Here is a 455,130-nt window from a genome sequence, read left to right as displayed (position 1 = left end):
CGGGCTGTACAACATCGGCATCGGCGCCGGCGCGCTGCTCGGCAGCGGGGTGACCCGTGCACTGGGCCTGGCCCAGGTCGGTAATGTCGGCGCGGCGCTGGCCGCGCTCGGCCTGTCGCTCTGCGCCTTCAGCGCCTGGCGCTACGCCGACGCCCTGCGCAGCGGCAAGCGTTGAGCCTACCCGCCTGAACGAAAAAGGCCGCAGCCCCTCGCGGGACTGCGGCCTTGGCCAACGCAGCGGAAATCAGCGCGCCGGGACGGGCGCCGCTGCCGGTAGATGGGCTTCGGCGTATTCCGCCTCGGCTTCATCGAAGCGCTCGAGCATGGCTTTCGACGGTGCCTTGCCGAGCAGGCTGAAGACCACAATGGCGACGCTGGAGAGGATGAAGCCCGGGATGATCTCGTAGAGGCCGAGCCAGCCGAACTGCTTCCAGACGATCACGGTCACGGCGCCGACCAGCATGCCGGCCAGGGCGCCATTGCGGTTCATGCGCTTCCACAGCACCGAGAACAGCACCAGCGGGCCGAAGGCCGCGCCGAAACCGGCCCAGGCGTAGGACACCAGGCCGAGCACACGGTTGCTCGGGTTGGCGGCCAGGGCGATGGCGATCAGCGCCACCAGCAGCACCATGGCGCGGCCGACCCAGACCAGTTCGAGCTGGCTGGCGTTCTTGCGCAGGAAGGCCTTGTAGAAGTCTTCGGTCAGCGCCGAGGAGCAGACCAGCAACTGGCAGCTCAGGGTGCTCATCACCGCGGCGAGGATGGCCGACAGCAGCACACCGGCGATCCACGGGTTGAAGAGGATCTTCGCCAGTTCGATGAATACCCGCTCGTGGTTCTCGCTGACCGCGCCGGCCTGCTCCGGGTGCGCCGAGAAGTAGGCGATGCCGAAGAAGCCCACGGCCACCGCGCCGCCCAGGCAGAGGATCATCCAGGTCATGGAGATGCGCCGGGCGGCCGGAATCGACTTCACCGAATCGGCGGCCATGAAGCGCGCCAGGATGTGCGGCTGGCCGAAATAGCCCAGGCCCCAGGCCATCAGCGAGATGACGCCGACGAAGGACGCGCCCTTGAGCATGTCGAAGTTGGCCGCGTCCTTCAGCTCGATGGCGGCGAAGGTCGGTTCGGTGCCACCGGTGGCGAAGAGCACGATGATCGGCGTGAGGATCAGCGCGAAGATCATCAGCGAGGCCTGCACGGTGTCGGTCCAGCTCACCGCCAGGAAGCCGCCGACGAAGGTGTAGGCGATGGTGGCGGCGGCGCCGGCCCAGAGCGCGGTCTCGTAGGACATGCCGAAGGTGCTTTCGAACAGGCGGGCGCCGGCGACGATGCCGGACGCGCAGTAGATGGTGAAGAACACCAGGATCACCACCGCCGAGAGGATGCGCAGCACGCGGCTGTCGTCCTCGAAGCGGTTGGTGAAGTAATCGGGGAGCGTCAGGGCGTTGCCGTTGTGCTCGGTGTGCACGCGCAGGCGCCCGGCGACGAACAGCCAGTTCAGGTAGGCGCCGGCGATCAGGCCGATGGCGATCCAGCTTTCCGACAGGCCGGAGAGGAACACGGCGCCGGGCAGGCCCATCAGCAGCCAGCCGCTCATGTCCGAGGCACCGGCCGAGAGCGCGGTGACGAAGCTGCCGAGGCTGCGGCCGCCGAGGATGTAGTCGGAGAAGTTGTTGGTGGAACGGTAGGCGGCGAGTCCGATCAGGACCATGGCCGCGATGTAGATCACGAAAGTGATCAGGGTTGGCGTGTTGACGCTCATGGGGGCTCCCCTGCAGCTTGTTTTTATCCGGGCCCGGCGGGTAATCCAGGCCCTTGCGTGGCGGACCGGCGCGGGTGGCGCCAGCCCAGGCCGCGCACCTTTCGGCGCACGGCGGCGATGCGAAGCGACATGGATAGCCCAAGGGCCGTGCCGCTCCCATCAGAGCCCTTCTCCGCAAGACGGAGAAACGGCTGGTGTCGCTGTGGCATACGCTCCCTGGATAAGACAGGTACGCCTGAAATTCTCACCGGTAGACCGCCTTGGACATCCGCCTGGCGGTCGCAAGCCCGCAGCTCGCGCGGCCCGCCACCAGGGGGGAGCGGCGCGAGGGGCGCGGATTTTACTGCATCGGCGGTCGTTGGCCAGGGCCACGCGACGGAATGGCCGCCCGGCGCCGGCAGGTGCCGGCGGCCTCGGGGGCAGGTCACTCGCCCGCCATCCGGCCGTCAGCCTCACGCTGAAAAAACCGGATGGCGGAATCTAGTGGCTGCGCCACCCGGCTTTCTTGCGCAAGGCTCCGAAGTTTTTGCGAAAAACTCCGAAGCGCGCCGGGGCCAATGAAAAGGCCCCGCTCCATGGGAGGCGGGGCCTTGCCGGCGACACGGAGACGACGGCTACTGGCGCATGCCGCGTCCGCTCACCAGCAGGCGGATGCAGACGATGTAGAGCAGCACCGTGGCCACCAGCATGAAGGCGACGGCGACGCCGATCTGGATGTCGGAAACGCCGAGGATGCCGTAGCGGAAGGCGTTGACCATGTGCAGGATGGGGTTGGCCAGCGACACCGTCTGCCAGAACGCCGGCAGCATGTGGATCGAATAGAACACCCCGCCCAGGTAGGTCAGCGGCGTCAGCACGAAGGTCGGGATGATCGAGATGTCATCGAAGTTGCGCGCATAGACCGCGTTGATGAAGCCGCCGAGGGAAAAGATGGTCGCGGTCAGCAGCACCACCAGCACGGTGATGCCGACGTGGTGCATCTGCAGGCGGGTGAAGAACAGCGACAGCACGGTGACGATCACCCCCACCGCCAGGCCGCGCAGCACGCCGCCGACGATGTAACCGAGGAGGATGGTGTGCGGCGACACCGGCGACACCAGCAGCTCCTCGATGTTGCGCTGGAACTTGCTGCCGAAGAAGCTCGACACCACGTTTCCGTAGGAGTTGGTGATCACCGACATCATGATCAGCCCCGGCACGATGTACTGCATGTAGCTGAAGCCGCCCATGTCGCCGATCTGCCGGCCGATCAGGTTGCCGAAGATGACGAAGTACAGAACCATGGTGATCGCCGGCGGCAGCAGGGTCTGCGGCCAGATGCGCACGAAGCGGCGCACCTCGCGGTGGATGATGGTCTTCAGGGCGATGGCGTTGGCGCGCAGCTCGAAACTCATACGGCCACCTTCGACAGGTTCTTCTCGACCAGGGACACGAACAGCTCCTCGAGACGATTGGTCTTGTTGCGCATGCTCAGGACTTCGATGCCACGGGCGCCCAGCTCGACGAACAGGCCGTTGATGCCCTGCGCCTTCTCCACCTGCACCTCCAGGGTGTGGTCATCGATCAGCCGCGCGGGGTAGCCGGCCAGCGCCGGCGCCTCGCTCAAGGCCTCCTTGAGGTCGAGCAGGAAGGTTTCCACATGCAGCTGGGTGAGCAGCTTGCGCATGCTGGTGTTCTCGACGATGGTGCCGTGGTCGATGATCGCGATATTGCGGCAGAGCTGCTCGGCCTCTTCCAGGTAGTGGGTGGTGAGGATGATGCTGATGCCCTGCTGGTTCAGCTCGGTGAGGAAGTTCCACATCGAGCGGCGCAGTTCGATATCCACCCCCGCGGTGGGTTCGTCGAGGATCAGCAGGCGCGGTTCGTGGACCAGCGCGCGAGCGATCATCAGGCGGCGCTTCATGCCGCCGGACAGCTCGCGGGAGGCGGAATTGCGCTTGTCCCACAGGCCGAGCTGGGTCAGGTACTTCTCCGCGCGCTCCCTGGCGATGCGCACCGGGATGCCGTAGTAACCGGCCTGGGTCACGACGATGTCGAAGACCTTCTCGAACTGGTTGAAGTTGAACTCCTGCGGCACCACCCCGAGGCAGCGCTTGAGCCCGGCGGGGTCGCGGTCCAGGTCATGGCCGAACACGCTGACCGTGCCGCTGGTCTTGTTCACCAGGGTCGAGAGGATGCCGATGGTGGTGGACTTGCCGGCGCCGTTGGGGCCGAGCAAGGCGAAGAAATCGCCCTCGGCGACGTCCAGATCGATCCCCTTCAGGGCCTGGAAACCGTTGCCGTAGGTTTTCGTCAATTGACGGATGGAAAGCGCGGAACTCATGGAATTTCCCGTGGCTGGAGCGGCGGCGAAATGGAACAGCTAGATAAGGCCGCGCGCCGGCAAATGCAACCTTTACCGGTGCGCGGAACCCCTCAGGTCAGTGCCGTCATCACCGCCTTGCGATAGGCCGGGCGCTCGCGCAGACGCGCGTACCAGGCCGCCAGGTGCGGCAGTGGCGGGCGTTCGATGGGCATCTCGAACCAAGCATAGATGAAGCTGCCCAGCGGAATATCGCCCATGGCGAAATGCTCGCCGGAGAGATACGGCTGCCGCGCCAGGGTCTGCTCCGGCACCGCCAGGGCCTTGGCGCAGGCGTCGATGGCCGCGGCGATGGCGGCCGGGTCGCGCTGCTCCGGCGGGGTGCGCAGGGTGCCCCAGAACACCGTGCGGAACGGACCGGCGAAGGTCGAGGTGGTCCAGTCCATCCATTTGTCGGCGCTGGCGCGCTGCCGTGGGTCGTGTGGATAGAGGCTGCCCGGCGCGTACTGCGCCGCCAGGTAGCGGACGATGGCGTTGGACTCCCAGAGCACCAGGCCGTCGTCCTCCAGGGTCGGCACCACGCCGTTGGGGTTCAGCGCGCGGTACGGCGGTTCGTTGACCAGGCCAAAGGCGCCGCCGGCGTCGATACGCTCGTAGGCCAGGCCGGCCTCCTCCGCGCACCAGAGCGCCTTGCGCACATTGGAAGAATTCATCCGGCCCCAGATTTTCAGCATGGCGTGCAGCCTCTTGTTCTTGGCGTGACGACGAGGCCGCGGGACGGCCCGTTTTCGATGCAGGCACCCTACCGGGCGCCGCGCCAATAGAAAAGACGAGCGTACTGATGGTGACTATCGATTGCCGTCATGGCTCGCCGCTTCGCCCTGCAGATCGCCGGCCAGGGGCAGCGCCGCGGCGTCGAACAAGTGCGGATAGCAGTGCCGCAGATGGCCGAAGAACAGTGCCTCGGGCAGGTCGGCGAAATGGCCATGATCGCGCAGGTACTCCATGTGCCGCTCACCGTTGCGGTTGAACGGATGGAAGACACTGTCGCTGCGCCCATCGAACGCCAGCGGCAGCACGCCGAAGGCGTCGCACAGTTCGAGGTTGAAGGCCGGCGTGGCCTTGACCCAGCGGCCGTCGAGGAACAGCTCGGTATAGCCATGCATGGCGAACACCTCGCTGCCCAGCAGGGCCAGCAGGCGCGGCGTGGCCAGGTGGTTCTTCACGTCGGCCAGGCCGATGCGCGCGGGAATCCCGCAATGGCGCGCACAGGCGGCGAGCAGGATGGCCTTGGGCACGCAGTAGGACTGCCCCTCGCGCAGCGCATGGCTGCCCAGCAGCGTGCCTGGGTCGAGACTGAACACGTAGGGGTTGTAGCGGATGCCGTCGCGCACCGCGTAATACAGCGCCACCGCCTGCGCGCGCGGGTCCTCGCTGGCGCCGCGATGACGCTCGGCGAACTCGATCACCGACGGGTGATCGCTGTCCACGAAGCGGGCGGGTTTCAAGTAGTCCTGCATGGCGTGCTCTCCCTGGGGCGAGTCGCCAGTCTAACCAGTCCGCCCGCCGGGCCATCAGGGCGATCCGGACAAGCTCGCCGGGCATGCCGCCATCCCGTCACGGGCGGCCCGGCTACGCTGAAGGGATCGCCCGTGATTCCCCAAGGAGGAAAGCCCATGACCTGGCTCTGGTTGCTCGTACTCATCCTCGGCTGCGCCTGGCTGGCCCACCGGCGCAGCGCCCCGGCGCCGGCGCTGGGCATGATCGCCGTCTATCTGATCTTCATGGGCCTGTTCAGCCATGCCCACGGCTGGATGCTCGTCCTCTGGCTGCCCTGGCTGGCGCTGAGCGCCGTCCTGCTGCTGCCGGAGCTTCGCCGCCGGTGGTTCAGCGCGCCGCTGTTCGCCTGGTTCGAGAAAGCCCTGCCGCCGATGTCCGACACCGAACGCGAAGCCATCGAAGCCGGCACCGTGTGGTGGGACGGCGAGCTGTTCAGCGGCCGTCCGGACTGGAGCAAACTGCTCGGCTACCCGGCGCCGCAGCTCAGCGAGGAGGAACAGGCGTTCATCGACGGCCCCACCGAACAGCTCTGCGCCATGGTCAATGACTGGGACATCGCCCAGCGCATGGACCTGCCGGCCGAGGTCTGGGCCTTCATCAAGGCGCAGGGCTTCTTCGGCCTGATCATTCCCCAGCAATACGGCGGCAAGGGCTTCTCCGCCTTCGCCCACTCCCAGGTGGTGATGAAGCTGGCCAGCCGCAGCGGCGACCTGGCCTCCACCGTGATGGTGCCCAACTCCCTCGGCCCGGCCGAACTGCTGCTGCACTACGGCACCGACGCACAGCGCCAGCGCTACCTGCCGAGCCTGGCGCGCGGCGAGGATATTCCCTGCTTCGCCCTGACCAGCCCGCAGGCCGGCTCCGACGCCAGCGGCATGAGCGACATCGGCATCGTCTGCAAGGGACTCTGGCGCGGCGAGGAAGTCATCGGCCTGCGCCTGACCTGGGAGAAGCGCTACATCACCCTCGGCCCGGTGGCCACCCTGCTCGGCCTGGCCTTCAAGTGCCACGACCCGGAGCACCTGCTCGGCGAGCGGGAGAACCTCGGCATCACCCTGGCGCTGATTCCCACCGACACCCCCGGCGTCGAGATCGGCCGGCGCCACCTGCCGCTGGGCGCGGCCTTCATGAACGGACCGAATGCCGGCAAGGACGTCTTCGTGCCGCTGGACTGCATCATCGGCGGCCAGGAAATGATCGGCAAAGGCTGGATGATGCTGATGAATTGCCTGTCGGTGGGCCGCTCGATCTCCCTGCCGGCGGTCGGCACCAGCGCGGCCAAGGCGTGCGGCTACAGCAGCGGCCGCTATGCGCAGATCCGCGAGCAGTTCAACCTGCCCATCGCTGCCTTCGAGGGGATTCAGGCGGCCCTGGCGCGCATCGGCGGCAACGCCTGGATGATGGACAGTGCGCGCATCCTCACCGCCCACGCGGTGGACCTCGGCGAGAAACCCTCGGTGCTCTCGGCGATCCTCAAGTACCACCTGACCGAACGCGGCCGCGAGTGCATCACCCACGCCATGGACATCCACGGCGGCAAGGGCATCATCCTCGGTCCACGCAACTACCTCGGCCGCGCCTGGCAGAACGCGCCCATCTTCATCACCGTGGAAGGCGCCAACATCCTCTCGCGCAACCTGATGATCTTCGGCCAGGGCGCCATCCGCTGCCATCCCTACGTGCTCGCGGAAATGGCCCTGGCCCGGCGCGAGGACAAGGCGCAGGCGCTCCGCGAGTTCGACCGCCTGCTGCTCGACCACATCGGCTTCGCCGTCGGCAACGCCGCCAGCAGCCTGCTGCTCGGGCTCGGCCTGGGCAGCTTCGACACAGTGCCCGGCGACCGCGTCGCGCGCCCCTACTACCGTGGGCTGAACCGGCTGGCAGCGAGCTTCGCCCTGCTCACCGACGTCAGCATGATGCTGCTCGGCGGCGAACTGAAACGCCGCGAGCGCCTTTCCGCGCGCCTCGGTGACGCCCTCAGCCACCTCTACCTGGGCTCGGCGGCGCTCAAGCGCTACCACGACCTCAACCATGCCGAATACCTGCAACCGCTGCTGCGCTGGGCCATGGAAGAAAACCTGGCGAAAGCCGAGGAAGCCCTCGCCGGACTGCTGGAGAATTTCCCCAACCGCCTCATCGGCTGTCTGCTGAAACCCCTGGTGTTCCCCCTAGGCCGGCGCCACAAGGGCCCCAGCGATGCGCTGGACGCCGAGATCGCCGGCATCCTCGGCCGCCCGCTGGACGACCCGTCATTGCAGGCGATTCTCTACGGCACCTTCCTGCCCCACGGCGAACAGGACCCGATCGCCGACCTGGAGCGCGCCTACACGCAGTTGCGCGAGACAGCGCCGCTGCACCAGCAACTGCAGCAGGCCCTCAAGAACGGCGAGGTGCGACCGGCCGCCGGCCAGTCGCCGATCGACGCGGCGCGGGCCGCGGGCGTGTTCGACGTGGCTCAGGCGGAGCGCCTGCACGCCGCCGAAGCCGCGCGGCGCCGGGTGATCGATGTCGACGACTTCGCCAAGGAAGCGCTGCGCGGGCAGGTTCGCGATTGACGTCCGGCGAATCACGGCAAGGGGGTGGTACGGCGCCCTTGCCGTTTCGGCGCAAAGCATGCTCCCGCGCATGCCGTCGACCGATATCCGGCGCACACTGGAAGAATCCTGTGAATCGGAGAGCGCCGCCATGCGTATCGCCCCCCTGCTTCTCGCCGGTCTGCTGCTCGGCAGCCCTGCCCTGCGCGCCGACCCCTGGCTGTATCCGAGCCGCCCGCAGCCGGCGCCGGACCTGACCATCGACCCACAGCAGCGGCAGATCGACAGCCTCGAACGCCAGGCCGAGCAGCGCCGCCTGCAACAGCAGGACCAGCACTACCAATACGAAGACCAGCGCCTGCAGATGAAACAGCAGCAACTCAAGAACCAGCAGCAGAACCTCGATCGCCAGCGCCAGCAGCAGCGCCTGCAGGACCAGACACTGCAGCAGCAGCGCAACGACCTGCAGCAGTTCCGCCTGCAACAGCAGCAGCAACAGCTCGATCAGCAGCGGCAGATCAACGACAACCGGCGCCGGCAGTTGCAGTCGCAGCCCATCCGTTGAACGGCAAACCCCGGCAGCCACGGCGAAACCCGATATACTCCGCCGCCGTTTCAGCCGTATCCGCAGAGGACCCCACATGGCCATCTCCTACCTCGACCACCACATCGCCCTGCTCAAGCACCTGCGCATGATCCTTGGCGCCCTGGGCGAAGCCGAGCAGGTCCCGGAGGAAAACCACGGCCTGTTCCTCGAACGCTTCGACGAACTGCTCGATGAGCTACCGCGCGACCCGGTCGGCGCGCAGTACCTGGGTCAGGACCTGATCAGCCAGACGTTCCACCGCTACCCGCAGATCGCCCACCTGGTGCCGCGCGACCTGCTGTGGTTCTTCGGTGGCGACTGCCTGCACTTCATGCCCGACGAGGAAATCGAGCTGTACCAGCAGCTCGACGAGCGCCGGCACAGCGCCGAGGAAAATGGCGAGCCGTTCGACTGGACCACCGAAAAGCAGCTCCTGGCGCTGCCGGACGACACGCCCAAGCACTGATCCAGGGCACCGCGGCCTGCCGCTGCGGCGCGCCACGGCGTGGCAGTCAGCGCTCAGCGCGCCACCAACCCTCCGCCACTGAGCGGCGCTACCTTGAGTTCAGCGAAGGCCGCCTGCGCGCGGCTCCACAAGTCGAGGAACTCGAATCGGCCGAAGGTTCCGCGCAACCGCTGCGCCAGCTCGATGCGCTGCTGGTCCGACAGGGTGCTGGCGTCGACGCGGATACGCTCGCCGTTGAAGCCGAGCTTCAGGCCGTCGAACTTCAATTGCGGCAACACCAGCACCAGACGATCCAGCCACAACGCCGGAGCGGTATTGCGCTTGACCATGACATCGCCGCGCAGATTCTCCGCACCGAAGCTGTCCTTCAAGGCGCCCACCAGCTTGGCCCGCTCATCGATGCTGAGCAACTGTCCGCTGATATAGGTTCGCTGGCCACGGTTCTCCAGGGTGAAACGCGGTGGCTCCTCGACCACCGCCGACTGGCTCGGCGAGTCGGCCAGCGGCGGCGTGACGCCTGGGTGCTGGCATTGCTTGAGCAGCAGGGTGGCGGACAACAGTCCCAATCCCAGCACCAGCAAGCCCCGCCAACGGCCGATGCAGGTGAACGCTTCGCCCCATCGGCCTACGCGAATCGACGTCCGGCCAGCGGCGTCCCCCCGTTTCCATTCGGCGAGATAACTGGACGCATCGGCCATCGGCGAGGGCAACGCCTGGGGCGCTGTCGGCCCGCCCCGCTCCCCCGCCGCGCCGAGGGCGGCGAAGAGCGTCGGCAAGGACACGCCGATCGCCATGCGCACCGGCCCATGGGCCAGCCCGACCGACTCGCCGATGCTGTCGAGCAACTGACGATCGAACACCTGCTCCACCTGCGCGGCGGCGAGCGCGGGGGCCTCGCCGGCAGCGAGCCAGTTGCGCGCCACCGCCGAGAGACCGCGCGCCTGCAGCAGTTGCATGAAACCGGCAAGTCCGCCGCGTCCGCCACCAAAGATCAGGCCACTCAATATACCGAGCAGCCTTATTGTCTTTTCATCATTGAGCGCACACTTTCCGGAAACTTCAGCGACAATTTTCCCGATGAATTCGTTATGCATGATTCCACTATCCAGAATATGGATGGCGTGTTCACGAACCGATAATGACGAGCTGAAATAACACTTACTCGCCGCGAACCAGAGCGATCCGAAAGCCTTCGACCAAGCTGCAAACCTTGCATGACGGGGCTTTCGATACGAACACGCGCAGAAGGCGATATCTGAGCAAATCAGCCACCGCGCGCAAATAGGGACAATCCGAAATCAATATCGAATAATCTTGCAGCCTTTATAAAGAGGCAATGAAAGGGCACTTTCGCAAGACACTCCCGAATACTCAGCCCGGAAGAAAACCCGGCATATTCAGAAATAACCCATTCATTATTTCCCTCTCTCTGAACAGGTCGCGACGCGGCTGCGTCAATTCGCTCGCTGCGAACACCCCGAAGCGTCTCACCGGCCTTTGGGCCGTGTCTGATTCCCGCTCACTTCGGCTCTTGCCACCCTGCACGCCGCCTTTCGAGCAGATGAGAATCAACATGCCACGCCAGAAGCCCCCTCCTTCCAGCCGACCATCGACAGGCGAGCGCCCCGGGTTGCCGCGCAATCCAGCGCCGCGCCGACTCAAGGCGCTGCTGTTGCTCTGTCTGCTCGGCTCCAGCGCACTGCCGGCGCCTGTGCCCGCGGCCGAGCCAAGCAACGACATCGAACGCTTCGTGCGGGCGCTCTATCTGAACTATCAAGCCAAGGGCAAGCCGGTGCGCCTGAACGATCCCCGCGCCGACACCCTGATCACCGCGGATTTGCGCGCGGTGATCGAAGGCAACGCCAAGGCGCTCAACGGGGCCGCCGGGCTGCTGGACACCGATCCGCTGTGCGCCTGCCGGCAGCATGACTTGAGCGTCGAGCAGCTCAGCATCAGCATGAACGGCGAGAAGCGCGCCTCCGTCAGCGTCACCTTCATCAACCAGGGGTGGCGCCGCACGACACGCCTGAGCCTGGCGAAAACCCGTGCCGGCTGGCGCATCGACGATGTGGCGCAACCGAATATGCCAAGCCTGCGGCGTGCCCTGGAAAAGGAAAGTCGGAGCGCCATCGCCCAGCGTTCCGCCTGCGCGAGGCAAAACCGCCGATCGGAGCCATGAGGTCAGGAAGAAAAACGCGCAAACGAAAAAGGGTGCCCTAAGGCACCCTTTTTCTTGATCGTCACACTTGCTCGCAAGCGTATCGATCCGGATTGGAGCGGGAAACGAGACTCGAACTCGCGACCCCGACCTTGGCAAGGTCGTGCTCTACCAACTGAGCTATTCCCGCATCAACTTGTTGCACCCTCAGGCTCATGGCCTGAGGTTAACGCCATTACCGCATTCGCTTACCGCCGTGGCGATAATCGAGAATTTGGAGCGGGAAACGAGACTCGAACTCGCGACCCCGACCTTGGCAAGGTCGTGCTCTACCAACTGAGCTATTCCCGCAATGGCGTCCCCTAGGGGACTCGAACCCCTGTTACCGCCGTGAAAGGGCGGTGTCCTAGGCCACTAGACGAAGGGGACGCGGCCCGGAACTTACAACAGCTTTTCCGGCTTCTTCGCTTTGCCGTTTGGCTTTCGCGTCGAAGTGGCGCGCATTCTATGGAGCCTTTCGAAAGGCGTCAACCCTCATGGAAAAAATTTTTTAAATCAAAGACTTCTGGCCAATTTTTGATCCGCGGCTATGAGCACTGACAGCAAGTCATTACACTCCGGAAAAAACCTTCCGGGAGCTCTCAAAGGTGTCGCCACTCGTCATAACCGCCGTGGTCGTCGTCGGCATCGCCATCCTGATCGCCATTGTCTTCATCAACCAGCAGATGGAAGGTCGCAAACTGGAGAAAGCCCGGCAGCGGGCCGACTTGCTGGATCGCATCCGGCGCTGCTCGGAAATCGCCGAGACGCTGCCCGGCCAGTTCATGTCTCCGGAACTGAAACTGCTGCTCAGCCGCTTCGAACTCAACCTGAGCGAACGCTTGCTGAACCTCAACAAGCAAGAGCCGCAGATCGCCGAGCGCGCGGCGGAGCTGCGCCGACTGGTAGGCCAGGGCGATGCCATACAGGTACGCAACGCCGCGCAGATCATCCTCACCGAAGCCAAGGCCAAGGACGTGCGCTTCCTCTTCGAAGCGCTGCACACCCAGATCGGCCGTTTCGCCCAGGAAGGCCAGTTGCCACGCAATGACGCACAACGCTGGCTGAAAGAAATCCGCCACATGCTCACGCAACTGCACATCGAGTTCTTCAACAACCTCGGCCAACAGGCCTTGCAGCAGGGCCAGCCACGGCAGGCCCGGCTGGCCTTCGAGCGCGGCGTGCAATATCTGCAGAAGCAGGCCGACCTCGGGCGCTACCAGGCACAACTGCAACAGATGGAACAGCAATTGAGCCGTGCCAATGACCTGGTGCTGGAGAACAGCAAGCCAGCCGTCGAAGAAAACAGCGAGTTGACCGATGGCCTCAAGGCGCTGGAGCAGGACGACATCTGGAAAAAGAAGAACCTCTACGACGACTGACCGCCAGGCTGCCCTGGCGGCCAGCGTCACCCAAGGAGCATCAGCATGAGTTTGATCGTCTACGGCGCGCCACTCTCGCCCTTCGTCCGCAAAGTCCGGCTGTTCCTCGCGGAAAAAGGCGTGCCTTATCAGTTGGAGAACATCAACCCCTTCGATCAACCGGAGTGGTACGCCGACCTCAATCCGCTACGGCGCATCCCGGCGCTGCGTGACGGCGACGTCAGCCTGGCCGATTCCAGTGTCATCTGCCACTACCTGGAGGATCGCGATCCCGACCTGGCGCCGCTGTGCGGCGAAAGCGCCGTGGCCCGCGCGCGCATCAACTGGCTGGAGAAGTACGCCGACTACGAGGTCGCCCCGCTGGCCACCTTCACCGTGTTCCGCAACCGCCTGCTCAGGCCAATGCTGGGCAAGCCCTGCGACGAAGCGGCGGTACAGGACGCGCTGCTGGAGAAACTGCCACAGCATTTCGATTACCTGGAAGGCTGCCTGGGCGAGCACGAGTTCTTCGTCGACAACCGTTTCAGCCTGGCCGACATCGCCATCGCCAGCCAGTTGGTGAATATGCAGCACGGCGGCGAGAACCTCGATGCGCAGCGCTGGCCCAGGCTGGCCGCGCACTTCCAGCGAGTGCTGCAGCGCCCTGCCCTGCAGGAAGTCCTCAACGGCGAACGCGCCATGGTCGGCAAGATCCGCGCGCGCCTCTCGGCCTGACGACGACACGCCGGCATGAAAAAGCCCCGCCTTGGCGGGGCTTTTTCATGCCGCGGATCTCAGCAGTCGGTCAGGCGCAGGAAAATGCTCGCCAGACGCTCGATGCCGCGCTGATCCTCGATGCTGAAGCGGCCGATGCTCGGGCTGTCCAGGTCGAGCACGCCGATCAGCCGGCCATCCTTGACCAAGGGCACTACCAACTCGCTGTTGGACGCACTGTCGCAGGCGATGTGTCCGGGGAAGGCATGCACGTCTTCGACGCGCTGGGTTTCCCGCGTGCGCGCGGCGGCGCCGCAGACGCCCTTGCTGAAGGGAATGCGCACACAGGCGACCTTGCCCTGGAACGGCCCGAGCAGCAGTTCCTCATTGCGGTTCAGGTAGAAGCCGGCCCAGTTCAGGTCGCCCAGCTCATGGAAGAGAAAAGCGGAGAACTGCGCGGCATTGGCGATGAAGTCGCGCTCATCGGCGAACAGCGATTCCACCTGGGCCGCCAGCAGTTCGTAACCGGCCAGGCCGGCGCCGCTGTGTGGCAGATCGATCATGGGGTTTCTCCTTCGAGCAGTTGGCGGCCCACCCAGTAGCGCGCGAATTGATAGGCACAACGGCCGTTGCGGTTGCCGCGGCCCAGGGCCCAGCGGATGGCTTCCTTCTCCAGCGCCTCGTCCCAGTGGAACGCCAGCCCGGACTTGGCCGCCAGGACATCGACCCAATGCCGCACCACGCTGAGGAAGTGCTCCTGGGTGAAGGGATAGAAGGACAGCCAGAGACCGAAGCGGTCGGACAGGGCGATCTTGTCTTCCACCGCTTCGTTGGGATGCAGCTCGCCATCGACCATCTGCCAGTTCTCGTTGTCGCTCTGCTTCTCCGAGACCAGGTGGCGGCGGTTCGACGTGGCATACAGCAGGACATTGTCCGGAGCCTGCTCCAGGGAGCCGTCGAGCACGCTCTTGAGGACCCGGTAATCGCCCTCGCCGGCGTCGAAGGACAGGTCATCGCAGAACAGCACGAAGCGTTGCGGCTGCCCCTGCAGGTGCTCGACCACCCGCGGCAGGTCGGCCAGGTGGTCGCGCTCGATCTCGATCAGGCGCAGGCCGTCGCCGGCCAGTTCGGCGAGCAACGCGCGCACCAGCGAGGATTTGCCGGTGCCCCGGGCACCCCACAACAACGCATGGTTGGCCGGCTGGCCAGCGACGAACTGGCGGGTGTTGCGCGCCAGCTGGTCGCGTTGCTTGTCGACGCCCAGCAGGTCATCCAGGCGCAGCTCCAGACTGACCTCGAGCGGCTGCAGGTAGCCACTGCGGCCGTCACGGTGCCAACGGGCGGCCAGGCAGGCCTGCCAATCGATGGGCGCGCGCAGCGCCGGCAACAGCGGCTCCAGCCGCGCCAGCACGCTCTCCGCGCGGGCCAGGAAATCATTCAGTCGGGAATCCACGACAGTCTCCGTTGGAATTATTCAGCGAAATGTCGACAGCCTCTCGGCCGCCACGCCATCGGCAGCGCCGGAGCACTGCCGACAGGCGGCGGGGTTGGGCTATGCTAGGCGCCAGGAAAGCACTTTCGAGGCGAAGTACCGCACCTCATGGATATTGCGCTCACCCATCGCCTCTCGTTCAAGCAGGCCAGCCTCACGGTGCTGGTGGCATTCATCCTCGGCACCTTGCTCAGCCTGATCCAGGTGGGCGTCGATTATGCCAGCCAGGACGCCTCCATCAACCGCGAAGTGCGCGCGCTGCTGGATGTCAGCCACAACCCGGCGGCGCGCATCGCCTACAACATCGATGCCGAACTGGCCCAGGAACTGGTGGTCGGCCTGCTGCGCTCGCCGGCGGTGATTCGCGCCGAGATCATCGATAGCGCCAACGTGACCCTGGCCGGAGCCAGCCGCCCCGCCGCCGACAGCAGCCTGCGCGGGCTCAGCGACTTCCTCTTCGGCCATATGCGCGTCTACGAGGAACCGCTGTACATCGAGCACCAGCCCAGCGAGTCCCTCGGCGTACTGCGCCTGGACATCGACACCTTCGTGTTCGGCAACGACTTCCTGCGCCGCGCCGGAATGACCCTGATCTCCGGCTTCATCCGCAGCCTGTTGTTGTCGCTGATTCTCCTGGTGCTCTTCTATGGCCTGCTGACCAAGCCGCTGGTGAGCCTGATCGATGTGCTCAGCCGCCACGACCCGCGCTCGCCGACGCGCCTGCGCCTGCCCTGCCCGCCCGGTCACGAACGCGATGAGATCGGCGTGCTGGTGGAAGTGACCAACCGCCAACTGAGCCATATCTCGGTGGAAATGGAGCAACGCCGCGAAGCCGAGGATCGCCTCACCCAGTACCTCGCCGAACTGGAAAACATAGTGGCGGCGCGCACCGCCGAGCTGAAGGCGGCCAACGCCCGCCTGACCCTGTCGAACCAGGAACTGGACAGCGCCCGCCAGACCGCGCTGAACATGGCCCAGGCCCGCGCCACCTTCCTCGCCAACATGAGCCACGAAATACGCACCCCGCTCAATGGCCTGCTCGGCATGCTCGGCCTGGCCCTCGACGGTCCGCTCAACCCCGAGCAACGCCAGCAACTGTCCATCGCCCATGACTCCGGCAAGGTACTGGTGGAGCTGCTCAACGACGTGCTCGACCTGTCCAAGTTCGAGTCCGGCCAACTGCAGCTGGAGACGATTCCCTTCGACCTCGCCACCCTGGTCGAGGACACCGCCAACCTGCTCTCGCAGAACGCCGCGCCGGCGGTGGAGCTGACCTGCCTGATCAGCCCGCAGCTTCCCGCGCAGCTGGCCGGCGATCCGACGCGGGTGCGCCAGATCGTCAGCAACCTGCTGTCCAACGCACTCAAGTTCACCCGCCTGGGACGGGTCGATGTGCGCGTCGAGGCGCAGGCCGACGGCGTGTGCATCAGCGTCCGCGACACCGGCATCGGCATCGCCGAAGACGCCTTGCAGCGCATCTTCCAGCCCTTCACCCAGGCCGATGCCGGGATTACCCGCCAGTTCGGCGGCACCGGCCTGGGCCTGGCCTTGACGCGCAAGCTCTGCGAAGCCATGAACGGCAAGTTGACGGTCAGCTCGAAGCCCGGCCTGGGCAGCGAATTCAGCGCCCTGTTGCCGCTGCCGTCGCTGGCGCCGGCGGCCCCGGTGGAGCCCCTGCGCGGCCGGGTCATCGCACAATGTCCGGCCAGCAGCGGACTCGCCGAATTGCTGCAATCCTGGCTGCCGCACTGGGGGCTGGACTACCGGCGGCTGGATATCGACGCCAGCCTCGCCGGCGTCGAACTGGACAGCCTGATCTCGGACTGCCCGGACTGCCTCGTCGGCCTGCGCCGACACCTGCCGGATATCCCGGTATTGCTGGTCACTGCCTACGGCAGCTTCCTCGAAGCCGACATGGCCAAGCGCCTCGCTCCGCTGCGCCAACTGGCCCGCCCGCTGGGTCGCGCCACCCTGCACCAGGCGCTGCGCCAGGCCCTTACGCGACAAGCCAACCCGGCGCCGGGGGCCGCGCACAGCGAACAGCCGGAGCACTACTCGACGCGGGTGCTGCTGGTGGAGGACAACCCGGTCAACCAACTGGTCGCCAAAGGCCTGTTGCAGAAGCTCGGTTGCCAGGTGCGCAGCGTAGCCAACGGCGAAGAAGCCCTGGCGGCGCTGCAACAAGAGGCATTCGAGCTGGTGCTGATGGACTGCAACATGCCGCTGATGGACGGCTACGAGGCCACCCGGCGCATCCGCGAGAACCCGCGCTGGGCAGGTCTGCCGATCATCGCCCTGACCGCCAACGCCCTGCCCGAAGAGCGCGAACGCTGCCGTCTGGCCGGCATGGACGACTACCTGGCCAAACCCTTCCATCGGGATGAAATGGCCGCCGTGCTGGAGCGCTGGAGCCAAGCCAACGGGAACGGGAACGGGAACGGCGCATAAGGCGCCCGAGGCCGCGCCGCCGGAGAACGCCGCTCAGCCCTCGAGCGCCAACAACTGCCCGAGCAGGTCGTCCAGACGAGTGCGCAGCTCGCCCATGGCATTCAGGTCGAGCCCGCTGCGACAGAGCAGCTCTTCGCGCAACGGCAGCACCTGGTCGCGCAGGGCCAGCCCCGCGGCACTCAAGGTCAGGTGCACCTCGCGCTCATCGCGCTGGGCGCGCTGGCGCTGTACCAGCCCCAGTTGCTCCAGGCGCTTGAGCAGTGGCGTCAAGGTCCCGGAATCGAGCAGCAGGCGCTCCCCCAGGGCCTTCACCGACGGCTGCTCCGGCGGCCTGGCCTGCCACTCCCAGAGCACCAGCATGACCAGGTACTGCGGGTAGGTCAGGCCGAGCGCCTCGAGCATCGGCCGATAACCGCGGATGATCGCCCGCGACGCGGCATACAGGCGGAAGCACAGCTGATTGTCCAGCAGCAGCGCCTGTTCCAGATCCTGCGCACTCATTTGAGCAGCGCTTCGATCTCGCTCGCCAGGTCCTCCGGCTTGGTCAGCGGAGCGAAGCGCTTGACTACCTTGCCATCCTTGCCAATGAGGAACTTGGTGAAGTTCCACTTGATGCCCTGGCTGCCGAGCACACCCGGCGCGCGCTTCTTCAGTTGCACATACAGCGGGTGGGCGTCGGCACCGTTGACCTCGATCTTCTTGAACAGCGGGAAGCTGACGCCGAAGTTCAGCTCACAGAACTGCGAGATCTCGCCCTCGTTGCCCGGCTCCTGCTTGCCGAACTGGTTGCAGGGGAAGCCGAGCACCACCAGGCCCTTGTCCTTGTACTGCTGCCACAGCGCTTCCAGCCCCTTGTACTGCGGGGTGAAACCACACTTGCTGGCGGTGTTCACCACCAGCAGGGCCTTACCGCCGAAATCGGCGAGGGTCTTCTGCTCGCCCTTGATGGTCGTGCAGGGAATCTTCAGCAGTGCGTCGCTCATGACAAATGCTCCAGTGGGAAAGATGAGCACTAAAAATAGCGAGCAATTGAATTGCACACAATTTATATCTCGCAAAAAAGGCCCGCTAACCTAGCGGGCCCTGCTTCAGTCGCGCGGCACCAGCTTCAGCGCCGCCGAATTGATGCAGTAACGCAGCCCCGTCGGTCGCGGGCCATCCGGGAAAACGTGCCCCAGGTGCGCCTCGCAGTTGGCGCAGCGCACCTCGATGCGCCGCATGCCGTGGCTGAGATCCTCGTACTCGGCGATCGCCTGGTCCGACACCGGCTGGAAATAGCTCGGCCAGCCACTGCCGGAGTCGTACTTGGCGTCCGAATCGAAGAGCGCCGTGCCGCAGCAAACGCAGTGATAGAGACCCGGCGTCTTGGTCGCGTAGTACTCGCCGGTGAAGGCATGTTCGGTGGCACCCAGGCGGCAGATGTGGAACTGCTCGTCGGTCAGCTCTTCGCGCCAGGTTTCAAGGGGCTTCTCAATCTTGTCCATGCTGTACCTCGCAAACGGAAAAAAGCCCGGCCAGTCCCTTTTCCGGGGATCGGGCCGCACGTATGATGCGTGTCGTTAACGGCGGATTCAGAATCTGCCGCGCAAGGAGCCTTTAGCGATAAAAATGCCTTTTAATGGGCATTTTTTCGTTCATATCTCCGTTTTCCAGGCGTTTTTTCAGTTCCACCGCCAGGAAGCGCGACTTTCCGTACCCCGTCAATTGACGCCAGTCTGTCACCCGCGTTACAGCCTGCCAAGCCGAGCGCCCGCCGCCACGGCCGCTGAACGCGGGTTCGTCCACTTCGGGAACCCCATACCATGCAGGTCAGCAAATCGAACAAGCTCGCCAACGTCTGCTACGACATCCGCGGGCCCGTGCTCAAGCACGCCAAACGCCTGGAAGAGGAAGGCCATCGCATCCTCAAGCTGAACATCGGCAACCCGGCGCCGTTCGGTTTCGAAGCCCCGGACGAAATCCTCCAGGACGTCATCCGCAACCTGCCCACCGCACAAGGCTACAGCGACTCCAAAGGCCTGTTCAGCGCCCGCAAGGCGGTCATGCAGTACTACCAGCAAAAGCAGGTGGAAGGTGTCGGCATCGAGGACATCTACCTGGGCAACGGTGTCTCCGAACTGATCGTCATGGCCCTGCAGGCACTGCTCAACAACGGTGACGAGGTGCTCATCCCGGCGCCCGACTACCCGCTGTGGACCGCCTCGGTGTCGCTGGCCGGCGGCAAGCCGGTGCACTACCTGTGCGACGAGCAGGCCGGCTGGTTCCCCGACATCGCCGACATGAAGGCGAAGATCACCAGCAACACCAAGGCCCTTGTGCTGATCAACCCGAACAACCCCACCGGCGCGGTGTATTCGAAGGAAGTCCTGCTGGATATCGTCGAGCTGGCCCGCCAGCACAACCTGGTGGTGTTCTCCGACGAGATCTACGACAAGATCCTCTACGACGAAGCCCAGCACATCTCCACTGCCTCGCTGGCCCCGGACGTGCTCTGCCTGACCTTCAACGGTCTGTCCAAGTCCTACCGCGTGGCCGGCTTCCGCTCCGGCTGGATCGCCATTTCCGGGCCCAAGCACAAGGCCCAGAGCTACATCGAGGGCCTGGATATCCTGGCCAACATGCGCCTGTGCGCCAACGTCCCCAGCCAGCACGCGATCCAGACCGCACTCGGCGGCTACCAGAGCATCAACGACCTGGTCCTGCCCGGCGGCCGCCTGCTGGAGCAGCGCAACCGCGCCTGGGAACTGCTCAACGACATCCCCGGGGTCAGTTGCGTCAAGCCGATGGGCGCGCTCTACGCCTTCCCGCGCATCGACCCGAAGGTCTGCCCGATCCACAACGACGAAAAGTTCGTCCTCGACCTGCTGCTCTCCGAGAAACTGTTGATCGTTCAGGGCACCGCCTTCAACTGGCCCTGGCCGGACCACTTCCGCGTGGTCACCCTGCCCCGCGTCGACGACCTGGAGCAGGCCATCGGCCGCATCGGCAACTTCCTCAAGACCTATCGCCAGTAACGGCGGCCCGGTGGCGGAGACATTCATGGACCTGCAGATCGACGACTTCTACAAGGACGCCGCCGCCGGGTTGCTCATGCTCTACCAGGCGTTCCCGCGCAAGATCGCCCTCTACATCGAGGACCTGATCGGCCGCGAGGAACCCGACGAATTCGGTTTGCCCAGTGCGCGCCACCAGGCCTGCCTGGGTGCGCTGCTGTGGCTGGCCGAGGAAGGCTACCTGCGCTACGACAGCAGCATCCGTTACGAGGCGCTGGACCAGGCGGTGCTCAGCGAGAAAGGCTTCCTGCGCCTGAGCCGCGGCGTTCCCCACGCCCTGCACGACGATCCGGCGCTACCACCCAGCGTTCGCCGCCAGCAGGCCAGCCTCGCCCACCAACTGCGCGCGGCCCTCGCCGAACGACATGGCGAGCGCGTCGCCCGCCTGACCCGTCTACTCTTCGAAAGCGGGCCGGGGCGCCAAGAGACTTAGCGCCAAGAGACATAGTTTGAAATAGTCGCCGAGTTGAATCGACTGGGGGTCGACCGTATATACCCCGCATACTTTGTCATCGTCCCCGGGCAATCCTGTCCGACGAATTCGGAAGCCGCCGCCCAGCGCGGACTTCCCACTCTCAGCCGTGAGGAGAAGCTTTACGCCATGATGCGCATCCTGTTGTTCCTGGCCACCAACCTGGCAGTTCTGGTGATCGCCAGCATCACCCTGAAACTTCTCGGGGTAGACCGCTTCACCGGCCAGAACTACGGCAGCCTGCTGGTCTTCTGCGCCGTCTTCGGCTTCGCCGGCTCGCTGGTTTCGCTGTTCATCTCCAAGTGGATGGCGAAGATGAGCACCGGCACCGAGATCATCAACCAACCCCGTACCCGCCACGAGCAATGGCTGCTGCAGACCGTCGAGGAACTGTCCCGCGAAGCCGGCATCCGCATGCCCGAGGTCGGTATCTTCCCGGCCTACGAGGCCAACGCCTTCGCCACCGGCTGGAACAAGAACGACGCCCTCGTCGCCGTCAGCCAGGGCCTGCTCGAACGCTTCTCGCCGGACGAGGTGAAAGCGGTGCTGGCCCACGAGATCGGCCACGTGGCCAATGGCGACATGGTCACCCTGGCGCTGATCCAGGGCGTGGTGAACACCTTCGTGATGTTCTTCGCGCGCATCTTCGGCAACTTCGTCGACAAGGTGCTGCTGAAGAACGAAGAGGGTCCGGGCATCGGCTATTACATCGCGACCATTTTCGCTGAACTGGTCCTGGGCATCCTCGCCAGCATCATCGTCATGTGGTTCTCGCGCCGCCGCGAGTTCCGCGCCGACGCCGCCGGCGCTCACCTGGCCGGGAGCAACGCCATGATCGCTGCGCTGCAACGCCTGCGCGCCGAATCCGGGGTGCCGGTGCAGATGCCCGACAGCCTGACCGCGTTCGGCATCAACGGCGGCCTCAAGCACGGCCTCGCAGGCCTGCTGATGAGCCACCCGCCGCTGGAAGAGCGCATCGAAGCCCTGCGCAACGCACGCTGAACACAGCACCCGGAACGGCAAAAGGGCGACCCTCGGGTCGCCCTTTTTGCATGCCATCGATGCGCCGCTAGCCGCGGCGCAGGCGATAGACCACCTCTTCGAGCCGGCTTACGCCGCGATCGAGGAACTTCCAGTTCACCCCCAGAACATCGGTCCGCTCGACCTCCTCCACCTGCCAGCCAGCGAAGCGCTCGCGCACCTCCTCCGACAGCACCGCGAAGGGCGGACCATCCATCTGCTCCTGGGGATACTCCATCGTGATCAACAGCCCGAGCAGGTGCGGCGGCAGGATGGCCGACAGATGCCGCGCGTAATCCTGGCGCATGGCCGGCGGCAGAGCGATCAGCGCCGCGCGGTCATAGAGCGCCTGGCAGTCGCCGACATCGGCAGCGCCAAGGGCGAAGAAGTCGCCCTGCAGAATCTCCACATTGGCATGCCGGTAACGGCGCAAGGCACCCTGCTGCTCCACCTCGGGCTCACACCCCAGCCCGGCGAAGAAGTCCTGCACCGCGCGCTCGGCCAACTCCACACCCAGCACCCGATAGCCCTGCTGCGCCAGCCAGAGCAGATCCAGCGACTTGCCGCACAAGGGCACCAGCACGCGCGCGCCCTGCGGCAGTTGCAGCGACGGCCAGTGGCGGCTCAAGTACGGATTGACGTCGGCGAGGTGGAAACCGATTTCATTGCGCGACCAGCGCGCTTGCCAGAAGTCTTCATGCATGGCGATTGATCCCTGTGGCAGGCGGGCGAAGGGCCCGCATGGAGGCGGGTCTGTCCCGCCGGCAAGCCACATGATCGCCCATGCCCGGCCCCCTGGGCTAGCGACCGCGCAACAGCGCGGAGCATGCCCATGCCAACCAGCGCAACCAGGAGCGGCGCGGCGCATGCTCGCCCACAGCGCAGATGCCCAGACCGACCTGCCGACCCTTGATGTGGCGCACGAACAACAGGGTGCCATCGGCCAACTGAAGGCGATCCCCCACCCGGAGACTGACTACCTGCTGAATATCCCGCATCGATGCAATCCTCGAAATCGTGACGCCACAAAGGGAATACGGTGAGCAGACATAAACACACGCCAGCCGGGCGCACAGAGATCTGTTCCACAGCGTGAGCGCATCGCCCCTCCGACGGCGAGGCCAGGTGGAAAGAGGCCGCGGCACGCTCAGGCCCGGCAACGAGGGAAATCGGCCTCGGCCAGAAAACCGCCGCCCCCCCCTGAAGCCGGAGAGCGCCTCCCCAGGCGTGAAAGGCATCGATGAAGCAGATCGTCATGGTCGAAAACCCATACTGGATTTCGATTGATTCCAGCGTGAACATAGCGTCATCCAACGAGAGAGGCAGCCATGCTCCCTACCCTGTTCATTTCCCACGGCTCCCCCATGCTGGCCCTTGAACCGGGCGCCAGCGAAGCTCCCCTCAAGCGCCTGGCCGCCGAACTGCCGCGCCCCAAGGCAATCCTGGTGGTGTCCGCGCACTGGGAAACCCCAGACCTGCGGGTGACCAGCAGCCCTCGCCCGGACACCTGGCACGACTTTTACGGCTTCCCCCCCGAACTCTACGCCGTGCAATACCCGGCCCCCGGCTCCCCCGAACTGGCGCAGCGCGTGGTGGAGCTGCTGGCCGCCGACCAGTTGCCGGCCAGCCTCGACGCCGAACGGCCGCTCGACCACGGCGCCTGGGTGCCGTTGAGCCTGATGTACCCGGCGGCGGACATTCCGGTGGTGCAGCTTTCGCTACCGAGCCGTCTCGGCCCGGCCATGCAGGAGCGCGTCGGCAAGGCACTGCGTCAGTTGCGCGTCGAAGGCTATCTACTGATCGGCTCCGGCAGCATCACCCACAACCTGGGCGAGCTGGACTGGCACGCCGGCCCCGAGGTGATCGCGCCCTGGGCCAAGGCCTTCCGCGACTGGATGGTGGAAAAACTCGTCGCCAATGACGACCAGGCCTTGCTCGACTACCGCCGGCAGGCACCGTCGGCGGTGCGCAACCACCCCCGCGATGAGCATCTGCTGCCGCTGTACTTCGCCCATGGCGCCGGAGGTCCGCAACTGAACATCGAGCACAGCGGCTTCACCCTGGGCGCGCTGGGCATGGATATCTACCGCTTCGGCTGAGAACCCCAGCCCCAAGAAAAAGCCCCGCATCGGCGGGGCTTTTTCATTCACGCGAGAAGCGCTCAGTCTTCGCGGTAACGGCGCAGGCGCAGGGCCTTGCCGGCGACGCGGGTGTCCTTGAGCTTGGTCAGCAGGCGCTCCAGCCCGTCTTCCGGCAGCTCGATGAGGCTGAAGGTTTCGCGGATCTGGATACGGCCGATGGCCTCGCGGGACAGACCACCCTCGTTGAGGATGGCGCCGAGCAGGTTCTTCGCCGCCACGCCATCGCGTGCGCCCAGGGCGGTGCGGCAACGCGCCTTGCCCTCGGCCGGCGCGGCCATCGGACGGCGTTCGCCGGAACGCTCCGGACGCTCGCTACGTTCACCACGCTCGGGGCGCTCGCCACGCTCGAAGCGTTCACTGCGCTCACGCGGCGCAGCCGGCGTCAGCGGCTGTTCACGGCGCACCGACTCCAGGTCCAGCGCCTTGCCTTCGGTCAGCTTGGCCAGCAGCGCGGCGGCCAGGGTTTCCATATCGGTACCCAGGCGGCGGCACAGCTCGTCACGCACCACGCCACGGCTGGCAACGGCGGTTTCCAGCAGCGGCTGCAGGCTGTTGGCCAGGCGGCTCAGGCGGGCTTCGAGGACGGTCTCGGCATCCGGCAGGCGGACTTCACCGACCTTCTGCCCGGTAACACGCTCGATCACTTGCAGCATGCGCCGCTCGCGCGGGGTCACCAGCAGCAGGGCGCGACCTTCACGGCCGGCACGACCGGTACGGCCGATACGGTGCACGTAGGACTCGGGGTCGTACGGCATGTCGATGTTCAGCACGTGGGTGATACGCGCCACGTCGAGGCCGCGAGCGGCGACGTCGGTGGCGATGACGATATCCAGCGAGCCGTCCTTCAGCGATTCGATCACGCGTTCACGCTGGGCCTGGGGAATGTCACCGTTCAGCGCGGCGGCACGGTAGCCCTGGCGCTCGAGCAGCTCGGCGATGTCCAGGGTGGCCTGCTTGGTGCGCACGAAGCCGATCAGCGCATCGAATTGCTCGACTTCCAGCAGACGCAGGATCGAGGCAGCCTTCTGGTCGGCATGGACCATCAGGTGAACCTGCTCGATACGCGCCACGGTCTGGGTCTTGGCGGCGATGCGGACGTGCTTCGGCTCCTTCAGGTGACGTTCGGCGATGCTGCGGATGGAGGCCGGCAGGGTCGCGGAGAAGAGCACGGTCTGACGGCTTGCCGGCATGGCCTCGAAGATCACTTCGAGGTCGTCCATGAAGCCCAGCTTGAGCATCTCGTCGGCTTCGTCGAGAACCAGGCGCTCGACCGTGGTCAGCAGCTTCTCGTCGCGGCGCAAGTGATCGCACAGGCGGCCGGGGGTGGCTACCAGCACCTGGGCGCCCTGGCGCAGGGCCTTGAGCTGCGGGCCCATGGGCGCGCCGCCATAAACGGCGACCACACCGACACCCGGCAGTTGCTTGGAATAGGTTTCACAGGCGGTGGCCACCTGCAGGGCCAGCTCGCGAGTCGGCACCAGGATCAGTACCTGGGGCTCACGGCGGGCGGGGTCGATCCTCGACAGCAGCGGCAGCGCGAAGGCCGCGGTCTTGCCGGTACCGGTCTGCGCCTGGCCGATCATGTCGTGGCCTTCGAGGATCACCGGGATCGACTGGGCCTGGATCGGCGACGGCTCTTCGTAACCAACGGCGGCGATGGCTGCGAGAATATTGGGATGAATACCGAGCGCGGCGAAGCCGGCGGTTTCCTGGGTCATGGGTTTTGCCTCTTGATACATCCGCAAAGACCCAATAGCCAAGCTGCGCATGCCCTGTACGACAGTGAAGTCACCCAGGCAGCTGGAAGCGGGGATTTGCGAAATATGCTGTTGGAAGAATACGTCAAGGAAAAGTCCGCTGATGCGGACGCACAGCCAGAGCACACAGCTCCGAAAAATGCGGGTCCCGAACGGGGCCGTGAAAGGCCGGCGCGCATCATACCGGAAAATCCCCCTGCATGTGCGTCTTTTCCGATGCGGGTCGGCGAACGGTCGAAACTTGCACAGCCACCCGTCGCTTAGCTATACCGTGCAGGCCCCCGCCGACCCTGGAGCCATCCGCGTGAACCCGATCAGCGAAAACCGCATCACCCGTGAACGCCGCGGCCACCTGTTGCTGCTCGGCCTGAACCGCGCCGCCAAGCGCAATGCCTTCGACGAGCCGATGCTCGACGAACTGGTCCTCGCGCTCGGTGACTACGAGCGCGACCCGCAACTGCGCTGCGCCCTGATCTTCGCCCATGGCGAGCACTTCACCGCCGGCCTGGATCTGGCCAATGTCAGCGAGCGCTTCCGCAACGGCTGGCAGTTGCCGAGCGGCGCCATCGATCCCTGGGGCACCTTCGGCGGTCCGCGCCTGAGCAAACCGCTCATGGTCGCGGCCCAGGGCTACTGCTACACCATCGGCATCGAATTGATGCTCGCCGCCGACATCAGCCTGTGCGCCAGTAATGCGCGTTTCGCCCAGATGGAGGTGCGCAGAGGCATCCTGCCCTTCGCCGGGGCAACCCTGCGCCTGCCACAGGTGGCCGGTTGGGGTAACGCCATGCGCTGGCTGCTCACTGGCGACGAATTCGATGCGCACGAGGCCTGTCGCCTCGGCCTGGTTCAGGAAGTCTGGGCGCCGGAAGAACTGCTGCCCGCCGCCATCGCGCTCGCCGAGCGTATCGCCAGTCGCGCGCCACTGGCGGTCAAGGCCACGCTCGCCTCCGCCCGCCAGGCCTTCGACGAGGGCCAGGAGGCGGCTGCCCGTGCCCTGCCTGCCCAGGCCCAGGCATTACTGGCCAGTGCAGATGCCAGGGAAGGTTTGAACGCGATGCTGGAAAAACGCGAGGGCAACTTCAGCGGCAACTGACCGAGCGGGCCGCCGCGTCAGGCATGAGGGCCGGCAGTCGTGGCCCAGGGCCATGACTCACTGCGCCGGGCGCAAGGCCTCGATATAACCACGCAGCTTGTAACCCAACTGCGCTTCCAGGGTGCTCGCACGCTTCTTCAAAGCGCGCAGGTTCAACTCCTGGTCGAGGCTGGCGGGCACGAACATGATCACGTTGCCCTCCGGCACCGGGCACTCCCAGTAATGGTGGTGATAGCGCCCGCGCAGCAGCGCCGCCCCCAATGGCTTGCCATCGTCGGTGCTCCACTGGTTGATCACCAGCCAGCCACCGGGACGCAGGCGCTCGCGACAGGCGCCGAGGAAGCCCCAGGCCAGATGCGCCGGCGCCGGGCCAGTGTCGGTGTAGAGATCGAGGAAGATCAGGTCGGCCGGCTCGCACTCGGCCAGCGCCTCCACCGCATCGCCGATGCGCAGCGTCATCCGCGGGTCGTCGCGCAACCACAGGTGCTCACGGGCCAGGCGCGGAATGGATGGCCGCAATTCGATGGCCTCCACTTCATCCAGCGCCAGGTACTTCAGGCAGGCCTGGGTCAGCGTGCCCGCACCGAAGCCGAGGAACAGCGCTCGGCGCGGCTTGGCGTGGCACAGCGCGCCGAGCAGCATGGCCCGCGAATAGTCATATTCCAGCCAGTCCGGCTCGGCGACGCGCACGCAACTCTGCTCCACCTCGTCACCGAACTCCAGGTAGCGGAAGCCACCCTGCTCGACCACGCGGATCACCCCGAACTCATCGATCTCCTCGGCGATCAGGCGTGTTTCGCTCATGACCGCGCGCCCTCCGCGGAGGAAAAATGGGCAAGCGCAACGGTATCGATCCGGCGCCGAGAGCGACTGAATGACATTACTGGGGACACGCGATGATCCTTGGTCGACGAAGGCGGCCGGCAACGGCCGCCGGTTTGGGCGAGGCGCAAGAATACCAGTCCCGAGGCCGCCACCGATGTTCCGCGTCAAACCGTCCGCCACGGAAGCGGTGATACCATGCCCCATCGCCCGCCACCGCCGCACGAGCCACCGATGAGCCAAGTCTGGAGTCCCGATAGCTGGAGAAATTGCCCGATCCAGCAGCAACCCACTTACCCCGACGCCACGCGCCTGCATGAGGTCGAGCGGAGCCTGGCGAGCTTCCCGCCGCTGGTCTTCGCCGGCGAGGCGCGCGAGCTGCGCCGGCAGTTCGCCGAAGTCACCGGCGGTCGCGCCTTCCTCCTGCAGGGCGGCGACTGCGCCGAGAGCTTCGCCGAGTTCTCCGCGGCGAAGATTCGCGACACCTTCAAGGTGCTGCTGCAGATGGCGGTGGTGATGACCTTCGCCGCCGGCTGCCCGGTGGTGAAGGTCGGACGCATGGCCGGGCAGTTCGCCAAACCGCGCTCGTCCGGCGAGGAAACCCTCAACGGCGTGACCCTGCCGGCCTATCGCGGCGACATCGTCAACGGCATCGGTTTCGACGAAAAGAGCCGAGTGCCGGACCCGGAGCGGCTGCTGCAGGCCTACCACCAGTCCACCGCCTCGCTGAACCTGCTGCGCGCCTTCGCCCAGGGCGGTTTCGCCGACCTCCACGAAGTGCACCAGTGGAACCTCGATTTCATCGCCAACTCGGCGCTGGCGGAGAAATACAGCCAACTCGCCGGACGCATCGACGAGACCCTGGCATTCATGCGCGCCTGCGGCCTGGACAGCGCCCCGCAACTGCGCGAGGTGAGTTTCTTCACCGCCCACGAGGCGTTGTTGCTGAACTACGAGGAAGCCTTCATCCGCCGCGACAGCCTCACCGGCGGCTGGTACGACTGTTCGGCGCACATGCTCTGGATCGGTGATCGCACCCGGCAACTGGATGGCGCCCATGTGGAGATGTTGCGCGGCGTGGGCAACCCCATCGGGGTCAAGGTCGGGCCGAGCATGGGCGACGAAGAACTGATCCGCCTGATCGACGTCCTCAACCCGGACAACGATCCGGGCCGGCTCAACCTGATCGTGCGCATGGGCGCGGACAAGGTCGGCGACGGCCTGCCGCGGCTGCTGCGCACCGTGCAACGCGAGGGGCGCCAGGTGCTATGGAGTTGCGACCCCATGCATGGCAACACCATCAAGGCCTCCAGCGGCTACAAGACCCGCGACTTCGCGCGCATCCTCACCGAGGTTAGGCAGTTCTTCGAGGTGCACAAGGCCGAGGGCAGCTATGCCGGCGGCATCCACATCGAGATGACCGGGCAGAACGTCACCGAATGCATCGGCGGCGCGCGACCGATCACCGAAGCCGGGCTCAGCGATCGCTACCACACCCATTGCGACCCGCGGCTGAATGCGGACCAATCGCTGGAACTGGCCTTCCTGATCGCCGAGACCTTGAAGCAAGTGCGTCGCTGACGCGCCGCAGGCGGCGGATAAAGCGTTCCGCTTAATCCGCCCTACCCCAGCAGGGCCTTCAGGCGCATCCCCGTGGGCTTGCGGCAGCCCACCTGCACCGTCTCCAGTCCCAACCAGGCGGCCATCTCGCGCAAGCGTTCAGCCAGCGTCGCCAGCCCCGCCTCGCCCAGCGCCTGCTCCTCGTGCACGGCATGCACCGCCAGGCGCCCCGCCGCGCGCTCGGCACGCAGGTCGACTCGCGCGGCCAGGCGCTCGTCGAACAGGAAGGGCAAAACGTAGTAGCCGTATACCCGCTTGTGCTGCGGCGTATAGATCTCCAGGCGATAGCGGAAGTCGAACAGCCGCTCGGTACGCGCCCGCTCCCAGACCAGCGAATCGAAAGGCGACAGCAATGCGCTGGCGCGCACCCGGCGCGGGATCTTCGTGTCGGGCGGCAGATAGGCCGGCTGCGCCCAGCCCTGCACCCTGACTGCCTGCAACGCTCCATCCTCCAGCAACTCGGCCAGGCGCGCCTTGCTATCCGCCGGATCGAGGCGGAAGTAATCGCGCAGGTCCTTTTCCGTCGCCACCCCGAGGGCACTCGCGGCATGGCGCAGCAGGCCACGCTGCGCCTCGGCCTCGTCGACCTCCGGGTGTTCCAGGCATGCCGCCGGCAGCACCCGCTCAGGCAGGTCGTAGAGACGCTCGAAACCGCGTCGCCCGGCCACCGTCACCTCCCCCGCGGCGAACAGCCATTCCAGGGCGTGCTTCTCAGCGCTCCAGTCCCACCAGGGACCGGCACGCTCGCTGCGCGTGCTCAGGCTGCCGGCCCCCAGCGCGCCTTGCTCGCGCACGGCCTGCAAGACGCGCTGGATGACCGCCCGCTGTTCGACGCCAAAACGCGCCAGCTGCGAGTAGATGCCCTGCCCCGCTGCCGCCCGGCGCATGCGCCAGCGCAGCAGGGGGTACAGCGCCAGCGGCAACAGCGAGGCTTCGTGGCCCCAGTACTCGAACAGCCGCCGATGACGGCCGGCACTCCAGGCCGCCTCATCGAGCAGGCCCTGGGAGTAACCGCCCAGCCGCGAGAACAACGGCAGATAGTGCGAACGCACCAGCGCGTTGACCGAATCGATCTGCAGCACGCCGAGTTGCTCAATCAATTGCTGCAGGTGTTTGCGCTGCACCTGCGCGCGCGGCCGACGATTGGCGAAGCCCTGGGCCGCCAGGACCAGGCGCCGGGCCTCCTTAAGGGACAGTGAATCGACAGCGGACATGCGCACACTCCCTGAGCGGATCGTGGCTCGATCCTACGCCAAAGCCCGACTCCCTGGCATCAGACCGGCAGTGCCTTGGCCGTCGGCATTGGCTGCGGCCGGGCGAAGCTGAAAGCCTGCGCCGTCGGCCCGTGTTCAGCCAGGCTGCGCAAGGCGCGCAGCGCATCGGCGACATCCGGCAGTTGCCCGGCAGGCAACCACCAGAGCGCCAAGGTCGGCCCCGGCAGCTTCTCCATCCAGTCCTTGCGCTGCTTCAGCACCGTCAGGTGCTCGCCGGAATAGACGTAGTCCTGCAGCGTCTGCAGGGACTCCCAGAGCGACAGGTTGAGGATGATCAACGGATCGTCGAAGGCCTGAATCGCGGTGGCGTCGCCGGCCTCGGTCTGCAGGCGCCAGACGAAGCCCGGGCTGGCTTCGGCCAGGGCATTGATGTGATCCAGTTGTTCGACGAATCCGCGCATCAGCGGGTGGTCCATGGGAGCCCTGGCCCGGGCGATGTTGACCTGGGCCAGGTGGTAGAGCTGAGTCATGGCATTTCCTTTGCTGTTTTCATGAAGGGATCAACGCCGCAGGTGATCGACCCAGAACGGCTTCTCGACCTCCTCGTAGATATCCGCTCGGCTCAAGCCTATGTCCTTGAGCGCCGCATCGCTGAGGCCGGCCAGTGCCCGCCGCTGCCGCGCCAGCTCACGCCAGCGGCTCACCCGCGCCAGCACCCGCCGCCATCCGCTCAGAATAGGCAACTGAGGCGCCGACTTGAACGATATCGCTAGAAAACCCAATTGCGCTTTCATCATGCATCCCTCCGTGTGGGCTTGGCAGCAGTTTCCCGCCGGGCATAAGATCAATCCAACGAATCATTCTTATGCCTTGCATCTCGGAGTTTGATGAATGAGCAGCTTCCCGAGCATCGACAGCGAACTGTTGCGCACCTTCGTCGCCATCGCCGACCACGGCGGATTCACCCGCGCGGCCGAAGTGGTGAATCGCACCCAATCGGCGGTGAGCATGCAGATGAAGCGCCTGGAGGACGACGTGCTGGAGCGCAGGCTGTTTGAGCGCGATGGCCGCCAGGTGCGCCTGACCCCTGAAGGCCAGGTGCTGCTCGGCTATGCGCGACGCATCCTCAGGCTGCAAGGCGAAGTGTTCAACACCCTGCGCCAACCGCACATGGTCGGCGCGGTGCGCATCGGTACACCGGACGACTACGTGATGCGCTTCCTGCCGGATATCCTCTCGCGGTTCGCCCAGGCCTATCCGTTGGTGCAGGTCGAGGTCCATTGCGAACCCTCGGCGCAACTGCTCGCACGCAACGATCTCGATCTCTCCATCGTTACCCGCGAACCGGGCACCGAGATCGGCCAGTTGCTGCGCCAGGAGTCCTTCGCCTGGATGGCCGCGGAGAGCTTTTCGCCACAGGAACAGCGCCCCCTGCCCCTGGCGATGTTCAACAGCACCTGCTTCTGCCGCGCCTGGGCCTGCAACGCGCTCGAAGCCATGAACATCGACTACCGCATCGCCTACAGCAGCCCCAGCCTCTCGGCTCTGTTTGCCGTGGCCAGCGCGGGCCTGGCGGTGACCGCCCAGCTGCGTAGCCTGCAAACCGGCAACCTGCGCATCATCGGCGAGGAGGAAGGACTGCCGACGCTGCCCCTGGCCAGCATCGTGCTGCTGCGCAACCCGAGGCAGCAGTCGCCGGTGACGGAAAAGCTCGCCGAATACATAGTCGAAGGCTTCAACCACTGAGCCTCAGTGGCACAGCAGGAGCAGCGCGCAGAGCACCAGGAATAGGCACAACGCCACGCTCGGGCAGTGCATAGGCCAGCTTCACGCCCCAGGAAACGCTCAGCAGTCCGCCAGCCGCCAGGCAGACACCCATGCGCCGCCACCTGGCTGCGGCCGAACAGCGAGGTCAGCGCCGGCGTCGCCAATACCCCGCCACCGACGCCGAACAGTCCACCGAGGGAGCCGGCGCCCAGCCCCAGGACGGTGAACCAGGGCAGGTCTCTTGGCGGCGGCGTGTCGCGCGCCAACGTCTCGCCACGCAGTCGTAGCAAGAGATAGCCGGCCAATGCCAGGAGAAACACCACGAAAGCGCTACGCAGGTGCCCGGCGTCGAGGCGCCAACAGCCGCAGCCAGCGCCTGCTGGCGTTCCTTGGCGAGCGCTTCGGCTTCCCGCCGCCGTGGGACCGGGCACTGGCCGAGCATTTCCAGTGGCAGACGGAGTGACTGGTCAAGAAATAGCCATCACGCTAAATTAATGCGCAATTACCTATCCAGAGGCCAGCCATGAGCAAGCCACCAGCCCCCTGCGAACCGCTGAAGCTCGACAACCAGCTGTGTTTCGCCCTGTACTCCACCTCGTTGCAGATGACCAAGGTCTACAAGCCGCTGCTGCAAGCGCTGGGCCTGACCTATCCGCAATACATCGCCATGCTGGTGCTCTGGGAGGAAGACGGCATCACCGTCGGCGAGATCAGCTCGCGCATGCTCACCGACCCAGGCTCCCTCACCCCGCTGCTCAAGCGCCTGGAGGGCGAAGGCCTGATCACCCGCACACGCAGCGCCGCCGACGAACGCGTGGTGGAACTGCGCCTGACCGACAAGGGCCGCGCCCTGCGCGAACGCGCGCAGAGCATCCCGTCCTGCATCCTCGCCACCAGCGGCCTCTCGCTGGCGCAACTGGGCAAACTCAAGGACGAGCTGGTAACGCTCCGCGGTCATCTGCAAGGCGCGGAATAAGGCCTTATTCCACCTCTCGGATTCGCTTATTGCGAATTCTTCCAAATATTACCTTGCGCGCAAGATAACCTGAGACTAAATTCTGCCTCGCACACTTACTTAGCGCGCAATATTTTAACGAACAAATCACATCGGGAGACACCACCATGCACAGCATCAAAGCGCTCTACACCGCCACTGCCACCGCTACCGGGGGTCGCGACGGCCGCGCCGTCTCTTCCGACGGCATCCTCGACGTAAAACTCAGCACCCCGCGTGAACTGGGTGGCCAGGGTGGCGCTGCGACCAACCCGGAGCAGCTGTTCGCCGCCGGTTACTCGGCCTGCTTCATCGGCGCCCTGAAATTCGTCGCCAGCCAGAGCAAACGGCAGATCCCGGCCGACAGCTCGATCACCGGCAAGGTCGGTATCGGCCAGATCCCCGGCGGCTTCGGTCTGGAAGTGGAACTGAACATCAGCCTGCCCGGCCTGGATCGCACCGTCGCCGAAGAGCTGGTGGCCGCCGCCCATCAGGTCTGCCCCTACTCCAACGCCACCCGCGGCAACATCGAGGTACGCCTGAACGTCGCCGTTTGAAACCGCTCCAGCCCGAGCGCGACAAACAGCGGAAACGAAAAAGCCCGGCATCAAGCCGGGCTTTTTCCTGTCTCGGGTAAGGCTTAGGCCTTGACGCGGGACTTGTACTCGCCGGTGCGGGTATCGATCTCGATGGAGTCGCCGATTTCGCAGAAGGCGGAAACCTGGACTTCAGCACCGTTCTTCAGGCGGGCGGTCTTCATGACCTTGCCGGAAGTGTCGCCACGGACGGCCGGTTCGGTGTAGACGATTTCACGAACGATGGTGGTCGGCAGTTCGACGGAGATCACCTTGTCGTTGTAGAAGACCGCTTCGCAGACGTCGGTCATGCCGTCTTCGATGAAGGTCAGCACGCCTTCCAGATCGCCCTTCTCGATTTCGTACTGGTTGAATTCGGTGTCCATGAAGACGTACAGCGGATCGGCGAAGTAGGAGTAGGTCACTTCTTTGCGATCGAGGATGATCGGTTCCAGCTTGTCGTCAGCCTTGAACACGGTCTCGGTGCCGGCGCCGGTCAGCAGGTTCTTCAGCTTCATCTTCACGACGGCGCTGTTACGGCCGGACTTGTTGAACTCGGCCTTCTGGATGACCCAGGGGGCGCCATTGATGTTGGCTACCTGGCCGGCGCGGAACTCTTGAGCGGTTTTCATACGAATATCCGATTGGATTGGAGACAAAAACAGGGGACGTATCATATCCAATTTGTATAAAAACGCACCAGCCCCATGGCGAGATCCGGCTGCCGAGCGCATTCATCGCTCCAATGCAGCGCCCACTGCGTCCACTGTGGCAGCTGCCGCTCCAGTGCCGGCCAGGCCTCGGCCAACTCGCCGCGGCCATTCCACGCCCCCCAGCAGGCCAGCAGCGGCGCCTTCAGCCCGTCACTCATTCCGGCGGTATAAAGCGCCAGGAATGCATCCAGCTTATCCAGGTGAATGGCTTCTTCCTGCTCATAGATATGCCAGATGAACGGCCGCCCCGCCCACTGCGCGCGAACGAAGGAGTCCTCACCGCGAACCGCATTCAGGTCGCAGCTCCACAGCAACAGGTCGTAATCCTCCTGGCGCACGAACGGCAACACCTGAATACGCAGGTTGCCGCGCCTGTGCTGTTCGCCGACGGTCAGGCCGGGCCGGCCGAGCCATGCGGCAACATCCCCCAGCACCCGCCCCTCCGGCACCAGCAGGCAGGTCAGCCGATCAGCCCCAGCCAAGGCATCCAGCCATGTCGCCAGCACCGGGTTTTCGTAGGCGAACAGCGATATCAGCCGCTCGCCCTCGCCCACCTGCACGCCCATGGAGTCGAGAAAAGCCTGTCGCTGCGCGGGGTCGGCCTGGAAACGTCGCCGCCTGTCGAGCAGATCGGCCTCGCGAAGCAAACCGCCGGTACCGCGCTGGAATCCGGGAAAGAAGAAATACTTCTCCAGGCCGCAGGGCTGCATGGACGGCAGCCCATGGCAGGACTCCACCCAGCTCTCGGCACTGAGGTATTCGAGGTTGAGCCACAGCGGCCGGACAGCACGGCTGCGCATGGCCTCCACATAGGCGGCCGGGAGTGGACAGGCGAACGCCTCGATGACCACATCGGCCGCTGGAGTGTCGATCCACGCCGGCGGCCAGTGGCACACCTCGACGCCAGCCTGGGATTGCCGCGTCAGCCTCGGATCGGCTTGCGGACACAAGCGCGCGAAGGATGCCAGGTCATCGACCCAAAGGCGCACCTGCTGGCCATGCTCCCCGGCCAACTGACGAGCCAGACGCCAGGTCACACCTATGTCGCCGTAGTTGTCGACCACGCTGCAGAAAATATCCCAACTCGCCATTGCGTCCGCCTTGCTGACTGGATGCGCCAGTGTAGCAAGCGGAGCCCCCTCGGAATTTCCCCTTGGCCGCCTTAACCCGATGAATCTTTTGAAAAAAAGATTTGCCTTTAGGAATTCATTCGGATAAATTGCGCGCCTCGACAGACAAGGCGCTGTCGAAATTCTGGTGAGGTGTCCGAGCGGTTGAAGGAGCACGCCTGGAAAGTGTGTATACGGGAAACCGTATCGAGGGTTCGAATCCCTCCCTCACCGCCAGATAGCAACAAACGAAAAGCCCCGTGAATCCTAGCGATCACGGGGCTTTTCGTTTTCGCCGCGAAAAAGCGCCGGGCGAGAACACCCAGCCGCACCCAGTCACCGAAAGAGCTCTCCGTAAGCCTCCCGCCCCGCCAGCCGAGCGAGCGACCGCCAACGCCGCTACGCCCCTCCGCGATTGCGTAAAGCGCTCCATGCCAACCCTGACAGCGCCAGCAGACAGAATACTGCTCCCGAGTAGAACGCCATCGCCGGCCCAAAGCGATCCCACACCAACCCCGCCACGACACTGGCTATCAACATGGCCAGCCCACTGACCAGGTTGAACAAGCCAAACGCCGTGCCACGAAGCTCGGCCGGCGCAGTCTGCGCCACCATTGCCGCCAGCAACCCCTGAGTCATCCCCATGTGCAACCCCCACAGCCCCACCCCGAGCAACACCAGCAGCCAATGCTGGCTGACGCCCAACACCAGATCGGCCGCGATCAGCACGACGAGCCCCATGGCCAGGAGTTTCGGATGGCTCATCCGATCGGATAGCCAACCAAAGGGATAGGCAGTCAGGCTGTAAACCAGGTTCATGACCACCATGACCAACGGAACGAACGCCAGCGGAACGCCCTCCTGGTGCGCCCGCAGAACCAGAAAGGCCTCGCTGAAGCGAGCGAGGGTGAACATCGCCCCCACCCCGACAACCCGCCAATAGGGCAACGACAGACGCCGGAGGTTTGTCTTGGTGATGGGATTGCTACGGCGCCCACCGCTCTCCTGCCTGGGCTCATCGACACCGAAATAAAGCAACAGAACCGCCAACAGCGCGGGCAGGATGGCCACCCAGAAAACCGCCCTGAAATCATCTGCCCACAGGAGCATCAACCCAGCAGCCAGCAGGGGACCGGCGAATGCGCCGACGGTATCCAGCGACTGACGCAATCCAAAGGCCGCGCCTCGCAGGTGCACCGGCGTCAAATCGGCCACCAAGGCATCGCGCGGAGCGCCACGAATCCCCTTGCCAATCCGGTCGACGATCCTCGCCGCGAATACCGTGCCCAGGCCCATCGATAGGGCGAAAAAAGGCTTGGTCACGGTAGCCAGGCCGTACCCGAGCAGCGCCAGCCCCTTGCGCCTGCCCAGGTAATCGCTGAAGACACCGGAAAAGACCTTGATGATCAAGGTCACCGACTCTGCGATCCCCTCTATCAAGCCCACCGCCAGCGCACTAGCCCCCAACGTGGTCACCATGAACAGCGGGAGCAGGCTGTGAATCATCTCCGACGACACATCCATCAGGAGACTGACAGAACCAAGCACCCACACGCCCTTGGGGATTTGGCGCAGGGTGCTGATGGGCTTTTTTGAGGTAGGCATCTATGTCACTCCAATGAAGAGCGCGAACCAAGCGCTTGACCGGACCGAGCCCCAGCCCCGCCGATAAAATAGTCCAGGTACATCAGGCACGGATCGTCCTCCCGCAACAGCTCCCCATCCATCATCAGCATGGGCGTACCCGCACCAGTACGACACCCACCAGCCCCTCGACAGCACACAGCCCCCAAGGCGCCGGCAATAACCGTGACACCGTTCACAAAGCCAAGCACCGCCGGGCATCGAACTATCAAATTGACAATTTATTTACACAGCCATGGGGAGGATTCGAGACGACGAGGAGAGCCGAAATGAGACAGCGCCTTACAGCCCAGGTGGGCAGATCGTTGTATGTCGTCGAGACAAAGGACATCACCCATTTCACCGCCGAGGCGAAGTACGTGACCGTCCACAGCCCATACGGCGAACTGCTATTCGACGGAACACTGAAAGCTCTCGAGGAAGAGTTCAACGACGACTTCATCCGCATTCACCGCAGCTTCCTCGTACGCAAATGCCTGCTGAGCGACTTCCGCTGGAAGAGCAACAACTGGACCGTGCGCATCCACGGAACGACCATCACACTCCCCGTTAGTCGACGCAAGCAACAGGAAGTATCGGAATTGCTCGGACTGGAAACCCAAAAAAGCGCCTAGGCCAGCCGCGGCACATCGAATGCCGATTCACCCCGACTACCTCGCACACCCCGGCCGACGACCTCCACGGAACTATTGGAAACCCCTCGCCAGCTCTGCCTGTATGCATGCGCGATTCAATTGCTACGCGACAGCACGGCAGCGCCGGAAGAAACGCCCGGCAGCTCGAATGGAACGCACACGACGATTCTCCGAGCAGCAATCGAAATGGCGCACTCACTGGATCACATCCGACTTGCCTCGACGCACATATAAGCTGCTCACCGTCGAAATCAGCAGCGGAATCGGCCGATTGGTTACGCTTTAACCACCCAAGCGAATATCCCGAGAGTTTGCGTATAAAAGTTCGCGATAAGGTCTTGACAAGCAGAGCGCAAATCGGAGCGATCGATTCAATCAAACGCCTGACAAACAGATGAAGTTAGCCAATCGCTTTGGTTGCTCTTGCATTACTAGCGGCCACCCACAAGAAGTTGCCGGTTCGGCAAATGCTGACAGCCGAATTAGCACTTCAACGATAGCCATTCTCAGACGCCATGCCGCAGCCCGGAGCACCTGCCGCGGACCAGCCAGGCTCAGGGTCGCGCCTCAGGCGTCATTTGCACATTTTTTGCACAACTGCACGGTCCGATAACTGCAAACTCTGCTCCAACATGAAAAAAAAGTGCTCTACTTGCGCTTGGTCAGTTTACTTACTACAAGTAATGAGTACTATGTAGTCCGGCTAATTTCCCAGTCATGGGAGATTGCTTTTAATGGAAATGTCCACCTTAAGGGGAACACGATGAACAACGTTCTGAAATTCTCTGCTCTGGCTCTGGCTGCTGTTCTGGCCACCGGTTGCAGCAGCCACTCGAAAGAAACCGAAGCCCGTCTGACCGCTACCGAAGACGCCGCTGCCCGTGCTCAAGCCCGCGCTGACGAAGCCTATCGTCACGCTGACGAAGCTCTGGCCGCTGCTCAGAAAGCCCAGCAGACTGCTGACGAGGCTAACGAGCGCGCTCTGCGTATGCTGGACAAAGCCAGCCGCAAGTAATAGATCCTCGGATCTATTCAAAAAGCCGACCTCTCGAGGTCGGCTTTTTTGTGTCCTCGATTTCTTCGGGCAAGAAAAAACCCGCTTGACCTGGGCCAGCGGGTTTCTTCGACGATCAGAGAGAGATCAGGGCAACTGCTCGGGGTTCTGGCTCGCCGCCACCGGCGCATTCTGACCTTGCGCCTGCGGTTGGGCGATTGCCACGGGCAGTCCATCCTCGGCGGCCACTACCTCACGCACGACATTCCAATCCATCTGCATCTGGTTGGCGATGTCCTCGCGCTTGAGCAGGGCATTGATGACCGCAGTGTGCTTGTCGACCACCGACGGATTGCCGTGATCATCAATCGGCGTGTGCGCTTCGAGATAGATCTTCCCGCCGCTACGGCCGAATTTGTACGGCTCGTTGATGATGCGTACCGAGGTCCCTACCGGCACCAGCGGGAACAGATGAGTGACATCGTTGTTGTACATACGGAAGCAGCCGTGACTGGTCCGCGTGCCGATGCCGAATTTCTTGTTCGAGCCATGGATCAGATAGCCAGGAACCCCCAGCGACATCTTGTACGGGCCCAGCGGGTTATCGGGGCCCGGCGGAATCACGGTCGGCAGCGGATCGCCATCGGCGGCGTGCTCGGCACGAATCGACGCCGGCGGATACCAGGCCGGGTCCTTGGTCTTGGCGACGATACTGGTGTGCGCGACCGGCGAACCCCAGCCTTCACGACCGATACCCAGCGGGTAGGTGTAAACCACATTCTGCCCTTTCGGGTAGTAGTAGAGGCGGTACTCGGCGATGTTGATGACGATGCCTTCGCGCGGTCCCGGCGGCAGGATGAAGCGCGTCGGAATGATCACTTCGGTGCCGACGCCGGGCAGCCAGGCATCGACACCCGGGTTGGCGGCGATCATTTCCTGATAGCCCAGGTCATAGGTCTGACCCAGGTCAGCGAAGGTATCTTCGTACTTTGCCTTAATGACCTGCACTTGGCCGACGACATCCTCGCCCGGCGGCGGCAACGGCAGCTCTAGAGCAGAAACGGGGCCTGCCGAAAGCAGCGCGGCAAACGACAGCGAGCAGGCGGCGAAAACGCGGGACAGCATCCGAGGAATCCTTGACGAGAGCGGTTGGCGAAAAGGGCAATAGTGTAACACTCAGACCCCATTGACTGGGAGAGTTCAAACCAGCCAGGAGAAGCGTTCGCCGCGCTTTTCATTTTCCAGCCGTTTCAGGCACTCGACGCACAACCGACGATCCCGCAGCAATTGCCGCTCAGCCTCTCGCCAGAGCGGTTGCGCTGGCAGCAACCCACCGCAGAGGGTGCGATCGGCCGGGGTGCCGAGCTCCAACTGGCGGGCGACGAGATGCACGCGCACCTCGCGGCAAGCGAACAGATCGAGCTGTTGATCGGGCTCGATCAGCTGGTAAGCGAAGAGGGTCCAGGCGGGGCGGGACATGGTGGCTCCTGAAGGGTGCGCAAACATAGCGGAAAGCCCCCGCGCGGGGAAGCCTTCCAAGGTGTTCGGCACTCAGAGCATGGGCTTGAGTTGCGGCCACATATTATCCAGCAGACGCGGCTGGGCAACCGCGGCCGGATGGATGCCGTCGGGCTGCATCATGTTCGCGACGCCACCGACACCGTCCAGGAAAAAGGGTACCAGCGCCACCTTGTTCACCTCGGCGACATGCTGGAACACCTGGGAGAAAGCCTGGTTGTAGCGCTCGCCGTAATTCGGCGGCAGTCGCATACCCAGCAACAGCACCTTTGCACCAGCCTGCTGGGAGGCGGACACCATGGCGGTAAGGTTTTGTTGCATTTGCAGCAGCGGCAGCCCGCGCAGGCCATCGTTGCCTCCCAATTCGATCACCACCACCTGCGGCTTTTCACCGGAAAGCAGCGCCGGCAGGCGTGCCAGCCCACCGGCACTGGTGTCGCCGCTGATGGAGGCGTTGACCACCTTGTAGCTGGTCCCTTGCGCCTTCAGACGTTGCTCCAGCAGGGACACCCAGCCCTGGCTGGTATCCAGGCCCAAACCGGCGCTGATACTATCCCCGACCACCAGCAGCGTCTGCGCCGCGGCTTGCTGCGCGAGCAGGAGCAAAGCCAGGCAGCCGCTCAACAGCCATGTACGCATCGGACCCTCCATGAGCGAATGCATTCTTACCGCGCATCACCTTAGCAAGGTCGTGCCCAGCGCGGAAGGCGAGCTGACCATCCTCCACGACCTCTCCCTGCAGTTGCAGCGTGGCGACAGCCTGGCCATCGTCGGCAGCTCCGGTTCTGGCAAGTCCACCCTCCTCGGCCTGCTCGCCGGCCTCGACCAACCCAGCGGCGGCGGCGTGGTGCTGGCCGGGCACCACCTGGACAATCTCGACGAGGATCAGCGTGCGCGGGTGCGCGCCACCCATGTCGGTTTCGTCTTCCAGTCGTTCCAACTGCTCGACAGCCTCAATGCCCTGGAGAACGTCATGCTGCCGCTGGAACTGGAGGGCCGCGGCGACGCCCGCCCACGCGCCCGCGAGCTGCTCGAACGCGTCGGCCTGGGCCAACGCCTGACGCACTACCCGCGCCAGCTCTCCGGCGGCGAACAACAGCGGGTGGCGATTGCCCGCGCCTTTGCCGCCGAGCCCGACGTGCTGTTCGCCGACGAGCCGACCGGCAACCTGGATAGCGCTACGGGCGAGCGCATCAGCGACCTGCTCTTCGAACTCAACCGCGAGCGCCATACCACCCTGGTCCTGGTCACCCATGACGAGCGCCTGGCGCACCGCTGCCAACGGCAGATTCGCCTGGAAAACGGGCACCTGATCGAGCATCTGGAGCCCTGAATGAAGTCGCTGTCGCTGCCGCGCCTGTTCGCTCTGTCGCTGCGTCAACTGCTGCGCGAGTCCCACAGCGGCGAATTGCGCGTGCTGTTCTTCGCCCTCCTGGTGGCGGTGGCCGCCAGTTCCGCCATCGGCTACTTCAGCGCCCGTCTGAATGGCGCCATGCTGGTCCGTGCCGCCGAGTTCCTCGGCGCCGACCTGGTACTCAGCGGTACCCAACCGGCCAGCGCCACGCAGATCGCCAGCGGCACCGAACGCGGTCTGAAGCACGCCCGCAGCGTCGAGTTTTCCAGTGTCATCGCCACCGACCAGGGCATCCAACTGAGCAGTGTCAAAGCGGTGGACGATGCCTATCCCCTGCGCGGCGAACTGAAAAGCGCAGCGGCACCACTGCAGCCCGAGCAAGCCGGCGGCCGGCCGCAGCCTGGCGAGGTCTGGGTCGAGGCACGCCTGCTCAACAGTCTGGAATTGAAGGTCGGCGACAGCATCGAGGTTGGCCGGCAGAGCCTGCGCATCGCCCGCGTGCTGACCTACGAGCCGGATCGCGCCGGTGACTTCTACAGCCTGACGCCACGGGTACTGATGCACCTGCATGACCTGGACGCGACCGGCGTCGTGCAACCGGGCAGCCGGGTACGCTATCGCGACCTCTGGGAAGGTCCGGCGCAAAACCTCGGTGCCTATCGCACAGCGGTGGAAGGCAGCTTGGCAGCGAACCAGCAATTGCTCGACGCCCACCACGGCAACCGCCAGATCGGCGACGCACTCGACCGCGCCGAACGCTACCTGAACCTCGCCAGCCTGGCCGCCATCCTCCTCGCCGGCGTCGCGGTGGCGCTATCGGCCAACCGTTTCGCTGCTCGTCGCTTCGACGCCAGCGCCCTGCTCCGCTGCCTCGGCCTGTCGAGCCGGCAGACGCTGCTTTTATATAGCCTGCAACTGTTGGCCCTTGGCATAGTGGCCAGCCTGTGCGGCGCCCTGCTTGGCTGGCTGGCGCAGCTCGGCCTGATCGCGCTCCTCGGCGATCTGCTGCCGCCACAGATCCCCGCGGCGGGCGCCCTACCCGCCATCGCTGGCGTCGCCACCGGCCTGGTCGCCCTGGCGGGCTTCGCACTGCCGCCGCTGGCGGCGCTGGGCCGGGTCCCGCCGCTGCGGGTACTGCGCAACGATCTGCAGCCGGTGCCCATGCGCAGTTGGCTAGCCTATACCTGCGCGCTCTTCGCCCTCGGTCTGATCATGTGGCGTCTGAGTCTCGACCTGCGCCTGACCCTGGCTCTGCTCGGTGGCGGGGTCATCGCCGCCGCGCTGCTGGGCGGCGCCCTGCTCCTGGCCCTGAACGGACTGCGCCGCCTGCTGGCGCGCGCCAGCCTGTCCTGGCGCCTGGGGCTGGGCCAGTTGCTGCGCCACCCCTTGGCCGCTGCCGGCCAGTGCCTGGCCTTCGGCCTGATCCTCCTGGCCATGGCGCTGATCGCGCTGCTGCGCGGCGAACTGATGGACACCTGGCACGCGCAACTGCCCGCCAACGCGCCCAACTATTTCGCCTTGAACATACTGCCCGCGGAAAAAGCCGCCTTCGAAAAGCAGCTCAGGGACCTGTCACCGCATGCCGAGGCGCTCTTCCCCATGGTTCCGGGACGACTGGTGGCGGTGAATGGCCAGCCGGTACAGGCGCTCAGTGAAGACGTGCGCAGCGAACGCGCGCTGCAACGCGACCTCGGCCTGACCTGGTCGCAAGCCCTGCCGGCCGGCAACCAAGTGGTGGCCGGCCAGTGGTGGCAAGACACACCGGGCAGCGGCCTGCCGGGCGTCTCGGTGGAAGCGAAGCTCGCCGGCAACCTCGGGATCAAGGTCGGTGACCGTCTCAGCTTCAGTGTCGCCGGGCAGACCCGCGACGCCGAAGTGCGCAGCCTGCGCTCGGTGAAATGGGACAACTTCCAGCCGAATTTCTTCATGGTCTTCCAGCCCGGTACCCTCGGCGATCTGCCGGTGACCTACCTGACCAGTTTCTACCTGCCCTCCAGCGACCTACGCAGCCCGATCGAGCTGGCGCGTGCCTTCCCGACCGTCACTTTGCTGCCGGTGGACGTGCTGTTGACGCAACTGCGCAGCATCCTCGACCAGGTCACGCTGGCGATCGAGTACGTGCTGGTGTTCGTGTTGGCCGCCGGCTTCGCGGTTCTCTTTGCCGGCTTGCAGGCCACCCTGGACGAACGCCTGCGCCAAGGCGCCCTGTTGCGCGCGCTGGGCGCCGAGCGTGAACTCCTGCTGCGCACGCGGCGCAGCGAGTTCGCCCTGCTCGGCGCCGTCAGCGGCCTGCTCGCCGCGCTGGGCTGCGAGCTGATCAGCTATCTGCTCTACCACCTGGTCTTCGATCTGCCCTGGCATCCACACGCCTGGCTGCTGGCATTGCCGCTCATTGGTGCCCTGCTGGTCGGTGCCGCGGGCCTGCTCGGCACACGCAAGGCCCTGACGCTGAGCCCCCTGCACCTGCTACGCGAAGGCTGATCGGGTAGACTCCGCGCATCCCCTACGCAGTACGGAAAGTCCGCCGCCCCATGAGCCGCTACCGTCCGCCGCGCACCGCCGGCACCCCCCTGATCACCCCCGAAGGCGAAGCGCGCCTGCGCGCCGAACTGCACGAACTGTGGAACGTCCGCCGGCCACAAGTGACCCAGGCGGTGAGTGAAGCCGCCGCCCTCGGCGACCGCTCGGAAAACGCCGAGTACATCTACGGCAAGAAGATGCTGCGCGAGATCGACAGCCGCGTGCGTTTTCTGCGCAAGCGTCTGGAAAACCTCAAGGTGGTGCGCGAGCGCCCGGGCGATCCGAACAAGGTGTATTTCGGCGCCTGGGTCACCCTGGAAGATGAAGACGGCGAGCAGGCTCGCTACCGGATCGTCGGACCTGACGAACTGGATCTGCGCAACAACCTGATCAGCATCGACTCGCCACTCGCCCGCGCCCTGGTCGGCAAGGAACTCGACGCCGAGGTCCTGGTGCATAGCCCGGCGGGCGAGAAACTCTGGTTCATCATCGAAATCGAGTACCCACAGCCCTGAGCACAGGCGCCCCCGCTGCCACGAAGGCGCGGGGCCTGTCACTGGCGCGGTTCAGAGCGCCGGCGGGCGGCGGGTGATCAGGCCCTGACGGGCGACACGGGTGAGTTCATGGACCAGCGCCTCCAGCTCGGTCGTCAGCGGTGCCTGGACCACGGCGAAGTCGAAACTGTCGTCGGCGAAGCGGGCGATCTCCGGGAGATCGCGGGCGAACTGAATGAGGAAGGTGCGCGATCCCTGCCAGCGCTTCGGCCAGCCTTCGAGGTAACGGACCAGGGTTGGCTGATGATTGCCGCCAAGGAGAATACGCGGGTTACGCCGGAGCAGACCGGTGGTAATGGGGGCCAGGCGCACTTGGGGGTTGGCACAGGTCATGGTGTCATGTCTCCGCCTCTCGAGTCCTGCTGGACGCGGTGAGAGGCACACCGAACCAGCGCTTTAGCGGTATTTCGATGCCCCGGAAGGCATCCGCGCCCCGCAAGTTGCTACTTAAATCGGCGCTGAGCGGCATCCTAGAGAAGCCCCGGCGATACTGTCAAGGCGACTTCCGGTTGAGGAGAAAGCCTCCATGAGCACGCCACCTTTGCGGTTGTTCTTTGCCCTTCCCTGTCCGGACGACGTGCGCACGCCACTCTGCACCTGGCGCGACAGCCTGGCCATCGACGGCCAACCGGTAGCGCCGGCCAACCTGCACATGACCCTGGCGTTCCTCGGGGCGGTGCCGCGCGGGCGCAAGGCCGAACTTTTCGCGCTGGGGGCGGGAATGCCCCGCGAACCCTTCGATCTGCATCTGGACCAGTTGGTGCTATGGCGCAGCGGCATCCTCCATCTGGCGCCCAGCCAATTCCCGGAGGCGCTGCCCGCACTGGTCCATGCACTGCACCAGGCGCTGTGCGCCGGGGGCTTCGAGATAGAAAAGCGACCCTTTCGCCCGCACCTGACCCTGGCCCGGCACTGCCGCCACTTGCCGGAGGGCCAGGCGAGCTTCCATTGGCCGGCGCGCTCGCTGGTGCTGTACAGCTCGGAAAACTCCGCGCGCGGCACGCAATACCGTGCCATCGGTGAATGGCCGCTGCACGGCGCAACGCTGCTCAGCCCCGATTGACCGACGCCCAGCCGTCAGCGAAATCAAGGAAGCGGCGCAGCCCGGCGGTGGGGTATTTGTCGATGTGCAGGGCACGGAAAAAGGTGCGCCGCAATGGCCCCAGGGTATGCGCCAGCGCGACCAGTTCGCCGCGCGCCAGCTCGCCCGCCACCACTCTTCGCGACAGGCAACTGATGCCGATCCCCTTGGCCACCAGGTGCTTGATCGCTTCGGCATTGCTCACTTCCAGCGGTGCCTCCAGGCTACCGAGCCGCGGCAGCAACTGCTGCTCGAAGGTCACCCGCGTACCGGACCCCGCCTCGCGCAGGATCCAGCGCGCCGCCGCCAACGCCCCGGAGTCGAGCACACCGGCAGTCGCCAGAGGATGCCCTGGAGCCGCCACCAGCAGCAGTTCATCCTCGACCCACGGCAGCAATTGCACCTGCGGGTGCTGGATGGGCGCCTCGATGAAGGCCACGTCCAGGCGAAACTCGCAGAGTGCGGCGAGAATCTCGCGGCTGTTGGCGACCTGCAGTTGCAGGCGACTGTCGGGCAGTTCGGCCAGAAAGCCGGCCATGACCTGCGGCAGCAGATAACCACCGATGCTGCGGCTGGCGCCGAGGCTGAGCTGTACCGGCGCCTGCTGGAACAGCGCCTCCAGTTCAGCGCCCTGGTCGAGCAGCGCACACGCCTTGGGATAGAGGGCGCGGCCGTTGTCATTCAGCGCCAGGCGCTTGCCGCTGCGATCGAACAGGCGCGTCTGCAGTGTGCGTTCCAGCTCCTGCAGCGCCTGGCTGGCGGCCGACTGCGAAAGCGCGATGGCGGCAGCGGCCTGGGTGACGTTGCCATGCTCGGCGATGGCGGCGAAGGTGGCGAGCTGGCGGAGCGTGATGCGCGGGGCCATATCGGTAAAACCGTTTGATCCAATCAGAACAATCCGTTTCTACACTAAGAGTGCGCGCCGCACCATGACTGCACCTTACACAAGGAGTCCGTCATGCCTACCCTTTTGCGCCGCTTCCCCTTGCTGCTCCCCGGCGCCCTCCTGTGCCTGCTCATCGCTGGCGCCGCCCATCTCCTGGTCGCTATCCCCGAGCTCCAGCACCTTGGCCTCGGCAGCCTGACACTGGCCATCCTCCTCGGCCTGCTGGTCGGCAACCTCGGCGCCGCGCGTTTCGGCAAGCTGCGTCCGGGGGTGGAACTGTCGCGCCAGCAATTGCTGCGCCTGGGCGTGGTGCTGTATGGCCTGCGCCTGACCTTCCAGGACATCGCCGCGCTCGGTCCGGCGGCCTTGGTCATCGATGTGCTGATGGTCGCCAGCACCTTGCTCGTCGCCTGGTGGATCGGTGTGCGCTGGTTGCGCCTGCCGCGCGAAAGCGCCCTGCTGATCGGCGCCGGCAGCGCCATCTGCGGCGCCGCCGCGGTCATGGCGAGCAGCCCGGTGCTGCGCGCCCGCGCCGAACACACCGCGGTGGCGGTGGCCACGGTCGTGTTGTTCGGCACCTTGGCAATGCTGCTGCATCCACTGCTCTTCAGCTACCTGCCGCACCTGTTCGGCAGCAGCAAGGCCTTCGGTATCTTCAGCGGCTCGACCATCCACGAAGTCGCCCAGGTGGTCGCCGCCGGTCGTGCCATGGACCCGGCGGCCGCCGACGCGGCGCTGATCAGCAAGATGCTGCGGGTTCTGCTACTGGCACCGGCGCTGCTCTGCCTGGGGCGCTTCGGCGCCGCCGATGCGCAAGCCGGAGCCAAGCGCCGGTTGAACATTCCCGGTTTCGCCGTCGCTTTCCTCGCCGTGACCGCGCTGCGCTCGCTGGGCCTGGTGCCGGAATCCTGGCTGGCGCCGTTGCAGCAACTGGACGAAGTCTTGCTGGGGATGGCCATGGCTGCATTGGGGCTGGCCACCCGCCTTGGCGACCTGCGTCGCGAAGGGCCGAAACCGCTGCTGCTGGGGGCAGGCCTGTTCCTCTTCCTGCTGCTTGGCGGCGGACTGATCAACAGCGCGGTGCAGCACCTGCTGGGTTGATCGCGCCAAAAAGAAAAAAGGGCGGATGCCAATGGCATCCGCCCTTTTCGTCAGCGGCAGGATCAGCTGGACAGCTTGCGGTCCAGGGAGAAGGGACCGGCGCCGCTGATCAGCACCGCCACACTGATCATGATCAGGGTGAAGGCGTACTCGTAGCCACCGCTGGTAATGAAGAAGCCGTTGGCGATATGCACACTGAACACAGCCACCAGCATGGCGACGATCAACGGGATACTGGCCAGGCGCACCAGCAAGCCGAGCACCAGCGCCAGGCCACCGAAGAATTCGGCGGAGCCGGCCAGGGTCGCCATCAGGTAGCCGGGCGTCACCCCGAGGGACTCCAGCCATTGCGCCGTGCCCTGCAAACCCGGGCCGCTGAACAGGCCGAACAGCTTCTGCGAACCGTGGGCCATGAAGGTCAGGCCGGTGGTGATACGCAGCACGGCCAGACCAGCGCCGGCCTGGGTGGACATGATCGATTTGACGAGAGCGTTCATGGGGTAATCCTTATGCAGTGGAAGTGGGAGGCAACCGTTGTTGCTGTCCATCAATATAGACCATTAATTCGATATAAAAAGCGCAAAAAAGCGCTAAAACATATCGAACCAATAGATCACTTCCGTGCCGAGGCCACCCTCTGTCGAGGCTCAAGGCCATCACGCTCACGCTGATAAGCAAGATAGTACTTGTTGATACTGCTGACGTAGTTCACCACGCCCATGCCCAACTCACTGGCGGCGACCCGCTCCACCTGGAAGAACCAGCGGTTCGGATTCAAGCCACGGCGCCGCGCCTCGGCGCGCAACCCTTGGACCCGCTCGGCGCCAACGTTGTAGGCCGCGAGAATGAATGCCAGCCGCTCGCGCTCGTCCATGCGCGGACTGTTGAAATAGTCGCGGCGCAACATCGCCAGGTACTTGCTGGCGGCCTGAACGTTGTTTTCCTTCTGCTGGACCGAGCCGACGCCCACGCTGCGCGCCGCCGCCGGGGTCACCTGCATCAGTCCGGTAGCTCCCGAGGCGCCCTGGGCGCCGGCGTCCAGATTGGATTCCTTGAAAGCCACCGCCGCCAGCGCCAGCCAGTCGATGCGGTACTGCTCGGCATAACGCTGCAGCGTCGGACGCACCGCTTCCAGGCGCTTGCGGTCACCGCTCTCCAGCGGATTGCGCACCTGGTATGCGTGACGGTAGATACGCTGGAAGGCGCCATCCTGATCGGCCGGCGCCCGGTACTCCTTGAGGAAGCGATCGACGCTGGCGTGCAGCATGGGCGCGTCACGGCGCACGTACCACGTCATGCTCTGGCGGTTGTCGAGCACCAGATGACGGTCGACACGGATTTTCGGGAAGACCTTGGCCCAGCGCTCGGCGATCGGCTGCTCGACCACGGTGAAGGCGAAGATGCCGGCCTGGACCATTTCCAGCACATCCTCGACCGCCAGCGACGGGTCCACCCATTCGATGGACAGTGGCGCCAGACGCCGCTGGGCGAGACGTTCGTTGACCTGGCGGATGGCATCGCCGGCCGCACTGCCGGCGGGCAAGGCAATGGTGCGCCCGGCCATCTGTTCGAGGTGCGAGTAGCGGCGGCTGCCCTGGCGCGACACCAGCACCAATGGCACATCCTGACGCCACGGCAGACTGGCGCTGACGTTCTGGCCATCGAGCGCCGAGAGCAGTTCGCCCGGCGCGACCAGATCGCCCTCGCCGCGCTGCAACGCGGCCAGCAACTGGTCCTTGGCTTTGGGGATGAACTTGAGGGTCAGCGGCTTGCGCCCGGGAGCGCCGTCGTTGAGGTATTGCTCGAAGGCGCGCAGGCGGTTGTATTCGATGCCGATCTGCTCGCCCTTGATCTGGCCGAAGCTGTTACGGCTCTGGTTGACCAGCACGCGCAACACACCATCACCGCGGATGGCGGCCAGGTCACGGCCGTTGTCGCTGTCTTGCTGCCAGCTCTCCGGCTGGCTGGTCAGACGCGCGGCCGCCGGCAGTGGCAGTAATGCCACCAGGCACAGCAGAAGCAGAAACAATCGCGTCATCCAGGTCTCCAAGGGGCGGGAACCACCAGCGGTTCCCTGAGAACTCGACGGTTCCCGCAAGTTCCCGGCCATGCAAAAAGGGGCGCGAGCGTCTCACAGGAGGTATCGAATGCCAACCCGAAATTCCGGAAGCACTTTCACAAGTGCGCTTAAGTATCTGTTTTTAGGGCTTTTCTTAGAAAAAGCGCGGTTCTGCTATGCTGCCTGCCCGAACCCAGGGATGCACCATGCAACTGATCGACATCGGCGTCAACCTCACTCACCCCAGCTTCGCGCCAGAACGTGAAGCCTTACTCGCTCGTGCCTTCCAGGCCGGCGTCGAGCAATTGGTGGTGACCGGCACCAGCCTCGACGACAGCGAAGCGGCGCTAGGCCTGTGCCAGGCGCTGGACGACCAACAGCGGCTGTTCTGCACCGCCGGCGTGCACCCGCACGAAGCCAGCCAGTGGAACAGCGCCAGCGCCGCCGTGCTGCGTGGCCTGCTGGCGGAGCCACGGGTTCGCGCCGTGGGCGAATGCGGCCTGGATTTCAACCGCGACTTTTCCCCGCGCCCGCAACAGGAGAAGGCCTTCGAGGAACAGCTCGCCGTCGCCAGCGAACTGCACCGCCCGGTGTTCATCCATGAGCGCGATGCCAGCGAACGCCTGCTGGCCATCCTCAAGGACTTCCGCGACCGCCTGCCCGCCGCCGTGGTGCATTGCTTCACCGGCGAGCGCCGGACGCTCTACCGCTACCTCGACCTGGACCTGCACATCGGTATCACCGGCTGGATCTGTGACGAGCGCCGGGGCACCCCTCTGCAGGAGCTGGTGCGGGAAATCCCCCGCGGACGGCTGATGCTGGAAAGCGACGCGCCCTACCTGCTGCCACGCAGCCTGCGCCCCAAGCCCAAGCATGGGCGCAACGAGCCGGCCTTCCTGCCGGAAGTGCTGCGCTGCGTCGCCTTGCACCGTGGCGAAGACGAGGCCGACGTGGCCGCGCACACCAGCGCCTGTGCCAGAGCGTTCTTCGGCCTGCCGCGGCGCGCCGAATAAAAGGCGCGTCGCAAGGAAAACTCCTACACAACCCCCTCAAGAATGTTGCGCGACAGCCGCTAACCCAGGCAGCGGGGGTAGCTTGATCCTTATCAAGACAGCCTTCATCTTTTTCACGACAATGGCGGCCAAAAGCCACCATTCGAACGATAAGAAGCATTCCATGGCCGCCTGGATCCGCAATATCTCTCTGAAATACAAGTTCTGGGCCGTGAACGCGGTCGCCTTCCTCACCACCTTGCTGCTGGTGCTCTTCGCCATGAACCAGGAACTGGACGCGCGCAATCAGGCCGCGCGCCAGTCGGCCGAGGCGCAAGCCCGGCTACTGCAAGGCTGGCCCGCCGGTACGCCGCTGCCGGGCGCGGCCAACCTGCTGAGCTTCGCCAGCGGCAGTGCGCCGCAAGCGCCGGGTATCGACGGCCAGGCCCTCGCCCGAGGCAATGGCTGGGTCGCCCTCAACGGTGCCGAAAGCCCGCTGGGGCCTCTCGCCGGTGCCTGGGTGCAGGATCTCGGCAACGCGCAACGTGTGGCGGTGCTGGCGCCCGGTGCCGACCTCTGGCAGGTATTCAGCGAGCGCGCGCTGGCCTATGCCTTCGCCGTGCTGATCCTGATGCTGGCGCTGCTGGCGGCCTCGCAACTGCTGATCCGCTTCATCCTCACCCACCTGCTGACCTTGCGCGATGTCATGCTCCACGTCGAACGCAGCGGTGACCTCGCGGCCCGTGTGCCGCTGGATAGCCGCGACGAAGTCGGGCAGATGGCCACCGCCTTCAACGCCATGCAGGCCGGCTACCAGCGCGTGGTCGGCACCGTCGCCCAGGCGGCCGGCCGCCTCGACGAAGGCGCGCGGAGCATGGCCGAGAACATGGGCCAGGTTCGCCAAGGCATGCTCGGCCAGCAGAGCGAGACCGATCAGGCGGCCACCGCGATCAACGAGATGTCCACCACCGTCCACCACATCGCCCAGCATGCCGCCGACACCCGCGACCAGTCGCAGGAAGCCGATCGCCTGGCCGGCGTCGGCCAACAGGTGGTGGGCAAGGTCGGTGAATCCATTGCCGGCTTGTCCCAGGGCGTCCAGCAGACCGCCGAAATGATTCAGCAACTGGCCCAGGACAGCCAGAAGATCAGCAGCGTGGTCAGTGTGATTCACGGCATCGCCGAACAGACCAACCTGCTGGCGCTCAATGCCGCCATCGAGGCCGCCCGCGCCGGCGAAATGGGTCGCGGCTTCGCCGTGGTCGCCGACGAGGTACGCAACCTGGCCAAGCGTGTGCAGGACTCCACCGACGAAATCACCCAGATGATCAATGCGCTGCAGTCCGGCACCCGCGATGCGGTGGAGTTCATGCAGGAAAGCTCGTTCAAGGCCGATGGCTGCGTCGAGCAGGCCCAGGCGGCCGGCGAAGCGCTGGCGGCGATCGCTGGCGCGGTGGCGCTGATGCGCGAGAGCAATACGCAGATCGCCGTGGCCGCCGAGCAACAGAGCCAGGTGGCCGAAGAAATGACCCGCTCGGTGGTGGGCATTCGCGACGTCACCGAGCTGACCGTGCAGCAGACCGTGAACTCAGCCAGCACCAGCCATGAGCTGGCCGAACTGGCCGGCGAGCTGAGCCGCGCGATTCGCCAGCTGCGCCTGTAGAAGCGCCTCGCCGGATGCCACCCGGCGTCCGCCCTGAATGCCTATCGCCGTCATTGTCGACGGCGATTGGGCGCCCTCTCCAGGCAGCACCTAGACTTACTTCCATCAGCGCCCGACGGTTCGGGCGTTTTGCATGAGGGAGTCCGGTCATGGGCAAACGCCACCTGCATACCACTGTCTGGCACTGGCAGATCCCGGCTGACGAGCGCCAGCGGCACAACCTGAACCTGCTCGCCGCGCCGCTGTTCGTCGCCGCCGCGCTGACGCTGCTCAGCGGCGTGCTGCAAAGCAGCCCGAGCTGCGCCCTGGTGGGAGCCATCGGCGCTGTCGCGGCGCTGGCCATCCAGCGCCGTGGCCACGGCCTGCACGCCTGAGCGCCCCGCCTCAGCCGAAGAGGGTCACGGTCTGCCGGGAAATCGCCAGCAACTGGCCGTCTTCGCTCCAGCACTGAGCAGCCACATGACCATAGCCGTCGCGGGCATGCTCGATTTCGGCCAGGTAGCGGCACCAGCCGTTGGCCGCCAGAGTCGGCAGCGGCTGGATGAATTCGATGGTCCAGGTCAGCGAACTGGAGGGCGCCGGCGAGCGCAGGTGCGGCAGGGTCGCCGGCGGCCAGGCGTCGATCAGCGCCAGCAGGTGCGCGACCTCCATGGGCTCGGCGCCGACGCCCTCGCGGAAACGCATCCAGCCGCCCATCTCCCGCGCGCTGCTGGCGGAGAACGGCAGGCCGCCCACGGCCCAGCGCATGGCGATATGCCGCGTGAACGCGGGCATCACGCGGGGAATGAATGGCAACTCCTGGCACTCGTCGAGCGGCTTGAAGGCCGGTGCCGACAGGCCTTCGACCAGCACCGAGGATTCCCGTGGCAGACCGAAGCTGCCCTGCGCCAGCATCACCACCTGATCATTCTGCAGGACCCGGCAAAACACCTGGCTGACCGCCTTGCCCTCGCGGAGCGCCTCGGCTTCGAAACGCAAGGGAATCTCCACCTGCGCCGGCGCGACGAAGGTGATCGCCAACGAGCGCAAGGGTCTCCCCGCCGCCGTGACCGCACGCATCGCCTCATAGGCGAGCGCCGCCGTCAGCCCACCGAAACAGGTACGCCCCTGCGCCCATATCGGGGAAATCACCACGGCCTGCGGCGCACCGCGAACCGCTTGAATCAATTCGGTAAAGGTCATTTCCGCCTCGTGGGAAGGTGCTGCGACGGCCGATCTTAGGCGAGACGGTATGGGCAACGGCAAGCCTCCCGGAGCGCCTCCGGGGTCTCACTCACGAGGCAAATGCCACGCCATAGGCAGGCGTGATCCGGGGTTCAGCCCAGGGCTTTCGACAACCGTTCCAGGCTGCGATCGGCGTCGGCCTGGGCCAGGTCATGGCGGGCATTCCAATGCGGCTGCAAGGGCATCAGATCGAGTTCCCGCTCGCTACGGATCAGCCACTGCTCGTAGTCGTGCCACTCGCCCAGGGTGGCCTGGGCATCCTTCAGCGGGGCGAGCAAGCGTTGCGGCAACGGCGAGTCATCGGGATAGGCTTCCAGCGAGTAGCGCACCCGCTTGATCAGCAAGCGCAAGCGGTGGCGGTCGTGGGCCGGGTCGCGCAGGGCCAGGCGCAAGCGCCGCCACTGCTTGTCCAGGCGCTTGCGCACCTGCCTGTGCAAACCGTCGAGCACGCCGTGCCGCTCGGCGGTGCGCCACAGGCGCGGCCAGCCATCGAGCAGCATCAGCAGACGCGTCCACTGCGGGCTGGCGAGCAAGGCGACATAGCCGGAAATCAGCGCCGGACGACGCAATGCCACCGCCGCGGCAAATCCCTCGCTCTCCAACACCGGCAACAACACTTCAAGGTCGCGCAGCGGCCCGCTGAGGCGACCGACCTCGTTCAGCGCGCGTTCCACCTCGTCGATGCCGGGCATTCCCCAAGCCGGGTGCAGCAGGCTGCGCAGGCGCCGCACGGCGATGCGCAGGTCATGCAGCGCCTCGCTGTCGGAAGCGGCGCGCAAGCGTTCCGCGGCAGCGAAAAGGGCAACTTCCTGTTCGATGAGGTGAGCAACCAGATAATCACTGAAGGAAGACACGGCCGGCTCCTCGGGTCCTGGAATCTATGAGGTTAGTCGGCGCCAGCGCCAGGGCAAAGTTCGCCGTAGCCGGAGCAGGTGTCCGCGTAACTCGCGGGACGAGGAAACCCCCTGGCCGTAGCGCTGGCGCTCGAAGGCATCGACGAAGGCACGAATGTTCGCGGCCTGCTCCGGCAGCACCTGCATGGCCCGCTCGGCGAAGGCCCGCGGCCCTTCGCCGGCCTGGCGCCGCAAGCCCTGGCCGAGCAGCAGACGCTCGAAGCGCGCGAAGCTGCGCAACTGCGGATCGCGCGCCTGCCGCCAGGGTTTGAACAGGAACAGCGCCAGCAGGCCCAGCAGCAGCGCGCCAACGGCGACCAGGATGACGCCGAACCAGGCGCTGTCGAGGTTGCCGAACCAACGCCGCAGGATGTCGGACTGCTGCTCGCCCTGGTAGCCGAGCACCCAGCGCTGCCAGTCGTAGTTGAGGTTGTCCCAGGCCAGACGCAGACCGTTGAGAAAGCCGAAGCCCCGGTAGCGCAGCAAGGAGAACGGCGAATCGGCGAGGAAGCTGCCCTCGCCCGCCAGCGCCGCCTCCAGGCCGCGCTCGATGCGCTGCGGGGCGACCTGGAAGGTCGGATCGACGCTACGCCAGCCGACCCTCGGCTGCCAGTATTCGACCCAGGCGTGGGCGTCGAACTGGTGCACCAGCAGGTAATCCCCGGAGGGGTTCAGTTCGCCCCCCTGGTAGCCCGTCACCACCCGCGCCGGAATGCCCGCCGCGCGCAGGACGAAGGTCATGGCGCCGGCGTAGTGCTCGCAGAAGCCCCGCCGGGTATCAAACAGGAAACCGTCGATGCGTTCGTCGCCGGTAGCCGGCGGACGCAGGGTGTAGACATAGGGCTGCTCGCGGAAATGGCGGAGCACCGCCTGCACCAGCTCGGCCGGCTGCGCGTATTGGCTGCGCAGTTGCTCGGCCCAGGCACGCGTGCGCGGATTGCCGCGCGCCGGCAGTTGCAGGTCGCGGCGCAGCGCCGTGGCGCTGCTGTCGGGCTCGCGCAGCGCCTGCGGCCAGGACCTGGCGCGATAGAGGAACGACTCCTGCACCGGGCGCCCGCGCTCCAGGCGGAAATCGCCCATCAGCCGCACATCGCCAGCGGCGCTTTCGGCGACGTCGAGGCTGTACAGCCACGGCTGCGAACTGGGCGCCATGATGACCTGGTAGCTCAGCGCCGGCCCCTGCTTGCGCCACTCCGGCGACGGCTGGCCATGGCCCTGCCAGGCCTGGCTCCAGCGCGTACCGTCGAAGTTCTCCAGGGTCAGGGCGCGCCAGTAAAGCTGGTCCTGGGGCGGCGGCGGACCATCGAAGCTGACCCGGAAGGCCAGTTCGGAAGACTGGCTCAACTCGACGAAATCGCCGGGCATCATGGAATCGCTCAAGCCGGTGCTGGCCTTGCCACCGGGCAACGGCACCGACCACAGCGGCCCCATGCGCGGAAACAGCAGGAACAGCAGCAGCATCAGCGGCAACGCCTGGGCCAGCAGAGCGGCGGCCAGGCGCAGGGTGCGCCAGGGACCGTCGGCGAAGCCGCTCTGCTGCAGGCCGATGAGTGCCGCCAGCAGCGCGATGAGCGGCAACAGGCTGAACAGCGCGGCGGCGATGCTGGCGTCGAACAGGTAGCTGGTGGCCACCGCGAAGAAGCCGAGGAGGATCAGTACCAAGGCATCGCGGCGGGTCTTCAGCTCCACCAGCTTGACCACGAAGGCGGCGATCAGCAGCACCACGCCGGCATCCAGGCCGATCAGCGAGCCGCGCGACAGCCAGACGCCCACCCCGGCGGCGATCACCAGGGCCAGCTTGGCCAGGCCATTGGGATAGTTGGCGCGCATCCGGTAGACCTGCACGCGCCAGGCCGCGCAGCCCAACCAGAAGCCCACCACCCACAACGGCAGGTGCGGCAGATGCGGCAGGATCACCAGGGCCTGGGCCACCAGCAGCCAAGTCAGGGCGATGCGCGGGATCGGCTGGCGCTTCATGGCTGCACGCCGAACAGCGCCAGCTCGCGCAGGCAGGCGCCACGGTGGGCGTCGCCGCTGGCCACCGGCAGCTCGACGCCGGGCAGGCGCAGGCCGAAGGGCTGGCCGCGCGACGACAGTTGCAGCACCCAGTGACAAAGGCGCGACAGGCGCGACTCGAGATCGCCGCCGAGCAGATTGAAGTCCAGCCACAGGTTGCGCCCGGCCAGCGCGGCGAAGTCCTTCACCAGCAGCCCCTGGCCACGGGAGTAAGCCTTCCAGTGCAGGCGCCGGCGCGAATCGCCGCTCTGGTAGGCACGCAGCCCCTGGAAGTCGTCGACGCCCTGGCCGCTGGCGCGCAAGCCTTCCTCGGCATCGTCCGCCGGACCCGCTTCCAACGGCAGCTCGGCGGGCAGCGGCTGCGGATAGACCAGCCCGGCCTGCGCCAGGTCGAGCCAGCTCCAGGCCACCAACAGGCCCAGCGGGAAACGGCTTTCGACGCGCAGGCGCCCCGGCCGCAGCCAGCCGCGGCGTTGCGCCGGCAGCGCCAGGACCAGCTCCTCGGCGCCCTGGGCGCGCACGTCGGCATGCTGCAGATCGGCCTCCGACCAGCCGATACCGATGGCCCGCCGCGCCCGCCCCTCGCCTTCCAGGCGCACGCGGAAGCAAGACTGCTCGCCGACGAACACCGGCAGCGCGCCCAGGGCGGTCAGGCGCAGGCCGCCGAGGTTACGGTAGGTGTGCAGGATGGCGACGATGAACAGCGACATCAGCAGGAAGGTCAGGCCATAGGCCAGGCTGTTCTGGTAATTGATGGCAATCAGCAGCAGCAGGATCAGGGCCACGCCGAAAGCCACGCCCTGGCCGCTGGGGAGAATGAAGATGCGCCTCTGGTTCAGTTGCAGCGAGGGCGACGGCGGGATGCGCCGGGCGATCCAGCTCTGCCACAGCGGACGGACCTTCACCAGCATGCCGTGGCCTCCCGGTTCACAGCGCCGGGACCTCGCGCAGCAGCCACTGCACCAGCGCGCCGCCGCCGTGCCCGGACGGGTCGGCCTGGTCGCGCAGGCGGTGCCCCGCCACCGACGGCAGCACCGCCTGGACATCCTCGGGAATGACATAGTCGCGCCCGGCCAGCAGCGCCCAGGCGCGGGCCGCCGCGAGCAGCGCCAGGCTGCCGCGCGGCGACAGACCGAGGGCGAAGGCCGGTTGGCTGCGGGTGGCTTCGGCCAGGCGCAGCACATAGTCGACCAGCGCATCGCTGGCATGCACCTTGGGCACCTCGGCCTGCCACGCGGTCAATTCCTCCAGCGTGAGCAGCGGCTCCAGGCGCGGCAGCAGGTCGCGGCGCGCCTCACCGAGCAGCAGCGCCTTTTCCGCGGCGCGCCCCGGATAACCCAGCGACAGGCGCATGAGGAAGCGATCGAGCTGGGACTCCGGCAGGGCGAAGGTGCCGCCCTGGCTCACCGGGTTCTGCGTGGCGATGACGAAGAACGGCTCGGGCAGCGGGCGGGTCGCGCCCTCGATGGTCACCTGGCCCTCCTCCATGGCTTCGAGCAGTGCGCTCTGGCTCTTCGGCGTGGCGCGGTTGATCTCGTCCGCCAGCACCAGCTCGGCGAAGATCGGCCCGGGATGGAAGACGAACTGCCCGCTGTCCTTGTCGAACACCGAGGTGCCGAGAATGTCGCCGGGCAGCAGGTCGGATGTGAACTGGATGCGCTGGAAACTCAGGCCGAGGACACGGGCCAGGGCATGACTGAGGGTGGTCTTGCCCATGCCGGGCAGGTCCTCGATGAGCAGATGCCCGCGCGCCAGCAGGCAGGTCAGGGCCAGGCGCACCTGAACTTCCTTGCCCAGCAATATGTGGTCCACGGCCTTGAGACAGCTCTCCAGTCTGGCGCGCATCCTCACCTCTCGTTCGCTCAGGGGAAACCCCGATGCTACTGATCCGGCGCCAGGCGGAACAGGGCCGCCGCGCGCCCTTGACAACAAACTGTGAGCTGGCCGGCTCAACTGGCCAGCAATCGCTCCACCAGCCAGCGCGCCGCCGGGCCGAGGCTGCGCTGGCGCGACCAGACCACGTCCACCGCCACGCTGCGCGGCCAGCCGGGAACCTGCAACTGATGCAGGCGGCCGTTGGCGAAGCGCTGGTTCATCCAGCTCGGCAGCTCGACCCAGCCGAAGCCCAGCACCGCCATGTCCAGCAGCAACAGGTAGGTCGGCGCCGACCAGCAGCGCCCGCCCAGCGACGGCTCGGCGTCATCGATGAAGGTGTTCAGGCGCAGCTTGCGCCAGGCCAGCAGGTCCGCGCGCTCGACGCGTTCGAGCCGGGCCAGGGGATGCTCGCGGCTGACGAACAGGCCGAACTCGGCGCACTCGCCGAGGGTCGCCGAGCCGATGTCCGGCGGGTAGTTCGGCTGGGCCGCGAGCAGGCCGAGCACGGCCCGGCCCTGGCCGACCAGATCGAGCACATCGCCGTGCTCGGCGATCAGCCATTCGAATTCGATATCGGGGAAGTGCTGGTCGATTGCGTCCAGTAGCTTTTCGAACTGCTCCGACTGGTAGGTATCCGACATCGCCAGGGTCACCCGCGGCTCGATCCCCCCGGCCAGTTGACCGGCGAGCTGGCCGAGGCGGTCGGTGGCCATGAGCACCTCCTCGACGCGCCCGAGCAGCGCCTTGCCGGCCTCGGTGAGCCTGGGCTGGCGCGCGGAGCGATCGAACAGGTCGAGGCCGAGGTCGATCTCCAGGCGCGCGATCGCCTCGCTGACGGTCGACTGGCTCTTGCCCAGCTTGCGCGCCGCGGCACTGAAGGAGCCGAGGCAGGCGGCCTCGGCGAAGGCCTGCAGGGATTCGGGGGAGTACTGCACGCGACGCACCTCATCCATCGGTTTGACCGATGCTATCCAACTTCGAACAAGCCGTACAACCGATAAGAATAGCCGCCATCCGGCCTCGCGGCCGACTGCCTGGAGAATCGCCATGAGCGCGCAAAAATCGTTGAAGGAGCGGCTGCTCCACGCCCTGCTCTTCGAATTCACCGCCCTGCTCATCTGCGCCCCGGCCCTGGCCTGGCTGCTCGACCAGGCACTGGCGCACACGGGCGCGCTGACGCTGATGTTCTCCGCCATCGCCACGCTCTGGAACATGCTCTTCAACGCCCTTTTCGACCGCGCCCAACGGCGCCTGGGCTTTACCCGCACGCTGCCGGTGCGGGTGCTCCACGCCGCGCTGTTCGAGATCGGCCTGATCGTCCTGCTGGTGCCGCTGGCCGCCTGGTGGCTGGGCATCAGCCTGATCGAGGCGTTCCTGCTGGATATCGGCCTGATCCTGTTCTTCCTGCCCTACACGGTGGCGTACAACTGGGTCTACGACCTGCTGCGCGCGCGCTGGCTGGCGCCGCGCGAGGCACTGGCGCGCTCCTGAGCGGCGTTGCGCATTCGGCGACGGTACGCGAGGACAGCCGGGAGGCCGGCGCCTTGGCGCTCCGGCACGGAGGCGGGACAAGAAAAAGGCGGAGCAGGTCAGCCTGCTCCGCCTTTTTTTACTGCGCCGGCGATCAGGCCAGGGAGGCGACGATCTCGGCGAGGGTCGCGGCCGGGTCGGCGGCCTGGCTGATCGGACGGCCGATCACCAGGTAGTCGGAACCGGCATCCAGTGCCTGGCGCGGGGTCAGGATGCGGCGCTGGTCGTCCTGCGCGCTGCCGGCCGGACGGATACCCGGAGTGACCAGTTGCAGGGCCGGATGCGCGGCTTTCAGCGCCGGCGCTTCCTGGGCCGAGCAGACCAGGCCGTCGAGACCGGCCTGCCGTGCCAGCGCGGCCAGGCGCAGGACCTGTTCCTGCGGCTCGACATCCAGGCCGATGCCGGCGAGGTCGTCACGCTCCATGCTGGTCAGCACGGTCACGCCGATCAGCAGCGGCTTGGGCCCGTTCAGGGCGTTCAGGGTTTCGCGGCAGGCGGCCATCATGCGCAGGCCGCCGGAGCAATGCACGTTGACCATCCACACGCCGAGTTCGGCGGCGGCCTTCACCGCCATCGCGGTGGTGTTCGGGATGTCATGGAATTTCAGGTCGAGGAACACCTCGAAGCCCTTCTCCGCCAGGCTTTCCAGCACCGCCGGCCCGCAGCGGGTGAACAGTTCCTTGCCAACCTTGACCCGGCACAGCCTGGGGTCGAGCCGTTCGGCCAGCGCCAGGGCGGCTTCGCGGTTGGGGAAATCCAGGGCGACGATGATCGGGGATTGGCAGGCGGTCATGGGCTCTCTCGCGGCGAATCGAAAACGGCGCGCATTGTCGCAGAAAGCGTCGGCGCCGGGCAGCATCCGGCGACACGCTGCGCTGCCAGGGCCGGCGGCGTCCCCTGGGCTCAGACACTGAGGCGCTCGCGCAGCCGGCCAAGCATGCCCAGCAGGCTGCCGACGCGCTCGCGTTCGCGCTCTTCCTTGGGCTGCTCGGCCAGACGCGCGACCAGCGGCTGCGGCTGCGCGCGCCAGAGCAGGGCCTGCTCGGCGGCGGCCTTCAGGCCCTTCTCGAACAGGCCCCGGCGGATCGGCTTGGGCAGGTAACGGAAGATCTGCGCCTGGTTGATCAGCGCCAGCAGGTCCTGGGTGTCGCGGAACGGCGTGACGATCAGGCTGAGCAGGCGCGGATGGGCCTGGGCCAGGGACTTGAGCAGCGGCGCGGTATCCTCGCCGGCCAGCTTGAGGTCGCTGACCAGGATGTCGATGGGTTCGCCATTCAGCCGCACGATGGCCTCCGCCAGGTTGCGCGCGCGGTGCAGGTGGTGATTGCCGGCGCTGCAGAAGTCACCGACGCAGGCCAGGGTGTCGGGGTCTTCGTCGAGCAGCAGCACATTGAGCGGCGCGGCCAGGCGGCTGATCACCTGCAGGTCGGCGAGCGCCGGGCGGTGGCTGGCGATTTCCGCCGCCTGGCGCAGGGTGAAGGCCATTTCCTGCGGGTCCCAGGGCTTCGTCAGGTAGCGGAAGATGCCGCCGCTGTTCAGTGCCTCCACCGCGGCGTCCAGGTCGGAGTAGCCGGTGAGCAGGATGCGCAGGCAGTCCGGGGCGATCTCGCGGGCCTGGGCGAGCAGTTCGGCGCCGCTCATCTGCGGCATGCGCTGGTCGCTGACGATGATCTGCACCGGCTCGCTGCGCAGGCGCTCCAGGGCTCGCCGCGGATCGCTCTCGGTGATCACCTCGTAGTGCCGGCGGAATTGCATGGCCAGGCTGCGCAGGATGCGCTCCTCGTCATCGACGAAGAGGATGCGGGTGGCGCTGCCGGGCTTGGCCTGGCCGATCTGCGGTTGAAGCTTTAGCGGCTGGATCATGTCAGGCACTCCGTTTCAGTTCGCTGGCCTGCACGCGCGGCAGGCGGATGAGGAAGCGCGTGCCGCGTCCGGGCTCGGAGGCGACGCGGATGCTGCCACCGTGGTCCTGGATGATCTTGTAGCTGATCGACAGGCCCAGTCCGGTGCCCTGCCCCGGCGGCTTGGTGGTGAAGAACGGATCGAAGATGCGCGCCATGACGTCGGCGGGCATGCCCTTGCCGTTGTCCTGCACGGAAATGAACACCGCCGCCTCGTCGGCCCAGGTCTTCACATGGATGTGGCCGAAGCGCTCCATGGCCTGGGCAGCGTTGGTGAACAGGTTGAGCAGCACCTGGTTGATCTGCGAGGGGGCGCAGGCAACGCGCGGCAGCTCGCCCAACTGGCGGACGATCTCGGCCTTGTCCTTGATGCTGTTGCGGGCGATCAGCAGCGCACTCTTCACGCACTCGTTGAGGTCGACCTCTTCGCTCTTGGCGCGGTCCAGCCGGGCGAAGTCCTTGAGCCCGCCGACCAGCTCGCCGATCTGGCCCAGGCCATAGGCGGTGTCGCCGAACAGTTGGTCGAGATCGCCGAGCAGTTGCTCCAGCGGCGCCTCGCCCAGAGCCTGCTCGGCCAGCGCCAGGGCCTCGCCGAGGCGCGCCTGGCCTGCGCCCGGATCGTTCAGGCAGTCGACCAGTTGGCCCTGGGTCTCGGCCAGTTGCAGCAGCGGCAGGAGTTGCTCGCGGATCAGCTCGATGTTGTTGCGCACATAGCCCAGCGGGGTGTTCAGTTCGTGGGCGACGCCGGCGACCATCTGCCCCAGCGAAGCCATCTTTTCCGATTGCACCAGCTGCGCCTGGGACTCCTTGAGGTCGACCAGGGCCTTGCGCAGCACGCGGTTGCGCTGGTCGATACGCGCCTCCATGGCCTTGAGCAGGTCGAGCACGGTGCCCAGGCCGAGGTAGGCGCCCTCGCCATCGACCAGGATGAAGTCCTCGGTGATCGGATACTTGAGTTGCGCGGTCACCTGCTGCGCCGCCTGCTCCAGGCTCCAGTCGATGCTCACCAGCAGCGGCGTGGCGTTCATCACGTCGCGCACCGGCCGGCGCCCCCAGAGGTCGCGGCCGAAGCGCTGCATGAAGATGTCCTGCAGGGTGTAGCGGCTGACCAGGCCCAGCGGGCGGCGCTGCGCGTCCACCACCGGCAGCGAGAGGAAGGCACGCTGCTCGGCGGTGAGCAGGCGATCGGCGACGTCGCTGATGCTCATGTCGGCGGCCAACGGCGCAGCCTGGCGCAAGAGTTCGTGCAAGGCGCTGGTGGTCATCGACAGGTCTCCGCTGGCTGAAATGCACGCCAGTCAAACAGAGGCAGATTGCTGGCATGTGACAGCCGTCTCGGCCAAGCCAAGATTCACCCAAGCGTCACGCGCACTTAACAATCCCGCGCCAGCGCGCCCCGAAAAGCGCGCAACAGCCTGGCGCCTGCACCGTGACGAAGCAGAATCCAGCGGCCTGATGCGGCGATCCGTGGTGAAAACGACGCGATCCTGCGATTTGCGACAGCGCCGACGCGACTGGCACGCACGCTGCACGACGGTTCCGGTCGTGTCGTTGACCCTTCAGGGAGAACCCACATGAGCGCGCAACTCAAACCCACCCTCGGCACCCTGCACCTGTGGGGCATCGCCGTCGGCCTGGTGATTTCCGGCGAGTATTTCGGTTGGAGCTACGGCTGGGGCGTGGCCGGCACCCTCGGCTTCCTGGTCACCACCCTGCTGGTGGCCACCATGTACACCTGCTTCATCTTCAGTTTCACCGAACTGACCACCGCCATTCCCCATGCCGGCGGGCCCTTCGCCTACAGCCGCCGCGCCTTCGGCGAGAAAGGCGGGCTGGTCGCCGGCCTCGCCACGCTGATCGAGTTCGTCTTCGCCCCTCCGGCCATCGCCATGGCCATCGGTGCCTACCTCAACGTCCAGTTCCCGGCCCTCGACCCGCGCCACGCGGCGCTCGGCGCCTATCTGCTGTTCATGGGGCTGAACATCCTCGGGGTGAGCATCGCCGCCACCTTCGAGCTGGTGGTGACGGTGCTGGCGGTGATCGAGTTGCTGGTGTTCATGGGCGTGGTCGCGCCGGGCTTCAGCGTCAGCAACTTCGTCCTCAACGGCTGGGCCGGGGCGGACGGCTTCAGCGGCGCGGCGCTGGGCGGCATCTTCGCCGCCATCCCCTTCGCCATCTGGTTCTTCCTCGCCATCGAAGGCGCGGCCATGGCCGCCGAAGAAGCCAAGGAGCCGAAACGGACCATTCCCAAGGCCTACGTCAGCGGCATCCTGACCCTGGTGGTGCTGGCCATCGGCGTCATGCTGTTCGCTGGCGGCGCCGGCGACTGGAAGGCCCTGTCCGGGATCAACGACCCACTGCCGCAGGCCATGAAAATGGTGGTCGGAGCCAATTCCGGCTGGCTGCACATGCTGGTGTGGATCGGCCTGTTCGGCCTGGTCGCCAGCTTCCACGGCATCATCCTCGGCTACTCGCGGCAGTTCTTCGCCCTCGCCCGCGCCGGTTACCTGCCGCGCAGCCTGGCCAAGCTGTCGCGCTTCCAGACCCCGCACCGGGCGATCCTCGCCGGCGGCGTGGTGGGCATCGCCGCCATCTACAGCGACAGCCTGATCAACCTGCAGGGCATGAGCCTGACCGCGGCGATGATCACCATGAGCGTGTTTGGCGCCATCGTCATGTACATCATGAGCATGCTCAGCCTGTTCAAGCTGCGCCGCAGCGAACCGGACCTGGAGCGCAGCTTCCTCGCCCCCGGCTTCCCGCTGGTGCCGGGTATCGCCCTGGCCCTGGCGCTGCTCTGCCTGGTGGCGATGGTCTGGTACAACCTGGAGATCGCCGGCATCTTCGCCGCCTTCATGGCCGTCGGTTTCCTCTACTTCCAACTGACCGCCGCGCACCGCGCGAATGCGCCGGCGGACGTCATGCTGACCGGCGCCTGAGCCTGGCGCCGAGCGGGCCGCCCGCGCAGGGCGCGCCCGCCTCGGCGCACTGACAAGGCGGCCCCGGCGGGGTATGGTGGATATCCATCCTCACTGGAGAACAGCATGCCCTGGTACGGCTGGTTGATCATGATCCTCGCGCTCGGCTCGATCGTCGGCGGACTCATGCTGCTGCGCGACAGCGCACGCAAGCTGCCGCTGAGCGAGGAGCAACTCAAGCGCATCCACCAGCGCAATGCCGAAATGGATGCCCAAGACGCCAGCGACGGCAAGCGCTGACCCCCTCCCTCCTCGTTACCCGCAGCGGCCCCGGCCGCTGCCCCACCCTGGTTTCTCGCCTCCCGAATGCCGGCAAGCCATGGCATTTGCGCCAATCCTCCCCTCAGCCATGGCTAAGCACAGGTGAATTTGCCTAGACTCCGCCACCTGAATGGAGAAAGAGATGCTCAGGAAGCTCCTTCCGCTGTTGCCCGCCGTCCTTCTGCTCAGCGGCTTTGCCCTTGGCTTCGTGCAACCCCTGGGGCTATTGATCGGCGCGATCTACGTCACCTGGACCCTGTACGGCGAACCGCGCCTGCCCTGGGCGCTGTGGTGGCCCATCTGCCTGCTGGTGAGTTTCGCCCTGGCCGCCCACCTGCTGCCAGGCACCCAATCCTGGACCCTGTGGCCGTCGCGGCAGCTCAGCTCGGATGCCCCGGCCTATGCCCTGCGCCTGTCCTGGGACAAGGCGCTGGTCGGCGTCACGCTGCTGGTCTGGTGGCTGCGCCGGCCGGCAGCGGCGGTCCGCTCGCCGGACTACGCCGCCCTCGCCGTGGTCGCCACGTTGTTCGCCGTGCCCTTGCTGGCCGTGGCCTGCAAACTGGTGGTCTGGAACCCGAAATGGCCCGACGGGCTGTGGCTGTGGATGCTGGTCAATGTCGGGGTGATCTCGCTGACCGAGGAAGGCGTCTTCCGCGGCTTGTTGCAGACGCCGCTGGTGCAACGCCTCGGCGCCCCGGCCGGGGTCCTGCTGACCAGCCTGCTGTTCGGCCTGGTGCACCTGCCCTACAGCCCGACCTTCGCCGTGGTCGCCGGCGTCGCTGGCGTCGGCTACGGGCTGGCTTTCCACTTCAGCGGGCGCATGCTGGTGCCGGTCCTGCTGCACGCCACGGTGAACAGCGTGCACCTGCTGCTGCTCAGCTACCCGCTGCACCTGGGCCTCGACTGAAACGGCGCCAGCGGCGCCGAACCACCTGAGCCTCGGCGCCTTCAGTCGTCCTTGAGCACCATCAGCAGCGCCTGCTCGGCCAACTCGTCGAGCGTCAGGCTGCCCTCCTGGCGGAACCAGGTGATGGTCCAGGACAGCGCGCCGGTGAGAAAACGCCGGAGGATGAACGGATCGCCCTGGCAATAGCCGGCGGCGCGCGCCTCGCCGAGCACATTCAGCCACATCTCTTCATAGATATCGCGCAGGCCGAGGATGTAGGCCTGGCCTTCCGGCGACAGCGAGCGCCATTCGTAGACCAGCACCGCCATGGCCTCGCCGGTGCCGCCCATGATCGACTGCAACTCGCAGCGGATCAGCGCCAGCACCCGCTCGCGCAGGCCATCGGCCCCAGCCAGGGCGGCGCGCATCAGGGCGGTGTTGTAGAGGATGGTTTCTTCCATCACCGAGCGGAGGATTTCGTCCTTGCTCTTGAAGTGGTGAAAGATGCTGCCGGACTGGATGCCCACGGCACTGGCCAGGTCGCGCACCGTGGTGCGTTCGTAGCCCTTGCTGCGAAACAGATGGGCGGCGGTCTGCAATAGCTTGCCGCGGGCGCTCTCCGGATCGGTGAGCTGACCGGTCGCAACCAGCTCCAGCATTACGTCGCGGGCCTTTTGCTCATCCACGCTGTCGCTCTCCCCTCATCCGCCCTGTCGGGCATTGCGATTCGCGGCGATTCCGCAATCGCCACGCAAGTGCTTGTGTAAACAGGTGAAATGTATGCCTGCCCAGCGAACCAAGCAAGCGCTTGGCCATCATCGAGCTGGGGCTCTTGGCAGAAATGTCACTTTTCAACCAAGCGCTTGCTTGGTAATGTCCGACACACACCTTCGACGTCACGGGCAGAACAATGAACAAGACCGTACGCATCGGCTGCGCCTCCGCCTTCTGGGGCGACACCTCCACCGCCGCCGCGCAATTGGTGCGCGGTGCGGAACTGGACTACCTGGTGTTCGACTACCTGGCCGAAATCACCCTGTCGATCATGGCCGGCGCCCGGCTGAAGCAGCCGGACGCCGGCTACGCCAGCGACTTCGTCGAGGTCCTTGCGCCGCTGCTGGGCGAGATCGCCGGCAAGGGCATCCGCGTCATCAGCAACGCCGGCGGCGTCAACCCACAGGCCTGCGCCGCCGCCCTGGCCGCGGCCTGCGAGAAGGCCGGCGTGGCGCTGAAGATCGCCGTGCTCGAAGGCGACAACCTGCTGCCCAAGGCAGCCGAACTGGCCAAGGCCGGCACCCGTGAAATGTTCACCGACGCCCCGCTGCCGCCGCTGTGCGTGTCGATCAACGCCTACCTCGGCGCGCCGGGCATCGTCGCCGCGCTGCAGCACGGCGCCGACATCGTGATCACCGGCCGGGTGGTCGACAGCGCGGTGGTCAGCGCCGCCCTGGTCCACGAATTCGGCTGGGCCTGGAACGACTACGACAAGCTGGCCCAGGCCGCCCTGGCCGGACACATCATCGAATGCGGCGCGCAGTGCAGCGGCGGCAACTTCACCGACTGGGAAAGCGTGCCGGACTACGAGCACATCGGCTTCCCCATCGTCGAAGTACAGGCCGATGCCAGCTTCGTGGTGACCAAGCCGCAGGGCAGCGGCGGCCTGGTCAGCGAGCTGACGGTGGGCGAACAGATGCTCTACGAGATCGGCGATCCGCGCGCCTACCTGCTGCCCGACGTGGTCTGCGACTTCACCCAGGTGCGCCTGCAACAGGTCGGCACCGACCGCGTCGCGGTCAAGGGCGCCCACGGCCTGGCGCCGACCGGTCAATACAAGGTCAGCGCCACCTACCCGGATGGCTTCCGCTGCACCGCCAGTTGCCTGATCGCCGGCATCGACGCGGTGAAGAAGGCCGAGCGGGTCAGCCAGGCGATCATCGCCAAGACCGAGGAACTCTTCGCCGAGCGCGGCTGGGGACCCTACCGCGAGGTCAGCATCGAACTGCTTGGCAGCGAAGCCACCTACGGTCCCCACGGGCGCCGCCGCGACAGCCGCGAAGTGGTGGTCAAGCTGGGCGTGCGGCACAGCCGCAAGGAAGCCCTGCTGCTGTTCTCCCGCGAGATCGCCCAGGCCGCCACCGGCATGGCGCCGGGGCTGACCGGCATCGTCGGCGGACGGCCGACGGTGTACCCGGTGATCCGCCTGTTCTCCTTCCTGGTCGACAAATCCCAGTGCGAGCTGGCCGTGCGCATCGGCGAAGAACGCCACGTCACGGCCCTGCCGACACTGGAAGCGTTCGACCCGGCCAACCTCGCCGACGATCTGGCGCCACCGGCCGCCAGCGGCCAGGCGCTGGCCAGCGTGCCGCTGGTCAAGCTGGCGGTGGCGCGCTCCGGCGACAAAGGCAATCACAGCAATATCGGGGTCATGGCACGCCGGCCGGAATACCTGCCGTGGATCGCCGAGGCGCTCAGCGAGGGCGCGGTGGCCGAGTGGATGCAGCACGTCCTCGACCCGCAGCACGGGCGCGTCGCGCGCTGGTACCTGGCGGGCACGCACAGCCTGAATTTCCTCCTGGAGAACGCCCTCGGTGGCGGCGGCGTCGCCAGCCTGCGCATCGACCCGCAGGGCAAGGCTTTCGCCCAGCAACTGCTGGAGTTCCCGGTGGCGGTGCCACAAGCCATCGCCGATTCGCTCTGACACCTACGGCGCCTGACGCCTCCGGCGTTATCCGCCATCCGCCCGACATGAACGAGGAAGGCACCCGTCCCATGCGCTACGACTCGATCTTCAAACCCGGCCTGTTCGCCGGCCAGACCATCATCGTCACCGGCGGCGGCAGCGGCATCGGCCGTTGCACCGCGCATGAACTGGCGGCCCTCGGCGCCCATGTGGTGCTGGTCGGACGCAAGGCCGAGAAGCTGGAGAAGACCGCCGGCGAAATCGCCGAGGACGGCGGCAGCGTCACTTGGCACAGTTGCGACATCCGCGACGAAGAGGCGGTGAAGGCCCTGGTCGCGGCGATCCTCGGCGAACGCGGGCCCATCCACCACCTGGTCAACAACGCCGGCGGCCAGTATCCGGCGCCGCTCGCCTCGATCAACCTCAAGGGCTTCGAAGCGGTGGTGCGCACCAACCTGGTCGGCGGCTTCCTCATGGCCCGCGAAGTCTTCAACCAGAGCATGAGCAAAACCGGCGGCAGCATCGTCAACATGCTCGCCGACATGTGGGGCGGCATGCCTGGCATGGGCCACTCCGGCGCCGCCCGCGCCGGCATGGAGAACTTCACCAAGACCGCCGCCGTCGAGTGGGGGCATGCCGGCGTGCGGGTCAACGCGGTGGCGCCGGGCTGGATCGCCTCCAGCGGCATGGACACCTACGAAGGCGCCTTCAAGGCGGTGATCCCGACCCTGCGCGAGAACGTCCCGCTCAAGCGCATCGGCACCGAATCGGAAGTGGCCGCGGCCATCGTCTTCCTGCTGTCGCCGGGCGCGGCCTTCATCAGCGGCAACACCATCCGCATCGATGGCGGCGCCAGCCAGGGCAGCCGCGCCTTCCCGCTGAGCAAAGCCAAGCCCGGCCAGAGCCGCTCCTACAACGGCTTCCACCGCGCCTACCTGCCCGACGTGCTCAAGGACCAGGAGTAAGCGATGCCCGTCATTCAGTCCGAACTCGACATCCAGGGCGCAGATTTCGCCCGCAACCGCGAGGCCATGCTCGCCGCCGTCGCCAGCTTCCGCGAGATCGAACGCAAGGTGCTGGACAAGGCCGCCGAGGCCAAGGCGAAGTTCGACAAGCGCGGCCAGTTGCTGCCGCGCGAACGCCTCAACCTGCTGCTCGACCCCGGCGCGCCCTTCCTCGAACTCTGCTCGCTGGCCGGCTACAAGCTGCACGACGACAAGGACGGCACCCAGGCCGGCGGCGGCGTCATCGCCGGCATCGGCTACATCGCCGGGGTACGCTGCCTGATCAGCGCCAGCAACAGCGCGATCAAGGGCGGCACCATCTCCCCCAGCGGGCTGAAGAAGACCCTGCGCCTGCAGCAGATCGCCCTGGAGAACAAGCTGCCGATGGTGGCGCTGACCGAAAGCGGCGGCGCCAACCTGAACTACGCCGCGGAGATTTTCGTCGAGGGCGCGCGCGGCTTCGCCAACCAGGCGCGGCTGTCGGCCATGGGGATTCCCCAGGTCACCGTGGTGCACGGCTCCAGCACCGCCGGCGGCGCCTACCAGCCTGGGCTGTCGGACTATGTGGTGGTGGTGCGCGGCAAGGCCAAGATGTTCCTCGCCGGGCCGCCGCTGCTCAAGGCCGCCACCGGCGAAATCGCCACGGACGAAGCACTCGGTGGCGCCGAGCTGCACGCCCAGGTCGCCGGCACCGCCGAATACCTGGCCGAGAACGACGCCGACGGCGTGCGCCTGGCCCGCGAGATCCTCGCCGCCCTGCCGTGGAACGCGCAGTTGCCGGCACGCGCGCAGCGGCACTGGGAAGACCCGCTGTACCCGGCGGAAGAACTGCTCGGCGTGGTCCCGGCCGATGCCAAGAAACCCTACGACGTGCGCGAACTCATCGCACGCATCGCCGACGGCTCGCGCTTCCTCGACTTCAAGAACGAATTCGACAGCCAGACCGTCTGCGGCCACCTGCACATCGAAGGCCATGCCTGCGGGCTGATCGGCAATAACGGCCCGATCACCCCGCAGGGCGCGGCCAAGGCGGCGCAGTTCATCCAGCTCTGCGAGCAGAGCAACACACCGCTGCTGTTCCTGCACAACACCACCGGCTTCATGGTCGGCACCGAGTCCGAACGCCTGGGGGTGATCAAGCACGGCTCGAAGATGATCCAGGCGGTGGCCAACGCCCGCGTGCCCAAGCTGACGCTGGTGGTCGGCGGCTCCTACGGCGCCGGCAACTACGCCATGTGCGGCCGCGGCCTCGACCCGCGCTTCATCTTCGCCTGGCCGAACAGCCGCACCGCGGTGATGGGCGGCGCCCAGGCCGGCAAGGTGCTGCGCATCGTCACCGAGGAAAAGCACGCCAAGGAAGGCAAGGAAGCGGACCCGAAGATGCTCGACATGCTCGAACAGATGACCGCGCAGAAGCTCGACGCCCAGTCCACCGCGCTCTACGGCACCGCCAGCCTGTGGGACGACGGCCTGATCGACCCACGCGACACGCGGCCTCTGCTCGGCTATCTGTTGGATATCTGCGCCGAGGCCGAGGTCCGGCCGCTGAAGGGCAACAGCTTTGGTGTTTCGCGATTCTGAACGGAGGGCGGATGGCGCCACCGGCGTCATCCGCCGCATCGGCCACATGAGAGATTCAACGGAGAACGACACATGATCTTCACCCAGGAACACGAAGAACTCCGCCGCACCGTCCGCCACTTCGTCGACAAGGAAATCAATCCGCACGTCGAGCAATGGGAGAAGGATGGCCGCTTCCCCATCCACGACATCTTCAAGAAGGCCGGCGCCCTCGGCCTGCTGGGCATCTCCAAGCCGGAGAAGTTCGGCGGCATGGGCCTGGACTACAGCTACTCGGTGGTCGCCGCCGAGGAGTTCGGCACCATCCACTGCGGCGGCGTGCCCATGGCCATCGGCGTGCAGACCGACATGTGCACCCCGGCCCTGGCGCGCTTCGGCTCCGACGAGCTGCGCGAGGAGTTCCTGCGCCCGGCCATCGCCGGCGAGCAGGTCGGCTGCATCGGCGTCTCCGAGGTCGGCGCCGGCTCCGACGTGGCGGGCATGAAGACCAGCGCGCGCAAGGACGGCGACGACTACGTGATCAACGGCAGCAAGATGTGGATCACCAACTCGCCCTCGGCTGACTTCATCTGCCTGCTGGCCAACACCTCGGACGGCAAGCCGCACGTCAACAAGTCGCTGATCATGGTGCCGATGAAGACCCCCGGCATCAGCCTCAGCCCGCACCTGGACAAGCTCGGCATGCGCAGTTCGGAGACCGCCCAGGTGTTCTTCGACGACGTGCGTGTGCCGCAGCGCTACCGCATCGGCGCCGAAGGCGCGGGGTTCATGATGCAGATGCTGCAGTTCCAGGAAGAACGCCTGTTCGGCGCGGCCAGCGGGCTCAAGGGCATGGAGCACTGCGTCAACGTCACCATCGACTACTGCAAGGAGCGCAAGACCTTCGGCCAGGCGCTGATCGACAACCAGGTCATCCACTTCCGCATGGCCGAGCTGATGACCGAGATCGAGGCCCTGCGCGCCCTCACCTACCAGGCCACCGAGCTGTACGTCAGTGGCAAGGACGTTACCCGCCTGGCATCGATGGCCAAGCTCAAGGTCGGCCGCCTGTCCCGCGAGGTCACCGATGCCTGCCTGCAGTACTGGGGCGGCCAGGGCTTCATGTGGGACAACCCGGTGTCGCGCGCCTACCGCGACACCCGCCTGGTGTCCATCGGCGGCGGCGCCGACGAAATCATGCTCGGCATCATCTGCAAGCTGATGGGCATCCTGCCGGGCAAGAAGAAAGGCTGAACGAACACCACCGCGGGAGATACCGAACCCATGAGGAGCCCGGCATGAACGAACTGCCGAACTGCGAAACCCTGCTGCTGGAGCGTGACAGCGGCGTGCTGCACGTGACCCTCAACCGCCCGGACAGCCGCAACGCCATGAGCCTGGCGATGGTCGGTGAGCTGCGCGCGCTGCTCGCCGCGCTGGGCGACGACCGCGAGACCCGGGTGGTGGTGCTGCGCGGCGCCGGCGGGCACTTCTGCGCCGGCGGCGATATCAAGGACATGGCCGGCGCCCGCGCGGCGGGAGTCGATGCCTACCGCGAACTGAACCGCGCCTTCGGCAGCCTGCTGGAAGAAGCCCAGGCGCTGCCGCAGGTGCTCATCGTGGTACTGGAAGGCGCGGTGCTCGGCGGTGGCTTCGGCCTGGCCTGCGTGTCGGACATCGCCATCTGCGCCGGCAGCGCGCAATTCGGCTTGCCGGAAACCAGCCTGGGGGTCATTCCGGCGCAGATCGCGCCCTTCGTGGTCAAGCGCATCGGCCTGACCCAGGCCCGTCGCCTGGCCCTCAGCGCCGCCCGCTTCGACGGCCGCGAGGCGCTGCGCCTGGGCCTGGTGCACTTCGTCGAGGAAGACGCCAACAGCCTGGCCGAGCGCCTGCTGGAAAGCCTGGAACAGGTCCGCCGCTGCGCGCCGGGGGCCAATGCCGCGACCAAGGCCCTGCTGCTGGCCAGCGAAGGGGCGGACCTCGGGCCGCTGCTGGACAGCGCCGCGCAGCGCTTCGCCGAGGCGGTGAGCGGTGCCGAGGGCAGCGAAGGCACCCTGGCCTTCCTGCAGAAACGCAAACCCAACTGGGCGCGATAGACGCCTGTGCCAGAACGCCCCGCTGCATTCGGTGAGCGGGGTGGGAAGAGGGAAACCAGCCATGCCCAGCTTCAACAAGATCCTCATCGCCAACCGTGGCGAGATCGCCTGCCGGGTGATCCGCACCGCCCACGACCTGGGCTACCGCACGGTGGCGGTGTACAGCGAAGCCGATGCCGGCGCGCGTCACGTGCAACTGGCTGACGAGGCCGTGTGCATCGGCCCGGCGCAGGTGGCGCAGTCCTACCTGAACATCGCCGCCATCCTCGATGCCGCCTGGCGCACCGGCGCCGACGCCGTGCATCCGGGCTACGGCTTCCTCTCGGAAAACGCCGACTTCGCCCGCGCCTGCGAGGCCGCCGGCATCGTCTTCATCGGCCCGGATGTCGAGGCCATCCACCTGATGGGCAGCAAGCGCCTGTCGAAGATCGCCATGCTCGACGCCGGCGTGCCCTGCATTCCCGGCTACGAAGGCGCCGCCCAGGACGACGCGACCCTGGCCCGCGAGGCCGAGCGCATCGGCTACCCGTTGATGATCAAGGCCAGCGCCGGCGGCGGCGGCCGAGGCATGCGCCTGGTGCACGGCGCCGAGGAGCTGGCCGCGCAACTGCGCACGGCGCGCTCCGAAGCGCTGAACGCGTTCGCCAGCGCCGAGCTGATCCTGGAGAAGGCCGTGCTGCAGCCGCGCCACGTGGAAATCCAGGTGTTCGGCGACCGTCACGGCAATCTCGTCTACCTCGGCGAGCGCGACTGTTCGGTGCAACGCCGCCACCAGAAGGTCATCGAGGAGGCGCCCTGCCCGGTCCTCACCCCCGAACTGCGCCAGGCCATGGGCGAGGCCGCGGTGAAGGCGGCGGCGACGGTCAACTACGTCGGCGCCGGCACCGTGGAGTTCCTCCTGGATGCCAGCGGCGCCTTCTACTTCCTGGAAATGAACACCCGCCTGCAAGTCGAGCACCCGGTCACCGAACTGGTCACCGGCCAGGACCTGGTGGCCTGGCAGATCCGCGTCGCCGAAGGCCAGCCGCTGCCACTGCGCCAAGCGGACATCCGCCTGCACGGCCACGCCATCGAAGTGCGCCTGTATGCCGAAGACACCGGCAACGGCTTCCTGCCGCAGACCGGCGAGGTGCTGCGCTGGGAACCACCGGCGCTGGACGGCATCCGCATCGACCACGGCCTGCTCGAAGGCCAGGCGGTGACGCCCTTCTACGACCCCATGCTGGCCAAGGTGATCGCCTATGGCGCGGACCGTGACGAAGCCCGGCGCAAACTGGCGCGCGCCGTGGAGGACTGCGTGCTGCTCGGCGTCACGGGCAACCAGCGCTTCCTCGCCAATCTGCTGCGCCATCCCGAATTCGCCGCCGGCCGAGCGACCACCGCGCTGATCGGCGAGCACTTCGGCGACGACCCCAGCCTGCGCCCGCAAGCCCCCGACGACAGCGAGCTGGCCCTGACCGCCGCCCTGCTCTACCAGGCCTCGGCCACGGCCCGCGCGCATCAGCCCGGGCTGGCCGGCTGGCGCAGCGCCGGCAGCGCGCCCTGGCGCTTCCGGCTCAAGCAGGGCGAGCAGGTATTCACGGTGGACCTGGATGTCCTGGAAAGTGGCGCGCAGCCGCGCCTGAGCGCGCGCGTTGGCGACAGCGCGCTGGCGCTGCGCCTGCTGGCCTGCGACGGCCGCTGGGTCACGGCGGAGATCGACGGCGTGCGCCGCCGCCTCGCCTACCAGCAGCGCGGCGAGCGGCTCTGGCTGTACGGCGCCAACGGCAACCTGGAATTCAGCGATGCCAGCCACGCGCCGCCCGAGACCAAGGGCGGCGCCGCCTCGGGCACGCTGAAAGCGCCCATGGACGGCGCCATCGTCGACGTACTGGTGGCCGAGGGCGCGCGCGTCAGCAAGGGCCAACTGCTGCTGGTATTGGAGGCGATGAAGATGGAGCACCCGCTCAAGGCCGGGGTCGATGGCGTAATCCGCCGCATTCAGGTGAGCAAGGGCGAACAGGTCAAGAGCCGGCAACTGCTGGTGGAAGTCGAGGCCGAAGAGGCCTGAGGCAAGGCTGCTCGTCGGATGGGCTTCGCGTTGCCCCCATCCGCCGGGCCACCCCGACCACATACGGCAATCACAACGCGAACACGGAGCCAACCATGTCCCTGAAGGCCAAGACCCTGTTCATCACCGGCGCCAGCCGCGGCATCGGCCGCGAGATCGCCCTGCGCGCGGCGCGCGACGGCGCCAATGTCGTCATCGCGGCAAAGAGCGCCAATGCCCACGCGAAGCTGCCCGGCACCATCTTCAGCGTCGCCGAGGAAGTCGAAGCCGCCGGCGGCCGCGCCCTGCCCCTGCAACTGGACGTGCGCGACGAGGCCGCCGTGGCGCTGGCCATGGCCCGCGCCGCCGAGCATTTCGGCGGCATCGACGCACTGATCAACAACGCCGGGGCGATCAAACTGCTCGGCGTCGAGGCCCTCGAACCCAAGCGCTTCGACCTGATGTTCCAGATCAACACCCGCGCGGTGATGGTCTGCAGCCAGGCCGCGTTGCCCTACCTGAAGCAGAGCCAGGGCCACATCCTCAGCCTGTCGCCGCCGCTGAACATCGCCAACAAGTGGTTCGCCCAGCACGGCCCCTACAGCGTGACCAAGTACGGCATGAGCATGCTCACCCTGGGCATGCACGAGGAGTTCAAGAAGTACGGCATCAGCGTCAACGCGCTCTGGCCGAAAACCATGATCGCCACCGCCGCCATCGAGTTCGAGCTGGGCGGCCGCGATGCCTTCAAGCGCGCGCGCACCCCGGCGATCATGGCCGATGCCGCCCACGCCATCCTCAGCAGCGGCGGACGCAGCATCAGCGGGCGCCTGCTGATCGACGAGGAGATCCTCCGCGAACAGGGACAGAGCGATTTCGAGCAGTACCGCTTCGATCCCGCCGGCGGCGCGCTGGTGCCCGACCTGTTCCTCGACTGAGCCCGCGCCGCCGTGCCGCGAGGCCGGCGGCGCCTCTGCGCCAGTCATTCGCCCATCTGCCCGGCGCCCCGCGCGCCAGGGTCATAGCTAGGCTCCAGCGCCCGCCCTAGAGTCTGCGGGGGCGTCGGCACGCCCCCACGACAACGACAAAGGGCACGCCTCCATGAGCCACGCTGATCTGATCACCCCGACCCGCTTCATCGCCCAGTTGCCCGCCACCCTCGGCCGCGTCCCGCGCATGCTGCGTGGGCTCTACTACACCGGCCTGCGCAACCGCGAGAAGCCGCTGTCGCTGGCGTGGGCGCTGGAGCGCGCGGCGCGCCGCTACCCGGACAGTCCAGCCCTGCTCGATGGACAGCGGCGCCTGTCCTACGCGCAATTCAACGCCTGGGCCAACCGCCTGGCGCGTGCCTTCAAGGCCGAGGGGGTGGGCCACGCCAGCGTGGTCGCGGTGATGCTGGAAAACCGCGCCGAGCTGCTGCTGATCCTCGCCGCCCTGGCCAAGCTCGGCGCCATCGCAGCGTTGCTCAACACCACCCAGCGCGGCCAGGTGCTGAGCCACAGCCTGAACCTGGTCAGGCCGAGCCACTATGTGATCGGCGAGGAACTGCGGGCGGCCTTCGACGAGGTCCGTGCGACGCTGCAACCTGGCGTCGAACGTTGCCTTTGGGTGGCCGACGCCGACACCCTGGACACCCCTGGCGAGGCGCCGCACGGCTGGGGCAACCTGATGCGCCAGGCCCGCGGCCAGGCCAGCGATAACCTGGCCGACAGCGCGCGGGTGCGCCTGAAGGACGCCTGCTTCTACATCTACACCTCCGGCACCACCGGCCTGCCCAAGGCCTCGATCATGAGCCACGGACGCTGGATCAAGGCTTACGGCGGCTTCGGCCACTCCGGCCTGGGCCTGGGCAAGCGCGACGTGCTCTACCTGACCCTGCCCTGCTACCACAACAACGCCGTGACCGTGTGCTGGAGCGCCGCGCTGGCCGGCGGCGCGGCCATCGCCCTGCGCCGCAAGTTCTCCGCCAAAGCCTTTTGGCAGGACGTGCAGCACTACCAGGCGACCTGCTTCGGCTACATCGGCGAGCTCTGCCGCTACCTGCTCAACCAGCCGCCGTGCCCGGAGGAGCGCGACAACAGCCTCACCTGCATGATCGGCAACGGCCTGCGCCCGGCGATCTGGGGCGAGTTCAAGGCGCGCTTCGGCATTCGCCGCATCACCGAGTTCTACGCCGCCAGCGAGGGCAACATCGGCTTCACCAACGTGTTCAACTTCGACAATACCGTGGGCTTCTCCCCGGCCCCCTACGCCATCGTCCGCTACGACCTGGACAACGACCGGCCACGGCGCGACGCCAACGGCTTCATGCAGAAGGCCGGCAAGGGCGAGGCCGGCTTGCTGATCAGCGAGATCAGCGACAAGTGGCCGTTCGACGGCTACACCGACCCGGCCAAGACCCAGTCGGTGATCTTCCGCGACGTGTTCAAGAAGGGCGATGCCTGGTTCAACACCGGCGACCTGATGCGCGACCTCGGTTTCAAGCACACCCAGTTCGTCGACCGCCTCGGCGACACCTTCCGCTGGAAGGGCGAAAACGTCTCCACCACCGAGGTGGAAAACGTCCTCGGCGCCTACCCGGACGTGGCGGACGCGGTGGTCTACGGCGTGGAAATCCCCGGCACCGACGGCCGCTGCGGCATGGCCGCGCTGCGCCTGACCAGCGGCCGCGCGCCGGATGGCGCGGCCCTCGCCACGCACCTCGACCGCGAACTGCCGGTCTATGCCGTGCCGCGCTTCCTGCGCCTGCTGCAACAGGTGGAGACCACCGGCACCTTCAAGTACAAGAAGGCCGACCTCAAACGCTGTGCCTACGACCCGCGGCAGGTCAGCGAAGCGCTGTTCGTGCGGCTCCCCGGGGAGGCCGCCTACCGTCCGCTGGATCTGGCGCTATACGAGGCGATCCAGCGCGGCGAACACCGTTTCTGAGGCTGGCCCCGCGCTGGGGCGGAAGCGCGCGCTCAATTGCGGAAATGGAACTGCAGCTCGGCGCCTTGAATCTGTGAATGCCAGCTGTCGTCTTCGTTGCTGCGCAACTCGCGATCGCGCTGGATCAACCGGCCGCCGACCTGGAACGGGCTCTCCTCGGCCGGCTTTTCGGCGAACAGCGGCGGCAACAGAGGCTTCTCCTCCAAGGCCGGAGCGCCCTTGCCGGGCTTCAGGTCGTGCAGCAATTCCTTGGGCAGGCGCAGGTCGAGCGGCGCTGGCGGCAACGGCTCGCTCACGCTGGCCTCGGCTTCCGCCTTGCGCGGTTTGCTCGGCTGCGCAGGCGCCGCTGGCTTGCTGGCGGCCGCCGGCTTTTCCGCCGCCTTGAGCGGGGGCACGGCTGGCGCGGCCGGCTTCGCCGGGACGCCGGCCTGCTCCACACTGGGCACCGGGGCCGGCACTGGGGTGAGCGATGCCGCCGGGGCGCCAGGCGCAGCCTTGGGCGGCGCCGGCGAGTCGGCATCGCCGCACGCGCTCAGCAGGAGCGGAACAAGAATCAGCAAGAGACTACGGTGCAGCATGATGTCCGGGACAATGGCCAAAAAGCGCGCAATGCTCGCCTTAGTCGGCGGCCAATACAAGGGGCATGCGTCAAGCCCAAAGCCGTTCCGCTGGACGTTCCGCCCAACGGCGCACGCCGCCAAGGTGGCCGCCCCAGGCGCTGCGAGGCCGCCGTCGTCTCCATCCATGGCTTCAACGCCGCGCATCTGTAACGCCGCGTTTGGCCTCTGCGGCGTCTGTACCTGTTGCCCACTCGACGCCGCCACGACGAGCGGCGGGTGGCGCGCCCATGAAACGCGGCGGACGCCTACCACCTTGCCAGGGGCGAGCAGGCCCGCCCCACGCCCGCAGGCTCAGGCAGCGATCTGGCCTTCGTGGCAGAGCTGGCAGGCGAGCATGCCGAGGGTCATGATCGCCCGCTCGGCTTCACGGTCCCAGGGGATGCCGCAGGTCAGGCGCAAACAGTTGTTGAACTGCTCGGTGTTACTGAAGATCAGTCCCGGCGCGATACTGATGCCCTGTTCCAGCGCGCGCACGTGCAGCTCCTTGGTATTGACCTTGGCCGGCAGGCTGACCCAGAGGATGAAACCGCCCTTGGGCCGGGTCATCTGCGTGCCTTCCGGGAAGTACTGCTGCACCGCCAGCTGGAAGGCGGTCATGTTCTTGCGGTACTCCTGGCGGATGTAGCGCAAGTGACGGTCATAGCCGCCGTTCTCCAGGTAGGCGGCCACGCCCATCTGCGTCACCGTGCATGCCGAATGCGTGGTGAACGTCTGCAAACGGCGGATTTCCTCCTGGTAGCGCTCGGCGATGATCCAGCCGATGCGCACGCCCGGCGAGATGGTCTTGGAGAAGCTCGAGCAGTACACCACCCGCCCCTCGCGGTCATGCGATTTGAGCGCCTTGGTCTGGCCCTCGTCGAACATCAGCTCACCGTAGATGTCGTCCTCGATCACGCCGATGTTGTGCATAGAGGTCAGCTTGAGCAATTGCTTCTGGCGTTCCTCGGGAATGGTCCCGCCCAGCGGGTTGCTCAGCCGCGCGGTCAGCACCAGGGCCTTGATCGGCCATTGGTTGGCGGCCAGTTGCAGGGCCTCCAGGCTGATGCCGGTAAGCGGGTCGCTGGGAATCTCGATGACCTTGAGGCCGAGAATATCGGCCAGTTGCAGCAGGCCGTAGTAGCTCGGCGACTCGGTGGCGATCAGGTCGCCGGGGCGGGTCATCACGCGCAGCGCCATATGGATGGCATCGACACAGCCGTGGGTGATGGTCACCTGGCTGGGATCGACCATCACGCCGGCGTCGCGCATGCGGATCGCCACCTGCCGGCGCAGCGGCTCGTAGCCGGGACTGAACATGTAGCTGAAGGCGCGCGGGCTGGAGAAACGGGTGACCTTGGCCAGTTGCTGGTGCAAGGCACGGACCGGCAGGTAGTCCACGTGGGGCACCGCCGCGCCGAGGGGGAACACCCCTTCGCGCCGGGCTTCGGCGAGCACCTGGTTGATGATGCTGCTACGGGTGACCAGACCGGGCCGTTCGACGCGCGCGATATCCGGCGTCGAGGCGGTCAGCGCGGGCGTGCGGTGCACATAGAAGCCGGACTGCGGCCGTGCCCGGATCAGGCCCTGGTCTTCGAGGGTGGCATAGGCCTGCAGCACAGTGGCATGGCTGACATTGAGCTGGGTGCTCAGCTTGCGCACGGAGGGCACCCGCTCGCCCGGCTGGTAAACGCCGCGGCGGATGTCCTCGGCGAGTTGCTGGGCGATGCGTTGGTACAACAGCAGATTGCTCATGGCAGCGATCCCTCGAGTATTGGACCGAAACAGTAGCCAAATAATGGAAACTGTTCCAGAACAGTAGCAGGGAAACTTGCCGATACAGCTTCACGCTGACGACTGGAGCACTCACGCGCCGGCATTCAAGGCAGGCAGACCGGCCCAAAGCCTCTCCCGCGCGGCGGCAGCGGCAACGTGGCAGCACAAGCCCCATTGCCGCGGGCTCAACGCTCGGCGCCGAGCAGGCCCTTGTCGTCGGAGAAAACGATTTCGACCCGGCGGTTCTGCGCCCGGCCGAGGGACGACGCATTGTCCGCCAGCGGGTAGGCCTCGCCGTAGCCCTGGACCTGGATGCGCTTGGCATCGATGCCCAGGTCGGTGAGCACATCGGCCACCGCTTGCGCACGCTCCAGCGACAACTGCTGATTCTGCTGCTCGTCGCCTTCGTTGTCGGTGTACCCCTCGATGCGGATCACCCGGCGCGGATTGAGCTGGAGGAACTGCACCAGCTTGAGCACGGTACGGTTGGCGGCAGGCTTGAGCGCCGATTCACCGCTGTCGAACAGCACGTCGCCCAGGGTCAGCACCAGCCCGCGCTCGGTCTGGTTGGTGGCCAGGCTGACCATTTGCTCCTCCAGCCACTTGCCCTGCTCCTGAACGCTGGACAGCTTGGCCTCGCGCAAGGCCAGTTGCAGGCGCTCATGTTCAAGCTGCAACTTGTCCAGGCGCTCCTGGTTCAGCGCCAGATTGCTGCGTTCGCGGGCGATCTCGCTGTACCGCTGGCTGAGGTAGGCGTACTGCAGGACGTCGTCCTGGCTGCCCCAGTAACCGGCCAGGCGTTCGGCGCGCGCCAGCGATTCGCCGGCGCGAATCACGTCACGCGGCGCACTGTGCAACACAGCGGAATCGCCCTTGACCGCCAGGAACTCGCTGCGCGCCTGCTCCAGGGCCTGCTCCGGGGCGCGCTTGCTGGCGCAGCCGGTCAGGGCCAGCAAGGTCAGTGCGGCCGCGGATAGATGACGAAGGCTCACTTCACATCCCCCAACTGCTTGCGCAGGCGATGGATGCTCTTGCCCTGCTCCGCCACTTGCTCGGTGCTCTTGCGCGTCAGCACCCTGGCCTCGGCCAGGCGTGCGTCCAGCTCGGCCTGTTCGGCCAGTTGCCGGGCCTGCTTGTTGGCGGCGGCGCCGAGGGCCTTGCCGGCCGCCTGGTATTTGTCCTCGGCCATCTTGAACTCGGCATCCTCGTCGGTCGCGCCGACCGCCTTGGCCTGCGCCAGGGCCTGCTCGGTCAGGCGCATCTGCTCGGTGGGAAGCGGATCGTTCGCGCATCCCGCCAGGGCGAACAGCGCCAGCCCCGCGAGGGTCATCCTTCGATTGGTCACAAACGTTTCTCTACTCGGTGGGAGTGCCGGCGGCCCTGGATTGCTGGGCCTCCCAGCGCTGCATATTGCTCTGCAGCAAGCGCCGAGGAACGCCGGCGGCGGTCAATTCTGTCATTTTTTCCTGCAGTTGTCCGCGCAGCTCCGGCCCATAGCAGGGCGAGGCATGCGCCAGGGTCAGGTACAGCGCCTCGCTGGAAACCGGCGGGTCCAGCGGCTGCAAGCGCTGCGCGAAACCCAGCCGGGTGGCCGTCGCCAATCCCGGGAACCGCTCATAGAGCACATAGTCGGTGCGCCCCAGCATCAGCTTCTGGAAGGCCTGGGCCAGACTCGGCACCTCTTCCAGCATCAGCTTGCGCCGGGAAAATGCGTCGAAGTCCGCGCCAAAACTGTTGTTCACCAGGGTGCCGCCCTTGCGCCCACGCAGGTCATCCCAGCGCGCATAGGGGAAGACCTCGCCTTTGCGCACCCAGACCACGCTGTCGGTGTTGAGAAAAGCCGGCTGGATATAGTCCATCAGCGTCTGCCGCTCGGGGGTCAGGAAGGCGCCGGCGAGCAGATCGACACGCCCCAGTCGCGCCTCCTCCTGAGCGCGCGCCCAGGACCCGGTATAGCGCACATGGATGGTCAGGCCGAGCGCCTTGCCCAACGCCACCAGCAGATCGGCATTGGCCCCGATCAGGCGCTCCGGATGCGCTGGATCGCGCCAGAGAAACGGCGGGTACTCCGGGTTGCCGGTGGCCACCAGCATGGAGCATTGGCCGCTGGCGGCCTGGGCGCCCAGCGGCAGCGACAGACAGGACAGCAACAGGATGAGGCGTGGACGGAAGGAGGGCTGCGACATGGAGGCGTCTCGCGAACCGGGTAAAAGAACGGTCATACGGATAGCGATGGCATGCTAGCGTACTTCGCTCCCACCCACATCGGTCACAAGGATCATCGATGAAGAAAGTCCTGCTAGCCCTGGCCCTGTTGCTGGCCGCCGGAGCCGGCGTGCTCTACGCCTTCCCCGGCACCCTGCTGGCCGGCGCCCAACTGGTCGAGCAGACCCGTGCCGGCCTGACCGAGAAGACCCTGCCGGTCGACGGCCTGGACATTCACTACTACGAGGGCGGTCCGAGCGAGGCGGAAACCGTGCTGCTGGTCCACGGTTTCGGCGCCGACAAGGACAACTGGCCGTCGTTCGCGCGCCATCTGACCTCGCGCTACCACGTGCTGATCCCTGACCTACCCGGCTTCGGCGCGAGCAGCCAGCCGGCCGGCATCAGCTACGACGTCGGCACCCAGGCCGAGCGCCTGGTGAACTTCAGCAAGGCGCTGGGTATCGGCAAACTGCATCTGGTCGGCAACTCCATGGGCGGGCAGATAGTCGCGCTCTTCGCCGCACGCCACCCGCAGCAGGTGTTCTCCCTAGCGCTGTTCGACAACGCCGGTGTCACCGCGCCGCATCAGAGCGAACTCTTCGAGCGTCTGCTCAAGGGTGCCCCCAATCCGCTGGTGCTGACCCGCGCCGAGGACTTCCCCGCCCTGCTCGACTTCGTCTTCTACCAGAAGCCACCGATGCCGGAGCGCCTGCAGCACTACCTCGGAGAACGCGGCGTAGCACGCAGCGGACTGAACGCGCAGATCTTCAGCCAGTTGCGCGAGCGTTATATTCCGCTGGAGCCCGAACTGCCGAAGATCAGCGCGCCGACCCTGCTGCTCTGGGGCGATCGCGACCGCGTGCTGGATATTTCCAGCATCGACGTGATGAAAGCGCTGCTACCCCACCCGAGCGTGGTGGTCATCCGCGATTGCGGCCATGTGCCGATGATCGAGCGCCCCGAGGAAAGCGCGCGGTACTACCTGAGCTTCCTCGATGGCGTCCAGGCAACGAAGCTGGCCGGACACTGAGCCGCGCCAGAAAACGCAAAACCGGCGCCTGGGCGCCGGTTGCGGGAGACTGAGCCGCTCTTGCAGCGGCTCGGGCCTTGCGCTCAGAGCTGGATCAGATTGGGGATCTGCACGTCCGGATTGACGTCCTGCTCGTAATCGACCCCGGCGATCTCGAAGCCGAACAGACGCAGGAACTCGGTCTTGTAGCCGGTGAAATCGGTCAGTTGGTAGAGGTTCTCGTTGGTCACCTGGTCCCACAGCGCCTTCACCTTGTCCTGCACTTCCGGCTGCAGTTCCTTGTAGTCGGCACGCAGGCGGCCTTCGCCATCCAGGTGCGGCTGGCTGCCATAGAGGCTGTCACGGAACAGGCCGTCGACCTGCTCGATACAACCCTCGTGGGTGCCCTGCTCCTTCATCACCTTGAACAGCAGCGACAGGTACAGCGGCATCATCGGGATCGCCGAGCTGGCCTGGGTGACCACTGCCTTGAGTACCGAGACGCGGGCATCGCCACCGCTGGCGGCGAGCTTCTGGCGAATGCCCAGGACCTTCTGGTCCAGGTCCTTCTTGGCGGCGCCGATGGAGCCGTTCCAGTAGAGGTCATGGGTGATCTCTTCGCCCAGGTAGGTGAAGGCGGTGGTCTTCGCGCCGTCGGCCAGGACACCGGCCTCCTGCAGCGCATCGATCCACATCTGCCAGTCTTCACCACCCATCACCGCGACGGTATTGGCGACTTCTTCGGGGGTCGCCGGCTCCATCACGCTTTCCTTGATCACTTCCTTGTCGGTGTCCAGGCCACGGAAGTTGACGGTCTTGCCGACCGGCTTGAGCACCGAATTGAAGACCTCACCGGTCTTGGGGTGGGTACGGCGCGGCGCCGCCAGGCTGTAGACCACCAGGTCGACCTTACCCAGGTCCTGCTTGATGGTTTCGATGGTCTTTTGCTTGACCTCGTCGGAGAAGGCATCGCCGTTGATGCTGCGGGCATACAGGCCCTTGGCCTGGGCGAACTTCTCGAAAGCGGCGGAGTTGTACCAGCCAGCGGTGCCCGCCTTGGTCTCGCTGCCCGGACGCTCGAAGAACACCCCCAGGGTGTCGGCGCCGGCGCCGAAAGCGGCGCTGATGCGCGCGGCCAGGCCATAGCCGGTCGACGAGCCGATCACCAGGACCTTCTTCGGACCGTTGGCGATGGGGCCATTCGCCTCCACGTACTCGATCTGTTCCTTGACGTTGGCTTCGCAGCCGGTCGGATGGGTAGTGACGCAAATGAAGCCACGCACGCGCGGTTTGATGATCATGAAAACCTCGGTTGCTAGGTGCCGTTAGAACACATTCAGGAACTGGAGACGTCGCGCATTGTAGATGAGACACCTCATCTTGGGCCGCCAATCGTGACCAGCGGGTCGCAAGGCCTGGCAAAGCCACGGACGACGCGGGTTTTCCATTGGCGGAAATGAAAGAACCCGCTCCTGGGAGCGGGTTCTTTCAACAGCGGATCAGGCTCAGATGGCCTTTTCCAGCTCCGGTACTACCTCGAACAGATCGCCAACCAGGCCGTAGTCGGCGACCTGGAAGATCGGCGCCTCTTCGTCCTTGTTGATCGCGACGATGACTTTCGAGTCTTTCATGCCCGCCAGGTGCTGGATGGCACCGGAGATGCCCACCGCGATGTACAGCTGCGGCGCGACGATCTTGCCGGTCTGACCGACCTGCATGTCGTTCGGCACGAAACCGGCGTCGACCGCGGCACGGGAAGCACCGACAGCGGCGCCCAGCTTGTCGGCCAGGGCGTAGAGGATCTTGAAGTTGTCGCCGTTCTGCATGCCGCGGCCACCGGAGACCACGATCTTGGCAGCGGTCAGTTCCGGGCGGTCGGACTTGGCCAGTTCTTCGCCGACGAAGGCCGACTTGCCGGCATCGGCCGGGCCAGATACGGCTTCAACAGCGGCGGAACCGCCTTCGGCCTTGGCAGCGTCGAAGCCGGTGCCACGCACGGTGATCACTTTCACGGCAGCCGAGGACTGTACGGTGGCGATGGCGTTGCCAGCATAGATCGGACGCTTGAAGGTGTCGGCGCTGACCACGTCGATGATCTCGGAGATCTGATCGACGTCCAGCAGCGCGGCAACGCGTGGCAGGTAGTTCTTGCCGTTGGTGGTGGCGGCGGCCAGGACGTGGCTGTAGCCCTTGCCCAGCTCAGCGATCAGCGGCGCAACGTTTTCCGGCAGCTGGTGAGCGTAGGCAGCGTTGTCGGCGACCAGCACCTTGGAAACGCCTTCGATCTTGGCGGCGGCTTCAGCCACGGCACCGACGTTCTGGCCAGCGACCAGGACGACCACGTCGCCACCGATCTTCTTGGCAGCGCTTACGGTGTTCAGGGTGGCAGCGCCCAGGACGCCGTTGTTGTGCTCAGCGATTACCAGGATAGCCATCAGATTACTTTCGCCTCGTTCTTCAGTTTCTCGACCAGTTCAGCCACGGACTTGACCTTGATGCCGGCGCTGCGGGCAGCCGGAGCTTCCACTTTCAGGGTCTTCACGGTGGAAGCGGTGGAAACGCCGAGGGCGTCAGGGGTCACCACGTCCAGCGGCTTTTTCTTCGCTTTCATGATGTTCGGCAGCGACGCGTAGCGCGGCTCGTTCAGGCGCAGGTCGGTGGTGACGATGGCCGGCAGGTTCAGCGCAACGGTCTGCAGACCGCCGTCGATCTCACGGGTGACGTTGACCTTGTCGCCAGCGACTTCGACCTTGGAGGCGAAGGTGCCCTGGGCGTAGCCGGTCAGCGCGGCGAGCATCTGGCCGGTCTGGTTGTTGTCGCTGTCGATCGCCTGCTTGCCGAGGATGACCAGTTGCGGCTGTTCTTTATCGACCACGGCCTTGAGCAGCTTGGCGATGGCCAGGGAATTCAGTTCGTCGTTGCTCTCGACCAGGATGGCGCGGTCGGCGCCCAGGGCCAGGGCGGTACGCAGTTGCTCCTGGGCGGCGGTCGGGCCGACGGAGACGGCAACGATTTCGGTGGCGACGCCTTTCTCTTTCAGGCGTACGGCCTCTTCCACGGCGATTTCGCAGAAGGGATTCATGGACATCTTGACGTTGGCGAGATCGACGCCGGAGTTGTCCGCCTTGACGCGGACCTTGACGTTATAGTCAACCACTCGTTTGACAGCTACAAGAACCTTCATGGATTCCTCGTTTTTCTCCGGTGAATAGGAATGTCGCCAGACAGGCCTGGCCGGTAGTGCACGCCATCTGCGACTACATCCAGCGAGACCGCGACCGCAAAACCGTGGCTATCTTGACTGCATCGCCTTGGCGGGTCAATACACCTAAATACCCTTCCATAAGCCGCGGACCCCGATTCCATCAGGGTTTCACCCGATTCAAACAAACGTTTGTATTGCTCCAAACGGGGGGTATAACTATGCTTGGGCCTCTAGCTATAATGCGCCCCGCTCTGTCCGGGGTAGTGTACCCGGCCCATACCAACAAAATATGCCGTAGAGCCTTGAGTTAGGAGAGATCGAGAAGTGGAACGCGAATACATGGAATTCGACGTCGTCATCGTCGGCGCCGGCCCTGCCGGTCTGTCCGCCGCCTGCCGACTGAAGCAGAAGGCCGCCGACGCCGGTCAAGAGATCAGCGTCTGTGTGGTCGAGAAGGGTTCCGAAGTAGGCGCCCACATTCTCTCTGGCGCCGTGTTCGAACCGCGCGCGCTGAACGAGCTGTTCCCCAACTGGAAAGAGCTCGAAGCCCCGCTGAACACCCCGGTCAAGCGCGACGACATCTATGTGCTGAAGAACGAGACCGCCGCCACCAAGGTGCCGGACTTCTTCGTGCCCAAGACCATGCACAACGAGGGCAACTACATCATCTCCCTGGGCAACCTGTGCCGCTGGCTGGCCCAGCAGGCCGAAGGCCTGGGTGTCGAGATCTACCCGGGCTTCGCCGCCCAGGAAGCGCTGATCGACGAGAATGGCGTGGTCCGCGGCATTATCACCGGTGACCTGGGTGTCGACCGCGAAGGCAACCCGAAAGAGGGTTACTACACCCCGGGCATGGAACTGCGTGCCAAGTACACCCTGTTCGCCGAAGGCTGCCGCGGCCACATCGGCAAGCAGCTGATCAAGAAGTACAAGCTCGACAGCGAAGCCGACGCCCAGCATTACGGCATCGGCATCAAGGAAATCTGGGACATCGACCCGGCCAAGCACGACCAGGGCCTGGTGGTTCATACCGCCGGCTGGCCGCTGAACGACGAGAACCCGGGCGGCTCCTTCCTCTATCACCTGGAGAACAACCAGGTGGTGGTCGGCCTGATCATCGACCTGTCCTACAGCAACCCGCACCTGTCGCCGTTCGACGAATTCCAGCGCTACAAGCACCACCCGGTGATCAAGCAGTACCTGGAAGGTGGCAAGCGCGTGGCCTACGGTGCCCGCGCCATCTGCAAGGGCGGCCTGAACTCGCTGCCGAAGATGGTCTTCCCGGGCGGCGCGCTGATCGGCTGCGACCTGGGCACCCTGAACTTCGCCAAGATCAAGGGCAGCCACACCGCCATGAAGTCCGGCATGCTGGCCGCAGAGGCGATTGCCGAAGCCCTGGCCGCCGGCCGCGAAGGTGGCGACCAACTGACCAACTACGTCGAGGCGTTCAAAGCCAGCTGGCTGTACGACGAGCTGTTCCGCAGCCGCAACTTCGGCGCCGCGATCCACAAGTTCGGCGCCATCGGTGGCGGTGCCTTCAACTTCATCGACCAGAACATCTTCGGCGGCAAGATCCCGGTCACCCTGCGTGACAACAAGCCGGACTACGCCTGCCTGAAGAAGGCCAGCGAAGCGCCGAAGATCGACTACCCGAAACCCGACGGCAAGATCAGCTTCGACAAGCTGTCCTCGGTATTCCTCTCCAACACCAACCACGAGGAAGACCAGCCGATCCACCTCAAGCTCACCGACCCGAGCGTGCCGATCAGCAAGAACCTGCCGCTCTACGACGAGCCGGCACAGCGTTACTGCCCGGCCGGCGTGTACGAAGTGGTGAGCAACGACGACGGCAGCAAGCGCTTCCAGATCAACGCGCAGAACTGCGTGCACTGCAAGACTTGCGACATCAAGGACCCAGCGCAGAACATCACCTGGGTCGCCCCGGAAGGCACCGGCGGGCCGAACTACCCCAACATGTAAGGCCTGGCACAGAAAAAAAGGCTCCCCTATGGGAGCCTTTTTTCATGTAGTACGACCGTCCATGAACTACCGGCCGTCTCGGGACCTTGCAGTCACGGCTGCGGCCCCAGGGGAAAGAACTCCCCACCACTCCAGACGCCAAGCCATTCCCGGCCGTCGATTATCCGCGGCACCGCCAGTTCGACCATCTGATAGAAGACATTACGGTGGATCAGCGCCTCGAGGTTGCCACGCACCCGCACATAAGGCGCCGGCTCTTCACTCTGCGGGTCGATGCTGACGCGAATGGGATGCTCGGGCCCGGCAACGAACTCATCTTCGACATTGCTGGTGAAGCGCAGCGATTGTGCCTCCCCCTCCCCCTCCACCAGCATGACCACCGCTACGAAAGGTGCGTCATCGACACGGATGCCGCACTTCTCGACCGGCGTGACGAGGAAATACTCGTCGCCATCGCGGCGGATGATGCTGGAAAACAGCTTGACCATGGGCTTACGCCCGATCGGCGTCCCCAGGTAGTACCAGGTGCCGTCGCGGGCGATACGCATATCGATGTCGCCGCAGAACGGCGGATTCCACAAGTGCACCGGAGGCAGGCCCTTGGCGGCAGGAATCTGCGCCAACAGGTCGCCAGCCTTGCCTGGATCAGTCATTGGAACTCCTCTGTCGCCCTCACGCCGAGCAGGCTGCGGGCATATTCTTCCAGCGGCGGCCCCAGCAGGTCCTCTGGCTTGGCGTCATAGAACGTCAGGAAACCACCGCGACTGCGAATGGTAGCGCTGTCCACCAGGTAGCGGTTGGAGGTCTGGATCAGCATCACCTGGACCACGCTGCGATCGCGTCCTACCGCGTTGTCGGTGTCCTGATACTCCTCCCAGTTCCCCACGTTGTCCTCGCCCCTGGCGAAACGCGTGTAGAGCAAGTAGTCGGCCCCCGCTGCACGTGCCTCCTGCATGGCGCCGTCCAGGCCCAGCGGCGTCTTCGCCCGGCGCACTTGGGGGAAGTACTCGACGAAGCCGTTGAAGGTTTCCTCGGCCACCACATTGGGCCGTGCATAGGGATGCCCTGGCGGTACGAAAGGCCCTTGAGCGATGTAGATGAAGGAATCCGCCTGCAACCGCCAGTTGCCGGTACGGCGCGTCTGGCTGTGGTCGAGGAAACCGGCATCACCGAAGTAGTAACCAGTTCTCTCGGCCATGTCACTGGGCTTCATGCACCCGGCCAAGGCGACAAGGGCAAGGATCAACAACAGATAGCGCATGCAACATCTCCACGGCCAGCGTCGAAATACCGGCGTTCGGCGCAGCGATGCAGCTTCCGCGCCATCATAGCCCGCGCTGCCACTCCTGGCGCAGCCGTGCCTGCCCTGGCTGCTCGATGGCCTGTCTCACCTGGGCCAACAAGCGCGACTTGTCGGCACCGAGCACACCCTTGAGGACCAGGTAGTTGGACGCGTGATCGCTGCGGAACACGGTGTCGCGCAATTCCAGCCCCTGTAACAGGCGCTCGACCTCACCGAACAACTGTGCCTGGTTCAACGCCTGGAAGTCCGGGAAGCCTTCTCGAAAGCGTGCCTCGCCAGTCGGGAAACTGACGACCAGCGTGGACAGGAACTCTGGCTGCGCGGCGTTCATCAGCCGCGCCGAGTTATCCGCGTGTTGCTCGCTCAGGCGCTGACCACCAAGCCCGTTGAGAATCATCACCGAGCGCGTGATGCCAGCCGCGCCGAGCTTCTCCAGCGCCTCCAGGGTCGAGGCATAGGTCTCACCCTTGTTGACCCGCGCCAAGACTTCGTCGTCACCGGACTCGGCACCGACATAGGCCATGCGCAGGCCGGCGTCGGCCAGCTCCTTCAGCTCGGCCACCGACTTTTTGCGCAGGTTGCGCGGCAGGCAGTAGCTGGACACCCGCTCCACCTCCGGCAAATGCTCACGGATCGCCTGCAGGATGTTGAGCAAACGCCGCGTGGGCAGTACCAGTGCATCGCCATCGGCAAGAAAGACCCGCTGGGCGATCAACTGCTCACCGCAGTGTTGGATTTCCGCCAACACCTCAGCTTCATCGCGAGCGCGGAATTTCTTCTGCGGCTGTGTGTACATCTCGCAGAAACCGCAGTGATTCCAGGAGCAGCCGTTGGTTACCGGCAGAATCAGCGAATGTGCCTCGCTCGGCGGGCGGAACACCGGTTCGATGTAGGAGATCGGGAAATCGTGCATGGGGTCGGATTGATCCAGAATACGGGGCTAGCCGCCGATGATTTTCATCACCGTGACGCCCCCGGAGAAAGCCAGCTCCTGCTTATCGGCCAACGCCCTGACCAGCAGCCGCTGCAAGGCCGGAAGAGCCTGGTGCCGGGGCTTGTCGAACAGATCACCGACATAGTGGCGATTGCTTGACGACAGGCAGCCGTGCAGCCAGCCGGTGGAAGACAGGCGCAGGCGCGAACAGGTCCGGCAGAACGGCACGCTTTCGTTGGCGATGACACCGAAATAGCCCTGCCCCGGCACTTCGTAACGCAGCGCCGTGGCATCCACCGGCGCATCGGCCTGAACATAGGCATGGCGCCGGCCGATCACTTCGAGCAATTCCTCCAGGCCGACGAACTGGCGGGAGAAGGCACCGCCATCACGGGCCAGGTGGCCCATGCGCATCAGCTCGATGAAGCGCAACTCGAAGCCCCGCTCCAGGCAGTAATCCAACAGCGGTAAAACCTGATCGAGGTTCTGATCGCGCAACGGCACCATGTTGACCTTGATCTTCAACCCGGCGGCGCGGGCCTCTTCCAGCCCCTTGAGCACCGTAGACAGGTCGCCGCCACGGGCGATGGCGCGGAACGCCTCGGCATTCAGGGTATCCAGCGAAACATTCAGACGGCGAATGCCACAATCCAGCAGCAGCGGCAGCTTGCGCGCCAACAGTTGGCCATTGCTGGTCAGGCTGATGTCCTGCAGACCCAGCGTACTGACACTGTGCAGGAAGGCATCGAGTTTGGGACTGACCAAGGGCTCGCCGCCGGTGATGCGCAAGCGCTCGATGCCCGCAGCCTCGATCAGATAAGCGACACCCCGCGCCAGGCTCTCGGCGGAAAGCTCATCCTGCGCCGCGACCAGCCGCTTGCCGTCCGGCACGCAGTAGGTGCACGCGTAATTGCAAGCGGCGGTGAGGCTGACGCGGAGGTTGCGGAAGCGTCTGCCCTGGCGGTCGACGATCATGGACGACTCCAGCGGAAGTGGGTGCCTTCAGTATATGCCCGCCACACCCGGCGCATTTATCCGACAGCGACCGATCCAGGCGCCGAATACCGACTCAGGCGGTCGGCGTATCACTGTCGCGCTTGCGCTTGTTGCCCATGCGCACGCCGATGTCCATGAGGAACTGGAAGAAGCCTTCCTGATCTTCCAGCACATCGCGCCAGAACGGCGAGTGGTACAGCGCCACCGCGCCATGCACCAGCGCCCAGGCCGCGCAGTAGTGGAAATACGCCGGGACGTCTTCGAGCTTGCCGGCGGCGATGCGCTCCTTGATCAACTGGCTAAGGCGCTCGAAGTTCGATTCACGGATCTTGTGCAGCTCCTCGACCATTTCCGGCACCTGGCTGCTCTTCACCACCTTCTCTTCCAGGCGGTCGAACAAGCGGTAACGCTGCGGATCGCGCATGCGGAATTCGAAGTACGCACGCGACAGGCGCTCCTTGTCCCGCGCCACGTCCTCGGAGTGGAAGAGCGCAGCCAGATCGCGCTCGTAATCGAGCATCAGGCGCAGGTAGATCTCCGCCTTCGACTTGAAGTGCTTGTAGATGGTGCCTTTGCCGATACCCACGGCATCGGCGATCATTTCGACCGTGACACTGTCTTCCCCCTGTTCGAGGAACAGCTTGAGGGCGGTATCGAGGATTTCCTGTTCGCGACGTCGAAATTCGCGAACCTTGCGCGGCTCTTTCTGCATAAAAAGACTGTTCGGTCAAAAATAGTCAAAATCCGGAGCCGCGTATTATGCCTATCCAGCGCCAAATTGCACGGAACATCCGCCATGAATCGTTTTTCCCAGGAATTCCCCCAAGAGCCCGGTCTGCGTTACCTCAATCACGCGGCGGTCGCCCCCTGGCCACAACGCAGCGCGGACGCCGTGGCAGCCTTCGCTCGAGAAAATGTGAGGCTCGGCGCGCGTGACTACCCGCAGTGGCTGCTGGTGGAAAAGCGCCTGCGCGAACGCCTGACGCGCCTACTCAACGCCAACACCAGCGGCGATATCGCGCTGGTGAAGAACACGTCGGAAGCGCTGTCTTTCGTCGCCTTCGGGCTGGACTGGCGAGCCGGCGACCAGGTGGTGATCAGCGATCAGGAGTTCCCCTCCAACCGGGTGGTCTGGGAAGCGCTGAAACCACGCGGCGTGGAGGTCATTCAGGTCAGCCTGGATGGCATCGACCCGGAAGCCGATCTGCTCGCCGCTTGCGGCCCGCGCACCCGCTTGCTGTCGATCAGCGCGGTGCAGTACGCCAGCGGCCTGCGCATGGACCTGGAGCGTCTGGGCGCTGGTTGCCGTCAGCGCGGCGTGTTGTTCTGCATCGACGCCATCCAGCAGCTCGGCGCCCTGCCCTTCGACGTCCAGGCCTATGACTGCGCCTTCGCCATGGCCGACGGACACAAATGGATGCTCGGCGCCGAGGGCCTGGGCGTTTTCTATTGCCGCGCCGCCGAGCGCGAGCAGTTGGCCTTGCAGGAATACGGCTGGCACATGCTGGAGAACGCCGGCAACTACAACCTTGCCACCTGGCAGCCGGCGCACAGCGCACGCCGCTTCGAATGCGGCAGCCCGAACATGCTCGGCGGCGTGGCGTTGGACGCCAGCCTCAGCCTGCTGGAGGAAGTCGGCATGACGACCGTCGGCGCCGCACTGACGCAGTGCGTTCAACAGCTGCAAGACGGCCTGGCGCGAATCCCCCGTGCGCGACTGCACAGCCCGCAGCATGCCGAGCGCCGCGCCGGCATCCTGACCTTCAGCCTGGACGGCTGGGACAATGCTCACTTGCATGAGCGCCTCAAGGCCGAACAGGTCGTCTGCATTCAGCGCGGCGCGGGAATCCGCCTCTCGCCACACTTCTACACCCCGGAAAATGTGCTCGAGGACACACTGGCGATTCTTGACCGTCTGGCCAGGGAATAAGCTGAAAAACCGCGAGATCAGAAGGTCTGGATGGACGACAAGAACGGCAAACCCAGGGGCGAACGTGAGCCGTATTCCAAATCCGTTTAAAAAACTGCTGGGCGGTTGTGGACGGCCTGCCATCTTGGCCAATACTTCAAGTTACTGGCGTGCGGCATCTCCCCCCAAGTGTCCCGCCAGTGGAGGTACCGAGGATCGCGTACCTCATTGTTACACTCCTAATGGTCTTGACCCGGATTCATCCCCCAGAACCCGGGTTTTTTTTATCCGCAGAAAAAGCAGCGCCTACTCGGCACGCCTCATACGGTCAGTGGAAACAGGCGCCGGTAGTTGGCGCTGGTCTGTTCGGCCAGGGTCTCGAAGCTCACACCGCGCAACACCGCCAGATACTCGGCGACCTCGCGCACATACTCCGGCAGGTTCGGCTTGCCACGGTGCGGAACCGGCGCCAGATAAGGTGAATCGGTCTCCACCAGCAGGCGGTCGGCCGGCACCTGGCGGGCCACATCGCGCAACGCCTCGGCATTGCGGAAGGTGACGATACCGGACAGCGAGATATAGAAACCGATGTCCAGCGCCGCCTTGGCCATCTCCCAGTCCTCGGTGAAGCAGTGCAGCACGCCAGCCTGCGGCAGCGCCGCCTCGCGCAGCAGCGCCAGCGTGTCGGCGCGGGCCTCGCGGGTGTGCACGATCACCGGCTTGCCGGTGAGCTTCGCCGCCTGCAGGTGCAGTCGAAAGGCCTCCTGCTGCAATTCGGCGGCCTCGGGCTCGTAGTGGTAATCCAGGCCGGTCTCGCCGATGGCGACCACCCGCGGGTGGTTCAGCTCACCCAGCAGCCAATCGAGCGCCGGGGCACTGCCGGGCTCCAGATCGAGGGGATGGACGCCCACCGAGCAGTGCACGTCGGCATAGCGCTCGGCCAGCGCCTTGACTGCCCGAGCATTGTCGGCGCTGACGCCGATGCACAGGAACTGTCCGACGCCACGAGCGCGCGCGGCATCCAGCGCGGCATCAAGCGAGCCGCCATGGGCGGCCAGGTCGAGGCGATCGAGGTGGCAATGGGAATCGACCAGCATGGAATCTCTACTCCGAAAATGACGAAGCGCCCCGAAAGGCGCTTCCTGCGGTCCGCTGAACGGGCGGCCTACATGGTATGGGTCGGCCGGTCCGACTTCAGCGCCCCGGCCAGGTAGGTTTCGATCTTGTTGCGCGCGGTGTTGTCGCCATCGTTGAACTGTACGCCGATGCCGGCGGCACGATTGCCCTGGGCGCCCTTGGGCGTGATCCAGACCACCTTGCCGGCGACCGGAATTTTCTCCGGCTCGTCCATCAGGTTGAGCAACATGAAGACTTCGTCGCCGAGCTTGTAGGTCTTGTTGGTCGGGATGAACAGCCCGCCGTTGCGAATGAACGGCATATAGGCGGCATAGAGTACGGACTTGTCCTTGATGGTCAGGGACAGGATACCGTTACGCGGTCCCAAGTTCGGTGGCAAGCTCATGCGGCTGTCCTGGCAATGTTCCAATGCGGCGATTCTAGCCCGGTCCCGGCAAGCTTGCCCACTGTGCCAACAAGGCTTCGAGAAGCAGGGCACGGTTGAGGTTGGCCTTGTTCAGGACTTTCTGCCGCTGCGCCAGCAGCCAGTCCTGGAGCGTCAGAACCTTGGGCTGCGACGATTTCTCGGCCAGGTACTGAACCACTTTGCGCATGTCCGCCAGGCCCAGCCCGGCTTCGTCACGGGTCAGTTGGTAGCGCAGGATGCCCAGCGCCCAATCGCAGAACCAGTCGAACAGCAACGGCAAGGGAATCGCGTTCCAGCTCTCCGCCAACTGGCCGGGTGCGACCTGCTGTTTCAGCAGCTTCTTCACGCCATCGACCACCAGTGCGCGCTGCTCGCGCACGCCCTGCCCTTGCAAGCGCTGCGCAGTCAGCGGCGAGCCGCCGGCCAGCACCAGCAACTCATCCAGCGACTCCGGGGTTTCCCCCGGGAAGGCGGCAGCCAGCCAGGCGCGACTCTGCTCCGCGCTCGGCAGCGGACAGGCCTGCTGCACACAGCGGCTCTTGATGGTCGGCAGCAGGCGGCTGGGCTGATGGCTGATCAGCAGCAACACGGTATCCCCGGACGGCTCCTCCAGACTCTTCAGCAAGGCATTGGCGGCATTCAGATTCATCGCCTCGGCGGGCTCCAGCAGGACCACCTTGCGCCCGCCCAATTGCGCGGTCTGCACGACGAACTCCACCAACTCGCGAACCTGATCGACACGGATCGGCTTCTCCGGCTCCTCCGGCTGCAACTGGAAGTAATCCGGATGGGTGCCGGCGGCGAGCAGGTGACACGCCTTGCACTGACCGCAGGCCGCGCCATCGAGCGGGTGCTGACAGAGCAGGAACGCCACCAGATGGTCGGCCAGGACGCGCTTGCCGATCCCGGCGGGGCCGTGCAGCAGATACGCATGGGCATGCCGCGCCCGGCCGCTCAGCTGCTGCCAGAGGGCACGCTGCCAGGGATAGATATCAGCCATGCAGGCGCTCCAGCAGTTGCGGCAGCAACGCCTGCAGATCGGCCTGTACGGCGGACAACGGCTGCGCGGCATCCAGTACGCGATAGCGTGCGGGACTTGCCGCCGCGCGAGCGAGATAGGCCTGCCGCACGGCCTCGAAGAAGCCGCGATCTTCCTGCTCGAAACGGTCCAGCCGGCCACGCGCCGCGGCACGCGCCAGGCCTACTTCCACCGGCAGGTCAAAGACCAGGGTCAGATCCGGGCGCAAGTCGCCCTGGACGAAGCGCTCCAGCTCAGCGATGCGCGACTCCGGGACACCGCGACCGCCACCCTGGTAGGCATAGGTGGCGTCGGTGAAGCGGTCGCAGAGCACCACCGCGCCACGCGCCAAGGCCGGGAGGATGACCTGGGCGATGTGCTGGGCGCGCGCGGCGAACATCAGCAGCAGCTCGGTATCCACCGCCATCGGCTCATCGCTGGGCGCCAGCAGCAGCTCGCGGATACGCTCGGCCAAGGGCGTGCCGCCCGGCTCGCGGGTCAGTTGCACCTCGACACCACGCTCGCGCAGCAGCGCGGCCAGGTACTCGCGATTGGTGCTCTTGCCCGCGCCTTCGGGGCCTTCCAGGGTGATGAACAGGCCGCTCACTCGGCTCTCCTTTTATCGGTACTACTTGGCCGCCGGCGGCTGAGGCGCGGCAGAAGAACTCGTCACCGGCGCAGGGCTGGAACGGTAATCGGCGCGGCGCTTGATCTGGTACTCCTGCACGGCCTTGTTGTGGTCGTCCAGGCTGTCGGAAAACACATGGCTGCCATCGCCGCGAGCGACGAAATAGAGGCTTTGGCCTTCGGCCGGATTGAGCGCGGCATGGATCGAATCGCGTCCCGGCATGGCGATCGGCGTCGGCGGCAAGCCGGGAATCACATAGGTGTTGTAAGGCGTCGCTTCACGCAGATCGGCACGGCTGATCTTGCCGGTATAGCGCTCGCCCATGCCGTAGATCACCGTCGGGTCGGTCTGCAGCAGCATGTTTTTCTGCAAGCGACGAATGAAGACACCGGCGATCTGTGCGCGCTCCTGCGCCACCCCGGTTTCCTTCTCCACCAGAGAAGCCATGATCAGCGCCTGATACGGGTCCTGGTATGGCAGGTCCTGGGAGCGGCTGGCCCACTCCTCCTTGAGGATGTTGTCCATGTGCTGATACGCCTGCTTGAGCAGATCGACATCACGCACGCCGCGGACGTAGCGATAGGTATCCGGGAAGAAATGCCCCTCGGGCGCGACGCCAGGCTTGCCGAGACGTTTCATCACGTCCTCGTCACTGAGGCCGGCGAGGGTCTGCTCCAGTTTGGGCTGACGCGCCAAGAGATCGCGAAGCTGGTGGAAGGTCCAGCCCTCGACCAGGGTCAGGCTGTACTGCACGACATCCCCCTCACGCCAGATCGTGAGTAGGTCTGTCGCGCTCATGCCTGGCTTGAGGCGGTATTCGCCACTGTGCAGCGACTGCCCGGCCAGGTTGAAACGCCAGTAGAGGCGCAGCCAGAAGGCGCCCTGCAAGACGTCCTCGTCCTGCAAACGCGCCAGCATCAGGCCGGGCGTGGAGCCGGGGGGAACATCGAGCAGGCGCTCTTCGGTGAGTTGCAGCGGCTGTTGCAACGCGCGGCGCTGTTCCCAGCCCGCCAGCCCGAGCAGCAGACCAGCCAGCAGCAGGCCGCTTTCCAGCAGCACCAGCAGTTTGCGCTTCACAAGTCAGGAATCCAGAAGTTCGCCGAAATGGCTTTGCAGTTTACGGGTGATCGCCCCGACCGGCCAGGTATGCGCCTGCAAGCGACGCACCGGCCATACGCCGTAAAGGCTATTGCAGAGAAAGACCTCGTCCGCCTGCAACAGTTCGTCGTAGCCGATATCCCGAACCTCGGTGGCGATACCCTGGGCCGTGGCCCAGGCCAGCAACTCGGCGCGCATCACACCGGCCACCCCACAGCGGCTCAGCTCAGGCGTCAGCAGCCGGCCGTCACGGACCAGGAACAGATTGCTGAACACGCCCTCGATCACCCGACCGCTGTGATCGCGCATGAGCCCCTCGGCATAGGCGGGGTCGTCCCACTCGCCGCGCGCCAATACCTGTTCGAGGCGATTGAGGTGCTTGAGGCCGGCCAACAGCGGCTGCTCGGCAAGGCGGGTCGCACAGGGGAACAGGGCAATGCCTTGCTCGGCATTGGCCGGCGGATAAGCGGGCGTCGGCGAGCCAATGAGAATGCGGCTGACCTTGGCCTCGGCCGGCGGCGCATAGCCACGCAAGCCTTCGCCACGAGTCAGCATCAGCTTGAGCACACCGCTGCCGAGCCCGGCGCTGAAGCTGAGCAGCTCCTGCTCGACCAACTCAAGCGAGACCGCCAGGCGCAGGCGCCGCAAGCCCTCCTCCAGCCGCGCCAGATGCCGCGCCAGCAGGCGTGGCCTGCCGGCGGACACGGCAATGGTCTCGAACAGGCCGTCGCCGTAGGCCAGTCCGCGATCGCGCACGGACAGAACCTCGGCCGGCCGGCCGTCGACCCAGCTCAGCATCAGTCGCGGAACCGGCGGAACACCAGCGTGCCGTTGGTACCGCCAAAGCCGAAGGAGTTGGACAGCACCACGTCGATCGCGCGCTCCTTGGCCTGGTGCGCCACCAGGTCGAGGTCACAACCCTCGTCCGGGTTGTCCAGGTTGATGGTCGGCGGAGCGATCTGATCACGCAGGGCAAGCACGCTGAAGATGGCTTCCACCGCGCCGGCGGCCCCGAGCAGGTGGCCAGTCATCGACTTGGTCGAACTCATCGACAACTTGTAGGCATGCTCGCCAAAGACGGACTTCACCGCAGCGATTTCAGCGATATCGCCCGCCGGAGTCGAGGTGCCGTGCGCGTTGATGTAGTCGACCTGATCAGGGTTCAAACCGGCGTCGCGCAGGGCATTCTTCATGCAGCGCGCGGCACCGGCGCCATCTTCCGGCGGCGAGGTCATGTGATAGGCGTCACCGCTCATGCCGAAACCGACCAGCTCGGCGTAGATACGCGCGCCACGGGCCTTGGCGTGTTCCAGCTCTTCCAGGACTACGCTACCGGCGCCATCGGAAAGCACGAAGCCGTCGCGGTCCTTGTCCCACGGACGGCTGGCCTTGGCCGGCTCGTCGTTGCGGGTGGACAACGCCCGGGCCGCACCGAAGCCGCCGATGCCCAGGCCGCAAGCGGCCATCTCGGAACCGCCGGCAACCATCACGTCCGCCTCGCCATAGGCGATGTTGCGCGCGGCCATGCCGATGCTGTGGGTACCGGTGGTGCAGGCAGTGGTGATGGCGTAGTTGGGACCCTGCAGACCGAGGTGGATCGACAGGAACCCGGAAACCATATTGATGACCGAGCCAGGCACGAAGAACGGCGAAATACGCCGCGGCCCTTGCTCGAACAGCGAACGGCAAGTGTTCTCGATATTGGTCAGGCCACCGATGCCAGAGCCGATGGCGACGCCAATGCGCTCGCGATTGGCGTCGGTGATTTCCAGGCCGGAATCGCGTACCGCCTGGAAGCTGGCAGCCAGGCCGTACTGGATGAACAGGTCGAGTTTGCGGGCTTCCTTGGCGGACATGTATTGCTCGACGTCGAACCCTTTCACCGAGCCACCGAAGCGGGTGGAGTAGGCGGAAAGGTCCATGTGCTCGATCGGGGCAATACCGCTGCGGCCGGCGAGAATACCCTGCCAGGTGCTCGGCACGTCCACGCCCAGCGGCGAGAGCATACCCAGGCCAGTGATGACGACGCGTCTGCGCGACACTACGACTTCCTCTTGTACGAATTCACGGCAATTGCGCCGGACCACGACCAGGGCAGTCCAGCGCTAAAGAAAAGCCGCACGCCTTCGCAGGCCGTGCGGCTTCTTTCGTCGGGAAACGACGATTACTTATTGCTGGTGGGCAACGATGTAATCGATGGCTTCCTGAACGGTGGTGATCTTTTCGGCTTGCTCGTCGGGGATTTCGGTCTCGAATTCCTCTTCCAGAGCCATCACCAGCTCAACGGTGTCAAGGGAGTCGGCGCCCAGGTCTTCGACGAAGGAAGCGCTGTTGGTGACTTCTTCTTCCTTAACGCCGAGTTGCTCAGCAACGATTTTCTTGACGCGTTCTTCGATGGTGCTCATACCTTGTTTTCACTCCTATGGACAATCCGTGCAGCTGGGCTGCGGGTAAGTGTATAGAAAGGGTTTTCTGCATTTCAAGCTGAACGCCGACGCCCCTTCACGGCCACCCCAATGTTCTGTCTATAACCCAGATGCATCTTTATAGCGGATTTTAGACAGCCCATATGACACCTCCGCGAAAGGTAACGTCACATTCAACTCATGTACATTCCGCCGTTCACCGGTACCGTGGCGCCCGTTACATAGGCGGCGCCATCGGAGGCGAGGAATCCTACCACTTTGGCGATCTCTTCGGCTTGACCAAGACGACCCAGTGGAATCTGTCCGAGCAGCGCTTCGCGTTGTGCCTCCGGCAGCTCACGAGTCATATCGGTATCGATGAAGCCCGGCGCCACGGCGTTCACGGTGATGGCGCGGGAGCCCACTTCGCGCGCCAGCGCACGGGTGAAGCCCTCTAGGCCGGCCTTTGCAGCAGCATAGTTGGTCTGCCCGGCATTGCCCATCGCGCCGACCACCGAACCGATATTGATGATGCGACCCCAACGAGCCTTGGTCATACCACGCAGTACGGCTTTCGACAGACGGTAGAGACTGTTCAGGTTAGTGTTCACCACGTCGAACCACTCGTCGTCCTTCATCCGCATCAGCAGATTATCGCGGGTGATGCCCGCGTTGTTGACGACGATCAGCGGCTGACCGAGGTGCTGCTGGATGTGTTCGAGGGTCGATGCGACCGACTCATCATTGGAGACGTCCAGCACCAGGCCGGCACCTTCGATGCCATTGGCCTTGAGATATTCAGCGATCTTCTCGGCACCGGAGGCACTGGTGGCGGTACCGATGACGACGGCGCCAAGACGGCCGAGTTCCAGCGCGATAGCCTGGCCGATGCCGCGGCTCGCGCCCGTTACCAGGGCGACCTTACCTTGCAAACTCATGCTTATTTCTCCTGTTCAAGCCAGAGCCGCACGAGCCGCCGAAAAGGCGTCCGCGGAATCCAGATTGTGGGTATTCACACCCTTGGCGCAGCGTTTGTTCAAACCGGCGAGCACCTTGCCTGGGCCGCACTCTACCAGATCGCTGACACCCTTGGCGGCCAGCAACTGGACAGTCTCGACCCAGCGCACCGGGCTGTAGAGCTGCGCCAAAAGGTCACGCTTGAGGGTGGCCAGATCGGCCGGCACCTGAGCGCTGACATTCTGTACCAGGGAGATCTTGGGAAGCTGCCACTCAATGGCCTCGATCGACTCGGCGAAACGTTCTGCAGCCGGACGCATCAGCGCGCAGTGCGACGGCACGCTGACCGGTAGCGCAACGGCACGCTTGGCGCCACGCGACTTGCAGGCTTCGATGGCACGCTCGACAGCCTGGGCAGCTCCCGCGATCACCACCTGACCCGGCGCATTGAAGTTCACTGCACTGACCACTTCCCCCTGCGCCGCTTCGGCACAAGCAGCAAGGACGTCAGCATCTTCCAGACCGAGGATCGCGGCCATGCCACCAGTACCGGCCGGCACCGCTTCCTGCATCAATTGACCGCGGCGCTCGACGAGCTTCACCGCATCGGCGAACGCCAGGCTACCGGCGGCCACCAGAGCCGAATACTCGCCCAGGCTGTGTCCAGCGACATAGGCCGGCGCATTGCCCCCCTCATTCTGCCAGAGGCGCCAGAGGGCGATGGAGGCTGCAAGGATTGCCGGCTGGGTCTTGTCGGTTTGATTCAAGCGCTCTTCCGGACCTTCCTGCACCAGCGCCCAGAGGTCATAACCCAGAGCGACCGAGGCTTCGGCGAAGGTATCGCGCACCGGCGCGTGCTGCGCGCCCAACTCGGCGAGCATGCCGAGAGACTGCGAACCCTGACCAGGGAAAACGAAAGCGAGGGATGCGGACATTGCAAAGGGTCCCTTGTGTCTGTTTCGTCGAAGGGGAAACGCCGGCAGCAGCCTGGCGCATGGAACTGACAGTTGGATGACGGCCTTTCAGGCGCGGTCACATCGAAAAGTGATCTCTCTCCCGCGCAAGACTGAACGCCTCATGAGATCGCGAAAGCATACCCTCTTTTCCTGTCAAAAATCTCAATTCCCTTTTCTATCAGGAACTTAGAGAAGCGTCTCAAGACGCCCATGGAGTCGCTGAGGCAAGTTCTCGCGAACTTCGACCAAAGCCCGACGCAAGGCGCTCTGAATCCCCTCCTCGCCTGCACTGCCGTGGCTTTTCACCACGATCCCCTGCAAACCGAGGAAGCTGGCGCCATTGTGTCGAGCTGGCGTCAAATCCCCCCGCAGACGGCGCAGCAACGGCATGGCGACAAGACCAATGGCCTTGGCCGAAAGACTTGAGGCAAACAACTCCTCCAATCGACTGACCACCATGGCCGCCAATCCCTCGCTGGCCTTGAGCAGGATATTGCCAACGAAGCCATCGCAGACCACCACGTCAGCCAATCCACGGTAGAGACCATCGCCCTCTATGTAGCCGATGTAGTTGATCCCCTTTGCCTGCTCCAGCAGGTTGGACGCCAACTTCACCTGCTGGTTGCCCTTGATCTCCTCGGTACCGACATTTAGCAACGCAACCCTTGGTCGCGCCTTGCCCAGCGCCTCGGCAGCGACTGCGCCCATGACGGCGAATTGATAAAGGTGCTCGGCACTGCAATCGACATTGGCGCCCAGATCCAGCAAATGGCAATGTCCGGTCTGAGTCGGCACTGCGGTCACCATCGCCGGACGATCGATACCCGGCAAGGTCTTCAGCAGATAACGCGATAGCGCCATCAAAGCCCCGGTATTACCGGCACTGACGCAGGCGTGCGCCGCACCATCGCGAACCAGCTCCAAGGCAACGCGCATAGAGGAGTCAGGTTTGCCGCGCAGCGCTTGGGATGGACGCTCGTCCATACCTATGACTTCGCTCGCGTGCTGGATGTGCAGACGTGGCCGATCGACCGCAGGGACGCGGGCGCAGAGATCTTCAAGGAGGGAGGCCTGGCCAACGAGGACCAGTTGCAGGAAGGGATTCCCGGCCAAAAAGGCAATACAGGCCGGAACAATGCAGTGGGGACCGAAGTCCCCACCCATTGCATCAATCGCGATGATTGGTGCGGACAAGGATTACTCGTCAGAGCCCTTGTCTACGACCTTGCGGCCGCGATAGAAACCGTCCGGGGAGACGTGGTGGCGCAGATGCACTTCACCGGTGCTCTTTTCTACGGACAGAGCGTTCGCATCGAGAGCATCGTGGGAACGACGCATGTCACGAGCGGAACGGGATTTTTTGTTCTGCTGAACAGCCATGATTGATTAACTCCTAAACGTTTGGGTCACGCTTCAACTGCGCCAGTACGCTGAACGGGTTGGGACGTTCTTCCTCGCTCTCGCTCGGCTCGGGCGCTGCTGCAAATCCCGCCGGATGCTGGCATTCTTCAGGGTCATGGACCGGAACGATGGGCAAGGCGAGCAACAGCTCATCCTCGACCAAAGACACCAGATCGAGGGGTTCCTCTCCCACTTCCAGCGCATCGTAGCCCTTCGGCAGACCTTCAACCGTCTTACCTTCCTGAATGATGGCGAAATCGTATTCACCACCCACATGGAAAGTTGCCGGCTCAAGGCAGCGTTGGCATACCATGCTGACCTCAGCATCGAGATTGACATGCATGACCGCCAGCTTCTGCTCGTCACGGAAGAAGGAAAACTTCGCCCGGACATTGCCTTCACTGCTGGTCAACTGCTCGCAAACCCGCGGCATCTTGACGAGCGGAAGCTCACCTTCGAGGGTGGCTTCGCGCTCTACCAATTTGCGCGGATCGACGTGAGGTGGTATCGGCCCATTCAACATAAGCGCGCCATTATAGGGATGCCCCCGCCCCTGTCAAAGGAAATTAGCCATAAACCGCTGTATGGACAGCCCTTTTCGCTAGAATCGCCCCACTCTCGAAGGAGCCACCCATGCGCCCACTGATACTTGCCTCCAGTTCGCCCTACCGGCGCGAACTCCTGCAACGCCTCCGCCTGCCATTCGAATGCGCCAGCCCGCAAATAGATGAAAGCCCGCTTCCCGGCGAAAACGCCCGGCAACTGGTATGCCGCCTGGCGGAAGCCAAGGCACGGGCGCTTGCAGAACGCTACCCACAGCATTTGATCATCGGCTCGGACCAGGCCGCCATCAATGGCGAACGCATTCTCGGCAAACCGCACACCCTAGAGCGCGCAATGGAGCAACTCAAAACCGCCAGCGGCGCCAGCGTCAGCTTTCTGACCGGGCTCGCCCTGCTCGACAGCGCCAATGGCCAGTGCCAGGTGGACTGCATCCCCTTCACCGTCCACTTCCGCAAACTGGACGACGCACGCATACGCCGCTACCTGGAAGCGGAGCAACCTTTCGACTGCGCAGGCAGCTTCAAGGCCGAAGGCCTGGGCGTCAGCTTGTTCAGCAGTACCGAAGGCAGCGACGCCACCAGCCTGATCGGCCTACCACTGATCCGCCTGGTGGACATGCTGCTCAACGAGGGCGTGCAGATACCCTGAACCGAACAATGAAAAAGCCCGGCCAATGCCGGGCTTTTCTTTCACGCGACGGGCATCAGCGCAGTGCCGGCCCCTGCCAACCCATCCACAGCGCAAGACGCTCGGCAACGCTGGCACCGAGCTTCTTGGTGAATCGATCGAAAGGTGTTTCCTGGATGGTGTAGTCGACGATTTCCTTTTCCTTGATCACTTCCCGAGCCACATAACTACTACTGCCCAAGCCATCGATCAAGCCCAACTGAAGCGCCTGCTCGCCGGACCAGATCAAGCCCGAGAACAACTCAGGATGCTCCTTGTCCTTCAGGCGATCACCACGCCCTTTCTTCACGCTATCGATGAACTGCCTATGCGTGGCGTCCAGGACCCCCTGCCAGAACTGGGTTTCGTCCGCCTTCGGCGGCTGGAATGGATCGAGAAATGCCTTGTGCTCACCGGAGGTATAGACACGACGATCGACCCCCAGCTTCTCCATGGTACCGACGAAGCCGAAAGTAGCCGCAGTCACACCAATGGACCCCACCAGACTGGCCTTGTCGGCATAGATCTGATCAGCCGCACTGGCAATGTAATAAGCGCCGGAAGCCCCCAGATCGCTAACGACGGCATAGACCTTGATATTCGGATGCAAAGCACGCAGACGGCCGATTTCGTCATATATATAGCCGGACTGCACCGGACTGCCGCCCGGGCTATTGATGCGCAGAATGATGCCCTTGGTACCCGCATCCTCGAAGGCCGCCTTCAGCGCACCAACGATATTATCGGCGCTGGCCGGCTCGTCATCGGCAATCATCCCCTTCACTTCGATCAGCGCGGTATGGCTGGCACTGCGCGATGCGGTCTTCGTCAAACCACCCCAAGGCGTGAACATCGCCAAGGCAAAGAACAAATAAAAGAACGTCAGCAGCTTGAAGAAAACTCCCCAGCGCCGCGCCCTGCGCTGCTCCTCGACACCCGCGAGCACCGCCTTCTCCAGCAGCTTCCAGCTCTTGCCGTCGACCGCACCAGGCTCTTCCGCCTTCCATTCATCCGACATATCCACTCACCTCACCCTGCGGACTCGTTACCCGGCCATCCAGCCAGGCACGCAACTCATTGAAATGCTCGATTTCCAGACTCGGTCCGAACTCACGCAAAACCGACAAAGGCTGAGCGCCATAGGCTACCGCCACCGAATCCATTCCAGCACGCCGAGCCATCTCCAGATCGAACGGCGAATCGCCGACCATGAGCGCGCGTCGAGGATCGACACGGCAATGCGCAAGTATTTCATGCAGCATCCGCGGATCCGGCTTGCTCGCCGATTCATCCGCAGCACGCGTGATATCGAAGAAGCGCTGCCACCCCTGCCCTGCCAGCACTCGATCCAAACCGCGCCGACTCTTGCCGGTCGCCACCGCCAGACGGAAACCGCAATGGCGAAAATGCTCCAACGCGTCCATCACCCCCGGGAAAAGCGGCGAGGGCTCGGCCTCCAGCAACAGATAATGCTCGCCATAGTCGCGACGAAAGACACTCAGCGCCGCTGCATCATCGACTTCCGGGTACAGCGTCTGAATCGCCTCGGGCAACCCGAGGCCGATGATGCCCTTGATCGCCTCATCGCTACGCCAGGGCAAACCGGAGCGCCCGGCGGCCACGCGCATGGACTCGACGATACGCCCAATGGAATCGACCAGGGTGCCGTCCCAGTCGAAGATCAGCAGCGAGTAGTCAGGCATCCAGGCGCTCCAGGGTGCTCAGCCACATGTCATCCTCCGGCGCCTCCAACTCCAGCACCGAGCCATCCGGCATGGGCACCCGCAACTGCGCGGAATGCAGGAACAGCCGCTTGCCACCCAGCTCTCGTATCTCGCGGGAGAAATCCTCATCGCCATACTTGGCATCGCCAGCGATGGAGTGCCCGGCATGTTTGGCATGCACACGAATCTGATGGGTGCGCCCAGTGATGGGCCGCGCCTCGACCAGGGTGGCGAAGTCACCGAAACGACGCAGAACCCTGAACTCGGTCAGCGCATCCTTGCCCTCGACATTGACCTCGACCATGCGCTCACCGGAGCGCAGGTTGTTCTTCAACAAAGGCGCCCGCACCTGCTTCTTGGCTGCGGGCCAACTGCCGCGCACCAATGCGTGATAACGCTTGTCGACCGCATGCTCGTTGCGCAGAGCCTCATGCAGATGGCGCAGCATGCTGCGCTTCTTGGCGATCATCAGCAGACCGGAGGTATCACGATCCAGGCGATGCACCAATTCGAGATCCTTGGTGTCCGGACGCAACTGCCGGAAAGCCTCGATCACGCCGTAATTCAGGCCACTACCGCCATGCACGGCGATGCCTGCCGGCTTGTTGATGACGATCAGCGCCTTGTCCTCATAGACGATGGCGGCCTCCAGTCGCTCCAACAAACCCTGGGACAGCGGCGCCGGCTCGTCGCGCTCGGCCAGGCGCAATGGCGGGACCCGTACCACGTCCCCCGCCTGCAACTTGTACTCCGGCTTGATCCGCCCCTTGTTCACCCGCACTTCGCCTTTACGCAAAATGCGATAGATCAAGGTCTTGGGAACGCCTTTGAGCTGAGTACGTAAGAAATTATCAATGCGCTGACCGGCATATTCCGGCGCGACTTCCAGAAGCTGTACGCCGGAAGTCGGAGAGGAGGGAGTTGTCATGCGCGCATCATAGCAATTTTTCATTCAATTGAAGCACTTAATCATTGCTGTTATAGTCGGGACGCCGCCAAAAGTGGCCAGGCCTGCGGATGTTAGCGAAAAAGCCATCCCCACTGCCTGCAAACACATTGAACGGACATGAGGCAGTCCTGCGAAGCGTTGCCGCGGCGGATCAGCGATACCCCCGCCACAACGATTCGGAACCCGAGCCTTGAGACATGACGCACGGCTACCTCGGTAACCGTGATACAGCCAACCCGCTCCCGGATTCTGCGAGCGGCACCCGCTTCTTAAGGGAAACGTGCAGGGTGGAGACGCACAACTGTCGGATCGCGTAGCTTCTGCAGCCCTGATCCAAGACGCACTTCAATCGTCCGCCTCTGACAGTTGATTCCTCCTCCTGTGATTGCTTGTTAGATCATGACAAGCAGGAGACGTAGTCGCGACACGGCCTATCGATAGCCGAGCGTCGCTGGACACGGGAATGGTCCGCCGTTCCTGAGTACGCGCCTGAGCACCGACCATGAGAGTCGTGGGTGCCGATTGCCGTTTCCGGTAGCCCCGGAAACCATTGGTACTACATGAAAAGAATGCTGATCAACGCAACTCAACCCGAAGAGTTGCGTGTAGCGCTGGTAGACGGCCAACGCCTGTTCGACCTGGACATCGAGTCCGGCGCGCGCGAACAGAAAAAAGCCAACATCTATAAAGGCCGAATCACCCGCATCGAGCCCAGCCTTGAAGCCGCCTTCGTCGACTTCGGCGCCGATCGCCACGGATTCCTCCCCCTCAAGGAAATCTCCCGCGAATACTTCAAGAAGAACCCCGAAGGGCGCATCAACATCAAGGATGTGCTGAGCGAGGGTCAGGAAGTCATCGTTCAGGTCGAGAAAGAGGAACGCGGCAACAAGGGCGCCGCCCTGACCACCTTCATCAGCCTCGCCGGCCGCTACCTGGTGCTGATGCCGAACAACCCGCGTGCCGGTGGCATTTCCCGTCGCATCGAAGGCGAAGAGCGCAACGAGCTGCGCGAGGCGCTGAACGGCCTGAACGCTCCGGCGGACATGGGCCTGATCGTCCGCACCGCCGGCCTGGGCCGCAGTTCCGAAGAACTGCAGTGGGACCTGGACTATCTGCTGCAGCTCTGGGGCGCCATCAAGGAAGCCTCCAACGAGCGCGGCGCGCCCTTCCTGATCTACCAGGAAAGCAACGTCATCATCCGCGCCATCCGCGACTACCTGCGCCAGGACATCGGCGAAGTGCTGATCGACAGCATCGACGCCCAGGAAGAAGCCCTGAACTTCATCCGCCAGGTCATGCCGCAGTACGCCAGCAAGGTGAAGCTGTACCAGGACAGCGTTCCGCTGTTCAACCGCTTCCAGATCGAAAGCCAGATCGAAACCGCCTTCCAGCGCGAAGTGAAGCTGCCCTCCGGCGGCTCGATCGTCATCGACCCGACCGAAGCCCTGGTGTCCATCGACATCAACTCGGCGCGCGCCACCAAAGGCGGCGACATCGAGGAAACCGCCCTGCAGACCAACCTGGAAGCGGCGGAAGAAATCGCCCGCCAGCTGCGCCTGCGTGATATCGGCGGCCTGATCGTCATCGACTTCATCGACATGACCCCGGCGAAGAACCAACGCGCCGTGGAAGAACGCGTACGCGAAGCCCTCGAGGCCGACCGCGCCCGCGTCCAGGTCGGCCGCATCTCGCGCTTCGGCCTGCTGGAAATGTCCCGCCAGCGCCTGCGTCCGTCCCTCGGCGAGACCAGCGGCATCGTCTGCCCGCGCTGCAACGGCCAAGGCATCATCCGTGACGTCGAATCCCTGTCGCTGGCCATCCTGCGCCTGATCGAAGAAGAAGCACTGAAAGACCGCACCGCCGAAGTTCGCGCCCGCGTGCCCTTCCAGGTCGCCGCTTTCCTGCTCAACGAAAAGCGCAACGCCATCACCAAGATCGAGCTGCGCACCCGCGCGCGCATCTTCATCCTGCCGGACGACCATCTGGAAACCCCGCACTTCGAAGTGCAGCGCCTGCGCGACGACAGCCCGGAACTTCTGGCCGGCCAATCCAGCTACGAGATGGCCCACGTCGAGCACGAAGAAGTCCAGCCGGTCAGCGCCACCCGCACCCTGGTCCGCCAGGAAGCCGCTGTGAAGACCGTCGCTCCGCAGACGCCGGTACCGCAGCAGGTCGAACAGCCGCAGCCGGTCGAAGCCGCCAAGCCGATGCCGGAGCCGAGCCTGTTCCAGGGCCTGGTCAAGTCGCTGGTCAGCCTGTTCGCCGGTAATAAGCAGGAAGAACCCAAGCCGGCCGCCAGCGCCGAGAAGCCCGCCGCCGAGCGCTCCGCCAACCAGGAAGAGCGCCGCAATGGTCGGCAACAGAACCGCCGCCGTGACGGCAGCCGCCGTGACGAGGAACGCAAACCGCGCGAAGAGCGTGGCGAGCGCAACGAACGTCGCCGCGAAGAGCGCGCCGAACGGCCGAACCGCGAAGAGCGCCAGCCGCGTGAAGAGCGTGCTGAACGCCCGCCGCGCGAAGAGCGTCAACCGCGTGAAGAGCGCGCTGAGCGTCAACCGCGCGAGGAACGCCAACCGCGCGAAGAGCGTGCCGAGCGTCAGCCCCGCGAAGAGCGCCAGCCGCGTGAAGAGCGCGCCGAACGCCCGCCGCGCGAAGAGCGTCAGCCGCGTGAAGAGCGCGCCGAGCGCCCGCCCCGCGAGGAGCGCCAGCCGCGTGAAGAGCGTGCCGAACGCCCGCCGCGCGAAGAGCGTCAACCGCGTGAAGAGCGCCAGCCCCGTGAAGAACGTGGCGAGCGTCGTGAACGCGGCGAACGCCCGCCGCGCGAAGAGCGCCAACCGCGTGACGAGCATCAGGTGAGCGAAGCCGCCAGCCTGGAGGCCGAGGAACTGCCGAACGAAGAGCTGCTGGACCAGCAGGACGACCAGGAAGGCGCCGATGGCGAACGTCCGCGTCGTCGCTCTCGCGGCCAGCGTCGCCGCAGCAACCGCCGCGAGCGTCAGCGTGAAGCCGGTGGCGAAGAGCTGGAAGCGAGTGCCGAGGAAGGTACCGAAGCTGCAATCAGCCCTGCCGTGGTCGCAGGTAGCGCCGCACTGGCCGTGGTAGCCGAAACGGCTCTGCTGGCCGAGTCCAGCGAGCAGCCGAGCGAGGCCGCAGCCGCCGTCGAGGCCAGCAGCGTTGCCAGCGAAGAAACCCCGGCCACCAGCGAAACCCGCAGCGAAGCCAGCGCTGAGCAGATTGCCGAGTTCAGCCTGCAGCCGAGCGAGCCCGCTCCGGTAGCCGCGGCCGAGCAGCCAGCAGTCGCCGCCGAAGCAGCGCCGGTCGCAGCTCCCATCGAGTCCGCGCCGGAAGCAACCGTCGAGGCCGCGCCCGTTGTCGCACCGACCGTGGAAGTACAGCCGAGCGCACAGCCGGCCGCCAACGCCACGGGGCGTGCACTCAACGACCCGCGCGAGAAGCGTCGCCTGCAACGCGAGGCTGAACGTCTGGCCCGTGAAGCCGCAGCTGCCGCCGCCTCGGCTCCGGCTGTCGTCGAAGCACCCGCCGCGGTTGAAGTAGCGGAAGAAGTGGCCGCACCGGCCGCGGAAGCCACTGCCGTGGCAGAGGAGCACGCGCCGGTATCGACCAGCGAAGCGGTTGAAGCGCCGCAGGCCGAAGCTGCCGAACGTGAGCACGCTAGCGAAGCCGAGAAGGTCGAGGAAGACGCCGCAGTCGTGGAAAAACACCACAACTGATCGGCAAAGCAATGAAAAAGGGATGCTTCGGCATCCCTTTTTCATGCCTGCCACGCCGCGAGCCAGCCTTTGACAGGCCTCCCGACAGTCAGGCTCAGACGACAACGGGTTCGAGCAGCGGCTCAATGGCAACGAAAAAGGGCGGGGACCTAACGGCACCCGCCCTTTTCATTGGTGGTGGGCCTGCCTGCCCACACCGAAATCGAGCCCACTCAGTAGAGGTTCGGCTCCATCTCCAACTCGACGCCGAAACGCTGGCGGATGTCGTCGCGAATCCGCTCGGCCAGCCCCAGCAACTGCTGGCCACTGGCCCCGCCGTAGTTGACCAGCACCAGTGCCTGCTGCGCATGAACGCCGGCAGGACCATCGCGGAAGCCTTTCCAGCCCGCCTTGTCGATCAGCCAGCCGGCGGCCAGCTTGACCAGGCCATCGGCCTGCGGATAAGCCACAAGGTCCGAATACTCGCCGCGCAAGCGCTCGGCAAGGGAAGCTGGCACCAGGGGGTTCTTGAAGAAACTGCCGGCATTGCCAAGCTGTGCCGGGTCCGGCAATTTCTCGCGACGGATGGCGCAGATCACCCGCGCCACATCGGCCGGGGTCGGGTCACTGATGCCCTCGTCCGCCAGACGCTGACGCACCGGACCGTAATCGAGGTGCAAAGGGGCTTGCCGCGACAGGGCGAAGCGCACACGCAGGATCACCCAGCGTCCGGGCTCGCGCTTGAACAGGCTGTCGCGATAGGCGAAGGCACACTCCGCCAGGGAGAACTCACGCAGCGCGCCAGTCTGCCGATCCAAGGCCACCAGACTGTCGAAAACGTCCTTCAGCTCGACGCCATAGGCCCCGATGTTCTGCATGGGCGCGGCGCCAACGGTGCCAGGGATCAGGCTGAGGTTTTCCAGACCGGCCAACCCCTGCTCCAGCGTCCAGCGCACCAGGGCATCCCAGACTTCGCCCGCCTCGGCCTCGACGCACACCCTGATGCCATCATCGGCCAGGATGCGCACGCCGCGACTGGCCATGCGCAGCACCAGGGCGTCGACATCGCGGCTGAGCAGCAGGTTGCTGCCACCGCCGATCACCAGCAAGGGCAGATCCTCTTGCATCGCGGCGGCAATGCCTTCCTTCACCTCCTGGTCGTCATGGGCGTCGGCGAACAGCCGCGCCCGCACATCGACGCCGAAGGTATTGAACGGCTTGAGGGAAACATGCTTCTGCAGGACCAGCGTCACAGGCGTCTCTTCACTTCGAGCAGCAGGGCATCGCTGGCACGCTCGATCAGGTCCAGGACCTGCTCGAAACCAGCCTCGCCGCCGTAATAGGGATCAGGCACTTCGTCCAACTCGCCAGCATAGCGACGCAGGAACAGGTCCAACTCGGCCTCGCCGGCGCCCTGCCGCAATCGTTGGAGGTCGGCGAGATTGGCCAGGTCCATGGCCAGGATCAGGTCGAAGGCGGCAAAGTCGGCGCGACTGACCTGACGCGCCCGCAGCGACGATAGATCATAGCCACGCTTCAGCGCGGCGACGCGGGTCCGCGCATCGGGAGCCTTGCCCACATGCCAGTCGCCGGTGCCGGCGGAATCAACGCTGACGCGCGCCTCCAAACCGGCCTCGCGCAGCTTGTGGCGGAAGACGCCTTCCGCGGTGGGCGAACGGCAAATGTTACCCAGACAGACGAAAAGGACGCGCATCAAGCCCCCAGGATGCGCCGTACGCGCTCCAGGTCTTCAGCGGTATCCACACCGGCCTGCGGCGCTTCCAGGGCATCGGCGACATGAATGCGCACACCGTGCCAGAGCGCTCGCAGCTGCTCGAGGCACTCGGTATTTTCCAACCAGCACGGTCCCCAGGCCACGAAGTCGCGGAGGAAACGCGCGCGATAGGCGTAGATGCCGATGTGGCGACGGTACGGAACGCCCTTGGGGAGCGTGTCGCGATCCGCGGCGAAGGCATCGCGCGCCCAGGGCAAGGGCGCACGACTGAAGGTCAAGGCCAGGCCGTCGAGGTCGCTGACCACCTTGACCACATTCGGATTGAACAGCGCGCCAACCTCATGGATCGGTTCGGCCAGGGTGGCGATTCCGGCCTCTGGATGTGCCGCCAGGTTGGCCGCCACCTGGTCGATGATCGACGGCGGGATCAGCGGCTCATCGCCCTGTACGTTGACCACGATGGCGTCGTCGGCCAGCCCCAGGGCATCGGCCACTTCGGCCAGGCGGTCAGTCCCGGAATTGTGCTCGGCGCGCGTCAGCAGGGCTTCGGCGCCGAAACCCTGGCATGCGTCGAGGATACGCGCGTCATCGGTGGCGACCACCACGCGGGCTCCGGCGCTCTTGCGCGCCTGCTCCCAGACGTGCTGGACCATGGGCTTGCCGGCGATGTCCTGCAGCGGTTTGCCGGGCAGGCGGGTGGAGGCGAATCGGGCCGGGATGACGACGGTGAAGGCATGGCTCATCGAATGGTCTCTACGGCTCGCGGTTACTTGTCCAGACGCTCGTCGACGTTCAGCGTGCGGGCTTCGCCCTCGAGCATCACCGGGATGCCGTCACGCACCGGATAGGCCAGGCCGTCGACCTTGCAGATCAGTTCGGATTTGTCGTCGGTGAGCTTCAGCGGCCCCTTGCACAGTGGGCAGGCGAGAATATCGAGGAGTTTCGGGTCCATGCTGGAATCCTTGGAAAACAGGGGCAGGTAAGCTGCCTGTCAGCGCGCGATCAGACGCTCGAGGCGGGCGTCGAACCAGGCGACGAAGGCCGGGGAAGGCTGCGCGTCGACCGCGAGATACCACCAGTCGGGAGCGGCGAAGGCCCGGCATTTCACCGCATCCTTCTCGGTCATCAGCAGCGGCAGCGGCGGGCTGAATTGCAGCTGCTCGGCGCTGTAGGCCGCGTGATCCGGGAAGGCGTGCGGAACAGGCCGCCAGTGTAGCGCCTCGAGCGTTGCGAAGAAACGCTGCGGATTGCCGATGCCAGCCAGTGCGTGCAGGCGTTGACCGGGGGCAAAGTGCGCGAGCGGACTGGTCTGTCCGGATTCGAGGTTGACCAGCGCACTGGGGCGCAAGGTGAAGGAAAATCCGCCCTGGGGATCGCGGCTGGCACCGTTATACAGCAGCGCATCCACCGACCGCAGGCGCTCGGCCGGTTCGCGCAGCGGTCCGGCCGGCAGGCAGCGGCCGTTGCCGAGGCCACGCGCGGCGTCGATCAGCACCAACTCCAGGTCCCGGGCCAGACGGTAATGTTGCAGGCCATCGTCGCAAAGGATCAGGTCCAGCGCTTCTTCGCCGAGCAGCGCCTGCACGGCGCGCGGCCGATCCGGATCGATCATCAGCGGCACGCCGCAGCGCTGGACGATCATCAAGGGCTCATCGCCTGCCTGGGCGGCGCTGTGCTCGGGACGCACCCGCCAGGGCAGGCTCGGCGGCTTGGCGCCATAGCCGCGACTGACCACGCCGACCTTGAGACCACGGGCGCGGCAGTGCTCGATCAGCCAGAGAATCATCGGGGTCTTGCCGGTGCCGCCGACGGTGATATTGCCGACCACGATGACCGGCACGGGCGCCCGGTAGGCCTGGCGCCGGCCATCCAGATAGGCGGCGCGCTTGGCCGCTGCGACGCGGCGGTAGAGCAGTTCCAGCGGGCGCAGCAGCGTCAGGGCGGGATGGCCGCGATACCAGGCCGCCAGCAGACGATCGGAAAACGCCATCAGGGCTTGGCCGCCTGCGCCTCGACGGTGGTGATGCGCAGGTGGCTGAAGCCGAGCTTGCCGGCCGCATCCATGGCGGTGACCACCGACTGATGCGTGGTCTTGCCATCGGCGGTGATGACCAGCGGCAGGCTGTTATCGCCGGCGGACTCCTTCTGCATCGCCGCCATCAGCGTCGGCAGGTCGCTGTTGACCAGGTTCTGGCCGTTCAGCGCATAGTGTCCGCTGGCGTCGATGGCCAGATCCAGTTGCTTGATCTCGGAGGCCTCCGGCGGCGTGCCGCTGACCGCCTCGGGCAGCTCGACCTTGAGCTGCGTCGGACGGCTGAAGGTGGTGGTGACCACGAAGAACAGCAGCAGCACGAAGATCACGTCGATCAGCGAGGCCAGGTTGATGAAGACCTCGTCGCGAGCGGCATTGCCGCTTCTACGCCGGAATTTCACGCTTTTTCTTCCTCGGCGAAGTCGACTTCACGATTGCCCTGGACCATCTCCACCAGCTTGATCGCCTCCTGCTCCATGGCGATCACCAGCTCATCGACGCGGCGCAGCAGGTAGCGATGGAAGAACACTGCAGGTATCGCCACGATCAGGCCCGAGGCGGTGGTGACCAGCGCCTTGGAGATACCACCGGCGAGCACCGGGGCATTGGCCATGCCTTCGCCCATGAAGGCGCTGAAGATCTGGATCATGCCGAACACCGTCCCCAGCAGACCGAGCAGTGGTGCCATGGCGGCGATGGTGCCGAGCGCGTTGAGGTAGCGTTCCAGGTCGTGGATGACCCGCGATGCCGCCTCCTCGATGCACTCCTTCATGATCTCCCGGCCATGCTTGGAGTTGACCAGGCCGGCAGCGAGTATCTCACCCAGCGGCGAGGAAGCCTTGAGCTCCTTCAGTGCCTGGCTGTTGAGTTTCTTGTCCTTGATCTGCTTCCACACCTGCCCCAGCAGTTGGGGCGGAGCGACCCGACTCAGACGCAGGGTCCAGAGCCGTTCGGCAACGATGGCGGTGGCGGCGACGGAGCACAGAATGATCGGCAGCATCATCCAGCCGCCGGCTTGAACCAGTTCCCACACAGTGGCGAATCCCCTGAAAAAAAGTGGCGTCACTCTAGCACAGGGTCCAGGCTCCGCCGACCGCCGCTGTTCTCATTTTTCCCTCCAGAATCCAGCCTTTTCACGGATGCCTTCCGCTGGCTTCCGCGCCCCCAGGCGAATATGCAGGGCGCCCTCCCTGGCCAGGTCGTGGACGGCGATCCCCAGCGCGGAGAAGCGTGCCAGGACTTCCGCACTGGGGTGGCCATAGGCATTGTGCCGACCACGCGAGATCACCGCGGCGCGCGGCGCCAGGGCCTGCAGGAACGCCGCCGAGGAGGACGTTCGGCTGCCGTGATGGCCCGCCACAAGCCAGTCGGCATAGGGTCGTTGCCGCGCCGCCAGCCAGGCCGCCTCCCCCGCCGCTGGCAAATCGCCGGTGAGCAGCAGGCTCTCGCCGTAGGCCTCGATCCGTAATACACAGGAGCGCGCATTGCTTTCCTCCGCCGCCGGCCACTGCCAGGTGCTGAAGCGCACACCGTCGTGCCGCCACTCGGCCTCGCGGCAGGCCTCGGCAGCCAGTCCGGCCGGCAGCCGCTCGGGCTCCCCGCTGATGAGCCGCGCCACCGGGATAGCCTCGACCACCGCGCGGGCGCCACCGGCGTGGTCGTTGTCGGCATGGCTGATCAGCAGGCCATCCAGGCGCCGCACGCCCAGGCCGCGCAGGGTTGGCAGTACCGCCAGCTCGCCGAGATCGAAATCGCCGTGGCGCGCCCCGGCGTCGTAGAGCCAGGCGTGCTGCCGCGTGCGGATCAGCACCGCGAGCCCCTGGCCGACATCGAGCACACGGACTTCGGCATAGCCCTCGGCGGGCACCGCGCCGTGTGGCCAGAACAGCGGCAGCAACAGTGCCAGGCCCAGCGGCCGCAGCGGAATTCCCGCCGGCGCCAGGCACAGCAGCACGCCGCCCAGGGCCAGGGCAATGGCCCAGGCCGGGGGCGCGATTGGCTGCCAGGCCGGCGCCAGGCCAGCGATCGATTCCAGCAGGCGGAACAGGCAATCCAGCACACCGCCGGCCAGCCACAGCAGCCACTCGCCCAGCGGCGGCAGCAGCAACAACAGGCTGCCCAGCAACGCCAGCGGCACCACCAGCAATTCCACACAGGGCACCGCCAGCAGGTTGCTCAGCGCGCCACTCGGACTCAGCGGCAGGCCCAGGGCCAGCAACAACGGGATCAGCCCAAGCGCCATCAGCCATTGTGCTCGGAGCCAGGCCCGCCACCAGGGCCAGTGTCCGAGACGCCCGGCGAAGCCGAGGATCAGCAGCGCCACCGCGGCGAACGACAGCCAGAAGCCCGGCGCCAGGCTGGCCAACGGATCGACCAGCAGCACCAGCAACAAGGCCGAGAGCAGCGGCAGCCAGAAGCCCTGACGCCGAAAGCGCAGGCGCCAGAGCATGACCATCGTCAGCATCAGGCAGGCCCGCCGGGCCGGCACCTCCAGGCCGGCAATCCAGCCATAGCCCCAGGCGCCGAGCAATGCCAGGGCGCAGGCGCAGGGCAACCAGGGCAGGCGCGCCGGCCACAGCCCCCAGCGCGCCAGTGCGGCGATCAAGGCGTAGAGCAGGCCGCCGAGCAGAGAAATGTGCGAGCCGGAGATCACCATCAAGTGCAGGGTCCCGGTGTCCTGCAGGATCGTCCAGTCGCGCTTGCTCAGACCGCTGCCATCCCCCAGCACCAGCGCGACCAGGACCGCCCCCCGGCCGTTGCTGTCCAGCGCCAGCAAACGCTGGCGCCAGGCCTCACGCCAGTCCTCGAGCACGCCGGCCGCGCGCAGGCGTTCGCCGTCCTTAACGCGCCCCGTGGCGCCGATGTGCGCGGCGGCCAGCCTGGCTTCGTAATCGAAGCCGAACGCATTGGCCAGCCCATGGGGGCGCTGCAGTGTCACGGCCAGGCGCCAGCGCTCACCAGCCAGCGGCACTGGGCCAGCACGCCAACTCAGACGCAACCGCGGCGGCAAGGGCAGGCGTGAGCGGATCTCCTCCAGCTCGAAACGGGTGACCCCAGCGCGCGTGGCCGGCAAGCCAGCGACCCGCCCCTCCAGCCACAGGGTACGGCCATCCAGCGCCGGTGCCAGGCGCTGTTGCAGTGCCCAGTGGCCGTTCAGGCAGGCCCAGGCAAACCCCAACAGCAACAGGGCCAGCGGATAACTACGGCGATACAACAACGGCAGCGCGGCGGCGCTGAGCAACGCCAGCGACCAGAGTGGCGGCAGCTCCGCGAGAAAGCGCAGGAGCAAGAGTCCGGCGGCGAGCGCAATCATCCCTGAGCGCATGGGCAAACTCCGCGTAAACCGGCGTCTGAAGTAGCATGCGGTAACACACCGCCAGGCCCGGCAACCAATGGGTGTCATCTAGCTAGGCATAATGACGGCTGTTCGTCTGCCGGAGATTTCCTCCATGCCGCGCCGACTTTTCCAGCGCTACATGCCCAACCCCGAGCTGATCAGGAACCACCGCTCCCTGCGTTTTCTCGGCCCGCTGCTGCACTCGCCCAATCTCTGGCACCTGAACCGGCGCTCGGTCTCCCGCGCCATGGGCATGGGCCTGTTCGCCGCCTTCATTCCCATGCCGCTGCAAATGCTGCTGGCCGCCGCCCTCGCCGTCTGGGTCCGGGCCAACCTGCCGATCTCGGTGGGCCTGGTCTGGCTGACCAACCCCATCACCATGCCGCCGGTGTTCTACTGCACCTACAAAATGGGCGCCTGGGTCATGGGCGTGCCGCCGCGCAGCCTGCCGGAGAATCTCGACTGGGCCTGGATCAGCGCCGAACTCGCCCTGCTCTGGCAGCCGTTCCTGCTCGGCTCGCTGCTCTGTGGCCTGCTGGTCGGTCTGCTCGGCTACCTGGCCACCGATGGTTACTGGCGCTGGTGGATCGGTCGCAGTTGGCGCCGCCGCCAGGCGCTACGCAACCTGCGCCAAGGCCTGTGAGAAGACACCCAACGTGAAAAAGCCGCCCGGAGGGCGGCTTTTTCACAGGACGCAGGGTCACTCGTAGCGCAGCGACTCGGCCGGCTGGGTCGAGGCCGCGCGCCAGGCCGGATAGAGCGTGGCGAGGAAGCTCATCGTCAAGGCCGCGGCGCATACCAGCAGCACGTCCAGCGCCTGCACATCGGAAGGCAGGTAATTGATGAAGTAGACATCGGAACTGAAGATGTGGGTGCCGGCCAGCTTCTCCAGGGTGGAGACGATGGCGGTGACGTTGAAGGCGGCGATCACCCCGAGTGTGCCGCCGACCAGCGTGCCGATCACGCCGATCACGCTGCCCTGCACCATGAACACCGCCATGATCTGCCCTGGCGTCATGCCCAGCGTGCGCAGGATGGCGATATCGGTGCGCTTGTCGGCGACCACCATGATCAGCGTGGCGATGATGTTGAAGGCCGCCACCGCGACGATCAGCAACAACAGCAGACCGATCATGGTCTTTTCCATTTTCATCGCGCCGAACAGGCTGCCCTGGGTATGGGTCCAGTCGACCGAGCGGTAGCCAGCGCCCAGTTCGGTGGCGATCTGCGCGCCGATCTCGGGGGCCTGGAACAAGTCCTTGAAGGCAATGCGCACGCTCTGCACCTGGCCGGACTGCCAGCGCAGCAGGCGCGCGGCATCGTCCACGTGGATCAGCGCCAGGGTGCCGTCCAGTTCGGCGCCGACGCGGAAGACACCGACCACGTTCAGGCGCTGCATGCGCGGCGTGATACCGCCAGGCGTAGCGCTCGACTCGGGCACGATCAGCAGCAGACTGTCGCCGACATTGACGTGGAAGCGCCGCGCGGTGATCTCGCCGATCACCACCCCGGACTCGCCGGCCTTGAGCGCATCCAGGCTGCCCGCGAGCATGTGCGAGCCGATGATCGAGACCTTCGGCTCCTGCTGCGGATCGACGCCATCCACTTCGATCGGCTGCATCATGCCCTTGAAGGAGAGCATGCCGTCGAGCTGGGTGAAGGGCACCGCGCCGACCACCTCGGGATGCTTGCTCGCCGCCGCGGCCACGGCCGCCCAGTTGTCCAGCGGCGCGCCGCTGGACAACTGCAGCACCGCATGCGGGACCATGCCGAGAATGCGCGAGCGCATTTCCTTCTGGAAGCCGTTCATCACCGAGAGCACCACGATCATCGCCAGCACCCCGAGGGTCAGGCCGATCATCGAGGTCAGGGAGATGAAGGAGATGTAGTGATTGCGCTTCTTGGCCCGGGTGTAGCGCGTGCCGATGTATACCGAGAGAGGTCTGAACATATCGTCTGCGGCTCTGTCAGGCGGCGACCAGACGGCCGTCCTCCAGACGCAGCACGCGGTCCATCTGCTGCGCCAGGCGAGGGTCGTGGGTCACCACCAGGAAGGCGGTCTGCAGCGACTGCGACAGCTCCAGCATCAGCTCCTGGATGGAGTGTGCGGTGTGCTGGTCGAGGTTGCCGGTGGGCTCGTCGAGCAGCACCAGTTGCGGGCGATTGACCAGGGCACGGGCGATGGCCACGCGCTGGCGCTCGCCGCCGGACAGCTCCGCGGGCTTGTGCTGCAGACGGTGCTTGAGGCCGACCCGTTCGAGCAGCTTGGCGGCGCGCTCGCGCGCCTCGGCGATGGGCGTGCGGCCGATCAGCAGCGGCATGCAGACGTTCTCCAGGGCGGTGAACTCCGGCAACAGGTGGTGGAACTGGTAGACGAAGCCCAGCGCGCGATTGCGCAGCAGGCCACGCTCCTTCTCGTTGAGCGCCGACAGTTCCTCGCCGGCCAGCCAGACACTGCCCTGGCTGGGGGTGTCGAGGCCACCGAGCATGTTCAACAGGGTGCTCTTGCCCGAACCGGAGCTGCCGACGATGGCGACCCGCTCGCCGGGCAGCAATTCGAGCTGCACATCGGTCAGCACGTCCACCGACTGCGGGCCTTCCTCGTATCGCTTGCCCAGGTTGCGGCAGCTCAGGACCGTTCTGTCACTCATAACGCAATGCCTCCGCGGGCTGGGTGCGTGCGGCACGCCAGGCCGGATACAGGGTGGCGAAGAAACTCAGGATCAGCGCCGCGGCGCAGACCAGGATCACGTCCTCGCGCATCAGCTGCGAGGGCAGGTAATCGATGAAATACACGTCCGAACTGAGGAATTTGTGGCCGATCAGCCGCTCCAGCAGGGCGATGGCATCACTCACCTTGAGCGCGGCGAGCACGCCGAGCACGCCGCCGATCGCCGTGCCTATGACCCCGATGACACTGCCCTGGACCATGAAGATGGCCATGATCTGCCGCGGCGTGGCGCCCAGGGTGCGGAGGATAGCGATGTCCGACTTCTTGTCGGTGACCACCATGACCAGGGTGGAAATGATGTTGAACGCGGCGACCGCGACGATCAGCAGCAGCAGCAGGCCGATCATGGATTTCTCCATGCGGATCGCCTGGTAGAGGTTGCCGTGGGTGCGTGTCCAGTCGCGCGAGTAGAAGTCGTTGCCCTTCAGCGTGCGGGCGATCTCCCAAGCGGTGCGCGGAGCCTGGAAGAGGTCATCGAGTTTCAGGCGCAGGCCCTGGACCTGGCCTTCCTTGAAGCGCTGCATGCGCGCGGCGTCCTCGATGTGGGTCATGGCCACATAGCCATCCAGCTCGCCGGCGCCGACGTGGAAGATCCCGGCCACGGTGAAGCGCTTGATCCGCGGGAAGACGCCGGCCGGGGTCACCGAGACCTCGGGAGCGACGAAGGTGACCTTGTCGCCGACCTTCACGCCCAGGTTGGCGGCCGCCTTGTCGCCGATCAGGATGCCGAACTCGCCGGGTTGCAGGCTGGCCAGGCTGCCCTGCTGGAAGAAGTCGCCGATGATCGAGACCTTGCCCTCTTCGGCCGGGTCCACGGCGTTGATCAGCACCTTCTGCACCACGCCATTGTTGGTCAGCAGGCCCTGCATCTGGATGAAGGGCGCCACCTGCAGCACGTTGGGGTGCTGCGCCTTGATCTGCGTGGCCATGCCGCGCCAGTCATCGATCGGCTGGTAGGACTCGACGGTGGCGTGCGGCACCATGCCCAGCACACGGGTGCGCATTTCGTGGTCGAAGCCATTCATGACCGAGAGCACCACGATCATCACGATGACCCCGAGGGCCAGGCCGATCATGGACGTGAGGGAAATGAAGGAAACGAAGTGGCTGCGGCGCTTGGCGCGGGTATAGCGCGTCCCGATATAGACGGAAAGTGGTCTGAACATGTAGGGCCGGTTGCTAGGGTGAAGAGAGCGTCAGTCTGACGAGGGGCATCGGGCGTTCGGTCTGCTGTCGCTGCCCGTCTTTCCGGCACGCGGGTGGCGAGGGAGGACAGGCGGCTTTACACTCAGACCATCACTGCCGCCGTGGGTTCGCCATGTCCACTCCAGACGCGGATGACCGCCGCGAATACTACCGTATCGAAGATATGCTCGCACTGGAATTTCAGCTCCTGCCCAGTGACGCGAGCCCGGCTGCGCAGGCCCTGGTGGACGATTCGCCGCTGTTCAACCTGCTCGGCGACCTGCATCTGCTGGAGTTCGAGTCGCAACACCTGCTGCGCCAGATCAACGAGCGCGACCGCGCCCTGGCCGGCTACCTGAAAGTCATCGACAAACGCATCGACCTGATCGCCCGCGCCCTGTCCCAGGGCCTGCTGCACGAAGTCGGCACGCCGCAGCGGGTGATCCTTTCCGAAGGCGGCATCAGCTTCACCGCCAACGAACCCCTGGCGCTTGGGCAGATGCTCGGCCTCAAGCTGGTACTGCTGCCGCAAGCGCTCGGCCTGCGTCTGCGCGCCCGGGTGACCCACTGCCAAGCCCGTGGCCTGGGCGAATACGAGATTGGCACGCTGTTCGCCGAGCTGAGCGAAGCCCATCGCCAACTGCTGGCCCGGCACATCCTGCAGAAGCAGGCGGCCGAACGGCGCCTGGCCAAGGCCCGCGACGAATGACGGCGGAACGAGCGCCATGCCCATCGTTGCGCGCGACCCATCGAGCAGCCGCCAGGACTATCCCGACGCCAGCGCCTGCACCAAGCACATCGAGGCGGCGCGCCGGCACCGTCCATGGACTCTGAACACTCACTCTCCCAAGGAACCCCAGTGACTCTTATTTATGGCCATCGCGGCGCCAAAGGCGAAGCGCCGGAAAATACCCTGACCAGCTTCCAACGCTGCCTCGAACACGGCGTCAAACGCTGCGAGCTGGACCTGCACCTGTCGCGCGACGGCGAACTGATGGTGATCCATGACCCGACCCTCAAGCGCACCACCGGGCGCCGTGGCCGGGTTTCCGAACACCTGGCCGAAGACCTGGTGACCTACGACGCACGGGAAGGCGGACCGGGCTGGATACGCCCCTGCCCCATTCCGCGCCTGGCGGAACTGTTCGAACGTTGCGAGTTCGAGCATTGGCAACTGGAAGTGAAGAGCGCTTCGCGCGAGCGCGCGGCACGCACGGTGCAGGCGATTCATCAATTGGTGGGGCGTTTCGGCCTGCGCGAGCGCATCACCGTGACCTCCAGCTCGCGTACCGTGCTGCGGGCGCTGCAGCAACTGACGCCGGATCTGTCGCGTGGACTGGTCGCCGAATACGACTGGCTCGACCCCTTGAAGGTCGCCGCGCACTACGGCTGCGATCTGCTGGCGCTGAACTGGACGCTATGCACCCCGGAGCGACTGCTCAAGGCGCAGAAACAGGGGTTGCACGTGTCGGTGTGGACGGTCAACGAGCCGGCCCTGATGCGCCGGCTCGCTGATTTTGGCGTGGATAGCCTGATTACAGACTTTCCCGGTTTGGCCACTGCCACGATCGGGAATCGCTGAGCAGATTCCCCCCGACCGGCTCAGGCCGCCGGTCGGAGTACTTCAAAAAAGCCGGTTGAGGCCGTCGAACGCGGCAACCCGGTACGCCTCGGCCATGGTCGGATAGTTGAAGGTGGTGTTAACGAAGTACTTCAGCGAGTTCTGCTCACCCGGCTGGTTCATGATCGCCTGACCGATGTGCACGATCTCCGACGCCTGGTCGCCGAAGCAGTGCACGCCCAGCACCTGCAGGGTGTCGCGGTGGAAGAGGATCTTCAGCATGCCCACCGGCTCGTTGGAGATCTGCGCGCGGGCCATGCCCTTGAAGAAGGCCTTGCCGACCTCGTAGGGGATCTTGGCCGCGGTCAGTTCCCGCTCGTTCTTGCCGATCGAGCTGATCTCCGGGATGGTGTAGATGCCGGTCGGCACGTCGTCGATGAAGCGCCAGCTATCGTGCTCGACGATATTGCCGGCGGCCGAACGGCCCTGGTCGTAGGCAGCACTGGCCAGGCTCGGCCAGCCAATCACGTCACCGGCGGCATAGATGTTGGAAACCGAAGTGCGGTAGTTCTCGTCGACTTCCACCTGGCCACGGCTGTTGACCTTGATGCCGACGTTCTCCAGGCCCAGGCGATCGGTGTTGCCGGTACGGCCGTTACACCACAGCAGGGCGTCGGCCTTGATCTTCTTGCCCGATTTCAGGTGCAGGATCACGCCATTGTCCAGACCTTCGACGCGCTCGTACTCCTCGTTGTGGCGCACCAGCACGTTGTTGTTGCGCAGGTGGTAGCCCAGGGCATCGGAAATCTCGTCGTCAAGGAAGCTGAGCAGTTGGTCGCGGGTGTCGATCAGGTCGACCAGCACGCCCAGGCCGCTGAAGATCGAGGCGTACTCGCAGCCGATCACGCCGGCTCCGTAAATGATCAGGCGGCGCGGGGTGTGGCTGAGGGAGAGGATGGTGTCGCTGTCGTAGACGCGCGGGTGGTTGAAGTTGATGTCCGCCGGGCGGTAGGGACGCGAACCGGTGGCAATGACGAACTGGTCGGCGACCAGGCGCTCGACCGCGCCACTGGGAGTGACCACCTCGACGGTGCGCTCATCGACGAAGCTGGCGGTGCCGTTGAACATGTCGATGCGGTTGCGCGCGTAGTAGCCGGTGCGCGAGGCGACCTGCTTGGTGATGACCTTCTCGGCGCTCTTCAGCACGTCCGGGAAGGAGAACCAGCGCGGCTCGCCGATCTGGCGGAACATCGGGTTGGTGTTGAACTCGATGATCTGCTTCACCGAGTGGCGCAGCGCCTTGGACGGGATGGTGCCCAGGTGCGTGCAGTTACCGCCGACCACGCGACGGCTGTCCACCACCGCCAGCTTGCGCCCGTACTTGGAGGCGTTCATCGCCGCCCCCTCGCCCGCCGGACCCGTGCCGAGAATCACCACGTCGTAGTTGTAGACAGCCATGCGTACTCCTTAGAACAGGCCGGGACGCCCCAGCGGCGCTCCCGGCGAAGTCCCGGCGCCAGATGCGCCGGGCTCAGACGATCGATGATGGCAGCTTAGCCGTGCCGCAAAGCGCTGCACATTAGCGCTTGGTCGGCAGGTAGGCGAATTTTCCATCCACTACATGGCACGGCAGCCTTCAGCGCCGCGCCGGTTCCGGGAAGAGCTCGGCGAAGCGCGCGGTGGCGCGCGAGGCGAAGCCCAGCCCCTGGTGCACGATGAAATAGGCGGCCAGCCCCTGTTGCTCGGCGAAACGATAGCCCTCGTCGGGACCGAGCACCATCAGCAGGGTCGAGAGCCCGTCCGCGTGCAATGCCGAGCGGTCGACCACGGTCACCGCCGCCAGTTTGTGGCGCACCGGCGAACCGCTGCGCGCATCGAAGGTGTGCGAATAGCGCTGCCCACCCTCCTCGAAATAATTGCGGTAGTCGCCCGAAGTGGAGACCCCGTAGCCGTCCAGTTCCAACGAGCGCTCGACGGTACGCTCGCGCTCGCCGCTGGGCACTTCCAGGGCCACCCGCCAGGGCGAGCCATCCGGCTTGTGCCCCACCGCCTTGAGTTCGCCGGTGATTTCCACCAGGTAGTCGCGTACACCCAGCTCGGCCAGGCGCGCGCTGACCCGGTCCACCGCGTAGCCGGCGACGATGCTGTCGAAGTCCAGTTGCGCGGCCACGTCCTTGCACACCCGGTTGCCCTCGACATGCAGGTGCCGGTAGCCGACCCGCGCCTGCTCGCGCGCCAGCGCCGCCGCGTCCGGCACCGCTTCGCTGCGCGCCTGCGGACCGAAGCCCCAGAGGTTCATCAGCGGTTCCACCGTCAGGTCGAAGGCACCGGCGCTGGCCACGGACAGCTCATCGCCATAGCGCAACAGCGCCAGCATGTCTTCCGGCATGGCCTGGCAGGCGCCGGCCGGCAGGGCATTGAAGCGCGACACCTCGGAATCGTCACGGTAGGTGGAGAAGTGCCGATCGAGCTCGCCGAGAATCGACTCGACCTCGGCCTGGACACGTTGCGGCGCCGGGCTGCGTTCGGTCGGCAGGTACTGCACGGAATAGCTGCTGCCCATGGTCGGCCCGGTGAAGCGCTCGATGCGCTCGCCGCAGCCGCTCAATGCCGCCAGCAATACGCATAGCCAAATGCCCCGTAACACGCCACCTCCGATTGACCGGCCTGGAATCAGGCGGCGACCATTTTACCCGAAGCTGCGCCGCTTACTGTTTACCAACCGGCAAAGGTTCGTTGCTCAATCCGCGTTTTCCCGCCCCGTCTGGGCGACGGGCGCGCCGCCGCCGAGCGCCTTGTACAGCGCCACCAGGGCCAGGCGCAACTGGCTGTCGCTGTCGACCAGGTCGCGGCGCGCCTGCAACCAGTTGCGCTGCGCATCCAGCTCGACGAGAAAGTCGGTGAGGCCGCCGGCATAACGCGCCTTGGCCATCTCGTAGGCCTGGCCGGCGCTGCGCAGGCGCGCCTGCAACTGCTGGTTGCGCTGGCGCTCGGCGCCGTAGCCGCTGAGCGCATCGTCGACTTCCTGCCAGGCCTTGAGCACCGTCTGCTGGTAGGCCACCGCGGCTTCCTGCTGTTGCAGCTTGCGCAGGGTCACCTGGGCGCGCCGCCGGCCATTGTCGAACAGCGGCAGGCTCAGGCTCGGCCCCACCGCCCACTGCCGGCTGCCCCAGGCGGAAACCTGGCCGCCCTCGAACGACGAGTAGCCGAAGCTGGCGCCCAGGCGCACGCTCGGGTACAGCTCAGCCACCGCCACGCCGATAGAGGCGGTGGCGGCATGCAGTTGCGCCTCCGCCGCCTGGATATCCGGGCGCCGCCGCGCCAGCTGCGACGGCAGGCCCGGACTCAGGTCGGGCAGGCCGGCCGGCGCCGGGGCCGGGGCCGGGGCGGCCAACAGTCCTTGCAATTCGCCGGGGCGGGCGCCGAGCAGAACGCTGAGCTGGTTGAGCGCCTGGGTCTCGCCCGCCTGCAATTGTGGCAAGCGCGAGCGCAGCTCCTCCAATTGACTGCGCTGGCGCACCAGGTCGAAATCGTCCACCAGGCCACCATCGGCGCGCGCCTGGACCAGGGCCATGGATTCCTCGGTGGCACGCAGGTCTTCCTCGGTCACGGCGATCTGCTGCTGCACCCGGCGCACCTCGAAGTAACCGCGCGCGACCTCGCTGGCCAGCAACAGGCGCGCCTGCTCGAACAGCGCGCGCTGTTGCGCCACGCTGGCGTCGGCCGCCTCGATGGAGCGCCGCACGCGGCCCCAGAAATCGACCTCCCAGGAGGCATCGAAACCGGCCTCGTAAAGGGTGAAGGGCTGCGCCAGGGCTTTCACCAGTTCGTCGCTGTTGCTCGGCGCGATGCTGTCGATCATCTTCGCGCTGGCGCCACGCTCGCTCTGCCGCTGACGCTTGATATCCGCCGTGGCGTCGACATTCACCCCGCGCTGTGCCGCCACCATCTGCCGCTGCATGCGCGCCTGCGCATAGCGCAGCGCGGCGCTGTGCAGGTCGGGGCTGGCGCTGTCCGCGCGGCGCTGCAGCGCATTCAGGGTCGGGTCGGCGAACGCGGTCCACCACTGCGCCGCCAGCGGCTGCCCGGAGCCGCCGCTTCCGGCCAGCAGTTGCGGCGCCCCCGAATGCTGCGCCGCCCAGCTTGCCGGCGCCCGCACCTGCGTGGCGTGGTAGTCCGGCCCTACGGCGCTGCACGCGGCCAACGCCAGCACGCTGAGCGGCCAGAAGGAATGCGGAATACAGCGGAACGCTGACATGGCGGCCTCTGCGCTCAGGCGAGTCGGTTGCGGAACAGCCAGGCGGACAGCGGCAAGGTCACCGCCGCGACGCCGAGCATGGGTACGAGGTCGTGGGCCACGCTGGTCAGGCCGGCCCCCTCGAGATAGATGCGCTGGATCAGGTCGATGGCGAAGCGCAGCGGATTGACATAGGTCGCCATCTGCAAGCCTTCGGGCATGTTGCGCACCGGGGTGGCCAGGCCGGACAGCAGCATGATCGGCATGACCAGGACGAAGGTGTAGAGCATCGCCTGCTGCATGTTCAGCGATACCGCCGAGATCGACAGGCCGAGGCCGACGCAGGACACCATGAACACCAGCAGGCCGCCGTAGAGGTCGAGCAGCGAGCCGGCCATGGGAATACGGAACCAGAACAGCGCCAGCAGCAGCACCAGGCTGGCCTGCACCAGGCCGATGATGATCGGCGGCAGCGCCTTGCCGAGCATGATTTCCAGCGGCGAATAGGGTGTCACCAGCAACTGGTCGAAGGTGCCCTGCTCGCGCTCGCGGGCCACCGACAGGGCGGACAGCATCAGCGTCTGCAGCATGCTCAGCGAGGCGATCAGCGCGGGAATCAGCGGCCAGCGGGTTTCCAGGTTGGGGTTGTACCAGGCGCGCGTCACCACGCTGACCGGCGCCGCCGCCAGGCCACGCTCGCGGTTGAAGGCATCGACGATGCTCGCCAGCCCGGCCGCCGCCGAGCCGGCGGTGGTGGAGTTGCGCCCATCGAGGATGACCTGCAGCGGCGCGCTGTCGCCATGGTTCAGGCGCTCCTCGAAATCGGCGGGAATCTGCAGCACCAGCAGGGCCTTTTCGGCATCGATCACCCCGGCTATCTCGCGCGGGCTGTCCAGGGTCGCCACGCGCTGGAAGATACCGCTGCCGTCCAGCCGGTTGGCCAGGCGCATGGATGCTTCGCCCCTGCTCAGGTCGAGCAGCGCGTAGGGCGCGTTGTTGAGGTCGAAGGTCACCGCATAGCCGAACAGGATGCCCTGGGTCAGCACCGGGGCGATCAGCACCACGCGGTTGGCCGGGTCCTTGAGGATGACCAGCAGTTCCTTGCGCCAGAGGTTGGCCAGGCGGCGAAAGAAATCGACGAAGGCATGCATGTTCAATCCAGCCTCTTGCGCGTGGCCACTCGCGCCAGGCCGAGCAGCAGCGCGGCGTAGCCAGCGAGTATGGTGCAGTTCTTGATGATCAGCGGCCAGGGGTCGCCGGCGAGGAACAGCGATTTGACCAGTTCCATGAAGTAGGTCGCCGGCAGCAATTCGCTGACCACGCGGATGGCCAGCGGCACATTGCGCAGGTCGAAGATGAAGCCGGACAGCATCAGCGCCGGGAGGAAGCTGGCGATCAGGGAGATCTGGCTGGCGAGGAACTGGTTCTTGGTCACCGCGGAAATCAGCAGGCCGATGCCCAGGGCAACCAGCAGGTAGAGCATGCAACTGAACAACAGGACCAGCAGCGAGCCATACATCGGCACATGGAACAGAAAGCGCGCGGCCAGCAGACACAGGGCCAGGCCGAGCATGCCGACCATGAAGCAGGGAATGATCTTGGCCAGGAGGATTTCCACCGGATGCACCGGGGTCACGAACAGCGCCTCCAGGGTGCCGCGCTCCCATTCACGGGCCATGACCAGGGCGGTGAGGAAGGCGCCGACCAGGGTCATGATCAGCACGATCAGGCCCGGCACCAGGTACCAGGTGCTGGTGTTGGCGGCGTTGAACCACATGCGCTGCTCGATGCGCACCCCGCCCATGGCCCGGCCAGCATTGCGCGCGCTCTGCTTGGCGCCCCACAGCGCCAGGGCCTGGTTCAGGTAGTTGTTGACCCCGGTGGCGCGGGTGGCATCGGAGCCCTGCACCAGCAGCAGGAGCTGGGCATCGCCGTCCTGCAGGCGGCGGCTGAAGTCGCCGGGCAGGTAGACCAGGGCATCCACCTCGCGCGCAGCCATCAGCCAGCGGCCCTCCTCGAAGGAGCCCAGGCGGATCGGCTGCAGGTATTCCGAGGGGCTGATGCTCGCCAGCAGGTCGCGGGCCTGCGGCGCCGGGTCGTCCTGGACGATGGCCACGCGGCTGTGGCGCACGTCCAGCGACAGGCCATAGCCGAAGATCAGGATCAGCACGATGGGCAGGCCGATGCCGATCATCAGGTTGCTGCGGTCGCGCAGCAGCTGGCGCGTTTCCTTGCGCGTCAGCGACAGCAGACGTCGCCAGAAACCCTGGCTGGCCGGGCGCGCAGCGCTCATGCCGGGGCTCCCGCGGCGTGGTTGGCCTGTTCGCGGGCCTGCACCACGATCTCGATGAAAGCCTGTTCCATGTTCAGCGAACTGCCCACGCCGCCGGCCTGCTCGCGTACCTGCTGCGGCGTGCCCATGGCGAGGATGCGCCCGGCGTCCTGAATGACGATGCGGTCGCAGTACTCCGCCTCTTCCATGAAGTGGGTGGTGATGATGATGGTGGTGCCGCCCGCCGCCAGCGCCGTGATGCGCTGCCAGAAGCCGCGCCGCGCGAGGGGATCGGCACCGCTGGTGGGCTCGTCGAGGAAGAGGATTTCCGGCTCGTGGAGCAGCCCGACGGCCATCGCCAGGCGCTGCCGGTAGCCACCCGGCAACTGGCCGCTGGGCGCGCCGCCATGCCCGGCGAGATCGAACTGCCGCGACACCTGCTCGATACGCCGGTTCAGGTGGGCGCCATGCAGACCATAGGCGCCGCCGAAGAACTGCAGGTTCTCGCGCACCGTGAGGTTGCCGTAGAGAGAATACTTCTGCGACACGTAGCCAATACGGCGGCGCGCCTGGGCGCGGGCGTGACGCAAGTTCACCCCGGCCACCTGCAGGCTGCCGGAAGACGCCGGCAGCAGCCCGCAGAGCATGCGGAAGGTGGTGGTCTTGCCGGCGCCGTTGGGGCCGAGCAGACCGAATATCTCACCGCGCGCGACGGCGAAGCTGGTGCGGTCCACGGCGACGAAATCACCGAAGCGGCGCACCAGGTCCTTCACCTCGATCACCGCTTGCTCATCCGCGGCGGCGGCCTGGGCCGTGCCCCTGAGCGCCTCGACGTCCACTTGCTCGGCGCCGCTCTTGGCCCGCAGCAGGACCATGAAGCCGTCCTCCAGGCGCGACGCCACCTCACGCACCGGCGCGCCGTCGAGCAGGCTGCGCAGTCGCTGCGGATCGGCATCGCGCTGTTCGATGAAACGCACTTCACCGCCCTGCGGCACCGCATCGATGACCGTCTGCGGCTCCTGCAGCAAGCGTGCTTGCAGGGTACGCGCCGGTTGCCCGGCGGGCGGCACGGCGATCCGACAGAGGCCGTCGGCCTGCCGGCGAATATCGTCCGGCACGCCCTGGGCGAGCATCTGTCCCTGGTGCAACAGGTAGACCTCGGCGCATCGCTCGGCCTCGTCAAGGTACGAGGTGGTGAGCAGCACGCTGAGCCGCTCCTCCTGCACCAGTTGCTGGACGATCTCCCACAGCTCGCGCCGCGACAGCGGATCGACGCCCACAGTGGGTTCATCGAGCAGTAGCAGTTGCGGCAAACGCACTAGCGTGCAGGCCAGCCCGAGCTTCTGCTTCATGCCGCCGGAGAGCTTGCCCGCCGGGCGTTCGGTGAAGCGCGTCAGGTCGGTCATGTGCAGCAGGCGCTGGTAGCGCTGCTGGCGTTCCTCGCGGCCGACGCCGTGCAGGTCGGCATAAAGGTCGAGGTTTTCCTGCACGCTGAGGTCTTCGTAGAGGCCGAAGCGCTGCGGCATGTAGCTGATGCGGTCCTGCACCGCCTGCGGATCGGCGCCGACATCCACGCCGAGCACGTTCAGGCTGCCGCGGTCGGCACGCATGAGGCCGGCGACCAGACGCAGAAAGGTGGTCTTGCCGGCGCCGTCCGGACCGACCAGCGCGGTCAGGCTGCCCTCGCGCACGCGCAGGTCGATACCGTGCAATGCCTGCACGCGCTGGCCGGACTCCTTGACCAGGAACTGCTTGGCAATGCCCTGGGCATCGATCACATACGGCGAGGGCATCAGCGCGCGGTCCCGTCCTGCGCGACCCCGGCCTGGTCGGCGCGGGCGATGCGCACGGTGGCGGGCATGCCCAGGCGCAGGCGGTTGTCCTTGTCCGCCACCAGCACGCGCACCTCGTAAACCAGTGCCGTGCGCAATTCCTCGGTCTGCACCGCCTTGGGAGTGAACTCGGCGACGTCGGAGATATAGCCGATGCGTCCGTCCACGGGTTGTTGCGGCTGGCTGTCGGTCGTCACGCTGGCGCGCATGCCGGGGCGGATGTGGCCGAGCTGCGCTTCGTTGACATAGGCACGCACCCATTTCGGATCGCTGATCGCCAGGGCATAGACGGCGCGCTGCGGCGACGCCATGTCGCCCGGTTCCAGCAGGCGCGAACGCACCAGCGCATCCTGCGGGGCACGCAACTCGCTTTCCGCGAGGTTGTGTTCGAGCAGCGCCAGTTGCGCGCGCGCCGCCTGCAATTGCGCCTCGGCCTGGGCGATGTCTTCCGCGCGCGGACCGATCTGCGCCAGGCGCAAGGCCTTCTGCCGCTCCTCCAGCTGGGCCTGGCCGACCTTCAACTGGGCGCTGGCGTTGTCCAGATCCTGCTGGCTGACCGCCCGTCCGCCGGGGCTATTGGCGCGAATGCCCTGCAAGCGATGCAACTGGGTAGCGGCCAGATCGACCTGCGCCCTGGCCGCCTCCGCGAGCGCCTTGGCCTGGGCGATCTCCTCCGGCCGCGAGCCGTTGTGCAAGCGCAGCACGCTCTGCTCCTGAGCGGCGATCTGCGCCTTGGACTGCTCGATCTGCAGGCGCAGCACGCGCGTGTCGAGGGTCGCCAGCACCTGGCCGGCCTTGACCGCGTCGCCCTCCTCCACGCGCATCTCGGCGATGCGCTCACTGCCGGTGAAGGCCAGCGAGACCTGGCGGATGTCGACGTTGCCATAGAGCACCAGGTCGCCGCTGCGATCCTCGCCGGAGCGCTGGTACAGCCAGATAGCCGCCGCGACCAGCAGCAGCAACGGCACGACGATGACAAGCTTCTTGCGCATGATGACGACTCGCGACCCTTTGGCGACAAAGGCAAGCATAGACAACGAATTCAAATTTGAATTTGATATCGCGCAGTTCTAGGCTCAGTTGACCCCATCGCCAAGACGCGCCCATGCCTGGAATCCCCAACAGCGGCCAACACCAGCCCCCACGCACGCCGCGCGCGGATGGCGAGGCCACCCGGCAGAGGATTCTCCGGGCCGCCGGACAACTGTTCGCCGAGCGCGGCTACGCCGAAACCACCAGCAAGGCCATCTGCGCACTGGCGCAAAGCAACCTGGCCGCGGTGAACTACCACTTCGGCAGCCGCGAAGGGCTGTACCGCACCCTGCTGCGCGACATGCACCGTTACCTGATCAGCTACGACCAGCTCGAACGGCTGACCCGCAGCGCCCTGGCGCCGCGCGACAAACTCGCCGGGTTGATCGACGCCCTCACCCTCAACGTCACCCAAGGCGAGCGCTGGCAGGCGCGCCTCTGGGCACGCGAGCTGCTTTCGCCCTCGCCGTTTCTCTCGGAACTGATCGACCAGGAAGCCATGCCCAAGGTGCGCCTGGTGTTGAGCCTGCTCAGCGAGATCACCGGCATCCCGGCCCAGGACCCCGCCCTGCTGCGCTGCCTGCTCAGTGTGATGGCGCCCTACCTGATGCTGCAGGTGGTCAATCGCGAGATTCCCAGCCCGCTGACCGGGATCTTCGAACAGACCGCGGAAGAGCTAGCGCAGCACCTGAAGACCTTTGCCCTGGCCGGGCTGGAAGCGCTGGCACTGGAGCATCGGAAAGGCACCTTGTAGCGCCGCCGGTGCCTGGCTACCGGCGACGCTCAGCGCTGGCTCACCAACCGAGCCGACATGAAAAAAGTCCGCACCCCGGTGGGGATGCGGCCTTTTCAAGGCGCACGGCTGGGCTGGGTCAGGCGGAGACCCGCGCCTCGCCTTTGCGCTTGATCAGGTAGCAGACGCCCATGAAGACCACCCACACCGGGATCGCATACACCGACACGTCGATACCCGGAATCATCAGCATGATGCCGAGAATGAACAGGACAAAGGCCAGGCACAGGTAATTGCTGAACGGATACCACAGCGAACGGAACGCCGGCGTCACGCCTTCGCGGTTCTTCGCCCGGCGGAACATCAGGTGCGCCAGGCTGATCATCGCCCAGTTGATCACCAGTGCCGCCACGACCAGGGACATCAGCAGTTCCAGGGCGCGCGCCGGAATCACATAGTTCACCACCACGCAGGCCAGGGTGATGAACGCCGAGACGCCGATGGCCAGCATCGGCACACCGCGGTCGTCGACCTTGGCGAAGGCGCGTGGGGCATCACCCTGCTCGGCCAGGCCGTAGAGCATCCGGCTGTTGCAGTAGACGCAGCTGTTGTACACCGACAGCGCCGCGGTCAGGACCACGAAATTCAGCACGTTGGCCGCGATGTCACTGCCGATCAACGAGAAGATCTGCACGAAGGGGCTGCCGCTGTAGGGATCGCCGGAGGACGACAGGGTCGCCAGCAGCTTGTCCCAGGGATACAGCGAGAGCAGCACGGCCAGCGCGCCGATATAGAAGATCAGGATGCGGTAGATGACCTGGTTGATCGCCTTGGGGATCACCTTCTTCGGCTCCGAGGCCTCGGCCGCGGTAATGCCCACCAGCTCCAGGCCACCGAAGGAGAACATGATGATCGCCAGGACCATCACCAGCCCCTTGATGCCGTTGGGGAAGAAGCCGCCATGGCTCCACAGGTTGCTCACCGAGGCCTGCGGACCGCCATGCCCGCTGAGCAGCAGGTAGCAGCCGAGCAGTATCATGCCGATGATCGCCGCCACCTTGATGATCGCGAACCAGAATTCGGTCTCGCCGAAGGCCTTGACGTTGAACAGGTTGATGGCGTTGATCAGGACGAAGAACACCGCCGCGGTGACCCAGGTCGGCACGTCCGGCCACCAGAAGTGGATGTATTTGCCGACCGCGGTGAGCTCCGACATGCCCACCAGGATGTACAGCACCCAGTAGTTCCAGCCGGACATGAAGCCGGCGAAACCACCCCAGTATTTGTGCGCGAAGTGGCTGAAGGAACCGGCCACCGGCTCTTCGACGATCATCTCGCCGAGCTGGCGCATGATCAGGAAAGCGATGAAACCACCGATGGCATAGCCGAGGATCATCGACGGGCCAGCGGATTGCAGGACACCGGCCGAGCCCAGGAACAGGCCGGTACCGATGGCGCCACCCAGAGCGATCAGCTGGATGTGGCGATTCTTCAGGCCGCGCTTGAGCGAGCCTTCGTGCAGATGGGGGTGTCCATCCATTGCGGGGTTCCTCGGTAGAGGGGTGGGGATCTTATCGTTATCTCTGGAACGAAAAACGGGAGCCCGAGAGCTCCCGTTTTCCTGGATCGCCTGGCTTAGCGCGGGAAGGCCGGCGGGTTGACCCCAGCCATGTCTTCCATCACGCGGACCACCTGGCAGCTATAGCCGAACTCGTTGTCGTACCACACGTAGAGCACGACGCGGTTGTCGTTGCAGATGGTGGCTTCGGCATCGACCACACCGGCGTGGCGCGAACCGACGAAGTCGGTGGAAACCACTTCCTGCGAGTTGACGAAATCGATCTGCTTCTGCAGGTCCGAGTGCATGGCCATCTGGCGCAGGTACTCGTTGATCTCTTCGCGGGTGGTGGCCTTCTCCAGGTTCAGGTTGAGGATGGCCATGGAGACGTTCGGCGTCGGTACGCGGATGGCGTTGCCGGTCAGCTTGCCCTTCAGAACCGGCAGGGCCTTGGCGGCGGCGGTGGCGGCACCGGTCTCGGTGATCACCATGTTCAGCGGGGCGCTGCGGCCACGACGGCTGCCTTTGTGGAAGTTGTCGATCAGGTTCTGGTCGTTGGTGTACGAGTGAACGGTTTCGACGTGGCCATTGATGATGCCGTACTGGTCATTCACGGCCTTGAGCACCGGCACGATGGCGTTGGTGGTGCAGGAGGCGGCGGAGATGATCTTGTCGTCGGCGCTGATGTCGCCATGGTTGATGCCATGCACGATGTTCTTCAGCGCACCCTTGCCAGGAGCGGTGAGGACCACGCGGTCGACACCCGGGCACTTCAGGTGCTGGCCCAGGCCTTCGGCGTCGCGCCACTTGCCGGTGTTGTCGACCAGCAGGGCGTTCTTGATGCCGTACTGGGTGTAGTCGATCGACGCCGGGTCGTTGGAGTAGATCACCTGAATCAGGTTGCCGTTGGCAGTGATGGTGTTGCTGGCTTCATCGATGGTGATGGTGCCGTCGAACGGGCCATGCACGGAGTCGCGGCGCAGCAGGCTGGCGCGCTTGACCAGGTCGTTCTCGGCGCCCTTGCGGACGACGATGGCGCGCAGACGCAGGCCGTCGCCACCACCGGTCTTCTCGATGAGGATGCGCGCCAGCAGGCGGCCGATACGGCCGAAGCCGTAGAGCACGACGTCGGTGCCTTCGCGGCCGGAACCGTTCTGCTTGCCGACCACATCGGCCAGCTCGTCCTTGACGAACTGCTCGATGCTGCGGCCGTTACCGTCGGCCTTGAACTTGGCAACCATCTTGCCCAGGTCGACCGACGCGGCGCCGAGCTTCAGCTCGCTCATGGCCTTGAGGATCGGGAAGGTGTCGTGGACCGACAGTTCGACATCGTCGGCCAGGCGGTGACGGGCGAAACGGTGGGCTTTGAGGATCGCGATCACCGAACGGTTGATCAGGCCACGGCCGTAGATCGAGGTCACCACATTGTTATTGCGGTAGAGCTGGCCGATCAGCGGAATCATGGCTTCCGCGAGGGCTTCACGATCAATCCACTCACCGAGACACTGGTCGGGCTTCTGAGTCACGGGCAATACCTTCCACATGTAGGAGAAGAAAAAAGGGGCTACATTATGACGGCGCACGCAATCGCCGGCAATCTGCAGCGCTGCAAAGACTGACAGCCGTCAATCCGGATAGTTACAATCCCGCCGGTCAAATTCCTGACCGGAGCCCGCTACGCCCGTGTCCGTATTGCGCATTCCCGCCCTGCCGGCCGCGGCCGGCAAGCAAACCTGGGGCAACCTGCCCGGCGCCACCCTGAGTCTGGCCATCGCCGAAGCCGCCGCCCCGGCCAAACGTTTCACTTTATTACTGACCGCCGACAGCCAGAGTGCCGAACGGCTGGAGCAGGAGCTGCATTTCTTCGCTCCCGATTTGCCGGTTTTGCAGCTGCCGGACTGGGAAACCCTGCCCTACGACGTCTTTTCGCCGCACCAGGACATCATTTCCGAGCGGATCGCCACTCTTTACCAGTTGCCGGAACTGAAGCACGGCGTGCTGGTGGTGCCCATCACCACGGCCCTGCACCGCCTGGCTCCGGCGAAATTCCTGCTCGGCAGCAGCCTGGTGCTGGATGTCGGGCAAAAGCTCGATGTCGAACAGATGCGCGTGCGCCTGGAGGCCGCCGGCTACCGTTGCGTGGACACCGTCTACGAACATGGCGAGTTCGCCGTGCGCGGCGCGCTGATCGACCTGTTCCCGATGGGTAGCGAACTGCCCTACCGGATCGACCTGTTCGATGACGAGATCGAGACGCTGCGCACCTTCGACCCGGAGAACCAGCGCTCCATCGACAAGGTGCAGAGCATCCGCCTGCTGCCGGCGCGCGAATTTCCCCTGCGCAAGGAGGCGGTGACCGGCTTCCGTAATCGCTTCCGCGAGCGCTTCGACGTCGACTACCGGCGCTGCCCGATCTACCAGGACCTGGCCAGTGGCCTGACGCCGGCGGGGATCGAGTACTACCTGCCGCTGTTCTTCGAGGAGGGTGAAACCTCCACCCTGTTCGACTACCTGCCGCAGGACACCCAGGTGTTCTCCCTGCCGGGCATCGAGCAGGCCGCCGAACAGTTCTGGAACGACGTACGCAACCGCTACGAGGATCGCCGCTTCGACCCCGAACGGCCGCTGCTGCCGCCGGCCGAGCTGTTCCTGCCGGTGGAGGACTGCTTCGCCCGGCTCAAGCACTGGCCACGCGTGGTGGTCAGCGCCGAGGACGTCGAGCCGGGCGTCGGCCGCGAACGCTTCCCCGCCGAGGCGCTGCCGGAACTGGCCATCGAAGCCAAGGCCAGCGAGCCCTTGGCGCGCTTGCGCCGCTTCATCGAGGAATTCCCCGGGCGCATCCTGTTCAGCGCCGAATCCGCCGGGCGCCGCGAAGTACTGTTGGAATTGCTGGCGCGCCTGAAGCTCCGCCCCGGCGAGGTGGATGGCTGGGCGGCGTTCCTCGCCCTGCCGGAACGCCTGGCCATCACCATCGCGCCGCTGGACGACGGCCTGCTGCTGCAGGACGGCGCCAAGGGCGTGGCACTGATCGCCGAGAGCCCGCTGTTCGGCCAACGCGTCATGCAGCGCCGGCGCCGCGAAAAGAGCCGCGACGGTGGCGAAAACGTCATCAAGAACCTCACCGAGCTGCGCGAAGGCGCGCCGGTGGTGCACATCGACCACGGGGTCGGTCGCTACATGGGCCTGATCACCCTGGAGATCGACGGGCAGAACGCCGAATTCCTCGCCCTGGCGTATGCCGACGAGGCCAAGCTCTATGTGCCGGTGGCCAACCTGCACCTGATCGCCCGCTACAGCGGCAGCGACGATGCCCTGGCGCCGCTGCACAAGCTCGGCTCGGAAACCTGGCAGAAGGCCAAGCGCAAGGCTGCCGAACAGGTCCGCGACGTCGCCGCCGAACTGCTCGACATCTACGCCCGCCGCGCCGCGCGCAAGGGTTACGCATTCAAGGACCCGCAGGTCGACTACGCGACCTTCGCCGCCGGCTTCCCCTTCGAGGAAACCCCGGACCAGCAGTCGGCGATCGACGCGGTGATCGCCGACATGCTCGCCGACAAGCCGATGGACCGCCTGGTCTGCGGCGACGTCGGCTTCGGCAAGACCGAGGTGGCCATGCGCGCGGCCTTCGTCGCCGTGCACAGCGGCCGCCAGGTGGCGGTGCTGGTGCCGACCACCCTGCTCGCCCAGCAGCACTACAACAGCTTCCGCGACCGCTTCGCCGACTGGCCGGTGACGGTCGAGGTCATGAGCCGCTTCAAATCGGCCAAGGAAGTCGAAGGCGCCGTGCAACAACTGGCCGAGGGCAAGGTGGACATCGTCATCGGCACCCACAAGCTGCTGCAGGACGACGTCAAGTTCAAGAACCTCGGCCTGGTCATCATCGACGAGGAGCACCGCTTCGGCGTGCGCCAGAAGGAGCAGCTCAAGGCCCTGCGCAGCGAGGTGGATATCCTCACCCTCACCGCCACGCCGATCCCGCGCACCCTGAACATGGCCGTGGCCGGCATGCGCGACCTGTCGATCATCGCCACGCCGCCGGCGCGCCGGCTGTCGGTGCGCACCTTCGTCATGGAAGCGCAGAACACTGTGATCAAGGAGGCGCTGCTGCGCGAGCTGCTGCGCGGCGGCCAGGTCTACTACCTGCACAATGAGGTGAAGACCATCGAGAAGTGCGCCCGCGACCTGGCCGAACTGGTACCGGAAGCGCGCATCGGCATCGGCCATGGGCAGATGCACGAGCGTGACCTGGAACGGGTGATGAGCGACTTCTACCACAAGCGCTTCAACGTGCTGGTGGCCTCGACCATCATCGAGACCGGCATCGACGTGCCCAGCGCCAACACCATCCTCATCGAGCGCGCCGACAAGTTCGGCCTGGCCCAGCTACACCAGTTGCGCGGCCGCGTCGGGCGCAGCCACCACCAGGCCTATGCCTACCTGCTGACGCCGCCGCGCAAGCAGATGACCCCGGACGCCGAAAAGCGCCTGGAAGCCATCGCCAACGCCCAGGACCTGGGCGCCGGCTTCGTCCTGGCCACCCACGATCTGGAAATCCGCGGCGCCGGCGAACTGCTCGGCGAAGGCCAGAGCGGGCAGATCCAGGCGGTCGGCTTCACCCTTTACATGGAAATGCTCGAGCGCGCGGTCAAGGCGATCCGCAAGGGCGAACAGCCCAATCTGGAGCAGCCGCTGGGCGGCGGTCCGGATATCAACCTGCGGGTGCCGGCGCTGATCCCCGAGGACTACCTGCCCGACGTGCACGCCCGGCTGATCCTCTACAAGCGCATCGCCAATGCCGTGGACGAAGACGGCTTGCGCGAACTGCAGGTGGAGATGATCGACCGCTTCGGCCTGCTGCCTGAACCGGCGAAGAACCTGATACGTCTGACCCTGCTGAAACTGCAGGCGGAAAAGCTCGGCATCGTCAAGGTAGATGCCGGACCGCAGGGTGGCCGGGTAGAATTCGCCGCCGATACCTGCGTCGACCCGCTGTTGCTGATCAAGATGATCCAGAGCCAGCCGAACCGCTACAAGTTCGAAGGCGCGACCCTGTTCAAGTTCCAGGTGCCCATGGAGCGCCCGGAAGAACGCTTCAACACCCTCGAGGCGCTGTTCGAACGCCTCGCGCCCAACAAATCCTAAGGACCAGTATGTTCCGCTATCTGTTGCTGTTGCTTGTCCTGCTCGCCCCCGCGAGCTTCGCCGACGACCTTTACCAGGTCGAAGTCATCCTGTTCCAGCAGGACGGCGACATCGTCCAATCCAGCCAGCCGGCCCCCGACGACTGGGCCAAGGGCGCGCAGCCGCCGGCGCCGGACAGCCGCTGGCCGACCGCCCTCGACGCCCAGGCCAACAAACTTCGCCAGACCCAGGGCTATCACGTGCTGATGCACAAGTCCTGGAAACAGAGCATTGGCGAGACGCCGGTCAAGATCGCCCTCAACGAAGGCAAGGAGCAGGACGGCCACTTCCCGGTGGAAGGCACCCTGACCCTCAGCATGCAGCGCTTCATCGACACCCAGACCGACTTCTGGATCAACCGGTTCGGCGCCGACGGCTTCCTCGCCAGCAGCCAGCACATGGTCCAGGACGTGCGCCTGAAGAACGGCATCCTGGCCTACCTCGACCACCCCAGCCTGGGCATGCTGATCAAGGTCAGCCCGCTCAACGCCAAACCGGCCAGCCCGCCGCCGCCCGGCATGGACGAGGACGCCCCGAGCGGCGCGCAAGCACCGCAGCAGCCAGCCCCCGCCGCGCCGGCCAATGGCGGCTTCGACGCCCCGCCGCCGAGCGAACCCGCGCAGTAAATGAAAAAGGCCGCAGCGATGCGGCCTTTTTCATGGACGTGTCCCGTCGTCAGTTCCGCGGGCGACCTCAGCCCACCAGCACCCGCGCCAACACTTCACGCACCTTGCCGATGCCCTGCTGCAGCGCCTGCTCGATCTCGGCCATGGTGATGATCCCGCTGGACTTGCCGGCCGCCGGATTGACCACCAGCGACAGGCAGGCATAAGGCAGCTCCAGTTCACGAGCCAGCGCGGCCTCGGGCATGCCGGTCATGCCGACGATGTCGCAGCCATCGCGTTCGAGCTTGGCGATCTCCGCCACGGTCTCCAGGCGCGGCCCCTGTGTCGCCGCGTAGACGCCGTGGCTGCTGTGCGGATAGCCGAGCGAGCACAGCGCTGCGATCAACTGCTGGCGCAGACCTTCGTCATAGGGGTGGCTGAAGTCGATATGGGTGACATGATCGATGTCGCCCGCGAAATAGGTGTGTTCACGGCCCCAGGTGTAATCGACGATCTGGTGTGGCACGCACAGGTGGCCGCTGCCCATGGCCGCATGAATGCCGCCTACCGCGTTCACCGCCAGCAGCGCTTCGGCCCCGGCCTGCTTGAGCGCCCAGAGGTTGGCGCGGTAATTCACCTGGTGCGGCGGGAAGCGGTGTGGATGGCCATGGCGCGCGAGGAACAGCACCTCGCGCCCGGCGTATTCACCACGCTGGATGGGCGCCGATGGCGCGCCATAGGGCGTATCCAGGCTCAGCGAGTCTTTCAGGGTCAGGCCTTCCAGTTGGGTCAGCCCGGTGCCGCCGATGATGGCGTAGACGGTCATAGCGAATCCTCAGTCGATCAGTTGCGCCGCGCGCAGTTCTGCCACGGCCTGCTGCCAGCGCGGCAGCTGCTTGTATTCAGTCCCAGGCCAGGCCTTGGCGCGCATCCGCGGCAGGCGTGCGGGCGGGCTGACTTTCAGGCGCTGCAAGGCGCCCAGGGCCAACTCGGCGGCGGCGCGGTCATTGCACACCAGCCCCATGTCGCAACCGGCACCGAGCGCCGCCTGAATGCGGCTGGCGGCATCACCGACGACATGGGCGCCGGCCATGGACAGGTCATCGCTGAAGATGACCCCATCGAAGCCCAGCTCTCCGCGCAGGATGTCCTGCAGCCAACGGCGCGAGAAGCCGGCCGGCTGCGCATCGACCTCGGGGTAGATGACATGGGCCGGCATCAGGGCATCGAGCTGTCCGGCCAAACGCTGGAACGGTACCAGGTCGGTACGGCGAATCTCCGCCAGGCTGCGCTCATCCTCGGGGATGGCCACATGGGAGTCGGCTTCGGCCCAGCCGTGTCCGGGGAAATGCTTGCCGGTGGCGGCCATGCCTGCCCCATGCATGCCACGAATGAAGGCGCCGGCCAGTTGCGCCGCGCGCTCCGGGTCGCCCTCGAAGGCACGGCTGCCGACCACCGCACTGCGCTGGTGATCGAGGTCGAGCACCGGCGCAAAGCTCAGGTCCAGACCGGCCGCCAGCACCTCGGTGGCCATCAGCCAGCCGCACTGCTCGGCGAGACGCTCGGCATTGGCGTTATCGGCGATGGCACGCATCGCCGGCAACCGCAAGAAGCCCTGGCGCAAGCGCTGTACCCGCCCGCCTTCCTGGTCCACCGCCAGCAGCAGGTCCGGGCGAATCGCACGTACTGCCGCGCACAACTCGCGCACCTGGCGCGGGCTTTCGATGTTGCGGGCAAAGATGATCATGCCGCCCACTTCGGGCTGGCGCAGGATGTGGCGGTCGTCGGCGGTCAACCAGGTACCACCGATATCGAGCATCAGAGAGCCATGCATAGGATTTCCTTAAATGATTGCCGCCGTCCGCCAGAGCGGCTGGGGCGATTCGTCGAGGCGCACGCGGCAATGAAGCGGTACACGTGGAAAGAGCGCCAGCAGATCGGCGTTGCGCAAGCGCACGCAGCCGTGGGACAGCGGAATGCCCATGGGTTCGCAGTCAGGCGTGCCGTGCAGGTAAATGTAACGACGGAAGGTATCCACCGGCCCCAGGCGATTGACGCCGGGCTCGCAGCCACTGAGCCAGAGAATGCGGGTAAGGATCCAGTCTCGACCGGGGAAGCGCCCATGTAACTCGGGCGTCCAGACTTCACCGGTCCAGCGCCTGCCACTAAGCACCGCGCCGGCGGGCAAGCCGTCGCCGATCTTCGCCCGCACCTGATGCAGGCCGCGTGGCGTGCATCCCGAGCCCTGGCGCTCGCCAGGGCCGGCCAGCGCGGTGGACACGGGACAACGCAGCATCAGGCGCTCTCCGGCGAAACCGTAGAGCGCCTGATCGGCAAAGGAAATGTGCAGCAGGTCAAGCAGATCGGCCATGGGCCGCTAGCTTAGCCGATCGCCCAAGGCACGCCCAGCGGCCTCAAGCCTTGGCGGGCGCCGGCGATTTGTTGCGGGGCTTGAGCTGGGCGCCGGCCAGGGATGGATCGCTGACACCGCTGTCGGCGCGCATGCCCGCAGCGAGGAACGGCACCATCAGGCGCATCACTTGCTCGATGGAGGTACTGACGCCGAAGTCGTTCTCCGCCATCGCGCGCAGCGCCTTGATCCCGGACATACTGAACGCAGCGGCACCCAGCATGAAATGCACACGCCAGAACAACTCGATGGGGGGAAGACGCGGCGCCGCTTCGTTGACCAACTGCATGTAACGACGGAAGACCTTGCCGTAGACCTCTTCCAGATACTTGCGCAGGTGTCCCTGACTCTGACTGAAGGCCAGGCCGAGCAGACGCATGAAGATCGACAGATCGTTGCCGCTACGCGGTTTCACCGCCATCGCCTGCACCACCAGCAATTCGAGCAGCTCTTCCAGGGTTGGGCGCGGTGCGTCGGGCTTGGCCTGACGACGATCCAACTCTTTTTCCAGACTGGCGCAGAACGGCCCGAGAAAGCGCGAGAAGACCGCCTGGATCAGCGCCTTTTTCGAGCCGAAGTGGTAGTTCACCGCCGCCAGATTGACCCCGGCTTTGCTGGTGATCAGACGCAACGAGGTTTCGGCGAAGCCTTTTTCCGCGAACAACTGCTCCGCAGCATCGAGGATGCGTTCAACGGTTTCCGACTGGGCCATGGGCACTCTTACCTGACAAACACTTGTTTGAAACTTACGTTTCACTGCAAGCCATTGTCAAGCAACGCGGGGAGAATTGTTGCAGAAACTCGGGCAATGCGACGAACGATACCAGCAAGACGCCTGCCAGGTCCTTCAGGTTACATCAGCCTCCTGCAATTCGCCCCGGCGAAATAATTCGTTGCCAGCGCCAAGGCACTGTATATAATCCCAGCAACTGTATAAAAAGACAGAGTAGGGACATGCAGAAGCTGACGCCGCGCCAAGCCGAGATCCTCGCCTTCATCAAGCGTTGCCTGGAAGACAACGGTTACCCGCCGACCCGCGCCGAAATCGCCCAGGAACTGGGCTTCAAGTCGCCCAATGCTGCCGAGGAACACCTCAAGGCTCTGGCCCGCAAAGGGGCGATCGAAATGACGCCAGGCGCCTCGCGCGGCATTCGCATCCCCGGCTTTGAACCCAACACCGCCGCCAACGACGATGAACTGCCGATCATCGGCCGTGTCGCGGCAGGCGCCCCGATTCTCGCGGAACAGAACGTCGAAGACGCCTGCCGCATCAATCCAGCCTTCTTCAACCCACGCGCCGATTATCTGCTGCGCGTGCGCGGCATGAGCATGAAGGATGTCGGCATCTTCGATGGCGACCTGCTCGCCGTGCATGTCACCCGCGAAGCGCGCAACGGCCAGATCGTGGTCGCCCGTCTCGGCGAGGAGGTCACGGTGAAACGCTTCAAGCGCGAAGGCAGCAAGGTCTGGCTGATCGCCGAAAACCCGGAATTCGCGCCGATCGAAGTCGATCTCGAAGAGCAGGAACTGATCATCGAAGGCTTGAGCGTCGGCGTCATCCGCCGCTAACAGGAGGCACCATGCAGTACCCCCAGCCGCTGAACATCGCCCAACTGCCCCTCTTTCAGGAAGCGCTCTGGGCCAACGCCAGCGAGCCACTGCTGATGCCTCTGGTAGAACCGGATCGCCTCGAAGAGCAGGCGTTCAGCGAAATCTCGCTACGCGGTCTCCCTGGAAACTGCCTGACCTTGCTGGCACCCATTCTGCGCGAACTCAGCGAAGAGCAAGACGCCCGCTGGCTGACCTTGATCGCCCCGCCTGGCAGCCTGACGCCTGACTGGCTGCGCAAAGCAGGAATGAATCGCGAGCGCATCCTGCTGCTGCCGGCCCGCGATCAGGCGGCGGCCCTGAGCCTGGCCTGCGAAGCGTTGCGCATGGGGCACAGCCACACCGTCGTGAGTTGGCTACCGGCACTCAGCGGCAGCGCCCGCGCGCAACTATCCCGCGCCGCTGTCGTCGGACAGGCGCAGAGTCTCAATATTCGCTTGGGATAAAGGGACGTGAAATCAGTGCAGGACGCGAGGCGCGCCGTCCTGCTCGACATCGCCACCTTCAGCGAGGCGGCCGGCCATTTGCACACCGACATTGAACATCGCCTTGGCGATCTCGATATGCTGGCCCTGCAGGAAACCCTTGGCATCGCTGGAGAACTCCAGGGTCACCAGCGCCTCCTCATCGTCCGCGCGACGCAGCACGATGCGCCCGTCGGGCAGCTCTACGATTTCCAGAAATGAGGTCGGCATGGCAAAGTTCTCTCACAGCAGAACGCGCATTGTAACAGTCATGGCCGCCATGCCCTAGCCCAACCTACCCCAATCCACCCTCGCCCAGGATGGATGGCTCATCACAGCTCAGTCAGTGCCCCACGGAAACGCAGGACCATTTCCTTCAGCGACTTGCGCCAGGCCTCCAGCTCGGCATTGGCCAACGGCTGCGGCTCGTCGGCATCCAGGCTGACAGCCTGGATCAACGGCTGGGTCGGGTCCGTCTTGACCTTGCGCGGCTCACTCGGCGGCTGGAACAACGCCGCATAGGCAGCCAGGAGACGAGCCAACCAGGTTTCCGGCTGCTGGACCAACTCCACCAGTTCAGCCAGCTCAGGGCTTGGCGCGGCGGCCAGCACCTCGGCATTCAGCAGCAGCTCGACGCGCGGGGCGGCGGCTTGCGGTAGCCGATAATAGCCGGCGATTTCATGGGCAACGCCCAACACAGCGCCGTACAGATGGAAAAGCGCTGCTTCTCGCTCTGCCTGGATCAACGCCTGGGCATTCATCGCGCGGCCGGATTCGGCATTGCGCCAGGCCTCCAGAGCCAAGCCAGCGAAGTACAGCTTCTGATTGGTGCGGGTATAGAGTTCTTGAGCCATGGGCGCGCCCTCCTGCGGTCATTCGGCAGTATATGCGCGCCCCGCCAGGCGGGGCGCGCCATACATCAGCGCTTGTCTTCGACCTTCCACTTGCCGCCGTCGAAGAACGCACGCCAGCCGGTGGGCTTGCCATCGACTTCGGACTGCACGTACTGCTCCTTGGTCTTGCGGCTAAAGCGGATCACCGCCGGGCGGCCATCCGGGTCCTTCTGCGGCGCCAAGAGCAGGAAGTGGTACTTGGGATCCAGTTCATCCTTGTGCGGAATCAACTCGCCAACCAGCGGCGCGCGAGTCTCGCGATTCTTCGGGAACTGGCTGGCGGCGAGGAACAGGCCGGAGGCGCCGTCACGCAGCACATAGACGTCGTCGACCTTTTCGCACTTCAGTTCGGGCATGCGAATGGCGTCCATCTTCGGCGGGGCCGGCTCGCCATTCTTCAGCAATTTGCGGGTGTTCTTGCAGCTGGCATTGGTGCAACCGAAGAACTTACCGAAACGGCCGGTCTTGAGCTGCATCTGGCTGCCGCACTTGTCGCATTCCAGGCTCGGACCTTCATAGCCTTTGATGCGGTACTGACCTTCCTCGATCTCGTACCCCAGGCAGTCCGGGTTGTTGCCGCAAATGTGCAGCTTGTGCGTCTCATCCAGCAGGTAGGCGTCCATCGCCGTGCTGCAGATCGGGCAGCGGTGCTTGCCACGCAGCACGCGGGACTCCGACTCACCCTCGTCATCCGCGGCGATCTCGTCGCCCGGAATCAGGTTGACGGTGGCCTTGCAGCGCTCTTTCGGCGGCAGGCTGTAGCCGGAACAACCGAGGAACACCCCGGTGGAGGCCGTGCGGATCATCATCGGCCGACCACAATCGCGGCAGGGAATATTGGTCGGGGTCGGCTGGTTAGCGCGCATCCCCTTCTCGCTGACCTCGGCTACTTCGAGCTTTTTCTTGAAGTCGCCATAGAACTCGTCCAGCAGGTGTTTCCAGTCGCGCTCGCCCTGCGCCACATCGTCGAGATTCTCCTCCATGCCGGCGGTGAAGCCGTAGTCCATCAGGTTGGAGAAGCTCTCGTTGAGGCGGTCGGTGACGATGTCGCCCATCTTCTCGGCATAGAAGCGCCGGTTGTGGGTGGTGACGTAGCCACGCTCCTGGATGGTCGAGATGATCGCCGCATAGGTGGACGGGCGACCGATGCCGCGCTTTTCCAGCTCCTTGACCAGGCTGGCTTCGGAGTATCGCGCCGGCGGTTTGGTGAAGTGCTGGCTGGGATCGAGCGTGAGCAGCTTGAGCAGCTCGCCCTGGGCCATATCCGGCAGGACATCGTCCTCGCCCGGCTTGCTCTGCTGCGGCAGCACCTTGGTGTAGCCATCGAACTTGAGGATGCGGCCCTTGGCGCGCAGCTCGAAGTCACCGGCGGCGACGCTGACGGTGGTCGACAGGTACTCGGCCGGCGGCATCTGGCAGGCGACGAACTGACGCCAGATCAGGTCGTAGAGGCGCTCGGCATCGCGCTCCATGCCGGACAACTGAGTGGGCTTCAGGTTGACATCGGACGGGCGGATCGCCTCGTGCGCCTCCTGGGCGCCTTCCTTGCTCGAATAGAAATTCGGCTTGGCCGGCAGGTATTTCTTGCCGAACTCGCTGTCGATGAAGCCGCGCACCATGTCGATGGCGTCGGCCGACAGGTTGGTCGAGTCGGTACGCATATAGGTGATATAGCCAGCTTCATACAGACGCTGGGCCATCATCATGGTCTTCTTCACGCCGAAACCGAGGCGGTTGCTCGCGGCCTGCTGCAGCGTAGAAGTGATGAAAGGCGCGTTAGGACGGCTCGACGTCGGCTTGTCTTCGCGCTTGGCCACCGTGTAGGCGGACGCTTTCAGCTTCTCCAGCGCGGCCATGGCCTGGGCTTCGTTCAGCGGCTTGAAGGCCTCACCCTTTTCACGGACGACCTCGAAGCGCGCCTTTTCGCCCTTGGGCGTGCCCAGATCGGCGTGCACCTCCCAGTATTCTTCCGGAACGAAGGCGCGAATTTCACGCTCGCGCTCCACGACCAGTTTCACCGCTACCGACTGCACACGCCCCGCGGACAGGCCGCGAGCGATCTTCTGCCACAGCAGCGGGGAAACCATGTAGCCCACTACGCGATCGAGGAAGCGCCGCGCCTGCTGGGCATTGACCCGGTTGATATCGAGCTCGCCCGGGTGAGAGAAGGCCTCCTGAATGGCCTTCTTGGTGATTTCGTTGAACACCACGCGCTTGTAGCGGGTGTCATCGCCACCGATGGCCTCGCGCAGGTGCCAGGCAATGGCTTCCCCTTCGCGGTCCAAGTCGGTTGCGAGATAGATGGTGTCGGCGTCCTTGGCCAGGCGGCGCAGTTCCTCGATGACCTTTTCCTTGCCGGGCAGGATCTCGTACTTGGCTTTCCAGCCGTGTTCCGGATCGACGCCCATGCGCGTGAAGAGCTGCTTCTTGGCCTTCTCCTTGGGCGACAGCGCCGGCGCTTCCGCGGCAGTCTTGCGACTCTTGGCGGCTGCCGGTTCCTTGGCACTCGACGATCCGCTGGTGGGCAGGTCGCGGATATGGCCGATGCTCGACTTCACCACGTACTGGTTGCCCAGGTACTTGTTGATGGTCTTGGCCTTGGCCGGTGATTCCACGATGACCAGCGATTTACCCATGGATCGGAAGATTCCTGCGTCGAAAAGATGAATATAAGGAGGGAGGCGCCCGGAACGGCACCGCTATATATAGTGGCGGTCCGCCCAAGGTCAAGCTCAGGATTTGCTGGAGCTGGCCTCTACCAACTTCAGTGGATCATTTTCTGGGGTTATCAGAGCAAAGCGTGGAACCAGCTCTCCGTCCACCTCGACCGCTTCGGTGAACATGCTCAAGGGACGCGCCCAGAGCCCGAATTCGCCGTAAAGCGCCTGGTAGATGACCAGCGGTTCGTCGCTTTCCGAATGCCGCGCCACACCGACGACGCGGTACTGCTGGCCCTTGTAATGACGATAAAGCCCTGTCTGCAATGGCATCTCAGCTCTCCCTCGGCCTGCAAAAAAGCCGCGATTCTCCAGGGCCCGGGCGCCACAGGCAATCCCATGGCGCACGGAAAAACGAAAGCCGGGGCACAAGGCCCCGGCTCGTCCATCTTCGATAGCTTAGACGGGACCGCCTTAAACGCGCTCGAAGACAGTGGTGATGCCCTGGCCGAGGCCAATGCACATGGTCGACACGCCGAGGGTGCCGCCGTTCTGCTTCATCACGTTCAGCAGGGTGCCGGAAATCCGTGCACCGGAGCAGCCGAACGGGTGACCCAGGGCGATGGCGCCGCCGTGCAGGTTGACCTTTTCTTCCATCTTGTCGAGCAGTTTGAGGTCCTTCAGCACCGGCAGAGCCTGTGCGGCGAAGGCTTCGTTGAGCTCGAAGAAGTCGATGTCATTGATGCTCAGGCCAGCGCGCTTGAGCGCTTTCTGGGTAGCCGGCACCGGGCCGTAGCCCATGATTGCCGGGTCCACGCCTGCCAGGGCCATGGCGCGAACCACGGCCATCGGCTGGATACCCAGGTCCTGGGCGCGCTGGGCGGACATCACGATCATGCAGGAAGCGCCGTCGGTGATCTGCGAGGAAGTCCCCGCGGTCACGGTGCCGCCTTTCGGGTTGAAGGCCGGCTTCAGTTGCGCCAGGGCTTCCACGGTGGTTTCCGGACGGATGGTCTCGTCGAAGTCGAAGACTTTCAGGAAGCCGTTCTCGTCATACCCTTCCATCGGGATGATTTCGTCTTTGAACTTGCCTTCCTGGGTCGCCTTCCACGCCAGACGGTGCGAACGGGCACCGAACTGATCCTGGGCTTCACGGGTAATGCCGTGCATCTTGCCGAGCATTTCCGCGGTCAGGCCCATCATGCCGGAGGCCTTGGCGGCGTGCAGCGACAGGTGCGGGTTCGGGTCGACGCCATGCATCATGCCGACGTGGCCCATGTGCTCCACACCGCCGACGACGAAGACGTCACCGTTACCGGTCTGGATCGCCTGCACGGCAGTGTGCAGGGCGCTCATCGACGAGCCGCACAGGCGGCTGACGGTCTGAGCGGCACTGGTGTGCGGGATCTGGGTCATCAGCGAGGCCATGCGCGCGATGTTCCAGCCCTGCTCCAGGGTCTGGTTGACGCAACCCCAGATGACGTCCTCGACTTCCGCCGGGTCGACCTTCGAATTGCGCTCCAGCAGTTTGCTGATCAGGTGCGCGGACATGTTCTCCGCGCGGGTGTTGCGGTGCATGCCGCCCTTGGAACGACCCATCGGGGTGCGGCCGAAGTCGACAATGACGGCGTCTCTCGGATTCAGGCTCATAAATTCACTCTCGCTCTATTCGTTGCGCACTCAACCGAAGAACTTCTGGCCGTTCTTGGCCATTTCACGCAGCTTCGCGGTCGGGTGGTACAGCGGGCCCAGATCGGCATACTTGTCGGCCAGGGCGACGAATTCGGCTACGCCGATCGAATCGATGTAGCGCAGCGCACCGCCACGGAAGGGGGGGAAACCGATGCCGTAGATCAGGCCCATGTCGGCCTCGGCGGCGGTCTCGACGATGCCGTCTTCCAGGCAACGCACGGTTTCCAGGCACAGCGGGATCATCATGAAGTTGATGATGTCTTCGTCGCTGAGTTCACGCTGCTCGACCACGATCGACTTGAGCAGTTCGTAGGCCGCCGGATCGCTGACCTTCTTCGGCTTGCCGCGCTTGTCGGTTTCGTAGGCGTAGAAGCCCTTGCCGTTCTTCTGGCCCAAGCGGTTGGCTTCGTACATGACGTCGACGGCGGTCTTGCCTTCAACGGCCATGCGATCCGGGAAGCCTTCGGCCATCACATCGCGGCCGTGGTGGCCGGTATCGATGCCGACCACGTCGGACAGATAGGCCGGGCCCATGGGCCAGCCGAACTTCTCCATGATCTTGTCGATGCGCGCGAAGTCGACACCGAAGCCCAGCAGCTTGGAGAAGCCGCCGAAGTACGGGAAGAGCACGCGGTTGACCAGGAAGCCCGGGCAGTCGTTGACCACGATGGGGTTCTTGCCCATCTTCTTGGCGTAGGCAACGGTGGTGGCAACGGCCACGTCGCTGGACTTTTCGCCACGGATGACTTCCACCAGCGGCATCATGTGCACCGGGTTGAAGAAGTGCATGCCGACGAAGTTTTCCGGACGCTTCAGGGCCTTGGCCAGCAGGCTGATGGAGATGGTCGAGGTGTTGGAGGCGAGGATCGCGTCCTCTTTGACCGCCCCTTCCACTTCGGCCAGCACGATCTGCTTGACCTTCGGGTTCTCGACCACGGCTTCGACGACGATGTCGACGTTACCGAAATCGCCGTAGGACATGGTCGGGCGAATGGCGTTCAGCGCTTCGGCCATCTTCGCCGGGGTCAGGCGACCTTTCTCAACGCGCTTGCCGAGCAGCTTGGAGGCCTCGTTCAGCCCCATCTGGATACCCTCTTCGCGGATATCCTTCATCAGGATCGGGGTGCCCTTGACTGCCGACTGGTAGGCGATGCCGCCGCCCATGATGCCGGCGCCGAGCACGGCGGCCAGTTTCACGTCCTTGGCGACTTCGTCGTATTGCTTGGATTTCTTCTTCAGTTCCTGGTCGTTCAGGAACAGGCCGATCAGGCTTTCCGCGACCGGGGTCTTGGCCAGCTTGACGAAGCCCTGGGCCTCGATTTCCAGCGCCTTGTCACGACCGAAGTTGGCGGCTTTCTGGATCGACTTGATGGCTTCGACCGGCGCCGGGTAGTTCGGCCCGGCCTGGCCGGCGACGAAGCCCTTGGCGGTCTCGAAGGCCATCATCTGCTCGATGGCGTTGAGCTTGAGTTTCTCCAGCTTGGGCTGGCGACGGGCCTTGTGATCCAGCTCGCCGACGATGGCGCGCTTGACCAGGTCCAGCGCGGCGGCCTGCAGTTGCTCAGGGGCGACCACGGCGTCGACGGCGCCGACTTTCAGGGCGTCCTCGGCGCGGTTTTCCTTACCGGAGGCGATCCACTCGACGGCGTTGTCCACGCCGATCAGGCGCGGCAGGCGCACGGTGCCGCCGAAGCCCGGATAGATACCCAGTTTGACTTCCGGCAGACCGATCTTGGCGGTGGCGCTCATTACCCGGAAGTCGGCCGACAGGGCCATTTCCAGGCCGCCGCCGAGGGCGATGCCATTGATCGCAGCGACGGTGGGCACGTTCAGGTCTTCGAAGTCGCTGAAGATATTGTTGGCTTCGAGGTTGCCGGCCAGCAGCTCTTCGTCGGGCAGCTTGAAGTTGTCGACGAACTCGGTGATGTCGGCGCCGACGATGAACACGCCCTTGCCGCTGGTCACGATCACGCCCTTGACGGACGCATCGGCCTTGATGGTATCCACTGCCTGACGCAGTTCATTCAGGGTGAGCCGGTTGAACTTGTTGACGGACTCGCCCTTGAGGTCGAAATTCAGCTCGACGATGCCGCTCTCAAGAGCCTTAACCGTGATGGCTTTACCTTGGTAAATCATCAACTGATCTCCACGCTAGGGAAGCTTGAACTCACGCACCGGTCGCCGTGTATCGGGACGCTCTGCAGTCGCCGAGCATAGTCCCAAAGCCTGCGGCACACCCGCCGGTGCGATAGCCGGGGCGACATGTTCGAGTCTGTGTGACTAGCAAACGCTCGATTCATACGCCCGTTTGATTCGGGTGTGCACACCTTCACGGAAAAGCGCTGGCTTGTCAATCGGCAGGCGGCTGCGGGAAAGCCGGCGAAATGCCTCTGGCTCGCTCTATTCAGCAGGGGATTTTCCCGCCATTCAGCAAAAGCATGGGCCAGGTACCGGCCGATGGAACGGCCGTTCCGCCGGCAACTGGCCAAAGCCCCCGGACGCGCGTTAGAGTCCGCCAGGCCGGTTGCCGCGCCGCGCAATCCGGCAGAAGAAGAAAAAGAAGCCCAACGGCCCCAAGGAGATGGATCCATGCCACGCCGACCGCTGGCCCGCCTGCTGTCCTCGCTGATTCTGTCCGCCCTCCCCGCCCTGGCCGCCGCCGCGCCGGCCGAAGATCTCCTCGCCGTCCACCAGTTGCGCCTTGCCGCGCAGCGCAGCCTCAGCGATTTCTTCATGCTCACGTCGATGGAAGGTGACCCGCGCTACGTCAAGCTGATCGACAGCTCGACGCAAGACGCCGACACCCGTGTCACGCAGCTGGGCGACATGCCCGGCGAGGCTTCCCGCCAGTTGAAAAGCCAGTTGCAGACGCAGTGGAGCGCCTACAGGCAGGCCCTGATCGCCCAGACCCAGGCGCAGAAACAGAATGGCTACAGCGATTTCAAACCGCTCGGCGACCTGGCCACGCAGAACCGCCAATTGCTCGACACTGCGGAACAGCTGTACGGCAAGATTCAGGAGGAAAGCGGCCAGCAGGTGCCGCCGCTGACGCAGCAAAGCCGCGAGCAGAGCGTGCTGATGCAGGCCATCACCTGGAACTACGTGTCACGCAACGCATCGGTCGGCGCCAGCCCGGTCAGCAGCGACGACCAGCAACCGCTGGACGACCTGACCAATCGCTTCGCCATCAATCTGCTGAAGTTGCAGCAGGCGCCGCAGACCACCCCGGAAATCGGCAAGGAACTGCACTCCATCGCCATCAAGTGGCACTACATCGAGAAGTCACTGCAAAGCGCCGCCCAAGGCAGCGTGCCCTTCCTCATCGACAAGTACTCCGATGGCATCATTGCCGATCTGGAGCAGATCTCTTCGCTTTATGCCGCGGCGCAACAGTGAATGCGCCGATCAGGCGCGCTGCGTGAAGAACGCGAGGATGCACTGCAGATCGGCGCTGTCGCCATGCTCACCCCAGTAGAGCGCGATGAACTGCGCCGATGCCTCGACCTTGTACACATCCGCCGGCAGGCCGGCCAGCGCGCTCGCCAGCTCGGTGTCGGCGCAGGGCTCGCGCCAGCGGTCCAGCCAGACGCCCGGCGCGCTCTGCCAGTAATCCCAGGTATCGGTGCGGCCCCGGCTGCGCGGCCGGTGATATTGCGCGCAACTGCGCGGCGGCTGACGCTCCAGCCAATGCGGCCACTCCTGGCGCGCCATCTGCATGGCCAGGCCCAGGCGCCGCGCCTCCAGACGCAGATTCATCTGCCCGCGCTGGCCGCGCGATGGCAGCAGCCAGGTCAGCGGGCTGAGCACCAGGGCGAGAAGCAGGATCACCAGCCAGACACTCATATCAGGTATACCCCGGCCCGACGGGCCATACTTGTATTCATTCAGTCCTCCGGAGGAGACACTCATGCCCTATCAACACATTCTGGTCGCGGTTGATCTGACCGATGAATGCGACCCGGTGATGAAACGCGCCGTGGCACTGGCCGCCAGCACCCAGGCCAAGCTATCCACGGTGCACGTGGTCGAACCCATGGCCATGGCCTTCGGCGGCGACGTGCCGATGGACCTGTCGATGCTGCAACAGCAGCAGTTCGACCAGGCCAAGGAGCGCATGCACCAGTTCACCCTCAGCTACCCGCAGGTCTCCGTGGCCCAGAGCCACCTGGTCTACGGCCAGCCGCGCCAGGAAATCCACCGCCTGGCCAGCGAGCAGGGCTGCGACCTGATCATCGTCGGCAGCCATGGCCGCCACGGCCTGGCCCTGCTGCTCGGCTCCACCGCCAACGACGTGCTCCACGGCGCCCCCTGCGACGTGCTGGCGGTGCGCCTGCAGAAAACCGAATGAAGCCAGGCGCGACGGGCGGGCCAAGGGCGCCCGCCGCGCTCATGGGGTCAGGGCAACATGGCGATCAGAACAGGTCGCCACCGCTCATCAGCATCGGGCGGACCTTCTGCAGCTGCGCCTCCAGCGAATAGCTCATGCTTGATGACATCGAGAAGAAGCTGAGGAACGCCTTGAGGTTGGAGTCCCCCAGGCACGTGTCGTGGATGCGTTGCCAGAATGCCTGGTTGACCAGTTGCAGCTGCTGGAACAGGCGCACCAGGCCCTTCAGCTGCCAGTCGGCGTGGCGCCCTTCGCGGTAGTTGAAGTACTGCCGCATCAGGTACAGCGAAACCGCACGGGTGGTGAATTCCTGGTTGCTGGCAAAGGGCAGGTGCTGCTGTGCCATGGGCCTGAGCTTGGCCAGCAACGGGCAGGCGCTGGTGGCCATGATCACCCCCAACAATGCCCGCAGGCCCTCCTCCAGGCCGACGTGTTTGCGGTATTCACGCTCCGGTGTGCGCACCCGCGCCTCGACCTTGGTGAATGCCGGCAAACCGCGGAAATCCTCGATCACCCGATACAGGTCGACCGCCGCCGGGCAATGGCTGTACTGCTCGCGCGACAGCGGGCAATTGCTGCATTGGTTGCATTCCAGGCGCGTCCATTTCGGTGCCTCGGCCGCCCGCTCGCGGTCGTAGCTACGCTCCAGTTCGATGCGGTAGCTGAACTCGTGCTCATCATCCAGGGTGATGCAATAGTCGATTGTCATTCAGACATCCCAAATCATCCATCGCCGATGCATCGGCTCGCCCTCGGGCCCCGCGCCCGCGGCGAACGGCTCACTCTTCCAGTTCGGCCCAGCGCTCGATCAGCCGGTCCAGTTCGGCCTGCAGACTGCTCAGGCGCTCCAGGGCCACGCGGGACTCCTCCTGCGGGCGCTGATAGAAATCCGCTGCCGCGGTTTCTTCCTGCAGCGCGGCCAGCTCGGCTTCCAGGGCGTCGATCTGCCCCGGAATGGCTTCCAGCTCGCGCTGCAGCTTGTAACTGAGCTTTTTCTTCGCCGCCGGCGCTTCCGTCGCGGCCGGCGCCGGAGCCGGCACGGGTTCGCTGGCGACGGCCTTCTCGACCTTCTCATCGCCCACGCCGAGCAGGCGCGGCGAGCCGCCCTGGCGCAACCAGTCCTGATAACCGCCGACGAACTCGCGTACACGCCCTTCGCCTTCGAAGACCAGGGTGCTGGTCACCACGTTGTCGAGGAAGGCCCGGTCGTGGCTGACCATCAGCACGGTGCCCGGGAAGCTCAGCAGCACCTCTTCCAGTAACTCCAGGGTTTCCACGTCGAGATCGTTGGTCGGTTCGTCCAGCACCAGCAGGTTGGCCGGCTTGCTGAACAGCTTGGCCAGCAACAGGCGTGCCCGCTCGCCACCGGACAGCGCCTTGACCGGGGTACGCGCACGCTGCGGGGCGAAGAGGAAGTCGCCGAGGTAACTGAGAACGTGGCGGTTCTGCCCATCGATAGTGATGAACTCGCGGCCTTCGGCGATGTTGTCGATCACCGTCTTTTCCGGTTCGAGCTGGTGACGCAATTGGTCGAAATAGGCCACTTCCAGGCGCGTGCCGACCTTGATGCTGCCGGAGGTCGGCTGCAGATCGCCGAGCAACAGCTTGAGCAGGGTGGTCTTGCCGGTGCCGTTGGCGCCGAGCAGGCCGATACGATCGCCGCGTTGCAGGACCAGGGAGAAATCACGGATCAGCGGCGTACCGCCGGGATGGGCGAAACCGATCTGCTCGGCGACGATCACCTGCTTGCCGGATTTCTCCGCCGTCTCCAGCTGGAAGCTCGCCTTGCCCTGGCGCTCGCGGCGCTCGGCGCGTTCGTTGCGCATCGCCTTGAGCGCGCGCACCCGACCCTCGTTACGGGTACGGCGGGCCTTGATGCCCTGGCGAATCCAGACTTCCTCCTGGGCCAGGCGCTTGTCGAAGAGCGCATTGGCCGCCTCCTCCGCCGCCAACTGTTGTTCCTTGTGCACCAGGAAGCTGGCGTAGTCGCCTTTCCAGTCGATCAGATGACCGCGATCCAGTTCGAGGATGCGGTTGGCCACCGCCTGCAGGAAGGCACGGTCGTGGGTGATGAACAGCACCGCGCCCTGGAAACCGGAGAGAGCCTCTTCGAGCCAGGCGATGGCGCCGATGTCCAGGTGGTTGGTCGGCTCATCGAGCAGCAGCAGGTCCGGCTCGGCGACCAGCGCCTGGGCCAGCAGCACGCGGCGGCGCCAGCCACCGGAAAGCTCGGAGAGGGTCTTGTCCGCCGGCAGTTGCAGGCGGCTGAGGGTGTTTTCCACCAGTTGCTGCAAACGCCAGCCGTCGCGGGCCTCCAGCTCGTGCTGCACCCTGGCCAGTTGCGCCAGGTCGTCTTCGGTCTCGATGTGCTGGCTCAGGTGGTGGTAACGGGCGAGCAACTCGCCAACGCCGGCCAGGCCCTCGGCGACCACGTCATAGACGCTGCGCTCGTCGGCCACCGGCAATTCCTGCGGCAGTTCGCCGATCTTCAGCGAAGGCGCGCGCCAGATGTCGCCGTCGTCGGGCATCTGCTCGCCCTTGACCAGTTTGAGCATGCTCGACTTGCCAGTGCCGTTGCGGCCGATGATGCAGACCCGCTCGCCCCGCTCGATCTGCCAGGACACCTTGTCCAGCAGCGGCGTGGTGCCAAAGGCAAGGGACACATCGGTGAACTTCAGCAAAGTCATGGGGCATCTCCGAAAACTGGGGGCGCAGTGTAAGGGAAAGTCGGCAAAAGTCAGAGTCTCAGACGCATGAGCGGGCATCTTCGGCCAGCGGTCGCAAGGCCCAGGCGGTGCTTCCGCCTCCCTCCCGCAACAGGCTAAGCTAGAGCCTATCGGCGTCGGCCTGCGCTACGCCTTAGATTCACCTGCCCGGAAGAGCCATGCGCGGTCGCCTGTCACTACTGTTTTCCTGCCTGATCCTCTCCCTGACCAGCGCCGTTGCGGCGCAGGCCGCGTCCCTGACACAACAGCGTCAGATGTACGACGAAGCCAAGGCCGCCCTGGCCCGTGGCGACAGCGATCCCTACCTGCGCTATCGCCAGGCCCTGGCCGATTATCCGCTGGAGCCGTACCTGGCCTACGACGATCTGACCAACCGTCTGAAAAGCGCCAGCGATGCGGAAATCGAGGGCTTCCTCACCGAGCACGGCGACCTGCCGCAGATCAACTGGCTGAAATTGCGCTGGCTGCGTCAACTGGCCGATCGCGAAGACTGGAAGACCTTCCTCACCTATTACGACCCGAAGATGAACTTCACCGAGCTGGACTGCCTGTACGGCCAGTATCAGCTCAGCCACGGGCAGAAAGCCGCCGGCTACGCCAGCGCGGAAAAACTCTGGCTGGTGGGCAAGTCCCAGCCGGATGCCTGCGACACCCTCTTCGGCCTCTGGCAGGCCGAGGGCCAACTGACCGAAGACATGGTCTGGAAGCGCCTGAAACTGGCCGCCGAGAAAGGCAACTACGGCCTGGCCAGCACACTGGCGCAACGCCTGCCGAACCTCGGCGTCCTCGGCCAGTTGATGATCAATGTCGCGCAGAACCCCGCACAACTGAGCCAGACCGGGCGTTTCGAGCAGCGTACCCACGCCATGGCCGACGTCGTCGGCCTCGGCCTGCGCCGCCTGGCCAAGCAGGAGCCGGAGCGCGCCATCGACCTGCTCGAGCACTACGAGAACAGCCTGCCCTTCTCCAGCGAGGAGAAGGTCAACATCGCCCGCCAGATCGGCCTTGGCCTGGCCCGCCGCTTCGATTCGCGCGCGCTGCCGCTGATGGCCAAGTACGACCCCGAACTGCGTGACAACGATGTCAGTGAATGGCGCCTGCGCCTGCTGATGCGCCTGGGCCGCTGGGAGGATGCCTACCAGTTGACCCGCCAGCTGCCCAAGGAACTCGCCGAGACCAACCGCTGGCGCTACTGGCAGGCGCGCACCCTGCAACTGGCGCAACCGCAGAACAGCGCGTCGCTCAATCTGTACCAGCCGCTGGCGCGCGAGCGTGACTTCTACGGCTTCCTGGCCGCCGACCGGATCAACGCGCCCTACCAGTTGAACAACCGCCCGGTACCGGTCAGCGCCCGCACCATGCAGTTCGTGCGCAACGCCGCCAGCACCCGCCGGGCGCTGGAGTTCTATGCCCGTGGCGACGTCATCAGCGCGCGCCGCGAGTGGTACTACGCGGCGCGCGTGTTCAACCGTGAAGAGCTGCTGGCCCAGGCCAAGATGGCCTATGACATGCAGTGGTATTTCCCGGCGATCCGCGCGGTCAGCCAGGCGCAATACTGGGACGACCTGGATATCCGCTTCCCGGTGGCGCACCGCGCCAGCCTGGTGCGCGAAGCCCGCGCCCGTGGGCTGCACTCCAGCTGGGTGTTCGCCATCACCCGCCAGGAAAGCGCCTTCATGGCCGATGCCCGCTCCGGCGTCGGCGCCACCGGCCTGATGCAACTGATGCCGGGCACCGCCAAGGAGACCGCGCGCAAGTTCGGCATCCCCTTCGCCTCGCCGCAGCAACTGGCGATGCCGGAGGTCAACATCCAGCTCGGCGCCGCCTACCTCAGCCAGGTGCAATCGCAGTTCAACGGCAACCGCGTGCTCGCCACCGCCGCCTACAACGCCGGCCCGGGCCGTGTCCGCCAGTGGCTCAAGGATGCCCGCCACCTGTCCTTCGATGTCTGGGTGGAAAGCATTCCCTTCGACGAAACCCGCCAATACGTGCAGAACGTGCTGTCCTACGCGGTGATCTACGGCCAGAAGCTCGATGCGCCGCAGCAACTGGTGGACTGGCACGAGCGCTTCTTCGACGAACTCTGAGCATTCGGCTCGTCCGCCCCGGCTTGGCTGGCGGACGAGCCTGAAACCCATCGCCAGAGCGCCTCTCCCCCACCTGTCCCCGCCGCGCACAGCGAGGCGCTCCGCGTGTCGCCGGTAGCGCAGCGCGCCAGCCCCCCCCGCCGCACAAATCACGGCACCCGCAGATCTTCCGACCTATGCTTGCCACTACTGCCCGGCGCGTTTGGCGGCAATCCGGGCCGATATCTCGGTCCGCTGGCCTTGCGGGGAGAAGCGTCATGCACCCTGTTCATCGCTATACCGCCATGCTGCTCGCCGTCCTGGCCCTGGCCAGCCATTCAGCAGGCGACGGCCCCTGCGCCGCCGAAGCAGCGACGACGCCGGCCGAGGCGCCGACCACCGCGCCCTCCACAGCCGCGACGCCTGCCACCGCGACGGCGCCCGCCGCGACGATCGGTGCGAGCGAGGCCGTGTTCAAGCCGGAAGAACTCGACCAGATGCTGGCGCCGATCGCCCTCTACCCGGACGCGCTGCTGGCGCAGATCCTGATGGCGGCGACCTATCCCGGCAACGTCGCCGATGCCGTCGCCTGGTCCAAGGCGCACCCGGACGCCAAGGGTGACGACGCCGTGCGCCAGGTCGCCGAGCAGTCCTGGGACCCCAGCGTGCAATCGCTGGTGGCCTTCCCCGAGGTCCTGGCCACCCTCGGCCAGGACCCGATCTGGGTCCAGCGCCTCGGCGATGCCTTCCTCGCCCAGCCCAACGCCGTGATGGACTCCGTCCAGCGCCTGCGCCAGCGCGCCCAGGCCGCCGGGCACCTGAAATCCAACGAACAGATGAAGGTTTCAGCGCAGCCGGCCGCGCCGACCAAGGCGGCGGAGCCAGCCAGCGCGACCCAGACCATCATCATCGAGCCCGCCGATCCACAGGTGGTCTACGTTCCCAGCTACGACCCGAACGTGGTCTATGGCAGTTGGCCCGCGCCGTCCTATCCGCCGACCTACTACCCGCCGTCGCCGGCCTACACCATCGGCACCGCGCTCGCCGCCGGACTGGCCTTCGGCGCCGGGGTGGCGATCATCGATTCGCTATGGGGCGACTGCGACTGGGGCCATGGCGATGTCGATATCGACGTCAACCGCTACAACAACCTGAACAGCAACCGTCAGCTCAATGCCAACCAGAAGACCTGGCAGCACAACCCGGTCAATCGCCAAGGCGTGCCCTACCGCGATCGCGCCAACCAGGAGCGCTACGGCCGGCGCCTGGAGGGCGGCGAGCAGCGCGCCGCCCTGCGCGGCCAGGACAGCGCGCGCGCCGCCGATCGCGAGCGCGCGCGGCAGAGCCTGGCGCAGCGCGGCATCGAAGCCCCGGCGACGAGCAATCGGCAGGCCCGCGAGCGCGCGCAAACCGCCAATCGCGACCTGAGCCAGCGGGCCAACAGCCGGCAGCGCGAACAATCCGGCGCAGCAGTGCGTCAACGTAGCGCCGACAATCCCAAGGCCCGGCAGCAAGCGCGCGAGCGTTACGCCAGCGCACAGGGCCCGCGCAACAACGCATTCGCGGATGCCCGCAGCCCCACGCAATCACGCGCCAACTTCGAGCGTGGCCAAGCCAGCCGCGCCAACGCCAGCCGGCCTCAGGCAGAGCGCGTCGGCCGCCCGGTGCAACGTCCCGCCTCCGCGCCATCGCGGAGCGCTGGCGGACGCAGACGCTGAGAGGAGAATCATCCATGCATGCCGCGCTGCGTCCCCTTCTCGCTTCACTGTTGCCCCTGCTGGCTCCGCTGGCGTTCGCCCAGCAGGTGTTTCCCACCCCCGATGCCGCCGCCGCGGCCTTCGTCGCCGCGCTGGGCACCCAGCATGCCGATGCCGCGCGCCTGGCGGCGCTGCTGGGCGAGGACTGGCGCAACTACATCCCGGTCAAGCGGATCGAGCGCAAGGATGTCGATGCCTTCATTGCGCTCTACCAGCAGAAGCATGTGATCCAGCCCGAGGAGGATCACGCCCACCTGGCGGTCGGCAACGAGGCCTGGGTGCTGCCGCTGGTCCTCAGGCACGGCGCGCATGGCTGGGCCTTCGACGCCAAGGGCAGCGTCGAGGAGATTCGCTTGCGCCGCATTGGCCGCAACGAGTTGGCGGCGATCCAGGCGGTGAAGGCCTATCACGATGCGCAGATGGACTATGCCGAGGTCGATCGCAACGGCGATGGCGTGCTGGAGTACGCACAGAAGTTCATGAGCAGCAACGGCAAGTTCGACGGCTTGTACTGGGCGGAAGCGCCCGGGGTGGAGATCAGCCCGCTCGGCCCGCTGTTCGGCGACGCCAAGCCCGGCGGCGAGTGGCACGGCTATCAGTATCGGATTCTCACCGCGCAGGGGCCGTCGGCGCCCGGTGGCGCCTACGACTACCGGATCGCCGGCAAGATGACCCGCGGCTTCGCGCTTGTCGCCTGGCCAGCCCGCTATGCCGACAGTGGCGTGATGTCCTTCATGATCAGCCACGATGGCGAGGTGTTCCAGAAGGACCTCGGCCCAGACAGCGCCAAGATCGCCAAAGCCATGCCACGCTTCGACCCGGACAGCAGCTGGAGCGAGGTCAAGGACACGGCCGCGCCCTGAGCCGCGTCAGCCGACGGGAGAGCGGGCAGCCCCGCGCTACTCCAGCACCTCGACCGGCATGCCGGCATGGAGTTCGCCCGTGCCCAGGGCAATCAGGTTCTGCCCGAAGAACACTTCGCCCTCGCGCTCCCGATAGGTCTTCAGGGTCGTCAACGGCTCGCGATCGGCGGAACGCTCCCCGGTCTGCGGGTCCAGCGTGGTGAGAATGCAGCGCGAACAGCCCTTCGCCACGCGGAACGCCAGGTCGCCGATGCGGATGCGTTTCCAGCCGTCCTCGGCGTAGGCGGCACTGCCAGCGACCACCAGGTTGGGGCGGAAGCGCAGCATCTCCAGCGGCCGGCCGACCCGCGCGACGAGATCGTCCAGCGATGCCTGGCCGATCAGCAGCAAGGGGAAGCCATCGGCGAAATGCACCCGTTCGCCGGGCTCGGCGTAAGCAGTGTCGACCTGCCGGGCGCGCTGCTCGGGAATCTGCACCAGCCGGCAGGGGCGGCCGAGGAAGCGGCTGAGCCAATCGGCCGCCGCATCGCCAGCGTCCGGCACCTGCAGGCTGTCGCGCCAGATGGTCACGCCGCGCAAGCCGTCATCCTGCCCAGGCACCTCGACGTGCAGTTCCGCCATGCCCGGCGCGCTGAGACGCAGGCTGTGCCCTTCCTCGCCCCAGCGGGCCTCGATACGCCCCATCTGCGGCAGCAGGCGTTGGGTGAGAAAACGCCCACTCGCCGCCTCGACCACCATCCAGCGACGATCGCCCACCAGCCCCAGGGCATCCAGGCGCGCGACCTGAAGCCTCTCGGCCATGCCGGACTTGAGCGGGTAACGGTAGAGGGCGCTGAGGCTGATCATCGGACGGCTTCCTTGTGCACGGCAAAGCGTCCTTATACGGCCGGCCATGGCCGACCGCAACGGCTGCGCGCCCGCCGCGCAGCGGGCAGGCACGCAGTCCGGGTCAGGCGGGGAGCTTTTCCAGGCGGCGGCGGATCACGTCCACCAGCAGGTCGGGCTGGAATTTGGAAAGGAAGTCGTCGCAGCCGACCTTGCGCACCATGGCGTCGTTGAAGCTGCCCGACAGCGAGGTGTGCAGGACCACGTAGAGGTTGCTCAGGCGCGGGTCGTTGCGGATCTCGGTGGTCAGGCGGTAGCCGTCCATTTCCGGCATTTCCGCGTCGGTGAAGATCATCAGCAGTTTTTCGTCGAGGTCTTCGCCGGCATCGGCCCAGGCCTTGAGCTGGCGCAGCGCGCGCAAGCCATCGGTGGCCACATGCAGCTTGAGGCCAAGCTGGCCGAGGGTGTCGCGCAACTGGGCGATGGCCACGCTGGAGTCGTCCACCAGCAGCACTTCACGGCCACGGGTCTGCGCCAGCAGGTCGGAATCCAGGCGCTCGGCGGAGACGCGGGTGTTCATCGGCACGATCTCGGCGAGCACCTTCTCGACGTCGATGATCTCCACCAGGCGCTCGTCGACGCGGGTGATGGCGGTCAGGTAATGCTGGCGCCCGGCGCCGCCCGGCGGCGGCTGCACCGCTTCCCAGTTGAGATTGAGGATGCGTTCCACACCGCCGACCAGGAAGGCCTGCACCGAGCGGTTGTATTCGGTGACGATGATGGTGCTGCGCTCTTCGGGGCGCAGCGGGCGCATGCCGATGGCGTGGGACAGGTCGATCACCGGCAGGGTCTGCCCGCGCAGGTTGATCACCCCGCAGATCATCGGGTGACGCTGCGGAATCAGGGTCAGGCGCGGCAGTTGCAGCACTTCCTGAACCTTGAACACGTTGATGGCGAACTGTTGCCGGCCAGCCAGGCGGAACACCAGGATTTCCAGACGATTCTGCCCCACCAGTTGGGTGCGTTGATCGACGCTGTCGAGAATACCGGCCATGCCTGCTCCTGAAATCGGATTGAGTCGCGAACGCTATCGGCCGGTATTCCGGCGGCGAAATACTGGCGCCGCGCCATCATGCATCAGATGAGTCCGAAGGACCACTCCCTCCGCCCAAGGTGGTACGCAAGCGCAGGCGGCGCGGCGGCCGCTCACGCCGGGTAGCCGGTGATCTCGCGGATGCTGCGGTACAGCGGCTTGAGCTGGCGATACATGCGCTGGTAGACCTCGCGGTACAGCCGCTCGTAGGTGCGCCGCGCCTCGGGCCGTGGCTGGAACACCTGGCCAACGCGGGTCATGGCGGCGATGGCGCTGGCGAAGTCCGGGTACAGGCCCAGGCCGACCGCGCAGTCGATGGCCGCGCCCAGCCCGGAGGCTTCGTAGACATGCGGGCGTTCCGCCGGCAGGCCGAAGATGTCGGCGGTGAGCTGCATGGCGACGTCGCTCTGCGAACCGCCACCGGCCACGCGCAAGCGCTCGATGCGGGTGCCGGAGCGCTTCTCGATGCGCTCCTTGCCCTGGCGCAGGGCATAGGCCAGGCCTTCGAGGATGGCGCGGTAGATGTGCGCGCGGGTGTGCACGTCGCCGAAGCCGATGATCGCGCCCTTGGCCTCCAGCCCCGGCTCGCGGATGCCCGGCGTCCAGTACGGCTGCAGCATCAGGCCCATGGAACCGGGCGGCACCTGCTCGACCAATTCGTCGAACAGCTTCTCCGGCTCTACGCCCAGTTCGGCGGCACGCTGCATCTCGCGCAGGCCGAACTCGCGCTTGAACCAGCTGACCATCCAGAAGCCACGGTAGATCATGACCTCGGTGTTGAAGTGGTCGGGAATCGCCGCCGGATACGGCGGAATCAGCGGAATGGTTTCCAGGTAGCGCGCGCGGGTGGTGTTGATGGTCGCGGTGGTGCCGTAAGACAGGCAGGCCACGCTCGGCTCGATGGCGCCGGCGCCAAGGACTTCGCAGGCCTTGTCGGCGCCCGCGGCGATCAGCGGCAGCCCCTCTGGAATGCCGGTATGCCGACTGGCCTCGGCACTGATCTCGCCGAGTTTCTCACCCGGCTTGAACAGCGCGGGCAACTGTTCCGGCCGCACGCTCACCGCCTGCCACTTCCAGTCGCGCGGCGCCGCCCATTTCAGGCGCTTGTAGTCGAACGGCAGGTAGGCGACGCTGCAGGCCAGGGAGTCGACGAAGCGCCCGCACAGGCGCTGGGTGAGAAAGCCGGACAACAACAGCACCTTGTGCGTGCGCGCATGCAGTTCCGGTTGCTGCTGGGCCACCCAGTTGACCTCGGCCTGGCTGCGAAAATAGTCCACCGCGCCCTCGGCGCCGACCAGCTTGAACAGCCAGCCCCAGGGGCCCTCGATCCTGCCCTCGAGCGCGGCGCGGCGCTGGTCCAGCCAGAGGATCGCCGGGCGCAACGGGCGGCCCTGCTCATCGACATGGATCAGCGTGCCGCGTTGGGTGGTCAGTGACACCCCGCGGATGCGACGGCGATCGATGCCGCTCTGTGCCCAGAGCTGCTGGCAGGCTTCGGCGAGCTTGGCCCAGTAGTACTCCGGGTCCTGCTCGGCCCAGCCGGGCTGGGTGGAGTAGTAGGCCTCCAGCTCGACCTTGCCCTTGCCGACCAGGTTGCCGGCGAGGTCGAAGAGCAGCGCGCGCACGCTCTGGGTACCGTTGTCGATGGCCAGCAGGTAGCTCTGTTCGCTCAAGGTGCGATCCTTCTTGTCATGGGTCTTGCCGATGCTGGGTATCGCTGCGCTCTCCCCCATCCCACGAAGAGCGCAGGGCCCGGCGTGGGATGGATGGAACTTGCGATAGCCATCACCCCTCACCCGGCAGGCTGTGGCAGCGCCGCCAGAGGTCCAGGTAGGCGCGTTCTTCTTCGTGCCAGCGAGCGTCGTCCCAGCCCAGGCGCGCCTGGCACAACGCGCGGATGGCCGGCAGTTCGGCGGCGCCGCCGTTTTCCAGCAGCAGGCCCAGGCGCGTGCGGCGCAGCAGCAGGTCGTCCAGGTGCAGGACCAGTTCGCCCTCGGCGGCCCAGGCCAGTTCGGCCCACAGGCAGTCGGTGTCGCCGACGCGCTCGCCGCCCAGCTCGCCGAGCAGGCGCGCTACCTGGGGCAGCGCGCCGCCATGGCGGCCGCTCAAGCGCCGTCGTTGCCGCGGCCCCAGGCCAGGCAAGTCGCCAACCGCTGGCTCGGCGAATACCGCGGCGCCGTGATCCTCCCATTCGCGCCCGAGCATCGGCGCGCAAGCGCGCAGCACCTCCAGCGCCAACAGGCGGAAGGTGGTGAGCTTGCCGCCGGCCAGGGTCACGCAGCCCGGCTCGACCCAGAGCGCGTGTTCGCGCTTCTCGTCGGACGGCTTCTTCTGCAGGTCCCCCGTGCTGACCACCGGGCGCACCCCGGCCCAGGTCGAGCGCACATCGGCGGCGCGGATGCGCGCGGCGGGAAACTGCTGCGCACAGGCGGCCAGCAGATAGTCCAGCTCTTCGCTGCCGATGCGCGCCTCCGTGTCGAGGCTGCCGCGATGATCGAGGTCGGTGGTGCCGACCACGGTGGCGCCTTCCCAGGGGAAGACGAACACCGGGCGCTTGTCCGCCGCGTGCATGAAGCTGAAGGCATGGGCCACCGGCAAGCGCCAGGCCGGCAGCAGCAGATGGCTGCCACGCAGCGGGCGGATATGCTCGTCGCCGTCGACGCGGCGCAACTGGTCGGCCCAGGCGCCGGTGGCCAGGGCCACGGCGCCGGCACGGAAGGTGAAATGCCCGCCGCCTTCACGGTCCTCGGCGAGCAGGCCGCAGACCCGGCCGTTGGCGCGCCGCAGCTCCCGCACGCGCAGCCCGTTGAGCGCCTCGCCGCCGTCGCCACGGGCCTCGCTCAGCACACGCATCACCAGGCGCGCGTCATCGACCAGCGCATCGGCGAAACGGGTGCCACCGAGCAGGCCGTCCTCCTTCAGCCCCGGCGCCAGGTAACGCAGTTGCCGTAACGGGTAGTAGAGGTGGTTGCGCCGCCCGGCCAGGGCGTCGTACAGCGCCAGCAGCCCGCCGAACACCCGTGGGCCGGGAAAGCCGCCACGGTAGTGCGGCATGATGAAGCTCAACGGCTCGACCAGCCCCGGCGCCTCGCCGAGCAGGCGCTGGCGCTCGCGCACCGACGCCAGGGTCAGGCCGAGCTGGCCCTTGGCGATGTAACGCAGGCCGCCGTGGACCATCTTCGACGAGCGACTGGAGGTGCCCCAGGCGAAATCGCGCTGCTCAATCAGCAGGCAGCGCCAGCCGCGCCGCGCCGCCTCACGGAGAATGCCGGCACCGGTGATGCCGCCGCCGACCACGAGCAGATCCCACTCGCGCGCGGCCAGTTCGGCCAACGCAGCTTGGCGCCAGGCGGCGTTCCAGGCAGTCATGCGTTCACTCCTGCAACAGGGTGCCCGGGTTCAACCGGCCGGCCGGATCGAAGTGCCCGGCCAGGACGCGCAGCGTGGCCATGCCCAGTTCGCCTTTCTCTGCCGCCAGGTAGGGAGCGTGGTCCTTGCCCACCCCGTGCTGGTGACTGATGGTGCCGCGATTCTCGACGATCACCCGGCTGGCGCTGTCCTTCAGCCGGCGCCAGCGTTCATGGGTGGCGGCATAGCTGGCCGCCGGACGGAATACGTAGGTGGTGTAGATACTCGAACCCTCGCCATAGACGTGGGACAGGTGGCTGAACACATGCACCCGCTCGCCTTCCGCCGTCAGACCGTCGCGCAGGCAGGCCTCGATGCGCTGCATCAGGTTGTCGACGTTCGACCAGTCGGTGGCGGTCTCCAGGGTGTCCACCACATAGCCGGCCTGCCAGAGGGTCTCGCGCAGATAGGGCGAGCGGAAGCGGCTGGCCTCCCACTTGCGTCCCAGCAGGGTGCCGGTGAACACCCCACCGAAGCCCTTGAGCAGCCGTCGCGCGGCTTTCAGCGAGGCAGCGTTCTGCGCGCGCGCGCCGGTGACGCCGACGGTCAGCATGCACTTGCCGTCGCCGGCGCCGCGCAGCTTGAGGTAGCGCTCCAGCCAGGCGATCGACCGGGGATGGCCGGCCAGGGTCAGCTGCGTGCGGGTTTCCACTGCGTTCGACAGGCGCAGCATGGACAACGGCACCCGCGCCTGGGCCAGGCGGCGGATGGCGCGCAGCCCCTGCTGCCAGGACGGCAGGAAGACCACATGGAAGTTCTCCTGCTCGGGCAAAGGCGAGACACGCACCTTGACCGAGGAAATCACCCCGAAGCGCCCTTCCGAGCCAAGCACCAGCTCGCGCAGGTCAGGGCCCGCGGAGGACGCCGGGAAGGTCGGGATGTCCAACGGCCCGGCGAAGGTTTCCAGGGTGCCGCCAGCGAACAGTTGCTCGATGCGCCCGTAGCGCAGCGACTGCTGGCCGCTGGAACGGCTGGCGACCCAACCACCGAGGGTCGACAGCTCCCAGGACTGCGGGAAGTGGCCGAGCGTGTAGCCACGGGCGCGCAACTGGCTTTCCACCTGTGGGCCGTTGGCGCCGGGGCCAAAGGTGGCGACCAGGCTTTCCTCGTCCAGTTCGAGCAGACGGTTCATGTGCTCCAGAGACAGCGTCAGCACGGCTTTGGCCGAGTCCGGCGGATTGATGTGGCCGGCCACCGAGGTGCCGCCGCCGTAGGCGATCAACAGGCAATCCTGCTCCGCCGCGTAACGCAGCAATTCGCGAATCTGCGCGGCGCTCTGCGGGTAGGCGACGCCATCGGGAAAGCGGCCGAACTCACCCTCGCGCATCGCCAGCCAGTCCGGCAGGCTCTGCCCGCGCGCATGCAGCAGGCGGTCGAGGGGCTCGCGGACGACCAGCGGATGCTCGCCCAGGCGCGAGGCCGGAACCTTGGCCAGCACCGTCTCCAGCGTGGCGTCGGCCAGTTTCAGGCCGCCTCCGATTTCACCGGCGAGGAACTCGCGGCCCTGCACCGGCAGCGCCATCGACGTCGTTTCCTCACCCCAGCCATTCCAGCGTCGCATGCCTGCCGCCCTCCTATTCCGGTCGCTCGCAATGGCTGCCTATACTAGTCGGCCGCCTGGCCCTGTCACTGTCGGATCGGGACAACGCCAGTCGCCGATAGAGCCACCAGAACAAGAGCGACGCCATGCACGCCCTCGGCTACACCTCCGTCCCCGCCCTGCTCAAATACCTGCGTCAGGCCGAACATCTCGGCCTGGATGTCGATGCCGCCCTGCACGCCGCCGGCCTCACCCGCGAGCAGCTCGCCGACAACAGCCAGCGCCTGCCCAGCGAAGCCCATGAGCGTCTACTCGCGCACTTCTGTCATGGCTCCGGCGACCCGCTGTTCGGCCTGCATTCGGCGCGCTTCGTGCAGCCCGGCTCGTGGAGCGTGCTCGGCTACATCACCATGAACTGCGCGACCCTCGGCGAAGCGATGCAGCGCATCATGCCCTACGAGAAACTGGTCGGAGACATGGGCGTCAGCCGCATCGAGCCCGACGATGGCCATGTGCGGTTGATCTGGACCTGCCGCCACCAGGCCACGGAAATCCGCCGGCACATGGTCGAGAACGTGCTCGCCTCCTGGCTGCTCTACGCGCGCTGGATCGCCGACTTCGACGGCTCGCCGCAGGAGGTCTGGTTCGAGCACGCCCAAGCGGCTGGCAGCGATCTGGAGGAATACGAGCGCTTGTTCGGCTGCCCGGTGCGCTTCAGCCAGCCTTGCAGCGCCCTGCTGGTGCCAATGCGACTGCTCGCCCTGCCGCTGCGCCAGGCCGACGCCAACCTGCTGCGCACCCTGGAAGAACACGCCCTGGCGCTGATGGCCGAACTGGACGACGACGAGCCACTGCCGCTGCGGGTGAAGAACGCCCTGCGCCTGCTGATGAAAGACGGCCTGCCGCGCAAGGAACGGGTCGCCGAACGCTTCGAGATGACCGTGCGCACCCTGCAGCGCCACCTGCAACAGGCCGGTACCAGCTACCAGCAGATCCTCGACGGTCTGCGCCAGGAGCTCGCCGAACACTATCTGCTGCACAGCGACCTGCCGATCCAGGACATCGCCCAGTATTTGGGCTTTACTGAATCGCGCTCGTTCCATCGCAGCTTCAAGGGCTGGACCGGGCAAACACCCGGGGAATACCGCAAGTCCGCCCCTCGTCACTGAGCATCGCCAGCGCCGTATCGCCCCCGTCACGAACGTGGCGGGGAACCGTCATCACGTCAAAAAAACGCCATGAATACAAAAAAGACATTGAAAAGCCATCATGGAATGTGATTAATTCGACAAAAAATGACTCAGCCGTAATACAACCACGCAAAATAACAACCAAGTAACGGCTAGATAACTGTCAGAAAACAGCTGAATGACAATTCAGTGACGTTTACTGCCGACGGTTTAATGACGCACATAGTATCGGACGTAACGCGCCCTAGCCGGCAAGGAAGTTGTTATGCGCATGCAGTCGACGGAAAGCCTGTTATTCGCCCGGCCCAGCCTGGTCGAATACTTCATCACGGGGGTACGCCTGGCCCATTGGCTAACGGCTGTCGCTCCGGCATTGCTCCTGCTGCTGCTCGATAACGTACCCAGCGACGAGCGTGAAAACTTCTTTGCCATCTCGCTGTTCTTCGGCCTGCTCAGCGTGATCATGTTCCAGGCCCTGGGCATCTACTCCGAAGCGATCTTCAGCAACCTGCTGCGCTTCCGCCTGACCTTCTTCGCCTGGTCGGCCTCCTTCGGCATGTTGTTGTTCATGCACCAGGCGCTGAAGCTGCTGCCCTACATCCCCGCCTGGCACATGGGCCTGTGGTTCTGCGCCAGCCTGGTGCTGTTCGGCCTCGAGCGCCTGTTCATCCTCTGGTGCTTCCGCCGGCTCATGCAGAACAAGCACTACCTGCAACGCACGGTGATCCTCGGCGCGACGGAGAGCGGCATCCATCTCGCCCGCTACATGCAACGCAACGGTGACATCCGCTCCGGGCTGATCGGCTTCATCGACGATCGCGCCAGCCGGCTGCCCGGCGAACTGGCGGGCCTGCCGCTGCTGGGCAACTCCGCCGACCTGGAGCGCATGGTGCGCAACGAAGAGGTCAGCCAGGTGCTGGTGGCCCTGCCCTGGTCCGCGGAGAACCGCATCAGTCAGATCATCCAGCGCCTGCGCCGGCTGCCGGTCAACGTGATGATCGTCCCCGACATGGTCGCCCTCTACCAGGCGCACAACCGCATCACCGAAGTTTCCGGCCTGCCGATGTTCAACGCCTCGCTGGTCCCGCTGCGCGGCTGGTCGCCCGTGTTCAAGCGCCTCGAAGACATCGTCCTGGCACTGCTCTGCATCGCCCTGTTGTCACCGCTGATGCTGCTGGTGGCGCTGGCCGTCAAGCTCGATTCACCCGGCCCGGTACTGTTCCGCCAGAAGCGCTTTGGCTACAACAACCGCCTGATCGAAGTCTACAAGTTCCGCTCGATGTACCAGCACCTGGCCGATGCCGACGCGCAGCGCCAGACCACCCGCACGGACGACCGCATCACCCGGGTGGGCCGCTTCATCCGCAAGACCAGCCTCGACGAGCTGCCGCAACTGTTCAACGTGCTCGCCGGCAGCATGTCGATGGTCGGCCCGCGTCCGCATGCCACGGCGACCAAGGCCGCCGGCCTGAATTTCGAGGAAGCGGTCGAGGAATACACCGCGCGCCACCGGGTCAAGCCGGGTATCACCGGCTGGGCGCAGATCAATGGCTACCGCGGCGAGACCGACACCCTGGAAAAGATCGAGAAGCGTGTGGAACACGACCTCGAGTACATCGAGAACTGGTCGCTCTGGTTCGACCTTTACATCCTCTGCCGCACCCTGCCCGCCCTCCTCGACACCAAGGAAGTCTACTGACGTGACCCATTCAAGCACCCTGCTCCCGTGCATCGTCGCGGGCGGTTCCGGCACACGTCTCTGGCCGGTTTCGCGCGCCACCCTGCCCAAGCCCTTCATCCGCCTGGCGGACGACCAGAGCCTGCTGCAGAAGACCTTTCTTCGCGCGACGCGACTGGCCGAAGTGGATCGCGTACTCACCGTGACCAACCGCGAGGTGTTCTTCCGCACCCTGGATGAATACCGCGACAAGCGCGTCACCAAGGCCGCGCCGAAGCTGGACTTCCTGCTCGAACCCTTCGGCCGCAACACCGCGCCGGCGATCGCCGCCGCCGCGCTGCTCGCCGAGCGCCTGTATGGCGCGCAGACACAATTGCTGGTGTTGCCGGCAGACCACCTGATCCGCGACGAGGCGGCCTTCGCCCAGGCCGTGAGCCAGGCCCGCGAGCTGGCCGCGCAAGGCTACCTGGTGACCTTCGGTATCCGCCCGCACTGCGCCGAGACCGGCTTCGGCTACATCGAACAGGGTGATGCCCTGGCGGCAGGCGGTTTCCGCGTCGCGCGCTTCGTCGAGAAACCCGACAAGGCCCGCGCCGAAGCCTTCGTCGCCGATGGCCGCCATCTGTGGAACGCCGGCATGTTCTGCCTGCCGGTGGATGTGTTGCTGGCCGAATTCGCGGCGCTGGCGCCCGAGGTTCTGGACAGCGTGCGCGCCTGCCTGGAACGCAGCCCACTATCGGAACACCCGCATTACCGGCAGGCCGAACTGGACGCGGAAAGCTTCGCCGCGGTGCCGGACATCTCCATCGACTATGCCGTCATGGAGCGTTCGAGCAAGGTCGCGGTGGTGCCCTGCGAGCTGGGCTGGAGCGACATCGGCTCGTGGCAGGCGCTGGGCGAGCTGACCCCGGCCGACGCCGACGGCAACCGCATCATCGGCGAAACCGTGCTGCATGACGTCAAGGGTTGCTACATCGACGCGCGCAGCCGGTTGGTCGGCGCGCTGGGCGTGGAAGACCTGATCATCGTCGACACCCCCGACGCCCTGCTGATCGCCGCCGCCGACCGCTGCCAGGACGTGCGCCTGCTCACCCGCGAACTGCAGCGCCGCGACCATGACGCCTTCCGCCTGCACCGCACGGTCAACCGCCCCTGGGGCACCTACACCGTTCTCGAAGAGGGCGCGCGCTTCAAGATCAAGCGCATCGTGGTGCGCCCCGGCGCCTCGCTGTCCCTGCAGATGCACCACCACCGCAGCGAACACTGGGTGGTGGTCTGCGGCATGGCCAGGGTCACCAATGGCGAGAGCGAGTTCCTCCTCGCCACCAACGAGTCGACCTTCATTCCCGCCGGCCATTCGCACCGCCTGAGCAATCCCGGGGTGGTCGACCTGGTGATGATCGAGGTGCAGAGCGGCGAATACCTGGGCGAGGACGACATCGTCCGCTTCGACGACATTTATGGCCGCACCCCGGCCAAGGTGAGCGTGCCCTGATGCGTCTGGCGCTGATCATCCCGACCCGCAACGCCTCCGCGCACCTCGACCGCCTGCTGCCGGCGCTCGCCGCGCAGACGCGCCAGCCGGACAGCATCTTGGTGCTCGACAGCGAATCCAGCGACGACACCGTGGCGCGCTTCCGCGCATTCGGCGCGCGCGTCGAGGTGATCCGCGTCGCCCAGTTCAATCATGGCGGCACGCGGCGCCTGGGTTGCCAACTGGTGGAGGCCGAGGCCCTGCTGTTCCTCACCCAGGACGCCATCCCCGCGGCCCCCGACAGCTTCGCCAGGCTGCTCGCCAACCTCACCCTGGAAGCGGATATCGGCGTCGCCTACGGCCGCCAACTGCCGCACCCGGACGCCGGCCTGCTGGCGGCCCAGGCGCGGCAGTTCAACTACCCGTCGCAGAGCCGCACCAAGCGCATGAGCGACGCCGACGAACTGGGCATCAAGACCTGTTTCAGCTCGGACTCGTTCGCCGTCTACCGCCGCGACCTGCTGGAGGCCGTCGGCGGCTTCCCGAGCAACGTCATCGGCAGCGAAGACGCCTACGTCGCCGGGCGCATGCTGCTGGCCGGCTACGCGGTGCGCTATGCCGCGGACGCCTGCGTCGAACATTCCCACGATTACCGCCTGGTCGAAGAATTCCGCCGTTACTTCGACATCGGCGTGTTCTATGGCCGCGAACGCTGGCTGCGCAACACCTTCGGCAAGGCCGAGGGCGAAGGCCAGCGTTTCGTCCGTGCGGAAATCAATGCGCTACGCGCGGTGGGAGCGATCGCACGCGTTCCCGAAGTCCTGTTGCGAAGCACCCTCAAGCTCCTCGGCTATCGCCTCGGTTACCTGGAGCGCTACCTGCCCCGGCAGATGAAGCGACGCCTGAGCATGTTCCCCGGTTACTGGAAGTGAGCCAAACAATGTCCGACAGGAAGTTCATATCGATGAAACGCCCCCTGCTTCTGCTGGCCATCCTCATGATGGCCGCCTGCACCACGCCGGCACGCATCCCGACGCCGGACAACGACAGCGTCGAGGCCGGCAAGCGCGCCCTCGAACAGTTGGCGCGCATCCCGCAGGCCGAGGAGCGCGTGCGCATCGGCGACCAGTTGCGGATCGTCCGCGATGCCGGGGAAATGCCGACCCTGTCGGCCTTCAACGTCAGCACCATCTATGAGCTGACGCTGTTCACCGTGCTCAATGACGGCACCATCTACTACCCCTTCGTCGGTCGCATCCAGGCCGCGCGGCGCACGCCGGGCGAGATAGCCAGCGAACTCACGGAACGGCTGCGCAGCGTCTACCGGCAACCGCAGGTGACGGTGAACATCAACCAGGCGCCGGGCAACACCGTGTTCGTCGGCGGCGCGGTGCGCAACCCGTCGGCCCTGCCGATTCCGGCAGCCAGCACCATCGACCAGGCGATCATCGGCGCCGGCGGCATCCTGCCGGTGGCCAACGCCACCAAGGTGGCGCTGTTGCGGGAAGACCGCTCCGGCACCTACCAGACCTATTTCCTCGACTACAGCCGGCTGCTCGCCGATGGCGGCCACCGTCCGGTCGCCCTGCAGCGCGGCGACATCGTCTTCGTGCCCAAGTCCGCCGCCGGCGACCGCATCGATGGCGTCGATGTCTATCTCAACCAGCTGATCCCCTTCACCAAATCCATTGGTGTCGGCGCGGCTTACAACTTCAACCACTGAGGAGCAACTCCCATGATCGAGATTCGCTCCTACCGCGATCTGCTGCGCCTGTTCTTTATCTTCAAGCGCGAATTCAAACTGGCGGCCCTGTTCACCCTGGCGGTGATCGTCCTCGGCGCCTTCCTGCTGCCGGCCAAGTACGAGTCCAGCGCGCGCTTGCTGGTCAAGCCGGGCCGCGACTCCGCGCTGCCGATCGAAATCAGCGATCGCCAGACCCAGGTGATCCCCGTCACCCAGCGCGACCCCATCGTCGACGAAGAGCGCATGCTCACCGGCAGCCCCATCGTGCGCAAGGTCGCCGAGCGCTACCTGGAAATCATCGCCAACCAGCCGCCGCCCGCCGGCATCTGGAAACGCACCAAGTGGTATGCGAAGAAAGCCACGGGGGCGGTCTTCGACGGACTGCGCGCCGTGCTGGAAACCTTCGGCATCGTCGAGGAGCAGACCCCGGTGGAACGCCTGGCCGGCGACCTGGCCAAGAAGTTCGAGGTCACCCACGCGCCCGGCTCCGCGGTGATGGACATCAGCTTCGTCTGGAACGACCCCGAGGTCGCCCAGGCCGTGGTCAAGAGCTGGATCGAGATCTACCAGGAAGAACGCACCCAGGCCCTGGGCCGCAAGAGCCTGTACACCTTCTATGAGATGCAGAGCTCCAGCGCCGCGGCGCAGATCAAGAGCTACAAGGAGCAAATCCTCAAGCACCTCAACGAAATCGGCGCGGCGAGCATCACCGATCGCCTGGAAGACCTGTCCGAGCGGATCAACATCCTGCGCGGCGAACGCTTCAACACCCTGCGCCAGATCGCCTCGTCCGACAGCGCCCTGGCCTCGACCCGCAAGCAGCTCGTCGGCCTGCCGCAGGAAGTGGTGACCGTCCGCCAGATCGCGCTCAACCCGGCGCAACAGGACCTGCGTCGCCTGCTCAACCAGAAGCGTCTGGAACAAGCGGACATGCTGCGTACCTACACCAACGACGCGCCGCCGATGAAGGCGTTGCAGGAGTCGATTCGCGCGCTGGAACAGGACGTGGCCAAAGAGGGTGCGACGGTACAAAGCTCCGAGGACCGCGCGCCCAACACCCTGTCCATCCACCTGCAGCGCGTGCTGCTCGACGAAACCAGCAACAACAACGCGCTGCGCGCGCAACTGGCCGCCCAGGAAAGCCAGTTGAGCGACCTGGAGAAACAACGCCGCGATGCCATGGCGATCGAGCCGGAGCTGGCGCGCCTGCAGCGCGAACTGACCGCCGCCGAGAAGAACTACGCGCTCTATACCGACAGCCTGGAGAAATCGCGGATCGACCGCGAACTGGACAAGAGCCAGATCAGCAACATCGCGGTGATCGAGGAAGCCACCCTGAACCCCGCGCGGGTCTTCCCCAAGACCCTGGTGATGCTGCTGGTGGCGGTTCCCTTCAGTGCCTTCGTCGGCCTGCTGGTGATCTACCTGTGCTACCTGCTCGACCAACGCATCCATGACGGCGGCCTGGCGGAAAACAAGTTCGGCCTGCCGCTGTGGACCACCCTGCCGGAGCTGAGCAACGGCACCGCGGAGAGCAGCAACAGCTTCATGGCCAGCATCTACCGGCTGTACGGGCTGCTGCCGTTCGAGCGCATCGAGCGCGAGGGCCTGGTCCTCGGCCTGACCTCGGCGCGCCACGGCGAAGGCGTCAGCTTCGTCATCGAGCAACTGCGCCGCATGCTGGAACAGAACCTCCTGTCGGTGCGTGTCGGCGGCGACCAGCCGGCGCGTCCGGGTGAAGTGGTCCTGCTCGACGCGGCGGCGCTGCTCGACAGCCGCGAAGCCTTCGTCAGCCTGCACCGTGCCGATCTGATCGCGCTGGTGGTGGAGGCACAGAAGAGCACGGTGCCGGTGGTCCAGCACGCCCTGACCATCCTCAACACCGCCTTTGGCAAGGTCGATGGCATCATCATCAACCGCCGCCGCTTCGAAGTGCCCTATCGCGTCCTGCAGCGCATCGAACGCTACCGGAGCGCCTTCTGATGCGCATCGCTCTGCTCGCCCCGCTGCCCCCGGAAAGAAATGGTATTGCCGACTACGCCAACCATTTCCGCGCGGCGCTCGAGCAGAACGGCGTGCAGGTACTGACGCCGCTGGCCGGCTGCCCGGCCACCAGCGATGCGCTGCAGGCACGCCTCGACGCCTTCGACTGGAACGGCGTGGACCTGGTCCACGCCGAACTCGGCGGTGGGCGCCTGATCGAGTTCCAGGCGCTGCAGCGACTGCGCCAGCGCTTTCCGCGCCTGCCGCTGACGGCCACCGTGCACGACCCCGAACGCCTGGTCTGGCGCCGCGCGCGGATGCCCTGGCCACTGGCCTGGGCGCAACGCCTGCCGAGCCCCTTCCCACAGGCCGCGACCCTGCTCTGCGACCCGCTGACGCTGAGCGAGGAGCGGCGCCTGGCCGCCGGACTGACCCGCCTGATCACCCTCACCCGCCTCGGCGGCGAGTGCCTGGCCAAGCGCATGCGCCTGGCGCCGGGGCAGCTCGCGGTCATCGCCCACGGCAACCTCGACATCGCCGCCGCGCCACCGCCGCCCCTCGAACCACTGCGCCTGCTGTATTTCGGCTTCATCTACCGCGGCAAGGGCATCGAAGACCTGTTGAGCGCCATGGCCAAGGTCTTCGAGCGGCAACCGGCCCTGCGCGAACGGCTGAGCCTGACCCTGGCCGGCGGCACCGCGGCGGAAATGGCCTTCGGCGGCCATGGCGACTACCTGCAGCAGCTGCAGGCGCTGATCGCCGAACTCAAGCTCGGCGCCAGCATCCAGTGGCGCCTCGACCTGCCCGCCGAGGAAATTCCCGCGCTGATCCAGGCGCACCACGCCCTGGTTCTGCCCTACCGCGAGTCGAAGAAGCTCAGCCTGCTCGGCGCCCAGCGCGGCACCAGCGGCGCGCTGTCCTGGGCCGCTGCCTGCGGACGCGGCGCCATCACCTCGGATGCGCGCGCCTTCGCCGAGGAGGTCGCCGAGGGCAATGGCGCGATCTTCCCCCAGGGCGACGTCGATGCCTTGGCCGATCGCCTGGAAACCCTGGCGCACCATCCCGAGCTGGCCCTGAGCTGGGCCGAGCGCGCCGGCGAAATAGGCCATGAGCGGCGCTGGACGGAAACCGCGCGGCGCTTCAAGCAGGTCTTCGCCGACGCCTGCGCGAGGAGCGCGGCATGAAGCGCAGCATCATCCTGGCCAGCCTGGCGCTGGTCGGTCTGGTGACCTTCCTCGGTCTGCGCAACGAGCGCGCCGCGGCCCAGGAGCACCGCCTACAGGCTCCGCGCAGCGTGGTCTGGAAGGACTTCCTCGGCGTCAATGCACAGTTTCTCTGGTTCGCCCCGGAGCGCTACCAACAGCAGATCGACCGCCTGCAGGCCCTGGGGCTGCAGTGGGTGCGCCTGGATCTGCACTGGGATCGCCTGGAGACCGCGGAAAACCAGTACCAATTGGCCGACCTCGATCACCTGGTGCAAGTGCTCGGCGAACGTCAGCTCAAATCGGTCTTCTATCTGGTCGGTTCGGCGCGCTTCATCACCAGCGCGCCCGTCGAATCGCCCTACCAGGACCAATACCCGCCGCGCGACCCGGCAGTGTTCGCCCTGCGCATGGCCCTGCTCGCCCAGCGCTACCCCAGCGTCGACGCCTGGCAGGTGTGGAACGAACCCAATCTGCTCGGCTTCTGGCGGCCGCGAGCGGACGCCGCCGGCTATGCCAGGCTGCTCCAGGCCAGCGCCACGGCCCTGCGCCAAGTGGCACCGGAGAAACCGGTGGTGGCCGCTGGCATGGCCTTCTTCAGCGACCTGCCCGGCGGCCAGTTCATGTTCGATCAGCTCGGCACGCTGAACGCCCAGCAACTGCACACGATCGCCGCCTATCACCCCTATACCCAGCTGCCGGAAGGCAATCAGCCGGGCAGCGACGACTTCATCGGCCGCGCCCGCCAGCTCAACGCCACACTGCGCGCCTCCGGCGTACCCGCCATCTGGGCGACCGAATGGGGCTGGTCGAGCTATGCCGGCCCCAAGGAAGCCCAGGACATCATCGGCGTCGACGGCCAGGCCGATTACACCCTGCGCCGCCTGGCCCTGATGGCCACCCAGGACTACGACCGGGTGTTCCTGTTCACCCTCAACGACCTGGACGCCCGCGCCAGCGTGCGCGACCAGAACTATGGCCTGCTCGACCTCGACGGCCAGCCCAAGCCGGTTTACCTGGCGCTGCAACGCTTCCTCCAGCGCAGCGGGCCGAGCCTGAAACCGGAAGCCCCGCCACGACTGGGCGCGACCGTCGATGGCCTCTACAGCATCGCCTGGACCCGCAGCGACGGTAGCCACCTGTGGCTGTTCTGGGCCGCGGACGGTGGCGAAGCGAAACTGCCGGCCCTGAACAACGCGACCCTGTACGATCCGCTGAGCGGCGAGGAAACCCGCCTGGATGCCAGCCAGGGCCTCGCGCTGAAGGTCAAGCCGACGCTGCAGATGCTCACATGGGAGTGACGACCGGCATGCGCATCCTCTGGATTCTTCCCTACTCGCCCTGGCCCACCACCAGCGGCGGCAAGACGCGCCAGTACCAGATGCTGCGCAGCCTCGCCGCGCGCGGCCATCGCATTACCCTGCTGGTGCAGAGCAAGCAGCCGCTCGCGGCCGCCGATCGCGCCACGCTCGCGCCCCTGCTCGAACGCCTGATCGAGCTGCCCAGACGTCCGCTGCGCAGTCTGCGCACCCTGATCGCGGCGCTGTTCGCGCCGACGCCATTGCTGGCCAGCGTGAACGGGCTGAATCCCGCGCTGGAAGCCACCTTCGACAGCCTGTTGGCGGAGCACTGGGACATCGTCCAGATCGAGCACAGCTATACCTTCCAACCCTACGAGGCGGCACTGCGGCGGCACGCCCAACCGTTCGTGCTGACCGAGCACAATGTCGAATCCTCGCTCGGCGCCGCCACTTACGACCGCCTGCCACGCTGGGCGCTGCCCTTCGTGCGCTTCGACCAGTGGCGTTACCGACGCTGGGAGCGCCGCGTGCTGAGCCAGGCCACGCGCCTGGTCGCGGTCACCGCCGCCGACGCCGCAACGCTCTCGCGCATCGCCGGCCAGCCGGCAGCCGTGGTGGTGAACGGCGTCGACTGCGAGCAGTTCGCGGCGGTGCGCCCGGCCGCTGGCAGCCAGCGCATCCTGTTCCTGGGGAATTACGAGTACGCGCCCAACCTCGATGCCGTCGAATGGGCGCTGGCGGAAGTGCTCCCGCGCCTGTGGAAACGTCACCCCGGAGCGCGCTTCTGTGTCTGCGGCCATGCCCTGCCGACGACCTGGGCCGAGCGCTGGCCGGACCCGCGCATCGAATGGCGCGGCTTCGTCAGCGACCTGCCGGCGCTACAGGCGCAATCCGCGGTCTTCCTCGCGCCGCTGCGGCACGGCGGCGGCTCCAAGCTCAAGGTGCTCGAAGCCATGGCCGCCGGCTTGCCTCTGGCCAGCACCTCGCAAGGCGTTTCCGGGCTCGCCGTGGAAGCCGGCGTGCACTACCTCGGCGGTGACGACGCGGCGGCCCTGGCCGACGGCCTGGCACGCCTGCTCGATGACCCGGCCATGGCCGCGCGCATCGCCGAGCATGGCCGCGCCTATGTGCGCCAGGCACACGATTGGGGCGTGGCCGCCGGCCAATTGGAGGCGGTCTACGCCGACCTGCTCGGGCATCCGCTGAAGGAGGCCTCGGCATGCGCATAGGCCTGGACTACCGCACCGTCGCCGCCTCGCCGCGCTCCGGCATAAGCCGCCAGGTCCTGGCCATGGAGCGGACCCTGCGCGCGCTGCCGGGCGTGGACCTGCTGCGCTTCGCGGTGGCGCCGCTGGGCGACCCCTTGCGCCAGACAGTGCAATGCCCACCCTGGGGCTGCCCGTCGCCCGCCATGCACCGGCCACACCTGCGCCTGCGCTTCGAGCTCGGCTATCTACCGCGCGCCCTGCGCGAGCTGCGGGTCGGTCTGTACATCGCCAACTTCAACATGGGCTTGCCGCTGCCGCCCAAACCGCGCGGTACGCGCTATGCGCTGCTGCTCCACGATCTGTTCCAGATCACCTTGGACAATTACCACGCCAATCGCCTCAAGGCCTCGGTCTACCAGCTCAGTGACCGCCTCTCGATCCACTACGCGGTACAGGCCGCCGACCGCATCTGGACACCGTCGCAATACACCGCCGACGAGGCAGCGCGGCTGTTTCCCCGGCACGCCGACAAGCTCCGGGTGCTGCCGAACCTGGTGGATGGCTTCGCGGGCGCGCCGGCCGATCCCCAGCGCCTGAACCTGCCGGCGCGCTACTGGCTGCTGGTCGGCACCCGCGAATTGCGCAAGAACGTGCCCTGGTTCGTCGATGCCTGGCACCAGGCGCGCACCCGCTTCCCCGGTGTGCCGGAATTGCTGCTGGTCGGCAGCCTCGACCATCTGCCCGAACATCAGCGCAATCTGCCCGGACTGTACGCGCGCGGCGATCTCGACGACGCCCAACTGCATGCGGTCTACCTCGCCGCCGAGCGCCTGTGGCAACCGTCCTATGCCGAAGGCTTCGGCCTGCCGGTGGTGGAAGCCCTGCGGCTCGGCATCCCGGTCGCCGTGGCCAGCGGCTCTTCCCTGGATGAAGTGGCGCCCCCGGACGCACCGCGCTTCTCACCCAACGACGCAGCGGCGCTGGTCGAGCTGATGGCTCGCCTGGCCTCCCCGCCCGCCCCTGACCGCGCCGCCCTGCGCGACTGGGCGGCACGCTTCGATGCCCATAGCTATAGCCGGCGCCTGGCCGAGCTGATCGAGGAACTACAACCGTGATGCCGCTCGGAAAGCTCATTGCCATTGTCATTGGCCTGGCCTTCGGCGGGTTACTGCTCGCCCTCTCGCCGGCCAAGGCCGCCGCCGCCGTGGTTGGCGTCGCCGCGGTGCTCAGCATCGTCCGCTACCCGCTGGCCGGCCTGCTGCTGTTCGCCCTGCTGGCCACCTTCATGCCCTACTCGACGGTCAACCTGGGCATACGCACCACCGTCAGCGAAGCGCTGCTGGCACTGACCTGGGGCGCCGTGCTCTGGCACAGCCTGTTGTCGCAGTTGCCGGTGATTCGCGACAAAGGCCCGACCGAGCGCTGGCTGCTGGCGCTGATGCTGTTCACCTGCCTGCCCTTCGTCGTCGGCCAGTTGAGCATCCAGGCCCAGACCAGCGGCCTGGCCAACTGGCTGCGCTGGCTGCTCAACCTGTCGACGCTGTTCCTTGCCCTGCGCCTGCTGCAAGAACCGGACAAGCGCGAGAAGCTGGTGGTCTGCCTGTTGCTCGGCACCCTGGCCATGCTGCTGTTGTCGATCGGCGTGTTCATCCGCTCCCGCTCGGCCTCGGGCATGGCGCCGGTCCTCACGCTGTTCCACTACGCCAACCTGGAAAACCTCGAATTCGGCCTCAACGCGCTGTCCTCGCGCATGGGCTCGCCGTGGATGCACCCGAACGCCACCGGCGGCATCATGGCCCTGCTGCTGCCGCTGGCGTTCTGCTTCGGTCTGGCCAACCAGGGCTGGCGGCGCCTGCTCGGTCTCAGCGTGGCGGTGCTCGGCGCGGCGGCGTTGCTGCTCTGCAGTTCGCGCGGCGCCATGGTCAGCCTGACCCTGGTGCTGATCTGGATGTCGCTGCGCAAAGTGCGCTACACCGGCCGCCTGCTATTGCTCGGCGCCGGCCTGGCGGTGCTGCTGGTGATGAGCTATCCGCCGTTGCAGGAGCGCCTGGCGACCATCTTCTCGCCACAGAACGCCAGTACCGAGGTGCGCGTCGACGAATACCGGATGTTCCCCAAGGCGGTCGCCGCCTACCCGCTGGGTATCGGCTTCAAGGTCGATCCGCCGGTGCCGGGCACCAACCTGCTGGGGATCTCCAACCTGTGGCTGAACTTCGTCTACAAGACCGGCCTGGGCGGCATGCTGCTGTTCATCGCAGTGACCTGGCACTGGTGGCGGGAGACCCGCCCCGAGCCCGGACCGATCCGCCTGACCCGTGACAACGCCATCTGGCTCGGCAGTTGCGCCGGCGTCATGGCGGCGCTGGTCAGCGGTCTGTTCGACCACTACTTCAGCTTCGCCCTGGTGATGATCGCCCTGTTCTGGCTGCTGCTCGGCCTCAATCTGCTGGAAGCCCGCCGCCTGTTCGGCCAACGCCGCGCGACGCGCAAGCTCGACGGCCCGGCACTGCGCCCGTCGGCGCGGCCGGTGGAGTAAAGCCATGCTCGGTGCAGCATCCTGGTTGACCCTCGCCTCGCTGCTGGGCCTCGGCCTGGGCTTCGCCCGCGAATGGCTGCTGGTCGGCGCCTGGGGCGCCGGCGGGCAGAGCGATGCGTTTCTGGTGGCGTTGTTCCTGCCCGAAGCCGTGCGCATCTCCCTGGCCGGCGGTCTGCTCAGTGCCGCCGCCCTGCCGCTGTACCTGGAGCGAGACGAACAGCAACGGCCGGGCTGGCTGGCCGCGGTGCTGCCACAACTGACCGGACTGGCACTGCTCGCCAGCCTGGCCCTGCTGCTGCTCGCCCCCTGGCTGGTTCACGTGCTCGGTCCGGGCCTCAGTGCCCAGGGCAGCCTGCTTGCCGGCGACAGCCTGCGTCTGCTCGCCTGGTGCCTGCCCGGCCTGGTACTGCATGCGCTGCTGTGCATCCCGCTGCAGGCGCGCGAGCGTTTCGTGCTGGCCGGTACCGGCTCGCTGCTGTTCAACCTGCCGCCGGTGCTGTTCCTCGCCACCCAGGGCAACCACAGCTCGCCGTCCGGGCTCGCCCTCGCCTTCATCGGCGGCAGTCTGCTGATGCCGGCGGCGCTGCTGCCGTCGCTCTGGCAGCAGGGTTGGCGGCCCTGGCACCTGAGCCGTTCGACCCGCGAACTGCGCCAACTCGCGAACCGCCTCGGGCCGCTCCTGGCAAGCAACGCCGCGAGCCAAGGCCTGGCCTTGCTGGAGCGCCTGGTGGCCTCCCTGCTGGGCGAGGGCGTGGTGACCTGGGTGAATTTCGCGCGCAAGCTGATGAACCTGCCGCTGGTCACCCTGATGAGCCTCAACCAGGTGCTCCTCGGCCTGATGAGCGGCCGCGCCGACCACGAACGCCTGGGCTTGCTGCGCCGCGGACTGGATACCGCCAACCTGCTGGCCCTGCCGGCGGGCATCGGCCTGATCGGCGCGGCGCCGGCGCTGGTGGCGCTGTTGCTGCCGCAGCAACCGGCCGGCGGCCCGCTGCCCCTGCTGCTGGCCGGCTTCTCCCTGTCACTGGTGTTCGGATGCGGCAATGCCATGCTCGCGCGCTATGCCTATGCCGCCGGCGATACGCGCCAGCCGCTCTACTGCGAACTGCTCGGCAGTACGCTCAACGCGCTGTTGCTGGCCGCTCTGCCGCCGCTCTTCGGCTTGCTCGGCATTCCCCTCGCGGCCCTCGCCGGGGTGATCGCCACCGGCCTGCTGCTGATGCGTCGCCTCGACCTGCTCGGGCGCTTGCCCTGGGTGCGTCAATGGTCGATCGACTGCGTGCTGCTGGTTCTGGCCGGCGGCCTGCTGTTCCCGTTGCCCGGTCCCTGGCTGCAACTGCTGTCGAGCAGTCTCGCCGGGGCCACGGTGCTGCTCGCACTGGCGCTCTGGTACCGCCCGTGGCGGGCGGCACGCCCATGATGTTCGCGCCGGGCGGCAACGGCCAGCCGGCGCAGGTATAGATTCAGGAGTCGGAACATGGAAAAACGCTGGGTACAGATGGATGTCGCCAAAGGGGTCGGCATCCTGATCATCGTCTTCGGCCACGGCTGGTTCGTGGCCAATTCACCGGACCTGCTCTATCCGATACTGGCGTCTTTCATCCTGCCGCTGTTCTTCTTCCTGTCCGGGGTCTTCTTCAAGCCGGAGCAGCCCTTCTGGCAGACCGCCATCCGCAAGGCCGACGCGCTGCTCAAGCCGTTCTTCGTCACCATGCTGGTGTACGTGGTGATACGCGACCTGCTGCGCCACCAACCACTGCTGGCGGACATCGGCGGCGTTTTCTACGCCTCGGTGGATACCATTCCCTGGCAGGCGCTGTGGTTCCTCCCGCACTTCTGGCTGGCCACCCTCTATGCCTGGGTGTTCCTGCGAGTGGTGCGCCTGTTGCAGCTGTCATTGCCGCTCAGTTGCGCCCTGGTCGCCCTGCAACTGCTGTTCGGCATCCTTTGCCTGGGCTGGTTCTGGCAGATCCCGGTGACCTTCGGCGAACATCAGTGGCTGCTGCCCGGCCTGCCGTTCAGCCTGGAGATAGTGCCGATCAGCAGCACCTTCTTCATCTACGGCTACCTGCTGCGCGGGCGGCTGCGCGAGCACCGCAGTTCGATCTGGACGCTGCTGCTGTCGGTGCTGATCTTCGCCGCCCTGTTCCTGTACAGCCACGCCAGCCAGGACCTTGCGCAACGCCGCTATGACCATTGGTTCTGGAGCAGCGCGATGTCCGTGTGCGGCGTCTACCTGTGCTGGGCGCTGTCGGGGGTGCTCATGCAGGTGCCCTGGCTACGCGGGCCCATGAACTACATTGGCCAGTCGACGCTGATCCTGCTGATCTTCCACGGCGAGATCCAGCACAAGACCTTCGCCCTGCTGGAATACCTGGGGCTGCCCACGGTGCTGGCGGCGAGCGTGGCCCTGGTGGTGGCGGTGGTCGTACCGTTGCTGATCGGCGAACTCATCAAGCGCGTCGCCGTGCTGCGCTGGTTCTACCACCCGTTCCCGCAAAAGAAGCGCCCGGGCGTAAAGCCGGGCGCTCTGCAAACACCAGCGAAGCCCTGAACCCGGGCTTCAGCCGAAAACCGCGCTGAACGGAATGAAGGCGACCGCTTCGCCTTCTTCCAGCGTCCGCCCTTCGCGCACTTCCACCAGGCCGTCGGCCCAGGCGGCGCTGCGCAGGACGCCGGAGCTCTGGTTCGAGTGAAGCACCGCCCGGCCGTTTTCCAGGCGCGCGCGCAGGTACTCGCGGCGATTACCGGCATGCCGCCAGGCGAAGCCGGCCGGCACCTCGATGCGCAACGGCACCAGCGCGTCGACGCCCAGCCGACACAGCAGATAGGGGCGCGCCAGCAGGGCGAAGGTGACCAGGGTCGACGCCGGATTGCCCGGCAGGCCGATGACCGGCACTCCGCGATAACGCCCCACGGTCAGCGGCTTGCCCGGCTTGATCGCCAACTTCCACAAAGCCAGTTCGCCGGCTTCGCGCAGGGCGGCGCCGAGGAAGTCCGCCTCGCCCACCGAGACGCCGCCGGTGGACAGAATCAGGTCGACGCCGCCGAGCGAGCCGAGCATGGCGCGTGTGCGCGCCAAGTCATCGGGCAGGATACCGGCGTCCTGCACCTCGCAACCGCTCCCTTCCAGCCAGGCCTTGAGCAGGGTCCGGTTGCTGTTGTAGATCTGCCCGGCGCGCAGCGGCGTGCCCGGCTCGACCAGCTCATCGCCGGTGGACAGCAGAGCCACGCGAGGCCGGCGACGCACCAGCAGTTGCGCCTTGCCGAGCGAAGCCGCCAACCCCAGTTCGATGGCGCCCAGGCGCGTACCGGCCGGCAGCACGCAGTCGCCACGGCGGGTTTCCTGCCCTTGCGGGCGAATGTGCTGGCCCGCCCTGAGGGGCTGGAGGAAGCGCACGCGGCCGTCGGCGAGGACCTCGGCGTTTTCCTGCATTTCCACGCAATCCGCGCCTTCCGGCAGCGGCGCCCCGGTGAAGATGCGCGCACAGCTGCCGGCCGCCAGCGGCGCGGGCGCCTGGCCGGCGAAGATTTTCTGGCTCACCGGCAAGGGCTCGCCCTGCCAGTCGGCCAGGCGCAGGGCGTAGCCGTCCATGGCGCTGTTGTCCCATGGCGGCAGGTCGAGGCTGGCCAGCAGCGGTTCGGCCAGCACGCGACCAGCGGCCTCGGCCAGGGGCAGCGATGCGCTCTCCAGGATCGGCTCCTGCCGCGCCAGCGCCAAGAGACGCGCCAGGGCCTCTTCAACCGGCAACAGGCCAGGCTTGTCGCAGCAGCTCATCCGCGGCTCTCGCAAGGCGCTGCCTGCTTCAGGTGCGGGACGAAGTTGCATGGGCGGTGGCGGGCATCCAGTTGCTCGCCGAGGATGCCGTCCCAGGCGGTCCGGCACGCATTGGTCGAGCCCGGCAGGCAGCACACCAGGGTGCCGTTGGCCAGGCCGGCCAGGGCCCGCGACTGGATGGTGGAGGTACCGATATCGGCCACGGAAATCTGCCGGAACAGCTCGCCGAAACCGTCCACCTGTTTGTCCAGCAGGCAGCTCACCGCCTCGGGCGTGCTGTCGCGTCCCGTGAAGCCGGTACCGCCGGTGATCAACACCACCTGCACCTCATCCTCGGCGATCCAGGCCGCCACCTGGGCGCGGATACGGTAGAGGTCGTCCTTGAGCAACACACGGGCGGCAAGGTGGTGGCCGGCGGCCTTGAGGCGATCGACGAACAGCTGGCCGGAGGTATCGGTTTCCAGGGTGCGGGTATCACTGACGGTAAGGACGGCGATGTTCAGCGGCACGAATGCCTGCGCGGCCGAGTGACTCATGGCGGGGGCCCTTGCTTGTGAGAAAAGGATGGCCGGTGTTATATCACAGGCCCGTTCCGGAGACCGCGCCATGCCTGACACAGCCCTGCCCCCCTGCTCCGTGCTGCTGCTCGCCGGCGGACGCGGCCAGCGCATGGGCGGCCACGACAAGGGCCTGCTGGAATGGCGCGGGCGACCGCTGATCAGCTATCTGTACGAGCAGGTACGACCGCTGAGCGACGACCTGATCATCTCCTGCAACCGCAATGCCGAGCGCTACCGGCCCTATGCCGATCGCCTGGTGCAGGACGACACCCCGGACTACCCCGGCCCGCTCGCCGGCATCCGCGCCGGCCTCGCCGTGGCACGCCACCCCTGGTTGCTGGTACTGCCGTGCGATGCGCCTTGCATAGACGCGGCGCTCCTCGACAGCCTGCGCCGCGCCTCGGCCGCGGCGCCCGACGTCGCCCACATGCTGCGCGCTGGCGAGCAATGGGAGCCGCTGTTCTGCATGCTGCCCCGCAGCCTGGCGGCGCCACTGGAAGCGGCCTGGCAACGCGGCGAGCGCAGCCCGCGCCATATCCTGCTACCGCTGGGCGCACAGGCCGTCCCCTGCGAGAAAGATGACCCGCGGCTGATCAACCTGAATACGCCGGAACTGCTGCAAGGCTCGCCCCAGGAGTGACTCGGGCGCTGGCGGCACATCGGGGGAACTTTGCCGGTCGAAGCAATGTCGGAAAATTCGTACTCAATTTTTTGTAATGCCGTACAGGAGATTTACGAATGATCAAACGGGCGCTTCCAGCCTTCCTGCTCGCCCTGGGTTTTGGCGTTCTCGCCGGCTGCTCCAGCCCCAGCGTCGTCACCTTGAACGACGGTCGTGAAATCCAGTCCACCGACACGCCCAAATATGACGAGAAGTCCGGCTTCTACGAATTCGAACAACTGGACGGCAAACGTGTGCGCATCAACAAAGACCAGGTGCGCAGCGTGAAGGATCTCTGATCCACCACCACTCGCCTTGCCAGCCGTCTCGACGCCCCACAGGACGCTAGTGTCCTGTGGGGCGTCGGCTTTCTGCGCCGGAGAAAATCCGCCAACGAAAAAAAATTTTCGCTAACCCCTTGTGCATCAAAAGTTTTTCGGTAGAATGCGCGCCATCAAACGGAGCGTAGCGCAGCTTGGTAGCGCGTCTCGTTCGGGACGAGAAGGTCGCTGGTTCGAATCCAGTCGCTCCGACCAAATCCCGAAAAACCCGCCTTAATCGGCGGGTTTTTTATTGCCCGCGTTTTTTCGCCGCGCAACGCCCGCCATCGCTGACGGGCTGTTTCATCGCGAGAATTCAGTCCTGGCCGGAGCGGCGCATGGCGACTTGCGCCAGAGCCGCCCAGTCACGCTCACCATCGCCCTGGGCGATCGCCTCCAGCAGGTTATCGCGCAGCACACTGGCGAATGGCAGCGGTACGTGCCGGCCCTGCCCCGCCGACAGCGCCAGGCCGACATCCTTCAAGCCCAGCACCAGACGAAACGCAGCCGGCTCGTAGCGCTGCGCGGCGATCTGCGCCCCGTAGTTGCGGTACACCGGCGCGTCGAACAGGGTGCCGCTCATGATCTCCAGTAGCTGCGCCGGCTCCACACCGAAGCGCTTCACCAGCGCCGAACTCTCGCCCATCGCTTCGATGGCGCTGGCGATCATGAAATTGCCGGCAATCTTCACCACCGCCGCACGCAGTGGGTCCTCGCCCAATGGCCAGGTCTTCTGGCCCATGGCGTCGAGCAGCGGCTGAACCGTGGCGATGGCCTGCGCCGGACCGGCGGCGAGGATGTTCAGCTTGCCGGCGGCGGCCACATCGGTACGCCCGAACACCGGCGCCGCGACGTAGACCACACCTCGCTCGCGATGCCGCGCCACCAGTTCGCCGACCAGATCGACGGAAAGCGTGGCCATGCCCAAATGGATCAACCCCGGCTTGGCGGAAGCCAGGGCGCCGCTGTCGAAGATCACCGCGCGGGTCGCGGCGTCATCGGCAAGCATCGAGATCACCACCTCGCCATCGAACGCCGCGACCGGGTCCGCCGCTGCCGTCGCTCCGAGGGCGAGCAAGGGCTCCAACGCCGCCGCCGAGCGATTCCAGACGCGGACCTGGTGGCCGGCCTTGACCAGGTTGGCCGCCATGGCCGCGCCCATGCCGCCGAGCCCGAGAAATCCGATGTTCATGCTGCAGTCCTCTCTATGAGCAATGGATAGCCGCGGCGCAGCGAGCGGAGCACGGCCCAGCGCCGGGCAATCCGAAGGGAAAGTGTCAGCCGCGCAGGAAGGCGGCGATCTGTTCGGCGTCGAACGGCCAGTTCAGCTCCGCACCGCTGTCACAGCGGCGCAGCACGGGGATGCTCAGGCCATAGCGGGCCACCCACTCCTCGCGGTCGGCAATGTCCACCAGTTCGACCAGCAGACCGTGTTCGACGAAAGGCATCAGCACGGCTTCCGCCACTTCGCAAAGGTGGCAGCCAAGGGTGCCGAACAACTGGCATTCAGGGTTCATACCATTCTCCATGCGTCAAAGACCGGCGCCGCGCAGCAGGCTGTCCGCAGCGTCGCGAGCCTCCAGCGCCTGATCGGCGGGGCCATGCATGTGCGCCATGACCAGCACGCCCTCCGCCAGATATTGCAGCTGTCGCGCCAGTTTAGCCGGCTGTTCGGCACCCAGCCGTTCCAGTTGCGTGCGGAAGAAGGTCTCGATGAATTGCTTGTGCTCGGCCGCCAGGCGGTGAATGGGGTGCGAGCGGTCATGGAACTCGGCGGCGGCATGGATGAACGCGCAGCCACAGAAGTCCTGCTGCTGCAGGAAGGCATGCAGGCCATCGAACATCGCCAGGATGGCCGCGCGCGGCTCCGCCGGCATGCCTTCGCGGACTCGCTCCCGCATGCGCGCGTGGCGCTCTTCCAGCGCCGCCATGATCAACTCGTCCTTGGACTTGAAGTGCTTGTACAGGGTCATCTTCGCCACGCCGGACTCAGCGAGGATGCGATCGATGCCGGTGGCGTGATAGCCCTCGCGGTAGAACAGATCGAGTGCGGTATTGAGCAGCAGCTCGCGCTTGCTGGAAGCCGGTTTACTGGATGACATGGGCACCTCCTGGCCCGCCATTATGCGCGAGCCGGCCGCGGCATGTACCGCCTGCCAGGCAAAGGGAAATGGGCGAGTGAAAATTTCCGCTTGAACTATACAGACCTGTCTGTCTAATATCCATCACAGCACTTCCGCACGCCCCACCAACCGCCCAAGCCCAAGGGAACTCAGCCATGAAACTGCACGATGTCCCGCTCTCCGGTAATGCCTACAAAGTCCGCCTGTTCCTTAGCCTGATCGGCCAGAAGACCGAACTGATCAACGTCGACCTGCGCACCGGCGCGCACAAGCGCGCCGAGTTCCTCGCCATCAATCCACGCGGCCAGGTTCCCGCGCTGGAGGACAGCGACTTCGCCCTTGGCGACTCCCAGGGCATCCTGGTCTACCTGGCACGGCGCTATGCCGATGAGTCCTGGTATCCGCTGGATGCGCAAACCCAGGGGCGCATCGCTCACTGGCTGAGCTTCGCCGCCAATGAAATCCAGCACGGCCCGGCCGATGCGCGGGTGATCCTGCTGCTCAAACGCCCAGGGGATCTGGCCACGGCACAAGCCAAGGGACGCCAGGCGCTGGAACTGCTCGACAGCGAATTGTCGCGGCACACCTGGCTGGCACGCACCGCGGCACCGAGCATCGCCGACGTGGCGGTCTACCCCTATGTGGCGCTGGCTGGCGAAGGCGGCCTCGAACTGGCGGGCCACCCGCATGTGCTGGCCTGGCTGGATCGCGTACGCGCCCTGCCCGGCTACCTGCCGTTACCGGCGCTTTGAACGAGCATGGACAGCCCCTTCCATCCCGGCGAACTGGAGATTCAGGCGCGCGCCGGCGTCCGCGACAAGATGGCCGATTTCGGCGCGCGCGCGATCCGCGACTTCATGCCGGAGCAGCACCGGGAATTCTTTCCGCTGCTGCCCTGGCTGCTGGTCGGTAGCGCCGACGCCGATGGCCAGCCCCAGGCCTCGGTGCTCTGGGGCCCGCCGGGATTCGCCCATTCGCCGGAACCACGGCTGTTGCGGGTCGAGGCCTCGCCCGAGGCCGACGACCCGCTTGCCGCCAACCTGACGACGGGCGCCCGCCTGGGTCTGCTCGGCCTGGAACTGCCGACGCGGCGGCGCAATCGCCTGAACGGGAGACTGACGGCGGTCGATGAGACGGGCTTCGTCCTGCACGTGCAACAGTCCTTCGGCAACTGCCCGAAGTACATCCAGGCCCGCCACTACGCGCCCACCCCACGAACCGCCGCGCCAAGTCTCCAGGGCCACGGGCTCGACCCGGCCTGGCTGGAACTGGTGCAACGCAGCGACACCTTGTTCATCGCCAGCCAACACCCCGCGGGGGATAACGGCGGGGTCGACATTTCCCATCGCGGCGGCCATCCGGGCTTCGTCCGGCTTGGCGCGGACGGCCAGCTCTGGCTGCCGGACTATCGCGGCAACCACTACTTCAACACCCTCGGCAACCTGGCGCAGGACGCGCGCTGCGCCCTGCTGTTCGTCGACTTCGCCAACGGCGACCTCTTGCACCTGGAGGCCCGCGCGCGGATTCACTGGCCGCAAGACGCTGCCCGCCACGGCCTGGCGATGCCTGCCGGTGCGGAACGCCTGCTGAACCTGCAAGTCGCTCGCTGGACCCTGCGCCCAGGACGCCTGCCCCTGCGCTTCGGCGCCGCCGAAGCCTCTCCCTTCCTGCCCGAACATGGAGTGTGAAACATGCGCTCAGTCCTTCTGATCCTCGCCCTGCTGGCAGGGATCGCCAGCCTGCACGCTGAAGCGGCAGGCATACGCTTCGCCCTGGTGCGCACGTCCGGGACCAGCACCCTGGAGGCCCTGAGCGTGGCTGGCGGCTCCTGGATACACCGGGCCCGCTTCAACCACACGGCCGTGCTGATTCAGCACCACGCCGCGACACTGCTGTTCGATACCGGCCTGGGCAGCCACGCCAGGGCACAGTTCGATCAGGACATGCCCTGGTGGGGCAAGCCATTGTTCCGCTTCGGCGAGGTGAAGCCGGTTCGCGCACAACTGAACGGCAGTGGCATCCGCGTCGATCGCATCCTGCTCTCCCATGCCCACTGGGACCATGCCTCGGGCCTGTCGGACTTTCCCGACGTGCCTGTCTGGGCGCCCTATGAAGAAATCGAATACGCACAAACCGGCACCCCGCCGGCGGTGTTCCCCAGCGAATTCAGTCGCGGCACCCGCTGGACGCCTTACGAATTCTCGTCCGGGCCGTTCCTCGGCTTCGACGCCAGTCTCGACCTGTTCGGCGACGGCAGCCTGGTACTGGTGCCCATGCCCGGTCATTCGCCTGGTTCGGTCGGCCTGTTCGTCACCCTGGAGGACGGCCGGCGCTTCCTCTTCAGCGGCGACACCAGTTGGCGGCTCTCCGCCTTCGATGGGCCGCACGAAAAGTTCTGGATCAGCCGGAAACTGGTCGACCAGGACCGCCAGCGGACGCTGGCGGCGCTCGCCCGGGTCCGCCTGCTGATGCGCGCCCACCCGGAGATCAGCGTAATCCCGGCCCACGACGCCGATGCCCAGGACCGCCTCGGCTACTACCCGACCTGGATTCAGTAGCGAAAAGTCGGTTTCATCGAGCGAAATTTACCTTCCTTCCTTCGGCTATTTCTTTCACTGCTCATTGGCAAGCAAATCAGCGGGATATCTGCGTAAACAGCGACTAAGGTCTAAGAGTCGGACAAAAGCTGTAATGATTTAGTAGACAGGCTGTAACAGATCGACATGCCGGTACGGATCCGGCATTACCGAACTGCACCCCGCGCTCGAGGAGACAATAACAATGAGCAAGACCCCGATCGCCCGTGCCGTGGCTCTGTCCACGCTGGGTACCAGCTTTATCCTTCCATCCCTGGCTCACGCCGACTTCATCTCGGATAGCAAAGCCAGCGTTGAACTACGCAACTTCTACTTCAACCGCGACTTCCGCAGCTCCACCTCGGCCCAGCAGAGCAAGGCTGAAGAGTGGGCCCAGGGCTTCATCCTGCGCTACGAATCCGGCTACACCGACGGCACCATCGGCGTTGGCGTCGATGCCATCGGCATGCTGGGCCTGAAGCTGGATTCCAGCCCGGCGCGTTCGGGCACCGGCCTGCTACCGAAGACCGCCGACGGCTCCGCCCCGGACGACTACAGCAAGCTGGGCATGACCGCCAAACTGCGCTACGAAAAGAACACCCTGAAGATGGGGACACTGATCCCCAAACTGCCGGTCATCGTGCCCAACGATACGCGCCTGCTGCCGCAGGTCTTCCTGGGTAGCGCGGTGAACTCCACGCAGATCGATGGCCTGACCCTCGATGGCGGCCGCCTGAACCAGACCAACCTGCGCGATTCCACCGATTACCAGGAAATGACTGTCACCACCGGTGGCAAGAAGAACATCAGCTTCGCCAAAGGCACCACCACCAACGAATTCGACTTCGCCGGCGGTACCTACCAGTGGAACAAGAACTTCAGCACCGGCTACCACTACGGCGAGCTGAAGGACTTCTACAAGCAGCACTACCTGACCGCCGTCTACAACCTGCCGATCACCGATGGCCAGTCGCTGAAGTCCGATATCCGCTTCGCCAAGTCCACCGACGACGGCACCAGCAACGTAGACAACAAGGCGATCAACGCCATGTTCACCTACAACCTGGGCTACAACGCCTTCGGCCTCGGCTACCAGAAGATGAGCGGCGACACCGGCTTCGCCTACATCAACGGTACCGATCCGTACCTGGTGAACTTTGTGCAGGTGCTGGACTTCGCCAACAAGGACGAGAAATCCTGGCAGGCGCGCTACGACTACAACTTCGCCGGCCTCGGCATTCCCGGCCTGACCTTCATGACCCGTTACGTGAAGGGCACCGGCATCGACCAGTTGACCACCAGCGAGGATGGCCACGAGTGGGAACGCGATACCGACATCGCCTACGTCTTCCAGGAAGGCCCGGTGAAAGGTCTCGGCATCAAGTGGCGTAACGCGACCACCCGCAGCAACTACGCGCAGAACAGCACGTCCAGCAACTCGGTCGACGAGAACCGTCTGATCGTCAGCTACACCATGCCACTGTGGTAAGAGCCGCTTGACGGAGGCCTCGGCCACCCACGACGCATGGGTGGCCGATCGGCGGGCTTCCGCGACAACACCTTTGGTTTGAGCCCCGCCCTGGCGGGGCTTTTTTCTGGCCGCGCGAACCATTGCGAAAGATGCGCCGAGCAGCATCGACAAAGGCGCCCGGCGGCGTGAATACGCAGACGGGAAGAGCGGCCCGCAGGAGCCGCCCGATCCGCGTTACTCGTGGCTGACCGCACCGATCTTGTGGATCGACAGATCAGCCCCGTAATACTCCTCTTCCTGACTCAGACGGATCCCCACGGCCGCCTTGATGCCGCCATAGACCAGCAGCCCGCCGGCGAAAGCGATCAGGACGCCAGCCACGGTCCCCAGCGTCTGGCTGAGCAGACTGACCCCACCCAGGCCACCCAGCGCCTGCTGGCCGAACACCCCACAAGCGATGCCGCCCCAGGCACCGCAGAGGCCGTGCAACGGCCATACGCCGAGCACGTCGTCGATCTTCCAGCGGGTCTGGATAAGGGTGAAGACCCAAACGAACAGGGCGCCGGCCACCAGGCCGGTGGCCAGGGCGCCGACCGGGTGCATCAGGTCGGAGCCGGCGCAGACCGCCACCAGTCCGGCCAACGGGCCGTTGTGCAGGAAGCCGGGGTCGTTGCGACCGACCAGCAGCGAAGCGACCGTCCCCCCGACCATGGCCAGCAGCGAGTTCACCGCCACCAGGCCACTGGCGTTATTCAAGGTCTGCGCGCTCATCACGTTGAAGCCGAACCAGCCGACGATGAGGATCCAGGAGCCCAGCGCGAGGAAAGGAATGTTCGAGGGAGCGAAAGCCACCAGCCGGCCATCGCGGTAGCGACCATTGCGTGGGCCGAGCAACAGCACCGCAGCCAGCGCCAGCCAGCCACCGAAGGCATGCACCACGACCGATCCGGCGAAATCATGGAAAGGCGCGCCGAATTGCAGTTTCAGCCAATCCTGCAAGCCATGGTTGCCGTTCCATACCAAGCCTTCGAAGAAGGGATAGAGAAAGGCAACGATCAGTGCCGTGGCGCATAGCTGCGGGGCGAACTTGGCGCGCTCGGCGATGCCTCCGGAAATGATCGCCGGAATGGCCGCGGCGAAGGTCAGCAGGAAGAAGAACTTGACCAGCGCATAGCCGTTCTCCGCGCTCAGCTCCGACGCCGGCCTGAGGAAGTTGACGCCGTAGGCGATCCAGTAACCGACAAAGAAATACACCAGGCAGGAAATGGCGAAGTCGGAAAGAATCTTCGACAGCGCGTTGACCTGGTTCTTTTGCCGCACGGTTCCGACTTCGAGGAAGGCGAAACCGGCGTGCATGGCCAGAACCATCACCGCGCCAAGCAGGATAAAGAGCGTGTTGGAGCCGTGGATCAGGGTTTCCACGGCACTGTTCAGGTTTTCCATAGCGATCGGCAGCCCTAGATTGAATCGAAAAGCACCAAAACAGCCCACTGCCACGAATAGTCGCACCAGCATGAAGCAGATGCGCACCGGGAATGCTCGAAGGCCTGCCCCAGAACGCAGCAAGCGCTCCGTGACAGACACCTCACCGATTTGGCTTTTTTCTTTTATTTCAAATGGTTAGAAGAAATTCCGGCGACCCTTGGATATCCCTGAACGCCCCTCGATAGGGCACTCTCACCGGCTTTCGCACCACAGAGTTGCAAGCGGCATACCATCGCGCGGGCAAAGCAAAGCCCGTTGAAGTGGTCTTCACTGAAACAGACGTGCTCGCCGGAAAGGCTAGACCGTCTCGCCGTCAATTTATGGGAAACTTCCCGCAGCCAAGGGGCTCGACCGTATTGAACCCCGCAACCTCAAGGAGCCTCACATGCCACGCAAGCCCGATGTGAACACCGCCAGGGACGAACTGATGGCCGAATTCCAGGCCTTGGTCGCCGATACCGAGAAACTCCTGCAAAGCTCCGCTGGCCTGGCCGGCGAAGAAGCCGAGCATTTGCGCGATCAACTGCGCACCGGCTTGAGCAAGGCCCGCGAGCGGATCGACTCCGCCCAGGGCCTGCTGCGCGATCAGAGCAAGGCCGCAGTGGACGCCACCGAAGACTACCTGGGCGATCACCCTTGGCAGGCCGTGGGCGTGGCCGCCGGCGTCGGCTTCCTGCTCGGCCTGTTGGTGGGGCGGCGCTGATCCATGAGCGACGGTAAGGACGCCGCTGGCGCCAATCAGGGCAACAGTCCCTCCCTGCGGCGCTTCGGCGCCGCTTTCATCGGCCTGCTGCAAGGCCATGTCGAATTGTTCGGCCTGGAGCTGCAGGAGCAGAAGAGCCGTACCCTGACGCTGCTCCTGTTCGCCGGGCTCGGCCTGATCTTCGCGCTGCTGCTGATCATGGGCCTGTCGCTACTGGTATTGCTGGTGTTCTGGGACAGCTACCGAATGACCGCGGCCATCGGCCTGTGCCTGTTCTATTGCCTGGGCGCCGGACTCTGCGCCTGGCGCCTGCATGGTTTGCTCGACGAAGACAGCTCGCCCTTCGGCGCAACCCTCGAAGAATTGGCCCGAGATCGGGAGCGCCTGCTGCCATGAGTGAACTCCCGAACCTGCCCGCCCGTCCTTCGCGCCGTGAAATGCGCAAAGCCATCGTTCGCCTGCGCCTGGAGTTGCAGCGCCAGCAGTTGCAGCAGGAAGCCCAGTTGTTGCTGCAGCCCTTGCGCCAGGCCCGCGACCTCGGCCAGAGCGTGCGTCAGCAACTGCACGGCTTCAGCCCGCTGTGGGCCGCCGGCGGTGGAGCCGCAACGCTCGCCTTGCTGCTCGGACGCAAACGCCGCTGGCTGCGTCTGCTGCGCCTGGGCCTGATTCTCGCGCCCCTGCTGTTCAAGTTGCGCCAGCAAACCACGGCAACGACAAAGGCTGAATCCGATCCGCCTTCCTGAGCATGCTGGCTGCATTCTTGCTTAAGGTGATTCTGAACGGAGGCATCGGCATCGCGCCTCCCCGATTCCTCACCACTAAGGATGTGTCCCTTGATCGATGGGCAACCGATCGCCTGCTTCCAGCCCTTCATCGACACCGCCACCGGACTGATCGCCGGTGTCGAGGCCCTTGGCCGGTTGCGTAGCGCCGATGGCAAGCTGACATCCGTCGGCCCGCTGTTCTTCGATTCCAAGGTTTCCCCGGCGGCGTTGCGGCGCCTCGACCGACAGATACGCGACGATGCCCTCGCGCGCTTGCGCGAGGTGCCCGACGACTGGTTCCTCAGCCTGAACATCTCCCCGCGCTGGATCGGCCGTCTGCGCCCCAACCAGCCACTGCCGAGCCTCAAGCAGTTGCAGCAGCACGGCGTCGATCCACGCCGCGTGGTATTCGAGATCACCGAACTGAGTGGCGGCAACCAACGCTTGCCGGAGGTGGTGGCGCGCTACCGGGAAGCGGGCGCGCGCATCGCCATCGACGACTTCGGCGCCGGCTATTCGCAACTCGACCGGGTGCTGACGCTGCAACCGGACATCCTCAAGCTCGACATGCGCCTGTTCCAGCAGGCCGCGCGCGGCGGCCCCAGCGGCGAAGTGGTCAAGGCCCTGGCACAGATGGCCGAGAAGACCGGCTGCTGGATCATCGCCGAAGGCGTGGAAACCGAAGCGGAGATGCACTTCGCCCTCGAATGTGGTGCCCGCTTCGTACAGGGCTTTCTGTTCGCCCGGCCCGCTCTGGAGTTCCCCCCCAGCGATGCCTATCTGGGCGCGTTCAGCCAACTGCGCGACCACTATGTGCGGCGCAAGCTGCAAGAACGCGGCAGCCTGGTGCAGTTGCGCCGGCAACTCGCCGAGCTGATGAATGGATTGCGCCCCTGGGCCGAAAGCGGCGCCATGCTCAGCAGCCTTCCGGCCCCCGAAGCCTTTCCGCGCCTGCTGCGCATCTACCAATGCGACCGCCACGGCACGCAAATCTCGCCGAACCTCGAATGGAACGGACTGTTCTGGAAGGAGGATCGCCGCTATGTCGGGCACAACTGGTCCTGGCGCCCCTACTTCTACCAACTGCTCGCCGAGGGCTGGGAGGAGCGCCGCCTGACACTCTCCAACACCTACCGCGATGCCACCTCCAACCAATACTGCATGACCGCCGGACAGTTCATCGACAATGGCCGCCGTCTGCTGCTAATCGACATCGATGCCGAAGGGCTGTGACAACCGCCGATTGAGATTGCCGTCTGCAGCGGGTAGCGTGACGCCCATCCCTCGATAATTGGACGAGCGAATGGACTGGCATACCCTGCTCCCGCGAGAGCGCCTCGGCAAACCCGTGCACAGCGACACGGAACTCGGCCGCAGCGCCTTCCACAAGGACCACGACCGCATCATCTTCTCCGGCGCCTTCCGCCGCCTGGGGCGCAAGACCCAGGTCCACCCGGTATCCAGCAACGACCACATCCATACCCGCCTGACCCACTCGCTGGAAGTCGGCTGCGTCGGCCGCTCCCTGGGCATGCGGGTCGGCGAGATGCTGCGCAGTGAACTGCCGGAGTGGTGCGATCCCAGCGACCTGGGCGTGATCGTGCAGTCCGCCTGCCTGGCCCACGACATCGGCAACCCACCCTTCGGTCACTCCGGCGAAGACGCCATCCGCCACTGGTTCCAACAGGCCGCCGGACGCGGCTGGCTGGACGACATGGATGCCGACGAGCGCGCCGACTTCCTGCACTTCGAGGGCAACGCCCAGGGCTTCCGCGTCCTCACGCAACTGGAATACCACCAGTTCGACGGCGGGACGCGCCTGACTTACGCGACGCTCGGCAGCTACCTGAAATACCCCTGGACCGCGCGCCATGCCGACTCCCTGGGCTACAAGAAGCACAAGTTCGGCTGCTACCAGAGCGAGCTGCCGCTCCTCGAACAGATCGCCGCCAAGCTGGGCATGCCGCAACTGGAAAACGAGCGCTGGGCACGCCACCCGCTGGTGTACCTGATGGAAGCGGCGGACGACATTTGCTACGGCCTCATCGACCTGGAAGACGGTCTGGAAATGGACCTGCTCGACTACCCGGAGGTGGAAGCCCTGCTCCTCGATCTGGTCGGCGACGACCTACCGGAGACCTATCGCCAACTGGGCCCGCAGGACTCGCGCAGACGCAGGCTGGCAATCCTTCGTGGCAAGGCCATCGAGCACCTGAGCAACGCCGCCGCCCGCGCCTTCGTCGAACAGAAGCGCGCCCTGCTGGAAGGCAGCCTGAGCGGCGACCTGGTGGAACACATGAGTGGTCCGGCCAAGCGCTGCGTGCAGCAGGCCAAGGCCCTGGCCAGGGAGAAGATCTTCCAGGACAAGCGCAAGACACTGCATGAGATCGGCGCCTACACCACCCTGGAAATCCTCCTCAACTCTTTCTGCGGAGCCGCCCTGGAGCAGCGCGGAGGGCGTACGCCATCGTTCAAGAACCAACGAATCCTCGATCTGCTCGGACATAACGCCCCGGACCCGCAGTGGCCCTTGTACAAGGCCTTCCTGCGGGTCATCGATTTCATCGCCGGGATGACGGACAGCTACGCCACTGAAATGGCGCGCGAGATGACCGGGCGTTCAAGCCCGGTTTGATTCTCTTCAGGCCGTCGCGGGCTTGTCGTGCCGCCGCTGGGCAGGCGCGCCAAGCTCCGAAGGCGAACGCCCCTCGTCGAGCTGCTGCAGATAGCCGTTCAGCCGCCCCTGCAGTGCTTCCAGCGCCCTCTGCAACTGCTGGACGCAGCGACGTATCTCGGCGAATTCCGCATGATCGACGCAGGCCTTCTCCAATTCCGCGCAGCAATCGCGCAACAAGCCGGCGCCGACCAGGCGCGCCGCGCCCTTGATGCGATGCGCCAGCTCGCCCAGGCGCTTCCAGTCCTGCGTTTGCAGCAACGGCTCGAGTAACCCCGCATCCGCCTCGTTACTGGAAATCAGTTCGACGATCAGGCTGCGAATGAGGTCCGAGTTGTCGCCCGTCATCTCCGCCAATGAATGGAAGTCCAGGTCATCCTCCGGCAGCGCTTCGACTGGCGCGGACGGCACTACCTCACTGGTGCGCTGGATGTGCTCCAGGTGGACACGCAGGTGCTCCAGGCTGATGGGCTTGAACAGGCAATCATCCATCCCCGCCTCCTTGCAACGGCTGATCTCATCCGGCTGCGCATTGGCGGTGAAGCCCAGAATCGGCATGCGCGCCAAGCCATTTTCCCGCTCGATCTCACGGATGCGCCTGGCCAGGCTGTAACCGCTGAGCACCGGCATGTTGCAGTCGGTGATGACCAGGTCGAACTCGCCCGGCCGCCACAACTGCAGCGCTTCGCCGCCATCCATCGCCATCACCAGGTTGTGTCCGAGATGCTGTAGCTGCTGGGCCAGCAGCATGCGATTGGCGGGATGGTCGTCGACAATCAGGATGCGCATCGAAGACCGTGGCACAGGGGCGAGGAAATTGATGGCCGGCTCGACTTCCGCGATGGGTTCGAGCACTTGCAGCACCAGCTTGACCTGAACCTTGGTGCCCTCGCCCGGCGTGCTTTCCAGGCGCACCGAGCCGCCCATCATTTCCGCCAGCTTGCGGCAGATATTCAGCCCCAACCCTGTGCCGCCCTGGTTCGCACGGCTACTGTGGGACACCTGGCTGAAGGGTTCGAACAATTGCCGCTGGTCCTCCTCGGCGATACCGATGCCACTGTCCTCGACACACACCTCCAACGCCAGCCGGCTTCCCTGCAGCGGCTCACCCGCCACCCTGACCCACACGCTGCCTTGGTCGGTGAACTTGATGGCATTGCTCACCAGGTTGGACAGGATCTGCTTGAATCGCAGCGGGTCGATCAGCACATCGCAGGCCGCCTCGGTCTCGATCTCCAACTTGAGCTGCAAGCCTTTCTGCCGCGCCAGGCCGTCGAAGACCCGCGCCACCGACTCGATCAGCTCGCGCAGCTTGGCGCGCTCGGGCAGCAAGGTCAGGCGACCGGACTCGATCTTGGCGACATCGAGGATGTCGCCGATCAGCAAGAGCAGGGACTTGGCCGACTCGTAGGCGACCTCGATGGGCCCCACCTCCTTGCACGAGCCACACTTGCTGCGGGTCAGCGACAGTTCGAGCATGCCGATCACCGCATTCATCGGCGTACGGATCTCATGGCTCATGGTCGCCAGGAAGGTGCTCTTCGCCCGGCTGGCCGCCTCGGCCTGCTCCTTGGCGATTTCCAGCAACTGCAGCAGGCGCTCTCGCTCGGTCACGTCGACCCAGCCACACACCATGCCCAGCTCGCCGCCCTTATGGCGCCGGTAGGGCGTGACCCAGTGGTAGACCTTGTGCACCTCGCCATTGAAGACCATGACCCGGTCGCCAGCCCTCGGCTCTCCGTCAGCCATGATCTGCAGATACTCCGCATGCAGCGCCTCGGCTTGTTCCGGCGCCAGCCAGGTGCAATCCCTCAGCAAGGTGCCGAGGCACGTCTCCTGCGTCATGCCGGTCGCCTCGAGGAACGCGCGGTTGCAGCTCAGCAGGCGGCCCTCGGCATCGCGCACGGACACGGGCTGGGGAATGCCATCGATCAGCGCGCGCTTGAACTCCAGGCGGTCCTGCAACTCCTGCTCGGCCAACTCGCGATTGCGTACCTTGACCAGCAGATACCAGTTCCACAGCAGAATCAGGGCCAGCAAGGACAGGCCGCTCCAGAGCAGCCAGTAGAACTGCGAGCGATAGCCTTCCCAGATGCTGTCGGGGGCGGCGCCGCTGACCGACCAGCGTCCGATGATGTTGGCCATGTCCTCCGGCGAGATCGCCAGCAGCGCCTTGTTGAGGATGCTCAGCAACTCCGGCTCGCCCCGCGATACCGCCATGGAGAACTGCACGGGATCGCGATCCAGGGACGCAGCGATCCGCAGGTCCTGGTAATAGCGGGTGATCATGAAGGTGGCCGTCAGCATCGGATGCAACGCCGCGTCCACGCGGCCGTCCTGAAGCAAGGGCAAGGTATCGGCGAAAGTGTCGACTTCGACCAGGTGCACGTCGGGGAAATTGGCATGCATGTACGGAACCAGCGCACTGCCCTGAGCGACGGCCACCCGCTTGCCCTTCAGGTCGTTGATGTCGTGCAACCACTCGTTGGACTTGCGCGAAAGAATGACGTAGGAGGTGCTCAGATAGGGCCGGGTAAAGTCCATCTGCTCCTCGCGCTCGGGCGATGGGCTGATGGCGGCCAGGGCATCGACGCTGCCCCGGCGCAACTGCGTCAGCAAGTCCGGCAGGGAGGACGTTGGCCGTACCTCGAACTGCAGCCCGGTGCGGGCCTGGATCAGATCCAGCAGGTCGGCAACGATGCCGCGGAAATTGCGCTGAGAATCGAAGAAGGTCAACGGCGCCAGTGTCTGGTTCACCGCCAATCTCGGCCTGGGATGTTTTTCCAGCCAGCGTTGCTCCTGCGGGGTGAGGATCAAGCGGTGATTGGAAATGGAGAATACGCCGCCGACGCTCCAGCGCCGCTGGATCGACAGCCTCTGCTGAGCGCCAGTGCTATCGAGTGCCTGATTGATGATGTAGAGCAAGGGACTGCCCGAACTCTTCATCGCGAAGCTGAAGCCGGCCCCGTTGAAACTGGCGAAATTGAGCAGCTTCAGGTTGACCAGATAGCCCTGGCTGATCAGGTACTGGGCGCTCAGGGCATCGCCGACATAGGCGTCCACCTGCCCCAACGCCGCGGACTCCAAGGCCCGACGGACCGAGTCGAAGTACACCACTTCAGCCTTTGGGTAGTAGGAGCTGAGTTCCTCCCTGGAGAAGTAGTCGGCAACCACCGCGATGCGCTTGCCGGCCAACTGGTCGTCATTGGCCAGGTAGAGATCCTGCGGCCCAACGACCACCGGCTGATTGACGGAATATGGCTTGGACAGTTGCAGGCCGGGCGCCTGAACCTCGAAGCTGGTCGCTCGGCTGAGCAGGTCGATTTCCCCCGCTCGCAAGGCCTCGATGGCGGCAGCCCGGGAGGGATAGCGGCGGACCTCCATCTTGACGTTAAGCGTTTCACTCAACAGCCCCAGATAGTCCGCGGTCACCCCTTCGAGTTCGGCGCCGCTGATGGTGATATCCAGCGGCGGGTAGTCCGGCGCGGTGACACCCACCACCAGGACGCGCTTATCCCGCAGCCACTGCCAATCGCCCTCCGGCAGGTTGACATGCAACTTGTCAGCATTGACGCGCGCCAGCAGTTCCAACGGAACCCAGGGCTGAGGGGCATCAGGAGCAGAGCACCAGCCAGTCGCCCAGATGAAGCTAAGGGCGAAAATGGCCAGGAGCCGCCTGTACCAAGCAGTCATCCCACACCTCAGACCAAAGCGTTGCGCTTGGCGAACTCGATCAGATCTACCAACGAATGAGCGTTCAGTTTCAATAACAGACGCGTCTTGTATGTACTGACCGTCTTATTACTGATGAACATCTGCTCGGAAATATCCTTGTTCGAATAGCCATTGGCCAAATATTGCAGAACTGACATTTCCCGATCGGAGAGGCGCTGAATGAGTTCATGATCATCCATGCTCCCATTATTCTTACGCACAGGCCGCACCGCAGCACTGGGGAAATAGTTATATCCCGCGATCACAGCGTTGACCGCGCTGACCAACTCGGACAATCCACCCTGCTTGCAAACAAAACCCGACGCGCCTGCCTGCATGCAGCGCATCGCATAGAGCGACGCACTCTGGCCGGTGAGCACCAATATTTTCAGCGGCAGGCTGAAGGCGGAGAGACGGCTGATGACCTCCAGCCCGTCGAGCTTCGGAATACCGATATCCAGGACCACCAGGTCTGGAATCAGCTCCTTCACCAAGGACAGCGCGTCAACGCCGTTATCGGCCTCGCCTATGATGGTATGGCCCTCTTTTTCCAGCAGGGCCCGCATTGCCATTCGGATAACCGGATGGTCGTCGACAATTAGCACTTTACTCACGATCACTCTCCTACAGAATTCACAGACTTCCCAAGAGCCCTCCGTAAGATATCGTCCAAGAAAATGCTGTCGAGACGAACATGGCACACTTTTAGTGTCTTAAGTAAATTCCTACATAATAAAAAACCAATTCCGACGCCATAGAAACAAAAGCCCCACCCAGGCCAATTATCACCAATAAATCGTCAGAAATTTCCCACGCGGCTATTGGAATATTTTTAATTCAAAGTCTTTCATGGCCCGGCACACTTCAAACTTTGTCGAAATCGGTAAATCCCATGAACAATTCAACCCTCTTGGTACTGGAGGACCATGCATTTCTGCGGCAGGCGACCGTGCATGGCCTGCAGACGCTCGGCTACGAAAAGGTCCTGGCCGCCGCGGAAGGCAACGGCGCCATCGAGTTGCTGAGGGATGAAGGGGGAGTCGACATTGCGATCTGCGACGTACGCATACCTGGCATGGACCTTATTACCTTCCTGCGTCTCGCCGCGCGGGAAAAGCTGGTCAAGGCGATCATCGTGGTCAGCGATATTCCCGCCGACCTGCGTCGCGCCATCGCCCATATCGCCACGCTGCACGGCCTGGCGGTGATCGGCGAACTGGGTAAACCGCTGCAGATGTCCAGCCTGCAGGCACGCCTCAAAGCCTTCAACCCGGAACCGCCGGCGCTCCCTTCGCCGACCCGGCCGACACCGACAGCGCTGGAAGTCTGGCGGGCCATGCAGAATCGGGAGTTCAAGGCGTTCTACCAGCCCAAGGTCAACCTGAAGACCCTGGAGACCGTCGGTGCGGAAGTGCTGGTGCGTTGGGAACACCCGGTGCACGGACTGCTCCGGCCAGCCTACTTCCTCGCCGCGATTCGTCAGATGAAGCTGCTGCCGGACCTGTTCGAACTGGTCCTGGGCCAGGCGCTGGATTTCGCCCGACGCGAGCAGTTGAACGGCTCGCCGAAGGAGCTGGCGATCAACATGGACGTGGAAGTGCTGCAACAGAAGGATCTGGCCGCTCGCTTGCAGGCGCAGTTCAAGCAGACCTGCATCGCCACCCACAGCCTGACGTTCGAGATCATCGAGGGCGGACTGGTGTCGACGCCATTGACCAGCCTGGAGAACCTCGCCCGCCTGCGGCTGATGGGCTGCAATATCTCCATCGACGATTTCGGCACCGGCTATTCCTCGCTGCAGCGGCTCTGCGACCTGCCATGCAACGAGATCAAGCTGGACGCATCCTTCATCCGCGACATGCAGGACAACCCACGGGCCTACGAATCCGTTGCCGGCACCATGGCGCTGGCGCGGCACCTGCAATTGCGCGTGGTCGCCGAAGGCATCGAGACCTTGGAGCAACTACGGCAGATACGCGAGCTGGGCTGCCAGTTGGGGCAGGGTTTCCTGTTCTCCCAGCCGCTCTCGGAAGCAGAGTTCCGCGAATGGCCCCGCAAGGCGCAAGCGGAAGCCCTCGACCCCATGCGCTGGCGTTTCGAATCCCCGGCCGGCGAAAACATCCCTTCCTCGCCGCCCCTGTGACACCGGCAGTCGCGCCCACCAGCGGTGCGGACGGACGCAAGCCGCCTGTGGCTCAGGCCGACGCGTGAATCGGCTGTCCCGGATACCAGGCGTCCTGCAGTGCGCTGACCGTGCTGCCGCTCAGTTCGGCCTGCTGCTTCAGCCACGCCTCCACCGCCACGCGCTGTGCCTCGCTGACCGAGCCACGACGGGCCAGGCAGACGAAGCCGAAATCATCACAACCGGTGTAAGCCAGGCCATTGGCCTCGATCGCCTGATCCAGGAATCGCGTCAGGAAAGCCTGCACGGCGTCGCTGGCCAAGCCTTGCTGGTATTGAAAACTCAGCTCGAACCCCAGTTCCTGGAACTCATCGACGCAGAGCTTCTTGCGCAAGCGACGGGAACGATTGGTGGCCATTTGACGAATCTCCTCGATTAAGAACGGTAAAACCGGCTCCCCGCGCACGGCGGCTGCCGTGAATTCGCGTGGAAACCGGCCGGCACTCTACCAGCTTCGGCCGCCCCCTCCCATGACATCCTGTACCGAAAGCCGAGCACATCCATTGGCGGCTTGCGGCATAATGCGCCGGCGCATTCCTTATCCAATACGGGAATCGTCTATTGTCAGTGTTTCTTTTTTGTCACCTTTTCAAGTCAATGCCCTGACCCGGGATTTCACTTTCAAACATGCTCAAATCACTGCGTATTCTCGCCCTCGCCACCCTGTTGCCCTTCACGCTGCCGTCCCTGGCGCAGATCAAGACCACCCTTCCGGAAAGGGTGGAAAAGGCCCTCAAGGCCAGCAAGCTGGAAGACAACGCGCTGTCCCTGGTTCTGATCCCTCTGGATGGCCCTGGCAACCCCACCTATTTCAATGCCGACGTCTCGGTGAACCCGGCGTCGACCATGAAACTCTTCACCACCTATGCCGCCCTGGAACTGCTCGGCCCCACCTACCAGTGGAAGACCGAGTTCTACACCGACGGCCAACTGAAGGACGGGGTGCTCAACGGCAACCTCTACCTCAAGGGTGGTGGCGACCCGAAACTGAACCTGGAAAAACTCTGGCTGCTGATGCGCGATCTGCGCGCCAATGGCGTGCTCAAGGTCAATGGCGACCTGGTGCTCGACCGCAATTACTTCAACCAGCCGCAGCTACCGGTGTTCAACGATGACGGCGGCGACGACAACAAGCCCTTCCTGGTCGGCCCGGACTCGCTCATGGTCAACCTGAAGAGCGTGCGCCTGGTGGTGCGCACCGAAGGTGGCCAGGCGACGGTGATGATGGATCCGCCGCTGGCCAACGTGCGCCTCGAGAATCAGGTCAAGGTCACGCCCCCGGCTACCTGCCCGGCCTGGCCGAAACTGCGCTTCATCCCGGAAACCCGCGCCGATGGCACCGTGCTCAACGCGGCCGGCGAGATTCCCCGCGGTTGCAGCGCGCAGACCTACATGTCGCTGCTCGATCATCCCGCCTATACCGCGGGCGCCGTGCGCGGTATCTGGCAGGAGCTGGGCGGCAGCATCAGCGGTACGGACCGCCAGGGCAGCGTGCCGAAGAACGCCACCCTGCTCGCCCGCGCACTGTCCCCGGACACCGTGGAGATCATTCGCGACATCAACAAGTACAGCAACAACACCATGGCGCAGCAGTTGTTCCTTTCGATTGGCGCGCAGTACCGCAACAGCGCCGACGGCGACGACTCCAAGGCCGCGCAACGGGCGATCCGCCAATGGCTGGCGCGCAAGGGCATCACCGCCTCGCACCTGGTGATGGAGAACGGCTCCGGCCTGTCGCGTGACGAACGGGTCAGCGCCCGTGAGATGGCGGCGATGCTGCAAGCGGCCTGGCACAGCCCGTCCGCGGCGGAGTACATCTCCTCGCTGCCGATCGTTGGCGTCGATGGGACCATGCACAAACGCCTGCGCCACACGCCGATGACCGGTGAGGCCCACGTCAAGACCGGCACCTTGAATACGGTGCGCGCTCTCGCCGGCTTCAGCCGCGACGCCAAGGGCAACAACTGGGTGGTGGTGGCGATCCTCAACAGCAACCGGCCGTGGGGTGCGTCCTCGATCCTCGACCAGGTACTGCTCGACCTCTACGCCTCCACCCGCGGCCAGTGATCCCGGCCGCGGGCGGCCGGCGCATCAGCGCGCGCTGATGCGCCAGGCCCGGTGGATCTTCGGATTGCGCGCGAAATCCGGGTCCAGAGTTTCGGCGCTGATCTCCTCGACCTGATAGCGTGTGGCGAGGCCCGGCTCCAGCTCGAACTTGCGGAAGTTGTTGGAGAAGTACAGCGCCCCGCCCTTGGCCAGGCGCGTCATGGCCAGGTCGATCAGCTCGACGTGGTCGCGCTGGATGTCGAACACGCCTTCCATGCGCTTGGAGTTGGAGAAGGTCGGCGGGTCGATGAAGATCAGGTCATATTCGCCACGATCCTCGCGCAACCACTCCATAACATCGCTCTGCACCAGGCGCTGCTTGTCGGAGAAACCGTTCAGTGACAGATTGCGCCGCGCCCAGTCCAGGTAAGTCTTCGACAGATCGACGCTGGTGGTGCTGCGCGCGCCGCCCTTGGCCGCATGCACGGTGGCGGTGGCGGTGTAGCAGAACAGGTTGAGGAAGCGCTTGCCGGCGGCCTCGCGCTGCAGGCGCAGGCGCATCGGCCGGTGGTCGAGGAACAGCCCGGTGTCCAGGTAGTCGGTGAGATTGACCAGCAGCCTGACGCCCCCCTCCTCGACCTCCATGAAGCGCCCTTCGCTGTTCTGCCGCTCGTACTGCTTCTTGCCGGCCTGGCGCTCGCGGCGCTTGATGACGATGCGCTCACTGGGAATGCCCAGCGCCTGTGGTAGCGCGGCCAGGGCGTCGAGCAGACGCCCCTGGGCCTTCGCCGGATCGATCGACTTGGGCGCGGCGTACTCCTGCACGTGCACCCAATCGCGGTACAGATCGACCGCCAGGGCGTACTCGGGCATATCGGCGTCATACAGGCGATAGCACTCGATCTTCTCCCGGCGGGCCCACTTGCCGAGTTGCTTGAGGTTCTTCTGCAGGCGGTTGGCGAACATCTGCCCGCCTTCGCTGAGGCGGGCCTGCTCGACCGGCACCTGGGCCTGGCCATCCTGCGCGCTGCGCGCTTCGCCGCGCTCGCCCCGCTCACCGGTGACGAACTGACGCGGTTCCACATCGAACATCAGCAGCTTGCACGGCAGCGCGCCGTTCCAGAAGGCGTACTGCTTGTGGCTGCGAATGCCCATGCGCTTGCCCAGCTCCGGGGCGCCGGTGAAGACCCCGGCGCTCCAGCCCAGGCAGGCCTGGCGCAGGCGTTCGCCCAGATGCTGGTAGAGGTACAACAGGCTCGCCTCGTCGCCCAGGCGCTCGCCATAGGGCGGGTTGCAGATCACCAGACCACGCTGCCCCTTGTCCGGACGCGGCTCGAAGGTGGCCAGTTCGCCCTGGTAGACCTTGACCCATTCGGCCAGCCCGGCGCGCTCGATATTGTTGCGCGCCGGCTGGATCAGCCGCGGATCGGCCTCGTAGCCGCGAATCCACAACGGCGGCTTGGCCAGGCCGGCGGCGGCGCGCTGCTCGGCTTCGCTGAGCAGCTTGCGCCAGACCGCCGGGACGTGCCCCAGCCACTTGTCGAAGCCCCAGCGCTCGCGCTTGAGGTTGGGGGCAATGTCGGCGGCCATCAGGCCGGCCTCCACCAGGAAGGTGCCGACACCGCACATGGGGTCGGACAATGCCCCGCCTTCGGCGGCGATCTTCGGCCAACCGGCGCGAATCAGGATGGCCGCGGCGAGGTTTTCCTTCAAAGGCGCGGCGCCCTGCTGCAGACGGTAGCCACGCTGGTGCAGGCTGTGCCCGGACAGGTCCAGCGACAACACCGCCTGACCACGATCCAGGTGCAGGTGCACGCGGATATCCGGATTGACCTTGTCCACCGTCGGCCGCCGACCGAACTCGGCGCGCAGATTGTCGACGATGGCGTCCTTGACCTTGAGCGCGCCGAAGTGGGTGTTATCGATGCCCGAGCCCTTGCCGCTGAATTCCACGGCCAGGCTGCCACCGGCATCCAGGTGCTCGCTCCAGGAGACCGCGCGCACGCCGTGGTAAAGATCCTCGGCATTGCTCACCGGGAAGCGCGCCAGCACCAGCAAGACACGGTTGGCCAGGCGCGACCAGAGGCACAGCCGATAGGCACTCTCCAGGTCGCCCACGCCGCGCACCGCAGAGACCTGCGCGCGCGCTTCGCCGAGCCCCAACGCCTGGGCCTCCTCCAGCAGCAGGCCATCGAGCCCCTTGGGGCAGGTCAGGAAGAGTTCGTAGTGTTCCGCCATTAGATTTCCCGGGCCGCAGCCCTTTTCAGCGAGGCTACCTGGCCTCTTGAGCGTAGTGTCGCGTCAGCACGCCTGACCCTACACCATGAATTCTTGTAAACCCGGTTTCGCAGCGCGACCCGGAGTCGCAGGCTCGGCCCGCTCGTCGGGATGAGAGAGGCTCTCAATTGCACGAGCAATTCGTCGCCTCTCGGGTATAAGCCCCGTCACATGCGGGCCAGAGCCGTTCAACGGAGGCCCGGAGCGAAAGAACTTATGGCCCGAACCCATAAGAGTTAAGTCTTTATGACAAATTGGTCGTTCACAGTCGCAGAGACCATGGTTTAGAACTCAGCTTAACCCGTCGCCGCAAAGGTGGCGGGAGGGGCCTGTCACGCCGGCAACCGGCCCCTGTGGCGGAAACTTCCGCCAGGCCTCCCTGGGGGGCCAACGGGACATAACAGTCAACAAGTGAGGGCAATACCCTATGAGAAGACTTAAGCGTGATCCGTTGGAAAGAGCCTTTTTGCGTGGTTATCAATACGGTGTCAGTGGTAAATCCCGCGATCTCTGTCCGTTCACCCATCCCGAAACCCGGCAATCCTGGCTCAACGGCTGGCGCGAGGGCCGCGGCGACAACTGGGATGGTCTTACCGGCACCGCCGGTCTTCAACGTCTGAACCAGATGCAACACGCAACCAGCTGACCAAGGATCACACCGATTTCCCCAAGCACGCCCCATCCGGGCGGCAGGGCGCAAGCCCAAGGGCTCCGAAAGGAGCCCTTTTTATTGGCCCACGCGCCGCGCCGCGGCGATCGCATCCACCGCTTCTCGGATCAACGCAGGGCCCTTGTAGATGAAGCCGGAATAGATCTGCACCAGGCTGGCACCGGCGGCGATCTTCTCCGCCGCATGAATGCCTTCGGTGATGCCGCCGGCGGCGATGATCGGCAGACGGCCACCGAGTTCCCCAGCCAGCACCTTGACGATGTGCGTGCTTTTCTCGCGCACCGGGGCGCCCGACAGGCCACCCGCCTCGTTGGCGAACGGCAAGCCTTCGACGCCTTCACGCCCCAGGGTGGTGTTGGTGGCGATCACCGCATCCATCCCCGCTTCCACCAGCGCCGCCGCCACCAGGGCGGTTTCCTCGTCGCTCATGTCCGGGGCGATCTTGATCGCCAGGGGCACCCGCCGGCCATGCTGCTCGGCGAGGTCTTCCTGGCGCAGGCGCAGTGCTTCCAGCAATTGCTTGAGCGAGTCGCCGAACTGCAGGCTGCGCAGACCCGGGGTATTCGGTGAGCTGACGTTGACCGTGACATAGCTGGCGTGGGCATAGACCTTGTCCAGGCAGATCAGGTAGTCGTCCACCGCGCGCTCGACCGGGGTATCGAAGTTCTTGCCGATGTTGATGCCCAGCACGCCACGGTACTTGGCCGCCTTGACCCGCTCGATCAGATGGTCGACGCCGTGGTTGTTGAAGCCCATGCGGTTGATGATCGCCGTCGCCTGGGGCAGACGGAACAGCCGCGGCTTGGGGTTGCCCGGTTGCGGGCGCGGTGTGACGGTGCCGATTTCGATGAAGCCGAAGCCCAGCTGGGCGAAGCCGTCGATGGCGTCGCCGTTCTTGTCCAGGCCGGCGGCCAGACCGACCGGATTGGCGAACTCCAGGCCCATGACCTTGACCGGCAGGCTGGCCGGCGCCTTGCTGAACAGGCCGTTGAGCCCGAGGCGGCCGCCGGCGCCGATCAGATCGATGGACAGTTCGTGGGAGGTTTCCGGGGAGAGTTTGAACAACAGCTCGCGGGCCAAGCTATACATGGTCGGGCATCGGTCGGCAAAATGGGGCGTTATTATAGCTGGCCGGCCACGCATCAGGCGAGGCACCAGGTCGCAGGGAGCCGCACCTGGCCGATGAGCCGAAACCACAAGGAGACGTTTTTTGTCGAAGCACGGACGCACAATCGTCGCTGCCTTTCCTATGCTTAGAGCTGTCCGGGGCATGCCCAGCATGGCATCCCCCGTATCGGCCCACCGGCTACCAGGAGCTTTGCGCCGCCCATGAGCCAACCCCGCATGTCCCAACGCCTCGCTGCCATTGCCCAACGCCTGGGCCTGGGCGCGGCGGACGCGCAGAAGGTGTTGCAGCGCAGCCGCGCCCTGGCACTGCCATTCAGCGCTCCGGAACGCCCAGCCTCGGGTATCGGCTGGCAATCCGGGCCACCGCTGCATCGCCTGATCGATCTGCCACGCGGCGCGCTGTCCGGCCCGGTACAGGAAGACAAGGCACGTGCCCACGCGGTGCTGAAGAGGCTGGTGGCAAAGCACCGGGAGGAACGCCCCGCCATCGACCTGCGCGAGGTCGACGGCCTGTGCAGCCGCGGCCCGTTGCTCGACAGCCGCCTGTCGAGCTTCGAGGAACTGGCCGCCAGCGAGGCCTGCCGCAAGGTTCGTATCATCAGCTACAAGGATTTCAGCAAGGCCCTCGGCCTGGCCCTGCCCGACTTCGAGCGCAAGGCCACGCTGCGCCTGCGCCAGGCCGACTGGCATGCCGAGCGACTGTTCTGGGACGAGGAAAGCCACCCCTGCGAATTCGCCTGCGCGGTGGCCTACGCGCGTCGCCGCGGCCTGGAGATCCGCCTGCCGGCAACGATCGAGCATTACCACCTGCAAGGCAGCGCGCTGGACGAACTGCAGCAGCGCTATCACCTGCTTGCCATCCCCACCCGGGCCTGGAGCGACCCCGGCTTCATGGGCCTGCTGCTGGATACCGGGCTACCCTATGCGCGCTTCGGCCTGTTCAACAGCGAAACCCCGGAGAGCCTGCTGCTCCCCAAGGATCATCCGCAGGCCAACGCCTTTGGCGAGGGCCTGCGCGAAATCGGCGCGCCTGATCTGGTGGCGTACCTGCGCGCCTGTCTCAGCGAGCGCGACTAAGCCTCGCCCTCGCCCTCGCCCGGCGGCGCCGGTTCCTCTTCGCGCTCTTCTTCCTCGCGCAGGCGTTCGAGCACTTCGCGGTGGCGCGCCCGCCATTCCTCCAGGTCCATCTCGCTGTTCTCCAGCAAGGTGGGATAGCGCTGCACCAGGTAGACCGCGGCGCGTTGCGCCGAGTCGGCGATCTTCCAGGCCACCGAGGTGGAATCGAGCGGCCCTTCGTAGGTGATCCAGCGGCTGAAATCCGGATAGACGCTGCAGACCTTCTGGAAATCCTCGTCGTGCATGCGTTGCAGACCCAGCTCGATATTCTCGACGCTCTTGGTCTTCATGCCGACGACTTCGGCGAACTCCCTCCGGCTCAGCCCCATCAGCTCGCGCAGGCCGCGCAGCCGTTCTCCAGCGGTGAATAGGAAACGTTTCTTAACCATCTGTCATCCATGTCCGAATAATCGGGGAAGCCCTTTTTACTCCTAGAAATTAGGATAACCTCCGCGCAGAACCGACGAAATTATTCGTCTTGGAAGGCGCTGGTCATGGTGCAGGATGCCGCATGAAAGGGAAAGAAACCTTCTCCGTAGAGCTGTCGGAACATTCCTATTACCTCACGCTGGAACGCTTCGCCGAACTGATCGGCATGGCCGATCAGCTACCGCTGCTGGAAAACTGGATCGACGCCGGTGCGCTGCCGATGCGCCAGTTCGGCGAACAGCGACTGGTGGATCTGCGCGCGCTGCTTGAGCGCCAGGAGCGGTCCGAGGAATGAGCCGCGTGGAGTTGCCCAGGCTGTGCCGCCACGTCACCGATCTGGTGCGTGGCCGCCCTGTGCGCCTGGACGACGCCGAGTGCCAGGTGCTGCAGCCGTTCATCAGCATGGGCCTGCTGGAGGTGCAGGCCGCGGATCGGCCCGGCGCTGCCAGGCGCTGCCGCTGTCACCACCCGCGCCTGTTCGAATTCCACTTCTACTATCGCTGGCTACCGCAGAACGCCCACCTGTTCCGCCCGCAGCAGAGCCCGCCGCGCAATCACTCCTGACTGGCGCGCTGCAGGCTTTCGTAGGCCGGCGCCGCCGGAATGCCGACTTCCACGCAGAGCGCCATGACCCGCTCCAGGTCTTCGCGGTAGACCAGCACCGCCTGCAAGGCGTCATCCAGCGGTTCGCTGAAGTTCACCAGCACATAGCCACCCTTTTCCGGGTAGAGCGCGCTCAGTTGCACCTGGATACGGTTGAGCGCGGTGAGCGGCTCGGTCTTCTGCAGCTGCTTGGGCTTGAGCACGAAGGACACGCTCTTATCGAAAGAGGCGACTATTTCGGCGAACAGGTCGGCGTAGTTGTCGGCCTGGAAGAGCACGATCTCCGGCAGGCTGCCGACCACCACCCACTCGCCCAGCGGAATCGGGAAGCTGTCGTCGTAGTTGATGTCCGGATTGGCCGCCAGGAAGGCTTGCGGGTCGGCATAGGCCGCGGCCGCTTCCTCGGCGATCTGCTGGATTTCCTCGGCGCCCAGGCATCCCGAGCTGATCAGGGTGATGAGTTCGACGAGTTGCTCTTTCATGGGACAGGTCCTACCGAGGAAATGACAAGGCCGCGAAGAATAGCCGGAAACGCCCGACGATGTCGCACCGGGGAACCTTCCGCGACGGCCAGGGGTCGGAAGTCACCGCAACGATAAGCACTATCGAACAGGATGATTTCCGCCGCTGACGAGGCATCGCTAACCTGCCAGCGTTCCCATTCCGCTAAACCCAGGGTGCATTCATGCCCAGATCCTTCAGCCTCCTGACGCTTGCCCTGCCCGTGCTGCTGCTGGGCTGCGCCGCCCAGCCGCCGCACGAGGACGACGCGCGTGCCTACAGCAACAGCGAGGTCAAGGCCTTCGCCCTGAAGATGCTCGGTGGCAGCAAGCTGTCCGACGACTACTACGCCAAATACCGCCGCGCCCTCACCGAAGACCACGACGCCGCCGCGCGCAAGAGCGGTAGCTGAGTTCCCTGCCGAAACGTCCCCTCCCGCCGAAAAAAAGCCCCGCACAAGGCGGGGCTGAACAGTAAGGCGGTGTCCTGTCGCTGACGCGTCAGGGGATGCACACCCCGTGCTGATTGCTCTGCGCCAGGTCCAGCAGTTCGCGGTTGGCCACCGCGTACATGGCGTAGTCGGTACTGGTCGAGGCACGCAGTTCGCTGAGCATGGTTCTCCAGCGATTCACCATCGGCCGATGCTGCTCGATCCATAGCCCCACGCGCTCGCCGATATCGGCCGGGCCGTCCTGCATCTGCAGGACCGAGACGGTGATAGCCCGCTGCTGCCAGTCGAGATCGTCGCGGAAGGCTTCGCGGGCCAGGGCCTGCCAATTGTTGTCCACCGGCAGCCCGCTGAGCTGCTGCAGATACCAGGTCAGTTCCAGCTCGCTGCCCAGGGCGAAGTAGGCACGCGCCACCTCGGCCGGGTCGCGGCCGGTGAGGTCTGCCGCCTCGACGATCGGCAGCAGCGTGTACAGGTGGCTGGTACCGGCCACCATCCGCGCCAGTAGCTCCGGCACGCCGGACTCGACATAGGCCTGGTAGCGCGCCTGCCACAGCTCGCGGGTCGGGCCTTCGAGCAATTCATCCAGCTTCAGCCCAAGGGCGGCGATGCGCGGACCGAAGTGCGCCACGTCGCGCGCGGCGTCCTGCTCGTTGCGTCGGCTGCGCAGGAACCAGCGGGTCGCGCGGCGGCCCAGGCGCATCAGCTCGTCCATCAGGGTCAGCTGGACGTCCGCCGGCACCTGGTAGTCGAGTTGCTCGATCTGCCGGAACCAGTGCGGCAGGTGGAAGACGTCGCGCACGATCACGTAGGCGCCGGCGACGTTCGCCGGGGTCATGCCGGTGGACTCCTTCAGGCGCTGCACGAAGGTGATGCCCATGTGGTTGACCAGATCGTTGGCGATCTGCGTGCTGACGATCTCGCGCTTCAGCCGGTGCTTGCGCATGGCGCTGCCGAACTTGGCCACCAGGGTCTGCGGGAAGGCCGTTTCCATGTCGCGGGTGAGGTAGTCGTCGTCCGGCACCAGCGACTTGAGCAGCGACTCCTTGAGGTCGATCTTGCTGTAGGAGATCAGCACCGACAGCTCGGCGCGGGTCAGCCCGCGACCGGCGGCGATGCGCTCGGCCAGCTCGTCGTCCGAGGGCAGGAACTCCAGGGCGCGATCCAGCTTGCCGCGCGCTTCCAGGTCGCTCATCAGTCGCTTGTACTCGGCGATGCGCTCGCGGGCGCGGCGCTCGGCCAGGGACAACGCCTGGGTCTGCTTGTAGTTGTTGCCCAGCACCAGGTCGCCGACCTGCTCAGTCATCTCGGCGAGCAGGCTGTTGCGCTGCTTGCCGGTCATGTCGCCGGCGGCCACCACCTCATTGAGCAGGATCTTGATGTTGACCTCGTGGTCGGAGCAGTCCACGCCACCGGCGTTGTCGATGAAGTCGGTGTTGCAGGCGCCGCCGTTGAGGCCGAACTCGACCCGCGCCAGTTGGGTCATGCCGAGGTTGCCGCCCTCGCCCACCACCTTCACGCGCAGTTCGCGGCCGTCCACGCGCAGGGCGTCGTTGGCCTTGTCGCCGACGTCGGCGTGGCTTTCCTTGCTCGACTTCACGTAGGTGCCGATGCCGCCGTTCCACAGCAGGTCGACCGGCGCCTTGAGCAGCGCATTGATCAACTCGGTGGGCGTCAGGCGTTCGGCCTGGATGTCGAAGCGTTCGCGCACTTCGGGGCTGAGCAGGATGCTCTTGGCGCTGCGCGGGAAGACGCCGCCGCCGGCGGAGATCAGCTTGGCGTCATAGTCCGACCAGGCCGAGCGCGGCAGGTTGAACAGGCGCTGGCGCTCGGCGAAGCTGGCCGCCGGGTCCGGGTTGGGGTCGAGGAAGATGTGCATGTGGTTGAAAGCGGCGACCATCTGCAGCTTGTCGGACATCAGCAGGCCGTTGCCGAACACGTCGCCGGCCATGTCGCCGATGCCGATCACCGTGATGCTGTCCTTCTGCACGTCGATGCCGCGCTCGCGGAAGTGTCGCTGCACGGAAACCCAGCCACCGCGCGCGGTGATGCCCATGCCCTTGTGGTCGTAACCGGCCGAGCCGCCGGACGCGAAGGCGTCGCCGAGCCAGAAGCCGTACTCGGCGGCGATGCCGTTGGCGATGTCGGAGAAGGTCGCGGTGCCCTTGTCGGCGGCCACCACCAGGTAGGGGTCGTCCTCGTCATGCCGGACCACATTGGCCGGCGGCACCACCTCGCCCTCTTTCAGGTTGTCGGTGATATCGAGCAGGCCGGAGATGAAGATGCGGTAGCAGGCGATGGCTTCCGCCTGGATTTCGTCGCGGCTGCCGCCCACCGGCAGGCGCCGCGGAATGAAGCCGCCCTTGGCGCCGACCGGGACGATCACCGCGTTCTTCACCTGCTGCGCCTTGACCAGGCCGAGCACCTCGGTGCGGTAGTCTTCCTCGCGGTCGGACCAGCGCAGGCCGCCGCGGGCCACTTTACCGCCGCGCAGATGCACGCCTTCGACGCGCGGGCAGTAGACGAAGATTTCGTACTTCGGCACCGGCTTGGGCAGCTCGGGAATCGCCTTGGGATTGAACTTGAAGCTGAAGTAGCCCTTGTTCTGGCCGTTGCCGTCGGGCTGGTAGAAGTTGGTGCGCAGGGTGGCCTTGATCAGGTCCAGGTAGCGCCGCAGGATGCGGTCTTCGTTGAGCACCTGAACGTTGTCGAGGGCCGCGAGGATCGCCTGTTCGAGCTTCTGCTGCTTGTCTTCCAGGTCCTCGGCGGTGAGCTTGCGCGCCAGGTAGAAGCGCGTCTTGAACAGGCGCACCAGTTCGCGGGCGATATCGACATGGGCGTGCAAGGCACTGGCGATGTAGCCGAGGTCGAAGCCCAGGCGGATCTGCTTGAGGTAGCGTGCGTATGCGCGCAGCAGCGCGACGTCGCGCCAGGCCAGGCCGGCGGTCAGCACCAGGCGGTTGAAGGCATCGTTTTCGGCATCGCCGTTGACGATGTGGACGAAGGCGTCCTGCAGGGTTTCGTTGAGCTGCTGGATGTCCAGGTCCAGGCCTTCGGCGTAGGTGAAGGCGAAGTCGTGAATCCAGTACTCACGGCCATTGGCGTGGCGCAGCCGGTAGGGGAATTCGCCGAGCACGCGCAGGCCGAGGTTCTCCAGGATCGGCAGGACATCCGACAGCGCCAGCGGCGTATCGGCGTGGTAGAGCTTGCAATGCAACTGCCGTTCGCCTTGCGCCAGCGGCTGGTAGAAGCTCATCACCAGCGGGCGGCTGTCGGACAGGCTGAGCAGGTGCTGCAGGTCGACCACCGCGAAGTGCGGCGCGAAGCGTTCGCGGTAACCGGCGGGGAAGCCTTTCGGGAAATCTTCGAGGATGTTGGTGCCCTGGCCTTCACCGAAGTTCTCCACCACCATCGCGGCGTAGTCGTCCTGCCAGGAACGGCAGGCCTGCACGGCCTCTTCTTCGAGACGCTTGGGATCGATGTCGATGCGGGTCTTCGGATCGACGCGGAGGATGAACTGCACCCGCGCCAGGGTCGATTCGGAGAAGAAGGTCCAGAACTCGCAGTCGCTGGCCTTCAGGCGATCGCGCAGGACCTGCTCGATCTTGATCCGGGTTTCCGTGGAATAGATGTCGCGCGGCACATAGGCCAGGCAATAGACGAAGCGGCCGTAGGGGTCCTTGCGCAGGAACAGGCGGATCTTGTTGCGCTCCTGGATCTGCACGATGGCCAGGGCGGTGCTGAACAGCTCGTCCACCGAGGTCTGGAACAGGTCGTCGCGCGGCAGCACTTCGAGCACCTGGGCCAGTTCCTTGCCCAGGTGGCCGTTGGCATCGAAGCCCGAGCGATGGCCGACTTCGGCGACCTTGCCGCGGATGAAGGGAATCTGGTTGACGCTTTCGTTGTACACCGAGGAGGTGAACAGGCCCATGAAGCGGAACTCGCGCAGCACCTTGCCCTTGGCGTCGATCTCGCGGATGGACACGTAGTCCGGATAGGCCGGGCGATGCACGCGGCTCGGCTGAGCGGCCTTGGCGAAGGACAGCAGCAGCGGCTCGCGCAGGTAGGCGACGGCGTATTCCTCGATATGCAGCTCGTCCTGGCTGAGTCCGGCGCGCAGCAGCTTGGTCACGCCGAGGAAAGACTTCTCGTCGTAGATGATCCGCCCGCCATCGCCTTCGTCGGCGACGGTGAACTCCTCGTAGCCGAGGAAGGTGAAATGGTTGTCCAGCAGCCATTCGAGGAAGGCGCGAACCTCGCCGACCTCGTCGGCGCGGGCCTTGGCCTTCGACTTGCCGAGCCAGGCCAGCAGCTCTTCGGCCTTGCCGCGCATGGCGGGGAAATCGGCGACCGCCTGGCGCACCTCGCCGAGCACATCGAGCAGGGCCTTGTCCAGGGTGCGCAGCTCACCCACATGGGAGGCGCGGTCGATCTCCAGGTACATCAGCGATTCATGCCGCACGTCCTCGCCCTGGCTGTTCTTCGGCAGCAGTTCGAGCAACTCGCCCTTTGCATTGCGGCGCACGCTGACCACGGTGGTCTGCAGGGTGTGAATGCTGTAGCCGCGGCGGTTCAGTTCCATGCGCACCGAGTCGACCAGGAACGGCTGGTCGGGGTGCAACACCTGCACCGCGGTATGGGTCGACTGCCAGCCATGCTTCTCGTAGTCGGGGTTGTACACCTGCGCGACCGGCTCGGCGGCGTTGAAACGTTCCAGCAGGCGCCAGGACGACAGGGTGCAGCCAACCAGGTCGGTCAGCCGGCGCTGGGTCAATTCGTCGAGGGAGATGAGGCTGAAGAACTGCTCAGCGAAAAGGGCTACTTGTGGCAGCACCTTGTCGCCGACATGCTGCGCCAGGGCCGATTGCAGTTGCTGCTGGAAATCGGCTTTGCTGGCCGCGGTGAAGAACGCCATGGTTGTACTCCGCTTGGCTCGTTTTATTGGCTTTCAGCGTAGATCGCTTATTCGCGCTCGGGAGGTCGTCACAGGGATAGCTGGCAGTGTGACGCCGCGACCGACGACCGAGACCGGCCGGTCAGCGTGGCTCGCCGAGCTTAACGAGGTCGGAGCCGACTCGGCTTATGGGGGTGCGACATATTCGTTCAACGCCTTGCAGGAAGGCGGGACTCCCGTGCCAGTTGGCCACTGCCTTCATGGGCCGCCGCGTCCCGCGACGGACGCCAGGCGGATGGCCGAACCTCCGGCTCAGCGCTGGCCGCGCGGGCGTTCGGCGGGACCTGCGAGGTATTCGAGCGGGCATTCCTGGCGGGCGGCATCGAGTGTGCGCGCAAACGCATCCAGGCCATCCCGCTGCGCCTGCAAGGCATCGATCTGCGCGCCCAGTTCGGCCTTCTTGCTGGCAATCGCCTGCTTCGCCAGCTCCCAGGGGAAGGCATCGCCGTGGTGGCCGTCGAGCATCGTGCGCAGCTCCCGGAGCTTGAAGCCCATCTGCTGGGCGCACTTGATGAGCATCAGGAATTCGACGCTCTGCTGGCTGTAGACGCGGTACCTGCCCTCGCGCCGGGGCGGCGGCAGCAGGCCGATGTCCTCGTAGTGGCGAATGCTCTTGACCGTGGTGCCCGAGAGCCGGGCGGCTTTGCCGATGTACATGAAGATCCATCTCGATGAGCGAACAGAGCCCGGCGTCAGTGACGGGCCACGGCCCTGGCCTGTTCCAGCCAGGCCTCGCGGCGCGACGCGCTGGAGCCCAGGATAGGTCCGCAGGTCAGGGTCTTCAACGGCTTGATGCCGCAGAACGCCAGGGTGGTCTTGCGCATCTGCTGCAGGCCGGGCATGCGGTAGACCCATTTGAAATACCAGGGCGGCGTGTCCATGGTCGCCAGCAGGTGCGCGCTCCGGCCCTTGAGCAACGGCTGTGGAAAGGCCTGGCCTGCGCGGTACTTGAAGGCGAAGCCGGGGAGCAGGACCCGGTCGAGGAAGCCTTTCAGCAAGGCCGGGACGCCCCCCCACCAGATCGGGAAGACGAACGTCAGGTGCTCAGCCCAGCCGATATCGGCCTGGGCTCGCTGCAGGTCCGGCTCCAGCGGCTGAATCGCGCGATAGCCCGCATGCAACAGCGGATCGAAGCGCAACTCGCCCAGGCGCAGCAGGCGCACGTCGTGACCGGCCGCCTGGGCCGCCTGCACGTAAGCGTCGGTCAATGCCCCGCAGAAACTGTCGGCGGACGGGTGCCCCAGAATCACCAGCATGCGTTTGCCCATCGAGCGTACTCCTGAACAGAAAGCGTCCAGGCTAGGGTCTGCCCCTAGGGGGAGAGTCAAGGCAGCGCCGGCTGGCGCCTCGCGCACCGTCCCTTCGCGGCGCTGCGGGCTAACCTGCACGGCCGCTCACCGATGCAGTAAAGTATGGGCCCCGATCGGCCGCGTCCGGCCCGTCACCCCCAGTCCAGGAATCCCCTTCGATGGAACATCGTGAGTCGCTTCTCGCGCTGCGACATTATCTTTCCAGCCAGATCCTCGGTCAGGAGAAGCTCATCGAGCGGCTGCTCATCGCCCTGCTCGCCGACGGCCACCTGCTGGTCGAGGGCGCGCCCGGATTGGCCAAGACCAAGGCCATCAAGGACCTCGCCGAAGGTCTGGAAGCCGAGTTCCACCGTATCCAGTTCACCCCCGACCTGCTCCCGGCGGACATCACCGGCACGGAAATCTACCGCCCGGAGAACGGCACCTTCGTCTTCCAGCAGGGGCCGATCTTCCACCACCTGGTGCTGGCCGACGAGATCAACCGGGCACCGGCCAAGGTGCAGTCGGCGCTGCTCGAAGCCATGGCCGAGCGCCAGGTCAGCGTCGGCCGCACGACCTACGACCTGCCGCCGCTGTTCCTGGTGATGGCGACGCAGAACCCGATCGAGCAGGAAGGCACCTACCCGCTGCCCGAGGCCCAGCTCGACCGCTTCCTCATGCATGTGAAGATCGGCTACCCGGAAGCCTCGGTGGAGCGCCGCATTCTCCAGCAGGCACGTGGCGAGGCGCTGCATGGCGAGTCCAAGCCGGAGCGTCGGGTCACCCAGGAATCGATCTTCGCCGCGCGCCAGGAAATCCTCGGCCTGCACATGGCCGACGCGGTGGAGGAATACCTGGTGCAACTGATCATGGCCACCCGCACCCCGGCCAAGTACGACGCCGAGCTGGCCGAATGGATTTCCTACGGCGCCAGCCCGCGCGGCTCCATCGCCCTCGACCGCTGCGCGCGCGCCCATGCCTGGCTGGCCGGCCGCGACTTCGTCAGTCCCGAGGATATCCAGGCGGTGCTGTTCGACATCCTGCGCCATCGCCTGATCCTCACCTTCGAGGCGGAAGCCGCGGGGATCGACCAGGACCGCGTGGTCCAGCGCATCCTCGACGTGGTTGCCGTGGCTTGATGCACAGTGTGCTTGCGCCCGGCGTCGCGGTCAGCCTGCAAGAGCTGATCGACATCCGCCATCGCCTGCGCGAAGTCCAGCTGTTCTCCACGCCGGCGCGGCGCAGCCCGCTGATCGGTCTGCACCACTCGCGCCTGCGCGGGCGCGGCGTGGACTTCGACCAGGTGCGGGTGTACCAGGCCGGCGACGACGTGCGCACCATCGACTGGCGCGTCACCGCGCGCACCCAAGAGCCGCACACCAAGCTGTTCCACGAAGAGCGCGAGCGCCCGGTGTTCGTCATGGTCGAGCAGAGCAGCCGGCTGTTCTTCGGCTCCGGCCTGTGCCTGAAGTCGGTGCTCGCCGCGCGGGCCGCCGCCCTCCTCGGCTGGGCCGCGCTGGGCCACAACGACCGCATCGGCGGCCTAGTGCTGAGCGACAGCGACACCCACGAAATCAAGCCGCGGCGCAACAAGCAGAGCCTGCTGCAACTGCTCAACCTGATCGTCCGCGCCAACCACGCGCTGCTCACCGGCACCCCGCCGGCAACCCCCAGCGACGGCTTCGGCCCGGCCCTGCGCCGCGCCCGCGAAGTGCTGCGGCCGGGCAGCCTGGTGATGATCGTCTGCGACGAACGCGCGCTCGGCGCGACCCCGCAAGGCGACCTGGCCGAGCAGCAATTGAGCCTGCTGGCGCGGCACACCGACCTGGTCCTGCTGCCGGTCTCCGATCCCCTCGACCACGCTCTGCCGGCGGCCGGGCTGATGCGCTTCAGCCAAGGCGCGGCGCACCTGGAGCTGGACACCCATATCGACGAACAACGCCTGGCCTACCGCGCCCTCGGCGAGGCCCGGCGCGAACGCTGGAAACGCCTCAGCCAGCGCCTGGGCGTGCCGCTGCTGCCGCTGAGCACCCAGGAGGAGCTGGTGGAACAGTTGTGCGACCAGTTGGAACAACACCAATCGGGACGCCGCACATGAACCCGCTCGACGCCCTGGCGCCGCTGATCGAGCCGCCGGCCATCGGCTGGTGGCCACCGGCGCCCGGCTGGTGGTTGCTGGCGCTGGTGTTGCCGGTGCTAGCCTGGGCGCTGTGGCGGCAACGCCATCGGCTGCTGCCGCGCCAAGGCGCCAGTGCGCCCCAGGAGGCGCCGCTGGACCCGCTGCGGCTGGCCGCCCTGGAAGAACTGGCGCAGTTGCCGCGCCCCTACGACGGCGTGCCCGCCGGCCCCTGGCTGCAAGCCATCAATGCCCTGCTCAAACGCCTGTGCCGGGCGCGCTGGCCGAACGACAACAGTCATACCCTCAGCGGCCGCGCCTGGCTGGCCTTCCTCGACAACCGCTGTCCGGCCGCCGGCCTGACCCGCTGGATGATCCTCGTCGAAGGCGGCTACCGCGCCGAATGCCGGCTCGACGACAAGGCCATCGAAGGCCTCAACGCCGCCGTGGAAACCTGGGTACGCAAGCATGTTTGAGTTCGCCTGGCCGTGGATTTTCCTGCTCGCCCCGCTGCCCTGGGTGCTGCGCCTGCTGCTGCCGACCGCGGACAGCGGCGAGGCCGCGCTGAAAGTCAGCTTCCTCGCCGAACTCGAAGGTCTGGCCGGCCGCCGCGCCCGCGCGCGCCTGCCGGCCTGGCGCCTGCAGGCGCCCTTCGCCCTGCTCTGGCTGTTGCTGCTGCTCGCCGCGGCACGCCCGCAATGGGTCGGTGACCCCTTGCCGATCCCCGCCAGCGGCCGCGATCTGTTACTGGCGGTGGACGTCTCCGGCTCGATGGACACCACCGACCTCAAATGGCAAGGCGCTGAAATCAGCCGCCTGGGCCTGATCAAGCAACTCTTCGGTGACTTCATCGAACAGCGGCACGGCGATCGCGTCGGCCTCATTCTGTTCGGTAGCAAGGCCTACCTGCAGGCGCCGCTGACCTTCGACCGCCACGCCGTGCGGGTCTGGCTCGACGAAGCGCTGATCGGCATCGCCGGCAAGGACACCGCCCTCGGCGACGCCATCGGCCTGGCGATCAAGCGCCTGCGCCAGCGCCCGGCGGAAAGCCGCGTGCTGGTGCTGATCACCGATGGCGCCAACACCACCGGCGCCATCGACCCGCTGACCGCCGCGCGGCTGGCCGCGGAGGAGCAGGTGAAGGTCTACACCATCGGCATCGGCGCCGATCCGCAGGGGGAAAGCGTGCTCGGCATCCTCGGCCTGAACCCCGGCCTCGACCTCGACGAGCCGACCCTCAAGGCGATCGCCGCGACCACCGGCGGCGAATACTTCCGCGCCCGCTCCGGCGAGGAACTGGCGAAGATTTCGGCGACCCTGGACAGCCTCGAACCGGTGGCGCAGAAGCCGACCCAGGCGCGCCCGGCGCTGGCACTGTACCACTGGCCGCTGGCCGCCGCGGTGCTCTTCAGCATGCTCTTGGTGGCCCGCGAGCTGTGGCCGCCGGAAGACTGGCGCTGGCCGCAACGCTGGCCCTGGAGGCGCCCATGAACCTCTGGCCGCACCTGCTGCGCCCCGGGTGGCTGCTGTTGCTGCCGCTGCTCGCCTGGCTGGTGTGGAAGCTGCTGCACCGCCAGCGCCGCGCCGGACGCTGGCAACTGCTGCTGCCGGCGGCCTTCCACCCCTGGCTGCTCAGCGGCGGCAGCGGCCGCGCCGACCGCCGTCCCTGGCTGTACCTGGGACTGGCCTGGCTGCTCGCCGTGCTGGCCCTGCTCGGACCGAGCTGGCAGCAGGTCGAGCAACCGGCCATGCAACGCAGCGATCCGCTGGTGGTGATCCTCGAACTGACGCCGCAGATGCTCGCCACCGACCTGCAGCCGACCCGCCTGGAGCAAGCGCGGCGCAAGATCCTCGACCTGCTGCAGGCGCGCAGCGACGCGCAGACCGCCATCGTCGTCTACGCCGGCAGCGCGCACACCCTGGTGCCGCTGGCCAACGATCAGCTCACCGCGCGCAACCTGCTGGATGCGCTCAAGCCATCGATCATGCCCGTGCCCGGGCAGCGCGCCGACCTCGCCGTGAGCCTGGGTCTGCAACTGCTCGAACATGGCGCCGAGGGCAGCGGGCGCCTGCTGCTGATCAGCGGCGCTCTCGATGCCAGCGAGCAGCAGGGCATCCGCAAGGCGCTGCGCGGCAAGGGCAAGGACTTCGCCCTGCTCGCCGTGGGCAGCGCCGCCGGCGCGCCCATCCTGCAGGAAGACGGCACCTACCTGAAGGACAGCCAGGGCAGCATCCTGCTACCACGCCTCGACGAAGCCGGGCTGCGTCAGTTCAGCGACAGCCTGGACGCCGGCTACCAGCGCCTGAGCGCCGGCAACCGCGACCTGCGCGCCCTCGGTCTGCTCGACAGCAACCGCGGCCTGGCGGCGACCGGCGAAGACGCCATGCTGCGCTTGCAACGCTGGGCCGACCAGGGCTACTGGCTGCTGCTGCCGTTACTGTTGCTCGCCGCCTGCGCCGGGCGCCGCGGCTGGCTGTTCTGCCTGCCGCTGCTGCTGCCGCTGCTGTGGGCGCCGCCGCAATCGGCCAACGCCTTCGACTTCGCCGACCTCTGGCTGCGCCCGGACCAGCAGGGCCAGCGCCTGCTCGCCGAACAGCGCGCGGAAGACGCCGCGCGCCGCTTCGAGGATTTCCGCTGGCGTGGCGTCGCCCTCTACCAGACCGGCGACTATGCCGGCGCGGCCCAGGCCTTCGCCCACGGCGACACTGCCGCCGACCACTACAACCGGGGCAACGCCCTGGCCCGCCAGGAGCAGTACGAAGCCGCCATCGACGCCTACGAACTGGCCCTGGAGCGCGCGCCAGGCTTGCAGCAGGCGCAGCGCAACAAGGCCCTGCTGGAAGACCTGCTGCGCCAGCGCGCGGCCGAGCGTCAGGCGGCGCAAACGCCGCCGAAGCCAACGGAAAACCCCCGCAGCAGCGAACATGGCGAGAACACGCCGACGCCATCGAGCCAGGCGCCGGAACAGCCGCTGCACCCCGGCGAGGAACGGCCATCGCAGCCGACCGCCTCGGCGCGGATACCGGCGCCCGCCGACCTCGGCCCGCCCAGCGCCAGCCGCAGCGGCGAAGCGCCGCAGGGCGCCGCCACGACGGAACTCCCGGCCGCGCCGACGGCCGAAGCCACACTCAGCGATGAACGCCGCCAGGCCCTGGAACAATGGTTGCGGCAGATTCCCGACGAACCCTCCGAATTGTTGCGGCGCAAGTTCTGGTATCAACAGCAGCAGCGCCAGGAAAACACCCCATGAAACGGCTGATCTGCCTGATCCTGCTCAGCCTCGTCGCCCTCCAGGCCGAGGCCAGCCTCACCGCCAGCGTCGACCGTGCACGCCTGAGCGCCGGCGAGAGCGTCGATCTGACCCTGGAGTCCGACGACCCCACGCTGTTCGGCAAGCCCGATATGGCGCCGCTCGACGCGCAATTCGAGATCCTCGCCACGCGCCAGGTGAACCACCTGACCACCCTCAACGGCAAATCCCAGGCCACCACCCGCTGGATCGTCACCCTGCAACCCAAGCAGACCGGCACGGTGGTGATCCCGGCGCTGCGCCTGGGCAACAACGAGTCGCGGCCGATCAGCCTGCATGTGCTCAAGGCCGACGAAGCGGACAGCGAACAGACGCTGTCGCCGGTGTTCATGGATGCCAGCGTCGATCAGGAAGAGGTCTACGTGCAGGCCCAGGTGATCCTCACCCTGCGCATCTATCACTCGGTGTCGCTGTACGACGACAGCAGCCTGAGCCCGCTGCAGATCGCCGACGCCCGGGTCGAGCCGCTCGGCCAGCCGCGCACCTATGAGAAAGAGATCAACGGCGTGCGCCATGGCGTGATCGAGATGCGCTACGCGATCTTCCCGCAGCGCAGCGGCGAGTTGCTGATTCCCGGCCAGACCTTCAGCGCCACCCAGGTCGCCCGCGCCAGCGGCAATACCCCGCAGCCCTTCGGCAACCGGCCGGGCAAGCAGGTGCGGGTCACCTCACCGGACATTCCGCTGCAGGTCAAAGCCAAGCCCGCCGAGTATCCCGCCGATGCGCCCTGGCTGCCGGCGCGCGCCCTCAGCCTGAACGAAAGCTGGACCCCGCAACCGCAACAGGTCAAGGCCGGCGAATCGCTGACGCGCAACCTGATGCTGCGCGTCGAAGGGCTCTCCAGCGCGCAACTGCCGCCGCTGCCGCAGGGCTTGCCCGCCGGCCTGCGGCACTACCCGGACCAGCCGAAGCTGGCCGAGCAGCAGACCGACCAGGGGCTGGTCGGCAGCCGCGAAGAGCGCGAGGCGCTGGTCCCGGACCAGGCCGGGCAACTGATCCTGCCCGACCTCGACGTGGTCTGGTGGAACACCCAGGAGAATCGCCTGGAGCACACCACCCTGCCCGGCCGCACCCTGAGCGTGGCAGCCAACCCGCAACTGGAGGCGCAGGACCAGGCGCCGCTGGCCAGCGCAGCGCCGGCCTCCGTCTCGCCGCGGCTGTGGCCCTGGCAACTGGCGACCGTCCTGCTGTCGCTGACCAGCCTGCTCGGCTTCGGTCTCTGGTGGCGCGCCCGCCAGCAACCAGCGGTGATTCGCGCGGCGGCCAACGCACCGAGCGCACGCAGCCTGCTCGACGAACTGCGCCGCGCCTGCCAGGCCAACGACCCGCACGCGACCCGCCAGGCCCTCGACGCCTGGGCCCGCCAGCAACCGGAAACCCTGGCCGACATGGCGGCGCGTTTCGTGCCGCTGTCCGACGCCCTGGACAGCCTCAACGGCGCGCTCTACAGCGACAGCGAAGGCGGTCACACCTGGCAGGGCGAAGACCTCTGGCGGGCGATCCGCGCGCTGCCCGACGCCAGCCTCGCCACCGGCACGCCGCAGGAAGGCGCCAGCCTGCCACCGCTCTACCCGCGCTGAGCCGGTCGCCGCGCCACTGGCCGCTTGCGGCTGCACGCGGCGTCAGCCGCCCGGGCGGCAGCGCATCAGCCCGCCGGCGCCAGCACCGCGTCCTTGAACGCCTCGTCCAGCGGCACCTGGTAGCCGATGGCCAGGCGGTTGGTCTCGTTGGCCATGGCCACCACCGCCAGCAGTTCGCCGAGCATGGCGTCGTCCATCCCGGCCTTGCGCGCGGCGGCGCTGTGCGAGCCGATGCAGTAGTTGCAGTTGTTGGTGGCGCTCACCGCGACGTAGATCAGCTCCTTGACCAGTGGATCGAGGCTGCCCGGCGCCATCACCTCCTTGAGGCTTTCCCAGGTCCGCCGCAGGGTCGCCGGATGATTGGCCAGGGCCTTCCAGAAGTTGTTCACGCGGTCGATCCGCCGGGTGGCCATGATGTCGTCGAAAACCGCGCGGACTTCCGCGGACGCTTGTTCGTACTCGATCAGTTGCAGGGACATGCGCAGCGCTCCATATGCTCGAAAAGTTATAAGAATCTAGAAATTAATAATTGGATTATCAAGCTCGCTCTGAAGAAAGATGCAACCTCCATCCGCATCGCATCAAGGAGAGACGCTCCATGCCCCGTTCCCGCCTGACCTGGCCGCTCCTCGCCGCCGCCCTCCTGCCGACCCTGGCCAGCGCCGCGCAACCCGGACTCTGGGACACCTACGCGCAGTTGCACGAACACACTTGGGTCGACCTGACCCATGCCTTCGACAAGGACACCCCGCACTGGAAAGGCTTCGAGCCGATGCAGCGCCAGACCCTCTACACGGTGGACAAGGACGGTTTCCAGGTCGAGCTGTACAGCCATGTCGGCCAATGGGGCACCCACGTCGACCCGCCGCTGCACTTCCACAAGGGCCTGCGCAGCGTCGACCAGATCGAGGTCAAGGAACAGTTCCTGCCGCTGGTGGTGTTCGACATCCACCAGCAGGTGGCGAAGAACCCCGACTATGTGCTCAGCCTCGCCGACGTGAAGGCCTGGGAAGCCAAGCACGGCCCGGTGCCCAAGGGCGCCTTCGCCGCGCTGCGCACGGACTGGTCGAAGCGCTGGCCGGACCAGGCGAAGATGCAGAACCTCGACGCCAAGGGCGTGGCCCACTATCCGGGTTGGAGCAAGGAAGCCCTGGCCTATCTCTACGAGACGCGCAAGATCACCGCCTCCGGCCACGAGACCACCGACACCGATCCGGGCCTGGCCACCAGCAAGGACGACTACTCGCTGGAGTCGTACATCCTCGGCACCAACCACTACCAGATCGAGCTGCTCGACAACCTCGACAAGGTGCCCGAGGCAGGCGCCCTGGCCGTCGTGAGCTTCCCGAAGATCGCCCAGGGCACGGGGTTCCCGGCGCGGGTGTTCGCGATCCTGCCGTAAGCGCGGGCAGCCGGGATGGCCATCCGCCGATCCAGAAAAGACAAAACCGCGGCCGGGGCCGCGGTTTTGTCTTGGGCAACGCTGGCGATCAGTGGGCGAAGATCGACGCCTTCTTCAGCCGCAGCTTCTCCGGTTTGATCAGGAAGCGCGCCAGGGCCGGCAGCAGCCAGAGCGCGCCGAACATGTTCCACAGCAGCATGAAGGTCAGCATCAAGCCCATGTCGGCCTGGAACTTGATCGCCGAGAAGATCCAGGTGGCCACGCCGATGGCCAGGCACAGGCCGGTGAAGAGCACTGCCTTGCCGGTGGATTTCAGGGTCTCGTAGTAGGCCTCCTGCAGAGTCAGGCCCATGCGCAGGAAGGACTCCAGACGGGTGTAGATGTAGATCCCGTAGTCCACGCCGATGCCCACGCCGAGGGCGATCACCGGCAGGGTGGCGACCTTCACGCCGATGCCGAGCATGGCCATCAGGGCATTGCCGAGGACCGAGGTGAGGATCAGCGGCAGGACGATGCACAGGGTCGCGGCGAGCGAGCGGAAGGTGATCAGGCACATCACCGCCACGCAGATGTACACCAGCACCAGGATGGTCAGCTCGGACTGCTTGATCACCTCGTTGGTGGCCGCCTCGATGCCGGCATTACCCGCGGCGAGCTTGAACTTCAGGTCGCCCTTGTCGTTGTCCTTGGCGAACGCCTGCACCGCCTTGACCGCCCGGTCGAGGGTCTCGGCCTTGTGGTCGTTGAGGAACACCAGCAGGGGCGCCAGCGAGCAGTTGGCGTTGAACAGGCCATCGGCGCGGCTGATCGAGTTGTTCAGCACGTCCTTGTTGCGCGACAGGCTTTCCCATTTCAGGTTGCCCTCGTTCATGCCCTTGATCATCTGCTTGGAGACGGTGACCAGGGAGATGGCCGACTGCACGCCCTCGGTGTTTTCCAGCTTCCACGCCAGTTCGTCGATGGCCGACAGGGTGGCGTGGCTGGAGCAGCCTTCCGGCGCCGACTCGACCATCACCACCAGCACGTCGGAGCTGGTCGAGTAATTGCGGATGATGAAGTCGTTGTCGAGGTTGTAGCGCGACTCGGGACGCAGTTCCGGCGCGCCCTGGTCGAGGTCGCCGATCTTCAGGTGATGGCCTTCCCACATGCCGCCGGCGAACATCACCAGGGCGATGAGGATGGACACCGGGGCGACCTTGGAACTGGCGAAGTTGGACAGCAGGCGCCAGAACGGATGGTCGATCACCGCGTCGCGCTTGCTGCGCTCCACCGCGCGCTTGCTGATGCCGATATAGGAGATCGCCACCGGCAGCAGGATCAGGTTGGTGAAGACGATCACCGCCACGCCCACCGACGCGCCGATGGCCAGCTCGCGGATCACGCCGATGTCGATCACCAGCAGGGTGATGAAGCCCACGGCGTCGGCGAGGATAGCGATCATCCCCGGCAGGAACAGTTGGCGGAAGGTGCGCCGCGCCGCCAGCAGCGGGGTTTCCGCATCGCTGGACTGCAGGGCGATACCGTTGATCTTCTGCACACCGTGGGAAATGCCGATGGCGAAGATCAGGAACGGCACCAGCATCGAGTAGGGGTCGAGACCGAAGCCGATGGTGTGCAGCAGGCCGAGCTGCCAGATCACCGCCACCAGGGTGGTGGAGAGCACGGCGATGGTGCTGCGCACGCACTTGGTGAACCACAGCAGCAGCACCAGGGTGATGACGAAGCAGATACCGAAGAAGCCCACCACCATGACCAGGCCATCGATCAGGTCGCCGACCTTCTTGGCGAAACCGACGACGTGGATTTTCACGTTGGGGTTCTGCACCTGGTACTTGTCGCGGATCTTCTCTTCCAGCTCATGGGAGAACTGGCGGTAGTCCAGCTTGAGCAGCTTGCTCTGGTCCTGCGGGTCCGGGTAGACCTCCAGCAGCGGCACGTCGACGATGCTCGACTTGAAGTTGTTCGCCACCAGACGGCCGATCTGCCCGGACTTGAGAACGTTGTTGCGCAGGTTGTCCAGGGCCTTGGCCGAGCCGTCGTAGGTCTGCGGAATGACCTCGCCGCCGGCGAAACCTTCCTCGGTCACTTCGGTCCAGCGAACGCTCGGGCTCCACAGCGACTTGAGGCCGGAACGATCGACGCCGGGGACGTAGAACACCTCGTCGTGGATCTGCCGCAGGGTCTCCATGTACTCCTTGGTGAAGATGTCGCCGTTCACCGCTTCCACCGAGATGCGCACGGTGTTGCCGAGGTTGGAGAGGTCGTTGATGTGGCCCAGCATGTTCTGGATGAACGGATGCTTGAGCGGAATCATCTTCTCGAAGCTGGTCGACGGCCGCACCTGGGTCGCTTGGTAGCCGAGGAAGACGGTCACCAGCAGGCAGAGGAAGATCACCACCGGCCGGTTGTTGAAGATCAGGCGTTCGAGCAGAGTCGCCTTGTCCTGATGATGCGAGTTCACTGCGTTCATTGCGGCTCCCCGGCTTATTGTTGTTCTGTCAGCTCGGCGCCAGTCGCCGAAGCCAGGTGAATGCCGCCCTGACCGACCAGCACCAGGTTGCCGTCGGCGGTGGCGCCGACGCCGGACAGCGCCAGGCGATCGGGACGGTTGTAGATGCTGAAGGTCTGGCCGTCGTCCTTGCTTTCCAGGACGCTGCCGCCGTTGCCGACCACCACCAGGGTGCCGTTGGGCAGCAACGCGCCTTCGGCCAGGCCGAATTCGAGATTGCCATCGCCGGCGACCGGCAGTTCGACCTGCTGCCAGTGGTCACCGAAATCGCTGGAGCGGAACAGGTGTCCACGCAGGCCGTAGACCAGCACGGTGCCGGCCTGGGCGGTGCCGGTCGCGCCGAACAGCGAGCCCTCGTAGGGCCCCTTGAGGCGCTCCCAGGTGGCCCCCCAGTCCTTGGAGCGGAACAGGCTGCCAGACTCGCCGACCACCAGCAGGCCGGAATCCTTCACTGCGGCAATGCCGTTGAGGTGGAACTGGTCTTCGTTGTCCAGGCGCGCGCTGACGTCTTCCCAGCTCGTGCCGCCGTCGTGGGTTTCCAGCAGCGCGCCGTAGGCGCCCACGGCCAGGCCGTGCTGCTCGTCCTGGAACCAGACGTCGAGCAATGGCGCTTCACGCTTGAGGTCCTGGAACTGGCGGGTCCAGGTGGCGCCGGCGTCCTCGCTGACGAGGATCTGCGCGTCATGCCCGACCGCCCAGCCCTTCTTGTCGTTGACGAAGAACACCGCGGTGAGCAGTTGGCGGGTCGGCACCTTGGCCTGGGTCCAGTGCTTGCCGTTGTCGTCGGAGTAGAGAATGTGGCCGTGATCGCCCACCGCGACCAGGCGCTTGCCGGCATGCGCCAGGCTGAGCAGCAGGCTGCTGGTGGCTTTCGCCGAAACGATGGCGTAACTGTCGGTGCCGGCCTCGGCCGCCACGCTGGCGTGCACGGGAGCGGCGCAGAGCCACAGGAGGGAGAACGCACCGAGCAGCGACAGCGACTTGCGCAGCGGCGAACAAGAACACTGGGCCGGCTTGCCAGCCGCGATCGCGGACTGCTCGCTCAAGGCGCGCCAGAGGGGCTCACGCATATGCCTTTACCTCTTCTTTTTATTACTGGCGGATATGGAGTGGGCGTTATATAGCCAGCCTTTGTTCAGGCTGACAATTAACCGCGCGTTATCTTTTGTTAAGAACCAGAACACTCATCCAAAAGGATTAAGAAGTTCCAGAAGCCAGGCGCCACGCGGGTTACAGGGTTTCGCAAAAGGATACCGACAGTAACACTTCGAGCAGTGGCGCCACGGCGAAAACAGGCCACGGGAAGTCTTGCCTCAACTCGCCGCCACCCTGCATGAGCGGCATGCGGAGGCCCCGGGCAGCTGCTCAGCGCGTGCCGCGACGGCGCAGCGCCGAAGGGCTGAAGTAGTCGTCGGCGGGCGACGCCTGGGAGAAATCGAGCGTCTGCGGCTCTTCGTTGTCGAGGTTCTGCACGTGGTAGCGGTGCGCGCGCAGATCGTGGAACACGTCCACTGCGCTCCAGGTGGCGGGCAACTCGTAGAAGTTCTTCAGGTAGGCCATGGATACCCGCCACAGCTCGCCGCGACCGTCGTACTGGTCGACCACCGCGGCGCTCCAACTGTCCTCGTCGAGGAACAGCACGCGCTTGGAATAGATGTGCCGCGCACCGGGCTTCAGGTCGCCTTCCACCACCCAGACCCGGTGCAGCTCGTAGCGCGTGTAGGCGGGGTTGAGGTGATTGGCGCTGAGCAACGCCCGGTAGCTCACCGCCGGACTGGTGATCCGGTAGTTGTCGTAGGGGATGTACAGCTCGCGCTTGCCCAGCAGCTTCCATTCGTAGCGGTCCGGCGCGCCGTTGAACATGTCGCTGTCATCGACGGTGCGCAGTCCGTCGGCCGAGGCAACCGGCGTGTCGTAGGCCAGGTTGGGCGCGCGCCGCACGCGGCGCTGGCCGGCGCTGTAGCCCCACGCCTGGCGCGGCTCGACGACCTGGTCGAGGGTCTCGTGAATCAGCGCGGCATCGCCGGCCAGCCGGGCCGGGCCCTTGGCGAAAGAGAGGACGTAGAACAGGATGTTGTTCAACCCGGCGAAGTCGCCGCCTTGGCGGTAGTACTTGAACAGCGCTTCCTGCTGCGTGGCGACCAGGACGTAGTCGCCGTTGCGCTGTACCGTCGCCTCCGACGCGCGGCGCACCACGTAGGTGCCGCGATAACGGGCGATGTGGTTCCACAACGCTTCCAGGCCGTTCTGCGGCAGCGGAAAGGGAATCCCGCCGAAGGCATCGACGAAGCCGTTGCCCCCCTCCGCCAGCCGGGCGCGGGTGGCATTGGCGAAGGTGTTGTCATACACCCATTGCGGCGCCGAGCCACTGCGCCGGCTCGGGTAGACCGGCATCCGGAAGGTCTCCGGGTAGGTGTTGAACAGGGCGATCTGGCCGGGGCTGAGATTCGCCTTGTACTTGTCCAGGTTGCCCTTGCTGATGGTGAACAGCGGCTTGTCGGCGGCGAACGGATCGATATGGTGCTGAGCGGGCGTATACCCCGCTGGCGCCCGAGTGATGCCGCCGGTCCAGGCCGGGATGCTGCCGGCGGCATTGCCGGCGCGCTCCGCGCCCAGCGGCGTCAGGCTGCCATGCAACTGCGCCGCCGCCTCGGCGGAAACCGCCGCATGGGCAGCGCCGGCGACCGTCAGGGCGAGCGCCGCGGCGATCGAATGCAGGGGGCGCATGGGGGTTCTCCGATGAATCATGCGTTCACAACGAATACCTGGGGCTGACGCCGATCTCATCCTTCGCCCACCGCCGAGCCGCTGGGCGCGGAACCGGCAGGCAACAAAAAAGGTGTTACCGACCCGGTCGGTAACACCTCCGCTGCTTGACCCCGATCAGGCCAGGCTTTTGCTCACCACTTCGTAGACATCGCTGGACAGCTCGCCGGACGCGAGGATGCGCTCCAGCTCGGCGCGCATCTGCGCCTGGCGTGCCGGCGCGTACTTGCGCCAGCGGGTCAGCGGCGCCAGCAGGCGCGAGGCGATCTGCGGATTCAGCGCATTCAGCGTGATCACTTGGTCGGCCAGGAAGCGGTAGCCGGAACCATCGGCGCGATGGAAGTTGATCAGGTTCTGGTTGGCGAAGGCGCCGATCAGCGCACGGATCTTGTTCGGGTTCTTCAGCGTGAAGGCGGCATGCCCCATCAGCGCCTGGACCCGCTCCAGGCCGCCCGGCAGGGTGCAGCCGGCCTGAACGCTGAACCACTGGTCCATGACCAGCGGATTGTCCTGGAAGTAGTCGGCGAACTGCGCCAGGCCCTTGGCCTTCTCCGCCTCGAACGGCGAATTGACCAGCACTGCCAGGGCGGTGAGGCGTTCGGTCATGTTGTCGCAGGCCTCGTACTGCTCCAGGCAGGCGGCCAGGACGTCCGGCTTCTCGCTGAGCATCAGGTAGGACAGCGCGATGTTCTGCAGGCTGCGCCGGGCGATGTGCTCGGCTTCGGCGACGTAGGCGGTCTTGCGCGAGGCCTCGCGGTTGGCTTGGTAACGCTGCCAGAGCGGCTCGTACAGGGCCTCGGCGATACGCCGGCGGGCGAACTCGCGGGCGACGTGGATGGCCTCGACGTCGGCCTCCTCGCTCAGCTCGGTGAGGTAGGCCTCGCTGGGCAGCGACAGCATCTCGGCGACCATCGCCTGGTCCAGGCCGTTGTCCTGCAACAGGGTACGGAAGGCGACCAGCAGACGCTCATCGAGCAGCAGCGCATCGCCACGCTGGCGCTGACCGACCAGTTCCTGCAGCACCTGCACGGAGAGCTGCTGGCCGGCCTCCCAGCGGTTGAAGCCGTCCTCGTCGTATTGCATGAGGAACATCAATTGGTCGCGGTCGTAGGGGAAGCTCAGCTTGACCGGCGCGGAGAAGCCGCGCAGCAGCGAGGGCAGCGGCTTCGCCTGCAGACCGACGAAGCTGAAGGACTGCTCGGCCTGGTCGATCTGCAGCACGCGGTTGCTGCCATGGGCGTGTTCCTCGCCCTCCAGGCGCAGCGGCAAGGGATTGCCGAGGTGGTCCAGCAGGCCCATTTCCACCGGGATGACGAAGGGCTGCTTGTCTTTCTGTCCCGGGGTCGGCGGGCAGCTCTGGCGGAATGTCAGGGTGTAGCGTCCGCTCGCCGCGTCGAAGTCCTCGGACACCGCCAGGCGCGGGGTGCCGGACTGGCTGTACCAGCGCTTGAACTGGCTCAGGTCGACGCCGTTGGCATCTTCCATGGCCTTGACGAAGTCGTCGCAGGTCACCGCCTGGCCGTCATGGCGCTGGAAGTACAGGTCGCTGCCCTTGCGGAAGCCCTCGGCGCCGAGCAGGGTATGGATCATGCGTACCACTTCCGAGCCCTTCTCGTAGACGGTCAGGGTGTAGAAGTTGGAAATCTCGATGAAGGAGTCCGGGCGCACCGGATGGGCCATCGGGCCGGCATCCTCGGCGAACTGGTTGGTGCGCAGGAAAGCCACGTCCTCGACGCGCTTGACCGTGCGCGAGTTCATGTCGGCGGAGAATTCGCTGTCGCGGAACACCGTGAAGCCTTCCTTGAGCGACAGCTGGAACCAGTCGCGGCAGGTCACGCGGTTGCCTGACCAGTTATGGAAGTATTCGTGGGCGACCACGCCCTCGACGCGCTGGTGCGCGGCGTCGGTGGCGGTCTCGGCCTTGGCCAGCACGCAACTGGAGTTGAAGATGTTGAGCCCCTTGTTCTCCATGGCGCCCATGTTGAAGTCGTTGACCGCGACGATCATGAAGATGTCCAGGTCGTACTCGCGACCGTAGACCTTCTCGTCCCAGCGCATGGCCTTCTTCAGGCTGTCCATGGCGTGCTGGCACTTGTCGATGTTTTCCGGCTCGACATAGATGCGCAGGGCCACCTCACGCTCGCTCAGGGTGGTGAAGCTGTCTTCCACGCACCAGAGGTCGCCGGCGACCAGGGCGAACAGGTAGGCCGGCTTCTTGAACGGGTCCTGCCAGGTCGCCCAGTGCCGTCCGCCCTCTTCCGCGCCGCTGGCCACCGGGTTGCCGTTGGACAGCAGCACCGGGTAGGCATGCTGCTCGGCGGACAGCGTGGTGGTGAAGCTGCTCATCACGTCCGGGCGGTCGAGGTAGTAGGTGATCTTGCGGAAGCCTTCGGCCTCGCACTGGGTGCAGAACATCGTGCCGGACTTGTACAGGCCTTCCAGGGCGGTGTTGCTTTCCGGGTGGATGCGCACCGTGCTGTCGACGGTGAAGGTCCTGGCGGTCGGCTGCAGGGTCAGGTGGCTGTCGTCGAGCTGGTACTCGCCCTCGTCCAGCACGCGGTCGTCCAGGGCCACCCAGAGCAGCTCCAGTTGCTGGCCGTCGAGCACCAGCGGCGGCAGGCCGTCGCCGAGTTCCGGGTTGCGTCGCATGACCAGTTGCGCATGGACCAGGGTGTGATCCTCGTACAACTCGAAGGTCAGGTTGGTCTCGTCGATCAGGTAATCGGGCGCCTGATAATCCTTGAGGTAGATGACTTTCGGTTGTTCGGTACGCATGGCTTGTGGCCCCTTGGCAAGACGACCGGCGGATCACGCCGGCCGGGAGAACACGTTAAGCACTGACGGCGAGTTGGTACGCCGTGTACTTGCGGATATTGATGACGCCGGTATCGAAGATCAGGTACTGGCCCTTGATGCCGTGCAGGGTACCCTCGACCACCGGCGTCTTGTCCAGATCGAAACTGGCGATCTTCGCCGGATAGGCCTGCACCGGGTAGGCGATCTCGATGGGTTCGAGGTCGCTCAGCGGCTGGATCGCCTGCAGGCCGAAGCGCTGCTGCAGGTCGCGCAGCCCCTCGGCGCAGCGATCGAACAACTGCTCGCGGATCGCCACCAGGTCGAGCGGCTCGGCCTCGCCCTTGAGCAGCGCGCGCCAGTTGGTCCGGTCGGCGACCTGGCTGCGCAGCAGGTCTTCGACGAAGCCGGACTGCTGGCGGATGGCCACCCGCAGGATCGGCAGGGCCTGGCGCGCGCCCTGGTCGATCCAGCGGGTCGGCACCTGGCTGGCGCGGGTGATGCCGACCTTCACGCCCGAGGAGTTGGCCAGGTAGACCACGTGATCGGTCATGCAGAAGCGCTCGCCCCACTCCGGCTCGCGGCAACTGCCCTCGAAGAAGTGGCACTTTTCCGGGCTGACGATGCAACTGTCGCATTGCGCCAGCTTGCTGAAGCACGGGTAGCAGTAGCCCTGGCTGAAGCTCTTCTTGGTCTTGCGCCCGCAGTGGGTGCAGAAGATCGCGCCGAGGTACTCCAGGCGCAGGGTCTTGCCCAGCAGCGGATTGACCGGCAGCTCCTCTTCGCCGAGGCGCAAGGCGTACTGCACGGGACCGGGGCTATCCAGGCGCGCCGACATTTTGCTCAGGGCGCCACGTCCGAGTTCGATCATCAGTGCAGGGCGTTGGATTTGAACAGCAGGTTGGGGATCGGCTCGGCGTGCGAGGCGCACTCCTGCGGCCCCATGTAGCCGGTGCGCTGGTCCTCGGGGAGGTTCTGCTCCTCCCAGGCGATCATCGCCTGCAGGCACAGTTCCCGCTGTTCCTGGCTCAGCTTGCGGCCGTCCGGCCACTTGCCGATCTCCACGGCGAGCTTGAGGCTCTCGTAGATTTCCGGGGTGATGTTCTCGATGGTTTCGGCGAAGGACGACATGGGCCGGCTCCTGGGAAAGGACAAAGCCGGCATTCTACCGGGCCCGGCGCTTTGGCGCACGGGCAGAGGTCAGGCGGTAGCGGCTTTGCCTGGGGCGCGCGAGCCGTGGGACGGCATGTGGCGAAGCGATCCCCATCGGCAGCGGATAGGGATCGCCGGCTCAAGCCGGCCGGCGACGCGCCAGCAGACCGCCGAGCAGGCCGCTCAGGCAGCCGGCGAGCAGGCCGCCGACATGCGCGCCGTTGGCGATGGAGCCGAAGCCGAGCAGGTCGATCACCCCGGACAGGCACACCAGCAGCCAGATCAGCATCATGCCCACCACGCCCTTGGGCAGACGGTAGGCCGGGGTCGGCGCCAGCCACTGGAAGATCCAGCAGTGCCCGAGCAGCCCATAGAGCACCCCCGACAGGCCGCCGAACAGGCTCGGACCGGACGCCAGATACTGGGCGACGTTGGACACCAGGCCGAAGCCCAGGCTCAGGCCGAGCAGCATCGGGCCACCCTGGCGGTACTCGATGCGCCGGCCAAGCTCCCAGTACCACATGGCGTTCATCGCCAGGTGCAGCCAGCCGAAATGGATCAGCATCGGCGTCAGCAGGCGCCACCACTGACCGGCCGCCAGGCCATCGGCCAGCGGCCGGAACAACACGCGGTCCTCGCCGACCAGGCGGAAGTCCTGGAAGGTCAGCCAGTGCAGGGTGTCCGGGTTGCTGCCGAGCAGGGTCAGGGCGGCGACTACGAAGGTCACCAGCAGCACCGCGGAGGTGGCCTTGCTGGCCTTGACCTGTTGCAGGAAGGCGCCGCCGCGGCGCCCCGGCTCGACCCTGCCGACGAGCTGCGGATCGCCCTCGGGATAACGCCGGTAAAGCTCGCGCACTTGCTCGGCGAAACGCTCGTCGGGCACCCAGAGCACCTGCTCGCCGGCCTCTTCACTGACCCGGAAGGGCAGGTTCAGGCGCTGCAACAGACCGACGAACCCGGCCAGGTCCGTCGACAATGGCAGGCGCATCGCTTCGACCGCACTCACTCGTTCTCTCCCGGACGCGTCACGTCCACCCATACGAATTTATCGCGCTGCAGGCGTGTTTCGTCATCCAGGCGATAGGCCACCAGCTTGCCGTACATCACCGCGCTGTAGTCCAGGCAGGCCAGGTTCGGGCGGATCGGCGCGGGCGTGCCGCGGCGCCAGTAATGGCCGACGAACAGCAGCGGCTGGTCGTCGCCGTAACTGAGCAGGCTGGACTTCTGCTCGGCGCTCAGGCGCTCGCTGGCCACCTCGTCGGGCAGCGCATCGGGCTGGAAGACGATGTCGCCGTAGGTCTCCGGCTCGCGGTCCTCGGCCCAGAACTTGGTACGGAAGAAGGCGCGGGTGTAGCCGTCGCTGCTGGTCAGGGTCATGCCGTTCGGCAGGCGCATGTCGGTGCCGCGCAGCAGGCGGTTGCAAGCCTGGTAGGCGAAGCTGCCGTGTTCGGCGGTGGCCTTGATGAAGTCCATGTCGATGCGCCCGTCGGGGAACTGCTGGCGGAGCGTGTCGATCAGCCCGCCGTCCCAGCAGGCATGGACCATGCGGAAACGCCCGGCATCGAGGAACAGCGGCAAGTCCTGGAACCAGGCGAGGAAGTCCTGCCAGTCGCGCGGATGGTCGACGAACTGATCCAGCGTCTCCTGGATCAGCCGGGCGTGGCGCGGCGTGTGCTCGCGCACGTACTGGTGGCCGCTGCCCGGCGGCGCCGGTGTGGACCAGCCGAGCAGGTTGAATTCATGGTTGCCCATGATGCACAGGGCTTCGCCGGCGGCGACCATGTCGTGCACCCGGTGCAACGCTTCGCGGATGCGCGGGCCACGGTCGACGATATCGCCGAGGAACAGCGCCTGCCGCCGCGGATGGCGCCAGACGCCGCCGCGCAACTGGTAGCCGAGGCGCTCCAGCAGGCGGTCGAGGGTGTGTGCACAGCCATGGACGTCACCGATCAGGTCGTAGCCACGGCCAGGGTCGAGTTCGGTCACTCGTTGCCCCCGAGGCGGCTGCCCCAGCCCAGTTTGGTCCGGCAGACTTCGTAGTAGTTGTGGTCGATCGGGTGGATCAGGCGCAGCTTGTGCGGCTTCTTGCTCACCGTGACCATGTCGCCGGGCGCGCAGGTGAAGTGGTTCTGCCCGTCGCAGGACACCTGCGGGTAAATCTGCAGGTTCGGCGACACCACGATCTTCAGTTCGCTGTTGCCGTCGACCACGATCGGCCGGCTCGACAGGGTGTGCGGATACATCGGCACGATGACGATGGCATCCAGCTTCGGATGCATGATCGGCCCGCCGGCGGACAGCGCATAGGCGGTGGAGCCGGTCGGCGTGGCGACGATCAGGCCGTCGGCCTTCTGGCTGCAGACGAACTGGCCGTCGATGTGCAGTTCGAACTCGATCATCCGCGTCGACTTGCCGGGGTGCAGCACCACATCGTTGAGCGCGTCGCCCTGGCCGATGGACTCGCCGTGGCGGCGCACCTGGGCATCGAGCAGGAAGCGGCTCTCGACGATGTACTGGCCGCCAAGCACTTCGGCGACCTTGGATTCCAGCTCGTCCGGGCGGATGTCGGTGAGGAAGCCCAGGCTGCCCCGGTTGATGCCCAGCACCGGCACCTTGTGCCGGGCCAGCGCGCGCGCCGCGCCGAGCATGCTGCCGTCGCCGCCGACGACGATCACCAGATCGCAGATCTCGCCCATGATTTTCCGCGAGCAGGTCTGCAGGCCATGGCCGGGGAGGACTTCGGCGATGGTGTCTTCGAGGATCACATGCAGATGCCGCTCGATGAGGAAGCGCTTCAGCCGGCGAATGGTTTCCAGCACCTGCGTGCTGCCGAGGCGGCCGATGATGCCGATATTGCGGAAGGGTTCCATGAGACTCCTGGCGGCTGTGCGAGGCGGGAATGCGCGGGATTATGGGCGAAACGCCCGAACAGCGGCAAACTCACGCATCCATTGCCATCCCCGGCTAGTCTGCACAGATGAATTGCGCACCGCTCCCGTCACCCGCCTGGCTCGACGAATTGCTGCAACGCCTGCGCCAACCCCAGGTCCGCGACCTCGCCTGGACGCTGCTGTCGGCGCCCCTGCTGCAGCGCACCGCCCTGCCCCAGCGCCACCCGCTGGCCGCCAGCCGCTGGCTCGGCGAACCGCAGCGCCTGGCCGATTGGCTGCTGGCCCTGGAGCAGGCCCCGGAAGGCCTGCGCGCCTGGCTGCAAGCGGCGCCGCAGCAACGCCTGGGACGCTACTACGAACGGCTCTGGCAATTCGCCCTGGGGCAGGCGCCGGACCTGCGCCTGCTGGCCGCCAACCTGGTGGTGCGCGAGCACGGCCATACCCTCGGCGAGCTGGACCTGCTGCTGGAGGACGATGACGGCCTGCACCACCTGGAACTGGCCATCAAGCTCTACCTCGGCCCGGCCCGCGCCGGCCCGCGCGAATGGCTCGGGCCCGGCAGCGAAGACCGCCTGGCGAACAAACTGCAACACCTGTACCGGCACCAGTTGCCGCTGTCGTCGACGCCCGAGGGCCGCGCGCTGATCGCCGCCTACAGCACGGCACCGGTGCAGGCCGCGCTGTGGCTCGGCGGCTATCTGTTCTACCCCTGGGCGGAAGCCTGTCGGCCGCCACCCGGGGCCGACCCGGCGCACCTGCGCGGACACTGGCTGCACCGCCGCGACTGGCCGGACTACCGGCGCCAGCGCGGCGGCCGCTGGCAGCCGCTGCCACGCGGCGAATGGCTGGCGCCGGCACGCAAAGCGCCGGCGCAGTGCTGGAGCGATGAAACCCTGGAGAGCTGGCTGCAGCAATTGCCGATGGATGCCTTCCCGCAGTTGCTGGCGCGCCTGGAAGAAAGCGACGGCGAGTGGTGGGAGCGCGAACGGCTGTTCCTGGTCGGCGACCACTGGCCACAGGTGCACAACGGCTATTCGCGCTGAACGACCCTGGCGCCGGCGCCCCTTCCGCCGCCTAGACAGGACGCTCGGCTGCCGCGGCCAGCCGCTGTAAGCGCTGCTCCATGGCGCGGCGGCCCTGCAGGCCGCCGGAGTGCACGGCGATCAGGCGACTGCCGCGGGCGATCCGCCCGGCGCGCAGTTCATCGTGCAGCGCCAGCAGCAGCTTGCCGGTGTACAAGGGCTCCAGCACCACCCCGCTGGCCGCCTGGAAATCAGCCATGAAGCGCGCCAGTTCGCCATCGACCTTGCCGAAGCCGCCGCGGCTGGCATCCAGCAGCCGGTAGCCGGCGTCGGCTCGACCGGCCTCGCCCAGCAGGCGCGGCAGCATCTGCTCGACGCCGTGTCCACGCGGCACCGCCAACGCGCCTATCAGCTCATGGGCCCCGGCCTCGCCAATGAGCAGGCCGGCCAGGGTGGTGCCGGTGCCGCAGGCAACCCAGAGCTGTTGGTAGTCGCGCCAACCGATGAGCGGCAATTGCTCGCGCAGGTGCGCCACCAGCCCGGCGCATCCCTCCGCCCCCGCCAGCCCGCCACCGCCCTCGTCCACCGGCAGCAGTCGCGGGTAACGCTCGCGCCAGGGCGTCCAGAAACCCGGCGCATGGCGCTCGCGATAGCCGGCATAACCGAGCCAGTGCAGGTGCATGCCGAATGCGTGCAGGTCACGCACCGTCGGGGTGTCCTGCTCCAGGCCACGTAACAGTCCAACCGTGGCGAAACCGAAACGCGCACCGGCGGCGGCCAGGGCGTGCAGGTGATTGGAATGGGCGCCGCCGAGGCTGATCAGCCCGTCGCAGCCGCGCTCGGCGGCCTGCCGCAGGTAGGGCGCGAGCTTGAACCATTTGTTGCCGGACACCTGCGCGTCGACCAGGTCCAGGCGCAGCAGGGCCAACTCGACGCCGGCCTCATCCAGCCAGTCGAGTCGCACGGGGTGCAGGGTCGGGCGCGGGCGCCAATCGGGGAACTGCAGGATGACGACCTATCCGCTGGTGACGCTGCGCAGGCGCCCGCCGCTCTTGTGCCGGCTGCAACAGTTGCTGTCGCCGATGATGAAGCGTCCGGGGGTATCCACGCGGTCGATCGGCAAGGCACAACGCTCGCCGTTGGACAGACGCCCGTCGCACGTCGGCTGCTGGTAGTGCGCCAGCCATTGCCGGTACTGATCCTCGGAAACCAGGCATTTGGCCGCGGCGTAGGCCATGGGGTTTTCCTGGTAGCGGCCGATGTCCTGCAACGGAATGGTCAGGTGCCCGGCGCCCGGATGGTAGACGACGAAGATCACCCCCAGGGCGGCGAGTCGCTCCAGCGCCGCATGGTCGGCGCTACCGGCCTTGGCCGCCAGGCTGACGAGTTCCCGGCGCAGGGCCTCGTTATCCAATTGCAGCTGTCGGTCCAGTTCGTTGCGGTAGCTCAGCTCGGCATCGCGGATGGCCACCTGTTCCTTGTATTGCGCGACCACCGCGGCGACCTTGGCATTGGCCTCGTCCTCGAACTGCGCGCGCAACTCCTCCAGCTCGGTGCGCCCCTGCTGTTCGATGCTGCGCAGTTGCGCGGTCAATTCCTCGCGGCCGCGCTGGAAACCATCGATCCGCTCGTCCAGCTCCTTGCGCAGCCCGGCATTGATCTCTTCTTCGCGCTTGAGCCCCTGGCGCAACGCAGCCAGTTCGGCCTGCAACACCGAGATCTGCTCGTCGGCGCTCAGGCGCAGGCGCTCCAGTTCCTCCTGGTGCTGCCGGCCAAGGTCGGAGAGATGCGATTCCTGCCGGCTGAGCAATTCGGCGGTCTGCTGCCGGTGCTCCTCGAGCATTGCCTCGGCCAGTTTTTCCGCCTGCTCGCGGGCTTCCTCGGGCGGCGCGTACCACTGGTGCTCGGCGGCCATCTGCAAGCGTTCCGGCTCGACCGCAGCCGGCACCTCCTCAACCAGCAGGCCGAGGTTATTGCGCTTGATCGCATCGCGGATCATCGCCAGGTGGTTGTTGCCGGAAACCAGGCTGGGGTCCCACAGGTGCATCTGGTGCCAGGACACCGGGCACTGGCTGCGGCACGCCAGGCGAATGGGCCCGGCGCCCATGTCCGGGCCCCGTCCGGCGCGCTCGGCGAGCTGCCGCAGGGGCAGGTTCCAGCCACGGTCGGCGGCGCCGCTTTCGTCGAAGTCGAGGTAGAAGAACACCGTCGCCTTGACCTGCAGGCGCGGGTTGATCAGCACGTAGGCCAGGCGCAACTGCTGGTCGGTGAATTCGGGCATCTGCACGATGTTGTCGAGCACCGCCTCGAACTCGGGGTAGAGCATCTCCTTGCAGACCCCGAGATCATTGAAGAACACCACGGCCTCGACCATCTGCGGCTTCTTCTGGATGCTCATGGCTGGACCTCTGACGGTGCGGATAGGATCGGCAGGGTGGCGCCAGCCATGGGCCGGCGGCGGGACATGGGACGCCCGCTACTGGGCCAAGTCTAGGGGAAAAAATGTCGCAGGCAATGTGATTGGGTTGGCAGTCACCCCGCCCGTTGCGCGCGGGGCGACGTGCGGCGGGGCGAAACTGTGACCCGGTCGCCGCTTCCTCGCCGGCCGGGACACCCGAGGGCGTCCCGGCCGGGTCGCTCAAAGCTCGGCGGCCAGGCGCGAGCCCTGGTTGATGGCACGCTTGGCGTCCAGCTCGGCCGCCACGTCGGCACCGCCGATCAGGTGCACCCTCTGCCCGGCGGCAACCAGCCCATCGTGCAGCTCACGCAGGGGTTCCTGGCCGGCGCAGAGGATCACCGTGTCCACGGGCAGCACCTGCGGCTCGCCTTCGCCGACACGGATATGCAGGCCAGCGTCGTCGACCTTCAGGTACTCGACGCTGTTGAGCATCTGCACCTGCTTGTTCTTCAGTCCGGTGCGGTGAATCCAGCCGGTGGTCTTGCCCAGGCCGTCGCCGACCTTGGACTTCTTGCGCTGCAGGAGGAACACCTGGCGCGCCGCCGCATGCGGCTTGGGCTGGATGCCGGCGACACCGCCACGGGCGTTGAGCGCTTCATCGATGCCCCACTCCTTCCAGAAGGCGTGGCGGTCCAGGCTGGTCGACTCGCCGGCGTGGGTGATGTACTCGGAAACGTCGAAGCCGATGCCGCCCGCGCCGATCACCGCGACCTTGTTACCGACCGGCTTGCGCTCGAGGATGGCATCCAGGTAGCTGATCACCTTGGCATTCTCGACACCTGGAATGGCCGGCGTGCGCGGCGTGATGCCAGTGGCCAGGAGAATCTCGTCGAAGCCGCCCTTGACCAGTTCGTCCACGCCCACGCGGGTGTTCAGGCGCACATCGACGCCAGTGGTTTCCAGCTTGCGCTTGAAGTAACGCAGGGTCTCGTAGAACTCTTCCTTGCCCGGCACACGCTTGGCGACGTTGAACTGTCCGCCGATCTCGCCGGCGGCATCGAACAGGGTCACCTGGTGGCCACGCTCGGCGGCCACGGTCGCGGCGGCCAGGCCGGCCGGGCCGGCGCCGACCACGGCGATGTTCTTGACGTGGGTGGTGGGGATGTAATTCAGCTCGGTCTCGTGGCAGGCGCGCGGGTTAACCAGGCAACTGGTCAGCTTGCCGCCGAAGGTGTGGTCCAGGCAGGCCTGGTTGCAGCCGATGCAGGTGTTGATCTCGTCGGCGCGGCCCTCGGCGGCCTTGTTGACGAAGTCCGGGTCGGCGAGGAACGGCCGGGCCATGGACACCATGTCGGCGTCCCCCTCGGCGAGGACCTGCTCGGCGACCTCCGGGGTATTGATGCGGTTGGTGGTGATCAGCGGGATCGACACCTCGCCACGCAGCTTGGCGGTGACCTTGGTGAAGGCCGCGCGCGGCACCTTGGTGGCGATGGTCGGGATACGCGCTTCGTGCCAGCCGATACCGGTGTTGATGAGGGTCGCCCCGGCCTGCTCGATGGCCTTGGCCAGCAGGACGATCTCGTCCCAGGTGCTGCCGCCTTCGACCAGGTCGAGCATGGACAGGCGGTAGATGATGATGAAGTTCGGCCCGACCGCCTCGCGCACGCGGCGGACGATCTCCACCGGCAGGCGCATGCGGTTTTCATAGCTGCCGCCCCAGCGGTCGGTGCGCTGGTTGGTGTGGGCGACGAGGAACTGGTTGATGAAGTAGCCTTCCGATCCCATGATCTCGACGCCGTCGTAGCCGGCCTCCTGGGCCAGGCTGGAGCAATTGACGAAGTCGCGGATCTGCTTCTCGATGCCCTCCTCGTCCAGCGCGTGCGGCTTGAACGGGTTGATCGGCGCCTGGATGGCGCTCGGCGCCACGGATTTCGGGCTGTAGGCATAGCGCCCGGCATGCAGGATCTGCATGCAGATCTTGCCGCCCGCCTCATGCACCGCCTGGGTGACGATGCGGTGCTTGTCGGCCTCTTCGCGGGTGCTCAGCTTGGCTGCGCCGGCATAGACGCCACCCTCCTCGTTCGGCCCGATGCCGCCGGTGACCATCAGGCCGACGCCGCCACGGGCGCGCTCGGCGAAATAGGCCGCCATGCGCTCGAAACCGTTGGGGCGCTCCTCCAGGCCGGTATGCATGGAGCCCATCAGGGTGCGGTTACGCAGGGTGGTGAAGCCCAGGTCCAGGGGCGCGAGCAGGTGCGGGTAACGGGCGGCGGTCATACATCCTCCACATCGGGCATGGCATTTCACGGGGTGCCGCGGCCTACGGTGGGCCGCGATCGATAGGGGGCAGGCGCCAGGCGCCTGCGCAGGTCCGGCTGGGCGCGGCGGAACCAGGCTCCGCCCGGCGCATCAGATCCTGAGCAGACTCTAAGCAGAGCCCCCGCCCCGCTCAATGATCGAAAGTGACAACTTACTGATCGCAGGTGACAGGCCGGCTTGGCAAGCCAGCGACTCTCCCCTACCCTGAGAGCCAATCCCGGAGCCCCGCATGCGCAAGCTGATCTTCCTCATCCTGGTCACCCTCTTCGCCAGTTACGCCGGCTGGGCCGAACGCCGCCCGGTCGGGCACTACCTGTCCGATCTGCGTAGCCAGGTGGTGCTGAATGTCGGCGAACCCTCCGCGCGCGGCAATCTGCTGGGCATCCAGCCGGAACTCTATAGCGCTGACTACCAGAGCCAGGAGCGCCTGCGCCTGAAGCTCGCCGCCTACCTGGAAAACGCCCGCGGCCAGGGCCTGCTGGGCCCGCGCACGGTGGTGGTCTTCCCCGAACACATCGGCACCTGGCTGGTCGCCGCCGGGGAAAAGCCGGAGGTCTACAGCGCCGAGCGCCTGAGCGATGCCATGCACTGGATGGCGGTGAGCAATCCGCTGAAACTGGCCCGCGGCTGGCTCGCCGCCAAGGGCGATGAGCGCCTCGCCGACGCCCTGTTCCGCATGAAGGCGGTGGACATGGCGCACGACTACCAGACGCTGTTCGGCGGCCTGGCCCGGGAATTCGGCGTGACCCTGGTGGCCGGCTCCATCGTCCTGCCCAACCCCTGGGTCGAGGATGGCGTGCTGCGCACCGGCAATGGCCGGCTCTACGACGTCAGCCTGGTCTTCGGCAACGACGGCCGCCCGCTCGGCCAACCACAGCGCAAGGTATTCCCGAGCGACGCGGAGAAAGGCTTCACCCGCGGCGGCCACAGCGACAACCTGCAAGTGCTGGACACCCCGGCCGGACGCCTGGGCGTGCTGATCTGCGCGGACAGCTGGTATCCGCTGAACTATGCGGCGCTCGCCGCCGCCAAGGTCGAACTGCTGGCGGTGCCGGCATTCCTCAGCGGCAACGGCCAGTGGCGCCAGCCCTGGCGTGGCTACAACGGTGGCGCCACGCCGGCCGACGTGCAACTCAAGCCCGGCCAGCTCAGCGAAGCCGAGGCCTGGGAGCGCCTGGCGCTGCCCGGACGCCTGGCCACGAGCGGCGCCCGCGCCGGCATCACGGTGTTCCTGCGCGGCCAGCTCTGGGACCTGGGCAGCGACGGCCCCGGCCTGGTGGTCAACGCCAGCGGGCACCAGTTGGCCACCGACGGACCCGGCGCCCACCTGCTCAATCTCTGGCTCTAGGTGAGCGAGATGAGCCGTCCCGGTATGCGTCTCGGCGATCTTTCGGTGGGCTTCGTCCACGGTCTGGCCGACGCCCTGGAAGCCAGCGGCGTGCCGCCCCAGGCCCTGCTGCTGCAATACGGCCTGGACCCGGCGCGCCTGGCCGAGCCCGGCGGGCGCCTGTCGATCCCACGCTACATGCGCCTGGGCCATGCCGCCATCCAGCTCAGCGGCGACCCCGCGCTGGGCCTGCGCATGGGCCAGCACAGCCGCATCCAGCAGATCGGCCTGGCGGGTGTCACCGCCGCCCTGGCGCCCAATCTGCGCGCCGCCAGCCGCGCGCTGATCGACTTCGAGCCGCTCTACGCCCAGAACTACCGTGGCCGCTCCAGCCTCGCCGAAGACACCACGGGCGCCTGGCTGCGCTTCTACTCGATCAGCCCGTACAACGCCTACAACCGTTTCGTGGTGGATTCCGTGCTGGCCGGCTGGATCAGCTACCTGGAGCGCATCGCCGGGCAACGGGTACGCGCGCAGAAGGTCGAGATCGAATATCCGGCGCCCGACTGCGCGGCTCGCTACGAGGAGTTCTTCGGCTGCCCGGTGGAGTTTTCCGCCGGCACCAACCAACTGCGCCTGGACCAGGCGAGCCTGGCGCTGGGCAACCGCGAGCACTGCCCGAGCACCTGGCGGCAACTGCAGCAAATCTGTGAAAAGGAACTGGACCAGCTGACCCGCACGCGCAGCCTGCGCGAACGCGTGACCCAACTGCTGGGGCCGCTGCTCAACGGCCGCGAGCCGGACCTGGAAGAGGTCGCCGCCCGCCTCAAGCTGCCGACCTGGACACTACGCCGCAAGCTCGCCGAGGAAGGCACCCAGTTCCGCGCCATCCTCAACGACACGCGCCGCGACCTGGCGATGATCTACATCCGCGACACCGACCTGGCTTTCGGCGAGATCGCCTACCTGCTCGGCTTCGCCTCGGCGGAAGCCTTCCAGCGGGCCTTCAAGCGCTGGAGCGGCCAACCCCCGGGCGAATATCGCCGCGCCCAGCGGCACAGCGCCTGATCACATTTCGGTGGCGTCGTCCGCCGGCTCCACCACGTCCTCTTCGGCACGGTGTTGTTCGAGCAGTTCTTCCTGATAGTCATCCATTGGCTTTCTCCTGACCGTTCGATCCACTTTTTAGCAAAGACTTCAGAAAAATCCTAGGGACCGAAAGTAACGGCTTCGTGACCGTTTCTTTCGCGGCCGATTCGATGCAAGGGGAGTCTCTGGCAGGCAGAACGCAGCCGGCCGCCGGCTGAAGCGCCGGCAAGGCTTGGCGGAGATTTTCCGGGCACAACGAAAAAGCCCCCAGGCATTTCTGCCTGAGGGCTTCGAATATGGCGCAGCGGACGGGACTCGAACCCGCGACCCCCGGCGTGACAGGCCGGTATTCTAACCGACTGAACTACCGCTGCGCGTCGGCTGGACGTTGCCGTCCAAGGGTGTTGCTTCTCTTCCACCTGTCCCGTGCAGCGGAGCTTGCGGCTCGACGTCGCGGCGAGTTCGGGGCTGAACTCCAGGAGAGGGGGAAAATGGCGCAGCGGACGGGACTCGAACCCGCGACCCCCGGCGTGACAGGCCGGTATTCTAACCGACTGAACTACCGCTGCGCGTAACTTGCGAGATTGGTGGGTGATGACGGGATCGAACCGCCGACCCTCTGCTTGTAAGGCAGATGCTCTCCCAGCTGAGCTAATCACCCTTCACTCTCGAAGTGGGGCGCATTCTACCGACGGCAAATCCTAAGTCAATGCCCTGATTGAGTTTTTTTCAAAATATCAGTGAAGCGCCCTGCCCTGGCCGGTTCGGCGGCGTCCGATGCGCTGCGCGCTCCGAACACGCAAAGAAAAAGGGCGACCGTTCGGGTCGCCCTGCTGCACCTGCATCTCGCTCAATCGAGGTAGATCATCTTGCGGGTCATGCCGCCATCGACGACGAACTCCTGACCGGTGATGAAACCGGCGCTGTCGCCGATCAGCCAGGCAACCAGGGACGCGACATCTTCCACGGTGCCGACACGACCGACCGTGTGCTGGTCATGATCCAGCTCGGTCAAGGGCGCGCTGGCGCGCTCGCCGGGATCGCGGGCGTCGATCCAGCCGGGACTGACCGCATTCACGCGGATTTCCGGGCCGAGGCTGGCAGCCAGCGCATGGGTCAGCGAGAGCAATCCGCCCTTGCTCGCCGCATAGGCTTCGGAGTGACGCTCGGACTGATGCGCGCGGGTCGAAGCGATATTGACGATGCAACCGTTGTGCGCGCGCAGGTAGGGCGCGCAGTGCTTGGCCAGCAGCATGGGACCGCTGAGATTGACCGCCAGGGTGCGATTCCACTCACTGAGGGCCAGGCTCTCCAGCGGCGTGGCGCCAGGCCGCGCGATGGCGGCGTTGCAGACCAGCGCATCGAGGCGGCCGAACTGCCCGAGCACCTCGGCGATGGTGACCGCCACCTGGCTCTCCTGCGCGACGTCCAGCGCAGCGAACCAGGCTTTCTCTCCCAGCGCCTCGGCGACCTTGCCGCCACGCTCGCGGTCCTGGTCGACCAGCACCACCTGCCAGCCCTCGGCGATCAGCCAGGCACTGATGCCCAAGCCGATGCCACGCGCCGCGCCGGTAACCAGCGCGACCTTGCCGTTGCCGATGATGGAAGCCAGATCGCTCACAGTGCCGCCAGACCTCGTGCCAGATCCTTCTTGATGTCGTCGATGTCTTCCAGGCCCACCGCCACGCGGATCAGGTTGTCGCGGATACCGGCGTTGGCGCGCTCCTGCGGCGATAGACGGCCGTGGGAGGTGGTCGCCGGGTGAGCGATGGTGGTCTTGGTGTCACCCAGGTTGGTGGTGATGGAAATCATCCGGGTGGCATCGATGAAACGCCAGGCCGCGGCCTTGTCGCCCTTCACCTCGAAGCTGACCACCGCGCCGAAGCCCTTCTGCTGACGCTTGGCCAGTTCGTGCTGCGGATGGCTCGCCAGACCCGAGTAGTAAACGCGCTCGATACCCGGTTGCTGCTCCAGCCACTCGGCGATCTGCTGGGAGGCGGCGCAATGCGCCTGCATGCGCACGCGCAGGGTTTCCAGGCCCTTGAGGAAGATCCAGGCATTGAACGGGCTGAGCGTCGGACCGGCGGTACGCAGGAAGCCAACCACGCCTTCCATCTGCGCGCGACGACCGGCGACCACACCACCCATGGCGCGGCCCTGGCCGTCGATGTACTTGGTCGCCGAGTGGATCACCACGTCCGCGCCGAGCTTCAGCGGCTGTTGCAGCGCCGGCGTGCAGAAGCAGTTATCCACCGCCAGCAACGCGCCATGGGCATGGGCGATCTCGGCCAGCGCGGCGATATCCACCAGCTCGGCCAGCGGATTGGACGGCGACTCGACGAAGAACAGCTTGGTGTTCGGCTTGACCGCGGCCTCCCAGGCCTTGAGGTCGCTCAGCGGCGGGTAGTCGACTTCGACGCCGAAGCGCTTGAAGTACTTCTCGAACAGGCTGATGGTCGAACCGAACACACTGCGCGACACCAGCACATGGTCGCCAGCGCTGCACAGGGTCATCACCAGCGAGAGAATCGCCGACATGCCGGTGGAGGTGGCCACGGCCTGCTCGGCGCCTTCCAGGGCGGCGATGCGCTCCTCGAAGGTGCGCACCGTCGGGTTGGTGTAGCGCGAATAGACGTTGCCCGGCACCTCGCCGGCGAAGCGCGCGGCGGCGTCCGCGGCGCTGCGGAATACGTAGCTGGAGGTGGTGAACAGGGCTTCGCCGTGTTCGCCTTCCGGGGTCCGCTGCTGACCGGCACGCACAGCCAGGGTGTCGAAGGCTACGCCTTCGAGATCACTGTCCAGACGCCCGGCATCCCATTCCCATGCCATCCCCTGCTCTCCTTCAGTCGTTGTACAGATCGATGATGGCGCTGACCGCGTTGGCCTTGGCCTTGGACGCATCGTTGCGCGCCTGCTCGATCCGGTTCAGATAGGCCTCGTCGATATCGCCGGTGACGTACTGGCCGTCGAAGACCGCACAATCGAAATGCTCGATCTTGATCTTGCCGCCGCCGACCGCATCGATCAGGTCCGCCAGATCCTGGTAGATCAGCCAATCGGCGCCGATCAGCTCGGCGACCTGCTCGGTGCTGCGGTCGTGCGCGATCAGCTCGTGGGCGCTCGGCATGTCGATGCCGTAGACGTTGGGGTAACGCACGGCCGGCGCGGCGGAGCAGAAGTAGACGTTCTTCGCCCCGGCTTCACGGGCCATCTGGATGATCTGCTTGCAGGTGGTGCCGCGGACGATGGAGTCATCCACCAGCAAGACGTTCTTGCCGCGGAACTCCAGGTCGATGGCATTGAGCTTCTGGCGCACGGATTTCTTCCGCGCGGCCTGCCCCGGCATGATGAAGGTACGACCGATGTAGCGGTTCTTGACGAAGCCCTCGCGGAACTTCACGCCCAGCCGGTTGGCAAGTTCCAGCGCGGCGGTGCGGCTGGTGTCGGGAATCGGGATGACCACGTCGATGTCGTGATCCGGACGCTCGCGGAGGATCTTCTCGGCCAGCTTCTCGCCCATGCGCAGGCGTGCCTTGTACACCGAGACACCGTCCATCTTCGAGTCCGGACGCGCCAGGTAGACGTGCTCGAAGATGCACGGCGAGTATTTCGGGTTGGCCGCGCACTGGCGGGTGAACAGCTTGCCTTCCTCGGTGATGTACACCGCTTCGCCCGGCGCCAGGTCGCGGATCAGGGTGAAACCGAGGACATCCAGGGCCACGCTTTCCGAGGCGATCATGTATTCCACGCCGTTCTCGGTGTGACGCTGACCGAAGACGATCGGACGGATGGCGTTGGGATCGCGGAAACCGACGATGCCGTAGCCGGTGACCATCGCCACCACCGCATAACCGCCGACGCAGCGGGCGTGAACACCGGCAACCGCGGCGAAAATGTCTTCCTCGGTCGGCTGCAGCTTGTTGCGCACCGCCAGCTCGTGGGCGAAGACGTTGAGCAGCACTTCCGAGTCGGAGTTGGTGTTGACGTGGCGCAGATCGGATTCGTAGATCTCGCGCGACAGTTGCTCGACATTGGTCAGGTTGCCGTTGTGCGCCAGGGTGATGCCGTAAGGCGAGTTGACGTAGAACGGCTGGGCCTCGGCCGAGCTGGAGCTGCCGGCGGTCGGGTAGCGCACATGGCCGATGCCGACCTTGCCCACCAGACGCTGCATGTGACGCTGCTGGAAGACATCACGGACCAGGCCGTTGTCCTTGCGCAGGTAGAGCCTGTCGTCCTGACAGGTGACGATGCCGGCAGCGTCCTGGCCGCGATGCTGGAGAACGGTGAGCGCATCATAGAGCGCCTGATTGACGTTCGACTTGCCCACGATACCGACGATGCCACACATGCGACGCAACCCCTAGTTGGTTTCAGGCTAAACAAAAAATCCATTCCCGCCGGACCTCGGGTCCGGCGTCGGGCGGCGCCGAGCGCCACCCCCACCCAGCCGTCAGTGGCTGGGCAGCAAAGACCCCATTCCCGCGGGCGGTGCCAGCGTGCCGCTGGCGAACCAGTGCCCGGCGAAATTGAGGACGATGTTCTTCGACCAGTCGGCGACGATCAGGAAGTGTGGCAGCAACACCGATTGCTGCCACCACGGATCCTGCTGCACCGGCGCCAGGCTGAGCAGCCCGACCAGCAGTACCACCAGCAGGACGCCACGGGCACCACCGAAAGCCATGCCGAGCACGCGGTCGGTACCGGACATGCCAGTGACCCGCACCAGTTCGCTGATGAGGAAATTGACCAGTGCCCCCAGCAGCAGGGTGGCGATGAAAAGCAGCGCACAGGCCGCGATGACGCGCCCCGAGGGCAGTTGAATGTACGGAGCGAGGTGCTCGGACAGCGCGCCGCCGAACATCCACGCCACGGCGCCCGCGACAATCCAGGTGAGCAGGGACAGGGCTTCCTTGACGAAGCCGCGGCTCAAGCTGATCAGGCTGGAAACGACGATGATGGCGATCATCGTCCAATCGACCCAGGTAAATGCCACGTTGCGGCCCAGAAACGAAAAAGGCCCCGCATTTTAGCAGAGCCCTAAGATTTAGCGGAGCCCCAGTTGCGTCCGGGGCCGGTTATTCGATTCAGCCGCGCTCCGGCTGGAAGCGCACGACGAAACCGTTGAGCTTCTGCTGCTTGCCCAACTGATCGCGCAGGCGGTCGGCCTCGGCACGCTCGATCACCGGGCCAACGAAGACCCGGTTCATGCCGTCGAAGCTGCGGATGTAGGCGTTGTAGCCCTGGCTGCGCAGCGATTTCTGCAGTTCCTCGGCACGCGCCCGGCTGGAAAGGCTGGCCAACTGCACCGACCAACTGACCGACAGATTATCCCCGTCCAGGTGCTGCGCCGCCGCGGCGGGCGTCTGGGCAACCTGGGGCTGTGGCGCCACCGGCCGCGAGGCGGTCGCCGGGGCTTGCTGGGCCGGCTGCGCGGACGCGCTGCGCGAAGGCGTGGCGACTGGCGTGCCGGGCACTGGCACGGCGGCCGTCTGGGCGGGTTGCACAGCCTGGGCCGGCGCCTGCTCGGCAGCGGCATCGGCGGCCTGGGGTTGCGGCACTTCGGTCGGCTGGACGTCGACAGCAGGCATCGCCGGCGGCTTGGGCATGGCCGGGGCATCGACCACCACCTGGCGCATCTCGTCCTCGCGGCTGAACAGCATCGGCAGGAAGATCACCGCCAGCGCCAGCAGCACCAGGGCACCCACGATGCGCTGTTTCAGCCCCTTATCCAGCAAAGCCATTGCCACTCCCCCTTTTCTTGACCACTTATCAGTCCTGATCGGCCAACCAGCTCAAGGCATCCGCCACGCTGTAGAAAGAACCGAACACCAGAATCTCATCATCCGCCGTCGCCCGCGCACACTGCGCATCCAGCGCAGCGGCGATATCGGCATAGGCATTCGCCTGGGCGCCACGCCCGTGCAATGCCGCGAGCAGCTCGCCAGGCATCCGCGAGCGCGGCGTCGGCAGCGGCGCGACGGCCCAATCCTGCACCAAGCCGAGCAGGGGTTCCAGCACCCCGGCCAAGTCCTTGTCGGCGAGCAGGCCGAATACCGCCAGACGCTTCCCCTTCGGCGGTCGCGCGGCAAGGCGCCGAGCGAGGTATTCGGCAGCGTGCGGATTGTGCCCGACATCCAAGAGAAGATGCCGCGGCTCGCCGCGCCACTGCGCCACCCGGCGATCCAGGCGGCCGGTCACGCGGGTACGCTGCAGGGCGGCGAGCAGGCGCTCAGGCTGCCAGGGCAGGTCCAGCGAGGCATAGACCTGCAAGGCCAGCGCCGCGTTTTCCATCGGCAGGTCGAGCAGCGGCAGATGATGCAGGCGCAATGGCGTACCGTCGGCGGCACGCCCATGCCAATGCCAATCGTGTTCGCTGACGGCCAGGTCGAAATCGCGGCCACGCAGCAGCAGGGGCGCGCCCAAGGCTCGCGCGTGATCGAGCAACGGCTGCGGTGGCTCCAGGTCGCCACAGACGGCCGGCTTGCCGGCACGGAATATCCCCGCCTTCTCGAACGCCACGCTTTCGCGGGTATCGCCCAGCCAGTCCGCGTGATCCAGGCCGATGCTGGTGACCACGGCGACATCGGCGTCGATCAGGTTGACCGCATCCAGACGCCCGCCAAGGCCGACTTCCAGGACCACGGCATCGAGCGCCGCGCGCTCGAACAGCCAGAAGGCCGCCAAGGTGCCCATCTCGAAGTAGGTCAGGGAAATTTCGCCACGCGCCGCCTCGACCGCGGCAAAGGCTTCACAAAGCGCCGCATCGGACGCCTCGCGCCCTTCGATCAGCACCCGCTCGTTGTAACGCAACAGGTGCGGCGAACTGTAAACGCCAACCCTGAGCCCCTGCTCACCGAGCAACTCGGCGAGAAAGGCACAGGTGGAGCCCTTGCCATTGGTACCGGTAACGGTCACTACCCGTGGCGCCGGACGTCCCAGGCCGAGCCGCGTGGCGACCGCGCGGGAGCGATCCAGCCCCATGTCGATCGCCGTGGGATGGAGCTGCTCGAGGTAGCCGAGCCAATCGGCAAGGGAGCGCGGGCTCATCCTGCGAGGGCAGCGCTGGGGGTGTTGGTGAACTTGGCCAGCAGCTTGGCCAGGCGCGAACGCATTTCCGAGCGATGCACGATGATGTCGATGGCGCCGTGGGCGAGGAGGAACTCGCTGCGCTGGAAGCCTTCCGGCAGCTTTTCGCGCACGGTCTGCTCGATCACTCGCGGACCGGCGAAGCCGACCAGCGCCTTGGGCTCGCCGACGATGACGTCACCGAGCATGGCCAGACTGGCGGAAACGCCACCGTAGACCGGGTCGGTGAGCACCGAAATGAACGGAATGCCTTCTTCGCGCAGGCGCGCCAGGGCAGCCGAGGTCTTGGCCATCTGCATCAGCGAGATCAGTGCTTCCTGCATGCGCGCGCCGCCGGATGCGGAGAAGCAGACCATCGGGCAACGCTTTTCCAGGGCCACGTTGGCCGCGCGCACGAAGCGCTCACCGACGACGGAACCCATGGAACCGCCCATGAAGGAGAACTCGAAGGCACAAGCGACGATGGGCATGCCTTCCAGCTTGCCACTCATCGCGATCAGCGCATCCTTCTCGCCGGTGTCTTTCTGCGCCGCGCTGAGGCGGTCCTTGTACTTCTTGGTGTCGCGGAACTTGAGGCGATCCACCGGCTCCAGCTCGGCACCGAGTTCTTCGCGACCTTCTTCGTCAAGGAAGATATCCAGACGGGTGCGCGCGCCGATGCGCATGTGGTGATCGCACTTCGGGCAGACGTCCAGGGTCTTTTCCAGTTCCGGGCGATACAGCACCGCCTCGCAGGACGGGCACTTGTGCCACAGACCTTCCGGCACCGAGCTCTTCTTCGACTCGGAACGCATGATGGAAGGGATCAGCTTGTCTACCAGCCAGTTGCTCATGCTCTTGTTCTCCAATGCAGGGGCATCACGCTCAGCGGCCCGAAGCCTCGCGCCTGCCCGTGAGCAAATTCATCACCGAGGCCACGGCGAATGCCGCAAGCCCCTCGAAATCACGGCGCGCCCGAAGCGTCGCCTTACCTAACCCGGCCCAAAGGCCGTCGCTGCCTTGCAGCGGCTCGCTAGTGGACGGCGCCCGGCCGCCCATCGTCACATGCTTTCCGATTGCCCATCCGCCGCACGGCACTGGCGGACGAAGGCACGGATCTTCTCGGCATCCTTGATGCCCTTGCTCGCCTCGACACCGCCACTGACGTCCACGGCATAGGGGCGTACCTGGCGAATCGCTTGCTGGACATTCCCGGCATGCAAACCACCGGCCAGCACCAATGGGCGGCGCAGGTCATGGGGAATCAGAGACCAGTCGAAGGCCGCGCCGGTTCCACCGGGCACACCCTCGACATAGGTGTCCAGCAGGATGCCGGCGGCGCCCGGATACTCGGCGGCGCGCGCTGCGATGTCGTCGCCAGGTTTCACCCGCAGGGCCTTCAGATAAGGCCGGTGATAGCCGGAACAGGCCTCGGCCGTTTCGTTGCCATGGAACTGCAGCATGTCCAGCGGCACCGCATCGAGAATCTCGCCCAGTTCGCAGCGGCTGGCGTCGACGAAGAGCCCCACGCTGGTCACGAACGGAGGCAAGGCGGCGACTATCGCCCGCGCCTGTTGCACGCTGACGGCGCGCGGGCTCTTGGCGTAGAAAACCAGGCCAATGGCGTCAGCCCCCGCCTCGGCGGCGGCGAGTGCGTCCTCGACACGTGTAATCCCACAGATTTTGATGCGAACGGCTGCCAAGATGCTGGGACCTTCGAAAAAGCGATCAGGCGATGGTAGCAAATGCCCCCGCCATCGTCAGCCGAGTGTATCGGGCAAAGATGAAAGGAAATGTGGGCCGAGATAACGCTGCGGCAGCTCGAACTCCTCGGGGTACTCCACCCTGACCAGATAGAGCCCGAAGGGGTGCGCGGTAACCCCACCCGCACGCCGATCGCGCGCCGCCAGCACCTCGGCGACCCACTCCAGTGGGCGCTCGCCCGCCCCCACCGCCATCAACGCACCGGCGAAATTACGCACCATGTGATGGAGGAAGGCATTGGCACGCACATCCAGCACGATGAATCGCCCGTGCTGCAGAACCTCGAGGTGGTGCACGGTCTTCACCGGCGACTTGGCCTGGCACTGCACCGCGCGGAACGAGGTGAAGTCGTGAGTACCGACCAGACTGGCAGCCGCCGCGCGCATGCGCTGGACATCCAGCGGGCGGTGATTCCAGGTGACTTCCTCGGCCATATGCGCCGGCCGGATCGGGTCGTTGTAGATGACATAGCGATAGCGCCGCGCCATGGCCGAGAAGCGCGCATGGAAATGCGCCGGCATGACCTTGGCCCAGGTCACGCTGATATCCGCGGGCAGATTGGCATTGGCGCCCATCACCCAGGCCTTCAGCGGACGCTCGACGCGGCAGTCGAAATGCACCACCTGGCCACTGCCATGCACCGCCGCATCGGTGCGCCCGGCGCAGATCACGCTGACCGGCTCGGCCGCCACCTTGGACAAGGCGCGCTCCAGGGCTCCCTGTACGGAAGGCACGCCGGCCTCCTGGCGTTGCCAGCCGCGATAGCGCGCCCCCTTGTATTCGACCCCCAGGGCAATCCTGGTGACATCGGCGGCAGCCAGCTCACCGGCCGCCTTCTCGAATTCGTTCAACTGCTTACGCCATCTTCGTTGCCATGCTCCAACGGGCTATTTTGCCCGGATTGGCGCGACGCCGCGACGCCGCGTTGCGCCTCTCGGCGGTGAACCCCGGCGGCGAAAACGACAACGGCAGCCCGAAGGCTGCCGCTGCGTCATTGCCATCAGGCTCAGGAAAGGCGTTCGAGCAGCTCGCGCGCTTCCTTCTGCTGAGTATCGCTGCCCTCGCCGATCACCTCGTCGAGGATATCGCGCGCGCCTTCGGTATCGCCCATGTCGATGTAGGCGCGGGCCAGGTCCAGCTTGGTCGCTGCTTCGTCGGCACCGGAAAGGAAATCGAAGTCGTCGTCCTCGCCCTCGTCCAGCGAAGAGGAGCCGCCAGCCGGTTCGGCGAACAAGGGAGCGGTCGAACTGCTCGGCTCGTCGAGGTTGCTGGCCAGTCGATCCAGCTCGGCGCTCACCTCATCCAATTGCGCGGCGAAGCTGTCGCTGGATACCGGGGCGGCCGGGGCCTCATCTTCCGGCAGCGACAGATCGAAGTGATCCGGCAGCTCATCGGCCTTGGCCAGCGGCTCGGGCTGCAACGCCGGCTGCGTTTCATGCTCGGCATCCAGGTCGAAGGAGAAGTCGTCGGCGCTGATACCGGAGAGCTCGGCATGGTCGTCGGCCAGGTCGAGCAGGAACTCCTCGTCCTTGCCTGCCGTGGCCTCCGGCTCAGCCGGCAAGTCCAGGGAGAATTCGCCCAGATCGCTGCCCAGCTTCGGCTCTTCGGCCTTGGCCAGCTCGCTATCCAGATCGAGGTCAAAGGCAAAGTCGTCGTCGCTCTTCGGCGTGGCAGCGACGTCGGCGTGATCGTCCAGCGCCAGCTCGGCGTCGAGATCGAAGTCTTCCAGGGACAGCTCCGTGTCGTCCTTGACCGCTGCCGCGGGCGCCGGGGCTGGCGTCGGCGCCGGCGTCTCGTCTTCCAGCTGCAGGTCATCCAGACCGAGATCGAAAGCGTCGTCCAGATCGCCACCGGCCAACGACGTCGTGGCGTGGTGAGCGGCCGGAGCGGCGTGATCCTTGTCCAGATCCAGGTCGTCGAGGCTGAACGAATCCAGCTCATCTGCCACGGCAGCGGCCGCTGCGATACCGCCAACGGCGGCGGCAACGGCGACCATGCTCGGATAGCGCGCCTTGAGCTGTTCGACTTGCGGCTCGGCACCACCGATCTCGCGCAGCTCGTTCTCCTGGCGGGCGAAGCCTTCGCGGTCGCCGATTTCGGCATGCACTTCCATCAGTTTGAGACGCAGGTCGGTGCGCTGCGGCTCGTCATAGATGGCGCCTTGCAGGAGTTCAGCCGCCTGATTGAAGCGACCGTAAGCGATATAGATATCCGCCTCGCCCAGCGGATCGCTGGTCTGCGCGGACACCTTTTCGGTGGCGCTCGCAGTCGGCGCCGCCAGCTCATCGCTCGGGCTGACGCTCAGGCTGTCGAATTCTTCACTGGCGAGTTCGAGCGGCTCATCCAGCGCCGGCTCGCGAGCGCCATCGCTGTCTTTGGCGGCATCGGCCTGGGCGGCGCGACGACGCAGCAGGAGGAGGACCAGCAACAGCGCCAGGACCAGGCTGCCGCCAACGGCGGCCAGCATCGTCGGGTTGGCCAGGAGTTGCTCCAGCAGGCCCGGCTCGCTTGCCACTTGTGGCGCGGCGGCAGGTTTTGCTGCGGTCGGCGCCGGCTGGGCCGGAGCTGGAGCAGCAGTTGGAGCAGGCGTGGCTGCAGCCGGCGTCACCGGGGCACTGGCGACGGGCTGCGCGGGCGCAGCCGGCTGAGCCGGAGCGGTGGTCGCGGGAGCCGCTGGCGCGGCGCCAGGCGCGGCAGCCGCGGCCGGCTTGCCGGACAGATCGCCTTGCAACTTGGCCAGTTGCGCATCTTTCAGCTCGATCAGCTTGTTCAGTTTGCTCAACTGGCTCTGCAGATCCTGCATGCGGCTCTGCAGTTCGTCATTCTCGCGGCGGGTACTGTCCAGGCTTTCCTGGGTAACCGCCAACTTCTCGGAGAGCGCTTTGCCGTTCTTCGCGCCCTTGTCGCCACCCTTGCCCTTGCCGTTTTCGCCGGAGACCAGGCGCAGGCTGTCCTTGCTTTCGACTTCCGCCGGCGCAGCGCCGGCATTGCCGCGCTGGGTGGCGTCGAGCTGGCGGGCCCCCGCGCTGGGCAGGCTACGCCCTTCGCGCCAGGCCGTGCGCTGTTGCTGAACCTGGGTATCCGCCTCGGCCGGCGAGCGACTCTTGACCTGCTCGGCATCGGGAAGACGCAGCACCTGGCCACTCTTCAGGCGATTGATATTGCCGTCGACGAAGGCATCCGGATTGAGATCCTGGATCGCCAACATGGTCTGATTGACCGTCGTATTGCTGTCCGGGCGCGCACGCGCGGCGATCTCCCAGAGCGTATCGCGGGAACCGGTGCGGTACTGGTTACCGTCCAGGCGGCGCTGAGAGGCCGTCGGAGCGGGAGCCGGAGCGGGGCTCGGGCGCGGTTCGGCGACCGGGCTCGGCGCCAGCGGCTGGCGCGCGATGGGCGCTGGCGTGGCAATCGGCGCGCGCGGTGCGGCGGCGGCTGCCACTTGCGGGGAATACAACGGCGGATCGAGGAGAATGGTGTATTCGCGGAGCAGTCGGCCATTCGGCCAGAGCACTTCCACGAGGAAGTTCAGGTACGGCTCCTGTACCGGCTTGTCAGAGGTCACATGGACCACGCTCTTGCCGTTGGGCTGCACCACAGCGGTGAACTTGAGCCCGCTCAGGAAATAATTGCGATCGACGCCTGACTTGCTGAAGTCCTCGGGCGACGCCAGCTTGGGAATAATCTCGCCGGCGGAGAGGTCACGGACGTCCGTCAGGTCGATGTCGGCATTCAGCGGCTGGTTAAGCGCCGAGTGCAGGTGGATGTCCCCCAACCCCAGCGCATGCGCCATCCCCGTGGTCAATGCCGACGCAGCCGCGATTGCCTGCACCAGTTTACGAAGCCGGACCATAATCTAATCCCTTCTTTTAATAGCTCTTCTGGATTCTCGCGAACTGAATCGGGTGGCTGCTGCCCGCGGCTCCCGGCGCCAATGACGCCGAAAACTCCCCCTGCCCGCACCCGATCACGCCAGTATTGCCAAGCTAGAATACTTCTTCAAATAGTCGTTAAGTATCTTTTACAGATAGTGTTTTATCAACAATGCGCCCAAGTTCACAGCGTTTAGCGCGGAACCTTTGCGCACATTATCAGACGCAATCCACAAATTGAGTTCACAGGGGTCGCCAAGCCCCTTCCGCACCCGTCCGACATAGATTCTCTCCTGCCCCAAGGCGTCGCCGATCACGGTCGGATAATCATCCTCCACCAGCTCGATCCCCTCGGCATTCTCCAAGGCCGCGCACACAGCCTCGAGATCGATCGGCGCGACGGCGCGAAGGCTCAGGTTCAGCGCATCGCCGAAGAACACCGGAGCCAGCAGGCAACTGACCTGCAATTGCCCCTTCAACTGCGGGAAGAGTTCGCCCAGTTCGTCATGCAGGCGGCGCTCGATGGCGGTATGCCCGGAGGCATCGGCGGCACCGACCTGGCCCAGCATATTGAAAGCATATTGCCGATCGATGAGACGCGGTTCGACGGGACGGGCGTTGAGCAGCTCCGTGGTTTGCCGGGCCAGTTCCTGGATGCCTTCACGGCCAAGCTGCGATGCCGACAGGCAGGCCGTGACGGCGAGGCGCTGGATATCCAGCAACGGACTCAGCGCGGCCAGCACTTCGGCGACTTCCGCGGCCGGCGCGCAGGGCGCGCGCAGTTGCGCCGGTAGCGTCAGAGCCGCCACCGCGCCCGCTTCCAGTGCCGGCAGCAGCAGCGGCCCCGCCACTGAACCGCTCAGATCGACCAGACTGCAGCCCGCGGCCGTTGCGCGCGGCGCGTGCTCACGCACGACGTCGGCGCCAGCGGCGAAGAACGCCAGGCGCACACTGGAGAAATCGAAACCGGCCAGATCGCGGACCCGCAGATTGCGCCCGCGGAATGGCACCGACTTGCCGGCGGACTCACCACTGGCCAGCAGATGCAGATTGCCCAGCGGGAAATCGCACTCGTCCAGCAACTCGACCAAGGCTTCGCCAACCAGACCGGTGGCACCTACTACAGCAACGTCGACGGACATCAGCAAACCCATGCGCTAGAAGGAAACAGGCGACGCACTTTACTGCCCCCTTCCCTCTCCAGGCAATCGGCGCCGCGCACCGCTACACAGCCTGGCCCAAGGCCATGATTCATGGCGTGCTGCGCGCCACCTCGGCGGGCACGGCAAGCGCGCCGTTTTCAGCGATGGCGGGCGCTGCCGGCTGCTCCGGGGCCACTACCCCGCCGGTCTGGCGCGACTGCGCGGCCAGCCGCGCCACCAGGCCGGCCATCTGCGCATCCTTGAGTTCGACCAGCTTGTTCAGCTTGTCCAGTTGGCTCTGCAGATCGGCAATCCGGCTCTTCAGCTCGTCGCCTTCCCGGTGAGCGCTGTCGAGATTCTCCTGGAGCATCGCCAAGCGCTCGGCATCGGCTCTCTCCTGCGCCTTGCCGGATGCCTTGCCGGACACCAGGCGCAGGCTGTCGGGCCTGCTCACCTCGACCGGCGCGGCCGCGGGCGCTGACTTTCTCGACGCGTCCAACTGCCGGCGCTCGCCACGCCGCTGGCTACCCTGCGCCTGCATCCGCGCGACCGCCTGGGCATGCCCACGCGCCGCTGCCTGCTGCTCGTCGGGCAGGCGCAACACGGCGCCAACTTTGGGCTGATTGGCGTTGCCGTCGATGAAGGCCTGCGGGTTCATGTCCTGGATCGCCTGCATGGTCTGCATCACCGAGACCCGACTGGAGGGCCGGTAGCGCGCAGCGATATCCCACAGCGAGTCCCCCGCCACGATGCGGTAGCTGTCCGCCCGTGCCGCCTCCGCATGCGGCCCGTCGGCAACCTGCCGCACGGGCGCTGCAATCACAGCCGGCGAAACCCTAGCCGGCGCCGGCGTCGCGTAGCCGGGCGGGTCCAGCAGCAGGGTGTATTCGCGCACCACCCGGCCCTGCGGCCAGGTCACCTGAATGGCGAAACTCAGATAGGGCTCCTGCGCCGGACGCGTCGACTGGACATGGATCACTCCCTTGCCGTTGCGACCGATTTCCGCGCTAAAGCGCAGGCCGGTGAGGAAATAGTTACGCTCGATGCCCAACTGATCGAACACCTGCTGTGGCGCCAGGCTGACCAGCACATCGCCGCTGCTCAGATCCGCCACGCCGCGCAGGTCGATATCTGCCGTCAGCGTCTGCCCCAATTGCGCCCGCGAGGAAATCTCGCCCAGTTCCAAGGCACTGGCGCCGGCCGGCAAGAATGCCGCGGCAATGGCGGCGATCCGTGTGAAACGTGAAAACCGAGACATCCCCTTCCCCTGCTATCGAATACTCCCTCCGACGGCCCCAGCCCATCGGACCCGGCCTGATCGGGCCGGGCCGGCGAGAATAGCGAGTCGTCCTGGACGTCAAGTCCGGGTCCGTCACAGAAAGCAGCGAAGGTGGCGGCGCGATCTCCATTCTGTCGAGTGTTCGACGCTTTCGCCCGGCCCCATAAAGCAAGACGCCGGCACTGGGCCGGCGTCTTGAGCGGGGAGGAGGCGATCAACGCTCCAGCAGGATACGCAGCATGCGTCGCAGCGGCTCGGCCGCGCCCCACAGCAACTGGTCGCCGACAGTGAAGGCGCCGAGGTACTGCGAGCCCATGTTCAGCTTGCGCAGACGGCCGACCGGAACGCTCAGGGTGCCGGTGACGGCAGCTGGCGTCAGCTCGCGCATGCTGAGTTCGCGCTGGTTGGGGATCAGCTTGACCCAGGGATTGTGCTGGCTGATCAGGCCCTCGATGTCGGCCATCGGCACATCTTTGTTCAGCTTGATGGTCAGCGCCTGGCTGTGGCAGCGCATGGCGCCGATGCGCACGCAGATGCCGTCCACCGGGATCGGGCTCTTGAAGCGACCGAGGATCTTGTTGGTCTCGGCCTGGCCCTTCCACTCTTCGCGGCTCTGGCCGTTCGGCAGTTCCTTGTCGATCCACGGGATCAGGCTGCCGGCCAGCGGGGCGCCGAAGTTCTCGGTGGGGAAGCCTTCGCTGCGAATGCTCTCGGCGACCTTGCGATCGATGTCGAGGATGGCGCTGGACGGATTGGCCAGGTCATCGGCGACGGAGGCATTGATGGCGCCCATCTGCTTGATCAGCTCGCGCATGTTCTGCGCGCCGGCGCCGGAGGCCGCCTGATAGGTCATGGCGCTCATCCACTCGACCAGACCGGCCTCGAACAGGCCGCCGAGGGCCATCAGCATCAGGCTGACGGTGCAGTTGCCGCCGATGTAGTTCTTGGTGCCGGCGTCCAGCGAGTGGTCGATGACCTTGCGGTTCACCGGGTCGAGGACGATCACCGCGTCATCCTGCATGCGCAGGCTGGAGGCGGCGTCGATCCAGTAGCCCTGCCAGCCGGCTTCACGCAGCTTGGGGAAGACTTCGTTGGTGTAGTCCCCGCCTTGGCAGGTCAGGATGACGTCGAGGGTCTTGAGTTCCTCGATGCTGTAGGCGTCCTTGAGGGTGGCGATTTCCTTGCCAATGGACGGACCTTCGCCACCGACGTTGGAAGTGGTGAAGAAGACCGGCTCGATCAGGTCGAAGTCCCGCTCCTCCAGCATGCGCTGCATGAGCACCGAACCCACCATGCCACGCCAACCGATAAGACCTACACGCTTCATCGCTACTACACCTTCGAATAAGTAGTGGACCGCCGCCCCAGCCTGTTGCGTTCAGGGCCCTGGGGCGGGCGAACCGGAGAGATTACAGATTCCGCAGCGCGGCGACTACCGCATCGCCCATTTCGCGGGTTCCGACTTTCTTGCAGCCGTCGGACCAGATGTCGCCGGTGCGCAGGCCTTGGTCGAGGACCTGGCTCACGGCTTTCTCGATGGCTGCGGCGGCGGCGCCCTGGTTGAAGCTGTAACGCAGCATCATCGACACCGAGAGGATGGTCGCCAGCGGGTTGGCGATGCCCTGGCCGGCGATGTCCGGCGCCGAACCGTGGCAGGGCTCGTACATACCCTTGTTGTTCGCATCCAGCGACGCGGACGGCAGCATGCCGATGGAACCGGTGAGCATGGAAGCCTCATCCGACAGGATGTCGCCGAACATGTTGTCGGTGACCATCACGTCGAACTGCTTGGGTGCGCGCACCAGCTGCATGGCAGCGTTGTCGACATACATATGGCTGAGTTCGACGTCCGGGTAGTCCTTGGCCACCTCTTCGACGATCTCGCGCCACAGCTGGCTGGAGGCCAGGACGTTGGCCTTGTCCACCGAGCACAGCTTCTTGTTGCGCACGCGAGCCATGTCGAAGCCGACGCGGGCGATGCGCCGGATTTCGCTCTCGCTGTACGGCAGGGTGTCGTAGGACTGGCGCTCGCCGTTATCCAGCTCGCGGGTGCCGCGGGGGGCGCCGAAATAGATGCCGCCGGTCAGTTCGCGAACGATGAGGATGTCCAAGCCCGCGACGATTTCCGGCTTCAGGCTGGAAGCGCCGGCCAGTTGCGGATAGAGGATCGCCGGACGCAGGTTGGCGAACAGGCCCAGTTGCGAGCGGATCTTCAGCAGGCCGCGCTCCGGGCGAATGTCACGCTCGATCTTGTCCCACTTCGGGCCACCCACGGCGCCCAGCAGCACGGCGTCAGCCTTGCGCGCGCGCTCCAGGGTCTCGTCGGCCAGCGGTACGCCGTGCTTGTCGATGGCCGCGCCGCCGATGACGTCGTGGCTCAGCTCGAAGCCGAGCTGGAACTTGTCGTTGGCCAGCTCCAGCACCTTGATCGCTTCGGCCATGATTTCCGGGCCGATACCATCGCCGGGGAGAACCAGAATCTGTTTGCTCATCATCGTTTCCTTCACAAATAGCTAAAACTGCCGATCGCGGGTTTCAGGCTCAGCCCTGAAACCCGCGATCGGCAGCCCATCAATTAGAGGCCCAGAGCACCAGCACGTCGGTACTGAAGGAGCCATCCTCGGCAATTTCGAAATAGTCGCGCACCTCGGCGCCCACGGAAAGCTGCAGGGCGCGAATGGCCTGACGCATGACCTCGGGGGTGCGCATGCGCTCGACCCAGGAGCTGAACTCCAGGCGCAGGCGTTGACGCTTGCCACTCTCGAAGACCAGCCCGGCTTCGCCGATCAGGCGCGCCCATTCGGCGGGCGAATAGTCGCGCACGTGACTGGTATCGCGCAGCACCTCGACCGTCTGCAGATAGGTATCCAGCAGCGGCAGGCCCGGCGCGGCGACATCGATGAAGCAGGCCGCACCGCCCGGCTTGAGCACCCGGCGCACTTCACGCAGAGCCTGGCCGACATCGCGCCAGTGGTGCGTCGAATAGCGGCTGAAGACGAAGTCGAACTCGCCATCGGCAAACGCCAGGCTTTCCGCCGCGCCACGCTCGGTGCGGATGTTGCCCAGGCCGCGTTCGGCGGCCGCCGAGGCGACCACATCGAGCATCTCGGCGGAAAGATCGTAAGCCACCACTTCGCCGGCCAACGGCGCGACCTGGAAGCTGACGTGCCCCGCCCCACAACCGAGGTCCAGCACACGCGCACCGGCAGTCGCCGACAGTCGCTCGCGCAACTGGGCGAATTCCTCACCCTGGGCATGCACGGCACTGCTCAGATAGGCGGAAGCCTGAGCGCCGAATTGGCGCTGGACCACCTGCTCGTGACGACTCTCGGTCATGGCGTATTTCCTTTGTGGGAGTGGGCCTCGCCGATCGAGGCCCTGGGGGTCAGGCGTCGCGGAACAACCAGGGTTGACGCTGCCGGTAGCCGCTTTCGAAGGCACGAATGGCGTCGGCGTCCTGCAGGGTCAGGCCGATATCGTCGAGCCCGTTGAGCAGGCAGTGCTTGCGGAAGGCGTCCACCTCGAAGCCATACTGCTTGCCGTCCGGGCGCGTCACGGTCTGCGCCGCCAGATCGACAGTCAGTTGGTAGCCTTCGCTGGCCTCGCACTGCTGGAACAACTCGTCGACTTCTTCGTCTTTCAGGATGATCGGCAGCAGGCCGTTCTTGAAGCTGTTGTTGAAGAAGATGTCAGCGAAGCTCGGCGCGATCACCGCGCGGAAACCGTACTCGTCCAGCGCCCAGGGCGCGTGCTCGCGGGAGGAACCGCAACCGAAGTTCTCGCGCGCCAGGAGCACGCTGGCGCCCTGGTAGCGCGGGAAGTTCAGCACGAAGTCGCGATTCAGCGGACGCGTCGAGTTATCCTGGTTCGGCTGGCCGACATCCAGGTAACGCCACTCGTCGAACAGGTTGGGGCCGAAGCCGGTGCGTTTGATCGACTTGAGGAACTGCTTGGGAATGATCTGATCGGTGTCGACGTTGGCGCGATCGAGCGGCGCGACCAGACCGGTGTGTTGGGTAAAGGCTTTCATGTTCGGTCTCCTCAGGCCTGCATCAATTCACGGACATCGATGAAACGACCGGTCACCGCGGCGGCGGCGGCCATCGCCGGGCTGACCAGGTGGGTACGACCACCGGCGCCCTGGCGGCCTTCGAAGTTGCGGTTGGAGGTCGACGCGCAATGTTCGCCGCTCTCCAGGCGGTCCGGGTTCATCGCCAGGCACATGGAGCAGCCCGGTTCACGCCACTCGAAGCCGGCCTCGATGAAGATCTTGTCCAGGCCTTCGCGCTCGGCTTGCGCCTTGACCAGGCCCGAGCCCGGCACCACCAGCGCCTGCTTGACGCTGGCGGCGACCTTGCGGCCCTTGGCCACGGCGGCGGCGGCGCGCAGGTCTTCGATGCGCGAGTTGGTGCAGGAGCCGATGAACACGCGGTCGAGCTGAATGTCGGTGATCGCCTGGTTGGCGTTCAGGCCCATGTACTTGAGCGCGCGGACGATGGAGTCACGCTTGACCGGATCGGCTTCGGCAGCCGGGTCCGGAACCTTCTGGTCGACGGCCAGGACCATTTCCGGCGAAGTGCCCCAGCTGACCTGCGGCTTGATGTCCTCGGCACGCAGTTCGACGATGGTGTCGAAGTGCGCATCAGCATCGGAAACCAGGTCTTTCCAGGCCGCCACGGCCTTGTCCCAGTCGGCGCCTTGCGGCGCGAACGGACGACCCTTGACGTACTCGACGGTCTTCTCGTCGCAGGCCACCATGCCGACGCGGGCACCGGCTTCGATGGACATGTTGCAGATGGTCATGCGGCCTTCCATGGACAGCTCGCGGATGGCACTGCCGGCGAATTCCAGGGCATGGCCGTTGCCGCCGGCGGTGCCGATCTTGCCGATCACTGCGAGGACGATGTCCTTGGCGGTCACGCCGAAGGGCAGCTTGCCCTCCACGCGCACCTGCATGTTCTTCATCTTCTTGGCGACCAGGCACTGGGTGGCGAGCACGTGCTCGACCTCGGAGGTGCCGATGCCGTGGGCCAGCGCACCGAAGGCGCCATGGGTGGAGGTGTGCGAGTCGCCGCAGACCACGGTCATGCCCGGCAGGGTCGCGCCCTGCTCCGGGCCGACCACGTGGACGATGCCCTGGCGCACGTCGTTCATCTTGAATTCGAGGATGCCGAAGTCGTCGCAGTTCTCGTCCAGGGTCTTGACCTGGATGCGCGAGACTTCGTCGGCGATGGCTTCGAGACCGCCCTTGCGCTCGGCCTGGGTGGTCGGCACGTTGTGGTCCGGGGTGGCGATGTTGGCGTCGATCCGCCACGGCTTGCGGCCGGCCAGGCGCAGGCCTTCGAAGGCTTGCGGCGAGGTCACTTCGTGGAGGATGTGGCGATCGATGTAGATCAGCGACGAGCCATCATCGCGGCGCTTCACCTCGTGCAGTTCCCAGAGTTTGTCGTAGAGCGTCTTGCCGGCCATCAGAGAGTCCTCATCAGCGTCTTTCTATGCCCCTTGGGCTTGTGGGGATGATGCTATGGACTTGCGTTGAATAACTCAAATTCATATTTTTTATTCAAAGCATTCCCAGGCGGAATGCGAGGAGTTATAACAACCACGCCACGGGCGGATTGCCCGCACCCAAGAGCCCGCGCCCGGAGCCTGCAATGGACCTGACCAGCCTCAACACCTTCCTCGCCATCGCCGAATCCGGCAGCTTCTCCGAGGCCGGCGAGCGCCTGCACCTGACCCAGCCGGCGGTGAGCAAACGCATCGCCGCCCTGGAAAGCCAGCTCGGCGTGCGCCTGTTCGACCGCGTCGGCCGCGAGGTGACCCTGACCGAAGCCGGCCGCGCCCTGCTGCCACGCGCCTACCAGATCCTCAATGTGCTGGACGACACCCGCCGCGCGCTGACCAACCTCAATGGCGAGGTCAGCGGCCGCCTGGTCCTGGCCACCAGCCACCACATCGGCCTGCATCGCCTGCCGCCGCTGCTGCGCGCCTTCACCAAGGCGCACCCGCAGGTGGCCCTGGACATCCAGTTCCTCGATTCGGAAGTGGCCTATGAAGAGATTCTCCATGGTCGCGCCGAGCTGGCGGTGATCACCCTCGCCCCGGAAACCGCCGAGCCGGTGCGTGCGGTGCCGGTATGGGACGACCCGCTGGACTTCGTCGCCGCCCCGGAACACCCGCTGGCCATGCAAGGCCCGGTGTTCCTCGCCGACGTCGCGCGGCACCCGGCGGTATTCCCCGGCGGCAATACCTTCACCCACCACATCGTGCGGCGCATGTTCGAAGCCGAGGGGCTGACGCCGAACATCGGCATGAGCACCAACTACATGGAGACCATCAAGATGATGGTCTCCATCGGCCTGGCCTGGAGCGTGCTGCCGAGGACCATGCTCGACAGCACCGTGGTGCGCCTGCCGCTGCAGGATATCCAGCTGAGCCGCCAGCTCGGCTACATCCTGCACACCGAACGCACCCTGTCCAACGCCGCGCGGGCGTTCATGGCACTGCTCGACGCTCAGGCGGTGAAGCCCATGGCCTGCGTGGTCTGAGCGCAGAAACGACCAGGGCGCCCGTAGGCGCCCTGGTCTTGGCAGTGGCTGCTGATCAGCCTTCCAGCGCCGGGCGCTGGCCGTTGATGGCGATGCGCTTGGGCTTGGCCTCTTCCGGAACGATACGCACCAGCTCGACACTGAGCAGGCCGTTCCTCAGCGATGCGCCCTGGACCTCGATGTGGTCGGCAAGGCGGAAGGACAGTTTGAACGCGCGCTGGGCGATGCCCTGGTGCAGGAAAGTCACGTTCTCGGCCGCTTTCTCGCGCTTGCCGCCGCTGACGGTCAGCACACCACGCTCGACTTGCAGCTCCAGATCGTCTTCCTGCAGGCCTGCGGCAGCGATGACGATGCGGTACTGGTCATCGCCGTGCTTCTCGACGTTATAGGGCGGGTAGGAACTACCAGCTTCACTGCGCAGGGCCGACTCGAAGAGATCGTTGAAACGGTCGAAACCGATCGACTGGCGGAACAGCGGGGCGAGAGAAAAGGCATTGCTCATAGCGAATCTCCTGAAAAAATCAGCAAGTTTTTTTCTGGAGCCTGTCTGCAGGACTCCGTTGCGGGACCCGGCTTCGGCCTCCCGCACGGATACAGATAAGGACGCCTGGGAGCATTTCAAGCCCCCAGATCGCACAGCGCCTCTTCACCGACCGATCCAGCCACGCACGCTGGCAGGCCGTGCCCCAGCACCAGGCGGTCGAGCAACTCGCAGTCACTCTCCCTGCGCACCTCGGCGAACAAGACCAGCGCCTCCGGATAGCTGCGGGTGAGCATGCCCAGCCACTGCTTCAGACGCCCCGGCGCATAACGCGGGCCCAGCTTGCGTCGAGCCTGACGCCAGAAGTCTTCGAGCAGGACGCGGACGTCCTGCCAGGGCATCTCGCGAATCTCTGCGCCATCGCGCCAGGCGGCGATCTGCCGCGCCAGATCGGGTCGCGATACCAGACCACGACCGAGCATGATGTCCGCCACACCACTGATTTCGCGGCAACGCAGGTAGTCGTCGAGGGTCCACACCTCGCCATTGGCGAACACCGGCACCGACACGGCCTCGGCCACCCGCGCGACCCACTCCCAATGCGCCGGCGGCTTGTAGCCATCGACCTTGGTCCGTGCATGCACCACCACATGGGCGGAACCGCCATCGGCCAGGGCACGGGCGCAATCCATGGCACCATCGGGAGCCTCGTAGCCCAGGCGCATCTTCGCCGTCACGGGAATCCCGGACGGCACCGCGCGGCGGACGGCATCGACGATGGCGAACATCAGCTCCGGCTCCTTGAGCAGGACCGCCCCGCCCCGGGAACGATTCACCGTCTTCGCCGGGCAACCGAAATTGAGGTCGATGACCGGCGCCCCCAGCTCGCAAGCGAACGCCGCGTTTTCCGCCAGGCATTGTGGGTCGGAACCCAGCAGTTGCACGCGCATTGGCGTGCCGGCTCGGGTTCGACTGCCCTGCGACAGCTCGGGGGCGAGTTTCTCGTACGTGGCAGCAGGAAGCAGGCGATCGGTAACGCGGATGAACTCGGTGACGCACCAGTCGATGCCGCCCACGCGGGTCAACACATCACGGAGTATCTCGTCGACCAGCCCCTCCATCGGAGCCAGGGCAATTTGCACAGCGGGACAACCTCGAAGTCGAAGGCGGCGAATTCTAGGGGTTGCCGCCGCCCAGGCAAATAGCCGTCAGGCCGGCGCAGTACCGGCGCCGAGCAGCGCGGCGCCATAGCCCTCGATGAACGCCGCCGGCATGCGCCTGGGCCGACCGCTGGACAGCTCGATGCAGACGAAGGTGGTGCGGGCCCGCAGCAGGGTCACGCCATCGGCCGGGCGCACCAGTTGAAAGCAGCGATCCATGCGCAGTTTCTGGTCGGACTCGACGATCCAGGTGGCCATTTGCAGTTGCTCGCCCTCGTAGGCGGCCGCCAGGTAATCGATCTCATGGCGCAACACCGCCATGGCCCGGTCCAGCCGGCGATATTCGGCCAGGTCCAGGCCCAGGCGCTGCGAATGGCGCCAGGCACAGCGCTCGAGCCAACTGACATAGACGGCATTGTTGGCATGACCGAGTCCGTCGATGTCCTCGGCGTTGACGGTAATGTCGATGACGAAGGGGGTGGGCAGGTCCCAAGCCATGCGCTTGCTCCAGGCTGGGGCCGGGTCCCGGGGACCCGGCCACTTGATCGAAGCGGGCAGTTTACAGGGCCATGGCGACTCCCGCTCCCTCTCCTGGCGAATGCCGCCGCTCAGGAAGCCAGCGCGAGGCGCCGCGCGCGCGACACCTCCTGGCCTTCCAGCAGCGCCAGGACCGCGTCGCTCAGCGCCGGATCAGCCAGCACGCGCTGGTGACCGCCCGCCTGGAGACGCAACAGGCGGCTCCCGGGCCAGGCCGCGTGAATGGCCTGCGCCTCGTCCACCGGCACCTGCGGATCATCCTCCGCATGCACCACCAGCCCCGGCATATCAAGGCTGTAACGGCTGACATCCAGTTGCTTCACCGGCATGCCGGCGAGGCGTTCGACCTGGCGGATGAAGCGATAGCGCGCCTCGCGCGGCAACCCCATGAACGCGGCGAACCGGCGGAGCACGGAAAGCACCCGGCTCGGCGCAGCGATGGTCACCAGCGCCTCGGTACGCAAGCCCAGTTGGCTAGCCAGTAGCGCACTGGCCCCACCCATCGAGTGACCGATCACCGCGCGCAGCGGCGGCAGCTCGCTGGCCGCCTCCAGCATCGCGCGGGCGAACAGCACCGGGTTGGCGTGACGCCCGGGCGAGCGGCCATGGGCCGGGCCATCCAGCGCCACTACCGCGTAGCCTGCACCGACCAGCTCGCGGATCAGGTGAGCGAACTGCGTCGGCCGCCCCTCCCAGCCATGCATCAGCAATACCGCCGGCCCCTCGCCCCAGCGCAAAGCGGACAGGCCGAAGCGCAGGGTGATGCGCTCGGCGCTGGCCAGCATCGGCAGCTCCCAATCGCGTGGCGGCAAGGCTCGCGGGGTGATGAAGACTTCGCGCATGCGCCGCGCCGCCCATTCCGGTGCCAGACGCCCCAAGGTGGCGTTGACGCCACGGACCCAGGTCAAGCTGCTCATTGCCAGTACCTCCCATCGAGGGATCAGATCACCGCTTTTTTTGCGGCACGCAGGATGCGGTCGGAGAGATCGCCTTGCCCCAGGGCCCGAGCCAGGGACAGTCCGCCCACCATCAGGGCGAGGTCAGCCAGTACCAGGTCAGCGTCCTCCGGACGCTCCGCCAGCGCGGCGACCATCAACTCGATATGCTCGGCCAGCGCCTCTCGGAAGCCTTCCGGCAATTGCGCCGCCTCAGCCAGCGAACTGGGCAGGGGACAGCCCTGCCCTTCGCTGTCGCGATGCTTGCGGGACAGGTAGAAGGCCGCAGCCAAGGCACGCCGCTCGCTGAACGGCGTAGCGGCATCGAAGCTTTTCAAGGCCGCCCGACGGCTCGCCAGCGTTTGCCGGAAAGCCTCGAGCATCAGCGCATCCTTGCTATCGAAATGCGCATAGAAGCCTCCCACGGTCAGCCCGGCGGCACTCATCACCTCGTTGACACTGGGTTCGAGCGGACCTCGCCGGACCAGGGCCGCCGCTGCCGCCTGGAGAATTCGCTCGCGGGTCTGAGTCTTCTTGTCGCCCGCCGTGGATTTATCGCTCATCGCCTGCCACCACCTGTCTCGATCAAAATATTACGATCGAAATATTATGCTCGTAATAAATTTTGACAAGCAGAAACGCCGACCACTGGTCGCTGAAGTTTTCGGAGGCTAGAAAAACAAAAGGGCCACTCGAAAATTGAGTGACCCTATAGGCCCCGCAGAGCGGGAAAATTGGCGTCCCCTAGGGGACTCGAACCCCTGTTACCGCCGTGAAAGGGCGGTGTCCTAGGCCACTAGACGAAGGGGACGTATCCTTCGAAGAAATCCGCGGATCGCGAACTCTGGCGATTTGGTGGAGCTAGACGGGATCGAACCGTCGACCTCTTGCATGCCATGCAAGCGCTCTCCCAGCTGAGCTATAGCCCCAGATGACTCTGGCGGACGACGCGAACGCATCGTCGCTGGAATTAATGGCGTCCCCTAGGGGACTCGAACCCCTGTTACCGCCGTGAAAGGGCGGTGTCCTAGGCCACTAGACGAAGGGGACGCAAACCTTCGATTTTCAGCCCTGCCTTGGCAGGACTTACTGGTAATTTGGTGGAGCTAGACGGGATCGAACCGTCGACCTCTTGCATGCCATGCAAGCGCTCTCCCAGCTGAGCTATAGCCCCAAAGTACCGCTATACCGCTTGCCTCGCTTCGCGCTGTTCGTTCAGTTCGTCGCGAGAACGGGGCGCATCTTAAGAGCGAGGCGCTACCCTGTCAACAAGATTTTTCGACTTTCCTAAATTTTTTCTCTCAAAGAACAAACACTTATGCACGCCCCCGAAACCGGCCTGGACTTTCCCATGTCATTCCATAGAGCCGCCGCAAGCACGCCCTGCATTTCCGACGCATGAAAAAGCCGGGCTCAAGGCCCGGCTTTCGATGGGAGCGATCCTCAGGCGCCGATGGCGTCGCGGATCTTCTCCCACTCCTTGGCTTCCTTCTTGGAGGCGCCACCCAACAGCTCCAGAGCCTGGCGCAAGCGATAGCGCGACAGGTCGGCCCCGAGGATTTCCATGGCATCGAGCACGGACACCGAACTAGCCTGGCCAGTGATGGCCGGGAACATCAGCGGCATGACATCGCGCAGCTTCAGCTCAAGGTGCTCAGCCACTGCCTGGATGCACGCGGTGATCTTGTCCTTCTCCCACTGGCGCAACGCTTCCAGCTTCCACAGCACCAGCTGCAACACCTGGCGCACCTGGGTAGCGTCGAGCTTCTTGTGCTCGAACAGCTTGGCGTCCAGTTGCACACCGCCGCTGAAGAAGAAGCCGGCGAGCGGAGCGATCTGGCTGAAGTTCTCCACCCGCCCCTGCACGTGCGGGGCGATCTTCATCAGGTACTCGGGGTTCAACGCCCACTTCTGCACTTCCCGGGCGAATTCTTCGACCGACTGCTCACGAATCCACTGACCATTCAACCAGGACAGTTTCTCCAGGTCGAAGATCGGCCCGCCCAGGGAGACGCGCGACAAGTCGAAGTGCTCGATCATCTCAGCCAGGCTGAACTTCTCGCGCTCGTCCGGCATCGACCAGCCCATGCGCCCTAGGTAGTTGAGCAGCGCCTGCGGCAGGTAGCCCATGCGCTCGTAGAAGGTGATCGAGGTCGGGTTCTTGCGCTTGGACAGCTTGCTCTTGTCCGGATTGCGCAGCAGCGGCATGTAGCAGAGCACCGGCTGCTCCCAGCCGAAGTACTCGTAGAGCTTGATCAGCTTGGGCGCCGACGGCAGCCACTCTTCGCCGCGCAGGACATGAGTGATGCCCATCAGGTGGTCGTCGACCACATTCGCCAGGAAATAGGTGGGCAGGCCGTCGGCCTTCATCAGCACCTGCATGTCCATGCGATCCCACGGAATCTCGACGTCGCCGCGGAGCATGTCCGGAACCACGCAGACGCCTTCGGTCGGCACTTTCATGCGCACCACGTGGGATTCGCCGGCAGCGATCCGCTGCGCGGCCTCTGCCTTGGGCAGGTGCATGCAGTGACCGTCGTAGCGCGGGGTTTCCTTGTTGGCCATTTGCTGCGCGCGAATCTGGTCCAGGCGCTCCGCCGAGCAGAAGCACGGGAAGGCATGGCCTTTCTCGACCAATTCGTCGGAGTACTTCTTATAGATGGCGCCACGCTCGCTCTGCCGGTACGGGCCGTGCGGACCACCGACGTCCGGGCCCTCGTCCCACTCGATGCCCAGCCAGCGCAGCGCGTCGAATATCTGCTGTTCCGATTCGCGCGTGGAGCGCAGCTGGTCGGTGTCCTCGATACGCAGGATGAACTGGCCGCCGTGCTGACGGGCGAAGCAGAGGTTGAACAGCGCGATGTAGGCAGTGCCGACGTGCGGGTCGCCGGTGGGAGATGGCGCGATACGGGTGCGGACAGTGGTCATGAAAGCTCTCGTGAAAGCGGAGTGGACAGCGCGGGGCGGGGCCGGCGCTCATGGGTGCAATGTTATCAGGCGGGCCGCCCCCGGCTCCAGCCGATGGCTTTCGTCGATCGGCAGGCGGTGGATCAGGTAGTCGAGAAAGGTCTTCACCTTCATTGCCTGAAAACGCCGCGAGGGATAGACCGCGTAAAGTTCACCGATCGGCAACTGCACCCCCGGAAGCAGGCGCTCCAGGCGCCCGGACTCCAGCGCCGCCTCGACGATGAGCTCCGGCAGCGAAGCGATCCCCGCGCCGGCCAGCACCGCCTCGCGGGCAAAGGAGATGTTGTTGCAGGACAACACCCGCTGGCACGGCACGCTTTCGTTGGACAGCGGCCAGTAGCGCTGCGAGTCCTGCGCCACCAGTACTGCCCGGTGCCTGGCCAGATCCTCGACATATTGCGGCCGGCCATGCTGGCGCAGGTACTCCGGGCTGGCGCAGAGGCAGCGATTGGTCACCAGCAGGCGTCTGGCGATCAGCGTCGAATCCTCTGGCTGACCGACGGTGATGGCGATATCGACGCCCTCCTCCAGCGGATCGACGGTGCGCGAACTCAACTCCACCTCGGCGGTGATCTGCGGATACAGGCGCATGAAGTCGCCGAGCACGCCGGCCAGGTACATCTGCCCGAACTCGATGGGCGCGGTGATGCGCAGCAGGCCAGAAGGCTCCTGCTGCAACTGCATGACAGCCTGCTCGGCCTCGGCGAAGTCCAGCATGATCTGCCGGCAACGGTCGTAATAGGCCTGCCCCACCTCCGTCAGGCGCAACTTGCGCGTCGTGCGGTTGAGCAGGCGCACGCCGAGGCGTTCTTCCAACAGTGCGATGCGCCGACTCACCGTCGACTTCTGCATGCCCAGGCTCTGCGCGGCCTGGGTAAAGCTGTGGAATTCAACGACGCGAGTGAAGATCAGCGCATCATCCAGCCCCATGATTGTTCCCTATAAACAACAAAGTTTCCGAAGTGTAGCGGCTGCGGCCTGACAAGGAACACTGCTACATTGGCGGACATTTTGGCCAACCAAACGCTTGCTTCCCATGCCCACACAATTACAACGACGCCTGACCGTTTTCCTTGTCCTTCTCTGCCTGGTCGCCGCGGCCTTCCTCGGCCGCTGGTACTTCATCGGCCGATTCGTCGAAAGCACCGACAACGCCTACGTCCAGGGCGAGATCACGCGCATCGCCAGTCAACTGGGCGCGCGCATCGATCAGGTGCTGGTCAGCGATAACCAGCACGTCGACAAGGGCCAATTGCTGGTCAAGCTCGAAGCAGCCGACTTCCAACTGGCCCTGGAGCGCGCCAAGGCCGCCCTGGCCACCCACGAAGCGGAGCTGGTGGAGGCGCGCAGCAAACTCAAGAGCCAGTCGAGCGCGATCGCTGCCAGCGAGGCAGACCTGAACGCCAGCCAGGCCACCTTCGGGCGCACCCAGATCGACCTCGGCCGCGCCCAGGCCCTGCGCAAGCCGGGCTACGTCTCGGAGGAGCGCGTCACCACCCTGACCGCCGATACCCATGTCGCCCGCTCGCAGGTAGCCAAGGCTGAGGCCGACCTGCAGGCCCAGCGCATCCAGGTCGATGCACTGAACGCCGACATCAAGCGTCTGCAGGCGCAGATAGACAGCGCGCGCACGGAAATCGCCCAGGCCGAGATCAATCTCGCCCGCACTGAAATCCGCGCGCCGGTGAGCGGCCTCATTGGCCAGCGCAGCGCCCGTGTCGGTCAGTACGTGCAGGTCGGTACCCAACTGCTGTCGCTGGTACCGGATGAAGGCATCTGGGTGCAAGCCAACTTCAAGGAAACCCAGATCGGCAAGATGCGTCCGGGACAAAAGGCCACACTGATCCTCGACAGTTTCTCCGACACCCCGATCGAGGGCCGCGTGGAAAGCCTGTTCGCCGCCTCCGGCGCGCAGTTCAGCCTGCTGCCGCCGGACAATGCCACCGGCAACTTCACCAAGGTGGTGCAGCGCATTCCGGTAAAGATCACCTTCGCTGGCGACACGCCGCTGAAAGGCCTGATCCGCCCCGGCATGTCGGTCGAGGCCGAGGTCCACCTCGGTGAGCGCTGATCCCCTCGTCCGCGCCACCGGCGAGCCGAGTCGGCGCGACTGGATCGCGGTGTTCGCCGCCATGCTCGGCGCGTTCATGGCGGTGCTCGACATCCAGATCACCAACTCTTCGTTGAAGGACATCCAGGGCGCGCTGGCCGCGACCCTGGAGGAAGGCTCATGGATATCCACGTCCTACCTGGTCGCGGAAATCATCATGATCCCGCTCACCGCCTGGCTGGTGCAGCTCCTCTCGGCGCGCCGGCTGGCGGTGATCGTTTCCATCGGCTTTCTGTTTTCCTCCCTGCTCTGCTCGTTCGCCTGGAACCTGGAGAGCATGATCATGTTCCGCGCCATGCAGGGCTTCACCGGCGGCGCGCTGATCCCCCTGGCATTCACCCTGACCTTGATCAAGCTGCCGGAGCACCATCGCGCCAAAGGCATGGCGCTGTTCGCCATCACAGCCACCTTCGCCCCCTCCATCGGCCCGACCCTGGGCGGCTGGCTGACCGAGAACTTCGGCTGGGAGTACATTTTCTACATCAACATCCCGCCGGGCCTGCTGATGATCGCCGGGCTGCTCTACGGCCTGGAGAAGAAGCCGCCGCACTGGGAGCTACTGAAGAGCACCGACTACGCGGGTATCGTGACCATGGCCATCGGCCTGGGCTGCCTGCAGGTCTTTCTCGAAGAAGGCCATCGCAAAGACTGGCTGGAATCGAATCTGATCGTCGCCCTGGGCAGCATCGCCCTGGTCAGCCTGATCCTCTTCGTGATCCTGCAGACCTCGCGCCCCAATCCGCTGATCAACCTGGGCATCCTGCGCAACCGCAACTTCGGGCTATCGAGCATTTCCAGCGTCGGCCTGGGCATGGGCCTGTACGGCTCGATCTACGTGCTGCCGCTGTACCTGGCGCAGGTCCAGGGTTACAACGCCATGCAGATCGGCGAGGTGATCATGTGGATGGGTATCCCGCAGCTATTCCTCATTCCCCTGATCCCCAAGCTGATGAAGCTGATACAACCGCGCCTGCTGTGCGCCCTGGGCTTCGGTCTGTTCGGCGCCGCCAGCTTCTTCTCCGGGGTTCTCAACCCGGACTTCGCCGGCCCGCAGTTCAATCAGATCCAACTGGTACGCGCCCTCGGCCAGCCGATGGTGATGGTGACCATCTCGCTGATCGCCACCGCCTATCTTCAGCCGCAGGACGCCGGTTCAGCCTCGAGCCTCTTCAACATTTTACGCAACCTCGGCGGCGCGATCGGTATCGCCCTGCTGGCAACCCTGCTGGATAGTCGCGCCAAGGTCTATTACGACTACCTGCGCGAGGCCGTGGTGCCGGTGAATGGCGCCGTGAGCGAGCGCCTGGCGCTCCTTACCGAGCAACTGGGCAGCCAGCAGGCGGCGCTGGGCGAAATCAGCGTGATCGTACATCAGCAGGCGGCCATCATGGCCTACAACGATGCCTTCCATGCCATCGGCATCGTTCTCGCCGTCAGCATGCTCGCCGCCCTGCTGACCCGCCCCCTGCCTAGCGGGCTGGGCGCCCAGGCTGGAGCCGGCGCGCACTGACGGCAATGCGCCCGGCGAGAGTCGGCCTCAACCGACCTCGACCAGGCGTTCGCGCAGCTTGTGGATGTCGTCGCGCACAGCCGCCGCGGCCTCGAACTCCAGATCGCGGGCCAGTTGGTACATCTTTTCCTCCAACTGGCGGATACGCTTGCTGATCTCGCTCGGCGAGCGCAACTCCGCCTCGTAGCGCCCGCTTTCCTCGGCGACTTTGGCCACGCCCCGGCGCTTGCCCTTGGCGCCGGGCACCACGGCGCCCTCGAGGATATCCTTGATGTCCTTCTTCACGCCCTTGGGCACGATGCCGTTGGCCTGGTTGAAGGCAATCTGCTTGTTACGCCGCCGCTCGGTCTCATCCATGGCGCGCCGCATCGAGCCGGTGACGTTGTCGGCATACAGAATCGCCTTGCCGTTGAGATTTCGCGCGGCGCGGCCGATGGTCTGGATCAGCGAACGCTCGGAGCGCAGGAAGCCCTCCTTGTCCGCATCGAGGATCGCCACCAAGGAGACCTCCGGCATATCCAGGCCTTCGCGCAGCAGGTTGATGCCGACCAGTACATCGAAGGTACCGGTGCGCAGGTCGCGGATGATTTCCATGCGCTCGACGGTGTCGATGTCCGAGTGCAGGTAGCGCACCCGCACATCGTGATCGCTCAGGTAATCGGTGAGGTCCTCGGCCATGCGCTTGGTCAGGGTAGTGACCAGCACGCGTTCCTCCTGAGCCACGCGCAGGCGGATTTCCGAGAGCAGGTCATCGACCTGGGTGGAGGCTGGGCGGACTTCGATCTGCGGGTCGACCAGACCGGTGGGACGCACTACCTGCTCGATCACCCGGCCGGCATGCTGCTCCTCGTAGGGTCCGGGCGTGGCGGAAACGAAAATGGTCTGCGGACTGATCGCCTCCCACTCCTCGAAGCGCAGCGGCCGGTTATCCAGCGCCGACGGCAGGCGGAATCCGTACTCCACCAGGGTCTCCTTGCGCGAGCGATCACCTTTGTACATGGCTCCGACCTGCGGAACACTGACATGGGACTCGTCGATCACCAGCAGCGAGTTGGCCGGCAGGTAGTCGTACAGCGTCGGCGGCGGCTCGCCGGGACCGCGCCCGGACAGATAGCGCGAGTAGTTCTCGATGCCGTTGCAGTAGCCCAGTTCGAGGATCATCTCCAGGTCGAAGCGGGTGCGCTGCTCCAGACGCTGGGCCTCCACCAGCTTGTTGTTGTTACGCAGGTAGTCGAGGCGCAGCTTGAGCTCCTCCTTGATCTGCTCCACCGCCTCAAGCAGGGTCTCCCGCGGCGTGACGTAGTGGCTCTTGGGGTAGAAGGTGAAGCGCGGCAGCTTGCGGATCACCTCGCCGGTGAGCGGATCGAAGGCGGAGATGTTCTCCACCTCGTCATCGAACAACTCGACGCGGATCGCCTCCAGTTCGGATTCAGCCGGGAAGATGTCGATCACATCGCCACGCACGCGGAAGCTGGCGCGGGCGAAATCCATGTCGTTACGGGTGTATTGCAGGCTGGTCAGGCGACGCAGCAGCTCGCGCTGGTCGATACGGTCGCCACGATCCAGGTGCAGGACCATCTTCAAATAGGAAGCCGGGTCGCCGAGGCCGTAAATGGACGAGACCGTGCAGACAATGATCGCGTCCTCGCGCTCCAGCAGCGCCTTGGTCGCCGACAGACGCATCTGTTCGATGTGGTCATTGATCGAGGAGTCCTTCTCGATATAGGTATCGGAGGACGGCACATAGGCTTCCGGCTGGTAGTAGTCGTAGTAGGAAACGAAGTACTCGACGGCGTTGTGCGGGAAGAACGTCTTGAACTCGCCATACAACTGGGCGGCCAGGGTCTTGTTCGGCGCCAGGACCATGGTCGGGCGCTGCACGCGGGCAATCACGTTGGCGATGCTGAAGGTCTTGCCGGAGCCGGTCACCCCCAGCAGGGTCTGGTGCGACAGCCCGGCCTCCAGGCCTTCCACCATCTGTCGGATCGCCTCGGGCTGGTCGCCCGCCGGCTTGAATCGCGAATCCAGTTGGAATGTCGACATGGGAACCTCTCCAGAGGGTGTGACGCAGGCAGAATTGCGGCGTCAAACCAGGCGAAAGCATGCGCGATGAACTCGCCGCGTGCCATAGAGGCCGATATAATACCGGCCCGTCGACGCAACCCCCAGCGTCCCTCGCGACGGGTTGCCAATGCTTCATCACCTTCGCCTTAGAGCTGCTGCCAAAATGAGTCTGTTCTCCGCTGTCGAAATGGCCCCCCGCGACCCCATTCTGGGCCTGAACGAAGCCTTCAATGCCGACACCCGCCCGGGCAAGATCAACCTCGGCGTTGGCGTCTATTACAACGAGGAGGGTCGCCTCCCGTTGCTGCGCGCCGTGCAGGCCGCGGAGAAAGCCCGGATCGAAGCCCATGCACCGCGCGGCTACCTGCCGATCGAAGGCATCGCGGCCTATGACCAGGGCGTACAGAAGCTGCTGTTCGGCGCAGACTCCGAACTGCTCGCCGAAGGCCGGGTCGTCACCACCCAGGCCGTCGGTGGCACGGGCGCCCTGAAGACCGGCGCGGACTTCCTCAAGCGCCTGCTGCCCAATGCCACCGTGGCGATCAGCGATCCGAGCTGGGAAAACCATCGCGCGCTGTTCGAAGCCGCCGGTTTCCCGGTACAAAACTACCGCTACTACGATGCCGCCAGCCATGGCGTGAACCGTGCAGGCCTGCTCGAAGACCTGAACGCCCTGCCCGCCCGCTCGATCGTGGTGCTGCACGCCTGCTGCCACAACCCGACCGGCGTCGACCTGGGCATGGACGATTGGGAACAGGTCCTCGACGTTCTCAAGGCCAAAGAGCACGTGCCGTTCCTCGACATCGCCTACCAAGGCTTCGGTGATGGCATCGACGAAGACGCCTCCGCTGTGCGTCTGTTTGCCAAATCCGGGCTGAACTTCTTCGTTTCCAGCTCCTTCTCCAAGTCGTTCTCGCTGTATGGCGAGCGCGTCGGCGCACTGTCCATCGTCACCGATAGCCGCGAGGAATCCGCTCGCGTCCTGTCCCAGGTCAAGCGCGTGATCCGCACCAACTACTCCAACCCGCCGACCCACGGCGCCAGCGTGGTTTCCGCCGTACTCAACAGCCCGGAACTGCGCGCCCTGTGGGAAGAAGAACTGGGCGAGATGCGCGACCGTATCCGTAACATGCGCCAGGCCATGGTTGCCCAGCTGGCGACCCTTGGCGCCAAGCGCGATTTCAGCTTCGTTGCCCAGCAGCGCGGCATGTTCTCCTACTCCGGCCTGACCGCCGAGCAGGTAGAGCGCTTGAAGAACGAGTTCGGCATCTATGCCGTCGGTACCGGTCGTATCTGCGTCGCCGCGCTGAACAACGGCAACCTGGACACCGTCACCCGCGCCATCGTCCAGGTGCTCTGAAAAAAATGGGGGAAGTCGTCGAGAGAATGTTGACTTCCCCTTTTTAATCAGTAAGATACGCCCCGTTGTTCCGCGATAGCTCAGTCGGTAGAGCAAATGACTGTTAATCATTGGGTCCCTGGTTCGAGTCCAGGTCGCGGAGCCAAAATTCAAAGCCCTCGGCGCAAGCCGGGGGCTTTTTCATTGGGGTGAAATATTTTCCCCAACCACCTCAGGGGACTTTCCAGCCCCGAAGGCAGAATAGAAAAAGCCGGTCGCTGACCGGCTTTTCGACTAACCAGCAGAGCTATTCCAAGCTCAACCGACTCCGATTCTTCTCCAGGATCGCCTTACCTATCCCCTTCACCTCCAGCAACTGATCCACGGTGGTGAATGGTCCATTAGCCTCGCGATAGGCCACTATCGCTTCAGCCTTGACCTTGCCGATCCCCTTCAGCTCCTGTTGCAACAGGGAAGCATCGGCAGTGTTGATATTGACCGCTCCTTCCGTCCCGACAGCTTTTTGCGACACAGCGGCCGCCGGCGCGGCCGGTTCGGCCTGAGGCGCCGCCATGGAAAGCCCAGAGAAGAATACGGAGGACAACAGAACCAGCAGTAGTGCGGAAAGTTTACGCATGGAATCACTCCTTTGAAGACGACGGGAAAGCGAACCCCAACCAAGTTCGCCCATCTACCTTCGGCAAAAGGAGCATTAAGGAAAAGCGCAAAAACGTTGTTCGCAAACGAAAAGGAATCTCCCCTTATCTCTCGCGGATAAATCCGCCGAATAAAGGGATCATTCCTCTCGGATGGCAGCCACTATCTGTCAGGGTTCCAGGCGGCGCTGCAAGTGCACCAGATCGACTATCTCGCCGTCCGGGTTATAGCCGTTGACCGTCTCACGCAGAAGCATTCGCACCCGCCCATAATCGCCGGTCTCGACCGCCTTGAGCAAAGATGCCAGAACGTTCTTGAACGCATCCCAGGTCAAGAATTCTTCATTCGCTCGCATGATCATCGGATGGTCGGTGGCACTGACCTCGCCGCCGATCAACAGCTCTTCATAAAGCTTCTCACCGGGGCGCAAACCACTGAACTCGATAGCGATATCGCCATGGGGCGCGCTCTCCGAACGAACGCTGAGCCCGGACAAATGAATCATTCGCTGGGCCAGTTCCAGAATCTTCACCGGCTGCCCCATATCCAGCACGAAGACATCGCCACCACGCCCCATCGAACCCGCCTGAATCACCAACTGAGCAGCTTCAGGGATGGTCATGAAATAGCGCGTGATCGCCGGGTGGGTGACGGTCACCGGGCCGCCACGCCTGATCTGCTCGCGAAACAGCGGAATGACGGAACCCGAAGAGCCCAGCACATTGCCGAAACGTACCATGGTGAAGCGCGTCTTGTTGACGTGATGGACTCCCGACTTATCACCGAAGAGCACAGGGGCAGTTTCCTGACTGAGCGCCTGCAGGATCATTTCGGCCAGGCGCTTGGTTCCGCCCATGACATTGGTGGGCCGCACGGCCTTGTCAGTGGAGATCAGGACGAAATTCTGCACGCCGGCCTGAATCGATGCCTGCGCGGTGTTCAGTGTCCCCAGCACATTGTTCAGCACCCCCTCCGATACGTTGTGCTCAACGATAGGCACATGCTTGTAGGCAGCGGCGTGGTAGACAGTAGCAACCTTCCAGCTATGCATCACATCCAGCAGCCGCTCGACGCTTCGAACCGACCCCAGAATGGGCACCAGTTGCACGGCCAGCGACTCACGCTTGATGCGTCGCTCCAGCTCCTGATGAATGCGATAGAGATTGAATTCACAGTGCTCGAAAAGGATCAACACGAGCGGCCCGCAGGCGAGTATCTGCCGACACAACTCCGAACCGATCGAACCGCCAGCCCCAGTGACCATCACCGCCTGACCCCGGATACAGTGTTCGAGCAATTCCTTGCGCGGCGCCACCGGATCACGGCCTAGCAGGTCAGCGATATCCACCTCCTGGATATCGTCCACCCGCACCCGACCGTTGGCCAGATCGATAAATCCGGGAACGCTGCGCACATGAAGCGGATAGGGTTCGAGCAGACCCAATATCTCTCTGCGTCGAGCACGCGAGGCAGACGGGATGGCCAGAAGGATCTCCTGGGCTCCCGTCTCATCGATCATCTGCTGGATATGCTTGGGCTTGAACACGCGCAAGCCTGCGATGACCCGATTGACGATCTGGTCGTCGTCATCGATGAAAGCCACGGGACGCATGGCCCTTCCCAAGCGCAGCGCGGCTACCAGTTGATTGCCCGCAGAGCCGGCGCCATACACTGCAACCTTGGTCAGGCCATCGTTCTGCTTATTGAAGAACGGCACCGCCTGAACGGCTCCGTACCAATCCCCCATGAAGTACTGGCGCATAGCCAGACGCAAGCCGCCGACCATGAGGAGACTCAACCACCAATAATTGAGCACCAGTGAACGCGGGACAGCCTCGGTTACCGTGCGGTTCCAATAAACCACCAGCGAAAGCACCAACGCCGAAATCGTCACTGCCTTCCAGATGGCAATCAACGCATCGTTGCCGAGGTAACGCATCACCGCCCGGTACATGCCGAAACGGATGAACAGCGGAATGGCGATCAGCGGCGCAGTGAAGAAAAGCCAAGCATGGGCTCTGAACGGATAAACCAGATCATCGGTCCCCAGGCGTACCACGAAGGCAAGCCAGAGCGCCGCCCAGACGAGAAATACGTCGGTGATGACCTGCAACATGCGCTTATAACGGCGCGGCAACCCTAGAAGGCGCTCTCGCAACATACCCTTTCGTCCTATCTGAGTGAGGGATAGCCGATCCCGCACTACATTGACCACCATATCCCATGGAGTTCAGCGCAATTACTGACCATCTGGCCGGCCCGCCCCCAAAAGCGCTGCGACGAGCACCAATGGAGCATAGGCAAGAATCAGACCCGGCAAGCCGTCGATTCTCTCCAGGCAAACAAGAACCGCAATCGGCAGCAACCAACACAGATTGATGGCCACCACTGCCAGGCTGACCCCGCGGTGCGCCCCGATCCGGCGCGCGGCTCGCTGGTAAGCATGACTACGGTGCGCCTCATAGACTCGCTCGCCACGCAGCAAGCGCTGGAGAAGCGTCCAGGTAGCATCGACGACGAACACACCCAGAAGGATCAGCCAACACCAGAATAACTGGCCGCCGGCCCAGGCCGCCTGCAAGGAAAAACCACCCAGAACCAACCCGAGAAAACCGCTGCCCGCATCTCCCATGAAGATTCGCGCCGGCGGGAAATTCCACAGAAGGAATCCGCCCACCGCCCCAGCAAGCAACAAGGGCAGCCAGACGCGTGACTCCTGCCCCAGCAACCAATAGCAAAGGATGCCACCCAGGCAGACGGTCATCGCCTCCAAGCTAGCGATCCCATCGATGCCATCCATGAAGTTGTAAAGATTCAGCAACCAGACCAGATAAAAAAGCGCCAGAGCATCACCGAACAGCCCCAAGTGCCAAAACTCACCGGCAAACCGAATAGGAGGCAGCCCTCCCACGGCAGCCAACAAGGCAGCGGCCCCTAGAAAGTGCCCCAGCAGACGCCAACGCGCCGGAATGTGCCGATGGTCGTCGACAAAGCCGATGAGCGCGATAAAAGCCCCTGGAATCAGGAACGCCAGCGAGGTCCGCGCGTCGATAAGCCCTATTCCCCAGGCCACCGGCAAGGCCAGCAAGAAACTCAGCACTATGGCTACGCCGCCCCCCCTGGGCGTAGGAACGCTATGGGAACTTCGCTCATTGGGGATGTCCATGACGCTTCGAGCCAAGGCGTAGCGACGTACACCCGCGGTCCCCACCAAGGAGAGCAGGAACGTGCCCAGCAACAAAAGGACAGCACTCATCGCCCACTCTCCCGATACCAGCGAGCAACCGAATCTAGCGCCTGATCGACGCTTATCGGCGGCCGCCAATCGAGCAGCCGCCGGGCTTTGCCGATATCGACCTGCAAGGAACCGAGCAGACGCTGCATCTGCGCCTGCTTACCGGTTAGCAATGCCAAGGCACGCAGAGCGACGACGGGAACCGGCAACAACCTGGGTTGCACCCCCAGCGCCGCGCTGAGCCGCCGACACAGGGCGGCAGTGGATAAGTCCTCGCCATCGCTGACCAGGAATACTTGATTGGCCGCCTTGGGATGATTCAGGCAGAGACGAATGAAATCGACCAGGTTGTCGCGCGCCACCAGACTGCGACGGTTGTCGACCAAAGCAAAGGGCAAGGGGCGCCGTCTATACAGCGCCCCCATGAGACTGGCGAAGTTTGCCCCGACCCCAGACCCGTAAACCAGCGGCGGCCGGATAATCACCACTTCCAGCCCACTTTCCCCCGCCAATTGATGCAATGCCCGCTCAGCTTCCAGCTTCGACTGGCCATAAGGATCGACGGGAGCCGGGACGGCATCTTCAGTGAAAGGCCGGCCCATAGGGGTGAACTCGCCGTTGACCTTGATCGAACTGAGGAATATGAAACGCTTGACCCCGGCGGCAGCGGCCTGCCGAGCCAAATTCAACGTCGCATCGACATTGATCGCACGAAACGCCGACAACGGATCATTCGCCATTTCGTGCATGACATGTACACGCGCCGCAGCATGCACGATTACATCGATCCCTTGCAGAGCCTCAGTCCAGTCCTGGGAGGCGCTCAACCCATCGATCCGGCATACATCGACAGGCGGAAAGCCGGCCGGCACGGAACGGACCACCGCACGCACTCGAATTTCCGGCGCCGCGGACAAGGACTCCAACAGCCCCCGACCGACAAAACCCGTTGCCCCTGTGAGAAGAACTTTCAATACCACTCCCGCGAACTCTAGGCACTCCGAGTGCCATCCTCGAACGAAACAATAACGACACTACAAAGGAGCAGTGATGGGTCTCAACGTATTCCAAGCGTGACAGCCGGGGCACTGCCAATGCAGCTCACGGCCTGCGAAGCCACAGTTGCCGCAACGATAATGCGGCATAGCCTTATATAGGCCGACAATGGTTGGCCGCATCTGAGACAAGAGTTCAGAGTCAGCGCCATCCCCCTCGAGCAGGCCGAGGAAATCCAGCACCCCCTGCCAGGAAGGATGCTGCTGCACCCGCGCCAGCAAACGTCCTCGCCAATCCGCTCCATCGGCATCCACCACCGCCAGTATCGCCAATACGGCCGGAGAAGCCTCCGGCACTTCGGCCAAGCGACGCAGCGGGACGAGTATTGCAGGATCAGCAACGTAATCATGGCGCTTGAGGACAGGCAAAAGCTCCCCTGCGAACCCCTGATTTTCCAACACCAACTCACGTATCGAGGCGCTGGCTGCTTGCAGGTCTCCCCGCCACAGCTCGCAATCCAGGCGCATCAGCAAAGCCCGCACGCAATTCGGATCCACTCGCAAGGCCTCCGTTAGAAGCTCTTGCATCGCACCTCGGTCACCGGCCCGGGACTTCTCCAGCGCCAGTTCGCAGTAATAATTCGCCAGAACCGACTTCAGTTGCGGCCGGCGAGCAACCAACCGAGCAGCGAGCTCGACCGCCCGGGACCAGTTCTTCTCTCGCTCGGCGATACGACGCAGCTCATCCAGAGCCTCCTGGGAGATGGCCTGATCATCCAGCTGCATCAACTCATCCAGCAAATCTTCAGCACGCCCCAACAAACCACCAGCGATGAAATCACGCGCCAGCTCCAGATGAATCTGCGCCGACAGCGCAGCGTTATCGGGCGCCTTGTCCAGCAGCGCTTCGTGTATGTGAATAGCCTTTTCGATATCTCCCCGGCGCCTGAACAGATTGCCCACATGCACATGGCTTTCCAGGGTATCGGGATTCACCGCGAGCCCCTGCGATAGGCGCTCAAGGGCATCGTCGGAATGTCGATCGAGCAGGTTGTGCATGCTGCGCACCCGCTCGCGCAGCGAGTGATCAGAGATAGAGGGCCGAGTGCCCTCGAGAACAGAACGTCGGCCTAGCCACCAACCGATGGCCAGGGCCAGGAAGAACAGGAGGGCCGCGAAAGCGCTAGGCATCCCAAATCACTGAGTCTTCAGTGACGAATCGCGCAGAGCCTCGTTTTCCTTACGGAATCGGGATACTTCGGCATGGAGGCCAGACATGCGCACCCGCGTCCGCGCGCGCGAAGGAACGCTCAGCAGCAAACCGATCAGCCCACCGAAAACGAAGGCCAAGGTAACGAAGACAACGACAGGCCATTCGGGCGTCTGCCAACCCAGGAAGGCCAGGTGAGTGGTCTGCAGGTTTTCCAAGACAAATACGATGACCATCGCGCAGAGCAGGATGGCCGTCAGGAAAACCAGAAAGCGTCTAACCCGAAGCATGAGATCTCCTCTACCTTACACGTCCGCAGCCCACTATTCGGGCTCATTGACCCGGTCGCGCAATTCCTTGCCTGGCTTGAAGTGCGGAACGAACTTACCATCCAGGCGAACCGACTCACCGGTCTTCGGATTACGACCGAGGCGCGGCGCACGGTAATGCAGAGAGAAACTGCCAAACCCACGGATCTCGATACGATCCCCGGTCGCCAGAGCCTGGGACATCTGCTCAAGCATGGTCTTGATCGCCAGCTCCACATCCTTTGCGGAAAGCTGCCCCTGATGGGTGACGATTCTCTCGATCAACTCCGACTTGGTCATGGTTTTCCCTTCTTTTTCAAGCGGCTAGATCAGCTCAAAGCTCTTTTAGCACGCTGATCAGGCTTTGAACAGCCTAAGCAAGGGAAAACGAAAAAGGGCGACCGAAGTCGCCCTTTTCCTTGGAAGAATCAGGACTTAGCCCTGGTTCTCCATTTGCGCGCGGATCAGGTCGCCGATGGTGGTCGGGCCAGCGCTTTCAGTTTCCTGTTTGCGCAGCTCTTTCATGGCTTCCTTCTCGTCGTCCACGTCTTTCGACTTGACCGACAGGCTGATCACACGGCTCTTGCGATCGATGCTGATGATCTTGGCTTCGACTTCTTCGCCTTCCTTCAGCACGTTGCGCGCGTCTTCAACGCGGTCACGGCTGATTTCGGAGGCTTTCAGGATGCCTTCGATGTCATCGCCCAGGCTGATCACAGCGCCTTTGGCATCCACTTCCTTCACAACACCGCGAACGATGCTGCCTTTTTCGTGCATGGAGGCGTAGTTGGAGAACGGATCGTCTTCCAGCTGCTTGATGCCCAGGGAGATGCGCTCACGCTCCGGATCAACGGAGAGGATGACGGTATCCAGCTCGTCGCCTTTCTTGAAGCGGCGAACGGCTTCTTCACCAACTTCGTTCCAGGAGATGTCGGACAAGTGAACCAGACCGTCGATGCCGCCTTCCAGGCCGATGAAGATACCGAAATCGGTGATCGACTTGATGGTGCCGGAGATCTTGTCGCCCTTGTTGAAGCGGCTGGAGAAATCTTCCCACGGGTTGGACTTGCACTGCTTGATGCCCAGGGAGATACGACGACGCTCTTCGTCGATGTCCAGAACCTGAACTTCCACTTCGTCGCCAACCTGAACGACTTTCGACGGGTGGATGTTCTTGTTGGTCCAGTCCATTTCGGAGACGTGTACCAGGCCTTCCACACCCTCTTCCAGCTCGGCGAAGCAGCCGTAGTCGGTGAGGTTGGTGACGCGGGCCATGACGCGGGTGCCTTCCGGGTAACGCGCCTTGATGGCGACCCACGGATCTTCGCCCAGTTGCTTCAGACCCAGCGAAACGCGGTTGCGCTCGCGGTCGAACTTCAGAACCTTGACGTCGATCTCGTCGCCAACATTGACGATTTCCGACGGATGCTTGATGCGTTTCCAAGCCATGTCGGTGATGTGCAGCAGACCATCTACGCCGCCCAGGTCAACGAACGCACCGTAGTCGGTGAGGTTCTTGACGATACCTTTGACTTGCTGACCTTCCTGCAGGGATTCCAGCAGAGCTTCGCGCTCGGCGCTGTTCTCGGCTTCCAGGACACTGCGGCGGGAAACGACAACGTTGTTGCGCTTCTGGTCCAGCTTGATGACCTTGAACTCGAGCTCTTTGCCTTCGAGGTGAGTCGTGTCGCGAACCGGACGCACATCGACCAGGGAACCCGGCAGGAACGCGCGGATACCGCTGACGTCGACGGTGAAGCCGCCTTTGACCTTGCCGTTGATAACGCCCTTGACCACTTCGTCTGCAGCGAAAGCTGCTTCCAGAACAATCCAGCATTCTGCACGCTTGGCTTTTTCGCGGGACAGCTTGGTCTCACCGAAGCCGTCTTCAACCGCGTCCAGCGCAACGTGGACTTCGTCACCCACATTGATGGTCAGTTCGCCCTGTTCGTTGTAGAACTGCTCGACCGGGATGACGCCCTCGGACTTCAGGCCAGCATGGACGGTGACCCAGTCACCATCGATGTCGACCACGATGCCGGTGATGATTGCACCCGGCTGCATGTCGAGGGATTTCAGACTTTCTTCAAAGAGTTCTGCGAAGCTTTCGCTCATGTTTATACCCGTAGTCTAGGGCACGCGATGCGCCCAGTTCCGCGCCACCAGTTGACGCGGTCAAGTCATGAAAAGAAGCCGGCAGGATCAGGACTGGTAACCTGCCGCTCCCTGTTGCGCCCCATCGAAAACAGGCGCTCCATTTTAGGTTTCAGGAAATCGCATCGCTCCAGATGAGCGAAACCCTTCCAATACAAGGTCTGGAATGGTAGCAACCATGGAGGTTGCCGTCAAACGGACAACCTCCCGCCCCGCCACTTATTCGCTATCCAGGCCGAGCCTGCTGACCTCCGCGAGGATGTTGTCCACCACCGCGTCGATCGTCATGTGAGTGGAGTCGAGCAGGATTGCGCCCTCCGCTGGTTTCAGCGGCGCTACGCTGCGCTGGCTGTCACGCTCGTCGCGGGCGCGGATTTCTTCGGCGAGGACTGCCTGGTCGCTGTCGATCCCCTTGCCCTTGAGCTGCAGGTAGCGGCGCCGGGCGCGCTCCTCGGCCGAGGCGGTGAGGAAAATCTTCAGCGGCGCATCGGGAAACACCACCGTGCCCATGTCGCGGCCATCGGCCACCAGCCCCGGCTCTTCGAGGAAGGCACGCTGGCGCTGCAGCAGAGCGTCACGCACCGCCGGCAGCGCCGCAACCTGAGAGGCACCGGCGCCGACCTGCTCGGTACGGATCACATCGGTGACGTCCTCGCCCTCGAGAATGATGTGTTGCCCCTGGCCACCCTTGGCGTGGGTGAACTGCACATCCAAATGGGCCGCCAGGACCTTCAGCGCCTCTTCGTTGGTCAGGTCGATACCGTGATTGCCGGCAGCGAATGCCAACAGACGATAGAGCGCACCGGAGTCCAGCAGATTCCAGCCCAAACGCTTGGCCAGGATTCCGGCCACGGTGCCCTTGCCGGAACCACTGGGTCCGTCAATGGCGACCACCGGCCAGGCGCCAGACTGCACGCCGCCAGCCATCAGTTGCCCTCCACGGCGACACGAATGCCGGCGCCGGCGGCCAGGCCGAGGAAATTCGGGAACGACGTGGCGACGTTGGCGCAATCATGAATGCGAATCGGACCACCGGCACGCAGCGAAGCGACACTGAAGGACATGGCGATACGGTGGTCGCCGTGGCTCCACACTTCGCCGCCAGCGTAGGCGCCGCCTTCGATGATGATGCCGTCCGGGGTCGGCTCGCACTTCACGCCCAGCGCCTGCAGGCCATCGGCCATGACCTGAATGCGGTCGGACTCCTTGACCCGCAGCTCTTCCGCGCCACGCAGCACGGTACGGCCTTCGGCGTTGGCCGCGGCAACGAAGAGCACCGGGAATTCGTCGATGGCCAGCGGCACCAGATCTTCCGGGATGTCGATGCCTTTCAGCTTGGCCGAGCGCACGCGCAGGTCAGCCACCGGCTCGCCGCCGACTTCGCGCTGGTTTTCCAGGGTGATGTCGGCGCCCATCAGACGCAGGATGTCGATGACACCGGTGCGGGTCGGGTTGATGCCAACGTGTTCCAGGACGATCTCCGAGCCTTCGGCGATGCTCGCCGCCACCAGGAAGAAGGCCGCCGAGGAAATATCGGCCGGCACTTCGATACTGGTCGCGCTGAGCTTGTGCCCCGACTCGACCTTCGCCGTGCTGCCTTGCACGTCCACCGGATAGCCGAAGCCACGCAGCATGCGCTCGGTGTGGTCGCGGGTCGGCGCCGGCTCGGTGACCGACGTCTCGCCCGCGGCATAGAGGCCGGCAAGCAGCAGGCAGGATTTCACCTGGGCGCTGGCCATGGGCATGTCGTAGTGCATGCCGGTCAGTTTCTGGCCACCGCGAATGGTCAGCGGCGGACGGCCTTCCGGGCCGGTCTCGATCACCGCGCCCATCTCGCGCAGCGGTTTGGCCACGCGGTTCATCGGGCGCTTGGACAGCGAGGGGTCACCGGTCAGGGTGCTGTCGAACGGCTGCGCGGCCAGCAGGCCGCTGAGCAGGCGCATGGAGGTACCGGAGTTACCCAGGTAGATCGGGCCCGGCGCGGGCTTCAGACCGTGCAGGCCGACACCATGGACAGTGACCCGGCCATGGTGCGGGCCTTCGATGACCACACCCATGTCGCGGAACGCCTGAATGGTGGCCAGGGCGTCTTCGCCCTCGAGGAAGCCGTCCACCTCGGTGGTGCCCTCGGCCAGCGAGCCGAGCATGATCGAGCGGTGGGAGATGGACTTGTCGCCCGGCACACGTACGCGTCCGGACAGGCGGCCACCCGGCTGGGCCAGGTAAATCAGGTCGTTGTTATGCATGGCGTCCACATAGGCCCGGCGGGCCAGGATTTTGCTGAAATGTTCACGGGCGACACGGGCGCGGGTGAACACGCCCAGCAGTTGATGCCCGTCCCCTGAGTCGACAGCCTCGCGCAAGGCGTCGAGGTCATCGCGGAAGACATCGAGGATGCGCAAGACCGCCTCGCGGTTGGCGAGGAAGATATCGTGCCACATCACCGGATCGCTGCCGGCGATCCGCGTGAAGTCACGGAAGCCGCCGGCGGCGTAACGGAAGATTTCCAGGTTCTCACTGCGCTTGGCCAACGAATCGACCAAGGTGAAAGCCAGCAGGTGCGGCAAGTGACTGGTGGCCGCCAGGACTTCGTCATGGTGCTCGACCTGCATGTGCTCGACATCGGCGTCGAGTTCGCGCCAGAGCCGGTCGACCAGGGCCAAGGCGTCGCTGTCGGTATTCTCCAGCGGCGTCAGTATCACCTTGTGGCGACGGAACAGTCCCGACTTGGCCGCTTCCACCCCACTCTGCTCGGAGCCGGCGATCGGATGGCCCGGAACGAAGCGCGCCGGCATGCCACCGAAGGCCACCCTGGCAGCTTTCACCACGTTGCCCTTGGCGCTGCCGACATCGGTCAACACCGCCCGCCCCAGATCGTAACCGGCCAGCTCGGCGAGGACTTTCTCCATGGCCAGGATCGGCACCGCCAACTGAATCACATCGGCGTCGCGGCAGGCGTTTTCCAGCGACTCTTCGCAACGGTCGACCACGCCCAGCTCGACCGCCAGACGGCAGGATTGCGGATCACGATCCACCCCCACCACCTCCTCGAATAGCGCCTTTTCGCGCAAGCCCTTGGCGAAGGAGCCGCCGATCAGGCCGAGCCCCACCACCACCAGACGATGCAGTCTGGGCCGCGCCTGTTGCACGGGCATGACATCAGCCACGGGCGAGCACCTTGGCCAGCGCGTCGAGGAAGCGGGCATTCTCTTCCGGCAAGCCGATGGAGATGCGCAGGTGCTGGGGCATGCCGTAGCCAGCCACCGGCCGGACGATCACGCCTTCCGCCAGGAGCGCCTGGTAGACCGGGCCGGCGTCGCGCCGCAGGTCGACGGCCAGGAAGTTGCCTTTCGACGGAATCCAGGCCAGGCCCAGAGCACGCAGTCCGTCCTGCAACTGCTGCATACCGGCGTCATTGATGCGCTTGCCTTCAGCCAGGTACTCGGCATCGTCCAGCGCCGCACAGGCGGCCGCCAGGGCCAGGCTGTTGACGTTGAATGGCTGACGCACGCGATTCAGCACATCGGCGACTTGCGCCGAGGAAATCGCGTAGCCGACACGCAGCGAGGCCAGGCCATAGGCCTTGGAGAAGGTCCGCGAGACCAGCAGATTGGGATGTGCGGCCAGGTATTTCAGGCCATCGGGCAGCTCGTCGCCTTCGGCATACTCGATGTAGGCCTCGTCCAGCACCACCAGAACGTTTTCCGGGACACGGGCGAGGAAGCGCTCCAGGGCGTCAGGACCGAACCAGGTGCCGGTGGGGTTGTTCGGATTGGCGACGAACACCACGCGCGTGTTGCCATCGATGGCCGCCAACATGGCGTCCAGGTCATGCCCCCAGTCCTTGGCCGGCACCGCCCGCCCCTCGGCACCGACGGCCTGGGTGGAGATCGGGTAGACGGCGAAGGCGTACTGGCTGAATACCGCGTTCAGGCCCGGCGCGAGGTAGGCGCGCGCGACCAGATCGAGAATGTCGTTGGAGCCGTTACCCAGGGTCACCTGGGCGGTGGTCACGCCGCAGCGCGCCGCCAGCTTGCTCTTCAGCTCGAAGCCGTTGCCATCCGGATAGCGGGTCATTTCCGCCAGCTCGCCACGGATCGCCTCGAGCACCTTGGCGCTCGGGCCCAGCGGATTCTCGTTGCTGGCCAGCTTGACGATGTTCGCCGGGTCGAGGTTCAGCTCGCGCGCCAGTTCGTCGACCGGCTTGCCCGGCACGTAGGGCGAGAGTTTCTGTACACCCGGCTGGGCCAGGGCGAGGAAATCGCAACTCATAGAAAAGCCTCAAGCTTCAGGGCGCAAGCCACAAGCAAAGCCCCATCCCACTCGCGGCCTGAGGCTTGTCGCTCGCGACTGTGTTTACAGTACCGCCTTCGGATACGAACCTAGCACCTTGAGCGCCACGGATTCGCTGTTGATCTTCTCCAGCACGTCCTTGATCAGCGGATCCTTGTGGTGGCCGACGAAGTCGATGAAGAACACGTAGGTCCACTTGCCGCTGCGCGACGGACGCGTCTCGATGCGCGTCAGGTCGATGCCGTTGTTGTGGAACGGCACCAGCAGCTCGTGCAGGGCGCCCGGCTTGTTGCGCATGGAGACGATGATCGAGGTCTTGTCGTCGCCGGTCGGCGGCACTTCCTGGCTACCGATGATGAGGAAGCGCGTGGAGTTGTCGGGACGGTCCTCGATCTTCTCGTACAGCTTTTCCAGGCCATACAGGCTGGCCGCCATGTCGCCGGCGATGGCGGCCGAGTTCCACTCGCTCTTCACCCGCTTGGCCGCATCGGCATTGCTGGAGACCGCCACGCGCTCGACGTTCGGATAGTGCGCGTCGAGCCACTTGCGGCACTGCGCCAGGGACTGCGCATGGGAATAGATACGAGTGATATTGCTGGTCTTGGTGTTCTCGCCAACCAACAGGTGATGGTGGATGCGCAGCTCGACTTCGCCGCAGATCACCATGTCGTGCTCGAGGAAGCTGTCGAGGGTGTGGTTCACCGCGCCTTCGGTGGAGTTTTCCACCGGCACCACGCCGAAGTTCACCGCGCCAGCGGCGACCTCGCGGAACACCTCGTCAATCGCGGTCATCGGCGTGCTGATCACCGCGTGGCCGAAGTGCTTGAGCGCGGCCGCCTGGGTGAAGGTGCCCTCGGGGCCGAGATAGGCGACCTTGAGCGGCTGCTCCAGGGCCAGGCAGGAGGACATGATCTCGCGGAACAACCGCGCGATCTCTTCGTTGTCCAGCGGCCCCTTGTTCAGCTCCATGATGTGCTTGAGCACCCATGCTTCGCGCTCGGGGCGGTAGAACACCGGCTTCTCGCCTTCGGGCAGCGACTGCATCTTCACCCGTGCCACGTCCTGGGCGCAGCGCGCGCGCTCGCTGATCAGCTCGAGGATCTTCTCGTCGAGGCTGTCGATGCGGACACGCAACGCCTTGAGCTGGTCAGCGTCGCTCATCAGCCGTGCTCCTTCTCGAACTCGGCCATGTAGGCCACCAGCGCCTCGACGGCATCCAGACCCAGGGCGTTATAGATGGAGGCACGCATGCCGCCCACCGAACGGTGACCCTTGAGGTTGAGCAGACCGCGAGCCTCGGCACCGACGAGGAAGGCCTTGTCGAGCTTCTCGTCGGCCAGGCGGAACGGCACGTTCATCCAGGAGCGAGCGCTCGGCTGGATCGGGTTGGTGTAGAACTCGCTGGCGTCGATGGCCTTGTACAGCAGGTCTTTCTTCGCCCGGTTGCGCTTCTCCATGGCCTCGACGCCACCCTGATCCTTCAGCCACTGGAAAACCAGGCCGGAGAGGTACCAGGAATAGGTCGCCGGGGTGTTGTACATGGAGCCGTTGTCGGCAGCGATCTTGTAGTTGAGCATGGTCGGGCAGATGCTGCGGGCACGGCCCAGCAGATCCTCACGGACGATGACCACCACCAGCCCGGACGGGCCGATGTTCTTCTGCGCGCCGGCGTAGATCAGGCCGAAGCGGGAGACATCGATCGGCCGCGAGAGGATGTCCGAGGACATGTCCACCACCAGCGGCACGTCGCCAGCTTCCGGCACCCAGTCGAACTCCAGGCCACCGATGGTTTCGTTGGAGGCATAGTGCAGATAGGCGGCGCCCGGAGTCAGGTTCCACTCGTTCTGTCCGGGAATGGCGAAGTAGTCGTACTGGCTCGCGCTGGCGACCACGTTGACGTTGCCGAAACGGCGAGCCTCTTCGATGGCCTTCTTCGACCAGATGCCGGTCTCGACATAATCGGCCACGCCGTCTTCCGGCAGCAGGTTCAGCGGAATCTCGGCGAACTGCTGACTGGCGCCACCCTGGAGGAACAGCACCTTGTAGTTCGACGGGATGCTCAGCAGGTCACGCAGGTCCTGCTCGGCCTTCTCGGCGATGGCCACGTATTCGTCGCTACGGTGGCTCATCTCCATGACCGACAGACCCTTGCCCTGCCAATCGAGCAGTTCGTCCCGGGCGCGTTCCAGTACCTCGGTGGGAAGCGCCGCCGGACCGGCGCAGAAGTTATAGGCTCGCTTGCTCACATCTACTCTCGCTAATCAGTCTTCGCTGGCCTGCGGCTCTTCCGTCGCCGCGGCTTCGCTTGCTTGGGTGTCGTCCAGCTGTTCGTCGTCCAGCACCTCGCCTTCGATTACTTCATCGTCGGCCACGGAGGGCTCCTGGACGCGCTCCAGACCCACCAGGGTCTCGTCGGCGGCCAGCTTGATCAGAATCACGCCCTGGGTGTTGCGGCCCAGGCTGCGGACTTCGTCTACACGGGTGCGCACCAGGGTGCCCTGGTCGGAAATCAGCATGATTTCCTCGCCATCGAGAACCTGGATGGCACCGACCAGATTGCCGTTACGCTCGTTGATCACCATGGCGATCACACCCTGGCCGCCACGGCCACGGCGCGGGTAGTCAGCCAGCGGCGAACGCTTGCCGTAACCGCGTTCGGACGCCGTGAGGATCTGTGCGTCGCGCTCGGGGATCAGCATGGAGATGATGCGCTGGCCTTCGCCCAGACGCATGCCGCGCACGCCGCGGGCGGCACGGCCCATGATGCGCACCTTGCTTTCCTTGAAGCGCACCACCTTGCCGGCATCGGAGAACATCATCACGTCCTTCGAGCCGTCGGTGATGGCAGCGGCGATCAGCGAATCGCCCTCTTCCAGCTTCAGCGCGATCAGGCCGTTGGAGCGCGGCTTGGTGAACTGGATCAGCGGTGTCTTCTTCACGGTGCCCTTGGCGGTAGCCATGAAGATATAGGCGCCGGTCGGCTCGTCCTGGCTGAAGTCGGACTCGTCGCCCTCTTCCGCCTCTTCGACCTCGACCACTTCGGCGACCTGCTCGGCGACCACGTCATCGTCATCGCCCTCTTCACCGGCGAACTGCGCCCGCACGGCTTCCAGGTCGATCTGCAGCATCGCGGTGATGCGCTCGCCCTCGTCCAGCGGCAGCAGGTTCACCAGCGGACGGCCACGGGCGGTACGCGAAGCCTCGGGAATCTCGAAGGTGCGCAGCCAGTAGACCTTGCCCTTGCTGGAGAACAGCAGCAGGGTCGCGTGGCTGTTGGCGACCAGCAGGTGTTCGATGTAGTCCTCATCCTTGACGCCGCTCGCCGACTTGCCCTTGCCACCGCGACGCTGCGCCTCGTAGGCGGCCAGCGGCTGGGACTTGGCGTAGCCGCCGTGGGAAATGGTCACCACGCGCTCTTCTTCGGTGATCAGGTCGGCAATGGTCAGGTCCACCTGGGACGCGACGATCTCGGTACGGCGGGCGTCGCCGAACTCGGCCTTGACCTTCTCCAGCTCCTCGCGGATGACTTCCATCAGACGCTGCGGGTTGGTCAGGATGCGGATCAGTTCGCCGATCAGGTTGAGGATTTCCTGATACTCGGAGAGCAGCTTCTCGTGCTCCAGACCGGTCAGACGGTGCAGGCGCAATTCGAGGATGGCCTGGGCCTGTTCCGGCGACAGGTAATACTTGCCGTCGCGCAGACCGTACTGCGGGTCCAGGTCCTCGGGGCGGCAGGCATCGGCGCCGGCGCGCTCGACCATGACCTCCACGGCGCTGGATTCCCAGGCGGTGGCGATCAGGCGCTCCTTGGCTTCGGCCGGGGTCGGCGAGGCCTTGATCAGCTCGATCACCGGATCGATGTTCGACAGCGCGACCGCCTGGCCTTCAAGGATATGCCCGCGCTCACGGGCTTTGCGCAGCTCGAAGACGGTCCGCCGGGTCACCACTTCGCGACGGTGACGGACGAAGACTTCGAGCATGTCCTTGAGGTTCATCGTGCGCGGCTGGCCATCGACCAGGGCCACCACGTTGATACCGAAGACGCTCTGCAACTGGGTCTGGGCGTAGAGGTTGTTCAGCACCACCTCGCCGACTTCACCACGGCGCAGTTCGATGACCACGCGCATGCCGTCCTTGTCGGACTCGTCGCGCAGCTCGGTGATGCCCTCGATCTTCTTCTCTTTCACCAGCTCGGCGATCTTCTCGATCAAGCGCGCCTTGTTCAGCTGGTAGGGCAGCTCGGTGATGATGATCTGCTGGCGATTGCCGCCCTTTTCCATGTCCTCGATTTCGGCGCGGGCACGGATGTAGATGCGGCCACGGCCGGTACGGTATGCCTCGATGATGCCGGCACGACCGTTGATGATGCCGGCGGTCGGGAAGTCCGGGCCGGGGATGTACTGCATCAACTCGTCGACGGTCAGCTCGGGGTTGTCCATCAACGCCAGGCAGCCATCGATGACTTCACTGAGGTTGTGCGGCGGGATGTTGGTCGCCATGCCCACGGCGATACCGCTGGAACCGTTGACCAGCAGGTTGGGGATCTTGGTCGGCATGACTGCCGGGATCTGCTCGGTGCCGTCGTAGTTGGGCACCCAGTCGACGGTTTCCTTGTCCAGGTCGGCGAGCAGTTCATGGGCCAGCTTGGCCATGCGCACTTCGGTGTATCGCATGGCCGCGGCGTTGTCGCCGTCCACCGAACCGAAGTTGCCCTGGCCATCCACCAGCATGTAGCGCAGCGAGAAGGGCTGGGCCATGCGCACGATGGTGTCGTACACCGCGGTGTCGCCGTGCGGGTGGTATTTACCGATGACGTCACCGACCACACGGGCGGACTTCTTGTAGGGCTTGTTCCAGTCGTTGCCCAGCTCGCTCATGGCGTAGAGCACGCGGCGATGCACCGGCTTCAGGCCGTCGCGTGCATCGGGCAGGGCACGACCGACGATCACGCTCATGGCGTAATCGAGGTAGGACTGTCGGAGTTCGTCTTCGATGTTGACCGGGAGGATTTCTTTGGCCAGTTCGCCCATGAGAAGCCTGGTTCCTTTTTTCAGATGGAACTCCGCCTCGCCCATCCCGAGCCCGGCGGAGTGCGTCGGCGCTATCAAAACGCCACCGACTCACAACAAATCAACGACTTAGGTCAGTGATCCGCGCTACCGCGGGGGCTAAAAAAAGCCCCCCCGAAGAACCGTCGGAGATTACCACAAGCCTGCTTCAACGCCTAACCTCGGCAATGCCTCAGTGCAGGCGCTTGCGGCTCATCAACTGAGCCATGCGCTCGGCATCCGGACGCTCGACCACACCGCGCTCGGTCACGATAGCGTCGATCAGGTCCGCCGGCGTCACATCGAACACCGGGTTGTAGGCCTCCACCTCGGCCGCCACGCGCTTGCCGCCGATCTCCAGCAGCTCGCGACCGTCGCGCTCCTCGATGGGAATGTCCTCGCCGCTTTCCAGGCTCATGTCGATGGTCGAACTGGGCGCCACCACCATGAAACGCACACCATGGTGCATGGCGTTGACCGCCAACTGATAGGTACCGATCTTGTTCGCCACGTCGCCGTTGGCCGTGATGCGGTCGGCGCCAACGATCACCCAGGTGATGCTCTCGGTCTTCATCAGATGCGCCGCCGCGGCGTCGGCATTCAGGGTCACAGGCACGCCTTCGTTGGCCAGCTCCCAGGCGGTCAGGCGGGCGCCCTGCAGCCACGGACGGGTCTCATCGGCGTAGACGCGCTCGATCAGCCCCTCCAGGTGCGCCGCGCGGATCACCCCCAGGGCAGTGCCAAACCCGCCAGTGGCCAGGGCGCCGGTATTGCAATGGGTAAGGACCTTCTGCGGCCCGCTGTGCTGCTTGCGGATCAGCTCGACGCCGAGCTGAGCCATGGTCAGATTGGCCTCGCGATCGCTTTCGTGGATGGCGATGGCCTCGGCTTCGAGCACCTGCAGCGGATCGTCGGTCGGTTTCAGACGATCCAGGCGCTCGCGCATCCGATTCAGCGCCCAGAACAGATTGACCGCGGTCGGCCGCGACTCGGACAGCACATCGAAATCGTCCTCCAGCGCGGCGCGCCAGTCGCCGCCGGCAAGCAGGCGCGCACGCAGCCCGAGCACCAGGCCGTAGGCCGCGCTGATGCCGATGGCCGGCGCACCGCGCACCACCATCTGGCGAATCGCATCGGCCACGCCTTCGGCGCTGTCGTAGGACAGCCAGACTTCTTCCAGCGGCAGCAGGCGCTGGTCCAGCAACCGGAGGGTCCCGTTGCGCCAATCAATGGCCGTCACCCGCTCGGCCGCCAACAGTCGCTCACGCATGGAACACCTCTTCACTCGATTCAGGTTCAGGCCGCGCCATCGAAGTGGCCGAGCCGTGCAGAAACCGGGAAACACCCCGGGAAAACGGCCGAGTATAACGAGCCGGAGCCCATGACGCTCGGGTATACTGCCGCGCTCCCACCCAAGCGCCCAGGATGCGCCCATGCCCGAAGCCAAAGCCCCTCTCGACCTGCTTCTGCTGCCGACCTGGATCGTTCCGGTAGAACCCGCCGGCGTCGTCCTGCGCGACCACGCCCTGGGCATCCGCGAAGGCCGCATCGCCCTCCTCGCCCCGCGCAGCGAAGCCCTGCGCCATCCGGCCGCGGAAATCCGCGAACTGCCGGGCATGCTGCTCGCACCGGGCCTGATCAACGCCCACGGGCATGCCGCCATGAGTCTGTTCCGCGGCCTGGCCGACGATTTGCCGCTGATGACCTGGCTGCAAGAACACATCTGGCCGGCCGAGGCCAAGTGGGTCGACGAGGATTTCGTCCGTACCGGCGCCGAACTGGCCATCGCCGAGCAACTCAAGGGTGGCATCACCTGTTTCTCGGACATGTACTTCCACCCCAAGGTGACCTGCGCGGCGGTCCACGATGCTGGCATTCGCGCGCAGATCTGCGTGCCGGTGCTGAACTTCCCGATGCCCGGCGCGCGTGATGCCGAGGAAGCCATCCGCCAGGGCGTGGCGCTGCACGACGACCTCAAGCATCACCCACGCATCCGCGTCGCCTTCGGTCCGCACGCGCCCTACACGGTCAGCGACGACAAGCTGGAAAACGTGCTGATGCTCGCCGAGGAACTGGACGCCTGCATCCAGATGCATGTCCACGAGACCGCCTTCGAGGTACAGCAGGCGCTGGAGCAGAGCGGCGAACGCCCGCTGGCCCGCCTGCACCGCCTCGGCCTGCTGGGGCCGCGCTTCCAGGCCGTCCACATGACTCAGGTGAGCGACGAGGACCTGGCCTTGCTGGTGGAAACCAATACCTCGGTGATCCACTGCCCGGAATCCAACCTCAAGCTGGCCAGCGGCTTCTGCCCGGTGGAGCGCCTCTGGCAAGCCGGGGTCAATGTCGCCATCGGAACCGACGGCGCGGCCAGCAACAACGACCTCGACCTGCTCGGCGAAACCCGCACTGCGGCCTTGCTGGCCAAGGCCGTGGCCGGCCAGGCGACAGCCCTCGACGCCCACCGCGCACTGCGCATGGCCACCCTCAACGGCGCCCGCGCCCTGGGCCTGGAACAGGAAATCGGCTCGCTGGAAGTGGGCAAGGCCGCCGACCTGGTTGCCTTCGACCTCTCCGGGCTGGCTCAGCAGCCGGTGTACGAGCCGGTTTCGCAATTGATCTACGCCAGCGCTCGCGACTGCGTGCGTCATCTCTGGGTGGGTGGCAAGCAACTGCTCGACAGCGGTCGCCTGACGCGCCTGGACGAAGGCCGCCTGGCGGCGGCGGCAGGAGAATGGGGGCGGCGCATCGCCGGCGCCTGAATATCCCGACAGACAGGGGCGCGGCTGCGACAATCTGTCATGCGGCGCCCTATCGGGCGCACGAAGCTGGCATCATAGCCAGACTGTGCGCCCGCGTTTCCCAATGAAGATTCTGAACGAAGGTAAGCCATGAGCAACGTCGACCACGCCGAGATCGCCAAATTCGAGGCCCTCGCCCATCGCTGGTGGGACCGTGAGAGCGAATTCAAACCGCTGCACGACATCAACCCGCTGCGCGTCAACTGGATCGACGAGCGCGTCGGCCTGGCCGGCAAGAAGGTGCTCGACGTCGGCTGCGGCGGCGGCATCCTCAGCGAGGCGATGGCCCAGCGCGGCGCCAGCGTCCTCGGCATCGACATGGGCGAAGCGCCGCTGGCCGTGGCCCAACTGCATCAGTTGGAGTCCGGCGTACCGGTGGAATACCGGCGCATCACCGCCGAACAACTGGCCGAGGAAATGCCCGCCCAGTTCGATGTGGTGACCTGCCTGGAAATGCTCGAACACGTTCCCGACCCGGCCTCGGTGATCCGCGCCTGCTGCAGCATGGTCAAGCCCGGCGGCCAGGTGTTCTTCTCCACCATCAACCGCAATCCCAAGGCCTACCTGTTCGCCATCGTCGGCGCCGAATACGTGATGCGCCTGCTGCCGCGCGGCACCCACGACTTCAAGAAATTCATCCGCCCCTCGGAGCTCGGCGCCTGGTCGCGCGATGCCGGGCTGGCGGTCAAGGACATCGTCGGCCTGACCTACAACCCGCTGACCAAGCACTACAAGCTGAGCGATGACGTCGACGTCAACTACATGATCCAGACCCTTCGCGAGGAATGAAGCGGATGCAGCTCAGAGCGGTTCTCTTCGACATGGACGGCACCCTGCTGCACACCGCGCCGGACTTCGTTGCCGTCTGCCAGGCGATGCTCGGCGCCCACGGCCGTCCGGCGGTGGCCGAGCAGCGCATCGTCGACGTGGTGTCCGGCGGCGCCCGCGCCATGGTCGCCGCGGCCTTCGACATGGACCCGCAAGCCCCCGGCTTCGAAGACCTGCGCCAGGAGTTCCTCGACCGCTACCAGGATCACTGCGCGGTGTTCACCCGCCCCTACGACGGTATTCCCGAACTGCTGGAAAGCATCGAGAAAGCCCGGCTGATCTGGGGCGTGGTGACCAACAAGCCAGTACGCTTCGCCGAGCCGATGATGCAGCAACTGGGGCTGGCCGAACGCTCGGCGATCCTCATTTGCCCGGATCACGTGACGCGCAGCAAACCCGACCCGGAGCCCTTGCTGCTGGCCTGCGAACGGCTGGGCATCGACCCGGCGCAGGTGCTGTTCATCGGTGACGACCTGCGCGATATCGAGTCCGGTCGCGCCGCCGGCACCAAGACCGCGGCCGTGCGCTACGGCTACATCCACCCCGAGGACAACCCTGCCCACTGGGGTGCCGATGTGATCGTCGACCACCCGCTGGAACTGCTCGCCGTCCTCGACCGCGCGCTCTGCGGCTGCTGAGCGGCAAGCGGCAAGCGGCAAGCGGCAAGCGGCAAGCGGCAAGCGGCAAGCGGCAAGCGGCAGCCGCCAGTGTGCGCGGCCCACGGTTTTTTCCCAGCTTTTTCTTGAGGAGCGCCGCCTGAGGCGCGCCCCTGCGAAGGAGACCCTGATGTTTCAATATTCCGCCCGCCCCGACCTGCTCAAGGACCGGGTGATCCTGGTCACCGGCGCCGGCCGGGGCATCGGCGCCGCCGCCGCGCGGACCTTTGCCGCCCACGGCGCCACCGTGCTGCTGCTGGGCAAGTCCGAGGAAAACCTCAACGAGGTCTACGACCAGATCGAGGCCGCGGGACACCCGCAGCCGGCGGTCATCCCGTTCAACCTGGAAACCGCCCTGGCGCACCAGTACGACGAACTGGCGGCCACCCTGGAGAACGAGTTCGGCAAGATCGATGGCCTGCTGCACAACGCCTCGATCCTCGGCTTGCGCTCGCCGATCGAGCAGATCTCCGGGGATAACTTCATGCGCGTCATGCAGGTCAACGTCAACGCCATGTTCATGCTCACCAGCACCCTGCTGCCGCTGCTCAAGCTGGCCAGCGATGCCTCGGTGATCTTCACCTCCAGCAGCGTCGGACGTAAGGGCCGTGCCTACTGGGGCGCCTATGCGGTATCCAAGTTCGCCACCGAAGGCCTGATGCAGGTACTCGCCGACGAGTGCGACGGCACCAGCACGGTCCGCGCCAACAGCGTCAACCCCGGCGCCACCCGCACCGGCATGCGCGCCCACGCCTATCCGGGCGAGAACCCCTTCAACAATCCGCTACCCGACGACATCATGCCGGTCTACCTGTACCTGATGGGGCCGGACAGCATCGGCGTCAACGGCCAGGCCTTCAACGCCCAGGACTGACGCCAGCGCGAAGCGGCCACCCCGGCCGCTTCGCCGGTTTTCCGACCTCGCCCGCCCGCTCTCCCCCGATACCCACCAGGAAAGCGCCATCATTTTGGCATCTCGCTTCGCCAGCTATTCTTCCATCGATGGAACCAAGCCCGCGCCAGCCGGTCTCTTGCCAGGATCTGCAGAACTTTTCGCGGGTTGGCACGAAAATCGCTCAGCCCTTACTGTCGCCGTATTCCGCGCCAGAGGTTGCCTCGCGTCATGGCCCCGACCAAACCGTCCAACACCATCGATTTCGACTCCGCCAAACTCCAACGTCTGGGCCTTGGCGATAATCCCCTGCGCGGCAAGCGACAGATCAGTCTGGCCGACCTGCGCCGCCAACTGAGCACGCAGCTGCAGACCAGCCTCGAGGCCGACCGCATCCTCGCCCTGTTCTTCCGGGAAATTCAGGCACTGGTGCCACTGGACTACCTCAGCTACCAACACAGCGGAGCCGACCTGCGCCTGGAGTTCGGCGAATCCGCCAACCATTGCGCTGGCTACCGCCTGACCCATTCCGGCGAGTACCTGGGTGAACTCAGCTTCCGCCGTCGCCACCCGTTCAGCGAAACCGAACTCGGCCAACTGGAAAGCCTGATCGCCAGCCTGCTCTACCCGCTGCGCAACGCCCTGCTGTACCGCGCGGCGATCCAGACCGCCCTGCGCGACGCCCTGACCGGCACCGGCAACCGCATCGCCATGGACCAGGCAATGAGCCGCGAAGTGGAGCTGGCCCGGCGCAACCTGCAGCCGCTGTCGATCCTCATGCTCGACCTCGATCACTTCAAACGCATCAACGACGAGTTCGGCCATAGCAGCGGCGACGAAGCGCTGCGCGCCGTGGCCATGGCGATCAAGGCCAGCCTGCGCAATGTCGACATGGTGTTCCGCTTCGGCGGCGAGGAATTCCTCGTGCTGCTTTCCAACACCCCCGGCAGCAGCGCCATCCAGGTCGGCGAGCGCCTGCGCAACGCCGTGGAGGAACTGCCGTTCCTGATCGACGAAAAGCGCGTCCCACTGTCCATCAGCCTCGGCTGCGCCACGCTGATTCCCGGCGAGAGCGTCGACGACCTGCTGCACCGTGCCGACATGGCGCTGTATGCCGCCAAGCGCGACGGCCGCAATCGGCTCGCCTGCGCCAGCTGAGTCGGACTTAGAGCGCGCTCAGGCGCGCGTAGAGCTGGCCGACCTCCACCTGCAAAGCCCCGCCCCACCAGGCTCAGCAATACCGAGCAACAGCGCGACAAGCGCGCCCCGTCGAGCAACCGCTGGCGCCCAGCGGCAAGGCGAACGCCAGGCAGGCGACCAGGAGTGGATTCGCCAGTTGGCCGGCCGCTCCCCGGGAAGGTTTGCCAAGCCAATGAAAAAGGGGCCTTTCGGCCCCTTTTTCACATCGCTGCCCTCAGCGTTTGAAGCCCGGGCGCATACCGTCGCCGGCAGGCTGCGGGCGGCGCTTGACCACCGGCTTGCGCGCAACCGGCTTGCTCGGCCGCTCGTCGCGCTCGTCACGCGGCTTGGCCGGACGCTTGCGGTTCACATCGCTCGGACGCTCGGCCAGCGGTGCACCCTGCTGGCGATCAGCCGGACGCGGTGCGCGGGCCGGACGACCACCGGCAGAATCCTGACGCGGCGCGCGCGGTGCACGCCCCTCGCCAGCCTCGCCACGCGGGGCACGCGCCGGACGCTCAGCGGCCGGACGCGACGGACGCGGTGCGCGACCTTCGGCACCCTCGCCACGCGGTGCACGAACCGGACGCTCGCCGGCCGGACGCGGCGCACGACCTGCGGCGGCCTCGTCGCGCGAAGCGCGGGCCGGACGCTCGCTGGCACCAGGACGCGGTGCGCGGCGCGGGCGCTCGCCCTCGGCCTGTTCCTTGCGCGGGCCGCGATTGCGGCCGGCATCCGGACGCTCGCTGCGGGCCAGCGGCTTGGCCAGCTTGCGCTGCTGGCGTTCGAGCTTCTCCATGGCCTTGCCGGACAGGTTCGGCAGGGCCACCGGCTTGAGGCCGACTTCCTCGCTGAGGATGTCGATTTCGCGCTGATCCATCTCGCGCCAGCGCCCCATGGTCAGCTCGGAGGTGAGGAATACCGGGCCGAAGCGCACGCGCTTCAGACGGCTCACCACCACGCCCTGGGATTCCCACAGGCGGCGCACTTCACGGTTGCGGCCTTCCATCACCACCACGTGATACCAGTGGTTGAAGCCTTCGCCGCCGGGCGCTTCCTGAATGTCACTGAACTTGGCCGGACCGTCTTCCAGCATCACGCCGGTCTTCAGGCGTTCGATCATGGCTTCGTCGACTTCGCCACGCACACGCACCGCGTATTCGCGGTCCATCTCGTAGGACGGGTGCATCAGGCGGTTGGCCAGCTCACCGTCGGTGGTGAACAGCAGCAGGCCCGTGGTGTTGATGTCGAGGCGGCCGACATTGATCCAGCGGCCACTGCGCAGGCGCGGCAGGCGCTCGAACACGGTCGGGCGGCCTTCCGGGTCGTCGCGGGTGCAGACTTCGCCTTCCGGCTTGTTGTAAATCAGCACGCGGCGCACGTGCTCTTCGCTTTGCTCGCGCTTGAGCAGGCGATCGTCGACGGCGATGGCATCCTGGGCTTCAACGCGCTGGCCGAGGGTGGCGACCGCGCCATTCACCTTGACCCGACCTTCCTCGATCCAGGCCTCGACGTCGCGGCGCGAGCCAACGCCCATGCGGGCGAGGACTTTCTGCAGCTTTTCGCCGACGGGGATAGGGGTGAGTTCTGGGTTTTCGTGCGTGTCGTTCATCTGGGCACCTCCCGGTGTGTCATGCAACGAAGAAAAAGGTCGCGCATCATACGCGCTCGGGCACGGCAACGCACTGTCCGTGATCGCTAAAGCCTAGCCGCTTTTCCACGGGCCGCGCCGCGCCCTCATGCCACGAGGAATCCCATGGACGACGAATCCGCATTCACCGGCGCCAAACTGGCGCTGTTCCACGCCGGGCGCCTGGTGGTCTACCGCCGCGACGCCAAACCCGATATCCCCTACCCCGACTGCTGGGACTTCCCCGGCGGCGGCCGCGAGGGCGACGAGAGCCCCGCCGAATGCGCCCTGCGTGAACTGCAGGAGGAATTCGCCATCCGCCTGGGCGATGAACGCATCGAATGGCAGCGGTGCTACCGCAGCACCCACGGCCCGGCGCCCTGGGCCTGGTTCCTGGTGGCCCGCCTGACACCGGCGGAGTTCCGCGGCATCCGTTTCGGCGACGAAGGGCAGTACTGGCGGCTGATGGACGTGGCCGAGTACCTGAACCACCGACAGGCGGTGCCCTACCTGCAGGAGCGCCTGCGGCATTACCTCGACGCCAATGCCCGGCCCTAGGCTGGATCGAGTGCGCGCGGGACGGCCGGCGAGCGCTGGGCGTCGCCTCGTTCGGGGCCATCCGACGATGGCGTACCAGCCCGACATAAAAAAGCCCGGCGCGAGGGCCGGGCATGTCCATACGGGACAGCTCAGTGTGATTCGAGCAACGCCAGGGCCTCGCGCGACAGGCGCTCGACCGCGGCCCAGTCGCCGCTGGCCAGTGCGGCCTTGGGCAGCATCCAGCTGCCGCCGACGCACATCACGTTGTCCAGGCGGTAGTAATCGTTGAGGTTGTCCGGGCCGACGCCTCCGGTCGGGCAGAAACGCACCTCGGGGAACGGGCCGCCGAAGGCCTTGAGCGCTTCCACGCCACCACAGACCTTGGCCGGGAACAGCTTGAAGCGACGCAGGCCGTGGCGGTAGGCGGCCATGATCTCCGACGCGGTGGCGACGCCCGGCAGCAGCGGAATATCGCGTCCGACGGCGTACTGCAGCAATTCGTCGGTGCAACCGGGCGTGACGATGAACTGCGCGCCGGCCTCTTCGGCCTGGCGGAAGGTCTGCGGGTCGAGAATGGTGCCGGCGCCGACGCACAACTGCGGGCGCTGCTCTGCCAGCAGGCGGATGGCGGCCAGGCCCAGCGAGGTGCGCAGGGTCACTTCCAGAACCGTGATGCCACCGGCGGCCAGGGCATCGGCCATGGGCAGGATGTCGGCCTCGCGCTCGATGGTGATCACCGGCAGGATGCGCGCGCGCGCGGCAATGGCATCGATTCGCTGGATGTGTTGTTCAGGGCTGGTCATCTTGCAAAAACTCCGCGCCTCAAGGGCACCAGTGGATCGACAGGGGCGCACGCAGGAAGGCACGCACCGGCATGCGCTGCTCGTCATCGGCGGCGAGCGCGGCCTTCAGGGTGGCCAGCTTGCCATCGCCCTGAATCGCCAGCAGTTGCACCCGTGACGCGGCCAGCAGCGCGCGGCTCAGGGTCAGACGCTGACGCGGCACGCTCGGCGCCCAGGCCGGCAGGCAGCGGCGAGCGGACGCCGGGTCGAGCGCCTCGGGCAGCCCCGGGCTGGCAGGGAACAGCGAAGCGGTATGACCGTCGTCGCCCATGCCCAGCACCAGTACGTCGATGGGCAGCGGCAGCTCGCCGATCTGCCGATCGGCGATCGCTGCCGCCTCGTCCAGGCTGGCAGCGGCGTGATACAGGCCGCAGAACAGCGCATTGGCCGCCGCGCCCTTGAGCAGGTGGCGACGCACCAGGCCGGCATTGCTGTCCGGATGCGATTCCGGCACCCAGCGCTCGTCGGCCAGGGTCACGCTGACCCGGCTCCAGTCCAGCGCCTCGCCGCTCAGGGCCTCGAGGAAGGCCACCGGGCTACGTCCGCCGGAAACCGCCAGCAGCGCATGGCCCCGTTCGGCCAGCGCCGCGCGCAACTGTTCCGCCACCTGGGCGGCCAGGCCACGGGCCTGCGCCACCGGGCTTTCCCAGGCCGTCCAGCGCACGCCGGCCGGCAAATTCAGATCAATGGTCGCCATACCAGTCCCTCCCGTCTCGGGCGATCAATGCCACGGCCGCTTGCGGCCCCCAGGTTCCCGCCGGATACGGCTTGGGCGCATCGCCGAGACGCTCCCAACCGGCGATCAGGTGATCGCACCACTTCCAGGCGAACTCCACTTCGTCCTTGCGCACGAACAGGTACTGATTGCCCTGCATCACTTCCAGCAGCAGACGCTCGTAGGCGTCCGGCACCCGCGCGGCCTGGAAGGCTTCGGAGAAACTCAGTTGCAGCGGGCCGGTGCGCAATTGCATGCCCTTGCCCAGCCCCTGGTCCTTGGTCATCACTTGCAGCGAGATGCCTTCGTCCGGCTGCAGGCGGATGATCAGGCGGTTGCTGATCAGCGCGCGCTGTTCCGGCGCGAAGATGTAATGCGGCGGTTCCTTGAAGTGGATGACGATCTGCGACAGCTTCTGCGGCATGCGCTTGCCGGTGCGCAGATAGAAAGGCACGCCGGACCAGCGCCAGTTGCGGATGTCGACGCGCAGCGAGACGAAGGTCTCGGCGCCGCTCATCTGGTTGGCGTGTTCCTCTTCCAGGTAACCGGGCACCGCCTTGCCGTCGATGAAGCCGGCGGTGTACTGGCCGCGCACCACACGGCTGGCCAGTTGCTCCGGCGCGATGCGCTCGAGCGCGCGCAGCACCTTGACCTTCTCATCGCGGATGCTGTCGGCGGACAGATCGCTGGGCGGGTCCATGGCGATCAGGCAGAGCAGTTGCAGCAGGTGGTTCTGCACCATGTCGCGCAACTGGCCGGCCTGGTCGAAGTAGCCCCAGCGGCCTTCGATGCCGACCTTCTCGGCCACGGTGATCTCGACGTGGGAGATGTGATTCTGGTTCCACTGGGTCTCGAACAGGCTGTTGGCGAAGCGCAGGGCGATCAGGTTCTGCACCGTCTCCTTGCCCAGGTAATGGTCGATCCGGTAGATGCGGTTTTCCGGGAAGAAGCGCGCTACCGCCTCGTTGACTTCGCGCGAGGACTCCAGGTCGTGGCCGATGGGCTTCTCCAGGACCACCCGGGTACGCTCGGCCAGGCCGACGGCGGCGAGGTTCTCGCAGATACCGCCATAGACCGCCGCCGGGGTGGCGAAGTAGGCCACCAAGGGCAGCTCGTCAGGCACCGCGGCCTGCAAGGCGGCATAGGACTGGGCATCGAGGAAATCCATGCTCAGGTAGCTCAGGCGCTCGCGGAAGCGGCGCCACACCGGATCGTCCCACTCGCGCGCCGGCACGGCCAGGCGCAGGCGTTTCTCGATGACCGCCAGGTGTGCGCCGGCATCGCCATCCTCGCGCGCCAGGGCGAGGATGCGGGTCTCGCTGTGCAGCAGACCTTCGCGATCGAGTTGGTAGAGGGCGGGAATCAGCTTGCGCAGGGCGAGATCGCCGAGCGCGCCGAACAGCGCCAGGGTGCAAGGCAGAACGCGGACATCAGGCATTTGTTGTTACCAACCAAATATTGAGTAGTATTGAGCCATCCACGCCGTTATTAAGGCAAATATGTAGTAATTAAACAACATATTTTTCCCGGAACGCGGCACTGTTGGTCACCTGCCGACCTGACGTTAGGATAGCGCCGCTGGCCGCAGGCAAGACCGCGGCCGATCGACTGCCGTTTTGGCGCACCAAGGAGTTCGGATGAAGAACCTGCTGGAGCAGATCCAGTCCCGCCTGGAAGAACTGAACAAGGCGGAACGCAAAGTCGCCGAAGTGATACTGCAGAATCCGCAGCAGGCCACCCGCTTCAGCATCGCCGCGCTGGCCCAGGCCGCCGCCGTCAGCGAACCGACGGTGAACCGCTTCTGCCGTTCCTTCGACATGAGCGGCTACCCGGAGCTGAAGATCCAGTTGGCGCAGAGCCTGGCCAGCGGCGCGGCCTTCGTCACCCAGGCGGTCGCCGAGAACGACGGGCCGCAGGAATACACCCGGAAGATCTTCAGCAGCACCATCGCCTCGCTGGACAGTGCCTACAAACTGCTCGACCCGCGCGCGGTGGACCGCGCCGTGGACCTGCTGATCCAGGCGCGGCAGATCCACTTCTTCGGCCTCGGCGCGTCCAGTTCGGTGGCGCTCGACGCGCAGCACAAGTTCTTCCGCTTCAACCTGGCGGTGGCGGCGCAAAGCGATGTGCTGATGCAGCGGATGATCGCCTCGGTGGCGCACACCGGCGACCTCTTCGTGGTGATTTCCTACACCGGACGCACCCGCGAGCTGGTGGAGGTGGCGCGCCTGGCGCGGGAGAACGGCGCCTCGGTGCTCGGCCTGACCGCCGCCGGCTCGCCCCTGGCCCGCGCCTGCACCCTGACCCTGGATATCCCGCTGCCGGAAGACACCGACATTTATATGCCGATGACCTCGCGGATCATCCAACTGACCGTGCTCGACGTGCTGGCCACCGGCGTGACCCTGCGCCGCGGCGTGGACTTCCAGCCGCACCTGCGCAGGATCAAGGAAAGCCTGGTGCCGACGCGCTTCCAGCTGGACGAGGACGACTGAGCGAATTCGCCGGACGGAACACCCGCCCCGCCCAAGGCGATCTTGCCGTCACACCAGTCCGGCGTGCAGGCGCAGGCGCATGCGTTCGCCCTGGGCCAGGATCAGGCCACCCGGGCGGTAGCCGGCGGCGCCGACGCAGAGAAAGCGTTCCACTTCGCCCGGTTCCACCTGCTCCACCTGGCGGCTGCCCGGATGCCAGATGACGCTGCCGGCGGCGGCGTTCTTGTCGATCCGCAGGCGGCGCTGCCAGCCGGCATCCTCGATGACCAGCGACCCGGTGTTGTACAGCACCTGCTTCACCGCGCCGCGCGGCGTCCAAGTATTCGGCAGGCGCACGGCCGCGCGCCCGCCCTGTGCACTCTCCAACTCCATCCCGTGGACCAGGGTGCGGCGCAACGATGCGACCCGCCAGTAGGGTTGCAGGGCGAAGCTGAACAGACAGTCGCTGTCGTCCTCGTGGTAGCTGCACAACTCGATTTCCAGCTCGCGCCCCAGGCGGGCGTCGAGGCGGATGTGCCAATCCTCGATATCCAGTTGCCAGCTCACCACCACCTGGCTTTCATCGGCATGGGCATCCAGCAGGCGCCATTCGCGCTGGCGCGCCCAGCCATGCGGTGGCCAGTCGGTTTCGCTGGGATGGCTGCCGAACCAGGGCCAGCAGACCGGAATGCCGCCGCGAATCGGCGCCGTGCTCAACGCCGGCCATTCGCTGGCGCACCACAGCAGCGGGCGCTCGCCTTGCGGCTGGAAATGCAGGAGTTGCGCGCCCTGGCGGCTGAATACCGCCTGGCACAGGGGGTGATCGATCAGTAGCAGATCGCGGCGCTGGAAGCGCACCCAGTCGAATGGCCGCTTGGCCCGCATGGAATGAAAGAAACGCTGTAGCGGATGCTCAAGCATTGTCCGGATGTCCTAGCTCAATCCCTTCCCGGACACTCCGGGCATGACAGTTATGTAGTTTTACTACATGGCGCGAAAAAGGCCCAGATTCTACCCTGAAAAGTATAGAAACCCAGCGCCATGTGTGGATTTTTTCCTACAGATCAATAGGCTCCGACAGCGCCAGCCCCCCCCTGGACGCAGCCAACGAAAAAAGGCCCGTCGCGCGACGCGGACGGGCCGAAGGTGACAACCGCAGGAGAATGTCGCTGGGAAATCAGAAGCTCGTCTGGATCTTCAGGCCGGCGACCACGGCGTTATCCACCTCATAGACGCCGCCCGGATGCTTCACGTACTGCAGGTTCGGCCGCACGGTCAGCCAGTTGGTGACATGCACGCCGTAGTACAGCTCGGCGTCGTACTCGCTGTGCTGCACCGGCTGGTACAGCGGATTGGCGTAATCGTCGATGCCACTGACCGCGTTGCTCAACTGCTGGCGCTGGGTGACATCGTCGTTGATGTGGATACGCGCCAGGCCCAGGCCGATGTCGTCTTTCGGGCGGCCATCGAACAAGCCTTTGTAGACCAGGCCGACCTGCTGGTAGTTATCCACCGTATTGGTCGCCTGGTCGTGCACGGTGAAGTTGGCGAACAGGCTGAGCCCGCGCGCGGCGTCGCCGTTGTGCGCGGTGACCTGCTGCTGCGCCACCACCCACCAGCCGTGCTTGCTGCCGTGGGACTTGAAGTCCTTGCCGGTGAGCGGCTGTGGATCGCCATTGACGTCCTCGTAGACATCGTCGGCCTTGGCGCTGCTGTAGTAATAGCCCAGGCGGTATTCGCCGGGCAGTTGGCGGGCGCCGAGCTTGGGCTGCCAGACCACTTCCAGCGGCAGGATGGCACCCTTGGTGCCGCTGGTGTTGAGCTTGAAGCCGTTGCCGGTCTCCAGCTCCGAGGGGTTCTGCTCGAAGGCGCCGACCTGCACGAACCACTGCGGATCGATGTTGTACTTCACGCGCATCGCCCACTGGCTGACCGGCCAGTTGTACCAGATGCCGCCGACCCAGTTGCCCACCTGCGAGCCGCAGAAGGCCAGGTTCTGGAAGTCGCAGGGGAAGCTGTTGAAGTCCTCGCCCTCGCCGAAGCGGCCGAACTTCACGTCCAGCGCGCCGTCGAGGAACTGCTGCTTGTACCACATCTGGGTCAGACGCCAGGTCTGGCCGCGCCCCCAGACTTCCTGCACCGAGCTGAGCTGGCCGGCGCGCGGATCGCTGACGCGGTCATTCGACAGGTTGCGCCCGCTGCGCTCGGTTACGCTGAATTGGAACTCGGCGGCGTTCCAGCCGAGGATCTTCTGCAGATCGAGGTGAGTGCCCAGCGCCCACTGATCGGTGTAGCGCGCGGTCTTGTCGTTGTCGTAGCCACCGCCGAGGTTCGCCGCGGCCTCGCCGACGTAGTCCAGCTTGAAGTCGTAGCCCTTTTCCAGCAGCTCGGTGCGGCTGCCGCCCCAATCCCCCAAGCCCCAGCGGGAGTCGGCGGAAAAGGCCTCGTCGGCTTGCGCCAGGCCACTCAGCCCGGCAGCGCTCAGGGCAATCAGGCAAGCCATGATCTTGTTGTTCTTGTGCATGTACCGGCTCCTCGTCGATGTAGGCATAACAGGCAGTTCCATGGGTCTCGGGCAGTCAGTGTTTATGTCGCGCCAGCGGCGTCACCTTGGTCTCCCCCGTGCCGCCCGGCGCGGCGCGCAGGCGCTCGCCGCTCTGCGCGTCGAACAGCAGCACGCGCGCCGGATCGAGGCGCAGCTGCAGGGTCGCCCCCACCGCCGGCGCGGCGTCGGGCGCCAGGCGGCAGCAGACCTTGGCGCCGTTGAGGGTGACGAAGGCCAGGGTGTCCGGGCCGGTCGGTTCGATCACCTCGACTTCCGCGCGCACATCGCTCAGGCCATTGCTGCCGGCCTCGGCGATGACGATCTGCTCCGGGCGCAGGCCGAGGATCAGTTCGCGGCCCTCGGCGATCTCGTCGCCCAGGGCCAGCGGCAACTGGCAACGGTCCTGGCCGCTGTCCAGCAGACCGAGCAGTTGGCCGCCCTGACGCTGCACGCGCAGCGGGACGAAGTTCATCGGCGGCGAACCGATGAAGCTGGCGACGAACAGGTTCGCCGGGTCGTTGTAGATCTGCTGCGGGGTGCCGAACTGCTGGACGATGCCGTCCTTCATCACCGCGACCTTGTCGCCCAGGGTCATGGCCTCGATCTGGTCGTGGGTCACGTAGACGGTGGTGGTCTTCAGGCGCTGGTGCATCAACTTTATTTCGGTGCGCATCTCCACGCGCAGCTTGGCGTCGAGGTTCGACAGCGGTTCGTCGAACAGGTAGATCTTCGGTCGCCGCGCCAGCGCCCGGCCCATGGCCACGCGCTGCTGCTGGCCGCCGGAAAGCTGCGCGGGCTTGCGTTCGAGCAGGTGCTCGATCTGCAGCAGCTTGGCGACCCGCGCCACCTCTTCATCGATGGCGGCCCGGGGCATCTTGCGGATCTTCAGGCCGAAGGCGATGTTCTCGCGCACGCTCATGGTCGGGTACAGCGCGTAGGACTGGAACACCATGGCGATGTCGCGATCCTTCGGGCTCATGCCACTGATGTCCTGGCCATCGACCAGGATACCGCCGCCGGTGACGTCCTCCAGGCCGGCGATGCAGTTCATCAGGGTGGATTTGCCGCAGCCGGACGGGCCGACCAGGATGAGAAATTCGCCGGAGTCGATCGACAGGTCGATCGACTTGAGGGTGTCCGCCAGGCCGTTGCCGTAGGACTTGTGCAGGTTGCGCAGTTCGAGTGTTGCCATGTCATCTCTCCAACGGGTAGCGCAACGCGCTTAACCTTTCACCGCGCCGGCTGTCAGCCCGCGCACGAAGTACTTGCCGGCCAGTACGTAGACCACCAGCGTGGGCAGCGCGGCGATCATCGCCGCGGCCATGTCGACGTTGTATTCCTTGACCCCGGTGCTGATGTTCACCAGGTTGTTCAGCGCCACCGTGATCGGCTGCGCGTCACCGCTGGCGAACACCACGCCGAAGAGGAAGTCGTTCCAGATCTGGGTGAACTGCCAGATCAGGCAGACCATCACGATCGGCGTGGACATCGGCATGAGGATGCGCAGGAAGATGGTGAAGAAGCCGGCGCCGTCGAGCCGTGCGGCCTTCACCAGGGCGTCCGGGATGGTCACGAAGTAGTTGCGGAAGAACAGCGTGGTGAAGGCCAGGCCATAGATGCAGTGGACGATCACCAGGCCGCTGGTGGTATTGGCCAGGCCGAGCTTGCCGAGGGTGAAGGACATCGGCAGGAGGATCACCTGGAACGGCAGGAAGCAGCCGAACAGCAGCGCGCCGAAGAACAGCTGCGAGCCGCGGAAGCGCCACATGGACAGCACATAGCCGTTCATGGCGCCGATGAAGGTGGAGATCAGCACGCCCGGCACGGTGATGCGCACCGAGTTCCAGAAGTAGTCGCCGACCGCGCCCCAGGCTTTGACCCAGCCGATCAGGGTGAACGCCTCGGGCAGCGCCAGCAGGTTGCTGTTGCGGATGTCCTCGGGGCTTTTGAAGCTGGTCAGCAGCATGACCAGCAGCGGGATCACGTACAGTGCCACGGCGCCCCAGAGGGTGGCGTGGACCGCCAGGCGGCTGAGGCTGATGGCGGGTTTGAAAGTGGCTTCACGCATGGCGTTTGCCTCGCAGTTCGGAGTACAGGTAAGGCACCACGATGGCCAGCACGGCGCCGAGCATGAGCATGGCGCTGGCCGCGCCCAGGCCCATCTGGCCACGGGTGAAGGTGTGCGCGTACATGAACATCGCCGGCAGGTCCGAGGAGTAGCCGGGGCCGCCGGCGGTCATCGCGGCGACCAGGTCGAAGCTCTTGATGGCGATGTGCGCGAGGATCATCAGGGCGCTGAAGAACACCGGGCGCAGGCTCGGCAGGATGATCCGCAGGTAGATGGTCGGCAGGCTCGCGCCATCGACCTGGGCGGCCCGCACGATCGCCGGATCGACGCCGCGCAGGCCAGCGAGGAACAGCGCCATGACGAAGCCCGAGGCCTGCCACACGGCGGCGATCACCAGGCAGTAGACGACGCGGTCGGGGTTCACCAGCCAGTCGAAGCGGAAGCCGCTCCAGCCCCAGTCGCGCAGCAGCTTGTCCAGGCCCAGGCCGGGGTTGAGCAGCCACTTCCAGGCCGTGCCGGTGACGATCATCGACAGCGCCATGGGGTACAGGTAGACGGTGCGGATGAAACCTTCGCGGCGGATGCGCTGGTCCAGCAGTACGGCGAGGAACACCCCGAGCAGCAGGCAGATGAGGATGAACAGCGCACCGAAGAGCAGCAGGTTCTTGCTCGCCACCCACCAGCGGTCGTTGTCCCACAGGCGCAGGTACTGACTGAGCCCGGCCCAGGAGTAGCTGGGCATGAAACGCGAGTTGGTGAAGGACAACAGCAGCGTCCAGCCGATGTAGCCGTACACGCAGACCAGCACCACGAGCATGCTCGGGGCCAGCACCAGTTTCGGCAGCCAGCGCTGCAAGCCATCGAGCAGCGACGCGCGCGCGGCCGCCACCGGGATTGGGGTCGGGGATTGAATCGCCATGGGCTTTCTCACATGCGAGTGGAGCCGTCCGGGCCATGCGAGTGGCCCGGCGTGGATCGGCTGGGAGTCACGCGGCGCCTGGCGGAAGGCGCCGCCCGCGGCTTATTGCGCCGCCGCCTCGATCGCCGCGTAGAGCTGCTGGGCAGCCTTTTGCGGGTCCGCCGAGGGATCGTTGAAGAAGTTGGTCACCACATCGAAGATGGCGCCCTGCACATAGCTGGAGGCCGCCATGCTGTGGGCCATGCTCGGCACCAGGTTGCCGCTGGCCGAGGCCGCCTTGAAGTCCTTCATCGACTGCTGGGCGCAGGCGTCGAAGGGCGACATGTCGGCATCCAGGCGTACCGGGATGGAGCCCTTGGCGAGGTTGAAGTCCTTCTGGAAGGCCGGGTCGAGCACCGCGCGCGCCAGGTCCTCCTGAGCCTTGCGGTTCTCCGCGTTGTTCAGCTTGAACATCACCAGGGAGTCGATGTTGTAGTCGAAGTCCTGCTGCGTGCCGGGGAACGGCAGGCACTGGTAGTCCTTGCCCGCCACCTTGCCGGCGGCGGTGAACTCGCTCTTCGCCCAGTCGCCCATGATCTGCATGCCGGCCTTGCCGTTGATGACCATGCTGGTGGCGACGTTCCACTCACGCCCGGCGGCGTCGGCGTCCATGTAGCCACGCAGTTTTTTCAGCGCGGCGAATACCTCGACCATCGGCGCCCCGGTCAGGGTCGCCTTGTCCTGCTCGACGAAGGCCTTGCGATAGCCTTCCGGGCCCATCTTGCTGAGCACCAGGTTCTCGAACAGGGTGCCGTCCTGCCACGGCTGGCTGCCGTGGGCCAGGGCCACGAAGCCGGCGGCCTTGAGCTTGTCGGCGGCGGCGAAGAACTCGTCCAGGGTGGTCGGCGGCGTGGCGCCGGCCTTCTTGAACACCTCCGGGTTGATGTACAGCCAGTTGACCCGGTGCACGTTGACCGGCACGGCGACGTATTCACCCTTGTACTTCATGACCTGCGCCACCTGCGGCGGCAGCAGTTGGTCCCACTTGCCCTCGGCGGCGACCGCGTTGAGGTCGGCGAGCAGGCCGAGCTGGCCCCACTCCTGGATATCCGGCCCCTTGATCTGCGCGGCGGCCGGCGGATTGCCGGACACGGCACGGGTCTTGAGCACGGTCATGGCCGCTTCACCGCCGCCACCGGCGACGGCGAAATCCTTCCAGGTGTGGCCCTTGGCCTGGACCAGCTTCTTCAGGGTTTCCGCGGCGCGCGCTTCGCCAGGCGACGTCCACCAGTGCAGCACTTCGACTTCACCGGCATGGGCCAACGGGGAGAGACAGAACGAGGACAGACAGACAGCGACAGAAAGGCGGCGGAGCGCATTCATCGGGGAGGACCTTTTCTTGTTATTCGGGGCAAGTCTGCGCTTGCGGTGATCCGAGTCTATCCAAGGCATTCCATCCTCCGGGTAACGAAGCGATCGTCGATTGTCACGGACTGGTGACATTGGCGTGTCCTTGTCTGGCGGGTCGCTCGGCGGCGCCAGGCATCCCTTCCCCCTAGCGTCTCCCTAGGCCGACCGCTCTACGCAGGCAGTCCTCCGCAGGAGGACTTCACGAAGCACGTCGGCACCTCGGATTCAAGCAGAGGAAATCCCCTTACTCCACCACCAGCCGAGGCAATCTCAATGTCACCCGCAAGCCACCCTCGCGGCGGTTCTGCAGGCTCACCTCGCCGCCGTGGGAGTGCGCGATGTTGCGCGCGATGCCCAATCCCAGACCGTAGCCCTGGCCGCGCTCGGAGAGACGGAAGCGTGGCTCGAAGACCTGCTCCAGGCGCTGCTCGGGTACGCCGGGGCCATTGTCGTCGACCTGCAGCACCAGCGCCTCCGGGCTGTCTTCGATGAGCAGCCGGGCGCGCTCGCCGTACTTCAGCGCGTTGTCCAGCAGGTTGCCGATGCAACGCTTGAGCGCCAGCGGCTTGCCCGGATAGGGCTCGCTGGCGGCGCCGATCAGTTGCACGCGGCCGTCGGCCAGATAGGGGCCGGCGATGTGCTGGAGCAACTGGTTGAAGTCCAGCGGTGCGATGTTCTCGTGAATGTCGGTGTCTTTGACGCACTGCAGCGCGCCCTTCACCAGCAACTCCAGTTCGTCGAGGTCCTGGCTGAACTTGTCGCGCTGCGCCTCGTCGTCGAGCAGTTCGACGCGCAGGCGCAAACGGGTGATGGGCGTGCGCAGGTCGTGGGAGATGGCGCTGAATAGCTGGCCGCGCTCGTTCAGGTAGCGATCGATGCTGTCGCGCATGGTGTTGAAGGCGCGGCTGACCTCCACCAGCTCGCGCGCGCCGACCTCTTCCAGCGGCGCCGCCGGGCTGCCCAGCGCCAGCTCGCGGGCGACACGGGCCAGGCGTTTCAGCGGGCGGCTCTGCTGGTGCACCAGCAGCCCGGCGAAGAGCAACAGGAGCAGGCTGGTGAGGACGATGGAAAGCAGCTGCTGCGGCTGCAGCGCCTCCGGCTCCAGGCTGACGTAGGGCGCCGGCATCAGGCTGGCGATGTACAGCCATTCGTTGGCGCCGATGCGGATCTGCGTGACCAGCACCGGCGGCTTCACCGGTTCCAGGGTCAAGGCATAGTGCGCCCAGGAGCGCGGCAGTTCCTCCAGCTTCAAGGCGTTGTTGAACAGGCGCAGGTCGTCGGGGGCGACGAACTCCACCTGCAGCTCGACCTCCTTGCCGAGCTTCTGCCGCATCACCTCGCGGACGATGTCCAGCACCGCCTGCTTGTTCGGCGTATCCGGCAACGCCTGCATCCGCAAGGGCCGTTCGTTGAGCGACACGAAGAAGCGCGTGCCGCCCATGCTGCGCAACTGGTCCAGCACCAGTGAACGGTAGCCCAGCGGCAACGAACGGAAATAGCTGACACTGGCGGCCATGGAATAGGCCAGGCTACGCGAGCTGGTGAGCAGGCCGTCGCGCTGGCTGGAGCGTAGGTGGGAGATCCAGAACAGGCTGGACAGGCCCTGGGCGATGAGGATCGCCAGCAGGGTCAACAGCAGCATGCGCCCGAGCAGCGAGCGCGGCACCGGCGACCAGCGCCGCCAGTCAGCCATGGCTGGCCAGGTGCGGGCGTACCTGCGCCGCCAGCAGGTAGCCACTGCCGCGCACGGTCTGGATCAGCCGCGGCGCCTTGCCGGTGTCGCGCAGGCGCTGGCGCAGGCGGCTCACCGCCATGTCGACGATACGCTCCAGCGGCATCACTTCGCGGCCTCGGGTGGCGTTGGCGATGGTGTCGCGGTCGAGAATCTGTTGCGGGTGGTCGAGGAACAGCTTGAGCAGGGCGAAGTCGGCACCACTGAGGAAAAACTCCTCGCCGTCCTCATGGAACAACCGGTGGCTGACGGTATCCAGGCGCCAGTCCTCGAAGGCGAGAATCTCGCCGCCGCGCACCTGGGTGAACTGCGCGCGACGCAGCAGCGCCTTGATCCGCGCGAGCAATTCGCGCGGGCTGAACGGCTTGCCGAGGTAGTCGTCGGCCCCCAGTTCCAGACCGATCACCCGATCGGCCTCGTCGGAGCTGGCGGTGAGCATGATGATCGGCATGCAGGCCAGGCGCTGGTGCGAGCGTATCCAGCGGCACAGGCTGAAACCGTCCTCGTCGGGCAACATCACATCGAGGATCGCCAGGGCCGCCTCCTCGGCCAGCAAGGCCTGGCGGAAGGCCGCGCCGTTGGCGGCGCTGCGCACCTGAAAGCCGGCGCGGCTGAGGTAGGTTTCCAGCAGTTCGCGGATTTCCTGGTCGTCATCGACCAGGAGAATGGACTTGGCCGGCTGGTTCACGTCTGCGTTCCTTATTGTCATGGCCGCCGTGCAACGCTCAGTCCCCGGCCAGCAGCGCCTGCTCCAGGGCCACGCCGGCGCCGAACAGGCCGGGGTGTTGCGCGGTCATCACCCACACCGGCACCTGGCTCAGGTACGGGCCGCTGGTCTTGCCGCGGGCACAGAAGGCGTCGGCGAAGCCGCTGCGCTGGAAGCGTTCGAGGAAGCGCGGAACGATGCCGCCGGTGATGTACACGCCGCCCAGCGCGCCGACGGTCATCACGGCGTTGCCGGCGACCCGCGCCAGCCACAGGAAGAAGTGCTCCAGCACGGCATCGCAATAGGTGTCGCCGGCCAGGGCGCGCTCGCCGATCTGCGCCGCGCTCAAGGCCAGCGGCGCGACGCCGTCGACCTTGCAGCTGGCTTGGTAGAGATTCTCCAGGCCGCTACCGGACAGCACGCGCTCGGCCGAGACATGGCCGTACTTTTCGCGCAGCTGTTGCCAGATGGCGAAGTCGCGCTCGCCGCTCACCGGCAGGTCGACATGCCCGCCTTCGCAGGGCAGCACGTGCCAGCCGGCGCCGGGCAATGGCAGCAGGCTGGCGACGCCCAGGCCGGTGCCCGGCCCGATGATCAGGCGGGCGCGGCCGTCCAGGGCCGCGCCGTCGCGCACCTGCACCAGGTCGTCGCCGCCCAGGCGCGACGCGGCCCAGGCCATGGTGCTGAAGTCATTGACCAGCAGCAGGTGGCTCAGGCCCAGTTCGGCACGGAAGGCGTCGCGGCTGATCACCCAGTGGTTGTTGGTGAAGCGGAAGTCAGCGTCGCCCACCGGCCCGGCACAGGCCAGGCAGACGTTGTCGATCGCGCTGAGCGGCTGGCCGACGCGTTGCAGATACTCGCGCACCGCATCTTCCGGGCGCGGATAGTCGGCACAGGCGAGGATTTCGATGGCTTCGAGATGCTCGCCACGCCAGAGGGCGAAGCGGGCATTGGTTCCACCGATGTCGCCGACCAGCGCAGTGGCGGTCGGCTGCTGGGGCTTGTTGTTGGAATTCATTGCGAGCTCGGGCAGCTGAAGGGGTTGAGCGGATTCCACGGCAGCGAATGGTCTGCCAAGCGACGTCCTATCGCAAGGCATTCAATTCGGCGCTGAAGGCGCAGGCACCCTCCTCCGCCGAGCTGAAGGACTGACGCATGAAGGCGAACAGCTCGCGGCCGCAACCGCTGCCATCGCCGGCCGGCATCGGCACCGCCACGCGCGCCTGCCACTCGGCCTCGTCGACCAGCACACGCAGCTCACCGGTGGTGCCATCGACGCGCACCAGGTCACCGTCGCGCAGACGCGCCAGCGGGCCGCCAGCGCTCGCCTCCGGCGACACATGGATCGCCGCCGGCACCTTGCCGGAGGCGCCGGACATGCGTCCGTCGGTGACCAGCGCCACCTTGTAGCCGCGATCCTGCAGCACGCCGAGGAACGGCGTCAGCTTGTGCAGTTCGGGCATGCCGTTGGCTCGCGGCCCCTGGAAGCGCACCACGGCGACCAGGTCGCGCTCCAGTTCGCCGGCCTTGAAGGCGGTGGCCAGGCTGGCCTGGTCGTGGAAGATGCGCACCGGCGCCTCGACCACCTGGTGTTCGCTGGCGACCGCGGACACTTTCATCACGCCGCGACCGAGGTTGCCTTCCATCAGGCGCAGGCCACCCTCGGCGGAGAACGGCCGCGACAGCGGACGCAGGACGTCTTCGTCGAGACTGCTGCCCGGGCCGTCGCGCCAGACCAGGCGGCCGCTGTCGAGGAACGGTTCCTGGGTGTAGCGGCGCAGGCCACGGCCGGCGACGGTCTGCACGTCTTCGTGCAGCAGGCCGCCATCGAGCAGTTCGCGGATCAGGTAGGCCATGCCACCGGCCGCCTGGAAATGGTTGATATCGGCCTGGCCGTTCGGGTAGATGCGCGCCAGCAGCGGCACCACGTGGGACAGCTCGGCCATGTCCTGCCAGGTCAGCCGGATACCGGCGGCCTGGGCGATGGCCAGCAGGTGCAGGGTGTGGTTGGTCGAGCCACCGGTGGCCAGCAGCGCCACCACCGAGTTGACGATGGCGCGCTCGTCGATGATCTCGGCCATCGGTACGTAGTTGCCGTTTTCCGGGGTCAGCCGGCTGGCCTGGCGCGCCGCTTCGCGGGTCAGCGCGTCGCGCAGCGGGGTGTTCGGGTTGACGAAGGAGGCGCCCGGCAGGTGCAGGCCCATGACTTCCACCAGCAACTGGTTGGTGTTGGCGGTGCCGTAGAAGGTGCAGGTGCCCGGCGCATGGTAGGAGGCCATTTCCGAGGCCAGCAGCTCCTCGCGGCTCGCCTTGCCCTCGGCGAACAACTGGCGCACCGCGGCCTTCTCCTTGTTGGAGATGCCGGTGGGCATCGGCCCGGCGGGGACGAACACCACCGGCAGGTGGCCGAAGCGCAGCGCGCCGATCAGCAGGCCGGGGACGATCTTGTCGCACACGCCCAGGCACAGCGCGGCGTCGAACATGTTGTGCGACAGGGCGATGGCGGTGCCCATGGCGATCACGTCGCGGCTGGCCAGGGACAGCTCCATCCCCGGTTCGCCCTGGGTCACGCCGTCGCACATGGCCGGCACGCCGCCGGCGAACTGCGCCACCGAGCCGATTTCGCGCAGCGCATCCTTGATCAGTTCCGGGAAGCGCTCCAGCGGCTGGTGCGCGGAAAGCATGTCGTTGTAGGCGGAGACGATGGCGACGTTGGCCTGGTTCATCAGGCGCAAGCGTTGCTTGTCGGTTTCGGAGCAGGCGGCGACGCCATGGGCGAGGTTGCCGCAGGGCAGCGTGCCACGGTGCGGGCCCTTGCCAGCCGCGGCCTTGACCATATCGAGATAGCGCTGGCGAGTGGCGGCGCTGCGTTCCTGGATGCGGCGGGTGACTTCGAGCACGCGGGGGTGCATGGCAGCATTCTCCTACAGACTAACAATTGTTGTTTTTACAACATAATCTTCAGTTAAACGTTATTTACTTTTAACCGGAGAGAAAATTTAATGGTTTTTACCACAAAAACAACACAGAGACGACCTCCATGACCATCCGCCTAGCGATCAACGGATTCGGCCGCATCGGCCGCAATGTACTCCGTGCGCTCTACACCTCCGACTACCGCGAACACCTCGAAGTGGTGGCGATCAACGACCTCGGCGAGGCCGCGATCAATGCCCACCTGCTGCAATACGACAGCGTCCACGGGCGCTTCCCAGGCGCGGTCGAACATGATCACGAAAGCCTGACGGTGAACGGCGACCGCATCGTCGTGAGCGCCCAGCGCGATCCGGCACAACTGCCCTGGAAAGCCCTGGACGTGGATATGGTGCTGGAGTGCAGCGGACATTTCACCCGCCGCGAGCAGGCCGCCGCGCATCTGCGCGCCGGCGCGCGCAAGGTGATCGTCTCGGCGCCCGGCCAGGGTGTCGACGCCACCGTGGTCCACGGGGTCAACCACGGCCTGTTGCGTGCTTCCCACCAGATCATTTCCAACGCCTCCTGCACCACCAACTGCCTGGCGCCGCTGGCCCAGGTGCTGCACCGCGAGCTGCGCATCGAACAGGGGCTGATGACCACCATCCACGCCTACACCAACGACCAGAACCTGTCGGACGTCTACCACAGCGATATCTACCGCGCGCGCTCGGCCACCCAGTCGATGATCCCGACCCGCACCGGCGCCGCCGAGGCCGTCGGCCTGGTGCTGCCGGAGCTGGCCGGCAAACTCACCGGCCTGGCGGTACGCGTGCCGCTGATCAACGTCTCGCTGGTGGACCTGACCGTGCAGGTCGGCCGCGACTGCAGTGCCGAAGCGATCAACCAGTTGTTCAGGATAGCCAGCGAAGGCTCGCGCATCCTCGGCTACAACACGCGCCCGCTGGTGTCGGTGGACTTCAACCACGATCCACGCTCGGCGGTGTTCGACGCCAACCACACCCGGGTCAGCGGCCGGCTGGTCAAGGTCATGGCCTGGTACGACAACGAGTGGGGCTTCTCCAATCGCATGCTGGACAACGCCCTGGCACTGTGGCGGGCGCCGGCCTGAGCGGTCCGCCGCCGGGCGGCGGCAAGGCCTCGCGCCCTGCCGCGCCCGCGTCTCAGCCGAAGAACTCGAGCGCGCCGCTGGCCAGGTGGTAGAGGGCACCGAGCAGTTTGAGCCGCCCGTCCTTTTCCAGCCCCGCCAGCACCGGGCTGTCCTGGCGGATTCGTTCGAGGGTGAGGCGCACGTTGGTCTCCGCCACCGCATCGACGAAGGCGGCGTTCTTCGCGCTGCGCTCGCCGTCGTAGCGGGTTGCCGCGACGGCCGGCTCGATTTTCTCCAGCAAAGCACCCGGATGGCCGAGCTGGGCGCCTTCGATGGCGCCCTTGTCGCCCCGCAGTGGGTGTGGCCCATCACCAGCCGGACACCGCGCAGGCGAATTCCAGACTGCCGAGCAGGTCGGCATTGGCGACGTTGCCGGCCAGAGCCGTCTCAGCGCCATCGGAGAACTCGCAGGAGGCGCAGCGCGAGCCCATGCGAAGGCCGCTTGACGATCGGCCACAAGCGGAAATGAAATCGCCCCGGCTGCATAGCGCAACCGGGGCGATGGGACGAACGCGGTACGGATCAGAGCAGGGTGAACTGCTGCTCCTTCACATCGTCCGAATCCAGGCCGATGTAGACCTTGAAGTCGCCCGGTTCGGAGGCGTAGCGCAGGCTGCTGTCATAGAAGCGCAAGTCTTCCTCGCGGATCGGGAACTCCACGACCTTGGACTCGCCGGGCTTGAGCATCAGCTTGCGGTAGCCCTTCAGCTCCTTGACCGGACGGCTGATGGACGCCGCCACGTCATGCAGGTAGAGCTGCACCACGGTTTCGCCGGCGCGCTTGCCGGTGTTCTTCACGGTGACCTTGGCGGTCAGCGAATCGCCCTTGCGCAGCTTGGCGCTGGACAGCTGGATGTCCGAAACGCTGAAGCGGGTGTAGCTCAGGCCATAGCCGAACGGGTACTGCGGGCCATTCGCCGAATCGAAGTAACGCGAGGTGTACTTGTTCGGGTGCTCGTGGTCGAACGGCCGACCGGTGTTCAGGTGGTTGTAATAGATCGGCACCTGCCCCACCGAGCGCGGGAAGGTCATGGTCAGCTTGCCGGACGGGTTGTAGTCGCCGAACAGCACGTCGGCGATGGCGTTGCCGCCCTCGGTGCCGCTGAACCAGGTTTCCAGGATGGCGTCGGCGATGCCGTCTTCCCAGCTCAGGTCCAGCGGGCGACCGTTCATCAGCACCAGCACCAGCGGCTTGCCGGTGGCCTTGAGGGCCTTGAGCAGCTCGATCTGGCTGAAGGAGATATGCAGGTTGGTCTTGCTCGAGGCTTCGTGGGCCATGCCCTGCGCCTCGCCGACCGCGGCGACGATGACGTCGGCCTTCTTCGCCACTTCCAGCGCTTCGGCAATCACCACTTTCGGGTCGCGGGGGTCGATATCGACATCCGTGTTGTACTCGTTGAGGTACTTGATGATGTCCGGGTTGTTGGTGACGTTGGCGCCCTTGGCGTAGAGCAGTTGCGCCTTGCCACGGGTGGCGTGGCGCATGCCTTCGAGCAGGGTGACGGCCTGGAAGGCCTTGCCGGCGGCGGACCAGCTGCCCATCACGTCGCGCTTGCTGTCGGCCAGCGGGCCGATCAGGGCGATGGTGCCTTCGCGCTTGAGCGGCAGCACATCGTCCTTGTTCTTCAACAGCACCATGCCCTTGCGCGCCACCTCACGGGCGGCATCGCGGTGCAGGCGGCTTTCGGCATCGGTATCCACCGGATCGGCGCCCTGCAGATAGCGGTACGGGTCCTTGAACAGGCCCATGTCCCACTTCGCCGCCAGCACGTCGCGGCAGGCGTTGTCGATATCGCTCTGGCTGATCTCGCCGGCCTTGAGCAGTTCCGGCAGGTGCTTGCCGTAGAGGTCATCGTTCATGTTCATGTCGACGCCGGCCTTGATCGACAGCTTCACCGCCTGGCGCTCGTCGGCGGCCACGCCGTGCTTGATCAGTTCCTTGACCGCGCCGTGGTCGCTCAGGGTCATGCCGCGATAGCCCCACTGGCCACGCAGCAGGTCCTGCAGCAGCCACTTGTTGGCGGTGGCCGGCACGCCATTGATGCTGTTCAGCGACACCATCACCGCGCCGGCGCCGGCATCGATGGCCGCGCGGTACGGCGGCAGGTAGTCCTGGTACATGCGCTGCGGACTCATGTCCACGGTGTTGTAGTCGCGGCCGCCCTCGCCCGCGCCATACAGGGCGAAGTGCTTGACCCCGGCCATGATGGTCTGCGGCTGGTCGAGCCCCTTGCCCTGGTAACCCTTGACCACCGCGGCGGCGACCTTGCTGGTCAGCCAGGCATCCTCGCCGAAGCCTTCGGAAACGCGCCCCCAGCGCGGATCGCGAGCGATGTCCACGGTCGGCGAATACGTCAGGTTGAGACCGTCGGCGCTGGCCTCCAGCGCCGAAATCCGCGCGCTCTCGGTGATCGCCGCCATGTCCCAGCTGGCCGCCAGGCCAAGGCCGATGGGGAACACGGTGCGATGGCCGTGTACCACGTCATAGGCGAAGAACAGAGGAATCTTCAGCCGGCTGCGCATGGCCGCGTCCTGCAGGTCACGGATGCCGGGGCGGACCACGGTGTTGAACACCGCGCCGGTGGTGCCGGCGGCGATCTCCTCGAGCAGCACCGGCTTCGGATGGTCCGGGCCGACGCTGACCAGGCGGAGCTGGCCAATCTTCTCGTCGAGGGTCATGCGCTGCATCAGCTCGCGGATGAAGGCATCCTTCGATTGCCCCGGCGCCGGAACGGCCGGCCCTTCGGCAGCGAGCAGATAAGGGCTGTTCAGTCCCAGCAGCAGGCTGAACCAGCAGATTTGGCTGATAGCGTTTCTTTTCATTATGGGCACTCAGTGGCCCGCGCCAGGGCGCCGGCCGACTGTTCAATGTTGGAAGATCGATAGGCGTGAGAGCCGGGACCTGCCGGGCGACTCCCCAGGGTTCGCCAGCGACGCGCCGCCCGGCGCGGGACATAAGGTCGTCTCGCGGGGCGCGGAAGTCAACGGTGGAAACGTTTCCAGGGCACACGCCCGATCTTTCGGACGCCGGATCAGTGCTCCCGATCGCGGGCCAGGGCTTCCAGCTCCTCGCGCATGGCTTGCGCCAGGGCGCGCTCCTCATCGTATTCATCCGCCACAGCCGGCGGCGCGGCAGGCGTTGTCGCGCTGGCCAGTGGCTCGGCGGCGGGCGGGGCCGGCACCGCGTCCTCCGCGGGGCCAGCCGCCTCCGGCGCGGCGTCGGGCGCCTGCGACTCAGGGTCGCGCGCGACGGGCGGCAGATCGATCAGGTCGTCGAAGTCGGTCTTGATGCCCTGCTCCATCTCGTCCAGCTCGGCGAGCAGGCTGCGGAAGCTGGTTTCCTCGCGCGGTTCGGCGGGCGGCGCCGGCTCCGGCTCTTCGCCGGCCTCGCGCAGGGCCAGATCGGCCAGGGCCTGGATCGACGGCGGGACGTAGTCCTCGTCGAGGATCGGACTGGGCGCCATGGGCGGGACCGGCAACAGCTCCTCCGGCTCGGGCTCCATTTCGCGCAGTTCGGACAGGGGTGGCAGCTCTTCCAGGCTCTTCAGGTTGAAGTAATCGAGGAAGGCGCGGGTGGTGGCGAGCATGGCCGGACGCCCAGGCACCTCGCGGTAGCCGACGATGCGAATCCACTCGCGCTCCATCAGCGTCTTGACGATTTGCGTGTTCACCGCGACGCCACGGATGTCCTCGATCTCGCCGCGGGTGATCGGCTGGCGATAGGCAATCAGCGCCAGGGTTTCCAGCAAGGCGCGGGAATAGCGTTGCGGGCGTTCCTCCCAGAGGCGGCCGACCCAGGGCGACAGCGGCTCGCGAATCTGCAGGCGATAACCGGAGGCCACCTCCTTCAGCTCGAAGGCGCGGCCGGCGCAGGACAGCGCCAGGACCGCCAGGGCATCGCGGAACTGCTGCGGCTCGGGCCGTTCGCCTTCGTCGAACAGCTCGCCCAGGCGCTCCAGCGACAGCGGCCTGCCGGAGGCCAGGAGGATGCCTTCGAGCAGGGTCGCCAGTTCGTGCGGGTCGGAGAGGTTCATGCAAAGGCTCGGTCGGGTCTGCGGTGAGTGCCGGTTCGGCGGAGAAACTACTCAAAGCGCGGCGCCACGGCAATGCCGCGCGGCGCGGATCAGATATCGTCGAATTCGTCGAAGGCCGGCTCCGCGTCTTCATCCGCCAATGCTTCGTCAACCGCTTGCACGGCCTCCCTGGTCTCTTCCGCCTCGACCCGGGCCCGTACGTGGATGGGCGCGAACGCCTCGTTCTGCACCAGCTCCACCAATTGCTCCTTGATCAGTTCGAGGACGGCCATGAAAGTCACCACCACCCCGAGGCGCCCCTCTTCCACCCGGAACAACTGGATGAACGGCACGAAACCGGCGCCCTTGAGGCGTTCGAGAATCTCGCTCATGCGCTCGCGGGTGGAGAGCATTTCGCGGGTCACCTGGTGGCTCTCGAACAGATCGGCGCGGCGCAGCACCTCGCCCATGCACAGCATCAGTTCCTGCAGGCTGACCTCCGGCAGCAGCTTGCGCGCCCGCGCCTCCGGCGCCGCCACGCTCGGCACGACGAAATCGCGCCCCTGGCGCGGCAGACCGTCGAGGTCTTCGGCGGCCTGCTTGAAGCGTTCGTACTCCTGCAGGCGGCGAATCAGCTCGGCGCGCGGGTCGTCTTCCTCATCCTCGACCTCGGCGGAGCGCGGCAGCAGCATGCGCGACTTGATCTCGGCGAGCATGGCGGCCATCACCAGGTATTCGGCGGCCAGCTCCAGGCGCACCGACTTCATCAACTCGACATAGCCCATGTACTGGCGGGTGATTTCCGCCACCGGGATATCGAGAATGTCGATGTTCTGCTTGCGGATCAGATACAGCAGCAGGTCCAGCGGCCCCTCGAAGGCTTCGAGAAAGACTTCCAGGGCGTCCGGCGGGATGTACAGGTCCTGCGGCAGTTCGGTGACCGCCTCGCCATAGACCAGCGCGAGCTGCACCGGCTCGCGGTATTCGGCGGCGCTGGAAGGGTCTTCCGGCTCGGTCATGGTGCTCATCGGCCACTCGTCAGGCGCGGGTTATCGAAGCGGCATTATCCCTGCTTTTCGCCGCCCCGGGGTACTCGCCGCGCGGCGCGCCTCAGCGATAGGCCAGGCCCATGGCCTGGCGCACTTCCACCAGGGTTTCACGGGCCGCCTCGCGGGCACGCTCGGCGCCTTCGGCAAGGATGCTGCGGACCAGTTCGGGATTCTCCTCGTACTCCGTGGCGCGCTGCTGGATCGGCGCCAGCTCCTGGTTGATCGCCTCGATCACCGGGCGCTTGCAGTCCAGACAGCCGATGCCGGCGCTCCGGCAGCCTTCCTGCACCCACTGCCGGCAACTGGCGTCGGAATAGATCAGGTGCCATTGCCACACCGGGCAGTTCTCCGGCTCGCCGGGATCGCTGCGGCGCACCCGCGCCGGGTCGGTGGGCATGCGGCTGATCTTCTCCTCGACCTCGGCCGGCGTCTCGCGCAAGGACAGGGTATTGCCGTGGGACTTGGACATCTTCTGTCCATCCAGGCCCGGCATGCGGGGCGCGTGACCGACCAGGGTCTGCGGCTCGGGCAGCAATACCCGGCTGCTGCCTTCGAGGTAGCCGAACAGGCGCTCGCGATCGCCCAGGGTCAGGCTCTGTTGCTCCTTGAGCAGCGCCCGCGCGGTTTCCAGGGCTTCGTCGTCGCCCTGCTCCTGCCAGGCCTTGCGCAGGCTGCTGTAGAGTCGCGCGGTTTTCTTGCCGAGGCGACCGATGGCGGCCTCGGCCTTGTCCTCGAAGTCCACCTCGCCGCCATACAGGTGGTTGAAGCGCCGCGCCACGTCGCGGGCGAATTCCACATGGGCCAGTTGATCCGAGCCCACCGGCACCAGGCCGGCGCGATAGACCAGGATGTCCGCGGCCTGCAGCAGCGGATAGCCGAGAAAACCGTAGGTCGACAGGTCCTTGTGGCTGAGGCGTTCCTGCAACTCCTTGTAGGTCGGCACCCGCTCCAGCCAGGACAGCGGGCAGATCATCGACAGCAACAGATGCAGCTCGGCGTGCTCGGGCACCTGGGACTGGATGAACAGGGTCGCGGCACTCGGGCTGACGCCCACCGCCAGCCAGTCGACCGCCATGTCGCGGACATACCGGCGAATCTGCCCGACCTCGTCGTATTCGGTGGTCAGGGCGTGCCAATCGACGATGGAAAAGAAACACTCGTACTCGTGCTGCAGGCGGGTCCAGCTCTGCAGGACGCCGTGCAGGTGCCCCAGGTGCAGGCGCCCGGTGGGGCGCATGCCGGACAGCACGCGGCGTTGGGAATCGACATTGCTCAAACGCTAGGCCTCGGGGATGGCGCGAACAGGGGGGCGAGTATGGGCAGGCTCAGGCGTAGACCTGGAAGGGTGTCGGATCGCCGCAGCCGACCCGCACCACCTCCGGCTCCTCGCCGGTGAGATTGATCACCGTGGACGCCTCGACGCCGCCGATACCGCCGTCCAGGACCAGGTCGACCAGGTGTTCGAGGGACTCGCGCATCTCGTAGGGGTCGCTCAGCGGCTCGCTCTCGTCGGGCAGGATCAGGCTCACGCTCATCAGCGGCTCGCCCAGCTCCTGCAGCAGCGCCTGGGCGATCGGGCAGGCCGGCACGCGCAGGCCGATGGTGCGCCGCTTGGGGTGCAACAGCATGCGCGGCACTTCGCGGGTGGCGCTGAGGATGAAGGTGTACGGCCCCGGCGTATGGGCCTTGAGCAGACGGAACAGGCGAGTGTCGACCTTGGCGTAGAGGCCCAGCTCGGACAGGTCGCGGCAGACCAGGGTGAAGTTGTGCTTGTCATCCAGCTTGCGCAGGTGGCGAATGCGCTCCACCGCCGTCTTCTCGCCGAGGCGACAGCCCAAGGCATAGGAGGAATCGGTGGGATAGGCGATCACCCCGCCCTGGCGGACGATTTCCACCGCCTGCTTGATCAGACGCGGTTGCGGATTTTCCGGGTGAATCTGGAAAAACTGACTCATGCAATCTCCTCAGAGGCGTTGGCCGTCCTGGCGAAGCGTTGCCAGAGCACTGGCAAGTCCTCCGGCACAGCTCGATAAAGGCCCAGTTCCGACCACTCACTGGGCCCATGGAAGTCGCTGCCGGCGCTGACCAGCAGGCCGAACTCGCGGGCCAGGATGCTCAAGACGCCGACCTGTTCGGCCGCTTGCGGGCCATTCACCACCTCGATGGCGTGGCCGCCGGCCTGGATGAACTCAGCCAGCAGCTTGCGCCGCTTGGTGCGGGTGAAATCGTACTGATACGGATGCGCCAGGCTCACCCAGGCGCCAGCCGCGCGCAGGGTGCCGACGGCTTCGGCCAGACTCGGCCAGTGCTGCTTGACGTCGCCCAGCTTGCCCGCGCCGAGCCATTTGCGGAACGCCTCGGCGCGCTCGGCGACATAGCCGGCACGCACCAGGTACTCGGCGAAATGCGGACGCGCCGGGGCGTTGTCGCTGTCGCCCAGCTCGCGCTGCACCGCCCGCGCGCCCTCGAAGGCGCCGGGCATGCCCTTGGCCTCCAGGCGCCGGGCAATCTCCTCGGCCCGCGACCATCGGCCGCGATGCAGGTCGTCGAGCGCGCGGAGCAAGGGGTCGGCCTGGCTGTCGAAGGCATAACCGAGCACATGGATGGTGGCGCCGCCCCAGGTGCAGGACAGCTCCACACCATTGACCAGTTCGACTCCCAGCGCCTCGGCAGCGGCACGCGCCTCGGGCAGTCCTTCGAGGGTGTCGTGGTCGGTCAGCGCCAACAGGCGCACGCCGCGCGCATGGGCGCGGGCGACCACGGCGGCGGGCGACAACTGGCCGTCGGAGGCGGTGCTATGGCAATGCAGGTCGACGCGCATGGGCATTCCGGAAAGGTCTTTCCTTCTGTATAGACGCTCGACCGTGAGCATTCACGGCGGGCTCGCGAAGCGCGACGAGACAGGTGACTATTTCAGTTCGTCCGCAGGTTGGTATTATGCCGCCTCAACTGGGCTCTGGCTGCCGTAATGAAGCAATTCATCGATTTCATCCCCCTCATCCTGTTCTTCATTGTCTACAAGCTGGACCCGCGCAGCGTCGAACTCGCCGGTCACTCCTTCAGCCTCGGCGGCATCTACAGCGCCACCGCAGTGCTGATCGGCGCCTCGCTGATCGTCTATGGCACGCTGCTGCTCAAGCAGCGCCGGCTCGACAAGGGCCAGTGGCTGACTCTGGCCGCGTGCCTGGTGTTCGGCGGCATGACCCTGGCGTTCCATAGCGAGACCTTCCTGAAATGGAAGGCGCCGGTGGTCAACTGGCTGTTCGCCCTCGGCTTCCTCAGCAGCACCCTGGTCGGTGACCGTCGCCCGCTGATCCAGCGCATCATGGGCCACGCCGTGCACCTGCCGGAACCCATGTGGCAACGCCTGAACCTCGCCTGGGTGCTGTTCTTCGTGTTCTGCGGCTGCATCCAGCTGTTCGTCGCCTTCACCTTCGAGCGCTTCTGGGTGGACTTCAAGGTGTTCGGCAGCCTGGGCATGACCCTGCTCTTCCTGATCGGCCAGGGTGTATTCCTGGCCCGCCACATGCACGACGCCCCAACCGGCGAAAAGCCCAAGGACTGACATGCTCTACGCAATCATCGCCCGCGACATCACTGCCTCCCAAGAACGTCGTCTGGCCGCCCGTCCGGCGCACCTGGCCCGCCTCGAACAACTGAAGGACGAAGGCCGCCTGGTCCTCGCCGGCCCGCACCCGGCGATCGACAGCGCCGATCCGGGCGCCGCCGGCTTCACCGGTAGCCTGATCGTCGCCGAGTTCGAATCCCTGGCCGCTGCCCAGGCCTGGGCCGACGCCGACCCCTACCGGGCCGCCGGCGTATACGCCGACGTCGTGGTCAAGCCGTTCAAGAAAGTCCTGCCGTAACAGGGCACGCGGCGGCGCAAAGGAGGCGCCGCCCGACCGGGCCTGCCAGCCCGGCTCCGCAGCCGGACATCGCCGGGACGGCGGTGAACGGAGGTCATCCGCGTACAAGGAGTTCCGATGCACCCTCGCTACCTGCTGCCCCTGCTCGTCTGCCTGCATGTGCCGCTCGCCGCCCACGGCGAAGACGCCACTGCCATGACGCCGACGGAAACCACCGCAAGCGCTGACGAAGACACCGCCCAGCGCCTGCAAGAGCAGCAACGCCGCCTGGCCGACACTGAACAGCAACGCGCCGCGCTGGACGACCTGCGCCAGGAAAACCGGCGCCTGAAGCAACAATTGAGCGATGCCCAGGCGCAACGCTCGCCACGCCTGCTCACAGAGGAGCAGAGCTGGTTCGCGACAGGCGCCGCCACTGCCCTCATCGCCTTTGTTCTCGGCGCCCTGAGCCGCGGCATCCGCCGCCGCCAACGCCGCGAGTGGATCAACTGAAAGAAGCCGGATCATGAGTGAGCTGCTGCTGATCGACGACGACCGTGAATTGTGCGACCTGCTGAGCACCTGGCTGACCCAGGAAGGCTTCAGTATCCGCGCCAGCCACGATGGCGGCGCCGCGCGCGCGGCCCTGGCCAGCCGCATCCCCGACGCCGTGGTGCTGGATGTGATGCTGCCCGACGGTAGCGGCCTGGAACTGCTCAAGCAACTGCGTAGCGAACACCCGGACCTGCCGGTACTGATGCTCTCCGGCCGTGGCGAGCCACTGGACCGCATCCTCGGCCTGGAGCTGGGCGCCGACGACTACCTGGCCAAGCCGTGCGACCCCCGCGAACTCACCGCGCGCCTGCGCGCCGTGCTGCGTCGCAGCCACCCGTCGCAGCCCAGCGCGCAGATCGAACTGGGCGACCTGAGCCTGAACCTGAGCCGCGGCATGGTCAGCATCGGGCCACTGGAGGTCAGCCTGACCCTCTCCGAAAGCCGAATCCTCGAAGCCCTGCTGCGCCAGCCGGGCGAGCCGCTGGACAAGCAGGCCCTGGCGCAGATCGCCCTGGGCCGCAAGCTGACGCTCTACGACCGCAGCCTGGACATGCACGTCAGCAACCTGCGCAAGAAACTCGGCGCCCACCCCGACGGGCGGCCGCGCATTCTCGCCCTGCGTGGCCGCGGCTACTTCTACGCCCCCTGAGCCGGCGCGCCCGGAACCGCTCTGCCGCGGGCCTGCGGCAATCTTTACCGAAGCTTTACCAGCGCCTGACCGCCCTTGACCTTGCCATGCCTAGACTGGAGCACATCCGGTAACGACCGGTCCATGAAAGGAGAAGATCCCATGCGCAAGACCCTCACTGCCCTGCTGATCGCCGCGACCCTGCCGACGCTGGCCATGGCCGCCACCGCGAACGACACCACGCCGCCTCCGCCGCCCGGCGCACCGATGATGGACGGCGGCCCGATGATGGGCGGCCACGGCCCGCGCGACCACGGCGGAATGAAAGAACTGAACCTGACCCAGGAACAGCGCCAGAAGCTTGGCAAGCTGATGGGCGAGTCGATGAAGAACCGCCACGACATCAATGAAAAGTACCTGAGCAAGCTGTCGGCGGCCGACCGCAAGGCCATGCAGGATGAGCTGAAGGCCAACCACGACAAGACGCAGAAGGACATCCGCGAGTTGCTCACCCCCGAGCAGCAGAAGAAGTTCGATGAGCTGCAGAAGGATCGCCAGGCACGTCAGGCCGAATGGAGCGAGTTCCAGCAGTGGAAAGCGCAAAAGGAAGGCAAGGGCAACTAAACCCAACGCAGGCAAAGACGCCGGGCACTCCCCGGCGTCTTCGTCATGCCTGCATCACCGATAAGAACGGGCCATGCGACTGAACAGGAAGACCATGCGATCTCTTTTCTGGCGAGTACTCGCCGCTTTCTGGCTCGCCCTGTTGCTGGTCGCCGGTCTGTCGATACTGCTCGGCCGCGCGCTGAACCAGGACACCTGGATCATCGCCCGCTATCCCGGCCTGCACGACCTGGCCAAGCAGTGGACCGTCCTCTATGAACAGCAAGGTCCCGACGCTGCCCAGGCGTTCCTGGTGCAACGCCGCCACGACTTCGAGCTGTCGGTGCAAGTGCTCGACGAAAGCGGTCAGCGCCTGGTCGATGGCACCTACCTGCCACGCCCGCCACGGCCGCCCGAGGAAGGTTTCAATCGCTCCAACCTGCCACGCTTCCCCTGGCGTCAACTGAGCCAGGAATACACCAGCGCGCAGAGCGACCACACCTACCTGTTCATCTACCGCATTCCCCATGGCGCGCTGGAGGCCTGGCACCGCAGCAGCCTCCTCTGGCCACTCAGCGCACTGGGCATCGCCCTGGTGGTGCTGACCATCGTCAGCCTGCTGGTGACCCTGTCCATCACGCGCCCGCTGAACCGCCTGCGCCGTGCCGTGCATGACCTCGGCCAGACCGCCTACCAGCAGGACAGCCTCGCGCGCCTGGCCAAGCGTGGCGACGAACTGGGCGTCCTGGCCCGCGACTTCAACCGCATGGGCGCCCGCCTGCAGCGCCTGATCAACAGCCAGCGCCAACTGCTGCGCGACGTGTCCCATGAACTGCGCTCGCCCCTGGCGCGCCTGCGTATCGCCCTGGCCCTGGCCGAGCGCGCAACGCCCGAAGCGCGCGCCAACATGTGGCCGCGCCTGGAGCAGGAATGCGACCGGCTGGAAGGGCTGATCGGCGAAATCCTCGCCCTCGCCCGTCTCGACGCCGACCCCGGCCCCGCCAGCCATATCGTGCTGCTGCCGCTGCTCGAACGCCTGCGCGAAGACGCCCAACTGCTGGCCCCCGAGCAGCACATCCAGTTGCGCGTCCCGGCCGACCTGGCGCTGGACGGCTGGCCGGACATGCTCGAACGGGCGCTGGACAACCTGCTACGCAACGCCCTGCGCTTCAACCCGAGCAACAAGCCGCTGGAAGTGGATGCCGAAAGCGACGACCAGGTCCTGCGCATCAGCATCCGCGACCACGGTCCGGGGGCCGACGCCGAACACCTGGCGCACCTGGGAGAGCCATTCTTCCGCGCGCCCAACCAGGACAGCCCCGGCCACGGCCTGGGCCTGGCCATCGCCCGCCGCGCGGTGGAGCGGCACGCCGGCCGCCTGCGCCTGGCCAATCATCCCGAGGGAGGCTTCGTCGCCACCATCGAGCTGCCTGTCACCCGCCACATCGCATGAGTCCGCGCGCGCCGCGCGACGGCGCGCATCCTTCTCCGGAGCCGTCCATGAACCTTCCCGCCGAACACCTGCCTGCCCTGCCCCAGCCCCGCCCATCGCTCGCCCGCCTGGCTGGGCAGCCACCCCGCGAAGAGCCGCAGAGCCTGGTGATGGCGGTGGAGCTGGGCATGCTCGCGCAACGCTGGCGGCACTGCTGGCCGGGATTGAGGCTGACGCTGCCGCAAGGCGGTACCTGGCCGCTGCACACCTGGCCGGACGCCCTGCACGAAGCCCTCGATCGACTCATCGAGGGCGCTATTCAGGCACGCGAGAGCACCGCCATCGCCCTGGGCCTGCATCTGGAACGCGGCGGGCTGCGCATCGACGTGAACGGGGTGGATGAACAGGCGCGCGGTTGGCTGCCGGCGGCCACCCAAGCCGCCCGGCAACTGGCCGCCTGGCAGGGCGGCCGCCTGCTCTGGCGCAGCGGCAGCGACGGCTGGAAGCTGCGCCTGAGCCTGCCGCTCAGCCCCGCCAGGCGCTGACGAACGCGGCCGGATCGAGGGGGGTCGGCTGACGCCGCTCACCCGTGGGCGTGCCCAGGTAGATGAAGCCGATGATGCGCTCGTTGGCGCTCAGGCCGAGGCCCTGCTGTACCAGCGGGTCGGAGGCCAGCGCGCCAGTGCGCCAAATGGCCCCCAAGCCTTCGACGAACGCAGCCTGCAGCAGGCCATAGGCGGCACAGCCGGCGGCCAGCAGTTGCTCGATTTCCGGCACCTTGGGATGTTCATGCAGACGCGCGATGGCCACCACCAGGGTCGGTGCGCGCATGGGCATGGCGCGCGCCTTGGCCAGGGCCTCGGGCGTGGCTTCGGGCTGCGCGGCGCGGGTCGCGCGGGCGAACAATTCGCCGAGTTGCCCGCGCGCCTCGCCTTCCACCGTCAGGAAGCGCCAGGGCCGCAGTTGGCCATGGTCCGGCGCGCGCAGGGCGACACGGAACAGACGATCCAGTTGCTCGGCGGAAGGCGCCGGCTCACCCAGGCGGGCATGGGATACACGGTTGACCAGCGCGTCGTAAGCCTCCATGGGCTACCTCCAGCAAGACACAAAGGCGCCATTGTAGACGCAATGCCTTCTCATCCGCCCGGCTTCCAGGCGCGGCAGAGGATGCGCTGCAGGCCATGGGCGCCACGGCCGGCCTCGCCGAGCAGGCCGATGCAGCGCAGCGCCTTGCTGGTGAAGCCTCCCCCGAGGGCCGCCACGCCGGATAGAATGCTCCGTTCCTGCCCGCTGAGTTCGCTACATGGCCCTGCCGACCCTACGCACCCTCGGATTCATCATCGGCCTGTTCCTGATCACCCTGGCGGTCGCCATGCTGGTGCCCGTGGCCACCCTGCTCTACTACAGCCGCGGCGCCGAGCTGCCCCCCTACATCTGGTCGAGCATCATCACCTTCAGCGCCGGCCTCGGCCTGGTGCTGCCCGGTCGTCCCGATCAAGTTCGCCTGCGCCCGCGGGACATGTACATGCTGACGGTATCGAGCTGGCTGATCGTCTGCCTGTTCTCCGCCCTGCCGTTCATCTTCGCCCGCCACATGAGCATCACCGATGCGCTGTTCGAGAGCATGTCCGGCATCACCGCCACCGGCTCCACGGTGCTCAGCGGGCTGGACAGCATGTCCCCGGGCATACTCATCTGGCGCTCGCTGCTGCACTGGCTGGGCGGCATCGGCTTCATCGGCATGGCGGTGGCCATCCTGCCCATGCTGCGCATCGGCGGCATGCGCCTGTTCCAGACCGAGTCCTCGGACCGCACCGACAAGGTCATGCCGCGCTCGCACATGGTCGCCAAGTACATAGTCGCGGTGTACGTCGGTATCACCATCCTCGGCAGCCTGGCCCTCTGGTGGGCGGGCATGGGCCTGTTCGATGCGCTCAATCACGCGATGTCGGCGATCTCCACCGGCGGCTTCTCCACCTCCGACCAGTCCCTGGCCAAGTGGCGGCAGCCGGCGGTGCACTGGGTCGCGGTGGTGATCATGATCCTCGGCAGCCTGCCCTTCTCGCTGTATGTGGCGACCCTGCGCGGTCATCGCCGGGCGCTGCTCAAGGATCACCAGGTGCACGGTTTCCTCGGCTTGCTGCTGGTGACCTGGCTGGTCATGGGCAGTTGGTACGCGCTGAACTCGGACCTGCCCTGGCCGGACGCCTTCCGCATCGTCGCGGTGAACGTCACCTCGGTGGTCACCACCACCGGCTTCGCCCTGGGCGACTACAGCCTGTGGGGGCATTTCTCCATCATGCTGTTCTTCTACCTGGGCTTCATCGGCGGCTGCTCCGGCTCCACCGCCGGCGGCATCAAGATCTTCCGCTTCCAGGTCGCCTACACCTTGCTCAAGGCCAACCTGTACCAACTGATCCACCCGCGCGCGGTGCTCCGCCAGAGCTATAACGGCCACCGCCTGGACGAAGAAATCGTCCGTTCGATCCTGACCTTCTCGTTCTTCTTCGGCGCCACGGTCGGCCTCCTCGGCCTGGCCCTGACTTTCCTCGGTCTGGACTGGATGACCGCGCTGACCGGCGCCGCCAGTACCGTGGCCGGCGTCGGTCCGGGCATGGGCCCGGTGATCGGCCCCTCGGGCAACTTCGCGCCGTTGCCGGACGCCGCCAAGTGGCTGCTCTGTGCCGGGATGCTCTTCGGCCGCCTGGAAATCCTTACCGTACTGGTGCTCTTCACCCCGGCCTTCTGGCGCCACTGAGGCGCCTTCTGCCGCAACGCCTCAGCCGATCAACCCGGCGGCGATATTGATGCTCAAGCCGAGGATCGCGGTGTTGAACAGGAAGAAGATGATCGACTGTCCCAGGGCCAGTTTGCGCAACACCGGCGAAGCGATGGCGATATCCGAGGTCTGCACGGCCACGCTGAGGGTGAAGGAGAAGTAGAGGAAGTCCCAGTAATCCGGCTCGCAAGGGGCGTCAGGAAACTGCAGCGGCGCCTGCTGCGCCGGCGCGAGGTAATACAGGCGTGCGTAATGCATGGCGAACAAGGTACCGATGAGGAACCAGGAGCCCAGCACCGTGCTGCCGGTGAAGGCATAGCGCAGCAGCTTGTCGCTGCCATGCAGGTCACGCGCCGCGGCCAGCTCGAAAATGATCGCAACCAGGCTGGCAAGCCCCGCCAGGCAGACCAGCACCAGCACCGCCCTGGCGTTCTCGTCCTCGACATCGGCCAGGCGCCGGACCTGCGCCGCCGTCGAACGGGTCGCCAGAATGGCGATCAGCAACACGTATAACCAGGCCGCGGTATTCCAACCGACCAGGACACGCATCAGCGGCCCCAGCGGCACGGCGAGCGCCACCAGCACACCGACGATCGCAGCGACGAGCAACCGCGGATGGGTACGCAACAGCGCAGGGCTCAAGCGCATAGGACGCGCCCCTTGCTCCAGGGCGCTGATGGACGGAGATGACACAGGTGTCGCGGCATGATCGGGCTCTCCTGACGCTGGCGGTTGCCGGCGCCGAGCGGCTAATAGGCGCTGGGCCGCAGGCGCTGGGCGAATTCGTCGAGCTGTTTCTGCTCGCGCTTGTCTTCGAGCAGGCGCGCTTCTTCACGATAGCGCTCGACCAGCTTACGCAGCCCCTCCAACCGCGCGTATTTCTCCTGCCAGGCGCCACGGGCCTTGTCGACCACCTCGCGTTGCCAGTCGAGGCTGCGGTTCTGTTGCTCGACCGCGGCCTCCAGCTGCGACAGAAAGCGCTGGTAGTTCATCAGCCATTGCCCGCTGACGCCTTGTTGGCCGCGCTCGATCCATTGCTGCTGGTAGTCACCGCGGAAGCGCTCCAGTTCAGCCAGCTTGCGCTGCGCCTGCAGCAGTTGATTCTGCGCCAGGCCGAGCTGGCGCGCGGCTTCTCGTTCGGCTTTCAGGGCCATGTCGACGACCGGGGCCAGGCGCTCGGCACGGCGGCTCATGCTGGCTGCCGCCCCGTCGTGACGACTTGGGCTTCGCGAGGCTCAGTCCATGCGACGCATGCCGCCATGGCGCGCACCTCAGCCAGCCCTGCCGGACAGCACGGCGTCCAGCAGCAGGGCGCTGTCGTCGAGGTTCTGGCTTTCGGTCAGGCCCTGGCGCAAGAACTGGCGCATGATCGGGAAACGCGCGATGGCCAGGTCGGTCTCGGCATCGCCGCCGGCCACGTAGGCGCCGACACTGATCAGGTCGCGGCTTTGCTGATAGCGCGACCACAGCTGCTTGAAGCGCTGGGCGTTCTGCAACTGCTCGGGGCTGACCACCTGGGGCATGACCCGGCTGATCGAGGCCTCGATGTCGATGGCCGGGTAATGGCCTTCCTCGGCCAACCGGCGCGACAGCACGAAGTGCCCGTCGAGCACGCCGCGGGCGGCGTCGGCGATCGGGTCCTGCTGGTCGTCACCCTCGCTGAGCACTGTGTAGAACGCGGTGATCGAGCCGCCGCCCTTCTCGCCGTTGCCGGCTCGCTCCACCAGGCGCGGTAGCTTGGCGAACACCGACGGCGGATAGCCCTTGGTCGCCGGCGGCTCGCCGATGGCCAGGGCGATTTCACGCTGGGCCTGGGCGAAGCGGGTCAGCGAATCCATCAGCAGCAGGACGTTCTTGCCCTTGTCACGGAAGTATTCGGCGATCCGCGTGCAGTACATGGCCGCGCGCAGGCGCATCAACGGCGCATCGTCGGCCGGCGAGGCGACCACCACGGAGCGTTTCAGGCCTTCCTCGCCGAGGATGTGCTCGATGAATTCCTTGACCTCGCGGCCCCGCTCGCCGATCAGCCCGACCACGATGATGTCGGCCTTGGTGAAGCGGGTCATCATGCCCAACAGCACGCTCTTGCCCACGCCGGTGCCGGCGAACAGACCGAGGCGCTGGCCTCGGCCAACGGTGAGCAACGAGTTGATCGAACGGATGCCGACGTCCATCGGCTCATGGATGGGTTCGCGCGCCAGCGGGTTGATGATCGGGCCGTCGATCGGCACCCAGTCTTCCGCGCGCATACCGCCCTTGCCATCCAGGGCGCGGCCCACGCCGTCGAGCACGCGGCCGAGCATGGACATGCCCATCGGCAGCCGGCCGCTTTCCGGCAGCGGTACCACGCGGGCGCCGGGGGCGATGCCAGCGAGGCTGCCGACCGGCATGAGAAATATCTTGCTGCCGGAGAAGCCCATGACCTCGGCTTCGACCTGTACCGGATGGTAGCCACCGTCGTTGATCACCAGACAGCGGCTGCCCACTGCGGCTTGCAGTCCCTCGGCTTCGAGGGTGAGGCCGATCATGCGCAGCAGGCGCCCTTCCACCACCGGCTGCGCCGGAAGATTGGCGACATCGAGATAACCTTGCAGGCGCTTACCGAAACTGACCCGCTCAAGGCGCATCGGCGGCCCCCAGGTCGATGTGCAGGTCCGCTTCCAGGGGATGAGTGGCCTGGTCGCGCTGTTGCTCGAACAACTGCTTGGTGATTTGCGCCAGGCGCGTTTCGATGCTGGCGTCGATGCGCGAATGCTCGGTTTCGATCCGGCAACCGCCGGGCAGCAGCTCCTCGTCTTCGAGGATGCGCCAGCTTTCCTCATGCCGCTCGCGCAACGCCTTGACCAGTTCGAAGTCCTGCGGATTGACGTGAATGCGCACGTTCTGCGCGCCCATCGGCAGCAGCTTGAGGGCTTCGCGCAGCACCTGGCGCACCTGGCTGGAATCGTTGGACAGCTCGCGCTGGATGACCTGGCGAGCGATCTGGCCGACCAGATTGACCAGGACCTGCTCGATCAAGCGATCCTGTTCGGCGATGGGCTCGAACAACTGGCTCATCAGGGTTTCCAGCTGCTTGACGCGCTCCTGCAAGGCCTCGTCGGCCTCCTGGCGGGCCTTGAGCTGGCCGGTGTGGAAACCGTCTTTCTCGCCGGTGCTGAAGCCTTCGTTATAGGCGTCCTGACGGATCGCCTCGAGTTCCTCGAGGGTCAGGGGTCTGACGTCCTCGACCGGGACCTCTTCCACCGCCGGCACGTCAGGCTCTTCCGGCAGCGGTTCGGGCTCGGGCTCCGGCAGCTCCACCACCGGGTCGAAACTGGGCAGCGACCAGAGGTCGAAACCGCCAACGTCACGCGCGCGAATCAGGTCGCTGGAGTCGACGTCCTGGTCGCCCCTGGGTTTAGCGGGTAATACCACTTAAATCATCTCCTCGCCGCCCTTGCCACCCAGGGTGATCTCGCCGGATTCGGCCATGCGCCGGGCGATGGTGAGGATTTCCTTCTGCGCGCCTTCCACTTCGCTGACGCGCACCGGGCCCTTGGCCTCGAGGTCGTCACGCAGCAGCTCGGCGGCACGCTTGGACATGTTGCGGAAGATCTTTTCGCGAACGGCCTCGTCCGAGCCTTTGAGGGCCAGCACCAGGACATCGGAGGACACCTCGCGGAGCAGCGCCTGGATACCACGGTCGTCGACATCGGCGAGGTTATCGAAGACGAACATCAGGTCCTCGATCTGCCCGGAGAGGTCTTCGTCCACTTCGCGGATGGAGTCCATCAGCGCGCCTTCGACCGAGCTGTCGAGGAAGTTCATGATGTCCGCCGCGCGCTTCACGCCGCCCATGGTGGTGCGAGTGGCATTGGCGTTGCCGGCGAACTGCTTCTCCAGGATCAGGTTGAGTTCCTTCAGCGCCGACGGCTGCACGGTGTTCAGCGAGGAAACGCGCAGGACGATGTCCAGGCGCACCTTGTGGTCGAAGTGATTGAGCACTTCGGCGGCCTGGTCGGGATCGAGGTAGGCGACCACGATGGCCTGAATCTGCGGGTGCTCGTAGCGGATCACATCGGCGACCGCGCGCGGCTCCATCCACTTCAGGCTGTCCAGGCCGCTGGTGTTGCCACCGAGCAGGATGCGGTCGATGAGGTTGTTCGCCTTATCCTCGCCGAGCGCCTGAGTCAGCATCTTGCGGATATAGCCATCGGCGCCGACGCCGAGGCTGGTCTGATCGCCGACCACTTCGACGAACTCGCTCATCACTTGCTCGACCTGATCGCGGTGCACGTTGCGCATCTGCGCCATGGCCACGCCGACCTTCTGCACTTCCTTCGGCCCCATGTGCCGCAGCACCTGCGCCGCGTCGGTCTCGCCGAGCGACAGCAGGAGAATGGCGGCTTTGTCGACCTTGCTCAGTTTGGCGGCTGCGCGCGACTCGCTCATACAACGTCACTCATCGGAGTTGATCCAATCCTTCACTACCTGGGCCACGCGGCCCGGGTCCTGGGCTACCAGGCTCTTGATCGCATTGAGTTGCGCATCGTACCCCTCGCTGGGGCTGGGCAACAGGATACTCGGCGGCCCACCGAGGCTCACGCGGTCCTCGGACAGCTCGCCCTCCAGCCCACCCAGCTCGCCGAGGGCGCCTTCGCCTCCCTCGCCGGCGACCAGGGACTTGTTCTTGTTGCCGCTCAGGTTGTTCAGTACCGGGCGCAGCACGCCGAGCACCAGGACCAGGATGAAGACGATGCCCAGCACCTGCTTGACCACGTCCCAGAACCACGGCTGGGAGTAGAACGGCGGCGAAGCGAGGTCGAGGTTCTGCTCGGGCGCGAAGGGCGCGTTGATCACGCTGACGCTGTCGCCGCGGCTGGCGTCGTAGCCGACCGCATCCTGCACCAGGCGGGTGAAGCGCGCCAGTTCGTCGGCGCTCCACGGCTTGTGGCTGACCTCGCCGGTCTTGGCATCGCTGACCAGGCGATCGTCGAGCACCACGGCGACGGAAAGCCGACGCAGGCGACCCTGCTGTTGCTTGGTGTAGCTGATGGAGCGATCCAGCTCGTAGTTGCGCGTGTTCTGCTCGCGCTTGTCGGTCGGATAGGGCGCCAGCTCCGGCTTGCCGGTTTTCGGGTCGATGATGGTCTGGCCGTTGGCATCCTTCAGCGGCTGGCCCGGCGCGACATACTCCGAGGAAGCGCTCTGCCCGGTCTGCTGCGGCGCGCTGGCCGGCCCCGGAGGCTGGTTCGACAGTGCACCCGGCACTCCCTGCGGGCCGCCGCTGCTCTGGCGCTCTTCATTGTTCACCTGCTCGCTGCGCAGTGCCGGCTGGTCCGGGTTGTAGGACTCGGCGGTGGACTCCACAGCGCTGAAGTCGACGTCGGCGGATACCTCGGCCTTGTAGCGGCCCTGGCCCAGCACCGGCTGCAGGATGCTGTGCACGCGCTGGGTCAGATTGCCTTCCATGCGCCGGGTGAAGTCGAACTGCTTGCCGGCCATGGTCAGCTCGGAGAGTTCCTGCTGATCGGAGAGCAGGTTGCCCTTCTGGTCGACCACGGTGACCTGGGACTTGTCCAGCTCCGGCACGCTGGTCGCGACCAGATTGACGATCGCCAGCACCTGGCTGGGCTCCAGGCTGCGCCCCGGGTAGAGTTCGACCAGCACCGAGGCGCTCGGCTTGCGCTCGTCACGGACGAACACCGAGCTTTTCGGAATGGCCAGGTGCACACGCGCCGCCTTGACGTTATTCAAGCTGGACACCGTGCGCGCCAGCTCCCCTTCCAGGCCGCGACGGTAGTTGGTCGCTTCCATGAACTGGCTGGTGCCCAGCGCCTGTTCCTTGTCGAGAATCTCGAAGCCGACATTGCTGTCGGTCGGTGCCAGGCCAGCGCCGGCCACCTTCATGCGGGCGCGCCCGAGGTCATCGGCCTTGACCAGCAAGGCGCCGGAATTCGGCTCCACCTTGTAGGGGATATCGGCGGCGCTCAGCGCTTCCACCACCTTGTTGGCATCGACGCCGTTCAGGCTGCCGTACAGCGGCTTGTAGTCCGGCTGCTGCGACCAGAGCACCATGCCGAAACCGATGGCGATGCTCGCCGCCAGCCCGACCAGCAGGCCCACTTGGCGCAGCATCGGCATCTCGGCGAGGTTCTCGAGGAACGTCAGCCCCATCAACGGCTTCTTCAGCACGCTGGCGCCAAGCTTGGCGGGAACCTGGTTTTCTACGCTGGCTTCAGCCATGACCTATCTACTCCGCCGCTCAGATCGGCATCTGCATGATGTCCTGATAGGCCTGGACCAGCTTGTTGCGCACCTGGGTCATGGCCTGGAAGGACACACTGGCCTTCTGCGAAGCGATCATCACATCGGTGAGGTCGACGTTGCTCTGGCCAACTTCAAAGGCATTGGCCATATCGGTTGCCGTCTGTTGGGTGGCATTCACCTTGTTCACTGCCTGACCGAGCATGTCCGAGAAACTCGGCGCGCCCTCCGCGGCCGGGGTGGCGCTCGTCGGGGCCAGCGGCTTGGCCTTGGCCATGGCGTCCATTTGCATGGAGCGCATTTCCAGTAGCAGACGGTTGAACTCGATACCCTGACTCATTTCCTTCCCCTTCACCCAAGCCGCGACTTTTTTGACGCCTGCGGCGCTTTGGCATAGGGATTTGCAACAAGGGTGCCATGTTTCCAGAGTGGCCGTCTGGCGTGACGTTCAGCCATGGCCAAGGGGTGTGCGACGGAATCCAGCGCGCGCCCCCATGGCTGGCGGCGCGATGTTCTCGGGAAGCCGACGGAATTCTGTCACTCATCTGGAAATGCATTCCTCCCCATGCAGTGCCGACGGAGTCGGACGGCGCCCCAATGCCTCGTAGGAAGCATCCGCAATGCGCCATGAATGCTGGGCAGTCAGAACCCGGACCGTTATCAATGCCTGGGCATGGCCGGCAGGCAGCGCTCGGCGCTTCGGTTCATGCGCCACATCCGTTGAATCGCGAGACCTTCCCAATGGCCATTTTCGACTACAAGAACCAAGATGCCCGCACGCTCATTGCCGACGCCTGGACGCTGGCCTCCTACAGCAGCGGCACCGCTGTCGCCGGCGGCCTGTTCAAGCTGACCGGCCTGTTGTTCTCCCGTCCGAGCACCAACTATGCCCTCACCAACGGCTGGCGCGAACTCGCTCCCGGCGAACTGGGGCTGTCGCACGACCGGCTTGACCTGTCCGGTCAGTTCAAGGGTGAAGGAGTACCCGATTCACAGGCCAGGGTGTTCGGCCAGTACGACAACCAGGGCGCCCTGAGGAAAGTTGCCTTTTCGATCGCCGGGACCAACTCCCTGGTCGACGTGCCCTTCTATCTGAAGATGATCGATAACAGCTACATCAGGGCCTTCGATTATCTGCTCGACGCCATCAAGGGCTTCGCCGGCGGCCACGGTCTGAGCGGCAAGGACGTGCTGGTGACCGGCTACAGCCTGGGCGGCGGCGCGGTCAACAACATGTACCTGCAACGCGAGAGCCTGGCCGACGGTTTCTTCAAGGATGCTGACTACGTGGGCCTGGCAGCCCCGAAGATCAACGACGGCGACGGCATCATCAACGTCGGCTTCGAGAACGACGTGGTGTTCCGCGCCATCGGCCAGACCAGCGACCCATTGGAAGCCATCAACAACGCCCTGCATGGACACGACAACCGCTACGACTCGACCCTCGACAACATCGTGCTCTTCGATTCCACCTACCTACAGCCCACCTGGCCCAACATCGCTTTCTCGATACTCAATATCACCAACTGGTCGGCCCATATCGGCGGGGTGTTCAGCAACCCCATCGCGCTGATCGGCCAGTCCAGCTTCTATGACTTCATCGAGCGCGACAGCACCATCGTCATCAGCAATCTCGCTCCCGCCAGCCGCTCGCTGTTCTGGGTCAGCGACAAGCCCACCTCGACCTCCGACCACTACGGAACACCCGCCTTCCTGCTTGGCAGCGACGGCGGCGACAAATTGCAGGACGGCCGCAGCGACGACTTCCTCGACGGCTTCGCCGGCAATGACAAGTTCCGCCTGAGCACGGGGACCGACGTGGTCGCCGGCGGCAGTGGCAACGACACTGTCTACCTGCCTGGACAAGCCTCGGACTACGAGGCGATGCGCCTGAGCGACGGCAGCCTGTTGCTCAACGACATAAACGGCAGGTACGGGCTCAAGGAACTCCACGATGTGGAGCAAATCGCCTTCATGACCCAGCAGGTCGACAACCCCCTGCTCGACCCGCTGCTGGCGCTGGTCCCGACCTACACGGTCAAGCCGGATCGCCTCGATTACAACGGCTGGTTCGGCCGCGACAAGGGCTACTCCGCCGCCCAGGAAGGCAGTCGCGGCAACGACCTGTTGCACGGCAGCCAGGGCAATGACCGGATAGTCGGCCTGAGCGGCGACGACATCCTCCACGGCAACGGCGGCAATGACCTGCTGCACGGTGGCGCGGGCAACGATCGCTTGCTGGGCGGCACCGGCAACGACCAGCTGTACGGCGGTGCCGGCGATGACTGGCTACAGGGAGGCGTGGGCAACGATCTGCTCAGTGGCGGTGTCGGCAGCGACCGGTTCGTCTTTGACCAACTCGACTTCGGCCAGGACCGCATCAGCGATTTCAATCTCCATCAGAACGGCGTCGATACCCTGGTTTTCTCCCGCAACCTCTTCGCCTCGAAGGAGGCGGTCGTCGCCGCCGCCAGCCAACAAGGCAACGACACCCTGATCCGCGTCGGGGACAGCAGCCTGATCCTGGCGGGCCTGGAGGCCACCCAATTGCAGATGAACATGATCAGCGTGATCTGATCCAGACGGCTGGGGCGGCGGCTTAGCAGCCTCCGCGCCCGCCCATCAACTGGCGTAGAGATACGCCTCGACATCCATGCCGGCATCACGCATCTGCGCCAGCTTGTAGCGCAGGGTGCGCGGACTGATGCCCAAGCGCTCGGCAGCCTCCTTGCGACGGCCACGCTCGCTGCGCAGGGTATCGATGATCATCTGGAACTCGCGGCGCCTGAGGTCCTCGCCAAGGGCGCCGGCGGCCTCCTGGCTCGACGGCGACGGAATCTCGACACTGCTCGGCACCACCGACAAGGGTGGCGGCAGCGCCACGACGACGGTCGGCGCGGCATGGCCGATGGGCGCGGTCAGGCACAGGTCTTGCGGCTGAATCTGCCCGCCCTGCTGAAGAATCAGGGCGCGCTGAATGGCATTGTCCAGCTCGCGCACGTTGCCCGGCCAGGGGTGCGCCAGCAAAGCGGCGCGCGCCTCGCTGGAAAGGCTCACCGCAGCCATGTTCATTTTCTTCACGTACTTGGCCAGCAAACGCTCGGTGAGCGGCAGGATATCCGCCGGGCGCTCGCGCAAGGCACGCCAAGCCAGGGGAAATACCGAGAGGCGATAGTAGAGGTCCTCGCGGAAACGCCCCGCTGCTACTTCGCCGAGCAGATCGCGGTTGGTGGTCGCCAATACGCGGATATCCAGCTCGATCGGTTTGCGCGCGCCGACTCGCTCAACCTCGCGCTCCTGCAGCACGCGCAGGAGCTTCGCCTGCAAGCCCAGGGGCATTTCGGAAATCTCGTCGAGCAGAATGGTGCCGCCTTCGGCCAGCTCGAACTTGCCCGGCTGCGCGGCGATGGCGCCAGTGAAGGCGCCCTTCTCATGACCGAACAACGTGGCCTCGAGCATGTTGTCGGGAATCGCCGCGCAATTGATGGCAATGAAGGGCTTATTGGCACGCGGCGACTGCTGGTGGATATAGCGCGCCAATACCTCCTTGCCGGTACCGGACTCGCCGGAGATCAGCACCGTGGAGTCGCTGCGCGCCACCCGCGCGGCCAGTTCCAGCAGTTGACGGCTGGCCGGTTCGACCGCGACCGGGCCATCGCTCTCCGCCACGCTGACGCGTCCCAGGGCATGGCGGGCGACCAACTCCAGCAGCACCTTGGGCTCGAAGGGTTTGACCAGGTAATCCGCGGCCCCCTGCCGCATCGCGTCCACCGCGCGATCCACCGCGCCATAGGCAGTCATCAGCAACACGGGCAGTTGCGGGTAACGCGCGCGGATGAGCGCGAGCAACTGATGCCCGTCCATGCCCGGCATGTTGACGTCGCTGATCACCAGGGCAAAGGGTTCCTGCTGAAGCGCCACCAGGGCCGCTTCGGCACAATCCACTGCTGTGAACTCGCAGCCTCCGATCAGCAAGGTATCGGAAAGGGCTTCGCGCAGGGCGCGGTCGTCTTCGACCAACAGGACTTTGGCGGACATGCGGTTCATTCCTTGTGTTCGCTAACGGGAGCCACGATCAGCGGCAGGATCAGGGTGACGCAGGTGCCGCGAGCCGGGCGCGAGCGCAGGAGCAGCTCGCCACGGTGCGCCTTGACCACGGCCTTCACCACCGCCAGGCCAAGGCCGGTGCCAGTGGTCTTGGTGGTGAAGAAGGGTTCCCCCAGCCGCGCCAGGGTAGTGGCATCCATCCCCGGTCCGTTGTCGCTGACCGACAGGCGCAGGCTGTCGCCACGGGCATACAGGTGCACCTTCAAGCGGACCTCGCGGCCGGAGGCTTGAATGGCGTTTTGCAGCAGGTTGAGCACACTGCCAATCAGCGTGTCACGGTTGCATAGCAGCTCGCCGGCCCGCGCATCGCATTGCCAGCGCAATTGCAGACCGGAGACATGGGACTCGGCGGCGGCGCGCAGGCCCGCGAATAATTCCGCCGGCGCCAGGCGATCCGGCAACGGTAGCTCGCCACGGGCGAACACCAGCATGTCGCGAACCTGGTTTTCCAGCTCATGCAGACGCTCCTTGAGGCGGGTAGCGAAGCGCTGCTGCTGCTCCAACGGCAACGCCTGCTCGCTCAAATGGCTGGCATAGAGCATGGCTGCGGAGAGCGGCGTGCGGATCTGATGGGCCAGCGAAGCGACCATCCGCCCAAGGGCCGAGAGCCGCTCATGGCGCGCCAGTTGATCCTGCAGGCGACGGGTTTCGGTCAGGTCATTGAGCAGAACCAGTTGCCCAGGCTCGCCATTCAACGAGCGAGTGGCGATGGACAGGCGGCGCCCATCGCGCAGGGAAATTTCGTGGCCATCGTCTTTGCGCGGGGCGAAGCAACGAGCGATGACCTGACGCCAGAGCATCCCCACCAACGGCTGGCCGAGCATGCCAAGCGCCGCCGGGTTGGCTTCCCGCACCACACCTTGGCCATCGATGACGATGACGCCCCCCGGAAGCAGGTCGAGCAGGCTTTGCAGGCGGTTGGCCAGACGTTCCTTTTCCGCCAGCTCCTGCATGCGCTGCGCACTGACCAGAGCCAGCTGTCCCTTGAGCTCGCTGACGCGGGCCTCCAGCATGCTGTAGGACTCGCTGAGCTGGTTGGACATCTGGTTGAACAGGGCAAAAGCCTGTTCCAGGTTGGCGCGGCTGCTTTCCTCCATGGCGTCGCTGGAGGTTTGCTCGGACTGCTGGGGTACGGCTGGCATCATGCGGCTCTCTCTTCCATCCGACGTCATCGAAGCGTCGGCTGGAAGAGGCTAAGCAAACCGCGTGCCTAAAAAATATCTCTTATTTTTCAATGAGTTGGAAAATAGAGCACGGCGGAAGCGTCAATCCTCCGCCATTTCCTCTTCACGTCGGCTCATGCCGTACTTGCGCATTTTCTCGACCAGCGTGGTGCGTCGAATCCGCAGGCGCTCGGCTGCACGGGCAACCACGCCGTTGGCATCGTCCAGCGCCTGCTGGATCAATCCCTGTTCGAGGTTGGCCAGGTAATCCTTGAGATCGATACCCTCGACCGGCAGCATCGCCGGCGAGTCCAGGCCCGGCAGGCCCGCAGCGATCACGGCGCGCTCCTCCAGTTCCTCACGCAAGCTGCTCGCCAGCTGTTCATCCTCGTCATCGACATGGCGGAACTTCTTCGGCAGCTCACCCACGCCGATGACCCCATAGGGATGCATGATCGCCAGGCGCTCGACCAGATTAGCCAGCTCACGCACGTTGCCCGGCCAGTCGTGCCGACACAGCGACATGATTGCCGCGGAGTTGAAACGAATGGAGCCGCGCTTCTCATGCTCCATGCGCGAGATGAGTTCATTCATCAGCAACGGAATGTCTTCCACGCGCTCGCGCAGCGGAGCCATCTCGATCGGGAACACATTGAGGCGGTAGTACAGGTCCTCGCGGAAGCTGCCCCCCTCGATCATTTTCTCGAGGTTCTTGTGGGTCGCAGCGATGATGCGTACATCGACATTCTGCGTCTTGTTGCTGCCGACCCGCTCGAACGTGCGCTCCTGCAAGACGCGCAGCAGCTTGACCTGCATCGGCAGCGGCATATCGCCGATTTCGTCGAGGAACAGAGTACCGCCGTTGGCCAGTTCGAAACGTCCGGCACGACTGGTGATGGCACCGGTGAAGGCACCCTTTTCATGCCCGAAGAGTTCGCTTTCCAGCAGTTCCGCCGGAATAGCCCCGCAGTTCACGGGAACGAAAGGCGCCTCGCGGCGCTTGGAGTGATAGTGCAGGTTGCGCGCGACCACTTCCTTGCCAGTGCCGGACTCACCCAGGATCAGCACGCTGGCATCGGTATCCGCGACCTGCTGCATCATCTGCCGCACCTGCTGGATCGCACGGCTGGTACCGACCAGACTGCGGAACAGGTTCGGCTCGCGCTGACGACCACGCTCACGGGCCTGATCGTACATTTCCCGATAGACCTGGGCACGGTGCAAGGAGTCGAGCAACTTGTTGTAGCTGGGCGGCATTTCCAGGCTGGCCAGCACACGGCGGCGAACCTCCTCCGGCCAGTCGGCAGGCGCTGGCTCGCCGATCAGCAATACCGGCAGGAATTCGTCCCAGGTCGACAATTGCTTGAGCAGTTCCAACGCACCGCCCTTGTTGTCGACATGTCCAATCAGCACACAGAGGACATCACGACTGCCATTGGGCAGTGGATCAACCGTCAGGCGCCAGTCACGGCTACGGCAGGACAACTGGTCCTCGCCTAGGAAATTGAGAATGACCGAGAGTTCGTGGCAACGCTCGGAATTGTCATCGATCAGCAGAATCTTGGTTTCGCGCCACATCTTGCTTTTATCTTCCGATGGCATGGGCCGGCGAACGGCGACAGGAAGTATCTGACGGAGACAAACCCTTTGCTCGCCAGCATTTGGCCACTAGTAAAGTCAAAAATGTGGCACTAGTCAATTTTATGACGTGATTTTTTTGCTATTTCCGACGAAGCACCTACTCGCATGCGGGGGCGAGCGGCTGCGACCTGGGGTCGCACGTCATCACGGGCCGCTCCGCGCCTTACAGAAACGGCCCCCTCAAGCATCAGCCAAACAGCTGGTAAACCTTCGCACCCTTGTGGGCCCGGCTGACGCGAGCGATTTCCTCGGCCGTATTCTCACGCTGGATGGTTACCGCCTGAACCAGATCGCGGTACAACCGCAGCAAGCCCTCGAGACTCTGCCGCAGCTCGCTATCGTCGTCGATAGGCTCCAGCATGGCGTTGTCGACATGGCGACGGCATTCGAGGTCCAGTTGCGCGACTTTCTCCCAATCGCACTCAGCCAGCGCGACCCCAAGTGCGGCGCGAGTCTGTTCAATACGCTCAACGGCGGAACTCATCGATATGATTCTCCTCGACGGGGTGCCATCAATGAGCGATGCCATCCCAGCCTTCCTTGATCGTCCGCAGCAATCCCGATACTTCATCGAGAATTTCCGCCTCATTGCTGCGATTCGCTTCGGCAAGACGACGATTCATGTAGTCGTAGAGATTGGCATAACCTTGCGCCAACTCTCCGCCCGCTTCGAGGTTCAGCGCCTCACGAAGCCCGCCAATGATACCCATGGTCTTCGCAATGAGCATGCCCTTCTGCGCATACTGGCCGCGCTCCATAGCTCCTTTGGCCTGAGCTATGCGACCGAGCCCCCCTTCCATCAGCATCTGAATCAACCGATGCGGCGAGGCGTCGTGCAGTTGCGACTGCGTGTTCACATTCTGGTACTGGCGCAGGGCGGCCATGGCGTTCATGCGGTATCCCCTTTGTTCCCTAGAGCGAGCAATTCGCCGTTATCAAGGGTATCGGCGGGGACAGGTATTTCTTTAGCTGTTCATACCACCTGCGCAACACGGTTCGCAGCCCGGTATCAGCCGCTCGAACTGCTCTTATTGTTGAGCGCATTGAGGGTAGTGAGCACGCTGCTGCTGGTGGCGTTGAGCTGAGACACCAGCGTATCCATGGCGGTGTACTTGGCCATGAGCGTGGTCGTCAGCTTGTCCATACGCGTGTTCAGCGCGGTCAGCTGGGTCGCCAGAGTGTTCAAGGTATCCTGCAGATTACCTTTGCGCTGATCGAGCAAGCCGTTGGTCTGGGTGTAGACATTCAAGCTGTTGGACATGCGATCCAACAAGCCACCGGTGCCGGTGAAAAAGCCCTGAACCGACGAGAAATTGTTGGTCAATGCCGTGGTCAGCTTGGTGTCGTCGATCGACAGTGTGCCATCGGTCTGGGTGGAAATACCGAGCTGCGAGAGCAGCTTGATACTGCCGCCACTTGTCGAAGACCCCACCAACTCGTTGCGCAGGCCATTAAGCAGAGTGCGAGTCATGGCGTCGCTGGACAGCGCTGCCGCCGACGTCTTGGTAGTGCCATCGGACGCGGTGGTGGTGGTTACCTTAGTCAGCGAGTTGGTGGTACTTACCATCGCATTGTAGGCATTGACGAACGACTGTATGGACGTCCTCAAGCCGTCAGTGTTGGTCGCCACCGAAACCTTGGCCTGCCCAGCGGCGACAAGGTCGAACTCCACGCCACTGATGGCACTGGTGATGGTGTTGGTGGAACTGCTCATCGACAGGCCGTCGATCGAGTAGACAGCATTCGCCGCCGGCGCCGAAACATAGCCACCCGAGGTTGCCGAAGCCTTGGTGTTGACACCATCGATGTTCAGCGCCGACAGACTGCTGTCACCGGACGCCGCCACGCTGATATCGCTGCCGCTACCGGTGACACTGGAGCTGAGCACCAGGCGCGAGCCGGTGGAGTCAGTGATGATGTTGGCGGTAATGCCGCTGGATTTCAGCTGACTGTTGATGCTGTCACGGATGCTCGACAGGCTGGCTCCAGCACTCACACTGACGTTGTAATTACTGTTGCCTTGGGTGATTTTCAGAGAGCCGGCGCCAAAGCTGGTCGATGCGCTCACGTACTGGGTAGCCACCTTGGAACTGGTTGCCAGGCTGGTGACGTTGATATCGTAGGTGCCGGCCGTTGCACCGGTTCCCATCTTGGCTGTGACAAAAGAGGTATTTGAAGAAGTGGCCGCCAGGCCGGCGAACGACTTGGCATCGTTCAGCGACGTCAGGGCACTCTGAAAGGTAGCGAGTGCGCTCTGCAACGTCCCCATAGCCGACAACTGGGTGTTGGCGTTGGATTGCTGGGTGCTGATCTGATTCTGCTTGGGTGATTTCTGCGCACTCACCAGAGATGTCACGATCGAGGTAATATCGATCCCAGAACCAACACCACTCACCGTAGTAGCCATTTGCAGTCACTCCTATCGATTTTTTGGCGGCGATGCATCCCCGCCCTTGCTTGCAGGAGCCTCATTCAAGAAGCGCGCCAGTTTTCAAGCGCGCTCGCTGAATAGCAGATTGCCCGACTCCTTCAGGCTCTCCGCCAATTTCAAGGCAACCTCCGAGGGAATCTGTCGGATCACCTCGCCGGTATCGGCGGCAACGACTTTCACGACTGTCTCGCCGCTACCCTGGTCCACCGAAAACTCCAGGTTGCGCTGCACCGATTGGGCATGGTCCTGCAGGCTGCGCACGGCGGCCCCGAGATCCTGAAGCTGTTTGGCCGACGTATCCTTGGCGCTTTGCGGCAGATCCTTGCCGCTGCCGTCGGCGGGGATTTGCCGGGACGCGGGGAGTCCGCTGGTGGTCGCGCCGCCACCCTGAAACGTAGCAATAACGAGTTTGCTGTCCATCAGGTTCTACCTCCCTCACGCAAAGCAAGGAAGGGCGCGGCGCGCCCTTCCTCGGTTTTCATCGTTTGACGACGCCTGTTACTGCAGCAGTTTCAGCACTGCAGACGGCAATTGGTTGGCCTGGGCGAGAACCGCGGTAGCGGCCTGCTGCAGGGTTTGCTGCTTGGTCATCTGCGCGGTTTCCGAGGCGAAGTCCACGTCTTGAATGGTACTGCGCGCAGCGGTGGCGTTCTGGGACACGTTCTGCAGGTTGGAGATGGTGCTATCCAAGCGGTTCTGTACAGCACCCAGGGCGGAACGCTGGGTATCGATCTGCTTCAGCGCAGCGTCGATCACCTGGGTGGCGGACTGAGCACCCTTGGCAGTAGTGATGTCCAGCTGTTGCACGGTGTAGGCGGACGACACCGTGTTGGTGCTGCTAGCGGTAGCCGCGGTCGCACCGGTACCGGCGCTGACGACGATAGTGCTGCCCGAGTGCAGGATGATGCCGGTGCCAGTGCTGTCAGTCGTTGCGGTAACACCACTGACGTTGGTGTTGATGGCGCTGATGATGTCCTTGGTGGTCGAACCCTTGGCGATGTTGACGGTGGTGCCATCGATCGACATGGTGCCAGCAGTGGCGGTGACGGCGTTGGCCGATGCCAGAGCAGTGGTCAAGGTCACGTTCGCCGACGCCAGAGCCGAGGTGCCTTTCAGGGCGGAAGCACCCATGTTACCCAGGCTGAAGCTGATGGTTTCGTTGGCGTTGGCGCCGACCTGGAAGGTCAGGGTGCCGTTGGTGCCGGCGGTGCCATCGAGCAGCTTGATACCGGAGGTGCCGCCACCGAAGGTGGTGGTCTTGGAGATACGGGTCAGTTCAGCGGTCAGCGACTTGAACTCCTGGTTCAGGGAGGTCTGGTCCTCGGAGCTGTTGCTGCCGTTGGCCGACTGCAGGGACAGTTCACGCATGCGCTGCAGGATGTTGGTGGACTCCTGCAGGGCGCCTTCGGATGCCTGAGCGATGGAGTTGGCATCCTGGGCGTTCTTCACCGCCACCCCCAGACCGTTCACTTGGCTGCTCAGACGGTTGGAGATCTGCGAGCCGGCGGCGTCGTCCTTGGCGCTGTTGATGCGCAGGCCGGTGGACAGACGGGTCATCGAGGTGGAGAGCGCATTCGCGGCCTTGCTCAGGTTCTTCTGAACGGAAAGCGAGGCAATGTTCGTGTTAACGGTAAGGGCCATGACGAGATCCTCGTAATTTGGGCTACTGTGGCTCCCAGCCTTGGCAACCGCCCGAAGTGGCCTGGAGAACCTTCGTTAGGGTTATCGTCGTCTTCCGATCTTGCTTTAGCGTTTTTTTCAACTTTTTATCGCCACCTCGTCTTTCGGGGGCATGGCCCTGTTCTTGCTACCTCCCCGAACCACGTCAAGCAATTGTCATCCCAGGCGGATTCCTTTCCATGTTCAAGCCCAATGTCCAGGCCGAAGTCCAGCGAATCGCCAACGCGCTGAACGATGCAGAGCGGACCGAGAACGTCCCACTGCAGATACGCCTCTACCAGCAATTGCTGCAACACCTGCCGGATCTCGCGCTGGGGCATGCGCACCTGGCCAGCCTGCTGCTGAAACAAGGCGACGAGATTGCCGCCCAGACGCATGTGGAGCAGGCCCTGGCCCTGCCACAGGACGACAAGGTCGACGCCACGTTGTTCGATGAACTGGCCACGCGCCCGCGATTCAACGGTAACCTCGTACAAGCCCAGCGCTGGTACGACGCCGCGCCCAACCTCTGGCGCTTCAAGCTGCTGCTGGCCGCTCTCAATCGCATCGAGTCGCATGTCGAGGCCGAACAGCTGCTGGTCAAGACCCTGGAACAGCCCTTGCCAGCGCATGAGCAGACTCAGGTGCTGAACCTCCTCGCACAGCTCTACTACAACACCGCACGCTTCCACGAGAGCATCGCCTGCTGCCAACTGGGACTGGAGCAAGCGCCAGAGAGCGTGCCACTGAACTTCAACCTGGCCGTGGCCCTGGAGCAGGTGGCGCGCTATCGGGAAGCCTTCGCGGCTTACTCGAAGGTCCTCAGCCTGGAGCCCGAACATGTCGCCACCCACAACAACCTGGCGCTGTTGATGTTGCGCCTGGGCGAATTCGAGTCAGGCTGGCGGCACTATGAATGGCGCTGGGCGCAGGTGCAGAAGGAGCACGAGCAGCACTTTTCCATTCCACGCTGGCAGGGTGAGCCACTGCAGGGAAAAACACTGCTGATCTGGGCCGAGCAAGGCATCGGCGACCACATCATGTTCGCCAGCATGCTGGATGAACTGAGTGCGCTTGGCGGCACCGTCTACTACGAAATCTACGAGCGGCTGGACGCGCTCTTCAGGCGCAGTTTCCCCACGGTCCAGTTCATCCGCCGGGAACTGCAGGGCACCGCTCAGGACGGTTCGCAGACCATGCACCGGCAGTCCTGGCCGAAGAGCGACTATCACATTCCGATGGGTAGCCTGGGCGCCCTGCTGCGCCCTTCGCTGGAAAGTTTTCCGCGTCGCCAGCAGTACCTGAAGGCAGACCCCGAACAGGTGGCGGCAATCCGCACCGACTATGCGCAACGCTTCCCCGGCAAGCGCCTGATCGGTGTGTCCTGGCGCGGCGGCACCAGCGTGTCGAACGAAAAGCAGAGTCGGCGCATCGGCCTGGACAGCCTGGGGATCCTGGCCCGGCTGCCGAACGTGCAACTGATCAACCTGCAATATGGCGATACGCGCGAAGAGCGCGAACGCGCGCTGGCCCATGGCGTCAGCATCCACCATGACGACTCGGTGGACCCGCTCTATGACATGGACCGTCAGGCAGCGCAGATCGCCGCGCTCGACGCGGTGGTCAGCATCGACAACACCACCGTCCACCTGGCCGGGGCGCTCGGCGTGCCCACCTATGCCCTGCTGCCGCTGAACCCGAACTGGCGCTGGGGGCTGGAGGAAGGCCCCAGCTACTGGTATCCGAGCGTAAAACGGGTACGCAATCGCGAACTGAACGATTGGAATGCCGCGCTGGCCAGCGTCGCCGCGCAATTGCAAGCGGACGGCATTCTCTAAGAGCGACCGAGGACAGAAATCACCATGAAATGTTGCGTCATCATGCCGGTAGGTCCCGGTCACCAGGAAATCGTCAGTCGTGCCAAGGACTCCGTGGCACGCGCCGTCGCCCATGGGCTGGGCGCATTCCAGGAGGTACAGATCATCGAGATCGATGATACGAAGGGCCGGCTCGGTCGTTCCCATGCCCGCAACCTGGCAATCCGCGAGGCAGGTGAACGCGGTATCGAGTGGCTGTTCTTCCTCGATGCCGATGATCTCATGCTCCCGTCGGCCTTCAGCGATGTCGAAGCGCTCCTGGCGGACTACGACGCCATCTGGGGGGCGATCTATGTCGCCGATCTCCAGGCCGGCCAGGCTGTGCGTCGTCCCGAGCAGATCAGCCCGCTGACCAGCCTGGAGCAGGTCCTGCTCAACGATCCCTATCTGACCTTGCAGATGGGACATTTCGTGCGCCAGGAGGTGGCCGCGCGCTATCCCTTCGACACGCAGATGGATACCGGCGAAGACTTCGACTACTACCTGCGCCTGTGGAAAAACCAGCGCTGCATCAAGATCGATACCCCGCTGTTCCTCAATGTCCGCGGACAACACTCCAGCGGCCCCCGCTCCGCCCATGGCGGTGACTGGCGCGCAGCGATCAACCGGGTGTTCTCGGACTTCTGCCGCGACAATGACGTCGTCGCCTCGATCCCCTTGAACGGAACGACCCTGGCGCTCCGCCTGAGCAACACCCTGGACCCCGTACAAGGCCTGCTGGCCGGCGAACAACTTCACGAGGCCGGCGAACTGGCGGAGATTCTTCCTCGGCTGCCGGCCGCTAGCCGCGTGCTGGACGTCGGCGGTCACATCGGCAGCCACGCGCTGTTCTTCGCCTGCATCGCGGGGGCGGGCGAGCTGGACAGCTACGAGGCAGACGAAACACTGGCCGCATTCCTGGAGTACAACCTGCGCCTGAACGGTCTGGACGAAGCGGCCTACCGCGCCCACTGCGCCACGATAGGCGCGGGCCCCGACAACCCGGCGCCAGAACAGCAGTTGTTCGGCCGGATGGAGTTGAGGGACTACATCAGCCCGCTGGGTGTCGCCCTGGACAGCCTGCACCCGGATGGCGGCTGCGACCTGCTGCGGGTGGACCGCCGAGGCCATGAGCTGCTGATCCTGCGTGGCGCGCAACGGTTGATCGAAAGAACGCGGCCACTGATCCTGGTCCGCGCGCTCAACGAAAACAAAACCGCCCTCCTCGCCTGGGCCGAACGCAACGCCTACCGGGTCGTACGCAGCTTCGACTACAGCCTCAGCAGCAACTACCTGTTAGTGGCGGCGGAGAAAGCCTGACGTTGGAGGAAGCACGCCGCCTGGTCTGGCCAGGCGGCGTTGCGACGGGCGCCGCCGAGCGAACGGCGCCAGCGCTCAGGCCGAGCGGCGGCGGTAGACGTGGAGGGTCAGGCGTACATCGCGCCCGACATTGAATGCCGGCGTGTCGTAGCGCGCGTAAGTGATCTTGCCATAGCGCTCGAGTTCGAAGCCCTGGCGCAGCATGGCCCCCACGTAGCCTTCGGGATCACGATTGAAGATTGGCGGATTACCGTCCCGCCGCCAGCGCTCATCCATCACCTCCCCGATCACCACCGAGTCCACGGCTGCGCAGATGGGGGCCAGGAAGCGCCCTAACTCCTCATCGGGAATGTGGCACGCCACGGTGTAGATCAGTGCAGTGCCTGCCCTGGGCAAGGCCACGCCGGGCTCTATACGCTCGAAGCGGTATTCGGGATGGCGCTCGCGCGCAGCCGACACCGCCGACGCATTGACGTCGACCCCCAGGTAACGCTCCGGCGGAAACGCCCGGCACAGGCGACCATAACCGCAACCCACCTCCAGCACGCCCGCACTCGCATCGATGATCTGCCCGAGCATCAAGCGCACATCGAATCCCTCGGGGAACTCACCACCCACTTCCGGGATGACGTGGTCCAGGCCCTCGGCATTCCAGAACGCGGCCAGGTCTTCCAGCGTCGCCATTTACATTCTCCCGTCAGGTGATTTCAGAGCTTGTTGAACAGGCTCAACTGGCTGATCCGCGCGAAGGAGGCCTGGGCCGCCTCGAGCATGGTCTGTTGCAGCACCAGCTTGGAGGTGGCTTCGGCCATGTCGGTATCGCGAATCGAGGATTGGGTCGTGGTGTTGGTCAGGCTGATGCTTTGGTTCTCCTGACTGAGCACGTCGATCGTATTCAAGCGCGCGCCCACCGAGGATTGCGCCACCGACACCTGGTTCATGCCGTTGTCGATGTTGGTGACCGCGCTGGCAACCATGTTGCGGATGTTCAACTGGGCCTGCGGGGCGTTGGCGGTGGAAGTGCTCAACGCGTTACGCAACTGGCCGATGGTGTTGAGGATGTTCTGCCGCTCCTGGGTGTTGGCGGTCACGCTGAACTGGTCGCCGCTGGCTGGCGCCGCGCTGATCGACATGTCCACGCCGGCCACGCTGATGGTCTGCGGGAAGGTCGCGCCCAGGGTGCCGCTCGACATCGGTGTCGACCCGGGGCTGGCCGGCAACGCGTAGACATCGTAGCTGGTGGCGCTGGTGAACTTGAGCTGCACACCGCTGCTGGGGAACTGCGTGGTATAGGCGGTGCTGTTGCTCACCGTGGCCGAGGTGATCTGCGCGGTCGAGGTATTGGCGGCGGAACGCTTGGTGGAAATGCTGTCCGGCGCTACGCCGAAGCTGAAGCTGTAGCCACTGACCAGCGAGTTCATGGCCGAGCTGCTGTCACCGCTGGCCAAGGACACGTCGAGCTGGAACTGCGCGCCCCGGAACACGATGCTGTTGCTGTCGGTGGAGGTCGCATCGTAGGTACCGTTGCTGTTCGCCTCGCTGGTGACATCGTTGCCGCTGCTGTCGAGAATCTGGTACTGCGTACCGCTGAGCACCTTCAGGGTATAGGGCGCGCCGGCGCGGAACGAGGCATTGTAGGTCGAGTCGTTATTGACGTTACCCTGGGACAGGAAGACCCGCTGAGTGCCATCCGCGTTGGGGTTGTTGGTCATCGAGCTGATGGTGCGGCTGGCATTGCTGGCCATCTCGAAGATGCTCCAGCCATTATCGTTGGTGGACAACAGCAGGTTGTCCGAGACCTGCAGGCTCAGCGAACTCTGGTCGCCTTGATAGCTATAGGTGCCATCGGCATTGAGGATGAACGGCTGAACGGTGCTCTTGCTGCCGGAGAACAGGTAGTTGCCACTGGCATCCTTGCTGTTCATCAGCGTCAGCAGTTGCTTCTGGACCTGCCCCAGTTCGTCGCTGAGGGCGCCGCGGTCCTCGTCGGTCAGCGAGCCATCGCCGGCCTGCAAGGTCAGCTCGCGGGCGCGCTGCAGCGCGGTATTGATCGAGTCGAGAACGCTCTGTTCCTGGTTCAGGCTGTTGGTCGCGGTGGTCATGTTGCCGCTGTACTGGGTGAGCAGCGCCTGCTGCTGCTGCAATTGCAGCAAGCGCGCGGAACCGACCGGATCGTCGGCCGGGGTCTGGATACGCACGCCGCTGGATATCTGTTGCTGGGTCTTGGCGATGCTGGAGTAGCCGCGCTGATAACCGTCGATGTTGGAGCTGAAGATCTGCGGAGTGGAGATACGCATCACGGCCGCCTCAAATGTTGTTGATCAAGGTGTCGAAGAGCGTCTGCGCGGTCTTGATGATCTGCGCGGAGGCCGTGTAGTACTGCTGGAACTTCACCAGGTTGGCTGCCTCTTCGTCGAGGTTCACCGCTGACAGCGAGTCGCGGTTGCTTTGCGCCTGATCCAGCACCGCGCTGGTCGCCGTGGCATCCAGTTGCGCCTGGTTGGCCTGGGCGCCGACCGTTTCGGTCAGGCTGCTGTAGGCACCGGTCAGGCTCATGCCGCTGCCGCTGCCGGTACCACTGCCGACGGTCTTGGCACTCTGTAGATCGATGAGTTTCTGCCCATTGCTGTTGTCGGCGTCCCCGTTAGCGTTGAAGCCGACGGTGAAGCTGTCACCCTGCCCCGGGTAACCCGCGATGGTGGTCTGGAAGCTGAACGAGGGTGTACCGGCAACGGTGACGCTGAGGTCATTGCTTTGCCCCGGCACGATATTGCCGGTGCCGATGCTGTTACCCGCGGAGTCGTAGACCGTATAGCTCTGCGTGCCAGCACTGGCCGCATCGAACACCAGCTTGACCGGCAAGCCCGACTGGATCGCCGCTGGCATGGTGCTGGCGTTACTGGCGTCCAGCTTGGTGGTCAGGCTCGTCGAGCTGATGGTGCCGCTGCCGATGTTGCCCGTGGTCGTGGTGGCCACCAGCGGCGAAGCGAAGGCCAGGCGATTGGCATCGGTCATCGCCACAGAGATGTCGGCGGACGCGGTACGGGTCGGGATCAGCGTGAAACGGTCCCCCGCCTGGATGGTTCCGACGCTTTGCTGGCTGATGCTGAAGCCATCGAACTCCGCGGGCGGATTGTCGGTGAGGTCGCCACTGCCCATGACCTTGCCATCGGAACTGCGCTTGACCGTGTAGGCGGTGGACGAGGTAAAGGTCACCTCGTAGTCGCTGGTGGTCAGCGCGCTGCTTTTATCGATACTGACATTGAGGTTGCCGGTGCCGGTATTGTTGGTATTGGCCAGACTGCGATTGCCGATCACGCTGGCGTCGTTGATGTCCTTGAACAGCCCCGCGCCGAAGTTGCCATTGAGGTCTAGCCCCTGGGCCAGTTGGCTGTTCATGGTGTCGGCGAGGACGATGGACATGCGCCCCAGTTCGTTCTGGGTCGGTTGCAGGACCTCGTTGCGATAGCGCAGCAGCCCCCCCATCTGGCCGCCGGTGACCACCGAGGTCACATCGAGGCTGGCATTGCCCATAGTCAGGGTCAGGCTATCCTGCCCGGGGTTGGTCGCGCTCGGGCCGGCGCTCAGGGCCGCCGACTTGCTGCCCACCACCAGCGGCTGCCCCGACCCCAGATAGAGGTTGTAGCTGCTGTCCTGCTTGACCACGCTGACGCCAATCATGCTCGACAGCTGCGCCACCGCCTGGTCGCGCTTGTCCAGCAGATCATTGGGGTTGGCGCCGCTGGCCGAGGCCGCGGTGATCGCCTGGTTGTACTGGGCGATCGTCTTGGCCAGATCGGTGACCTGACCGGCGATGCTCTCCATCTGCGTATTGACGTAGCTGTTCTGCGTACCCAACTGGGTGGAGATGGAGTTGAAGCGTTGCGCCAGGTTGCCGGCCTGGGTCAGGACCAACTGCCGCGAAGCGACATCGGTGGGACTGCCGGCGGCAGTCTGCAGGGAGGCGAAGAAATTCTGCATGACCGAAGACAGGCCGGTGGAACTGTCCGAGAGCAGCGAATCGACCTGGTTCACCTGGGTCAGGTAGGTCTGCGCATCGCTGTTCACCGCCGTGGAACTGCGCAACTGGTTATTCATGAACTCGCTGTACAAGCGGCGCACGTCCTGCACCGTGGTACCGGTACCGATGTAGTACTGCCCGGCGAACTGTGAGGCCGACGTGGTCTGCATCGATTGCTGGCGGGTATAGCCGGCCGTATCGACGTTGGTGATGTTGTTGCCGGTGGTGGTCAGCGCCGTTTGCGAGGCGTTGAGGCCGGACAGTCCTATGGACAGCAGGTTCATGAGCTTTCCTTAGAGCACTCCATTTACAGAACGCGAGTCGAGCTGTCGGACATGGCCACAGCCTGATAGACCTGCATCTGCTTTGCGATTTGGGAGACCTTGCGGGCGTACTGCGGATCGGTGGCGTAGCCGGCGCGCTGCAGCTCCTTCATGAACTGGTCGGGGCGCGCGGCGGAATCCAGTGCGCCCTGATAGCGGTCGTTGTTCTGCAGGAAGCTGACGTAATCCTGGAAGCTCTGCTCGAAGGAATCATAGGCACGGAAGGACGCCACTTCCTTGACCTGCTTGCCATTCTCGTACTCGCTGGTCAGCGCGCGCGCGGATGCGCCGCCCCAGTTGGAGCCGCTCTTGATGCCGAACAGGTTATGGCTGCTGCTGCCATCGCGCTGCACGATCATCGATTTGCCCCAGCCGGTTTCCAGCGCGGCCTGAGCCACCAGATAACGGGGATCGACACCGATGCGCTTGGCCGCGCGTTCAGCCATCGGCAGCATGGCGGCGACGAAATCGTCGGCCGAGGCGAACATCGGCTTGCCCGGCTGCAGCGGTGGCTGGGCATAGCGGCTGCCCGAATCGCTGGACAGGCTCTGCGCGTTGCCCGTCCCCGCGTAACGCTTGTCGCTGCTCCAGTCGGTCGCCGCCAGCGCATTGCCCTGAGCGTCGCCGGCAGTGCCGCTGGCGCCCGGAGTGATACCGGCGAGGAGACGATCGGCAAGCTTGCCCGGCAGCGCCAGGCGGCGCGAGTTCAGTGCCTGGCGGTCGTCGCGGCCGGCTTGCGGAACCGGCAAGGCCTTGCCGCTGGCCGACCACTGGCTGGTCTGCTGCTGGCGGCCTTGCAGGCCCTGCGCCTGGCTGCCGGCCTGCAACTGGTTCTGCCCCTGGGCGAACGGATTGCCGCCGGTGTGGCGCACGCCCTGCATCTGTTCCATCTGCTTGACCAGTACGTCGGCCAGGCCGATTCCGTGGCCGCTGCGCGACAGCGAGACGGAGAGCTGCTGGTCGTACATGTCCTGGTACTGCTTGCTGGTTTCGCTGTTGAGGAAGTTGTCCTTGGCGAACACGTCGTTGGCCGAGCGCATCGACTTGAGCATTTCGTTGAGGAACAGCGACTCGAATTCCTGGGACACCTTGCGGATATTGCCCTGGCTGTTGCGGTCGCCGGTCTTCAGCTGGCTGAGACGGTTGAGGTCGGTGTAGGCCTGGCTGTCGCCAGTGCTGGTAGCGGAGTTGAGCAGTCGTGCGTCCATGGTGGCGACCTCAGATGACGATCAGTTCGGCCTGCAACGCGCCGGCCTGCTTGAGGGCTTCGAGGATGGCCATCAGGTCGCTGGGCGCGGCGCCCACCTGATTCACCGCACGGACGATTTCATCCAGCGTGGTGCCCGGGCCGAATTTGAACATCGGTTTGGCCTCCTGCTGCGCATTGACCCGCGAGCGCGGCACCACGGCGGTCTGGCCGTTGGAAAGCGGGCCGGGCTGGCTGACGATCGGGTCTTCGGTAATGGTCACCGTCAGGCTGCCGTGGGTCACCGCCGCCGGCGACACACGCACGTTCTGGCCGATGACGATGGTGCCGGTACGCGAGTTGATGATGACCTTGGCCACCGCCTCGCCGGACTGGATTTCCAGGTTCTCCAGCACCGACATGTAATCCACCCGCTGGTTCGGATCGAGCGGCGCGCTGACCCGCACGGAGCCGCCATCGATGGCCTGGGCCACGCCTGGGCCGAGCATGTCGTTGATGCGATCGACGATGTGCTTGGCGGTAGTGAAGTCCGGACGGTTGAGGTTCAGGGTCAGGGTGTTGCCCTGGTCGAAACCACTCGGCACCGTCCGCTCGACGGTGGCGCCGGAGGGAATGCGCCCGGCCGAGGGGACGTTGACGGTGATCTTCGAGCCGTCGCGACCTTCGGCATCGAAGCCACCGACCACCAGGTTGCCCTGGGCCACCGCGTAGGTCTGGCCATCGATGCCCTTGAGCTGGGTCATCAACAGGCTGCCACCGCGCAGGCTCTTGGCGTTGCCGATGGAGGACACGGTGATGTCGATGGTCTGCCCGGGCTTGGCGAAAGCCGGCAGATCGGCGTGAACCGACACCGCGGCGACGTTCTTCAATTGCACGTTGCCGCTGCCGGCCGGCACCTTGATACCGAACTGCGCCAGCATGTTGTTGAAGGTCTGCAGGGTGAAGGGCGTCTGCGTGGTCTGGTCGCCGGTGCCGTCGAGGCCGACCACCAGGCCGTAGCCGATCAGTTGGTTGCTGCGCACGCCCTGGATGCTGGCGATGTCCTTCAGGCGTTCGGCCTGGGCGGCGAAGGCCAGCCCGGCCAGGCCGAGAATGAAGAGGATGCGGGAGAACATCGACATCTCAGGCCACCTGCTCAGAACGGCCACAGCGGGCTGAGGAAGAAGCGATCGAGCCAACCCGGCTGGCTGGCGTCGGCGAAGGAGCCGGTGCCCGAGTAGGTGATGCGCGCATCGGCCACACGGGTCGAAGACACGGTGTTGTCGGTGGCGATGTCGTCGGCGCGGATCAGCCCGGCGATGCGCACCAGCTCGTTGCCGGTGTTCAGGGTCATCCACTTCTCGCCGCGCACGGCGAGGATGCCGTTGGGCATCACGTCGGCCACGGTGACGGTGATCGAACCGGTCAGGCTATTGCTCTGCCCGGCCTTGCTGTTGCCCTTGGACTCGCGGGTGCCATTGTATTCGGCGCCCAGGCTGAGGTCGGCGCCCCCCAACGGGTTGTTGGTGGTGGCGCTGCCGCCGAACAACGAGGTCACGCCGATCTTGGAGTTGCTGTCCTTGGCAACGTCCGAGTTGGCCGCCTTGCTTGCCTGGGTCTTCTCGTTGAGGGTGATGGTGATGATGTCACCGATACGGAAGGCCTTGCGGTCGCCATACAGGTTGTTGTCGAAACCCGACTGGTAGATGGAACCGTTGTTCTGCGCGGCCGGCATCGGCGTACGCGGCATGACCGGGGCGTAATAGGGGTCGTCCGGTTTCGGCGGAGGACTGACGCACCCGGCCAGCGCAGTGATCGCCAGCAGCGGAAGAAGATGGAAACGGTTCATTACAACTACCTCTCGGGGAGAGCCACTAGCACCGGAGCCATGCGGCTCCGTCATTCATCAAAGGTTCTGGGTCACGAACGACAGCATCTGGTCGGCGGTGGAGATGACTTTGGAGTTCATCTCATAGGCGCGCTGGGTGGTGATCATGTTGACCATCTCCTCCACCACGCTGACGTTGGAGTTTTCTAGGGTGTTCTGTTGCACGGTGCCCAGGCCATTCAGGCCGGGGGTGCCGGCTTGCGGCGAGCCGCTGGAGCCGGTCTCCAGGAACAGGTTGTTGCCGATCGCCTGCAAGCCAGCCGGGTTGATGAAATCGGCGGTCTGGATGTTGCCGATGATCTGCGGCGTGGAGCTGCCGGCGACGGTGACCGAGACAGTGCCGTCCTGGCCGACGGTGAAGGTCTGGGTCTGCGCAGGAACCACGATCGCCGGCTCCAGGGCATTGCCGTTGGAGGTGACGATCTGACCGTCGGAGTTCAGGTGGAAGCTGCCGTCACGGGTATAGGCAACGGTGCCGTCCGGGGTCAGTACCTGGAAGAAGCCACGACCGTTGACCGCCATGTCCAAGGGGTTGTCGGTGGTCTGCAGGCTGCCGGCGGTGAAGTTCTTTTGCGTACCGACGATGCGCACGCCAGTCCCCAGTTGCAGGCCGGAGGGCAACTGCGTGTTCTGGGTGGACTGGGCGCCCGGCTGGCGTTTGATCTGATACAGCAGATCCTGGAATTCCGCGCGATCGCGCTTGAACCCCGTGGTCGAAACGTTCGCCAGGTTGTTGGAAATGGTGGTCAGGTTCATGTCCTGGGCGGACAGGCCCGTCTTGCTGACCCACAGAGCCGGAAGCATATCGGTTCTCCTCGGGCGCCGGATTCATGGCGCCTCGAACTGGTGATTAGCTAAATTGCAAAACCCGCGCCATCGCCGCGGAATCGTCCTCGGCGGTACGCATCATCTTCACGTGGAGCTCGAATTGACGGGACAGCGCGAGGATCGAGGTCATCTCTTCCACCGCGTTGACGTTGCTCGATTCGAGGAAGCCGGACTGCACCGAAGCATTGGCGTCGGCCTGCAGCGCTTGCTGCCCCGGCTGTTTCTTGACGCGGACCAGGCCATCGGCGCCTTTTTCCAATTGCTTGGGGTCCGGGGTGACCAGCTTGATACGGTCGACGCTGGCCAGCGCGTTAGGGTTGTTGCCCTGACCGCGAATGGTGATGGTGCCGTCTTCGCCGATCTCCACCTTTTCTTCCGGCGGCACGGCAATCGGCCCGCCATTGCCCATGACCGGCAAACCATCGCCGGTGCGCAGTTGGCCGAACGCATCGATCTCCAGGCTGCCGGTGCGCACGTAGGCTTCACCGCCATCCGGCGCCTGCACGGCAATCCAGGCATTGCCCTTGGCGGCGACATCCAGATCGCGCCCGGTTTCCTGCAGGCTGCCGGCGGTGAAGTCAGTGGCCGGTCGCTCGCTCATGGCGAAGACACGCGCCGGGAAGCTGTCGCCGAAGACCGGCATGGCGCGGGCCTGCTCGAAATCACGGCGAAAGCCGGTAGTGGAAATGTTCGCCAGGTTGTTGGCGTGAGCCTGCATGGCCAGGGTGTTCTGGCTCGCTCCGCTCATCGCGACATACAGCATTCTGTCCAAGGCAATCCTCCAAGGCCGGGTCACTTGCCCGACGATCCTGAAGGGGCTTCAGCAAGGGCTGTGCCAAACTCGAAACAAATCAATAAATCATTGATTTACAAGGAAATATAAAAAACAAAAGGCTCCCGAAGGAGCCTGAAGGGCACGCTGGCGGCGAGAGGCTGCCGCCAGCGGCAAGGGACGTTGCCGCCGCGCCGTTAACGGATATTGATGATGGCGTCGGAAATGGTGCTCTCGGTCTGGACCGTCTTGGCGTTGGCCTGATAGTTACGCTGCGCGACGATCAGATTGACCAATTGCGCGGTCAGGTCGACGTTGGACTCCTCCAGCGAACCGGACCCCACCGAACCCAGGGTGCCAGAGGTCGGCGTGCCTATCACCGCCTCACCGGACGCCAGCGACTGCTTCCAGGCGGTATTGCCGACCGGGGTCAGCCCCTGGGTATTGGCGAAGTTGGCCAGGATCACCTGACCGATCACCTTGGACTGGCCGTTGGTATAGGTGGCGTACATCTGCCCATCCTGATTCACCGAGAGGCCGGACATCTGCCCGGTGGCGTAGCCATCCTGGGTCACCGCGGTCACCGCGAAGCTGGCATTGGTCTGCGTGGTCTTGGTCAGGTCCAGGCTGATTCCCCCGGTAGCTGCCGCCGCACCGTTGGCGCCCCAGGTCACCGGACTGGTGGTGGAGTCGGTGATCGACGCCGGCACCCAGCCACTGAGCGTCAGGGTGTTGTCCGCATTGACCGTCATCCCGGTCGAGGCGACCCCGGTCAGTTGACCGGCGCTGCTGAACGTCAACTGGCTGGTCAGCGGCGTGGTGCTGGTCGGGTCGGTAGGCGAGCGACCGTCGACCAGGGTGTACATGCTCCAGTTGTTGCTGCTGTCCTTGACGAAATAATTCGACATGGTGTGCGAGTTGCCCTGGGAGTCATAGATATCCACCGAGGTCGACCAGTTGTAAGTGCTCGAGTCGCTGGCACTGAACGGCGTGGTGACCGGGGTACTCGCAGCGGAGTTCAGACTCAGCGTCGAGGTGATCTTCGAGGTGGCATTCGGCGCCTGGTTGGCAGTATTCACCTTGAGATCGGTGATCACGCCATTGACGATGGAACCGGTGGCATTTGTCCCATAGCCCTGCAGGCGGTTGCCGGAGCCGTCGACGATATAGCCGGCAGCATCGGTATTGAAGGTGCCGTTGCGGGTGTACAGGCGGCTACCGTTGTCACTGGTCATGAAGAAGCCATTGCCGCTGATGGCCAGGTCCAGACTTCTGCCGGTGCTGGTCAGGTTGCCCTGAGTGAACTGCTGGGAAACCGACTGAGTGATCACCCCGTTGCCCACGGCATTGCGCCCCGTGCCAAGCATGGAAGACGCATAGAGATCGGCGAACTCCGTGCGCGACGACTTGAAGCCCGTCGTGCCGACGTTGGCGATGTTGTTGCCGGTCACGTTGAGATCCGTGCTTGCGGCATTCAATCCACTCAGGGCGGTATTGAAAGACATAGATCAGCTCCCTTGCCGAAGGACGGCGTGGTTATTTTCCGATGGTCTGAACGCTGGAGGCGGAAACACTGCCGATGCCAGCAAGATTGAGAGTCATGTCCGCGCCGTTCTGGCCGAGGGTCACGCTATTGACGGTGGCGGGCAGGTAGGTGGTCAGCGCCGTGTTGGTCCCATCCAGCGTGGCCGCGGCCTTGAAGGTGTAGGCACCGGCATTCACCAGGTTGCCGCTATCGTCCTTGCCATCCCAGTTGAAGCTGATGTTGCCGCTCTTCTGGCTGCCCATATCGATGGTGCGCACCAGGTCACCGGAGTCGTTGTAGATTTTCACCGACACACCATCGCCGGCGGACGGCATCACCAGGGAGCCACTGAGCCCCGAGCTGGGTGTGTCGAGTTGCGCCTGACTGGAACTGACGATCACCGAGCGCCCCACCAGCGAAGACGCCTGCAACGCCTGCGAAGACTGGAACGAGGAGTAGAAGGAGCCCAGGGTGGTATCCAGGTTCTGCATGCTCTCCAGACTGCTGAACTGCGCCAGTTGGGAAACGAACTGGGTATTGTCCTGAGGATCCAGCGGGTTCTGGTTATTCATCTGGGTCACCAGCAACTGCAGGAAGGAGTCCTTGCCCAGGGCCGAGGTTCCGGTGCTTGAGCTACTGGAACTGGACGAACCGGTAGAACTGGACGCACTGGTCTTGCTGCTGCCATTGAGCGCCGAGAGAATCGAGTTCGACGTACTAGAGGTGGTGGTCATTTTCTATCCTTCCGGCTCACTGCCCCAGGGTCAGGACCTTCTGCATCATCTGTTTGGCGGTGTTCATCATTTCCGCATTGCTCTGGAACGCACGGCTGGCGGAGATCATGTCGGCCATCTCCTCCACCACATTGACGTTCGGGTAATACACGTAGCCGTTGGCATCGGCCGCCGGATGGTTGGGCTCATAACGCGGTACCAGCGGGCTCTGATCCTCGATCACACCGAGCACCTGCACGCCGCTGCCGGCCTGTTCGGTGTCGGCGAACAGCGACCCCTGCTCGCCCTGGGCTTGCTGGAACATGGTGGAAAACACCGGATGACGCGCGCGATAGGTCTTGTCGATGCTCGAGGAGACGCTCTCGGCGTTGGCGATGTTCGACGCCGTGGTGTTCAGACGGGTGGTCTGGGCACTCATGCCGGTTCCGGCGATGTTGAAGACACTGGCAAGCGACATGGCAATTACTCTCCGCGCAGGGCGCCCATCAGCCCTTTGAACTTGTTGTTGAGGAAGGTGAAGCTGGCCTGGAACTGCACCGCGTTCTGGGTGTAGTTGGACTGCTCGACCTGTTCGTCGACGGTGTTCTGGTCAACCGAGGGATGGAAAGGAATGCGGTACTTGACTCCGTCATCGCCCATGGAGACGCCGTCCGCCTCGATGTGCCGAGCGTTGGTCCGCGTGGCGCTGAAGGTGCCGTTCTTGGCCTTGTCGACCTGAGCCGCGAGCACAGAGGCGAAATCCAGGTCGCGAGCCTTGTAGTTCGGCGTATCGGCGTTGGCCAGGTTATTGGCCAGCACTTCGGCGCGCTGGGAGCGGAAGCTGAGAGCTTGCGGATGGATGCCGAGGGCGGAGTCGAAGCTGATGCTCATGGTCACGAACCTGTTTGCCGATGTGGGCTTGCCATCACTTCAGCAAGGTGCGTGCCAATAAATTAAATCCTTATAAATCAATATCTTGAGTTAATAATGGACTAGCAAAAAGCGGCAATGCGCGGCAAGCGGCAAAGCCTTTCCGCTAGGCGGCAAGGTCTGGATCGATCGATAACTGGCAAGGAATCGCCGGCAACGCGGCAGGAAAGCGGCAAGGCGACCTCGCCGACGCCTCGCGGAACGACTCCGCGACACGCGCCTCGAGCACCTGAAGGATTGGCGCGACTGCCCCTCGACGGGCAGCGACGCGCGATGACGGCCGGGGCGAGGACCGGCCGCAGCAGCCTCTATTTGGCCTTGTAGATGATGCCGGGATTGCACTGGACCATCTGATAATGGTCCGGCAGGCCATTGAGCGCCTCGGAAGCACCAAGGAACAGATAGCCGCCCGGCTTGAGTGCCGCGTGCATGCGCAACAGGATGTCGCGCTTGATTTCGGCGGAGAAGTAGATGAGCACGTTGCGGCAGAAGATCAGGTCGAACTTACCGAGGGTCGCGTAACTGTCCAGCAGATTCAGCGCGCGGAATTCCACGCGACTCTTGATGGCAGGCTTCACCGCCCAGCGTCCGGGTGCCTTCTGGTCGAAGTAGCGCACCAGGCGCTCCTGGGCCAAGCCACGCCCCATGGCCAGACTGTCGTACTCGCCGGCGCGGGCCGCACTGAGCATGGAGCCGGACAGGTCGGTCGCGACGATCTGCACGCCGGCCTTGAGCTGGCCCAGGTTGGTTCGCTCGAACTCGTCGATGCTCATCGACAACGAATAGGGTTCCTGCCCGGACGAGCAGGCAGCGGACCAGATGCGCAGGCGCTGCCCCGGACTGGCCTTGATCATCTCGGGAAGAATGCGGTTCTTCAGCACTTCGAAGGGATAGGTATCACGGAACCACAGGGTTTCATTGGTGGTCATGGCATCCACCACCAGTTCACGCAGCTGCCCGCGCGCCGGTCCCTGGACCTTCTGCACCAGTTCGCCGAGCGTCTTGATACCCTGCTGCTCCATCAACTTGTTGAGGCGGCTGGCGACCAGGTACTGCTTGTTGGCACCGAGCACGATGCCGCAGGTCTTTTCCAGGAAATCCCGGAACAGCTCGAATTCCATATTGGTTGATGTCACCGATAACGCCCCTTTCCTGTTGACCCAGCGCCGAACCGAACGCCAGGCTGTGGCCGGAACCCTCCGGCCATGGGCGGCAATGGCGCCGCCCGTTACCCCGTTAGCTGTCGTGCCGATCAGCGCGCATCCACCGCTTTGATCCGCTCGGCCACGCGGGCCGCCAGATCATCCGGGCGGAACTTGGCGAGGAAGTCGTCGGCGCCGACTTTCTTCACCATCGCCTGATTGAACACTCCAGACAGCGAAGTATGCAGGAGAATGTGCAAATCCTGCAGCCGCGCGTCATGGCGAATCTCGGCGGTGAGCGTGTAGCCATCCATTTCCGGCATCTCGATGTCGGATATCACCATCAGCAGCTCCTGCCCAGGCTTGCCGCCGGCATCGAGCATCTGCCGAAGATAGTCCAACGCCTGGCGACCGTCATTCAATGCCAAGACTTCGACGCCGACGGTTTCCAGGCAGCGCACCAGTTGCTTGCGCGCGACCGAGGAATCGTCCACCACCAGTACCCGCTTGCTCACCGCACGCGCCTGGGTCTCCTCGTCGAGCACGCCCACGGAGATTTCCTCCGACGTCGGCGCCACCTCGGAGAGGATCTTCTCCACATCAATGATTTCCACCAACTGGTTGTCGATCCGCGTCACCGCCGTCAGGTAGTGCTCGCGGCCGGTGCCCTTGGGTGGCGGATGGATCTCCTCCCAGTTCATGTTGATGATGCGTTCCACCGAATGGACCAGGAAGCCCTGCACCTTGGTGTTGTACTCGGTGATGATCACGAAGCTGTTGTCGATCTCGCGCAAACCCCGACGCCCGGTGGCCATCGACAGGTCGAGAATCGGAATGGTGCCGCCACGAATGTTGGCCACCCCGCGCACCACCGGGTTGGACTTGGGCATCACGGTCAGGCGCGGGCACTGCAGGACCTCTTTCACCTTGAACACGTTGATGCCATAGAGCTGGCTGCCATCCAGCCGGAACAGCAGTAATTCCAGACGATTCTGACCAACCAGCTGTGTGCGCTGGTTGACCGAATCCATGACTCCGGCCATTGCGCCTCCCCTGCGTATCCACCGTGCCGCTGCGAACGGCAAACGGCACGAGCATTGCTTAACCCGTTGCATGAAACAGGCAACGACATTTTTCCGACAGCCCCGAAATCTTGCCCGGACACTCTGCGGAGTTCTTGGCATCACGGGTACGCTCGGCCTGGGCAACGCCCTCGCCGATAACTTCACCGCACCCGAAATCCTTATCGGCTCCACCCAAGGCTTTCTTGAGTTCAAGGTGGAAGATTACCTGAAGAACAGCGCAATAGAGGCGCGCTACGAAATCGAAGTGGCCCGCCTCGATCCGCGCCTGCGCCTGGCACAGTGCGACAAAGACCTGACACAGTCCCTGGAAAGCCCATCGCAACCGGTCGGCCGGGTCACGGTGCAGGTGCGTTGCGATGGCAGCTCGCCATGGACTGTCTATATCCCGGCGCAAGTCAGGCTGTTCCGCCAGGTCGTGGTGACCACCCAACCGCTCAAGCGCGACCACATTGTGGAAGCGGCCGATATCAGCCTGGCAGAACGCGACATCGGTCCGCTCACCCAAGGCTACCTGACCGACCCGGAACGCGCGCTCGGCCAGAAACTCAAACGCCCCACCACCAACGACCAGATTCTCGCACCGGTCTTCCTCGAACAGGCCGCCGTAATACACAAGGGCGATCAGGTGGTGATCCGCGCACAGACGAGCACGGTCAACGTGGTGATGCCAGGGGAAGCCCTGGCCGACGGAGTGCCCGGGGAACAGATCCGGGTGCGCAATCTGCGCTCGCAACGCATTATCCGGGCCCAGGTCCTGGAGGCTGGCTCCGTGCAGGTGAACCTGTAGCGCCGGAACTCTGGCGCTATCCCGACTGCCTTCACTACACTGTGCAACGACGCACAAAAAACCGCCCTAAAGTTTTCCGGGTGGCAGCCGAAATCCTCTGGCAAGCGTCCTACACCCGCAGAGGTTCAAACCATGGTCATCGACTTCAACCGGCTGAATGGCTCCAGCGCGCCGCTCAGCACTGGCAGTACCAGCAAGACCCAGAGCAGCGGTCGCAGCGAAGCCAGCGGTACCGAAGCAAGCACCAGCAGCGCCGCAGCCCAGGGCAGCGGTGAGTCCGTACAACTGAGCGCTACCGCACAACAATTGCAGAAAGCCAGCGATCAATTGAAAGATCAGCCTGTCGTCGACTCCGAGAAGGTTGCCCGAATCAAGCAGGCCATTGCCGATGGCAGCTATCAGGTCGACAGCCAGAAAGTCGCCGGTAAATTGCTCGACTTCGAATCCCAGCGCTGAGCCTCATCGCTGCGCCGGGAGCCCTAGGACGCCCAAGCCCCTGAGCCCGAGATGCCCAACGCTACCCTGCTTCGCCTCATCACTGACGATATCGCCGCGGCCCAGACCCTGCTGCAGCTGATCGAAGACGAATTCCAGGCACTGGAGGAGCGTGATCTGCCCCGCCTGCAGACGCTGCTCGATACCAAGCTGCCTTTGCTGCATCAGTTGGAGGAGCACGGTCGCCAGCGCAGTGAATTGCTGCGTCAGGCGGGCGTCAGCGCAGACCGCACCGGCCTTGCCGAACTTGCTGCGCTTGGCAGCGTGCAAGCCGCGACGGTCGAATGCAGCGATGCGCTCAATGCCCTGCTGGAGCGCTGCCAGCAAGCCAACCTGCGCAATGGCCGCGTCATCCGCAACAACCAGAATGCCACCGGGCGTCTGCTGGACATCCTGCGGGGACAGGAAACGCCCAGCCTCTATGACCGCCACGGCGGCGCCACCCCAGCCGGTCGCCAGCGCCCGCTGAGCCAGGCCTGATCGCTGGAATCGGGCATTGGCATACGGCACAATGCCGCGCCTACAGTAAGTACCTACAAGAAATCGTTTCTGGAGACCCGTGGATCGTGTCGAGCCCGTTCGCTGAGGAAAATGGCCCGCAGCCGCCGAAGATGCTCAAGGCACCGGTGGAGATTCATGCCAACCTGCGAATCCTGATGGACAGTCACGATCCATTGGTCATCACCTTCGCCGAACGTAACCAACGCTTCCAGAGCTTCGTCGTGGCGGTGGACCGCGAGCGCCGGGTGATCGCGCTCGACGAACTCATCCCGAATGACGGCGAGCGCTACCTGCAGAATGGCGAGCACTTCCGTATCGAGGCCTTCCATGAAGGCGTGCGCATCGCTTGGGAATGCCGGCAGAATGCCCAGTTCGCTGAACTGGATGGCGCCCGCTGCTACTGGCTGCCGTTACCGGCCGAGGTGCTCTACCACCAGCGCCGCAATGCCTATCGCGCGACCCTCTCGCAGACGCAGCCGGTGGCCGTGGAGTTAGGTGGAGAAAAGCTCAAGTCGGCGCTTTCCGGCAACCTGTTGGACATCTCGGCCACCGGCTGCAAGGTCCGATTCCAGGGCGACGTCAGCGGACGCCTGCAATCCGGGCAGCTCTACGAGCGTTTCATCGCCCGCCTTCCCTTTGGCGCGGTCACTCTGGAAGTGGAAATGCGTCATGTGCAGTTCGACGAAAAGGCCGGCGTGAGTTTCGCTGGCCTGCGCTTCCACCGCATCAATGGCCTGGAACAACGGCACATCGAGCGTTTCGTCTATCAGTTGCAGCGCGAAGCTCGGCGCTTCGAGAAAGACGAACTGTTCTAGCCCGCATGCCGCAGCGCCCCCTTTGCCACTCGCCAAGGGGGCGCCTCGCGTCTACCCCGGCCGGCTGTCTTCTTCCGCTTCCGGCGCAGCGGCATTCCCCGCCTTCATTTGCTCGTTCGACGTCTGGCCGGTAACGCGCGGATCCAGCGCCCCCACCAGTGGCGAACTGGCCAGGCTGTCCGGCGTCGGCACATGCTTGACCGGTGCTTCGTCGACCCGGTGCAGCCCACTGACCTTCTCCGGATGCACGCGCCAGATCAGGATCAGCGCGCAGGCGGCGGCAAAGGCATAAAGCATGTTGGGTCCGAACTGGCGCATCAGCGCGCCGGCGGCCAGCGGGCCGATACAGGCACCGACCCCAAAGGTCACCAGCAACATGGCAGTCAGCGACACGCGGCGCTCGCCTTCGACATGGTCGTTGGAGAACGCCACTGCCAGCGGATAGAGGGTGAACTGCACCAGGCAGACCAGGAAGCCCATCGGCAACATGGCTTCCATCGGCAGCGACGGCAACAGCGCCAGCGGCAAGGCGGTGATCAGCAGGAGAATGGCCGAACTGCGGATCAGCAGCGCGCGGTCATAACGGTCGGACAGCCAACCCAGCGGCCATTGCACCAACAGCCCGGCGAAGATGCACACGCCCATGAACACACCGATCTGCTCGACGCTCAGCCCCTGGTCGCTGGCGTAGAGCGGCGCCAGGCCGTAGAAAGAGCCGATGACCAGCCCGGAAACCAGCACCGTGGTCAGCGATTGCGGCACCCGGCTGAGGAAGAAGCGCGGCTCCAGCGGCGCCGGGCGCAAAGGCGCGGGGTGGACCTTGTGGGTGATGGAGACCGGGATCAGCGACAGGGCGAAGCACAGCGCGATCATCATCGGCAGGTCCGGCCCCAGGCCCGGATGGACCACCAGGATCAGTTGCCCGGCGACCAGCCCAAGGTAGGACGCCACCATGTAGCCGGCGAACACCGCGCCGCGCTGGCGCGCATCGGCCTGCTCGTTGAGCCAGCTCTCGATGACCATGTACTGACACATCATGCCCAGGCCGATGAGCATGCGCAGCACCAGCCAGCCCTCCGGCCAGACGGTCAGGCCGATCCCCAGGACCGCCGCAGTGACCAGGCCGCCGCAGGCGACATAGGCTCGGATATGCCCGACTCGGGCGATCAGCCGGTGGCCGATCTTGCCGCCGAGCACCAGACCGGCGTAGTAGGCCGCCATCATGGCGCCGACCCAGAGGCCGTCGACCTTCTCCGCGGCGAGGCGCAATGCCAGGTAGGTACTCAGCAGACCGGAGCCGGTCAGCAACATCAGGGTGGCGACATACAGCGCTCGGAAGGAAGTGAAAATCCGCTGCATCGAACCTCCGGGTCCATCACGGGCGGCGCCAGGCCGCCGTACTACAGAAAACGCCCGCACAGGGCGGGCGTCGGCTACAAGGCCTAGAGACTAGAGGCTCCGACGAGGCGCGTCGAGTGCATTGACGCGGAGAAACCCTGCGGCGTCGCCATCGGCAAAGCGGCGCGCTCGATCCCGGCCATGACAGGCTGGGATCGTCCCGTCCGTCAGGCCTGGGCGGCCAGCACTCGATGCTCCCAAGGTGTGATTTCATCGAAGAAGCTGCTCAGCTCCATGGCCTTGGTCGCTGCGTAGCCATCGATGAACTCATTGCCGAACAGCCGCCGCGCCAGTTCGCTGCGCTTCAGTCGCTGCAGGGCGTCATGCAGGGTGCAGGGCAGCAAGAGCGCCTCTGGAACCTCGAACTCGCCCTGAATCGCCGCACTCGGCTCCAGGCCGTTTTCGATACCGTGCAGTCCGGCGGCCAGGCTGGCGGCGATGGCCAGATAGGGGTTGGCGTCGGCACCCGGCAGGCGGTTCTCCACCCGCCGCGCCACGGGCGGGCTGGCCGGAATGCGCAGGCCGGCGGCGCGGTTGTCGTAGGACCAGCAGGCATTGTTCGGCGAAGCGTAGGGGTGGCAGAGACGCTGGAAGGAGTTGACGTTGGGTGCGAACAGCAGGGTGAAGTCCGCCAGGCACGCCTGCAAACCACCGATGAAGTGACGGAAAACCGCCGTGGCTTCACCGGCGGCGTCGCTGAAGATATTGCGCCCGGCGCTATCGACCACGCTCTGGTGGATATGCATCGAACTGCCCGGCGTTCTGGCCAGCGGCTTGGCCATGCACACCACGATCAAGCCGTGCTTGAGCGCGACCTCCTTGAGCAGATGTTTGAACAGGAAGGTCTGGTCGGCCAGCACCAGCGGGTCGCCATGCAGGAAATTGATCTCGAACTGGCTGGTGCCCATCTCGTGCATGAAGGTGTCGCGCTCCAGGCCCACCGCGGCCATGCAGCGGTAAACCTCCTCGAAGAACGGGCGCAGGCCATTGTTGGACGACACGCTGAACGCCGAATAGCCCAACTCGCGGCGGCCATCCGGCCCCAGCGGCGCGAGGAAGGGCTCGGTCGGATCGGGATTGGGCGCGAAGACGAAGAACTCCAGCTCGGTGGCAACCACCGGGCTCCAGCCATGCTCGGCATAGCGCGCCGCCACCTGCTTGAGCAGACCGCGGCTGGACAACCCGGAGGGCTTGCCGTCGAGTTCCAGCGCATCGCAGATGGCCAGGGCTCGGGGCGTATCGCTCCAGGGCAGGCGGTGCACCTGGCTCGGCTCGGCGACCAGGGCCAGGTCGCCATCATCGCTACCGTAGAAGCGCGCCGGGGGATAGCCACCCATGATGCATTGCAGCAGCACGCCACGGGCCAACTGCAACCGCCGCCCGGAGAGGAATCCCTCGCCGGTCATAACCTTGCCGCGCGGCACCCCGTTGAGGTCGGGGGTGACGCATTCGATTTCTTCGACTCCAGCCAGGCGCTCGGCGAGCGGGCTGCGTCCTTCGCTAGTCATGACGTCTTATCCTTGTAATGCGTAGCCAGTACAGGCTGGCGGCCCGTACAAAATACGCACCAAGTGTTCGATATTTCAAGCACTCGAAGTCGGACGCGTCCTACTCTCCAGCACCTTGTCTCAGGCGTCGTTGCGCTTGCGGAAAGCCCAGCGCCAGGCCAGCAGAGTGAAGCTCGCCACCAGCGCCACCAGCACCCAGAAGCCATGCGGGTCGCCGGCCAGCGGAATGCCGCCGACGTTCATGCCGAAGAAGCCGGCGACTATGTTGATCGGCAGCGCCAGCACGGTGACCACCGTCAGGGTGAACAGGGTGCGGTTGCTCTGCTCGTTGAGCACCGCGGCGATCTCTTCCTGCAGCAGCTTGATGCGTTCGCCCAGGGCGGTGAGGTCGTTGATCACCAGGGAAAACTCCTCGGTGGCCTCGCGCAGGTCGCGCACGTCCTCCTCCTGCAACCAATCCGGCGGACGATTGAGCAGGCGCAGCAGCGAGCCGGGCTCCAGCGCCAGCAGACGCTGCAAACGCACCAGCACGCGGCGCATGGCGCCGAGGTCGGCACGGTTGTCGGAGAGATTCTGCGACAACAGGCGGTCTTCGATGCCGTCCACGCTCATGCTGGTCTCGCGGACGATCTGGGTGAGGATGTCGCCCTGGTCGCGCAGCAGGTGCACCAGCAGCTCCAGCGGCGAGCGGAAGCGCTCGCCGTGCTTGACCGAGGAGCGCAGGCGGTCCACCGAGCGCAGCGGTTGCATGCGCGCGGTGACCAGCAGACGGCCACGGGCACAGACCCAGAGCGTGGCGATGTCCGAGGAAACCAAGCCGAAGTTGAAGACCACATCGTTGACCACCGCCAGCAGCGCCGCGTCGACGTGTTCGATGCGCGTCGAGCGGGAGCCCTCGCGCAGGGTCTCGAAAAAGCTCTCCGGCAGGTCCAGGTGCGCCTTCATCCAGCGTTCGCAGGCGGCGTTGGCCAGGTTCAGGTGCACCCAGAGGAAGTCCTCGCCCTCCCCCGGCTGCGTCAACCAGCGCACCGCGGCGGCAGAGTCGATCTGCTCGCCGCGCTCGCCGGGCCGGAAACGGAAACCGTAGAGCAACCCGAACAGGTCGGGGTCCCTCTGGTCCTGGACAATGCGTGGGTTCATGCGCGCTCGCTGGCTGACTGCGCCCTGGGCCGGGCCGGCGGCCTACCTCTTAGCAGAGCGGTATGAAGGTCCGGTGACAGTCCGATGACTACCCCTTCAGCCCAGCAGGCCGGCGATGGTCTGCTCGCCCAGCGCCGGCCCGACGCTCATGCCCACCCCGGTATGCATCAGCACCGCGGTGATGCCCTCGGCGACCGGCAGCCGCGAGAACGGCGCCGGGCCGCGCGCGCCGTAGACGCCCTGCCAGCGCTCCAGCACCTCGACGCGCATGCCCAGGGTGTCTTCGGCCAGGTCGAGCATCAGCCGGTCCACCGCTTCGGCGTTGAACGGCGAGGCATCGCCGCCGTAATCGTGGGAGTCGCCGATGATCAGCTCGCCATGGGGCGTCGGGCTGATCAGCAGATGGATGCCATGGCGCTCCAGAGCCGGTGCCTCACGCCGAATCTGCTGGCGAATCGCCTCGGCTTGCGGCAGGTCGGCGAAGGCGCCGTAGTGCACGCAGCTCAGCCCGGTGAGCACGGCATGGCTCAGGCCCAGGTCGCGCTCGGGGCGGGCGCGCAGCATCTGCAAACGGCACACCTGCGGCTGCAGCGCGGCGAACGACTCGGCGAGCAGGGTCTGGTAGTCGTGGCCGGCGCAGACGACGATCTGCCCGGCACGGAACACCCCGGCGGTGGTGCGCAGCAGGCCGGGTTCGATGTCGCGGACCAGGGTGGAGAACTGGAAGACCACGCCCAGCTCGCGGCGCAGCCAGTCGATCAGCGCCGGCAGCGCCTCGCGGGAATACAACTGCTGATCGTCGAGACTGTGCAGGGCCGCGCGATGGCGGCTGAAGGCGCCGCCGTAAAGATCGTCCAGGGCTTGGCCGCGAAGCAGTTCAGCGCGATAGCCGTGCTCCTTGACGCGGCCGCCGCAGAAGGCTTCCAGCAGCGCCTCCTCGGCTTCGTTGCGGGCGAACAGCAGGGAGCCGTTACGGCGGATCGAGAATCCGGCGCGCTGCGCCCACTCGGCCCAGAGCGGCCGGGCCTGCCGCGCCAGTTCCAGCATCGGCCCCGGCGGCTGGCCGCCGACCAGGGCCTGGCCGAAATTGCGCAGCGACGCGCCGAGTGGCGTGGCGGTGCGCTCGAAGACGCGCACGCGCAGGCCACGACGGGCCGCTGCATAAGCGTGGGACAGGCCGAGGATGCCGGCGCCGACGATGGCGATGTCGCAGTGTTGCTGGGGCATTTCGATGATCCTTGCATCAGTGGGCCCGCCCCGCCAGGAGCGGGCCCTGGGGCTTACGCTTACTGCTGGGCGACCTTCTCCGACTTGCCGTCGTAGCGCTTGCGCCACTCGCTCAGGATGGCGTCGCGGTTCTTCGAGGCCCAGGCGAAGTCGTTCTTGATCAGGCGCTGCTCGTAGTCCGCCGGCAACTCGGTCTGCGGCTTGGCGATGCCCGGCTGGGCCAGCACGGCGAAGTTGTCCTTGTACAGCGCCATGGCCGCCGGGCTGGCGGAGAAGTCGGCGAGCTTGCGCGCCGCCTCCAGGTGCTGGGTGCCCTTGATGATGCCGCTGGCTTCGATCTCCCAGCCCAGGCCCTCCTTGGGCAGCACGATCTCCAGCGGCGCGCCCTGGCGCTTGAGTTGCACGGCCGGGTATTCGAAGGAGATGCCGATCGGGAACTCACCGGCGGCGGCCAGCTTGCACGGCTTGGAACCGGAGTGGACGTACTGGCCGATGTTCTCGTGCAGGGCGTCCATGTAGGCCCAGCCCTGCTTCTCGCCGAAGGTCTGCAGCCAGGCGGAAACGTCGAGGAAGCCGGTGCCGGAAGAGGCCGGGTTGGGCATGACGATCTTGCCCTTGTACTCGGGCTTGGTCAGGTCCTGCCAACTGATCGGCTTCTCCAGTCCCTGCTTCTGCGCTTCCACGCTGTTGAAGCAGATGGTCGCGGCCCACACGTCCATGCCGACCCAGGCCGGCGGGTTGGCCGGGTCGCGGTAGTTCTTGCCGATCGCGCTCAGGTCCTTGGGCGCGTAGGCGTCGAGCATGCCCTGCTGGTCGAGGATCGCCAGGCTGGAGGCGGCCAGGCCCCAGACCACATCGGCCTGCGGACGGTCCTTCTCGGCCAGCAGCTTGGCGGTGACGACGCCGGTGGAGTCGCGCACCCACTTGATCTCGATGTCCGGGTTCTGCTTCTCGAAGGCCTGCTTGTAGGCAGTCAACTGTTCCGGTTCGAGGGCGGTGTACACGGTCAGTTCGGTGGCGGCGCTGGCCTGCAAGCTGATCCCGGCGAGCACGGCGGCGGTGAGGACGAGGCGTTTGAACATGGAGCGCTCCTTCTGTTTTATTGGGCCCCGCGTCAACGGGGGTGGCGGTCAGTGCAGCGAAAAGGCGGGCAACGGCTCAGCGCTCGACCCGGCGCCAGGCCTGGGAACGGCGCAGCAGGCCGCGCGAGGCCAGGGCCAGGAGTAGCGAGACGGCGGCGGAGGTCAGCAGGATCAGCGTCGACATGGCGGCGGCGCCGCCGACGTTGCCGGCGTCGTCCATGTTCAGCACGGCGACCGCGGCGAGAATGCTGTCCGGGCTGTAGAGAAAGATCGCCGCCGACACCGTGGTCATCGCCGAGACGAACAGGTAGCGGGTGATGTCCAGCAGCGCCGGCAGGCAGATCGGCAGGGTCACCTTCAGGTAGTGGCGCCACAGCGGCATCTTCAGCGACAGCGCGGCGGCCTCGAATTCGCCGTCGAGCTGGCGCAGCGCGGTGGTCGCGGTCATCTGCGCGGTGGTCAGGTAGTGGGCGATGGTGCACACCACCAGCAGGGTCATGCTGCCGTAGAACACATGCAGCGGGTTGCCCGGCAGGTTGAAGAAGAATACGTAGCCCAGCCCCAGGACCAGGCCCGGCACCGCCATGGGCACGAAGCTGAGCATGCGCAGCAACGGGTTCAGCCAGGCCTGCTCGCGGGTCTTCTCGATCAGGTAGGCGCCGCTGAAGATCAGCAGGCCGCCGAACAGCGCAGTGCAGCAGGCCAGCGTCAGGCTGTTGCGATAGGCCAGCCAGCCGCCGCCAGCGGTTTCCTCGAAGGCGTAGTGACGCAGCGACAGCGACAGGTTGTACGGCCAGAACTGCACCAGCGAGGAATACACCGCCATGCCCAGCACCAGCAGGATCACCGCGCTGAGCGCCAGGACCACGGCGAGGAAGGCGGCGTCACGGCCGCGCGCCGGCTGCGGCTGGAAGACCTGGGCGCGGCCGCTCATGGCATCGCCCTGGCGGCGGCGCAGCCAGGCGTCGACGGCGAAGCTGAACAGCGCCGGCAGCAGCAGGAGCATGCCGATCTGCGCGCCGCGGCCGAACTGCTGCTGGCCGACCACCGCTTTGTAGGCTTCCAGCGCCAGCACTTGGTAGTCGCCACCGACCACCACGGGCACACCGAAGTCGGTGATGGTCAGGGTGAAAACCAGGCAGATGGCGGCGAACACGCCCTGCCGCGAAGCCGGCCAGGTGATGCTGCGGAAGGCTTTCCAGGGTCCGGCGCCCATGCTCGACGCGGCGTCGAACAGTCGCGCATCGGCCAGCGACAGGGCCGAGAGCAGGATCATCAGGGCATGCGGGAAGGTGTAGATGGCCTCGCCGAGGACGATGCCCCAGAAGCCGTAGATGTTGTCCGCCACCCAGGCGCGCAGCAGGCCCTGGTTGCCGAACAGATAGATCAGGGCGATGCCCGGGAGCATCGACGGCGCCAGCAGCGGCAACAGCGAGATGCCACGCCACAGGCCCTTGGCCGGGATCAGCGTGCGTTGCAGGGCGTAGGCGAAGGCGTAGGCCAGCGGCACCACCAGGGCGGCGACGCTCAGCGAGACCTTCAGGCTATTGCCCAGCAGCCAGTGGAAGTTGCCGCTGGCGAGCAGTTCGGCCATGGCCGCCAGGCCACCGCCCTGCCCCTGCGCGCCGCTGAAGCCGCGCCAGAAGATCGCCAGCAACGGCAACAGCACGGCCAGGGTCAGCAGGGCCAGGAGCAGGAACTTGCCGCCGACGATGAACAGGCGGTCGCCCATGCCGCCCCGCAGCGCGCCGACGGCCAAGCTCGGTTCGAGTTTCACCACAGCCTCCATCTCAGGCGAACACCTGCAGGTTCTGCGGCGGCAGCGACACCCAGATGTCGGCGCTGCCCAGGCGCGGCATCTGCTCGGGGGCCAGTTCGGCGAGCAGCGCGTGGCCAGGCAGTTCGTTGAGTTCGAAGCGCATGCGGCAGCGGTTGCCGAGGAAGGTGATCTCGCGGACCTGGGCGCGGAACAGGTTGTCCTGCTGCACCACCGGGTTGATGCCGATCGCCTCCGGGCGGCAGAACAAGCGGCCGCGTGAGGCGTTGGCGCGCTCGCCATGCAACCGCAGGCTCAAGCCGCCGACCCGCGCCAGGCCATCGGCGCCGCGCTCGAAGGGCAGCCAGTTGCCCTGGCCGACGAACTCGGCGACGAAAGGCGTGGCCGGGGCGCGGTAGATGTCCTGGGCGCTGCCGTACTGCTCGAGCTTGCCGTGGTTCATCACCGCGATGCGGTCGGCCATGAGCATGGCCTCGTCCTGGTTGTGGGTGACCATCAGGGTGGTGATGCCCAGGCGCTTCTGCAGCGCCCGCAGTTCGCCGCACAGGTGCTCGCGGACGCGCGCGTCGAGCGCCGACATCGGCTCGTCGAGGAGCAACAGCGACGGCGCCGGGGCCAGCGCGCGGGCCATGGCCACGCGTTGCTGCTGACCGCCGGAGAGCTGGCCGGGGTACTTCTTCTCACTGCCGGCCAGGCCGACCAGGTCGAGCATCTCCGCCACGCGGCGGCGCGCCTCGTCGCGGCTGGCGGCGGTCAGGCCATAGGCGATGTTCTGTGCCACCGTGAGGTTGGGGAACAGCGCGTAGGACTGGAACAGGATGCCGTAGTCGCGCGCCTGCGGCGGCAGGCCGGAGACGTCGCGCGCGCCGAGATGGATGATCCCGCGATCCTGCCGCTCCAGCCCGGCGATGCAGCGCAGCAGCGTGGTCTTGCCGCAACCGGAGGGGCCGAGCAGGCAGACCAGCTCGCCGGCATCGACCGCCAGGGAGACACCGTCGAGGGCGGCGAACTGGCCGAAGCGCTTGTGCATGTCCTGCACCCGCAACGGGGTGCCGAGAACGGCGGAATCGTGCATGACGGACCCTCTGGACGCTGGCCCGCGGCGACGCCACGGGACTCGATGAGGGTCATGCTAGGGACGGATTGCGAAGGCTCTGTGGCGGCGAGGCCAAGTGTACCGATAGAGGTATTGGCGGATTTGGGTTACTGGCCTGTGCCAGGGACCCATCGCGCGCGCCTGCGCTGGGCGCTGCGCGAAGCGGGAGCATCGATGGCTATCGCTGCGCTCCACGCCATCCTACGGGGACGAACTCGACGCCAGCCCCTCGGCGGTTTCCCGCGCCAGGCCCAGGAAGGCGCTGGTCAGGCGCGCCTGGCGGCGCTCCTTGAGGCAGAACAGGTATTCGTCGATCAGCGGTGCGCCTTGCAGCTCCAGCACGCGCAACTCGGGGTTATCCGGGACTTCCTGGCGGGAGATGATGCTCACCCCCAGGTTGCGGATCACCGCCTCGCGAATCGACTCGCGGCTGCCGATCTCCAGCATCGAGGCCGGGGCCACCCCGGCTTCGCGGAGCATGCCCTCGGTCAGCTCGCGGGTGGTGGAACCGACTTCGCGCATCAGCAGGCAGTGATTGCGCAGCTCGACCAAGGCCACCGAGCGGCGGGCGGCCAGCGGATGGCTGCGATGTACCGCCAGCACCAGCGGATCGCGGCCGAGCACCAGGTGCGTGAGCCGGGCGTCCTCCACTGGCTGTGACGACGCGGCCAGGTCCACGCGGCATTCGTAGAGAGCCTCCAGCACCTGCTGCGAGTTGCCGATCTCCACCGACACCTCGATCTGCGGATAGCGCTCGCGGAAATCCTTGATCAGGCCCAGCACGTAGTACGGCGACGTCGCGCCGATGCGCAGGGTGCCCTGCATCTGCCCGCAATTGCGCAGGAAGAATTCGATGTCGGCCTCCTGCTGCAACAGCGCCTTGGCCATGGGCAACAGGCGAGCGCCCTCGTCGCTCAGGGTCAGGCGACGGCCACCACGGTAGAACAGCTCGACTGCATACTGGCCCTCCAGGTTGCGGATCTGCGTGGTCACCGTCGGCTGGCTGAGGCCGAGCTTCTTCGCCGCCTGGGTGATGCTGCCCAGGCGGGCGACCATGTAAAAGGCCTTGAGTTCGGCACTCAGCATTGGCGCGCGCACTCCGACAAAATGCTCATGACTCCCCCGGGCGCCGCAGGTCTGGCGTCAAACCTTTGAATTCAAGACGTTATCGTTCGACCGAAGCCGTGCAAAACGGTCAATATGGCTGACTTGAATCAGCGAAGCGTCAAATCCGGCTGGACAGTCCCCAGCGCGACGACTTTCATACGCAGCAGACCGGTTCTTACATCGCGGTCTGACATTCACATCGTGGCCAGATCGAAGGAGTCGACATGTCTTACACGGTGATGATGGTCTTCGGCACGCGCCCCGAAGCCATCAAGATGGCTCCTCTTGCGCGCGTTCTGAAGACCCTGCCGGCACTCGAACTGCATATCTGCTCGACCGGTCAACATCGCGAGATGCTACAGCAAGTTCTGAAGTCCTTCGAGTTGGAGGTCGATGAGGACCTCGACGCCATGACCGAGAACCAGACCCTCAACGGTCTGTCGCAGCAACTGCTGGGCAAGCTCGACGACGCCTATGCGCGTTTGCAGCCGGACCTGGTGCTGGTGCACGGCGATACCACGACCAGCTTCATCGCGGCCCTCGCCGCTTTCCATCGCAAGATTCCCGTCGGCCACGTCGAGGCCGGTCTGCGGACCGGCAACCTCCAGCAGCCGTGGCCGGAAGAGGCCAACCGACGGCTCACCGCGGTGCTCGCCGAGCTGCACTTCCCGCCGACCAAGAAGGCCCGCGACAACCTGCTGCGCGAAGGGGTCTCGATCGACCAGATCGAAGTCACCGGCAACACCGTCATCGACGCCCTGCTGTGGATGCGCGACCACCTGCAGCAAACCGGCTGGCAGCCGGCGCCCGACTCGCCCCTCGCCAACCTCGACCCGAACCGGCGGCTGGTGCTGATCACCGGTCACCGCCGGGAAAACTTCGGCCTGGGTTTCCAGCATATCTGCGAGGCCCTGGCGGAACTGGCGCAGCGTTACCCGGACGTGCAGTTCGTCTACCCGGTGCACCTCAACCCGCAAGTGCAGAAGGCGGTCTACGGGCTGCTCTCGGACAAGCCGAACATTCACCTGATCGCGCCCCTGGACTACCAGCACTTCGTCTGGCTGATGGACCGCGCCTACCTGATCCTCACCGACTCCGGCGGTATCCAGGAAGAAGCGCCGGCCCTGGGCAAACCCCTGCTGGTGCTGCGCAAGGTCACCGAGCGCCCCTCGGTGCTCGAAGGCGGCACCGTGCTGCTGGTCGGGACCCGGCCGCAGCGCATCATCGCCGAGACCAGCACGCTGCTCGACGACGCCGAGACCTACCGACAGATGAGCAAAGTCTTCAGTCCCTATGGCGACGGACATGCCAGCGAACGCATCAGCGCCCGCCTGCTGGCCTGGTTGGATGAGCGGAAAGCGAGAGATGCCTGATGAGTCTGCTGCTGGTCGACGCCCTTGCGTACGTCCTGTTCGGCCTGAAGATCCTGGCGATCGTTCTGGCCATCCTGATGTTCCTGCTCGGCCTCGATGACCTGTTCATCGACCTGGTCTACTGGAGCCGCCGGCTGATTCGCCGATTGAGCATCTACAGCCGCTTCGAACGGGCCGACGAAGAGCGCCTGTTCGAAGCGGCGGAGAAGCCTCTGGCGATCATGGTGCCGGCCTGGAACGAAGTCGGCGTGGTCGGCGAAATGGCACGCCTGGCCGCGTCCACCCTGGATTACGAGAACTACCAGATCTTCGTCGGCACCTACCCCAACGATCCACAGACCCAGGCCGACGTCGATGCGGTCTGCCGGCACTTCCCCAATGTGCACAAAGTGGTCTGCGCGCGCCCCGGGCCGACCAGCAAGGCCGACTGCCTGAACAACATCATCGACGCCATCCTGCGCTTCGAGGCCGATGCCCGGGTGCAGTTCGCCGGCTTCATCCTGCATGACGCCGAAGACGTCATCTCGCCCATGGAACTGCGCCTGTTCAACTACCTGCTGCCGAACAAGGACATGATCCAGATCCCGGTCTACCCCTTCGCCCCGGCGTGGAAGGGCTTCACCGCCGGGCACTACGTCGACGAATTCGCCGAGAACCACGGCAAGGACGTCATCGTCCGCGAAGCGCTGACCGGCCAGGTGCCCAGCGCCGGGGTCGGCACCTGCTTCAGCCGCAAGGCCATCGCCTCGCTGCTGGAAGACGGCGACGGCATCGCCTTCGACGTGCAGAGCCTGACCGAGGACTACGACATCGGCTTCCGCCTCAAGCGCAAGGGCATGAAATGCATCTTCGCGCGCTACTCGGTGGACGATCCCAAGCTGGCCCTGGTGCGCCGCCGCAAACTCGGCATGAACCGCCGCTTCGCCCAGGTCATCTGCGTGCGCGAGCACTTCCCGCGCGACCTGCAGCATGCGATCCGGCAGAAGTCGCGCTGGATCACCGGGATCGTCTTCCAGGGCACGCGCAACCTCGGCTGGAGCAGCAAGGCGATGCTCAATTACTTCCTCTGGCGCGACCGCCGGGGAATGATCGCCTACCTGCTGAGTTTCCTGGTCAACCTGCTGTTCCTGGTACTGATCGGCATGTGGCTGATCAGCGTGCTGGCGCCCGATGCCTGGCACTTTCCGTCGCTGCTCGGCAACAGCAAGCTGCTCAGCACACTGCTCTGGCTCAATGGCCTGATGCTGCTCAACCGGCTGTTCCAGCGCGGCTGGTTCGTCACCCGCTACTACGGCATCGGCGAAGGGCTGCTGTCGGCGCCGCGGATGATGTGGAGCAACTTCGTCAACTTCTTCGCCAACCTGCGCGCCCTGCGCCAAGTCCTGGAAATGGGCGACTCGCGGCGCGTCGCCTGGGACAAGACCACCCACGAATTCCCTGCCCTGGCCAGCCCGCAACGCACCGCGCTGGGCCAGCAACTGGTCGCCCAGGGGCTGATCAGCGAGGCGCAACTGGAAGCCGCGGCGACCAACCCGGTGCGCCGGCGCCTCGGCCGCGAGCTGCTGCTGCGCGGGCACATCGATAGCACGCAACTGCTCCAGGCCCTCGCCGAGCAGCTCGACGAGCCCTGGGCACCGCTCAATCCATTCAAGCTCGACAAAGCCCGGATTCAGGCCTTCCCGCGACACCTGGCGCTGCGCTATGCGGTGCTGCCGGTGGACGAGGACGGCCAGACCCTGATCCTGGCCAGCGAGCGCCAGGTCAGCCAGGTGTCCCTCGGCGCCATCAGCCGGCAGCTCGAGCGCCCGGTGCGCTATCGCCTGGCGCCGCAGGGGCGGGTCACCCTGGGCCTGCGCTACTGGTACGGCGGCAAGCGCCTGAACGAGGAAACCCGCACGGTGCTGGAGATACTGGAGCGCCGGCAGGACGACGACGCCCTGCTGGAGCGCATCTGCATCCGCCAGGTGCTCTTCGGCGATCTATTACAGGTACGCGGCATCCTTCCCTCGGCGCTGTTCAACCAGGCGCTGATCGACTTCGACCCGGAACGGCAATCCCTCGGCCAACACCTGTTGGAGCGCGGCATGATCGACCAGACAGTGCTCGACGATGCGCTGCGCCAGCAAGCCGCCGAACAGCACGAGTCCTACCTGCTCGCCAAGGAGGCCGAATGAACCTGCAACGCAGCGCCCTGTGCGGCGCCCTGCTGCTGGCCATGGGCTTACCGCTGGCTGCGCAGCCGCTCAGCGATTTCGAAACATTCCGCAGCTACCCGTACCTGGACCGCGCCTATCGCGAGGCGCGCCAGGACAACTGGGCGGAAGTCGAACGACTGATGCGTCATTTGCTGATCAGCGTTCCGCACAACCAGGAAGCCCGTACCCTGCTGGTGCAGGCCCTGGCCAAGCAGCGCCACTATGCCGATGCCGAGCGCGAGGCCCGCGCCCAGGACGACAGCGTTGAACAGCGGCGCGCCCTGCTGGAGCTGCGCCTGGACTGGATCGAGCAGGACCCGCCGGCCCCTCGGCAGGTGGAAGACTGGATGGCCCACAGCGACGCCAACCAGCGCGTGCGCCTCTGGCAGGCCTACAGCCTGAGGCTGGCCAAGACCGCTGGCCCGGCCGGCGCGCTGCAATGGCTCAGCCAACTGCCGCCCGACGGCGACGACCGCGTATTGCGCGAAGCGCGCGCCAACTGGGCCGAGCAATTGCGTGACTGGGACAGCACCATCGACCAGCTCGCGCCGTTGGCGGCCAGCCGGCAGCTTTCCGCCGAAGACTGGCAACGACTGGCCAACGCCTATGCCCAACGCCTTGACGAAGCCCCACTGCAAGCCCTGCTCGGGCAGGCACCCAGCCCCGCCGCGGCGCGCCAGGCCCGCCTGGCCCTGGCCGAACGCGCCATCGCCAGCGGCGACCAGCACATGGCCCTGCGCTGGCTACAGTCATTGCCGGCCGCCGACCAGGCCGAGCCGGCGCAGCGCCAGCGGCTATGGGAGCTGGCCAGGCAGAGCGACGACAGCGTCCTGACGCAACGCCTGAGCAACGAACTGCAACGACCCTGCCTGGAAACCGTCGACTGGCTGTCCAGCCGCGATCACCAGGCCGCCGTGCAGCAACTGCGTCAATGCCGCCCCGAGGAAAATCCCCAGGCCTGGCTGGTCCTGGCCCAGCGCCTGCAGGCCAGCGACCTGCTGAGCAGCACGCGCCTGGCCGAACCCTGGGACAGCGCCCGCCGCGAGCGCCTGGTCGAAGCCTGGCTGGCCGAAGGCAAGAGCGCCCAGGCCCAGGCCTGGCTCGCCAGCCAGGCGCAAACACCGGCCGTGCTGCGCAAGCGCGCCGAACTGCTCCAGGCCAGCGGGCGCAAAGCCGAGGCCGCCGACCTCTGGGAACGCTTCTATCGCCAGACCGGCGATCTGCGAGCTTTGGACCAGGCCAGCTACCTGGCCCTGGAGAGTGGCCGCGAAGCCCACGCCCGCGAACTGCTGGAACAGGCCTTCGACCGCCACCCGGGCACGCTTCCCGCCCCCCTTCTGCAACGCCTGGCCGATCTCTATACCCGCGAAGGCGCGCCACTGGAGGTCGCGCGCCTGCAACGCCTGCTGGCCCGCGCGGACGCGAACAGCCGTGGCCAACTGCTGGCCCGCCTCGCCGAGTCCGGGCATTGCGACATCGTCCAGCGACAGGTCGGCGATGGGCCTGACAGCGCCGGCGAACTGCGCGCCCTGGGACGCTGCGCCATGCCCAGCCACCCCGGCAGCGCGGTGGTCTACTACCAGGCGGCGCTGGCCAAGGGCGACCAGGCCAGCGCCCTGCCCCTGGCTTATGCCCTGGACGCCGCCGGCGACCCCGACGGGGCGCTACGCATCTGGCGCAGCGTGCCGGACCAGCAGTTGGACCGTCCGGCCCGCCTGACCGCGGCACGCGATGCCCTGGCGGCCGGCGACAATCCAGGTGCCGAGCATTTCTGGCAGTCCGCCGAACGCCAGTCCGCCGATGACTGGCAACTCGGCGCCAGCATCGCCGCCGCGCGCCAGGACTTCACCGAAGCCCTGCGCCGGCAACGCGAAGCGCTGCGACACGACCCGGGCGCGCAACACTTCTATGCCGCCGCGGGCACCGCGCAGAGCGCCGGAGACAGCGCACAGAGCAGCGCCTGGCTGGCCGAAGCGCTACGCCGCGAGCCAGACAATCCGCGCTATCGCGCCGACTACGGCATGCGCCTGGCCGGGGCGGACAGCCCGGCGCAGCGCCGCCAAGCGATTCCCTACCTGCAGCGCGCGAGCCGGGATTACCCGGAGGACTACCGCCTGGGCGAAACCCTGGCCTGGCGCTACGACGAAATCGAAGACAGCGCCAAGGCGCGTGAGGAACTGCGCCGAGTGATCGACCTGGAGCAAGCCCCCGTGGCGGGTGACGATGAGTACGGCAGCCTGGAAGCCCGGCGTTTCCGCCAACGCCGCGCCCACCAGGTGCTATCGCAGCGCGACAACCTGACCCTGGCCAGTACCTGGTCACCGGCCGGCACCTCGACCAACGACTTCATCCGCGACGATGGCAGCAGCGGGCAGCACCGGCGCGCCGCTTCGCAGAACGTGCAGATGGCCATCTGGGACCACGCCCTGGGCGATGAGCCAACGCGCAACGGCAGCAGCCTGTCGCTCTATGGCCGCGCGCTGATGGGCAACGAAGGCCGCGATCGTTATGGACGCTTCTTCGCCACCGGCGTCGGCCTGCGCTACAAGCCCTTCGGTGCGGCCAACCTCAACCTCTACGGCGAGCTGTACCGGCAGAACAGCCTCGACGAGAACGACTTCTCCGGCCTGCACCTGCTCGACCTGCTGTCCCCGAGCCAGGTCAACCAGGCGGCACGCGACCACCGAAACGACGGACACACCGCCAACGACTTCCTCCTGCGCGCCACCGCCTCGTTCTTCGACCAGGGCGAATACCGCAACGATTGGCGCGTCGACGAAAGCCAATGGAACGAACGCTTCCTCTACCTGGATGCCGCCTGGTGGACTCACGCCGGCGACCACCAGTGGACGTCCCGTTACCAGCAGGGACACGTCTGGAAACTGCCCACGCGTTCGCCGCAGACCCTGATGCCCTATGCCTTCGGCGAATTCTCCGCACAGGACCCGAACAACCTGTGGCGCCAGGATCTGCGCAGCGGCGTCGGCCTGCGCTGGCAACTCTGGTACGGCGACGACCGCTACAACGCCTATCGCGCCAACATCAGGGTGCGCACCGAGTACCAGTTCGGCATGGCCGGCAACCTGTACGAACAGGCCAATGGCTGGTTGCTGGGAATGGAGGTGAACTTCTGATGCGCCGCCTGCTGCTGATTCTCTGTCTGCTCACCGGCTTCAGCCTCTCGCTGCACGCCGAAGAGCGACTGTTCTACCAACCGCTGAACGCCGATGGCGCGCTGAGCCAGGCGCAGTGGCGGCAACTCTGGCAGGCCAGCGCGGCGCAGGGCGTGCGCACCCTCATCGTGCAATGGAGCGCCTACGGCAACGAGCAGTTCGGCGGCCCCGGCGGCTGGCTCGCCAGCGCCCTGCGCCAGGCGCACGACAGCGGTCTGCAGATCGTCATGGGGTTGTACATGGACCCGGCCTACTACCAGCGCCTGAACGAACTGGATGGCCCCGGCCTGGAAAGCTACTGGCAATACCAACTGGGCCGCTCGCTGACCCAGCAGCGCATCCTGCGCCGCGATTGGCAGTTGCCATCGAGCGCCTGGTACCTGCCCATGGAGCTGGACGATCTGCACTTCCTCGACCCGGCCCGCCGGCAAACCCTGCAACGCCAACTGCAGGACTTCGCCCGCCAACTCGATGCGCCCCTGCAGCTCAGTGCCTTCAGCACCGGGCGTCTGGCGCCGGATGCGTACGCCGGCTGGCTGCAACAGATCGCCGGCCTCGGCGTGCACGTCTGGTGGCAGGACGGCGCCGGCACCGGCAGCCTGCCGGCCAGGGTACGTCAGGCCTACGCCAGCGCCCTGCCGTGCCGCGTCGGCATCGTCCACGAAGCCTTCCGCCAGACCAACAGCCAGGACCAGGCGTTCCGGGCCGAGCCGGCGCCTCTGCCGAGCGCCAGCGCGGACTGCCATGAACGAGCGGTGTTCGAACTGCGTTACCGTCCCTGGGCCAAGGCACTGCTGAGTACGCCACAGGGCAAGGCGGAAAAACTCGATTGACGCTTCTTCGGTCGCAACCCGGAACAGGGTCCCCACCCCCATGTTCAAGAGCATCGAGCGCGAGATCCTGCAACGGCCAGTGACAGCCGCACTGCACCGTGAATTCCTGCAGCACGATTACGAACGCCTGCACTCGTTCTGCCTGCTCACCTATGCGGCCAGCATCGGCATCTGGTTCCTCTTCGACCTGATCGTCAGCTTCGAAGGCAACCAAGGCTTCAGCATCGCCTCGGTGCTGTTCCTGGTCCTGCTGTACGCCCTGCTCGGCGCCCTGCAGTTCATTGCCGAGGCCCGCCACTTCTACCTGCTCAACCTGCTGTTCGTGGCCTGCTACTGCATCGGCCTGCGTCTGGTCATCGCCGGCATCCCCCAGGCCCTGCAGCCGGCCTGGCTGACGCTGGCCGGCTCCACCATGCTCTACGGCGCGACCGTGATGCCGCTGAACAGACCGGCCATGTTCGCTGTGACAGCGCTGGTCTGCAGCCTGCTGTTTCCAATCCCCAGTACAGCGGACGGCGCTTTGCACACCACGCTGATCCTCGGCTACTGGCTGTTCATCGTCGGCCTCACGCTGTACGCCTACCTGCACCACAGCCGCGCCAAACTGCACAACTTCGCCATGGCGCACCTGCTGCTGGGGCAGGCCTATATGGACGCGCTGACCGAAATCCCCAATCGCCGTGCCTTCATCAGCCGCGTCGAGCAGCTCATGCGAACGGCCGGCGAACCGCCGTGCTTCCTAGCGATGATCGACATCGATGACTTCAAGAAGGTCAACGACCGCTTCGGCCACGATATTGGCGACGAAGTGCTCAAGCACGTCGCCACGCAGATCCGCCAAGTCATGGCCGATCAACAGTACGCGCGCCTGGGTGGTGAGGAATTCGGCATCTATCTGCAGGGGCTTTCGCGGCAGGAAGCCGAGGGGCGGGTCGAGGCACTCTGCCGACAGGTTCGCGAGGCGCCCTCGGATCATCCGGTGACGATCAGCATCGGCCTGGCGCAGATCGCCCCTGGCGATGGTCTCAGCCAAGCGTTGATCAAGGCCGACAAGGCGCTCTACGTATCCAAGCGCAACGGCAAGAACAGGTACACCTACGCCGCCTAGGCATGGGCAACGGCTGAGCGCGAGGAGAATGAGGAGAGGGATGGGCGAGAGAAGATGGCGTCCCCAACTGGATTCGAACCAGTATCTAGCCCTTAGGAGGGGCTTATTCTATCCATTGAACTATGGGGACGCGCGTCGGCCCACGGCGCCAGCCGGGACCGGGTCGGCATGTTAACCAGCGTCGACGGATTTGTCATGCCACTGCCGGGAGAGAAACGATATTTCACCGAAGTGCGGAAACCGTCCGCGATTGGCGCTCGCTCAGTGCTAGCCCCTAGTGGCCGGCGTCGTCCAACAGCTTGAGCAAATGCTGCACGCTGTCCGTCAGCGCGGCGGAATTGTCGAGAATCCTCAGTGGCCCCTGCAGGCCTTCGGCGAAGGTGGCGTTACGCGCCAGGCGCGCCTCGATTTCCGTTGGATTCTCGCGGCCACGCGCGGTCAAGCGTTTACGCAGTGCATCCGGCGCCACCTGCAACAGCACCGCGAGCAGCCCCGGGTAACGCCGCCGCGCCTCCGCCAGGTAAGCACGCGACCCATTGAGCAGTACCGCGTGCCCCTCGGCCAACCAATCATCGATGTGCCGGGGGATGCCGTAGCACAGACCGTTGGCGCGCCAGCTCATGGCAAAGGCGCCGCTACGCTCGAGCGCGTCGAACACCTCCCGGGAAACCGCTTCGGCATCCTCGCCCAGCGCTTCGGCCGAGCGCGTGATGACCCGTCGCACAATCCGGCAACCACGCGCCGCCAGCGGCGCGGCGGCCGCCTGTAACAGACTGTCCTTTCCCGAGCCGGAAGGGCCCATCAGATAAATCAGTTTGCCTGCCATGCTCTCTCAATCCCAGGCTCCAGACTCGCCGGGCGTGGCGTATCATACCCAGGCCGCGAGCCCCCATGCGAGCGCAGCACAAGCTCCCGCGCTGTGTCATCATCCTCGCCCTGAACGAGACTTCCCCGATCAGTGTCAGATGCTGGCGTAATGGCAGCTTAGTCCCATGACTTGGACTAATCTGAAAGAGAGTGTCCTGAGGCGCTACGAACCAATCGAAAGAGAGTTATGTCTAAGCCCTCGCATTTCAGACGATTGGTGCTGGCATTTAGCCTTCATTCAACACAGACTACGCCGCAGATTTGACGTCAAGTTTTTGGTTATTTTCCAGAACTCTGATTCTGCGCTGAACGGCCAACGGATTTCGCTGTCGAAGGCTGCTGAACCCAGACCCTGGCAACGTTTTCCCTGACTTACAGGTTTTAATGTATGCGCCCATTGAAACAGGCAACCCCCTCGTACTCCAGCCGCACTGCGGACAAATTCGTCGTACGTCTTCCTGAAGGCATGCGAGAGCGCATCGCTGAAGTCGCGCGCAGCCAACACCGCAGCATGAACTCGGAGATCATCGCTCGCCTGGAGCAGAGTCTGCTGCAAGAAGGTGGGCTGCAGGACAATCTCAGCCTGCGCATGGACAGTCCCGAACTCAGCCTGCATGAACGGGAACTGCTGCAGCGCTTCCGTCAGCTGACCCACCGTCAGCAGAACGCCCTGATCGCGCTGATCGCCCACGACGCGGAAATGGCGCAGAACGACGCCTGAAATGATGCAGCGCATGAAAAAGCCGGCCCTTCGCCGGCTTTTTCATGCGCAGAAAACAAGAAACCGCCCGAAGGCGGTTTTCTCACTGCAACCTGTCCTTACATCAAGAACAGCGTCGCCAAACCCAGGAAGATGAAGAAGCCACCGCTGTCGGTCATGGCGGTAATCATCACACTGGATCCCATGGCCGGATCACGCCCCAGTCGCTGCAGCGTCATCGGGATCATCACCCCGGCAAATGCAGATAACAGCAAGTTGAGTGTCATGGCCGCGGTCATCACCACGCCAAGCTCCCAATTGCCGTACAAATAGAAGGCCATGACACCAATCACCCCGCCCCAGACCAGGCCGTTGACCAGCGCCACACCCAGTTCCTTGCGCAGCAGTCGCGTCGCATTGCTGGTTTGCACCTGATCCAGCGCCATGGCTCGAACAATCATGGTGATGGTCTGGTTGCCGGAGTTACCGCCAATACCGGCAACGATGGGCATCAACGCAGCCAGCGCTACCAGCTTTTCGATGGAACCTTCGAACAGACCGATCACCCGCGAGGCGATAAAGGCGGTGACCAGGTTGGTAGCCAGCCACGCCCAACGGTTGCGAACCGATTTCCAGACCGACGCGAAGATGTCCTCCTCCTCGCGCAAACCAGCCATGTTGAGCACTTCGCTCTCGCTTTCCTCACGAATGAGGTCGACCATCTCGTCGATGGTCAGGCGGCCAATCAGCTTGCCGTTCTTATCCACCACCGGAGCGGAAATCAGATCGTAGCGCTCGAAGGCCTGTGCGGCCTCATAGCCATCCTGATCGGGCTGGAAGGTCACCGGATCGCTGGCCATGACATCGGCCACTTCCTTGTCCGGATCATTGACCAGCAGGCGCTTGATTGGCAGCACCCCCTTGAGAATACCGTCGTAGTCGACAACGAACAGCTTGTCGGTATGCCCCGGCAACTCTTTCAGGCGACGCAGGTAACGCAGTACAACTTCCAGGCTGACATCATCGCGGATGGTGACCATCTCGAAGTCCATCAGCGCACCGACCTCGTCCTCTTCATAGGACAACGCCGAACGCACTCGCTCGCGCTGCTGCGCATCGAGGCTTTCCATCAACTCGTGAACCACATCGCGCGGCAGCTCAGGTGCCAGGTCAGCGAGTTCGTCGGCGTCCATTTCCTTGGCGGCGGCGAGAATCTCATGATCGTCCATGTCGGCGATCAGGGTTTCCCGGACAGCGTCGGAAACTTCGAGGAGGATGTCGCCATCACGCTCGGCCTTGACCAACTGCCAGACCGTCAGGCGGTCATCCAGCGGAAGGGATTCGAGTATGTGGGCGATGTCGGCGGGGTGCAGCTCGTCCAGCTTGCGCTGGAGCTCGGCGAGATTCTGCCGGTGTACCAGGTTCTCAACGATATCCTGGTGCTGGCCTTCCTGGCGGTGCGCCAGGTCTTCTACCAGCTTGTGCTTGTGCAGCAGCTCGACCACCTGATTGAGGCGGTCCTGCAGGCTTTCCTGCGGCTTTTTGGTTTCTACTTCGGTCATAGCACGCTCCACCCCCAGTGGCGGAACGCGCCCGGGGATCAATACGTCAAGTCGTGATTACGCAATCGAGGTTCTGAGTAACTACTGGGTAAGTCCATGGTGTTATGCCCATGCGCCCGTATCGGGCAGATACGCGAAATGATAACACTCCGAGAGACCTTCCGCGTTACAAAATCGCGGCTAGAACAATTGCTTGCGGGACAAAGTTCAAAGTCAGCTCATTCATTGCCTAGACGCCGGAAAGTTCCCGCAGGACACCCGGACGCTTCGCTGATCAGCCGCCGATAAGCTGTTCCCAGCCCGTCACGGAGGACAGGACATGCATCATGCACTCAACCGGAAATTGCTCCTGACACTGATCATCGGCCTCACCCCTGAAATCGATGCGGCACTGCTGTTTCGCTGCGAGGCGGCAAATGGTCACCTGACCTTCAGCCAGTACGGCTGCCCTCCAGAGCACATACAGAACCAGCAGGAGGTGCATAATCCAACGCCAGGCAGCGGCAAGCCGATTCCACTTGCCCGCCCCTCCCAGCCGCCCCGAAACGATCAGCGATCAAGAGCGCGGCAAGACACAGCAGCAGCGCTGACCGTTGTGGGTGAACGCCAGGATGGCTGCGGCAACCTGCTCAGCGACAGCGAGCGTCGCACCGCCATCATCCAAGGCCGGATCAGGACCGGCATGACCCGCGCCGACGTGGAAAGCGCTTTCGGCAAGCCGGACAGCATCAGCCAGAGCAACAGCCAAGTGCGCTACCAATACAAGGCCAAGCCCGGACAAGGCAGTCGCAGCGTGAGTTTTGACGAGTTCGGCTGCGTGCGTGGCAAGGCCAGCAAAGCCAAGCGCGGCAGCCGTTGAGAAAATCGGCGCAAAGAAAAAGGGCCTGCATTTCTGCAGGCCCTTTTCAGTTTATGGCGCACTCAGGAGGATTCGAACCTCCGACCGCTCGGTTCGTAGCCGAGTACTCTATCCAGCTGAGCTATGAGTGCGCTGGTTGGTGCAGTTTATCCAGATTCACCAACTGGCGTAGCGCTTCCGGCCTAAGCCTTTGTCACTACTGACGATTCGCTTTCGCGCTTCGCCTTTGTTTAATGGCGCACTCAGGAGGATTCGAACCTCCGACCGCTCGGTTCGTAGCCGAGTACTCTATCCAGCTGAGCTATGAGTGCGCTGATGAGGGCGCAAATTCTAGTCTGAACTTTCTGACATGTCAACAAGATTTTTCAATCATTTCAGTAGCTTAGCTACCTGACACATCATTCACACTAGAGCGTGCAAATGGCGGAGAGGGGGGGATTCGAACCCCCGACACCCTTTTGAGGTGTACTCCCTTAGCAGGGGAGCGCCTTCGGCCACTCGGCCACCTCTCCGCAACACGGGGCGCATGATAACCATGTTTTCCCCGTTTGCAAAGAAAAATTTGAGAAAAATTAATGGTTTGGTTCTTGGTCTTTCTCTTTCTGAATTCGCTGGTAGATCTCTTCGCGGTGGACAGCGACTTCCTTCGGCGCATTCACACCAATGCGCACCTGATTTCCTTTGACACCCAGCACAGTCACGGTGACATCGTCACCAACCATCAGGGTCTCTCCGACCCGACGAGTCAGAATCAGCATTCCTTTCTCCTTACGTATTTCGGATAAGCAGTCTGCAAATAAGAAATGGCGGCAGAGCCACGAAAATCAAGTGCGTGCTCCTTCACCCAAGTATTGACCAGTCCTGCCGGAAAGAAAGTTCCTAGGAGCCAATCAAAAACGACAAAAGGCGCGGGATCAGCCGCGCCTTCTGTAATGCTTGCCCTTACTCGCCCTGCCGGGCCGGGGCATCTAGCTCGAAAGCGGTATGCAAGGCACGCACCGCCAGCTCCAGATACTTCTCTTCGATCACCACGGAAACCTTGATTTCCGAGGTGGAGATCATCTGGATGTTGATGGTTTCCTTGGCCAGCGCCTCGAACATACGGCTGGCGACGCCAGCGTGAGAGCGCATGCCGACGCCGACGATGGAGACCTTGGCGATGTTGGTGTCGCCGGTGGCTTCACGCGCGCCGATGTTGGCGGCGGTCTGCTTGAGGATTTCCAGGGCGTTCAGGTAGTCGTTGCGGTGCACGGTGAAGGTGAAGTCGGTGGTGTTATCGTGCGAAACATTTTGCACGATCATGTCGACTTCGATGTTCGCGGCACTGATAGGCCCGAGGATCTTGAAGGCCACCCCGGGGGTATCCGGTACGCCACGGATGGTCAGCTTGGCTTCGTCGCGGTTGAAGGCGATGCCGGAGATGATCGGCTGTTCCATGGATTCCTCTTCATCAAGGGTAATGAGGGTGCCCGGACCCTCCTGGAAGCTGTGCAGCACGCGCAGCGGGACGTTGTACTTGCCGGCGAACTCCACCGAACGGATCTGCAGCACCTTGGAGCCGAGGCTGGCCATTTCCAGCATTTCCTCAAAGGTGATCTTGTTCAGGCGGCGGGCCTGCGGCACTACGCGCGGGTCGGTGGTGTAGACGCCATCGACGTCGGTATAGATCTGGCACTCATCGGCCTTCAGCGCCGCGGCCAGGGCCACGCCGGTGGTGTCCGAACCGCCGCGACCGAGGGTGGTGATGTTGCCCTGCTCGTCGACCCCCTGGAAGCCAGCGACCACGACCACGCGGCCGGCCTTCAGGTCGGCGCGGATGTTGGCGTCGTCGATGCTCAGGATGCGCGCCTTGGTGTGCGCGCTGTCGGTCAGGATGCGCACCTGGTTACCGGTGTAGGAGACCGCCGGAACGCCACGTTTGATCAGGGCCATGCTGAGCAGGGCGATGGTGACCTGCTCGCCGGTGGAGACCATGACGTCCAGTTCGCGCGGAACCGGTTGCTCCATGATCTGCTTGGCGAGGCCGATCAGACGGTTGGTCTCGCCGCTCATGGCGGAGACCACCACGACGATGTCGTCTCCCGCTTCGCGGAACTTCTTCACCTTCTCGGCCACCTGCTCGATACGCTCGACGGTGCCGACGGAGGTCCCTCCAAACTTCTGTACGATCAAAGCCATTTCAAAAGCCGCCTGATTCCTGAAGGGCGCCCATTAGACAGACATCGCTGTCTGTTGCCAAGGCCCGCCGGACGCGCTGCGGGCCCCGTCTTTTCGCTGTTTACCGAGCCTGTTCGACGAAGGTCTTGGCCAACGCCAATGCCTCGTCCAGCTTGCCGGCATCGGTGCCGCCGCCCTGGGCCATGTCCGGACGACCACCGCCCTTGCCGCCCACTGCCGCCGCGGCCTGCTTCATCAGGTCGCCGGCCTTGAGCTGGGCACTGAGGTCCTGGGTCACCCCGGCAACCAGCACCACTTTCTCTTCGAACACGCCGCCGAGCAGGATCACCGCGCTGCCGAGCTTGTTCTTCAGTTGATCGACCAGCGCCAGCAGCGCCTTGCCGTCCAGGCCGTCGAGACGCGCGGCGAGCACTTTCACGCCGGCCACGTCGAGGGCGGAACCGGCCAGGTCGTCACCGGCGGCGCTCGCGGCCTTGGCCTTGAGCTGCTCCAGTTCCTTCTCCAGCTGACGGTTGCGCTCGATCAGACCGGCGAGCTTGTCCAGCAGGTTGTCGCGGCTGCCCTTGACCAGGCCGGCGGCTTCCTTGAGCTGCTCTTCGGCACCATTCAGGTAAGCCAGCGCAGCCGCGCCGGTCACCGCTTCGATACGGCGCACGCCGGAAGCCACGCCGCCTTCGCTGGTGATCTTGAACAGGCCGATGTCACCGGTACGGGACACGTGGGTGCCGCCACAGAGTTCGACGGAGAAGTCGCCCATGCTCAGCACGCGGACCTGGTCGCCGTACTTCTCGCCGAACAGCGCCATGGCGCCCTTGGCCTTGGCGGTGTCGATATCGGTTTCTTCGGTCTCGACTTCGACGTTCTTGCGAATCTCGCGGTTGACGATGTCTTCCAGGGCCTTCAGTTGTTCCGGCTTGATCGCCTCGAAGTGGCTGAAGTCGAAACGCAGGCGCTGGCTATCGACCAACGAGCCCTTCTGCTGTACGTGATCGCCGAGCACTTCGCGCAGCGCGGCGTGCAGCAGGTGGGTGGCCGAGTGGTTCAGTGCGGTGGCCTGGCGTACCGAGGCATCGACCTCGGCCTTGACCGCGGCGCCGACGCTCAGGCTGCCCTGGGCGACCAGACCGTGGTGCAAGTGGGCGCCACCGGCCTTGGTGGTGTCGCGCACGTCGAAGCGCACGCCGGCGCCATCGAGGGTGCCGCAGTCGCCGACCTGACCGCCGGATTCGGCGTAGAACGGAGTCTGGTCGAGGACGACCACGCCCTCCTCGCCTTCATCGAGACGGTCGACGGCCTTGCCGTCCTTGAACAGCGCGACGATCTGGCCGGCGCCGGAGACGCCCTGGTAGCCGAGGAAGCGAGTGTCGCCATCGACCTTGACCAGGCTGTTGTAGTCCATGCCGAAGGCGCTGGCGGAGCGGGCGCGCTCGCGCTGGGCCTCCATTTCGCGCTCGAAGCCTTCCTCGTCGAGGGTCAGGCTGCGCTCGCGGGCGATGTCGTTGGTCAGGTCGACCGGGAAGCCGTAGGTGTCATACAGCTTGAACACCAGGTTGCCGGGAATCACGCTGCCCTTCAGCTCGGCCAGGTCCTGCTCGAGGATCTTCAGGCCCTGCTCCAGGGTCTTGGCGAACTGCTCTTCCTCGGTCTTCAGCACGCGCTCGATGTGCGCCTGCTGCTGCTTCAGCTCGGGGAAGGCTTCGCCCATCTCGCCGACCAGCGCGGCGACGATCTTGTGGAAGAAGCTGCCCTTGGCGCCCAGCTTGTTACCGTGGCGGCAGGCGCGACGGATGATGCGGCGCAGCACATAGCCGCGGCCTTCGTTGGACGGCAGCACGCCGTCGGCGATCAGGAAGCTGCAGGAGCGGATGTGGTCGGCCACGACTTTCAGCGAAGGCGCGTCGTCGTTGGCGCAGCCGATGGCGTCGGCGGAGGCTTTCAGCAGGCTCTGGAACAGGTCGATCTCGTAGTTCGAGTGGACGTGCTGCAGGACCGCGCTGATGCGCTCCAGGCCCATGCCGGTGTCCACGCTCGGCGCCGGCAGCGGGTGCATGACGCCGTCCGCGGTGCGGTTGAACTGCATGAACACGTTGTTCCAGATCTCGATGTAGCGATCGCCGTCTTCTTCCGGGGAGCCGGGCGGGCCGCCCCAGATGTCCGGGCCGTGGTCGAAGAAGATTTCGGTGCAGGGGCCGCAGGGACCGGTGTCGCCCATCGCCCAGAAGTTGTCGGAAGCGTAGGGCGCGCCCTTGTTGTCACCGATGCGCACCATGCGCTCGGCCGGCACGCCGACTTCCTTGGTCCAGATGTCGTAGGCCTCGTCATCGCTGGCGTAGACGGTGACCCAGAGCTTTTCCTTGGGCAGGTTCAGCCACTTGTCCGAGGTGAGGAATTCCCAGGCGAAGGTGATGGCATCACGCTTGAAGTAGTCACCGAAGCTGAAGTTGCCCAGCATTTCGAAGAAGGTGTGATGGCGCGCGGTGTAGCCGACGTTTTCCAGGTCGTTGTGCTTGCCGCCGGCGCGGACGCACTTCTGGCTGGTGGTGGCGCGGGTGTAGGCGCGCTTTTCCAGGCCGAGGAAGCAGTCCTTGAACTGGTTCATGCCAGCGTTGGTGAACAGCAGGGTCGGGTCGTTCGCCGGAATCAGCGAACTCGACGCGACGCGGGTATGCCCCTTCTCTTCGAAGAAGCGGAGGAAGGCTTCACGGATTTCAGCGCTTTTCATAGATTCTTCCACGGAAAAATGCGGCCACGAATCGCCGGCAAAGGGCCGCATTATATCGGCCCCGCTACAAGGTTGTAGTGTCTTTGCGCGATAGTTGATCGCTATCGCGACTTAAAGTGGGGTCAGTTGCGACGAAAGGCGGCAAAGCCTTCGAGGATGTGCGAAATATCCGCCGCTTTGACGTCCAGGTGAGTGACCAGGCGCAGGCGCGGCGAGGCGCTGATGCGGATACCCCGGGCGGCAAGGCTCTCGCGCAAGGCGTTGGCCTGCGCGCCGATCTGCACGTAGACCATGTTGGTCTGCACCGGCTCCACTGGGTAGCCCAGTTCGCGCAGGCCCTCCCCCAGGGCCGCGGCGTTGGCATGGTCCTCGGCCAGGCGCTCGACCTGCTGGTCCAGCGCATAGAGTCCGGCCGCCGCCAGTACGCCGGCCTGGCGCATGCCGCCGCCGACCATCTTGCGCAGACGTCGGGCCTTGCCGATCAGTTCGGCGCTACCGCAGAGCACCGAGCCCACCGGAGCGCCCAGACCCTTGGACAGGCACACGGAGACCGAATCGAAGTGACGGGTGATCTCGCTGGCGTCGACGCCCAGCTTGACTGCCGCGTTGTACAGCCGCGCGCCATCCAGGTGCAGCCCCAGACCACGCCGACGGGTCAGTTCGCGGGCGGCGGCCAGATAGCTCAGCGGCAGTACCTTGCCCTGCATGGTGTTTTCCAGGGCCAGCAGACGAGTGCGGGCGAAGTGGAAGTCGTCCTCCTTGATGGCCGCTTCAACCTTGCCCAGGTCCAGCGAGCCATCGGCCTCGCCCTCGATCGGCTGCGGCTGGATGGAGCCGAGCACCGCGGCGCCGCCGCCTTCATATTTATAGGTGTGCGCCTGCTGGCCGACGATGTACTCGTCGCCACGCCCGCAATGGGCCATCAGGCCGAGCAGATTGCTCATGGTGCCGGTCGGCACGAAGAGCCCGGCGGCGAACCCCAAGCGTTCGGCCAGGGTTGCTTGCAGGCGGTTGACCGTGGGGTCTTCGCCATAGACGTCGTCACCCAGTTCGGCGCGCGCCATGGCTTCGCGCATCCCCGCGGTCGGCAGGGTGACGGTATCGCTGCGAAGATCGATGCTGGGCATGGCAGGCTCCTGAAAACGGGAAAAGCCCGATGCTATGCGCTTCCCCCGGCATCGACAAGGCGAGCGGCCCAGCGCTGCGCGCCCGGCGGGCGAATCGTGGGCAGGGCCCATGCCCAGGGGTGGCCGAGCGTCAGAGTTCGACCGGGACCACCAGAATGCCGGCGCGCAGGCCGTTCTTCACGCGCGGGTTGGGAAAGATGATGCGCGCGCCCTGCTCTTCGACTATCCAGCGGGTCCCGCCAATGTCCTCGGCGAGCAGGTAGCCGGGCTGCAGTTCGGTGAAGTTATCCACCGCATCGTCCAGGTGCAAGCGGAAGTGATCGCTGTGCTTGATCACTTCACGGGACACGGCGAACAACTGCAGACCATCCATCCCCGCCTCGTCGGGCGCGCTCTCGGCGCCGGCGATCAGGCCCTCCAGCAGGGCCTCCAGGCGCTGCAGGTTGACCGCCTGGTTCTGCCCGAACGGCCGCGCCTTGCCCAACTCCAGGGTGAAGGCCTCGGCGCCGAGCTGGCTGTAGGTGTAGGAGCTGAAGGTAATGCCGGTCTTGCTCTGCAGCAGCACGGCGTCGATGCCGGCGCGGCGCAGGCGGGCCAGCTCGGCGCGGGAGTGCTGGCGACCCTCGCTCCATGGATAGAGGGCGAACTGTTCGATCTTCGACCCGCGGATCGCTGTATGCAGGTCGTAGTGCAGGCGCTGCCGCCCGTCGCGGGAGAAGAACACCGCGGCCAGGCGCTCCAGCTCGGAGGCACGCAGGGCCTCGCTGCCGCTGCCGTCTTCGTGGCGACCGCAGAACAGGCGGTTGATGTCGTGCTCCAGGTAACGCTCGCCACGGCGCATGGCTTCCGGATTGCCGAACATGAACAGCACGCGCGCCGCCGGCTTCAGTTGGCCACGAGCGATGCGTTGCAGGAGTTGGTCGAGCAGTTCGATCGGCGCGGTTTCGTTGCCGTGGATTCCGGCCGAGAGCAGCAGGTCGAAACCGCTGTCGCAGCCGCTGGCGGGCGTGACTTCAAGGGCTCCCTCGGCCAGCCAGTGCAGGCGGGTGCCGTCGGCGGTGAGCTGGATCTTCTCGGTCGGCTCACGGCCGGCGAGCGTCAGGTCGAGCAGTCTGCCGAGTGCTAGCATGCGCGGGTCTCCCTGGCAGCCGCCGCCCCTGACGGACGGCGGCTCCTGCGATCAGTGATGGTCACATCCACAGTCTGGACCATGTTCGTGGACTTCGGCGGCCTCCAGCTCCAGGCTGAGGCTGAGCTGATTGACCGCCTGCGGGCGCACCACCAGCAACGGCACCTCGGTGTCTTCCTCGAAGGACTCGGCATAGATCAGCAGGCCGCCCTTACCGTCGGCCTCCAGCCACAGCTCGCGGCCTTCCAGGCGCACGGCAATGCGCGCACTGTGGGTTTCGCGACGCTCGCCACTGGCGTCTTCGAGGATCAGCGGAAGGCTCTCGGTCATCTGGGTTCTCAACTCAACTGGAAGGGATAAACGGAGCCCAGTTTAAGGATCTGGCTCAGTTCATCCAATGCCGTCCGGCATTCCACCAGCAGTTGCGGGTCGGCCAGGTCGGTCTCGGACAGGCGGTCGCGGTAGTGTTTATCGACCCAGGCCACCAGGGTGTCGTACAGGCTCGGGGTCATGATCACGCCCGGATTCACCGCTGCCAGCTCCGTTTCGTTGAGCGCCACGCGCAGGCGCAGGCAGGCCGGGCCGCCGCCGTTCTGCATGCTTTGCTTGAGGTCGAAGACCTTGACCTCGCGGATCGGCCCGTCTTCGGCGGTCAGGCTCGACAGGTAATGCCACACGCGCTCGTTCTGCCGGCACTCTTCCGGGACGATCAGCAGCATGCCGCCGTCGGCGCGGTTGAGCAGTTGGCTGTTGAACAGGTAGGAACGCACCGCGTCCTCCACCGTGACCTGCTCGCGCGGTACGCAGACCGCGCGGAAACGCCCGCCGCGGCGACCGAGCTTGTCGTGCAGTTCGGCCAGCACCCGCTCGGTATCGAGGAACGCGTCCTCGTGGTGGAACAGCACCTCGCCGTTGCCCACCGAGATCACGTCGTTGTGGAACACGCCCTGATCGATCACCGCCGGGTTCTGCTGAGCGTAGACCACGCCCTCCTCGCCCAGGCCGTGCAGGCGCGCCACCGCCTGGCAGGCTTCCAGGGTCTGCCGCGCCGGATAGCGCTGCGGTGCCGGGAAGCGGCTGTCGAAGGCGCTTCGGCCAAAGACGAAGAACTCCACCCCGGCCGCGCCGTAGGACTTACAGAAACGCGTATGGTTGGCCGCGCCTTCGTCACCGAACTGCGCCACCGCCGGCAGCGCCGCGTGGTGGGCGAAGTGCTGCTCGTTGGCGAACATGGCGCCGAGGATGCGGCTGGTCACCGGGTGCTCGATGGAGCGGTGGAACTTGCAGTTCAGGTTGGCCGCGGTGAAGTGCACGCGACCGTCGGCGGTGTCGGCGCTGGGGCTGACGGTGGCGGCGTTGGCCGTCCACATGGAGGATGCCGAGCAGACCGCTGCGAGCAGCGGCATGGCTTCCTTGGCGGCCTTGGCGATCACTTCGGCATCAGTGCCGGAGAAGCCCAGCGCGCGCAGCGAAGCCACTGCAGGGCGTTCCTGCGGGGCCAGCACGCCCTGCTTGAAGCCCATCTCCATCAGCGCCTTCATCTTCGCCAGGCCCTGCTTGGCGGCCTCTTTCGGGTTGGATACCGATTGGCTATTGCTCTGCGAGGCGACGTTGCCGTAGGACAGCCCACCATAGTTGTGAGTCGGCCCGACCAGGCCGTCGAAATTCATTTCATAGGCGTTCATAGGCTGATCCCCGGGGACAGTTGGGCAGGCAGGCTGAGGCTTTCGCTTTCCAGCGAGGCCACCGGATAGGCGCAATAGTCGGCGGCGTAATAGGCACTCGGACGGTGGTTGCCGGAGGCGCCGATACCACCGAAGGGGGCGCTGCTGGCAGCGCCGGTGAGCTGTTTGTTCCAGTTGACGATGCCGGCGCGGCTCTCGATGAGGAAGTCCTCGAAGCGCTGCCGGGAGTCCGACAGCAGGCCGGCGGCCAGGCCGTACTGGGTGGCGTTGGCTTCGCGCACGGCGGCGTCGAAGCCGGCGTAGCGGATCACTTGCAGCAGCGGGCCGAAGAACTCTTCGTCCGGGCGCTCGGCCACCGCGCTGACATCGAGGATGCCCGGGGTCAGCAGCGCTGCGCCCGGCGCCACCTGGGTCATCGGCAGCAGCGCCACGGCGCCCTTGGCCAGCAATTGCGCCTGGGCCTCGAGCAGGTGTTCGGCGGCGGCCAGGGAGATCACCGAGCCCATGAAGGGTGCTGGCTGCTCGTCGAAACGGCCGACCTTGAGGTTGGCGCTCACCGTCACCAGACGCGCCAGCAAGGCATCGCCCCAGGCGCCTTCGGGCACTAGCAGGCGGCGCGCGCAGGTGCAGCGCTGGCCGGCGGAGATGAAGGCGGACTGGATGATGGTGTAGACCGCCGCCTCGACGTCCTTGACCTGGTCGACGATCAGCGGGTTGTTGCCGCCCATCTCCAGCGCGAGGATTTTCTGCGGCTGGCCGCCGAACTGGCTGTGCAGCAGATTGCCGGTGCGGCTGGAGCCGGTAAAGAACAGGCCGTCGATATCGGCGTGGCCGGCCAGAGCGACGCCGGTCTCACGCGCGCCCTGTACCAGGTTCAGCACACCGGCCGGCAGGCCGGCGTCGATCCAGGCCTGCACGGTGAGCGCGGCGACCTTGGGCGTCAGCTCGCTGGGCTTGAAGATCACCGCATTGCCGGCCAGCAGCGCCGGCACGATATGCCCGTTGGGCAGATGGCCGGGGAAATTGTAGGGGCCGAACACCGCGACCACGCCGTGCGGCTTGTGCCGCAGCACCGCAGTGGCATCGGCCAGCGGGCCGCTCTTCTCGCCGGTACGCTCGCGATAAGCCTGTACCGAGATGGCCACCTTGTTGACCATGCTGGTCACTTCGGTGGCGGCTTCCCACAACGGCTTGCCGGTTTCCTCGCCGATCGCCTGGGCCAGTTCGGCGGCCTTGACCTTGAGGGTGGCGGCGAAGGCTTCGAGCAGGGCGATGCGCTCCTCCAGCGGGCGCCGCGCCCAGGCCGGGAAGGCCGCACGGGCGGCAGCCACAGCGCTGGCGACTTGCGCGGAACTGGCGGCACGGCCGGACCAGATCAGCGCCTGGCTGACCGGATCGAGCGATTTCAGCGGCTCGCCCTCGCCCTCCAGCCAATGGCCGGCAATGTAGTGGGTAGTCATTTGTTGTTCTCCTCTGATCCTGGCCGGATCAGTTGCGTTTTCCGGCGGACAGCGGCACCGCGCGCACCGAGGCGCCGGCCGACAGGCGCAGGCGTTTGGCGGTTTGCGCGTCGACCACCAGGGAACCGGCGGCGACCCGCGCCGGCGCCGCGGTGATGCGGCATTCCTCGCGCTTGCGGTTGTGGATCAGGAAGGGTTCGGCGTCATCGCCGGGCGTGCCAATGGCCAGCACCAGCGCCTGGCTGTCGGCGACGGCGCGGATCTTGTCGGTCGGCGCCTCGATGGCCGGGCCGGCGTCGAAGATGTCGACATAGCCCTGGTAGCTGAAGCCCTCGGCCTTGAGCATGGCCAGCGCCGGCTCGGTGTTCGGGTGCACGCGACCGATGACGTTGCGCGCCTCTTCCGAGAGGAAGCAGGTGTAGAGCGGAAACTTCGGCATCAGCTCGGCGATGAACGCCTTGTTGCCGACCCCGGTGAGGTAGTCCGCCTGACTGAACTCCATCTTGAAGAAGTGCCGGCCGAGGCTTTCCCAGAACGGCGAGCGCCCGTCGGCATCGGACATGCCGCGCATCTCGGCGATCACTTTGTCGCCGAACAGCTCGCGGAACTCGGCAATGAACAGGAAGCGCGCCTTGGACAGCAGGCGACCGTTGAGGCCGCTGCGCTGGTCGGCGTGCAGGAACAGCGAGCAGAGCTCCGACTGGCCGGTGAGGTCGTTGGCCAGGAACAGGGTGGGAATCTCGCGGTGGATGCCCAGCTCCTGGGAGGCGCTGACGGTCAGGCCGACGCGGTAGTTGTACCAGGGCTCGCGCAGGCCGACGGCGCCGGCCACGGCGGAAATGCCGACGACCTTGCCGCTGTCGTCTTCGAGGACGAACAGGTAATCGGCATCGGCGCGCTCGGCCTCGCCGCGGAAGCTCTTCTCAGCCCAGCCGACGCGGTGCGCCAGGCGCTGCTCGTTGGCCGGCAGCGTGGTCAGCCCGGTGCCGGTGCTGCGCGCCAGTTCGAAGAGGGCCGGAAGGTCGGCGCTGGTGACGGGACGAACGATCATACTCACTCCGCTCAAGCTGTGAGCCGGGAGCCGTGACTCGCCACGCGCGCCTTCGGGCGCTTGCGAGCAACGGCTTCAGGCCGGTTAAACCGCGATCAGTCTGACGCTGGCGCCTTCGCCGATACCCAGGGCTTCGGCGGTTTCCGCATTCAGGATTACCGGCTTGCCGGGCACCCAGTCGAGTTCGGCGACCACCGCGCGGTAGTCCTGCAGCAGGCCGTTGGTGACCAGGTAGCTGCGGGTCGCCTTCGGCACCTCGCCGATGCGCACCGGCACCTGGCGGCTCTGGGCGATGGAGCGAATGCCCGAGGTGCGCGCGTGCAGGGTCGGACCGCCATCGAAGATGTCGATGTAGTTGTCGGTCTCGAAGCCTTCGCGCATCAGAATGTCGAAGGTGATCTGCGCCCGCGGATGCACCTGGCCCATGGCTTCCTTGGCGTCGTCCGGCAGCAGCGGCACATAGATCGGGTAATGCGGCATCAGCTCGGCGAGGAAGGTGCGGCTCTTCAGGCCGGAGAGCTTCTCCGCATCGCTGTAGTTGAGATCGAAGAAGTTGCGTCCCACCGCGTTCCAGAACGGCGACTCGCCGTTTTCGTCGCTGTAGCCGACGATCTCGGTGACCACGGCATCGGCGAAACGCTCCGGATGGCTGGCCATGAACAACAGGCGGCCGCGCGAATTGAGCTCGGCGACAGGCGTGTTCACCAGCTCGCGCTGGACATAGAAGCTGGTCAGCAGGCTGTTGCCGGTCAGGTCATGGCACAGCGAGAGGACGTGGATCTTGTTGTGGATCGACAGCGACCGCGAAGCGTGCACGAAGGTCTCGTTGCGGAAGCTGTAGAAGGGCTCGGAGAAACCGGCCGAGGCGACGATCGCCGAGCAGCCGACCAGTTGTCCGCTCTGCGTGTCCTCGAGGACGAAGAAGTAGCTTTCTTCGCCGTTGAAACTCACTTCGGCGGCGAACGAGGCTTCCGAGGCGAGAATCTTTTCCTTCAATCGTTCCGCATCGTCCGGCAGCGACGTGACGCCGACCGGGCTGTCCGCGGCAAGACGCTGCACTTGCTGCAGGTCGGCCGCTTGTGCGGGGCGCATCACCAGCATGGCGTCACTCCTCTAACCAGACAAATCCAAATGAAACTGCTTTCCCCGGATCGCGCGCAGGGCGAACCTGCGCCCACGCATGCGGGGCCTTCGGGAAACGGCCGGGAGAACCCGGCCGGATCAGGCGCCAGACCGATGGCCCGACGCCGAATGGCGACTCAGCCGCGGGTCAGGGTGGCGACCGCGCGCTCCAGGCGATCCAGGCCTTCGTCGATGTCGGCGTCCGGGATCACCAGGCTGGGCGCGAAACGCACCACGTCGGGACCGGCCTGCAGGACCATCACGCCCTCCTTCTCGGCGGCGTTGAAGACATCCTTGGCCTTGCCCTTCCAGGCATCGGTGAGCACCGCGCCGATCAGCAGGCCGAGACCACGGACCTGGCTGAACAGGCCGTATTCCCGGCCGATCTTCTCCAGGCGCGCCTTGAAGCGCTCGTGCTTGGCACGCACGCCATCGAGCACTTCAGGCGTATTGATCACATCGAAGGCGGCGCCAGAAACCGCACAGGCCAGCGGGTTGCCGCCATAGGTGGTGCCGTGGGTGCCGACCACCAGACGCTCGGCGATCTTGGCAGTGGTCAGCATGGCGCCGATGGGGAAACCGCCGCCCAGGCTCTTGGCGCTGGAGAGGATGTCCGGGGTCACGCCGTAGTGCTGGTAGGCATACAGATGGCCGGTACGACCGAAACCGCTCTGCACCTCGTCGAAGATCAGGAGCGCATTGTTCTCGTCGCAGAGCTTGCGCACGCCTTCCAGGTAGGCCTTGTCGGCCGGCAGCACGCCGCTCTCGCCCTGCACCGGCTCGATGATCACCGCACAGGTCTTGGCCGAGATGGCGGCCTTGAGGGCCTCCAGGTCGTTGAACGGGATGTGGGTGATGCCTTCGATCTTCGGACCGAAGCCATCGGAGTACTTGGGCTGTCCGCCGACGTTGACGGTGAACAGGGTACGGCCGTGGAAGCTGTTGACCATGGAGATGATCTCGTACTTCTCCGCGCCGTAGACATCGTGGGCGTAGCGGCGCGCCAGCTTGAGCGCGGCTTCGTTGGCCTCGGCGCCGGAGTTGGCGAAGAACACCCGCTCGGCGAAGGTGGCGCCGATCAGCTTCTGCGCCAGGCGCAGGGCCGGTTCGTTGGTGAACACGTTGGACACGTGCCACAGCTTGTGCGCCTGCTCGGTCAGCGCCTCGACCAGTGCCGGGTGGGCGTGCCCCAGCGAGTTGACCGCGATGCCACCGGCGAAGTCGATCAGCTCTCGGCCGCTCTGATCCCAGACTCGAGAACCCAGACCACGCACCGGAATGAAAGCGGCCGGAGAATAGTTGGGGACCATCAACTGGTCGAAGTCGGAACGTTGAACCTGAGCGAGCGGAGCGGACATCGGTGTTCTCCTGCCTGGTGAGGCGGCTATCGATGAAGGGATTGTAGGGACAGAAACGGGGCCGGCATTGCCGCCAAGCGACAACTTCTTATAGCGCCAACCCGCGTCATTCCGAGGCTTTCGGAAATGCGACAGAAAGCATCGGTAAGGCGCAGTGTAAAGCGATGCCCGGCGAGGGGGTACACGGCGCCGGGAAATTCTTGGTCGATAGTCGGAAGCGAACCGGGCAGCCACGAAGACATGGCAAATCGGCATCCCGGCGAAGCCCATCGCCGGCAGGAAAGCTCATGGGCGAGGTACCGCCATCGATGGGTAGCGCTGCGCTCGACGCCATTCGACGCAGAGCGATACCGGTGAGCATCCGTAGGATGGGTGGAGCGCGCAGCGCGATACCCATCGGGCGGGAGCCAGGACGGCGCCTGGGACTCAGCCGCGCTCGCTGGCGGCCGGCGCGCTGTCCGCCGGGCCATGGCCACGGCGCTGGTTGCGGTCTTCGCGGGGGGTGACGCCGAAGAAGTTGCGGTAGGCGCTGGAGAAGTGCGGGCCACTGGAGAAGCCGCAGGACAGGCCGATCTGGATGATCGACTTGCTGGTCTGCATGAGCATCTGCCGCGCGCGGTTGAGGCGCAGCTCCAGGTAGTACTGGCTGGGCACGCGGGTCAGGTACTGCTTGAAGATGCGCTCCAGTTGACGACGCGACACGCAGACGTGCTGGGCGATTTCGTCGGTGGTCAGCGGCTCCTCGATGTTCGCTTCCATCAGCAGCACGGCCTGGGTCAGCTTGGGATGGCTGGAGCCGAGGCGGTTCTTCAGCGGAATGCGTTGGCGCTCGCTGCCTTCGCGAATGCGCTCGACCACCAGCTCTTCCGACACCGCGCCAGCCAGCTCGGCGCCATGGTCGCGGGCGAGCACCGCCAGCAGCAGGTCGAGCACGGCCATGCCGCCGCAGGCGCTGAGGCGGTCGCGATCCCACTCGAACAGGTGGTTGGTGACGATGACCTTGGGGTAGCGCTCGCTGAAGTCATCGTGCCAGCGCCAATGCACCGCGGCCCGGTAGCCGTCGAGCAGCCCCAGCTGCGCCAGCGGGTAGATACCGGCGGACAGCGCGCCGACGCTGACTCCGCCACGGGCGAGCTGCTTGAGCGCCGCCGCCAGCGCCGGCGCCATAACCGGCGGCGCCTCGTCGGCGACCAGGAAGACCCGCTGGCATTGTTCCAGCACGCCTTGCCAGGCCTGACCCGGCAGGCGCCAGCCATCCGCCTCGGCGGACTGCTCGGCATTCATGAAGACCGGATCGTAGAGCGCCTCCGGGTGCAAGCGCCGAGCGACCCGCAGGGCCTCTTCGGCGAGCGCCAGCGTGAGCGCCCGGGTCTGGGGCCAGAGCAGGAAACCAATGCGTTGGGCTGTCATGCGCGAACTTCTGTCGAGGCCGTCGGAATACAGCTTACTTCAAGCTGCCGGAAAGGAACTGTTTCAGGCGCTCCGACTGCGGATTGGCCAGCACTTCCTTGGGGCAACCACGCTCTTCGACCAAGCCCTTGTGGAGGAACACCAACTGGTTGGAGACCTCGCGGGCGAAGCCCATCTCATGGGTCACCACCACCATGGTGCGACCTTCCTGGGCCAGGTCCTGCATGACCTTGAGCACTTCGCCGACCAGTTCCGGGTCGAGCGCCGAGGTCGGCTCGTCGAACAGCATCACTTCCGGCTCCACCGCCAAGGCGCGGGCAATGGCCACGCGCTGCTGCTCGCCGCCGGACATATGCGCCGGGTAGGCGTCCTTGCGGTGCGCCACGCCGACCTTGGCCAGGTAGTGCTCGGCCTTTTCCAGGGCTTCCTTCTTCGATACGCCGAGCACGTGCACCGGCGCCTCGATGACGTTTTCCAGGGCGCTCATGTGCGACCACAGGTTGAAGTGCTGGAACACCATCGACAGGCGCGAGCGCATGCGCTGCAACTGTTTGCTGTCGGCGGCCTTGAGCGCACCGTCCTTGCCCGGCACCAGCTTCAGCTCCTCGCCATTGAGGAGGATCCTGCCGGCGTGCGGCTGCTCCAGCAGGTTGATGCAGCGCAGGAAGGTACTCTTGCCCGAGCCGGAGGAGCCGATGATGCTGATCACGTCGCCCGCTTTCGCCGCCAGGGACACGCCCTTGAGCACTTCGTGGGTGCCGTAGCGCTTGTGCAGGTCTTGGACTTCCAGTTTGTACATGGTGTCGGTTCTCGAATTCAGTCGTTGATCAGCCGGCCCTTGCGGAACGGCTCACGCCCGGCCACCTTGGCCAGCCAAAGCCCCGGCTGGGCGTAGCGCCCACGCTCGATGGCGAACAGCACGCCGGAGGTTCCGGCGGTCACGGTGCTGACCCTGTCGTTCAGCGGGTCGACCACCTCGAACAGCGGCTCGCCCTTCTCCACCCACTCGCCGGCCTGGCGCAGGTAACTGACCACGCCGGCATGCGGTGCATGGAGGTACTCGGTGCCCTCGAAGGGCATGCCCTCGCAACACTCGGCGGGCAGCGCCGGCCAGTCGCCGCCGATCAGCCCCTGCTCGGCGAGGAAACCGAGGATCGCCTCGGCATTGGCCCGCGCCTGGTCGACGCGGGTGTCGGCCACCCCGCCTAGCTCCACGGTGGTGGCCAGGCAGGCCAGCGGGATCGCCGCCCGCGGGAAGGCCCGCGACAGGCGCAACCAGGGCAGCGAGCAGGATTCGTCGAAGGAGTTGCCGCCGGAGTCTTCCGCCAACAGCGCCACGCCGGCCTTCAGCCGCGCCGCCAGGGAACGCCAGCGCGGCCAGTGTTGCGGGAGGGCGTACAGGTGAATGGCCGCGTCGAAGTCGCAGTGCAGGTCGAGCACCACCTCGGCATCGCAGGCGTGGCGCAGCAGGATGCGCTGCATGCCCTGCAGCTCGGACACCGCCGGCGCAAGGGCATCCAGCGCGTCGCGCATGGCCTGGCGGATCAGCGCGACGTTGGCGACCTCATCGAGCCCCAACTGGTCACCGACCCGCTCGGCCACCAGGGCGCCGAGTTCGACGAAATCACGGTTGAAGTTCTTGCCGCTGGCGAATTCGAAGCGGCCCAGGTGACTCGCCTGCAAGGTCTGGCCGAGGCCGATGGGGTTGGCCACCGGCACCAGCTCGACCACGCACGTGAGCAGGCCACGCGACTCCAGGTCGGCCAGGCGCTGCTTCAGCTCCCAGGCGGTGCGCATGCCCGGCAGCTCGTCGGCATGCAGGCTGGACTGGATGTAGACCTTGCGCGGCCCCGCGCCGAAACGGAACACGCTCAGGCGGCGCTCGCTGCCCAGGCTGCTCCATGGCAACAGATGATCGATTCGTTCCACGTTCGGCTCCTCAGTGCTTGCGCGGCGCGAGATAGGCCAGCCAGCGACGCTCGGCCATCTTGAACAGACGCACCAGGATGAAGGTCAGGATCAGGTAGAACACGCCGGCGGTGATGAAGGCCTCGAACGGCAGGTAGTACTGCGAATACAGGGTACGCGCGGCGCCGGTGATATCCACCAGGGTGACGATGGACGCCAGGCTGGTGGTCTGCAGCATCATGATCACTTCGTTGCTGTACTGCGGCAGCGCGCGGCGCAGCGCCGACGGCAACAGGATGCGGCGGTACATCTTCAGGCGCGACATGCCGATCGCCTTGGCCGCCTCGATCTCGCCATGGGGCGTGGCGCGCAGGCTGCCGGCGAGGATTTCCGCGGTATAGGCGCTGGTATTGAGGGCGAAGGCGGCACAGGCGCAGAAGCTGGCGTTCGACAGCCAGGGCCAGAACATGCTGTTGCGCACCGCCTCGAACTGAGCCAGGCCGTAGTAGATCAGGAACAGTTGCACGAGCATCGGCGTGCCGCGAATCACATAGGTGTAGAGCCACGCCGAGAGATTCACCACGGGCTGCTTGGATACCCGCATCAGCGCCAGCGGAACCGCCACCAGCAGACCGAAGAACAGCGAGATCGCCAGCAGCTTGAGGGTTACCAGCAGGCCGCTGAAATAGAGCGGCAGGCTGGCCCAGACAACGGAAAAATCGAAAATCATCACTGTGCCCCTCGCATCACAGATCCGCAACCTTGACGCCGACCGAATAGCGGCGTTCGAGCAGGCGCAGCAACAGCAGGGAAACGCTGGTCACCACCAGGTACAGCGCTGCCACGGCCAGGTAATAGGTAAAGGGTTCACGGGTGGCGTCCGAGGCCTGCTTGGCCTTGAACATCATGTCCTGCAAGCCGACCACCGAGATCAGCGCGGTCGCCTTGACCAGCACCAGCCAGTTGTTGGTGAAGCCGGGAATGGCCAGGCGGATCATCTGCGGCACCTGCACGCGGAAGAACACCTGCAGGTGACTCATGCCGTAGGCGAAGCCGGCTTCGGCCTGGCCCTTGGGAATCGCCATGAAGGCGCCACGGAAGGTTTCCGACAGATAGGCGCCGAAGATGAAACCGAGCGTGCCGACACCCGCGACGAACGGGTTGAGATCGATGTAATCCTCATAGCCGAACTGCGGCGCCAGCCAGTTGAGGAACCCCTGGCCGCCATAGAAGATCAGCAGAATCAGCACCAGGTCGGGCACGCCACGGATCACCGTGGAATACAGGTCGCCACACCAGGCCAGCCACTTCACGGGCGAAAGACGGAAGGCCGCCCCGAGCAGGCCGAGCACAATCGCCAGGCCCATCGACAGCAGCGAGAGCTGGAGGGTCAGCCAGGCCCCATCGATGATGGTCGCCCCGTAGCCGTTGAACATGGTCCGCACCTCATGGAACCGCTCGCCAGAGCTGGCGAACGCAAAACGATAGGCAACGACAGGCGCGTCGTCCCGAGAGTCCGGCCGCGGCCGCGCGAGGCAACCGCCGCCCAATAAAAAAGTGGCACAAACGTCAGGGTAAGGCCTGGGTTTGCGCCACTTCGGGGTCAGGCGTCAGTTCGAACCGTACACGTCGAACTTGAAGTATTTGTCCTGAACCTGCTTGTACTTGCCATTGGCGCGAATGGCAGCGATGGCGGCATTGAACTTGCCAGCCAGGGCGCTATCGCCCTTGCGCACGGCAATCCCCACGCCCTCGCCGAAGTACTTCTCGTCGGTCAGTTGCGGACCGACGAAGGCATAGCCCTTGCCGGCATCGGTCTTCAGGAAACCGTCGTCCAGGTTGACCGAGTCGGCCACGGTCGCGTCGACGCGACCGGCCACCAGGTCCATGTTGGCTTCCTGCTGGGAGTTGTAGCGCACCACCTCGACGCCGGCCGGGGTCAGTTCGCCGGAGGCATAGCGATCGGCGGTGCTGCCACGCAGCACGGCGACCTTCTTGCCTTTCAGGTCGGCCAGCGGATTGTTGAGGGTCGCACCCTCCTTCATCACGTAGCGCGCCGGGGTGTTGTAGTACTTGTTGGTGAAGTCCACCGAGGCCTTGCGCTCGTCGGTAATGGTCATCGACGAGAGGATGGCGTCGATCTTGCGCACTTTCAGCGCCGGGATCAGGCCATCGAACTCCTGCTCGACCCATACGCACTTGACCTTCATCTCTTCGCAGAGCGTGTTGCCGATATCGACGTCGAAGCCGGCCAGCTTGCCGTCGGGAGTCTTGAAGGAGAAAGGCGGGTAGGCCGCTTCGATACCGATGCGCACCGGTTTGTCATCGGCATGCGCAACGGCGGAAAGAACGGAGAGCGCCAGCGCGCCGAGAAGTGCGAACTTCTTCATCAGTAACTCCTTCGAGGGTGAGACTTCGATTGGCAGGAGAAAGGGGTTGGCCCAGGCTGCCCGTGCAGAAGCGAAGGTGGGTCGCTGCGCATTGCCATGGCGTGCTTCTTGTAGAACCACGCCAACCAGGGTGAGCGGCATTCTAGCGACAGCCCCTGGACGGTTATTTCTTCAATGCGACAACTAATTATAGAAGCGCCGGAGACAGGCCCCGAACGTCTTGACGGGAGGGATTTTACGTGATTAGCGAACAATCAGTAAAACCCATTTAAAAAGCATTAATCGGGCCATGTTTTCGCAAAGCCCTCTAGCACGCAGCTTCAGGCCCACAACTGCAGCTCAGGACGACGGATAAAGCGCACCTTGCGCGTGCGAAACGTTCCCTCCCGCCCCACTTTGCCGCAACGAGCGCCGCGACGGTGTTACCGATGCCGCCTGGCGACCGACGCCGGCAATAGGCTCGCGCCTCGCCACAGGTGGCAAGCGAGTGACGAGCCGGAGGCCGGGCCGAGCGCACGGCGCCTTTGCGCGGACAAAAAAACGCCCCGTTCTCACGGGGCGTTTTTCAGGCAGGGCTGGCTCAGGCCGCTTTCATCGCCCGGTGGGTATCCACCAGGTGCTGCACCACGCCCGGATCGGCCAGGGTGGAGATATCGCCCAGGCTGTCGTACTCGGCGGCGGCGATCTTGCGCAGGATGCGGCGCATGATCTTGCCCGAACGGGTCTTCGGCAGCCCCGGCGCCCACTGGATCACGTCCGGCGTGGCGATCGGGCCGATTTCCTTGCGCACCCAGGCCTTGAGCTCCTGGCGCAGTTGTTCGGAGGCTTCGACGCCGGCGTTCAGGGTGACGTAGACGTAGATGCCCTGCCCCTTGATGTCGTGCTGCATGCCGACCACCGCGGCCTCGGCCACTTTCGGGTGGGCGACCATGGCGCTCTCGATCTCGGCGGTACCCATGCGGTGCCCGGAGACGTTGAGCACGTCATCGACGCGGCCGGTGATCCAGTAGTAGCCGTCTTCGTCGCGGCGCGCGCCGTCGCCGGTGAAGTACATGCCCTTGAAGGTCTTGAAGTAGGTATCGACGTAACGGTCGTGGTCGCCGTACAGGGTGCGCGCCTGGCCCGGCCAGGAATCGAGGATCACCAGGTTGCCCTCGGTGGCGCCCTCGAGGATGTTGCCCAGGTTGTCCACCAGCGCCGGCACCACGCCGAAGAACGGCTTGGCCGCGGAGCCCGGCTTCATGGCATGGGCGCCCGGCAGCGGGGTCATCAAGCAGGCGCCGGTTTCGGTCTGCCACCAGGTATCGACGATCGGGCAGCGCGACTGGCCGACGGTCTCGTAGTACCACTGCCAGGCTTCCGGGTTGATCGGCTCACCCACCGAACCGAGCAGGCGCAGGCTGGAGCCGTCCGCACCTTCGACCGCCGCCTTGCCTTCAGCCATCATGGCGCGAATGGCGGTGGGAGCGGTGTAGAGGATGTTGACCTTGTGCTTGTCGACGATCTTGGCGACCCGGCTGATGTCCGGGTAGTTCGGCACGCCTTCGAAGAGCACGGTGGTCGCGCCGTTGGCCAGCGGGCCGTAGACCACGTAGGTATGCCCGGTGACCCAGCCGATGTCGGCGGTGCACCAGAAGACCTCGCCCGGGCGATAGTCGAAGACGCGCTCGTGGGTCAGCGCGGCGTACACCAGGTACCCTCCGGTGGTGTGCAGCACTCCCTTCGGCTTACCGGTGGAGCCGGAGGTGTAAAGGATGAACAGCGGGTCTTCGGCACCCATTTCCTTGGGCGCGCAGGTGGAGCCGGCGACCTTCATCAGGTCTTCGTACCAGACGTCGCGATGTTGGTTCCACTTGATATCGGCACCGGTGCGCTTGCAGACGATGATCTTCTGCACGCTGCTGGTTTCCGGGTTGGTCAGGGCGTCGTCGACGTTGGCTTTCAGCGGCGTGCGCTTGCCGCCACGCAGGCCCTCGTCGGCGGTGATCACCACCTTCGATTTGCAGTCGATGATGCGGCCGGCCAGGGCTTCCGGGGAGAAGCCGCCGAACACCACCGAGTGCACCGCGCCGATGCGCGTGCAGGCGAGCATGGCGACCACGGCTTCCGGGATCATCGGCATGTAGATGGTCACCACGTCGCCGCGATGCACGTCCTGGCCACGCAAGGCGTTGGCGAACTTGCAGACCTGCTCGTGCAGCTCGCGGTAGGTGATTTCCTTGTGTTCGGAGGGATCGTCGCCTTCCCAGATGATGGCAACCTGGTCGCCGCGTTCGGCGAGGTGACGGTCGAGGCAGTTCTGCGACACGTTGAGGGTGCCGTCGGCGAACCATTTGATGTCGACGTGGTGGTCGTCGAAAGAGGTCTGCTTGATCTTGGTGAACGGCTTGATCCACTGGATCCGTTGCGCCTGCTCGCGCCAGAAGCCGTCCGGATTGACCACCGACTGCTGGTACAGCTTCTTGTAGGTGGCTTCGTCAGTCAGGGTATTGGCGGCCGCTTCGGGACGCACGGGATACACGGATGCCGCAGTCATGACGCATTACCTCGGTTGAGAGTGTTGTTTTTGTTGATTGCAGTTGTAGCGGCCGCGCTGCACAGGGGCCATACGACCATGGTCTTACCAATCTGCAGGCATAGCGATGACAGCCATCAGCGCCACTGACGGCGGGCCTTGCGAGGGAGGGGCCGACCCCGCGAGGGGCCGGCAAAAGAGGGGGATCAGTGTTGCGGATGCAGACGCGCGCCGTGCTCGGCCATCAGTTGCTCATGCTCGGAGAGCATGCCGGGGATGCAGTCGCGCAGGAACTCGACCCAGGTGCGGATCTTGGCGTCGAGGAACTGGCGCGACGGATAGAGGGCGAAGACGTTGAGGTGGAACAGGCTGTAGTTGGGCATCACCCGCACCAGGCTGCCATTGCGCAGCCCTTCCACCGCCGAATACACCGGCAGCGCGCCGATGCCCATGCCAGCGACGACCGCCTCGGTCAGGGCGTCGGCGGTATTGACCTGGAAGTGCGTGTGGTTGACCTGCGCCAGCTCCTCGCCGTCCGGACCGTGGAACAGCCAGCGGTCCAGCGACATCACCGAGTTCACCAGGCGCAGGCAGCGATGCGCGGCCAGGTCCGCCGGGGCGTTGGGGAAGCCGAACTTGGCGATATAGGACGGCGCCGCGCAGAGCACGCTGTAGGTTTCCCCAAGGCGCTTGGAGACGAAGCCGGAGTCCGGCAGTTCGGGGGCGATCACCACCGAAATGTCGTAGCCCTCGTCGAGGATGTCGGTGGTGCGGTTGGCCAGGGTCAGGTCGAAGCTCACTTCCGAGTACTTCTCGCAGTACTGGGCGATCGCCTTGATCAGGTAGTGCTGGCCGATACCGGTCATGGCATGCACCTTGAGCTTGCCCGCCGGGCGCGAATGGGCATCGCTGGCCTCGGCCTCGGCTTCCTCGATATAGCCGAGGATTTGCTGGCAGCGCAGCAGATAGCGCTGACCCGCTTCGGTCAGGGCGATTCGCCGCGTGGTGCGGTGCAACAATCGGGTACGTAGGTGAGCTTCGAGTTTGGCTACGGTCCGCGAGACGTAAGCCGTGGTGAGGTCCATGCGCTGGGCAGCGGCGGTGAAGCTGCCAGTTTCGGCGACACAGACAAAGGCACGCATATTGTGCAGCAGATCCATCATCTCTCCTGAAAGCCTGCCTGCGAGCCGCGACAGACAGCGCGATTGCGCGCTTCACGCGGTAGCAAAGTCTTGTTACAGACTTCTGACGGGCGGCGAATTGTCGCACAAGTGTCCGGCCGGAATTATTGCTTTTTCAGACAACAATAATTCGCCCATCTGTCAGCTTATCCTGCTATCGGCCGCCTTCTAAAATCGCCTCCCCTCCCGCGGCTCCCCGCAGTATCCAGGATTCGAAGCTGTGTTCCGCCATTCGCGCAAAGTGCTTCCACCCGCCCGATTCCCAACATTCCTTACCTGTCAGTCCGGCCCCGTCGCCGCTCCCATTTCCCGTCAGTCGAGGTGAGCGCCATGAGCAGTCTCAGTGTGCGCCTGCCCGACGCCGCCGCCCTGCGCCAGGCATTTTCCGCCTGGGCGCACAGCGATGGCGTGACCTGGGTCTTCATCGCCAAAACCCTGATCACTGCCTTTACCGCGCTGTGGCTGGCCTACCGCCTGGAGCTGCCGCAGCCGAACACGGTACTGGTGAGTGCGGTCATCGTGTTGCAGCCGCAGAGCGGCCAGGTATTGGCCAAGAGCTTCTACCGCATCCTCGGCACCCTGGCCGGGTTGACGGTGATGGTCACCTTCATTGCCCTGTTCGCCCAGGAGCGCGTGCTGTTCCTGCTCTGCGTGTCGATCTGGGTCGGCCTGTGCACCGCCGGTGCAGCACGTTACCGCGATTTCCGCGCCTATGCCTGCCTGCTCGCCGGCTATACCGCGGTGATGATCGGCATCCCTGCCTCGCTGCACCCGGAAGGCGCCTTCATGCAGGCGCTCTGGCGGGTGATCGAAATCAGCTTGGGCATTCTCTGCACCGGGGTGATCAGCGCCGTGGTGCTGCCGCAGACCAGCAGCGCCGCCCTGCGCAACGCCCTCGACCGACGCTTCGGCGACTTCGCCGGGCTGGCCGCCGCCGGTCTCGAAGGCACCCTGGACAACAACCGCTTCGAGCAGTCCGCCGCGCGCCTCGCCGCCGAGGCGGTGGGCCTGGAAAACCTGCGCAACGTCACCGCCTTCGAAGACCCGCACATGCGCCTGCGCAGCGGCCGGCTGGCCCGCCTGAACAGTGAGTTCATGCAGATGAACACACGCTTCCACGCCCTGCAGCGGCTGCTCGACCGCCTGCGCGAACGCCGCGCCGAGGCTGTGCTGGAAGTGCTGATGCCGTGCCTGATCGAAGTTGGCGAGCTGCTCACCGGCTGGCATGGCCGGCCCCTGCGCGACGCCGATGCCGCACGCCTGGCCGGCCAGTTGGAGCGCTGCCGCCAGCAATTGATGCCGAACATCCGCGAGGCCCGCGCCAAGCTCGCCCATGCCTGCCCGCGGGAGGCCGACCAACTCGACTTCGAGACCGCCGCCGAGCTGCTGTTCCGCTTTACCGGCGACATCCACGACTACGCCCTGACCCACGCCTCGCTGGCCGCCCACAAGCACGCCCGCGAGCACTGGAAGGAACGCTTCACGCCCAAGGCCAACGCCCTCGCCGCCTCCGTCGCCGGCTTCCGCTGCGCGCTGCTGGTGCTGATCGGCGGGATCGTCTGGATCGAGACCTCGTGGATCAGCGGCGCCACCTTCGCGCTCACCTCGGTGTTGATCGCCGCGCTGTCCTCGGCCTCGCCGAATCCCAAGCGCCTGTCGTTGCAACTGACCCTGGGCACCCTGCTCGGCGCCAGCCTGGGCTTCATCCTGACTTTCCGCGTGCTGCCGCTGCTGGATGGCTTCCCGCTGCTGTGCTGCGCGCTGGCGCCGGTGTTCGCCCTGGGCGCCTTCTTCATTTCCCGTCCGCAATGGAGCGGCTACGGCGTCGGTCTGCTGGTGTGGTTCTGCATCGCCTCGCTGCCGGCCAACCTGACCCGCTACGACGCCTACGTCTTCATCAACGAATACTTGGCCATGCTGCTGTCCATGGGCATGGCGGTGATCGCCGCGATGGTCATTCTGCCGCCCAACCGGCCCTGGTTGTGGAAGCGTCTGGAGGCGGAACTGCGCATGCGCGTGGTGCATACCATCAGCGATCCGCTCAAGGGGCTGTCGTCCGGCTTCGAGAGTGGCACCCGCGACCTGCTCAACCAGGCCTACGGCCTCTCCAGTTCGCGACCGGACGTGCAGCGCCGGCTGTTGCGCTGGATGTTCCAGGTCCAGGAAGTGGGCCTGTCGATCATCGAACTGCGCCGTGAGCAGGAAGCCCTGCCCCAGGAGCCCTGCTACGCCGAGAGCATGCCCTGGCGGCGCGCCATCCGCGCCATGGGCCGGGCGCTGATCCGCCTGTTCATCTACCCCAGCGAAAGCAATCGCCAGCGCGCCCTGGCGGCGGTGGAACATGCCATCCACAGCACCCGCAACACCCACGAGCCGCGCCCACCGCACTTCGATACCTCACCGCTGCGGCGGGTGTGCAGCTACCTGCACTTCATCCGCACCTCGCTGCTCGATCCGCGCTCGCCGCTGAGCGGCACCCCCTGAGCCACCTCATCGCGAAAGCCGGGCCGCGGCCGAAACGAGGCCCTGCTTTCGCGATGGCAGCCTCGCCCTTCGTTCCCCCAGGCAAGCACCCGTAGGCCAACGATGGGTATCGCTGCGCTCAACACCATCCTACGCAAAGTGGTGCCGCTGGGCGTTCGCCGAATGGGTGATACCCAACGCCATCCGACGCCAAGCGGTGCCGGCAGGCACCCGTAGGATGGGTGGAGCGCGCAGCGCGATACCCATGCGGGGGCGTGGCTCTGTCGATGGGTATCGCTGCGCTCAACGCCATCCTACGCAAGGCGTGCCGCTGGGCCTTCGCCGAATGGGTGATACCCAACGCCATCCGACGCCAAGCGGTGCCGGCAGGCACCCGTAGGATGGGTGGAGCGCGCAGCGCGATACCCATGCGGTTCGATGGGCAGCCCTGTGCTCAACGCCATCCGCCGCAGCCAACAAAAGGCCTGCCGCCAGGTGCGCGGATAGGTCGCGCCATGGCCTCGCCCGTACACCGATGTCGTTACGACGGCATGACACTGCCCTCGACAGACCCCGCACTGCCCGCAAAGCCGCGTCCCTGCTGGATTGTTGCCTTTGAGTACGAGGTATTTGTGGCGTCCAGACATATGAATCCAGGCCTCTGCGACCTACTATTTCCCTGCAGTTACAGAGCGCTCCGCAACACCAAGAACCCGTACCAAGAAACCCTAAATTCCATCTCGATGAAGCCGCTGAACTTCGTCCTGGCCACGTGCGCCCGGATGCGGTCTCCGCTCGGGAAAAAAAGGCAGGTAAATTCATGAAAGCTGTAGTAATCCTGGCCCTGGCCAGCTTCTCTTCGCTCGCCCTCGCCGAGCAAGCGAGCGCCGGTACCCAACCGCAAAGCCCGGCCGTGGAGCAGTACACCTATGGCATGAAGCTGGACGTTGCCCATGTCGTGTCCACCACCGATGTCTCCAACCAGTGCGGCATCGTGCCGGCACAGATGACCTACGAAAACTCGCAAGGTCAGCGCCACACCGTCGAGTACCAAGTGTGGGGTAACGGCTGCTCCGGCGGCTAACCTACTGAGGCGGACAGTCGCCGGTCAGCTTCTCCCCGACCACGACTCGACCGTTCTCTGCATTGCCACCGCGAAGGGTCCACGCCCCCTTCGCGGCGCGTAAAAGCTCTCCCCCTCCCCGCTCCACCCGCTCAAACCTTCCCCGCCCGACACTCCCCGCTCCAGGTTGCATCAGCGCCTGCCCCCAGCGGACCAGCGCCGCATCGACACCTTCATCAGCCTGCCGCGTACAGACAGCCCGCCGTGCACCGCTCTTGGGATGAACGACGCTCCGCGCGATGAGCAGGCGCCGCCTGGCAACCTTGGCCCCGCTGCGGATCGGCAAGGCGCTGGCTGCATCGAACGGCGTGCAAGGCGACGACCGCGCGCGCTCAGATCGCCAACGCCACCAGCACCGCGCACTCGGTCAGCTCGACCAGCGCCCCGGCGGTATCTCCGGTGGTGCCATCCAGCCGCGTCATCAGGCAACTGCGCCACCAGATGAACACCACCAGCGCCACCACCAGCGCCAGGGCGCCACTGAGGCCGGTCAGCGGCATCAGCGCGGCGTTCGCCGCCAGCACCCAGGGCAAGGCGCGACGCGGCAGGTGATCGGCCAGCGCCTGGCCGAGGCCGCCGGGGCGCGCATAAGGGGTGGAGTAGAACAGCAGGGGCAATGCCACGCGCGCCAGCCACGGCGCCAGCAGCAGCGGCCAGAGGTTCTCGCTCGACAGCAAGGCGACCAGGGCGGCGAACTTCAGCAGCAGGATCAGCACCAGCGCCACCACCGCGATCGGCCCGCTGCGCGGGTCCTTCATGATCGCCAGGGTGCGCTCGCGATCGCCCAGGCCACCGACCCAGGCATCCGCGGTATCGGCCAGGCCGTCCAGGTGCAGGGCGCCGCTGAAGCCCACCCAGAAGGTCAGCAGCAGTGCCGCCTGGAGCAGCGGATGGGTGTCGCTGAGGAGCACGCCAAGGGCACAGAGCGCGGCGCCCATCAGCAAGCCCACCAGGGGATAGAAGAGGATCGCGCGACCGAACTGTTCGGGCGTCGGCACACGGTGCAGGCGCACCGGCAGGCGGGTGAGGAATTGCAGGGCGATCAGCGGCAGTTGCAGGTTGCTCATCGGGACGCGCTCGCGGCATCGGGCTCGGCCGGTTGGATGTTCCAGCCGCCGGCGTGCGCCTCGATGCGCAGCGCCAGCAACTCGCCATGGGCGACGCTCACCTGCAGCAACTGCTGGCGCGGCAAGCCGCGCGCCACGGCGCCGAGCAGGCGCATCACCCCACCATGGGTGACCAGCAGCAGATGCCGCCCGGCGTGCGCCGCGTACAGCCGCCCCAGAGCGGCGAAGACCCGCGCCTCGAACGCCGCCAGCGGCTCACCGCCCGGCGGGGTGAAGGCATAGGGATCGGCCCAGAAGCGCGCTAACGCATCGCTATCACTCTCCATCAGCGTAGCCGCGGAAAGCCCCTCCCACTCGCCAAAATCCAGCTCGCGGAAATCCGCCTCCAGGCTCAGCGGCAGGTCGCGCTGCCGAGCCAGCCGTTCGGCGAAGGCGGCACAGCGGCGCAGCGGCGAGCTGACCAGCGCCTGCCAGTCCCCAGGCCTGTCCGTGGCGGCCTGCATCTGCGCCCAGCCGGCGGCGGTCAGGGCATCGTCGAGACGTCCACGAAAGCCACCGCCCAGCTCGGTCTCGCCATGCCGCAACAGGTCCAGGCGCATGCTCATGCCGGGCGGTCCGACACCGCCGCTTCGGCGAAGGTGGCCATTTCCCGGTGCAGCCGGCAGGCCTGGCGCAGCAGCGGCACGGCCAGCGCGGCGCCACTGCCCTCGCCCAGGCGCAGGCCGAGGTCGAGCAACGGTTGCGCCTCCAGCGCAGCGAGCACGCGGCGCAGGCCCGGCTCGGCGCCGGCATGGGCGAACAGCAGCCACTCGCGGCATTGCGGATTCAGGCGCACGGCGCAGAGCGCGGCGGCGCTACAGATAAAGCCATCCACCAGCACGGCGATGCCCTTCTGCGCACAGGCCAGGTAGGCGCCGACCAGCGCCGCCACCTCGAAGCCGCCGAGCCGGCACAGCGCCTCGAACGGATCGGCGCAGTGCGCGCCATGCAGCGCCAGGGCGCGCTCGATCACCGCGGCCTTGTGGACCACGCCGCGCGCGTCCAGGCCGGTGCCCGGACCGACCAGGGTCGCCGCCGGTTCGCCGAGCAGCGCACAGGCCAACGCCGCGGCGCTGGTGGTGTTGCCGATGCCCATTTCGCCGCCGATGAACAGCTCGCTGTCGGCCTGCTGCGCGCGCCGCGCCGACTCGCGCCCGGCTTCCAGGGCGATCAGGCATTGCGCGGCGGTCATCGCCGGCTCGCGGGTGAAGTTCAGGGTGCCGGCGCCGACCATCAGGTGCAGCACGCCGGGCAGCGGTTCCAGCGGCACCGCGGTGCCCAGGTCGATGACCTCCAGGTGCGCATCGAGATCGCGCGCCAGCACGCTGATCGCCGCGCCGCCGCGCACGAAGTTGCGCAACATCTCGCCCGTGACCGCTTGCGGATAGGCCGAGATGCCCTCTTCCACCACCCCGTGGTCAGCGGCGAAAAGGGCGATCCAGAGCCTGTCCAGCGTCGGCCGCTCGCGCCCCTGCAGGCCGGCCAGGTGAATGCTCAGCTCTTCCAGACGGCCCAGCGCGCCGCGCGGCTTGGTCAACTGGTCCTGGCGCGCCGCGGCCTTGTCCCGCGCCACGCGATCGAACGGCTGGCACGGCTGCCGCCACCACTGCAGACTCATAACGCTTCCCCCTTGAGAACCATGGGCAGGCCGGCGACGGTGAACAGCACCCGCTCGCTGAGTTCGGCCACTGCCTGGTGCAGCCAGCCGGCTTCGTCGACGTAGCGCCGCGTCAGTTCGCCCAGCGGCACCACGCCGAGCCCGGTTTCGTTGCTGACCAGGATGATCCGCCCGGGCAGGCCGGGCAGTGTGGCCAGGAGTTCGTTCACCTGCGCCTGCAACGGCGCACCGTCGGCGTGCAGCAGCAGATTGGTCAGCCACAGCGTCAGGCAGTCCACCAGCAGGCAGCGCTCGGGCGCCGCGCGCTCGGCGAGGACCCGCGCCAGCGCCAGCGGCTCTTCCACCAGGTCCCATTCGGCCGGGCGGCGGGCGCGGTGCTGGCGGATGCGCTCGCCCATCTCGCCGTCGCCGGCCTGGGCGGTGGCGATGTAGGTCACCGGTAGGCCGCTGGCGCCGGCCAGGCGCTCGGCCAGACGGCTCTTGCCGGAGCGGGCGCCGCCGAGAATCAGTTCAAGCATGACGCATCCTCGCTGCTGCAATGGGCGGCCCGGCAGCACTCGTGCCACGGGCCGCATGGGTATCGCTTCGCTCCACCCATCCTACGGAAGACGGCGTGGTGTATCGGCGGAGGCATCCGCCGATGCTCGGCGCGCGTGCTCAGAGGCCGCATAAGGCGCGCAGGCCTCGGGTGTCCAGGTGTGCTTCGACCTGGTCGGCCAGGCGCTCGATGTCGCGTTCGCGCAGGGCGTGGTAATCCAGCTCGACCACCTCGCCGAGGCCGGCCCAGCGCAGCAGCGCGGCACAGGCCGGAGGCGACTCGAAGAGGCCGTGCAGATAGGTGCCCATGACCTGGCCGTCGGCGCTGATGGCGCCGTCGCAGCGGCCATCGTCCAGGCGTACCGCCGGACGCGCCAGGGCCGCGCCGGCAGTCACCCCGGCATGGATCTCGTAGCCGCTCACGACGGCGTCTTCCAGGCTCAGCCGGCCACGCACATTGCGCAGTTGCTTCTGCGGCTGCAGCACGGTCTCCAGCGCCAGCAGGCCGAGGCCGGCGCTGCTGCCGGCGGCGCCTTCCAGCGCATGCGGGTCGGACAGCCGCTGGCCGAGCATCTGCAAGCCGCCGCAGATACCCAGCAGCTTGCCGCCATAGCGCAGGTGACGGGCGATGGCGTCGTCCCAGCCCTGGGCGCGGAGAAACGCCAGGTCGGCGCGCACGCTCTTCGAGCCGGGCAGGATGATCAGGTCCGCCGCCGGCATGGCTTGGCCGGGACCGACGAAGCTCAGCTCGACCTGCGGGTGCAGGCGCAGCGGGTCGAAGTCGGTGTGGTTGCTGATGCGCGGCAGCACCGGCAGCGCCACCTTGAGGCGCTCGCCGCGCTTGGCCGCCTGGCGCGTGTCGATGGCGTCCTCGGCTTCCAGGTGGAAGTCCATCAGGTACGGCAGCACGCCGAGCACCGGGATGCCGGTGCGCTGCTGCAGCCAGTCGAGGCCCGGTTGCAGCAGCGCGAGATCGCCACGAAAGCGGTTGATGACGAAGCCCTTGACCCGCGCCCGCTCGGAAGCCGAGAGCAGTTCCAGGGTGCCGACCAGATGGGCGAAGACGCCGCCGCGGTCGATATCGGCGACCAGGATCACCGGGCAGTCCACCGCTTCGGCGAAGCCCATGTTGGCGATGTCGTTGGCGCGCAGGTTGATCTCCGCCGGCGAACCGGCGCCCTCCACCAGCACCACCGGATAGGCCGCGCTCAGGCGCTGGTGGGAAGCCAGCACCGCCTGCATGGCGACCCGCTTGTAGTCGTGATAGGCGGCGGCGTTCATGCTGCGCACGGCGCGGCCATGGATGATGATCTGCGCGCCAGTGTCGCTGTTCGGCTTGAGCAGCACCGGGTTCATGTCCGTGTGTGGCGCCAGGTGGCAGGCTTGCGCCTGCACCGCCTGGGCGCGGCCGATCTCGCCGCCATCGGCGGTCACGGCGCTGTTCAGCGCCATGTTCTGCGGCTTGAATGGCGCCACCGCCACGCCCTGGCGGCGCAGCCAGCGGCACAGCGCGGTCACCAGGGTGCTCTTGCCGGCGTCGGAGGTGGTGCCCTGCACCATCAGGGTGGTCATTGCGCCTGCTGCCATTGTTCGAGGGCGTGTTCCAGGCGCGCCCAGCCGGCCTCGTCGGGCGGCAGGCCGAAGCGCAGGCTCGACGGCCGCTCGAACAGGCGCACGAGGATGCCACGCTGCGCCAGGTGCTCATGCAGAGCGGCCGCCTGCGCACTCATCGCCCACTGGAACAGGCCCGTCCCGCCGTGCGCGGCGACGCCCTGGATACCGAGCAGCGCGGCCAGCCGCCGGCTGCCCTCGGCCAACGCCTGACGGCGCTCGCTGTGTCCCTGGAAATCGCCCAGCACGGCCTGGGCCACGCAGCGCGTCGGACCGTTCACCGTCCAGGGGCCGAGGCTGTCGCGCAAGGCGGCGAGCAGCACCGGCTCGGCGAAGGCGAAGCCCAGGCGCGCCCCGGCCAGGCCGAAGAACTTGCCGAACGAGCGCAGCACCACCAGGCCCGGACGGCTGGCGCAACTGGGCACCAGGCTGTGCTCCGCGGTGCAGTCCATGAACGCCTCATCCACCACCAGCCAGCCGCCGCGGTGCTGCAACTGCGCGTGCCAGTCGAGCAGCACGCCGTTGTCCAGGCGCCGCCCGCTGGGGTTGTTCGGGTTGACCACCACCAACACATCCAGCTCGGGCAGGTGATGCTCGACCTCTGTCTCGCTGATTTCGCGCAGCAAGTGCCCGGCGCGGCGCCAGGCATCGGCGTGCTCGGCATAACAGGGCGCCAGCACACCGACCCGACCAGCGCGACGCAGGCGCGGCAAGGCCTGGATGGCCGCCTGGCTGCCGGGCAGCGGCAAGGGATGGTCGCCGCCGTAGTAACGGCTGGCCGCGGCTTCCAGCCCGTCCTGCTCTTCCGGCAGGCGCATCCAGGCGCTGGCCGGGATCGGCGGCAGCGGCCAGGACCAGGGAGCGATGCCGGTGGACAGGTCGAGCCAGTCGGCCAGCGGAATTGCGTAACGCCGCGCCGCTTCGCGCAGGCGACCGCCGTGTTCAAGCATGGGTCAGGGCTCCCAGGGTGAGGATCACCAGCAGCCAGAGCAGCACACCCTGGCGCACCAGGCCGAGGGCGCGCCAGATGTCGCCGGCGCCGGCGGGCTGGCCGGCGCCCAGTTGTGCACGCGCGTGCAGCTCGCCGTGGTAGATGGCGTCGCCGCCCAGGGCCAGGCCCAGGGCGCCGGCGCCAGCCGCCATCACCGGGCCGGCGTTGGGGCTGTCCCACAGCGGCGCCTGACGACGCCAGCTGCGCAGGGCCAGGCGGGTGTCGCCGAGCAGCGCATAGGTCAGCGCCACCAAGCGTGCCGGAAGGTAATTGAGGGCATCGTCGATCTTCGCCGCCGCCCAGCCGAAGCGCTCGAAACGCGGGGTGCGATAGCCCCACATGGCGTCGAGGGTATTGCTCAGGCGATACAGCACCACGCCGGGCGCACCGCCGATGGCGAACCAGAAGAGCGCGGCGAACACCGCGTCGCTGCCGTTCTCCAGCACCGACTCGGTGGCGGCCTTGGCTACCCCGGTGGCGTCCAGCTCGCGGGTGTCGCGGCTGACCAGGTAGCCGACGCGCCGCCGCGCCTCGGGCAGATCGCCGCGGCGCAGGGCGATGGCCACCGGCTCGGCGTGCTCGCCCAGGCTACGCAGGCCGAGGGCGGCATACAGCGCCAGGGCGGAAACCAGCCAGCCGAGGTGCGGGATCAGCGTCAGCAGCCAGGTGGCGAAGGTCAGCGGCAACACCGCCAGGGCCCAGGCGCTGACCCCGTGGCTGCGCCAGGCGCGGCCGGGCGTCTCGCTGTCGGCGGACTGGGTGCTGCCTGCCTCCCGCGACGCCGCCTGCGCCAGGGGCAGCGCGCTGTGCCTGTCGAACGGCGCATCGACGGTGCGCGGGCGGTTGAAACGCCGCTCCAGGCGGTCGGCCAGGCGGCCGAAAGCCACCAGCGGGTGCCAGCCCTTCGGCTCGCCGAGCAGGCTGTCGAGGGCCACGCCAAGGACGCTGAGCAGGGCCAGGCTCATGGCCGTTCTCCCCACTGGTCCTGGTACAGCAACTCCTCCAGCGGACGCGGCTGGCGCCAGCCTTCCAGGGCCAGCATGGGCGCGGCATAGAAGCGCTCCACCGGGCCCAGGCAGAGCACCGCCACCGCCTGGCTGCCCGGCGGCAGGCCGAGCAGTTCGCCGAGCGCCGCCGGCTCGAACAGCGAGACCCAGCCCATGCCCAGGCCTTCGGCGCGGGCCGCCAGCCAGAGGTTCTGAATGGCGCAGGCCAGCGACGCGAGGTCCATCTGCGGCAGGGTGCGGCGGCCGAAGACATGCGCTTCACGCCCGTCCATCAGCGCCGCCACCAGCAGCTCGGCACAGTCGCGGATGCCCTCCACCTTGAGCTTCATGAAGGCGTCGGAGCGCTCGCCCAGGGCTTCGGCGGTGCGCACCCGCTCCTCCTCGACCAGCCCGTGAATGGCCTCGCGCAGGTCGCCACGGGTGATGCGGATGAAGCGCCAGGGCTGCATCAGGCCGACGCTGGGCGCCTGGTGCGCGGCTTCGAGCAGGCGCGCGAGCAACGCCGGGGCCACGCTGCCGCCGCTGAAATGGCGCATGTCGCGGCGCTCGGCGATGACACGGTAGAGCGCGGCGCGCTCGGCGTCGCTGTAGGCATGTTCAGTCATGGTCGGAACAGGGCCGCTGCGGCGTCCGGGTTGGACGGCAGATAGAAGTGGATATAGGACGCGCTCAGGCGGCCCTGGCGGAACAGCGCCTCGGCCACCGGCTTGTCGTTCGGGCAATGGCCACGCACGGCCGGCTGCAGGGCGCAGTCCAGCAGCGAGTGGTGGAAGGTGTGCCCGCGCAGCGCGCCATCGGCCAGCTCGACTTCCTGCAGGGCCAGCGCCGCCAGGCGCTTCTGCAAGGTCGCGCGGCCGGGCAGCAGGCCGAGCATGCGGCCGCGCTCGCCGCTGGCGTCGATCAGCTCATCGAACAGGTAGAGCATGCCGCCGCACTCGGCCAGCAGCGGCTTGCCGGCGGCGTGGTGGGCGCGGATCGCCGCCGCCATCGGCTGGTTGTCCTGCAGGCGCGCCAGGTGCAGCTCGGGATAGCCGCCGGGCAGGTAGAGGCTGTCGACCTCGGGCAAGGCGCTGTCCGCCAGCGGCGAGAAAAAGCGCAGCTCGGCGCCCAGTTCGCGCAGCAGGTCGAGGTTGGCCTGGTAGAGGAAGGCAAAGGCGGCGTCGCGCGCGACACCGATGCGCACGCCGGCCAGGCTCGGCGCCAGTTGGCGGGCCGGCGGCGCACGGAAGGCGACCGGCGGCGGCAGGTCCACCGCGCTGCTCGCGGCCAGGGCGTCGGCGGCGGCGTCCAGACGCGCATCGAGGTCAGCCAGTTCGTCGGCCTGCACCAGCCCCAGGTGGCGGCTGGGCAGCTCCAGCTCGGCGCTGCGCGGCAAGGCGCCGTACCAGCGAATCCACTCCGGCAGGCTGTCGCGCAGCAAATCGCAGTGGCGCTGGCTGCCGACGCGGTTGCCGAGCACCCCGGAGAACGGCAGGCCCGGCTGGTAGGTCGCCAGGCCGACGGCGAGGGCGCCGAAGGTCTGCGCCATGGCCTGGCCGTTGATCACCGCCAGCACCGGCACGGCGAAGGTCCGCGCCAGGTCGGCGGCCGAGGGCGTGCCATCGAACAGGCCCATGACCCCTTCGATCAGGATCAGCTCGGCCTCCCCCGCCGCTTCCCAGAGCAGGCGCCGGCTCTGCGCTTCGCCGACCATCCACAGGTCGAGCTGATGTACCGGCGCGCCGCTGGCGCGGGCGAGGATCATCGGGTCGAGGAAATCCGGGCCGCACTTGAACACCCGCACCTTGCGCCCCTGGCGCGCATGCAGGCGGGCCAGCGCGGCGGTGACGGTGGTCTTGCCCTGGCCGGAAGCCGGCGCGGCGATCAACAGCGCCGGGCACTGGCGGCTGGCGCCCTGCGCGGCGGGCATCAGAACTCCACCCCTTTCTGCGCCTTGATCCCGGCCTTGAAGGCATGCTTGACCAAGCCCATCTCGGTAACGGTATCGGCGGCCTCGATCATCCCCGGCAAGGCGCCACGGCCGGTGACCACCACATGCTGCTGCGGCGCGCGCGCGGCAATGTCGGCCAGCACCCTGTCCAGCGCCAGGTAGCCGTGCTTGAGGGCGATGTTCAACTCGTCCAGCACCAGCAGGCCAACGCGCGGATCGGCCAGCAGCTCGCGGGCGACGGCCCAGGCCTGCTCGGCCTTGGCGATGTCGCGCTGGCGATCCTGGGTTTCCCAGGTGAAGCCCTCGCCCATCACGTGGTAGCGGACTTCCTCGGGAAAACGCCGGAAGAAAGCCTCCTCGCCGGTGCTGGCGGCACCCTTGATGAACTGCACCACCCCGCCGCGCATGCCGTGGCCGAGCGCACGGGCGAGCATGCCGAAGGCCGAACTGCTCTTGCCCTTGCCATTGCCGCTGAGCACCAGCAACACGCCGCGCTCGTCCCGGGCCTGGGCGATCTTCTCGTCGATCAGTGCCTTCTTGCGTTGCATGCGCGATTGGTGGCGCTGGTCTTTTTCCGGGGATTCGCTCATGGCAGTGCCTCCGCGCCGGGGGCGCGCTCGAAAGGGGTCGACGCGCGCGCAGGACAACACGCGACGCTGGGGCGCCGGAGCGGGATCGGAGAAACGGAGGCAGGCGGCACGGAAGAAGACCCGGGCGGCCCGAGGAAAAGACGCGAGGCGGCGGACGCGCCTGCGGCGGCCACACCCCTGAAGGCGATGCTCATCTGCTGTTCCACTCCGCCGCTCTCACCCGCGCGGCTCAAAACCGGGAAGACGCACGAGCACGGCGGAACGCGGCCTGGGGCACGCGCCCGACGGCATCCTGCACGTCGTCGTTGACTTCAGGCCGGTCTCCGGGCTCGCGAGTGGAAATCACCTGGACTTCCCCGATCGCGCCTTCCCATGCCTGGGCACAGTGGCTGATTGCGATCGTCGGACTCGCTTACCGTTGCGGGGGCAGCGCCGGAATGACCGATTTTCCTCGGTGTCACCGGCTTCCCTGTTTCACCCCCGACCGTTGGCCGGAGGCACCTGAAGCAGGCGCGCAGCTTAGTGGCTGGCGGGGTGGCCGGTCAATCGGCGGCAGCGCCGCGCCAGGCGCCAGCGCGCAGGCCGAATGGGAAAGGCACGCGGCGGGAAAGACCAGGCTGCCGCGCGCCGCTGAGGCCGTCGCGGTGAGCCACTTGGCGTGGGCTTACGAGCAACTGCCGGTGGCGGTCTTGGTGACGTAGGAACGCCCGGTGGCGCTGACCGTCACCACGCGCTCCTGATTGCCCGCGTAGGGGCTGGCGCGGCACACCGTCAGGGTCGCCTGGGTCGAGCCGACGCCGGAGGGCTGGAAGTCGATGCGCGACACCGTCGAGGTCACCTTGAAGCCCTGCGGTGCGGCTTTCTCGGTCTGGATGACCGTGGAGCCGGTGATCACGATCCAGCCCTGCTCCCACCCGCCGGAACCGCAACTGGCGCCATCGCTGGAGGGGCACAGGCTGGTCACCGCATTGCGCTTGATCGCCTCGCTGCGCGCCAGGGCGGCGCTGGTCACCAGGTCGTTGGCGCTGGCGCGCAGCTTGCCGCTGAGCGTGGTGTCGGTGAGCGAAGGTACGGCGATCGTCAGCAGGATGGCGGCCACCGCGATGGTCACCATCAGCTCCACCAGGGTGAAACCACGCCCGCGGGCTGTCGATTGCAGAGTCGCGACGGCCATGCCTGCCTCCTATCGCTCGATGTTCCAATAGACCCAGGACTTGGGCTGCTTGCTCCCCGGCGGCGGCGGCGGGGTACCCGCCTCCAGCGGCGAGGCGGGGTTGGCGCCGATGATGAAGGGTACGGTGGAGCCGTCATCCAGGGTCACCATGCCGGCCACCGGCGAAGGCGGCAGGCCGCCACCGGAGATCACCCCGAAGCGATCGCCATTCACCCCGGCGGCATTCAGGTAGCTGATGTTGTAGCTGCGCGCCGTGCCCAGGCTGGTGCAACTGGTGCTGCTGGCCACCGCCGGCTGGTGGGTACTGAAGGTAATGGTGCCGTAGGTGAGGATGGACGAGGTCACCACTTGCTCGGTGGAGGCCAGCCCCAGGTACCAGCCCTTGGGATAGGCCGCCAGCTGCGTGGTGGTCGGCGTGGCGGTGGTGGTGATCGGCAACAGCGAGGCATTGCAGATCAGGTTGGCGCCACAGGTGCCGTTCTCCGCGGTCAGCCAGGCGCTGTCGGTGGGTTTGTCGCGCACCACATAGAAGCGGTTGGCCACGCTGGCCGCCGAGGTATAGCTGAGCAACGGCTTCTCGCGGTCGCCGGAACCGAGCATGAGCACGTACTGGCCATTGTCCAGGGCAATGTCCGGGCCGAACAGGAACTTGCGGTTGGCGCTGCAGGTGGAGACGGTGTCGCAGCCGAGCGAGGCGATCTTGGTGATCGTCCAGGAGCCGGGAGCGGTGCTGCCGATGGCGGTATTGGCGTCGATGCCGGAGATGCGATAGATATTGCCGCCCGTATCTGCGGCATAGCCCCACACCGCCATGCCAGTGCTGTCGGTGACCATCACCACGTCACCCACCACACCACGAGTGGTGGACAGGGTCTGCAGCAGCGCGCCGGTATCGGCGTCGATCAAATAGATCTTGTTGCCCTTGCTGCTGGAGGTGCAGGTGTTGGGATCGGCATCCTCGCAAGCGTCATAGCCACCGCCCATGATCAGCATGGTGTTGGCGCCGGCATGATAGCCGCTGGACTTCACCGCCACCGGGGTCGACCAGGTCTGGCCGATGCCGCTGAAACCGGTGCTGCAACCGGTATCGTTGCCCTGATTGGGACAACCGAGTTTCCACTTCAGCGTCGGACTGGCCGGCGTGGTCACGTCGAAGGCATACAGAGCGCGGCCACCACGGCGCATGGTGGCGTAGATCCACGAGGTAGTGCCCTGGCGCACCGCACTGACCGAGCCATCCATGCCATAGGCCTTGGGCTGCGGCGTGGGGCTGCCGGTGGTGTGGCCGGGGAAGCTGATGGTGACGTTGTTGTCACGCAGGCGCTTGATGCTCGGGTAGAACTCCGGCGGCATGAACGACCAGAGTTCGCTGCCGGCGGCAAAGCTGCCGTAGGCGGTGGTGCGATTGCCGTTGACCGCATGCAGCAGGCCGTCGTTGCCACCGTAGAACACCACGATCTGCGGCGCGCTGGAGGTGCCGTAGTTCAGGGCCACCGGGCGTGAGTGCACCACATCGCCATGCACCGAGGAGCGGGTTTCGGTGAGGTTGGCGTTGAGGTTCTCGTCCAGGTTGTCCGCGCCTACCGCCCAGTTGATGATATCGCCGCGCTCGGTGCTGTCGGCGGCGCCGAGCAGAGCCTGGGTCACGGCGGTGTTGGCGGTGTTGAAGCTGGTGAGGCTGGTGCAAGTGGTCGGGTCGCAGGTCTTCATGGTCCGACTGCTGGCCGAACGCAACCGGTAAGCCTGGGCACCCTTCTCGACGATATTGCCATCGGGGTAGTTGGAGGCATCCGAGTTGGCCACCGTCAGGCAACTGCCCTGGGGCTTGAAGGCCCAGTAACTGTCGAGCGTGCTGGGGGTCCAGAAACTGCGCGCACACTCGGTGATGAAGCCGGTGGCGCTGTTGATCGCGCTATTGCCGTCGGCGTCCAGGGTCTTGAGCACACCGTTGACCATGCCGAGCTTGTACTGTTTCAAGTTGCCCGCCCAGCGCGGGAAGGAATCCTGGTCCGGACGGAACATACCGACGAAGACCTGGTTCAGGTAGGTGCTCTGGGTGTTCACGCTCACCGGCAGGCTGACCGCGGCGAACACACTGTTGACCGCCTGGATCTCGGAGAAAATCGAGTTCAGCGCATCGGCGATCTGGGTGCCGGTAGCGCTGACATCGAAGTACTTACCACTGCTGACGTTGGCCATGCTTTCGAGCAGCGCGGTCCAACCCGGCCCCTGGCCAGTGGTGACCTTGTTGATGTCGACCGTGTAGGTGGTGATGCCCAGGCTGCTCTTCTTCATGAAGCGCGCCCATTCGTCGGCCATGTTGTCCTGCGAGCCGCTCGGGGAAATCGGGATGGTGGTGGTGCTGCCGCCAGCGGCGGCCAGGGCTGCAGTGGCCTGGGTAATGTCGGAGGTATTGTCCTGGGCGGCGCCGTTGCTGATATAGATGATGAAGTTCTTCGCGCAGCCAGTGACGATCGGGTTGTTGTAGGGGCTGCCGTCGACTGCCGAAAGGGCGTTCCCGGAAAGCGCATAGACCGCATTGGAAGCGGTCGTACCGGAAGCATTGCCCAGATAATCGGTCTTGGCCTTGTTGTTGCCGGCATAGGGCGCCCCGGCGGAGAAGTACAGCCAAGCCTCCTCCATCGCCTTGCTGACCTTGCCGCCGTTGGACTTGTCGGCATTGGAGTCCAGGCTGTTCACCAGTGCCTGGTACTTGGTCTTGGTGGCCGAGTCGAACAGGCGGATGGCCGCGCGCACGTAGGCGCCGTCATTGCCGGAGTTTCCTTTGCCCGTTTCGGTGAACATCATCAAGCCAACACGGAACTTGCTGGCCTGCAGCCCGCTGATCACCGAGGACAGCGCGGCGATCTCGTTAGTGAAGGGCGTGTTCCAGTTGGCAGTGTTGTCCAGGACGATCAGGACATTCGGTGCATCCGTGGAGTTGGGCGGTGTGCCGACGAACAGGTCGATGTCATCGGCCTGGGCGACACCCTGGAGCAACAGCAACGCACAGAGGGCAAAAAGACGCCGGACCGGGCCGGACTTGCGCTGAGCATTCATGACTGGCCTCGTTTCCCGCATCAGGGGCAGACAATGTTTTTCTGGGCGTCGGTAAGCAGCACACGCACGCCGGAGCGCACCCGCACCGCCGAGCCGCTCACGGGATCGCTGACGTTGGCGTCCAGATCCCAGACGGTGTTCCAGTTGTTGCTGGTCATGCCGGGCAGGTTCAGGCTGCTGGGCACCGACGAGGGGCTGAGGGTCGCGCGCTGGCAGGTCGGCGTGGCCATGGACACCAGGTAGTCGCTGGTGCCGTCGTTGTTGATATCGACGTTGAGTTGCTCAGCCGTCGGCGCAGCAGTGAACGCCGAGCTGAGCACCCGTTCGATACCGACGTTGGCGGCGGCGATGGCCTCGTTGCGGAACTGCATGTTGCCCACCGCCTTGAGGTTGGAGCCACTCAGGGTGTAGGCGCTGCCGACCATCACCATCAACAGCAGGAGCATCACCATGGCCACCACCAGGGTGGCGCCGCGCTGCTTTTTTGCCGGGTTCGAACCACTCATGGTGTCTGCCTCCGTCGAGAGACGTTCATCAAGGTCGCACTGGAGGTGAACAGGTGCCGCTTGTAACCATCGGAGAAGGGGCCGAGGGTGAGGCTACCCAGGTTGTAGGTGTTGCTCGAGGTGTACCCCGGGGTGGCATCACGGCTGCGCACCAGCACATAGATCTTCGCTTCCACGGCATTCATCATCTGATCCTGGGTGCAGGCGGAGCAGTGGATGAAGTTGCCGTCGGAGGCTCCGTCGCCGCGATTGGTCGGCGTGGCCTTGGTGCTCGGATCGGCCCAGCTCACCGCGCTGGTGTAATCCACCGTCGCCCCAGTCTTGCTGCGGTTATCGATGCCGAACTCGATACGGAAGGCCTCGATCCCCTCGATCAGCGGCACCGCCGCCTGCTGCACATTGTCCGGCGAGGCGCCGCCGGTGGTGTCGAATTGCGAGCGCATCAGGGTGGGAATGCCGTCCCCGGCGGTCACCGCGTAGTTACGCAGGTAATAGAGGTTGGAGACGTACTTGCGCCGGTCAGCGAGGGTGCTGCAGTTGCGCTGGTGCAGGACGAAGCCGGTGCTGTCCAGTACGTAAGGCGTGGTGGTCTCCGTCGAGCAGAACGAGGGCTGGAAATACACCTTGCCAGCGCTCAGCGCGTCGCAATTGCCGACCCCCGGCGAGCAGGTGTCGGCATGCCGCACCAGCAGGACGTCGGAATTGGCCACCTTGTTGGTGACAATGGCCGAACAGCCCGAGGGCACCGCATCGTAGGCCTGCACCGGCACACCGATGGCGTTGATCTTGTCCTGCGCGGTCCAGGCCGAGAAAGCCGTGCACACCGGCGGCATCGCAGTCGGCACATCGGCGGGGACAGTGTTCAGCGTGAGGTCGTCGAACTGCGGGATGAAGCCGTTCCAGAAGCCAGCGTGGGCCAGGTCTTCCTGGAATACCTGGATGGCGAAACGGCCGTTCTCGATCAGCGAGTTGGTCTTGGCCATCTCGTCGTTGCTGCGGCTGAGGTTCAGGTAAAGCGTGAGCACGGCGGTCATGATCAGCAGGCTGATGGTCACTGCGATCATCATTTCGATCAGGGTGAAGCCACGCTGTCGCTCTTTGCCGGCTGGCGCTGCGGAGCAGTGCATCGGGACGCGGCTCATAGCGTTGCCACCCGGACCACAGTGGTGACCACGCGACGGCACAGATCGCTGGTGCACGTCTTGCCATCGTTGTAGGCACCAGCGCCGCAGGCCACGCTGGAAGGCGGCGCGGAGATCGGCGACAGCCCCTGCCAGGCCACGGTGATCAGGTACTGGCTGCTGCCCAGTGACTCGATGCAGCCGCGGCCGCCGAGCATGGCGCCGGTCTTGCCGTTGGTCGCGTCGGTTTCCGCCGCGCCCTGCAAACTGTTGCACCAGTCCGCTGCATCCGCCTGCTGGCGCGTGGCCGTGCTGGTCGGGCAGGTCATGCCAGTGCCCAGCGGGGAGGATGTGCCGGTCACGTAGCTGGCGGCGTTGCTCGCATTGGCGGTAAGGCGATTGGACATGTCGGCCAGCAGAATCAGCGCCTGGGCGCGCTGGTACGACTCCATGTCCGATAGCTGCATGCGCGCCTGCAACTTGGCCAGGCCCAACAGGCCCAGGGAGAGGATGAGAATGCTCACCAGCAGTTCGATGAGGGTCAGGCCACGCTGACGACGGAATGGGCTCATGGCTGCACTCACCATTTGCTCGACGGCGACTTGCTGCCGTCACTGTTCAAGACCAGCGCCCCGTCGCTAGCCTGGGAGCCAGTGGGTGTGAAGGTAATGGTGAAGCTCGGCGGGGTGCCGGCGCTGATGCTGATGTCGTAGCCGTAGTTGCTGGACACCTCGCTGGGCAGCGAGTAGCCGCCGCTTTCCAGCGCCGACTTGCTGGCGTAGGCACGATTGGCCAGCAGGTACTGCTGCTCGCGGTTGGCGATATCCATCATCTGTGCCTGGGCCGCCGCGCGTTTACCGCGAATGATGTATTGCTGATAACTCGGGTACGCAATAGCCGCGAGAATCGCAACGATGACGACCGTCACCATCAATTCGATCAGGGTGAAACCTTTTGCGCGCGTCAGCATCATAAAGGCACTCGACGGAATACTTCGCTGGTCTAACTCTATTCAATAAATAGCCAAACGCCATCGCCGGCCGTTCGCCATTTATCACCGGCCGTCGTCAAGGGATCGACGGAGAACATTAATACTATATGCGGAAATTCGACGATGAATTGTGAGCGATATAGCCATTTCGCTCAAATACCCGCAACACCCGCCATTACTGGCCTACAGCAACACAGCAGCAAACCTGAAAGAGGCCAAAGGAACACCTGAAAGAAGAGTAAAAAACGCCCCGATAATGGAACGAACGTACTTACAACAAACAGGCTAATCGAACACAAAACCTAATAACGCTACTGATACAATTGTGAAAAAAACGTCAGCAAAAAATTAACGAACCATTAAATAAGCGCCGCTCATCGCACTTATTAATTAGTACGCTCGTCCCTATATAACGCTAATACCGCTCTAACTCGCGACAATCCGGAAAGTCAGCAACGACATAAAGGAAACCATTGCCGAACAGGCAGCCATGGCGATCCACCATGGCTCAGGGCTGGCTGCGGCAGAATGCCACTCTCCGACAGCAGCCGAGAACGGCAGGATGGAGCCGTCGACGAACTCCGCTAGACTCCGTCGCATGACTGAAACCGCTCAAGCCGGCCAGCTCCAGCTGGAAACCCATGCCTCCCCGCCCCTGCTCCAGATCAGCGGCGACTGGACGCTCGCCCATTTCGCCAACCTGCAACGGCAGATCGCCCAGCTCGACGAGCAACACCAGCCTGCCGAGCGCTTCGACTTCAGCCAACTAGGCGCCCTGGATACCGCTGGCGCCAGCCTGCTCGCCGACCTGCTCGGCAGCGGCGGCCTGCAACGGCTCGATGAGGTCGCCGCGAGCCTGCCGCCGGAACGCCGCGCGCTGCTGCGCGCGGTCGGCACATCGATCACCCAGTGCCGTCTGCACGAAAAGGCGCCGCCCGCGAGCAATGCCCTGGTCGACCTGCTGGAGCGCATCGGCCGCGCCATGCAGACCGTCTGGAAAAACCTGGTCGGCCTGTTCGGTTTCATCGGCCTGACCCTGGAAAGCCTGCTGCGCTGCGCGCTGCGCCCACGCCGCTGGCGGCCCACGGCGCTGGCCGCGCACATGGAGCAGACCGGCCTGGACGCGGTGCCCATCGTCGCCCTGCTGACCTTCATGGTCGGCGCCGTGGTGGCCTTCCTCGGCGCCACCGTGCTGAACAAGTTCGGCGCGGCCATCTACACCGTCGATCTGGTCGGCTTTTCTTTCCTGCGCGAATTCGGCGTGCTGCTCACCGCCATCCTCCTCGCCGGGCGCACCGCCAGTGCCTTCACCGCGCAGATCGGCTCGATGAAGTCGAACCAGGAAATCGACGCCATCCGTGCCCTTGGCCTGGACCCGATGGAGCTGCTGGTGCTGCCGCGGGTGCTGGCGCTGCTGCTGACCCTGCCGATGCTGACCTTCCTCGCCATGCTCTGCGGCATCGTCGGCGGCGGCACGGTCTGCGCGCTGACCCTGGACATCACCCCACGCATGTTCGTGGTCATGCTGCAGAACGATATCCCGGTGCAGCATTTCCTGGTCGGCATGGTCAAGGCGCCGATCTTCGCCTTCATCATCGCCGTGATCGGCTGCCTGGAAGGCTTCCGCGTCAGCGGCAGCGCGCAGTCGGTGGGCGAGCACACCACCTCCAGCGTGGTGCAATCGATCTTCGTGGTGATCCTGCTGGACGCCATCGCCGCGTTGTTCTTCATGGAGATGGGCTGGTGATGCGCGACGAACCGATCATCCAGGTCCGCGACCTGAGCAACCGCTTCGGCGACTATGCCGTGCACCAACACCTCGACCTCGACGTGCGGCGCGGCGAAATCCTCGGCGTGGTGGGCGGCTCCGGCACCGGCAAGTCGGTGCTGCTGCGCAGCATCATCGGCCTGCGGCCACCGCAGGAAGGCGAGATTGAGGTGTTCGGGCAGAACCTCCTGCAACTGCCGCCGGAGCAGCGCTCGCGGGTGGAGCGGCGCTTCGGCGTGCTGTTCCAGAACGGCGCGCTGTTCTCCTCGCTGACCGTCAGCGAAAACATCTGCCTGCCGCTGATCGAGCATGGCGGCCTGAGCCGCGACGATGCCGAATACATCGCCAAGGTGAAGATTTCCCTGGCCGGCCTGCCGCCAGAGGCCGGCGCCAAGTACCCCGCCGAGCTTTCCGGTGGCATGGTCAAGCGCGCCGCCCTGGCGCGCGCCCTGGCCCTGGACCCGGACATCCTGTTCCTCGACGAACCCACCGCCGGCCTCGACCCGATCGGCGCGGCGGCCTTCGACCAACTGATCCTGACCCTGCGCGAGGCCTTCGGCCTGACGGTATTCCTGGTCACCCACGACCTCGACACCCTCTACACCATTTGCGACCGCGTCGCCGTGCTGGCGCAGAAGCGCGTGCTGGTGATCGGCAGCCTCGACGAGGTAGCCGCCACCGACGATGCCTGGGTGCAGGACTATTTCCACGGCCCGCGCGGCCGTGCCGCGCAGCAGGCGGCGACTAGCCTGCGGGAGGAAAACTGACATGGAAACCCGTGCCCATCACGTGCTGATCGGCCTGTTCACCGTCCTGGTGGCGGCCGGCGGCCTGCTCTTCGGCCTGTGGCTGGCCAAGTCCAGCAGCGACCAGCAGTACAACTACTACGACGTGATCTTCACCGAAGCGGTGACCGGCCTGAGCCAGGGCGGCACCGTGCAGTACAGCGGCATCAAGGTCGGCGACGTGGTCAGCCTGCGCCTCGACCCGCGCGACCCGCGCAAGGTGCTGGCGCGCATCCGCGTGTTCGACCGCACGCCGATCCGCCAGGACACCCGCGCCAAACTGGCCATCACCGGAGTCACCGGCACCGCCATCATCCAGCTCAGCAACGGTTCGCCGGACAGCCCGCCGCTGCTGGCCGAGGACGGCAAGGTGCCGGTGATCCAGACCATCCCCTCGCCGCTCAGCAAGCTGCTGGCCAACGGCGAAGACATCGCCAGCAACATCAACAACCTGATCACCAACGTCAACCAACTGTTCTCCCAGGAAAACGTCGACCGCGTCGGCCGCACCCTCGACCACATCGACCAGGCCACCGCGGTGATCGCCGAACAGCGCGCCGATATCCGCCGCACCGTGCGCGAACTGGCCGACGCCAGCCAGCAGGCACGGCAGACCCTGGCCAATGCCAACCTACTGCTCGGCAACGCCAACCAACTGCTCAGCAGCCAGGGCAAGGACATCCTCGGCAACACCCAGCAAACCCTGGCCGCCCTGCAACGCAGCAGCGAAAAGATCGAGCGCCTGCTCGATAACAACTACGACGCGGTGAACGGCGGGCTCAAGGGGCTCGGCGACATCGGCCCGGCCCTGCGCGAACTGCGCAGCACCCTGGAAAGCCTGCGCGGCGTGACCCGCCGCCTGCAGGAAAATCCGGCCAATTACCTGCTCGGCGGCGACCGCACCAAGGAGTTCCAACCATGAAGGCCACCCTGCGACTGCTCGGCTGCTGTGCCCTCGCCGCCCAGCTCGGCGCCTGCTCGATCCTGCCCAAGACCGAGGCCCCGGACATCTACCGCCTGCCCGCCAGCCAGCAGCCGGCAGCGGCCTCCCCCGCCGTGGATTGGTCGCTGCGGGTCAACGCGCCCAAGGCCAGCCAGGCCCTGGACAGCAACCGCATCGCCGTCCTGCCCAGCGGCGACCTGCTCAGCGTCTACAAGGGCGCGCGCTGGAGCGACAGCGCGCCGGCACTGCTGCGCGACCGCCTGCTCGATGCCTTCCGCGCCGACGGCCGCATCCAGGGCCTGAGCAGCGACGCGGTGAACCTGCAGGCCGACCTGGAACTGGGCGGCGACCTGCGCGCCTTCCAGAGCGAATACCGCAACGGCCACGTGGAAACAGTGATCACCCTGGAAGCGCGCCTGGTGCGCAGCGCCAACCAACGCATCCTCGCCACCCGCCACTTCGAAGTGCGCCAGCCGGCGACCGACGACAAGCTTCCCCAGGTGATCAGCGCCTTCGGCCAGGCCGCCGACCGCCTCGCCGCGCAAGTGGTCGGCTGGACCTTGCAGCAAGGACAGATGCAGACGCTCCAGCGCCAAGCCCTCCAACCATGATCCGTAGGATGGCGTTGAGCGTAGCGATACCCATCACCGCCCCAAACCGCATGGGTTTCGTCCCTCACCCCATCCCACTGCCTGACCGCTGCGTAGGATAGCGTTGAGCGCAGCGATACCCATCACCGCCCCAAACCGCATGGGTTTCGTTCCTCAACCCATCCTACGGCCTGACCGCGCGTAGGATGGCGTTGAGCGAAGCGATACCCATCAATTTCCGCCGCCCCTACATGGACTTCGCCAACGGCCAGCGCGTGTCCGGGCTTACCCCTCGCGCCGCCGCAACAGGTAGGTGTCCATGATCCAGCCGTGCGCCTCGCGCGCGCGCTGGCGGGTGTCGCGGATGCGTTCGGCGACCTCGTCCAGGGGGCCGGCGATCAGTATCTCGTCCGCTGTGCCGAGGTAGGCGCCCCAGAAGATCTCCAGGCCCTGGCCCAGCAGTCGGGCATAGGCATCCTGCGCATCCAGCAGCACCACCAGATCATCCACACCATCCGGCATGCCGCTCTGCGCCAGGCGTCGGCCGCTGGTGATCTGCACGGCGCCGCCAATGCGGTTCAGCGGCACGCGATGGCGCGCGGTCAGGGCCTGCACGCTGCTGATGCCAGGGATGACCTCGTATTCGATGGCATGGCGGCCGCCGGCGATGATGGCGTCGAGAATGCGCAGGGTGCTGTCGTAGAGCGACGGATCGCCCCAGACCAGGAAGGCGCCGCACTCGCCGTCCGCCATCGCCTCGTCGATCAGGCGTTCGAACAGCGCCTGCTTGGCGGCATTCAGTGCAGCGACGCTGGCGGCGTAGTCGGCCACGTCGCGCGCGCGTTCGGGCAATCGGGCCTCGACCACCCGGTAGGCGCGGTCTTCGACATAGCGCTCACAGATGGCCCGGCGCAGATCGAGCAGCGCCGAGGCGCCGGCGCCCTTGTCGAGGAGGAAGAACAGGTCCGCGCGATTCAACGCCTTGACCGCCTGCACGGTCAGTTGCTCGGGATCGCCGGCGCCGATACCGATCACCAGCAGGCGCTTCATGGACGGCGGCCGTCAGCGGCAGTGGTAAGGGCTTTCGCCGGCCAGGTCCTGGTCGGCATCGACATCGTGGATCACCACGGTGGACTTGGGATAGGCCGAGCAGAGCGCGTTGCGCACGGTGTAGATACCGCTGCGGCTGGCCAGGAAGGCGTGCTTGTTGAGCTTTTTCCCGGACGCATCGACGGCGTTGAGTTCGTAGTGCCCGCGCAGGCTCATGCAGCCGCCAAGGGCCAGGCTGGCACTCAGCAGCAGGTAGATCGCTTTCATTACCTCTCCTTGTCTATCGACCGGCGTGAAGGTGGAAGCCGGTGATTTTCTGGCAGTCGGGCCTGGTTCGACCAGCACAGGAGCGTTCTGCTCAGGGCGCCCCCATGAAAAAGCCGACAGTTCGTCGGCTCATCGCAGGTCAGCGCTTGCCCATGGAGCGCCGCGAGCCGCGCGGTGCCGGCGGACGGCGAACGTCCTTGTCGTGGGCCTTGCGCGGCTGGAAGCCGGCGCCGCCGTTCTTCTGCGCGGCGAGCGCGGCCTTGGCCAGTTCGGCGAGGGACAACGGGGCTTTGTCGGGGGCGTTTTCCGCGCTGTCGTCGCGCGGCGGCTGTTCAGAGGACGTCATGGGTTCGACCGGATCGAGGATGCTTAAACGGCGGCCATGATACCCGATACGCGGGCGCCCCGCTGCTCCGCGGCCGGGTTCAGGCGACCGTCAGCGCCACCGGCTCGCTCGCCCGGGCCTGGCCGAGGCTTTCGTCGAAGCGCAGCAGACGCCCGGCGTTGGCCAGTACCAGCAGGGTACTGAGGTTGTGCAGCACGGCGGCGATCATCGCCCCGGCAGCGCCGAGCAGGCCGAAGGCGGCCGCCGCGACTA

Annotated in this window: 417 protein-coding genes, 17 tRNA genes, 1 pseudogene and 1 riboswitch (2 of these 436 only partly in view); of the genes and pseudogenes, 144 read left to right on the top strand and 291 right to left on the bottom strand. The window is 65.5% G+C overall.

Going from position 1 to position 455,130, the window contains the following annotated elements; genetic code table 11:
- A protein-coding gene (locus BLQ74_RS03495; RefSeq protein ID WP_090260882.1) for a sugar transporter crosses the window boundary here: on the top strand, positions 1–175 show its final stretch. The gene continues 1,016 nt to the left of window position 1, outside the view; the window shows 175 of its 1,191 coding nt (coding positions 1,017–1,191); its start codon lies off the left edge, out of view; its stop codon occupies positions 173–175.
- 69 nt (positions 176–244) lie between these two features.
- On the opposite strand, the gene putP is transcribed toward BLQ74_RS03495, so the two are convergent.
- From putP to BLQ74_RS03470, 5 genes are all read right to left on the bottom strand, one after another.
- Positions 245–1,762, bottom strand: coding sequence for a sodium/proline symporter PutP (putP, locus tag BLQ74_RS03490; RefSeq protein ID WP_090260879.1), 1,518 nt, complete (start codon positions 1,760–1,762; stop codon positions 245–247).
- 614 nt (positions 1,763–2,376) lie between these two features.
- Positions 2,377–3,156: an ABC transporter permease gene (locus tag BLQ74_RS03485; RefSeq protein ID WP_090260877.1), complete on the bottom strand. Its 780-nt coding sequence runs from the start codon at positions 3,154–3,156 to the stop codon at positions 2,377–2,379.
- Entirely contained in the window at positions 3,153–4,085 is a 933-nt protein-coding gene (locus BLQ74_RS03480; protein ID WP_090260875.1) for an ABC transporter ATP-binding protein, read from the bottom strand. The genes BLQ74_RS03485 and BLQ74_RS03480 overlap by 4 nt, the downstream gene beginning before the upstream one ends.
- A gap of 92 nt (positions 4,086–4,177) precedes the next feature.
- Complete coding sequence (locus BLQ74_RS03475; protein WP_090260872.1) at positions 4,178–4,798, bottom strand: glutathione S-transferase family protein; 621 nt, start codon at positions 4,796–4,798, stop codon at positions 4,178–4,180.
- Between the two features lie 114 nt (positions 4,799–4,912).
- A complete protein-coding gene (locus BLQ74_RS03470) occupies positions 4,913–5,584 on the bottom strand; it encodes a transglutaminase-like domain-containing protein (RefSeq protein ID WP_090260870.1) in 672 nt (223 codons plus the stop codon).
- Positions 5,585–5,740: 156 nt separating this feature from the next.
- Here BLQ74_RS03470 and BLQ74_RS03465 point away from each other — a divergent pair, with 156 nt between their 5' ends.
- The 3 genes from BLQ74_RS03465 (at position 5,741) to BLQ74_RS03455 (ending at position 9,210) form a co-directional block, all read left to right on the top strand.
- Positions 5,741–8,179 (top strand): acyl-CoA dehydrogenase, encoded by a 2,439-nt coding sequence (locus tag BLQ74_RS03465; protein ID WP_090260868.1) that lies wholly within the window; start codon positions 5,741–5,743, stop codon positions 8,177–8,179.
- A gap of 130 nt (positions 8,180–8,309) precedes the next feature.
- The gene (locus tag BLQ74_RS03460; RefSeq protein ID WP_090261175.1) at positions 8,310–8,723 is read left to right on the top strand and encodes a PA2816 family glutamine-rich protein; all 414 of its coding nucleotides are present in this window, start codon (positions 8,310–8,312) and stop codon (positions 8,721–8,723) included.
- A gap of 76 nt (positions 8,724–8,799) precedes the next feature.
- Positions 8,800–9,210, top strand: coding sequence for a PA2817 family protein (locus BLQ74_RS03455; RefSeq protein ID WP_090260866.1), 411 nt, complete (start codon positions 8,800–8,802; stop codon positions 9,208–9,210).
- 53 nt (positions 9,211–9,263) lie between these two features.
- Here BLQ74_RS03455 and BLQ74_RS03450 read toward each other — a convergent pair whose 3' ends face one another.
- The gene (locus BLQ74_RS03450) at positions 9,264–10,304 is read right to left on the bottom strand and encodes a YidB family protein (RefSeq protein WP_280139809.1); all 1,041 of its coding nucleotides are present in this window, start codon (positions 10,302–10,304) and stop codon (positions 9,264–9,266) included.
- Between the two features lie 242 nt (positions 10,305–10,546).
- Between BLQ74_RS03450 and BLQ74_RS03440 the strand changes: the two genes are divergently transcribed.
- On the top strand, positions 10,547–11,389 hold the full coding sequence (locus BLQ74_RS03440; protein WP_139199022.1) for a DUF3828 domain-containing protein: 843 nt from the start codon (positions 10,547–10,549) through the stop codon (positions 11,387–11,389).
- Between the two features lie 93 nt (positions 11,390–11,482).
- On the opposite strand, the gene BLQ74_RS03435 is transcribed toward BLQ74_RS03440, so the two are convergent.
- From BLQ74_RS03435 to BLQ74_RS03425, 3 genes are all read right to left on the bottom strand, one after another.
- Positions 11,483–11,558: transfer RNA gene (locus tag BLQ74_RS03435), tRNA-Gly, on the bottom strand.
- A gap of 85 nt (positions 11,559–11,643) precedes the next feature.
- Positions 11,644–11,719: transfer RNA gene (locus BLQ74_RS03430), tRNA-Gly, on the bottom strand.
- A 2-nt stretch (positions 11,720–11,721) separates the two neighbouring features.
- Positions 11,722–11,797 (bottom strand) — tRNA-Glu (locus tag BLQ74_RS03425).
- Between the two features lie 218 nt (positions 11,798–12,015).
- On the opposite strand from BLQ74_RS03425, the gene BLQ74_RS03420 reads away from it, so the two are divergent.
- Both BLQ74_RS03420 and BLQ74_RS03415 read left to right on the top strand, forming a co-directional pair.
- A complete protein-coding gene (locus BLQ74_RS03420) occupies positions 12,016–12,789 on the top strand; it encodes a hypothetical protein (RefSeq protein ID WP_090260858.1) in 774 nt (257 codons plus the stop codon).
- 45 nt (positions 12,790–12,834) lie between these two features.
- Entirely contained in the window at positions 12,835–13,503 is a 669-nt protein-coding gene (locus tag BLQ74_RS03415) for a glutathione S-transferase family protein (RefSeq protein ID WP_090260856.1), read from the top strand.
- Positions 13,504–13,562: 59 nt separating this feature from the next.
- Here BLQ74_RS03415 and BLQ74_RS03410 read toward each other — a convergent pair whose 3' ends face one another.
- On the bottom strand, positions 13,563–14,045 hold the full coding sequence (locus BLQ74_RS03410; protein ID WP_090260854.1) for a GAF domain-containing protein: 483 nt from the start codon (positions 14,043–14,045) through the stop codon (positions 13,563–13,565).
- Complete coding sequence (locus BLQ74_RS03405; protein ID WP_090260852.1) at positions 14,042–14,935, bottom strand: ATP-binding protein; 894 nt, start codon at positions 14,933–14,935, stop codon at positions 14,042–14,044. The genes BLQ74_RS03410 and BLQ74_RS03405 overlap by 4 nt, the downstream gene beginning before the upstream one ends.
- A 147-nt stretch (positions 14,936–15,082) precedes the next feature.
- Here BLQ74_RS03405 and BLQ74_RS03400 point away from each other — a divergent pair, with 147 nt between their 5' ends.
- The gene (locus tag BLQ74_RS03400; protein ID WP_090260850.1) at positions 15,083–17,422 is read left to right on the top strand and encodes a hybrid sensor histidine kinase/response regulator; all 2,340 of its coding nucleotides are present in this window, start codon (positions 15,083–15,085) and stop codon (positions 17,420–17,422) included.
- 33 nt (positions 17,423–17,455) lie between these two features.
- Here the strand turns inward: BLQ74_RS03400 and BLQ74_RS03395 are convergent, their stop codons facing one another.
- The 4 genes from BLQ74_RS03395 to BLQ74_RS26915 form a co-directional block, all read right to left on the bottom strand.
- Positions 17,456–17,923 carry a MarR family winged helix-turn-helix transcriptional regulator gene (locus BLQ74_RS03395; RefSeq protein ID WP_090260847.1) on the bottom strand — a complete coding sequence of 156 codons (468 nt, stop codon included), beginning with the start codon at positions 17,921–17,923 and terminating at the stop codon, positions 17,456–17,458.
- A complete protein-coding gene (locus tag BLQ74_RS03390; protein WP_090260845.1) occupies positions 17,920–18,405 on the bottom strand; it encodes a glutathione peroxidase in 486 nt (161 codons plus the stop codon). The genes BLQ74_RS03395 and BLQ74_RS03390 overlap by 4 nt, the downstream gene beginning before the upstream one ends.
- Before the next feature lie 105 nt (positions 18,406–18,510).
- Complete coding sequence (msrB, locus tag BLQ74_RS03385; RefSeq protein ID WP_090260842.1) at positions 18,511–18,906, bottom strand: peptide-methionine (R)-S-oxide reductase MsrB; 396 nt, start codon at positions 18,904–18,906, stop codon at positions 18,511–18,513.
- Between the two features lie 112 nt (positions 18,907–19,018).
- Positions 19,019–19,207, bottom strand: a complete 189-nt coding sequence (locus BLQ74_RS26915; protein ID WP_139199021.1) for a hypothetical protein — start codon at positions 19,205–19,207, stop codon at positions 19,019–19,021.
- Positions 19,208–19,224: 17 nt separating this feature from the next.
- On the opposite strand from BLQ74_RS26915, the gene BLQ74_RS03380 reads away from it, so the two are divergent.
- The 3 genes from BLQ74_RS03380 to htpX all read left to right on the top strand — a co-directional run bounded on the left by BLQ74_RS03380 (position 19,225) and on the right by htpX (position 21,949).
- Entirely contained in the window at positions 19,225–20,436 is a 1,212-nt protein-coding gene (locus BLQ74_RS03380) for a pyridoxal phosphate-dependent aminotransferase (RefSeq protein ID WP_090260840.1), read from the top strand.
- A 25-nt stretch (positions 20,437–20,461) separates the two neighbouring features.
- Positions 20,462–20,908 carry a hypothetical protein gene (locus BLQ74_RS03375; RefSeq protein ID WP_090260838.1) on the top strand — a complete coding sequence of 149 codons (447 nt, stop codon included), beginning with the start codon at positions 20,462–20,464 and terminating at the stop codon, positions 20,906–20,908.
- A 168-nt stretch (positions 20,909–21,076) separates the two neighbouring features.
- A complete protein-coding gene (htpX, locus tag BLQ74_RS03370) occupies positions 21,077–21,949 on the top strand; it encodes a protease HtpX (RefSeq protein ID WP_090260836.1) in 873 nt (290 codons plus the stop codon).
- Positions 21,950–22,016: 67 nt separating this feature from the next.
- Here the strand turns inward: htpX and BLQ74_RS03365 are convergent, their stop codons facing one another.
- Complete coding sequence (locus tag BLQ74_RS03365) at positions 22,017–22,670, bottom strand: thiopurine S-methyltransferase (protein WP_090260834.1); 654 nt, start codon at positions 22,668–22,670, stop codon at positions 22,017–22,019.
- Positions 22,671–22,833: 163 nt separating this feature from the next.
- Between BLQ74_RS03365 and BLQ74_RS27390 the strand changes: the two genes are divergently transcribed.
- Together BLQ74_RS27390 and BLQ74_RS03355 are read left to right on the top strand one after the other, a co-directional pair.
- Positions 22,834–23,010 carry a hypothetical protein gene (locus BLQ74_RS27390; protein ID WP_170842754.1) on the top strand — a complete coding sequence of 59 codons (177 nt, stop codon included), beginning with the start codon at positions 22,834–22,836 and terminating at the stop codon, positions 23,008–23,010.
- 285 nt (positions 23,011–23,295) lie between these two features.
- On the top strand, positions 23,296–24,066 hold the full coding sequence (locus BLQ74_RS03355) for a DODA-type extradiol aromatic ring-opening family dioxygenase (RefSeq protein WP_090260830.1): 771 nt from the start codon (positions 23,296–23,298) through the stop codon (positions 24,064–24,066).
- Positions 24,067–24,128: 62 nt separating this feature from the next.
- On the opposite strand, the gene BLQ74_RS03350 is transcribed toward BLQ74_RS03355, so the two are convergent.
- A complete protein-coding gene (locus tag BLQ74_RS03350; protein ID WP_090260828.1) occupies positions 24,129–25,826 on the bottom strand; it encodes a DEAD/DEAH box helicase in 1,698 nt (565 codons plus the stop codon).
- A gap of 343 nt (positions 25,827–26,169) precedes the next feature.
- Here BLQ74_RS03350 and BLQ74_RS03345 point away from each other — a divergent pair, with 343 nt between their 5' ends.
- Complete coding sequence (locus tag BLQ74_RS03345) at positions 26,170–26,961, top strand: crotonase/enoyl-CoA hydratase family protein (protein WP_244507133.1); 792 nt, start codon at positions 26,170–26,172, stop codon at positions 26,959–26,961.
- 57 nt (positions 26,962–27,018) lie between these two features.
- On the opposite strand, the gene BLQ74_RS03340 is transcribed toward BLQ74_RS03345, so the two are convergent.
- The gene (locus tag BLQ74_RS03340) at positions 27,019–27,765 is read right to left on the bottom strand and encodes a spermidine synthase (protein ID WP_090260824.1); all 747 of its coding nucleotides are present in this window, start codon (positions 27,763–27,765) and stop codon (positions 27,019–27,021) included.
- Between the two features lie 252 nt (positions 27,766–28,017).
- Here BLQ74_RS03340 and BLQ74_RS03335 point away from each other — a divergent pair, with 252 nt between their 5' ends.
- Positions 28,018–29,364, top strand: coding sequence for a class II 3-deoxy-7-phosphoheptulonate synthase (locus BLQ74_RS03335; protein ID WP_090260822.1), 1,347 nt, complete (start codon positions 28,018–28,020; stop codon positions 29,362–29,364).
- A 41-nt stretch (positions 29,365–29,405) separates the two neighbouring features.
- Here the strand turns inward: BLQ74_RS03335 and BLQ74_RS03330 are convergent, their stop codons facing one another.
- The 3 genes from BLQ74_RS03330 to BLQ74_RS03320 are packed head-to-tail and all read right to left on the bottom strand — an operon-like array spanning position 29,406 to position 31,411.
- On the bottom strand, positions 29,406–30,617 hold the full coding sequence (locus BLQ74_RS03330) for a winged helix-turn-helix domain-containing protein (protein WP_090260820.1): 1,212 nt from the start codon (positions 30,615–30,617) through the stop codon (positions 29,406–29,408).
- 59 nt (positions 30,618–30,676) lie between these two features.
- On the bottom strand, positions 30,677–31,147 hold the full coding sequence (locus tag BLQ74_RS03325) for a DUF3291 domain-containing protein (RefSeq protein ID WP_090260818.1): 471 nt from the start codon (positions 31,145–31,147) through the stop codon (positions 30,677–30,679).
- A 30-nt stretch (positions 31,148–31,177) separates the two neighbouring features.
- Positions 31,178–31,411, bottom strand: coding sequence for a DUF1127 domain-containing protein (locus BLQ74_RS03320; protein WP_374439754.1), 234 nt, complete (start codon positions 31,409–31,411; stop codon positions 31,178–31,180).
- 97 nt (positions 31,412–31,508) lie between these two features.
- Between BLQ74_RS03320 and BLQ74_RS03315 the strand changes: the two genes are divergently transcribed.
- Positions 31,509–32,363, top strand: coding sequence for a LysR substrate-binding domain-containing protein (locus BLQ74_RS03315; RefSeq protein WP_090260814.1), 855 nt, complete (start codon positions 31,509–31,511; stop codon positions 32,361–32,363).
- Between the two features lie 3 nt (positions 32,364–32,366).
- On the opposite strand, the pseudogene BLQ74_RS03310 reads toward BLQ74_RS03315, so the two are convergent.
- Positions 32,367–32,740 (bottom strand): annotated as a pseudogene (locus tag BLQ74_RS03310) (TSUP family transporter); the annotation flags it as partial.
- Here BLQ74_RS03310 and BLQ74_RS27620 point away from each other — a divergent pair.
- The 3 genes from BLQ74_RS27620 to BLQ74_RS03300 all read left to right on the top strand — a co-directional run bounded on the left by BLQ74_RS27620 (position 32,689) and on the right by BLQ74_RS03300 (position 33,935).
- Positions 32,689–32,847: a hypothetical protein gene (locus BLQ74_RS27620; RefSeq protein ID WP_244507146.1), complete on the top strand. Its 159-nt coding sequence runs from the start codon at positions 32,689–32,691 to the stop codon at positions 32,845–32,847. The pseudogene BLQ74_RS03310 and the gene BLQ74_RS27620 sit on opposite strands and share 52 nt — an antisense overlap.
- Before the next feature lie 60 nt (positions 32,848–32,907).
- Positions 32,908–33,360: a MarR family winged helix-turn-helix transcriptional regulator gene (locus BLQ74_RS03305; RefSeq protein ID WP_090260812.1), complete on the top strand. Its 453-nt coding sequence runs from the start codon at positions 32,908–32,910 to the stop codon at positions 33,358–33,360.
- A gap of 146 nt (positions 33,361–33,506) precedes the next feature.
- Positions 33,507–33,935, top strand: coding sequence for an organic hydroperoxide resistance protein (locus BLQ74_RS03300; protein ID WP_090260810.1), 429 nt, complete (start codon positions 33,507–33,509; stop codon positions 33,933–33,935).
- An 83-nt stretch (positions 33,936–34,018) separates the two neighbouring features.
- Here the strand turns inward: BLQ74_RS03300 and efp are convergent, their stop codons facing one another.
- Both efp and earP read right to left on the bottom strand, forming a co-directional pair.
- A complete protein-coding gene (efp, locus tag BLQ74_RS03295) occupies positions 34,019–34,585 on the bottom strand; it encodes an elongation factor P (RefSeq protein ID WP_090260808.1) in 567 nt (188 codons plus the stop codon).
- A gap of 41 nt (positions 34,586–34,626) precedes the next feature.
- Complete coding sequence (gene earP / locus BLQ74_RS03290) at positions 34,627–35,757, bottom strand: elongation factor P maturation arginine rhamnosyltransferase EarP (protein ID WP_090260806.1); 1,131 nt, start codon at positions 35,755–35,757, stop codon at positions 34,627–34,629.
- A 165-nt stretch (positions 35,758–35,922) separates the two neighbouring features.
- Between earP and BLQ74_RS03285 the strand changes: the two genes are divergently transcribed.
- Positions 35,923–36,012, top strand: a tRNA-Ser gene (locus BLQ74_RS03285).
- Positions 36,013–36,174: 162 nt separating this feature from the next.
- On the opposite strand, the gene BLQ74_RS03280 is transcribed toward BLQ74_RS03285, so the two are convergent.
- Positions 36,175–37,380 (bottom strand): MFS transporter, encoded by a 1,206-nt coding sequence (locus BLQ74_RS03280; protein ID WP_090260804.1) that lies wholly within the window; start codon positions 37,378–37,380, stop codon positions 36,175–36,177.
- 308 nt (positions 37,381–37,688) lie between these two features.
- Here BLQ74_RS03280 and BLQ74_RS03275 point away from each other — a divergent pair, with 308 nt between their 5' ends.
- Positions 37,689–38,033, top strand: coding sequence for a LytR/AlgR family response regulator transcription factor (locus BLQ74_RS03275; protein WP_090260802.1), 345 nt, complete (start codon positions 37,689–37,691; stop codon positions 38,031–38,033).
- Positions 38,034–38,817: 784 nt separating this feature from the next.
- On the top strand, positions 38,818–39,069 hold the full coding sequence (oprI, locus tag BLQ74_RS03270; protein ID WP_024128796.1) for an outer membrane lipoprotei OprI: 252 nt from the start codon (positions 38,818–38,820) through the stop codon (positions 39,067–39,069).
- A 126-nt stretch (positions 39,070–39,195) separates the two neighbouring features.
- Here oprI and BLQ74_RS03265 read toward each other — a convergent pair whose 3' ends face one another.
- The 3 genes from BLQ74_RS03265 to BLQ74_RS03255 all read right to left on the bottom strand — a co-directional run bounded on the left by BLQ74_RS03265 (position 39,196) and on the right by BLQ74_RS03255 (position 41,205).
- Positions 39,196–40,173 carry a L,D-transpeptidase family protein gene (locus tag BLQ74_RS03265; protein ID WP_090260800.1) on the bottom strand — a complete coding sequence of 326 codons (978 nt, stop codon included), beginning with the start codon at positions 40,171–40,173 and terminating at the stop codon, positions 39,196–39,198.
- Positions 40,174–40,248: 75 nt separating this feature from the next.
- Positions 40,249–40,527 (bottom strand): hypothetical protein, encoded by a 279-nt coding sequence (locus tag BLQ74_RS03260; protein WP_090260798.1) that lies wholly within the window; start codon positions 40,525–40,527, stop codon positions 40,249–40,251.
- Positions 40,528–40,599: 72 nt separating this feature from the next.
- Positions 40,600–41,205: an arylesterase gene (locus BLQ74_RS03255; RefSeq protein ID WP_090260797.1), complete on the bottom strand. Its 606-nt coding sequence runs from the start codon at positions 41,203–41,205 to the stop codon at positions 40,600–40,602.
- Between the two features lie 10 nt (positions 41,206–41,215).
- Between BLQ74_RS03255 and BLQ74_RS03250 the strand changes: the two genes are divergently transcribed.
- Genes BLQ74_RS03250 through greB form a run of 3 tightly spaced genes read left to right on the top strand, consistent with a single transcriptional unit; the run spans position 41,216 to position 44,955 of the window.
- Positions 41,216–41,899 (top strand): ABC transporter ATP-binding protein, encoded by a 684-nt coding sequence (locus tag BLQ74_RS03250; RefSeq protein ID WP_090260796.1) that lies wholly within the window; start codon positions 41,216–41,218, stop codon positions 41,897–41,899.
- Between the two features lie 9 nt (positions 41,900–41,908).
- The gene (locus BLQ74_RS03245; RefSeq protein WP_090261174.1) at positions 41,909–44,401 is read left to right on the top strand and encodes an ABC transporter permease; all 2,493 of its coding nucleotides are present in this window, start codon (positions 41,909–41,911) and stop codon (positions 44,399–44,401) included.
- 50 nt (positions 44,402–44,451) lie between these two features.
- Positions 44,452–44,955 (top strand): transcription elongation factor GreB, encoded by a 504-nt coding sequence (greB, locus tag BLQ74_RS03240; protein ID WP_090260794.1) that lies wholly within the window; start codon positions 44,452–44,454, stop codon positions 44,953–44,955.
- A 51-nt stretch (positions 44,956–45,006) separates the two neighbouring features.
- Here greB and BLQ74_RS03235 read toward each other — a convergent pair whose 3' ends face one another.
- Positions 45,007–45,327 carry a hypothetical protein gene (locus BLQ74_RS03235; RefSeq protein ID WP_090260792.1) on the bottom strand — a complete coding sequence of 107 codons (321 nt, stop codon included), beginning with the start codon at positions 45,325–45,327 and terminating at the stop codon, positions 45,007–45,009.
- Positions 45,328–45,520: 193 nt separating this feature from the next.
- Here BLQ74_RS03235 and thpR point away from each other — a divergent pair, with 193 nt between their 5' ends.
- Positions 45,521–46,057 (top strand): RNA 2',3'-cyclic phosphodiesterase, encoded by a 537-nt coding sequence (thpR, locus tag BLQ74_RS03230; RefSeq protein ID WP_090260790.1) that lies wholly within the window; start codon positions 45,521–45,523, stop codon positions 46,055–46,057.
- On the opposite strand, the gene BLQ74_RS03225 is transcribed toward thpR, so the two are convergent.
- Positions 46,044–46,940, bottom strand: a complete 897-nt coding sequence (locus BLQ74_RS03225; RefSeq protein WP_090260789.1) for a LysR family transcriptional regulator — start codon at positions 46,938–46,940, stop codon at positions 46,044–46,046. The two genes, thpR and BLQ74_RS03225, sit on opposite strands and share 14 nt — an antisense overlap.
- Before the next feature lie 93 nt (positions 46,941–47,033).
- On the opposite strand from BLQ74_RS03225, the gene BLQ74_RS03220 reads away from it, so the two are divergent.
- A complete protein-coding gene (locus BLQ74_RS03220; RefSeq protein ID WP_090260787.1) occupies positions 47,034–48,062 on the top strand; it encodes a YeiH family protein in 1,029 nt (342 codons plus the stop codon).
- Between the two features lie 62 nt (positions 48,063–48,124).
- Here the strand turns inward: BLQ74_RS03220 and BLQ74_RS03215 are convergent, their stop codons facing one another.
- Both BLQ74_RS03215 and BLQ74_RS03210 read right to left on the bottom strand, forming a co-directional pair.
- Positions 48,125–48,559, bottom strand: coding sequence for a DoxX family protein (locus BLQ74_RS03215; protein WP_090260785.1), 435 nt, complete (start codon positions 48,557–48,559; stop codon positions 48,125–48,127).
- A gap of 116 nt (positions 48,560–48,675) precedes the next feature.
- A complete protein-coding gene (locus BLQ74_RS03210) occupies positions 48,676–50,100 on the bottom strand; it encodes an MltF family protein (protein WP_090260783.1) in 1,425 nt (474 codons plus the stop codon).
- 227 nt (positions 50,101–50,327) lie between these two features.
- On the opposite strand from BLQ74_RS03210, the gene BLQ74_RS03205 reads away from it, so the two are divergent.
- The 3 genes from BLQ74_RS03205 (at position 50,328) to BLQ74_RS03195 (ending at position 53,150) form a co-directional block, all read left to right on the top strand.
- Positions 50,328–51,134 (top strand): TatD family hydrolase, encoded by an 807-nt coding sequence (locus BLQ74_RS03205; protein ID WP_090260781.1) that lies wholly within the window; start codon positions 50,328–50,330, stop codon positions 51,132–51,134.
- 163 nt (positions 51,135–51,297) lie between these two features.
- Positions 51,298–52,776, top strand: a complete 1,479-nt coding sequence (locus BLQ74_RS03200) for a methyl-accepting chemotaxis protein (protein WP_090260779.1) — start codon at positions 51,298–51,300, stop codon at positions 52,774–52,776.
- A gap of 149 nt (positions 52,777–52,925) precedes the next feature.
- Positions 52,926–53,150: a hypothetical protein gene (locus tag BLQ74_RS03195; protein ID WP_090260776.1), complete on the top strand. Its 225-nt coding sequence runs from the start codon at positions 52,926–52,928 to the stop codon at positions 53,148–53,150.
- 10 nt (positions 53,151–53,160) lie between these two features.
- Here the strand turns inward: BLQ74_RS03195 and BLQ74_RS03190 are convergent, their stop codons facing one another.
- The 6 genes from BLQ74_RS03190 to BLQ74_RS03165 form a co-directional block, all read right to left on the bottom strand.
- Complete coding sequence (locus tag BLQ74_RS03190) at positions 53,161–53,958, bottom strand: acyl-CoA thioesterase (protein ID WP_090260774.1); 798 nt, start codon at positions 53,956–53,958, stop codon at positions 53,161–53,163.
- Between the two features lie 134 nt (positions 53,959–54,092).
- Entirely contained in the window at positions 54,093–54,854 is a 762-nt protein-coding gene (locus BLQ74_RS03185; RefSeq protein ID WP_090260772.1) for a CHAD domain-containing protein, read from the bottom strand.
- 24 nt (positions 54,855–54,878) lie between these two features.
- Positions 54,879–56,870: a transglutaminase TgpA family protein gene (locus BLQ74_RS03180; RefSeq protein WP_090260770.1), complete on the bottom strand. Its 1,992-nt coding sequence runs from the start codon at positions 56,868–56,870 to the stop codon at positions 54,879–54,881.
- Complete coding sequence (locus BLQ74_RS03175; RefSeq protein ID WP_090260768.1) at positions 56,867–57,820, bottom strand: DUF58 domain-containing protein; 954 nt, start codon at positions 57,818–57,820, stop codon at positions 56,867–56,869. Before BLQ74_RS03175 ends, BLQ74_RS03180 begins: the two co-directional genes overlap by 4 nt.
- Positions 57,821–57,836: 16 nt before the next feature.
- Positions 57,837–58,754 carry an AAA family ATPase gene (locus BLQ74_RS03170; RefSeq protein ID WP_090260766.1) on the bottom strand — a complete coding sequence of 306 codons (918 nt, stop codon included), beginning with the start codon at positions 58,752–58,754 and terminating at the stop codon, positions 57,837–57,839.
- A gap of 104 nt (positions 58,755–58,858) precedes the next feature.
- On the bottom strand, positions 58,859–59,719 hold the full coding sequence (locus tag BLQ74_RS03165) for a LysR family transcriptional regulator (RefSeq protein WP_090261171.1): 861 nt from the start codon (positions 59,717–59,719) through the stop codon (positions 58,859–58,861).
- 112 nt (positions 59,720–59,831) lie between these two features.
- On the opposite strand from BLQ74_RS03165, the gene BLQ74_RS03160 reads away from it, so the two are divergent.
- Complete coding sequence (locus BLQ74_RS03160) at positions 59,832–60,275, top strand: multidrug/biocide efflux PACE transporter (protein ID WP_090260765.1); 444 nt, start codon at positions 59,832–59,834, stop codon at positions 60,273–60,275.
- Positions 60,276–60,408: 133 nt separating this feature from the next.
- On the opposite strand, the gene pyrF is transcribed toward BLQ74_RS03160, so the two are convergent.
- From pyrF to BLQ74_RS03145, 3 genes are all read right to left on the bottom strand, one after another.
- Positions 60,409–61,107, bottom strand: coding sequence for an orotidine-5'-phosphate decarboxylase (pyrF, locus tag BLQ74_RS03155; protein WP_090260763.1), 699 nt, complete (start codon positions 61,105–61,107; stop codon positions 60,409–60,411).
- A 110-nt stretch (positions 61,108–61,217) separates the two neighbouring features.
- A complete protein-coding gene (locus BLQ74_RS03150) occupies positions 61,218–62,177 on the bottom strand; it encodes a response regulator (RefSeq protein ID WP_090260761.1) in 960 nt (319 codons plus the stop codon).
- Position 62,178: 1 nt separating this feature from the next.
- Positions 62,179–63,480, bottom strand: a complete 1,302-nt coding sequence (locus BLQ74_RS03145; protein ID WP_090260759.1) for a sensor histidine kinase — start codon at positions 63,478–63,480, stop codon at positions 62,179–62,181.
- Positions 63,481–63,789: 309 nt separating this feature from the next.
- Between BLQ74_RS03145 and eat the strand changes: the two genes are divergently transcribed.
- From eat to BLQ74_RS03130, 3 genes are all read left to right on the top strand, one after another.
- Positions 63,790–65,154, top strand: coding sequence for an ethanolamine permease (gene eat / locus BLQ74_RS03140; protein ID WP_090260757.1), 1,365 nt, complete (start codon positions 63,790–63,792; stop codon positions 65,152–65,154).
- A gap of 105 nt (positions 65,155–65,259) precedes the next feature.
- Entirely contained in the window at positions 65,260–65,433 is a 174-nt protein-coding gene (locus BLQ74_RS03135) for a DUF2897 family protein (RefSeq protein ID WP_090260755.1), read from the top strand.
- A 163-nt stretch (positions 65,434–65,596) separates the two neighbouring features.
- Positions 65,597–66,361: a CPBP family intramembrane glutamic endopeptidase gene (locus tag BLQ74_RS03130; RefSeq protein WP_090260753.1), complete on the top strand. Its 765-nt coding sequence runs from the start codon at positions 65,597–65,599 to the stop codon at positions 66,359–66,361.
- 41 nt (positions 66,362–66,402) lie between these two features.
- On the opposite strand, the gene BLQ74_RS03125 is transcribed toward BLQ74_RS03130, so the two are convergent.
- On the bottom strand, positions 66,403–67,026 hold the full coding sequence (locus BLQ74_RS03125) for a TetR/AcrR family transcriptional regulator (RefSeq protein WP_212633120.1): 624 nt from the start codon (positions 67,024–67,026) through the stop codon (positions 66,403–66,405).
- 224 nt (positions 67,027–67,250) lie between these two features.
- On the opposite strand from BLQ74_RS03125, the gene BLQ74_RS03120 reads away from it, so the two are divergent.
- From BLQ74_RS03120 to BLQ74_RS03085, 8 genes are all read left to right on the top strand, one after another.
- Positions 67,251–69,038 (top strand): acyclic terpene utilization AtuA family protein, encoded by a 1,788-nt coding sequence (locus tag BLQ74_RS03120; protein ID WP_090260749.1) that lies wholly within the window; start codon positions 67,251–67,253, stop codon positions 69,036–69,038.
- A 71-nt stretch (positions 69,039–69,109) separates the two neighbouring features.
- On the top strand, positions 69,110–69,985 hold the full coding sequence (locus tag BLQ74_RS03115) for an SDR family oxidoreductase (RefSeq protein ID WP_090260746.1): 876 nt from the start codon (positions 69,110–69,112) through the stop codon (positions 69,983–69,985).
- A 3-nt stretch (positions 69,986–69,988) separates the two neighbouring features.
- Entirely contained in the window at positions 69,989–71,605 is a 1,617-nt protein-coding gene (atuC, locus tag BLQ74_RS03110; RefSeq protein WP_090260744.1) for a geranyl-CoA carboxylase subunit beta, read from the top strand.
- 72 nt (positions 71,606–71,677) lie between these two features.
- Positions 71,678–72,838: a citronellyl-CoA dehydrogenase gene (atuD, locus tag BLQ74_RS03105; RefSeq protein ID WP_090260742.1), complete on the top strand. Its 1,161-nt coding sequence runs from the start codon at positions 71,678–71,680 to the stop codon at positions 72,836–72,838.
- A 44-nt stretch (positions 72,839–72,882) separates the two neighbouring features.
- Positions 72,883–73,680, top strand: a complete 798-nt coding sequence (locus tag BLQ74_RS03100; protein WP_090260740.1) for an enoyl-CoA hydratase/isomerase family protein — start codon at positions 72,883–72,885, stop codon at positions 73,678–73,680.
- Positions 73,681–73,741: 61 nt separating this feature from the next.
- Complete coding sequence (gene atuF / locus BLQ74_RS03095; RefSeq protein WP_090260738.1) at positions 73,742–75,730, top strand: geranyl-CoA carboxylase subunit apha; 1,989 nt, start codon at positions 73,742–73,744, stop codon at positions 75,728–75,730.
- 95 nt (positions 75,731–75,825) lie between these two features.
- Positions 75,826–76,647, top strand: coding sequence for an SDR family oxidoreductase (locus BLQ74_RS03090; RefSeq protein WP_090260736.1), 822 nt, complete (start codon positions 75,826–75,828; stop codon positions 76,645–76,647).
- Between the two features lie 163 nt (positions 76,648–76,810).
- Positions 76,811–78,637 (top strand): long-chain-acyl-CoA synthetase, encoded by a 1,827-nt coding sequence (locus BLQ74_RS03085; RefSeq protein ID WP_090260734.1) that lies wholly within the window; start codon positions 76,811–76,813, stop codon positions 78,635–78,637.
- A gap of 32 nt (positions 78,638–78,669) precedes the next feature.
- Here BLQ74_RS03085 and BLQ74_RS27615 read toward each other — a convergent pair whose 3' ends face one another.
- The 5 genes from BLQ74_RS27615 to BLQ74_RS03060 all read right to left on the bottom strand — a co-directional run bounded on the left by BLQ74_RS27615 (position 78,670) and on the right by BLQ74_RS03060 (position 83,195).
- On the bottom strand, positions 78,670–79,401 hold the full coding sequence (locus BLQ74_RS27615; RefSeq protein WP_244507132.1) for a hypothetical protein: 732 nt from the start codon (positions 79,399–79,401) through the stop codon (positions 78,670–78,672).
- A 147-nt stretch (positions 79,402–79,548) separates the two neighbouring features.
- Positions 79,549–80,988: an aminotransferase-like domain-containing protein gene (locus BLQ74_RS03075; protein ID WP_090260730.1), complete on the bottom strand. Its 1,440-nt coding sequence runs from the start codon at positions 80,986–80,988 to the stop codon at positions 79,549–79,551.
- Positions 80,989–81,194: 206 nt separating this feature from the next.
- A complete protein-coding gene (locus BLQ74_RS03070; protein ID WP_090260728.1) occupies positions 81,195–82,001 on the bottom strand; it encodes an OmpA family protein in 807 nt (268 codons plus the stop codon).
- Positions 81,998–82,339: a DUF4398 domain-containing protein gene (locus BLQ74_RS03065; RefSeq protein ID WP_090260726.1), complete on the bottom strand. Its 342-nt coding sequence runs from the start codon at positions 82,337–82,339 to the stop codon at positions 81,998–82,000. Before BLQ74_RS03065 ends, BLQ74_RS03070 begins: the two co-directional genes overlap by 4 nt.
- Positions 82,340–82,364: 25 nt before the next feature.
- Positions 82,365–83,195: a substrate-binding periplasmic protein gene (locus tag BLQ74_RS03060; RefSeq protein ID WP_090260725.1), complete on the bottom strand. Its 831-nt coding sequence runs from the start codon at positions 83,193–83,195 to the stop codon at positions 82,365–82,367.
- Between the two features lie 98 nt (positions 83,196–83,293).
- Between BLQ74_RS03060 and BLQ74_RS03055 the strand changes: the two genes are divergently transcribed.
- Positions 83,294–84,244, top strand: a complete 951-nt coding sequence (locus BLQ74_RS03055) for an alpha/beta fold hydrolase (protein ID WP_090260723.1) — start codon at positions 83,294–83,296, stop codon at positions 84,242–84,244.
- 83 nt (positions 84,245–84,327) lie between these two features.
- Here the strand turns inward: BLQ74_RS03055 and fabV are convergent, their stop codons facing one another.
- The 3 genes from fabV to BLQ74_RS03040 all read right to left on the bottom strand — a co-directional run bounded on the left by fabV (position 84,328) and on the right by BLQ74_RS03040 (position 87,407).
- A complete protein-coding gene (gene fabV, locus BLQ74_RS03050; RefSeq protein ID WP_090260721.1) occupies positions 84,328–85,524 on the bottom strand; it encodes an enoyl-ACP reductase FabV in 1,197 nt (398 codons plus the stop codon).
- A 204-nt stretch (positions 85,525–85,728) separates the two neighbouring features.
- Positions 85,729–86,658: an electron transfer flavoprotein subunit alpha/FixB family protein gene (locus BLQ74_RS03045; RefSeq protein WP_090260719.1), complete on the bottom strand. Its 930-nt coding sequence runs from the start codon at positions 86,656–86,658 to the stop codon at positions 85,729–85,731.
- Positions 86,658–87,407, bottom strand: coding sequence for an electron transfer flavoprotein subunit beta/FixA family protein (locus BLQ74_RS03040; protein WP_090260717.1), 750 nt, complete (start codon positions 87,405–87,407; stop codon positions 86,658–86,660). Before BLQ74_RS03040 ends, BLQ74_RS03045 begins: the two co-directional genes overlap by 1 nt.
- Positions 87,408–87,752: 345 nt before the next feature.
- Between BLQ74_RS03040 and BLQ74_RS03035 the strand changes: the two genes are divergently transcribed.
- Positions 87,753–89,408, top strand: coding sequence for an electron transfer flavoprotein-ubiquinone oxidoreductase (locus BLQ74_RS03035; RefSeq protein ID WP_090260714.1), 1,656 nt, complete (start codon positions 87,753–87,755; stop codon positions 89,406–89,408).
- 92 nt (positions 89,409–89,500) lie between these two features.
- Here the strand turns inward: BLQ74_RS03035 and BLQ74_RS03030 are convergent, their stop codons facing one another.
- The 5 genes from BLQ74_RS03030 to BLQ74_RS03010 form a co-directional block, all read right to left on the bottom strand.
- A complete protein-coding gene (locus BLQ74_RS03030) occupies positions 89,501–90,061 on the bottom strand; it encodes a DUF1285 domain-containing protein (protein ID WP_090260712.1) in 561 nt (186 codons plus the stop codon).
- Complete coding sequence (locus BLQ74_RS03025; protein WP_090260710.1) at positions 90,058–90,669, bottom strand: DUF4823 domain-containing protein; 612 nt, start codon at positions 90,667–90,669, stop codon at positions 90,058–90,060. The genes BLQ74_RS03030 and BLQ74_RS03025 overlap by 4 nt, the downstream gene beginning before the upstream one ends.
- A gap of 64 nt (positions 90,670–90,733) precedes the next feature.
- Positions 90,734–91,624: a radical SAM protein gene (locus BLQ74_RS03020; RefSeq protein WP_090260708.1), complete on the bottom strand. Its 891-nt coding sequence runs from the start codon at positions 91,622–91,624 to the stop codon at positions 90,734–90,736.
- A gap of 27 nt (positions 91,625–91,651) precedes the next feature.
- Positions 91,652–92,620: a GTP 3',8-cyclase MoaA gene (locus BLQ74_RS03015; RefSeq protein ID WP_090260706.1), complete on the bottom strand. Its 969-nt coding sequence runs from the start codon at positions 92,618–92,620 to the stop codon at positions 91,652–91,654.
- 94 nt (positions 92,621–92,714) lie between these two features.
- A complete protein-coding gene (locus BLQ74_RS03010; RefSeq protein ID WP_090260704.1) occupies positions 92,715–93,353 on the bottom strand; it encodes a TetR/AcrR family transcriptional regulator in 639 nt (212 codons plus the stop codon).
- 84 nt (positions 93,354–93,437) lie between these two features.
- Here BLQ74_RS03010 and BLQ74_RS03005 point away from each other — a divergent pair, with 84 nt between their 5' ends.
- Positions 93,438–94,571 (top strand): aminotransferase class V-fold PLP-dependent enzyme, encoded by a 1,134-nt coding sequence (locus BLQ74_RS03005; protein WP_090260702.1) that lies wholly within the window; start codon positions 93,438–93,440, stop codon positions 94,569–94,571.
- Between the two features lie 299 nt (positions 94,572–94,870).
- Here BLQ74_RS03005 and BLQ74_RS03000 read toward each other — a convergent pair whose 3' ends face one another.
- From BLQ74_RS03000 to BLQ74_RS02940, 13 genes are all read right to left on the bottom strand, one after another.
- Positions 94,871–95,647 carry a TatD family hydrolase gene (locus tag BLQ74_RS03000; RefSeq protein ID WP_090260700.1) on the bottom strand — a complete coding sequence of 259 codons (777 nt, stop codon included), beginning with the start codon at positions 95,645–95,647 and terminating at the stop codon, positions 94,871–94,873.
- A 68-nt stretch (positions 95,648–95,715) separates the two neighbouring features.
- Positions 95,716–96,072: a PilZ domain-containing protein gene (locus tag BLQ74_RS02995; protein ID WP_009621447.1), complete on the bottom strand. Its 357-nt coding sequence runs from the start codon at positions 96,070–96,072 to the stop codon at positions 95,716–95,718.
- A 34-nt stretch (positions 96,073–96,106) separates the two neighbouring features.
- Positions 96,107–97,093, bottom strand: a complete 987-nt coding sequence (locus BLQ74_RS02990) for a DNA polymerase III subunit delta' (protein ID WP_090260698.1) — start codon at positions 97,091–97,093, stop codon at positions 96,107–96,109.
- Positions 97,086–97,718: a dTMP kinase gene (tmk, locus tag BLQ74_RS02985; RefSeq protein WP_090260696.1), complete on the bottom strand. Its 633-nt coding sequence runs from the start codon at positions 97,716–97,718 to the stop codon at positions 97,086–97,088. Before tmk ends, BLQ74_RS02990 begins: the two co-directional genes overlap by 8 nt.
- 21 nt (positions 97,719–97,739) lie before the next feature.
- Positions 97,740–98,816, bottom strand: a complete 1,077-nt coding sequence (gene mltG / locus BLQ74_RS02980) for an endolytic transglycosylase MltG (protein ID WP_090260694.1) — start codon at positions 98,814–98,816, stop codon at positions 97,740–97,742.
- A 3-nt stretch (positions 98,817–98,819) separates the two neighbouring features.
- Positions 98,820–99,635: an aminodeoxychorismate lyase gene (gene pabC / locus BLQ74_RS02975; protein ID WP_090260692.1), complete on the bottom strand. Its 816-nt coding sequence runs from the start codon at positions 99,633–99,635 to the stop codon at positions 98,820–98,822.
- The gene (fabF, locus tag BLQ74_RS02970; protein ID WP_090260689.1) at positions 99,635–100,879 is read right to left on the bottom strand and encodes a beta-ketoacyl-ACP synthase II; all 1,245 of its coding nucleotides are present in this window, start codon (positions 100,877–100,879) and stop codon (positions 99,635–99,637) included. The genes pabC and fabF overlap by 1 nt, the downstream gene beginning before the upstream one ends.
- A 126-nt stretch (positions 100,880–101,005) precedes the next feature.
- Positions 101,006–101,242 (bottom strand): acyl carrier protein, encoded by a 237-nt coding sequence (gene acpP / locus BLQ74_RS02965; protein ID WP_007160597.1) that lies wholly within the window; start codon positions 101,240–101,242, stop codon positions 101,006–101,008.
- 194 nt (positions 101,243–101,436) lie between these two features.
- Positions 101,437–102,180: a 3-oxoacyl-ACP reductase FabG gene (fabG, locus tag BLQ74_RS02960; RefSeq protein ID WP_090260687.1), complete on the bottom strand. Its 744-nt coding sequence runs from the start codon at positions 102,178–102,180 to the stop codon at positions 101,437–101,439.
- Between the two features lie 15 nt (positions 102,181–102,195).
- Positions 102,196–103,134: an ACP S-malonyltransferase gene (fabD, locus tag BLQ74_RS02955; protein WP_090260685.1), complete on the bottom strand. Its 939-nt coding sequence runs from the start codon at positions 103,132–103,134 to the stop codon at positions 102,196–102,198.
- A 207-nt stretch (positions 103,135–103,341) separates the two neighbouring features.
- Positions 103,342–104,349: a phosphate acyltransferase PlsX gene (plsX, locus tag BLQ74_RS02950; RefSeq protein WP_090260683.1), complete on the bottom strand. Its 1,008-nt coding sequence runs from the start codon at positions 104,347–104,349 to the stop codon at positions 103,342–103,344.
- Positions 104,350–104,352: 3 nt separating this feature from the next.
- Positions 104,353–104,535 carry a 50S ribosomal protein L32 gene (gene rpmF / locus BLQ74_RS02945; RefSeq protein WP_009621425.1) on the bottom strand — a complete coding sequence of 61 codons (183 nt, stop codon included), beginning with the start codon at positions 104,533–104,535 and terminating at the stop codon, positions 104,353–104,355.
- Positions 104,536–104,548: 13 nt separating this feature from the next.
- Positions 104,549–105,079 carry a YceD family protein gene (locus BLQ74_RS02940; protein ID WP_090260681.1) on the bottom strand — a complete coding sequence of 177 codons (531 nt, stop codon included), beginning with the start codon at positions 105,077–105,079 and terminating at the stop codon, positions 104,549–104,551.
- Between the two features lie 110 nt (positions 105,080–105,189).
- On the opposite strand from BLQ74_RS02940, the gene BLQ74_RS02935 reads away from it, so the two are divergent.
- Positions 105,190–105,768 carry a Maf family protein gene (locus BLQ74_RS02935; protein WP_090260679.1) on the top strand — a complete coding sequence of 193 codons (579 nt, stop codon included), beginning with the start codon at positions 105,190–105,192 and terminating at the stop codon, positions 105,766–105,768.
- A 55-nt stretch (positions 105,769–105,823) separates the two neighbouring features.
- Here BLQ74_RS02935 and BLQ74_RS02930 read toward each other — a convergent pair whose 3' ends face one another.
- Genes BLQ74_RS02930 through rluC form a run of 3 tightly spaced genes read right to left on the bottom strand, consistent with a single transcriptional unit; the run spans position 105,824 to position 108,438 of the window.
- Complete coding sequence (locus tag BLQ74_RS02930; RefSeq protein WP_090260677.1) at positions 105,824–106,804, bottom strand: S49 family peptidase; 981 nt, start codon at positions 106,802–106,804, stop codon at positions 105,824–105,826.
- Complete coding sequence (locus tag BLQ74_RS02925; protein ID WP_090260674.1) at positions 106,794–107,489, bottom strand: HAD-IIIA family hydrolase; 696 nt, start codon at positions 107,487–107,489, stop codon at positions 106,794–106,796. Before BLQ74_RS02925 ends, BLQ74_RS02930 begins: the two co-directional genes overlap by 11 nt.
- Positions 107,482–108,438 carry a 23S rRNA pseudouridine(955/2504/2580) synthase RluC gene (gene rluC, locus BLQ74_RS02920; RefSeq protein WP_090260672.1) on the bottom strand — a complete coding sequence of 319 codons (957 nt, stop codon included), beginning with the start codon at positions 108,436–108,438 and terminating at the stop codon, positions 107,482–107,484. Before rluC ends, BLQ74_RS02925 begins: the two co-directional genes overlap by 8 nt.
- Positions 108,439–109,019: 581 nt before the next feature.
- Between rluC and rne the strand changes: the two genes are divergently transcribed.
- The gene (gene rne / locus BLQ74_RS02915; RefSeq protein ID WP_090260670.1) at positions 109,020–112,190 is read left to right on the top strand and encodes a ribonuclease E; all 3,171 of its coding nucleotides are present in this window, start codon (positions 109,020–109,022) and stop codon (positions 112,188–112,190) included.
- Between the two features lie 212 nt (positions 112,191–112,402).
- On the opposite strand, the gene murB is transcribed toward rne, so the two are convergent.
- The 8 genes from murB to BLQ74_RS02875 form a co-directional block, all read right to left on the bottom strand.
- A complete protein-coding gene (murB, locus tag BLQ74_RS02910; RefSeq protein WP_090260668.1) occupies positions 112,403–113,422 on the bottom strand; it encodes a UDP-N-acetylmuramate dehydrogenase in 1,020 nt (339 codons plus the stop codon).
- Positions 113,419–113,883 carry a low molecular weight protein-tyrosine-phosphatase gene (locus tag BLQ74_RS02905; RefSeq protein WP_090260667.1) on the bottom strand — a complete coding sequence of 155 codons (465 nt, stop codon included), beginning with the start codon at positions 113,881–113,883 and terminating at the stop codon, positions 113,419–113,421. Before BLQ74_RS02905 ends, murB begins: the two co-directional genes overlap by 4 nt.
- A complete protein-coding gene (kdsB, locus tag BLQ74_RS02900; protein WP_090260665.1) occupies positions 113,883–114,647 on the bottom strand; it encodes a 3-deoxy-manno-octulosonate cytidylyltransferase in 765 nt (254 codons plus the stop codon). Before kdsB ends, BLQ74_RS02905 begins: the two co-directional genes overlap by 1 nt.
- Before the next feature lie 23 nt (positions 114,648–114,670).
- Positions 114,671–114,856: a Trm112 family protein gene (locus BLQ74_RS02895; protein ID WP_090260663.1), complete on the bottom strand. Its 186-nt coding sequence runs from the start codon at positions 114,854–114,856 to the stop codon at positions 114,671–114,673.
- A 39-nt stretch (positions 114,857–114,895) separates the two neighbouring features.
- The gene (gene lpxK, locus BLQ74_RS02890; RefSeq protein WP_090260661.1) at positions 114,896–115,894 is read right to left on the bottom strand and encodes a tetraacyldisaccharide 4'-kinase; all 999 of its coding nucleotides are present in this window, start codon (positions 115,892–115,894) and stop codon (positions 114,896–114,898) included.
- Positions 115,894–116,337, bottom strand: a complete 444-nt coding sequence (locus BLQ74_RS02885; protein ID WP_090260659.1) for an ExbD/TolR family protein — start codon at positions 116,335–116,337, stop codon at positions 115,894–115,896. The genes lpxK and BLQ74_RS02885 overlap by 1 nt, the downstream gene beginning before the upstream one ends.
- Positions 116,334–116,969 (bottom strand): MotA/TolQ/ExbB proton channel family protein, encoded by a 636-nt coding sequence (locus tag BLQ74_RS02880; RefSeq protein WP_090260657.1) that lies wholly within the window; start codon positions 116,967–116,969, stop codon positions 116,334–116,336. The genes BLQ74_RS02885 and BLQ74_RS02880 overlap by 4 nt, the downstream gene beginning before the upstream one ends.
- Positions 116,970–117,041: 72 nt before the next feature.
- Positions 117,042–119,261: a DNA internalization-related competence protein ComEC/Rec2 gene (locus BLQ74_RS02875; RefSeq protein ID WP_090260655.1), complete on the bottom strand. Its 2,220-nt coding sequence runs from the start codon at positions 119,259–119,261 to the stop codon at positions 117,042–117,044.
- A gap of 124 nt (positions 119,262–119,385) precedes the next feature.
- Between BLQ74_RS02875 and BLQ74_RS02870 the strand changes: the two genes are divergently transcribed.
- Positions 119,386–119,916, top strand: a complete 531-nt coding sequence (locus BLQ74_RS02870; protein ID WP_090260653.1) for a DUF2062 domain-containing protein — start codon at positions 119,386–119,388, stop codon at positions 119,914–119,916.
- 57 nt (positions 119,917–119,973) lie between these two features.
- Here BLQ74_RS02870 and BLQ74_RS02865 read toward each other — a convergent pair whose 3' ends face one another.
- From BLQ74_RS02865 to BLQ74_RS02855, 3 genes are read right to left on the bottom strand one after another with little or no spacing between them, the layout of a single operon-like run.
- Complete coding sequence (locus tag BLQ74_RS02865) at positions 119,974–121,224, bottom strand: lipoprotein-releasing ABC transporter permease subunit (RefSeq protein ID WP_090260651.1); 1,251 nt, start codon at positions 121,222–121,224, stop codon at positions 119,974–119,976.
- 16 nt (positions 121,225–121,240) lie between these two features.
- The gene (gene lolD / locus BLQ74_RS02860; protein ID WP_090260649.1) at positions 121,241–121,924 is read right to left on the bottom strand and encodes a lipoprotein-releasing ABC transporter ATP-binding protein LolD; all 684 of its coding nucleotides are present in this window, start codon (positions 121,922–121,924) and stop codon (positions 121,241–121,243) included.
- Positions 121,917–123,170: a lipoprotein-releasing ABC transporter permease subunit gene (locus tag BLQ74_RS02855; RefSeq protein WP_090260647.1), complete on the bottom strand. Its 1,254-nt coding sequence runs from the start codon at positions 123,168–123,170 to the stop codon at positions 121,917–121,919. The genes lolD and BLQ74_RS02855 overlap by 8 nt, the downstream gene beginning before the upstream one ends.
- 152 nt (positions 123,171–123,322) lie before the next feature.
- Between BLQ74_RS02855 and BLQ74_RS02850 the strand changes: the two genes are divergently transcribed.
- The 3 genes from BLQ74_RS02850 to BLQ74_RS02845 are packed head-to-tail and all read left to right on the top strand — an operon-like array spanning position 123,323 to position 124,771.
- Positions 123,323–123,898 carry a PilZ domain-containing protein gene (locus BLQ74_RS02850; RefSeq protein WP_090260645.1) on the top strand — a complete coding sequence of 192 codons (576 nt, stop codon included), beginning with the start codon at positions 123,323–123,325 and terminating at the stop codon, positions 123,896–123,898.
- 16 nt (positions 123,899–123,914) lie between these two features.
- Entirely contained in the window at positions 123,915–124,052 is a 138-nt protein-coding gene (locus BLQ74_RS27380) for a hypothetical protein (RefSeq protein WP_170842753.1), read from the top strand.
- Positions 124,049–124,771 carry a glycerophosphodiester phosphodiesterase gene (locus tag BLQ74_RS02845; protein ID WP_090260642.1) on the top strand — a complete coding sequence of 241 codons (723 nt, stop codon included), beginning with the start codon at positions 124,049–124,051 and terminating at the stop codon, positions 124,769–124,771. The genes BLQ74_RS27380 and BLQ74_RS02845 overlap by 4 nt, the downstream gene beginning before the upstream one ends.
- Positions 124,772–124,813: 42 nt before the next feature.
- Here the strand turns inward: BLQ74_RS02845 and sthA are convergent, their stop codons facing one another.
- The 7 genes from sthA to BLQ74_RS02810 all read right to left on the bottom strand — a co-directional run bounded on the left by sthA (position 124,814) and on the right by BLQ74_RS02810 (position 134,083).
- Complete coding sequence (gene sthA / locus BLQ74_RS02840; RefSeq protein ID WP_090260640.1) at positions 124,814–126,208, bottom strand: Si-specific NAD(P)(+) transhydrogenase; 1,395 nt, start codon at positions 126,206–126,208, stop codon at positions 124,814–124,816.
- 178 nt (positions 126,209–126,386) lie between these two features.
- The gene (locus BLQ74_RS02835) at positions 126,387–127,397 is read right to left on the bottom strand and encodes an FAD:protein FMN transferase (protein WP_090260639.1); all 1,011 of its coding nucleotides are present in this window, start codon (positions 127,395–127,397) and stop codon (positions 126,387–126,389) included.
- 93 nt (positions 127,398–127,490) lie between these two features.
- Positions 127,491–129,008, bottom strand: coding sequence for an efflux transporter outer membrane subunit (locus BLQ74_RS02830; RefSeq protein WP_090260638.1), 1,518 nt, complete (start codon positions 129,006–129,008; stop codon positions 127,491–127,493).
- 14 nt (positions 129,009–129,022) lie between these two features.
- A complete protein-coding gene (locus BLQ74_RS02825; protein ID WP_090260636.1) occupies positions 129,023–130,138 on the bottom strand; it encodes an ABC transporter permease in 1,116 nt (371 codons plus the stop codon).
- A 2-nt stretch (positions 130,139–130,140) separates the two neighbouring features.
- Positions 130,141–131,280 (bottom strand): ABC transporter permease, encoded by a 1,140-nt coding sequence (locus BLQ74_RS02820; protein WP_090260634.1) that lies wholly within the window; start codon positions 131,278–131,280, stop codon positions 130,141–130,143.
- Complete coding sequence (locus tag BLQ74_RS02815; RefSeq protein WP_090260632.1) at positions 131,277–133,052, bottom strand: ATP-binding cassette domain-containing protein; 1,776 nt, start codon at positions 133,050–133,052, stop codon at positions 131,277–131,279. Before BLQ74_RS02815 ends, BLQ74_RS02820 begins: the two co-directional genes overlap by 4 nt.
- The gene (locus BLQ74_RS02810) at positions 133,052–134,083 is read right to left on the bottom strand and encodes an HlyD family secretion protein (RefSeq protein ID WP_090260630.1); all 1,032 of its coding nucleotides are present in this window, start codon (positions 134,081–134,083) and stop codon (positions 133,052–133,054) included. Before BLQ74_RS02810 ends, BLQ74_RS02815 begins: the two co-directional genes overlap by 1 nt.
- 113 nt (positions 134,084–134,196) lie before the next feature.
- On the opposite strand from BLQ74_RS02810, the gene BLQ74_RS02805 reads away from it, so the two are divergent.
- Positions 134,197–134,877, top strand: a complete 681-nt coding sequence (locus BLQ74_RS02805) for a TetR/AcrR family transcriptional regulator (protein ID WP_090260628.1) — start codon at positions 134,197–134,199, stop codon at positions 134,875–134,877.
- Positions 134,878–134,995: 118 nt separating this feature from the next.
- Here the strand turns inward: BLQ74_RS02805 and BLQ74_RS02800 are convergent, their stop codons facing one another.
- Positions 134,996–136,396, bottom strand: a complete 1,401-nt coding sequence (locus BLQ74_RS02800) for an amino acid permease (RefSeq protein ID WP_090260626.1) — start codon at positions 136,394–136,396, stop codon at positions 134,996–134,998.
- Between the two features lie 95 nt (positions 136,397–136,491).
- Complete coding sequence (locus BLQ74_RS02795) at positions 136,492–137,958, bottom strand: glyceraldehyde-3-phosphate dehydrogenase (RefSeq protein ID WP_090260623.1); 1,467 nt, start codon at positions 137,956–137,958, stop codon at positions 136,492–136,494.
- Positions 137,959–138,097: 139 nt separating this feature from the next.
- On the opposite strand from BLQ74_RS02795, the gene mfd reads away from it, so the two are divergent.
- On the top strand, positions 138,098–141,556 hold the full coding sequence (gene mfd / locus BLQ74_RS02790) for a transcription-repair coupling factor (protein ID WP_090260621.1): 3,459 nt from the start codon (positions 138,098–138,100) through the stop codon (positions 141,554–141,556).
- A gap of 8 nt (positions 141,557–141,564) precedes the next feature.
- Positions 141,565–142,221: a CsiV family protein gene (locus BLQ74_RS02785; protein ID WP_090260619.1), complete on the top strand. Its 657-nt coding sequence runs from the start codon at positions 141,565–141,567 to the stop codon at positions 142,219–142,221.
- Between the two features lie 67 nt (positions 142,222–142,288).
- Here the strand turns inward: BLQ74_RS02785 and BLQ74_RS02780 are convergent, their stop codons facing one another.
- From BLQ74_RS02780 to BLQ74_RS02765, 4 genes are read right to left on the bottom strand one after another with little or no spacing between them, the layout of a single operon-like run.
- On the bottom strand, positions 142,289–143,026 hold the full coding sequence (locus BLQ74_RS02780) for an S-methyl-5'-thioinosine phosphorylase (RefSeq protein ID WP_090260617.1): 738 nt from the start codon (positions 143,024–143,026) through the stop codon (positions 142,289–142,291).
- Positions 143,027–143,035: 9 nt separating this feature from the next.
- Positions 143,036–144,034: a beta-N-acetylhexosaminidase gene (gene nagZ / locus BLQ74_RS02775; protein ID WP_090260615.1), complete on the bottom strand. Its 999-nt coding sequence runs from the start codon at positions 144,032–144,034 to the stop codon at positions 143,036–143,038.
- Positions 144,035–144,043: 9 nt separating this feature from the next.
- Positions 144,044–144,571: a L,D-transpeptidase gene (locus BLQ74_RS02770; protein WP_090260613.1), complete on the bottom strand. Its 528-nt coding sequence runs from the start codon at positions 144,569–144,571 to the stop codon at positions 144,044–144,046.
- Between the two features lie 43 nt (positions 144,572–144,614).
- Entirely contained in the window at positions 144,615–145,322 is a 708-nt protein-coding gene (locus tag BLQ74_RS02765) for a TetR/AcrR family transcriptional regulator (RefSeq protein ID WP_090260612.1), read from the bottom strand.
- A 242-nt stretch (positions 145,323–145,564) separates the two neighbouring features.
- On the opposite strand from BLQ74_RS02765, the gene lexA reads away from it, so the two are divergent.
- Together lexA and sulA are read left to right on the top strand one after the other, a co-directional pair.
- Positions 145,565–146,179 carry a transcriptional repressor LexA gene (lexA, locus tag BLQ74_RS02760; RefSeq protein ID WP_090260610.1) on the top strand — a complete coding sequence of 205 codons (615 nt, stop codon included), beginning with the start codon at positions 145,565–145,567 and terminating at the stop codon, positions 146,177–146,179.
- 11 nt (positions 146,180–146,190) lie between these two features.
- Positions 146,191–146,664: an SOS-induced cell division inhibitor SulA gene (gene sulA, locus BLQ74_RS02755; protein WP_090260608.1), complete on the top strand. Its 474-nt coding sequence runs from the start codon at positions 146,191–146,193 to the stop codon at positions 146,662–146,664.
- A gap of 12 nt (positions 146,665–146,676) precedes the next feature.
- Here the strand turns inward: sulA and BLQ74_RS02750 are convergent, their stop codons facing one another.
- The 6 genes from BLQ74_RS02750 to fadB form a co-directional block, all read right to left on the bottom strand.
- The gene (locus BLQ74_RS02750; protein WP_090260606.1) at positions 146,677–146,913 is read right to left on the bottom strand and encodes a hypothetical protein; all 237 of its coding nucleotides are present in this window, start codon (positions 146,911–146,913) and stop codon (positions 146,677–146,679) included.
- 101 nt (positions 146,914–147,014) lie between these two features.
- Entirely contained in the window at positions 147,015–147,536 is a 522-nt protein-coding gene (locus BLQ74_RS02745) for a DUF6586 family protein (RefSeq protein WP_090260605.1), read from the bottom strand.
- Positions 147,537–147,601: 65 nt separating this feature from the next.
- A complete protein-coding gene (gene topA / locus BLQ74_RS02740; protein WP_090260603.1) occupies positions 147,602–150,211 on the bottom strand; it encodes a type I DNA topoisomerase in 2,610 nt (869 codons plus the stop codon).
- A gap of 96 nt (positions 150,212–150,307) precedes the next feature.
- The gene (locus tag BLQ74_RS02735; RefSeq protein WP_090260601.1) at positions 150,308–150,565 is read right to left on the bottom strand and encodes a DUF1653 domain-containing protein; all 258 of its coding nucleotides are present in this window, start codon (positions 150,563–150,565) and stop codon (positions 150,308–150,310) included.
- Between the two features lie 141 nt (positions 150,566–150,706).
- A complete protein-coding gene (fadA, locus tag BLQ74_RS02730) occupies positions 150,707–151,882 on the bottom strand; it encodes an acetyl-CoA C-acyltransferase FadA (protein WP_090260599.1) in 1,176 nt (391 codons plus the stop codon).
- 30 nt (positions 151,883–151,912) lie between these two features.
- On the bottom strand, positions 151,913–154,060 hold the full coding sequence (gene fadB / locus BLQ74_RS02725) for a fatty acid oxidation complex subunit alpha FadB (protein WP_090260597.1): 2,148 nt from the start codon (positions 154,058–154,060) through the stop codon (positions 151,913–151,915).
- A 453-nt stretch (positions 154,061–154,513) separates the two neighbouring features.
- Here fadB and BLQ74_RS02720 point away from each other — a divergent pair, with 453 nt between their 5' ends.
- Complete coding sequence (locus tag BLQ74_RS02720) at positions 154,514–155,320, top strand: hypothetical protein (RefSeq protein ID WP_090260595.1); 807 nt, start codon at positions 154,514–154,516, stop codon at positions 155,318–155,320.
- A gap of 9 nt (positions 155,321–155,329) precedes the next feature.
- On the opposite strand, the gene BLQ74_RS02715 is transcribed toward BLQ74_RS02720, so the two are convergent.
- Positions 155,330–155,767 carry a hypothetical protein gene (locus BLQ74_RS02715; RefSeq protein ID WP_090260593.1) on the bottom strand — a complete coding sequence of 146 codons (438 nt, stop codon included), beginning with the start codon at positions 155,765–155,767 and terminating at the stop codon, positions 155,330–155,332.
- 64 nt (positions 155,768–155,831) lie between these two features.
- Between BLQ74_RS02715 and BLQ74_RS02710 the strand changes: the two genes are divergently transcribed.
- Positions 155,832–156,272 (top strand): universal stress protein, encoded by a 441-nt coding sequence (locus tag BLQ74_RS02710; protein WP_090260591.1) that lies wholly within the window; start codon positions 155,832–155,834, stop codon positions 156,270–156,272.
- Positions 156,273–156,336: 64 nt separating this feature from the next.
- On the opposite strand, the gene BLQ74_RS02705 is transcribed toward BLQ74_RS02710, so the two are convergent.
- Together BLQ74_RS02705 and BLQ74_RS02700 are read right to left on the bottom strand one after the other, a co-directional pair.
- Positions 156,337–157,020 carry a DUF6901 family protein gene (locus BLQ74_RS02705; RefSeq protein ID WP_090260590.1) on the bottom strand — a complete coding sequence of 228 codons (684 nt, stop codon included), beginning with the start codon at positions 157,018–157,020 and terminating at the stop codon, positions 156,337–156,339.
- 70 nt (positions 157,021–157,090) lie between these two features.
- Positions 157,091–158,998 carry an ATP-binding cassette domain-containing protein gene (locus BLQ74_RS02700; protein ID WP_090260587.1) on the bottom strand — a complete coding sequence of 636 codons (1,908 nt, stop codon included), beginning with the start codon at positions 158,996–158,998 and terminating at the stop codon, positions 157,091–157,093.
- 197 nt (positions 158,999–159,195) lie between these two features.
- Here BLQ74_RS02700 and BLQ74_RS02695 point away from each other — a divergent pair, with 197 nt between their 5' ends.
- The 3 genes from BLQ74_RS02695 (at position 159,196) to BLQ74_RS02685 (ending at position 163,723) form a co-directional block, all read left to right on the top strand.
- Positions 159,196–161,124 (top strand): transglycosylase SLT domain-containing protein, encoded by a 1,929-nt coding sequence (locus tag BLQ74_RS02695; protein ID WP_090260585.1) that lies wholly within the window; start codon positions 159,196–159,198, stop codon positions 161,122–161,124.
- Between the two features lie 257 nt (positions 161,125–161,381).
- Positions 161,382–162,821, top strand: a complete 1,440-nt coding sequence (locus tag BLQ74_RS02690; protein ID WP_090260582.1) for a DUF3300 domain-containing protein — start codon at positions 161,382–161,384, stop codon at positions 162,819–162,821.
- A gap of 14 nt (positions 162,822–162,835) precedes the next feature.
- Positions 162,836–163,723: a DUF2950 domain-containing protein gene (locus tag BLQ74_RS02685; RefSeq protein ID WP_090260579.1), complete on the top strand. Its 888-nt coding sequence runs from the start codon at positions 162,836–162,838 to the stop codon at positions 163,721–163,723.
- A 36-nt stretch (positions 163,724–163,759) separates the two neighbouring features.
- Here BLQ74_RS02685 and BLQ74_RS02680 read toward each other — a convergent pair whose 3' ends face one another.
- From BLQ74_RS02680 to BLQ74_RS02660, 5 genes are all read right to left on the bottom strand, one after another.
- Positions 163,760–164,569, bottom strand: coding sequence for an MOSC domain-containing protein (locus BLQ74_RS02680; protein ID WP_090260577.1), 810 nt, complete (start codon positions 164,567–164,569; stop codon positions 163,760–163,762).
- A gap of 103 nt (positions 164,570–164,672) precedes the next feature.
- Complete coding sequence (locus tag BLQ74_RS02675) at positions 164,673–165,602, bottom strand: chemotaxis protein CheV (RefSeq protein WP_090260575.1); 930 nt, start codon at positions 165,600–165,602, stop codon at positions 164,673–164,675.
- A 152-nt stretch (positions 165,603–165,754) separates the two neighbouring features.
- Complete coding sequence (locus BLQ74_RS02670) at positions 165,755–167,314, bottom strand: FGGY-family carbohydrate kinase (RefSeq protein ID WP_090260573.1); 1,560 nt, start codon at positions 167,312–167,314, stop codon at positions 165,755–165,757.
- Positions 167,315–167,426: 112 nt separating this feature from the next.
- Positions 167,427–169,010 carry a glycerol-3-phosphate dehydrogenase/oxidase gene (locus tag BLQ74_RS02665; RefSeq protein ID WP_090260571.1) on the bottom strand — a complete coding sequence of 528 codons (1,584 nt, stop codon included), beginning with the start codon at positions 169,008–169,010 and terminating at the stop codon, positions 167,427–167,429.
- 4 nt (positions 169,011–169,014) lie between these two features.
- Complete coding sequence (locus BLQ74_RS02660) at positions 169,015–170,610, bottom strand: FAD-binding oxidoreductase (RefSeq protein ID WP_090260569.1); 1,596 nt, start codon at positions 170,608–170,610, stop codon at positions 169,015–169,017.
- A gap of 125 nt (positions 170,611–170,735) precedes the next feature.
- On the opposite strand from BLQ74_RS02660, the gene gliR reads away from it, so the two are divergent.
- The 13 genes from gliR (at position 170,736) to BLQ74_RS02595 (ending at position 187,459) form a co-directional block, all read left to right on the top strand.
- Positions 170,736–171,758 (top strand): AraC family transcriptional regulator GliR, encoded by a 1,023-nt coding sequence (gliR, locus tag BLQ74_RS02655; protein ID WP_090260567.1) that lies wholly within the window; start codon positions 170,736–170,738, stop codon positions 171,756–171,758.
- 286 nt (positions 171,759–172,044) lie between these two features.
- Positions 172,045–173,478, top strand: coding sequence for an undecaprenyl-phosphate glucose phosphotransferase (locus tag BLQ74_RS02650; protein ID WP_090260565.1), 1,434 nt, complete (start codon positions 172,045–172,047; stop codon positions 173,476–173,478).
- Position 173,479: 1 nt separating this feature from the next.
- Positions 173,480–174,952: a mannose-1-phosphate guanylyltransferase/mannose-6-phosphate isomerase gene (locus tag BLQ74_RS02645; RefSeq protein ID WP_090260563.1), complete on the top strand. Its 1,473-nt coding sequence runs from the start codon at positions 173,480–173,482 to the stop codon at positions 174,950–174,952.
- Positions 174,952–175,863, top strand: a complete 912-nt coding sequence (locus BLQ74_RS02640; RefSeq protein ID WP_090260561.1) for a glycosyltransferase family 2 protein — start codon at positions 174,952–174,954, stop codon at positions 175,861–175,863. Before BLQ74_RS02645 ends, BLQ74_RS02640 begins: the two co-directional genes overlap by 1 nt.
- A 32-nt stretch (positions 175,864–175,895) precedes the next feature.
- Positions 175,896–176,654, top strand: coding sequence for a polysaccharide biosynthesis/export family protein (locus tag BLQ74_RS02635; protein WP_090260559.1), 759 nt, complete (start codon positions 175,896–175,898; stop codon positions 176,652–176,654).
- 12 nt (positions 176,655–176,666) lie between these two features.
- Positions 176,667–178,658 (top strand): GumC family protein, encoded by a 1,992-nt coding sequence (locus BLQ74_RS02630; RefSeq protein WP_090260557.1) that lies wholly within the window; start codon positions 176,667–176,669, stop codon positions 178,656–178,658.
- Positions 178,658–179,842: a glycosyltransferase gene (locus BLQ74_RS02625; RefSeq protein ID WP_090260555.1), complete on the top strand. Its 1,185-nt coding sequence runs from the start codon at positions 178,658–178,660 to the stop codon at positions 179,840–179,842. The genes BLQ74_RS02630 and BLQ74_RS02625 overlap by 1 nt, the downstream gene beginning before the upstream one ends.
- Positions 179,839–181,161, top strand: coding sequence for a cellulase family glycosylhydrolase (locus BLQ74_RS02620; protein WP_090260553.1), 1,323 nt, complete (start codon positions 179,839–179,841; stop codon positions 181,159–181,161). The genes BLQ74_RS02625 and BLQ74_RS02620 overlap by 4 nt, the downstream gene beginning before the upstream one ends.
- A gap of 8 nt (positions 181,162–181,169) precedes the next feature.
- Positions 181,170–182,390, top strand: coding sequence for a glycosyltransferase family 4 protein (locus BLQ74_RS02615; RefSeq protein WP_090261169.1), 1,221 nt, complete (start codon positions 181,170–181,172; stop codon positions 182,388–182,390).
- The gene (locus BLQ74_RS02610; protein WP_090260551.1) at positions 182,381–183,484 is read left to right on the top strand and encodes a glycosyltransferase family 4 protein; all 1,104 of its coding nucleotides are present in this window, start codon (positions 182,381–182,383) and stop codon (positions 183,482–183,484) included. Before BLQ74_RS02615 ends, BLQ74_RS02610 begins: the two co-directional genes overlap by 10 nt.
- On the top strand, positions 183,484–184,905 hold the full coding sequence (locus BLQ74_RS02605) for an O-antigen ligase family protein (RefSeq protein ID WP_425287477.1): 1,422 nt from the start codon (positions 183,484–183,486) through the stop codon (positions 184,903–184,905). The genes BLQ74_RS02610 and BLQ74_RS02605 overlap by 1 nt, the downstream gene beginning before the upstream one ends.
- Positions 184,906–184,909: 4 nt before the next feature.
- Complete coding sequence (locus BLQ74_RS02600) at positions 184,910–186,325, top strand: lipid II flippase MurJ (protein WP_090260549.1); 1,416 nt, start codon at positions 184,910–184,912, stop codon at positions 186,323–186,325.
- 57 nt (positions 186,326–186,382) lie between these two features.
- Positions 186,383–187,459: an acyltransferase family protein gene (locus BLQ74_RS02595; RefSeq protein WP_090260547.1), complete on the top strand. Its 1,077-nt coding sequence runs from the start codon at positions 186,383–186,385 to the stop codon at positions 187,457–187,459.
- A 9-nt stretch (positions 187,460–187,468) separates the two neighbouring features.
- Here BLQ74_RS02595 and BLQ74_RS02590 read toward each other — a convergent pair whose 3' ends face one another.
- A complete protein-coding gene (locus BLQ74_RS02590) occupies positions 187,469–188,683 on the bottom strand; it encodes a molybdopterin molybdotransferase MoeA (RefSeq protein ID WP_090260545.1) in 1,215 nt (404 codons plus the stop codon).
- Positions 188,680–189,219, bottom strand: coding sequence for a molybdenum cofactor biosynthesis protein B (gene moaB / locus BLQ74_RS02585; protein WP_090260543.1), 540 nt, complete (start codon positions 189,217–189,219; stop codon positions 188,680–188,682). Before moaB ends, BLQ74_RS02590 begins: the two co-directional genes overlap by 4 nt.
- 70 nt (positions 189,220–189,289) lie before the next feature.
- Here moaB and mobA point away from each other — a divergent pair, with 70 nt between their 5' ends.
- From mobA to BLQ74_RS02570, 3 genes are all read left to right on the top strand, one after another.
- Complete coding sequence (mobA, locus tag BLQ74_RS02580; protein ID WP_090260541.1) at positions 189,290–189,883, top strand: molybdenum cofactor guanylyltransferase MobA; 594 nt, start codon at positions 189,290–189,292, stop codon at positions 189,881–189,883.
- 98 nt (positions 189,884–189,981) lie between these two features.
- Positions 189,982–190,203, top strand: coding sequence for a YgdI/YgdR family lipoprotein (locus BLQ74_RS02575; protein WP_090260539.1), 222 nt, complete (start codon positions 189,982–189,984; stop codon positions 190,201–190,203).
- Positions 190,204–190,363: 160 nt separating this feature from the next.
- A tRNA-Pro gene (locus BLQ74_RS02570) sits at positions 190,364–190,440 on the top strand.
- Positions 190,441–190,540: 100 nt separating this feature from the next.
- Here the strand turns inward: BLQ74_RS02570 and BLQ74_RS02565 are convergent.
- The 3 genes from BLQ74_RS02565 to BLQ74_RS02555 form a co-directional block, all read right to left on the bottom strand.
- Complete coding sequence (locus tag BLQ74_RS02565) at positions 190,541–191,416, bottom strand: NAD(P)-dependent oxidoreductase (protein WP_090260537.1); 876 nt, start codon at positions 191,414–191,416, stop codon at positions 190,541–190,543.
- Positions 191,417–191,501: 85 nt separating this feature from the next.
- The gene (locus BLQ74_RS02560) at positions 191,502–191,741 is read right to left on the bottom strand and encodes a glutaredoxin family protein (protein WP_090260535.1); all 240 of its coding nucleotides are present in this window, start codon (positions 191,739–191,741) and stop codon (positions 191,502–191,504) included.
- A gap of 15 nt (positions 191,742–191,756) precedes the next feature.
- Positions 191,757–192,326 carry a TetR/AcrR family transcriptional regulator gene (locus BLQ74_RS02555; RefSeq protein ID WP_090260533.1) on the bottom strand — a complete coding sequence of 190 codons (570 nt, stop codon included), beginning with the start codon at positions 192,324–192,326 and terminating at the stop codon, positions 191,757–191,759.
- A 176-nt stretch (positions 192,327–192,502) separates the two neighbouring features.
- Between BLQ74_RS02555 and BLQ74_RS02550 the strand changes: the two genes are divergently transcribed.
- From BLQ74_RS02550 to BLQ74_RS02535, 4 genes are all read left to right on the top strand, one after another.
- The gene (locus tag BLQ74_RS02550; RefSeq protein ID WP_090260530.1) at positions 192,503–193,099 is read left to right on the top strand and encodes a glutathione S-transferase family protein; all 597 of its coding nucleotides are present in this window, start codon (positions 192,503–192,505) and stop codon (positions 193,097–193,099) included.
- 6 nt (positions 193,100–193,105) lie between these two features.
- Positions 193,106–194,035 carry a pyridoxamine 5'-phosphate oxidase family protein gene (locus BLQ74_RS02545; protein WP_090260528.1) on the top strand — a complete coding sequence of 310 codons (930 nt, stop codon included), beginning with the start codon at positions 193,106–193,108 and terminating at the stop codon, positions 194,033–194,035.
- Positions 194,036–194,038: 3 nt separating this feature from the next.
- Positions 194,039–194,905, top strand: a complete 867-nt coding sequence (locus BLQ74_RS02540) for an MBL fold metallo-hydrolase (protein WP_090260525.1) — start codon at positions 194,039–194,041, stop codon at positions 194,903–194,905.
- Between the two features lie 223 nt (positions 194,906–195,128).
- Positions 195,129–196,412, top strand: a complete 1,284-nt coding sequence (locus tag BLQ74_RS02535) for an OprD family porin (RefSeq protein ID WP_090260523.1) — start codon at positions 195,129–195,131, stop codon at positions 196,410–196,412.
- 216 nt (positions 196,413–196,628) lie between these two features.
- Here the strand turns inward: BLQ74_RS02535 and BLQ74_RS02530 are convergent, their stop codons facing one another.
- Positions 196,629–197,837, bottom strand: coding sequence for an ammonium transporter (locus BLQ74_RS02530; RefSeq protein ID WP_090260521.1), 1,209 nt, complete (start codon positions 197,835–197,837; stop codon positions 196,629–196,631).
- Positions 197,838–198,264: 427 nt separating this feature from the next.
- Here BLQ74_RS02530 and BLQ74_RS02525 point away from each other — a divergent pair, with 427 nt between their 5' ends.
- The 5 genes from BLQ74_RS02525 to BLQ74_RS02505 all read left to right on the top strand — a co-directional run bounded on the left by BLQ74_RS02525 (position 198,265) and on the right by BLQ74_RS02505 (position 201,981).
- Positions 198,265–198,582, top strand: coding sequence for an ElaB/YgaM/YqjD family protein (locus tag BLQ74_RS02525; protein WP_090260519.1), 318 nt, complete (start codon positions 198,265–198,267; stop codon positions 198,580–198,582).
- Positions 198,583–198,585: 3 nt separating this feature from the next.
- Complete coding sequence (locus BLQ74_RS02520) at positions 198,586–198,978, top strand: phage holin family protein (protein ID WP_090260517.1); 393 nt, start codon at positions 198,586–198,588, stop codon at positions 198,976–198,978.
- A complete protein-coding gene (locus tag BLQ74_RS02515) occupies positions 198,975–199,325 on the top strand; it encodes a hypothetical protein (protein ID WP_090260515.1) in 351 nt (116 codons plus the stop codon). The genes BLQ74_RS02520 and BLQ74_RS02515 overlap by 4 nt, the downstream gene beginning before the upstream one ends.
- A 90-nt stretch (positions 199,326–199,415) precedes the next feature.
- On the top strand, positions 199,416–200,579 hold the full coding sequence (locus tag BLQ74_RS02510) for an EAL domain-containing protein (protein WP_090260513.1): 1,164 nt from the start codon (positions 199,416–199,418) through the stop codon (positions 200,577–200,579).
- A 70-nt stretch (positions 200,580–200,649) separates the two neighbouring features.
- Entirely contained in the window at positions 200,650–201,981 is a 1,332-nt protein-coding gene (locus tag BLQ74_RS02505) for a deoxyguanosinetriphosphate triphosphohydrolase (RefSeq protein WP_090260511.1), read from the top strand.
- A 6-nt stretch (positions 201,982–201,987) separates the two neighbouring features.
- Here the strand turns inward: BLQ74_RS02505 and BLQ74_RS02500 are convergent, their stop codons facing one another.
- Positions 201,988–205,578 (bottom strand): transporter substrate-binding domain-containing protein, encoded by a 3,591-nt coding sequence (locus BLQ74_RS02500; protein WP_244507130.1) that lies wholly within the window; start codon positions 205,576–205,578, stop codon positions 201,988–201,990.
- 143 nt (positions 205,579–205,721) lie between these two features.
- Positions 205,722–206,348, bottom strand: a complete 627-nt coding sequence (locus BLQ74_RS02495) for a response regulator transcription factor (RefSeq protein ID WP_090260507.1) — start codon at positions 206,346–206,348, stop codon at positions 205,722–205,724.
- Between the two features lie 278 nt (positions 206,349–206,626).
- On the opposite strand from BLQ74_RS02495, the gene BLQ74_RS02490 reads away from it, so the two are divergent.
- Entirely contained in the window at positions 206,627–207,877 is a 1,251-nt protein-coding gene (locus tag BLQ74_RS02490; RefSeq protein ID WP_090260505.1) for an EAL domain-containing response regulator, read from the top strand.
- Between the two features lie 52 nt (positions 207,878–207,929).
- On the opposite strand, the gene BLQ74_RS02485 is transcribed toward BLQ74_RS02490, so the two are convergent.
- Positions 207,930–208,274 (bottom strand): YggL 50S ribosome-binding family protein, encoded by a 345-nt coding sequence (locus BLQ74_RS02485; RefSeq protein WP_090260503.1) that lies wholly within the window; start codon positions 208,272–208,274, stop codon positions 207,930–207,932.
- Positions 208,275–208,543: 269 nt separating this feature from the next.
- Between BLQ74_RS02485 and dacB the strand changes: the two genes are divergently transcribed.
- The gene (gene dacB / locus BLQ74_RS02480; RefSeq protein ID WP_090260501.1) at positions 208,544–209,983 is read left to right on the top strand and encodes a D-alanyl-D-alanine carboxypeptidase/D-alanyl-D-alanine endopeptidase; all 1,440 of its coding nucleotides are present in this window, start codon (positions 208,544–208,546) and stop codon (positions 209,981–209,983) included.
- A 24-nt stretch (positions 209,984–210,007) separates the two neighbouring features.
- Here dacB and rlmKL read toward each other — a convergent pair whose 3' ends face one another.
- Positions 210,008–212,200, bottom strand: coding sequence for a bifunctional 23S rRNA (guanine(2069)-N(7))-methyltransferase RlmK/23S rRNA (guanine(2445)-N(2))-methyltransferase RlmL (rlmKL, locus tag BLQ74_RS02475; RefSeq protein WP_090260499.1), 2,193 nt, complete (start codon positions 212,198–212,200; stop codon positions 210,008–210,010).
- Positions 212,201–212,666: 466 nt separating this feature from the next.
- Here rlmKL and rmf point away from each other — a divergent pair, with 466 nt between their 5' ends.
- The gene (rmf, locus tag BLQ74_RS02470; RefSeq protein WP_090260497.1) at positions 212,667–212,885 is read left to right on the top strand and encodes a ribosome modulation factor; all 219 of its coding nucleotides are present in this window, start codon (positions 212,667–212,669) and stop codon (positions 212,883–212,885) included.
- An 81-nt stretch (positions 212,886–212,966) separates the two neighbouring features.
- Here rmf and BLQ74_RS02465 read toward each other — a convergent pair whose 3' ends face one another.
- Entirely contained in the window at positions 212,967–213,998 is a 1,032-nt protein-coding gene (locus BLQ74_RS02465; RefSeq protein WP_090260494.1) for a quinone-dependent dihydroorotate dehydrogenase, read from the bottom strand.
- A 240-nt stretch (positions 213,999–214,238) separates the two neighbouring features.
- Here BLQ74_RS02465 and BLQ74_RS02460 point away from each other — a divergent pair, with 240 nt between their 5' ends.
- Complete coding sequence (locus BLQ74_RS02460) at positions 214,239–215,114, top strand: DUF6685 family protein (RefSeq protein WP_244507129.1); 876 nt, start codon at positions 214,239–214,241, stop codon at positions 215,112–215,114.
- Here the strand turns inward: BLQ74_RS02460 and BLQ74_RS02455 are convergent.
- Positions 215,111–215,542: a helix-turn-helix domain-containing protein gene (locus BLQ74_RS02455; RefSeq protein WP_090260492.1), complete on the bottom strand. Its 432-nt coding sequence runs from the start codon at positions 215,540–215,542 to the stop codon at positions 215,111–215,113. The genes BLQ74_RS02460 and BLQ74_RS02455 overlap by 4 nt on opposite strands.
- A 122-nt stretch (positions 215,543–215,664) precedes the next feature.
- On the opposite strand from BLQ74_RS02455, the gene BLQ74_RS02450 reads away from it, so the two are divergent.
- Together BLQ74_RS02450 and BLQ74_RS02445 are read left to right on the top strand one after the other, a co-directional pair.
- On the top strand, positions 215,665–215,877 hold the full coding sequence (locus tag BLQ74_RS02450; protein WP_090260490.1) for a hypothetical protein: 213 nt from the start codon (positions 215,665–215,667) through the stop codon (positions 215,875–215,877).
- Complete coding sequence (locus tag BLQ74_RS02445; protein ID WP_090260488.1) at positions 215,874–216,146, top strand: hypothetical protein; 273 nt, start codon at positions 215,874–215,876, stop codon at positions 216,144–216,146. Before BLQ74_RS02450 ends, BLQ74_RS02445 begins: the two co-directional genes overlap by 4 nt.
- Here BLQ74_RS02445 and BLQ74_RS02440 read toward each other — a convergent pair.
- Complete coding sequence (locus tag BLQ74_RS02440) at positions 216,137–216,667, bottom strand: hypothetical protein (RefSeq protein WP_090260486.1); 531 nt, start codon at positions 216,665–216,667, stop codon at positions 216,137–216,139. The two genes, BLQ74_RS02445 and BLQ74_RS02440, sit on opposite strands and share 10 nt — an antisense overlap.
- Positions 216,668–216,870: 203 nt before the next feature.
- Here BLQ74_RS02440 and BLQ74_RS02435 point away from each other — a divergent pair, with 203 nt between their 5' ends.
- Positions 216,871–217,098, top strand: coding sequence for a hypothetical protein (locus tag BLQ74_RS02435; protein ID WP_090260484.1), 228 nt, complete (start codon positions 216,871–216,873; stop codon positions 217,096–217,098).
- 88 nt (positions 217,099–217,186) lie between these two features.
- Here BLQ74_RS02435 and BLQ74_RS02430 read toward each other — a convergent pair whose 3' ends face one another.
- The 3 genes from BLQ74_RS02430 to BLQ74_RS02420 form a co-directional block, all read right to left on the bottom strand.
- Positions 217,187–222,049: an NAD-glutamate dehydrogenase gene (locus BLQ74_RS02430; protein ID WP_090260481.1), complete on the bottom strand. Its 4,863-nt coding sequence runs from the start codon at positions 222,047–222,049 to the stop codon at positions 217,187–217,189.
- Positions 222,050–222,340: 291 nt separating this feature from the next.
- Complete coding sequence (locus BLQ74_RS02425) at positions 222,341–222,745, bottom strand: MerR family transcriptional regulator (protein WP_090260480.1); 405 nt, start codon at positions 222,743–222,745, stop codon at positions 222,341–222,343.
- 35 nt (positions 222,746–222,780) lie between these two features.
- Positions 222,781–223,356, bottom strand: coding sequence for an NAD(P)H-dependent oxidoreductase (locus BLQ74_RS02420; RefSeq protein ID WP_090260478.1), 576 nt, complete (start codon positions 223,354–223,356; stop codon positions 222,781–222,783).
- Between the two features lie 200 nt (positions 223,357–223,556).
- On the opposite strand from BLQ74_RS02420, the gene BLQ74_RS02415 reads away from it, so the two are divergent.
- The 6 genes from BLQ74_RS02415 to BLQ74_RS02390 are packed head-to-tail and all read left to right on the top strand — an operon-like array spanning position 223,557 to position 230,384.
- Positions 223,557–224,516, top strand: a complete 960-nt coding sequence (locus BLQ74_RS02415; protein WP_090260476.1) for an AAA family ATPase — start codon at positions 223,557–223,559, stop codon at positions 224,514–224,516.
- Positions 224,516–225,475 (top strand): DUF58 domain-containing protein, encoded by a 960-nt coding sequence (locus BLQ74_RS02410; protein ID WP_090260474.1) that lies wholly within the window; start codon positions 224,516–224,518, stop codon positions 225,473–225,475. The genes BLQ74_RS02415 and BLQ74_RS02410 overlap by 1 nt, the downstream gene beginning before the upstream one ends.
- Positions 225,472–225,969 (top strand): DUF4381 domain-containing protein, encoded by a 498-nt coding sequence (locus BLQ74_RS02405; RefSeq protein WP_090260472.1) that lies wholly within the window; start codon positions 225,472–225,474, stop codon positions 225,967–225,969. The genes BLQ74_RS02410 and BLQ74_RS02405 overlap by 4 nt, the downstream gene beginning before the upstream one ends.
- A complete protein-coding gene (locus BLQ74_RS02400; RefSeq protein WP_090260471.1) occupies positions 225,962–226,984 on the top strand; it encodes a vWA domain-containing protein in 1,023 nt (340 codons plus the stop codon). The genes BLQ74_RS02405 and BLQ74_RS02400 overlap by 8 nt, the downstream gene beginning before the upstream one ends.
- On the top strand, positions 226,981–228,744 hold the full coding sequence (locus BLQ74_RS02395; RefSeq protein WP_090260470.1) for a VWA domain-containing protein: 1,764 nt from the start codon (positions 226,981–226,983) through the stop codon (positions 228,742–228,744). Before BLQ74_RS02400 ends, BLQ74_RS02395 begins: the two co-directional genes overlap by 4 nt.
- Positions 228,741–230,384, top strand: a complete 1,644-nt coding sequence (locus BLQ74_RS02390) for a BatD family protein (RefSeq protein ID WP_090260468.1) — start codon at positions 228,741–228,743, stop codon at positions 230,382–230,384. Before BLQ74_RS02395 ends, BLQ74_RS02390 begins: the two co-directional genes overlap by 4 nt.
- Positions 230,385–230,449: 65 nt before the next feature.
- Here the strand turns inward: BLQ74_RS02390 and BLQ74_RS02385 are convergent, their stop codons facing one another.
- On the bottom strand, positions 230,450–230,863 hold the full coding sequence (locus tag BLQ74_RS02385; protein WP_090260466.1) for a carboxymuconolactone decarboxylase family protein: 414 nt from the start codon (positions 230,861–230,863) through the stop codon (positions 230,450–230,452).
- A gap of 119 nt (positions 230,864–230,982) precedes the next feature.
- On the opposite strand from BLQ74_RS02385, the gene BLQ74_RS02380 reads away from it, so the two are divergent.
- Entirely contained in the window at positions 230,983–231,786 is an 804-nt protein-coding gene (locus tag BLQ74_RS02380) for a cyclase family protein (RefSeq protein ID WP_090260464.1), read from the top strand.
- Positions 231,787–231,874: 88 nt separating this feature from the next.
- Here BLQ74_RS02380 and BLQ74_RS02375 read toward each other — a convergent pair whose 3' ends face one another.
- The 9 genes from BLQ74_RS02375 to BLQ74_RS02335 all read right to left on the bottom strand — a co-directional run bounded on the left by BLQ74_RS02375 (position 231,875) and on the right by BLQ74_RS02335 (position 243,876).
- Positions 231,875–234,256: an efflux RND transporter permease subunit gene (locus BLQ74_RS02375; RefSeq protein WP_090260461.1), complete on the bottom strand. Its 2,382-nt coding sequence runs from the start codon at positions 234,254–234,256 to the stop codon at positions 231,875–231,877.
- Between the two features lie 14 nt (positions 234,257–234,270).
- Positions 234,271–235,365, bottom strand: a complete 1,095-nt coding sequence (locus BLQ74_RS02370; RefSeq protein ID WP_090260459.1) for a YCF48-related protein — start codon at positions 235,363–235,365, stop codon at positions 234,271–234,273.
- Positions 235,366–235,660: 295 nt separating this feature from the next.
- Positions 235,661–237,022 carry a DUF1329 domain-containing protein gene (locus tag BLQ74_RS02365; protein WP_090260457.1) on the bottom strand — a complete coding sequence of 454 codons (1,362 nt, stop codon included), beginning with the start codon at positions 237,020–237,022 and terminating at the stop codon, positions 235,661–235,663.
- Between the two features lie 156 nt (positions 237,023–237,178).
- On the bottom strand, positions 237,179–239,836 hold the full coding sequence (gene pepN / locus BLQ74_RS02360) for an aminopeptidase N (RefSeq protein WP_090260455.1): 2,658 nt from the start codon (positions 239,834–239,836) through the stop codon (positions 237,179–237,181).
- Between the two features lie 55 nt (positions 239,837–239,891).
- Positions 239,892–240,725, bottom strand: a complete 834-nt coding sequence (locus BLQ74_RS02355; RefSeq protein ID WP_212633119.1) for a DUF2797 domain-containing protein — start codon at positions 240,723–240,725, stop codon at positions 239,892–239,894.
- Positions 240,725–240,985, bottom strand: coding sequence for a YeaC family protein (locus tag BLQ74_RS02350; protein WP_090260453.1), 261 nt, complete (start codon positions 240,983–240,985; stop codon positions 240,725–240,727). The genes BLQ74_RS02355 and BLQ74_RS02350 overlap by 1 nt, the downstream gene beginning before the upstream one ends.
- A 160-nt stretch (positions 240,986–241,145) precedes the next feature.
- On the bottom strand, positions 241,146–242,045 hold the full coding sequence (locus tag BLQ74_RS02345) for a rhomboid family intramembrane serine protease (RefSeq protein WP_425287471.1): 900 nt from the start codon (positions 242,043–242,045) through the stop codon (positions 241,146–241,148).
- The gene (locus BLQ74_RS02340; protein WP_090260449.1) at positions 242,009–242,992 is read right to left on the bottom strand and encodes a metallophosphoesterase; all 984 of its coding nucleotides are present in this window, start codon (positions 242,990–242,992) and stop codon (positions 242,009–242,011) included. The genes BLQ74_RS02345 and BLQ74_RS02340 overlap by 37 nt, the downstream gene beginning before the upstream one ends.
- Positions 242,989–243,876, bottom strand: a complete 888-nt coding sequence (locus BLQ74_RS02335; protein WP_090260446.1) for an NAD(+) kinase — start codon at positions 243,874–243,876, stop codon at positions 242,989–242,991. Before BLQ74_RS02335 ends, BLQ74_RS02340 begins: the two co-directional genes overlap by 4 nt.
- 107 nt (positions 243,877–243,983) lie before the next feature.
- On the opposite strand from BLQ74_RS02335, the gene BLQ74_RS02330 reads away from it, so the two are divergent.
- Complete coding sequence (locus tag BLQ74_RS02330; protein ID WP_090260444.1) at positions 243,984–244,940, top strand: DUF1853 family protein; 957 nt, start codon at positions 243,984–243,986, stop codon at positions 244,938–244,940.
- Positions 244,941–244,971: 31 nt separating this feature from the next.
- Here the strand turns inward: BLQ74_RS02330 and BLQ74_RS02325 are convergent, their stop codons facing one another.
- The 3 genes from BLQ74_RS02325 to BLQ74_RS02315 all read right to left on the bottom strand — a co-directional run bounded on the left by BLQ74_RS02325 (position 244,972) and on the right by BLQ74_RS02315 (position 249,594).
- Positions 244,972–245,892, bottom strand: coding sequence for a 1-aminocyclopropane-1-carboxylate deaminase/D-cysteine desulfhydrase (locus tag BLQ74_RS02325; RefSeq protein WP_090260442.1), 921 nt, complete (start codon positions 245,890–245,892; stop codon positions 244,972–244,974).
- Between the two features lie 42 nt (positions 245,893–245,934).
- Complete coding sequence (locus BLQ74_RS02320; RefSeq protein ID WP_090260440.1) at positions 245,935–247,317, bottom strand: chromosome partitioning protein ParA; 1,383 nt, start codon at positions 247,315–247,317, stop codon at positions 245,935–245,937.
- Between the two features lie 240 nt (positions 247,318–247,557).
- Positions 247,558–249,594, bottom strand: coding sequence for an NADPH-dependent 2,4-dienoyl-CoA reductase (locus BLQ74_RS02315; protein WP_090260438.1), 2,037 nt, complete (start codon positions 249,592–249,594; stop codon positions 247,558–247,560).
- A gap of 271 nt (positions 249,595–249,865) precedes the next feature.
- Here BLQ74_RS02315 and BLQ74_RS02310 point away from each other — a divergent pair, with 271 nt between their 5' ends.
- A complete protein-coding gene (locus BLQ74_RS02310; protein ID WP_090260436.1) occupies positions 249,866–250,984 on the top strand; it encodes a carbon-nitrogen hydrolase family protein in 1,119 nt (372 codons plus the stop codon).
- Between the two features lie 9 nt (positions 250,985–250,993).
- Positions 250,994–252,031 (top strand): AraC family transcriptional regulator, encoded by a 1,038-nt coding sequence (locus BLQ74_RS02305; protein ID WP_090260434.1) that lies wholly within the window; start codon positions 250,994–250,996, stop codon positions 252,029–252,031.
- A 318-nt stretch (positions 252,032–252,349) separates the two neighbouring features.
- On the opposite strand, the gene BLQ74_RS02300 is transcribed toward BLQ74_RS02305, so the two are convergent.
- The 20 genes from BLQ74_RS02300 to leuC form a co-directional block, all read right to left on the bottom strand.
- Positions 252,350–252,426 (bottom strand) — tRNA-Asp (locus BLQ74_RS02300).
- Between the two features lie 118 nt (positions 252,427–252,544).
- A tRNA-Asp gene (locus tag BLQ74_RS02295) sits at positions 252,545–252,621 on the bottom strand.
- Between the two features lie 16 nt (positions 252,622–252,637).
- Positions 252,638–252,713, bottom strand: a tRNA-Val gene (locus tag BLQ74_RS02290).
- A gap of 189 nt (positions 252,714–252,902) precedes the next feature.
- Positions 252,903–253,664, bottom strand: coding sequence for an SDR family oxidoreductase (locus BLQ74_RS02285; protein ID WP_090261163.1), 762 nt, complete (start codon positions 253,662–253,664; stop codon positions 252,903–252,905).
- A gap of 5 nt (positions 253,665–253,669) precedes the next feature.
- Entirely contained in the window at positions 253,670–254,881 is a 1,212-nt protein-coding gene (locus tag BLQ74_RS02280; protein ID WP_090260433.1) for an O-succinylhomoserine sulfhydrylase, read from the bottom strand.
- 13 nt (positions 254,882–254,894) lie between these two features.
- Positions 254,895–256,400: an amidophosphoribosyltransferase gene (gene purF / locus BLQ74_RS02275; RefSeq protein WP_090260431.1), complete on the bottom strand. Its 1,506-nt coding sequence runs from the start codon at positions 256,398–256,400 to the stop codon at positions 254,895–254,897.
- A 102-nt stretch (positions 256,401–256,502) separates the two neighbouring features.
- Complete coding sequence (locus BLQ74_RS02270) at positions 256,503–257,045, bottom strand: CvpA family protein (RefSeq protein ID WP_090260429.1); 543 nt, start codon at positions 257,043–257,045, stop codon at positions 256,503–256,505.
- Between the two features lie 91 nt (positions 257,046–257,136).
- Positions 257,137–257,793, bottom strand: a complete 657-nt coding sequence (locus tag BLQ74_RS02265) for an SPOR domain-containing protein (protein ID WP_090260427.1) — start codon at positions 257,791–257,793, stop codon at positions 257,137–257,139.
- Positions 257,794–257,821: 28 nt separating this feature from the next.
- On the bottom strand, positions 257,822–259,099 hold the full coding sequence (folC, locus tag BLQ74_RS02260) for a bifunctional tetrahydrofolate synthase/dihydrofolate synthase (protein ID WP_090260425.1): 1,278 nt from the start codon (positions 259,097–259,099) through the stop codon (positions 257,822–257,824).
- Positions 259,096–259,971 carry an acetyl-CoA carboxylase, carboxyltransferase subunit beta gene (gene accD / locus BLQ74_RS02255; RefSeq protein ID WP_090260423.1) on the bottom strand — a complete coding sequence of 292 codons (876 nt, stop codon included), beginning with the start codon at positions 259,969–259,971 and terminating at the stop codon, positions 259,096–259,098. The genes folC and accD overlap by 4 nt, the downstream gene beginning before the upstream one ends.
- 207 nt (positions 259,972–260,178) lie before the next feature.
- A complete protein-coding gene (locus BLQ74_RS02250) occupies positions 260,179–260,820 on the bottom strand; it encodes a phosphoribosylanthranilate isomerase (protein ID WP_090260421.1) in 642 nt (213 codons plus the stop codon).
- 57 nt (positions 260,821–260,877) lie between these two features.
- Positions 260,878–261,732 (bottom strand): tRNA pseudouridine(38-40) synthase TruA, encoded by an 855-nt coding sequence (gene truA / locus BLQ74_RS02245; RefSeq protein WP_090260419.1) that lies wholly within the window; start codon positions 261,730–261,732, stop codon positions 260,878–260,880.
- 155 nt (positions 261,733–261,887) lie between these two features.
- Positions 261,888–264,734, bottom strand: coding sequence for a motility hub landmark protein FimV (locus BLQ74_RS02240; protein ID WP_090260417.1), 2,847 nt, complete (start codon positions 264,732–264,734; stop codon positions 261,888–261,890).
- Between the two features lie 168 nt (positions 264,735–264,902).
- On the bottom strand, positions 264,903–265,901 hold the full coding sequence (locus BLQ74_RS02235) for an aspartate-semialdehyde dehydrogenase (RefSeq protein ID WP_090261161.1): 999 nt from the start codon (positions 265,899–265,901) through the stop codon (positions 264,903–264,905).
- A gap of 103 nt (positions 265,902–266,004) precedes the next feature.
- Entirely contained in the window at positions 266,005–267,153 is a 1,149-nt protein-coding gene (locus BLQ74_RS02230) for a type IV pilus assembly protein FimV (protein ID WP_090260415.1), read from the bottom strand.
- Between the two features lie 235 nt (positions 267,154–267,388).
- Positions 267,389–268,501 (bottom strand): aspartate-semialdehyde dehydrogenase, encoded by a 1,113-nt coding sequence (asd, locus tag BLQ74_RS02225; RefSeq protein WP_090260412.1) that lies wholly within the window; start codon positions 268,499–268,501, stop codon positions 267,389–267,391.
- Between the two features lie 82 nt (positions 268,502–268,583).
- Entirely contained in the window at positions 268,584–269,666 is a 1,083-nt protein-coding gene (leuB, locus tag BLQ74_RS02220; protein WP_090260410.1) for a 3-isopropylmalate dehydrogenase, read from the bottom strand.
- Positions 269,667–269,745: 79 nt separating this feature from the next.
- Positions 269,746–270,510: a class I SAM-dependent methyltransferase gene (locus BLQ74_RS02215; protein ID WP_090260408.1), complete on the bottom strand. Its 765-nt coding sequence runs from the start codon at positions 270,508–270,510 to the stop codon at positions 269,746–269,748.
- Between the two features lie 49 nt (positions 270,511–270,559).
- Positions 270,560–271,204 (bottom strand): 3-isopropylmalate dehydratase small subunit, encoded by a 645-nt coding sequence (leuD, locus tag BLQ74_RS02210; RefSeq protein WP_090260405.1) that lies wholly within the window; start codon positions 271,202–271,204, stop codon positions 270,560–270,562.
- 11 nt (positions 271,205–271,215) lie between these two features.
- Positions 271,216–272,643, bottom strand: coding sequence for a 3-isopropylmalate dehydratase large subunit (leuC, locus tag BLQ74_RS02205; RefSeq protein WP_090260403.1), 1,428 nt, complete (start codon positions 272,641–272,643; stop codon positions 271,216–271,218).
- Between the two features lie 185 nt (positions 272,644–272,828).
- Here leuC and BLQ74_RS02200 point away from each other — a divergent pair, with 185 nt between their 5' ends.
- Positions 272,829–273,722, top strand: a complete 894-nt coding sequence (locus BLQ74_RS02200; RefSeq protein WP_090260401.1) for a LysR family transcriptional regulator — start codon at positions 272,829–272,831, stop codon at positions 273,720–273,722.
- 55 nt (positions 273,723–273,777) lie between these two features.
- Here BLQ74_RS02200 and BLQ74_RS02195 read toward each other — a convergent pair whose 3' ends face one another.
- The 11 genes from BLQ74_RS02195 to BLQ74_RS02145 form a co-directional block, all read right to left on the bottom strand.
- Positions 273,778–274,224, bottom strand: coding sequence for an Hsp20 family protein (locus BLQ74_RS02195; protein ID WP_090260398.1), 447 nt, complete (start codon positions 274,222–274,224; stop codon positions 273,778–273,780).
- A gap of 116 nt (positions 274,225–274,340) precedes the next feature.
- A complete protein-coding gene (locus BLQ74_RS02190; RefSeq protein WP_090260396.1) occupies positions 274,341–275,345 on the bottom strand; it encodes a tRNA dihydrouridine synthase in 1,005 nt (334 codons plus the stop codon).
- A 66-nt stretch (positions 275,346–275,411) separates the two neighbouring features.
- Positions 275,412–275,861: an acyl-CoA thioesterase gene (locus BLQ74_RS02185; RefSeq protein WP_090260394.1), complete on the bottom strand. Its 450-nt coding sequence runs from the start codon at positions 275,859–275,861 to the stop codon at positions 275,412–275,414.
- Between the two features lie 110 nt (positions 275,862–275,971).
- The gene (locus BLQ74_RS02180; RefSeq protein ID WP_090260391.1) at positions 275,972–276,817 is read right to left on the bottom strand and encodes an alpha/beta fold hydrolase; all 846 of its coding nucleotides are present in this window, start codon (positions 276,815–276,817) and stop codon (positions 275,972–275,974) included.
- Positions 276,818–276,840: 23 nt separating this feature from the next.
- On the bottom strand, positions 276,841–277,398 hold the full coding sequence (locus BLQ74_RS02175) for a TetR/AcrR family transcriptional regulator (RefSeq protein WP_090260390.1): 558 nt from the start codon (positions 277,396–277,398) through the stop codon (positions 276,841–276,843).
- 172 nt (positions 277,399–277,570) lie between these two features.
- A tRNA-Glu gene (locus tag BLQ74_RS02170) sits at positions 277,571–277,646 on the bottom strand.
- 42 nt (positions 277,647–277,688) lie between these two features.
- A tRNA-Ala gene (locus BLQ74_RS02165) sits at positions 277,689–277,764 on the bottom strand.
- A 45-nt stretch (positions 277,765–277,809) separates the two neighbouring features.
- Positions 277,810–277,885 (bottom strand) — tRNA-Glu (locus BLQ74_RS02160).
- A gap of 48 nt (positions 277,886–277,933) precedes the next feature.
- Positions 277,934–278,009: transfer RNA gene (locus BLQ74_RS02155), tRNA-Ala, on the bottom strand.
- A gap of 269 nt (positions 278,010–278,278) precedes the next feature.
- Positions 278,279–279,763, bottom strand: a complete 1,485-nt coding sequence (gene gltX, locus BLQ74_RS02150) for a glutamate--tRNA ligase (protein ID WP_090260387.1) — start codon at positions 279,761–279,763, stop codon at positions 278,279–278,281.
- 48 nt (positions 279,764–279,811) lie between these two features.
- The gene (locus BLQ74_RS02145; protein ID WP_090260385.1) at positions 279,812–280,732 is read right to left on the bottom strand and encodes a LysR family transcriptional regulator; all 921 of its coding nucleotides are present in this window, start codon (positions 280,730–280,732) and stop codon (positions 279,812–279,814) included.
- A gap of 106 nt (positions 280,733–280,838) precedes the next feature.
- Here BLQ74_RS02145 and BLQ74_RS02140 point away from each other — a divergent pair, with 106 nt between their 5' ends.
- The gene (locus tag BLQ74_RS02140; RefSeq protein ID WP_090260382.1) at positions 280,839–281,873 is read left to right on the top strand and encodes an HlyD family secretion protein; all 1,035 of its coding nucleotides are present in this window, start codon (positions 280,839–280,841) and stop codon (positions 281,871–281,873) included.
- On the top strand, positions 281,863–283,422 hold the full coding sequence (locus tag BLQ74_RS02135) for an MDR family MFS transporter (RefSeq protein WP_483153923.1): 1,560 nt from the start codon (positions 281,863–281,865) through the stop codon (positions 283,420–283,422). Before BLQ74_RS02140 ends, BLQ74_RS02135 begins: the two co-directional genes overlap by 11 nt.
- A 27-nt stretch (positions 283,423–283,449) precedes the next feature.
- On the opposite strand, the gene uvrB is transcribed toward BLQ74_RS02135, so the two are convergent.
- Positions 283,450–285,465, bottom strand: a complete 2,016-nt coding sequence (uvrB, locus tag BLQ74_RS02130) for an excinuclease ABC subunit UvrB (protein ID WP_090260380.1) — start codon at positions 285,463–285,465, stop codon at positions 283,450–283,452.
- A gap of 184 nt (positions 285,466–285,649) precedes the next feature.
- On the opposite strand from uvrB, the gene BLQ74_RS02125 reads away from it, so the two are divergent.
- On the top strand, positions 285,650–286,846 hold the full coding sequence (locus tag BLQ74_RS02125; RefSeq protein ID WP_090260377.1) for an amino acid aminotransferase: 1,197 nt from the start codon (positions 285,650–285,652) through the stop codon (positions 286,844–286,846).
- A gap of 69 nt (positions 286,847–286,915) precedes the next feature.
- Positions 286,916–286,991, top strand: a tRNA-Asn gene (locus tag BLQ74_RS02120).
- Positions 286,992–287,132: 141 nt separating this feature from the next.
- Here BLQ74_RS02120 and BLQ74_RS02115 read toward each other — a convergent pair.
- The 15 genes from BLQ74_RS02115 to mtnA form a co-directional block, all read right to left on the bottom strand.
- Positions 287,133–287,462: a ComEA family DNA-binding protein gene (locus BLQ74_RS02115; RefSeq protein ID WP_090260374.1), complete on the bottom strand. Its 330-nt coding sequence runs from the start codon at positions 287,460–287,462 to the stop codon at positions 287,133–287,135.
- Between the two features lie 189 nt (positions 287,463–287,651).
- Positions 287,652–289,643, bottom strand: coding sequence for a polysaccharide biosynthesis protein (locus BLQ74_RS02110; protein ID WP_090260372.1), 1,992 nt, complete (start codon positions 289,641–289,643; stop codon positions 287,652–287,654).
- Between the two features lie 78 nt (positions 289,644–289,721).
- Positions 289,722–290,738 carry an MraY family glycosyltransferase gene (locus BLQ74_RS02105; RefSeq protein ID WP_090260370.1) on the bottom strand — a complete coding sequence of 339 codons (1,017 nt, stop codon included), beginning with the start codon at positions 290,736–290,738 and terminating at the stop codon, positions 289,722–289,724.
- Positions 290,735–291,691 (bottom strand): UDP-glucose 4-epimerase family protein, encoded by a 957-nt coding sequence (locus BLQ74_RS02100; RefSeq protein WP_090261157.1) that lies wholly within the window; start codon positions 291,689–291,691, stop codon positions 290,735–290,737. The genes BLQ74_RS02105 and BLQ74_RS02100 overlap by 4 nt, the downstream gene beginning before the upstream one ends.
- Before the next feature lie 60 nt (positions 291,692–291,751).
- The gene (locus BLQ74_RS02095) at positions 291,752–292,771 is read right to left on the bottom strand and encodes a tetratricopeptide repeat protein (RefSeq protein ID WP_090261155.1); all 1,020 of its coding nucleotides are present in this window, start codon (positions 292,769–292,771) and stop codon (positions 291,752–291,754) included.
- A gap of 138 nt (positions 292,772–292,909) precedes the next feature.
- A complete protein-coding gene (locus BLQ74_RS02090; RefSeq protein ID WP_090260368.1) occupies positions 292,910–293,212 on the bottom strand; it encodes a LapA family protein in 303 nt (100 codons plus the stop codon).
- 33 nt (positions 293,213–293,245) lie between these two features.
- Positions 293,246–293,530 (bottom strand): integration host factor subunit beta, encoded by a 285-nt coding sequence (gene ihfB, locus BLQ74_RS02085; RefSeq protein ID WP_090260367.1) that lies wholly within the window; start codon positions 293,528–293,530, stop codon positions 293,246–293,248.
- A gap of 135 nt (positions 293,531–293,665) precedes the next feature.
- On the bottom strand, positions 293,666–295,345 hold the full coding sequence (rpsA, locus tag BLQ74_RS02080) for a 30S ribosomal protein S1 (protein ID WP_090260365.1): 1,680 nt from the start codon (positions 295,343–295,345) through the stop codon (positions 293,666–293,668).
- Positions 295,346–295,603: 258 nt separating this feature from the next.
- Positions 295,604–296,311 carry a (d)CMP kinase gene (cmk, locus tag BLQ74_RS02075; protein WP_090260363.1) on the bottom strand — a complete coding sequence of 236 codons (708 nt, stop codon included), beginning with the start codon at positions 296,309–296,311 and terminating at the stop codon, positions 295,604–295,606.
- Positions 296,311–298,539 carry a bifunctional prephenate dehydrogenase/3-phosphoshikimate 1-carboxyvinyltransferase gene (locus BLQ74_RS02070; RefSeq protein ID WP_425287476.1) on the bottom strand — a complete coding sequence of 743 codons (2,229 nt, stop codon included), beginning with the start codon at positions 298,537–298,539 and terminating at the stop codon, positions 296,311–296,313. The genes cmk and BLQ74_RS02070 overlap by 1 nt, the downstream gene beginning before the upstream one ends.
- A gap of 4 nt (positions 298,540–298,543) precedes the next feature.
- Positions 298,544–299,656 (bottom strand): histidinol-phosphate transaminase, encoded by a 1,113-nt coding sequence (gene hisC, locus BLQ74_RS02065; RefSeq protein ID WP_090260359.1) that lies wholly within the window; start codon positions 299,654–299,656, stop codon positions 298,544–298,546.
- 84 nt (positions 299,657–299,740) lie between these two features.
- Positions 299,741–300,838, bottom strand: coding sequence for a prephenate dehydratase (pheA, locus tag BLQ74_RS02060; RefSeq protein ID WP_090260357.1), 1,098 nt, complete (start codon positions 300,836–300,838; stop codon positions 299,741–299,743).
- A complete protein-coding gene (gene serC / locus BLQ74_RS02055; RefSeq protein ID WP_090260355.1) occupies positions 300,838–301,923 on the bottom strand; it encodes a 3-phosphoserine/phosphohydroxythreonine transaminase in 1,086 nt (361 codons plus the stop codon). The genes pheA and serC overlap by 1 nt, the downstream gene beginning before the upstream one ends.
- A 15-nt stretch (positions 301,924–301,938) precedes the next feature.
- Positions 301,939–304,707, bottom strand: coding sequence for a DNA gyrase subunit A (gyrA, locus tag BLQ74_RS02050; protein ID WP_090260353.1), 2,769 nt, complete (start codon positions 304,705–304,707; stop codon positions 301,939–301,941).
- 211 nt (positions 304,708–304,918) lie between these two features.
- On the bottom strand, positions 304,919–305,995 hold the full coding sequence (gene mtnA / locus BLQ74_RS02045) for an S-methyl-5-thioribose-1-phosphate isomerase (protein WP_090260351.1): 1,077 nt from the start codon (positions 305,993–305,995) through the stop codon (positions 304,919–304,921).
- A 163-nt stretch (positions 305,996–306,158) separates the two neighbouring features.
- Between mtnA and BLQ74_RS02040 the strand changes: the two genes are divergently transcribed.
- The 5 genes from BLQ74_RS02040 (at position 306,159) to BLQ74_RS02020 (ending at position 311,057) form a co-directional block, all read left to right on the top strand.
- Positions 306,159–307,484, top strand: a complete 1,326-nt coding sequence (locus BLQ74_RS02040; RefSeq protein WP_090260348.1) for a TRZ/ATZ family hydrolase — start codon at positions 306,159–306,161, stop codon at positions 307,482–307,484.
- A 129-nt stretch (positions 307,485–307,613) separates the two neighbouring features.
- Positions 307,614–308,312: a bifunctional 2-polyprenyl-6-hydroxyphenol methylase/3-demethylubiquinol 3-O-methyltransferase UbiG gene (gene ubiG / locus BLQ74_RS02035; RefSeq protein WP_090260346.1), complete on the top strand. Its 699-nt coding sequence runs from the start codon at positions 307,614–307,616 to the stop codon at positions 308,310–308,312.
- A complete protein-coding gene (gene mupP, locus BLQ74_RS02030) occupies positions 308,309–308,989 on the top strand; it encodes an N-acetylmuramic acid 6-phosphate phosphatase MupP (protein WP_090260344.1) in 681 nt (226 codons plus the stop codon). Before ubiG ends, mupP begins: the two co-directional genes overlap by 4 nt.
- Positions 308,990–309,137: 148 nt before the next feature.
- Positions 309,138–309,881 carry a YciK family oxidoreductase gene (locus tag BLQ74_RS02025; protein ID WP_090260342.1) on the top strand — a complete coding sequence of 248 codons (744 nt, stop codon included), beginning with the start codon at positions 309,138–309,140 and terminating at the stop codon, positions 309,879–309,881.
- Positions 309,882–310,130: 249 nt separating this feature from the next.
- Entirely contained in the window at positions 310,131–311,057 is a 927-nt protein-coding gene (locus tag BLQ74_RS02020; RefSeq protein ID WP_090260340.1) for a GGDEF domain-containing protein, read from the top strand.
- Between the two features lie 256 nt (positions 311,058–311,313).
- On the opposite strand, the gene rluB is transcribed toward BLQ74_RS02020, so the two are convergent.
- On the bottom strand, positions 311,314–312,690 hold the full coding sequence (rluB, locus tag BLQ74_RS02015) for a 23S rRNA pseudouridine(2605) synthase RluB (protein ID WP_090260338.1): 1,377 nt from the start codon (positions 312,688–312,690) through the stop codon (positions 311,314–311,316).
- Between the two features lie 144 nt (positions 312,691–312,834).
- Here rluB and BLQ74_RS02010 point away from each other — a divergent pair, with 144 nt between their 5' ends.
- Complete coding sequence (locus BLQ74_RS02010; protein WP_090260336.1) at positions 312,835–313,266, top strand: NUDIX hydrolase; 432 nt, start codon at positions 312,835–312,837, stop codon at positions 313,264–313,266.
- Positions 313,267–313,397: 131 nt separating this feature from the next.
- On the opposite strand, the gene BLQ74_RS02005 is transcribed toward BLQ74_RS02010, so the two are convergent.
- The 3 genes from BLQ74_RS02005 to zwf are packed head-to-tail and all read right to left on the bottom strand — an operon-like array spanning position 313,398 to position 316,243.
- Entirely contained in the window at positions 313,398–314,051 is a 654-nt protein-coding gene (locus BLQ74_RS02005) for a bifunctional 4-hydroxy-2-oxoglutarate aldolase/2-dehydro-3-deoxy-phosphogluconate aldolase (RefSeq protein WP_090260334.1), read from the bottom strand.
- Positions 314,052–314,070: 19 nt separating this feature from the next.
- Positions 314,071–314,787 carry a 6-phosphogluconolactonase gene (gene pgl, locus BLQ74_RS02000; RefSeq protein ID WP_090260332.1) on the bottom strand — a complete coding sequence of 239 codons (717 nt, stop codon included), beginning with the start codon at positions 314,785–314,787 and terminating at the stop codon, positions 314,071–314,073.
- A complete protein-coding gene (gene zwf / locus BLQ74_RS01995; RefSeq protein ID WP_090260329.1) occupies positions 314,774–316,243 on the bottom strand; it encodes a glucose-6-phosphate dehydrogenase in 1,470 nt (489 codons plus the stop codon). Before zwf ends, pgl begins: the two co-directional genes overlap by 14 nt.
- Before the next feature lie 199 nt (positions 316,244–316,442).
- On the opposite strand from zwf, the gene BLQ74_RS01990 reads away from it, so the two are divergent.
- Positions 316,443–317,300: a MurR/RpiR family transcriptional regulator gene (locus tag BLQ74_RS01990; protein ID WP_090260327.1), complete on the top strand. Its 858-nt coding sequence runs from the start codon at positions 316,443–316,445 to the stop codon at positions 317,298–317,300.
- Positions 317,301–317,348: 48 nt separating this feature from the next.
- On the opposite strand, the gene BLQ74_RS01985 is transcribed toward BLQ74_RS01990, so the two are convergent.
- The 10 genes from BLQ74_RS01985 to edd all read right to left on the bottom strand — a co-directional run bounded on the left by BLQ74_RS01985 (position 317,349) and on the right by edd (position 329,550).
- Complete coding sequence (locus BLQ74_RS01985) at positions 317,349–318,200, bottom strand: D-hexose-6-phosphate mutarotase (RefSeq protein ID WP_090260325.1); 852 nt, start codon at positions 318,198–318,200, stop codon at positions 317,349–317,351.
- A gap of 256 nt (positions 318,201–318,456) precedes the next feature.
- Positions 318,457–319,803, bottom strand: a complete 1,347-nt coding sequence (locus tag BLQ74_RS01980; RefSeq protein WP_090260324.1) for a carbohydrate porin — start codon at positions 319,801–319,803, stop codon at positions 318,457–318,459.
- A 55-nt stretch (positions 319,804–319,858) separates the two neighbouring features.
- Positions 319,859–321,016 carry an ABC transporter ATP-binding protein gene (locus BLQ74_RS01975; RefSeq protein WP_090260322.1) on the bottom strand — a complete coding sequence of 386 codons (1,158 nt, stop codon included), beginning with the start codon at positions 321,014–321,016 and terminating at the stop codon, positions 319,859–319,861.
- Between the two features lie 30 nt (positions 321,017–321,046).
- Positions 321,047–321,892 carry a carbohydrate ABC transporter permease gene (locus BLQ74_RS01970; RefSeq protein ID WP_090260320.1) on the bottom strand — a complete coding sequence of 282 codons (846 nt, stop codon included), beginning with the start codon at positions 321,890–321,892 and terminating at the stop codon, positions 321,047–321,049.
- Positions 321,885–322,811 (bottom strand): carbohydrate ABC transporter permease, encoded by a 927-nt coding sequence (locus tag BLQ74_RS01965; protein ID WP_090260318.1) that lies wholly within the window; start codon positions 322,809–322,811, stop codon positions 321,885–321,887. Before BLQ74_RS01965 ends, BLQ74_RS01970 begins: the two co-directional genes overlap by 8 nt.
- 102 nt (positions 322,812–322,913) lie before the next feature.
- The gene (locus tag BLQ74_RS01960; RefSeq protein WP_090260316.1) at positions 322,914–324,173 is read right to left on the bottom strand and encodes an ABC transporter substrate-binding protein; all 1,260 of its coding nucleotides are present in this window, start codon (positions 324,171–324,173) and stop codon (positions 322,914–322,916) included.
- 271 nt (positions 324,174–324,444) lie between these two features.
- Positions 324,445–325,866: an ATP-binding protein gene (locus tag BLQ74_RS01955; protein ID WP_090261153.1), complete on the bottom strand. Its 1,422-nt coding sequence runs from the start codon at positions 325,864–325,866 to the stop codon at positions 324,445–324,447.
- A 19-nt stretch (positions 325,867–325,885) separates the two neighbouring features.
- Positions 325,886–326,641, bottom strand: coding sequence for a two-component system response regulator GltR (gltR, locus tag BLQ74_RS01950; RefSeq protein WP_425287470.1), 756 nt, complete (start codon positions 326,639–326,641; stop codon positions 325,886–325,888).
- 16 nt (positions 326,642–326,657) lie between these two features.
- Positions 326,658–327,656 (bottom strand): glucokinase, encoded by a 999-nt coding sequence (locus tag BLQ74_RS01945; protein ID WP_090260312.1) that lies wholly within the window; start codon positions 327,654–327,656, stop codon positions 326,658–326,660.
- A 67-nt stretch (positions 327,657–327,723) separates the two neighbouring features.
- A complete protein-coding gene (edd, locus tag BLQ74_RS01940) occupies positions 327,724–329,550 on the bottom strand; it encodes a phosphogluconate dehydratase (RefSeq protein ID WP_090260310.1) in 1,827 nt (608 codons plus the stop codon).
- Between the two features lie 128 nt (positions 329,551–329,678).
- Between edd and gap the strand changes: the two genes are divergently transcribed.
- Positions 329,679–330,683, top strand: a complete 1,005-nt coding sequence (gap, locus tag BLQ74_RS01935; protein ID WP_090260308.1) for a type I glyceraldehyde-3-phosphate dehydrogenase — start codon at positions 329,679–329,681, stop codon at positions 330,681–330,683.
- 52 nt (positions 330,684–330,735) lie between these two features.
- On the opposite strand, the gene BLQ74_RS27530 is transcribed toward gap, so the two are convergent.
- The 8 genes from BLQ74_RS27530 to BLQ74_RS01900 all read right to left on the bottom strand — a co-directional run bounded on the left by BLQ74_RS27530 (position 330,736) and on the right by BLQ74_RS01900 (position 338,605).
- Positions 330,736–331,083 (bottom strand): carbonic anhydrase, encoded by a 348-nt coding sequence (locus BLQ74_RS27530; protein WP_280139812.1) that lies wholly within the window; start codon positions 331,081–331,083, stop codon positions 330,736–330,738.
- Positions 331,031–331,153 carry a hypothetical protein gene (locus BLQ74_RS27895; RefSeq protein ID WP_280139813.1) on the bottom strand — a complete coding sequence of 41 codons (123 nt, stop codon included), beginning with the start codon at positions 331,151–331,153 and terminating at the stop codon, positions 331,031–331,033. Before BLQ74_RS27895 ends, BLQ74_RS27530 begins: the two co-directional genes overlap by 53 nt.
- 91 nt (positions 331,154–331,244) lie before the next feature.
- A complete protein-coding gene (gene bglX, locus BLQ74_RS01925) occupies positions 331,245–333,530 on the bottom strand; it encodes a beta-glucosidase BglX (protein WP_244507141.1) in 2,286 nt (761 codons plus the stop codon).
- A 224-nt stretch (positions 333,531–333,754) separates the two neighbouring features.
- Positions 333,755–334,756, bottom strand: coding sequence for an SMC-Scp complex subunit ScpB (gene scpB, locus BLQ74_RS01920; RefSeq protein ID WP_090260304.1), 1,002 nt, complete (start codon positions 334,754–334,756; stop codon positions 333,755–333,757).
- Between the two features lie 89 nt (positions 334,757–334,845).
- A complete protein-coding gene (locus BLQ74_RS01915; RefSeq protein WP_170842763.1) occupies positions 334,846–335,634 on the bottom strand; it encodes a segregation and condensation protein A in 789 nt (262 codons plus the stop codon).
- Between the two features lie 211 nt (positions 335,635–335,845).
- Entirely contained in the window at positions 335,846–337,060 is a 1,215-nt protein-coding gene (locus BLQ74_RS01910; protein WP_090260302.1) for a tryptophan--tRNA ligase, read from the bottom strand.
- A 49-nt stretch (positions 337,061–337,109) separates the two neighbouring features.
- Positions 337,110–337,739 (bottom strand): L-threonylcarbamoyladenylate synthase, encoded by a 630-nt coding sequence (locus BLQ74_RS01905; protein ID WP_090260300.1) that lies wholly within the window; start codon positions 337,737–337,739, stop codon positions 337,110–337,112.
- Entirely contained in the window at positions 337,736–338,605 is an 870-nt protein-coding gene (locus tag BLQ74_RS01900) for a PHP domain-containing protein (RefSeq protein ID WP_090261149.1), read from the bottom strand. The genes BLQ74_RS01905 and BLQ74_RS01900 overlap by 4 nt, the downstream gene beginning before the upstream one ends.
- A gap of 147 nt (positions 338,606–338,752) precedes the next feature.
- On the opposite strand from BLQ74_RS01900, the gene BLQ74_RS01895 reads away from it, so the two are divergent.
- The 7 genes from BLQ74_RS01895 to BLQ74_RS01865 all read left to right on the top strand — a co-directional run bounded on the left by BLQ74_RS01895 (position 338,753) and on the right by BLQ74_RS01865 (position 343,392).
- Positions 338,753–339,349: a septation protein A gene (locus BLQ74_RS01895; protein WP_090260298.1), complete on the top strand. Its 597-nt coding sequence runs from the start codon at positions 338,753–338,755 to the stop codon at positions 339,347–339,349.
- Between the two features lies 1 nt (position 339,350).
- A complete protein-coding gene (locus BLQ74_RS01890; RefSeq protein ID WP_090260296.1) occupies positions 339,351–339,650 on the top strand; it encodes a YciI family protein in 300 nt (99 codons plus the stop codon).
- Positions 339,651–339,767: 117 nt separating this feature from the next.
- Positions 339,768–340,142, top strand: a complete 375-nt coding sequence (locus BLQ74_RS01885; RefSeq protein ID WP_090260294.1) for a hypothetical protein — start codon at positions 339,768–339,770, stop codon at positions 340,140–340,142.
- A 13-nt stretch (positions 340,143–340,155) separates the two neighbouring features.
- On the top strand, positions 340,156–340,833 hold the full coding sequence (locus BLQ74_RS01880; RefSeq protein ID WP_090260292.1) for a response regulator transcription factor: 678 nt from the start codon (positions 340,156–340,158) through the stop codon (positions 340,831–340,833).
- A 141-nt stretch (positions 340,834–340,974) separates the two neighbouring features.
- Positions 340,975–341,436 carry a Spy/CpxP family protein refolding chaperone gene (locus BLQ74_RS01875; protein WP_090260290.1) on the top strand — a complete coding sequence of 154 codons (462 nt, stop codon included), beginning with the start codon at positions 340,975–340,977 and terminating at the stop codon, positions 341,434–341,436.
- Positions 341,437–341,530: 94 nt separating this feature from the next.
- Positions 341,531–342,868 carry a sensor histidine kinase gene (locus BLQ74_RS01870; protein WP_090260288.1) on the top strand — a complete coding sequence of 446 codons (1,338 nt, stop codon included), beginning with the start codon at positions 341,531–341,533 and terminating at the stop codon, positions 342,866–342,868.
- 47 nt (positions 342,869–342,915) lie between these two features.
- On the top strand, positions 342,916–343,392 hold the full coding sequence (locus tag BLQ74_RS01865) for a hypothetical protein (protein WP_090260285.1): 477 nt from the start codon (positions 342,916–342,918) through the stop codon (positions 343,390–343,392).
- Here the strand turns inward: BLQ74_RS01865 and BLQ74_RS01860 are convergent.
- On the bottom strand, positions 343,373–343,933 hold the full coding sequence (locus BLQ74_RS01860; RefSeq protein WP_090260282.1) for a nitroreductase family protein: 561 nt from the start codon (positions 343,931–343,933) through the stop codon (positions 343,373–343,375). The two genes, BLQ74_RS01865 and BLQ74_RS01860, sit on opposite strands and share 20 nt — an antisense overlap.
- 50 nt (positions 343,934–343,983) lie before the next feature.
- Positions 343,984–344,109, bottom strand: coding sequence for a hypothetical protein (locus BLQ74_RS27890; protein WP_280139802.1), 126 nt, complete (start codon positions 344,107–344,109; stop codon positions 343,984–343,986).
- 41 nt (positions 344,110–344,150) lie between these two features.
- Between BLQ74_RS27890 and BLQ74_RS01855 the strand changes: the two genes are divergently transcribed.
- A complete protein-coding gene (locus tag BLQ74_RS01855; protein WP_090260280.1) occupies positions 344,151–345,605 on the top strand; it encodes a TrkH family potassium uptake protein in 1,455 nt (484 codons plus the stop codon).
- A gap of 21 nt (positions 345,606–345,626) precedes the next feature.
- Here BLQ74_RS01855 and BLQ74_RS01850 read toward each other — a convergent pair whose 3' ends face one another.
- The 7 genes from BLQ74_RS01850 to fliE form a co-directional block, all read right to left on the bottom strand.
- Positions 345,627–346,274, bottom strand: coding sequence for a DUF1345 domain-containing protein (locus tag BLQ74_RS01850; protein WP_090260278.1), 648 nt, complete (start codon positions 346,272–346,274; stop codon positions 345,627–345,629).
- 101 nt (positions 346,275–346,375) lie between these two features.
- Complete coding sequence (gene fliJ / locus BLQ74_RS01845; protein WP_090260276.1) at positions 346,376–346,819, bottom strand: flagellar export protein FliJ; 444 nt, start codon at positions 346,817–346,819, stop codon at positions 346,376–346,378.
- Positions 346,820–346,897: 78 nt separating this feature from the next.
- Positions 346,898–348,253: a flagellar protein export ATPase FliI gene (fliI, locus tag BLQ74_RS01840; protein ID WP_090260275.1), complete on the bottom strand. Its 1,356-nt coding sequence runs from the start codon at positions 348,251–348,253 to the stop codon at positions 346,898–346,900.
- A complete protein-coding gene (gene fliH, locus BLQ74_RS01835) occupies positions 348,243–349,040 on the bottom strand; it encodes a flagellar assembly protein FliH (RefSeq protein ID WP_090260273.1) in 798 nt (265 codons plus the stop codon). Before fliH ends, fliI begins: the two co-directional genes overlap by 11 nt.
- A complete protein-coding gene (gene fliG, locus BLQ74_RS01830) occupies positions 349,041–350,057 on the bottom strand; it encodes a flagellar motor switch protein FliG (protein ID WP_090260271.1) in 1,017 nt (338 codons plus the stop codon).
- A 6-nt stretch (positions 350,058–350,063) separates the two neighbouring features.
- Positions 350,064–351,851, bottom strand: coding sequence for a flagellar basal-body MS-ring/collar protein FliF (fliF, locus tag BLQ74_RS01825; RefSeq protein ID WP_090260269.1), 1,788 nt, complete (start codon positions 351,849–351,851; stop codon positions 350,064–350,066).
- A gap of 19 nt (positions 351,852–351,870) precedes the next feature.
- Positions 351,871–352,212, bottom strand: coding sequence for a flagellar hook-basal body complex protein FliE (gene fliE, locus BLQ74_RS01820; RefSeq protein ID WP_090260268.1), 342 nt, complete (start codon positions 352,210–352,212; stop codon positions 351,871–351,873).
- A gap of 401 nt (positions 352,213–352,613) precedes the next feature.
- Here fliE and BLQ74_RS01815 point away from each other — a divergent pair, with 401 nt between their 5' ends.
- Positions 352,614–354,449, top strand: coding sequence for a calcium-binding protein (locus BLQ74_RS01815; RefSeq protein WP_090260267.1), 1,836 nt, complete (start codon positions 352,614–352,616; stop codon positions 354,447–354,449).
- A 45-nt stretch (positions 354,450–354,494) separates the two neighbouring features.
- On the opposite strand, the gene fleR is transcribed toward BLQ74_RS01815, so the two are convergent.
- The 8 genes from fleR to BLQ74_RS01775 all read right to left on the bottom strand — a co-directional run bounded on the left by fleR (position 354,495) and on the right by BLQ74_RS01775 (position 362,855).
- Entirely contained in the window at positions 354,495–355,910 is a 1,416-nt protein-coding gene (fleR, locus tag BLQ74_RS01810) for a sigma-54-dependent response regulator transcription factor FleR (protein ID WP_090260266.1), read from the bottom strand.
- A gap of 5 nt (positions 355,911–355,915) precedes the next feature.
- Positions 355,916–357,121 carry a sensor histidine kinase gene (locus tag BLQ74_RS01805; RefSeq protein ID WP_425287475.1) on the bottom strand — a complete coding sequence of 402 codons (1,206 nt, stop codon included), beginning with the start codon at positions 357,119–357,121 and terminating at the stop codon, positions 355,916–355,918.
- A gap of 123 nt (positions 357,122–357,244) precedes the next feature.
- Positions 357,245–358,720 (bottom strand): sigma-54 dependent transcriptional regulator, encoded by a 1,476-nt coding sequence (locus tag BLQ74_RS01800; protein ID WP_090260262.1) that lies wholly within the window; start codon positions 358,718–358,720, stop codon positions 357,245–357,247.
- A gap of 250 nt (positions 358,721–358,970) precedes the next feature.
- Positions 358,971–359,267 (bottom strand): flagellar protein FliT, encoded by a 297-nt coding sequence (fliT, locus tag BLQ74_RS01795; RefSeq protein ID WP_090261147.1) that lies wholly within the window; start codon positions 359,265–359,267, stop codon positions 358,971–358,973.
- A gap of 28 nt (positions 359,268–359,295) precedes the next feature.
- A complete protein-coding gene (gene fliS / locus BLQ74_RS01790) occupies positions 359,296–359,676 on the bottom strand; it encodes a flagellar export chaperone FliS (RefSeq protein WP_090260260.1) in 381 nt (126 codons plus the stop codon).
- 116 nt (positions 359,677–359,792) lie between these two features.
- The gene (gene fliD / locus BLQ74_RS01785; protein WP_090260258.1) at positions 359,793–361,190 is read right to left on the bottom strand and encodes a flagellar filament capping protein FliD; all 1,398 of its coding nucleotides are present in this window, start codon (positions 361,188–361,190) and stop codon (positions 359,793–359,795) included.
- A gap of 84 nt (positions 361,191–361,274) precedes the next feature.
- A complete protein-coding gene (locus tag BLQ74_RS01780) occupies positions 361,275–361,634 on the bottom strand; it encodes a flagellar protein FlaG (protein ID WP_090260217.1) in 360 nt (119 codons plus the stop codon).
- Positions 361,635–361,712: 78 nt separating this feature from the next.
- On the bottom strand, positions 361,713–362,855 hold the full coding sequence (locus tag BLQ74_RS01775; RefSeq protein WP_090260215.1) for a flagellin N-terminal helical domain-containing protein: 1,143 nt from the start codon (positions 362,853–362,855) through the stop codon (positions 361,713–361,715).
- A 218-nt stretch (positions 362,856–363,073) separates the two neighbouring features.
- On the opposite strand from BLQ74_RS01775, the gene BLQ74_RS01770 reads away from it, so the two are divergent.
- Positions 363,074–364,711, top strand: coding sequence for a tetratricopeptide repeat protein (locus BLQ74_RS01770; protein ID WP_090260211.1), 1,638 nt, complete (start codon positions 363,074–363,076; stop codon positions 364,709–364,711).
- Between the two features lie 24 nt (positions 364,712–364,735).
- A complete protein-coding gene (locus BLQ74_RS01765) occupies positions 364,736–366,049 on the top strand; it encodes an FkbM family methyltransferase (RefSeq protein ID WP_090260209.1) in 1,314 nt (437 codons plus the stop codon).
- Between the two features lie 75 nt (positions 366,050–366,124).
- On the opposite strand, the gene BLQ74_RS01760 is transcribed toward BLQ74_RS01765, so the two are convergent.
- The 14 genes from BLQ74_RS01760 to BLQ74_RS01695 form a co-directional block, all read right to left on the bottom strand.
- Entirely contained in the window at positions 366,125–366,733 is a 609-nt protein-coding gene (locus tag BLQ74_RS01760) for a class I SAM-dependent methyltransferase (protein ID WP_090260206.1), read from the bottom strand.
- 23 nt (positions 366,734–366,756) lie between these two features.
- On the bottom strand, positions 366,757–368,346 hold the full coding sequence (locus BLQ74_RS01755; RefSeq protein WP_090260203.1) for a flagellar hook-associated protein 3: 1,590 nt from the start codon (positions 368,344–368,346) through the stop codon (positions 366,757–366,759).
- A 10-nt stretch (positions 368,347–368,356) separates the two neighbouring features.
- Positions 368,357–370,354 (bottom strand): flagellar hook-associated protein FlgK, encoded by a 1,998-nt coding sequence (gene flgK, locus BLQ74_RS01750; RefSeq protein ID WP_090260201.1) that lies wholly within the window; start codon positions 370,352–370,354, stop codon positions 368,357–368,359.
- A gap of 23 nt (positions 370,355–370,377) precedes the next feature.
- The gene (gene flgJ, locus BLQ74_RS01745) at positions 370,378–371,601 is read right to left on the bottom strand and encodes a flagellar assembly peptidoglycan hydrolase FlgJ (protein WP_090260199.1); all 1,224 of its coding nucleotides are present in this window, start codon (positions 371,599–371,601) and stop codon (positions 370,378–370,380) included.
- Between the two features lie 10 nt (positions 371,602–371,611).
- Entirely contained in the window at positions 371,612–372,721 is a 1,110-nt protein-coding gene (locus BLQ74_RS01740) for a flagellar basal body P-ring protein FlgI (RefSeq protein ID WP_090260197.1), read from the bottom strand.
- 14 nt (positions 372,722–372,735) lie between these two features.
- Positions 372,736–373,428, bottom strand: coding sequence for a flagellar basal body L-ring protein FlgH (flgH, locus tag BLQ74_RS01735; RefSeq protein WP_090260195.1), 693 nt, complete (start codon positions 373,426–373,428; stop codon positions 372,736–372,738).
- Positions 373,429–373,485: 57 nt separating this feature from the next.
- Positions 373,486–374,271: a flagellar basal-body rod protein FlgG gene (gene flgG / locus BLQ74_RS01730; protein WP_090260194.1), complete on the bottom strand. Its 786-nt coding sequence runs from the start codon at positions 374,269–374,271 to the stop codon at positions 373,486–373,488.
- Between the two features lie 46 nt (positions 374,272–374,317).
- Entirely contained in the window at positions 374,318–375,067 is a 750-nt protein-coding gene (gene flgF, locus BLQ74_RS01725; RefSeq protein WP_090260192.1) for a flagellar basal-body rod protein FlgF, read from the bottom strand.
- Between the two features lie 197 nt (positions 375,068–375,264).
- Positions 375,265–376,572 (bottom strand): flagellar hook protein FlgE, encoded by a 1,308-nt coding sequence (flgE, locus tag BLQ74_RS01720; protein WP_090260190.1) that lies wholly within the window; start codon positions 376,570–376,572, stop codon positions 375,265–375,267.
- A 31-nt stretch (positions 376,573–376,603) separates the two neighbouring features.
- The gene (gene flgD, locus BLQ74_RS01715) at positions 376,604–377,326 is read right to left on the bottom strand and encodes a flagellar hook assembly protein FlgD (RefSeq protein ID WP_090260188.1); all 723 of its coding nucleotides are present in this window, start codon (positions 377,324–377,326) and stop codon (positions 376,604–376,606) included.
- A gap of 16 nt (positions 377,327–377,342) precedes the next feature.
- Positions 377,343–377,783 (bottom strand): flagellar basal body rod protein FlgC, encoded by a 441-nt coding sequence (flgC, locus tag BLQ74_RS01710; RefSeq protein ID WP_090260186.1) that lies wholly within the window; start codon positions 377,781–377,783, stop codon positions 377,343–377,345.
- A gap of 5 nt (positions 377,784–377,788) precedes the next feature.
- The gene (gene flgB, locus BLQ74_RS01705; protein WP_090260184.1) at positions 377,789–378,196 is read right to left on the bottom strand and encodes a flagellar basal body rod protein FlgB; all 408 of its coding nucleotides are present in this window, start codon (positions 378,194–378,196) and stop codon (positions 377,789–377,791) included.
- A 347-nt stretch (positions 378,197–378,543) separates the two neighbouring features.
- The gene (locus tag BLQ74_RS01700; RefSeq protein ID WP_425287474.1) at positions 378,544–379,356 is read right to left on the bottom strand and encodes a CheR family methyltransferase; all 813 of its coding nucleotides are present in this window, start codon (positions 379,354–379,356) and stop codon (positions 378,544–378,546) included.
- 131 nt (positions 379,357–379,487) lie between these two features.
- Complete coding sequence (locus BLQ74_RS01695) at positions 379,488–380,420, bottom strand: chemotaxis protein CheV (protein WP_090260180.1); 933 nt, start codon at positions 380,418–380,420, stop codon at positions 379,488–379,490.
- A gap of 70 nt (positions 380,421–380,490) precedes the next feature.
- Here BLQ74_RS01695 and flgA point away from each other — a divergent pair, with 70 nt between their 5' ends.
- The 4 genes from flgA (at position 380,491) to BLQ74_RS01675 (ending at position 383,060) form a co-directional block, all read left to right on the top strand.
- Entirely contained in the window at positions 380,491–381,249 is a 759-nt protein-coding gene (gene flgA / locus BLQ74_RS01690) for a flagellar basal body P-ring formation chaperone FlgA (RefSeq protein ID WP_090260178.1), read from the top strand.
- A gap of 132 nt (positions 381,250–381,381) precedes the next feature.
- Positions 381,382–381,705 carry a flagellar biosynthesis anti-sigma factor FlgM gene (gene flgM, locus BLQ74_RS01685; RefSeq protein ID WP_090260176.1) on the top strand — a complete coding sequence of 108 codons (324 nt, stop codon included), beginning with the start codon at positions 381,382–381,384 and terminating at the stop codon, positions 381,703–381,705.
- Between the two features lie 51 nt (positions 381,706–381,756).
- Positions 381,757–382,224, top strand: coding sequence for a flagella synthesis protein FlgN (locus BLQ74_RS01680; protein ID WP_090260174.1), 468 nt, complete (start codon positions 381,757–381,759; stop codon positions 382,222–382,224).
- Between the two features lie 131 nt (positions 382,225–382,355).
- On the top strand, positions 382,356–383,060 hold the full coding sequence (locus tag BLQ74_RS01675) for a flagellar brake protein (protein ID WP_244507139.1): 705 nt from the start codon (positions 382,356–382,358) through the stop codon (positions 383,058–383,060).
- 51 nt (positions 383,061–383,111) lie between these two features.
- Here the strand turns inward: BLQ74_RS01675 and BLQ74_RS01670 are convergent, their stop codons facing one another.
- The 8 genes from BLQ74_RS01670 to BLQ74_RS01635 all read right to left on the bottom strand — a co-directional run bounded on the left by BLQ74_RS01670 (position 383,112) and on the right by BLQ74_RS01635 (position 393,374).
- Positions 383,112–384,419 carry an MFS transporter gene (locus tag BLQ74_RS01670; RefSeq protein WP_090260170.1) on the bottom strand — a complete coding sequence of 436 codons (1,308 nt, stop codon included), beginning with the start codon at positions 384,417–384,419 and terminating at the stop codon, positions 383,112–383,114.
- A gap of 206 nt (positions 384,420–384,625) precedes the next feature.
- The gene (locus BLQ74_RS01665; RefSeq protein WP_170842762.1) at positions 384,626–385,864 is read right to left on the bottom strand and encodes a glutamine synthetase family protein; all 1,239 of its coding nucleotides are present in this window, start codon (positions 385,862–385,864) and stop codon (positions 384,626–384,628) included.
- Positions 385,865–386,086: 222 nt separating this feature from the next.
- The gene (locus BLQ74_RS01660) at positions 386,087–387,106 is read right to left on the bottom strand and encodes a transporter (protein ID WP_090260166.1); all 1,020 of its coding nucleotides are present in this window, start codon (positions 387,104–387,106) and stop codon (positions 386,087–386,089) included.
- 96 nt (positions 387,107–387,202) lie between these two features.
- On the bottom strand, positions 387,203–388,333 hold the full coding sequence (locus BLQ74_RS01655) for a TIGR03364 family FAD-dependent oxidoreductase (RefSeq protein WP_090260164.1): 1,131 nt from the start codon (positions 388,331–388,333) through the stop codon (positions 387,203–387,205).
- A gap of 59 nt (positions 388,334–388,392) precedes the next feature.
- Entirely contained in the window at positions 388,393–389,415 is a 1,023-nt protein-coding gene (locus BLQ74_RS01650; RefSeq protein WP_090260162.1) for a putative 2-aminoethylphosphonate ABC transporter substrate-binding protein, read from the bottom strand.
- 76 nt (positions 389,416–389,491) lie between these two features.
- A complete protein-coding gene (locus tag BLQ74_RS01645; protein WP_090260160.1) occupies positions 389,492–391,204 on the bottom strand; it encodes a putative 2-aminoethylphosphonate ABC transporter permease subunit in 1,713 nt (570 codons plus the stop codon).
- 1 nt (position 391,205) lies between these two features.
- The gene (locus BLQ74_RS01640; RefSeq protein ID WP_090260158.1) at positions 391,206–392,267 is read right to left on the bottom strand and encodes a putative 2-aminoethylphosphonate ABC transporter ATP-binding protein; all 1,062 of its coding nucleotides are present in this window, start codon (positions 392,265–392,267) and stop codon (positions 391,206–391,208) included.
- 222 nt (positions 392,268–392,489) lie between these two features.
- Entirely contained in the window at positions 392,490–393,374 is an 885-nt protein-coding gene (locus BLQ74_RS01635; protein WP_090260156.1) for a LysR substrate-binding domain-containing protein, read from the bottom strand.
- Between the two features lie 245 nt (positions 393,375–393,619).
- Here BLQ74_RS01635 and wecB point away from each other — a divergent pair, with 245 nt between their 5' ends.
- From wecB to BLQ74_RS01610, 5 genes are read left to right on the top strand one after another with little or no spacing between them, the layout of a single operon-like run.
- Positions 393,620–394,768, top strand: coding sequence for a non-hydrolyzing UDP-N-acetylglucosamine 2-epimerase (gene wecB, locus BLQ74_RS01630; protein WP_090260154.1), 1,149 nt, complete (start codon positions 393,620–393,622; stop codon positions 394,766–394,768).
- The gene (gene nfrB, locus BLQ74_RS01625; protein WP_090260151.1) at positions 394,768–396,942 is read left to right on the top strand and encodes a cyclic di-3',5'-guanylate-activated glycosyltransferase NfrB; all 2,175 of its coding nucleotides are present in this window, start codon (positions 394,768–394,770) and stop codon (positions 396,940–396,942) included. The genes wecB and nfrB overlap by 1 nt, the downstream gene beginning before the upstream one ends.
- Positions 396,939–400,097, top strand: a complete 3,159-nt coding sequence (locus BLQ74_RS01620; protein ID WP_090260149.1) for an NfrA family protein — start codon at positions 396,939–396,941, stop codon at positions 400,095–400,097. The genes nfrB and BLQ74_RS01620 overlap by 4 nt, the downstream gene beginning before the upstream one ends.
- On the top strand, positions 400,097–400,969 hold the full coding sequence (locus tag BLQ74_RS01615) for a DUF4434 family protein (protein ID WP_090260147.1): 873 nt from the start codon (positions 400,097–400,099) through the stop codon (positions 400,967–400,969). The genes BLQ74_RS01620 and BLQ74_RS01615 overlap by 1 nt, the downstream gene beginning before the upstream one ends.
- Positions 400,970–401,009: 40 nt before the next feature.
- Entirely contained in the window at positions 401,010–402,077 is a 1,068-nt protein-coding gene (locus BLQ74_RS01610; RefSeq protein ID WP_090260145.1) for a GGDEF domain-containing protein, read from the top strand.
- Positions 402,078–402,132: 55 nt separating this feature from the next.
- Here BLQ74_RS01610 and BLQ74_RS01605 read toward each other — a convergent pair.
- Both BLQ74_RS01605 and phnN read right to left on the bottom strand, forming a co-directional pair.
- Positions 402,133–402,207 (bottom strand) — tRNA-Arg (locus tag BLQ74_RS01605).
- A 144-nt stretch (positions 402,208–402,351) separates the two neighbouring features.
- Positions 402,352–402,903 carry a phosphonate metabolism protein/1,5-bisphosphokinase (PRPP-forming) PhnN gene (gene phnN / locus BLQ74_RS01600; RefSeq protein ID WP_090260143.1) on the bottom strand — a complete coding sequence of 184 codons (552 nt, stop codon included), beginning with the start codon at positions 402,901–402,903 and terminating at the stop codon, positions 402,352–402,354.
- Between the two features lie 429 nt (positions 402,904–403,332).
- Here phnN and BLQ74_RS01595 point away from each other — a divergent pair, with 429 nt between their 5' ends.
- The gene (locus tag BLQ74_RS01595; RefSeq protein ID WP_090260141.1) at positions 403,333–403,665 is read left to right on the top strand and encodes an Arc family DNA-binding protein; all 333 of its coding nucleotides are present in this window, start codon (positions 403,333–403,335) and stop codon (positions 403,663–403,665) included.
- A 98-nt stretch (positions 403,666–403,763) separates the two neighbouring features.
- Here the strand turns inward: BLQ74_RS01595 and mgtE are convergent, their stop codons facing one another.
- Positions 403,764–405,206, bottom strand: a complete 1,443-nt coding sequence (gene mgtE / locus BLQ74_RS01590; RefSeq protein WP_090260139.1) for a magnesium transporter — start codon at positions 405,204–405,206, stop codon at positions 403,764–403,766.
- 319 nt (positions 405,207–405,525) lie between these two features.
- Here mgtE and BLQ74_RS01585 point away from each other — a divergent pair, with 319 nt between their 5' ends.
- The gene (locus BLQ74_RS01585) at positions 405,526–406,065 is read left to right on the top strand and encodes a hypothetical protein (RefSeq protein WP_090260137.1); all 540 of its coding nucleotides are present in this window, start codon (positions 405,526–405,528) and stop codon (positions 406,063–406,065) included.
- A gap of 54 nt (positions 406,066–406,119) precedes the next feature.
- Here BLQ74_RS01585 and BLQ74_RS01580 read toward each other — a convergent pair.
- The 22 genes from BLQ74_RS01580 to BLQ74_RS01475 form a co-directional block, all read right to left on the bottom strand.
- Positions 406,120–406,196 (bottom strand) — tRNA-Arg (locus BLQ74_RS01580).
- Between the two features lie 103 nt (positions 406,197–406,299).
- Positions 406,300–406,376: transfer RNA gene (locus BLQ74_RS01575), tRNA-Arg, on the bottom strand.
- Between the two features lie 110 nt (positions 406,377–406,486).
- Positions 406,487–406,577 (bottom strand) — tRNA-Ser (locus tag BLQ74_RS01570).
- Positions 406,578–406,637: 60 nt separating this feature from the next.
- Positions 406,638–406,823, bottom strand: a complete 186-nt coding sequence (gene csrA / locus BLQ74_RS01565) for a carbon storage regulator CsrA (RefSeq protein WP_003085981.1) — start codon at positions 406,821–406,823, stop codon at positions 406,638–406,640.
- Between the two features lie 184 nt (positions 406,824–407,007).
- Entirely contained in the window at positions 407,008–408,243 is a 1,236-nt protein-coding gene (locus BLQ74_RS01560) for an aspartate kinase (RefSeq protein WP_090260135.1), read from the bottom strand.
- A gap of 100 nt (positions 408,244–408,343) precedes the next feature.
- Complete coding sequence (gene alaS / locus BLQ74_RS01555) at positions 408,344–410,965, bottom strand: alanine--tRNA ligase (RefSeq protein ID WP_090260133.1); 2,622 nt, start codon at positions 410,963–410,965, stop codon at positions 408,344–408,346.
- 122 nt (positions 410,966–411,087) lie between these two features.
- Positions 411,088–412,092, bottom strand: coding sequence for a low-specificity L-threonine aldolase (ltaE, locus tag BLQ74_RS01550; RefSeq protein WP_090260131.1), 1,005 nt, complete (start codon positions 412,090–412,092; stop codon positions 411,088–411,090).
- Positions 412,093–412,222: 130 nt separating this feature from the next.
- Positions 412,223–413,221 carry a succinylglutamate desuccinylase gene (gene astE / locus BLQ74_RS01545; RefSeq protein WP_090260129.1) on the bottom strand — a complete coding sequence of 333 codons (999 nt, stop codon included), beginning with the start codon at positions 413,219–413,221 and terminating at the stop codon, positions 412,223–412,225.
- 51 nt (positions 413,222–413,272) lie between these two features.
- Positions 413,273–413,551 carry a GTPase gene (locus BLQ74_RS01540; RefSeq protein ID WP_090260127.1) on the bottom strand — a complete coding sequence of 93 codons (279 nt, stop codon included), beginning with the start codon at positions 413,549–413,551 and terminating at the stop codon, positions 413,273–413,275.
- 8 nt (positions 413,552–413,559) lie between these two features.
- The gene (astB, locus tag BLQ74_RS01535; RefSeq protein ID WP_090260125.1) at positions 413,560–414,906 is read right to left on the bottom strand and encodes an N-succinylarginine dihydrolase; all 1,347 of its coding nucleotides are present in this window, start codon (positions 414,904–414,906) and stop codon (positions 413,560–413,562) included.
- Complete coding sequence (gene astD / locus BLQ74_RS01530; protein ID WP_090260123.1) at positions 414,903–416,366, bottom strand: succinylglutamate-semialdehyde dehydrogenase; 1,464 nt, start codon at positions 416,364–416,366, stop codon at positions 414,903–414,905. The genes astB and astD overlap by 4 nt, the downstream gene beginning before the upstream one ends.
- A gap of 28 nt (positions 416,367–416,394) precedes the next feature.
- Positions 416,395–417,417, bottom strand: a complete 1,023-nt coding sequence (gene astA / locus BLQ74_RS01525) for an arginine N-succinyltransferase (RefSeq protein WP_090260121.1) — start codon at positions 417,415–417,417, stop codon at positions 416,395–416,397.
- A gap of 84 nt (positions 417,418–417,501) precedes the next feature.
- Positions 417,502–418,518 carry an arginine/ornithine succinyltransferase subunit alpha gene (gene aruF / locus BLQ74_RS01520; protein WP_090260119.1) on the bottom strand — a complete coding sequence of 339 codons (1,017 nt, stop codon included), beginning with the start codon at positions 418,516–418,518 and terminating at the stop codon, positions 417,502–417,504.
- Positions 418,519–418,676: 158 nt separating this feature from the next.
- Positions 418,677–419,897, bottom strand: coding sequence for an aspartate aminotransferase family protein (locus BLQ74_RS01515; RefSeq protein WP_090260117.1), 1,221 nt, complete (start codon positions 419,895–419,897; stop codon positions 418,677–418,679).
- Positions 419,898–420,323: 426 nt separating this feature from the next.
- On the bottom strand, positions 420,324–421,307 hold the full coding sequence (gene argR / locus BLQ74_RS01510) for a transcriptional regulator ArgR (protein WP_090260115.1): 984 nt from the start codon (positions 421,305–421,307) through the stop codon (positions 420,324–420,326).
- Between the two features lie 34 nt (positions 421,308–421,341).
- Complete coding sequence (gene aotP / locus BLQ74_RS01505; RefSeq protein WP_090260113.1) at positions 421,342–422,106, bottom strand: arginine/ornithine transport ATP-binding protein AotP; 765 nt, start codon at positions 422,104–422,106, stop codon at positions 421,342–421,344.
- A gap of 17 nt (positions 422,107–422,123) precedes the next feature.
- Positions 422,124–423,236 carry a succinylglutamate desuccinylase/aspartoacylase family protein gene (locus BLQ74_RS01500; RefSeq protein WP_090260111.1) on the bottom strand — a complete coding sequence of 371 codons (1,113 nt, stop codon included), beginning with the start codon at positions 423,234–423,236 and terminating at the stop codon, positions 422,124–422,126.
- Positions 423,237–423,246: 10 nt separating this feature from the next.
- Positions 423,247–423,945 (bottom strand): ABC transporter permease, encoded by a 699-nt coding sequence (locus BLQ74_RS01495; RefSeq protein ID WP_090260109.1) that lies wholly within the window; start codon positions 423,943–423,945, stop codon positions 423,247–423,249.
- 16 nt (positions 423,946–423,961) lie between these two features.
- On the bottom strand, positions 423,962–424,651 hold the full coding sequence (locus BLQ74_RS01490; protein WP_090260107.1) for an ABC transporter permease: 690 nt from the start codon (positions 424,649–424,651) through the stop codon (positions 423,962–423,964).
- Between the two features lie 174 nt (positions 424,652–424,825).
- Positions 424,826–425,605 (bottom strand): ABC transporter substrate-binding protein, encoded by a 780-nt coding sequence (locus BLQ74_RS01485; protein ID WP_090260105.1) that lies wholly within the window; start codon positions 425,603–425,605, stop codon positions 424,826–424,828.
- A 580-nt stretch (positions 425,606–426,185) separates the two neighbouring features.
- The gene (acs, locus tag BLQ74_RS01480; RefSeq protein WP_090260102.1) at positions 426,186–428,141 is read right to left on the bottom strand and encodes an acetate--CoA ligase; all 1,956 of its coding nucleotides are present in this window, start codon (positions 428,139–428,141) and stop codon (positions 426,186–426,188) included.
- Between the two features lie 185 nt (positions 428,142–428,326).
- Complete coding sequence (locus BLQ74_RS01475) at positions 428,327–429,280, bottom strand: LysR family transcriptional regulator (RefSeq protein ID WP_090260100.1); 954 nt, start codon at positions 429,278–429,280, stop codon at positions 428,327–428,329.
- A 351-nt stretch (positions 429,281–429,631) separates the two neighbouring features.
- Between BLQ74_RS01475 and BLQ74_RS01470 the strand changes: the two genes are divergently transcribed.
- Entirely contained in the window at positions 429,632–431,785 is a 2,154-nt protein-coding gene (locus BLQ74_RS01470; protein WP_090260098.1) for an FUSC family protein, read from the top strand.
- Positions 431,786–432,584: 799 nt separating this feature from the next.
- Positions 432,585–432,848 (top strand): DUF2790 domain-containing protein, encoded by a 264-nt coding sequence (locus BLQ74_RS01465; RefSeq protein WP_090260096.1) that lies wholly within the window; start codon positions 432,585–432,587, stop codon positions 432,846–432,848.
- 371 nt (positions 432,849–433,219) lie between these two features.
- On the opposite strand, the gene BLQ74_RS01460 is transcribed toward BLQ74_RS01465, so the two are convergent.
- From BLQ74_RS01460 to BLQ74_RS01385, 16 genes are all read right to left on the bottom strand, one after another.
- Positions 433,220–433,954: an adenosylcobinamide-GDP ribazoletransferase gene (locus BLQ74_RS01460; RefSeq protein ID WP_090260094.1), complete on the bottom strand. Its 735-nt coding sequence runs from the start codon at positions 433,952–433,954 to the stop codon at positions 433,220–433,222.
- The gene (gene cobC, locus BLQ74_RS01455) at positions 433,951–434,559 is read right to left on the bottom strand and encodes an alpha-ribazole phosphatase family protein (protein WP_090260092.1); all 609 of its coding nucleotides are present in this window, start codon (positions 434,557–434,559) and stop codon (positions 433,951–433,953) included. Before cobC ends, BLQ74_RS01460 begins: the two co-directional genes overlap by 4 nt.
- Positions 434,556–435,611: a nicotinate-nucleotide--dimethylbenzimidazole phosphoribosyltransferase gene (gene cobT / locus BLQ74_RS01450; protein WP_090260090.1), complete on the bottom strand. Its 1,056-nt coding sequence runs from the start codon at positions 435,609–435,611 to the stop codon at positions 434,556–434,558. Before cobT ends, cobC begins: the two co-directional genes overlap by 4 nt.
- A complete protein-coding gene (cobU, locus tag BLQ74_RS01445) occupies positions 435,608–436,129 on the bottom strand; it encodes a bifunctional adenosylcobinamide kinase/adenosylcobinamide-phosphate guanylyltransferase (RefSeq protein WP_090260087.1) in 522 nt (173 codons plus the stop codon). The genes cobT and cobU overlap by 4 nt, the downstream gene beginning before the upstream one ends.
- Positions 436,130–436,268: 139 nt before the next feature.
- Positions 436,269–437,720 carry a cobyric acid synthase gene (locus BLQ74_RS01440; protein WP_090260085.1) on the bottom strand — a complete coding sequence of 484 codons (1,452 nt, stop codon included), beginning with the start codon at positions 437,718–437,720 and terminating at the stop codon, positions 436,269–436,271.
- A complete protein-coding gene (gene cobD, locus BLQ74_RS01435; protein WP_090260083.1) occupies positions 437,717–438,709 on the bottom strand; it encodes a threonine-phosphate decarboxylase CobD in 993 nt (330 codons plus the stop codon). The genes BLQ74_RS01440 and cobD overlap by 4 nt, the downstream gene beginning before the upstream one ends.
- Entirely contained in the window at positions 438,702–439,715 is a 1,014-nt protein-coding gene (gene cbiB, locus BLQ74_RS01430) for an adenosylcobinamide-phosphate synthase CbiB (RefSeq protein WP_090260081.1), read from the bottom strand. Before cbiB ends, cobD begins: the two co-directional genes overlap by 8 nt.
- On the bottom strand, positions 439,712–440,362 hold the full coding sequence (bluB, locus tag BLQ74_RS01425; RefSeq protein WP_090260079.1) for a 5,6-dimethylbenzimidazole synthase: 651 nt from the start codon (positions 440,360–440,362) through the stop codon (positions 439,712–439,714). The genes cbiB and bluB overlap by 4 nt, the downstream gene beginning before the upstream one ends.
- Positions 440,359–441,666 (bottom strand): cobyrinic acid a,c-diamide synthase CobB, encoded by a 1,308-nt coding sequence (locus BLQ74_RS01420; RefSeq protein WP_090260077.1) that lies wholly within the window; start codon positions 441,664–441,666, stop codon positions 440,359–440,361. The genes bluB and BLQ74_RS01420 overlap by 4 nt, the downstream gene beginning before the upstream one ends.
- Positions 441,666–442,277: a cob(I)yrinic acid a,c-diamide adenosyltransferase gene (gene cobO / locus BLQ74_RS01415; protein ID WP_090260075.1), complete on the bottom strand. Its 612-nt coding sequence runs from the start codon at positions 442,275–442,277 to the stop codon at positions 441,666–441,668. Before cobO ends, BLQ74_RS01420 begins: the two co-directional genes overlap by 1 nt.
- Before the next feature lie 297 nt (positions 442,278–442,574).
- Positions 442,575–442,797: riboswitch (cobalamin riboswitch) on the bottom strand.
- 144 nt (positions 442,798–442,941) lie between these two features.
- The gene (locus BLQ74_RS01410) at positions 442,942–443,451 is read right to left on the bottom strand and encodes a GspH/FimT family pseudopilin (RefSeq protein WP_090260073.1); all 510 of its coding nucleotides are present in this window, start codon (positions 443,449–443,451) and stop codon (positions 442,942–442,944) included.
- 9 nt (positions 443,452–443,460) lie between these two features.
- A complete protein-coding gene (locus tag BLQ74_RS01405; protein WP_090260071.1) occupies positions 443,461–446,511 on the bottom strand; it encodes a pilus assembly protein in 3,051 nt (1,016 codons plus the stop codon).
- A 20-nt stretch (positions 446,512–446,531) separates the two neighbouring features.
- A complete protein-coding gene (locus BLQ74_RS01400) occupies positions 446,532–447,017 on the bottom strand; it encodes a hypothetical protein (protein WP_090260069.1) in 486 nt (161 codons plus the stop codon).
- Positions 447,014–448,159 (bottom strand): PilW family protein, encoded by a 1,146-nt coding sequence (locus BLQ74_RS01395; RefSeq protein WP_244507128.1) that lies wholly within the window; start codon positions 448,157–448,159, stop codon positions 447,014–447,016. The genes BLQ74_RS01400 and BLQ74_RS01395 overlap by 4 nt, the downstream gene beginning before the upstream one ends.
- On the bottom strand, positions 448,156–448,710 hold the full coding sequence (pilV, locus tag BLQ74_RS01390) for a type IV pilus modification protein PilV (protein ID WP_244507127.1): 555 nt from the start codon (positions 448,708–448,710) through the stop codon (positions 448,156–448,158). The genes BLQ74_RS01395 and pilV overlap by 4 nt, the downstream gene beginning before the upstream one ends.
- A gap of 8 nt (positions 448,711–448,718) precedes the next feature.
- Positions 448,719–449,111: a type IV pilin protein gene (locus BLQ74_RS01385; protein ID WP_280139797.1), complete on the bottom strand. Its 393-nt coding sequence runs from the start codon at positions 449,109–449,111 to the stop codon at positions 448,719–448,721.
- Positions 449,112–449,727: 616 nt separating this feature from the next.
- Here BLQ74_RS01385 and BLQ74_RS01380 point away from each other — a divergent pair.
- Genes BLQ74_RS01380 through BLQ74_RS01365 form a run of 4 tightly spaced genes read left to right on the top strand, consistent with a single transcriptional unit; the run spans position 449,728 to position 453,236 of the window.
- Complete coding sequence (locus BLQ74_RS01380) at positions 449,728–450,876, top strand: ABC transporter permease (protein ID WP_090260065.1); 1,149 nt, start codon at positions 449,728–449,730, stop codon at positions 450,874–450,876.
- Entirely contained in the window at positions 450,876–451,664 is a 789-nt protein-coding gene (locus BLQ74_RS01375) for an ABC transporter ATP-binding protein (RefSeq protein WP_425287473.1), read from the top strand. Before BLQ74_RS01380 ends, BLQ74_RS01375 begins: the two co-directional genes overlap by 1 nt.
- A gap of 1 nt (position 451,665) precedes the next feature.
- Positions 451,666–452,604: an MlaD family protein gene (locus tag BLQ74_RS01370; RefSeq protein WP_090260061.1), complete on the top strand. Its 939-nt coding sequence runs from the start codon at positions 451,666–451,668 to the stop codon at positions 452,602–452,604.
- On the top strand, positions 452,601–453,236 hold the full coding sequence (locus BLQ74_RS01365; protein ID WP_090260059.1) for an ABC-type transport auxiliary lipoprotein family protein: 636 nt from the start codon (positions 452,601–452,603) through the stop codon (positions 453,234–453,236). Before BLQ74_RS01370 ends, BLQ74_RS01365 begins: the two co-directional genes overlap by 4 nt.
- A 264-nt stretch (positions 453,237–453,500) precedes the next feature.
- On the opposite strand, the gene cobF is transcribed toward BLQ74_RS01365, so the two are convergent.
- The 4 genes from cobF to BLQ74_RS01345 form a co-directional block, all read right to left on the bottom strand.
- Positions 453,501–454,265, bottom strand: a complete 765-nt coding sequence (gene cobF, locus BLQ74_RS01360) for a precorrin-6A synthase (deacetylating) (RefSeq protein ID WP_090260057.1) — start codon at positions 454,263–454,265, stop codon at positions 453,501–453,503.
- Between the two features lie 12 nt (positions 454,266–454,277).
- Positions 454,278–454,532 carry a hypothetical protein gene (locus BLQ74_RS01355; RefSeq protein ID WP_090260055.1) on the bottom strand — a complete coding sequence of 85 codons (255 nt, stop codon included), beginning with the start codon at positions 454,530–454,532 and terminating at the stop codon, positions 454,278–454,280.
- A gap of 139 nt (positions 454,533–454,671) precedes the next feature.
- Positions 454,672–454,878: a hypothetical protein gene (locus tag BLQ74_RS01350; RefSeq protein WP_090260053.1), complete on the bottom strand. Its 207-nt coding sequence runs from the start codon at positions 454,876–454,878 to the stop codon at positions 454,672–454,674.
- A gap of 79 nt (positions 454,879–454,957) precedes the next feature.
- Positions 454,958–455,130: the end of a heavy metal translocating P-type ATPase gene (locus BLQ74_RS01345; protein ID WP_090260051.1), read on the bottom strand. Its footprint extends 1,789 nt past the window's final position; the window shows 173 of its 1,962 coding nt (coding positions 1,790–1,962); the start codon falls outside the window, past its right edge — the gene reads right to left on this strand; it ends in the stop codon at positions 454,958–454,960.

The organism is Pseudomonas panipatensis, assembly GCF_900099785.1.
Taxonomy (GTDB): Bacteria; Pseudomonadota; Gammaproteobacteria; order Pseudomonadales; family Pseudomonadaceae; genus Pseudomonas; species Pseudomonas panipatensis.
This window is presented reverse-complemented; position numbering and strand designations above follow the sequence as displayed.

Coding starts and splice junctions, on each gene's coding strand:
- kdsB (WP_090260665.1), bottom strand. CDS start 114,647: ATGAGCCATGCCTTCACCGTCGTCATCCCGGCCCGATTCGCCTCCACC.
- fadB (WP_090260597.1), bottom strand. CDS start 154,060: ATGATTTACCAAGGTAAAGCCATCACGGTTAAGGCTCTTGAGAGCGGC.
- gltX (WP_090260387.1), bottom strand. CDS start 279,763: ATGACCACTGTCCGCACCCGTATCGCGCCATCTCCCACCGGCGACCCG.
- BLQ74_RS01595 (WP_090260141.1), top strand. CDS start 403,333: ATGCGCCCATTGAAACAGGCAACCCCCTCGTACTCCAGCCGCACTGCG.
- BLQ74_RS01985 (WP_090260325.1), bottom strand. CDS start 318,200: ATGCTTGAGCATCCGCTACAGCGTTTCTTTCATTCCATGCGGGCCAAG.
- BLQ74_RS02865 (WP_090260651.1), bottom strand. CDS start 121,224: ATGTTCAGACCTCTCTCGGTATACATCGGCACGCGCTACACCCGGGCC.
- leuB (WP_090260410.1), bottom strand. CDS start 269,666: ATGAGCAAACAGATTCTGGTTCTCCCCGGCGATGGTATCGGCCCGGAA.
- BLQ74_RS02705 (WP_090260590.1), bottom strand. CDS start 157,020: ATGACAATCGACTATTGCATCACCCTGGATGATGAGCACGAGTTCAGC.
- BLQ74_RS01490 (WP_090260107.1), bottom strand. CDS start 424,651: ATGTTCAACGGCTACGGGGCGACCATCATCGATGGGGCCTGGCTGACC.
- BLQ74_RS01395 (WP_244507128.1), bottom strand. CDS start 448,159: ATGAGCCGCGTCCCGATGCACTGCTCCGCAGCGCCAGCCGGCAAAGAG.
- BLQ74_RS02600 (WP_090260549.1), top strand. CDS start 184,910: ATGCTCGGTGCAGCATCCTGGTTGACCCTCGCCTCGCTGCTGGGCCTC.
- BLQ74_RS01740 (WP_090260197.1), bottom strand. CDS start 372,721: ATGTCGATGTTCTCCCGCATCCTCTTCATTCTCGGCCTGGCCGGGCTG.
- BLQ74_RS27895 (WP_280139813.1), bottom strand. CDS start 331,153: ATGGGCTCGCGCTGCGCCTCCTGCGAGTTCTCCGATGGCGCTGAGACG.
- greB (WP_090260794.1), top strand. CDS start 44,452: ATGAGCCGCTACCGTCCGCCGCGCACCGCCGGCACCCCCCTGATCACC.
- rlmKL (WP_090260499.1), bottom strand. CDS start 212,200: ATGGCGGAACACTACGAACTCTTCCTGACCTGCCCCAAGGGGCTCGAT.
- BLQ74_RS03440 (WP_139199022.1), top strand. CDS start 10,547: ATGAAAGGGCACTTTCGCAAGACACTCCCGAATACTCAGCCCGGAAGA.
- BLQ74_RS01355 (WP_090260055.1), bottom strand. CDS start 454,532: ATGAAAGCGATCTACCTGCTGCTGAGTGCCAGCCTGGCCCTTGGCGGC.
- BLQ74_RS02400 (WP_090260471.1), top strand. CDS start 225,962: ATGTTTGAGTTCGCCTGGCCGTGGATTTTCCTGCTCGCCCCGCTGCCC.
- BLQ74_RS02335 (WP_090260446.1), bottom strand. CDS start 243,876: ATGGAACCCTTCCGCAATATCGGCATCATCGGCCGCCTCGGCAGCACG.
- mgtE (WP_090260139.1), bottom strand. CDS start 405,206: ATGACCGAAGTAGAAACCAAAAAGCCGCAGGAAAGCCTGCAGGACCGC.
- BLQ74_RS02440 (WP_090260486.1), bottom strand. CDS start 216,667: ATGAAAGAGCAACTCGTCGAACTCATCACCCTGATCAGCTCGGGATGC.
- BLQ74_RS02550 (WP_090260530.1), top strand. CDS start 192,503: ATGAAACTGCACGATGTCCCGCTCTCCGGTAATGCCTACAAAGTCCGC.
- BLQ74_RS02710 (WP_090260591.1), top strand. CDS start 155,832: ATGCCCTATCAACACATTCTGGTCGCGGTTGATCTGACCGATGAATGC.
- BLQ74_RS02780 (WP_090260617.1), bottom strand. CDS start 143,026: ATGACCGTCTACGCCATCATCGGCGGCACCGGGCTGACCCAACTGGAA.
- BLQ74_RS02925 (WP_090260674.1), bottom strand. CDS start 107,489: ATGCCTGACTACTCGCTGCTGATCTTCGACTGGGACGGCACCCTGGTC.
- BLQ74_RS02490 (WP_090260505.1), top strand. CDS start 206,627: ATGAACAATTCAACCCTCTTGGTACTGGAGGACCATGCATTTCTGCGG.
- mtnA (WP_090260351.1), bottom strand. CDS start 305,995: ATGCGTGAGCGACTGTTGGCGGCCGAGCGGGTGACGGCCATTGATTGG.
- BLQ74_RS03205 (WP_090260781.1), top strand. CDS start 50,328: ATGCAACTGATCGACATCGGCGTCAACCTCACTCACCCCAGCTTCGCG.
- BLQ74_RS02465 (WP_090260494.1), bottom strand. CDS start 213,998: ATGTATAGCTTGGCCCGCGAGCTGTTGTTCAAACTCTCCCCGGAAACC.
- BLQ74_RS01800 (WP_090260262.1), bottom strand. CDS start 358,720: ATGTGGCGCGAAACCAAGATTCTGCTGATCGATGACAATTCCGAGCGT.
- BLQ74_RS02665 (WP_090260571.1), bottom strand. CDS start 169,010: ATGACTGCCTGGAACGCCGCCTGGCGCCAAGCTGCGTTGGCCGAACTG.
- topA (WP_090260603.1), bottom strand. CDS start 150,211: ATGGGTAAATCGCTGGTCATCGTGGAATCACCGGCCAAGGCCAAGACC.
- BLQ74_RS01440 (WP_090260085.1), bottom strand. CDS start 437,720: ATGACCACCCTGATGGTGCAGGGCACCACCTCCGACGCCGGCAAGAGC.
- uvrB (WP_090260380.1), bottom strand. CDS start 285,465: ATGTCGACATTCCAACTGGATTCGCGATTCAAGCCGGCGGGCGACCAG.
- atuF (WP_090260738.1), top strand. CDS start 73,742: ATGCCCAGCTTCAACAAGATCCTCATCGCCAACCGTGGCGAGATCGCC.
- BLQ74_RS01515 (WP_090260117.1), bottom strand. CDS start 419,897: ATGTCCGCTCCGCTCGCTCAGGTTCAACGTTCCGACTTCGACCAGTTG.
- BLQ74_RS01670 (WP_090260170.1), bottom strand. CDS start 384,419: ATGCAGCGGATTTTCACTTCCTTCCGAGCGCTGTATGTCGCCACCCTG.
- rmf (WP_090260497.1), top strand. CDS start 212,667: ATGAGAAGACTTAAGCGTGATCCGTTGGAAAGAGCCTTTTTGCGTGGT.
- BLQ74_RS03180 (WP_090260770.1), bottom strand. CDS start 56,870: ATGAAGCGCCAGCCGATCCCGCGCATCGCCCTGACTTGGCTGCTGGTG.
- acs (WP_090260102.1), bottom strand. CDS start 428,141: ATGACTGCGGCATCCGTGTATCCCGTGCGTCCCGAAGCGGCCGCCAAT.
- BLQ74_RS02010 (WP_090260336.1), top strand. CDS start 312,835: ATGGACGACGAATCCGCATTCACCGGCGCCAAACTGGCGCTGTTCCAC.
- BLQ74_RS03000 (WP_090260700.1), bottom strand. CDS start 95,647: ATGCTGGTCGATTCCCATTGCCACCTCGATCGCCTCGACCTGGCCGCC.
- BLQ74_RS01665 (WP_170842762.1), bottom strand. CDS start 385,864: ATGACCGGCGAGGGATTCCTCTCCGGGCGGCGGTTGCAGTTGGCCCGT.
- astB (WP_090260125.1), bottom strand. CDS start 414,906: ATGAACGCCTATGAAATGAATTTCGACGGCCTGGTCGGGCCGACTCAC.
- BLQ74_RS03010 (WP_090260704.1), bottom strand. CDS start 93,353: ATGCAGAAAGAGCCGCGCAAGGTTCGCGAATTTCGACGTCGCGAACAG.
- BLQ74_RS02445 (WP_090260488.1), top strand. CDS start 215,874: ATGAGCCGCGTGGAGTTGCCCAGGCTGTGCCGCCACGTCACCGATCTG.
- BLQ74_RS03325 (WP_090260818.1), bottom strand. CDS start 31,147: ATGACTCAGCTCTACCACCTGGCCCAGGTCAACATCGCCCGGGCCAGG.
- flgJ (WP_090260199.1), bottom strand. CDS start 371,601: ATGGACGCACGACTGCTCAACTCCGCTACCAGCACTGGCGACAGCCAG.
- BLQ74_RS03055 (WP_090260723.1), top strand. CDS start 83,294: ATGAAGAAAGTCCTGCTAGCCCTGGCCCTGTTGCTGGCCGCCGGAGCC.
- BLQ74_RS02025 (WP_090260342.1), top strand. CDS start 309,138: ATGTTTCAATATTCCGCCCGCCCCGACCTGCTCAAGGACCGGGTGATC.
- BLQ74_RS02435 (WP_090260484.1), top strand. CDS start 216,871: ATGCCCAGATCCTTCAGCCTCCTGACGCTTGCCCTGCCCGTGCTGCTG.
- BLQ74_RS27615 (WP_244507132.1), bottom strand. CDS start 79,401: ATGCGCGGCGTTGAAGCCATGGATGGAGACGACGGCGGCCTCGCAGCG.
- pepN (WP_090260455.1), bottom strand. CDS start 239,836: ATGCGTACCGAACAACCGAAAGTCATCTACCTCAAGGATTATCAGGCG.
- flgM (WP_090260176.1), top strand. CDS start 381,382: ATGGTCATCGACTTCAACCGGCTGAATGGCTCCAGCGCGCCGCTCAGC.
- BLQ74_RS02555 (WP_090260533.1), bottom strand. CDS start 192,326: ATGTCATCCAGTAAACCGGCTTCCAGCAAGCGCGAGCTGCTGCTCAAT.
- BLQ74_RS03075 (WP_090260730.1), bottom strand. CDS start 80,988: ATGAGCAATCTGCTGTTGTACCAACGCATCGCCCAGCAACTCGCCGAG.
- rluC (WP_090260672.1), bottom strand. CDS start 108,438: ATGACAACTCCCTCCTCTCCGACTTCCGGCGTACAGCTTCTGGAAGTC.
- rpsA (WP_090260365.1), bottom strand. CDS start 295,345: ATGAGCGAAAGCTTCGCAGAACTCTTTGAAGAAAGTCTGAAATCCCTC.
- fabD (WP_090260685.1), bottom strand. CDS start 103,134: ATGTCCGCATCCCTCGCTTTCGTTTTCCCTGGTCAGGGTTCGCAGTCT.
- BLQ74_RS01585 (WP_090260137.1), top strand. CDS start 405,526: ATGCATCATGCACTCAACCGGAAATTGCTCCTGACACTGATCATCGGC.
- fliG (WP_090260271.1), bottom strand. CDS start 350,057: ATGAGCGAGTCGCGCGCAGCCGCCAAACTGAGCAAGGTCGACAAAGCC.
- BLQ74_RS02935 (WP_090260679.1), top strand. CDS start 105,190: ATGCGCCCACTGATACTTGCCTCCAGTTCGCCCTACCGGCGCGAACTC.
- BLQ74_RS03090 (WP_090260736.1), top strand. CDS start 75,826: ATGTCCCTGAAGGCCAAGACCCTGTTCATCACCGGCGCCAGCCGCGGC.
- sthA (WP_090260640.1), bottom strand. CDS start 126,208: ATGGCTGTCTACAACTACGACGTGGTGATTCTCGGCACGGGTCCGGCG.
- BLQ74_RS02545 (WP_090260528.1), top strand. CDS start 193,106: ATGGACAGCCCCTTCCATCCCGGCGAACTGGAGATTCAGGCGCGCGCC.
- folC (WP_090260425.1), bottom strand. CDS start 259,099: ATGAGCCCGCGCTCCCTTGCCGATTGGCTCGGCTACCTCGAGCAGCTC.
- ltaE (WP_090260131.1), bottom strand. CDS start 412,092: ATGCCCAGCATCGATCTTCGCAGCGATACCGTCACCCTGCCGACCGCG.
- BLQ74_RS02630 (WP_090260557.1), top strand. CDS start 176,667: ATGATCGAGATTCGCTCCTACCGCGATCTGCTGCGCCTGTTCTTTATC.
- BLQ74_RS02625 (WP_090260555.1), top strand. CDS start 178,658: ATGCGCATCGCTCTGCTCGCCCCGCTGCCCCCGGAAAGAAATGGTATT.
- BLQ74_RS03190 (WP_090260774.1), bottom strand. CDS start 53,958: ATGACCTTTACCGAATTGATTCAAGCGGTTCGCGGTGCGCCGCAGGCC.
- bluB (WP_090260079.1), bottom strand. CDS start 440,362: ATGACTGAACATGCCTACAGCGACGCCGAGCGCGCCGCGCTCTACCGT.
- BLQ74_RS02770 (WP_090260613.1), bottom strand. CDS start 144,571: ATGGCCGATCTGCTTGACCTGCTGCACATTTCCTTTGCCGATCAGGCG.
- BLQ74_RS02265 (WP_090260427.1), bottom strand. CDS start 257,793: ATGGCTTTGCTGGATAAGGGGCTGAAACAGCGCATCGTGGGTGCCCTG.
- BLQ74_RS01410 (WP_090260073.1), bottom strand. CDS start 443,451: ATGGCCGTCGCGACTCTGCAATCGACAGCCCGCGGGCGTGGTTTCACC.
- BLQ74_RS02745 (WP_090260605.1), bottom strand. CDS start 147,536: ATGGCTCAAGAACTCTATACCCGCACCAATCAGAAGCTGTACTTCGCT.
- BLQ74_RS02390 (WP_090260468.1), top strand. CDS start 228,741: ATGAAACGGCTGATCTGCCTGATCCTGCTCAGCCTCGTCGCCCTCCAG.
- BLQ74_RS01900 (WP_090261149.1), bottom strand. CDS start 338,605: ATGCGCGTCGACCTGCATTGCCATAGCACCGCCTCCGACGGCCAGTTG.
- cobO (WP_090260075.1), bottom strand. CDS start 442,277: ATGAGCGAATCCCCGGAAAAAGACCAGCGCCACCAATCGCGCATGCAA.
- BLQ74_RS01755 (WP_090260203.1), bottom strand. CDS start 368,346: ATGCGTATCTCCACTCCGCAGATCTTCAGCTCCAACATCGACGGTTAT.
- BLQ74_RS01365 (WP_090260059.1), top strand. CDS start 452,601: ATGAAGGCCACCCTGCGACTGCTCGGCTGCTGTGCCCTCGCCGCCCAG.
- cobU (WP_090260087.1), bottom strand. CDS start 436,129: ATGCTTGAACTGATTCTCGGCGGCGCCCGCTCCGGCAAGAGCCGTCTG.
- BLQ74_RS02805 (WP_090260628.1), top strand. CDS start 134,197: ATGCCTGGAATCCCCAACAGCGGCCAACACCAGCCCCCACGCACGCCG.
- BLQ74_RS03415 (WP_090260856.1), top strand. CDS start 12,835: ATGAGTTTGATCGTCTACGGCGCGCCACTCTCGCCCTTCGTCCGCAAA.
- BLQ74_RS02515 (WP_090260515.1), top strand. CDS start 198,975: ATGAGTGAACTCCCGAACCTGCCCGCCCGTCCTTCGCGCCGTGAAATG.
- BLQ74_RS02855 (WP_090260647.1), bottom strand. CDS start 123,170: ATGTTCAGACCACTTTCCGTCTATATCGGGACGCGCTATACCCGCGCC.
- BLQ74_RS01635 (WP_090260156.1), bottom strand. CDS start 393,374: ATGCTGAGTGCCGAACTCAAGGCCTTTTACATGGTCGCCCGCCTGGGC.
- BLQ74_RS02320 (WP_090260440.1), bottom strand. CDS start 247,317: ATGAGCATCCAGAAGAAGCCGCAGATGGTCGAGGCCGTGGTGTTCTTC.
- BLQ74_RS01980 (WP_090260324.1), bottom strand. CDS start 319,803: ATGCACAAGAACAACAAGATCATGGCTTGCCTGATTGCCCTGAGCGCT.
- BLQ74_RS01970 (WP_090260320.1), bottom strand. CDS start 321,892: ATGCGTGAAGCCACTTTCAAACCCGCCATCAGCCTCAGCCGCCTGGCG.
- BLQ74_RS02215 (WP_090260408.1), bottom strand. CDS start 270,510: ATGACCGAGAGTCGTCACGAGCAGGTGGTCCAGCGCCAATTCGGCGCT.
- scpB (WP_090260304.1), bottom strand. CDS start 334,756: ATGAACCTCTCCGACCCGCACGAACTGGCGACCCTGCTCGAAGGCATC.
- BLQ74_RS02195 (WP_090260398.1), bottom strand. CDS start 274,224: ATGAGCAATGCCTTTTCTCTCGCCCCGCTGTTCCGCCAGTCGATCGGT.
- BLQ74_RS01885 (WP_090260294.1), top strand. CDS start 339,768: ATGCACCCTCGCTACCTGCTGCCCCTGCTCGTCTGCCTGCATGTGCCG.
- BLQ74_RS02560 (WP_090260535.1), bottom strand. CDS start 191,741: ATGAACCCTGAATGCCAGTTGTTCGGCACCCTTGGCTGCCACCTTTGC.
- atuD (WP_090260742.1), top strand. CDS start 71,678: ATGATCTTCACCCAGGAACACGAAGAACTCCGCCGCACCGTCCGCCAC.
- BLQ74_RS02180 (WP_090260391.1), bottom strand. CDS start 276,817: ATGAGCAGCTTGACCTGGGTCCGTGGCGTCAACGCCACCTTGGGGCGT.
- BLQ74_RS01620 (WP_090260149.1), top strand. CDS start 396,939: ATGAACCTGCAACGCAGCGCCCTGTGCGGCGCCCTGCTGCTGGCCATG.
- BLQ74_RS01540 (WP_090260127.1), bottom strand. CDS start 413,551: ATGACCGAGAGCCTTCCGCTGATCCTCGAAGACGCCAGTGGCGAGCGT.
- BLQ74_RS03375 (WP_090260838.1), top strand. CDS start 20,462: ATGGACCTGCAGATCGACGACTTCTACAAGGACGCCGCCGCCGGGTTG.
- BLQ74_RS02175 (WP_090260390.1), bottom strand. CDS start 277,398: ATGAGCGATAAATCCACGGCGGGCGACAAGAAGACTCAGACCCGCGAG.
- flgB (WP_090260184.1), bottom strand. CDS start 378,196: ATGAGCATCAGCTTCGACTCCGCCCTCGGCATCCATCCGCAAGCTCTC.
- flgA (WP_090260178.1), top strand. CDS start 380,491: ATGAAACAGGCAACGACATTTTTCCGACAGCCCCGAAATCTTGCCCGG.
- BLQ74_RS01945 (WP_090260312.1), bottom strand. CDS start 327,656: ATGAATTCCAACAACAAGCCCCAGCAGCCGACCGCCACTGCGCTGGTC.
- earP (WP_090260806.1), bottom strand. CDS start 35,757: ATGGCGAGTTGGGATATTTTCTGCAGCGTGGTCGACAACTACGGCGAC.
- BLQ74_RS03100 (WP_090260740.1), top strand. CDS start 72,883: ATGAACGAACTGCCGAACTGCGAAACCCTGCTGCTGGAGCGTGACAGC.
- cbiB (WP_090260081.1), bottom strand. CDS start 439,715: ATGAGCCTGGCCCTGCTCAGCGTCCTTGGCGTGGCCCTCGACAGCCTG.
- rpmF (WP_009621425.1), bottom strand. CDS start 104,535: ATGGCTGTTCAGCAGAACAAAAAATCCCGTTCCGCTCGTGACATGCGT.
- BLQ74_RS03275 (WP_090260802.1), top strand. CDS start 37,689: ATGAGACAGCGCCTTACAGCCCAGGTGGGCAGATCGTTGTATGTCGTC.
- gyrA (WP_090260353.1), bottom strand. CDS start 304,707: ATGGGCGAACTGGCCAAAGAAATCCTCCCGGTCAACATCGAAGACGAA.
- BLQ74_RS02185 (WP_090260394.1), bottom strand. CDS start 275,861: ATGGCTTGGGACCTGCCCACCCCCTTCGTCATCGACATTACCGTCAAC.
- BLQ74_RS01485 (WP_090260105.1), bottom strand. CDS start 425,605: ATGAAGAAGTTCGCACTTCTCGGCGCGCTGGCGCTCTCCGTTCTTTCC.
- astE (WP_090260129.1), bottom strand. CDS start 413,221: ATGCTAGCACTCGGCAGACTGCTCGACCTGACGCTCGCCGGCCGTGAG.
- BLQ74_RS03400 (WP_090260850.1), top strand. CDS start 15,083: ATGGATATTGCGCTCACCCATCGCCTCTCGTTCAAGCAGGCCAGCCTC.
- BLQ74_RS03305 (WP_090260812.1), top strand. CDS start 32,908: ATGAGCAAGCCACCAGCCCCCTGCGAACCGCTGAAGCTCGACAACCAG.
- BLQ74_RS03300 (WP_090260810.1), top strand. CDS start 33,507: ATGCACAGCATCAAAGCGCTCTACACCGCCACTGCCACCGCTACCGGG.
- BLQ74_RS03030 (WP_090260712.1), bottom strand. CDS start 90,061: ATGACTGATCCAGGCAAGGCTGGCGACCTGTTGGCGCAGATTCCTGCC.
- BLQ74_RS03085 (WP_090260734.1), top strand. CDS start 76,811: ATGAGCCACGCTGATCTGATCACCCCGACCCGCTTCATCGCCCAGTTG.
- BLQ74_RS01465 (WP_090260096.1), top strand. CDS start 432,585: ATGAAAGCTGTAGTAATCCTGGCCCTGGCCAGCTTCTCTTCGCTCGCC.
- BLQ74_RS01385 (WP_280139797.1), bottom strand. CDS start 449,111: ATGATGCTGACGCGCGCAAAAGGTTTCACCCTGATCGAATTGATGGTG.
- BLQ74_RS02765 (WP_090260612.1), bottom strand. CDS start 145,322: ATGGCCCAGTCGGAAACCGTTGAACGCATCCTCGATGCTGCGGAGCAG.
- BLQ74_RS02815 (WP_090260632.1), bottom strand. CDS start 133,052: ATGCCCTCGCCGTATGTGATCGATGCCCAGGGCATTGCCAAGCAGTTC.
- BLQ74_RS01815 (WP_090260267.1), top strand. CDS start 352,614: ATGGCCATTTTCGACTACAAGAACCAAGATGCCCGCACGCTCATTGCC.
- BLQ74_RS27530 (WP_280139812.1), bottom strand. CDS start 331,083: ATGCCGACCTGCTCGGCAGTCTGGAATTCGCCTGCGCGGTGTCCGGCT.
- BLQ74_RS03455 (WP_090260866.1), top strand. CDS start 8,800: ATGGCCATCTCCTACCTCGACCACCACATCGCCCTGCTCAAGCACCTG.
- BLQ74_RS01860 (WP_090260282.1), bottom strand. CDS start 343,933: ATGGAGGCTTACGACGCGCTGGTCAACCGTGTATCCCATGCCCGCCTG.
- BLQ74_RS01695 (WP_090260180.1), bottom strand. CDS start 380,420: ATGGCCGGAGTCATGGATTCGGTCAACCAGCGCACACAGCTGGTTGGT.
- rne (WP_090260670.1), top strand. CDS start 109,020: ATGAAAAGAATGCTGATCAACGCAACTCAACCCGAAGAGTTGCGTGTA.
- mobA (WP_090260541.1), top strand. CDS start 189,290: ATGCCTGACACAGCCCTGCCCCCCTGCTCCGTGCTGCTGCTCGCCGGC.
- BLQ74_RS03145 (WP_090260759.1), bottom strand. CDS start 63,480: ATGACCACCAGCGCCTTGCACGAACTCTTGCGCCAGGCTGCGCCGTTG.
- ihfB (WP_090260367.1), bottom strand. CDS start 293,530: ATGACCAAGTCGGAGTTGATCGAGAGAATCGTCACCCATCAGGGGCAG.
- BLQ74_RS03150 (WP_090260761.1), bottom strand. CDS start 62,177: ATGATCCAGCCGCTAAAGCTTCAACCGCAGATCGGCCAGGCCAAGCCC.
- BLQ74_RS03005 (WP_090260702.1), top strand. CDS start 93,438: ATGAATCGTTTTTCCCAGGAATTCCCCCAAGAGCCCGGTCTGCGTTAC.
- BLQ74_RS02850 (WP_090260645.1), top strand. CDS start 123,323: ATGTCCACTCCAGACGCGGATGACCGCCGCGAATACTACCGTATCGAA.
- BLQ74_RS01640 (WP_090260158.1), bottom strand. CDS start 392,267: ATGCACGATTCCGCCGTTCTCGGCACCCCGTTGCGGGTGCAGGACATG.
- alaS (WP_090260133.1), bottom strand. CDS start 410,965: ATGAAAAGCGCTGAAATCCGTGAAGCCTTCCTCCGCTTCTTCGAAGAG.
- BLQ74_RS02650 (WP_090260565.1), top strand. CDS start 172,045: ATGCGCATGCAGTCGACGGAAAGCCTGTTATTCGCCCGGCCCAGCCTG.
- BLQ74_RS02870 (WP_090260653.1), top strand. CDS start 119,386: ATGCCGCGCCGACTTTTCCAGCGCTACATGCCCAACCCCGAGCTGATC.
- BLQ74_RS03210 (WP_090260783.1), bottom strand. CDS start 50,100: ATGACGCGATTGTTTCTGCTTCTGCTGTGCCTGGTGGCATTACTGCCA.
- BLQ74_RS03255 (WP_090260797.1), bottom strand. CDS start 41,205: ATGCGTACATGGCTGTTGAGCGGCTGCCTGGCTTTGCTCCTGCTCGCG.
- pabC (WP_090260692.1), bottom strand. CDS start 99,635: ATGCTGAGCTGGGTCGACGGCCGGCCGGCCGAGGTTCTGTCCGTGCGC.
- BLQ74_RS02750 (WP_090260606.1), bottom strand. CDS start 146,913: ATGCCGACCTCATTTCTGGAAATCGTAGAGCTGCCCGACGGGCGCATC.
- nagZ (WP_090260615.1), bottom strand. CDS start 144,034: ATGCATGGCTCTCTGATGCTCGATATCGGTGGTACCTGGTTGACCGCC.
- BLQ74_RS03410 (WP_090260854.1), bottom strand. CDS start 14,045: ATGATCGATCTGCCACACAGCGGCGCCGGCCTGGCCGGTTACGAACTG.
- BLQ74_RS02450 (WP_090260490.1), top strand. CDS start 215,665: ATGAAAGGGAAAGAAACCTTCTCCGTAGAGCTGTCGGAACATTCCTAT.
- lpxK (WP_090260661.1), bottom strand. CDS start 115,894: ATGGCGTTTTCCGATCGTCTGCTGGCGGCCTGGTATCGCGGCCATCCC.
- BLQ74_RS01700 (WP_425287474.1), bottom strand. CDS start 379,356: ATGGAATTCGAGCTGTTCCGGGATTTCCTGGAAAAGACCTGCGGCATC.
- nfrB (WP_090260151.1), top strand. CDS start 394,768: ATGAGTCTGCTGCTGGTCGACGCCCTTGCGTACGTCCTGTTCGGCCTG.
- BLQ74_RS03220 (WP_090260787.1), top strand. CDS start 47,034: ATGCCTACCCTTTTGCGCCGCTTCCCCTTGCTGCTCCCCGGCGCCCTC.
- BLQ74_RS03225 (WP_090260789.1), bottom strand. CDS start 46,940: ATGGCCCCGCGCATCACGCTCCGCCAGCTCGCCACCTTCGCCGCCATC.
- gltR (WP_425287470.1), bottom strand. CDS start 326,641: ATGACAATAAGGAACGCAGACGTGAACCAGCCGGCCAAGTCCATTCTC.
- BLQ74_RS02355 (WP_212633119.1), bottom strand. CDS start 240,725: ATGATCGAACTCGGACGTGGCGCCCTGAGCAAAATGTCGGCGCGCCTG.
- BLQ74_RS01420 (WP_090260077.1), bottom strand. CDS start 441,666: ATGCCCGCCGCGCAGGGCGCCAGCCGCCAGTGCCCGGCGCTGTTGATC.
- BLQ74_RS02415 (WP_090260476.1), top strand. CDS start 223,557: ATGGAACATCGTGAGTCGCTTCTCGCGCTGCGACATTATCTTTCCAGC.
- BLQ74_RS01460 (WP_090260094.1), bottom strand. CDS start 433,954: ATGAGCAACCTGCAACTGCCGCTGATCGCCCTGCAATTCCTCACCCGC.
- cobF (WP_090260057.1), bottom strand. CDS start 454,265: ATGAAGCGCCTGCTGGTGATCGGTATCGGCGCCGGCGATCCCGAGCAA.
- leuC (WP_090260403.1), bottom strand. CDS start 272,643: ATGGCCGGCAAGACGCTCTACGACAAACTCTGGGAACTGCACGAGGTG.
- gliR (WP_090260567.1), top strand. CDS start 170,736: ATGCACGCCCTCGGCTACACCTCCGTCCCCGCCCTGCTCAAATACCTG.
- BLQ74_RS02735 (WP_090260601.1), bottom strand. CDS start 150,565: ATGCCATTGCAGACAGGGCTTTATCGTCATTACAAGGGCCAGCAGTAC.
- BLQ74_RS01650 (WP_090260162.1), bottom strand. CDS start 389,415: ATGTTCAAACGCCTCGTCCTCACCGCCGCCGTGCTCGCCGGGATCAGC.
- BLQ74_RS02115 (WP_090260374.1), bottom strand. CDS start 287,462: ATGCGTAAACTTTCCGCACTACTGCTGGTTCTGTTGTCCTCCGTATTC.
- efp (WP_090260808.1), bottom strand. CDS start 34,585: ATGAAAACCGCTCAAGAGTTCCGCGCCGGCCAGGTAGCCAACATCAAT.
- BLQ74_RS01855 (WP_090260280.1), top strand. CDS start 344,151: ATGGCCCTGCCGACCCTACGCACCCTCGGATTCATCATCGGCCTGTTC.
- cmk (WP_090260363.1), bottom strand. CDS start 296,311: ATGGCTGGCGGCGTGCAGTCTGGCGCCTGGCCGGTGGTCGCCATTGAC.
- BLQ74_RS02810 (WP_090260630.1), bottom strand. CDS start 134,083: ATGCGCAAGAAGCTTGTCATCGTCGTGCCGTTGCTGCTGCTGGTCGCG.
- BLQ74_RS02930 (WP_090260677.1), bottom strand. CDS start 106,804: ATGTCGGATGAATGGAAGGCGGAAGAGCCTGGTGCGGTCGACGGCAAG.
- BLQ74_RS03365 (WP_090260834.1), bottom strand. CDS start 22,670: ATGCATGAAGACTTCTGGCAAGCGCGCTGGTCGCGCAATGAAATCGGT.
- BLQ74_RS03265 (WP_090260800.1), bottom strand. CDS start 40,173: ATGCTGTCCCGCGTTTTCGCCGCCTGCTCGCTGTCGTTTGCCGCGCTG.
- BLQ74_RS03045 (WP_090260719.1), bottom strand. CDS start 86,658: ATGGCTATCCTGGTAATCGCTGAGCACAACAACGGCGTCCTGGGCGCT.
- BLQ74_RS02460 (WP_244507129.1), top strand. CDS start 214,239: ATGAGCCAACCCCGCATGTCCCAACGCCTCGCTGCCATTGCCCAACGC.
- BLQ74_RS03465 (WP_090260868.1), top strand. CDS start 5,741: ATGACCTGGCTCTGGTTGCTCGTACTCATCCTCGGCTGCGCCTGGCTG.
- BLQ74_RS03120 (WP_090260749.1), top strand. CDS start 67,251: ATGAACAAGACCGTACGCATCGGCTGCGCCTCCGCCTTCTGGGGCGAC.
- BLQ74_RS02540 (WP_090260525.1), top strand. CDS start 194,039: ATGCGCTCAGTCCTTCTGATCCTCGCCCTGCTGGCAGGGATCGCCAGC.
- BLQ74_RS01770 (WP_090260211.1), top strand. CDS start 363,074: ATGTTCAAGCCCAATGTCCAGGCCGAAGTCCAGCGAATCGCCAACGCG.
- BLQ74_RS01470 (WP_090260098.1), top strand. CDS start 429,632: ATGAGCAGTCTCAGTGTGCGCCTGCCCGACGCCGCCGCCCTGCGCCAG.
- BLQ74_RS02830 (WP_090260638.1), bottom strand. CDS start 129,008: ATGTCAGCGTTCCGCTGTATTCCGCATTCCTTCTGGCCGCTCAGCGTG.
- BLQ74_RS02095 (WP_090261155.1), bottom strand. CDS start 292,771: ATGCACAACCTGCTCGATCGACATTCCGACGATGCCCTTGAGCGCCTA.
- BLQ74_RS02105 (WP_090260370.1), bottom strand. CDS start 290,738: ATGAGTGCTGTCCTTTTGTTGCTGGGCACGTTCCTGCTCTCCTTGGTG.
- BLQ74_RS03135 (WP_090260755.1), top strand. CDS start 65,260: ATGCCCTGGTACGGCTGGTTGATCATGATCCTCGCGCTCGGCTCGATC.
- BLQ74_RS02410 (WP_090260474.1), top strand. CDS start 224,516: ATGCACAGTGTGCTTGCGCCCGGCGTCGCGGTCAGCCTGCAAGAGCTG.
- phnN (WP_090260143.1), bottom strand. CDS start 402,903: ATGGCAGGCAAACTGATTTATCTGATGGGCCCTTCCGGCTCGGGAAAG.
- BLQ74_RS02610 (WP_090260551.1), top strand. CDS start 182,381: ATGCGCATAGGCCTGGACTACCGCACCGTCGCCGCCTCGCCGCGCTCC.
- BLQ74_RS02455 (WP_090260492.1), bottom strand. CDS start 215,542: ATGGTTAAGAAACGTTTCCTATTCACCGCTGGAGAACGGCTGCGCGGC.
- BLQ74_RS02375 (WP_090260461.1), bottom strand. CDS start 234,256: ATGAACGCAGTGAACTCGCATCATCAGGACAAGGCGACTCTGCTCGAA.
- flgG (WP_090260194.1), bottom strand. CDS start 374,271: ATGCTTCCGGCTCTGTGGGTCAGCAAGACGGGCCTGTCCGCCCAGGAC.
- BLQ74_RS02140 (WP_090260382.1), top strand. CDS start 280,839: ATGCCCACACAATTACAACGACGCCTGACCGTTTTCCTTGTCCTTCTC.
- BLQ74_RS03235 (WP_090260792.1), bottom strand. CDS start 45,327: ATGACCTGTGCCAACCCCCAAGTGCGCCTGGCCCCCATTACCACCGGT.
- BLQ74_RS03315 (WP_090260814.1), top strand. CDS start 31,509: ATGAGCAGCTTCCCGAGCATCGACAGCGAACTGTTGCGCACCTTCGTC.
- pgl (WP_090260332.1), bottom strand. CDS start 314,787: ATGGCGACCATTGATCTGAATTTGCCGGCCGGCGTGCGCTGGACGGCC.
- fliS (WP_090260260.1), bottom strand. CDS start 359,676: ATGAACGCCATGGCCGCCCTGCGCCAGTACCAGAATGTGAACACGCAG.
- BLQ74_RS01965 (WP_090260318.1), bottom strand. CDS start 322,811: ATGGCGATTCAATCCCCGACCCCAATCCCGGTGGCGGCCGCGCGCGCG.
- atuC (WP_090260744.1), top strand. CDS start 69,989: ATGCCCGTCATTCAGTCCGAACTCGACATCCAGGGCGCAGATTTCGCC.
- BLQ74_RS01875 (WP_090260290.1), top strand. CDS start 340,975: ATGCGCAAGACCCTCACTGCCCTGCTGATCGCCGCGACCCTGCCGACG.
- BLQ74_RS03355 (WP_090260830.1), top strand. CDS start 23,296: ATGCTCCCTACCCTGTTCATTTCCCACGGCTCCCCCATGCTGGCCCTT.
- flgK (WP_090260201.1), bottom strand. CDS start 370,354: ATGAACCTGCTGTCCATAGGACTGTCCGGCCTCAACGCCTCGCAAACG.
- BLQ74_RS03280 (WP_090260804.1), bottom strand. CDS start 37,380: ATGCCTACCTCAAAAAAGCCCATCAGCACCCTGCGCCAAATCCCCAAG.
- BLQ74_RS02785 (WP_090260619.1), top strand. CDS start 141,565: ATGTTCCGCTATCTGTTGCTGTTGCTTGTCCTGCTCGCCCCCGCGAGC.
- BLQ74_RS02330 (WP_090260444.1), top strand. CDS start 243,984: ATGAATTGCGCACCGCTCCCGTCACCCGCCTGGCTCGACGAATTGCTG.
- flgC (WP_090260186.1), bottom strand. CDS start 377,783: ATGTCGCTTGCCAGTGTCTTCAACATCGCCGGAACCGGCATGAGTGCC.
- BLQ74_RS01660 (WP_090260166.1), bottom strand. CDS start 387,106: ATGAACCCACGCATTGTCCAGGACCAGAGGGACCCCGACCTGTTCGGG.
- BLQ74_RS01655 (WP_090260164.1), bottom strand. CDS start 388,333: ATGCCCCAGCAACACTGCGACATCGCCATCGTCGGCGCCGGCATCCTC.
- BLQ74_RS02595 (WP_090260547.1), top strand. CDS start 186,383: ATGGAAAAACGCTGGGTACAGATGGATGTCGCCAAAGGGGTCGGCATC.
- BLQ74_RS03065 (WP_090260726.1), bottom strand. CDS start 82,339: ATGACCCTCGCGGGGCTGGCGCTGTTCGCCCTGGCGGGATGCGCGAAC.
- BLQ74_RS01775 (WP_090260215.1), bottom strand. CDS start 362,855: ATGGCCCTTACCGTTAACACGAACATTGCCTCGCTTTCCGTTCAGAAG.
- BLQ74_RS02990 (WP_090260698.1), bottom strand. CDS start 97,093: ATGGCTGATATCTATCCCTGGCAGCGTGCCCTCTGGCAGCAGCTGAGC.
- BLQ74_RS03040 (WP_090260717.1), bottom strand. CDS start 87,407: ATGAAGGTTCTTGTAGCTGTCAAACGAGTGGTTGACTATAACGTCAAG.
- oprI (WP_024128796.1), top strand. CDS start 38,818: ATGAACAACGTTCTGAAATTCTCTGCTCTGGCTCTGGCTGCTGTTCTG.
- wecB (WP_090260154.1), top strand. CDS start 393,620: ATGTCTTACACGGTGATGATGGTCTTCGGCACGCGCCCCGAAGCCATC.
- BLQ74_RS02535 (WP_090260523.1), top strand. CDS start 195,129: ATGAGCAAGACCCCGATCGCCCGTGCCGTGGCTCTGTCCACGCTGGGT.
- leuD (WP_090260405.1), bottom strand. CDS start 271,204: ATGAAAGCCTTTACCCAACACACCGGTCTGGTCGCGCCGCTCGATCGC.
- fliJ (WP_090260276.1), bottom strand. CDS start 346,819: ATGAGCCGCCGTGCCGAGCGCCTGGCCCCGGTCGTCGACATGGCCCTG.
- fabV (WP_090260721.1), bottom strand. CDS start 85,524: ATGATCATCAAACCGCGCGTGCGTGGCTTCATTTGCGTCACTACCCAT.
- BLQ74_RS01870 (WP_090260288.1), top strand. CDS start 341,531: ATGCGATCTCTTTTCTGGCGAGTACTCGCCGCTTTCTGGCTCGCCCTG.
- dacB (WP_090260501.1), top strand. CDS start 208,544: ATGCTCAAATCACTGCGTATTCTCGCCCTCGCCACCCTGTTGCCCTTC.
- BLQ74_RS02820 (WP_090260634.1), bottom strand. CDS start 131,280: ATGAGCGCTGCGCGCCCGGCCAGCCAGGGTTTCTGGCGACGTCTGCTG.
- BLQ74_RS03320 (WP_374439754.1), bottom strand. CDS start 31,411: ATGAAAGCGCAATTGGGTTTTCTAGCGATATCGTTCAAGTCGGCGCCT.
- sulA (WP_090260608.1), top strand. CDS start 146,191: ATGCAGTACCCCCAGCCGCTGAACATCGCCCAACTGCCCCTCTTTCAG.
- fabG (WP_090260687.1), bottom strand. CDS start 102,180: ATGAGTTTGCAAGGTAAGGTCGCCCTGGTAACGGGCGCGAGCCGCGGC.
- BLQ74_RS02690 (WP_090260582.1), top strand. CDS start 161,382: ATGCACCCTGTTCATCGCTATACCGCCATGCTGCTCGCCGTCCTGGCC.
- BLQ74_RS02685 (WP_090260579.1), top strand. CDS start 162,836: ATGCATGCCGCGCTGCGTCCCCTTCTCGCTTCACTGTTGCCCCTGCTG.
- BLQ74_RS02485 (WP_090260503.1), bottom strand. CDS start 208,274: ATGGCCACCAATCGTTCCCGTCGCTTGCGCAAGAAGCTCTGCGTCGAT.
- lexA (WP_090260610.1), top strand. CDS start 145,565: ATGCAGAAGCTGACGCCGCGCCAAGCCGAGATCCTCGCCTTCATCAAG.
- BLQ74_RS02660 (WP_090260569.1), bottom strand. CDS start 170,610: ATGCGACGCTGGAATGGCTGGGGTGAGGAAACGACGTCGATGGCGCTG.
- astA (WP_090260121.1), bottom strand. CDS start 417,417: ATGATCGTTCGTCCCGTCACCAGCGCCGACCTTCCGGCCCTCTTCGAA.
- BLQ74_RS02230 (WP_090260415.1), bottom strand. CDS start 267,153: ATGTCTCGGTTTTCACGTTTCACACGGATCGCCGCCATTGCCGCGGCA.
- BLQ74_RS03020 (WP_090260708.1), bottom strand. CDS start 91,624: ATGCACGATTTCCCGATCTCCTACATCGAACCGGTGTTCCGCCCGCCG.
- BLQ74_RS01895 (WP_090260298.1), top strand. CDS start 338,753: ATGAAGCAATTCATCGATTTCATCCCCCTCATCCTGTTCTTCATTGTC.
- BLQ74_RS03395 (WP_090260847.1), bottom strand. CDS start 17,923: ATGAGTGCGCAGGATCTGGAACAGGCGCTGCTGCTGGACAATCAGCTG.
- hisC (WP_090260359.1), bottom strand. CDS start 299,656: ATGAGTTGCGATTTCCTCGCCCTGGCCCAGCCGGGTGTACAGAAACTC.
- BLQ74_RS03335 (WP_090260822.1), top strand. CDS start 28,018: ATGAGCCAAGTCTGGAGTCCCGATAGCTGGAGAAATTGCCCGATCCAG.
- cobC (WP_090260092.1), bottom strand. CDS start 434,559: ATGAGCATGCGCCTGGACCTGTTGCGGCATGGCGAGACCGAGCTGGGC.
- BLQ74_RS01975 (WP_090260322.1), bottom strand. CDS start 321,016: ATGGCAACACTCGAACTGCGCAACCTGCACAAGTCCTACGGCAACGGC.
- fliT (WP_090261147.1), bottom strand. CDS start 359,267: ATGAGTTCCGCCGTTGAGCGTATTGAACAGACTCGCGCCGCACTTGGG.
- BLQ74_RS02680 (WP_090260577.1), bottom strand. CDS start 164,569: ATGATCAGCCTCAGCGCCCTCTACCGTTACCCGCTCAAGTCCGGCATG.
- BLQ74_RS03200 (WP_090260779.1), top strand. CDS start 51,298: ATGGCCGCCTGGATCCGCAATATCTCTCTGAAATACAAGTTCTGGGCC.
- BLQ74_RS02940 (WP_090260681.1), bottom strand. CDS start 105,079: ATGTTGAATGGGCCGATACCACCTCACGTCGATCCGCGCAAATTGGTA.
- BLQ74_RS02420 (WP_090260478.1), bottom strand. CDS start 223,356: ATGGGCAAACGCATGCTGGTGATTCTGGGGCACCCGTCCGCCGACAGT.
- BLQ74_RS02405 (WP_090260472.1), top strand. CDS start 225,472: ATGAACCCGCTCGACGCCCTGGCGCCGCTGATCGAGCCGCCGGCCATC.
- BLQ74_RS03130 (WP_090260753.1), top strand. CDS start 65,597: ATGCTCAGGAAGCTCCTTCCGCTGTTGCCCGCCGTCCTTCTGCTCAGC.
- fadA (WP_090260599.1), bottom strand. CDS start 151,882: ATGAGCCTGAATCCGAGAGACGCCGTCATTGTCGACTTCGGCCGCACC.
- BLQ74_RS02605 (WP_425287477.1), top strand. CDS start 183,484: ATGCCGCTCGGAAAGCTCATTGCCATTGTCATTGGCCTGGCCTTCGGC.
- fliD (WP_090260258.1), bottom strand. CDS start 361,190: ATGGCTACTACGGTGAGTGGTGTTGGTTCTGGGATCGATATTACCTCG.
- BLQ74_RS02380 (WP_090260464.1), top strand. CDS start 230,983: ATGCCCCGTTCCCGCCTGACCTGGCCGCTCCTCGCCGCCGCCCTCCTG.
- BLQ74_RS03260 (WP_090260798.1), bottom strand. CDS start 40,527: ATGTCCCGCCCCGCCTGGACCCTCTTCGCTTACCAGCTGATCGAGCCC.
- BLQ74_RS02795 (WP_090260623.1), bottom strand. CDS start 137,958: ATGTGGAAGGTATTGCCCGTGACTCAGAAGCCCGACCAGTGTCTCGGT.
- zwf (WP_090260329.1), bottom strand. CDS start 316,243: ATGCCTGATGTCCGCGTTCTGCCTTGCACCCTGGCGCTGTTCGGCGCG.
- BLQ74_RS02800 (WP_090260626.1), bottom strand. CDS start 136,396: ATGGATGGACACCCCCATCTGCACGAAGGCTCGCTCAAGCGCGGCCTG.
- BLQ74_RS02145 (WP_090260385.1), bottom strand. CDS start 280,732: ATGGGGCTGGATGATGCGCTGATCTTCACTCGCGTCGTTGAATTCCAC.
- BLQ74_RS02310 (WP_090260436.1), top strand. CDS start 249,866: ATGCGCAAGCTGATCTTCCTCATCCTGGTCACCCTCTTCGCCAGTTAC.
- msrB (WP_090260842.1), bottom strand. CDS start 18,906: ATGGACAAGATTGAGAAGCCCCTTGAAACCTGGCGCGAAGAGCTGACC.
- BLQ74_RS03215 (WP_090260785.1), bottom strand. CDS start 48,559: ATGAACGCTCTCGTCAAATCGATCATGTCCACCCAGGCCGGCGCTGGT.
- BLQ74_RS03340 (WP_090260824.1), bottom strand. CDS start 27,765: ATGAGCGAAACACGCCTGATCGCCGAGGAGATCGATGAGTTCGGGGTG.
- BLQ74_RS02430 (WP_090260481.1), bottom strand. CDS start 222,049: ATGGCGTTCTTCACCGCGGCCAGCAAAGCCGATTTCCAGCAGCAACTG.
- mupP (WP_090260344.1), top strand. CDS start 308,309: ATGAAGCGGATGCAGCTCAGAGCGGTTCTCTTCGACATGGACGGCACC.
- accD (WP_090260423.1), bottom strand. CDS start 259,971: ATGAGCAACTGGCTGGTAGACAAGCTGATCCCTTCCATCATGCGTTCC.
- BLQ74_RS03330 (WP_090260820.1), bottom strand. CDS start 30,617: ATGTCCGCTGTCGATTCACTGTCCCTTAAGGAGGCCCGGCGCCTGGTC.
- pilV (WP_244507127.1), bottom strand. CDS start 448,710: ATGAGCCCATTCCGTCGTCAGCGTGGCCTGACCCTCATCGAACTGCTG.
- cobD (WP_090260083.1), bottom strand. CDS start 438,709: ATGCTTGAACACGGCGGTCGCCTGCGCGAAGCGGCGCGGCGTTACGCA.
- BLQ74_RS02110 (WP_090260372.1), bottom strand. CDS start 289,643: ATGTTGCGAGAGCGCCTTCTAGGGTTGCCGCGCCGTTATAAGCGCATG.
- BLQ74_RS03390 (WP_090260845.1), bottom strand. CDS start 18,405: ATGAGCGACGCACTGCTGAAGATTCCCTGCACGACCATCAAGGGCGAG.
- BLQ74_RS01645 (WP_090260160.1), bottom strand. CDS start 391,204: ATGGAGGCTGTGGTGAAACTCGAACCGAGCTTGGCCGTCGGCGCGCTG.
- aotP (WP_090260113.1), bottom strand. CDS start 422,106: ATGTACAAACTGGAAGTCCAAGACCTGCACAAGCGCTACGGCACCCAC.
- BLQ74_RS03380 (WP_090260840.1), top strand. CDS start 19,225: ATGCAGGTCAGCAAATCGAACAAGCTCGCCAACGTCTGCTACGACATC.
- BLQ74_RS01370 (WP_090260061.1), top strand. CDS start 451,666: ATGGAAACCCGTGCCCATCACGTGCTGATCGGCCTGTTCACCGTCCTG.
- BLQ74_RS02070 (WP_425287476.1), bottom strand. CDS start 298,539: ATGCCCGTGCAACAGGCGCGGCCCAGACTGCATCGTCTGGTGGTGGTG.
- BLQ74_RS02125 (WP_090260377.1), top strand. CDS start 285,650: ATGAGTCTGTTCTCCGCTGTCGAAATGGCCCCCCGCGACCCCATTCTG.
- argR (WP_090260115.1), bottom strand. CDS start 421,307: ATGACAGCCCAACGCATTGGTTTCCTGCTCTGGCCCCAGACCCGGGCG.
- BLQ74_RS02005 (WP_090260334.1), bottom strand. CDS start 314,051: ATGACCAGCCCTGAACAACACATCCAGCGAATCGATGCCATTGCCGCG.
- BLQ74_RS02090 (WP_090260368.1), bottom strand. CDS start 293,212: ATGCTTCGGGTTAGACGCTTTCTGGTTTTCCTGACGGCCATCCTGCTC.
- BLQ74_RS01680 (WP_090260174.1), top strand. CDS start 381,757: ATGCCCAACGCTACCCTGCTTCGCCTCATCACTGACGATATCGCCGCG.
- BLQ74_RS02350 (WP_090260453.1), bottom strand. CDS start 240,985: ATGTCGTCCTTCGCCGAAACCATCGAGAACATCACCCCGGAAATCTAC.
- BLQ74_RS01615 (WP_090260147.1), top strand. CDS start 400,097: ATGCGCCGCCTGCTGCTGATTCTCTGTCTGCTCACCGGCTTCAGCCTC.
- BLQ74_RS02720 (WP_090260595.1), top strand. CDS start 154,514: ATGCCACGCCGACCGCTGGCCCGCCTGCTGTCCTCGCTGATTCTGTCC.
- BLQ74_RS02315 (WP_090260438.1), bottom strand. CDS start 249,594: ATGACCGCCGCCCGTTACCCGCACCTGCTCGCGCCCCTGGACCTGGGC.
- BLQ74_RS02395 (WP_090260470.1), top strand. CDS start 226,981: ATGAACCTCTGGCCGCACCTGCTGCGCCCCGGGTGGCTGCTGTTGCTG.
- BLQ74_RS02240 (WP_090260417.1), bottom strand. CDS start 264,734: ATGGTCCGGCTTCGTAAACTGGTGCAGGCAATCGCGGCTGCGTCGGCA.
- BLQ74_RS03460 (WP_090261175.1), top strand. CDS start 8,310: ATGCGTATCGCCCCCCTGCTTCTCGCCGGTCTGCTGCTCGGCAGCCCT.
- BLQ74_RS02345 (WP_425287471.1), bottom strand. CDS start 242,045: ATGGGTGGACGTGACGCGTCCGGGAGAGAACGAGTGAGTGCGGTCGAA.
- rluB (WP_090260338.1), bottom strand. CDS start 312,690: ATGAACGACACGCACGAAAACCCAGAACTCACCCCTATCCCCGTCGGC.
- cobT (WP_090260090.1), bottom strand. CDS start 435,611: ATGAGTCTGCAGTGGTGGCGGCAGCCGTGCCAGCCGTTCGATCGCGTG.
- BLQ74_RS02200 (WP_090260401.1), top strand. CDS start 272,829: ATGGACCTGACCAGCCTCAACACCTTCCTCGCCATCGCCGAATCCGGC.
- BLQ74_RS02995 (WP_009621447.1), bottom strand. CDS start 96,072: ATGAGCTTGCCACCGAACTTGGGACCGCGTAACGGTATCCTGTCCCTG.
- BLQ74_RS01905 (WP_090260300.1), bottom strand. CDS start 337,739: ATGAGTCAGTTTTTCCAGATTCACCCGGAAAATCCGCAACCGCGTCTG.
- BLQ74_RS02365 (WP_090260457.1), bottom strand. CDS start 237,022: ATGCGCCCCCTGCATTCGATCGCCGCGGCGCTCGCCCTGACGGTCGCC.
- BLQ74_RS01475 (WP_090260100.1), bottom strand. CDS start 429,280: ATGGATCTGCTGCACAATATGCGTGCCTTTGTCTGTGTCGCCGAAACT.
- BLQ74_RS02715 (WP_090260593.1), bottom strand. CDS start 155,767: ATGAGTGTCTGGCTGGTGATCCTGCTTCTCGCCCTGGTGCTCAGCCCG.
- BLQ74_RS02020 (WP_090260340.1), top strand. CDS start 310,131: ATGGCCCCGACCAAACCGTCCAACACCATCGATTTCGACTCCGCCAAA.
- BLQ74_RS27620 (WP_244507146.1), top strand. CDS start 32,689: ATGCCAGGAGAAACACCACGAAAGCGCTACGCAGGTGCCCGGCGTCGA.
- BLQ74_RS02575 (WP_090260539.1), top strand. CDS start 189,982: ATGATCAAACGGGCGCTTCCAGCCTTCCTGCTCGCCCTGGGTTTTGGC.
- BLQ74_RS03195 (WP_090260776.1), top strand. CDS start 52,926: ATGGGCAAACGCCACCTGCATACCACTGTCTGGCACTGGCAGATCCCG.
- flgD (WP_090260188.1), bottom strand. CDS start 377,326: ATGACCACCACCTCTAGTACGTCGAACTCGATTCTCTCGGCGCTCAAT.
- BLQ74_RS03025 (WP_090260710.1), bottom strand. CDS start 90,669: ATGCGCTATCTGTTGTTGATCCTTGCCCTTGTCGCCTTGGCCGGGTGC.
- putP (WP_090260879.1), bottom strand. CDS start 1,762: ATGAGCGTCAACACGCCAACCCTGATCACTTTCGTGATCTACATCGCG.
- asd (WP_090260412.1), bottom strand. CDS start 268,501: ATGAAGCGTGTAGGTCTTATCGGTTGGCGTGGCATGGTGGGTTCGGTG.
- BLQ74_RS03480 (WP_090260875.1), bottom strand. CDS start 4,085: ATGAGTTCCGCGCTTTCCATCCGTCAATTGACGAAAACCTACGGCAAC.
- pyrF (WP_090260763.1), bottom strand. CDS start 61,107: ATGACCGCCTGCCAATCCCCGATCATCGTCGCCCTGGATTTCCCCAAC.
- BLQ74_RS02385 (WP_090260466.1), bottom strand. CDS start 230,863: ATGTCCCTGCAACTGATCGAGTACGAACAAGCGTCCGCGGAAGTCCGC.
- BLQ74_RS01350 (WP_090260053.1), bottom strand. CDS start 454,878: ATGACGTCCTCTGAACAGCCGCCGCGCGACGACAGCGCGGAAAACGCC.
- BLQ74_RS01675 (WP_244507139.1), top strand. CDS start 382,356: ATGCTCAAGGCACCGGTGGAGATTCATGCCAACCTGCGAATCCTGATG.
- acpP (WP_007160597.1), bottom strand. CDS start 101,242: ATGAGCACCATCGAAGAACGCGTCAAGAAAATCGTTGCTGAGCAACTC.
- pheA (WP_090260357.1), bottom strand. CDS start 300,838: ATGAGCGACGCTGACCAGCTCAAGGCGTTGCGTGTCCGCATCGACAGC.
- BLQ74_RS02825 (WP_090260636.1), bottom strand. CDS start 130,138: ATGCATGCCTTCGTCGATTTCTTTCGCCGCCTGGCCAACCTCTGGCGC.
- BLQ74_RS01560 (WP_090260135.1), bottom strand. CDS start 408,243: ATGGCTTTGATCGTACAGAAGTTTGGAGGGACCTCCGTCGGCACCGTC.
- ubiG (WP_090260346.1), top strand. CDS start 307,614: ATGAGCAACGTCGACCACGCCGAGATCGCCAAATTCGAGGCCCTCGCC.
- BLQ74_RS01400 (WP_090260069.1), bottom strand. CDS start 447,017: ATGAGTGGTTCGAACCCGGCAAAAAAGCAGCGCGGCGCCACCCTGGTG.
- BLQ74_RS02640 (WP_090260561.1), top strand. CDS start 174,952: ATGCGTCTGGCGCTGATCATCCCGACCCGCAACGCCTCCGCGCACCTC.
- BLQ74_RS02370 (WP_090260459.1), bottom strand. CDS start 235,365: ATGCGTGAGCCCCTCTGGCGCGCCTTGAGCGAGCAGTCCGCGATCGCG.
- BLQ74_RS03485 (WP_090260877.1), bottom strand. CDS start 3,156: ATGAGTTTCGAGCTGCGCGCCAACGCCATCGCCCTGAAGACCATCATC.
- BLQ74_RS01850 (WP_090260278.1), bottom strand. CDS start 346,274: ATGCGCTTGAGCCCTGCGCTGTTGCGTACCCATCCGCGGTTGCTCGTC.
- fliE (WP_090260268.1), bottom strand. CDS start 352,212: ATGAGTCAGGGTATCGAGTTCAACCGTCTGCTACTGGAAATGCGCTCC.
- BLQ74_RS03350 (WP_090260828.1), bottom strand. CDS start 25,826: ATGACCCAGGAAACCGCCGGCTTCGCCGCGCTCGGTATTCATCCCAAT.
- BLQ74_RS01780 (WP_090260217.1), bottom strand. CDS start 361,634: ATGGACAGCAAACTCGTTATTGCTACGTTTCAGGGTGGCGGCGCGACC.
- flgE (WP_090260190.1), bottom strand. CDS start 376,572: ATGTCTTTCAATACCGCCCTGAGTGGATTGAATGCCGCAAGCACGGAT.
- edd (WP_090260310.1), bottom strand. CDS start 329,550: ATGCACCCCCGCGTGCTCGAAGTCACCCGCCGCATCCAGGAACGCAGC.
- moaB (WP_090260543.1), bottom strand. CDS start 189,219: ATGAGTCACTCGGCCGCGCAGGCATTCGTGCCGCTGAACATCGCCGTC.
- csrA (WP_003085981.1), bottom strand. CDS start 406,823: ATGCTGATTCTGACTCGTCGGGTCGGAGAGACCCTGATGGTTGGTGAC.
- gap (WP_090260308.1), top strand. CDS start 329,679: ATGACCATCCGCCTAGCGATCAACGGATTCGGCCGCATCGGCCGCAAT.
- BLQ74_RS02425 (WP_090260480.1), bottom strand. CDS start 222,745: ATGTACATCGGCAAAGCCGCCCGGCTCTCGGGCACCACGGTCAAGAGC.
- BLQ74_RS03015 (WP_090260706.1), bottom strand. CDS start 92,620: ATGATCGTCGACCGCCAGGGCAGACGCTTCCGCAACCTCCGCGTCAGC.
- BLQ74_RS03160 (WP_090260765.1), top strand. CDS start 59,832: ATGAGCGCGCAAAAATCGTTGAAGGAGCGGCTGCTCCACGCCCTGCTC.
- BLQ74_RS02875 (WP_090260655.1), bottom strand. CDS start 119,261: ATGCGCTCAGGGATGATTGCGCTCGCCGCCGGACTCTTGCTCCTGCGC.
- BLQ74_RS01865 (WP_090260285.1), top strand. CDS start 342,916: ATGAACCTTCCCGCCGAACACCTGCCTGCCCTGCCCCAGCCCCGCCCA.
- BLQ74_RS03450 (WP_280139809.1), bottom strand. CDS start 10,304: ATGCATAACGAATTCATCGGGAAAATTGTCGCTGAAGTTTCCGGAAAG.
- BLQ74_RS02565 (WP_090260537.1), bottom strand. CDS start 191,416: ATGAACATCGGATTTCTCGGGCTCGGCGGCATGGGCGCGGCCATGGCG.
- BLQ74_RS02305 (WP_090260434.1), top strand. CDS start 250,994: ATGAGCCGTCCCGGTATGCGTCTCGGCGATCTTTCGGTGGGCTTCGTC.
- BLQ74_RS01960 (WP_090260316.1), bottom strand. CDS start 324,173: ATGAATGCGCTCCGCCGCCTTTCTGTCGCTGTCTGTCTGTCCTCGTTC.
- BLQ74_RS27380 (WP_170842753.1), top strand. CDS start 123,915: ATGCCCATCGTTGCGCGCGACCCATCGAGCAGCCGCCAGGACTATCCC.
- BLQ74_RS02675 (WP_090260575.1), bottom strand. CDS start 165,602: ATGGCCGGTATTCTCGACAGCGTCGATCAACGCACCCAACTGGTGGGG.
- purF (WP_090260431.1), bottom strand. CDS start 256,400: ATGTGTGGCATCGTCGGTATCGTGGGCAAGTCGAACGTCAATCAGGCG.
- BLQ74_RS27390 (WP_170842754.1), top strand. CDS start 22,834: ATGCTCGCCCACAGCGCAGATGCCCAGACCGACCTGCCGACCCTTGAT.
- BLQ74_RS02530 (WP_090260521.1), bottom strand. CDS start 197,837: ATGGAAAACCTGAACAGTGCCGTGGAAACCCTGATCCACGGCTCCAAC.
- BLQ74_RS03115 (WP_090260746.1), top strand. CDS start 69,110: ATGCGCTACGACTCGATCTTCAAACCCGGCCTGTTCGCCGGCCAGACC.
- fliF (WP_090260269.1), bottom strand. CDS start 351,851: ATGGCTGAAGCCAGCGTAGAAAACCAGGTTCCCGCCAAGCTTGGCGCC.
- BLQ74_RS02615 (WP_090261169.1), top strand. CDS start 181,170: ATGCGCATCCTCTGGATTCTTCCCTACTCGCCCTGGCCCACCACCAGC.
- BLQ74_RS01760 (WP_090260206.1), bottom strand. CDS start 366,733: ATGGCGACGCTGGAAGACCTGGCCGCGTTCTGGAATGCCGAGGGCCTG.
- BLQ74_RS02700 (WP_090260587.1), bottom strand. CDS start 158,998: ATGACTTTGCTGAAGTTCACCGATGTGTCCCTTGCCTTTGGCACCACG.
- BLQ74_RS01890 (WP_090260296.1), top strand. CDS start 339,351: ATGCTCTACGCAATCATCGCCCGCGACATCACTGCCTCCCAAGAACGT.
- BLQ74_RS03175 (WP_090260768.1), bottom strand. CDS start 57,820: ATGCTGGTGAAGGTCCGTCCGCTGTGGCAGAGCTGGATCGCCCGGCGC.
- BLQ74_RS03060 (WP_090260725.1), bottom strand. CDS start 83,195: ATGTCGCAGCCCTCCTTCCGTCCACGCCTCATCCTGTTGCTGTCCTGT.
- BLQ74_RS01805 (WP_425287475.1), bottom strand. CDS start 357,121: ATGCCAGCCGTACCCCAGCAGTCCGAGCAAACCTCCAGCGACGCCATG.
- BLQ74_RS02590 (WP_090260545.1), bottom strand. CDS start 188,683: ATGAGCTGCTGCGACAAGCCTGGCCTGTTGCCGGTTGAAGAGGCCCTG.
- fliI (WP_090260275.1), bottom strand. CDS start 348,253: ATGCGCCTTGAGCGGGTCAGTTTCGGTAAGCGCCTGCAAGGTTATCTC.
- BLQ74_RS01495 (WP_090260109.1), bottom strand. CDS start 423,945: ATGATTTTCGATTTTTCCGTTGTCTGGGCCAGCCTGCCGCTCTATTTC.
- BLQ74_RS02895 (WP_090260663.1), bottom strand. CDS start 114,856: ATGGACCCGAAACTCCTCGATATTCTCGCCTGCCCACTGTGCAAGGGG.
- BLQ74_RS02505 (WP_090260511.1), top strand. CDS start 200,650: ATGGACTGGCATACCCTGCTCCCGCGAGAGCGCCTCGGCAAACCCGTG.
- BLQ74_RS02905 (WP_090260667.1), bottom strand. CDS start 113,883: ATGCGCGTCCTTTTCGTCTGTCTGGGTAACATTTGCCGTTCGCCCACC.
- BLQ74_RS01380 (WP_090260065.1), top strand. CDS start 449,728: ATGACTGAAACCGCTCAAGCCGGCCAGCTCCAGCTGGAAACCCATGCC.
- BLQ74_RS02525 (WP_090260519.1), top strand. CDS start 198,265: ATGCCACGCAAGCCCGATGTGAACACCGCCAGGGACGAACTGATGGCC.
- BLQ74_RS02040 (WP_090260348.1), top strand. CDS start 306,159: ATGCCCGAAGCCAAAGCCCCTCTCGACCTGCTTCTGCTGCCGACCTGG.
- BLQ74_RS01990 (WP_090260327.1), top strand. CDS start 316,443: ATGAAGAACCTGCTGGAGCAGATCCAGTCCCGCCTGGAAGAACTGAAC.
- BLQ74_RS02280 (WP_090260433.1), bottom strand. CDS start 254,881: ATGGCATGGGAATGGGATGCCGGGCGTCTGGACAGTGATCTCGAAGGC.
- astD (WP_090260123.1), bottom strand. CDS start 416,366: ATGACTACCCACTACATTGCCGGCCATTGGCTGGAGGGCGAGGGCGAG.
- eat (WP_090260757.1), top strand. CDS start 63,790: ATGAGCGCGCAACTCAAACCCACCCTCGGCACCCTGCACCTGTGGGGC.
- aruF (WP_090260119.1), bottom strand. CDS start 418,518: ATGCTGGTGATGCGCCCCGCACAAGCGGCCGACCTGCAGCAAGTGCAG.
- BLQ74_RS01610 (WP_090260145.1), top strand. CDS start 401,010: ATGTTCAAGAGCATCGAGCGCGAGATCCTGCAACGGCCAGTGACAGCC.
- BLQ74_RS02620 (WP_090260553.1), top strand. CDS start 179,839: ATGAAGCGCAGCATCATCCTGGCCAGCCTGGCGCTGGTCGGTCTGGTG.
- lolD (WP_090260649.1), bottom strand. CDS start 121,924: ATGAGTGACAGAACGGTCCTGAGCTGCCGCAACCTGGGCAAGCGATAC.
- BLQ74_RS03170 (WP_090260766.1), bottom strand. CDS start 58,754: ATGCGCGCCAGACTGGAGAGCTGTCTCAAGGCCGTGGACCACATATTG.
- thpR (WP_090260790.1), top strand. CDS start 45,521: ATGAGCACGCCACCTTTGCGGTTGTTCTTTGCCCTTCCCTGTCCGGAC.
- BLQ74_RS01765 (WP_090260209.1), top strand. CDS start 364,736: ATGAAATGTTGCGTCATCATGCCGGTAGGTCCCGGTCACCAGGAAATC.
- flgH (WP_090260195.1), bottom strand. CDS start 373,428: ATGAACCGTTTCCATCTTCTTCCGCTGCTGGCGATCACTGCGCTGGCC.
- BLQ74_RS01880 (WP_090260292.1), top strand. CDS start 340,156: ATGAGTGAGCTGCTGCTGATCGACGACGACCGTGAATTGTGCGACCTG.
- BLQ74_RS02520 (WP_090260517.1), top strand. CDS start 198,586: ATGAGCGACGGTAAGGACGCCGCTGGCGCCAATCAGGGCAACAGTCCC.
- BLQ74_RS01375 (WP_425287473.1), top strand. CDS start 450,876: ATGCGCGACGAACCGATCATCCAGGTCCGCGACCTGAGCAACCGCTTC.
- htpX (WP_090260836.1), top strand. CDS start 21,077: ATGATGCGCATCCTGTTGTTCCTGGCCACCAACCTGGCAGTTCTGGTG.
- BLQ74_RS02635 (WP_090260559.1), top strand. CDS start 175,896: ATGAAACGCCCCCTGCTTCTGCTGGCCATCCTCATGATGGCCGCCTGC.
- BLQ74_RS03250 (WP_090260796.1), top strand. CDS start 41,216: ATGAGCGAATGCATTCTTACCGCGCATCACCTTAGCAAGGTCGTGCCC.
- BLQ74_RS01405 (WP_090260071.1), bottom strand. CDS start 446,511: ATGAATGCTCAGCGCAAGTCCGGCCCGGTCCGGCGTCTTTTTGCCCTC.
- BLQ74_RS03470 (WP_090260870.1), bottom strand. CDS start 5,584: ATGCAGGACTACTTGAAACCCGCCCGCTTCGTGGACAGCGATCACCCG.
- BLQ74_RS02695 (WP_090260585.1), top strand. CDS start 159,196: ATGCGCGGTCGCCTGTCACTACTGTTTTCCTGCCTGATCCTCTCCCTG.
- BLQ74_RS03475 (WP_090260872.1), bottom strand. CDS start 4,798: ATGCTGAAAATCTGGGGCCGGATGAATTCTTCCAATGTGCGCAAGGCG.
- fleR (WP_090260266.1), bottom strand. CDS start 355,910: ATGTCCGCCAAAGTCCTGTTGGTCGAAGACGACCGCGCCCTGCGCGAA.